At 67.6% G+C, this 448,843-nt stretch carries 386 protein-coding genes, 4 tRNA genes, 3 rRNA genes, 2 pseudogenes and 2 riboswitches (1 of these 397 cut by a window edge); of the genes and pseudogenes, 211 read left to right on the plus strand and 184 right to left on the minus strand.

All coding sequences use genetic code 11. The features are described from left to right. Positions 1-236 precede the first annotated feature (236 nt). From ACW9UL_RS00840 to ACW9UL_RS00885, 10 genes are all read left to right on the plus strand, one after another. Positions 237-1,773, plus strand: a 16S ribosomal RNA gene (locus ACW9UL_RS00840). A gap of 85 nt (positions 1,774-1,858) precedes the next feature. Continuing rightward, a tRNA-Ile gene (locus ACW9UL_RS00845) sits at positions 1,859-1,935 on the plus strand. A 22-nt stretch (positions 1,936-1,957) separates the two neighbouring features. After that, a tRNA-Ala gene (locus tag ACW9UL_RS00850) sits at positions 1,958-2,033 on the plus strand. A 258-nt stretch (positions 2,034-2,291) separates the two neighbouring features. Further along, positions 2,292-5,183, plus strand: a 23S ribosomal RNA gene (locus ACW9UL_RS00855). Positions 5,184-5,342: 159 nt separating this feature from the next. Further along, positions 5,343-5,458, plus strand: a 5S ribosomal RNA gene (rrf, locus tag ACW9UL_RS00860). The 16S, 23S and 5S rRNA genes sit together here with 2 tRNA genes alongside, the layout of an rRNA operon. 194 nt (positions 5,459-5,652) lie before the next feature. Beyond that, positions 5,653-6,204: a chorismate--pyruvate lyase family protein gene (locus tag ACW9UL_RS00865; RefSeq protein WP_457788541.1), complete on the plus strand. Its 552-nt coding sequence runs from the start codon at positions 5,653-5,655 to the stop codon at positions 6,202-6,204. 122 nt (positions 6,205-6,326) lie between these two features. After that, positions 6,327-7,217, plus strand: coding sequence for a 4-hydroxybenzoate octaprenyltransferase (gene ubiA, locus ACW9UL_RS00870; protein ID WP_021443305.1), 891 nt, complete (start codon positions 6,327-6,329; stop codon positions 7,215-7,217). 84 nt (positions 7,218-7,301) lie between these two features. Further along, on the plus strand, positions 7,302-7,991 hold the full coding sequence (gene phoB / locus ACW9UL_RS00875; RefSeq protein ID WP_003464641.1) for a phosphate regulon transcriptional regulator PhoB: 690 nt from the start codon (positions 7,302-7,304) through the stop codon (positions 7,989-7,991). A 42-nt stretch (positions 7,992-8,033) separates the two neighbouring features. Further along, positions 8,034-9,353, plus strand: a complete 1,320-nt coding sequence (phoR, locus tag ACW9UL_RS00880; protein WP_457788542.1) for a phosphate regulon sensor histidine kinase PhoR — start codon at positions 8,034-8,036, stop codon at positions 9,351-9,353. Positions 9,354-9,425: 72 nt separating this feature from the next. Then, positions 9,426-10,766, plus strand: a complete 1,341-nt coding sequence (locus tag ACW9UL_RS00885; protein WP_122110065.1) for a hemolysin family protein — start codon at positions 9,426-9,428, stop codon at positions 10,764-10,766. On the opposite strand, the gene ACW9UL_RS00890 is transcribed toward ACW9UL_RS00885, so the two are convergent. Then, on the minus strand, positions 10,753-11,913 hold the full coding sequence (locus tag ACW9UL_RS00890) for a BCCT family transporter (protein WP_457788543.1): 1,161 nt from the start codon (positions 11,911-11,913) through the stop codon (positions 10,753-10,755). The two genes, ACW9UL_RS00885 and ACW9UL_RS00890, sit on opposite strands and share 14 nt — an antisense overlap. A 224-nt stretch (positions 11,914-12,137) precedes the next feature. Between ACW9UL_RS00890 and rd the strand changes: the two genes are divergently transcribed. The 5 genes from rd to ACW9UL_RS00915 all read left to right on the plus strand — a co-directional run bounded on the left by rd (position 12,138) and on the right by ACW9UL_RS00915 (position 15,376). Continuing rightward, on the plus strand, positions 12,138-12,305 hold the full coding sequence (gene rd, locus ACW9UL_RS00895) for a rubredoxin (protein ID WP_021443301.1): 168 nt from the start codon (positions 12,138-12,140) through the stop codon (positions 12,303-12,305). A gap of 79 nt (positions 12,306-12,384) precedes the next feature. Further along, positions 12,385-13,533 (plus strand): FAD-dependent oxidoreductase, encoded by a 1,149-nt coding sequence (locus tag ACW9UL_RS00900; RefSeq protein ID WP_397498666.1) that lies wholly within the window; start codon positions 12,385-12,387, stop codon positions 13,531-13,533. A 188-nt stretch (positions 13,534-13,721) separates the two neighbouring features. After that, positions 13,722-13,994 carry an HU family DNA-binding protein gene (locus ACW9UL_RS00905; protein WP_003242571.1) on the plus strand — a complete coding sequence of 91 codons (273 nt, stop codon included), beginning with the start codon at positions 13,722-13,724 and terminating at the stop codon, positions 13,992-13,994. Positions 13,995-14,154: 160 nt separating this feature from the next. Beyond that, positions 14,155-14,550 (plus strand): hypothetical protein, encoded by a 396-nt coding sequence (locus ACW9UL_RS00910; protein ID WP_021445239.1) that lies wholly within the window; start codon positions 14,155-14,157, stop codon positions 14,548-14,550. Positions 14,551-14,632: 82 nt separating this feature from the next. Beyond that, a complete protein-coding gene (locus ACW9UL_RS00915) occupies positions 14,633-15,376 on the plus strand; it encodes a hypothetical protein (RefSeq protein WP_457788544.1) in 744 nt (247 codons plus the stop codon). Between the two features lie 83 nt (positions 15,377-15,459). Here ACW9UL_RS00915 and ACW9UL_RS00920 read toward each other — a convergent pair whose 3' ends face one another. From ACW9UL_RS00920 to ACW9UL_RS00930, 3 genes are all read right to left on the minus strand, one after another. Further along, a complete protein-coding gene (locus tag ACW9UL_RS00920; RefSeq protein ID WP_122110059.1) occupies positions 15,460-16,866 on the minus strand; it encodes an aminoacyl-tRNA deacylase and HDOD domain-containing protein in 1,407 nt (468 codons plus the stop codon). Positions 16,867-16,957: 91 nt separating this feature from the next. Continuing rightward, positions 16,958-19,033 (minus strand): ATP-dependent DNA helicase RecG, encoded by a 2,076-nt coding sequence (recG, locus tag ACW9UL_RS00925; RefSeq protein ID WP_457788545.1) that lies wholly within the window; start codon positions 19,031-19,033, stop codon positions 16,958-16,960. A gap of 9 nt (positions 19,034-19,042) precedes the next feature. After that, entirely contained in the window at positions 19,043-19,972 is a 930-nt protein-coding gene (locus tag ACW9UL_RS00930) for a hydrogen peroxide-inducible genes activator (RefSeq protein WP_021444296.1), read from the minus strand. 242 nt (positions 19,973-20,214) lie between these two features. Between ACW9UL_RS00930 and ACW9UL_RS00935 the strand changes: the two genes are divergently transcribed. The 3 genes from ACW9UL_RS00935 to ACW9UL_RS00945 all read left to right on the plus strand — a co-directional run bounded on the left by ACW9UL_RS00935 (position 20,215) and on the right by ACW9UL_RS00945 (position 22,563). Continuing rightward, positions 20,215-21,072 (plus strand): NAD-dependent epimerase/dehydratase family protein, encoded by an 858-nt coding sequence (locus ACW9UL_RS00935; RefSeq protein WP_457788546.1) that lies wholly within the window; start codon positions 20,215-20,217, stop codon positions 21,070-21,072. Beyond that, positions 21,073-21,873 (plus strand): AraC family transcriptional regulator, encoded by an 801-nt coding sequence (locus ACW9UL_RS00940; RefSeq protein WP_457788547.1) that lies wholly within the window; start codon positions 21,073-21,075, stop codon positions 21,871-21,873. A gap of 69 nt (positions 21,874-21,942) precedes the next feature. After that, positions 21,943-22,563: a LysE family translocator gene (locus ACW9UL_RS00945; protein WP_457788548.1), complete on the plus strand. Its 621-nt coding sequence runs from the start codon at positions 21,943-21,945 to the stop codon at positions 22,561-22,563. Between the two features lie 109 nt (positions 22,564-22,672). Here the strand turns inward: ACW9UL_RS00945 and ACW9UL_RS00950 are convergent, their stop codons facing one another. From ACW9UL_RS00950 to ACW9UL_RS00975, 6 genes are all read right to left on the minus strand, one after another. Beyond that, positions 22,673-23,404 (minus strand): hypothetical protein, encoded by a 732-nt coding sequence (locus ACW9UL_RS00950; RefSeq protein WP_457788549.1) that lies wholly within the window; start codon positions 23,402-23,404, stop codon positions 22,673-22,675. Positions 23,405-23,461: 57 nt separating this feature from the next. Continuing rightward, positions 23,462-23,842: a deaminase RidA gene (gene ridA, locus ACW9UL_RS00955; RefSeq protein ID WP_457788550.1), complete on the minus strand. Its 381-nt coding sequence runs from the start codon at positions 23,840-23,842 to the stop codon at positions 23,462-23,464. A gap of 142 nt (positions 23,843-23,984) precedes the next feature. Beyond that, on the minus strand, positions 23,985-26,096 hold the full coding sequence (spoT, locus tag ACW9UL_RS00960; RefSeq protein WP_021446453.1) for a bifunctional GTP diphosphokinase/guanosine-3',5'-bis pyrophosphate 3'-pyrophosphohydrolase: 2,112 nt from the start codon (positions 26,094-26,096) through the stop codon (positions 23,985-23,987). 63 nt (positions 26,097-26,159) lie between these two features. Next, positions 26,160-26,423 carry a DNA-directed RNA polymerase subunit omega gene (gene rpoZ / locus ACW9UL_RS00965; RefSeq protein WP_003242550.1) on the minus strand — a complete coding sequence of 88 codons (264 nt, stop codon included), beginning with the start codon at positions 26,421-26,423 and terminating at the stop codon, positions 26,160-26,162. Positions 26,424-26,553: 130 nt separating this feature from the next. Then, positions 26,554-27,174: a guanylate kinase gene (gene gmk / locus ACW9UL_RS00970; protein WP_457788551.1), complete on the minus strand. Its 621-nt coding sequence runs from the start codon at positions 27,172-27,174 to the stop codon at positions 26,554-26,556. A gap of 41 nt (positions 27,175-27,215) precedes the next feature. Next, positions 27,216-28,148 carry a YicC/YloC family endoribonuclease gene (locus tag ACW9UL_RS00975; RefSeq protein WP_457788552.1) on the minus strand — a complete coding sequence of 311 codons (933 nt, stop codon included), beginning with the start codon at positions 28,146-28,148 and terminating at the stop codon, positions 27,216-27,218. 140 nt (positions 28,149-28,288) lie between these two features. Here ACW9UL_RS00975 and rph point away from each other — a divergent pair, with 140 nt between their 5' ends. Together rph and ACW9UL_RS00985 are read left to right on the plus strand one after the other, a co-directional pair. After that, positions 28,289-29,008 carry a ribonuclease PH gene (gene rph / locus ACW9UL_RS00980; RefSeq protein WP_397498675.1) on the plus strand — a complete coding sequence of 240 codons (720 nt, stop codon included), beginning with the start codon at positions 28,289-28,291 and terminating at the stop codon, positions 29,006-29,008. Positions 29,009-29,035: 27 nt separating this feature from the next. Continuing rightward, complete coding sequence (locus ACW9UL_RS00985; protein ID WP_021446449.1) at positions 29,036-29,407, plus strand: DUF4870 domain-containing protein; 372 nt, start codon at positions 29,036-29,038, stop codon at positions 29,405-29,407. Between the two features lie 55 nt (positions 29,408-29,462). On the opposite strand, the gene crc is transcribed toward ACW9UL_RS00985, so the two are convergent. Beyond that, a complete protein-coding gene (gene crc / locus ACW9UL_RS00990) occupies positions 29,463-30,242 on the minus strand; it encodes a catabolite repression control protein Crc (protein ID WP_031304344.1) in 780 nt (259 codons plus the stop codon). An 81-nt stretch (positions 30,243-30,323) separates the two neighbouring features. On the opposite strand from crc, the gene pyrE reads away from it, so the two are divergent. Both pyrE and ACW9UL_RS01000 read left to right on the plus strand, forming a co-directional pair. Beyond that, complete coding sequence (pyrE, locus tag ACW9UL_RS00995) at positions 30,324-30,965, plus strand: orotate phosphoribosyltransferase (RefSeq protein WP_457788553.1); 642 nt, start codon at positions 30,324-30,326, stop codon at positions 30,963-30,965. A gap of 24 nt (positions 30,966-30,989) precedes the next feature. After that, positions 30,990-31,580, plus strand: a complete 591-nt coding sequence (locus ACW9UL_RS01000; protein WP_457788554.1) for a DUF4124 domain-containing protein — start codon at positions 30,990-30,992, stop codon at positions 31,578-31,580. Between the two features lie 4 nt (positions 31,581-31,584). On the opposite strand, the gene ACW9UL_RS01005 is transcribed toward ACW9UL_RS01000, so the two are convergent. The 5 genes from ACW9UL_RS01005 to coaBC form a co-directional block, all read right to left on the minus strand. After that, positions 31,585-32,031, minus strand: a complete 447-nt coding sequence (locus ACW9UL_RS01005) for an acyl-CoA thioesterase (RefSeq protein ID WP_457788555.1) — start codon at positions 32,029-32,031, stop codon at positions 31,585-31,587. A gap of 222 nt (positions 32,032-32,253) precedes the next feature. Then, positions 32,254-33,159, minus strand: coding sequence for an acetylglutamate kinase (argB, locus tag ACW9UL_RS01010; protein ID WP_021446444.1), 906 nt, complete (start codon positions 33,157-33,159; stop codon positions 32,254-32,256). Positions 33,160-33,182: 23 nt separating this feature from the next. After that, a complete protein-coding gene (algC, locus tag ACW9UL_RS01015) occupies positions 33,183-34,577 on the minus strand; it encodes a phosphomannomutase/phosphoglucomutase (RefSeq protein ID WP_457790889.1) in 1,395 nt (464 codons plus the stop codon). Between the two features lie 1,227 nt (positions 34,578-35,804). Next, on the minus strand, positions 35,805-36,260 hold the full coding sequence (dut, locus tag ACW9UL_RS01020; RefSeq protein ID WP_122110045.1) for a dUTP diphosphatase: 456 nt from the start codon (positions 36,258-36,260) through the stop codon (positions 35,805-35,807). 2 nt (positions 36,261-36,262) lie between these two features. After that, positions 36,263-37,471, minus strand: coding sequence for a bifunctional phosphopantothenoylcysteine decarboxylase/phosphopantothenate--cysteine ligase CoaBC (gene coaBC, locus ACW9UL_RS01025; RefSeq protein ID WP_122110044.1), 1,209 nt, complete (start codon positions 37,469-37,471; stop codon positions 36,263-36,265). A 139-nt stretch (positions 37,472-37,610) separates the two neighbouring features. Here coaBC and radC point away from each other — a divergent pair, with 139 nt between their 5' ends. Continuing rightward, positions 37,611-38,285, plus strand: coding sequence for a RadC family protein (radC, locus tag ACW9UL_RS01030; RefSeq protein WP_457788556.1), 675 nt, complete (start codon positions 37,611-37,613; stop codon positions 38,283-38,285). Between the two features lie 62 nt (positions 38,286-38,347). On the opposite strand, the gene ACW9UL_RS01035 is transcribed toward radC, so the two are convergent. Next, the gene (locus tag ACW9UL_RS01035) at positions 38,348-39,925 is read right to left on the minus strand and encodes an ABC transporter substrate-binding protein (RefSeq protein WP_457788557.1); all 1,578 of its coding nucleotides are present in this window, start codon (positions 39,923-39,925) and stop codon (positions 38,348-38,350) included. Between the two features lie 353 nt (positions 39,926-40,278). Here ACW9UL_RS01035 and rpmB point away from each other — a divergent pair, with 353 nt between their 5' ends. Both rpmB and rpmG read left to right on the plus strand, forming a co-directional pair. Then, positions 40,279-40,515, plus strand: a complete 237-nt coding sequence (rpmB, locus tag ACW9UL_RS01040; RefSeq protein ID WP_021444015.1) for a 50S ribosomal protein L28 — start codon at positions 40,279-40,281, stop codon at positions 40,513-40,515. A 10-nt stretch (positions 40,516-40,525) separates the two neighbouring features. Next, entirely contained in the window at positions 40,526-40,681 is a 156-nt protein-coding gene (gene rpmG, locus ACW9UL_RS01045) for a 50S ribosomal protein L33 (protein WP_003464575.1), read from the plus strand. Between the two features lie 170 nt (positions 40,682-40,851). On the opposite strand, the gene ACW9UL_RS01050 is transcribed toward rpmG, so the two are convergent. Continuing rightward, a complete protein-coding gene (locus ACW9UL_RS01050; RefSeq protein WP_457788558.1) occupies positions 40,852-43,731 on the minus strand; it encodes an EAL domain-containing protein in 2,880 nt (959 codons plus the stop codon). Between the two features lie 236 nt (positions 43,732-43,967). Here ACW9UL_RS01050 and arsS point away from each other — a divergent pair, with 236 nt between their 5' ends. Genes arsS through ACW9UL_RS01065 form a run of 3 tightly spaced genes read left to right on the plus strand, consistent with a single transcriptional unit; the run spans position 43,968 to position 47,832 of the window. Next, entirely contained in the window at positions 43,968-44,933 is a 966-nt protein-coding gene (arsS, locus tag ACW9UL_RS01055; RefSeq protein WP_457788559.1) for an arsenosugar biosynthesis radical SAM (seleno)protein ArsS, read from the plus strand. Between the two features lie 47 nt (positions 44,934-44,980). Then, entirely contained in the window at positions 44,981-47,122 is a 2,142-nt protein-coding gene (locus ACW9UL_RS01060; protein ID WP_457788560.1) for a dihydrolipoyl dehydrogenase family protein, read from the plus strand. Next, a complete protein-coding gene (locus tag ACW9UL_RS01065; RefSeq protein WP_397498693.1) occupies positions 47,122-47,832 on the plus strand; it encodes a DUF3047 domain-containing protein in 711 nt (236 codons plus the stop codon). Before ACW9UL_RS01060 ends, ACW9UL_RS01065 begins: the two co-directional genes overlap by 1 nt. 32 nt (positions 47,833-47,864) lie before the next feature. On the opposite strand, the gene ACW9UL_RS01070 is transcribed toward ACW9UL_RS01065, so the two are convergent. Next, positions 47,865-48,926, minus strand: coding sequence for a fatty acid desaturase (locus ACW9UL_RS01070; protein ID WP_457788561.1), 1,062 nt, complete (start codon positions 48,924-48,926; stop codon positions 47,865-47,867). A 104-nt stretch (positions 48,927-49,030) separates the two neighbouring features. Between ACW9UL_RS01070 and ACW9UL_RS01075 the strand changes: the two genes are divergently transcribed. The 3 genes from ACW9UL_RS01075 (at position 49,031) to ACW9UL_RS01085 (ending at position 52,902) form a co-directional block, all read left to right on the plus strand. Then, positions 49,031-50,044 (plus strand): AraC family transcriptional regulator, encoded by a 1,014-nt coding sequence (locus tag ACW9UL_RS01075; RefSeq protein ID WP_397498695.1) that lies wholly within the window; start codon positions 49,031-49,033, stop codon positions 50,042-50,044. Continuing rightward, entirely contained in the window at positions 50,041-51,117 is a 1,077-nt protein-coding gene (locus ACW9UL_RS01080) for an FAD-dependent oxidoreductase (protein WP_457788562.1), read from the plus strand. Before ACW9UL_RS01075 ends, ACW9UL_RS01080 begins: the two co-directional genes overlap by 4 nt. 282 nt (positions 51,118-51,399) lie before the next feature. Beyond that, entirely contained in the window at positions 51,400-52,902 is a 1,503-nt protein-coding gene (locus ACW9UL_RS01085) for a methyl-accepting chemotaxis protein (protein ID WP_457790891.1), read from the plus strand. Between the two features lie 193 nt (positions 52,903-53,095). Here ACW9UL_RS01085 and ACW9UL_RS01090 read toward each other — a convergent pair whose 3' ends face one another. Beyond that, entirely contained in the window at positions 53,096-53,695 is a 600-nt protein-coding gene (locus ACW9UL_RS01090) for a short chain dehydrogenase (protein ID WP_457788563.1), read from the minus strand. A 113-nt stretch (positions 53,696-53,808) separates the two neighbouring features. On the opposite strand from ACW9UL_RS01090, the gene ACW9UL_RS01095 reads away from it, so the two are divergent. Beyond that, positions 53,809-54,723 (plus strand): LysR family transcriptional regulator, encoded by a 915-nt coding sequence (locus ACW9UL_RS01095; protein ID WP_457788564.1) that lies wholly within the window; start codon positions 53,809-53,811, stop codon positions 54,721-54,723. On the opposite strand, the gene ACW9UL_RS01100 is transcribed toward ACW9UL_RS01095, so the two are convergent. Then, positions 54,713-55,636, minus strand: a complete 924-nt coding sequence (locus tag ACW9UL_RS01100; protein WP_457788565.1) for a LysR family transcriptional regulator — start codon at positions 55,634-55,636, stop codon at positions 54,713-54,715. The genes ACW9UL_RS01095 and ACW9UL_RS01100 overlap by 11 nt on opposite strands. 110 nt (positions 55,637-55,746) lie before the next feature. On the opposite strand from ACW9UL_RS01100, the gene ACW9UL_RS01105 reads away from it, so the two are divergent. The 7 genes from ACW9UL_RS01105 (at position 55,747) to ACW9UL_RS01135 (ending at position 62,049) form a co-directional block, all read left to right on the plus strand. Then, positions 55,747-56,589 carry a type 1 glutamine amidotransferase domain-containing protein gene (locus ACW9UL_RS01105; RefSeq protein WP_457788566.1) on the plus strand — a complete coding sequence of 281 codons (843 nt, stop codon included), beginning with the start codon at positions 55,747-55,749 and terminating at the stop codon, positions 56,587-56,589. A 3-nt stretch (positions 56,590-56,592) separates the two neighbouring features. After that, complete coding sequence (locus ACW9UL_RS01110) at positions 56,593-57,012, plus strand: VOC family protein (RefSeq protein WP_457788567.1); 420 nt, start codon at positions 56,593-56,595, stop codon at positions 57,010-57,012. Positions 57,013-57,019: 7 nt separating this feature from the next. After that, positions 57,020-57,676, plus strand: a complete 657-nt coding sequence (locus ACW9UL_RS01115) for a cupin domain-containing protein (RefSeq protein WP_457788568.1) — start codon at positions 57,020-57,022, stop codon at positions 57,674-57,676. Between the two features lie 135 nt (positions 57,677-57,811). Then, positions 57,812-58,831, plus strand: a complete 1,020-nt coding sequence (locus ACW9UL_RS01120; RefSeq protein WP_457788569.1) for a hypothetical protein — start codon at positions 57,812-57,814, stop codon at positions 58,829-58,831. A 75-nt stretch (positions 58,832-58,906) separates the two neighbouring features. Then, positions 58,907-59,089 carry a hypothetical protein gene (locus ACW9UL_RS01125; RefSeq protein ID WP_457788570.1) on the plus strand — a complete coding sequence of 61 codons (183 nt, stop codon included), beginning with the start codon at positions 58,907-58,909 and terminating at the stop codon, positions 59,087-59,089. Positions 59,090-59,210: 121 nt separating this feature from the next. Continuing rightward, entirely contained in the window at positions 59,211-60,593 is a 1,383-nt protein-coding gene (locus tag ACW9UL_RS01130; RefSeq protein ID WP_457788571.1) for a glutamine synthetase family protein, read from the plus strand. Positions 60,594-60,735: 142 nt separating this feature from the next. Continuing rightward, positions 60,736-62,049 (plus strand): NAD(P)/FAD-dependent oxidoreductase, encoded by a 1,314-nt coding sequence (locus ACW9UL_RS01135; RefSeq protein WP_457788572.1) that lies wholly within the window; start codon positions 60,736-60,738, stop codon positions 62,047-62,049. Between the two features lie 295 nt (positions 62,050-62,344). Here the strand turns inward: ACW9UL_RS01135 and ACW9UL_RS01140 are convergent, their stop codons facing one another. Further along, positions 62,345-62,548: a putative quinol monooxygenase gene (locus ACW9UL_RS01140; protein ID WP_082457776.1), complete on the minus strand. Its 204-nt coding sequence runs from the start codon at positions 62,546-62,548 to the stop codon at positions 62,345-62,347. A gap of 334 nt (positions 62,549-62,882) precedes the next feature. Between ACW9UL_RS01140 and ACW9UL_RS01145 the strand changes: the two genes are divergently transcribed. The 7 genes from ACW9UL_RS01145 to ACW9UL_RS01175 all read left to right on the plus strand — a co-directional run bounded on the left by ACW9UL_RS01145 (position 62,883) and on the right by ACW9UL_RS01175 (position 73,113). Continuing rightward, positions 62,883-65,534, plus strand: coding sequence for an excinuclease ABC subunit UvrA (locus tag ACW9UL_RS01145; RefSeq protein ID WP_457788573.1), 2,652 nt, complete (start codon positions 62,883-62,885; stop codon positions 65,532-65,534). 478 nt (positions 65,535-66,012) lie between these two features. Further along, entirely contained in the window at positions 66,013-67,098 is a 1,086-nt protein-coding gene (locus ACW9UL_RS01150) for a TRAP transporter substrate-binding protein (RefSeq protein WP_457788574.1), read from the plus strand. A gap of 72 nt (positions 67,099-67,170) precedes the next feature. After that, positions 67,171-67,767: a TRAP transporter small permease subunit gene (locus tag ACW9UL_RS01155; protein ID WP_031302637.1), complete on the plus strand. Its 597-nt coding sequence runs from the start codon at positions 67,171-67,173 to the stop codon at positions 67,765-67,767. Between the two features lie 16 nt (positions 67,768-67,783). After that, positions 67,784-69,154, plus strand: coding sequence for a TRAP transporter large permease (locus ACW9UL_RS01160; protein ID WP_457788575.1), 1,371 nt, complete (start codon positions 67,784-67,786; stop codon positions 69,152-69,154). Positions 69,155-69,238: 84 nt separating this feature from the next. Beyond that, positions 69,239-70,711, plus strand: coding sequence for a sigma-54 interaction domain-containing protein (locus ACW9UL_RS01165; RefSeq protein ID WP_457788576.1), 1,473 nt, complete (start codon positions 69,239-69,241; stop codon positions 70,709-70,711). Between the two features lie 232 nt (positions 70,712-70,943). Further along, complete coding sequence (locus ACW9UL_RS01170; RefSeq protein WP_457788577.1) at positions 70,944-72,209, plus strand: OprD family porin; 1,266 nt, start codon at positions 70,944-70,946, stop codon at positions 72,207-72,209. Positions 72,210-72,345: 136 nt separating this feature from the next. Next, positions 72,346-73,113, plus strand: a complete 768-nt coding sequence (locus ACW9UL_RS01175; protein WP_397498712.1) for a 3-hydroxybutyrate dehydrogenase — start codon at positions 72,346-72,348, stop codon at positions 73,111-73,113. Positions 73,114-73,173: 60 nt separating this feature from the next. Here the strand turns inward: ACW9UL_RS01175 and ACW9UL_RS01180 are convergent, their stop codons facing one another. Both ACW9UL_RS01180 and ACW9UL_RS01185 read right to left on the minus strand, forming a co-directional pair. Continuing rightward, entirely contained in the window at positions 73,174-75,123 is a 1,950-nt protein-coding gene (locus tag ACW9UL_RS01180) for a metallophosphoesterase family protein (RefSeq protein ID WP_457788578.1), read from the minus strand. A 57-nt stretch (positions 75,124-75,180) separates the two neighbouring features. After that, positions 75,181-75,864, minus strand: a complete 684-nt coding sequence (locus ACW9UL_RS01185) for a Crp/Fnr family transcriptional regulator (RefSeq protein WP_457788579.1) — start codon at positions 75,862-75,864, stop codon at positions 75,181-75,183. A gap of 95 nt (positions 75,865-75,959) precedes the next feature. Here ACW9UL_RS01185 and ACW9UL_RS01190 point away from each other — a divergent pair, with 95 nt between their 5' ends. Then, positions 75,960-76,484 (plus strand): Mpo1 family 2-hydroxy fatty acid dioxygenase, encoded by a 525-nt coding sequence (locus ACW9UL_RS01190; RefSeq protein WP_397498714.1) that lies wholly within the window; start codon positions 75,960-75,962, stop codon positions 76,482-76,484. A 57-nt stretch (positions 76,485-76,541) separates the two neighbouring features. Here the strand turns inward: ACW9UL_RS01190 and ACW9UL_RS01195 are convergent, their stop codons facing one another. Next, complete coding sequence (locus tag ACW9UL_RS01195) at positions 76,542-77,288, minus strand: hypothetical protein (protein WP_031303142.1); 747 nt, start codon at positions 77,286-77,288, stop codon at positions 76,542-76,544. 164 nt (positions 77,289-77,452) lie between these two features. Further along, entirely contained in the window at positions 77,453-78,238 is a 786-nt protein-coding gene (locus tag ACW9UL_RS01200; RefSeq protein WP_122109267.1) for an MmyB family transcriptional regulator, read from the minus strand. 124 nt (positions 78,239-78,362) lie between these two features. Between ACW9UL_RS01200 and ACW9UL_RS01205 the strand changes: the two genes are divergently transcribed. Beyond that, a complete protein-coding gene (locus tag ACW9UL_RS01205) occupies positions 78,363-78,764 on the plus strand; it encodes a hypothetical protein (RefSeq protein ID WP_021444125.1) in 402 nt (133 codons plus the stop codon). 49 nt (positions 78,765-78,813) lie between these two features. Here ACW9UL_RS01205 and ACW9UL_RS01210 read toward each other — a convergent pair whose 3' ends face one another. From ACW9UL_RS01210 to oscA, 5 genes are all read right to left on the minus strand, one after another. Further along, complete coding sequence (locus ACW9UL_RS01210; protein WP_457788580.1) at positions 78,814-79,800, minus strand: sulfate/molybdate ABC transporter ATP-binding protein; 987 nt, start codon at positions 79,798-79,800, stop codon at positions 78,814-78,816. Positions 79,801-79,803: 3 nt separating this feature from the next. After that, positions 79,804-80,676, minus strand: coding sequence for a sulfate ABC transporter permease subunit CysW (cysW, locus tag ACW9UL_RS01215; RefSeq protein WP_457788581.1), 873 nt, complete (start codon positions 80,674-80,676; stop codon positions 79,804-79,806). 10 nt (positions 80,677-80,686) lie between these two features. Further along, positions 80,687-81,505, minus strand: a complete 819-nt coding sequence (cysT, locus tag ACW9UL_RS01220) for a sulfate ABC transporter permease subunit CysT (protein ID WP_122109270.1) — start codon at positions 81,503-81,505, stop codon at positions 80,687-80,689. An 82-nt stretch (positions 81,506-81,587) separates the two neighbouring features. Beyond that, complete coding sequence (locus tag ACW9UL_RS01225) at positions 81,588-82,586, minus strand: sulfate ABC transporter substrate-binding protein (RefSeq protein ID WP_122109271.1); 999 nt, start codon at positions 82,584-82,586, stop codon at positions 81,588-81,590. Between the two features lie 153 nt (positions 82,587-82,739). Continuing rightward, positions 82,740-82,922, minus strand: a complete 183-nt coding sequence (oscA, locus tag ACW9UL_RS01230; RefSeq protein WP_021444048.1) for a sulfur starvation response protein OscA — start codon at positions 82,920-82,922, stop codon at positions 82,740-82,742. A 233-nt stretch (positions 82,923-83,155) separates the two neighbouring features. Here oscA and ACW9UL_RS01235 point away from each other — a divergent pair, with 233 nt between their 5' ends. Together ACW9UL_RS01235 and ACW9UL_RS01240 are read left to right on the plus strand one after the other, a co-directional pair. Further along, complete coding sequence (locus ACW9UL_RS01235) at positions 83,156-83,737, plus strand: RBBP9/YdeN family alpha/beta hydrolase (protein WP_457788582.1); 582 nt, start codon at positions 83,156-83,158, stop codon at positions 83,735-83,737. 322 nt (positions 83,738-84,059) lie between these two features. Continuing rightward, complete coding sequence (locus ACW9UL_RS01240) at positions 84,060-84,857, plus strand: sigma 54-interacting transcriptional regulator (protein ID WP_457788583.1); 798 nt, start codon at positions 84,060-84,062, stop codon at positions 84,855-84,857. A gap of 253 nt (positions 84,858-85,110) precedes the next feature. Here ACW9UL_RS01240 and modC read toward each other — a convergent pair whose 3' ends face one another. From modC to ACW9UL_RS01260, 4 genes are all read right to left on the minus strand, one after another. Then, the gene (gene modC / locus ACW9UL_RS01245) at positions 85,111-86,235 is read right to left on the minus strand and encodes a molybdenum ABC transporter ATP-binding protein (RefSeq protein WP_457788584.1); all 1,125 of its coding nucleotides are present in this window, start codon (positions 86,233-86,235) and stop codon (positions 85,111-85,113) included. After that, positions 86,235-86,915 (minus strand): molybdate ABC transporter permease subunit, encoded by a 681-nt coding sequence (gene modB, locus ACW9UL_RS01250; protein ID WP_122109275.1) that lies wholly within the window; start codon positions 86,913-86,915, stop codon positions 86,235-86,237. Before modB ends, modC begins: the two co-directional genes overlap by 1 nt. A 12-nt stretch (positions 86,916-86,927) precedes the next feature. Further along, entirely contained in the window at positions 86,928-87,677 is a 750-nt protein-coding gene (gene modA / locus ACW9UL_RS01255; RefSeq protein ID WP_457788585.1) for a molybdate ABC transporter substrate-binding protein, read from the minus strand. Between the two features lie 136 nt (positions 87,678-87,813). Then, positions 87,814-88,440: a class I SAM-dependent methyltransferase gene (locus tag ACW9UL_RS01260; protein WP_457788586.1), complete on the minus strand. Its 627-nt coding sequence runs from the start codon at positions 88,438-88,440 to the stop codon at positions 87,814-87,816. Between the two features lie 272 nt (positions 88,441-88,712). Between ACW9UL_RS01260 and ACW9UL_RS01265 the strand changes: the two genes are divergently transcribed. Then, positions 88,713-89,951: an MFS transporter gene (locus ACW9UL_RS01265; protein ID WP_457788587.1), complete on the plus strand. Its 1,239-nt coding sequence runs from the start codon at positions 88,713-88,715 to the stop codon at positions 89,949-89,951. A 10-nt stretch (positions 89,952-89,961) separates the two neighbouring features. On the opposite strand, the gene ACW9UL_RS01270 is transcribed toward ACW9UL_RS01265, so the two are convergent. From ACW9UL_RS01270 to ACW9UL_RS01285, 4 genes are all read right to left on the minus strand, one after another. After that, positions 89,962-91,146 carry a YeeE/YedE thiosulfate transporter family protein gene (locus tag ACW9UL_RS01270; protein ID WP_457788588.1) on the minus strand — a complete coding sequence of 395 codons (1,185 nt, stop codon included), beginning with the start codon at positions 91,144-91,146 and terminating at the stop codon, positions 89,962-89,964. A gap of 362 nt (positions 91,147-91,508) precedes the next feature. Then, the gene (locus ACW9UL_RS01275; protein ID WP_397498726.1) at positions 91,509-92,435 is read right to left on the minus strand and encodes a sulfurtransferase; all 927 of its coding nucleotides are present in this window, start codon (positions 92,433-92,435) and stop codon (positions 91,509-91,511) included. 103 nt (positions 92,436-92,538) lie between these two features. Next, the gene (locus ACW9UL_RS01280) at positions 92,539-93,768 is read right to left on the minus strand and encodes an acyl-CoA dehydrogenase family protein (RefSeq protein WP_457788589.1); all 1,230 of its coding nucleotides are present in this window, start codon (positions 93,766-93,768) and stop codon (positions 92,539-92,541) included. After that, complete coding sequence (locus ACW9UL_RS01285; RefSeq protein WP_457788590.1) at positions 93,765-94,724, minus strand: aliphatic sulfonate ABC transporter substrate-binding protein; 960 nt, start codon at positions 94,722-94,724, stop codon at positions 93,765-93,767. Before ACW9UL_RS01285 ends, ACW9UL_RS01280 begins: the two co-directional genes overlap by 4 nt. Before the next feature lie 532 nt (positions 94,725-95,256). On the opposite strand from ACW9UL_RS01285, the gene ACW9UL_RS01290 reads away from it, so the two are divergent. Continuing rightward, complete coding sequence (locus ACW9UL_RS01290; RefSeq protein ID WP_457788591.1) at positions 95,257-96,576, plus strand: OprD family porin; 1,320 nt, start codon at positions 95,257-95,259, stop codon at positions 96,574-96,576. A gap of 449 nt (positions 96,577-97,025) precedes the next feature. On the opposite strand, the gene ACW9UL_RS01295 is transcribed toward ACW9UL_RS01290, so the two are convergent. The 6 genes from ACW9UL_RS01295 to ACW9UL_RS01320 all read right to left on the minus strand — a co-directional run bounded on the left by ACW9UL_RS01295 (position 97,026) and on the right by ACW9UL_RS01320 (position 100,895). Then, positions 97,026-97,550 carry a hypothetical protein gene (locus ACW9UL_RS01295; protein WP_457788592.1) on the minus strand — a complete coding sequence of 175 codons (525 nt, stop codon included), beginning with the start codon at positions 97,548-97,550 and terminating at the stop codon, positions 97,026-97,028. 92 nt (positions 97,551-97,642) lie between these two features. Continuing rightward, the gene (locus tag ACW9UL_RS01300) at positions 97,643-98,341 is read right to left on the minus strand and encodes a hypothetical protein (protein ID WP_457788593.1); all 699 of its coding nucleotides are present in this window, start codon (positions 98,339-98,341) and stop codon (positions 97,643-97,645) included. A gap of 571 nt (positions 98,342-98,912) precedes the next feature. Next, positions 98,913-99,275 carry a hypothetical protein gene (locus ACW9UL_RS01305; protein ID WP_457788594.1) on the minus strand — a complete coding sequence of 121 codons (363 nt, stop codon included), beginning with the start codon at positions 99,273-99,275 and terminating at the stop codon, positions 98,913-98,915. Between the two features lie 111 nt (positions 99,276-99,386). After that, complete coding sequence (locus ACW9UL_RS01310) at positions 99,387-99,911, minus strand: GIY-YIG nuclease family protein (protein ID WP_457788595.1); 525 nt, start codon at positions 99,909-99,911, stop codon at positions 99,387-99,389. Positions 99,912-99,986: 75 nt separating this feature from the next. After that, on the minus strand, positions 99,987-100,415 hold the full coding sequence (locus ACW9UL_RS01315; RefSeq protein WP_457788596.1) for a DUF4304 domain-containing protein: 429 nt from the start codon (positions 100,413-100,415) through the stop codon (positions 99,987-99,989). A gap of 90 nt (positions 100,416-100,505) precedes the next feature. After that, complete coding sequence (locus ACW9UL_RS01320) at positions 100,506-100,895, minus strand: hypothetical protein (protein ID WP_457788597.1); 390 nt, start codon at positions 100,893-100,895, stop codon at positions 100,506-100,508. 694 nt (positions 100,896-101,589) lie between these two features. Here ACW9UL_RS01320 and chrA point away from each other — a divergent pair. Next, positions 101,590-102,927: a chromate efflux transporter gene (chrA, locus tag ACW9UL_RS01325; RefSeq protein WP_122109286.1), complete on the plus strand. Its 1,338-nt coding sequence runs from the start codon at positions 101,590-101,592 to the stop codon at positions 102,925-102,927. Here chrA and ACW9UL_RS01330 read toward each other — a convergent pair. After that, complete coding sequence (locus ACW9UL_RS01330; protein ID WP_457788598.1) at positions 102,922-103,377, minus strand: GNAT family N-acetyltransferase; 456 nt, start codon at positions 103,375-103,377, stop codon at positions 102,922-102,924. The two genes, chrA and ACW9UL_RS01330, sit on opposite strands and share 6 nt — an antisense overlap. Positions 103,378-103,504: 127 nt before the next feature. Between ACW9UL_RS01330 and ACW9UL_RS01335 the strand changes: the two genes are divergently transcribed. From ACW9UL_RS01335 to ACW9UL_RS01365, 7 genes are all read left to right on the plus strand, one after another. Then, positions 103,505-104,143, plus strand: coding sequence for a peroxiredoxin (locus ACW9UL_RS01335; protein ID WP_457788599.1), 639 nt, complete (start codon positions 103,505-103,507; stop codon positions 104,141-104,143). Positions 104,144-104,152: 9 nt separating this feature from the next. Next, on the plus strand, positions 104,153-104,746 hold the full coding sequence (gene ssuE / locus ACW9UL_RS01340; RefSeq protein ID WP_457788600.1) for an NADPH-dependent FMN reductase: 594 nt from the start codon (positions 104,153-104,155) through the stop codon (positions 104,744-104,746). 76 nt (positions 104,747-104,822) lie between these two features. After that, a complete protein-coding gene (locus ACW9UL_RS01345) occupies positions 104,823-105,788 on the plus strand; it encodes a sulfonate ABC transporter substrate-binding protein (protein ID WP_457788601.1) in 966 nt (321 codons plus the stop codon). Between the two features lie 61 nt (positions 105,789-105,849). Further along, positions 105,850-106,998 carry an FMNH2-dependent alkanesulfonate monooxygenase gene (gene ssuD / locus ACW9UL_RS01350; protein WP_457788602.1) on the plus strand — a complete coding sequence of 383 codons (1,149 nt, stop codon included), beginning with the start codon at positions 105,850-105,852 and terminating at the stop codon, positions 106,996-106,998. Positions 106,999-107,073: 75 nt separating this feature from the next. Then, positions 107,074-107,868, plus strand: a complete 795-nt coding sequence (gene ssuC, locus ACW9UL_RS01355) for an aliphatic sulfonate ABC transporter permease SsuC (RefSeq protein WP_457788603.1) — start codon at positions 107,074-107,076, stop codon at positions 107,866-107,868. Next, positions 107,865-108,665, plus strand: a complete 801-nt coding sequence (gene ssuB / locus ACW9UL_RS01360; RefSeq protein ID WP_457788604.1) for an aliphatic sulfonates ABC transporter ATP-binding protein — start codon at positions 107,865-107,867, stop codon at positions 108,663-108,665. The genes ssuC and ssuB overlap by 4 nt, the downstream gene beginning before the upstream one ends. Before the next feature lie 87 nt (positions 108,666-108,752). Continuing rightward, positions 108,753-108,968, plus strand: coding sequence for a TOBE domain-containing protein (locus ACW9UL_RS01365; RefSeq protein WP_003242436.1), 216 nt, complete (start codon positions 108,753-108,755; stop codon positions 108,966-108,968). Positions 108,969-108,988: 20 nt separating this feature from the next. Here the strand turns inward: ACW9UL_RS01365 and ACW9UL_RS01370 are convergent, their stop codons facing one another. The 7 genes from ACW9UL_RS01370 to dibA are packed head-to-tail and all read right to left on the minus strand — an operon-like array spanning position 108,989 to position 122,648. Next, entirely contained in the window at positions 108,989-110,650 is a 1,662-nt protein-coding gene (locus ACW9UL_RS01370; protein WP_457788605.1) for a diguanylate cyclase, read from the minus strand. Beyond that, complete coding sequence (locus ACW9UL_RS01375; RefSeq protein ID WP_021445650.1) at positions 110,643-111,029, minus strand: response regulator; 387 nt, start codon at positions 111,027-111,029, stop codon at positions 110,643-110,645. Before ACW9UL_RS01375 ends, ACW9UL_RS01370 begins: the two co-directional genes overlap by 8 nt. Continuing rightward, on the minus strand, positions 111,022-113,925 hold the full coding sequence (locus tag ACW9UL_RS01380; RefSeq protein ID WP_457788606.1) for a CHASE domain-containing protein: 2,904 nt from the start codon (positions 113,923-113,925) through the stop codon (positions 111,022-111,024). Before ACW9UL_RS01380 ends, ACW9UL_RS01375 begins: the two co-directional genes overlap by 8 nt. Then, the gene (locus tag ACW9UL_RS01385) at positions 113,918-115,843 is read right to left on the minus strand and encodes an ATP-binding protein (protein WP_457788607.1); all 1,926 of its coding nucleotides are present in this window, start codon (positions 115,841-115,843) and stop codon (positions 113,918-113,920) included. Before ACW9UL_RS01385 ends, ACW9UL_RS01380 begins: the two co-directional genes overlap by 8 nt. Continuing rightward, positions 115,840-119,220 carry a PAS domain S-box protein gene (locus tag ACW9UL_RS01390; RefSeq protein WP_457788608.1) on the minus strand — a complete coding sequence of 1,127 codons (3,381 nt, stop codon included), beginning with the start codon at positions 119,218-119,220 and terminating at the stop codon, positions 115,840-115,842. The genes ACW9UL_RS01385 and ACW9UL_RS01390 overlap by 4 nt, the downstream gene beginning before the upstream one ends. 9 nt (positions 119,221-119,229) lie before the next feature. After that, positions 119,230-120,351, minus strand: a complete 1,122-nt coding sequence (locus tag ACW9UL_RS01395) for a response regulator (RefSeq protein ID WP_457788609.1) — start codon at positions 120,349-120,351, stop codon at positions 119,230-119,232. Between the two features lie 2 nt (positions 120,352-120,353). Next, positions 120,354-122,648 carry a phosphodiesterase DibA gene (gene dibA, locus ACW9UL_RS01400; RefSeq protein WP_457790893.1) on the minus strand — a complete coding sequence of 765 codons (2,295 nt, stop codon included), beginning with the start codon at positions 122,646-122,648 and terminating at the stop codon, positions 120,354-120,356. A 169-nt stretch (positions 122,649-122,817) separates the two neighbouring features. Here dibA and desA point away from each other — a divergent pair, with 169 nt between their 5' ends. From desA to ACW9UL_RS01415, 3 genes are all read left to right on the plus strand, one after another. Further along, positions 122,818-124,008, plus strand: coding sequence for a delta-9 fatty acid desaturase DesA (gene desA, locus ACW9UL_RS01405; RefSeq protein WP_021443335.1), 1,191 nt, complete (start codon positions 122,818-122,820; stop codon positions 124,006-124,008). A gap of 111 nt (positions 124,009-124,119) precedes the next feature. Next, positions 124,120-125,091 carry a GGDEF domain-containing protein gene (locus tag ACW9UL_RS01410; protein ID WP_021443336.1) on the plus strand — a complete coding sequence of 324 codons (972 nt, stop codon included), beginning with the start codon at positions 124,120-124,122 and terminating at the stop codon, positions 125,089-125,091. Positions 125,092-125,520: 429 nt separating this feature from the next. Next, positions 125,521-126,792, plus strand: a complete 1,272-nt coding sequence (locus tag ACW9UL_RS01415; RefSeq protein WP_122109300.1) for an OprD family porin — start codon at positions 125,521-125,523, stop codon at positions 126,790-126,792. Between the two features lie 107 nt (positions 126,793-126,899). Here ACW9UL_RS01415 and ACW9UL_RS01420 read toward each other — a convergent pair whose 3' ends face one another. The 4 genes from ACW9UL_RS01420 to ACW9UL_RS01435 all read right to left on the minus strand — a co-directional run bounded on the left by ACW9UL_RS01420 (position 126,900) and on the right by ACW9UL_RS01435 (position 130,597). Beyond that, positions 126,900-127,235 carry a DUF2388 domain-containing protein gene (locus tag ACW9UL_RS01420; protein ID WP_457788610.1) on the minus strand — a complete coding sequence of 112 codons (336 nt, stop codon included), beginning with the start codon at positions 127,233-127,235 and terminating at the stop codon, positions 126,900-126,902. Between the two features lie 263 nt (positions 127,236-127,498). Continuing rightward, positions 127,499-127,948, minus strand: coding sequence for an NfeD family protein (locus tag ACW9UL_RS01425; protein WP_457788611.1), 450 nt, complete (start codon positions 127,946-127,948; stop codon positions 127,499-127,501). A 4-nt stretch (positions 127,949-127,952) separates the two neighbouring features. After that, positions 127,953-128,888, minus strand: coding sequence for an SPFH domain-containing protein (locus tag ACW9UL_RS01430; protein ID WP_021444759.1), 936 nt, complete (start codon positions 128,886-128,888; stop codon positions 127,953-127,955). A 104-nt stretch (positions 128,889-128,992) separates the two neighbouring features. Continuing rightward, a complete protein-coding gene (locus tag ACW9UL_RS01435; protein WP_457790895.1) occupies positions 128,993-130,597 on the minus strand; it encodes a L,D-transpeptidase family protein in 1,605 nt (534 codons plus the stop codon). 129 nt (positions 130,598-130,726) lie between these two features. Here ACW9UL_RS01435 and ACW9UL_RS01440 point away from each other — a divergent pair, with 129 nt between their 5' ends. Next, positions 130,727-131,431 (plus strand): murein L,D-transpeptidase catalytic domain family protein, encoded by a 705-nt coding sequence (locus ACW9UL_RS01440; protein WP_457788612.1) that lies wholly within the window; start codon positions 130,727-130,729, stop codon positions 131,429-131,431. Positions 131,432-131,661: 230 nt separating this feature from the next. Here the strand turns inward: ACW9UL_RS01440 and tfpB are convergent, their stop codons facing one another. Both tfpB and ACW9UL_RS01450 read right to left on the minus strand, forming a co-directional pair. Next, positions 131,662-133,446 (minus strand): type IV pilus assembly ATPase TfpB, encoded by a 1,785-nt coding sequence (gene tfpB / locus ACW9UL_RS01445; RefSeq protein ID WP_457788613.1) that lies wholly within the window; start codon positions 133,444-133,446, stop codon positions 131,662-131,664. An 88-nt stretch (positions 133,447-133,534) separates the two neighbouring features. Beyond that, positions 133,535-133,870: an ACT-like domain-containing protein gene (locus ACW9UL_RS01450; protein ID WP_457788614.1), complete on the minus strand. Its 336-nt coding sequence runs from the start codon at positions 133,868-133,870 to the stop codon at positions 133,535-133,537. Positions 133,871-133,997: 127 nt separating this feature from the next. Here ACW9UL_RS01450 and ACW9UL_RS01455 point away from each other — a divergent pair, with 127 nt between their 5' ends. Then, positions 133,998-134,465, plus strand: a complete 468-nt coding sequence (locus ACW9UL_RS01455; RefSeq protein WP_021444163.1) for an Lrp/AsnC family transcriptional regulator — start codon at positions 133,998-134,000, stop codon at positions 134,463-134,465. 60 nt (positions 134,466-134,525) lie between these two features. Here ACW9UL_RS01455 and ACW9UL_RS01460 read toward each other — a convergent pair whose 3' ends face one another. Beyond that, positions 134,526-135,890 (minus strand): CYTH domain-containing protein, encoded by a 1,365-nt coding sequence (locus ACW9UL_RS01460; protein ID WP_457788615.1) that lies wholly within the window; start codon positions 135,888-135,890, stop codon positions 134,526-134,528. A 111-nt stretch (positions 135,891-136,001) separates the two neighbouring features. Here ACW9UL_RS01460 and ACW9UL_RS01465 point away from each other — a divergent pair, with 111 nt between their 5' ends. From ACW9UL_RS01465 to argA, 4 genes are all read left to right on the plus strand, one after another. After that, on the plus strand, positions 136,002-136,679 hold the full coding sequence (locus tag ACW9UL_RS01465; RefSeq protein WP_031303132.1) for a TIGR00153 family protein: 678 nt from the start codon (positions 136,002-136,004) through the stop codon (positions 136,677-136,679). A gap of 39 nt (positions 136,680-136,718) precedes the next feature. Continuing rightward, positions 136,719-137,990, plus strand: coding sequence for an inorganic phosphate transporter (locus tag ACW9UL_RS01470; protein ID WP_457788616.1), 1,272 nt, complete (start codon positions 136,719-136,721; stop codon positions 137,988-137,990). 58 nt (positions 137,991-138,048) lie between these two features. Next, entirely contained in the window at positions 138,049-139,215 is a 1,167-nt protein-coding gene (gene argE, locus ACW9UL_RS01475; protein ID WP_397486824.1) for an acetylornithine deacetylase, read from the plus strand. A 67-nt stretch (positions 139,216-139,282) separates the two neighbouring features. Next, on the plus strand, positions 139,283-140,581 hold the full coding sequence (argA, locus tag ACW9UL_RS01480) for an amino-acid N-acetyltransferase (RefSeq protein WP_021444801.1): 1,299 nt from the start codon (positions 139,283-139,285) through the stop codon (positions 140,579-140,581). Positions 140,582-140,666: 85 nt separating this feature from the next. Here argA and rmf read toward each other — a convergent pair whose 3' ends face one another. From rmf to ACW9UL_RS01500, 4 genes are all read right to left on the minus strand, one after another. Next, positions 140,667-140,858 (minus strand): ribosome modulation factor, encoded by a 192-nt coding sequence (rmf, locus tag ACW9UL_RS01485; RefSeq protein ID WP_021444802.1) that lies wholly within the window; start codon positions 140,856-140,858, stop codon positions 140,667-140,669. Positions 140,859-141,098: 240 nt separating this feature from the next. Next, on the minus strand, positions 141,099-142,679 hold the full coding sequence (gene gshA, locus ACW9UL_RS01490; protein ID WP_457788617.1) for a glutamate--cysteine ligase: 1,581 nt from the start codon (positions 142,677-142,679) through the stop codon (positions 141,099-141,101). A 102-nt stretch (positions 142,680-142,781) separates the two neighbouring features. Then, positions 142,782-143,168, minus strand: a complete 387-nt coding sequence (locus ACW9UL_RS01495; protein ID WP_397495720.1) for a PaaI family thioesterase — start codon at positions 143,166-143,168, stop codon at positions 142,782-142,784. Beyond that, on the minus strand, positions 143,165-145,492 hold the full coding sequence (locus ACW9UL_RS01500; protein ID WP_457788618.1) for a Tex family protein: 2,328 nt from the start codon (positions 145,490-145,492) through the stop codon (positions 143,165-143,167). The genes ACW9UL_RS01495 and ACW9UL_RS01500 overlap by 4 nt, the downstream gene beginning before the upstream one ends. Before the next feature lie 306 nt (positions 145,493-145,798). On the opposite strand from ACW9UL_RS01500, the gene ompR reads away from it, so the two are divergent. From ompR to ACW9UL_RS01515, 3 genes are all read left to right on the plus strand, one after another. Continuing rightward, entirely contained in the window at positions 145,799-146,533 is a 735-nt protein-coding gene (gene ompR / locus ACW9UL_RS01505) for an osmolarity response regulator transcription factor OmpR (protein ID WP_021443583.1), read from the plus strand. Between the two features lie 112 nt (positions 146,534-146,645). Then, positions 146,646-147,962, plus strand: coding sequence for an ATP-binding protein (locus ACW9UL_RS01510; protein WP_122109310.1), 1,317 nt, complete (start codon positions 146,646-146,648; stop codon positions 147,960-147,962). Positions 147,963-148,070: 108 nt separating this feature from the next. Then, on the plus strand, positions 148,071-151,826 hold the full coding sequence (locus ACW9UL_RS01515; RefSeq protein ID WP_457788619.1) for a bifunctional diguanylate cyclase/phosphodiesterase: 3,756 nt from the start codon (positions 148,071-148,073) through the stop codon (positions 151,824-151,826). Positions 151,827-151,901: 75 nt separating this feature from the next. Here the strand turns inward: ACW9UL_RS01515 and rimK are convergent, their stop codons facing one another. Both rimK and rimB read right to left on the minus strand, forming a co-directional pair. Continuing rightward, complete coding sequence (gene rimK / locus ACW9UL_RS01520; protein WP_021443741.1) at positions 151,902-152,807, minus strand: 30S ribosomal protein S6--L-glutamate ligase; 906 nt, start codon at positions 152,805-152,807, stop codon at positions 151,902-151,904. Then, entirely contained in the window at positions 152,804-153,274 is a 471-nt protein-coding gene (gene rimB / locus ACW9UL_RS01525; protein WP_021443740.1) for a retropepsin-like aspartic endopeptidase RimB, read from the minus strand. The genes rimK and rimB overlap by 4 nt, the downstream gene beginning before the upstream one ends. Before the next feature lie 113 nt (positions 153,275-153,387). Here rimB and hslR point away from each other — a divergent pair, with 113 nt between their 5' ends. Beyond that, a complete protein-coding gene (gene hslR, locus ACW9UL_RS01530; protein ID WP_397495724.1) occupies positions 153,388-153,816 on the plus strand; it encodes an Hsp15 family ribosome-associated heat shock protein in 429 nt (142 codons plus the stop codon). A gap of 97 nt (positions 153,817-153,913) precedes the next feature. On the opposite strand, the gene ACW9UL_RS01535 is transcribed toward hslR, so the two are convergent. Beyond that, positions 153,914-154,708, minus strand: a complete 795-nt coding sequence (locus ACW9UL_RS01535) for a phosphatase PAP2 family protein (RefSeq protein ID WP_457788620.1) — start codon at positions 154,706-154,708, stop codon at positions 153,914-153,916. Between the two features lie 220 nt (positions 154,709-154,928). Between ACW9UL_RS01535 and hslO the strand changes: the two genes are divergently transcribed. The 4 genes from hslO to ACW9UL_RS01555 all read left to right on the plus strand — a co-directional run bounded on the left by hslO (position 154,929) and on the right by ACW9UL_RS01555 (position 160,272). Continuing rightward, positions 154,929-155,816 carry an Hsp33 family molecular chaperone HslO gene (gene hslO / locus ACW9UL_RS01540; RefSeq protein ID WP_457788621.1) on the plus strand — a complete coding sequence of 296 codons (888 nt, stop codon included), beginning with the start codon at positions 154,929-154,931 and terminating at the stop codon, positions 155,814-155,816. A gap of 157 nt (positions 155,817-155,973) precedes the next feature. Further along, on the plus strand, positions 155,974-157,515 hold the full coding sequence (locus ACW9UL_RS01545; protein WP_457788622.1) for a phosphoenolpyruvate carboxykinase: 1,542 nt from the start codon (positions 155,974-155,976) through the stop codon (positions 157,513-157,515). A gap of 211 nt (positions 157,516-157,726) precedes the next feature. Further along, positions 157,727-159,646 (plus strand): RecQ family ATP-dependent DNA helicase, encoded by a 1,920-nt coding sequence (locus ACW9UL_RS01550; RefSeq protein WP_457788623.1) that lies wholly within the window; start codon positions 157,727-157,729, stop codon positions 159,644-159,646. A 110-nt stretch (positions 159,647-159,756) separates the two neighbouring features. After that, a complete protein-coding gene (locus ACW9UL_RS01555) occupies positions 159,757-160,272 on the plus strand; it encodes an REP-associated tyrosine transposase (RefSeq protein WP_457788624.1) in 516 nt (171 codons plus the stop codon). A gap of 100 nt (positions 160,273-160,372) precedes the next feature. Here the strand turns inward: ACW9UL_RS01555 and ACW9UL_RS01560 are convergent, their stop codons facing one another. From ACW9UL_RS01560 to ACW9UL_RS01575, 4 genes are read right to left on the minus strand one after another with little or no spacing between them, the layout of a single operon-like run. Beyond that, a complete protein-coding gene (locus ACW9UL_RS01560) occupies positions 160,373-160,969 on the minus strand; it encodes an ABC-type transport auxiliary lipoprotein family protein (protein ID WP_457788625.1) in 597 nt (198 codons plus the stop codon). After that, positions 160,966-161,883 (minus strand): MlaD family protein, encoded by a 918-nt coding sequence (locus ACW9UL_RS01565; protein WP_457788626.1) that lies wholly within the window; start codon positions 161,881-161,883, stop codon positions 160,966-160,968. The genes ACW9UL_RS01560 and ACW9UL_RS01565 overlap by 4 nt, the downstream gene beginning before the upstream one ends. Then, on the minus strand, positions 161,884-162,669 hold the full coding sequence (locus ACW9UL_RS01570) for an ABC transporter ATP-binding protein (protein WP_457788627.1): 786 nt from the start codon (positions 162,667-162,669) through the stop codon (positions 161,884-161,886). After that, complete coding sequence (locus ACW9UL_RS01575; protein WP_457788628.1) at positions 162,666-163,805, minus strand: MlaE family ABC transporter permease; 1,140 nt, start codon at positions 163,803-163,805, stop codon at positions 162,666-162,668. The genes ACW9UL_RS01570 and ACW9UL_RS01575 overlap by 4 nt, the downstream gene beginning before the upstream one ends. Before the next feature lie 149 nt (positions 163,806-163,954). On the opposite strand from ACW9UL_RS01575, the gene ACW9UL_RS01580 reads away from it, so the two are divergent. The 5 genes from ACW9UL_RS01580 (at position 163,955) to ACW9UL_RS01600 (ending at position 168,652) form a co-directional block, all read left to right on the plus strand. Beyond that, positions 163,955-164,296, plus strand: coding sequence for a cupin domain-containing protein (locus tag ACW9UL_RS01580; RefSeq protein WP_021444215.1), 342 nt, complete (start codon positions 163,955-163,957; stop codon positions 164,294-164,296). 79 nt (positions 164,297-164,375) lie between these two features. Next, complete coding sequence (locus tag ACW9UL_RS01585) at positions 164,376-165,863, plus strand: flavin-containing monooxygenase (protein WP_457788629.1); 1,488 nt, start codon at positions 164,376-164,378, stop codon at positions 165,861-165,863. Between the two features lie 161 nt (positions 165,864-166,024). After that, positions 166,025-166,192 (plus strand): hypothetical protein, encoded by a 168-nt coding sequence (locus ACW9UL_RS01590; RefSeq protein WP_397495732.1) that lies wholly within the window; start codon positions 166,025-166,027, stop codon positions 166,190-166,192. Positions 166,193-166,437: 245 nt separating this feature from the next. Beyond that, positions 166,438-167,358 carry an aldo/keto reductase gene (locus ACW9UL_RS01595; protein WP_457788630.1) on the plus strand — a complete coding sequence of 307 codons (921 nt, stop codon included), beginning with the start codon at positions 166,438-166,440 and terminating at the stop codon, positions 167,356-167,358. Position 167,359: 1 nt separating this feature from the next. Next, positions 167,360-168,652 carry an NTP/NDP exchange transporter gene (locus ACW9UL_RS01600; protein WP_457788631.1) on the plus strand — a complete coding sequence of 431 codons (1,293 nt, stop codon included), beginning with the start codon at positions 167,360-167,362 and terminating at the stop codon, positions 168,650-168,652. A gap of 23 nt (positions 168,653-168,675) precedes the next feature. Here the strand turns inward: ACW9UL_RS01600 and ACW9UL_RS01605 are convergent, their stop codons facing one another. Continuing rightward, a complete protein-coding gene (locus ACW9UL_RS01605) occupies positions 168,676-169,572 on the minus strand; it encodes a LysR family transcriptional regulator (RefSeq protein ID WP_457788632.1) in 897 nt (298 codons plus the stop codon). 98 nt (positions 169,573-169,670) lie between these two features. Here ACW9UL_RS01605 and ACW9UL_RS01610 point away from each other — a divergent pair, with 98 nt between their 5' ends. The 6 genes from ACW9UL_RS01610 to ACW9UL_RS01635 all read left to right on the plus strand — a co-directional run bounded on the left by ACW9UL_RS01610 (position 169,671) and on the right by ACW9UL_RS01635 (position 176,306). Continuing rightward, a complete protein-coding gene (locus ACW9UL_RS01610; protein WP_457788633.1) occupies positions 169,671-170,912 on the plus strand; it encodes a 3-hydroxyacyl-CoA dehydrogenase in 1,242 nt (413 codons plus the stop codon). Next, positions 170,909-172,699: an acyl-CoA dehydrogenase C-terminal domain-containing protein gene (locus ACW9UL_RS01615; RefSeq protein ID WP_457788634.1), complete on the plus strand. Its 1,791-nt coding sequence runs from the start codon at positions 170,909-170,911 to the stop codon at positions 172,697-172,699. Before ACW9UL_RS01610 ends, ACW9UL_RS01615 begins: the two co-directional genes overlap by 4 nt. A gap of 58 nt (positions 172,700-172,757) precedes the next feature. Beyond that, complete coding sequence (locus tag ACW9UL_RS01620) at positions 172,758-173,921, plus strand: iron-containing alcohol dehydrogenase (protein ID WP_457788635.1); 1,164 nt, start codon at positions 172,758-172,760, stop codon at positions 173,919-173,921. A gap of 55 nt (positions 173,922-173,976) precedes the next feature. Then, complete coding sequence (locus tag ACW9UL_RS01625) at positions 173,977-174,411, plus strand: acyl-CoA thioesterase (protein ID WP_397495739.1); 435 nt, start codon at positions 173,977-173,979, stop codon at positions 174,409-174,411. Between the two features lie 63 nt (positions 174,412-174,474). After that, complete coding sequence (locus ACW9UL_RS01630) at positions 174,475-175,539, plus strand: DUF2157 domain-containing protein (RefSeq protein ID WP_457788636.1); 1,065 nt, start codon at positions 174,475-174,477, stop codon at positions 175,537-175,539. Beyond that, positions 175,536-176,306 (plus strand): DUF4824 family protein, encoded by a 771-nt coding sequence (locus ACW9UL_RS01635; protein WP_457788637.1) that lies wholly within the window; start codon positions 175,536-175,538, stop codon positions 176,304-176,306. The genes ACW9UL_RS01630 and ACW9UL_RS01635 overlap by 4 nt, the downstream gene beginning before the upstream one ends. Here ACW9UL_RS01635 and ACW9UL_RS01640 read toward each other — a convergent pair. After that, the gene (locus tag ACW9UL_RS01640) at positions 176,300-176,767 is read right to left on the minus strand and encodes a YMGG-like glycine zipper-containing protein (RefSeq protein WP_457788638.1); all 468 of its coding nucleotides are present in this window, start codon (positions 176,765-176,767) and stop codon (positions 176,300-176,302) included. The two genes, ACW9UL_RS01635 and ACW9UL_RS01640, sit on opposite strands and share 7 nt — an antisense overlap. A gap of 145 nt (positions 176,768-176,912) precedes the next feature. After that, positions 176,913-178,001: a substrate-binding domain-containing protein gene (locus tag ACW9UL_RS01645; protein WP_457788639.1), complete on the minus strand. Its 1,089-nt coding sequence runs from the start codon at positions 177,999-178,001 to the stop codon at positions 176,913-176,915. 202 nt (positions 178,002-178,203) lie between these two features. On the opposite strand from ACW9UL_RS01645, the gene ACW9UL_RS01650 reads away from it, so the two are divergent. From ACW9UL_RS01650 to lysM, 6 genes are all read left to right on the plus strand, one after another. After that, entirely contained in the window at positions 178,204-178,698 is a 495-nt protein-coding gene (locus ACW9UL_RS01650) for a formate dehydrogenase subunit gamma (protein WP_021443503.1), read from the plus strand. After that, positions 178,695-180,266, plus strand: a complete 1,572-nt coding sequence (locus tag ACW9UL_RS01655; RefSeq protein ID WP_457788640.1) for a formate dehydrogenase beta subunit — start codon at positions 178,695-178,697, stop codon at positions 180,264-180,266. Before ACW9UL_RS01650 ends, ACW9UL_RS01655 begins: the two co-directional genes overlap by 4 nt. A 15-nt stretch (positions 180,267-180,281) precedes the next feature. Further along, positions 180,282-183,125, plus strand: coding sequence for a formate dehydrogenase subunit alpha (gene fdhF / locus ACW9UL_RS01660; protein ID WP_457788641.1), 2,844 nt, complete (start codon positions 180,282-180,284; stop codon positions 183,123-183,125). A 94-nt stretch (positions 183,126-183,219) separates the two neighbouring features. Then, positions 183,220-183,465: a formate dehydrogenase subunit delta gene (locus ACW9UL_RS01665; RefSeq protein WP_397495746.1), complete on the plus strand. Its 246-nt coding sequence runs from the start codon at positions 183,220-183,222 to the stop codon at positions 183,463-183,465. A 172-nt stretch (positions 183,466-183,637) separates the two neighbouring features. Continuing rightward, positions 183,638-184,465, plus strand: coding sequence for a formate dehydrogenase accessory sulfurtransferase FdhD (gene fdhD / locus ACW9UL_RS01670; protein WP_457788642.1), 828 nt, complete (start codon positions 183,638-183,640; stop codon positions 184,463-184,465). Between the two features lie 93 nt (positions 184,466-184,558). After that, positions 184,559-184,996, plus strand: a complete 438-nt coding sequence (gene lysM, locus ACW9UL_RS01675) for a peptidoglycan-binding protein LysM (protein ID WP_021443837.1) — start codon at positions 184,559-184,561, stop codon at positions 184,994-184,996. Positions 184,997-185,031: 35 nt separating this feature from the next. On the opposite strand, the gene yrfG is transcribed toward lysM, so the two are convergent. Then, positions 185,032-185,712, minus strand: a complete 681-nt coding sequence (yrfG, locus tag ACW9UL_RS01680) for a GMP/IMP nucleotidase (protein ID WP_457788643.1) — start codon at positions 185,710-185,712, stop codon at positions 185,032-185,034. A gap of 125 nt (positions 185,713-185,837) precedes the next feature. Between yrfG and nudE the strand changes: the two genes are divergently transcribed. Beyond that, positions 185,838-186,404, plus strand: coding sequence for an ADP compounds hydrolase NudE (gene nudE / locus ACW9UL_RS01685; RefSeq protein WP_457788644.1), 567 nt, complete (start codon positions 185,838-185,840; stop codon positions 186,402-186,404). Beyond that, the gene (cysQ, locus tag ACW9UL_RS01690) at positions 186,401-187,222 is read left to right on the plus strand and encodes a 3'(2'),5'-bisphosphate nucleotidase CysQ (protein ID WP_457788645.1); all 822 of its coding nucleotides are present in this window, start codon (positions 186,401-186,403) and stop codon (positions 187,220-187,222) included. Before nudE ends, cysQ begins: the two co-directional genes overlap by 4 nt. Positions 187,223-187,286: 64 nt before the next feature. On the opposite strand, the gene ACW9UL_RS01695 is transcribed toward cysQ, so the two are convergent. The 8 genes from ACW9UL_RS01695 to gshB form a co-directional block, all read right to left on the minus strand. Further along, complete coding sequence (locus ACW9UL_RS01695) at positions 187,287-189,194, minus strand: beta-ketoacyl synthase (protein WP_457788646.1); 1,908 nt, start codon at positions 189,192-189,194, stop codon at positions 187,287-187,289. A gap of 309 nt (positions 189,195-189,503) precedes the next feature. After that, positions 189,504-190,775, minus strand: a complete 1,272-nt coding sequence (locus ACW9UL_RS01700) for a dihydroorotase (RefSeq protein WP_457788647.1) — start codon at positions 190,773-190,775, stop codon at positions 189,504-189,506. Further along, on the minus strand, positions 190,775-191,782 hold the full coding sequence (locus ACW9UL_RS01705) for an aspartate carbamoyltransferase catalytic subunit (protein WP_021444027.1): 1,008 nt from the start codon (positions 191,780-191,782) through the stop codon (positions 190,775-190,777). Before ACW9UL_RS01705 ends, ACW9UL_RS01700 begins: the two co-directional genes overlap by 1 nt. A 10-nt stretch (positions 191,783-191,792) precedes the next feature. After that, positions 191,793-192,296, minus strand: a complete 504-nt coding sequence (gene pyrR / locus ACW9UL_RS01710; RefSeq protein ID WP_021444026.1) for a bifunctional pyr operon transcriptional regulator/uracil phosphoribosyltransferase PyrR — start codon at positions 192,294-192,296, stop codon at positions 191,793-191,795. Between the two features lie 30 nt (positions 192,297-192,326). After that, positions 192,327-192,764, minus strand: a complete 438-nt coding sequence (gene ruvX / locus ACW9UL_RS01715; RefSeq protein ID WP_457788648.1) for a Holliday junction resolvase RuvX — start codon at positions 192,762-192,764, stop codon at positions 192,327-192,329. Then, positions 192,764-193,333, minus strand: coding sequence for a YqgE/AlgH family protein (locus ACW9UL_RS01720; RefSeq protein ID WP_397495753.1), 570 nt, complete (start codon positions 193,331-193,333; stop codon positions 192,764-192,766). Before ACW9UL_RS01720 ends, ruvX begins: the two co-directional genes overlap by 1 nt. A 175-nt stretch (positions 193,334-193,508) precedes the next feature. Next, positions 193,509-194,405, minus strand: coding sequence for a TonB family protein (locus tag ACW9UL_RS01725; protein ID WP_457788649.1), 897 nt, complete (start codon positions 194,403-194,405; stop codon positions 193,509-193,511). Between the two features lie 87 nt (positions 194,406-194,492). Then, positions 194,493-195,449 carry a glutathione synthase gene (gene gshB / locus ACW9UL_RS01730; RefSeq protein ID WP_457788650.1) on the minus strand — a complete coding sequence of 319 codons (957 nt, stop codon included), beginning with the start codon at positions 195,447-195,449 and terminating at the stop codon, positions 194,493-194,495. 241 nt (positions 195,450-195,690) lie between these two features. On the opposite strand from gshB, the gene pilG reads away from it, so the two are divergent. The 8 genes from pilG (at position 195,691) to ACW9UL_RS01770 (ending at position 208,926) form a co-directional block, all read left to right on the plus strand. After that, a complete protein-coding gene (pilG, locus tag ACW9UL_RS01735) occupies positions 195,691-196,098 on the plus strand; it encodes a twitching motility response regulator PilG (RefSeq protein WP_031302687.1) in 408 nt (135 codons plus the stop codon). Between the two features lie 47 nt (positions 196,099-196,145). Continuing rightward, positions 196,146-196,511 (plus strand): twitching motility response regulator PilH, encoded by a 366-nt coding sequence (gene pilH, locus ACW9UL_RS01740; RefSeq protein ID WP_013713612.1) that lies wholly within the window; start codon positions 196,146-196,148, stop codon positions 196,509-196,511. 45 nt (positions 196,512-196,556) lie between these two features. Beyond that, the gene (locus ACW9UL_RS01745; RefSeq protein ID WP_021442252.1) at positions 196,557-197,093 is read left to right on the plus strand and encodes a chemotaxis protein CheW; all 537 of its coding nucleotides are present in this window, start codon (positions 196,557-196,559) and stop codon (positions 197,091-197,093) included. An 84-nt stretch (positions 197,094-197,177) separates the two neighbouring features. Then, positions 197,178-199,214 (plus strand): methyl-accepting chemotaxis protein, encoded by a 2,037-nt coding sequence (locus ACW9UL_RS01750; RefSeq protein ID WP_031302686.1) that lies wholly within the window; start codon positions 197,178-197,180, stop codon positions 199,212-199,214. 60 nt (positions 199,215-199,274) lie between these two features. After that, complete coding sequence (locus ACW9UL_RS01755) at positions 199,275-200,135, plus strand: protein-glutamate O-methyltransferase (protein WP_031302685.1); 861 nt, start codon at positions 199,275-199,277, stop codon at positions 200,133-200,135. Between the two features lie 25 nt (positions 200,136-200,160). Continuing rightward, positions 200,161-207,429: an Hpt domain-containing protein gene (locus ACW9UL_RS01760; RefSeq protein WP_457788651.1), complete on the plus strand. Its 7,269-nt coding sequence runs from the start codon at positions 200,161-200,163 to the stop codon at positions 207,427-207,429. Beyond that, on the plus strand, positions 207,426-208,445 hold the full coding sequence (locus tag ACW9UL_RS01765) for a chemotaxis protein CheB (RefSeq protein WP_031302923.1): 1,020 nt from the start codon (positions 207,426-207,428) through the stop codon (positions 208,443-208,445). The genes ACW9UL_RS01760 and ACW9UL_RS01765 overlap by 4 nt, the downstream gene beginning before the upstream one ends. 10 nt (positions 208,446-208,455) lie before the next feature. Next, the gene (locus tag ACW9UL_RS01770; RefSeq protein WP_457788652.1) at positions 208,456-208,926 is read left to right on the plus strand and encodes a chemotaxis protein CheW; all 471 of its coding nucleotides are present in this window, start codon (positions 208,456-208,458) and stop codon (positions 208,924-208,926) included. A 176-nt stretch (positions 208,927-209,102) separates the two neighbouring features. Here the strand turns inward: ACW9UL_RS01770 and ACW9UL_RS01775 are convergent, their stop codons facing one another. Further along, a complete protein-coding gene (locus ACW9UL_RS01775) occupies positions 209,103-209,822 on the minus strand; it encodes a 16S rRNA (uracil(1498)-N(3))-methyltransferase (RefSeq protein WP_457788653.1) in 720 nt (239 codons plus the stop codon). A gap of 104 nt (positions 209,823-209,926) precedes the next feature. After that, entirely contained in the window at positions 209,927-211,330 is a 1,404-nt protein-coding gene (locus ACW9UL_RS01780) for an adenosylmethionine--8-amino-7-oxononanoate transaminase (RefSeq protein WP_457788654.1), read from the minus strand. A 239-nt stretch (positions 211,331-211,569) separates the two neighbouring features. Between ACW9UL_RS01780 and ACW9UL_RS01785 the strand changes: the two genes are divergently transcribed. Both ACW9UL_RS01785 and ACW9UL_RS01790 read left to right on the plus strand, forming a co-directional pair. Beyond that, positions 211,570-212,115 (plus strand): cytochrome b, encoded by a 546-nt coding sequence (locus ACW9UL_RS01785; protein ID WP_457788655.1) that lies wholly within the window; start codon positions 211,570-211,572, stop codon positions 212,113-212,115. 67 nt (positions 212,116-212,182) lie between these two features. Then, on the plus strand, positions 212,183-212,758 hold the full coding sequence (locus ACW9UL_RS01790; RefSeq protein WP_021443239.1) for a YceI family protein: 576 nt from the start codon (positions 212,183-212,185) through the stop codon (positions 212,756-212,758). 127 nt (positions 212,759-212,885) lie between these two features. Here ACW9UL_RS01790 and rhlE2 read toward each other — a convergent pair whose 3' ends face one another. From rhlE2 to ahcY, 5 genes are all read right to left on the minus strand, one after another. Further along, on the minus strand, positions 212,886-214,760 hold the full coding sequence (rhlE2, locus tag ACW9UL_RS01795) for an RNA helicase RhlE2 (RefSeq protein WP_457788656.1): 1,875 nt from the start codon (positions 214,758-214,760) through the stop codon (positions 212,886-212,888). Positions 214,761-214,948: 188 nt separating this feature from the next. Then, entirely contained in the window at positions 214,949-215,707 is a 759-nt protein-coding gene (locus tag ACW9UL_RS01800; RefSeq protein WP_457788657.1) for a substrate-binding periplasmic protein, read from the minus strand. A 51-nt stretch (positions 215,708-215,758) separates the two neighbouring features. Then, a complete protein-coding gene (gene ppnN, locus ACW9UL_RS01805; protein ID WP_457788658.1) occupies positions 215,759-217,132 on the minus strand; it encodes a nucleotide 5'-monophosphate nucleosidase PpnN in 1,374 nt (457 codons plus the stop codon). Positions 217,133-217,252: 120 nt separating this feature from the next. Continuing rightward, positions 217,253-218,098, minus strand: coding sequence for a methylenetetrahydrofolate reductase [NAD(P)H] (gene metF / locus ACW9UL_RS01810; RefSeq protein ID WP_457788659.1), 846 nt, complete (start codon positions 218,096-218,098; stop codon positions 217,253-217,255). Positions 218,099-218,205: 107 nt separating this feature from the next. Next, positions 218,206-219,615, minus strand: coding sequence for an adenosylhomocysteinase (gene ahcY, locus ACW9UL_RS01815; RefSeq protein WP_457788660.1), 1,410 nt, complete (start codon positions 219,613-219,615; stop codon positions 218,206-218,208). Positions 219,616-219,637: 22 nt separating this feature from the next. Then, a riboswitch (S-adenosyl-L-homocysteine riboswitch) is annotated at positions 219,638-219,731 on the minus strand. Positions 219,732-219,953: 222 nt separating this feature from the next. Here ahcY and ACW9UL_RS01820 point away from each other — a divergent pair. From ACW9UL_RS01820 to ACW9UL_RS01830, 3 genes are all read left to right on the plus strand, one after another. Then, a complete protein-coding gene (locus ACW9UL_RS01820; protein WP_021444299.1) occupies positions 219,954-220,340 on the plus strand; it encodes an MAPEG family protein in 387 nt (128 codons plus the stop codon). Between the two features lie 150 nt (positions 220,341-220,490). Beyond that, positions 220,491-222,080 carry a methyl-accepting chemotaxis protein gene (locus ACW9UL_RS01825; RefSeq protein WP_457788661.1) on the plus strand — a complete coding sequence of 530 codons (1,590 nt, stop codon included), beginning with the start codon at positions 220,491-220,493 and terminating at the stop codon, positions 222,078-222,080. Between the two features lie 134 nt (positions 222,081-222,214). Beyond that, positions 222,215-222,661: a c-type cytochrome gene (locus ACW9UL_RS01830; protein ID WP_397486763.1), complete on the plus strand. Its 447-nt coding sequence runs from the start codon at positions 222,215-222,217 to the stop codon at positions 222,659-222,661. On the opposite strand, the gene ACW9UL_RS01835 is transcribed toward ACW9UL_RS01830, so the two are convergent. The 5 genes from ACW9UL_RS01835 to ACW9UL_RS01855 form a co-directional block, all read right to left on the minus strand. Continuing rightward, complete coding sequence (locus tag ACW9UL_RS01835; protein ID WP_457788662.1) at positions 222,662-223,042, minus strand: DUF1090 domain-containing protein; 381 nt, start codon at positions 223,040-223,042, stop codon at positions 222,662-222,664. A 110-nt stretch (positions 223,043-223,152) separates the two neighbouring features. After that, positions 223,153-224,844, minus strand: a complete 1,692-nt coding sequence (gene ligB, locus ACW9UL_RS01840) for an NAD-dependent DNA ligase LigB (RefSeq protein ID WP_457788663.1) — start codon at positions 224,842-224,844, stop codon at positions 223,153-223,155. A 184-nt stretch (positions 224,845-225,028) separates the two neighbouring features. Further along, the gene (metK, locus tag ACW9UL_RS01845; RefSeq protein WP_457788664.1) at positions 225,029-226,219 is read right to left on the minus strand and encodes a methionine adenosyltransferase; all 1,191 of its coding nucleotides are present in this window, start codon (positions 226,217-226,219) and stop codon (positions 225,029-225,031) included. Then, entirely contained in the window at positions 226,220-227,221 is a 1,002-nt protein-coding gene (locus ACW9UL_RS01850) for an ArsR/SmtB family transcription factor (RefSeq protein WP_457788665.1), read from the minus strand. A 73-nt stretch (positions 227,222-227,294) separates the two neighbouring features. Further along, positions 227,295-228,176, minus strand: a complete 882-nt coding sequence (locus ACW9UL_RS01855; protein WP_397495772.1) for a LysR family transcriptional regulator — start codon at positions 228,174-228,176, stop codon at positions 227,295-227,297. 115 nt (positions 228,177-228,291) lie between these two features. Here ACW9UL_RS01855 and ACW9UL_RS01860 point away from each other — a divergent pair, with 115 nt between their 5' ends. The 7 genes from ACW9UL_RS01860 (at position 228,292) to fba (ending at position 235,696) form a co-directional block, all read left to right on the plus strand. Continuing rightward, the gene (locus ACW9UL_RS01860) at positions 228,292-229,446 is read left to right on the plus strand and encodes a TDT family transporter (protein WP_457788666.1); all 1,155 of its coding nucleotides are present in this window, start codon (positions 228,292-228,294) and stop codon (positions 229,444-229,446) included. 112 nt (positions 229,447-229,558) lie between these two features. Continuing rightward, positions 229,559-231,559, plus strand: a complete 2,001-nt coding sequence (gene tkt / locus ACW9UL_RS01865) for a transketolase (RefSeq protein ID WP_457788667.1) — start codon at positions 229,559-229,561, stop codon at positions 231,557-231,559. Between the two features lie 91 nt (positions 231,560-231,650). Then, the gene (gene epd, locus ACW9UL_RS01870) at positions 231,651-232,718 is read left to right on the plus strand and encodes an erythrose-4-phosphate dehydrogenase (protein ID WP_397495775.1); all 1,068 of its coding nucleotides are present in this window, start codon (positions 231,651-231,653) and stop codon (positions 232,716-232,718) included. Between the two features lie 4 nt (positions 232,719-232,722). After that, complete coding sequence (locus ACW9UL_RS01875; RefSeq protein WP_021446163.1) at positions 232,723-233,883, plus strand: phosphoglycerate kinase; 1,161 nt, start codon at positions 232,723-232,725, stop codon at positions 233,881-233,883. A 68-nt stretch (positions 233,884-233,951) separates the two neighbouring features. Further along, entirely contained in the window at positions 233,952-234,137 is a 186-nt protein-coding gene (locus ACW9UL_RS01880; protein ID WP_021446164.1) for a hypothetical protein, read from the plus strand. 13 nt (positions 234,138-234,150) lie between these two features. Continuing rightward, positions 234,151-234,471: an MliC family protein gene (locus ACW9UL_RS01885; RefSeq protein ID WP_021446165.1), complete on the plus strand. Its 321-nt coding sequence runs from the start codon at positions 234,151-234,153 to the stop codon at positions 234,469-234,471. A 160-nt stretch (positions 234,472-234,631) separates the two neighbouring features. Further along, on the plus strand, positions 234,632-235,696 hold the full coding sequence (gene fba, locus ACW9UL_RS01890; protein ID WP_021446166.1) for a class II fructose-bisphosphate aldolase: 1,065 nt from the start codon (positions 234,632-234,634) through the stop codon (positions 235,694-235,696). A gap of 94 nt (positions 235,697-235,790) precedes the next feature. On the opposite strand, the gene ACW9UL_RS01895 is transcribed toward fba, so the two are convergent. Further along, positions 235,791-236,474, minus strand: a complete 684-nt coding sequence (locus ACW9UL_RS01895; protein WP_457788668.1) for a polysaccharide lyase family 7 protein — start codon at positions 236,472-236,474, stop codon at positions 235,791-235,793. A gap of 375 nt (positions 236,475-236,849) precedes the next feature. Between ACW9UL_RS01895 and ACW9UL_RS01900 the strand changes: the two genes are divergently transcribed. Genes ACW9UL_RS01900 through ACW9UL_RS01910 form a run of 3 tightly spaced genes read left to right on the plus strand, consistent with a single transcriptional unit; the run spans position 236,850 to position 238,978 of the window. Continuing rightward, positions 236,850-237,326 carry a hypothetical protein gene (locus tag ACW9UL_RS01900; RefSeq protein ID WP_457788669.1) on the plus strand — a complete coding sequence of 159 codons (477 nt, stop codon included), beginning with the start codon at positions 236,850-236,852 and terminating at the stop codon, positions 237,324-237,326. 13 nt (positions 237,327-237,339) lie between these two features. Beyond that, entirely contained in the window at positions 237,340-238,440 is a 1,101-nt protein-coding gene (locus tag ACW9UL_RS01905) for a PQQ-dependent sugar dehydrogenase (RefSeq protein WP_457788670.1), read from the plus strand. 22 nt (positions 238,441-238,462) lie between these two features. Further along, a complete protein-coding gene (locus ACW9UL_RS01910) occupies positions 238,463-238,978 on the plus strand; it encodes a YgjP-like metallopeptidase domain-containing protein (RefSeq protein ID WP_177342949.1) in 516 nt (171 codons plus the stop codon). Between the two features lie 368 nt (positions 238,979-239,346). Here the strand turns inward: ACW9UL_RS01910 and ACW9UL_RS01915 are convergent, their stop codons facing one another. Genes ACW9UL_RS01915 through yccS form a run of 4 tightly spaced genes read right to left on the minus strand, consistent with a single transcriptional unit; the run spans position 239,347 to position 242,651 of the window. Beyond that, positions 239,347-239,580 (minus strand): DUF2789 domain-containing protein, encoded by a 234-nt coding sequence (locus ACW9UL_RS01915; protein ID WP_021446171.1) that lies wholly within the window; start codon positions 239,578-239,580, stop codon positions 239,347-239,349. Between the two features lie 59 nt (positions 239,581-239,639). Continuing rightward, positions 239,640-240,122 (minus strand): GreA/GreB family elongation factor, encoded by a 483-nt coding sequence (locus ACW9UL_RS01920; protein ID WP_457788671.1) that lies wholly within the window; start codon positions 240,120-240,122, stop codon positions 239,640-239,642. Between the two features lie 8 nt (positions 240,123-240,130). After that, positions 240,131-240,442: a GIY-YIG nuclease family protein gene (locus tag ACW9UL_RS01925; protein ID WP_122109367.1), complete on the minus strand. Its 312-nt coding sequence runs from the start codon at positions 240,440-240,442 to the stop codon at positions 240,131-240,133. Between the two features lie 37 nt (positions 240,443-240,479). After that, entirely contained in the window at positions 240,480-242,651 is a 2,172-nt protein-coding gene (yccS, locus tag ACW9UL_RS01930) for a YccS family putative transporter (protein ID WP_457788672.1), read from the minus strand. Positions 242,652-242,748: 97 nt separating this feature from the next. On the opposite strand from yccS, the gene ACW9UL_RS01935 reads away from it, so the two are divergent. The 4 genes from ACW9UL_RS01935 to ACW9UL_RS01950 all read left to right on the plus strand — a co-directional run bounded on the left by ACW9UL_RS01935 (position 242,749) and on the right by ACW9UL_RS01950 (position 246,951). Beyond that, positions 242,749-244,191, plus strand: coding sequence for an NfeD family protein (locus ACW9UL_RS01935; RefSeq protein WP_457788673.1), 1,443 nt, complete (start codon positions 242,749-242,751; stop codon positions 244,189-244,191). Continuing rightward, on the plus strand, positions 244,191-244,943 hold the full coding sequence (locus ACW9UL_RS01940) for a slipin family protein (protein ID WP_457788674.1): 753 nt from the start codon (positions 244,191-244,193) through the stop codon (positions 244,941-244,943). Before ACW9UL_RS01935 ends, ACW9UL_RS01940 begins: the two co-directional genes overlap by 1 nt. A gap of 109 nt (positions 244,944-245,052) precedes the next feature. Further along, positions 245,053-246,177 (plus strand): alanine dehydrogenase, encoded by a 1,125-nt coding sequence (gene ald / locus ACW9UL_RS01945; protein ID WP_457788675.1) that lies wholly within the window; start codon positions 245,053-245,055, stop codon positions 246,175-246,177. A gap of 135 nt (positions 246,178-246,312) precedes the next feature. Next, entirely contained in the window at positions 246,313-246,951 is a 639-nt protein-coding gene (locus ACW9UL_RS01950; protein WP_457788676.1) for a dioxygenase family protein, read from the plus strand. Between the two features lie 19 nt (positions 246,952-246,970). On the opposite strand, the gene ACW9UL_RS01955 is transcribed toward ACW9UL_RS01950, so the two are convergent. Then, positions 246,971-248,785 (minus strand): SLC13 family permease, encoded by a 1,815-nt coding sequence (locus ACW9UL_RS01955; protein ID WP_457788677.1) that lies wholly within the window; start codon positions 248,783-248,785, stop codon positions 246,971-246,973. Positions 248,786-248,920: 135 nt separating this feature from the next. Further along, the gene (locus tag ACW9UL_RS01960; protein WP_457788678.1) at positions 248,921-250,105 is read right to left on the minus strand and encodes a BaiN/RdsA family NAD(P)/FAD-dependent oxidoreductase; all 1,185 of its coding nucleotides are present in this window, start codon (positions 250,103-250,105) and stop codon (positions 248,921-248,923) included. A gap of 207 nt (positions 250,106-250,312) precedes the next feature. Between ACW9UL_RS01960 and ACW9UL_RS01965 the strand changes: the two genes are divergently transcribed. After that, the gene (locus ACW9UL_RS01965) at positions 250,313-251,044 is read left to right on the plus strand and encodes a substrate-binding periplasmic protein (RefSeq protein ID WP_457788679.1); all 732 of its coding nucleotides are present in this window, start codon (positions 250,313-250,315) and stop codon (positions 251,042-251,044) included. Between the two features lie 167 nt (positions 251,045-251,211). On the opposite strand, the gene ACW9UL_RS01970 is transcribed toward ACW9UL_RS01965, so the two are convergent. From ACW9UL_RS01970 to mdtD, 3 genes are read right to left on the minus strand one after another with little or no spacing between them, the layout of a single operon-like run. Then, positions 251,212-252,447 (minus strand): diguanylate cyclase domain-containing protein, encoded by a 1,236-nt coding sequence (locus ACW9UL_RS01970; protein ID WP_457788680.1) that lies wholly within the window; start codon positions 252,445-252,447, stop codon positions 251,212-251,214. Between the two features lie 25 nt (positions 252,448-252,472). Continuing rightward, on the minus strand, positions 252,473-253,849 hold the full coding sequence (dbpA, locus tag ACW9UL_RS01975; RefSeq protein WP_457788681.1) for an ATP-dependent RNA helicase DbpA: 1,377 nt from the start codon (positions 253,847-253,849) through the stop codon (positions 252,473-252,475). Positions 253,850-253,898: 49 nt separating this feature from the next. Then, positions 253,899-255,320, minus strand: coding sequence for a multidrug transporter subunit MdtD (mdtD, locus tag ACW9UL_RS01980; protein ID WP_122109384.1), 1,422 nt, complete (start codon positions 255,318-255,320; stop codon positions 253,899-253,901). A 112-nt stretch (positions 255,321-255,432) separates the two neighbouring features. Here mdtD and torT point away from each other — a divergent pair, with 112 nt between their 5' ends. Then, a complete protein-coding gene (torT, locus tag ACW9UL_RS01985; protein ID WP_457788682.1) occupies positions 255,433-256,452 on the plus strand; it encodes a TMAO reductase system periplasmic protein TorT in 1,020 nt (339 codons plus the stop codon). 17 nt (positions 256,453-256,469) lie between these two features. On the opposite strand, the gene betA is transcribed toward torT, so the two are convergent. From betA to ACW9UL_RS02035, 10 genes are all read right to left on the minus strand, one after another. Then, positions 256,470-258,167 carry a choline dehydrogenase gene (betA, locus tag ACW9UL_RS01990; RefSeq protein WP_457788683.1) on the minus strand — a complete coding sequence of 566 codons (1,698 nt, stop codon included), beginning with the start codon at positions 258,165-258,167 and terminating at the stop codon, positions 256,470-256,472. Between the two features lie 199 nt (positions 258,168-258,366). Continuing rightward, positions 258,367-259,839, minus strand: coding sequence for a betaine-aldehyde dehydrogenase (gene betB / locus ACW9UL_RS01995; RefSeq protein ID WP_021444416.1), 1,473 nt, complete (start codon positions 259,837-259,839; stop codon positions 258,367-258,369). A 406-nt stretch (positions 259,840-260,245) separates the two neighbouring features. Further along, the gene (gene betI, locus ACW9UL_RS02000; RefSeq protein ID WP_457788684.1) at positions 260,246-260,836 is read right to left on the minus strand and encodes a transcriptional regulator BetI; all 591 of its coding nucleotides are present in this window, start codon (positions 260,834-260,836) and stop codon (positions 260,246-260,248) included. Between the two features lie 105 nt (positions 260,837-260,941). Continuing rightward, positions 260,942-261,094 (minus strand): hypothetical protein, encoded by a 153-nt coding sequence (locus ACW9UL_RS02005; protein ID WP_457788685.1) that lies wholly within the window; start codon positions 261,092-261,094, stop codon positions 260,942-260,944. A 5-nt stretch (positions 261,095-261,099) separates the two neighbouring features. Then, positions 261,100-261,291, minus strand: coding sequence for a hypothetical protein (locus ACW9UL_RS02010; protein WP_457788686.1), 192 nt, complete (start codon positions 261,289-261,291; stop codon positions 261,100-261,102). 147 nt (positions 261,292-261,438) lie between these two features. Then, a complete protein-coding gene (locus tag ACW9UL_RS02015; protein ID WP_021443418.1) occupies positions 261,439-262,290 on the minus strand; it encodes a glycine betaine ABC transporter substrate-binding protein in 852 nt (283 codons plus the stop codon). A gap of 207 nt (positions 262,291-262,497) precedes the next feature. Continuing rightward, positions 262,498-263,442 carry a choline ABC transporter substrate-binding protein gene (locus ACW9UL_RS02020; protein WP_457788687.1) on the minus strand — a complete coding sequence of 315 codons (945 nt, stop codon included), beginning with the start codon at positions 263,440-263,442 and terminating at the stop codon, positions 262,498-262,500. A gap of 33 nt (positions 263,443-263,475) precedes the next feature. Then, positions 263,476-264,354 (minus strand): ABC transporter permease, encoded by an 879-nt coding sequence (locus ACW9UL_RS02025; RefSeq protein WP_457788688.1) that lies wholly within the window; start codon positions 264,352-264,354, stop codon positions 263,476-263,478. After that, a complete protein-coding gene (locus ACW9UL_RS02030) occupies positions 264,347-265,552 on the minus strand; it encodes a quaternary amine ABC transporter ATP-binding protein (RefSeq protein ID WP_457788689.1) in 1,206 nt (401 codons plus the stop codon). Before ACW9UL_RS02030 ends, ACW9UL_RS02025 begins: the two co-directional genes overlap by 8 nt. Before the next feature lie 922 nt (positions 265,553-266,474). Beyond that, positions 266,475-267,419 carry an ABC transporter substrate-binding protein gene (locus ACW9UL_RS02035; protein ID WP_457788690.1) on the minus strand — a complete coding sequence of 315 codons (945 nt, stop codon included), beginning with the start codon at positions 267,417-267,419 and terminating at the stop codon, positions 266,475-266,477. A 269-nt stretch (positions 267,420-267,688) separates the two neighbouring features. On the opposite strand from ACW9UL_RS02035, the gene ACW9UL_RS02040 reads away from it, so the two are divergent. Both ACW9UL_RS02040 and gbdR read left to right on the plus strand, forming a co-directional pair. Next, entirely contained in the window at positions 267,689-269,065 is a 1,377-nt protein-coding gene (locus tag ACW9UL_RS02040; RefSeq protein WP_457788691.1) for an L-serine ammonia-lyase, read from the plus strand. A 411-nt stretch (positions 269,066-269,476) separates the two neighbouring features. Then, positions 269,477-270,574, plus strand: a complete 1,098-nt coding sequence (gene gbdR / locus ACW9UL_RS02045; protein ID WP_457788692.1) for a choline metabolism transcriptional regulator GbdR — start codon at positions 269,477-269,479, stop codon at positions 270,572-270,574. Positions 270,575-270,777: 203 nt separating this feature from the next. Here gbdR and ACW9UL_RS02050 read toward each other — a convergent pair whose 3' ends face one another. The 8 genes from ACW9UL_RS02050 to ACW9UL_RS02085 all read right to left on the minus strand — a co-directional run bounded on the left by ACW9UL_RS02050 (position 270,778) and on the right by ACW9UL_RS02085 (position 280,330). Further along, positions 270,778-271,035: a hypothetical protein gene (locus tag ACW9UL_RS02050; protein ID WP_021444237.1), complete on the minus strand. Its 258-nt coding sequence runs from the start codon at positions 271,033-271,035 to the stop codon at positions 270,778-270,780. Positions 271,036-271,060: 25 nt separating this feature from the next. Continuing rightward, complete coding sequence (etfB, locus tag ACW9UL_RS02055; RefSeq protein ID WP_457788693.1) at positions 271,061-271,834, minus strand: electron transfer flavoprotein subunit beta; 774 nt, start codon at positions 271,832-271,834, stop codon at positions 271,061-271,063. A 62-nt stretch (positions 271,835-271,896) separates the two neighbouring features. Then, positions 271,897-273,129, minus strand: coding sequence for an electron transfer flavoprotein subunit alpha (gene etfA / locus ACW9UL_RS02060; RefSeq protein ID WP_457788694.1), 1,233 nt, complete (start codon positions 273,127-273,129; stop codon positions 271,897-271,899). A gap of 37 nt (positions 273,130-273,166) precedes the next feature. After that, positions 273,167-275,128 (minus strand): dimethylglycine demethylation protein DgcB, encoded by a 1,962-nt coding sequence (gene dgcB / locus ACW9UL_RS02065; protein ID WP_457788695.1) that lies wholly within the window; start codon positions 275,126-275,128, stop codon positions 273,167-273,169. 189 nt (positions 275,129-275,317) lie between these two features. Then, the gene (gene dgcA / locus ACW9UL_RS02070; RefSeq protein WP_457788696.1) at positions 275,318-277,378 is read right to left on the minus strand and encodes a dimethylglycine demethylation protein DgcA; all 2,061 of its coding nucleotides are present in this window, start codon (positions 277,376-277,378) and stop codon (positions 275,318-275,320) included. 78 nt (positions 277,379-277,456) lie between these two features. After that, on the minus strand, positions 277,457-277,987 hold the full coding sequence (locus ACW9UL_RS02075) for a DUF5943 domain-containing protein (RefSeq protein WP_122109252.1): 531 nt from the start codon (positions 277,985-277,987) through the stop codon (positions 277,457-277,459). A gap of 189 nt (positions 277,988-278,176) precedes the next feature. Beyond that, positions 278,177-279,154, minus strand: a complete 978-nt coding sequence (locus tag ACW9UL_RS02080) for a dipeptidase (protein ID WP_021442441.1) — start codon at positions 279,152-279,154, stop codon at positions 278,177-278,179. A 228-nt stretch (positions 279,155-279,382) separates the two neighbouring features. After that, the gene (locus ACW9UL_RS02085; protein ID WP_457788697.1) at positions 279,383-280,330 is read right to left on the minus strand and encodes a GlxA family transcriptional regulator; all 948 of its coding nucleotides are present in this window, start codon (positions 280,328-280,330) and stop codon (positions 279,383-279,385) included. A 224-nt stretch (positions 280,331-280,554) separates the two neighbouring features. On the opposite strand from ACW9UL_RS02085, the gene choX reads away from it, so the two are divergent. The 5 genes from choX (at position 280,555) to ACW9UL_RS02110 (ending at position 285,436) form a co-directional block, all read left to right on the plus strand. Beyond that, on the plus strand, positions 280,555-281,493 hold the full coding sequence (gene choX / locus ACW9UL_RS02090; protein ID WP_457788698.1) for a choline ABC transporter substrate-binding protein: 939 nt from the start codon (positions 280,555-280,557) through the stop codon (positions 281,491-281,493). A 94-nt stretch (positions 281,494-281,587) separates the two neighbouring features. Further along, positions 281,588-282,475 carry a 3-dehydrocarnitine:acetyl-CoA trimethylamine transferase CdhC gene (cdhC, locus tag ACW9UL_RS02095; RefSeq protein ID WP_457788699.1) on the plus strand — a complete coding sequence of 296 codons (888 nt, stop codon included), beginning with the start codon at positions 281,588-281,590 and terminating at the stop codon, positions 282,473-282,475. A gap of 147 nt (positions 282,476-282,622) precedes the next feature. Then, the gene (locus tag ACW9UL_RS02100; protein WP_457788700.1) at positions 282,623-283,588 is read left to right on the plus strand and encodes an L-carnitine dehydrogenase; all 966 of its coding nucleotides are present in this window, start codon (positions 282,623-282,625) and stop codon (positions 283,586-283,588) included. 85 nt (positions 283,589-283,673) lie between these two features. Beyond that, on the plus strand, positions 283,674-284,159 hold the full coding sequence (locus ACW9UL_RS02105) for a thioesterase family protein (protein WP_021444460.1): 486 nt from the start codon (positions 283,674-283,676) through the stop codon (positions 284,157-284,159). Positions 284,160-284,248: 89 nt separating this feature from the next. Next, positions 284,249-285,436, plus strand: coding sequence for a gamma-butyrobetaine dioxygenase (locus ACW9UL_RS02110; protein ID WP_457788701.1), 1,188 nt, complete (start codon positions 284,249-284,251; stop codon positions 285,434-285,436). 45 nt (positions 285,437-285,481) lie between these two features. Here ACW9UL_RS02110 and ACW9UL_RS02115 read toward each other — a convergent pair whose 3' ends face one another. Continuing rightward, positions 285,482-285,877: a YkgJ family cysteine cluster protein gene (locus ACW9UL_RS02115; RefSeq protein ID WP_122109246.1), complete on the minus strand. Its 396-nt coding sequence runs from the start codon at positions 285,875-285,877 to the stop codon at positions 285,482-285,484. Positions 285,878-286,100: 223 nt separating this feature from the next. Here ACW9UL_RS02115 and ACW9UL_RS02120 point away from each other — a divergent pair, with 223 nt between their 5' ends. The 8 genes from ACW9UL_RS02120 (at position 286,101) to ACW9UL_RS02155 (ending at position 297,504) form a co-directional block, all read left to right on the plus strand. Next, positions 286,101-289,739, plus strand: a complete 3,639-nt coding sequence (locus tag ACW9UL_RS02120; protein WP_457788702.1) for a DUF2339 domain-containing protein — start codon at positions 286,101-286,103, stop codon at positions 289,737-289,739. Continuing rightward, positions 289,739-291,079 (plus strand): DUF3999 domain-containing protein, encoded by a 1,341-nt coding sequence (locus ACW9UL_RS02125; protein ID WP_457788703.1) that lies wholly within the window; start codon positions 289,739-289,741, stop codon positions 291,077-291,079. The genes ACW9UL_RS02120 and ACW9UL_RS02125 overlap by 1 nt, the downstream gene beginning before the upstream one ends. A gap of 200 nt (positions 291,080-291,279) precedes the next feature. Further along, on the plus strand, positions 291,280-292,929 hold the full coding sequence (locus ACW9UL_RS02130) for a histidine kinase N-terminal 7TM domain-containing diguanylate cyclase (RefSeq protein WP_457788704.1): 1,650 nt from the start codon (positions 291,280-291,282) through the stop codon (positions 292,927-292,929). 87 nt (positions 292,930-293,016) lie between these two features. Next, complete coding sequence (estP, locus tag ACW9UL_RS02135) at positions 293,017-294,855, plus strand: esterase EstP (protein ID WP_457788705.1); 1,839 nt, start codon at positions 293,017-293,019, stop codon at positions 294,853-294,855. A 158-nt stretch (positions 294,856-295,013) separates the two neighbouring features. Then, the gene (locus tag ACW9UL_RS02140) at positions 295,014-296,021 is read left to right on the plus strand and encodes a class 1 fructose-bisphosphatase (RefSeq protein WP_122109241.1); all 1,008 of its coding nucleotides are present in this window, start codon (positions 295,014-295,016) and stop codon (positions 296,019-296,021) included. 4 nt (positions 296,022-296,025) lie between these two features. Beyond that, positions 296,026-296,628, plus strand: a complete 603-nt coding sequence (locus tag ACW9UL_RS02145; RefSeq protein ID WP_457788706.1) for a DUF924 family protein — start codon at positions 296,026-296,028, stop codon at positions 296,626-296,628. Between the two features lie 70 nt (positions 296,629-296,698). Continuing rightward, positions 296,699-296,950 carry an outer membrane protein assembly factor BamE domain-containing protein gene (gene bamE, locus ACW9UL_RS02150; RefSeq protein ID WP_021441796.1) on the plus strand — a complete coding sequence of 84 codons (252 nt, stop codon included), beginning with the start codon at positions 296,699-296,701 and terminating at the stop codon, positions 296,948-296,950. A gap of 11 nt (positions 296,951-296,961) precedes the next feature. Beyond that, positions 296,962-297,504 carry a lipocalin family protein gene (locus tag ACW9UL_RS02155; protein WP_021441797.1) on the plus strand — a complete coding sequence of 181 codons (543 nt, stop codon included), beginning with the start codon at positions 296,962-296,964 and terminating at the stop codon, positions 297,502-297,504. Between the two features lie 12 nt (positions 297,505-297,516). On the opposite strand, the gene ACW9UL_RS02160 is transcribed toward ACW9UL_RS02155, so the two are convergent. Next, on the minus strand, positions 297,517-297,954 hold the full coding sequence (locus ACW9UL_RS02160; RefSeq protein ID WP_021441798.1) for a hypothetical protein: 438 nt from the start codon (positions 297,952-297,954) through the stop codon (positions 297,517-297,519). A gap of 81 nt (positions 297,955-298,035) precedes the next feature. On the opposite strand from ACW9UL_RS02160, the gene pip reads away from it, so the two are divergent. Both pip and dtd read left to right on the plus strand, forming a co-directional pair. Further along, positions 298,036-299,007: a prolyl aminopeptidase gene (pip, locus tag ACW9UL_RS02165; protein WP_122109238.1), complete on the plus strand. Its 972-nt coding sequence runs from the start codon at positions 298,036-298,038 to the stop codon at positions 299,005-299,007. Beyond that, entirely contained in the window at positions 299,004-299,441 is a 438-nt protein-coding gene (gene dtd / locus ACW9UL_RS02170) for a D-aminoacyl-tRNA deacylase (protein ID WP_457788707.1), read from the plus strand. Before pip ends, dtd begins: the two co-directional genes overlap by 4 nt. Here dtd and ACW9UL_RS02175 read toward each other — a convergent pair. Continuing rightward, positions 299,404-299,901 carry a DoxX family protein gene (locus ACW9UL_RS02175; RefSeq protein ID WP_397495822.1) on the minus strand — a complete coding sequence of 166 codons (498 nt, stop codon included), beginning with the start codon at positions 299,899-299,901 and terminating at the stop codon, positions 299,404-299,406. The genes dtd and ACW9UL_RS02175 overlap by 38 nt on opposite strands. A gap of 86 nt (positions 299,902-299,987) precedes the next feature. On the opposite strand from ACW9UL_RS02175, the gene ACW9UL_RS02180 reads away from it, so the two are divergent. Next, positions 299,988-300,563: a TetR/AcrR family transcriptional regulator gene (locus ACW9UL_RS02180; RefSeq protein ID WP_397495823.1), complete on the plus strand. Its 576-nt coding sequence runs from the start codon at positions 299,988-299,990 to the stop codon at positions 300,561-300,563. Positions 300,564-300,594: 31 nt separating this feature from the next. Here ACW9UL_RS02180 and ACW9UL_RS02185 read toward each other — a convergent pair whose 3' ends face one another. The 9 genes from ACW9UL_RS02185 to ubiE form a co-directional block, all read right to left on the minus strand. Next, entirely contained in the window at positions 300,595-301,305 is a 711-nt protein-coding gene (locus tag ACW9UL_RS02185) for a 16S rRNA (uracil(1498)-N(3))-methyltransferase (protein ID WP_397495824.1), read from the minus strand. Further along, positions 301,302-302,099 carry a twin-arginine translocase subunit TatC gene (tatC, locus tag ACW9UL_RS02190; protein ID WP_122109235.1) on the minus strand — a complete coding sequence of 266 codons (798 nt, stop codon included), beginning with the start codon at positions 302,097-302,099 and terminating at the stop codon, positions 301,302-301,304. Before tatC ends, ACW9UL_RS02185 begins: the two co-directional genes overlap by 4 nt. After that, entirely contained in the window at positions 302,096-302,425 is a 330-nt protein-coding gene (tatB, locus tag ACW9UL_RS02195; protein ID WP_457788708.1) for a Sec-independent protein translocase protein TatB, read from the minus strand. The genes tatC and tatB overlap by 4 nt, the downstream gene beginning before the upstream one ends. 3 nt (positions 302,426-302,428) lie before the next feature. Beyond that, the gene (tatA, locus tag ACW9UL_RS02200; protein ID WP_011920744.1) at positions 302,429-302,662 is read right to left on the minus strand and encodes a twin-arginine translocase TatA/TatE family subunit; all 234 of its coding nucleotides are present in this window, start codon (positions 302,660-302,662) and stop codon (positions 302,429-302,431) included. A gap of 27 nt (positions 302,663-302,689) precedes the next feature. Beyond that, positions 302,690-303,022, minus strand: a complete 333-nt coding sequence (locus ACW9UL_RS02205) for a phosphoribosyl-ATP diphosphatase (protein ID WP_021441806.1) — start codon at positions 303,020-303,022, stop codon at positions 302,690-302,692. Next, positions 303,015-303,416 (minus strand): phosphoribosyl-AMP cyclohydrolase, encoded by a 402-nt coding sequence (hisI, locus tag ACW9UL_RS02210; protein WP_457788709.1) that lies wholly within the window; start codon positions 303,414-303,416, stop codon positions 303,015-303,017. The genes ACW9UL_RS02205 and hisI overlap by 8 nt, the downstream gene beginning before the upstream one ends. Positions 303,417-303,489: 73 nt before the next feature. Continuing rightward, positions 303,490-305,073, minus strand: coding sequence for a ubiquinone biosynthesis regulatory protein kinase UbiB (gene ubiB / locus ACW9UL_RS02215; RefSeq protein WP_457788710.1), 1,584 nt, complete (start codon positions 305,071-305,073; stop codon positions 303,490-303,492). Further along, complete coding sequence (locus ACW9UL_RS02220; RefSeq protein ID WP_021444114.1) at positions 305,070-305,687, minus strand: ubiquinone biosynthesis accessory factor UbiJ; 618 nt, start codon at positions 305,685-305,687, stop codon at positions 305,070-305,072. Before ACW9UL_RS02220 ends, ubiB begins: the two co-directional genes overlap by 4 nt. After that, on the minus strand, positions 305,687-306,457 hold the full coding sequence (gene ubiE / locus ACW9UL_RS02225) for a bifunctional demethylmenaquinone methyltransferase/2-methoxy-6-polyprenyl-1,4-benzoquinol methylase UbiE (protein ID WP_021444113.1): 771 nt from the start codon (positions 306,455-306,457) through the stop codon (positions 305,687-305,689). The genes ACW9UL_RS02220 and ubiE overlap by 1 nt, the downstream gene beginning before the upstream one ends. Positions 306,458-306,615: 158 nt before the next feature. Here ubiE and ACW9UL_RS02230 point away from each other — a divergent pair, with 158 nt between their 5' ends. From ACW9UL_RS02230 to ACW9UL_RS02240, 3 genes are all read left to right on the plus strand, one after another. Then, entirely contained in the window at positions 306,616-306,891 is a 276-nt protein-coding gene (locus tag ACW9UL_RS02230) for a polyhydroxyalkanoic acid system family protein (RefSeq protein WP_021444112.1), read from the plus strand. Between the two features lie 238 nt (positions 306,892-307,129). Further along, positions 307,130-307,576, plus strand: a complete 447-nt coding sequence (locus tag ACW9UL_RS02235) for a phasin family protein (protein WP_021444111.1) — start codon at positions 307,130-307,132, stop codon at positions 307,574-307,576. 10 nt (positions 307,577-307,586) lie between these two features. After that, positions 307,587-308,348, plus strand: a complete 762-nt coding sequence (locus tag ACW9UL_RS02240; RefSeq protein ID WP_457788711.1) for a phasin family protein — start codon at positions 307,587-307,589, stop codon at positions 308,346-308,348. Positions 308,349-308,405: 57 nt separating this feature from the next. Here the strand turns inward: ACW9UL_RS02240 and ACW9UL_RS02245 are convergent, their stop codons facing one another. The 10 genes from ACW9UL_RS02245 to ACW9UL_RS02290 all read right to left on the minus strand — a co-directional run bounded on the left by ACW9UL_RS02245 (position 308,406) and on the right by ACW9UL_RS02290 (position 321,173). Then, positions 308,406-309,020 carry a TetR/AcrR family transcriptional regulator gene (locus tag ACW9UL_RS02245; protein WP_021442879.1) on the minus strand — a complete coding sequence of 205 codons (615 nt, stop codon included), beginning with the start codon at positions 309,018-309,020 and terminating at the stop codon, positions 308,406-308,408. 67 nt (positions 309,021-309,087) lie between these two features. Next, positions 309,088-310,770 (minus strand): class II poly(R)-hydroxyalkanoic acid synthase, encoded by a 1,683-nt coding sequence (gene phaC, locus ACW9UL_RS02250; RefSeq protein ID WP_457788712.1) that lies wholly within the window; start codon positions 310,768-310,770, stop codon positions 309,088-309,090. A 174-nt stretch (positions 310,771-310,944) separates the two neighbouring features. Further along, a complete protein-coding gene (phaZ, locus tag ACW9UL_RS02255) occupies positions 310,945-311,802 on the minus strand; it encodes a poly(3-hydroxyalkanoate) depolymerase (protein ID WP_122109230.1) in 858 nt (285 codons plus the stop codon). A gap of 141 nt (positions 311,803-311,943) precedes the next feature. Further along, on the minus strand, positions 311,944-313,623 hold the full coding sequence (gene phaC / locus ACW9UL_RS02260; protein WP_457788713.1) for a class II poly(R)-hydroxyalkanoic acid synthase: 1,680 nt from the start codon (positions 313,621-313,623) through the stop codon (positions 311,944-311,946). Between the two features lie 296 nt (positions 313,624-313,919). Further along, positions 313,920-314,291 carry a gamma-butyrobetaine hydroxylase family protein gene (locus ACW9UL_RS02265; RefSeq protein WP_021442883.1) on the minus strand — a complete coding sequence of 124 codons (372 nt, stop codon included), beginning with the start codon at positions 314,289-314,291 and terminating at the stop codon, positions 313,920-313,922. Positions 314,292-314,369: 78 nt separating this feature from the next. Then, positions 314,370-315,710 carry an ATP-dependent protease ATPase subunit HslU gene (gene hslU, locus ACW9UL_RS02270; protein ID WP_457788714.1) on the minus strand — a complete coding sequence of 447 codons (1,341 nt, stop codon included), beginning with the start codon at positions 315,708-315,710 and terminating at the stop codon, positions 314,370-314,372. Between the two features lie 41 nt (positions 315,711-315,751). Next, a complete protein-coding gene (gene hslV / locus ACW9UL_RS02275) occupies positions 315,752-316,282 on the minus strand; it encodes an ATP-dependent protease subunit HslV (protein WP_021442885.1) in 531 nt (176 codons plus the stop codon). Between the two features lie 96 nt (positions 316,283-316,378). Beyond that, entirely contained in the window at positions 316,379-317,053 is a 675-nt protein-coding gene (locus tag ACW9UL_RS02280; protein ID WP_122109228.1) for an SPOR domain-containing protein, read from the minus strand. Beyond that, positions 317,054-318,793 (minus strand): arginine--tRNA ligase, encoded by a 1,740-nt coding sequence (gene argS / locus ACW9UL_RS02285; RefSeq protein ID WP_122109227.1) that lies wholly within the window; start codon positions 318,791-318,793, stop codon positions 317,054-317,056. Between the two features lie 160 nt (positions 318,794-318,953). Continuing rightward, complete coding sequence (locus ACW9UL_RS02290; protein WP_457788715.1) at positions 318,954-321,173, minus strand: primosomal protein N'; 2,220 nt, start codon at positions 321,171-321,173, stop codon at positions 318,954-318,956. 157 nt (positions 321,174-321,330) lie between these two features. Between ACW9UL_RS02290 and rpmE the strand changes: the two genes are divergently transcribed. The 4 genes from rpmE (at position 321,331) to ACW9UL_RS02310 (ending at position 325,179) form a co-directional block, all read left to right on the plus strand. Continuing rightward, a complete protein-coding gene (rpmE, locus tag ACW9UL_RS02295; RefSeq protein WP_021445703.1) occupies positions 321,331-321,546 on the plus strand; it encodes a 50S ribosomal protein L31 in 216 nt (71 codons plus the stop codon). Between the two features lie 26 nt (positions 321,547-321,572). Continuing rightward, positions 321,573-322,373, plus strand: a complete 801-nt coding sequence (locus ACW9UL_RS02300; RefSeq protein WP_457788716.1) for a thermonuclease family protein — start codon at positions 321,573-321,575, stop codon at positions 322,371-322,373. Beyond that, entirely contained in the window at positions 322,370-323,806 is a 1,437-nt protein-coding gene (locus ACW9UL_RS02305; RefSeq protein WP_457788717.1) for a M48 family metalloprotease, read from the plus strand. Before ACW9UL_RS02300 ends, ACW9UL_RS02305 begins: the two co-directional genes overlap by 4 nt. A 104-nt stretch (positions 323,807-323,910) precedes the next feature. Next, positions 323,911-325,179 (plus strand): malic enzyme-like NAD(P)-binding protein, encoded by a 1,269-nt coding sequence (locus tag ACW9UL_RS02310; RefSeq protein WP_031302588.1) that lies wholly within the window; start codon positions 323,911-323,913, stop codon positions 325,177-325,179. Between the two features lie 126 nt (positions 325,180-325,305). Here ACW9UL_RS02310 and ACW9UL_RS02315 read toward each other — a convergent pair whose 3' ends face one another. Then, entirely contained in the window at positions 325,306-327,714 is a 2,409-nt protein-coding gene (locus ACW9UL_RS02315) for a penicillin-binding protein 1A (RefSeq protein ID WP_457790897.1), read from the minus strand. Positions 327,715-327,898: 184 nt separating this feature from the next. Between ACW9UL_RS02315 and ACW9UL_RS02320 the strand changes: the two genes are divergently transcribed. From ACW9UL_RS02320 to ACW9UL_RS02375, 12 genes are all read left to right on the plus strand, one after another. Further along, positions 327,899-328,963: a pilus assembly protein PilM gene (locus ACW9UL_RS02320; RefSeq protein WP_397486681.1), complete on the plus strand. Its 1,065-nt coding sequence runs from the start codon at positions 327,899-327,901 to the stop codon at positions 328,961-328,963. Next, on the plus strand, positions 328,963-329,538 hold the full coding sequence (locus ACW9UL_RS02325) for a PilN domain-containing protein (protein WP_457788718.1): 576 nt from the start codon (positions 328,963-328,965) through the stop codon (positions 329,536-329,538). The genes ACW9UL_RS02320 and ACW9UL_RS02325 overlap by 1 nt, the downstream gene beginning before the upstream one ends. Further along, on the plus strand, positions 329,535-330,158 hold the full coding sequence (pilO, locus tag ACW9UL_RS02330) for a type 4a pilus biogenesis protein PilO (RefSeq protein ID WP_457788719.1): 624 nt from the start codon (positions 329,535-329,537) through the stop codon (positions 330,156-330,158). The genes ACW9UL_RS02325 and pilO overlap by 4 nt, the downstream gene beginning before the upstream one ends. Continuing rightward, the gene (pilP, locus tag ACW9UL_RS02335) at positions 330,155-330,682 is read left to right on the plus strand and encodes a type 4a pilus biogenesis lipoprotein PilP (protein WP_397486678.1); all 528 of its coding nucleotides are present in this window, start codon (positions 330,155-330,157) and stop codon (positions 330,680-330,682) included. Before pilO ends, pilP begins: the two co-directional genes overlap by 4 nt. A 54-nt stretch (positions 330,683-330,736) precedes the next feature. Beyond that, a complete protein-coding gene (locus ACW9UL_RS02340; protein ID WP_457788720.1) occupies positions 330,737-332,827 on the plus strand; it encodes a type IV pilus secretin PilQ in 2,091 nt (696 codons plus the stop codon). Between the two features lie 5 nt (positions 332,828-332,832). Next, entirely contained in the window at positions 332,833-333,351 is a 519-nt protein-coding gene (gene aroK, locus ACW9UL_RS02345) for a shikimate kinase AroK (protein ID WP_122109219.1), read from the plus strand. Positions 333,352-333,402: 51 nt separating this feature from the next. Continuing rightward, positions 333,403-334,506 carry a 3-dehydroquinate synthase gene (gene aroB / locus ACW9UL_RS02350; RefSeq protein WP_457788721.1) on the plus strand — a complete coding sequence of 368 codons (1,104 nt, stop codon included), beginning with the start codon at positions 333,403-333,405 and terminating at the stop codon, positions 334,504-334,506. A 10-nt stretch (positions 334,507-334,516) separates the two neighbouring features. Then, positions 334,517-336,073 (plus strand): SPOR domain-containing protein, encoded by a 1,557-nt coding sequence (locus ACW9UL_RS02355; protein ID WP_457788722.1) that lies wholly within the window; start codon positions 334,517-334,519, stop codon positions 336,071-336,073. Between the two features lie 237 nt (positions 336,074-336,310). After that, positions 336,311-340,759, plus strand: coding sequence for a glutamate synthase large subunit (gene gltB / locus ACW9UL_RS02360; RefSeq protein WP_457788723.1), 4,449 nt, complete (start codon positions 336,311-336,313; stop codon positions 340,757-340,759). 34 nt (positions 340,760-340,793) lie between these two features. Next, a complete protein-coding gene (locus ACW9UL_RS02365; RefSeq protein ID WP_457788724.1) occupies positions 340,794-342,212 on the plus strand; it encodes a glutamate synthase small subunit GltD family protein in 1,419 nt (472 codons plus the stop codon). A 119-nt stretch (positions 342,213-342,331) separates the two neighbouring features. Then, positions 342,332-343,399, plus strand: coding sequence for a uroporphyrinogen decarboxylase (gene hemE, locus ACW9UL_RS02370; RefSeq protein WP_457788725.1), 1,068 nt, complete (start codon positions 342,332-342,334; stop codon positions 343,397-343,399). Between the two features lie 113 nt (positions 343,400-343,512). Beyond that, entirely contained in the window at positions 343,513-344,283 is a 771-nt protein-coding gene (locus ACW9UL_RS02375) for a ParA family protein (RefSeq protein ID WP_021442235.1), read from the plus strand. A 46-nt stretch (positions 344,284-344,329) separates the two neighbouring features. On the opposite strand, the gene ACW9UL_RS02380 is transcribed toward ACW9UL_RS02375, so the two are convergent. From ACW9UL_RS02380 to ACW9UL_RS02425, 10 genes are all read right to left on the minus strand, one after another. Next, positions 344,330-345,127 (minus strand): universal stress protein, encoded by a 798-nt coding sequence (locus ACW9UL_RS02380; RefSeq protein WP_021442234.1) that lies wholly within the window; start codon positions 345,125-345,127, stop codon positions 344,330-344,332. Between the two features lie 87 nt (positions 345,128-345,214). Beyond that, complete coding sequence (locus ACW9UL_RS02385) at positions 345,215-345,658, minus strand: YiiD C-terminal domain-containing protein (RefSeq protein WP_457788726.1); 444 nt, start codon at positions 345,656-345,658, stop codon at positions 345,215-345,217. Between the two features lie 181 nt (positions 345,659-345,839). Next, positions 345,840-346,274: a thioredoxin TrxC gene (gene trxC, locus ACW9UL_RS02390; RefSeq protein ID WP_457788727.1), complete on the minus strand. Its 435-nt coding sequence runs from the start codon at positions 346,272-346,274 to the stop codon at positions 345,840-345,842. 58 nt (positions 346,275-346,332) lie between these two features. Continuing rightward, complete coding sequence (locus tag ACW9UL_RS02395) at positions 346,333-348,123, minus strand: SLC13 family permease (RefSeq protein ID WP_021442193.1); 1,791 nt, start codon at positions 348,121-348,123, stop codon at positions 346,333-346,335. Between the two features lie 345 nt (positions 348,124-348,468). Next, positions 348,469-349,932 (minus strand): protein adenylyltransferase SelO, encoded by a 1,464-nt coding sequence (gene selO, locus ACW9UL_RS02400; RefSeq protein ID WP_457788728.1) that lies wholly within the window; start codon positions 349,930-349,932, stop codon positions 348,469-348,471. An 18-nt stretch (positions 349,933-349,950) separates the two neighbouring features. Further along, on the minus strand, positions 349,951-353,298 hold the full coding sequence (gene mscK / locus ACW9UL_RS02405) for a mechanosensitive channel MscK (RefSeq protein ID WP_457788729.1): 3,348 nt from the start codon (positions 353,296-353,298) through the stop codon (positions 349,951-349,953). A 148-nt stretch (positions 353,299-353,446) separates the two neighbouring features. Beyond that, a complete protein-coding gene (locus ACW9UL_RS02410) occupies positions 353,447-355,192 on the minus strand; it encodes a potassium/proton antiporter (protein WP_457788730.1) in 1,746 nt (581 codons plus the stop codon). Between the two features lie 181 nt (positions 355,193-355,373). Then, on the minus strand, positions 355,374-357,176 hold the full coding sequence (locus ACW9UL_RS02415) for an acyl-CoA dehydrogenase (protein ID WP_457788731.1): 1,803 nt from the start codon (positions 357,174-357,176) through the stop codon (positions 355,374-355,376). Positions 357,177-357,415: 239 nt separating this feature from the next. Further along, on the minus strand, positions 357,416-358,465 hold the full coding sequence (locus ACW9UL_RS02420; RefSeq protein WP_457788732.1) for an NAD(P)H-dependent flavin oxidoreductase: 1,050 nt from the start codon (positions 358,463-358,465) through the stop codon (positions 357,416-357,418). Further along, positions 358,437-359,645 carry a YbfB/YjiJ family MFS transporter gene (locus ACW9UL_RS02425; RefSeq protein WP_457788733.1) on the minus strand — a complete coding sequence of 403 codons (1,209 nt, stop codon included), beginning with the start codon at positions 359,643-359,645 and terminating at the stop codon, positions 358,437-358,439. The genes ACW9UL_RS02420 and ACW9UL_RS02425 overlap by 29 nt, the downstream gene beginning before the upstream one ends. Positions 359,646-359,738: 93 nt before the next feature. Here ACW9UL_RS02425 and ACW9UL_RS02430 point away from each other — a divergent pair, with 93 nt between their 5' ends. Together ACW9UL_RS02430 and ACW9UL_RS02435 are read left to right on the plus strand one after the other, a co-directional pair. Further along, a complete protein-coding gene (locus tag ACW9UL_RS02430) occupies positions 359,739-360,626 on the plus strand; it encodes a LysR substrate-binding domain-containing protein (RefSeq protein ID WP_457788734.1) in 888 nt (295 codons plus the stop codon). A gap of 26 nt (positions 360,627-360,652) precedes the next feature. Next, entirely contained in the window at positions 360,653-361,501 is an 849-nt protein-coding gene (locus ACW9UL_RS02435) for a 23S rRNA (adenine(2030)-N(6))-methyltransferase RlmJ (RefSeq protein WP_122109209.1), read from the plus strand. Between the two features lie 57 nt (positions 361,502-361,558). Here the strand turns inward: ACW9UL_RS02435 and ACW9UL_RS02440 are convergent, their stop codons facing one another. Genes ACW9UL_RS02440 through ACW9UL_RS02450 form a run of 3 tightly spaced genes read right to left on the minus strand, consistent with a single transcriptional unit; the run spans position 361,559 to position 365,194 of the window. Then, on the minus strand, positions 361,559-361,756 hold the full coding sequence (locus ACW9UL_RS02440; RefSeq protein ID WP_397495853.1) for a putative motility protein: 198 nt from the start codon (positions 361,754-361,756) through the stop codon (positions 361,559-361,561). 16 nt (positions 361,757-361,772) lie between these two features. After that, a complete protein-coding gene (msrA, locus tag ACW9UL_RS02445; protein ID WP_457788735.1) occupies positions 361,773-362,432 on the minus strand; it encodes a peptide-methionine (S)-S-oxide reductase MsrA in 660 nt (219 codons plus the stop codon). A gap of 50 nt (positions 362,433-362,482) precedes the next feature. Next, positions 362,483-365,194 carry a putative bifunctional diguanylate cyclase/phosphodiesterase gene (locus ACW9UL_RS02450; protein WP_457788736.1) on the minus strand — a complete coding sequence of 904 codons (2,712 nt, stop codon included), beginning with the start codon at positions 365,192-365,194 and terminating at the stop codon, positions 362,483-362,485. A 139-nt stretch (positions 365,195-365,333) separates the two neighbouring features. Here ACW9UL_RS02450 and ACW9UL_RS02455 point away from each other — a divergent pair, with 139 nt between their 5' ends. Beyond that, positions 365,334-365,870, plus strand: a complete 537-nt coding sequence (locus ACW9UL_RS02455; protein WP_457788737.1) for a hypothetical protein — start codon at positions 365,334-365,336, stop codon at positions 365,868-365,870. A gap of 284 nt (positions 365,871-366,154) precedes the next feature. Here the strand turns inward: ACW9UL_RS02455 and aceF are convergent, their stop codons facing one another. Then, positions 366,155-367,822 (minus strand): dihydrolipoyllysine-residue acetyltransferase, encoded by a 1,668-nt coding sequence (gene aceF / locus ACW9UL_RS02460; protein WP_397495856.1) that lies wholly within the window; start codon positions 367,820-367,822, stop codon positions 366,155-366,157. An 11-nt stretch (positions 367,823-367,833) separates the two neighbouring features. Further along, the gene (gene aceE / locus ACW9UL_RS02465; protein ID WP_457788738.1) at positions 367,834-370,479 is read right to left on the minus strand and encodes a pyruvate dehydrogenase (acetyl-transferring), homodimeric type; all 2,646 of its coding nucleotides are present in this window, start codon (positions 370,477-370,479) and stop codon (positions 367,834-367,836) included. 270 nt (positions 370,480-370,749) lie between these two features. On the opposite strand from aceE, the gene glnE reads away from it, so the two are divergent. From glnE to ACW9UL_RS02540, 15 genes are all read left to right on the plus strand, one after another. Beyond that, on the plus strand, positions 370,750-373,692 hold the full coding sequence (glnE, locus tag ACW9UL_RS02470) for a bifunctional [glutamate--ammonia ligase]-adenylyl-L-tyrosine phosphorylase/[glutamate--ammonia-ligase] adenylyltransferase (RefSeq protein WP_457788739.1): 2,943 nt from the start codon (positions 370,750-370,752) through the stop codon (positions 373,690-373,692). Positions 373,693-373,752: 60 nt separating this feature from the next. Beyond that, positions 373,753-374,676 (plus strand): branched-chain amino acid transaminase, encoded by a 924-nt coding sequence (locus ACW9UL_RS02475; protein WP_457788740.1) that lies wholly within the window; start codon positions 373,753-373,755, stop codon positions 374,674-374,676. 110 nt (positions 374,677-374,786) lie between these two features. Then, a complete protein-coding gene (waaF, locus tag ACW9UL_RS02480; protein ID WP_457788741.1) occupies positions 374,787-375,821 on the plus strand; it encodes a lipopolysaccharide heptosyltransferase II in 1,035 nt (344 codons plus the stop codon). After that, entirely contained in the window at positions 375,821-376,822 is a 1,002-nt protein-coding gene (waaC, locus tag ACW9UL_RS02485; protein ID WP_457788742.1) for a lipopolysaccharide heptosyltransferase I, read from the plus strand. The genes waaF and waaC overlap by 1 nt, the downstream gene beginning before the upstream one ends. Before the next feature lie 34 nt (positions 376,823-376,856). Next, the gene (locus ACW9UL_RS02490) at positions 376,857-377,981 is read left to right on the plus strand and encodes a glycosyltransferase family 4 protein (RefSeq protein ID WP_457788743.1); all 1,125 of its coding nucleotides are present in this window, start codon (positions 376,857-376,859) and stop codon (positions 377,979-377,981) included. Further along, the gene (gene rfaP / locus ACW9UL_RS02495; protein WP_457788744.1) at positions 377,978-378,793 is read left to right on the plus strand and encodes a lipopolysaccharide core heptose(I) kinase RfaP; all 816 of its coding nucleotides are present in this window, start codon (positions 377,978-377,980) and stop codon (positions 378,791-378,793) included. The genes ACW9UL_RS02490 and rfaP overlap by 4 nt, the downstream gene beginning before the upstream one ends. Further along, complete coding sequence (locus tag ACW9UL_RS02500; protein ID WP_457788745.1) at positions 378,790-379,527, plus strand: lipopolysaccharide kinase InaA family protein; 738 nt, start codon at positions 378,790-378,792, stop codon at positions 379,525-379,527. The genes rfaP and ACW9UL_RS02500 overlap by 4 nt, the downstream gene beginning before the upstream one ends. Next, positions 379,524-380,267: a lipopolysaccharide kinase InaA family protein gene (locus tag ACW9UL_RS02505; protein WP_457788746.1), complete on the plus strand. Its 744-nt coding sequence runs from the start codon at positions 379,524-379,526 to the stop codon at positions 380,265-380,267. The genes ACW9UL_RS02500 and ACW9UL_RS02505 overlap by 4 nt, the downstream gene beginning before the upstream one ends. Then, positions 380,267-381,724 (plus strand): lipopolysaccharide kinase InaA family protein, encoded by a 1,458-nt coding sequence (locus ACW9UL_RS02510; protein WP_457788747.1) that lies wholly within the window; start codon positions 380,267-380,269, stop codon positions 381,722-381,724. Before ACW9UL_RS02505 ends, ACW9UL_RS02510 begins: the two co-directional genes overlap by 1 nt. A gap of 12 nt (positions 381,725-381,736) precedes the next feature. Continuing rightward, positions 381,737-383,494 carry a carbamoyltransferase family protein gene (locus ACW9UL_RS02515; RefSeq protein ID WP_457788748.1) on the plus strand — a complete coding sequence of 586 codons (1,758 nt, stop codon included), beginning with the start codon at positions 381,737-381,739 and terminating at the stop codon, positions 383,492-383,494. Then, positions 383,484-384,392 carry a glycosyltransferase family 2 protein gene (locus ACW9UL_RS02520; protein WP_457788749.1) on the plus strand — a complete coding sequence of 303 codons (909 nt, stop codon included), beginning with the start codon at positions 383,484-383,486 and terminating at the stop codon, positions 384,390-384,392. The genes ACW9UL_RS02515 and ACW9UL_RS02520 overlap by 11 nt, the downstream gene beginning before the upstream one ends. After that, positions 384,389-385,345, plus strand: a complete 957-nt coding sequence (locus ACW9UL_RS02525) for a glycosyltransferase family protein (protein ID WP_457788750.1) — start codon at positions 384,389-384,391, stop codon at positions 385,343-385,345. Before ACW9UL_RS02520 ends, ACW9UL_RS02525 begins: the two co-directional genes overlap by 4 nt. 9 nt (positions 385,346-385,354) lie before the next feature. Beyond that, complete coding sequence (locus ACW9UL_RS02530) at positions 385,355-386,233, plus strand: glycosyltransferase family 2 protein (protein ID WP_021441872.1); 879 nt, start codon at positions 385,355-385,357, stop codon at positions 386,231-386,233. Continuing rightward, complete coding sequence (locus ACW9UL_RS02535; protein ID WP_457788751.1) at positions 386,220-387,227, plus strand: glycosyltransferase family 2 protein; 1,008 nt, start codon at positions 386,220-386,222, stop codon at positions 387,225-387,227. Before ACW9UL_RS02530 ends, ACW9UL_RS02535 begins: the two co-directional genes overlap by 14 nt. Positions 387,228-387,239: 12 nt before the next feature. Then, on the plus strand, positions 387,240-388,415 hold the full coding sequence (locus tag ACW9UL_RS02540) for an O-antigen ligase family protein (protein WP_457788752.1): 1,176 nt from the start codon (positions 387,240-387,242) through the stop codon (positions 388,413-388,415). 5 nt (positions 388,416-388,420) lie between these two features. Here the strand turns inward: ACW9UL_RS02540 and ACW9UL_RS02545 are convergent, their stop codons facing one another. Continuing rightward, complete coding sequence (locus tag ACW9UL_RS02545; protein WP_457788753.1) at positions 388,421-389,041, minus strand: lipopolysaccharide kinase InaA family protein; 621 nt, start codon at positions 389,039-389,041, stop codon at positions 388,421-388,423. 32 nt (positions 389,042-389,073) lie between these two features. Between ACW9UL_RS02545 and msbA the strand changes: the two genes are divergently transcribed. The 6 genes from msbA to ACW9UL_RS02575 all read left to right on the plus strand — a co-directional run bounded on the left by msbA (position 389,074) and on the right by ACW9UL_RS02575 (position 397,389). Further along, the gene (gene msbA, locus ACW9UL_RS02550; RefSeq protein ID WP_457788754.1) at positions 389,074-390,900 is read left to right on the plus strand and encodes a lipid A export permease/ATP-binding protein MsbA; all 1,827 of its coding nucleotides are present in this window, start codon (positions 389,074-389,076) and stop codon (positions 390,898-390,900) included. Then, on the plus strand, positions 390,900-391,796 hold the full coding sequence (locus ACW9UL_RS02555; protein WP_457788755.1) for a GNAT family N-acetyltransferase: 897 nt from the start codon (positions 390,900-390,902) through the stop codon (positions 391,794-391,796). The genes msbA and ACW9UL_RS02555 overlap by 1 nt, the downstream gene beginning before the upstream one ends. Positions 391,797-391,800: 4 nt before the next feature. Next, positions 391,801-393,237, plus strand: a complete 1,437-nt coding sequence (locus ACW9UL_RS02560; protein WP_457788756.1) for a PIG-L deacetylase family protein — start codon at positions 391,801-391,803, stop codon at positions 393,235-393,237. A 46-nt stretch (positions 393,238-393,283) separates the two neighbouring features. Next, positions 393,284-394,705: a bifunctional D-glycero-beta-D-manno-heptose-7-phosphate kinase/D-glycero-beta-D-manno-heptose 1-phosphate adenylyltransferase HldE gene (gene hldE, locus ACW9UL_RS02565; protein ID WP_122109189.1), complete on the plus strand. Its 1,422-nt coding sequence runs from the start codon at positions 393,284-393,286 to the stop codon at positions 394,703-394,705. A gap of 187 nt (positions 394,706-394,892) precedes the next feature. Beyond that, entirely contained in the window at positions 394,893-396,164 is a 1,272-nt protein-coding gene (locus ACW9UL_RS02570; RefSeq protein ID WP_457788757.1) for an acyl-CoA dehydrogenase family protein, read from the plus strand. A gap of 13 nt (positions 396,165-396,177) precedes the next feature. Then, positions 396,178-397,389 (plus strand): acyl-CoA dehydrogenase family protein, encoded by a 1,212-nt coding sequence (locus tag ACW9UL_RS02575; protein ID WP_021443814.1) that lies wholly within the window; start codon positions 396,178-396,180, stop codon positions 397,387-397,389. Between the two features lie 160 nt (positions 397,390-397,549). On the opposite strand, the gene ACW9UL_RS02580 is transcribed toward ACW9UL_RS02575, so the two are convergent. The 10 genes from ACW9UL_RS02580 to thiC form a co-directional block, all read right to left on the minus strand. Next, positions 397,550-398,266 carry a PqiC family protein gene (locus tag ACW9UL_RS02580; RefSeq protein WP_122109187.1) on the minus strand — a complete coding sequence of 239 codons (717 nt, stop codon included), beginning with the start codon at positions 398,264-398,266 and terminating at the stop codon, positions 397,550-397,552. A 143-nt stretch (positions 398,267-398,409) separates the two neighbouring features. Continuing rightward, the gene (gene parC, locus ACW9UL_RS02585; protein WP_021443812.1) at positions 398,410-400,659 is read right to left on the minus strand and encodes a DNA topoisomerase IV subunit A; all 2,250 of its coding nucleotides are present in this window, start codon (positions 400,657-400,659) and stop codon (positions 398,410-398,412) included. Between the two features lie 7 nt (positions 400,660-400,666). After that, on the minus strand, positions 400,667-401,152 hold the full coding sequence (locus tag ACW9UL_RS02590; protein WP_371921475.1) for a retropepsin-like aspartic protease family protein: 486 nt from the start codon (positions 401,150-401,152) through the stop codon (positions 400,667-400,669). Positions 401,153-401,187: 35 nt separating this feature from the next. Next, entirely contained in the window at positions 401,188-402,171 is a 984-nt protein-coding gene (locus tag ACW9UL_RS02595) for an esterase-like activity of phytase family protein (RefSeq protein WP_457788758.1), read from the minus strand. Further along, complete coding sequence (gene parE / locus ACW9UL_RS02600) at positions 402,171-404,069, minus strand: DNA topoisomerase IV subunit B (RefSeq protein ID WP_021441930.1); 1,899 nt, start codon at positions 404,067-404,069, stop codon at positions 402,171-402,173. The genes ACW9UL_RS02595 and parE overlap by 1 nt, the downstream gene beginning before the upstream one ends. A 15-nt stretch (positions 404,070-404,084) precedes the next feature. Then, positions 404,085-404,696, minus strand: coding sequence for a YqiA/YcfP family alpha/beta fold hydrolase (locus ACW9UL_RS02605; protein WP_021441929.1), 612 nt, complete (start codon positions 404,694-404,696; stop codon positions 404,085-404,087). A 61-nt stretch (positions 404,697-404,757) separates the two neighbouring features. Then, the gene (gene cpdA / locus ACW9UL_RS02610) at positions 404,758-405,573 is read right to left on the minus strand and encodes a 3',5'-cyclic-AMP phosphodiesterase (RefSeq protein ID WP_457788760.1); all 816 of its coding nucleotides are present in this window, start codon (positions 405,571-405,573) and stop codon (positions 404,758-404,760) included. 202 nt (positions 405,574-405,775) lie between these two features. Then, positions 405,776-406,228 (minus strand): DUF1249 domain-containing protein, encoded by a 453-nt coding sequence (locus ACW9UL_RS02615; protein ID WP_021441927.1) that lies wholly within the window; start codon positions 406,226-406,228, stop codon positions 405,776-405,778. Beyond that, positions 406,219-406,818: an NUDIX domain-containing protein gene (locus ACW9UL_RS02620; protein ID WP_457788761.1), complete on the minus strand. Its 600-nt coding sequence runs from the start codon at positions 406,816-406,818 to the stop codon at positions 406,219-406,221. The genes ACW9UL_RS02615 and ACW9UL_RS02620 overlap by 10 nt, the downstream gene beginning before the upstream one ends. Before the next feature lie 96 nt (positions 406,819-406,914). Beyond that, complete coding sequence (gene thiC / locus ACW9UL_RS02625) at positions 406,915-408,798, minus strand: phosphomethylpyrimidine synthase ThiC (RefSeq protein WP_457788762.1); 1,884 nt, start codon at positions 408,796-408,798, stop codon at positions 406,915-406,917. A gap of 96 nt (positions 408,799-408,894) precedes the next feature. Then, positions 408,895-409,001, minus strand: a riboswitch (TPP riboswitch). 220 nt (positions 409,002-409,221) lie between these two features. On the opposite strand from thiC, the gene ACW9UL_RS02630 reads away from it, so the two are divergent. Further along, positions 409,222-410,664: a TolC family outer membrane protein gene (locus ACW9UL_RS02630; protein ID WP_122109180.1), complete on the plus strand. Its 1,443-nt coding sequence runs from the start codon at positions 409,222-409,224 to the stop codon at positions 410,662-410,664. Between the two features lie 65 nt (positions 410,665-410,729). On the opposite strand, the gene waaA is transcribed toward ACW9UL_RS02630, so the two are convergent. After that, entirely contained in the window at positions 410,730-412,010 is a 1,281-nt protein-coding gene (gene waaA / locus ACW9UL_RS02635; RefSeq protein WP_457788763.1) for a lipid IV(A) 3-deoxy-D-manno-octulosonic acid transferase, read from the minus strand. A 185-nt stretch (positions 412,011-412,195) separates the two neighbouring features. Beyond that, positions 412,196-413,083, minus strand: a complete 888-nt coding sequence (locus ACW9UL_RS02640; protein ID WP_021441922.1) for a LysR family transcriptional regulator — start codon at positions 413,081-413,083, stop codon at positions 412,196-412,198. Between the two features lie 90 nt (positions 413,084-413,173). Here ACW9UL_RS02640 and ACW9UL_RS02645 point away from each other — a divergent pair, with 90 nt between their 5' ends. The 4 genes and pseudogenes from ACW9UL_RS02645 to ACW9UL_RS02660 all read left to right on the plus strand — a co-directional run. Further along, positions 413,174-413,506, plus strand: coding sequence for a DMT family transporter (locus ACW9UL_RS02645; RefSeq protein ID WP_021441921.1), 333 nt, complete (start codon positions 413,174-413,176; stop codon positions 413,504-413,506). Between the two features lie 68 nt (positions 413,507-413,574). Continuing rightward, positions 413,575-414,750 carry an NAD(P)/FAD-dependent oxidoreductase gene (locus ACW9UL_RS02650; protein WP_457788764.1) on the plus strand — a complete coding sequence of 392 codons (1,176 nt, stop codon included), beginning with the start codon at positions 413,575-413,577 and terminating at the stop codon, positions 414,748-414,750. Next, positions 414,747-415,559, plus strand: a complete 813-nt coding sequence (locus tag ACW9UL_RS02655; protein ID WP_457788765.1) for an aldo/keto reductase — start codon at positions 414,747-414,749, stop codon at positions 415,557-415,559. The genes ACW9UL_RS02650 and ACW9UL_RS02655 overlap by 4 nt, the downstream gene beginning before the upstream one ends. A gap of 137 nt (positions 415,560-415,696) precedes the next feature. Further along, positions 415,697-416,652: pseudogene (locus tag ACW9UL_RS02660) on the plus strand (metal ABC transporter ATPase); the annotation flags it as partial. Here the strand turns inward: ACW9UL_RS02660 and ACW9UL_RS02665 are convergent. After that, on the minus strand, positions 416,647-418,188 hold the full coding sequence (locus ACW9UL_RS02665; protein ID WP_457788766.1) for an AhpA/YtjB family protein: 1,542 nt from the start codon (positions 418,186-418,188) through the stop codon (positions 416,647-416,649). The pseudogene ACW9UL_RS02660 and the gene ACW9UL_RS02665 sit on opposite strands and share 6 nt — an antisense overlap. A 175-nt stretch (positions 418,189-418,363) precedes the next feature. On the opposite strand from ACW9UL_RS02665, the gene serB reads away from it, so the two are divergent. After that, positions 418,364-419,578, plus strand: coding sequence for a phosphoserine phosphatase SerB (serB, locus tag ACW9UL_RS02670; RefSeq protein WP_397486616.1), 1,215 nt, complete (start codon positions 418,364-418,366; stop codon positions 419,576-419,578). Positions 419,579-419,634: 56 nt separating this feature from the next. Here serB and ACW9UL_RS02675 read toward each other — a convergent pair whose 3' ends face one another. The 5 genes from ACW9UL_RS02675 to ACW9UL_RS02695 all read right to left on the minus strand — a co-directional run bounded on the left by ACW9UL_RS02675 (position 419,635) and on the right by ACW9UL_RS02695 (position 427,054). Continuing rightward, entirely contained in the window at positions 419,635-421,704 is a 2,070-nt protein-coding gene (locus tag ACW9UL_RS02675) for an EAL domain-containing response regulator (RefSeq protein WP_457788767.1), read from the minus strand. A 64-nt stretch (positions 421,705-421,768) separates the two neighbouring features. Further along, on the minus strand, positions 421,769-423,574 hold the full coding sequence (locus ACW9UL_RS02680) for a cyclic-di-GMP receptor FimW-related protein (protein WP_457788768.1): 1,806 nt from the start codon (positions 423,572-423,574) through the stop codon (positions 421,769-421,771). A gap of 168 nt (positions 423,575-423,742) precedes the next feature. Continuing rightward, positions 423,743-424,603, minus strand: a complete 861-nt coding sequence (gene asd, locus ACW9UL_RS02685; RefSeq protein ID WP_457788769.1) for an archaetidylserine decarboxylase — start codon at positions 424,601-424,603, stop codon at positions 423,743-423,745. A gap of 67 nt (positions 424,604-424,670) precedes the next feature. After that, positions 424,671-425,486, minus strand: a complete 816-nt coding sequence (locus ACW9UL_RS02690; protein WP_457788770.1) for a rhodanese-like domain-containing protein — start codon at positions 425,484-425,486, stop codon at positions 424,671-424,673. 44 nt (positions 425,487-425,530) lie between these two features. Further along, positions 425,531-427,054 (minus strand): HDOD domain-containing protein, encoded by a 1,524-nt coding sequence (locus ACW9UL_RS02695; RefSeq protein WP_457788772.1) that lies wholly within the window; start codon positions 427,052-427,054, stop codon positions 425,531-425,533. 117 nt (positions 427,055-427,171) lie between these two features. Between ACW9UL_RS02695 and motA the strand changes: the two genes are divergently transcribed. Together motA and motB are read left to right on the plus strand one after the other, a co-directional pair. Next, complete coding sequence (gene motA, locus ACW9UL_RS02700; RefSeq protein WP_122109169.1) at positions 427,172-428,023, plus strand: flagellar motor stator protein MotA; 852 nt, start codon at positions 427,172-427,174, stop codon at positions 428,021-428,023. A gap of 3 nt (positions 428,024-428,026) precedes the next feature. Then, complete coding sequence (gene motB, locus ACW9UL_RS02705) at positions 428,027-429,022, plus strand: flagellar motor protein MotB (protein WP_457788773.1); 996 nt, start codon at positions 428,027-428,029, stop codon at positions 429,020-429,022. Between the two features lie 38 nt (positions 429,023-429,060). On the opposite strand, the gene rsgA is transcribed toward motB, so the two are convergent. Continuing rightward, entirely contained in the window at positions 429,061-430,092 is a 1,032-nt protein-coding gene (gene rsgA, locus ACW9UL_RS02710; protein WP_021445441.1) for a small ribosomal subunit biogenesis GTPase RsgA, read from the minus strand. A 90-nt stretch (positions 430,093-430,182) separates the two neighbouring features. On the opposite strand from rsgA, the gene ACW9UL_RS02715 reads away from it, so the two are divergent. Then, on the plus strand, positions 430,183-430,974 hold the full coding sequence (locus ACW9UL_RS02715) for a class I SAM-dependent methyltransferase (protein WP_457788774.1): 792 nt from the start codon (positions 430,183-430,185) through the stop codon (positions 430,972-430,974). 31 nt (positions 430,975-431,005) lie between these two features. Beyond that, the gene (orn, locus tag ACW9UL_RS02720; protein WP_021444983.1) at positions 431,006-431,548 is read left to right on the plus strand and encodes an oligoribonuclease; all 543 of its coding nucleotides are present in this window, start codon (positions 431,006-431,008) and stop codon (positions 431,546-431,548) included. Positions 431,549-431,641: 93 nt separating this feature from the next. Here the strand turns inward: orn and queG are convergent, their stop codons facing one another. Continuing rightward, on the minus strand, positions 431,642-432,715 hold the full coding sequence (queG, locus tag ACW9UL_RS02725; protein ID WP_457788775.1) for a tRNA epoxyqueuosine(34) reductase QueG: 1,074 nt from the start codon (positions 432,713-432,715) through the stop codon (positions 431,642-431,644). 60 nt (positions 432,716-432,775) lie between these two features. Here queG and ACW9UL_RS02730 point away from each other — a divergent pair, with 60 nt between their 5' ends. The 14 genes and pseudogenes from ACW9UL_RS02730 (at position 432,776) to ACW9UL_RS02795 (ending at position 447,812) form a co-directional block, all read left to right on the plus strand. Continuing rightward, complete coding sequence (locus ACW9UL_RS02730) at positions 432,776-434,275, plus strand: NAD(P)H-hydrate dehydratase (protein WP_457788776.1); 1,500 nt, start codon at positions 432,776-432,778, stop codon at positions 434,273-434,275. Then, on the plus strand, positions 434,263-434,730 hold the full coding sequence (tsaE, locus tag ACW9UL_RS02735) for a tRNA (adenosine(37)-N6)-threonylcarbamoyltransferase complex ATPase subunit type 1 TsaE (RefSeq protein WP_397495897.1): 468 nt from the start codon (positions 434,263-434,265) through the stop codon (positions 434,728-434,730). Before ACW9UL_RS02730 ends, tsaE begins: the two co-directional genes overlap by 13 nt. Positions 434,731-434,738: 8 nt before the next feature. Next, complete coding sequence (locus tag ACW9UL_RS02740) at positions 434,739-436,169, plus strand: N-acetylmuramoyl-L-alanine amidase (protein WP_397495898.1); 1,431 nt, start codon at positions 434,739-434,741, stop codon at positions 436,167-436,169. After that, a complete protein-coding gene (gene mutL / locus ACW9UL_RS02745) occupies positions 436,169-438,049 on the plus strand; it encodes a DNA mismatch repair endonuclease MutL (protein ID WP_397495899.1) in 1,881 nt (626 codons plus the stop codon). Before ACW9UL_RS02740 ends, mutL begins: the two co-directional genes overlap by 1 nt. 33 nt (positions 438,050-438,082) lie before the next feature. Continuing rightward, positions 438,083-439,024: a tRNA (adenosine(37)-N6)-dimethylallyltransferase MiaA gene (gene miaA / locus ACW9UL_RS02750; protein ID WP_457790899.1), complete on the plus strand. Its 942-nt coding sequence runs from the start codon at positions 438,083-438,085 to the stop codon at positions 439,022-439,024. A gap of 100 nt (positions 439,025-439,124) precedes the next feature. Next, positions 439,125-439,385, plus strand: a complete 261-nt coding sequence (hfq, locus tag ACW9UL_RS02755) for an RNA chaperone Hfq (RefSeq protein ID WP_021442389.1) — start codon at positions 439,125-439,127, stop codon at positions 439,383-439,385. Positions 439,386-439,398: 13 nt separating this feature from the next. Beyond that, positions 439,399-440,700: a ribosome rescue GTPase HflX gene (gene hflX, locus ACW9UL_RS02760; protein WP_397495900.1), complete on the plus strand. Its 1,302-nt coding sequence runs from the start codon at positions 439,399-439,401 to the stop codon at positions 440,698-440,700. Positions 440,701-440,797: 97 nt separating this feature from the next. Next, the gene (gene hflK / locus ACW9UL_RS02765; protein ID WP_397495901.1) at positions 440,798-441,955 is read left to right on the plus strand and encodes an FtsH protease activity modulator HflK; all 1,158 of its coding nucleotides are present in this window, start codon (positions 440,798-440,800) and stop codon (positions 441,953-441,955) included. Further along, positions 441,955-442,824 (plus strand): protease modulator HflC, encoded by an 870-nt coding sequence (gene hflC, locus ACW9UL_RS02770; RefSeq protein WP_021442386.1) that lies wholly within the window; start codon positions 441,955-441,957, stop codon positions 442,822-442,824. The genes hflK and hflC overlap by 1 nt, the downstream gene beginning before the upstream one ends. 119 nt (positions 442,825-442,943) lie before the next feature. Continuing rightward, on the plus strand, positions 442,944-443,129 hold the full coding sequence (locus ACW9UL_RS02775; RefSeq protein WP_021442385.1) for a DUF2065 domain-containing protein: 186 nt from the start codon (positions 442,944-442,946) through the stop codon (positions 443,127-443,129). Positions 443,130-443,166: 37 nt separating this feature from the next. Continuing rightward, a complete protein-coding gene (locus tag ACW9UL_RS02780) occupies positions 443,167-444,354 on the plus strand; it encodes an ATP phosphoribosyltransferase regulatory subunit (RefSeq protein ID WP_021442384.1) in 1,188 nt (395 codons plus the stop codon). Positions 444,355-444,410: 56 nt separating this feature from the next. Continuing rightward, positions 444,411-445,706 carry an adenylosuccinate synthase gene (locus tag ACW9UL_RS02785; RefSeq protein WP_021442383.1) on the plus strand — a complete coding sequence of 432 codons (1,296 nt, stop codon included), beginning with the start codon at positions 444,411-444,413 and terminating at the stop codon, positions 445,704-445,706. A 987-nt stretch (positions 445,707-446,693) separates the two neighbouring features. Further along, positions 446,694-446,954: pseudogene (locus ACW9UL_RS02790) on the plus strand (HAMP domain-containing protein); the annotation flags it as partial. Further along, complete coding sequence (locus tag ACW9UL_RS02795; protein ID WP_397496613.1) at positions 446,928-447,812, plus strand: methyl-accepting chemotaxis protein; 885 nt, start codon at positions 446,928-446,930, stop codon at positions 447,810-447,812. The pseudogene ACW9UL_RS02790 and the gene ACW9UL_RS02795, both read left to right, overlap by 27 nt. A gap of 100 nt (positions 447,813-447,912) precedes the next feature. On the opposite strand, the gene ACW9UL_RS02800 is transcribed toward ACW9UL_RS02795, so the two are convergent. Both ACW9UL_RS02800 and ACW9UL_RS02805 read right to left on the minus strand, forming a co-directional pair. Continuing rightward, positions 447,913-447,999 (minus strand) — tRNA-Leu (locus ACW9UL_RS02800). A gap of 84 nt (positions 448,000-448,083) precedes the next feature. Beyond that, positions 448,084-448,170 (minus strand) — tRNA-Leu (locus ACW9UL_RS02805). A 207-nt stretch (positions 448,171-448,377) separates the two neighbouring features. Here ACW9UL_RS02805 and rnr point away from each other — a divergent pair. Next, positions 448,378-448,843, plus strand: the 5' portion of a protein-coding gene (gene rnr / locus ACW9UL_RS02810) for a ribonuclease R (protein ID WP_457788777.1). It continues 2,039 nt past the right edge of the window; the window shows 466 of its 2,505 coding nt (coding positions 1-466); its start codon is at positions 448,378-448,380; its stop codon lies off the right edge, out of view.

Here is a 448,843-nt window from a genome sequence, read left to right on the forward strand (position 1 = left end):
AAATTCGAAAAACAGCTTGACGGAAAGATGGGGTGCTGTAGAATGCGCGCCTCGGTTGAGACGAAAGACTTGACCAACTGTTCTTTAACAACTGAATCAAGCAATTCGTGTGGGTGCTTGTGAGGTAAGACTGGTAGTCGACTGATTATCAGCATCACAAGTAACACTCGTGAATTCGAGAGTTTTTTGCGATTGCTGAGCCAAGTTTAGGGTTTTCTCAAAACCCAAGCAGTATTGAACTGAAGAGTTTGATCATGGCTCAGATTGAACGCTGGCGGCAGGCCTAACACATGCAAGTCGAGCGGATGAGGGGAGCTTGCTCCCTGATTTAGCGGCGGACGGGTGAGTAATGCCTAGGAATCTGCCTAGTGGTGGGGGATAACGTTCCGAAAGGAACGCTAATACCGCATACGTCCTACGGGAGAAAGCGGGGGATCTTCGGACCTCGCGCCATTAGATGAGCCTAGGTCGGATTAGCTAGTTGGTGAGGTAACGGCTCACCAAGGCGACGATCCGTAACTGGTCTGAGAGGATGATCAGTCACACTGGAACTGAGACACGGTCCAGACTCCTACGGGAGGCAGCAGTGGGGAATATTGGACAATGGGCGAAAGCCTGATCCAGCCATGCCGCGTGTGTGAAGAAGGTCTTCGGATTGTAAAGCACTTTAAGTTGGGAGGAAGGGTATTCACCTAATACGTGAGTATCTTGACGTTACCGACAGAATAAGCACCGGCTAACTTCGTGCCAGCAGCCGCGGTAATACGAAGGGTGCAAGCGTTAATCGGAATTACTGGGCGTAAAGCGCGCGTAGGTGGTTCGTTAAGTTGGATGTGAAAGCCCCGGGCTCAACCTGGGAACTGCATCCAAAACTGGCGAGCTAGAGTACGGTAGAGGGTGGTGGAATTTCCTGTGTAGCGGTGAAATGCGTAGATATAGGAAGGAACACCAGTGGCGAAGGCGACCACCTGGACTGATACTGACACTGAGGTGCGAAAGCGTGGGGAGCAAACAGGATTAGATACCCTGGTAGTCCACGCCGTAAACGATGTCAACTAGCCGTTGGGTTCCTTGAGAACTTAGTGGCGCAGCTAACGCATTAAGTTGACCGCCTGGGGAGTACGGCCGCAAGGTTAAAACTCAAATGAATTGACGGGGGCCCGCACAAGCGGTGGAGCATGTGGTTTAATTCGAAGCAACGCGAAGAACCTTACCTGGCCTTGACATGCTGAGAACTTTCCAGAGATGGATTGGTGCCTTCGGGAACTCAGACACAGGTGCTGCATGGCTGTCGTCAGCTCGTGTCGTGAGATGTTGGGTTAAGTCCCGTAACGAGCGCAACCCTTGTCCTTAGTTACCAGCACGTTATGGTGGGCACTCTAAGGAGACTGCCGGTGACAAACCGGAGGAAGGTGGGGATGACGTCAAGTCATCATGGCCCTTACGGCCAGGGCTACACACGTGCTACAATGGTCGGTACAAAGGGTTGCCAAGCCGCGAGGTGGAGCTAATCCCATAAAACCGATCGTAGTCCGGATCGCAGTCTGCAACTCGACTGCGTGAAGTCGGAATCGCTAGTAATCGTGAATCAGAATGTCACGGTGAATACGTTCCCGGGCCTTGTACACACCGCCCGTCACACCATGGGAGTGGGTTGCTCCAGAAGTAGCTAGTCTAACCTTCGGGGGGACGGTTACCACGGAGTGATTCATGACTGGGGTGAAGTCGTAACAAGGTAGCCGTAGGGGAACCTGCGGCTGGATCACCTCCTTAATCGAAGACACCGGCTTTCTCATAAGCTCCCACACGAATTGCTTGATTCATAGTCGAAGACGATGCTGTAACGCGACCCTGTTATAGGTCTGTAGCTCAGTTGGTTAGAGCGCACCCCTGATAAGGGTGAGGTCGGCAGTTCAAATCTGCCCAGACCTACCAATTGCTTGGTGCAGATGATTACGGGGCCATAGCTCAGCTGGGAGAGCGCCTGCTTTGCACGCAGGAGGTCAGCGGTTCGATCCCGCTTGGCTCCACCACTCTCGCGCGTTGCGGTAGCAGAGAAAGAGTTCAGAAATGAGCGCTTCAGGGTTGACCTGGTGAGTGCTGATTTCTGGTCTTTTGACCGGTACGAAAATCGTTCTTTAAAAATTTGGGTATGTGATAGAAGTGACTGATTAATTGCTTTCACTGGCAATTGATCTGGTCAAGGTAAAATTTGTAGTTCTCAAGACGCAAATTTTCGGCGAATGTCGTCTTCACGATTGAGATCGTAACCAGATTGCTTGGGGTTATATGGTCAAGTGAAGAAGCGCATACGGTGGATGCCTTGGCAGTCAGAGGCGATGAAAGACGTGGTAGCCTGCGAAAAGCTTCGGGGAGTCGGCAAACAGACTTTGATCCGGAGATCTCTGAATGGGGGAACCCACCCAGCATAAGCTGGGTATCACACACTGAATACATAGGTGTGTGAGGCGAACCAGGGGAACTGAAACATCTAAGTACCCTGAGGAAAAGAAATCAACCGAGATTCCCTAAGTAGTGGCGAGCGAACGGGGACTAGCCCTTAAGTTGATTTGAGAGTAGCGGAACGCTCTGGAAAGTGCGGCCATAGTGGGTGATAGCCCTGTACGCGAAACTCTCTTGTCAATGAAATCGAGTAGGACGGGGCACGAGAAACCTTGTCTGAATATGGGGGGACCATCCTCCAAGGCTAAATACTACTGACTGACCGATAGTGAACCAGTACCGTGAGGGAAAGGCGAAAAGAACCCCGGAGAGGGGAGTGAAATAGAACCTGAAACCGTATGCGTACAAGCAGTGGGAGCCCACTTTGTTGGGTGACTGCGTACCTTTTGTATAATGGGTCAGCGACTTATATTCAGTGGCGAGCTTAACCGAATAGGGGAGGCGTAGCGAAAGCGAGTCTTAATAGGGCGCTTTAGTCGCTGGGTATAGACCCGAAACCGGGCGATCTATCCATGGGCAGGTTGAAGGTTAGGTAACACTGACTGGAGGACCGAACCGACTACCGTTGAAAAGTTAGCGGATGACCTGTGGATCGGAGTGAAAGGCTAATCAAGCTCGGAGATAGCTGGTTCTCCTCGAAAGCTATTTAGGTAGCGCCTCGTGTATCACTGCTGGGGGTAGAGCACTGTTTCGGCTAGGGGGTCATCCCGACTTACCAAACCGATGCAAACTCCGAATACCGGCAAGTGTCAGCACGGGAGACACACGGCGGGTGCTAACGTCCGTCGTGAAAAGGGAAACAACCCAGACCGTCAGCTAAGGTCCCAAAGTTATGGTTAAGTGGGAAACGATGTGGGAAGGCTTAGACAGCTAGGAGGTTGGCTTAGAAGCAGCCACCCTTTAAAGAAAGCGTAATAGCTCACTAGTCGAGTCGGCCTGCGCGGAAGATGTAACGGGGCTCAAACCATACACCGAAGCTACGGGTTCATCTTAGGATGAGCGGTAGAGGAGCGTTCTGTAAGCCTGTGAAGGTGAGTTGAGAAGCTTGCTGGAGGTATCAGAAGTGCGAATGCTGACATGAGTAACGACAATGCGAGTGAAAAACTCGCACGCCGAAAGACCAAGGTTTCCTGCGCAACGTTAATCGACGCAGGGTTAGTCGGCCCCTAAGGCGAGGCAGAAATGCGTAGTCGATGGGAAACGGGTTAATATTCCCGTACTTCTAGTTACTGCGATGGAGGGACGGAGAAGGCTAGGCCAGCACGGCGTTGGTTGTCCGTGTTTAAGGTGGTAGGCTGGTTTCTTAGGTAAATCCGGGAGATCAAGGCCGAGAGCTGATGACGAGCGTTCTTTTAGAATGCGAAGTGGTTGATGCCATGCTTCCAGGAAAAGCTTCTAAGCTTCAGGTAACTAGGAACCGTACCCCAAACCGACACAGGTGGTTAGGTAGAGAATACCAAGGCGCTTGAGAGAACTCGGGTGAAGGAACTAGGCAAAATGGCACCGTAACTTCGGGAGAAGGTGCGCCGGTGAGGGTGAAGCATTTACTGCGTAAGCCCATGCCGGTCGAAGATACCAGGCCGCTGCGACTGTTTATTAAAAACACAGCACTCTGCAAACACGAAAGTGGACGTATAGGGTGTGACGCCTGCCCGGTGCCGGAAGGTTAATTGATGGGGTTAGCGCAAGCGAAGCTCTTGATCGAAGCCCCGGTAAACGGCGGCCGTAACTATAACGGTCCTAAGGTAGCGAAATTCCTTGTCGGGTAAGTTCCGACCTGCACGAATGGCGTAACGATGGCGGCGCTGTCTCCACCCGAGACTCAGTGAAATTGAAATCGCTGTGAAGATGCAGTGTATCCGCGGCTAGACGGAAAGACCCCGTGAACCTTTACTATAGCTTTGCACTGGACTTTGAGCTTGCTTGTGTAGGATAGGTGGGAGGCTTTGAAGTGGGGACGCCAGTTCTCATGGAGCCATCCTTGAAATACCACCCTGGCAACCTTGAGGTTCTAACTCTGGTCCGTTATCCGGATCGAGGACAGTGTATGGTGGGTAGTTTGACTGGGGCGGTCTCCTCCCAAAGAGTAACGGAGGAGTACGAAGGTGCGCTCAGACCGGTCGGAAATCGGTCGTAGAGTATAAAGGCAAAAGCGCGCTTGACTGCGAGACAGACACGTCGAGCAGGTACGAAAGTAGGTCTTAGTGATCCGGTGGTTCTGTATGGAAGGGCCATCGCTCAACGGATAAAAGGTACTCCGGGGATAACAGGCTGATACCGCCCAAGAGTTCATATCGACGGCGGTGTTTGGCACCTCGATGTCGGCTCATCACATCCTGGGGCTGAAGCCGGTCCCAAGGGTATGGCTGTTCGCCATTTAAAGTGGTACGCGAGCTGGGTTTAGAACGTCGTGAGACAGTTCGGTCCCTATCTGCCGTGGACGTTTGAGATTTGAGAGGGGCTGACCTTAGTACGAGAGGACCGGGTTGGACGAACCTCTGGTGTTCCGGTTGTCACGCCAGTGGCATTGCCGGGTAGCTATGTTCGGAAAAGATAACCGCTGAAAGCATCTAAGCGGGAAACTTGCCTCAAGATGAGATCTCACTGGAGCCTTGAGCTCCCTGAAGGGCCGTCGAAGACTACGACGTTGATAGGTGGGGTGTGTAAGCGCTGTGAGGCGTTGAGCTAACCCATACTAATTGCCCGTGAGGCTTGACCATATAACACCCAAACAATCTGCTCTGAGAGCAGAGGGTGTCGATGGTGAAGTCGACAACAGCCGAAGATTTGCACGAGAGCTACAGGCCCAAAGGCCAAGCCAAACGACTGTCACATACCCAATTCGCTGTAACGGCTAACCCCGCGACAGCAACAAATTGCTTGACGACCATAGAGCGTTGGAACCACCTGATCCCATCCCGAACTCAGCAGTGAAACGACGCATCGCCGATGGTAGTGTGGGGCTTCCCCATGTGAGAGTAGGTCATCGTCAAGCTCCTATACGAAACCCCAGATCGCCAACGCGGTCTGGGGTTTCTTCTTTGCGCCGGGAAAGCTTTGCGAGCAAAGCTCGCTCTACAGCTCCTACAGGCAGAGCCGCCTGGACGAGGCATTATGCGTTTTGATCCACGAATGACTAACTGCCGCGTGCTAGACTCGCGCGCTTTCGTTCTGTGGTGATTGTCCTTCGTGCCCCACGCTGCCCTTGCCCATCCGCCGCGCTGGCTGACCTGCGCCCAGCTGCATCCGCAGCCGACCGCCGGGGTGCGCGACTGGCTGTTCAACCAGGACTCGTTGACCCGCCGCCTCACCGCGCTGTCGCATGACGGTTTCTCCGTTACCCCGTTGGACGAGGGCTGGCAGCGCCTGCGCAGTGACGAGTGCGCCGCGCTCGGCGTCGCCGAGGGCAGCCAGGGCTGGGTGCGCGAGGTGTACCTGCGCGGCCACGGCCAGCCCTGGGTATTCGCCCGCAGCGTCGCCGCGCGTAGCGTGCTGGAAGGCTCCGGGCTGAACCTAGCCGAGTTGGGCAGCCGTTCGCTCGGCGAGCTGCTGTTCAGCGACCGCGCCTTCGACCGCGGCGAGCTGCAGGCCTGTCGCTATCCCGCTGCCTGGCTGCCGCAAGAGGCGCGCGCCGAGCGTCTGTGGGCGCGGCGCTCCTGTTTTAGTCGCGGGCCCTTGGGGGTACTGGTGGCCGAGGTGTTTTTACCGCAATTCTGGGCCGCAGCGGCTATCGAGCCTTAGGCCGGGGCAGGCGCAGCGGTACCCATCACCTGCATAGCCATGATGGGTTACGCCGTTACGCGCCTAACCCATCCTACACATCGCTCCCTTATACTCCGCGCAACCTGCCCGGAGACGCTTCGATGTACACCCGCCTGTTGCAATCGACCACCCGCCTGCACCCACGCGCCTGGGACTTCATCCAGCTGATGCGCCTGGACAAGCCGATCGGCATCTACCTGCTGCTGTGGCCGACGCTGTGGGCGCTGTGGGTGGCGGCCGAAGGCGTGCCCAGCGCGAAGAACCTGTTCGTCTTCGTCGTCGGCGTGATCCTGATGCGCGCCGCCGGCTGCGTGATCAACGACTACGCCGACCGTAACTTCGACGGCCACGTCAGCCGCACCCGGGCGCGGCCGCTGGCCAGCGGCAAGATCCAGCCGCGCGAGGCGCTGATCCTGTTCGCCGTGCTGGTGGCGCTGAGCTTCGGCCTGGTGCTGCTGACCAACGCCGCGACCATCTGGCTGTCGTTCGGCGGCCTGGCCCTGGCGGCCTGCTATCCCTTTATGAAGCGCTACACCTTCTACCCCCAGGTGGTGCTCGGCGCGGCCTTCTCCTGGGGCATGCCGATGGCCTTCACCGCCGAGACCGGCAGCCTGCCGCCCGAGGCCTGGCTGCTGTACATCGCCAACCTGCTGTGGACCGTTGCGTACGACACCTACTACGCCATGGCCGACCGCGAGGACGACCTGAAGATCGGGGTCAAGTCCACCGCCATCCTGTTCGGCGACGCCGACCGTCTGATCATCGCCACCCTGCAGGGCCTGGCGCTGCTCTGCCTGCTGCTGGCCGGCGCGCGTTTCGAGCTGGGGCTCTGCTTCCACGCCGGCCTGCTGGTCGCCGCCGTCTGCTTCGCCTGGGAATACCACGCCACGCGCAACCGCAAGCCCATGGCCTGCTTCAACGCCTTCCTGCACAACCACTGGGCGGGGTTGGCGATCTTCGTCGGCATAGTGCTGGACTACGCCTGGCGCTGAAGCAGGCCGCGCACCTGTCATATCGCTGCAATAATTCCGTTATCTAATGCGGCGCAGACAGATGAACGAACCGAGGCGGTACCCATGGTTGGCAAGAACATCCTGATCGTCGACGACGAAGCACCGATCCGCGAGATGATCGCGGTGGCCCTGGAGATGGCCGGCTACGAGTGCCTGGAGGCGGAGAACACCCAGCAGGCCCATGCCGTCATCGTCGACCGCAAACCCGACCTGATCCTGCTCGACTGGATGCTGCCCGGCACCAGCGGCATCGAGCTGGCCCGCCGCCTCAAGCGCGACGAGCTGACCTGCGACATTCCGATCATCATGCTTACCGCCAAGGGCGAAGAGGACAACAAGATCCAGGGCCTGGAAGTCGGCGCCGACGACTACATCACCAAGCCCTTCTCCCCGCGCGAGCTGGTCGCCCGTCTCAAGGCCGTGCTGCGCCGCGCCGGGCCCAGCGACAGCGAGGCGCCGATCGAGGTTGGCGGCCTGCTGCTCGACCCCATCAGCCACCGCGTCACCATCGACGGCAAACCCGCCGAGATGGGCCCCACCGAATACCGCCTGCTGCAGTTCTTCATGACCCACCAGGAGCGGGCCTATACCCGCGGCCAACTGCTCGATCAGGTCTGGGGCGGCAACGTCTACGTCGAGGAACGCACCGTCGACGTGCATATCCGCCGCCTGCGCAAGGCCCTCGGTGATGCCTACGAAAACCTGGTGCAGACGGTGCGCGGCACCGGGTATCGTTTCTCCACCAAAGGCTGATCGCTGGCGCGGAGCTTCTGCGCACGCGCTCTGCTGACAAGGATGCGCTCCATCGTGAACCAAGACTGGCGTGGCGCTGTGGTGCGTCGCCTGCTGCTGCTGATCGGCGCCTGCTTGCTGCTGGGCCTGGTCACCGGCGAATATGCCTGGGCCCTGGCCGCCGGCCTGGCCGTCCACCTGGGCTGGACCCTCAGCCAGCTGCTGCGCCTGCACAAGTGGCTGCGCGAGCACAAACCCGACGAGCCGCCGCCGGACGGCTACGGCCTGTGGGGCGAGGTGTTCGACAGCATCTATCACCTGCAGCGGCGCAACGAGAAGGCGCGCGGCCGTCTGCAGGCGGTGATCGACCGCGTGCAGGAGTCCACCGCGGCGCTCAAGGACGCGGTGGTGATGCTCGACAGCCAGGGCAACCTGGAGTGGTGGAACCGCGCCGCCGAGACCCTGCTGGGCCTGAAGACGCCGCAGGACAGCGGCCAGCCCATCGCCAACCTGGTGCGCGACCCGCGTTTCAAGGACTACTTCGAGCGCGGCAACTACGCCGAGGCGCTGGAAATTCCCTCGCTGGTCAACGACCGCCGTCGTTTGCAATTCCATATCACCCAGTACGGCAACCGCGAGCACCTGCTGCTGGTGCGCGACGTCACCCGCCTGCATCAGCTGGAGCAGATGCGCAAGGACTTCGTCGCCAACGTCTCCCACGAGCTGCGCACGCCGCTGACGGTGATCGCCGGTTACCTGGAGACCCTGCTGGACAACGTCGAGGCGGTCAATCCGCGCTGGCTGCGGGCGCTGCAGCAGATGCAGCAGCAGGGCGCGCGCATGCAGACGCTGCTCAACGACCTGCTCTTGTTGGCCAAGCTGGAGGCCACCGACTACCCCTCGGACAACCAGCCGGTGGCGGTCGACCTGCTGCTGCTGTCGATCAAGAACGACGCCCAGGCGCTGTCCGGCGAGCAGCACCATCGCATCAGCCTGGAAGCCGACCCGCACCTCAGGCTCAAGGGCAGCGAGGCGGAGTTGCGCAGCGCCTTCTCCAACCTGGTGTTCAATGCGGTGAAGTACACCCCGGCCGGCGGCGAGATCCGCATCCGCTGGCAGGGCGATGAGCAGGGCGCGCATCTCAGCGTGCAGGACACCGGCATGGGCATCGAGGCCAAGCACCTGCCGCGGCTGACCGAGCGTTTCTACCGGGTCGACTCCAGTCGTGCCAGCAACACCGGCGGCACCGGCCTCGGCCTGGCCATCGTCAAGCACGTGCTGCTGCGCCATCGCGGCAATCTGGCGATCGTCAGCGTGCCGGGCAAGGGCAGTACCTTCACCTGTCATTTCGCCCCGGCGCAGGTGGTGCAGCGCGTCCGCTGAGGCCGCCTCGGCTCTTGCAAAGCGCCGCGCCAGCCCCCACCCTCTAGCGGTCATTGGCCAACCCGAATCCCCATGGACCCTTCCACGAGCCTCTCCGTTTCCACCTACTTCGCCGACTTCGGCCTCGTCCTGTTCGCCCTGTTTCTGGTCCTGCTCAACGGCTTCTTCGTCGCCGCCGAGTTCGCCATCGTCCGCCTGCGCGCCACCAAGGTCGACGCCCTGGCCGAGGCGCACGGCTGGCGCGGGCATATCCTGCGCACCGTGCACAACCAGATGGACGCCTACCTGTCGGCCTGTCAGCTGGGCATCACCCTGGCCTCGCTGGGCCTGGGCTGGGTCGGCGAGCCGGCCTTCGCTCACCTGCTCGAGCCGCTGCTCGGCGCCCTGGGCGTGGAGTCGCCCAAGCTGGTGCACGGCATCGCCTTCTTCACCGCGTTCTCGATCATTTCCTACCTGCACATAGTGGTCGGCGAGCTGGCGCCCAAGTCCTGGGCGATCCGCAAGCCCGAGCTGCTCTCGCTGTGGACGGCGGCGCCGCTGTACGCCTTCTACTGGCTGATGTACCCGGCGATCTTCGTCCTCAACGCCAGCGCCAACGCCATCCTGCGCGTCGCCGGCCAGGGCGAGCCGGGGCCGCACCACGAGCACCACTACAGCCGCGACGAGCTCAAGCTGATCCTCCACTCCAGCCGCGCCAGCGCGCCCAGCGACCAGGACATGCGCGTGCTGGCCTCGGCGGTGGAGCTCGGCGAGCTGGAAGTGGTGGACTGGGCCAACTCGCGCGAGGACCTGGTGTACCTGGAGCTCAACGCCAGCCTCGACCAGGTGTTCGCCACCTTCCGCCGGCACAAGTACAGCCGCTACCCGATCTTCGACGAGAGCAAGGGCGAGTTCGTCGGCGTGCTGCATATCAAGGACCTGCTGCTGCACCTGTCGCTGCTGGAGATGCTGCCCTCGGCGCTCAAGCTGGGCGAACTGATGCACCCGCTGGAGCGGGTCAACCGGCACATGCCGCTGTCGCAGCTGCTCGAACAGTTCCGCCAGGGTGGCGCGCACTTCGCCCTGGTCGAGGAGGCCGACGGCAAGGTGATCGGCTACCTGACCATGGAGGACGTGCTCGAGGCCCTGGTCGGCGATATCCAGGACGAGCACCGCAAGGCCGAGCGCGGCATCCTCGCCTACCAGCCGGGCAAGCTGCTGGTGCGCGGCGACACGCCGCTGGCCAAGGTCGAGCGCCTGCTCGGCGTCGACCTCGACCATATCGAGGCCGAGACCCTGGCCGGGCTGATCTACGACTACCTCAAGCGCATGCCCGAGGAGGAAGAGGTGCTGGAAACCGACGGCCTGCGCATCATCGTCAAGAAGATGAAGGGGCCCAAGGTGGTGCTGGCCAAGGTGCTCAAGCTCGACTGACGCCTGGCCGTGGCGCGCCGATGCCGCGCAACGCCGGGCGGCAGCGGCGCAGCAGCAGGACCAGGGTCACGGCGTACAGGCCGATCACCGTCAGGCCCACCCAGTGGATCTCGAACGGGGTGAACTTGAAGGCCAGCACCAGGGTGCCGAGCAAGGTGAAGTGGCAGACCAGGAAGCGCCCGCGGCCCAGGCGCTGCACGCTGAGGCCGAGGTTGTCGCTGTACAGGCGCACCAGCGAATCCACCGAGTTGATCACGAAGATCACCCCCACGGCGAGCATCGCCAGCTTCCACAGCGGGGCGATGGCGATGTTCTCGGCGAAATGGTGGTGCAGCACGGCGAACCAGATCGCCAGCGGAATCGACGGGATGATCAGCAGCGCCAGCAGCAGCTGGTAGGTCTTCAGGCCGCCGACGAAGCGCGAGACGAACTGGCCGATCATGATGCTCCAGGCGAACCACCAGAACAGGTAGAAGGCGTGGTAGTCGCTCAGCGGCAGGACGAAGCGCGGCAGCTCGGCGAAGTAGCCGCTGCCGATGGCCGCCGCCGCCGCGGCGAAATGCTCGGGGCCGACCCCGCCGACCAGCGCCATGGCCAGGATCAGGGCGAAGAACAGCCAGGTGGAGGCGACGCTGAGGATCTTCAGGTAGCGGATATCGGTGCTGGAGTAGATCGCCGCCAGGAGGATCGCCACCACCGTCAGGTACTGCCAGGCTTCGCCGACCTCGGGGGCGTACCAGGCGATATTGACCAGGAACAGGTAGGCGGTGAAGGCGCAGGTGGCGACTATCACCAGGTTGTTCACCAGCTTCACCGGACGCAGCTCGAACAGTTTGACCTTGGGTTCGATCACGCAGAAGTAGAAGGTGGTGATGAAGTACAGCAGCCAGACCAGGAAGCCCCAGAAGCCGAAGGCCACCGCCAGCGGGTTGGAGAACTGGTAGGGCGCCTCGCTGGCGTACACCGGGAATTCGGTGAGCGGGAAGATGATCAGGCCCATGTCCAGGCCCGAGGTGAAGAGGATGGCGAGGAAGGTGAACAGCCCCACCGGCTCGCTGCCGGTGCAGCGTAGCCGGCCCCAGCGCAGCAGCACCCAGAGGGTCAGAGCGAGGAGGGCGAGGATCGCCGCGGAGAGAATCGCGTTCATCGGTGCGTGGCCTCGTGCTTTCTTGTTGGAATCGCCCGGTTTTCCCCGGGAGGCCCTGGATACTGCTTCAACCCCGGCCCGCGGACATATCCGAGGGCGTCACGTTGCGTACCGATTACGGCCATGCGGCGCCCCAACCTCCGTCTGGAGGGGGCGCCGCGCGCTTGGCTGGCGAACCCTATCTGGAGTAGGGTCGGTGTGAGCGGGCGCGGAAGGAGAGGGCGATGCGCAAGTGGCAATGCGTGGTCTGCGGGTTCATCTATGACGAGGCCGAGGGCCTACCCGAGGAGGGCATAGATCCCGGCACGGCCTGGGAGGATATCCCCGCCGACTGGGTATGCCCGGACTGCGGCGTGGGCAAGGCGGATTTCGAGATGATCGAAGTGTCCTGAGCGGCGCGGTTTCTTTCACTGGATCAATGGCGACGGCCCGCGGGCCGTCGCGTCGTATGCGAAGCGAGGAGTTGTGAACATGAGTGCACCTGTGGTGATCGTCGGCACCGGCCTGGCCGGCTACAACCTGGCCAAGGAGTGGCGCAAGCTGGACGGCGATACGCCGCTGCTGCTGATCACCGCCGACGACGGGCGCTCCTACTCCAAGCCGATGCTGTCCACCGGCTTCGGCAAGAACAAGGACGCCGACGGCCTGGCCATGGCCGAGGTGGGCGCCATGGCCGAGCAGCTCAAGGCCGAGATCCGCACCCACACCCGCATCACCGGCATCGACCCGGAGCATCAGCGCCTGTGGATCGGCGAGGAAGCCGTGGCCTATCGCGACCTGGTGCTGGCCTGGGGCGCCGAGCCGATCCGCGTGCCGGTGGAAGGCGACGCACAGGACGCCATCTACCCGATCAACGACCTGGAGGACTACGCACGCTTTCGCGCGGCGGCGGCCGGCAAGCGCCGCGTGCTGCTGCTCGGCGCCGGCCTGATCGGCTGCGAGTTCGCCAACGACCTCAGCGCCGGCGGCTATCAGGTCGAGCTGGTGGCGCCCTGCGAGCAGGTCATGCCCGGCCTGCTGCACCCGGCCGCCGCGGCGGCGGTGCAGGCCGGCCTGGAAAGCCTCGGCGCGCGTTTCCACCTCGGCCCGGTGCTGGCCAGCCTCAACCACAAGGGTGAGGCGCTGCAGGCGCTGCTGTCCGATGGCAGCCTGATCGACTGCGACCTGGTGGTGTCCGCCGTCGGCCTGCGCCCGCGCATCGAGCTGGCCGCCGCCGCCGGCCTGGCGGTGGGCCGCGGGGTGGTGGTCGACCGCCGGCTGCAGACCTCCCACGCCCATATCTATGCCCTCGGCGACTGCGCCGAGGTGGACGGCCTCAACCTGCTCTACGTGATGCCGCTGATGGCCTGCGCCCGCGCCCTGGCCAAGACCCTGGCCGGCGAGCCGACGGCGGTCAGCTATGGCCCCATGCCGGTGACGGTGAAGACCCCGGTGTGCCCGCTGGTGGTGTCGCCGCCGCCGCGCGGCAGCCAGGGCGAGTGGACGGTGGAAGGCAGCGGCGGCGATATCAAGGCGCTGTGCCGCGACGCCGCGGGCAGCCTGCTGGGCTACGCCCTGACCGGCAGCGCCGTGCAGGAAAAACTGGCGCTGAACCGGGAGCTGCCGGCGCTGTTGGCATGATTGCCGGCCGTTCTGTCGGATACGCCACGAAAATGCCCGGCCAAAGTGTCGGACGAGACTGGCGCAGTGCGATGCGGCATGCCATTCTCCCTGGGGTCTGCCGCAGCGCAGAGCTGTTGCGGCGCCTTGGGCGCTGTTCTGGAAGGACAGCACGGACACAACAACAAAAAACCGTCAAAGAGGCATCTATGCGTAAACCGGAACTCGCCGCCGCCATCGCCGAAAAGGCTGATCTGACCAAGGATCAGGCCAATCGTGTACTCAACGCCGTACTGGAAGAAATCACCGGTGCACTGAACCGCAAGGACAGTGTGACCCTGGTGGGCTTCGGTACCTTCGTCCAGCGCCACCGTGGCGCCCGCACCGGGAAGAACCCGCAAACCGGTCAGCCGGTCAAGATCAAGGCCAGCAACACCGTCGCCTTCAAACCGGGCAAGTCCCTGAAAGACGCGGTCAACTGAGCCTGTCGCCCGGAGCCGCTCGGCTCCGGGCCTCTCCCGTCTGGGTGCGTACGACGCAGCCGGCGCCTTCAGCGTCCCCACCGTGCTTTTGGCAGGCTGTAGTCCTGCAAGAAAACCACTACAATGCGCGGCCATCATCTTCGATCATTGGGGCCTGTGCATGAAATTCCGTTTTCTCCTGTGGATGCTGGGCCGCCTCATGGCCAAGGCCAGTCGCGACAACCCGGCGTTTCGTCAGCAGCTCGAAGGCCGCGATATGGTGTTCCAGCTGCATACCCTGGACGGCAAGGTGGCGCGCCACTTCATCGTCGCGGGCCAGCGCATCAGCAGCAAGCGCGGTATCGCCGCGGAGCCCGCTTTCGCTCTGGGTTTCAAGGATGCCGCCTATGGTTTCGCCACCATGACCGCGAAGAACAAGCAGCTGGCCTTCATGCAGGGCATCCAGAACAAGGACATCCAGATCCAGGGCAACCCGGCGCTGGTGATGTGGTTCCAGGGGCTGACCAAGTACCTGACACCGAAGAAGAAGGTCGATTCGGCGAAAAAGGCCGCCTGATCCCCAGTTGCGCGCGCCGTCGCTGGTCGGCGCGCCGCGCTTTGGTTAGGCTGCCCGGCAAGTCCCAGTGGAAAGCCTGGCCATGCGTCTGATCGTCCTGCCCCTGCTGCTGTTGGCGGCCGCCTCGCTGCGGGCCGAGCCGGCCTCTCCCCACGCGCTGTTGCCGCTGTTCGAACTGGCCGGTATCCATCTGCTCTGCGAGCAGAGCGCGCCCTTGCTGCAGCGCGGCCAGGAGCCGGCCGAGCAGCAGCGCCTGGGGCAGCTGTTCGCCGGCCCGGCGCTGTGCCTGGAGCTGGCCAAGCGGGTCAGCGCCCAGCTCGATGCCGCGCAGCTGGCGCAGGCCCGCGAGCGCCTCGACAGCCCGCTGGCGCGGCGTTTCACCGCCGCCGAACGGGCGGTCGGCGAGCAGCCGCAGGGCCTGATCGAGTATCGCCAGCGCCTGGCCGCGCAGCCGCCGCGCGGTGTGCGCCTGGAACTTGTCAAGCGTCTGGATGCGGCGGCGCATACCACGGTGCTGGCCAGCCTGCTGCGTTACGAGGTGGGCAAGACCCAGGCGTTGCTGGCGCTGCGCGCGCGCGGCGAGAACCTCGACGAGGCCGAGCTGCAGGCGCAGACCCAAGCCCAGGCCGCGGCCATTCGCCAGTCCAGCGCGCAGGCGGTGGAATCCTTCATGCTCTATGCCTACCGGCAGATGCCCAGCGAGCAGTTGGCCGAGTATGCCGCGCTGTACGAACACGCCAGCGTCAACCGCCTGCTCGCCGCCAGCGTGGCGGCGGTGCCGCAACTGTTCGGCGAACGCCGCGAGCAATTGCGCCAGGCGCGCTAGACGGAGCAAGCCTCGGCAGCGTCGGGCTGCGCGCTGCGCGCGCCCGTGCATGACCCCGCGAGCAGCGCGCGGGTGGCATCGGCTCAGTGCGGATGCTGGAACTGCGCCGCCAGTTCGCGCAGCGCCACTTCGGCGGCCAGCACCTTGCTCACCGCGTCGTCGGCCTTTTCCCGGCTCAGGCCCAGGGCCTCGAACAGTTCATCGGGAATCTCCTCCTGCGGTCCGGCGCCGATGCCGCGGTTGCGCAGCAGGCGCACGGCCAGGCACACCAGGTTGGCGAAGGCGGCGTGATCGCCGGCGTAGCTGGGGTCGTGCTGGAAGCGCAGGGCGCAGGCCAGTTCCTCGGGCATGTCCCAGTGGCGCATCAGCCAGGCGCCGATCTGTTCGCGGGTGATGCCCAGCAGGTGCTGCTCGATATGGCTGGCCGGCAGGTGCGGGTTGACCTCCAGGTGCCGGCAGATCAGCGAGAAATGCGGCGGGAACACGTGCGCCAGGACCAGGTAGCCGAAATTGTGCAGCAGCCCGGCGAGGTAGGTCAGGCCGGCTTCCGGGCGCTGCGCACGGGGCATGGCGCGGGTCAGGCCCTCGATCACCGCGGCGCTGTAGATCGCCTGCTGCCAGTAGGGCGTGGCGTGCTGCGGCTGGTCCTTGGGCAGGCTGAGGGTCTTGCCCAGGGCCAGGCCGAGCGCCAGGTTGATCACCAGGTCGAAGCCCAGCACGCGGACGATGGCGTCCTCCACCGAGCGGATCTTGCCCGGCGCGGCGTAATAGGGCGAGGCGGCCCAGCTGACCACCTGGGCGGCCAGCGCCGGGTCGGTCTCGACCACGCCGGTGATGTCGTCCACCGTGGCGTCGGGGTCGACGCGCAGCTTGATGATCTTCTGCGCGGTCTCCGGCAGCGGCGGAATCTCGATGGTTTCCTCCAGGCGCTGCTGGATGCGCCGCGCGGTGAAGGCCTGCACCGCCTGGGTGATCTCGGCGCGGTCGTCGTCGGGGCGGTCGAGGTTCGGCCTGATCGCGCTCAGCGGCTCGCCGAAGCGCGCCGCGCTGGCCTTGCTCAGCAGCGTCTTGTAGGCCTCGGTGGGAATCTCCAGCAGCACGCCGGGCTGGCCGGACTCCACCAGCAGGCTGGGCACCTGCAGCAGGCGCTCGTCGTACAGGCAGGGCGAGCTGGTCAGCGGCGGCAGGCCGGGCAATAGCGCCAGGTTGTGCTTGCCGAGCATGCGCTCCAGCCGCTCCGGCTTGACCGCGGTGAGCTGGCGCCCGGTGAGTTCGGCCAAGCGGCCGAGGTCGAGCAGCTGGCTGCGCGGGTAGAGCACCAGCAGGGCGCCCACGGCATCCTCCAGCAGCACCGCCTGCAGGCGGGCGGCGGCCGGCAGGCCGGGGCGCTCGGCGCAGACCCGGTAGGGCACGGCGAGCTTGTCCAGCAGCTGCAGTATCACCGCGGGCGGCTGCGGATGGGCGTTGGGGGCGAGGGCGGCTTCAGTCATTTCGGGTATCCGGCGGTGGCGCATGTGCCCGGAGTATAACCAGCGGGCATCGGTGCGAAGGTTCGGGGCGACGGTCGCCCTGTGATTCAGTTCACACTTGACCGTATTGTTGGCCGTGACGCAACCAGCGCTCCAGCAACGGCGCGACATGCTGCGGCCAGCGCTCCAGCAGGGCGGCGGCAGCGTCGCGCACGGCCGGCAGCAGGTCGGCGTCGCGCATCAGGTCGGCCACCTTGAACTGCAGCAGACCGGTCTGGCGGGTGCCGAGCATCTCGCCCGGTCCGCGCAGCTCCAGGTCCTTCTCGGCGATGACGAAACCGTCGGTTGTCTCGCGCATGATGCCTAAGCGTTCGCGGCCCAGTTGCGACAGCGGCGCGTGGTAGAGCAGCACGCAGTGGCTGGCGGCGCTGCCGCGACCGACCCGCCCGCGCAGCTGGTGCAGTTGCGCCAAGCCCAATCTTTCCGGGTTCTCGATGATCATCAGGCTGGCGTTGGGCACGTCGACGCCCACCTCGATCACCGTGGTGGCCACCAGCAGCTGCAGCCGGCCCAGCTTGAATTCGTCCATCACCGCGGCCTTCTCGGCCGGTTTCATGCGCCCGTGGATCAACCCCACGCGCAGCTCGCCCAGCGCACTGGAGAGCTCCTCGAAGCTGGTCTCGGCGGCCTGGCAGGTGAGCTCCTCGGATTCCTCGATCAGGGTGCACACCCAGTAGGCCTGGCGCCCCTGCTGGCAGGCACTGCGCACGCGCTCGACCACCTCGTCGCGGCGGCTGTCGGCGATCACCAGGGTGTTGACCGGGGTGCGCCCCGGCGGCAGCTCGTCGAGGATCGAGGTGTCCAGGTCGGCGTAGGCGCTCATCGCCAGCGTTCTGGGTATCGGCGTGGCGGTCATGATCAGCTGGTGCGGGCAGAGCCGGCCGTCGATGCCCTTCCGGCGCAGGGCCAGGCGCTGCTGTACGCCGAAGCGGTGCTGCTCGTCGATGATCACCAGCGCCAGGCGCTTGAACCGTACTTCGTCCTGGAACAGCGCATGGGTGCCGACCACCATCGGGCAGCCCGCGGCTATCTGTTCCAGGGCGGCCGCGCGGGCCTTGCCCTTGAGCTTGCCGGCCAGCCAGGCGACGTCCAGGCCGAGCGGCGCCAGCCACTTGCTGAAGTTGAGAAAGTGCTGCTCGGCGAGGATCTCGGTCGGCGCCATCAACGCCACCTGGTAGCCGGCTTCCAGCGCCTGCAGCGCGGCCAGCGCGGCGACCACCGTCTTGCCGGCGCCGACATCGCCCTGCACCAGGCGCAGCATGGGTTCGCTTTGCGCCAGGTCGTAGGCGATCTCGGCGCCGACCCGCTGCTGCGCGCCGGTGGGGGCGAAACCGAGGTTGGCGAGGTACTGCTGCGGCAGTCTTTTCGCCGGCGGCAGCGCCGGCGCCTGCTGCGCGCGCACCTGCTCGCGCAGGCGTTGCAGCGACAGCTGGTGGGTCAGCAGCTCCTCGAAGGCCAGCCGGTGCTGGGCCCAGTGGCGGCCCTCGGCGAGCTCCTCGACATCGGCGTCCGGCGGTGGTCGGTGCAGGTAGCGGATGGCATCGCTCAGCGGCGCCAGGCGGTAGTCGCGGGCCAGCTCGTCGGGCAGCCAGTCCGGCAGGCTGTGCGGGCCGAGGCGGGCCAGGGCCAGTTGGCTCAGGCTGCGCAGGCGCTGCTGGGTGAGGCCCTCGGTGCTCGGGTAGATGGGCGTCAGGCTCTGTTCCACCGGAGCCGGTTCATCGCCGCTCTGCGCGCGGTATTCCGGGTGGTAGATCTCCAGGCCGGTGGCGCCGGGGCGTACTTCACCGTAGCAGCGCAGCGCGGTGCCGCGTTTGAGGCCATCGCGCTGCGCCTGGCTGAAGTGGAAGAAACGCAGGCTCAGCGTGCCGCTGCCGTCCTGCAGGCGCACCAGCAGGCTGCGGCGCCGGCCCATGACCACGTCGGCGCCGGCCACCACGCCTTCGACCACCGCATCCTGCCCTGGGCGCAGGGCGCCGATGGGGGTGATGCGGGTGCGATCCTGATAGCGCAGCGGCAGGTGGAACAGTACGTCCTGCAGGTTTTCCAGGCCGACCTTGGCCAGCTTCTCGGCCAGGGCCGCACCCACGCCCTTGAGCGCGGTGACGGAAACCGTCGCCAACTCGGTCATGCTGCGACCTCAGGCGCTCTTGGCCTGCGGGTTGCGGGCGACCGAGCAGAGGCGGATGGAGTCGGCCAGCACTTCGATGGCGTTGGGCCGCGGGAAGCTGGCGCGCCAGGCGATGGCCACGGTGCGGAAGGGTACCGGCGCGCTGAGCGGACGCACCTCGATCACGCCGGGCGCGTAGTGGTGGCTGTCCACCGCGGAGAACGGCAGGATCGACACGCCGAGGCCGGAGGCGACCATATGGCGGATGGTCTCCAGCGAGCTGGATTCCACCGTGGTGTGCTTGCCGTGGTCGTCGCCGCCCTTGCGCAGGGTCGGGCAGGCCTCCAGCACCTGGTCGCGGAAGCAGTGGCCCTCGCCGAGCAGCAGCAGGCTCTTGTCGTTGAGCAGCTTGGTGTCGATGGTGTCCATCGCCGCCCAGGGGTGGCCGGCTGGCAGCAGGGCGTAGAACGGCTCGTCGTACAGCGGCTTGGTCAGCACATCGGCTTCCTGGAACGGCAGGGCGATGATGATGGCGTCCAGCTCGCCGGTGCGCAGCTTGTCGCGCAGGATATGGGTGAAGTTTTCCTCGATATACAGCGGCATGTCCGGGGCGACCCGGTGCAGCTGCGGAATCAGGTGGGGGAACAGGTAGGGGCCGACGGTGTAGATGGCGCCGATCTTCAGCGGTGCGGCCAGCTGGTTCTTGCCGGCCTGGGCCAGTTCGCGGATACCCTGGGCCTGCTCCAGCACCTTCTGCGCCTGGGTGACGATGCCCTCGCCGACCGGCGTCAGGCGTACCGCGCTCTTGCTGCGCTCGAAGATCAGCACGCCGAGCTCGTCCTCCAGCTTCTTCACCCCGACCGACAGGGTCGGCTGGCTGACGTGGCAGCGCTCGGCGGCGCGGCCGAAGTGCTGTTCCTGGGCGAGGGTGACGATATAGCGCAGTTCGGTGAGGGTCATAGTGTTTATCCATTAAGTTGCCGACAAGCATAGCCTTTGCATACGAATGAACCAACCGGGCCAACAGGCCGTTTAAAAACTATCTGCGTTGTCATCGCTGCGTTAAAAACAGGCTCAAAATGCTCATTTACAGCTCGTAAACTCCGCTTTTTCGTCTGTTTTTGCCTTGCGCTGACTGCCTCGCCGACGTTTTTAAACGGCCTGTTACACTGCGCCTTCGCACAAATCTCGGGGAGAAAAGCATGTCCGCATGCAACAGCCTGCTGATCGCCGGGTGCGGCGACGTCGGCACCCGTCTCGGCCTGCGCCTGGCCGAAGCCGGTTGGCGGGTGCACGGCCTGCGCCGTAAGGTGGCGCAGTTGCCCGCCGCCATCGCGCCGGTGGCCGGCGATCTGCACGCAGACGCCTGCCCGGCGGCCTGGCCGCCGGGCGAGCTGGATTACCTGGTGTACTGCGCGGCGGCCAGCCAGCACGACGAGGCCGGCTATCGCGCCGCCTATGTCGACGGCCTGCGCCACGTGCTGGCCTGGCTGGCGCAGCACGGCCAACGCCCGCGGCGCATCCTGTTCGCCTCCAGCAGCGGGGTGTACGGGCAGCAGCAGGGCGAGTGGGTCGACGAGGAATCGCCGGCCGAGGCGCAGAGCTATTCGGCGCGGATCATGCGCGAGGCCGAGCAACTGGCACTGGGCGGCGGTCTGCCGGCCAGCGTGGTGCGCCTGACCGGCCTCTACGGCCCCGGCCGCGAGTGGCTGCTGAGCCAGGTGCGCGGCGGTTATCGGGTCAGCGAGACGCCGCCGCTGTACGGCAATCGCATTCATGTCGATGACGCAGCGGGGCTGTTCGCCACGCTGCTGCAGGCGGACGCCGCGGGTGCGCCCTTGGTCGACTGCTACCTGGGCGTCGACGACGAGCCGGCGCCGCTGCACGAGGTGGTGGCCTGGCTGCGCGGGCAACTGAGCGTCAGCCACTGGAGCGACGAGCAGCGCGTGCGCCGCGCCGGCAGCAAGCGCTGCAGCAACGCCCGCGCCCGCGCACTGGGCTGGGCGCCGCAGTACCCGAGCTACCGCGAGGGCTATGCGGCGATTCTGGCGGGGCGCTAGATGGACGCCAATCGCCTGCTGGCCAAGCCCTGGCTGCCGGGTGTGGAGCTGTTCCATGCCGACTTCTCCGGGCAGGCGTTCGGCCGCCACAGTCACGATGCCTTTGCCGTCGGTGCCATCCTGGCGGGCGTCGGCGGCTACCAGTGTCGTGGTCAGCGCCACGCCTTGCCGGCCGGCACCCTGTCGCTGATGAATCCCGAGGAGCCGCACACCGGCCATGCCGAATCGCCGCGGCTGGTCTACCGCATGCTCTATATCGAGGAGGCGCGGCTGCCGGCGCTGCTTGGGCGCAAGCGCCTGCCCGATGGCTTTCGCAGCCTCAATCCGACCGACGACGGTCAGGTCGCCGCGGGTCTGGCGCGTCTGGCGCAGGAGTTCGAGCGCGGCGGCGCGCTGACGCTGGAGAGCGAGCTGCTGGCCGTGCTGGAGCTGGTGTTCGTCCGCCATGGCGGCCTGCGCGCGGCGCGCCCGGCGCCGCGCGACGGCGGGGTGACGGCCTTCGTGCGCGACTACCTGGAGGCGCACTATGCCGAGGCGGTCAGCCTGGAGCAGTTGGCCGGGCTGGTGCAGCGCCATCCGCGCCACCTGATCGAAGCCTTTCGCCGCGCCTATGGCGTGCCGCCGCACACCTACCTGCTGCAGCGCCGCGTGCGCGAAGCCAAGCGCCTGCTGCTGGGCGAGCAGGCGCCGCTGGCGGTGGCGCTGAGCCTGGGCTTCTACGATCAGGCGCATTTTGCCGGCACCTTCAAGCGTTTTACCGGCGTCACCCCCGGCCAGTTCCGGCGCGGTGCGGTGACCTGAGTTTTCTCCAAGACTCCGGCGCAGAGCCCTCGGGAAACTGATCGCCCTGTTTGCCGGAGGTCGCTTTCGATGTCTGCCTTGTTCGTGCTGGTGGCCAGCACCCATTTCGCCGCCCTGCTGTCGCCGGGGCCGGACTTCTTGCTGCTGATTCGTACCGCCCTCGGCGACGGCCGGCGTCAGGCCGATGGCTGCGCCGCCGGTATCGCCCTGGCCAATCTGCTGAGCATGCTGCTGGTGTCGCTGGCCCTGGGTCTGTTGCCGGGGCAGGGCGGTGGCTTCTGGCGCGTGCTGCAGGCGCTGGGCGGCGCCTACTTCGCCTGGCTCGGCCTGCAGGCCTTGCTGTCGCGGCGTGAGCTGAACCTGCCATCGGGACAGCAGGCGGCGGCCGGCAGCTGGTGGCGCGGGCTGCGCCAAGGGCTGCTGGCCAGCAGCCTCAATCCCAAGCTGCCGCTGTTCTATGCCGGGTTGTTCGGCGTGCTGCGCGAGGCGGCCATGCCGGTCTGGGGGCTGGTCCTGGCCATGGCCTGGATGACCCTGGTGGTCTGGCTGTGGGATCTGGCGCTGGTGCGCCTGCTCGGCCGGCGACGCTGGCGCGGCTGGCTGCAGCGCCGGGTGCGCTGGCTGGATCGTGGCTGCGGGGCGCTGCTGCTGGCGCTGGGGAGCTGGCTGCTGCTGGGCGCTTTGCGCTGAAGGGGGACGGCTGGTGCGGATGCAATCCGGGAATCGCCTGCCGCCACAGTCCCGGATCGCATCCGGGCGCTACGTGGCAGCCAGCTTGCCGGGGTCGGCGCGACGCCGCTCAGCGCCGCCTGAGCAGCCAGCGCTGCGGGCCGGGCTGGTACTCGGGCATCTCGTCGAACTGGGCGCGGTTGTGCGCCTCGAAGATGCGCAGCTGGTCGCCCTCGTGGACGAACAGCCAGGGGCTGCCCTGGTCGCCTGCCTGCAGCCACAGGCTGTCGTGCTCGCCGCTCATCGCCGCGCAGTCGCCGGCCAGGCACAGGGCGAAGCGTTCGGCGCCGGGCAGGCCCTGGACCTGGCCGTCGGCGGCGAAACGCACCAGGCCGCCCTGGCCCAGGCCCTCGGCGATCAGCCAGTCGCCGCCGAGGTAGTCGCGGTACAGCGCCTGCTCGAAGCTGCTGCCCAGCGGCGCGCCGTTGCTCTGGCCGGCACTGCGGGCGAAGCGCTGCTCCGGCCAGTAGCCGCTGGCCACCTGGGTCAGCTGGCCGCCGTGCAGGCTCAGCTGCTCCTGGTAGTCGCCGTAGAAGGTCACCTGCCAGCGCCCGTCGCCGGCCGCCTGCAGGCGCCCTTCGGCCAGTTCGAAACCGTTGCTGTAGCTGGCCTGCTGGCGCTCGGGGTCGATCTGCCATTCCAGGTTCGGCCCGTAGGCCAGCAGCGCCTCGCGCAGGCGGCCGCTTTCGCGCGCGGCGTCGATGGCCACCTGGTTGATCCAGGTGCCGCTCGGGTCGTTGCTCGGGGTGCCGGCGCAGCCGACCAGCAGGGCGCTGCACAGCAGCAGGGAAAGCAGGCGCATGGCGGTCTCCATGCCGGGCGGGAAGAGAGGGCGGGGCAGCGGGCCCCGCCGCAGGACTTACTCGAGAACCAGAATAGCGTCCATTTCCACCTGCGCGCCGCGCGGCAGGGCGGCCACGCCGATGGCGGCACGGGCCGGGTAGGGCTGCTCGAAGTAGCGGCCCATGACTTCGTTGACCTTGGCGAAGTGGGAGAGGTCGGTGAGGAAGATGTTCAGCTTGACGATGTCCTTGAACGAGCCGCCGGCGGCTTCGGCCACCGCCTTGAGGTTCTCGAACACCTGCACGGTCTGCGCTTCGAAGCCTTCGACCAGCTCCATGCTGACCGGGTCCAGCGGGATCTGTCCGGAAATGTAGAGGGTGTTGCCGGCCTTGATCGCCTGGGAGTAGGTGCCGATGGCGGCCGGGGCCTTGTCGCTGGTGATGACGGTCTTGCTCATGAATCGCTCCTTGGAAAAGGCAGCTTCAAGCCATGGGCCTCGAGCTGCAAGTAAAGGCGGCTGTCAGGCTACAGGCTGCAAATGGCAGGCTCAAGAAACCCGCTGGTGCTTGTCGCTTGCAGCTTGAAATTTGTCGCTGGCGCTAGGCGCGCACCCGGGTGATACGCATCACGCCCTTGATCGCGCGCAGCTTCTTGATCACCCGGGCCAGGTGCACGCGGTCATGCACGCTGACCACCAGTTGCACCACGCTGATGCGGCCGTCGCGTTCGTCCATGCTGATCTTCTCGATGTTGCCGTCGGCGGCATTGACGCTGCTGGCCAACAGGGCGATCAGGCCGCGCTGGTGCTCCAGCTCGACGCGCAGTTCGACGTTGAACTCGCCGGTGACATCCTTGGCCCAGTTGAGCTGGATGCATTTCTCCGGGTTGTGGCGGATATCGACGATGTTGCGGCAGCTTTCCATGTGCACCACCATGCCCTTGCCGGCCGACAGGTGGCCGACGATGGGATCGCCTGGGATAGGTGTGCAGCATTTGGCGTAGCTCAGCACCAGGCCCTCGGTGCCGCGAATGGCCAGCGGCCCCTCGCTGCTCGGCAGGGTCTCGTCGCCACTTTCGGCCAGCAGGCGGCGGGCCACCACGTAGGCCATGCGGTTGCCCAGGCCGATGTCTTCGAGCAGGTCCTCGATGACGTCCTGGCGGTACTCGCCGAGCACGGCCTGCACACGCTCGGGGGCGATCTTCTCCAGGTGCGTGTCGAAGCTGGCCAGCACCTTGTTCAGCAGGCGCTCGCCGAGGCTGATGGATTCCGAGCGGCGCTGCTGCTTGAGGGCGTGGCGGATATGGGTGCGTGCCTTGCCGGTGACCACGAAGTTGAGCCAGGCCGGGTTGGGCCGCGCGCCCGGTGCGGTGACGATTTCCACCGTCGAGCCGCTCTCCAGCGCCTGCGACAGCGGCGCCAGGCGGCGGTTGATGCGGCAGGCGATGCAGGTGTTGCCGACGTCGGTGTGCACCGCGTAGGCGAAGTCGACCGCGGTGGAGCCCTTCGGCAGCTCCATGATGCGGCCCTTGGGCGTGAACACGTAGACCTCGTCGGGGAACAGGTCGATCTTCACGCTCTCGATAAATTCCAGCGAGTTGCCGGCGCGCTGCTGCAGCTCCAGCACGCCCTTGACCCACTGCCGTGCCCGGGCGTGGTTGCCCTTGGGCGTTTCGTCCTCGTTGGACTTGTACAGCCAGTGCGCGGCGATGCCGTTGTTGGCCATCTCCTCCATCTCGCGGGTGCGAATCTGGATCTCGATGGGCACGCCGTGCATGCCGAACAGCGTGGTGTGCAGCGACTGGTAGCCGTTGGCCTTGGGAATCGCGATGTAGTCCTTGAAGCGGCCGGGCAGGGGCTTGTACAGGTTGTGCACGGCGCCGAGCACGCGGTAGCAGGTGTCGACCTTGTCGACGATGATGCGGAAGGCGTAGACGTCCATGATCTCGTTGAACGCCCGGCGCTTGCCGCGCATCTTCTGGTAGATGCTGTAGAGGTGCTTCTCGCGGCCGAGCACCTCGCCCTCCATGCCTTCGCGCTGCAGGCAGGCCTTGATCGACTCCTCGATCTTGTTGACGATTTCCTTGCGGTTGCCCCGAGCGCGGCGCACGGCGGCGCGGATGCGCTCGGAGCGCATCGGGTGCATGGCCTTGAAGCCCAGATCCTCGAACTCCACGCGCATGGCGTGCATGCCCAGGCGGTTGGCGATGGGCGCGTAGATTTCCAGGGTTTCCTTGGCGATGCGCCGGCTCTTCTCGTGCGGCATGGCATCGAGGGTGCGCATGTTGTGCAGGCGGTCGGCGAGCTTGACCAGGATCACGCGGATGTCGCGGGCCATGGCCATGGCCATCTTCTGGAAGTTCTCGGCCTGCGCCTCGGCCTTGGTCTCGAAGTTCATCTGGGTCAGCTTGCTGACCCCGTCGACCAGTTCGGCCACGGTCTCGCCGAACTGCGCGTTGAGCGCTTCCTTGGCGATGCCGGTGTCTTCGATGACGTCGTGCAGCATGGCGGCCATCAGGCTCTGATGGTCCATGTGCATGTCGGCGAGAATGCTGGCCACGGCCAGCGGGTGGGTCACGTAGGCTTCGCCGCTGCGGCGGCGCTGGCCATCGTGCGCCTGTTCGGCGTAGAAGTAGGCGCGGCGGACCAGGTTGACCTGGTCGTGGCCGAGGTAGGCCGAAAGTCGGTCGGCGAGAGCGTCTATGCCAGCCATGGGAGGTTCCCCCGTTGGCAGCCGTGGCTCTGCGCCGTGCGACTTCGACCCGGCTTCATCGGTTTACAGAGGCTCGTTGGCCTCTTCCTCGAAGGCGGCGAACAGCGGTTCTTCTTCGACGATGTCTTCCTGGGCGACCACTTCGTAGTCCACCAGGCCCGCGGCGATTTCGCGCAGGGCGACGACGGTGGGCTTGTCGTTTTCCCAGGCCACTTTCGGCTCTTTGCCGCCGGTGGCCAGCTGGCGCGAACGCTTGGTCGCGAGCATGACCAGTTCGAAGCGGTTATCAACGTTGTCCAGGCAATCTTCGACGGTAACGCGAGCCATGGTGTTCCTCGTAACTTGTGCGGATAGGCTTGGCCCGAGCGGGCGAGCGGACTGAATAGTCTAAAAAATCACCAGCGACAATGGAAGCGCTGATTTTCTGCGGCGCCACCGTCAGGCGGCGCGCGCCGGGTCAGGCCAGCAACTCGCTGAGCAGACCGGCGTGGCGCTGCTGCTGGGTTTCCTGGCGCAACTGGTTGCTGCGGAAAATCGCCTTGAGGTCGCTCAGGGCGTGGGCGAAATCGTCGTTGATCACCAGGTAGTCGTACTCGACGTAGTGGCTCATCTCGCTGACCGCCTCGCGCATGCGCCGCTCGATGATCTCGCCGCTGTCCTGGCCGCGGTTGGTCAGGCGGTGGCGCAGCGCTTCCTGGGTCGGCGGCAGGATGAAGATGGATTTCGACTGTGGCATCAGCCGGCGCACCTGCTGCGCGCCCTGCCAGTCGATTTCCAGGATCAGGTCGAAGCCCGCGGCCAGGGTCTGCTCGACCCAGCGCTGCGAGGTGCCGTAGAGGTTGTCGAAGACCTGGGCATGCTCGAGGAACTCGCTGCGCTCGAGCATGGCGTTGAACTGGGCGTGGTCGACGAAGTGGTAGTTGACTCCGTCCTGCTCGCCCGGACGCATGGCGCGAGTGGTGTGCGACACCGACACGCGAATCTGCGCCTCGCTGTCGATCAGCGCCTTGACCAGGCTGGTCTTGCCGGCGCCGGAGGGCGCGGAAACGATATAGAGGGTACCGGTGGTGACGGTCATGGATGCTTCCCGGAAAACGTTATGCGAAGCCTAGCAGCGGCTTACTCGATGTTCTGTACCTGTTCGCGCATTTGCTCGATCAGGACTTTCAAATTAACCGCGGCCTGGGTGCTGCGCGTATCGAACGCCTTGGATCCGAGGGTGTTGGCCTCGCGGTTGAGTTCCTGCATGAGGAAATCCAGGCGCCGGGGGGGGGGGGGGGGGGGGNCGAACTCGACCCGCAGCGCCTGGAGCAGGAGCTGGTGCTGCTGGCGCAGAAGAGCGGCGCCGCCGGCCTTGAGCACCCGGCGCACCTCGCTGACGTGGGTGCTCAGGCGATCCAGTTCCTCGGCGACGTCGCTCTTCTGCGCCAGCAGCACCAGCTCCTGCTCCAGGCGCTGCGGGTCGAGTTCGGCCTGCAGTTCGGCGAAACGGGTCTCGATCTTGGCGCGCTGAGCGGCGAGCATCTGCGGCACCAGTTCGCGCAGTGCGGCGACCTCGGCGAGGATGGCGTCCAGGCGCTCACCCAGTAGCTTGGCCAGCTCGGCGCCTTCGCGGGCGCGGCCGGCCTTGAGCTCGCCCAGCGCCTGGTCGAACAGCGCCAGGGCGGCGGCATTCAGCGTCTGCGGGTCGGCGGCGTCGGCCACCAGCACGCCGGGCCAGCCCAGCACTTCCAGCGGGTTGAGCGGCGCCGGTTGCTGGATCAGCGCGGCGACCTGCTCGGCGGCGGCGATCAGTTGGCGGGCGCGCTCGCCGTCGACCTGCAGCGGCTTGCCGGCATTGTCCTCGGCGAAGCGCAGGGTGCATTCCACCTTGCCGCGCGACAGGCCCTGGCGCAGGGCTTCGCGCACCGCGCCTTCGAAGTCGCGGAAGGCGTCCGGCAGGCGCAGGTGCGGTTCCAGGTAACGGTGGTTGACCGAGCGCAGCTCCCAGCTCAGGGTGCCGTGCGCGGTTGCCTGCTCGCAGCGGGCGAAGGCCGTCATGCTGTGAACCATGGGGTACCTCTCGGAAAGTCGGCTCGAAAGGCGGGCGATTGTAGCGCAGTGCGTCGGCGCTACCCAATTCGGCATGTCGCCTGTGCCGCCGGGCCCCTATAATGCGGGCAGATTTCACTCAAAAAGTAGGTATTGTCCCGATGAAACGTCCCAGTGGCCGCGCCGCCGATCAGTTGCGCTCGATTCGCATCACCCGCAACTACACCAAGCACGCCGAGGGTTCGGTACTGGTGGAGTTCGGCGACACCAAGGTGATCTGCACGGTCAGCGTCGAGTCCGGCGTGCCGCGTTTCCTCAAGGGCCAGGGCCAGGGCTGGCTGACCGCCGAGTACGGCATGCTGCCGCGCGCCACCGGCGAGCGTAACCAGCGCGAAGCCAGCCGCGGCAAGCAGGGCGGGCGCACCCTGGAGATCCAGCGGCTGATCGGCCGTTCGCTGCGCGCCGCGCTGGACATGAGCAAGCTGGGCGAGAACACCCTGTACGTCGACTGCGACGTGATCCAGGCCGACGGCGGCACCCGCACCGCCTCGATCACCGGCGCCATGGTCGCCCTGATCGACGCGCTGAAGGTGCTGAAGAAGCGCGGCGCACTCAAGGGCGAGCCGCTCAAGCAGATGATCGCCGCGGTGTCGGTGGGCATCTACCAGGGCGAGCCGGTGCTCGATCTGGACTACCTGGAAGACTCCGCCGCCGAGACCGACCTCAACGTGGTGATGACCAATGCCGGCGGCTTCATCGAGGTGCAGGGCACCGCCGAAGGCGCGCCGTTCCAGCCGCACGAGTTCAACGCCATGCTGGCCCTGGCGCAGAAGGGCATGAACGAGCTGTTCGAACTGCAGCAGGCGGCCCTGGCCGACTGACCTTTTCCCCGAGCAAGGAGCACCACCATGAGCGACGACGCGCAAACCCCGATTCCGACGCCCAGCCAGGAAGCCCGTCAATGGGCGATGTTCTGCCACTTCGCCGCCTTTCTCGGCCTGGTGTTCCCCTTCGGCAACCTGCTCGGCCCGCTGATCGTCTGGCAGATCAAGAAGGACCTCGATCCCTTCGTCGATGCCCAGGGCAAGGAGGCGCTGAACTTTCAGATCAGCGTGGCGCTGGCGGCGGTGGTCTGCTTCATTCTGATGGTGGTGGTGATCGGTTTCCCGCTGCTGGTGCTGCTGGGCATCGCCGCGCTGGTGCTGACCATCATCGCCGGGATCAAGGCCAACGAAGGCCAGGCTTACCGCTATCCCTTCGCCTGGCGCCTGCTGAAGTAGCCACGGGCGCGCAATAAAAAAGCCGGCGCGATGCCGGCTTTTTTCTACCTGTCGATCAGACGCTGAGAATCCAGTCGTAGTCGACGATCAGCGGCGCATGCTGGGAGAAGCGCGGCTGGCGCGGCAGGCGCGCGGTGCGCACGCTGCGGCGCATGCCCGGGGTGAGCAGCTGGTAGTCGAAGCGGTAGCCCAGGTTGAGCATCTCCGCCTGCTCGCTGTCCGGCCACCAGCTGAACTGGTCGCCTTCGCGGCTGACTTCGCGCAGGGCGTCGACATAGCCCATGCTGCCGATCACCTCGTCCAGCCAGGCACGCTCGGGCGCGAGGAAGCCCGGCGACTGCTGACAGTCGCGCCAGTTCTTCACGTCCAGCTTCTGGTGCGCCACGTGCAACGAGCCGCAGTAGATGTACTCGCGACGCTTGCGCCGTTGCTTGTCCAGATAATGGGTGAAGTCGTCCATGAACTTGAACTTCTGGTTCAAGCTCTCGTCGCCGTCCCGCCCCGATGGCAGCAGCAGGGTAGCGATACTTACCTTGTCGAAATCGGCCTGCAGGTAGCGCCCATAACGGTCGGCCATTTCAAAGCCGAGGCCGCTGATCACCGCCTTGGGTTGCAACCGCGAATAGAGTGCCACGCCACCTTGGCTAGGCACTTCACCATCGCATGCATAGAGGAAATAACCATCCAGCTGGAAGGCTTGGTCGTCCATTTCAAAGGCGGAGGCACGGGTATCCTGCAGGCAGATCACGTCGGCATTCTGGGCTTGCAGCCAGCTGAGCAATCCTCGCTCGGCCGCAGCCTGAATACCATTCACGTTCACACTGATGATCCGCATAAATGGCCCCCAAAAACACGTGCGTGTATGATACCCGAGCTCATCTCAATTAGCTAAATCCGTGCCGCCCGGGGCTTTTTCATGCAAGCGTACCAGCGCGATTTCATCCGTTTTGCCATCGAACGCGGGGTGCTGCGTTTCGGTCACTTCACCCTCAAGTCCGGGCGCACCAGCCCCTATTTCTTCAACGCCGGGCTGTTCGACAGCGGCCTGGCGCTGGCCCAGCTGGGGCGTTTCTACGCCGCGGCCATCGTCGACAGCGGCATCGACTTCGACGTGCTGTTCGGTCCGGCCTACAAGGGCATCCCGCTGGCGGCGACCACCGCGGTGGCGCTGGCCGAGCACCACGGCCGCGATCTGCCCTGGTGCTTCAACCGCAAGGAAGCCAAGGACCACGGCGAGGGCGGCACCCTGGTCGGGGCGCCGCTCAAGGGCCGGGTGCTGATCGTCGACGACGTGATCACCGCCGGCACCGCGATCCGCGAGGTGATGCAGATCATCCAGGGCCAGGGCGCCCAGGCCGCCGGCACGCTGATCGCGCTGAACCGCCAGGAGCGCGGCCAGGGCGAGCTGTCCGCCATTCAGGAAGTCGAGCGCGACTTCGGCATGCCGGTAGTGAGCATCGTGTCACTCGAGCAGGTATTGGAATATCTGGCGGGGGATGCTGAACTGAAGCAGTATCTGCCGGCTGTGCAAGCCTATCGCGCCGAGTACGGAATCTAGTCCAGCACAAGGTATCTGCCTCTTATGCCCAAGCCGCTCCTGACCCGCTGTACGCTGCTGCTCAGCCTGCTACTGCCGTTGTCGGGGGTGGCCGCCGAGCTGTACCGCTACGTCGACGACAAGGGCGTGACGGTGCTCAGCCGCCAGGGTGTGCCGCCGGAGTTCATCGGCAAGGGCTATGAGGTGCTCAACGATCAGGGTCGGGTGCTGCGGGTGATCCCGCCGGCGCCGACCGCCGAGGAGTTCGCCCGCATGCAGGCGGACAAGGCGCGCGCCAGCAGCGATGCGCAGTTGCTGCGGCTGTACACCAACCTGGACGACGTCGACCGGGCCCGCGAGCGCAAGCTCGCCGAGCTGGATGGGGTGACCAGCGTGGCGCGCGGCAACCTGCAGTCGGTGCGTACCCAGCAGGCCAACCTGCAGAGCCAGGCCGCCGACCACGAACGTGCCGGACGGGCGGTGCCGGAGCATCTGCTGGTGCAGATCGGCAACCTCAAGGACGAACAGCAGCGCCTGCTGCGCGATATCGCCCGCTACCAGGAGGCGCGCAAGAAGGCCGAGGCCGATTTTGCCGCCGACCGTGCGCGGCTGGCCGAGCTGTTCGGCGAACAGTAACGGCTCAGCGCTCCGGCGCCGTCCTCTCGAAGCCCAGAATCTTCTCCCGCAGCCAGCCCGGCAGCGGCGCGCTGCTGCGCGTGGCGCCATCGGCATGCACGTAGACGATCTCGCCGCTGGTGATCAGCTCGCCGTCGCGCCAGATGCCGAGGGCGAAGGTCAGGCTGGAGCGGCCGAGGCGGGCGGCGCGGATGCCGATCTGCAGCTGCTCGTCGAAGCGCGCCGGGGCGTGGTATTCGAGCAGGGTGCGGATGGCGAAGAAATCGCCGCCGTCTTGCGCCAGATCGGCCGGGTAGGCCACGCCGAGGGCGCGGAAATACTCGGTGATGGCGACGTCGGCGTAGGTCAGGTAGTGGCCGTTGAAGACGATGCTCTGCGGATCGACCTCGGCCCAACGCACGCGCAGGGGGTGGAGGAAGCTGAACTGGCTGGGTTCGTGCCGGCTGCTCATGGGCGCTCCGTTACGAGGGTTGCCTGGCGAGCGTCGCTCTTGCGCAGACTTGCGGCAAGTTCGAGTCGCCACACGGATGGCCGGTGATAAACCGGCTCGATGGTCGGCGTTAGCCTGTAGGGGCGCGCGCACCGGCTTTGTGAGTACGCCGGTTGGGCGGTACGGCCCGGGCACCCTCTCCCGGAGGGAGAGGGGCATCGGCAGGCCGCTAGCGGCCGCTTTTCAATGGCGCTTGCGGTTGGTGATCAGGGTGCCGACGCCGCTGTCGGTGAAGATCTCCAGCAGCACCGCGTTGGGCACCCGGCCGTCGACGATGTGCGCGCTGTGCACGCCGCCCTGCACCGCTTCCAGGGCGCAGCGGATCTTCGGCAGCATGCCGCCGTAGATGGTGCCGTCGGCGATCAGCGCGTCGACCTGCTCGGTGGTCAGGCCGGTGAGCACTTCGCCCTGCTTGTCCATCAGGCCGGCGATATTGGTCAGCAGCATCAGCTTCTCGGCCTTCAGCGCTTCGGCCACCTTGCCGGCCACCAGGTCGGCGTTGATGTTGTAGGACTCGCCGTCCGGGCCGACGCCAATCGGTGCGATCACCGGGATGAAGTCGCCCTTGACCAGCATGTTGAGCAGGTCGGTGTTGACCCCGGTGACCTCGCCGACGTGGCCGATATCGATGATTTCCGGCTGGGTCATTTCCGGCGTCTGCCGGCTGACCTTGAGCTTCTTGGCGCGGATCAGCCCGGCATCCTTGCCGGTCAGGCCGATGGCGCTGCCGCCGTGCTGGTTGATCAGGTTGACGATGCTCTTGTTGACCTGGCCGCCGAGCACCATCTCCACCACGTCCATGGTGGCGGTGTCGGTGACGCGCATGCCGTCGATGAAATGACTCTCGATGGACAGGCGCTTGAGTAGGTCGCCAATCTGCGGGCCGCCGCCGTGCACCACCACCGGGTTGATGCCGACGGCCTTCATCAGCACGATGTCGCGGGCGAAGCCCTGCTTGAGCTCCTCGCTTTCCATGGCGTTGCCGCCGTACTTGATCACCAGGGTCTTGCCGACGAAGCGGCGGATATAGGGCAGGGCTTCGGACAGTACCTTGGCAACCTGGGCGGCGGCGTCACGCTCGAGGGTCATGGGGGGCTCCTGGAACAAATCGATCAAAAGGGCAGTTGCAGGTCGGGGGCGACCTTGTGCAGTTGGCCGCGGAACACATCCTGGATGCGCTCCAGCTCTTCCTGGGTATCGGCCTCGAAGCGCAGCACCAGCACCGGAGTGGTGTTGGAGGCGCGGATCAGGCCCCAGCCCTTGGGATAGTCGACGCGCACGCCGTCGATGCTGGTGAGGTTGGCTTCGCCCCACTGGCCTTCGCGCTGCAGGCGCTCGATCAGCGGGAACTTGCTCTGCTCGGTGACCTGGATGTTGATCTCCGGGGTGGAAATGTCGCTGGGGAAGGCGCTGAACACGTGTTCGGCGTCGCGCTTGTCGAGGCTGAGGATTTCCAGCAGGCGCGCGGCGCTGTAGATGCCGTCGTCGAAGCCGTACCAGCGCTCCTTGAAGAAGATGTGCCCACTCATCTCGCCGGCCAGCAGCGCGCCGGTTTCCTTCATCTTCTTCTTGATCAGCGAGTGGCCGGTCTTCCACATCACCGGGCGACCGCCGTAGCCGCTGATCAGCGGGGTCAGGCGGCGGGTGCATTTGACGTCGAAGATGATGTCGGCACCGGGGTTGCGCGACACCACGTCCTTGGCGAACAGCATCAGCAGGCGGTCCGGGTAGACGATGGTGCCGGTGTTGGTCACCACGCCGACGCGGTCGCCGTCGCCGTCGAAGGCCAGGCCGAGGTCGGCGTTTTCCGCCTTGACCCGGGCGATCAGGTCGACCAGGTTCTCCGGCTTGCCCGGGTCCGGGTGGTGGTTGGGGAAGGTGCCGTCGACTTCGCAGAACAGCGGGATCACGCTGCAGCCGAGGGCCTCGATCAGTTGCGGGGCGATCACCCCGGCGGCGCCGTTGCCGCAGTCGACCACCACGCGCAGCGGCTTGGCCAGGGCGATGTCGTCGCGGATGGTCTTGAAGTAGCGCTCCAGCACGTCGACCTGCTGCACGCTGCCGACGCCGCTGGCCAGGTCGTTGTTGTCGATGCGCGCCTTGAGCGCCTGGATCTGCTCGTTGGCCAGGGTGTCGCCGGCGATGACGATCTTGAAGCCGTTGTAGTCCGGCGGGTTGTGGCTGCCGGTGAGCATCACCGCGGAGCGGCCTTCGAGCACGTTGGCGGCGAAGTACACCACCGGGGTCGGCACCATGCCGACGTCGGTGACCTGGCAGCCGCAGTCGAGCAGGCCCTGCACCAGTTGCTGCAGCAGCTCGGGGCCGGACAGGCGGCCGTCGCGGCCGACGATGACGTTGGGCTCGCCCTGCGCCAGGCTCTGCGAACCGACGGCGCGGCCGATCCAGTAGGCGTATTCGGCGGTCAGGCTGTCGCCCACCACACCACGGATATCGTAGGCGCGGAAGATGTCGGCGGGGAGGGTCGGGGCGCTTTGGCTAATGGTCATTGCGGATGTCTGCTCCAGTCCCAGGAGATCCTGGTCTTCGTCGAGAATGTCGATATCGAGGATATCGGTGTCCTGGAACAGCGGGTTGACCAGCTCCGCCGGCTTGCTCGCGGGCTGGGCGGCGGGGGCCGCGGCTGTTCCGTTGCCTGTGGCACTGCCTGCACTGTCGTTGCTGCGGCGCGGCAGGCGCGCCAGGCTCTGGGCCAGGCTGTCCAGGGCCGGCAGGCTCAGGCTGAAGGCTTTGACGGCTTTGCCCGCGGAGAGTTCTTTGAGCATCTGTCCGAGCTGCTGCACGTCGCCGAGCAGACGGCGCTGTTGCGCGCCCTGCAGCAGCATCAGGCCGATCAGCGCGCCGCCCAGGGCGAGCAGGGCGGCGAGGCCGAGCAGGGCCGGCGGCAGGCCGCTGGCCAGGGCCGGGCCGGGGGTGAAGCTGAGCGTCCAGTTGGGGTTGCCGGTGGCGAAGCTCTGCGCCGCGCCGCCCTCGCTCTGGCCGCGCTGCAGCAACACCTGGGGCGGGGTGTTGCCGAATTTCTGCACCAGTTGCAGCTGGCCGAGTTCGGCCGGCAGCGGCGGCAGGCTGGCGAGCAGGCGCTGGAGGTCGACGGCCAGCAGCAGGGTGCCCTGCGCCGGCTGGTTGTCGTTCGGGCGCAGCGCCACGGCGCTGTAGGCCAGCCAGCGGTCGCCGACCCGATAGGCCTCCACCGCCGGCTGCTGGCCGCTTTCGGCGCGGCGCAGCATGTCCAGCCCGGCGAAGTTCATCGGTGCGGCGCGGCTGCCGTCCTGCACCGCTTCGGCGCGGCGGTTGAGGTGGGCGTCGACCACACCGTCCCAGTAGCCCAGGCGTCGCTCGGCGTCGCGTTTCTGTTGGCTGTCGCCGCTCTGTAACGCCTGCAGCAGCTCGGGGTTGCGCGCGGCGGCGAGGCTGTCGGCCTGCAGCTGCTTGAGCGCCTGCTGCACGGCGGCGGCCTGGCTGCTGCCGATGGCCTGGGCCAGCTCGGCCTGGCGGGCCTGGCTGTCGCTGCTCTGGGCAAACCACAACAGGGCGCCGCCGGCGCCGATGCCGAGGGCGGCTGCGAGCAGGCCGGGCAGCAAGGGGCCGAGCGCTTTGCCGGCCGGCTGTTTCGCCGCCGGGGCGCTGTTCAGGGGGCTGTCGGCTTCCTTGGCGGTGCGCTTGAAGAGTTTCACGCGGGGGGGCTCCTCGGCGGGACGTCCTGTGGGGAATTAGGCTCAGTGGCTGCCGGAGTGGCCGAAGCCGCCGGCGCCGCGCTGGCTCTCGTCGAACTCCTCGACCAGCTCGAAGTGCGCCTGCACCACCGGTACCAGCACCAGCTGGGCGATGCGCTCGCCGACGGCGATGCGGAAGGCGCTCTGGCCGCGATTCCAGCACGACACCATCAGCTCGCCCTGGTAGTCCGAGTCGATCAGGCCGACCAGGTTGCCGAGGACGATGCCGTGTTTGTGGCCCAGGCCCGAGCGCGGCAGGATCAGCGCGGCCAGGTTCGGATCGCCGATATAGATCGACAGGCCGGTGGGGATCAGCAGGGTCTGGCCAGGCTCGAGAACGACGTCCTCCTTGAGCATGGCGCGCAGGTCGAGGCCGGCCGAACCGGGTGTGGCGTACTGCGGCAGGGGAAAGTCCTGGCCGAGGCGGGGGTCGAGGATCTTGGCTTGCAAAGCGTGCATGGTCAGTTCTTGTTCAGGCGGTCGGCGATAAGGGTGATCAACTGGCGGGCGATCTTGCCCTTGCTGGTCTGGGCGAAACTGCTCTGTTGCAGCTCGCGGTCGATCACGGTGATGGCGTTTTCCTCGCTGTTGAAGCCGATGCTGGGGTTGGCCACATCGTTGGCGACTATCAGGTCGAGGTTCTTGTCGCGCAGCTTGCGCGAGGCGTATTCGAGCAGGTTCTCGGTCTCGGCGGCGAAGCCGACGCTGAACGGGCGATCGGCGCGGCCGGCGATGGTGGCGAGGATATCCGGGTTGCGCACCATTTGCAGGAGCAGCCCATCACCGCTGGTGGGGTCTTTCTTCAATTTGTGCTGAGCGACCACTTCCGGGCGGTAGTCGGCCACCGCGGCGGCGGCGATCAGCACGTCGCAGGGCATCGCCGCTTCGCAGGCAGCGAGCATGTCGCGGGCGCTGACCACGTCGATGCGGCTGACCCGGTCCGGCGTCGGCAGGTGCACCGGGCCGCTGACCAGGGTCACCCGCGCGCCGGCTTCGGCGGCGGCCTCGGCCAGGGCGAAGCCCATCTTGCCGGAGCTGTGGTTGGTGATGTAGCGCACCGGGTCGATGTTTTCCTGGGTCGGCCCGGCGGTGATCAGGATATGCAGGCCGTCCAGCGCCTGGCGCTGGAAGCAGTCGGCGGCCAGTTGCGCCAGCTGCTCGGCTTCCAGCATGCGGCCGAGGCCGACGTCGCCGCACGCCTGGGCGCCTGCGGCCGGGCCGAACAGGCGCATGCCGCGCTGCTGCAGCAGTTCCAGGTTGGCCTGGGTGGCGGCGTCGCGCCACATCGCCTGGTTCATCGCCGGGGCCAGGGCAATCGGCGCATCGGTGGCCAGCACCAGGGTGGTCAGCAGGTCGTTGGCGATGCCCTGGGCCAGGCGCGCGATCAGGTCGGCGGTGGCCGGGGCGATGAGGATCAGGTCGGCCCAGCGCGCCAGCTCGATATGGCCCATGGCGGCTTCGGCGGCCGGGTCGAGCAGGTCGAGGTGCACCGGATGGCCGGAGAGGGCCTGCAGGGTCAGCGGGGTGATGAACTCGCGCCCGCCCTGGGTCATCACCACGCGCACCTCGGCGCCCTGATCCTTGAGTCGGCGCACCAGTTCGGCGCTCTTGTAGGCGGCGATGCCGCCACCGACGCCGACGATGATGCGTTTGCGATACAGCCGCTGCATAGGCCTGCCTTTTATATACAGGTGGATGTGCGCCGCGGTGCCAACGCCTCCCCAGGCCGGCCCCGCGTAAAAAGATGGGCTACGATAGCACAGCGCCCGCAGCGGAGCAGCGGGCGCCTGGCTCGGACAAGGAGGTGAGATGAGCATTCGCGATTGGCCCGCGGCGGAGCGCCCGCGGGAAAAACTCCTGGCCCAGGGCGCCGCCTCGCTGACCGATGCGGAGCTGCTGGCGATCTTCCTGCGCACCGGGGTGGCGGGCAGGAGCGCGGTGGACCTGGCGCGCCAGCTGCTCGCCGAGTTTGGCAGTCTGCGGGCCCTGCTGCAGGCCGATCTGGCCGATTTCAGCCAGCACCTGGGCCTGGGTCCGGCCAAGTACGCGCAGTTGCAGGCGGTGCTGGAAATGGCCCGCCGCCACCTGGCCGAACGGCTGCGCCGCGACTCCGCGCTGGAAAGCCCGCAGGCGGTGCGCGACTACCTCAAGGCACTGCTGCGCCACGAGCCGCATGAGGTGTTCGGTTGCCTGTTCCTCGACGCCAAGCACCGCGTGCTGGCCTTCGAGGCGTTGTTTCACGGCAGCATCGACAGCGCCAGCGTCTACCCGCGGCAGGTGGTCAAGCGCGCCCTGGCGCACAACGCCGCCGCACTGATCCTGACCCACAACCATCCATCCGGCGTCGCCGAGCCGAGTCAGGCCGACCGCGTGCTGACCCAGCGCCTCAAGGACGCGCTGGCGCTGGTGGACGTGCGGGTGCTCGACCATTTCATCGTCGGCGACGGCGAGCCCTTGTCGATGGCCGAGCTGGGCTGGATATAGCGGGGCGGTGGAGGCAACCGTGCAGGGCGCACCGGTACGCCCTGCCCACGAGTGTGCCCGGCTCAAGGTGCCAGGCTTACCGCGGCGAAATTCTGCCGGCCGAAGGGGCTGACTTTATAGCCCTCGACCTTGGCGCTGAGCAGGGCGAAGGCGGTGGGGTGGGCCAGCGGCAGCCACAGCGCCTGCTCCTGGATGATCTGCTGCGCCTGCCGATACAGGCGGCTGCGTTCGGCCTGGTCGCTGCTGGCCTTGCCGGCGGCGATCAGCTGGTCCAGCGCGTCGTCGCAGTAGCGGGCGAAGTTCAGCCCGGACTGCACCGAGGCGCAGGCGAATTGCGGGGTGAGGAAGTTGTCCGGGTCGCCGTTGTCGCCGGCCCAGCCCATGAACAGTAGGTCGTGCTCGCCGGCCTTGGCGCGGCGAATCAGCTCGCCCCATTCGATCACGCGGATTTCGGCAGCGATGCCGACCTTGGCCAGGTCGGCCTGCAGCAGCTGGGCGCCGAGGCTGGGATTGGGGTTGAGCAGGCTGCCGCTCGGCCGGGTCCAGATGGTGGTCTTGAAACCCTCGCCCAGGCCGGCCTCGGCCAGCAGGGCGCGGGCCCGTTCCGGGTCATGGGGGTAACCGGGCAACTCGCCGGCATAGCTCCAGGTATTAGGCGGGTAGGGCCCGCTGGCCGGCTCGGCGCTGCCCTCGAACACCGCCTTGACGTAGCTGGCCTTGTCGAACGCCAGGTTGATCGCCTGGCGCACCTGCGGCTTGTCCAGCGGCGGGTGCTGGCTGTTGATGCCGACGAAGGCGGTCATAAAGGCCGCGGTCTGCGCGCTTTTGAGCTTGGCGTCGGCGGCAATCGCCTGCACGTCCTGCGGCTTGGGCGACAGGGCGATCTGGCATTCGCCGCGGCGCAGCTTCTGCAGGCGCACGTTGCTGTCCGGGGTGATGGCGAACAACAGGCGGTCGACGGCCGGCTTGCCGGCGAAGTACTCGGGGTTGGCGCGGTAGCGCACCACGGCATCCTTCTGGAAGCGCTCGAAGACGAAGGGACCGCTGCCCACCGGCGCGCTGTTGAGTTTTTCCGGGGTGCCGGCTGCGAGCAGCTGGGCGGCGTATTCGGCCGGGTAGATCGAGGCGAAGCCCATGCTCAGGGTGGCGAGGAAGGTGGCGTCGCGGCGGTTCAGGCGGATGCGCACGCTATGCGCATCCGGCGCCTCGATGCCGGCGATCAGGCTGGGCCACTGCATCGACTGGGCGTGCGGGTAGCCGCTGGCGGCGCTCTGGTGCCAGGGATGGGCGGGGTCGAGCATGCGCTGGAAGCTAAATAGCACGTCGTCGGCATTCAGCGGCCGGCTCGGGGTGAACTCGGCGGTCTGGTGGAAGCGCACGTCGTCGCGCAACTGGAAGTCGTAGACCAGGCCGTCGTCCGAGATCGACCAGCTGCGCGCCAGGCTCGGCAGCAGCTGGCCCTGTTCGGCGTCGAACTCCACCAGGCGGTTCATCAGCACGTCGGCCGAGGCGTTGGTGGTGGTCAGCGAGTTGTACTGCACCACGTCGAAACCTTCCGGGCTGGCCTCGGTGCACACGCTGAGGGTGGCGGCCTGGGCCATTAGCGGGGCGCAGAGCAGGGCGGCGAGAGCCAGGCGCATGGCGAACTCCTTCTTCACGGGACGCCGGGTTGGCCGGCAAAGACCTAACCCTAGTCGATTTGCCGGGAGCTGAATACCGCTTCGGGCGACGAATGGTCGAGCCTGGGTGAACCCCGGCAGGCTCCGGGGCGGCTGGGTGGCGGGGTGCGGGTGACTGTTTTTATCCTGCGCTTTCCCTTGTTGCGCCAGGGGCTTTCTGGTATAAAGCAGCGCTCTTTTCTAGGGGCCCGGTTCTTGCGCTTTGCAGTGCGCCCGGTAAGACCCTCGAGAAACGCGGCGCCGAGCGCCAATGACATTGAGTTTAAGCGGCCAACCCATGCCGGGTTGGGCATGTGGTTTTAGAGGGCTGAGGCATGTCGAGAGTCTGTCAAGTTACCGGTAAGGGTCCGGTAACCGGGAACAACATTTCCCACGCAAACAACAAAACCCGTCGTCGTTTCCTGCCGAACCTGCAGCACCATCGCTTCTGGGTCGAGTCCGAGAATCGCTTCGTGCGTCTGCGCGTATCTGCCAAGGGCATGCGTGTCATCGACAAGCGTGGCATCGACGTAGTGCTGGCCGAGCTGCGCGCTCGCGGCGAAAAGGTTTAAGGAGAGAGTCATGCGTGAATTGATCCGTTTGGTGTCCAGCGCCGGTACCGGCCACTTCTACACCACCGACAAGAACAAGCGCACCACCCCCGACAAGATCGAAATCAAGAAATTCGATCCGGTCGTGCGTAAGCACGTGATGTACAAGGAAGCCAAGATCAAGTAATTGATCGGCGACCTGTCGAAGAAGCCCGCCGCATGGCGGGCTTTTTTGTGCCTGCGATTTTTCCGCCGCCTAGCGTGCGTTCGCCCCAGGCGCTGTTTGCGCCTCTTTCCGTGTGCCTTGCCGATACCGCTTAGACGGCTTCGTCGGCAGCGCCCGCCGCGCGAGCTCTATCAGGCGTCCTGAGTGCCGCGCAGGCGGGCATCGTCGGCCAGCTGGCGCAGCGGTCGCGGGCGGTCGACGAAGTAGCCCTGGGCGTAGTCGATGCCGAGCCGGCGCAGGCAGTCGAGGCTGGCCTGGGTCTCGACGAACTCGGCGACGGTGAGCAGGCCAAGCTGGGCGGCGATCTGCCGCATCGAGCCGACCATGGCCTGGTTGATCGGGTCGGATTCGATGCCGCGGATAAAGCTGCCGTCGATCTTGAGGATGTCCAGCGGCAGGTGGCGCAGGTAGGCGTAGGAGGCGAAGCCGCTGCCGAAGTCGTCCAGAGCCACCTTCAGGCCCTGGCCGCGCAGCTGCTCGATCCACTGTGCGGAGACGCCCAGCTCGCCGAGGGCGACCATTTCGGTGACCTCGATGCACAGCTTGCCGGGCGGCAGGCGGTGGCGCGTCAGTTCGTCCTGCAGCAGGCGGTGGAAGTCGCGATCGAGCAGCGAGCTGGCGCTGAGGTTGACGTTGACCTGGGCCAGCTGCGCCAGATGCCGCGGGTTGGCGGCGAGCCAGGCGCACAGGTGCTGGATCACCCAGCGGTCAATGGCGCCGAGGAAACCGTAGCGCGCCGCGGCGTCGAGGAACTGCGCGGGGCTGATCCAGTCGCCGCTGTGCGGGTCGCGGTAGCGCAGCAGCACCTCGTAGTGCAGGCCAGCGGCGGCGTTCTGCAGCGCCTGCACCGGCTGGAAGAACAGCTCGAAGTGACCGCGCTCGGTGGCCTCGCGCAGGCGGGTGATCCATTGCAGCTGGCGCTGGTGTTCGAGCAGCGCGCCGTCGGCCGGGTTGAACTGCTGCACGCGGTTGCGCCCCTGGTGCTTGGCCAACTGGCTGGCGCTGTTGGCCCAGTTCAGCGCGGTTTCCCAGTCGCGCACGCCGGAGCCGAGGGCGAGCAGGCCGATGCTGGCGTGCAGGCGGAAGGGGCGGCCCTGCCAGGTGAAGACGAACTGCTCGACCGCCCGGCGCAGCGCCTCGGCCTGGCTCAGCGCGGCGGCGTCGTCGACCTCGCGCAGCAGCACGGCGAACTCGTCGCCGCCGATGCGCGCCAGTTCGGCGTGGCGCGGCAGCTGGTGGCCGAGCTGGGCGGCCAGCTGGCGCAGCAACTGGTCGCCGGCGGAGTGACCGCAGAGGTCGTTGACCTGCTTGAAGCGATCCAGGCCCAGGTGCAGCAGGTGGCTGAAGCGGCGCCGGGCGGTGCCGCTCAGGGTCTCGGCGAGCAGCCGTTCCAGCTCGCGGCGGTTGTGCAGGCCGGTCAGGGTGTCGTGCGCGGCCAGGTGCTGCAGGCGTTCCTCGAGGGCGCGGCGCTCGCTGAGGTCGACCACTATGCCCTCGATGCCGTCCTGGTTCGGCCGCCGGTGCAGCGACAGGTAGACCCAGCGTTCGCGCTGCTGCAGGTCGTGCAGCGGGCATTCGCAGCTGACGGCGCCGGCCTGGGCGTCGAGTTGCTCCAGCAGCTCGCGCCAGCGCTGCTCGCCGAGCAGGCGTTGCAGGGGCAGGCCCTGCAGGCTGGCGCCATCCGCCGCGCCGCCGAGCAGGCGCGCCAGGCTCGGGTTGGCCTCCAGCAGGCTGCCGTCGCGGCGGCAACGGAAGATGCCCTCGCCGCTGTGGCGGAACAGCGCCTGGTACTGCTCGAGGTTGTCGATGGCCTGCGCCTGGCTGCTCAGCAGCACGCGGCGCACGCGCTCCAGCTGCTTGTCGAGCAGGGCGCCGAACAGCAGCATGCTCAGTGCCGGCAGGTAGGCGTAGAGGTAGTAGAAACCGGCCGGCAGCGGGATCAGCCCGGCGCGGCTCAGCGGCACCAGCAGCATCAGCAGCAGCGCCATGCTCCAGCACAGCAGGTAGCCGGGCGCGTAGGGGCGACGCAGGCGCACGCCGAGGCTCATCAGCAGCAGCTGGTAGAGGCCGCTGAGCAGGATCAGCAGGTTCAGCGTCTGGTAGGTGCGCGGGTGTTCGAGCAGCAGGCCGCCCAGGCTGACCAGCAGGGTGGCGGCGAACAGCGCGTCGCGCAGCCAGCGCAGGCGGCCCAGTTCCAGGCGCAAGGCGCTGGCGATGAACAGCGAGCTGAAGAGCAGCATGCCGGCGGTGGACAGGTTGACCAGCCAGGGCTGCAGGCCCGGCCAGTGCCCGCCGAGCAGACCGACCAGGCCGTGCAGGCTGGCGTTGTACAGCGCCACGCACAGCGCGGTGAGGCTGAAGTAGGCCAGCTGTGGCTCGCGCAGGGTGCTGTACTTGATCAGGTAGAACAGTGCCAGGGCGAGCAGCGCGCCCACCAGCAGGCCGCTCTGCAACCAGCGGTGGGCGATCAGTTGCTGGCCCTGGGTGGCGCCGACCAGCTGCAGCGGCAGGTTGATCGCCGAATCGCTCTGCACCCGCAGCAGCAGGCTGTGCGGCCCCTGGCCGAGGCGCGGCAGGCTGAGGAGAAACTGCGGGTAGGGCTCACCGCGTTCCGCGAAGGGGCGCCGGGCGCCGCTGTACAGCGGGCCGAGCGGCTGCGTGCCGGCGAACAGCCAGACCTCCAGGTCGTCGAGGAAGGTCTGCCCGACTATCAGCTGCAGGCGTTCGGCGGCCGGCGCCTGCAGCTGCACGGCGAGCCACCAGGCGCTGCGCGAATAGCCGATGCGTGCGCTGCCCTGCACCGGCTGGCCTTCGCTGGCGATACGCTGCAGCACCTCGGCGGCGCTCAGCTGGCCGCTCGGGTCTTCCAGCAGCAGGCTGCGTTCGACGGCCACCGGCCGCGCCAGGTCGGTGGCGCTCAGCTGCAGCAGCGGCAGCTCGCCAGCGGCCCGGGCCGCGAGGGTGCAGTTCAGGCACAGCAGAACCATCAGTGAGCGAAGCGGGTGAACCATCCAGGGCGCCTCAAGAGCAACTACGAGGGCGCCTGAATCCGGCGGATGCCGTCCAGTCACTGGAGCGGTCGGGCGCCGGAGGATTCTAGCCGAGTGCTGGCGCGATGATTGCGCGGCGGGTCTCATCGGTTCAGGCTGGGCGACGAATGACCGTCGGCACCGGGCAAATGCCGCCCATGCTGTAACGAGGCACGCCAGACCTGCTCTAATGGCTGGCCGTCGCCGAGGACTTGTTGATGCACGCCATGCTGCCCCTGCTCGACCAGTTGGCCTTTCCGCCCATCCGTCGCGGTGTGCTGGAAGCGCTGCAGGTCAACCTGACTTACCGCTGCAACCAGCGCTGCCTGCATTGTCACGTCAACGCCGGGCCGACCCGCACCGAGGCCATGAGCGACGAGTGCCTGGCGGTGCTGCATCGGGTGATCGATGCCCATCCGGTGCACACCCTGGATCTCACCGGCGGCGCCCCGGAGCTGCACCCGCGCTTTCGCGAGATAGTGCGGCACGCGCGGCGCGAGGGCCTGCGGGTGATCGACCGCTGCAACCTGACCATACTCGGCGAGCCGGGCCAGGAAGACCTGGCCGAGTTCCTCGCCGGCGCCGGCGTCGAGGTCACCGCCTCGCTGCCCTGCTACTCGCGCGCGAACGTCGACCGCCAGCGCGGCGACGGGGTGTTCGCCGCCAGCATCGCCGGCCTCAGGCGGCTCAACGCCCTCGGCTACGGCCAACCCGGCAGCGGCCTGCTGCTTAACCTGGTGTACAACCCGCAGGGCCCCAGCCTGCCGCCGCCGCAGGCGGCGCTGGAGGCCGACTACAAGCGCCGCCTGGCCGAGGACTTCGGCGTCCGCTTCGACCACCTGCTGTGCATCACCAACCAGCCCATCGCCCGCTTCGGCAGCACCCTGGTCAGCAAGGGCCAGTTCGCCGCCTATATGCAGCTGCTGCGCGACAGCTACCGGCCGGAGAATCTGGAGGGTCTGATGTGCCGCAGCCTGGTCAGCGTCGACTGGCAGGGCTACCTCTACGACTGCGACTTCAACCAGATGCTCGATCTGCCGCTGGCGTTGATCGGCCGTGAGCGCGCCCATCTGCGCGACCTGCTCGATGCCAGTCTGGACGGCAACCCCATCGTCAGCCGCGATCACTGCTTCGCTTGCACCGCCGGGCAGGGCTCCAGTTGCGGCGGTGCGCTGCATGACTAGGCCGTGCGCCGTGCGCACCCTACGAGACGCGCGGGAGGCGCTGACCGATGAATAGCCGCAAACTGGCCCTGATGGGCCTGATCCTGGCGCTGCTGGGCAGCTTCTTCGTCTTCGACCTCGGCCAGTACCTCAGCCTCGACGCGCTCAAGGCGCAGCAAGCCGCGCTGAATGCCCAAGTCGCCGCGCAGCCCTGGCAGGCCGCCGGGCTGTTCTTTCTCGCCTATGTGCTGGTAACGGCGCTGTCCCTGCCGGGCGCGGCGCTGATGACCCTGCTCGGCGGTGCGCTATTCGGTCTGCTCGAAGGCTTGGTGCTGGTGTCCTTCGCCTCGACCCTGGGCGCCAGCCTGGCCATGCTCAGCAGCCGTTTCCTGCTGCGCGACTGGGTGCAGCAGCGCTTCGGCCGGCGTCTGGCCGGGATCGATGCCGGGGTCGAGCGCGAGGGGGCCTTCTACCTGTTCGCCTTGCGCCTGGTGCCGGTGTTCCCGTTCTTTCTGATCAACCTGGCCATGGGCCTGACCCGCCTGCCGCTGCGCACCTACTGGTGGGTCAGCCAGCTGGGCATGCTGCCCGGCACCCTGGTCTACGTGAACGCCGGGCGCGAGCTGGGGCAGCTGGAGTCGCTGGCCGGCATCCTCTCGCCGGGGTTGCTCGGCGCCTTCGTCCTGCTCGGCGTTTTCCCCTTGCTGGCCCGGCGTGCGCTCGATGTGCTCCAGGCGCGCCGGGTCTATGCCGGCTGGCACAAGCCTAAGCGCTTCGAGCGCAACCTGCTGGTGATCGGCGCCGGCGCCGGCGGCCTGGTCAGCGCCTACATCGCCGCGGCGGTCAACGCCAAGGTCGGTCTGATCGAGAAGCACCGGATGGGCGGCGACTGCCTGCACAGCGGCTGCGTGCCGTCCAAGGCGCTGCTGCGTTCGGCCAAGCTGGCTCATGAGCTGGGCCGCGCCGAGGCGCTGGGCCTGCGCGGGGTGCAGGGCCAGGTGGATTTCGCCGCGGTGATGCAGCGCATCCAGAATGTGATCGCCGCCATCGAGCCGCACGATTCGGTCGAGCGCTACAGCGGCCTGGGCGTCGAGGTGATCCAGGGCCAGGCGAAACTGGTGTCGCCCTGGGCGGTGGAGGTGAACGGTGAGCGTATGACTGCACGCAGCATCGTCATCGCCGCCGGGGCGCGGCCGCGGGTGCCGGAGATTCCCGGCCTGGAGCAGGTGCGTAGCTATACCAGCGAGAGCATCTGGAGCCTGCGCCAGCAGCCGCGCTGGCTGCTGGTGCTGGGCGGCGGGCCGGTGGGCTGCGAGCTGGCCCAGGCCTTCCAGCGCCTGGGCAGCCAGGTGATCCTGCTGCAGCGCAATGCGCGCCTGCTGCCGCGCGAGGACGAGGACGCCAGCGCGCTGGTGCTGACCAGCCTGCGCGACGACGGTGTCGACGTGCGCCTGCGCCACGTGGTCGAGCGCTTCGAACTGGTCGAGGGCGAGCAGCGCGTGCTGGTGCGCGACTTAGGCAGCGGCGAGCAACGCAGCATCGCCTTCGACGCCGCGCTGCTGGCGCTCGGTCGCCAGCCCCATGTCGCCGGCTATGGCGCCGAGGAGCTGGGCCTGGCGCTGCGCCCCGACGGCAGCCTGGAAACCGACCAGTACCTGGCCACGCGCTTTCCCAATATCTACGCGGTGGGCGATGTCACCGGGCCCCACCAGTACACCCACGTTGCTGCGCACCAGGCCTGGTACGCCGCGGTCAACGCGCTGTTCGGCGGCCTCAAGCGCTTCAAGGTGGACTACCGCACCATCCCCCACTGCACCTTCACCGACCCCGAGGTGGCGCGGGTCGGCCTGAGCGAGCGCGAGGCGCAGGAGCAGGGCATCGCCTTCGAGCTGACCCGCTTTGGCCTCGACGACCTGGACCGGGCCATAGTCGACGACGTCGCCCGCGGCTATGTGAAGGTGCTGACCGAGCCGGGGCGCGACCGCATTCTCGGCGTGAGCATAGTCGGCGCCCAGGCCGGCGAGCTGCTCGCCGAGTACGTGCTGGCGATGAAGCACGGTCTCGGCCTGAACAAGATCCTCAGCACCACCCATAGCTACCCGACCCTGAGCGAGGCCAACAAATACGCGGCCGGGCAATGGAAGCGCGCCCATGCGCCGCAGGGGCTGCTGCGCTGGGTCGAGCGTTTTCACGCCTGGAGGCGCGGCTGATGCGGGCGCTGTGGCTCGCGCTGCTGTTGGTCGCGGCGCCGGCACTGGCGGAGAACCGGCTGACGCCGTGGACGGCCGGCCCGCCGGGCGGCCCGTGGTCGCCGCCCTGGCGCCTGGCCGATATCCCGAAGATCGCGCCGGCGCAGCGCAGCCTGGTCGAGCAGGACGGCCGATTGGTGCTGCGCATCCAGGCCGCTGCCGCCGCCGGCGGCCTGCTGCATCCGCTGGAGCTGCCCGGCGAGCGACCCTGGCAACTGAGCTGGCAGTGGCGCAGCGAGCAGCGGCTGGAGCAGGCGCGTTTCGCCACCCGCGAGGGCGACGACTACGTGGCGCGGGTCTATGTGCTGCTGGATTACCCGCTGGAGTCGCTCACCTTCCTCACCCGGCAGAAGCTGCGCCTGGCGCGCACCTTCTTCGACCCCGACTTGCCGGCGGCGACCCTGAGCTACGTCTGGGACAACCGCAAAGCGCCGGGCAGCCATGCCCGCAGCGCCTACAGCGAGACGGTGGAGATGCGCGTGCTGCGCGGCCCGGAGGCGCCGCTGGGGCAGTGGCTGGCGGAGTCGCGCGACCTGCGCAGCGACGCCATCGCCGCCTTCGGCAGCGCGCCGCGGCGCATCCTCGGCGTGGTCTTCGCCGCCGACAGCGACAACACCGGCGAGCGCGTCGACAGCTCTTTCGCCGCGCCCGCGCTAATCGAGACCCGCTAGGGTGCGCCGTGCGCACCGCGGCCAGGTGAACGTCAGGCGGTCTGGGGGCGCTCGCCGGCGGCTTGCGGGGCGCGGCGGGTCCAGCGGTTGGCGCGGGCGAAGGTGCCGAAGTCGTTGAAGCGCACGCCCATCTCGCGCATCACCTGGTGGGCGAAGGGCACGGTCAGCTGGCGGATGTAGAAGGGCTCCTTGACCACGAAATGGTGGATCGCGTGGCTGCTGCCGAAGTTGCAGCAGAACGCCTGCAGTGGCCACAGCCACCAGGGGTTGAGCACCTGGGTCTGCTGGATCACGTTGCCCGGCTCGACGTCGCCGTAGTAGTGCATGTTGGAGCTGACGAAGTGCAGGCAGAAGGTGCGCAGCACATTGGGCCCGACCAGCACCACCACGGCGACGTTCACCACCTGCATCAGGCCCAGGGTGGTGGCCGACCAGGCGATCGGCGCGCCCAGGGCGGCGGCGGCCCAGTCGAGCAGATGGAAGCCGAGGAACAGGTACCAGGTCGCCCAGTTGAGCAGGCCCAGCGGCGCGTAGACCTTGAGCGTGCGGGTGAGGATCAGCCGGCGGTGCTCGGGGTTCTTCGCGCGCAGCCAGCGAATGAAGGAGCTCATCATGTTGTCGCCGACCATCAGCAGGCGCGCCAGGCCCCAGGGCTCGCCGTTGGTGATGGCGCGCTCCTCCATGTCGGCCTCGCTGCCGGAGACCTTGTGGTGGTTCAGGTGCAGGTGGCGGCGCACCCAGGGGTTGATGGTGCTCGGCCGCGCCAGCCAGACCAGCGCCAGCATCAGGTTGTGCGGCACCGGGCGTTTGCGAAAGTACATCGAGTGGATCAGGTCGTGCTCCAGCTCGTGGGTCAGCGAGGCGAAGAAGGCGTTGAGCAGCAGGCAGGCCCACCAGGCCATGTGTCCGCCGATATACAGCGCGGCCGAGCCGAGCATGCCGGCCAGGGCGAAGGCGAGGATGGCGGCGCCGAGGGCGTCCTGGTGCTGCAGGATCGGGTAGCGCTGGCGCAGGGCGTTGCCGTGGGCCATCACCCGTTCGCGGATCAGCGCGGCGCGTTGCTGGTCATTAAGGCTTGCGGGGGAGGGGGACATGCCGACATCCTCTTGTGCTTGGACAGTGACGCTACTGTGCCGCCGCGCCCGCCAACGCGCCCGACCGAGCACGCCAACCTGCCTACCGGACACGCCAACCTGCAATGACCGCCGAACCCACCACCCTGGCCAGCTGGACCCGCGCCCTGCGCAAGCAGCTCGACGCCCTGGGCCTGGACAGCGCCGCGCTGTGCCACGCCGCCGGCCTCGACCCGGCGCTGCTCGACGACCCCAACGCGCGCTGCCCGTTGTCGGTGACCACGCGCCTGTGGCAACTGGCGGTGGCGGCCAGCGGCGACCCGGCGCTGGGCCTGAAGACCTCGCAGTACGTCAGCCCGACCACCTTCCACGCCCTGGGCTATGCGCTGATCGCCAGCAGCAGCCTGCGCGAGATGTTCGAGCGCATCGTGCGCTACCACCGGGTGGTCAGCGACGCCCTGGAACTGGAGCTGCGCCAACTGGACGACGCCTACGAGTTCCGTTTTCGCGTGCCGCCCGGCAGCCCGCCGCCGGCCCCGGAGGCGCTCGACGCCTTCGCCGCAATCTACGTGCGCAGCTGCCGCAATCGCCTGAGCCGTGATTTCGCCCCGCTGCTGGTGCAGCTGCAGCGCCCGGCGCCGGCCGATCCCGCGCCCTGGCAGGCGGTGTTCCGCGCGCCGCTGCAGTTCGATGCGGCCGAGAGCCTGCTGCGCTTTCCCCGCGCCGCCTTCGAGCAGCGCCTGGACGACGGCAACCCGGAGCTGGCCGAACACAACGAGGCGGTGCTCAAGCGCAGCCTGGAACAACTTCGTGCCGCCAGTTGCAGCGAGCGGGTGCGCAGCTGCCTGGAGACGCAGCTGCCGGACGGCGAGCCCTCGGCCGAGCGCATCGCCCAGGCCCTGCACCTGAGCCTGCGCAGCCTGCAACGCCACCTGGCCGAGGAGGGCACCAGCTACGAGGCGCTGCTCGGCGACACCCGCCACGCCCTGGCCCTGCGCCATATGCGCGATCCACGCTGCTCCATCGGCGAGGTCGCCTACCTGCTCGGTTTCAGCGACAGCAGCAGCTTCGGCCGCGCCTTCAAGCGCTGGACCGGGCAGACGCCGAGCCAGTACCGCGACGGCCTGAAGCAGCCATGAGCCAGTACGACCTGCTGCTGGCCGGCGCCGGCCATGCCCACCTCGGCGTGCTGCGCCGCTGGGCCCTGGTGGAGCGCCCGCCGGGACGCATCGCCCTGCTCAGCCCCGGCCCCGAGGCCTGGTATTCGGGCATGCTGCCGGGTCTGCTGGCCGGGCGCTACGCCGCCGCCGACTGTCGCCTGGAACTGCAGCCGCTGTGCCGCGCGGCCAAGGTGGAGCTGATCGAGGGCGAGATCGCCGCGCTGGATGCCGCCAGCCGCCAGGTCGAACTTGCAGATGGCCGGCGCCTTGCGGCCGAGTGGCTGGCGCTCAATGTCGGCGCCGCGGTGGCCGCGCCGCCGCAGCGGGGCGATGCCATGCAGCTGCTGGCGGTGAAACCCTTCGCCGGTTTTCTCGCCGGCTGGCAGCAGTGGCAGGCCGAGCCACGGCGCCTGGCCATCCTCGGCGGCGGCGCGGCGGGGGTCGAGTTGGCCCTGGCGCTGGCTGGGCAGGTACCGGCGCTGGCGCTGTTCTGCGCCGGCCCGCTGCTCGCCGGGCACGCCCCGGGCCTGCGCCTGCGCGCCCTCGGCCACCTGCGTCAGCGCGGCGTGCAGGTGCGCGAGCACTGCCCGATCGGGCGGATCGAGGACGACTGGCTGCTCAGCGGCGACGAGCCGGTGTGGCGCGGCCGGCGTCTGCTGCTGGCCAGCGGCGCACGGCCCTGGCCCTGGCTGGCGGCCAGCGGCCTGGCCTGCGACGAGCAGGGTTTCGTCGCCATTCGCCCGAGCCTGCAGAGCCAGTCCCATGCCCAGCTGTTCGCCGTCGGCGACTGCGCCAGCCTGGCTGGCGCGCGGCGCAGCGGCGTCTACGCGGTGCGCCAGGGCCCGGTGCTGGCGGCCAACCTGCAGGCGGCGCTGCAGGGCCGGCCGCTGCGCCAGTACCGCCCGCAGCGCCACAGCCTGGCGCTGCTGGCCACCGGCGACGGCGGCGCGCTGCTCGCCTGGCACGACTGGAGCGCCGGCGGGCAGTTCTACGGGCGCTGCAAGGATTGGCTGGATCAACGCTTTATCCAGCGTCATCGTCTGGTGGGTTAAGGTCGCAGCCAGCTGCGACCAAAGTGCGATGGTGCTGCTGCTTCCAAGGTGTTCGAATCGATTCCATCCTGCCCGAGTTGCGCGCGTCTTTGCCGCCGGGCCTGTCGATCGCGTAGCCTGCGTCAGGTTGCGCGGGAAGTTCGAGGAGAACCCGCCGTGACCCCGTCCGCCTACAGCGCCTCGCCGCGCCCAAGAACAAGAACTCTGAGGTCGGTCATGCAAGCTGCCTTTGTCCGTTCCCCGATTGCCTGCCTATTGCACGCCCTCGGCCTGGCCGGGTTGATGCTGGTCTACCAGCAGACGGCGCTTCCGCTCTATGTCAGCGTGCCGTCCTTGCTGCTGCTGGCGCTGTGGCCCTGGCTCGGCCCCTGGCAGCGTCGCGACGAGCCTGCGGCCGCGCAGCAGCCGGCCAGCGGCGACTTCGTCGAACTCAGCCGCGGCCTGTCGCGGCACACCTGCCACAACGCGCTGTCCGCCGCCCAGGTGGCGCATGCGGTCAAGCAGCTGGCCGAGCGCCTGCAGTCGCAACTGGCGGCGGTGGCGCAGGTCAGCCAGGCCGCCGAGGCCATCACTCACACCGAGCAGGACAGCGCCGCCCGCGCCGAGCAGACCCTGGCCGCCGCGCGCCAGGTACGCGATGCCAGCGCCAGCGGCCAGGCCGAGCTGAGCCAGGCCATCGCGCGCATGCAGCAGCTCAGCGCGCAGACCCTGGCCAGCCGCGAGCTGATCGACGGTCTCGGCAGCCGCACCGAGCAGATCGAGCAGGTCACCCAGGTGATCCAGTCCATCGCCAGCCAGACCAACCTGCTGGCGCTCAACGCCGCCATCGAGGCGGCCCGCGCCGGCGAGATGGGCCGCGGTTTCGCCGTGGTCGCCGACGAGGTGCGCAACCTCGCCGCGCGCACCGCCAGCGCCACCGAGGAAGTCAGCCAGATGGTCGCCGACATCCGCCAGCAGAGCGCCGCGGTGGTCGCCCATATCCAGCGCCAGAGCGGCGAGCTGGAGCAGGCCGCGCAGCAGATCGAGACGGCCGGCAGCCAACTGCACGGCATCGCCGAGCAGGCCGAGGAGGTCGAGCAGCAGGTGGCGCAGATCAGTGCCGGCACCGCCGACAACCACCAGCGCCTGGCCAGCCTGTCCGCCGCCGCGGTGCAGCTGCAGAGCGACGTGCAGGGCAGCGAGGCGCAGACCCGCCAGCTCGCCGGCGCCGCCGAACAGCTGGTGGGCCAGGCCGAGACGGTCAGCGAACAGCTCGCCGAGGTTGGCCTGGACGCCTACCACCAGCGCGCCTACGACCTCGCCCGCGAGGGTGCCGCGGCCATCGCCGCGCAGTTCGAGGCGGATATCCAGGCCGGGCGCATCGGCCTCGACGACCTGTTCGACCGCCACTACCAGCCGATTGCCGGCACCCAGCCGCAGAAGTACCGCACCCGCTTCGACCAGTACGCCGACCAGGTGCTGCCGGCGCTGCAGGAGCCCTTGCTCGCACGCCACGAAGGGCTGGTGTTCGCCATCGCCACCACCCCGGAAGGCTACGTGCCGACCCACAACGCCGCCTTCAACCACCCGCCCAGCGGCGACCCGGCCAGGGACGCCGCGCGCAGCCGCGGCAAGCGCCTGTTCAACGACCGTACCGGCAGCCGTTGCGGCAGCCACCGCCAGCGCCTGCTGCTGCAGACCTATATGCGCGACACCGGCGAGCTGATGCACGACCTGTCGGTGCCGATCCAGGTTCAGGGCCGCCACTGGGGCGGCCTGCGCCTGGGCTACAAGCCGGAGCCGTAGGGGAGCGCAGGGCCGCCCCGACCACGGCATTATCCAGGCAGCGGTGAGCGTCGGGCGTTGCGGGGGCTGGTGCACCGCCTTGCCGCTATCGAACCTGCGGTGCATGTGGTGCGTGCAGGCCCCCGGACGCCACGGCGAATCGGCCAGGCTGGCTCTGGCTCCCGTTGTCGGGCCGGTGCGACAAGCGCCCGGGTCACAGCACGCGGTACACCTGGCCGGTCTGCCGGCCCTCGGCGCTCTTGGCGTAGGCCAGCGCCACCGTGGCCGCCGGCACCGCCTTGAAGCCGCGGAAGTAGGGGCCGTAGGCTGGCAACGACTCCTCCAGGATGGTCGGGCTCACACCGTTGATGCGCAGGCCGCGCGGCAGTTCGATGGCGGCGGCGCGGACGAAGCCGTCCAGCGCGGCGTTCACCGTGCTGACCGCCGCGCCGTAGCGGATCGGGTCTTCGCTGAGCACGCCGGAGGTGAGGGTGAAGGAGGCGCCGTCGTTGGCGAACTCGCGGCCGATCAGCACCAGGTTGATCTGGCCCATCAGCTTGTCGTCCAGGCCCACGGCGAACTCCTTGGCGCTGAGTTCCTCCAGCGCGCCGAAGTGGGCGTTGCCGGCGGCGCTGATCAGCGCGTCGAACGGGCCGGTCTGCTCGAACAGGCGGCGGATCGAGGCCGGGTCGCTGATGTCCACCTGCAGCTCGCCGCTGTTGCGGCCGACGCGGACGATGTCGTGGCGCTCGCGCAGCTCGCGGTCGATGGCCTGGCCGATGGTGCCGCTGGCACCGACGAGGATGATTTTCATGCTGGGGCTCCTGAGTGAGGGGGTGTGGAACCAGCTTAGGCGGGATTGGGTTGCCAATAATCCGGTCAATGTGAAACCTTTGGTTCTCATATGGAAACAATGAGTGCCGCGCCATGAGCGAGCTGGAAGACCTGGTCGCCTTCGCCCTGCTGGTCGAGGCCGGCAGCTTCACCGCCGCCGCCGAGCGCCTGGGCTGCAGCAAGGGCCAGTTGTCCAAGCGCATCAGCGGCCTGGAGCGCAGCCTCGGCAGCCAGCTGCTGCACCGCACCACGCGGCGCCTGCACCTGACCGCCGCCGGCGCCGCCCTGTTGCCCGAGGCCCAGGCGCTGCAGGCCCAGGCCCAGCGCGCGCGACAGGCGGTGCGCAGCCTGCAGGACGAGGTGGCCGGCACGGTGCGCCTGACCGTGCCGGTGTCGCTCGGCGAGACCTTCTTCGATGCCCTGCTGCTGGATTTCGCCAGCCGTTACCCGCAGGTGCGCGTCGAGCTGGACCTGGCCAACGCCTACCGCGATCTGCTGGCCGATGGCTTCGACCTGGCCATCCGCTCCGGCGTGGAACAGGACGAGCGCCTGGTGGCGCGGCCGCTGTTCGCCCTGCAGGAAATCACCTGCGCCGCGCCGGCCTACCTGGCGCGCCACCCGGCGCCGCAGACGCCGGCCGAGCTGAGCCGGCACCAGTGCCTGCTCAACACCCATTACAGCGGCTTCGAGCAGTGGCTGTACCACCGCCAGCACCGCCTGGAGCGGGTGCCGGTGTCCGGGCAGCTGGCCAGCAACCACTACAGCCTGCTGAAGAAGGCGGCGCTCAGCGGCGCCGGCATCGCCCGCCTGCCGTCCTACATGGTCCAGGATGAGCTGGCCGATGGCCGCCTGCTGTGGCTGCTGCGCGACTACCAGACGCGCAGCACCCCGGTGTTTCTCGTGCACCCCTGGCAGGGCGGCCTGCCGCGCCGGACCCAGGCGCTGGTGGACTACCTACTCGGCTGGTTCGAACGCAGCCGCCTGGCGCTGGACGGCCTCAACGCCTGAGTTCGCCGGCCACCTGCTGGATCTGCTGGCGCAGCCAGCGGCGCAGGCGGTCGGCGTCGGTGCGCTCGTGCCAGATCTGCATCACCTCCACCTGCGGCAACTCCAGGCCGGCCGGCAGAGGGTGCAACACCAGCGAGGCGTCGCGCGCCACCGCCTCCTCGGCCACCGAGCGCAGGCAGGTCAGCAACAGTTCGCTGCCGCGCACCAGGCGGCTTGGCGCGATGAAGCTGGACAGCCCGGCCGCCACCCGGCGCGTTTGCCCCTGGGCCTGCAGGGCGCGGTCGACCAGGCCGTTGAGGTCGCCGGTGAGGGTGGTCAGCAGGTGTTCGCAGGCCAGGTAGGCCGGCAGGTCGAGCCCCCCGACCAGGCGCGGATGGTCGCGCGCGGCCAGCACCACGAAGTCCTCGGAGAGCAGGCGCTGCTGGCGGAAGGTGTCCGGCAGGTTGGCGTAGAAGCCGGCGATGGCCAGGTCGCAGGTGCCTTTCTCCAGCTCCTCGCGCGGCAGCAGGCCGCGGGTGTTGTGGGTGATCAGCAGCAGGTTGGGCGCCTGCTCGCGCAGGCGCGGCAGCAGGACGGGCAGCAGGGTCTGCTCGATGTAGTCGGTGGTGTAGAGGTGGATGCGCTCGGCGCGCTGCAGGAAGTCGCGGCCCTCGCACTGGTCGTAGAAGGCCTCCAGCTCGGCCACCAGGCCCTGCACCAGCGGCGCCAGCTCATGCGCCCGCGGCGTTGGCGTGAGGCCGCGCGGGGCGCGCACGAACAGCGCATCGCCCAGCTCGTGGCGCAGCTTGTTCAGCTTGTGGCTCAGCGCCGGCTGGCTCAGCGCCATGCGCGCGGCGGCCAGCGAGGCGTTGCGCTCCTGGTAGAGCACGTGGAAGACCAGCAGCAGGTTGAGGTCTTTGTTGGCGATATTCACTTTTTGGATACCAGAAATAAAAGCTTTCGAATTATCGAATCATAACCGCCCGCCTAAGATTCGCCTCATCCGAACGGACCCGCGTTCGCCTCATTCAATGGAGACCGCCCATGAAGACCTTCCACCCGCTGGCCCTGGCCGTGCTCGCCGGCCTCGCCGCCACCCCGGCCTTCGCCGCCGAGCCCAAGGGCCAGGTGCTGGTGCTGCTGTCCAGCGAGAACCAGCTCGCGCTCAAGGATGGCCAGCACTACGCCACCGGCTACTACCTCAACGAGTTCGGCGTGCCGGCCGACCGCCTGCTCAAGGCCGGCTACGAGCTGGTGCTGGTGACGCCCAGGGGCAATGCGCCGAGCGTGGATCAGAAGTCCGTCGACCCGCAGTACTTCGGTGGCGACGCGGCCGAGATGCAGCGCATCCAGCAGGTGGTGGCCGGGCTGCCGGGCATCGACGACAGCCTGTCGCTCGACGAGGTGCTGGCCGGTGACCTGGGGCAGTACGAGGGGCTGTTCATCCCCGGTGGCCATGCGCCGCTGATCGACCTGGCCAACAACCCGCAGGTCGGCGCGCTGCTGCGCCATTTCCACCAGGCCGGCAAACCCACCGCCGCCATCTGCCACGGCCCCATCGCGCTGCTGGCGGCGCAGGCCGACCCGCAGGGCTACGAGGCGGCGCTGGTCCGCGGCGACCAGCCGGCGGCCACGGACTGGACCTACCAGGGCTACCGCATGACCATCTTCTCCGACCCGGAGGAGGCGGTGTTCGAGGGCTCCCTGGAGGGTGCGCGCATCCGCTACTACCCGGCCCCGGCAATGGCCACCGCCGGTGGCGACATGCAGTACGCCAAGGCCTGGCAGCCGCACGTGGTGGTCGACCGCGAGCTGATCACCGGTCAGAATCCCTTCTCCGACAAGGCCCTGGCCGAGGCCCTGCTGACCCTTCTGGAGCGGAGCTGAACGATGAAATACCTGCATACCATGGTGCGCGTCCGGGATCTGGATGCCTCGCTGCGCTTCTACCGCGATGCCCTCGGCCTGGAAGTGCTCAAGCAGCGCGAATACCCCCAGGGCCGCTTCACCCTGGTCTACCTGGCCGCCCCGGGCGACCGGGATGCCCAGGTCGAGCTGACCTACAACTGGGACACCGAGGACTACGGCAGCGCACGCAACTTCGGCCACCTGGCCTATGCGGTGGACGATATCTACGCCGCGTGCCTGCGCCTGCAGGAGCACGGCGTGACCATCAACCGCCCGCCACGTGACGGCCACATGGCCTTCGTGCGCTCGCCGGACCAGATCTCCATCGAGTTGCTGCAGAAGGGCGAGCCGCTGGCGCCGGCCGAACCCTGGGCGTCCATGCCCAACGTCGGCAGCTGGTGAGCGCACCGTGCGCCTGAACGCCGACTTCGCCCTGCCCGTGGTGATCCGCCCGGGCGATGCGCCCTGGGTGCAGTCGCCGCTGGCCGGGGTGGAACGGCAGATGCTCGACCGCATCGGCGAGGAGCTGGCGCGGGCCACCTCCATCGTGCGCTACGCGCCGGGCTCGCACTTCAGCGCGCACGGGCATCCGGGCGGTGAGGAGTTCCTGGTGCTGGACGGGGTGTTTTCCGACGAACGTGGCGACTACCCGGCCGGCACCTACGTGCGCAATCCCATCGGCAGCCGCCACACGCCCTTCAGCCGCGAAGGCTGCACGATTTTCGTCAAGCTGATGCAGTTCGATGCGGCCGATCGCGCCGAAGTGGTGATCGACAGCCGCCGCGCCGAGTGGACGCCGGGGGCGCTGCCCGGCCAGCATGAGCTGGCCCTGCACGCGTTCGCCGGCGAGCAGGTGCGCCTGCAGCGCTGGGCGCCCGACACCGCGCAAGCGCCGCATGGCTATCCCGGCGGCGCCGAGTTTCTTGTGCTCGAAGGCAGCCTGCAGGACGAGCGCGGGGTGTATCCGGCGGGCAGCTGGCTGCGCTACCCGGCGCAGTTCAGCCATAGCCCGGGCAGTGCCGAGGGCTGTCTGGTCTGGTGCAAGACCGGGCACCTCGCGCCCTAGACGCCTGTACTGGCGGGTGCGGCGGGCGGTCTTCAACTGCTCGGCGAGCAGCGCGCACCTATACTGGGAGAGAGCGGACGCAGCGGCGCCATCTGCGGCCGTCCCTGGCCCCGGCATGGCGCGGGAGGCATCCCGATGCCCGGCTTGCGCCTGCTGCTCGCCGTGCCGCTGCTGGCGCTGGTGGCCTGCGCCTCGGCGCCCCCGGTGCAGGTGTCGGCATATACCTGGCGCCAGGTCGACCGCGATATCGCCGCCGCCTCGCGCAGCGCCGCCAGCCAGGCCCGCGAGCAGGCGCTGGCGGCCATGGATCGCTGGCTGGACCTGGTCTACCGCCAGACCGACACCGCCTATATCCCCTGGTTCTCCAGCTACTGGACCCAGCGCTGGCTGGGCTTCAAGGTCGCCTGGTACAAGCTCGACGGCGAAGGCGAGCGCGATGAGACCGTGAGCCGGCTCGCCCAGTACCTGCAGGAGCAGTACCAGGACCTGGTGCTGGAGCCGGTGGCCAGGGATATCGCGCCGCCGCAGATTCTCCAGCAGTCCACCCAGTTCTACCTGCGCCAGCTCGACCAGCAGCTGCCGGGCATCGCCCAGCGCCACGGCATCCCCGCGGCGCAGTTCGACCAGCATCTGCAGGCCATTGCGGCCATCGCCGTGCCGCCCGGCGCCTCGCTCTACCAGGTGCTCCGGGCCAAGCCGCTGGAGCGCCTGCCGGCCTACGCCGCGCTGATCGAGCGGATCGGTGCGCAGCCGGGCAACGCGCTGGCCTGGTCGGCGCATCCGGGCATCTCACAGGTGACCCGCAGCACCAGCGAACGCCTGGTCGACGACCTCACCACCAGCGGCGCCGCCAGCGTGATTTCCTCCATGGTCGGGCGCGCGGCCGGCCTGGTGGTGTCCATCGGCGCCTCGGTGTTCCGCGCCATGGTTCACGAGCGCGAGCGCCCGGCCACCGAGATGCAGCTGCGCCGCCACCTCAACGACGCCTTCGACGAGCAATGGCTGGCGCTGGTGCGCGACCCCGAGCGCGGCGTGATGGCCGGCATCGAGCACTTGTCCAGGCAGATCGAGGCCAGCCTCGGCGGACCCGGTGCGCTGCTGCCGCGCTACCGGCCGGTGCTGGCCGATGGGCAGCCGCTATGGCGCGAGCCCTGAACTCGCCGGCGCGCATTGTTTAGCCAGGGAATAACTGAATGTGTAAAAAATGCGATTTAACCGGGATTCGCCGCCATGCGAGTCTCCTTGGCCATGACTCCCGTCGCCCAGCCTCATCGCCACCCGCCCAGCGCCAGTCCGTTACGGACCCGCCTCGGCGCCGACCGGCTCAATCCCCTGCTGACCATCATCCTCGCCTTCTGGGCGCTGTGGCACTGCCGTCACGCGCGTCCACCGGACGCCGCGCCCGCCTGCTGACAGCAAGGGCTGCGCCATGCCCGCAGCCGTCCAACCCAGCCTTGTCTGCCGTAGCCAGGCGCTCGACCATCGAGCCGGCCGTGCGGACCCCGAGCGCCGAATTGGCGCAAGCGAGCGCAACATGACGAGTTTTGCCCCCGTGCAGGAAGCCGAGGATTTCCTCGCGCACAACCCCGATATCGAACTGATCGAGCTGTTCGTCCTCGACGCCAACGGCGTGCCGCGCGGCAAGCTGCTGCACCGCGAGGAGCTGCTGGCGCTGTACCGCAGCGGCCGGCCACTGCCGAGCACCATGCTCGGCCTGACCCTGCAGGGCGAGGACGTCGAGGACTCCGGCCTGGTCTGGGAGGTCGGCGACATCGACTGCCGCGCCTACCCGCTGCCCGGCAGCCTGGTGCGCCTGCCCTGGCGGCAGATCCCCACCGCAGCGGTACAGGTGTCGATGCACCCCACCGAAGGCCTGCCCGCCACCGTCGCCGATCCGCGCCAACTGCTGGTGCGGGTGATCGAGCAGCTCGAAGCCGACGGCTACCACCCGGTGATGGCCTGCGAGCTGGAGTTCTATTTGCTCGACCAGAAACCGGACGCCCAGGGCCGCCCGCAGCCGGCGCTGGACGCCGACGGCGGCCGCCCGCGGCAGACCCAGGTCTACGGCCTGCGCGAGCTGGAGCAGATCGAGCCGTTCCTCAAGGATTTGTACGCCGCCTGCAAGGCCCAGGGCATCCCGGTGCGCACGGCGATTTCCGAATACGCCCCCGGCCAGGTGGAGATCACCCTGGAGCACGGCCCGGCGCTGGCGGCGATGGACCAGGCGGTGCGCTACAAGCGTCTGGTCAAGGGCGTGGCCCATGCCCACGGCATGCAGGCCTGCTTCATGGCCAAACCGTTCGCCGAGATCGCCGGCACCGGCATGCATATGCACGTGAGCCTGGCCGATGCGGGCGGCGCCAACCTGTTCGCCAGCGAGCTTTCTGATATCAGACAGGGGGCCGGCACACCGCTGCTGCGCCAGGCGGTCGGCGGCATGCTCGCCAGCCTGCTCGATTCGCTGCTGCTGTTCTGCCCCAACGCCAACTCCTACCGGCGCTTCCAGGCCAACAGCTACGCGCCGCTGGCGCCGACCTGGGGGGTGGACAACCGCACCGTCAGCCTGCGCGTGCCGGGCGGCCCGGCGCCGACCCGGCATGTCGAGCACCGCATCTGCGGCGCCGACGCCAACCCCTATCTGGCCGCCGCGGCGATCCTCGCCGGCATCCACCGCGGCATTCGCGAGGGGCTGGATCCGGGCGAGCCGGTGCAGGGCAACGGCTATGCCCAGGCCAAAGAGCTGCTGCCCACCGACTGGCTGACCTCGATCCAGGCGCTGGAGCGCTCCGGCTGGGCGCGCGACGCCTTCGGCGCCGAGTTCCTCAAGGTCTTTCTCGCGGTCAAGCGCGCCGAGTATCGCCAGTTCATGGGCGAGGTCGGCGAGCAGGATTGGCGCTGGTACCTGAGCAACGCCTGATGGCCCCTATTTGAAAGGATCGCGGCTGAAGCCCCTGCCACAGAGTGTGGAGATTGTGGGTGCCCCATGTGGGCCGCGACCCCCGGATTTATCGGTGCACACGTCGCACCCTACGGCGGCTCGCCGCTTCGAGGATTTTGCTATGAACGCCATCACCCAACCCGTCAAACCCGCCGCCGAGCGCGCGCCGTCCTATTACTCGGCCTCGCTCAATTTCGAGACCGACTACCCGACGCTGCAGGGCAGCGTGAGCGTCGACGTGGCCATCATCGGCGGCGGCTTCACCGGCGTCGCCACCGCCGTGGAGCTGGCCGAACGCGGCCTCAAGGTGGCCGTGATCGAGACCCACAAGATCGGCTGGGGCGCCACCGGGCGCAACGGCGGCCAGGTCACCGGCAGCCTGTCCGGCGACGAGGCCATGCGCAAGCAGATGCGCAACAGCCTGGGCGAGGAGGTGGACGACTTCATCTGGCACCTGCGCTGGCGCGGCCACCAGATCATCAAGAGCCGGGTGGAAAAGTACGGTATCGACTGCGATCTCAAGCACGGCCATCTGCACGCGGCGATGAAGCCGGTGCACATGGACGAGCTCAGGGCTTCCTATGAGGAAGCTGTGCGCCGCGGCATGGGCGAGGAGGTGACCCTGCTCGACGCCGCCGGCGTGCGCGCCCAGCTCGGCAGCGAGCTGTACTGCGGGGCGATCAGGAACAACCGCAACATGCACCTGCATCCGCTCAACCTGTGCATCGGCGAGGCCAAGGCGGCCGAGAGCCTGGGCGCGCTGATCTTCGAGCATTCCGAGGTGCTGGAGATCGTCCACGGCGCGCGTCCGGCGGTGGTCACCCGCGGCGGGCGCATCGAGGCCAAGCAGGTGCTGCTGGCCGGCGACGTCTACCACAAGCTGGAGCGGCGCAAGCTCAAGGGCCTGATCTTCCCGGCCATGGGCGGCATCGTCACCACCGCGCCGCTGGGCGAGCTGGCGAAAGAGATCAACCCGCAGGACCTGGCGGTGTACGACTGCCGCTTCGTGCTCGACTACTACCGCCTGACTGCCGATGGCCGCCTGCTGTTCGGCGGCGGCTGCAACTACTCCGGGCGCGATTCGCGGGATATCGCCGGCGAGCTGCGCCCGTGCATCGAGCGCACCTTCCCGCAGCTCAAGGGCGTGCAGATCGACTTCCAGTGGAGCTGCGCCATGGGCATCGTGATGAACCGCATTCCGCAGCTGGGCAAGCTGTCGAGCAACGTCTGGTACTGCCAGGGCTACTCCGGCCACGGCATCGCCACCACCCACATCATGGGCGAGATCATGGCCAAGGCGATCACCGGCGACCTGCAGCAGTACGACACCTTCGCCGCCTGCAAGCACATCAAGGTGCCGCTGGGCGACCAGCTCGGCAACCCGATGCTGGCCGCCGGCATGTGGTACTACCAGATGCTGGAGAAGCTGCGCTGAGTGTATTTACCGCGCTGAAGATGCGGTGCGGCGTGCTGATGTCGGGCCGATAGGCGCCAGGGGCAGGGCGGCTATCGGCCAGTTGCGGATCCATCTGCCGGTGAATTTGCTTTAGGACGCTGCTCCTGGCTTGACGCGTCGCGTTCATACCAGGTCGTCCGGTCTAAGGTCGTCCATGCAAGGGGTAAGCTAACCCGGCTTCCTGATCGGCCGGCTTCGCCAAAGGTCTACCGCTTCGAGGTATCCGCAATGGGTGTAGTTGGCGCCGGGGCGGTGAACGGCATTTCCCGCCGTGCTAGGCAATCTGGATCATCTGGCTGACAATCGGTGGCTCAACCAGTAGTTCACCAGCCAGCGCGCTGAACTGCAGATAATGCGCCTGCAGTACATGGTCATTCAGTGCTGCTTGATCCCGCCAGATCTCGTAGATCATGAAATCCTTCGGCGCTTCGACAGACCGGTGCAGGGTGTACTGAAGGCAACCAGTACGGGCTTTCATCGAGCATTTTAAAGCGTGGGCTGCTGCTCACCCCATAGATTGCGGATTCCACGGCCATCCGCCAGCTATTCCATGAACATTCGGCCACTGATTCCGCGGTGATCCAGCCCCCGTTCCACGCTCATCCGACCACCCTTGAGGCAGGCAGCAACGCAGGATTAATTCACTACAGCGAATTCAAACATCCTGACGAACCGATACTGGAAGCGCGTGCTTGAGGAGAGCGGATCGCTGCTGCTGATTGCCGCTTCAATGCTTGCCGCAGTACGTTGGAGTGCCGGCGTTAACCGGAATTGCAGCCCATTGCCATCCACGAACCGTAGGACAAGAACACATGCCAAACCCCTCCTACGGTGAATCTTCGTGTACCGCTGCAGCCAGTGGCCTTGTCGAAGTGCGCGGGGCGCGCGAGAACAACCTCAAGGATGTAGACGTCGCCATCCCGCGCAATGCACTGGTGGTGTTTTCAGGCGTCTCTGGCTCCGGCAAATCCTCGCTCGCATTCGGCACCATCTATGCCGAGGCGCAGCGGCGCTACTTCGAGTCGGTTGCGCCCTATGCGCGGCGTCTGATCGATCAGGCTGGCGTACCGGACGTCGATGCAATCGATGGTCTGCCGCCGGCGGTTGCATTGCAGCAGCAGCGTGGTGCCAGCAATGCGCGCTCTTCCGTGGGTAGCGTGACCACGCTCTCCAGCCTCGTGCGGATGATGTATTCGCGTGCCGGTGCCTATCCAGCCAATCAGCCGATGCTGTATGCCGAGGATTTTTCACCCAACACGCCACAGGGCGCATGCCCGGCCTGCCATGGCTTGGGCCATGTGTACGAGGTGACGGAGGCCACCATGGTGCCGGACCCGTCGCTCAGCATCCGTGAGCGCGCGATCGCCGCTTGGCCGCCTGCCTGGCATGGGCAGAACCTGCGCGACATCCTGGTCACCCTGGGTTATGACGTTGACCGACCGTGGAAGGATCTGCCGAGGAAGGACCGCGAGTGGATTCTGTTCACCGACGAAACGCCGACGGTGCCGGTGTACGCTGGCTTCACGCCTGCTGAAACCCGTGCGGCGCTCAAGCGGAAAATGGAACCCAGTTACATGGGGACCTTTACAGGCGCCCGACGTTATGTGTTTCACACCTTCGCCAACACACAAAGTGCGCTGATGAGAAAGCGGGTGTCGCGCTACATGGAAGGACGGTCGTGCCCGTCTTGCCATGGCAAGCGACTCAAGTCCGAAGCGCTGTCGGTGACTTTTGCCGGGGTGGATATCGGTGAGTTCATGCAAATGCCCCTCGACCGGTTGGCGGCCTTGCTTGAGCCGATCTCTGCGGGCGATTTCCGCGCCCATACGGCAGGTGCAGAGACTGACGGGGACGCGACGAGGCGCGACCGGGCCGAACGTGCTGCAGCGGGCCGCGCGGTCCATGCGATATCGCCTGATGTGCGCCGCACCTCCGCGTTTTCGGAAGAGAAGCGCATCGCCGCCCAGCGACTGGCCGGCGGTGTGATGGCACGCCTGCGCCAATTGCGCGGACTGGGCCTGGGGTATCTAACGCTGGATCGTGCTACGCCCACGCTATCAGCCGGCGAACTGCAACGCTTGCGTCTAGCCACGCAACTGAGTTCCATGCTGTTCGGCGTGGTTTATGTGCTCGACGAACCCTCGGCGGGCCTGCATCCCGCGGACAGTCAGGCACTCTACGACTCCCTCGACAAGCTGCGGGATGCTGGCAATTCGGTGTTCGTGGTGGAACACGACCTGGACTTGATGCGCCGCGCGCAATGGCTGGTGGACGTGGGGCCGGATGCCGGCGAGCGGGGCGGTCGCGTGCTCTACAGTGGTGTGCCGGAAGGCCTGCGCGAGATTGCTGAGTCACGCACCGCGCGTTACCTGTTCGATGAGATCCCCGCTCCGGGGAGCCGTGGCCGCGAACCGGCCGGATGGCTGGAGCTACGGGGCATCCGTCGTCACAACCTGCATGGGGTGGATGCACGCATCCCGCTAGGCGTGCTGACGGCAGTTACCGGTATCTCCGGTTCGGGCAAATCGAGCCTTGTTGCCCAGGCCCTGCCGGAGTTGTTGCTCCTGCACCTGGGGCACGAACCCGAAGACGATGTGACAGGCAGCGCTAGCAGCGAAGGGCCGGCGGTGATCGAAGTTACCGGTGGTCATCTGGCGGGCGATGTGGATGTTGTGCAGCGCCTGGTTCAGGTGGACCAGAAGCCGATTGGTCGCACGCCACGCTCTAATCTGGCCACCTACACGGGCCTGTTCGACCACGTGCGCAAGTTGTTCGCCGCCACGCCCGATGCGCGCCGCCACCGCTATGACGCGGGGCGATTCTCTTTCAATGTGCCCAAGGGGCGCTGCGAAACCTGCGAGGGTGAAGGCTTCGTCAGCGTTGAGTTGCTGTTCATGCCCAGTGTCTACGCGCCTTGTCCGACATGCCATGGCGCCCGCTACAACGACGCCACGCTCACAGTGCAGTGGAACGGGCGAAACATCGCTGAAGTGCTGCAGATGACGGTGGAGGAGGCCCACGACTTCTTCGCAGGCGAAGATGCGGTGGCGCGACCACTCCAATTACTGCGCGAGATAGGGTTGGGCTACCTGCGCCTGGGGCAGCCTGCTACCGAGCTGTCGGGCGGCGAAGCGCAGCGCATCAAGCTCGCCACGGAGTTGCAGCGCAGCCAAAGGGGCCGCAGCCTTTACGTGCTTGATGAGCCGACCACTGGGCTGCATGCATCGGACGCTGACCGTTTACTGGTGCAGCTACAGCGCCTGGTCGATGCCGGCAATACCGTGGTGATGATCGAGCACGACATGCGCGCTGTGGCCCAAGCCGATTGGGTGCTCGACGTGGGGCCGGGGGCGGGTGATGCCGGCGGCCGCATCGTGGCGGACGGTACTCCTCAACAGGTGGCTCGGGCGCCAGGCAGCCGGACTGCTCCATTTCTTGCCGAAGCACTCATACGAGCTGAGTAGAGCCTATACGGCGTCAATTCTGCACGCCCCGGTCGAGCCCCTTCTGTGCACTCCGGCATTTGGGGGGCGTTACCGGCCGCCTCCCCAAACGCTTTAATGGCCGATAGAACACCTTCACACTGAAGCATCCAGGGGCGACTGCGCTCATGCAGTCGCTCCTTGCACCTCTCCAGGCCATCACACTCCCGGCGGGCCTTCGCTGCCCTCCCATGTCCCCCACTCCAGCCGCCAATGTCCGGATTTATGGACATGTCTGGCGGGATCTTCGCGCAACTGTCCAGATTTCAAGACTTGGCCGCTGTGTTGGGTGGGTGAGCGCATTCTAACTAGTTGTTTTATAAAGACATTGAAAGCTGGCACAGAGATCGCATTGGCGTATGGGCTAACGGCTGGCGCCGCTGCGGCGCGGAGTATTCCGCGTCGGTGCGAGCGACCGGGCCGTTGTTCGAAAACAATTACAACAAGAAGGAACTCCAGCATGTCCGTCACACATTCGTTTTCCCGCCTGACCCCGGGTATCTCCGCCGCCGCGCTGCTCGCCGGCAGTCTGCTGGCCGGCCCGGCGCTGGCCAGCGAGAAGATCCGCTGGCAGGTGCCCCTGGCCTTCCCCTCCCACCTGGTGGGCCTGACCACCCCGGTCAAGCACCTCTCCGAATCGCTCAAGGCCATCTCCGGCGGCGACATCCAGCTGCGCTACTACGAGCCGGGCGAGCTGGTGCCGCCGTTCGAGATCATGAATGCGGTGAGCAGCGGCAAGTACCCGGCCGGCTACACCTGGATCGGCTACGACCAGGGCAGCATCCCGGCGCTGCCGCTGTATTCCGGCGCGCCCTTCAACATGGAGCCGCCGGCCTACCTGGCCTGGTACTACCAGGGCGACGGCAAGCAGCTGCTGGAGGAGATCTATGCGCCGCACAAGATCCACCCCATGCTGTGCAGCATCATCGGCCCGGAAGGCGCCGGCTGGTTCGCCAAGCCGATCGAGCAGCTGCAGGACTTCGACGGCCTGCGCATCCGCTTCGCCGGCATCGGCGGCAAGGTGTTGGAGAAGCTCGGCGCCTCGGTGACCATGATCCCCGGCGGCGAGATCTACCAGGCGCTGGAGCGCAAGACCATCGACGCCACCGAGTTCTCCCAGCCGGCGATCGACAAGATGCTCGGCCTCGACCAGATCATCAAGAACTACATCATGCCGGGCTGGCACCAGACCCTGACCACCTCGCACCTGCTGGTCAACCAGGAGGTGTGGGACAAGCTGGAGCCGCAGAGCCGCGCGCTGATCGAGATGGGCTGCGAGTCGGCCACCCTCAAGGGCTTCGCCGAAAGCGAGTGGGCGCAGCCGACCGCCCTGGCCGCCTACCAGCAGGAAGGGGTCAAGCCGCAGGTGCTGCCCGAGCCGGTGCTGCGCGAACTGCAGCGCGTGAGCAACGAGGTGCTCGACGAGATGGCCGCCCAGGACCCGATGTTCAAGCGCGTGCTGAGCAGCCAGCGCGCGTTCATGGCGCAGCACGCCACCTGGCACGGCATGGGCTACCTGCCGCGGGACTACTACCAGCACGACTGATCGCGCCCAGTGACCCTGCACGGGCCCGGCCATGCCGCGGCCCGTCGCGTCTTCCTGTCCGAGGTTTTCCCGATGCAGCAACCTGCTTCCGCTGCGGCGCCTGGCGCCGAGCTACCCCATAACCGCCTGTCCAGGTTTCTGGACCGTCTCGTCGCCGCCATCGGCAAGGCCAGCGCCTGGCTGTGGCTGGCCGTGCTGCTGGTGGTGCTGTGCAACGTGTTCAGCCGCTTCATCCTGGCGCGCGGCTCGATCGCCCTGGAGGAGCTGTCCTGGCACCTGTTCGGCGCCGCCATGATGCTGTCGCTGGGCTACGCCGTGGTGCGCGACGACCATGTGCGCGTCGATGTGCTGCGCGAGAAATTCCCGCTGCGCGCCCAGGCCTGGATCGAGCTGCTGGGCATCGTCCTGCTGGCGCTGCCGGTGATCGGCCTGATGATCGACAGCCTGCTCGCCTACGCCCACACCGCCTTCGTCTACCTGGAGCATTCGCAGGCGCCGAGCGGGCTGCCCTATCGCTTTGTGTTCAAGAGCGTGCTGCCGCTGGGGCTGATCCTGGTGGCCATCGCCCTGATCGCCCGCGCCTCGCGCTGCAGCACCCTGCTGCTGCATTTCCCCCGGGCCGTCGACGCGCCCGCCGAGCCATCCAACGGCGCTCACCCGCACCCCTGATCACGAGGCTGAAATGATGGGTCTGGAACAAATTCTGGTTATCGCCATGTTCGCCGCCTTCATGGGCTTGCTGCTGCTCGGCTTTCCCGTGGCCTGGTCGCTGGCCGGCGTCGGCCTGATCTTCGCGGTCGTCGGCCATGTGCTGGTGAACCATTTCGACGCCGAACTCTGGTTCACCTGGAGCGGCACCATCGGCGTGCTGGACGCGCGCATCTACGGCATAGTCGCCAACGAGCTGATGGTGGCGCTGCCGCTGTTCATCTTCATGGGCATCATGCTCGACCGCTCCGGCATCGCCGAGCGCCTGATGCACAGCCTGGTGCGCGTGCTCGGCCCGCTGCGCGGCGGCTACGCCGTCACCGTGGTCATAGTCGGCGTGCTGCTGGCCGCCTCCACCGGCATAGTCGGCGCCTCGGTGGTGCTGCTCGGCCTGCTCTCGCTCGGGCCGATGCTGCAGGCCAACTACAACAAGAGCCTGGCGGTGGGCACCGCCTGCTCGGTGGGCACCCTGGGCATCCTGGTACCGCCGAGCATCATGCTGGTGCTGATGGCCGACCGCCTCGGCACACCGGCGGCCTCGGTCGGCAAGCTGTTCATGGGCGCGCTGATTCCCGGGCTGCTGCTCGGCGTGCTCTACGTGCTGTACATCCTGATCGCCGCCTGGCTGAACAAGGACTTCGCCCCGGCGCCCAAGGACCGCCAGCCACTGGACGTCCGCGCGCTGCTCGACGTGCTGCTGGCCGTGGTGCCGCCGTTGGGGCTGATCCTCGCGGTGCTCGGCTCGATCTTCTTCGGCATCGCCACCACCACCGAGGCCTCGGCGGTGGGCGCCGCCGGCGCGGTGCTGATGGCCTGGTTCAGCCGGCGCCTGGACCTGGGTGTGATCAAGGAGGCGCTGTACCAGACCAGCCGCACCACGGCGTTCATCTTCGGCATCTTTATCGGCGCCACGGTGTTCGCCGCGGTGCTGCGCGGCCTCGGCGGCGACGACGTGGTGCGCGCGGCGCTGACCAGCCTGCCGTTCGGCCAGACCGGCGTGCTGCTCACGGTGCTGCTGATCACCTTCCTGCTGGGCTTCTTCCTCGACTGGGTGGAGATCACCCTGATCGTCCTGCCGCTGGTGGCGCCGGTGCTGTTCGCCATGGGCGTGGACCCGCTGTGGTTCGCCATCCTCTTCGCCCTGTGCCTGCAGACCTCCTTCCTCACCCCGCCGGTGGGCTTCGCCCTGTTCTACATCAAGGGCGTGTGCCCGCCGGGCATCACCACCCGGCACATCTACCTCGGCGTGCTGCCCTTCATCCTCCTGCAACTGCTCGGCCTGGCCCTGGTGTTCCACTTCGAGGCGCTGGCCACCTGGTTGCCCAACGAGGTGTATGGCGGCCCGTGACCGTCATGGCTGCATGCGCAATGCCCTGCCCACCCGGTAGGGCTTGCGTCATTACCCGGACCAACCGATGGAGGCGCAACTGCCATGGCCATTTCCCGTGACGACCTCGACCAGCACGGCCTGATCATCGGCGTGTCGCCCGAGCGCTTTCGCGCCGTGGCCATGCCGCTGCTGTTCGACCACCTCGACGCCCAGTGCGAGGGCACCATCGCGGTCAACCGCCAGGCGCGCATCGTCTGGATCAACGACAAGTACGCGCAGAAGGTCGGCATCAGCGACCCGCGCAGCGCGCTGGGCAAGGAGGTCGAAGAGGTGCTGCCGGCCAGCCGCCTGCGCGAGGTGGTGGAAAGCGGTCAGCCGAGCATGCTCGACCTGATGGCCTTCGGCGACGAGCACTTCGTGGTCACCCGCATCCCCCTGCGCGACGCGGACGGCACCCTGGTCGGCGCCCTCGGCTTCGTGCTGTTCGACCGCGCCCGCCATCTCAAACCGCTGATGGCCAAGTACAACCAGCTGCAGAGCCAGCTGCTCGCCACCCAGCACGAGCTGGCCAAGGCGCGCCGTGCGCGCTACACCATCGCCGGTTTCATCGGCGCCAGCGCGGCGGCCAGCGAAGTGAAGCGCCAGGCGCGCCGTGCCGCGCAACTCGACGCCACGGTGCTGCTGCGCGGCGAGACCGGCACCGGCAAGGAGCTGCTGGCCCAGGGCATTCACAACCTATCGCCGCGGGCCAACGGCCCCTTCGTCGCGGTCAACGTCGCGGCGATCCCGGAAACCCTGGTCGAGGCCGAGCTGTTCGGCACCGCGCCGGGGGCCTTCACCGGCGCCGAGCGCAAGGCGAGGATCGGCAAGTTCGAGGTGGCCAACGGCGGCACGCTGTTTCTCGACGAGATCGGCGACCTGCCGCTGCCGTTGCAGGCCAAGCTGCTGCGGGTGCTGCAGGAGCAGGAGGTGGAGCCGCTCGGCTCCAACCAGGTCAAGCCGCTCAACGTGCGGGTGATCGCCGCCACCCATATCGACCTGGAAGCCAAGGTGGCCGCCGGGCAGTTTCGCGGCGACCTCTACTACCGCCTCAATGTGCTGGCCCTGCAGGTGCCGCCGCTGCGCGAACGGCGCGAGGACATCCCGGCGCTGGTGGAATACCTGCTCGACGATATCGCCAACCGCTCCGCCCAGGCGCCCATGGAGCTGAGCCACAAGGCGCTGGCCCTGCTCGCCCGCCAGCCCTGGAAGGGCAACGTGCGCGAACTGCGCAACCTGCTCGAGCGCGCCCAGCTGGATGTCGACGGCCCGCTGCTGGATGTGGCCCAGTTGCAGCCGCTGCTGGCCGCGCCCGGCAGCGCCGGAGCGCTGGAACCGCCGGCCAGCCCCGCCTCGCCCGGTGCCGACGAGCCGGTGCAGCCGCTGGCGCAGACCATCGCCCAGGCCGAGCGCCGCGCCCTGCAGAGCATGCTGCTCGCCTGCCAGGGCAACCGCCGCCGCGCCGCCCTGCAGCTGGGCATCTCCCGCGCCAGCCTGTACAGCAAGCTGCAGCAGCACGGCCTGAGTCAGCGCTGAGTGACATCGGTGCGTCCGGCGTCCAGTCGGCTGGACAGCGAGTGCCGCCGCCAGCCGACATGTCCAGTGCAGCAGACGCTTTGCAGTCCCGTGCTCACTCCTCTGCATTCTCGGCGAAAGGCTCTGGCCCGCGGCATTGCGCCAATGGGCCGCGGGCCGGCAGGGGCTGGCACGCTTCTCGCTCTGCCTCCTGCGCCGCGCAACGCGGCCCATAACAACAAGAGGAAATACCATGCGACTGCACCACAGCTCTCTCTGCCAGCTGCTCTGCGGCGGCGCCGTACTGATCGCCGCCGGCCCCGCCAGCGCGGCCTTCGTCGACGACAGCAAGGCCGCGCTCGATGCGCGCAACTTCTATATGAACCGCGACTTCCGCCAGAGCGGCGCGACCCAGGCCAAGGCCGAGGAGTGGGCCCAGGGCTTCATGCTGCGCTTCGAGTCTGGCTACACCGAGGGCCCCGTCGGTTTCGGCATCGACGCCATCGGCCTGCTCGGCCTCAAGCTCGATTCCAGCCCGGACCGGGTCGGCACCGGCATCCTCAAGAGCGACCGCGAGGCGCCCAAGCGCGCCCAGGACGAATACGGCGAGGCCGGCCTGACCGCCAAGCTGCGCGCCTCCAACAGCACCCTCAAGCTCGGCACCCTGCAACCTGTGCTGCCGGCGCTGATGCGCAACGACAGCCGCCTGCTGCCGCAGACCTTTCGCGGCGCCTGGCTGAGCAGCAACGAGATCGAGGGCCTGAGCCTGGACCTCGGCCGCCTCGACCGGGTCAACCAGCGCGATTCCTCGGATAACGAGGAAATGACCGTGTTCAACGGCGGCAAGCGCAATATCGTGCTGGGCAGCGCCAGGAGCAGCGACGAGTTCCTCTTCGCCGGTGGCCGCTACCAGTGGACCCCGGAATTGGCCACCAGCTACTACTACGGCGGCCTCGACGGCATCTACACACAGCACCTGGTCAGCCTGGTGCACCAGCTGCCGCTGGGCGAGGGGCAGAGCTTCAAGTCGGACATCCGCTTCGCCCGCTCCAGCGACGACGGCGGCAGCAATGTCGACAACGACGCCTTCGGCGCGCTGTTCACCTATCGCCTCGGCGCCCAGAGCTTCACGGCCGGCTACCAGCACCTGTCCGGCGACACCGGTTTCGCCTATATCGCCGGCGCCGACAACGCGCTGATCAACCTGGTGCAGATCAACGACTTCGGCAACCAGGACGAGCGCTCCTGGCAGCTGCGCTACGACTTCGACTTCGCCGCGCTCGGCGTGCCGGGGCTGACCTTCATGACCCGCTACCTGTCCGGCGACAACGTCGACCGCGGCGCGGGCTTAAGCGAAGGCAAGACCTGGGAACGCAACACCGACCTGGCCTACGTGGTGCAGAGCGGCCCGCTGAAGAACCTCGGCCTGCGCCTGCGCAACGCCACCACCCGCAGCAACATCGGTGCGGATCTGGACGAGAACCGCTTCATCGTCAGCTACAGCCTGCCGCTCTGGTAAGGCCGCGCCCACGCATTGCACTTACTCCTCGTGGAAGCCTTGCCGGGCCAGCGTGGCCCGGCCTTTTTTCCGGCAGGCGAATGAGCGGTGCGCCCCAGCCGCTGTACCTTCATCTCAAACGACAAGGAACCCCAAGATGCTCAGTGGAAAGACCGCCCTGATCACCGGCTCGACCAGCGGCATCGGCCTCGGCATCGCCGAGGTGCTGGCGCGCAACGGCGCCAACGTCATTCTCAACGGCTTCGGCGACTGGCAGGCCGCGGCCGAGCAGCTGGCCCGCCACGACGGGCGCATCGGCTACCACGCCGCCGACCTCGCCGACCCGGCGCAGATCGAGGCGCTGTTCGACTACGCCCGCCGCGAGTTCGGCCGGGTCGATATTCTGGTCAACAACGCCGGCATCCAGCACGTCGCGCCGCTGCAGGACTTCCCGGCCGAGCGCTGGGACGCGATCCTCGCGCTCAACCTCAGCGCGGTATTCCATTGCACGCGCCTGGCCCTGCCCGACATGCGCGCGCAGGACTGGGGGCGCATCGTCAACATCGCCTCGGTGCACGGCAGCGTCGGCTCCCTCGGCAAGGCGGCCTACGTCGCGGCCAAGCACGGCGTGCTCGGCCTGACCAAGGTGGTGGCGCTGGAAACCGCCCTGAGCGGGGTCACCTGCAATGCCATCTGCCCCGGCTGGGTGCTCACCCCGCTGGTGCAGCGGCAGATCGACGCGCGCATCGCCGCCGGCGAGTCACCCGAGCAGGCGCGCACGGCGCTGCTGGCGGAGAAGCAGCCGTCGCAGGCCTTCGTCACCCCGCAGCAGCTGGGCGAGCTGGCGCTGTTCCTCTGCAGCCCGGCGGCGCAGCAGGTGCGCGGCGCGGCCTGGAACATCGACGGCGGCTGGCTGGCGCAGTGAGGCCTCAGAGCCTGTTCAAAGTCTGCTGCGCGTCGGCACTGCTGCGTTAAAAACAGGCTCTTACGGGCTGGCGGGAATCTCGCGCGGCTGAGGCTCGTCGCGTTCGGCGACGAAGGCCACCGGCTTTGATCCGTCGGCATTGAGCTGGAGAATGCGCTCGGGCCGGCCCTGCTCGTCGAAGAACACCTGGCCGAGGCCGGCGCCGTTCCACAGGCGTTCGCCGGCGCGGCTGCGCTCGGGGATCAGCGGGCTGACGCGCATGCGCCGGCGCTTGGTCAGCCAGTTCAGCGGCGACCAGGGCGCGTAGAGCCAGCGGTTGAGGCGGTCGAACCAGTCCAGCAGGCGCGGCGGGAACTCGTTCTTGATGCCGCTGCTGGTGATCTGCCAGATGGTCGGGCTGGTGCGCTTGTGGCGGATGCTCACGCGGTAGACGAAGGAGTAGTGCACGTCGCCGGAGAGCACGACGAAATCCCCCGGCGTGCGCGAGTGGCGGAAGATGTTGAGCATCACGCTGGCCGCGCCGCGGTGGGCCATCCAGTTCTCCGCGTCGACCAGCAGCGGGTGGCCGGCATAGGTGAACAGCTTCTGGATGCCCTCGATCAGCTTGACCCCGAACATCGGCGCCGGCGAGACGATGATGCAGGCCGGGTGATCGAGCAGCGCCTGCTGGAATTCGCACAGCGCCTCCCAGTCCATCAGCCCGGACGGCCGCGACAGGCGGCCCTCGCTGCGCCAGCGGCGGGTGCGGGTGTCCAGCACCAGCAGCGCCGGGGTGGTCGGCAGCACGTAGTGCCAGTGCTGGAACTGCAGCAGGGCGTCGATCAGCGCGTCCTGCGCCCGGGCGTCGAGCTGGTCGTCCTGGCGCTGTTGCAGCAGCTCGCCGCAGGCGTGCAGCGGCTCCGCGAAGGCGTCCGGGTCGTTGCCCCAGCCCTGGCACAGCAGGTAGGCGAGCAGGGCGTTGCCGATGATGCGCTTGGAGAAGGGGTGGCCGTAGGCGGTCTGCTCCCAACGCGCGGAAAGGTTCCAGTCGTCGGTGACGTCGTGGTCGTCGAAGATCATCAGCGTCGGCAGGTGCGCCAGCACCCGCGCCACCTGGCCGAGCGACTGGCGGAAGGCCGCGATGCACGGCCGCTGCTCGGCGTAGCGGCGCTGCTGCTCGGCGTCCAGCGGCGGCTGCTCTTCCTCGATCAGGCTCCAGGGCACGGGCGACCAGACCAGCAGGTACATGGCGATCATCTCGGCGAAGGTCACCAGGTGGTTGTCGGCGTTGCTGCTGGTGAAGATCGGCTTCTCCACGCCGCCGAAGAACTTGTCGCGCAGGGTCTGGTTGCTCTTCAGCGCCGGCAGCAGCTCGGCGCGCCGGTAGTAGCCGACCGGGTCGGCGTACAGCGCCTGGCTGCCTGTGACCACCGCGCCCTCGAGGCGCTCGTCGAACAGGCCGAGGCGGGCGATCAGCTGGTGGATGGCGCACAGCATCGGCCCGGCGACATCGTCGACGTAGACCTGGTCGCCGCTCATCAGCAGCAGCGCCGGGCGCTGCGCCGCCTCGGGCTGCGCGGCCAACAGGCGGTCGGCGCAGAGCAGGCCGTCGGCCGCGCTGTGGTGCGGCTTGCGGCAGGAGCCGTGGAGCAGCTGGTCGATGCGCGCCTTGAGCACGAAGTCGGCGCGGCTGCGGCCGTCGTACAGCAGATGTGGCGCCCAGTCGGCCAGGCCGCGCGGCGCCGGGTCGCCGAGAATCTGCAGGTCGTAGGCGATGCGCACCTCCTGCGGCAGGGGCTGCGTCAGCGCCAGGTCGATCAGGTGCAGCACGGCGTGGCGGCCCAGCGGCAGCTGCCGGCAATGCTCGTCGAGGGCGTGCCGCTGCTCGGCCTCGCCCTCGGGTTGCAGGCACAGCTGCAGCCTCAGCGGCCGGCTGGCCACCAGCCACAGCACCAGGCGGCCGGGTTCCAGGCGGCGCAGCAGCGGGCCGGCGAGTATCTCGGGGAGGGTGGAGGCGGCGGCGGACGGCATCGGACGGCAGACTCGGTCAAGTGGACAGGTTATCGACAGTGGCACAGCGCCAGCGGTTCAGCCGGCGACCCGGCGCAGGCGTGCGAGGTCGAGCACTTCGATCTCGCCGTAGCTCAGGCGCACGATGCCCTGGGCCTCCAGCTCCTTGAGTATCTGGTTGGTGGTCTGCCGGGACACCGCCAGCATCAGCGCCAGCTGTTCCTGGGCCAGGTGCAGCACCCGCCGCGGCTCGCCCTCGCCGTAGTTCTCGGCGATCAGCAGCAGGCGCCGGGCCAGGCGCGGCGCGGCCGGCAGCAGGCTCATCTCCTCCAGGGCGATAAACGCCAGGCGCAGCTTCTGGCTCATCAACAGGGCGAAGTCGCGCCAGTAGCGCGGCTGCGCCTCGAGCAGGGCGAGCAGCTCGGCCTGGGGCAGCAGCAGCAGGCTGCTGGCGCTTTCGGCGAAGGCGTCGTGGGTGCGCGGCAGGCCGTCGAACAGGGAGATCTCGCCGAACCAGTAGGGCGGCTCGACCAGGGTCAGCAGCGCCTCCTTGCCGCTCTCGCTGACCGCGCCGATACGCATCGCCCCCTCGACCACCGCATACAGCCCGCTGGGCTTGTCGCCGCGGCGGAACAGGCGCTGGCCGGGTTGCAGCTGCAGCACCTGGGCCATGTCCAGCAGCGCGCCCTGCAGCTCGCCGGGCAGGCCGGCGAACCAGTGGCCCTGCTGCAGGCGGGCGAGGAAGGGGTGGGGGTCGTGCATCGAGGCTCCTTGGGCTTTGTCGCCTAGCTGACAGAGTGGCGGACGAGCGGGGCGCGATGATGCCAGGGCCTGTCGTGAAAAAGGACCGCAACCACATGAAAACCCTAGTCGATCACCTGGCCCAATATGCGGCCTACCACCGTGACCGGCGCAACATCGCCAGTCATTTCATCGGTATTCCCATGATAGTGCTGGCGGTGGCGGTGCTGCTGTCGCGCCCCGGCTTCGAGCTGCTCGGCCTGTGGCTGGCGCCGGCGACGCTGCTGGCACTGGCCTCGGCCCTGTTCTACCTGCGCCTGGACACCCGCTTCGGCCTGCTCATGAGCCTGCTGCTGGGGCTCTGCCTGTGGGCCGGCGCGGCCCTGGCGGCGGCCTCCACCGCGCTGTGGCTGAGCGCGGGCATCGGCCTGTTCGTGGTCGGCTGGGTCATCCAGTTCGTCGGTCATTACTACGAGGGGCGCAAGCCGGCCTTCGTCGACGATATCACGGGGCTGGTGATCGGCCCGCTGTTCGTCGCCGCCGAGGCGGCCTTCCTGCTCGGCCTGCGCAAGGAGGTGGAGCGGGCGGTGGTGGACATCGCCGGGCCGACCTGCATCCGCGAGAAGAAGTCGCTGGCCTGATCTCAGGCTGCGCCGTGCGTACCCCCCCAGGCGGTGCGCACGGCGCAGCCTACGGCTCTAGAACATCGCCATCCACTGCGCGGTCAGCGAGCGTGCGTGGCGATCCACGGTGATCGGCGCGAAGGGCCGGCCGGAGACGCTTTCCAGGGCATTGCTCTGGCTGTTCATGTCGGCCAGGGCGGCGCGCAGGTAACTCCAGCGGGTCTGCAGCTTGCTCAGCTGCGGGTTGGCCTTCTTGTCCAGGGCCCCCAGCTCGGCATCGATGGCCGGCAGCAGCAGGCGTTCGTCCTGGCCCAGGTAGGTATCGGGTTGCTCGCGGGCGATCTCGAAGGTGCCCAGGTAGGCACGGCTGAGGTACTGCACGCCGAGGTACTCGACCTTGGCCGCCAGCTCGCTCTGCCCCTCGCCGCCCGGCAGGGCGCGGGCGGCGCTGAGGAAATCGCGCAGGGCGCGGCTGAGGTCTTCCGGGAAACGCCAGGGCACGTTCTCCTCGCCGGGGCCATAGGAAACACCGGCGCGCAGTTGGGTAACAAGGGTCTGGTGGGCGTTGGAGAGTTCGGCGCTGCCCTGCGGCAGGCTCTGCATGGCCCCGGCCAGAGCGGCCAGGTCGGCTTCCAGGCGTTGCTGATGAACCTTCTGGAAGCCTTCGCCGCGTAACAGCATGAGGCTGCTGGTAGCACGGCTGGCATGCACCTGAATCTGTTCCTGGGGGCTGACCGCTTCGGCGAAGGCCAGTGGCGAGAGCCCGGCGAAGAGCCCGAGCGTCCAGAGAAAAACGTGGCGCAACAATGCTTTACAGCGCATCCGGGGTGCTCCTTGTTATTGTTGTGAGCGGGCGGCGTCAAAGGCGCAGCGTCAAGACTACTGCGTCGCAGGCCGCGAAGCATGACCCGAAAGTGTGATTTCGTCGGAAAAAGGCCGGCGGCGCGGCAGAGCGGCCGTTGCAGAAGCCCGTGCGCCGGTGGCCGCTACGGCCGCCCGGCCAGTTCGCGCAGATAGGCCGCGGTGAAGGCGTCGGCGGGGAAGAAGGTTTCCAGCGCCAGCTCGGCCAGGGTCACGTCGTTGGGCGTGCCGAACACCGTGATGGTGCTGATCAGGCTCAGCACGCCGCGCTCGCTGTGCAGCTGCAGGGGCACCAGTACGGCGTCGCTCGGCGGCGCGGCGACTTCCGCCGGCGCGGGGTAGCCGCGCAGCTCTTCGAGCAGGGCAAACAGGCTGTCGTCGCCGCTGATTTCGGCATCGCGCTGCAGGCGCATCAGCAGGTGCGCGCGCCACAGCGCCAGGTTGGCGATGCGCGGCGCCAGGCCCTCGGGGTGCAGCGACAGGCGCATCACGTTGAGCGGCGGGCCGAGCAGGAACGCCGGCATGCCGGCGAGGAAGGCGCCCACGGCGGCATTGGCCGCCAGCAGATTCCACTGCCGGTCGATGGCCAGCGCCGGGTAGGGTTCGTGGGCCTTGAGCAACTGCTCGATGGCCTGGCGCGCCGGCGCCAGCGCCGGGTCGGCCAGGTCGTGCTGGCTGTACAGCGGCGCGTAGCCGGCGGCGCCGAGCAGGCGGTTGCGTTCGCGCAGGGGAATCTCCAGCTGCTCGGCCAGGTGCAGCAGCATGTCGCGGCTGGGCTGGGCGCGGCCGGTTTCGACGAAGCTCAGGTGGCGGGTGGAAATCTCCGCCTCGCAGGCGAGGTCGAGCTGGCTGAGGCGGCGCCGCTGGCGCCATTGGCGCAGCAGGGCGCCGGCGGTCTGGGAATCGTTCATGGTCAGCACGATAGTCCAGCGGCGTCATGCCGGCCATTACCTGGCAGGTAATCGACGGCCGGCACGATTCGGCGAAATCTGTGCGCCAGGCACCGCTCCGGTGCCGCCTTCTGGAGGATTCGCCATGAACGCACTGCAACCTTCTCCGCTGCTGCGCAATGCCCTGCTGGTCGACGGCCTGCTCAGCGGCGTCACCGGCCTGCTGCTGGTCCTGGCCGCCGGCTGGCTGGGCGCCTTTCTCGAACTGCCGCGCATGCTCCTGCTGGTCGCCGGCAGCGCGCTGCTGCCGTTCGCTGCCATGCTGGTATGGCTGGCCAACCGCGCCGAACTGAGCCGCCCGGCGGTGTGGGCGGTGCTCGCGGTCAATGTCGTCTGGGTGATCGACAGCCTGCTGTTGCTGGTGATCGGCTGGGTCTCGCCGAACCTGTTCGGCTACGCCTTCGTCGTCGCCCAGGCGGTGGCGGTGGCGCTGCTCGCCGAGCTGCAGTGGTATGGGCTGAAGTATTCGCGGGCGGCGACGCTCTGAGAACCCGGCGGCCACCGCGAAGCCCAGGCTGCGCGGTAGCCGCCCGGCCTTAGGCCGTCGGCTGCCCGGCCTTGGGCTTGAAGTACAGCGTCTCGCCGCGGCTCAGGCCGGCCAGGCTGAGGTGGTCCTTGGCCACTTCCGCTTCGATCGGCTCCGCTTGGCCGGCGACCTTGAGGGTCACCCGGGTGATCGCGCCGAGCGGGCGGATGTCGCGTACTTCGCCGGCCTGGTGGCCTTCCTCGGCCTGGCGCGAGAGGTGGATCTCGTGCGGGCGGAACAGCACATGATGGTCGCCGTCGCCGACATAGAGGCGGTTGGCGTCGCCGAGGAAGTGGTAGACGAAGTCGCTGGCCGGGCGCTCGTAGACCTCGGCCGGCGAGCCGATCTGTTCGATCACGCCCTTGTTCATCACCACGATGCGGTCGGCCACTTCCATGGCCTCTTCCTGGTCGTGGGTGACGAACACGCTGGTCAGGTGCACGTCCTCGTGCAGGCGCGCCAGCCAGCGGCGCAGCTCCTTGCGCACCTTGGCGTCGAGGGCGCCGAACGGCTCGTCGAGCAGCAGCACGCGCGGCTCCACCGCCAGCGCGCGGGCCAGGGCGATGCGCTGGCGCTGGCCGCCGGAGAGTTGCTCGGGGTAGCGGTCGCCGAGCCAGTCGAGCTGCACCAGGTCGAGCAGTTCGTGCACCTTGCGCTTGATCACCTCTTCGCTCGGGCGCTGGCCCTTGGGCTTCATGCGCAGGCCGAAGGCGACGTTGTCGAACACCGTCATATGGCGGAACAGCGCGTAGTGCTGGAATACGAAGCCGACGTTGCGATCGCGCACGTCGTGGTTCGACACGTCCTCGCCATGGAACTGGATGCTGCCGCTGTCCGGGGTTTCCAGGCCGGCGATGATGCGCAGCAGGGTGGTCTTGCCGCAGCCGGAGGGGCCGAGCAGGGCGACCAGCTCGCCGCTCTGGATGTTCAGGTTGATGTCGCTCAGCGCCTTGAACGCATTGAAGTTCTTGCTGACGTTGCGGATTTCGATGCTCATGGCTTATTCCTCGCCGGCGCTGGCTTTCAGGCGGTTGATACGGGACTCGCTCCACTGCTTGAGCAGCAGAATCAGCAGCGCCAGCAGCAGCAGCAGGCTGGCCACGCTGAAGGCGGCGACGTGGTTGTATTCGTTGTAGAGAATCTCGACGTGCAGCGGCAGGGTGTTGGTGTAGCCGCGGATATGCCCGGACACCACCGACACCGCGCCGAACTCGCCCATGGCCCGCGCGGTGCACAGCACCACGCCGTAGATCAGGCCCCATTTGATGTTGGGCAGGGTCACGTGCCAGAACATCTGCCAGCCGTTGGCACCGAGCAGGCGCGCGGCCTCTTCCTCCTGCGTGCCCTGTTCCTGCATCAGCGGGATCAGCTCGCGGGCGACGAAGGGCACGGTGACGAAGATGGTGGCGAGGACGATGCCCGGCAGGGCGAAGATGATCTGGATGTCGTGCTCGCGCAGCCAGGGGCCGAAGAAGCCCTGGGCGCCGAACAGCAGCACGTAGATCAGCCCGGCGATCACCGGCGACACCGAGAACGGCAGGTCGATCAGGGTCACCAGGATGCTCTTGCCGCGGAACTCGTATTTGCTCACGCACCAGGCGGCAGCCACGCCGAACACCAGGTTGAGCGGCACGGCGATGCCGACGGCGAGCAGGGTCAGTTTCAGCGCGCTGATCGCATCGGGCTCGAGGATCGCGGCGACGAACACACCGAGGCCCTGCTTGAGCGCCTCGCTCGCCACCACCAACAGCGGCAGCAGCAGGAAGCAGGCGAACACCAGCCAGGCCGCCAGGATCAGCAGGCGCCGGCCCAGGGCGTTGCCGCGACGGGCGGCGTTGTTGACGGCACTGGCCGTCAGGGTCGTGGAAGTCATGCCCGGCTCCTCAGGAACGGCTGATGCGGCGCTGCAGCAGGTTGATCAGCAGCAGCAGGATGAACGACACCACCAGCATCAGCACGCCGATGGCGGTGGCGCCGGCGTAGTTGTACTGGTCCAGCTGCACCATGATCAGCAGCGGCAGGATCTCGGTCTTCATCGGCATATTGCCGGCTATAAAAATTACGGATCCGTACTCGCCGACGCCGCGGGCGAAGGCCAGGGCGAAGCCGGTCAGCCAGGCCGGCAGCAGTGCCGGCAGCAGCACGTGGCGAGCCACCTGCAACGGCTTGGCGCCCAGGCAGGCGGCGGCTTCCTCGACCTCGCGCGGGATGTCGGCCAGCACCGGCTGGATGGTGCGCACCACGAAGGGCAGGGTGACGAAGGTCAGCGCCAGGGTGATGCCCAGCGGGGTGTAGGCGATCTTAAAACCCAGGGACGTGGCGAACTGGCCGATCAAGCCGTTGGGCGCATAGAGCGCGGTCAGGGCGATACCGGCCACGGCGGTGGGCAGGGCGAACGGCAGGTCGATCATCGCCTCGATGATCTTGCGTCCGGGGAAGGTGTAACGCACCAGCACCCAGGCCAGCAGGGTGCCGATCACACCGTTGATCACGGCGGCGAGCAAGGCGGTGCCGAAGCTGAGCTTCAAGGCGGCCAGCACGCGTGGCGAGGAAATGATTGCCCAGAACTGTTCCCAGGTGAGCTGGGCGGCGTGGACGAACATGGCACCCAGGGGAATCAGCACCAACAGGCTGAGGTACACCAGGGTGTAACCCAGCGTCAGCCCGAAGCCGGGTATGACGGGGGAAGTACGGCGAGACATGGCCTGTCCTTAAATCGGTTGGCGTTGGAACGCTCTAGCAAACCAAGGGTGGGCAGGCTTCAGCCCCACCCACCCTTGCGCATCACTGGGCCTGGTAGATCTGGTCGAACACGCCGCCGTCGTTGAAGAACTTCGGCTGCGCGGTTTTCCAGCCGCCGAAGTCACCGTCGATGGTCACCAGCTTGAGCTGCGGGAACTGCTGGGCGAACTCGGCGGCAATCGCCTGGTTGCGCGGGCGGTAGAAGTGCTTGGCGGCGATGCGCTGGCCTTGCTCGCTGTACAGGTAGTTCAGGTAAGCCTCGGCGACCTGGCGCGTGCCCTTCTTGTCGACGTTCGCATCGACCACGCTCACCGGCGGTTCGGCGAGGATCGACAGCGACGGCGCGACGATCTCGAAGTTCTCCCCGCCTTCTTCCTTGAGCGCCAGGAAGGCCTCGTTCTCCCAGGCCAGCAGCACGTCGCCGATGCCGTTGTTGACGAAGGTGATGGTCGAGCCGCGCGCCCCGGTATCCAGCACCGGCACGTTCTTGTAGAGCTTCTCGGTGAAGGCCTTGGCCTCGGCTTCGCTGCCGTACTTCTGCTGGGCGTAGGCCCAGGCGGCGAGGAAGTTCCAGCGCGCGCCGCCGGAGGTCTTCGGGTTGGGGGTGATCACTTCCACGCCCGGCTTGACCAGGTCGTCCCAGTCCTTGATGCCTTCGGGGTTGCCCTTGCGCACCAGGAACACGATGGTCGAGGTGTAGGGGGTGCTGGCGTCCGGCAGGCGCTCCTGCCAGTTCTCCGGGATCAGCTTGCCGAGCTTGTACAGCTCGTCGATGTCGCCGGCCAGGGCCAGGGTCACCACGTCGGCGCGCAGGCCGTCGATCACCGCGCGGGCCTGCTTGCCCGAGCCGCCGTGGGATTGCTGGATGGTCACCGCCTCGTTGCCCTGGGCCTGCCAGTGCTGGTTGAAGGCGGCGTTGAATTCGCTGTAGAGCTCGCGGGTCGGGTCGTAGGACACGTTGAGCAGGGTCTGGGCGGCGGCGGCCGGGCCGGCGATCAGGGCACTGGCCAGTGCGGCCAGGGCAAAACGACGAATGGACATGGTGCAGCTCCTAACTGGATTTTTATCTTGGCTCTGGTTCGTGGCGGTCAGTCGCACATTCGCGGGCGACAGCAACGGTGGCGGTGCGTGTTCATGGCTGGGCTCTTTTCATGGTCACGCCCTCCGGTGGTCCAGTCGGGCTGCTTGCTTGGTTCAGGCGTTCTTGCTGCCGGGCGGTTGCAGGCGAAACTTTTCCTTGCGTTCGATCTGCACCACCTGGCCGTTGTGCACAGTGATTTCCACCGAGCCGAATTTCAGGCCCTGCAGGGCAGTCTGGATCTCGCGGAGGATCACGGCTTCGTCCTGGCCTTCGAGGTTTCTCAGCGTCGCGGTCATTTCCAGGTTCCTTGTGACGGATTCGCCACGACGACGGCGGGCGGCCGACGCTGGCGTGGAGCGGATAGTAGAGAGGCCGAAATATTCTTAAAAATATTGTTTAAGAACATTTATAGATCTTTTTGGAATATTTAGAGTTCCGCCTTAATGGAATAAGTAAATAAATTCTTATTCTTTTTAGAGTTGATCCATGCTGCCTAGACTGGCGCCATTCGACTTCAGGAGGCGCCGTCATGGGCAGCGAAGCAATCCGTTATCTGATCCTGCCGGGCTGGCAGGGCTCGCCCGAGGAACACTGGCAGAGCCATTGGCAGCGCAGCCTGCCGAACAGCGCGCGAGTAGAGCAGGCCGACTGGCTCAACCCCCGACGTGGCGATTGGGTGGCGGCGCTGAACCAGGCCGTGGCGGCCGATCCGCGCCCGACCATCCTCATCGCCCACAGCCTGGGCTGCGTGACGGTGGCGCACTGGGCGGCGCAGGCACCGCTCGAGCTGCTGCGCCGGGTGCGTGGCGCCTTGCTGGTGGCGCCGGCCGATGTCGAGCGGCCCGATTGCCCCGAACCGCTGCGAAACTTCGCGCCCATTCCGCGCGATCTGCTGCCATTTCCCAGCCTGCTGATCGGCTCCGACAACGACGCCGCGGCCAGCGCCGCGCGGGCTCTCGAGCTGGCCCGGCAGTGGGGCAGCGAAGCGGCGATCCTGCGCGGTGCCGGGCATATCAACGTCAAGTCCGGGCATCGCCACTGGGAGCAGGGCTTCGGCTATCTGTATCGCCTGCAGGGGCGGATCGAGCAGCAGGCGCGGTTGCGCGCCTGATTGATCAGCCCTAGACCCTCTTCGAGGCGGGATCGGGCCAGGCAGCCGCCCGCCTCATTTTTATTGGCTGTACCTACTCCCAACACTGAAGGAGTGTTCTGAAAAAGCCATTTATCGTCACTCCCGCGAAGGCGGGAGCCCAGGACTACGTAGGTCCTGGATTATTCCCCTGCGGGCCAGCGCAAGCGCTGTTCAGCGATAAAGCTGCTGTCCCGCCTGCGCGGGAATGACGGTTGTTTCAGAGTTTCCTTAACGCAGACATAACCGTTTTATTCGCCCGCCGGCCGCGCCCCGGCGCGGCGCCTTTCCGGAGCCCCAGTACATGCCGTTTTCGCCGAACATTGCGCCAGCCCTGACCTTCGCCGAGGTCGACAAGAGCCCGCTGAGCATCCGTGCCAAGGCGCTGGTGTTCGTCGACCCGCGCTCGCGCCAGCTGCGCGAGCGCGCCGAGGCCCTGGCGCCGGGCAATCAGGCGCTGCTGATCCGCGGCGAGACCGGCACCGGCAAGGAGCTGCTGGCCCGCTACATCCACCGCCACAGCGAGCGTGGCGGGCTGTTCGTGGCGGTGAGCAGCGGCGCCATCAGCCCGCAATGGGGCGAGGCCGAGCTGTTCGGTCACGTCGCCGGCGCCCATGTCGGTGGCGCCAGCAGCCGCGCCGGCTGGTTCGGCTCGGCCAACGGCGGCACGCTCTACCTGGACGAGATCGCCGACCTGCCGCGGCCGCTGCAGGGCAAGCTGCTCGCCGCGCTGGAAACCCGCGAGCTGTACCGCGTCGGCGCCGGTCAGGCGTTGCCGGTGGACGTCAGGCTGGTGGCGGCCAGCAGCATCGACCTGGCCCGCGCGGTGGCCGCCGGCACCTTCGACGAGCGCCTGTACGCCCACCTGGGCGACGGCCCGCTCGAGCTGCCGGCGCTGCGCCAGCGGGTCGGCGACATCCTGCCGCTGGCCGAGTACTTCCTCGGCAGCCATGCCCAGCGCCTGGGCCTGGCCATCCCGCCGATCAGCTCCGCAGCGCAGAGCGTGCTGGAGGCGCATCCCTGGCCGGGCAAAACCCGCGAGCTGGAGAACGTCATCCACTTCGCCCCGCTGCTGGCCGGCAGCGCCGAGATCGGGCCGTAGCACCTGCAGCTGCCGGGCATCTCCTAGGGTGTCGCGGGCCGCCCAGGCCGTGCGCACCGGGCTTTCCGGCGAACTGGCCGGTTTGGGGGCATAGGTTGGCGCTGAGCGCAGCGAAGCCCAACAGGGAGTGCGCAGCACTCCGCCCGGCGATCCGCGGCACCTGCCCGGCGATCCGCAGCACTCCGCCCGACGCTCCCTTCGCCTGGCGATCCAGCCCAGCCGTTGGGCTTAGTCGCAGGCTCCTCAGCCCAACCTACGGGGCGAGCAGCGACACCGATTTCACCTGCGCCCACAGCGCCTGGCCGGCCTGGATGCCGAGCTGGTCGAAGGAGTAGCGGGTGATCCGCGCCAGCAGGCGCTGCTCGCCCAGGCGCAGGGTCAGCAGCACCTGGGCGTCGAGGGCGCGCCAGTCGTCCACCGTCACCGGCAGCAGGTTGAGCAGGCTGCTGCCCTCGGCGCGTTGCAGGCCGAGGCTGACGTCGCGCGCCTTGATCTTCACCCGCACCCCATGGCCGACCGGCAGCGCCGCATGCGGCAGGCGCAGGCGCGCCTCGCTGCCGGGCAGATGCAGCTCCAGCAACTGGTAAGTGGCGTCGTGGCCCGCGACCCGGCCGTCGATCACCGCCTCGGCGTCGTCTTCCAGGGCGAAGGGCAGGTCGGCGCGCAGCAGGGTTTCCTTGAGCGGGCCGCTGGCGCGCACCTGGCCTTCGTCGAGCAGCACCAGGTGGTTGGCCAGGCGCGCCACCTCGTCCGGCGCGTGGCTGACGTAGAGCACCGGAATCTCCAGCTCCTGGTGCAGGCGCTCCAGATACGGCAGCACCTCCAGCTTGCGCTTGAGATCGAGCGAGGCCAGCGGCTCGTCCATCAGCAGCAGGCGCGGGCTGGTCAGCAGGGCGCGGGCGATGCCGACGCGCTGGCGTTCGCCGCCGGACAGGCTGGCCGGCAGGCGCTCGAGCAGGTGACCGATGCCGAGCAGCTCCAGCGCCTGCTCCAGCGCCACCTGGCGCTGCGCGGCGGGGATGCGCCGTTGGCCGTACTCCAGGTTGCGCCGTACGCTGAGGTGGGGGAACAGGTTGGCGTCCTGGAACACATAGCCGATGGCGCGCCGGTGCGCCGGCAGGAAATGGCCGCTGGCGCTGTCCTGCCACAGCTCGTCGGCCACCTGCAGATAGCCCTGCTGCGGGCGATCCAGGCCGGCGAAGCAGCGCAGGCAACTGGTCTTGCCCGAGCCGGAATGGCCGAACAGGGCGCTGACGCCGCGGCCCGGCAGGTCGAGGTCGACGTCCAGGCGAAAGCCCGGGTGCTGCACCACGAAGCGCGCGCGAATGCGCCCGTCGTCCGTCACGGCGGGGGCCGCGGGTCTGGCGAAAGCGAACATCACCACAGCCTCGCTTTGCCGGCACGCCCGGAGTAGAGCGCGAGCAGCACGATAAAGGAGAACAGCACCATGCCGCCGGCCAGCCAGTGGGCCTGGGCGTAGTTCATGGTTTCCACGTGGTTGTAGATCTGCACCGAGGCCACCTGGGTCTTGCCGGGGATATTGCCGCCGATCATCAGCACCACGCCGAACTCGCCGACGGTATGGGCGAAGCCGAGCACCGCGGCGGTCATCAGGCCGGGGCGGGCCAGCGGCAGCACCACGCTGAAGAAGGCGTCCCAGGGCCCCGCGCGCAGGGTCGCGGCGGCCTCCAGCGGGGCGCGGCCGATGGCCTCGAAGGCGTTCTGCAGCGGCTGCACGACGAAGGGCAGCGAGTAGAACACCGAGGCGATCACCAGGCCGGTGAAGCTGAAGGTGAAGGTGCCCAGGCCGAGGCTCTGGGTCAGCTGACCGATGAAACCGTTGGGCCCCATGCTCACCAGCAGGTAGAAGCCGATCACCGTCGGCGGCAGCACCAGCGGCAAGGCGACTATGGCGCCGATCGGCTGCTTCAGCCGCGAGCGGGTGCGCGCCAGCCACCAGGCGATGGGCGTGCCGATCAGCAGCAGCAGCAGGGTGGTCAGCGAGGCCAGCTGCAGGGTCAGCCAGATCGCGTCGAGGTCGTGCTTGGACAGCGGCATGCGGAGTTCCGATTACAGCTTATAGCCGAAGGATTCGATGATCGCGGCCGCTTCCGGGCCCTTGAGGTATTCCAGCAGCGCAGCGGCGGCCGGGTTGTTCGCGCCCTGCTTGAGGAGCACCGCGTCCTGCTTGATCGGGTCGTACAGCGCCTGCGGCACCATCCAGGCCGAGCCGCTGCTGAGCTGGCCGTTCCGGTACACCTGGGACAGGGCGACGAAGCCCAGCTCGGCGTTGCCGGTGGCGACGAAGTGCAGGGCTTTGGCGATGCTCTGGCCTTCCACCAGCTTGGGCCGCAGCGTCTCGTGCAGGCCCAGTTTTTCCAGCACCTGGATGGCGGCCAGGCCGTAGGGCGCGGTCTGCGGGTTGGCGATGGCCAGGTGGGTGAACGCGCCGGCGTGCAGGGCGGCGGGGCTGCCGTCGAGGGTGTCGACGTCGGCCGACCACAGCACCAGGCTGCCGATGGCGTAGGTGAAACGCGAGCCGGGCACGGCATCGCCCTCGCTCTCCAGCCTGGCCGGGGTGCTGTCGTCGGCGGCCAGCAGCACATCGAAGGGCGCGCCATGCTTGATCTGCGCGTAGAACTGCCCGGTGGCGCCGAAGGAGGCGACCAGCTTGTGCCCGGTGGCCTGCTCGAACCTGGGCGCGATGGCCTGCAGCGGCGCGGTGAAGTTGGCGGCCACGGCCACCTGCACCTCGGCGGCGAGGGCCGGGCCGGCGCCGGCGAGCAGCAGGACGAACAGCAGATGGCGAGAGCTGAACATGGCGCCTCCGTGGCGTTGTTTAGTTTGCTATATAGCGCGTGGCCTGCGACGCCGCCAAGGGCTGTCGGCCCTGGCGCTTTGGCTGAGGGGGAGGCGGCATCTTGGGCAATAGCTGACCGGCAAGTCAAGCCTGTGCTCAGCGCCGCCGCCAGACGCTGGCCAGCCAGGGCTGCTGCTCGCGCGGCAGGCCGGCGGGGCGGTAGTAGTGCTCCAGTTCGACGAAGCCGGCGGCCTCGAGCCGTGCGCGCCAGTGCGCCAGGTCGTGGTAGGCGCCGTAGCGCGGGCCGTTCCAGCCTTCCTGGTTGTCGCCGCGCGGGTTGGAGCTGAACAGCACGCCGCCGGGCTTCAGCGCGGCATGCAACTGGCCGAGCACCTGCGGCAACTGCTGGTCCGGCACGTGGAACAGGCTGGCGTTGGCGAAGATGCCGTCGAAGTACGCGCTGGGCAGGTCGAGGGCGAGAAAGTCCTGCAGCCAGACCTCGCAGCCGCTGTCCGCCCGCGCCATCTCGACGAAGCGCGGACAGCCGTCGAGGCCGACCGGCTGGTGGCCGAGGGCGGCGAAGGTGCGCAGGTCGCGCCCCGGGCCGCAGCCGAAGTCGAGAATCCGGTAGGGCGGCTCGGCCTGGATATGCGCGAGCAGCGCGGCGACGTTCTGGCTGACGTCGTGATCGCGGGTGCCCTCGCGAAAATCCTCGGCGCAGTCCTGGTAATGGGCCAGGGTCAGGGTGCTGATCCGGGCGAGTTCGGCGGGGCTCAGGGGCATGGTCATGGTCCGGCAAATACAGGCATTTAACCCGCTCCCGGCCGGCCGGGGTAGCCGCGCGTGCCTCGCCGCTACGACTGGGTCGAAAGCCCCTCCAACGGCTGGCGCTTGTGGGAGGGGCGTTAGCCGCGACCAGGGTGAAGCCACCCGGCGCTGCATGGCGCAACCCGCGCAACAGCCTGTTCGCCCGTTTGCCCCGCTGCTGCGCTTTGTCTTAGATTGCCCGGCTCACCTCGACCGGCACCCGCCGGTCATGCCCCGAGGCTCGCACCGTGTCCGCTGCCGTTTCCGTTTATCGCCTCCCCGGTTTCCTGCCCTTTCTCGCCGCGCGCCTGCTGGCGGTGTTCGCCATGCAGATCCAGGCCATAGTGGTCGCCTGGCAGGTCTACGACATCACCCGCGATCCGCTGTCGCTGGCCTACGTCGGCCTGGCGCAGTTCGTGCCGATGCTGCTGCTGTTGATGCCGGCGGGCGACCTGATCGACCGCTTCGACCGCAAGCTGATCCTCCTGCTCAGCTGGCTGGTGGAAGGCCTGTGCGCCGCCGCGCTGCTCTGGCTGTCGCTGAGCGAGGCGCCGGTGAGCGGGTATTACGCCGTGCTGGTGCTCTACGGCAGTGCCCGCGCCTTCACCGGGCCGGCGCTGTCCAGCCTGCTGCCGCAGATCGTGCCGCGCGAGCGCCTGGCCGCGGCCATCGCCGCCAACAGCATGATCATGCGCGGCGCGACCATCTCCGGCCCGGTGCTGGGCGGCGGCCTGTACGCCATCGGCGGCGGCGGGCTGACCTACTCGGTGTGCCTGCTCGGCTTCCTCGCCGGCGCCGCGCTGCTGCCGCTGGTGCCGGTGCGCTATGCGGAGAAGATGCAGGCGCTGGAATCCACGGCCTGGGCGCGTTTCACCGCCGGCATCGGCTTTATCCGTTCGCGGCCGATCATCCTCGGCACCATCTCCCTGGACCTGTTCGCCGTGCTGCTCGGCGGCGTGGTGGCGCTGCTGCCGATCTACGCCCAGGAGGTGCTGGAAGTCGGGCCCACCGGCCTCGGTCTGCTGCGCAGCGCCATGGCCATCGGCGAGGTCACGGTGGGCCTGTACCTGAGCATGAAGCCGTTCAACCGCCGGGTCGGCCTGACCATGTTCGCTGCGGTGGCGCTGTTCGGTGTGGCCAACCTGGTGTTCGCCCTGTCCAGCCTGTTCTGGCTGTCGTTCGCCGCGCTGGTGGTGGCCGGCGGTGCGGACATGGTGAGCATTTACATCCGCTCCTCGCTGGTGCAGTTCTCTACCCCGGACGCCATGCGCGGCCGGGTCAACGCGGTGAACATGCTGTTCATCGGCTCGTCCAACGAGCTCGGCGAATTCCGTGCCGGCACCAGCGCCGCCTGGTTCGGCGTGGTGCCGGCGGCGCTGATCGGCTGCGCCTGCACCCTGACGGTCACCGGCGGCTGGCTGCTCGGCTTCAAGAGCCTGCGCCAGGTCGACCGCTTCGAGGATGCCTCGCCGGGCAAGACGGCGTAGCGCGAGCGCCTTATCCCAACCGCAACAACGGCCGCAGCTTCAAACCGAGGACGATGCCGAGCAGGCAGAACAGGCCGAACAGCCAGCCCGACGCCGCGCCGGCCATGATCCCGGAGAGCAGCGTGCCCACGGTGCAGCCCAGCGCCAGCAGGCTGCCCCAGCCCAGCAGCACGCCGCCGAGCAGGCCGCGCAGCCAGTCGCGGGGCGCGCCGCCGCTGGGGCGGAAGTCCCCCGCGGCCAGGGCGCTGGCCCAGGCGGCGAGCACCAGGCCGCCGACGAACAGGCCGTTGTTCGACAGCAGCGTCTCCTTGACCGCCGTGGCGCAGCCGGCGAAACCGTCCAGCCCCTCCAGACGCGCCGGCAGCCAGCCCAGGCCGTCGGCACCGGTGCGCGCCAGGCTGCCCAGCTCGGCCGTCACCCCCAGCGGGCCGACGCGGAAATAGGCCAGCACCGCCAGGCTGCCGATCAGCACGCCGCCGACCCAGGTCGGCCAGCGCGCGCCAAATAGCAGCGCCCACAGCCCGCGCACCTCGCCCGCCGCGCCCGCCTGGCGATAGCGCAGCAGCCAGGCGGCCAGGGCGCCGAGCAGCGCCAGTTGCAGCAGCAGCGAGCCGCCGTAGCCGAGCTTGCCGGGCAGCCAGAGCACCGGCGCCTGCTGCAGCGCGGCCAGGTACAGCGGGTTCCAGCTGAGAAAACCCAGGGCGAAGCCGAGCAGCGCGCCGGCCAGCGCCGCCAGCGAGGTGAAATTGCCCTCGCCGAGGCGATACAGGTGGGCGCTGAGGCACGAGCCGGAAATCGCCATGCCGAGGCCGAACACCGTCGCCGCCAGCGCCAGCACCCAGCTCAGCGGGCCGATATGGGCGTCCGGCGGCAGGCGGTCGGAGAAGGGATCGGGCAGGAAGGCGCCGAACACCGCGTGATAGCCCAGGGTGCCCACGGCCAAGGCGGCGAGCAGGCCGAGCAGGCCGTCCGGTATACGCCGTTCGATGAAGTCGCGGCTGATGCAGAAGAAGCAGAAGCGCGAACGCTGCAGCAACAGGCCGAACAGCGCGCCGCCGAGCAGCGAGAAGCTGAAGGCGCGGCCCTGGTTGCTGCCGTCGGCCAGTTGCCAGGCGGCGGCGAGCAGGGCGACGGCGAGCAGGCCTGACAGGGCGATGGGTAGCGTTGCGCGAGGGGAGGAAAGGCTGGCGGTCATGGGTTGTCCTTGTCGACCCTAATGACGGGAGCGGCCCTGGCTTGAAGCGCCGGGCCGCTGTTTGCGAGGTCGTTGCCGCCCGAGCCTTAGGGATAATCTGAAAAAGCCGTTTATCGTCACTCCCGCGAAGGCGGGAGCCCAGGAAATCCGCAGGTTCTGGATTATTCCCCTTCGGCCCAGCGCAAGCGCTGTTCAGTGATAAAGCTGCTGTCCCGCCTGCGCGGGACAGCGCTTGCGCTGAACGCACTTCAGTGCGGCCCGAACAGGCGAGCGCAGCGAGTAATGACGGCTTTCTCAGCGCTTCCCTAGGGTGGATCGGTGCGGCGTGATCCACCCTAGGCTCAGCTCGGCCGGCAGCGCGCTTACTGGCCGCCCCAGACCGTGCCGGCCAGGTTGGTCACCGGTACGCCCACGGCGTTGCCGTACTCGGTCCAGGAACCGTCGTAATTGCGCACCTCGTAGCCGAGGATCTTCTTCAGGGCGAACCAGCTGTGGCTGGAGCGCTCGCCGATGCGGCAGTAGGTGATGATCGGCTTGCTGCCGTCGATGCCCACCGCGGCGTAGACCTTCTTCAACTCCTCGGCCGACTTGAAGGTGCCGTCGGCGGCCACCGCCTGGCCCCAGGGCACGTTCACCGCGCCGGGCACGTGGCCGGCGCGCACCGCCAGCTCCTGCACGCCCTGCGGGGCGAACACCTTGCCGCTGTACTCGTCCGGCGAGCGGATATCCACCAGCTGCACGTCGCTACGTTTCTCGGCGGCGGCCAGCACGTCGGGGAGGAAGGCGCGCAGCTCCTTGTTGGCGGCCTTCACCGTGACGTTGCCGGCGCTCGGCGTGCTGGCGCGGCTGTCCAGGGCGCGGCCCTCGGCCTCCCACTTGGCGCGGCCGCCGTCGAGCAGCTTGACGTTATCGACGCCGTACACGTCGAACACCCAGGCGCCCCAGGCGGCGAACCAGTTGTTGTTGTCGCCGTAGAGGATGGTGGTGCTGTCGTCGTTCACCCCGGCCTTGCGCAGCAGGGCCTGGAAGGCCTCCTGGCTGGCGATGTCGCGACGCACCGGGTCGACCAGGTCGCTGTGCCAGGCGAAATTGACCGCGCCGGGAATATGCCCGCGCTCGTAGACGCCGGGCACCACGCTGACCTCGACGATGCGCAGCTTGGGATCGTTCAGGTTCTGCTCCAGCCAGTCGGTGCTGACCAGGTATTCGCTGGCGGCCTGCGTCGGCAGCGCCTGCAGCAGGGCGGCGACGGCGAGCAGGCCGGCGCCGAGGAGGGACTTGATCTTCATGGTGCATGACCTCTTGAGGGGGCAGTTTTCAGGCTAGTTAGCCCTGTTCGATGCGAGATAACGCTTTTTCCTATGCATATTCCCTGTGGTTCGCACCTCCTGCTCAGCCGTACAGCGACGGCCGCGGGCCCTGGCCGCTGAGCAGCCAGTGGCCGAGGTCGCGCACCTTGTAGTCGACGGGGTCGTGCAGGCTGTGCACCCGCACGTTGCGCCAGAAGCGGTCGAAGCCGTAGCGCGAGCTGGTGGCGCGGGCGCCCATGGCCTCGAAGACCTGACTGGTGATCTCCAACGCGGCGCGCACCGCCAGCACCTTGGCCTCGCTGATGGCCAGCGCCACCTCGGCGCGCTCGGCGGCGGTCAGCGCCGGTTTTTCCCAGGCGCTCTGCAGGCGTTGGGCGGCCTGCTCGGCCAAGGGCAGGGCGCTGCGGTAGCGCAGCCATAGCTCGCCGTAACGCTGCTGGATAAAGGGATCGTCGCTGGCCTGCGCCACCCCCGAGGCCGGCCAGGCGCGGCTGTGTTCGCGGGTGTAGCGCAGCGCCGCGTCCAGCGCACCCTGGGCGTTGCCCAGGTAGAGCTGGGTGAGGATCAGCTGCGACAGGCAGGCGCGCAGGGTGGTGCGCGGGCTGGCGCCGACCGGGCCGAGCAGCTCGCTGGCGTCGACGAACACCTGCTCGAACTGCACCGTGCCGCTGTCGGTCTGGCGCTGGCCGAAGCCGTCCCAGTCGGCGTTGATCGCCAGGCCGTCGCGCTGGCTGGGCAGGACGATGAACACCCGATCCTCCGGGTTCTTGCCGCGTGGCGCGCTGACCACCAGGGCATCGGCGCCGAGCGCGCCGGAGCAGAACGACTTGCTGCCGTTGAGCTCGTAATGCTCCTCGCGCCGGCTGAGCGTCAGGCCAGTGTCGCGGCCGTTGGTGGCGTTGCCCCAGAACCAGCGCTGCTGCACCGTGCGGGTCAGCCAGTGGCGCTGCTGCTCGGGGCTGCCGAACAGCAGGATGGTCGCCACCTGCAGGTGCTGGAAGGCGAACAGGTGGGCCAGCGAACTGTCCACCGCCGCCAGGTAGCGCACGATGCGAAGGATCTCCGGCCACACCAGGCCCTGGCCACCGTACTGCTGCGGCACGGCCAGGCTCAGCAGGCCGCTGTCGCGCAGCAGCTCGCGCTCGGCTGGCGCGCTGCCGCCGGCGCGGTCCCGCTCCACCGCGCTGGCGGCCAGACGCCGGGCCAGGCGCTCGACCTTGGCCGTGCGACTGCCGAAATCCACGGGGAACAGGTGCGCGGCGAACAGTGGCTCGTCGCGCAGGCTGGGATGCAGGCGGGCCTGGGCGCTCATTTTGGGCTCCAGATGCTCACGTCGCGGGCATCCACCGACTTGGGCAGCAGGCTGGCATTGAAGAAGGCATCGGCGATCTTCTGCTGCTCGGCGAGGCTGCCCGGCTGCACCAGGCGCACTCGGTAGCTGCGCTTGGCGTTGGCCTGCTCGACGATGGCCGGGTCGAGGTTGCCCCACAGCGGGCCGAGGATTTCAGCCGCCTGGCGCGGGTTGGCGCGCAGCCAGTCGCCGCTCTTCACCAGTTCGGCGAACACGGTCTGCAGCACCTGCGGGTGGCGCTTGGCGAAGGTGGCGCTGGTCAGGTAATAGCGTTGGTAGTCGGCCAGGCCCTGGCCGTCGGCGAGGATGCGCGTCGGCAGCTGCTGCTGGGCGCCGCTGAGGAAGGGCTCCCAGGTGACCCAGGCGTCCACCTTGCGGTTCTCGAAGGCGGCGCGGCCGTCGGCCGGGGTCAGGTAGGCCGGCTCGATATCGCCGAATTTCAGCCCGGCCTGGGCCAGCGCGGCGATCAGCAGGTAATGCACGCCGGCGGCCTTGGTCACGGCGACCTTCTTGCCCTTGAGATCGGCCAGGGTTTTGATCGGCGAGTCCTCGCGCACGATGATCGCCTGCGCGCGGGGCGACGGCGCTTCCTGGGCGAAGTAGGCGAGGTCGGCGCCGGCCGCCTGGGCAAATACCGGCACGGTGTCGGCGACATCGGCGGACAGGTCGATATTGCCGACGTTGAGCGCCTCCAGCAGCGGCTGGCCGTTGGGGAATTCGTGCCAGCTGATGGCAATGTCCTGATCGGCCAGCGCCTTTTCCAGGGTGCCCTGGCTCTTCAGCAGGCTGATCAGCGTGGAGGATTTCTGGTAGCCGATGCGCAGTTGCTCGGCGGCATCGGCCAGTGGCGCGACAAGCAGGCCGATGGCCAGGGAGGCGGCGATCAGTGTGCTGCGCTTGGAATGGGTGTTGGACATGGCGGCTCTCGCTACGAACACGTGCCGGCCATGGGGGCGGCGGATCACGCGTACTTCAGTTTTAGGGAAAGAAGTCCGGTGATCCGGTGAGGAGAAGCTAGACGATCTAAAAAACCAGCAATAAATAATTTTTAGGAATTAGCTTAGGAGCAGCGCGCAGGCCGGCCCGGGACGCCGGCCGCTCGTAGTGCAGCCAGCAGTCCGCCTTTTGCTTGCTGCAGGTTTCTCCCCGATGCCGCGAAGCGTTCACGGCGTACTGCTAAGCGAACGGATCGCCACCCGGTACGCCCTACGACCCCGCATCTCGCGAACTTATATGCATTTTTGGAATTACAAAGTAAAAAATAATTCTTTTTAGGGATTAACAATCGTCTCGTAGATTAGCCACCAGCCGACAGCGGACCACCGCATCGGGCCCGAATCAGGGGCTCCAATGCCAATCCGCCGAGGCCTGCGCCAAGTACGCTGTCCTGCCGAGCCCCTGTGCAGTGCCAAACCCATAACAGCACACACAGCACCTGGAGCATCGAGCATGAACAAGTCCAATCTGGCGCTGGCCGTCGCCCTGGCCGCACTGGCCAGCGAAGCGACCGCCGCCGGTTTCATCGAAGACAGCAAGGCCAGCATCGGCCTGCGCAATTTCTATTACGACCTCAACACCAAGAACACCGCCAACAACAACGGCGAGGCCAGCGAGTGGGGCCAGGGCTTTATCTTCAACTACAGCTCCGGCTTCACCGAGGGCACCCTCGGCTTCGGCCTCGATGCCATCGGCCTGCTGGGGGTGAAGCTGGACTCCGGCGGCACCGCGAGTAAGGCCGGCCGCGATCGCACCCCCGGCCAGCTGTTTCCGCTCGATAGCGACGGCAGCGCCGTGGACGATTACAGCAAGGCCGGGGTGACCGCCAAGGTGCGCCTGTCCAAGACCGAGGCACGCCTCGGCACCCTGCTGCCGAAGCTGCCGGTGGTGACCTTCAACGACGGTCGCCTGCTGCCGCAGACCTTCGAAGGCGGGCAGATCACCTCCAACGAGATCGACGGCCTGACCCTGACCGCCGGCCAGCTGGAAAGCACCAAGACCCGCAGCTCCACCGACGACATCGCCCTGCGCATCGCCGGGGCCAGCGGCGACGCCGACAGCAACAAGTTCTACTTCGCCGGCGGCGACTACAAGCTGAGCAAGGACCTGACGCTGCAGTACTACTACGGCAACCTGGAAGACTTCTACCAACAGCACTTCCTCGGCCTGGTGCACAGCTGGGCGATCGGCCCGGGCGCGCTGAAGACCGACCTGCGCTACTTCGACAGCGGCTCCGACGGCAAGAACGGCAGCGCCGCCGGTCGCGCCGATGGCTACCGCAGCGCCGGCTTCTGGCGTGCCGGCGACAGCAGCACCGGCGAGGTCGACAACCAGACCTGGAGCGCCCTGTTCACCTACAGCCTGGGCAGCCACTTCGCCAGCCTGGGTTACCAGCAGGTCGAAGGCGACAGCGCCTTCCCCTTCCTCAACCAGGGCGGCGGCTCCTCGTCCTACCTGATCACCGACCGCCAGATCGGCAAGTTCCAGAACGCCGGCGAGCGCACCTGGCTGGCCGAGTACGGTTACGACTTCGCCCAGCTCGGCGTGCCGGGCCTCAAGGCCAGCGTCGCTTACCTCAAGGGCGACAACGTCGATTCCGCCACGGGCGACCTGAAGGAATGGGAGCGCGATTTCCGTCTCGACTACGCCCTGCAGGACGGCCCGCTCAAGGGGCTCGGCCTGTCCTGGCGCAACGCGACCCAGCGCGGCAACGTCACCACCGATGCCGACGAGAACCGCCTGATCCTGAGCTACACCCTGACCCTGCTGTGATCCATCAACCCCAGCTGCGACATCTCCTGACCGGCCCGCCAACGGGCCGGCAACGAACTCTTCAAGGTGGAGTACTTTTCGGGCCCGATGGCCCGATTTTTTTTGGGCGTCTTTCAGGCGCGTAGGTTGGGCTGAGCGCAGCGAAGCCCAACAGGGCCGGAATGGGCCGGAATGGGGGGAGGCGTTGGGCTTCGTCGCTACGCTTCTCAACCCAACCTACGCGCTGTCGAAACAAACGAGTCCTGCAGCGGGACAAGGCCGATAACCATCATGATCTGCGTGATCGATTGAACGCTTGGCCCCCGCTGCGCGAATTACCGAATGGCCAGGGCAATGCCCGACGCAAGGCCGGATATACGAATGCAACCGCGCTGACGACAGGTGCAAAAGCAAAGTTTTGCTCACCACTTGCGGGGTGAGTCCATATACGCCTTGTTAGCTGTATTTGCTTAATTTGCCTTTGATAATGTAACTTCTTTATCGAGCTTGTTTAAATCCCAATAGAAGAAATTTTCATATATTGAAAAGCCGTCTAGGTTTTCGTGAATTACAATATCATTTTCAGGTGTTTGAATTGCGGTTGAGTAACTTAAATAAGATCCGCTTTTATCACAATGCAGAATTTTTGTTTCTCCGGTACTATATTTGCTGGATGTGGGGATATTAGTTTCTGGCGTACATTCAGTAATGAAGTCGACTCTAACCACTAAAGAGTAGTCATCTTTTTTATGAGCATATATAACTTGATTTTCACGCTCTTTCACCTTTCTTAGGGCGTGACGTTTTAATGTGCCACTATATTTAATTTGAGTCCCGTTATATTTATCATCCCATTCCCATGGTTCATCTGCAAAAAATGAGAGCGCTTTTTCATCTCTTTGCTTTTCAAGAAAATAGCTAATGCCTAAGCCGAAGGTCATGATGGAAATGATTGCCAATACTATCGGTATGGCGATTTTAACTTTCTTATTCAATGGCCCCTCTCTATTTTTATACAGCTAACCTTTGGATAAGGGGCGGGCTTTAGCCCGTCCCAGCAAGCGAAGCGAACGGTTTGAACCATTTGTTAGGCGCGTAAGCACTGTGATTTATGCCATTCATAGTACGAACTGCTGCCTTCCCAGTTGCTCACAGCATTACCCGCTACAGATTCTATTGAGGCCTTAAGATGCGTGGCTCCCTTGCTTATTCTTTTGGGGTTTAGGGTGACTTTGCCGTTCTCAACATAAATATAGTGACCTTCATATAGTGCGTCGCATCCAAGGCTACACATCAAAGTTGCGATATTATCAAAGTCCAGTTTTTCTTCGTTGGAGCATTTTGAACGAGTTTTTATGTGGGCGGCTATGAGCAAGTCATGTGGTAATGAGTGGCCGCAAATTGTACAGGTGCCTGTTGATTTTTTGTTTAACAAATATGCTCGTAGGAAGGCTTGTTCTCTTCTTCTAGTGGTGATCGATTCTGGATCTAAATCAGTGGCAGATATAACCGCCGGAAGTAGAGTTTTCGGTGTTGGCGGATTGGTGCTCTCTTCTTCAAATTTGATGCTGGTGGACGTAATTATTGACGGGGCATTATTGCTATCCGTTGCCTTCAGTCTTGCGCCATAGCCAGACCGGACAAGTACTTCAAGTTCATCAAGAGTTTTGACCTTGATGTAATCTTTTTCAAATCTCGATGTGCTTGCAACGTAATATCCGTCTTGGTGAAGATGAGGGTATAGACGTTTTCCCTTGTCAGGGCCGCTTGAAATTGTTGAGTACATAGCGCTAATTATTTACGCCTAACGTTTGGTCAAGGGGCGGGCCTTAGCCCGTCCCAGTGAGCGAAGCGAACGATTTGAGCGCATAGTTATATGCGAACCACACTATTTCTTACTTTTGTTTTTGTGTAGTTTGTGGGCGGGTACTCACAGTGGTTTTGGAAGTACCACCACAGCAACTGCCCCTCGGCCTGTAAAAGGCTTTCCCCAAATATTGAGAAGTCACATACCGAGATGCTAATGGGGCCGTAGTTTTCGATGATGTGCGAAAACTTTAGGGAGTTTGCTTCTGATGTTGCATGGAGTTTTGCGTGAGGGTGATATCGTTTATTGAAGCTATATTTCGTTTGGCCGATATAAATTATATTGCTCTCGCCTTTCAGGCGGCTAACATTTTTCTCGCTGCGAAATAGGTAGACTATATTCTTCGCTTTTTTTGCATGTTCCGAGTCGTATACTCTTCGAAAACTCTCTTCAGATGCGCAGGTTATTTTTTCAGGGAAGGTGGTGAATAAGTTTTCAACTGCGGTATAAAAATTATTTTTGTCAATTGATGAGGCTGTTATTTGGCTTGTCATTGTGGGGTGGTGCTCTTCTTGATGTCTGCGAGAGTCTCTGCTTCACCGTCTTTAATCCATTCTATCGAGGCGGATGAATCTTTAATTCTTACAATTCCGTCACGAGAAAATTCTTGCTCATGGCTGCTGCGATAGATGATTAAGCAGTCTAAGAGACTCATCAAGAAATCTTTATAGCCTGAGTTGTCTATTTTCTCTTGGTCGGGTTTGTCAAAAAAGAATGTTGCAAAATCAAGCCGATTTTCTTTACCAAGTGCCCCAAAAAACACCTCGCCAGAAATTTCCATATCTAAAAGGCACTGCTTGGTCAGCTGATTTAGTCTCATGCTCTCGAATTCTGGATCAAAAATTTCTTTCAAGGTTGGCGACCTCTGCGAGGATTAGAGTTTGTGTATAACGATTAAGCTAAGGGGCCGGCTTTAGCCGGTCCCAGTGAGCGAAGCGAACGGTTTGAGCGCATTGTTAGATGCCTAATCATCAAGGCTACCTAGCCTTTTTAACTTGTTGAAGTAATAAGACAGCTCATTGTTCGAGCAAATTCTTACTGCGAGTTCTCTGTTTAGATCTAAAAACATCACGATGTCAGAAAGATGGCTATAGTCAAGCTTGAACCACTCACCTCTATGTCGGTACTGCTCAAAATTTTTATGTAGAAAGCTTTCGATGTACTTAATTTCCTTGCCTAAATAATCGTCCATGTCGGCTTCTACATAAAACACAACCCTTAGCTGGTGAGGGCAGCCCGTTTGGAGCGTAGATAGCCGTTTTTCTAGGTCGTTAGTTATTCCGATTTTATAACATTTTGTTCTTAGCTGGCGTATTAGGTACAGATACCTTGGTGACTCATCGTTGCCTACATATTTTTTATACTTCGCGATAGCTAGCTCTACCTCTGCGTCCGATGCATTTGAATAGTCAAATAGCTCCGCTATTTCAGCATGGTGCTGGTCAGTGAAGTTTATTGATTCGTAGTGAGGGTGGCTGCGATTATTCATAGGCATCTAACGTTTGGTTAAGGGGCCGGCTTTAGCCGGTCCCGAGTGAGCGAAGCGAACGACTTGAACCAATTGTTAGATTGCACATAGGCGGACATTCTCGCCTCGTGCATACTTAACGTTAACCTCGACTGCAAGCCGAGAAATCACCGCGCTTGCAGACGCAATAAATGAATTAACTTCCGATGCAAGGATAGTTGCCGACTCAACTGATATATCAAACTGCGATGGTGCATCAACGATGTTTCCGATTCGTTCCCATACATGGGTTCGAGGAAAATTCCGGTCGGGAGAGCGTGGGGGAATGTCTTTAAACTGGAGTCCTACATTGATGTAAAATCTCCATGATTCACCAGCTGCGTTCCAGGTACTGCCTTGAAATTGCACCCGCTCGATATATGCACCGGCATCACGTGAGAACGTGAATCGCTCTTTTGAATAGCCGGCAGGCTTCAAGTATGTGTTGTGCAGCGATGAGAAGAACTCCTTTACGTATGGAGCCACGCACGATCTCCCTTGTGCAATCTAACGTTTGGTTAAGGGGCCGGCTTTAGCCGGTCCCGAGTGAGCGAAGCGAACGGCTTGAACCACTAGTTAGGTTATTGCAGTGATTAGAAAGATAACCACGGAAAGCGTTGCAAGGCTTATGGCTACGTAACTGCCATAGATAAGACGTAGGCGCAGTTTCTTGTAAGGTTCGTTTTCTGACCAGTCTTGTTCGCTCTCCGGTTTTTCTAGTTGTTTAGCTATATAGAAAAACCTTCTTGCATCTACTCGGAGCTCGATCAGGCAGCATATAACCGTGATGACGTAAAGCAACAGGCCTGAAATTAGAAGAGTTTTTTGAAAGTAGGTAAATGTTAAAGCCTCTTTTCCTGCCAAAGTCAGAAAGAAAACACCAGTGGCAGCAGACGCATAGGTGAGGATGTAGTTTTTTAACTGGTTTCCAGCATCCTTGGCGAGCTTATGAAAATCTGCGGACATGCGGGTTTCCTTCAGAACCTAACTATTAATTAGGCGACACGGCTGTCGCGTTTGCCCACGACAGCTGTCGCATAACCTTCCTTGTCGTCCTGCAAGTCCTTGTCTGGCCTGAAGATGGTCGCGGCAAACGCGACAGCGCTCAGGGAGAAACGCGACAGGGATGACGGCAAGCCCAAGTTGCTGGATCGACTGTGCCAGCAGATTCACGCCCGAAACTAGTCCATCCATAGCGAGCCTGTCCATGCCGAGTGGGCGAAATGCCATTGCGCCTGCGTCACTATCGGTATCTGCCTGGAAGGGCAGGGATCGAGGCCTCCCTTACCACCCACAGAATCTGTTGGCAGAGCTGTGGATAAACTGCGCAAAAGCCGCTGCCGGCCAGCGTTCAGGCGGGCTGGCGGGGGCCGTGCAGTTTTTGTTCAAGGGCACCTCATAGGGGTTATCGCCAGGCGCTATATCCTTGTGGATCAATGCCTTGCCCCGATTTTTCAACGGTGGCGGGTGGCCATGAGGTCATCCGCGCGCTCATGCACAGAATCTGGGGAAAGTGCTGTGGATAAGATGCGGGAAAACCGCGCCGGGCCAGGCGGCATCGGGGCTGCGCGGCGCTGGTGATTTTCCGTGCAGGGTCATGCTTGTGGCATAGCGAGCGGCTATAGTGATCGGCCGATTTTTACCCCGTGGAGTGCATTCGATGTCCGATGCTGGTGAGCGACCCGCCCCCGTCAGTCTGCTGCAGGCCTTCTGGTTCTGGCTCAAGCTGGGGCTGATCAGCTTCGGCGGGCCGGCCGGGCAGATCGCGATCATGCACCAGGAGCTGGTGGAGAAACGCCGCTGGCTGTCCGAGCGGCGTTTTCTGCATGCGCTGAACTACTGCATGTTGCTGCCCGGGCCGGAGGCGCAGCAGTTGGCCACCTATATCGGCTGGCTGCTGCACCGCACCTGGGGCGGGGTGATCGCCGGGGTGCTGTTCGTGCTGCCGTCGCTGCTGATCCTGATCGTCCTGTCCTGGGTCTATATCGCCTTCGGCGACGTGCCGCTGGTGGCCGGGATCTTCTACGGCATCAAGCCGGCGGTGACCGCCATCGTGGTGCAGGCGGCCTGGCGCATCGGCGGCCGCGCGCTGAAGAATCGCTGGCTGTGGGCGATTGCCGCGGCGGCCTTCGTCGCCATCTTCGTGCTGCAGCTGCCGTTCCCGCTGATCGTGCTCGGCGCCGCGCTGCTCGGTTATCTCGGCGGGCGCCTGGCGCCGCAGCATTTTGCCGTCGGCGGCGGCCACGGGGCGGCGGACAAGTCCTATGGCGCGGCGCTGATCGACGACGACACGCCACCGCCGGCGCATACCCGCTTTCGTTGGCCGCGCCTGGCGCTGATCCTGCTGGTGGGCGCTGCGCTGTGGCTGCTACCCATGGGCCTGCTCACCGCGCTGTTCGGCTGGGACGGCAGCCTGACGCAGATGGGCTGGTTCTTCACCAAGGCCGCGCTGCTAACCTTCGGCGGCGCCTACGCGGTGCTGCCCTACGTCTACCAGGGCGCCATCGGCCATTACGGCTGGGTGACGCCGACGCAGATGATCGACGGCCTGGCCCTGGGCGAGACCACGCCGGGGCCGCTGATCATGGTGGTGGCCTTCGTCGCCTTCGTCGGCGCCTATGGGCAGCCGGTGTTCGGCGCCGACTCGGCCTTCGCCAGTGGCGCGCTGGCGGCCTGCCTGGTCACCTGGTTCACCTTCCTGCCGTCGTTTCTGTTCATCCTCGCCGGCGGGCCGCTGGTGGAGTCGACCCATGGCGAGCTGAAGTTCACCGCGCCGCTGACCGGCATCACCGCGGCGGTGGTCGGGGTGGTCCTCAACCTGGCGCTGTTCTTCGGTTACCACGTGCTCTGGCCGGAGGGCTTCGCCGGCCGCTTCGACTGGCCTTCGGCGCTGATCGCCCTGGGCGCGGCGCTGGCCCTGTTCATGTTCAAGCGCGGGGTGATCGAGACCATCGCCGGTTGCGCCCTGGTCGGCCTGGCGGTGCATCTGCTGCTATAGGGTCAATGCCAGGCGCAGCCGGTCCCTGTGCTGCAGGCCGTGCTCGAACAGCGGCTCGGGGTAGTGGGTGAGGAAGTAATCCGGCTCCACCGCCACCACGCGAAAGCCGGCGCGCTGGTAGAAGGTCAGCTGGTGGCCGAAACTGCCGGTGCCCAGCTCCAGGCGCCGCGCGCCCAGTAGTCGGGACTGGGTGATGGCGTCGTCCAGCAGCAGGCGGCCGATGCCCTGGCCCTGGTGCTCGGGCGCCACGGCGATGTTCATCAGCTCCCAGGTGTCGGGCGTCAGCGCTTTGAGCAGGTAGACGCCGACGGTTGTTCGGCCCAGGCGTGCCACCACGCAGTGGCAGTCGTGCAGATAGCCGGCGATGGTCTCTGTGCTGGGATCGGCTTCCAGCAAAAGGTGCATCGGCGCCTGGTCCCCGGGGACGCTGTGCAGGCTCGGGTTGGGCATAGGGCGGTTCCATCCGTTTCGTTTAAATAGCTTTAAGTTATAAATAAATTTTTATTTATTCTTTTTGTTTCTCTGCGTTCCTCAGCATAGTGAGCCCCACGCAAGCCACTGGCACAGGAGCGCCACCATGAGTATTCGTCTGGGCGACATCGCCCCCGACTTCGAACAGGATTCCAGCGCAGGCCGCATTCGTTTCCACGACTGGCTGGGCGACAGCTGGGGCATCCTCTTCTCCCACCCGGCCGACTTCACCCCGGTGTGCACCACCGAACTGGGCTTTACCGCCAAGCTCAAGGACGAATTCGCCCAGCGCGGCGTCAAGGCCATCGCCCTGTCGGTCGACCCGGTGGATTCGCACCTCAAATGGATCGACGACATCAACGAGACGCAGCACACCGCGGTCGACTTCCCGATCATCGCCGATGCCGACCGCAAGGTCTCGGGCCTCTACGACCTGATCCACCCGAACGCCAACGACACCCTGACCGTGCGTTCGCTGTTCGTCATCGACCCGCACAAGAAGGTGCGCCTGACCATCACCTATCCGGCCAGCACCGGGCGCAACTTCCACGAGATCCTGCGCGTGGTCGATTCGCTGCAGCTGACCGACAACTACAAGGTGGCCACCCCGGCCAACTGGCAGGACGGTGACGAGGTGGTGATAGTGCCGTCGCTCAAGGACGAGGCCGAGATCGCCGAGCGCTTCCCCAAGGGCTATCGCGCCGTGAAGCCGTACCTGCGCCTGACCCCGCAGCCGAATCGCTAAGGACTGACCATGCATGTCGTGTTGCTGTCCGGCAGCCCCGCGGCGCGTTCGCGCACCGAAGTGCTGCTGGACCATGTGCGCCGGCGTCTGGAGGCGCAGCAGGTGGAAGTGAGCCTGCTGCGGGTGCGCGATTTTCCCGCCGAGGATCTGCTGCATGCGCGCTTCGACAGCCCGGCGGTGCAGCAGCTGCAGGCCGTGGTGGCCAGCGCCGATGGTTTGGTGGTCGGCACGCCGGTGTACAAGGCGTCCTTCACCGGCGCGCTGAAGGTGCTGCTGGACCTGCTGCCCGAGCGGGCCCTGGCGCACAAGGTGGTGCTGCCGCTGGCCAGTGGCGGCAGCCCGGCGCATCTGCTGGCGGTGGATTACGCGCTCAAGCCGGTGCTGGCCGCGCTGAAGGCGCAGGAAATGCTCTCCGGCGTGTTCGCCGTGGACCAGCAGATCGCCTACCCGGAAGGCGGCGAGCCTGCGCAGCTCGACGAGGAGCTGCGCGAACGCCTCGACGAGTCGGTCGAACAGCTGCTCGCCGCACTGGCGCGGCGGCCGCAACCGATCGATCCGAAGCTGTTGAACGACCGGCTGGTAAACGCCCGCTGGAGTATTTGATCCACCCGTAATACCCCGCCTTACTCGCCCGCCAACGGGCAAGCAGGCCCACACTCAACTTGCAAAGGAGGTCGCCATGGGCGCCAACACTTTGCGTCGGAGTCTGGTCGCCCTGTTTGCCGCGGCCATTTCCTTCGGCGCCATCGCTCAAGCTCAAGCCGAGACGCTGCGGATCGGTTATCAGAAATACGGCACCCTGGTGCTGCTCAAATCCAGCGGTGCGTTGGAGAAGCGCCTGGCCGCACAGGGCGTCAAGGTACAGTGGACCGAGTTCCCGGCCGGCCCGCAGCTGCTCGAAGGGCTCAACGTGGGCTCCATCGACTTCGGCACCACGGGCGAGACGCCGCCGGTATTCGCCCAGGCCGCCGGTGCCGACCTGCTCTACGTGGCGTTCGAGCCGCCGGCGCCGCTCAGCGAGGCGATTCTGCTGCCCAAGGATTCACCGATCAAAACGGTGGCCGAACTCAAGGGCAAGAAGGTCGCCCTGAACAAGGGCTCCAACGTGCATTACCTGCTGGTGCGCGCGCTGGAGGAAGCCGGTCTGAGCATCACCGATATCACCCCCGTGTACCTGCCGCCGGCCGATGCCCGCGCCGCCTTCGAGCGTGGCAGCGTCGATGCCTGGGTGATCTGGGACCCCTTCCAGGCTGCCGCCGAACAGCAACTGCAGGCCCGTACCCTGCGCGACGGCCAGGGCCTGGTGAGCAACCACCAGTTCTACCTGGCCGCGCGCCCCTTCGCCGAAAAGCATCCCGAGGTGGTGGTCGCCCTGGTGGAAGAAATCCGCAAGACCGGCGAGTGGACCCGCGCCAACGTCGACCAGGCCACCGCCCAGGTTGCACCGCTGCTGGGCCTGTCCCCCGAGATCACCCGCACCGCGGTGCAGCGGCAGAGCTACGGCGCGCAGCTGATCACCGCCGAGGTGGTGAGTGCGCAGCAGAAGATCGCCGACACCTTTAGCGAGCTGAAGCTGATCCCCAAGCGCTTGAGCATTGCCGAGGTGATCTGGCGGCAGCCGGCCAAGGTCGCCCAGGCGCAATAGAACCCTCACCCCCAGCCCCTCTCCCGGCGGGAGAGGGGAGCGAACCCAAGGAGACCCCTCCATGAGCCTCAATATCTTCTGGTTCCTGCCTACCCATGGTGATGGCAAGTACCTGGGCACCGCCGAAGGCGCCCGTGCCGTCGACCACGGCTACCTGGCGCAGATCGCCCAGGCCGCCGACCGCCTCGGCTACGGCGGCGTGCTGATCCCGACCGGGCGTTCCTGCGAGGACTCCTGGCTGGTGGCGGCCTCGCTGATCCCGGTGACGCAGACCCTGAAGTTCCTGGTCGCCCTGCGCCCGGGGATCATTTCGCCGACCGTGGCCGCGCGCCAGGCGGCGACCCTGGATCGCCTGTCGAACGGCCGTGCGCTGTTCAACCTGGTGACCGGCGGCGACCCGGACGAGCTGGCCGGCGACGGTCTGCACCTGTCGCACGCCGAACGCTATGAGGCCTCCGTCGAGTTCACCCGCATCTGGCGCCGCGTGCTGGAGGGCGAAACCGTCGACTACGCCGGCCAGCACATCCAGGTGAAGGGCGCCAAGCTGCTCTACCCGCCGATCCAGCAGCCGCGTCCGCCGCTGTATTTCGGCGGTTCCTCCGACGCGGCGCAGGACCTGGCCGCCGAGCAGGTCGAGCTGTACCTGACCTGGGGCGAGCCGCCGGCCGCGGTGGCCGAGAAGATCGCCCAGGTGCGCGAGAAGGCGGCCAGGCAGGGCCGTGAAGTGCGCTTCGGCATTCGCCTGCACGTGATCGTGCGCGAGACCAATGAGGAAGCCTGGGCTGCGGCGGATCGCCTGATCAGCCATCTGGACCAGGACACCATCGACCGCGCCCAGGCCTCGCTGGCGCGTTTCGATTCGGTCGGCCAGCAGCGCATGGCCGCCCTGCACGGCGGCAAGACCGACAACCTGGAGGTGTCGCCGAACCTCTGGGCCGGTGTCGGCCTGGTGCGCGGCGGCGCCGGCACCGCCCTGGTGGGCGACGGCCCGACCGTGGCGGCGCGGGTCAGGGAGTACGCGGAGCTCGGCATCGACACCTTCATCTTTTCCGGCTACCCGCATCTGGAGGAGTCGTACCGCGTCGCCGAGCTGCTGTTCCCGCACCTGGACGTGGCCCAGCCGCAGCGTCCGGAGAGTCGCGGCTACGTCAGCCCGTTCGGCGAAATGATCTCCAGCGACATTTTGCCGAAGGCGGCTTCGGCGAGCTGAAAGCATCCCGCTCGCTCCCACGGCGGTCCGCAAATGCAATCCGGGAACAGAAACACAGGATTCTTCGAGGCAACCATGAGCAACACGACCCTTAACACATTGGCCCTGCGCGCCGCGCCCTGGGCCTTGCCCCTGGGGCTGCTGGCCGCCTGGCAGCTGGCGGTGGCCAGCGGCTGGCTGTCCAGCCGCATCCTGCCGGCGCCCAGCGCGGTGCTCGCCGCCGGCTGGGAGCTGCTGGCCTCCGGCGAAATCTGGCAGCACCTGGCGATCAGCGGCCAGCGCGCCGGCATCGGCTTCGCCATCGGAGGCGGCATCGGCCTGCTGCTGGGCTTTATCACCGGCCTGTCGAAATGGGGTGAGCGCTTTCTCGACAGCTCGGTGCAGATGATCCGCAACGTGCCGCACCTGGCGCTGATCCCGCTGGTGATCCTGTGGTTCGGCATCGACGAGGCGGCCAAGGTGTTCCTGGTCGCGCTCGGCACCCTGTTCCCCATCTACCTCAACACCTACCACGGCATCCGCAACGTCGACCCGGCGCTGGTGGAGATGGCGCGCAGCTATGGCCTGTCCGGTTTCGCCCTGTTCCGCCAGGTGATCCTGCCCGGTGCGCTGCCGTCGATCCTGGTCGGCGTGCGCTTCGCCCTGGGCTTTATGTGGCTCACGTTGATCGTCGCCGAGACCATCTCCGCCAGCAGCGGCATCGGCTACCTGGCGATGAACGCCCGCGAGTTCCTGCAGACCGACGTGGTGGTGCTGGCGATCCTGCTCTACGCGCTGCTCGGCAAGCTGGCCGACGTCGCGGCCAGGGGCCTGGAGCGCGTGTGGCTGCGTTGGCACCCGGCCTACCAGGCCAAGGCAGGTGGGCAATGACGGCACTGCACAGCATCCGTCAGGGCATTCCCCTGGCGATCGAGAAGATCGAGAAATCCTTCGGCGAGCGCCGGGTGCTCAAGGGCATCGACCTGCATATCCCGGCCGGCCAGTTCGTCGCCGTGGTCGGCCGCAGCGGCTGCGGCAAGAGCACCTTGCTGCGCCTGCTGGCCGGGCTGGATCAGCCCAGCGGCGGTCAGCTGCTGGCCGGCAGCGGTGCGCTCAACGCGGTGCGCGAGGACATCCGCCTGATGTTCCAGGATGCGCGCCTGCTGCCCTGGAAGCGGGTGATCGACAACGTCGGCCTGGGCCTGTCCGGCAACTGGCGTCAGCAGGCCGAGGAAGCCCTGGCCGCGGTCGGCCTGGCCGATCGCGCGGGTGAGTGGCCGGCGGCGCTGTCCGGTGGGCAGAAGCAGCGCGTGGCGCTGGCCCGGGCGCTGATCCATCGCCCGCGCCTGCTGCTGCTCGACGAGCCGCTGGGCGCGCTGGATGCGCTGACCCGCATCGAGATGCAGCAACTGATCGAGCGCCTGTGGCAGCAGCATGGCTTCACCGTGCTGCTGGTCACCCACGACGTCGCCGAGGCGGTGGCCGTGGCGGATCGGGTGATCCTGATCGAGGACGGCCAGATCGGCCTCGACCTCGACGTGCAACTGCTGCGTCCGCGCCCGCACGGCTCGCCGCTGCTGGCCGCGCTGGAAGCGCGCGTGCTCGACCGGGTGCTGGCGCAGCCGGAGCTGCCGACGCCGCCCGACCCCCTATCACCCCTGCCCACGCAATTGCGCTGGGCACTGTGAAGCCGTAGCCCGGACTCTGTCCGGGGCGGCCCCAAGACTCCCCGGAGTGCATCCGGGCTACATCAGTGGACCATCAGGAGCAACACCATGACCATCAAAGCCATCAACGTGCGTAACCAGTTCAAGGGCAGCATCAAGGAGATCGTCATCGGCGACGTGCTGTCGGAGATCGACGTGCAGACCGCCGCCGGCATCGTCACCTCGGTGATCACCACCCGTTCCGTGCGCGAGCTGGAACTGCAGGTGGGCAGCGAAGTGATCGCCTTCGTCAAATCCACCGAGGTGTCCATCGCCAAGCTCTGAGGGCCCGTGCCGGGCGCGGCTCATTCGGCCAGGCGCACCTGGTTGCGGCCGCCGTGCTTGGCCGCGTACAGCGCCTTGTCGGCGCGTTCGCGCAGTTGCTCGGCGTCGCTGTGCACGTCGGTGCCGGCGATGCCGACGCTGAGGGTGCAGGAGAACTCGCCGCCCTCGGCGATAAAGCGCAGCTCGGCGAAGCGCTGGCGGATCTCGTCGAGGATCAGCCTGGCCTGCTCCGGCGGGCAGTCCGGCAGCACCGCGAGGAACTCCTCGCCGCCGTAGCGCCCCAGGCTGTCGATGCGCCGCAGGCGCTGGCGCAGCAGGTTGGCCAGGGCGCGGATGACGTTGTCGCCGGCAGCGTGGCCGTGGCTGTCGTTGACCCGCTTGAAGTGGTCGATGTCGAGCATCGCCACGCTGGCGCGGTCGCCGCTGCGCAGCGCGCGCTCCAGTTCGATGGCCACCTGTTCCTTGATGTCGCCGTGCTTGAGCAGGCCGGTCAGGCTGTCGCGGGCCAGGGCGTTGGACAGCAGGCGGGCGCGCTGGGCGCGGGAGAACACCGTGGCGACCAGGGCATGATCGGAGATGGGTTTGCTGACGAAGTCGTCGCCGGCCTTGATCAGCGCGCTCATCTGCTTGGCGATGTCGGTTTCCGCCGACAAGTAGATGATCGGGATGCGCAGCCAGTCGTCGTTGCAGCGGATGATCTGCGCCAGCTCCGGGCCGGTGCAGTCGGGCATGTTGACGTCGAGCAGCACCACCTCGGGGTTGAAGTCGCGCAGGTGGGCGAAGATCTGCGCCGGCTCGCGCAGCACCTCCACCAGCATGCCGGCGCCGCGCAGCACCAGGCTGTAGCGGCTGGCCAGGTCCTGGTCGTCGTCGACGATCAGCACCCGGTAGGGCTCGCCGTGCTGCTGGGCGAAGCAGCGCTCCAGGCGGCTCTCCAGCTGCGGGATGTCCACCGGCTTGGCGAAGAAGCCCAGGGCGCCGGCGCGCACCGCCTGCAGCTGGGTGGCGAAGTCGTCCTGCTGGGTCAGCACCAGCAGCGGCAGCGGCGCGTCCAGGCGCTGTTGCAGGCGCGCGGCGTAGTCCAGGCCGCTGCAGCTTTCCCCGGGCAGGTTGACGTCGACGATCAGCGCGTCCGGCAGGTGCTGCTGCAGGGCGGCGTCGAGGCCGGCGATGGAGTTGAAGTGCTCGGCCTGGTAGCCGAAGTTGTTCAGCGTCAGGCGCATGCTTTCGCCCGCCGCGGCCTCTTCCTCGAGGATGTAGATGTGCCGGCTGCCGCTATCGCTGCGCGTCGCCTTGCGCGCCGGGCGCGGCGCTTCGCCGACGGCGGTCGCGGCCAGCGGCTGGTTGCCCAGTTGCTGCAGCGCCGCGACGAACTCGCCGAGGCCCTGCTGCTGGCGCTGCAGGCGTTCCAGCCAGCGCTCGGCCTGCTGCTCCAGCTCGCGCGCCTGCTGGCCGAGCTGGACGAAGCCGAAGGTGCCGGCGCTGCCGGCCAGGCGGTGCAGCTGCTCGCGCAGGGCTTGCAGCAGGCGCTGGCGTTCGTCGGCGGCGGCGTCGAGCAACTGCCCGGCCTGCTGCGCCAGCTGCGGCAGCTCCTGGCGCAGGCGCTCGGCGAACTGCTGGCCGAGCTGCTGCAGGTGCTGCTGCAGGGCCTGGGGAATGGCATTGCCTTCGTGCTTATCCATGGCGCTGGCTCCAGATCTGGCGCACCTGGGCGGCGAGCTGCATGGGGTCGAAGGGTTTCACTATCACGTCGCGCGCGCCCAGGCTGCGGTAATGCGCCACTTCGCCGGGCTGCACCTTGGCGGTCATGAAGGCCACCGGGATCTCGCCGATGTCGACCAGCGCGCGCAGCCGCTCCAGGGTCTGCGGGCCGTCCATGCCGGGCATCATCACGTCGAGCAGGATGAAGTCGGGGGCGAAGCCCTGTACCTGGTCGAGGGCCTCCTGACCGCTGGCGCAGCTGAGCACCTGGAAGCCACCGACGGCCTCCAGGGCGACCTTGGCCACGGCCTGGATCGACGGGTCGTCCTCGACGTGGAGGATGCGCTTGAGTTCAGTCATGGCCGGTCTCCTTGGCGGGTAGCAGGCGAGTGAGCAGCTGCAGCAAGTGTTGTCCATCGTTGCGCGATTTGGCCAGCGCGGTGCGTACCTTGGCCAGCTGGGCGCCGTCCAGCTCGCTGGCCGAGAGCACCACCACCGGCAGTTGCGGCTGGCTGCGGCGCAGTTCCTCGACCAGCTCCAGACCGTTGCCGTCGGGCAGGCCGAGGTCGAGCAGGACCAGGTCGAAGGGTGGGCCGGCGAGCAGGCGGCGGGCCTGGGCGAGGTTCTCGGCGGCGACGAACTCGGCCAGTTCGCGGCCCTGTTCGGCGACCACCTGGCGCAGGTCGTGGTCGTCCTCGACGTGCAACACCCGCGGTCTTTCCGGCAGGCCGCGCAGGGCGCGGGCCAGGCTGTCGAGCAGGCGCTGCGGGTCGATCGGCTTGCTCAGCCAGTCCAGCGCCGGCACGCCGCCGCCGAGTGCCAGGCGGCCCTGTTCGCAGGCGGCCGAGACTACCAGGATCGGCAGCTCGCGGTAGCGCGCATCGGCGCGCAGCTCGCGCACCAGCTGCAGGCCGTCGCCGTCCGGCAGCTTGAGGTCGAGGCTGATCGCCGCCGGACGCTCGGCGGCCAGGGCGCGGCGTGCCTCGGCCAGGCTGTGCGCCAGGCGCACGCGGTAGCCGGCATGCTCCAGCAGCTGACGCAGCAGCGCGGCGATGTCCGGTTCGTCCTCGACCACCAGCAGGCCGGGATGCGCGCCATCGGTGGCCGCTGCCGGCGGATCGGCGAGCAGGGCCAGCTCGAACCAGAAGCTGGCACCCTGGCCCTCGACGGAGTCGAAGCCGATCTGCCCGCCCATGCGCTCGATCAGCTCCTTGCTGATCGCCAGGCCGAGGCCGGTGCCGCCCTTCTTGCGGCTGTCGCTGGCGTCGGCCTGGGAGAACTTGGCGAAGACGCGCTCGCGGAAGGCCGCGGCGATGCCCGGGCCGCTGTCGCTGACCGCGACCCGTACCCGCGCGTCGCGGCGCTCGGCGTGCAGCAGCACCTCGGCGCCGGGCGGCGAGTACTTCACCGCGTTGGAGAGGAAGTTGGCCAGCACCTGCTGCAGGCGCATGGCGTCGACCCGCACCCGCAGCGGCGGGCACTCGGCCAGGCGCAACTGCACCTGGTGCTGGGCGGCATAGGCCTGGTTGCTGGCCAGGGCCTCCGCCAGCTGCTCGGCGAGCGCGCAGGGCTGCAGGTCGAACTGCATCTTGCCGGCCTCCAGCTTGTCCATGTCGAGCAGGTCGTTGATCAGGTGGCTGAGGCGCTGGCTGTTGGCCTGGGCGATGCCGAGCATCTGCTGCATGCCCGCCGGCACCGCGCCGAGGGCGCCGCCGTTGATCAGGCCGAGCGAGCCGGCGATGGCGGTCAGCGGCGTACGCAGCTCGTGGCTGACGGTGGAGACGAACTCGCTTTTCAGCCGCTCGATGCGCTTGGCCTCGCTCTGGTCCATGGTGGTGCCGGTGATGCGCAGCGGATAGCCGTCGGCGCCGCGCTGGATATAGCCGCGCAACAGCACCGGCAGCGGCGTGCCGTCGACGCACAGCAGGCGGCAGTCGATGGTGAAGTAGGTGGCACCCTGGCGCAGCGCCTGCATCAGGCTGGCACGCGCCGCCGCCAGGTCGTCCGGGTGCACCAGGCGCTCCCAGCCCAGCGGGTCGTCGGCGAAGCCGGGCGGGCCCTGTTCGGGGTGGCCGAGCATCTGCCAGCCGCGCGCCGAGGCGAAGAAGCTGCCGGCCTTGAGGTCGATGTCCCACCAGCCGTCGTTGCTGCCCTTGAGCGCCAGGGCCAGGCGTTCCTCGCTCAGGCGCAGCTGCTCGGTGATGCGGTCGGCCAGTTGCTGCACCTGCTCGCGGCGTTGGCCGAGGCTGCTGACCAGGAAGAACAGCAGCAGGCCGATGCAGCCGCCGAGCGCCAGCAGCGAGCTCTCGCCGCGGTGGGCGTCGGCGAGAAAGCCCGGGGCATGGTGAAAGTGCAGGCGCCAGCTTTGGCCGAACAGCTCCAGCTGGCGCTGGACGGCGGCCGGTGTGCTGGCCGGGGTATCGCCGCGGCTGCTGTAGAGCAGCTCGCCGGCCACGGCGGCGGGGCTGGCGTAGAGCTCGAAGTCCAGCTCGCGCTGGCGGCCGCCGAGGATGCCGTGCATCAGGTCGTGCACCCGGTAGGGGCTGTAGGCGAAGCCGCGCAGGGCGGTCAGGCGTTGCTCGGGGCTGTCCAGCGGCTGCCCCGGCCAGTACACCGGCACGTACAGCAGCAGGCCCGGCTGCACCCGGCCGTGGGTTTCCTGGACCAGGGTGACGCGCCCGGACAGACGGCTCTGGCCGCTGCGCGCGGCATCCAGCATGGCGGCCCGGCGCACCGGTTCGGCGAGCATGTCGAAGCCGAAGGCGGCCAGGTTGCGCCCGGCGAACGGCTCGATATAGCGGACGGCGCTGTACAGCGGGCGCTGGCCGAACGGGCGCACGCGGAAGTTGATAAAGCCCTCGGTGCGCAGCGCGGTTTCGAAGGAGGGCAACTGCTCGGCGCGCAGCACCTGGCTGAAGCCCAGGCCCTGGATGCCCGGGTAGCGCTCGTCCAGGCGCAGGCGCTCGGCGTAGAGACGCCAATCGTCTCGGCCGACCTCGTCGCTGGCGTCGAGCAGGGCGGCGGCGCCGAGCAGGATGCTTTCCTGATTCTGCATGCGCTGGACTATGGCCTCGCTCAGCTCGTCGGCGAGCAGCTCGAGTTGGCGCGCGGCGGCTTCGCCCTGGCTCTGGCGCAGGTTGTGCCAGGCCAGCAGCGTGGCGCCGAGGGCCAGCGCCAGCACGCCCCAGGCCAGCAGATTGGCGCGGCCGAACAGCTGGCCGAGCAGCTGCAGACGCAGCCCGTTGGCGTTACTCATGGTTGCCCCCGGCCAGTGGCAGGTCGAACCAGAAGGTGCTGCCCTGGCCCAGCGTCGAGTCGAAGCCGATCTGCCCGCCCATGCGTTCGACCAGCTCCTTGCTGATCGCCAGACCGAGGCCGGTGCCGCCCTGCTGGCGGGTATCGCCGGCATCGGCCTGGGCGAACTTGCTGAAGATGCGCGGCTGGAAGCTCTCGGCGATGCCCTGGCCATGGTCGCGCACGCTGATCCGCACCCAGCCCTCACGCGGCACGGCACTCAGCTCCACGCGCTGGCCGGCGGCGGAGAACTTGGCGGCGTTGGCCAGCAGGTTGGCCAGCACCTGCTCCAGGCGCTGGGCATCGGCCAGCACCTGGCAGTCGGCGCCGGGCAGCAGGCGCAGCTGCACCCGATGGCGCTCGGCATAGGGCTGGTTGCTTTGCAGCGCCTGCGCCAGCAGCGCGCGCAGGGCCAGCGGCTGCAACTCGAGGCGCATCTTGCCGGCGACCAGCTTGTCGATGTCGAGCAAATCGTCGATCAGCTTGCGCAGGCGCTGGCTGTTGCTCTGGGCGATCTCCAGCATCTGCTGCATGGCCTCCGGCACCGCGCCGAGGGCGCCGCCGTTGATCAGGCCGAGCGAGCCGGCGATGGCGGTCAGCGGGGTGCGCAGCTCGTGGCTGACGGTGGAGACGAACTCGTTCTGCAGCTGCTCGCCGCGCTTGCGTTCGCTGATGTCGCTGATGAAGCCGTGCCAGAGGACGTCGCCGCCGGGCAGGCGCTGCGGCGCGGCGCGCCCCTCGACCCACAGCGGGCCGTGCAGCGGGTGCAGCACGCGGTATTCCTGGTGCCAGGTGCTCAGGTCTTGCGCCGAGCGGGCGATGGCCGCGCGCACCTGCGCCACGTCGTCCGGGTGCAGGCGGGCGAGGGCCGGTGCGGCGTCCTCGGCGACCTCCTCGGGGGCGCAGCCGTAGATATCCAGGATGCCGGCGCTGGCATAGGGAAAGCAGCTGCTGCCGTCGGCGCGCAGCAGGTACTGGTAGACCATCCCCGGCAGCTGCGCGGCGATGCGCTGCAGGCGCAGGCGCGCCTCGTCGCGCTGGCTGAGGTCGTTGGCCACCAGCAGGTAGCCCTGCAGCGCCTGCTCCTCGGCGCGGATCGGCGACAGGTTCAGGCGTACCGGCAGGCTCTGCCCGCCGCGCGTGCGCAGGCGCCCCTCGGCGCTCTGCGGGCCGTTGGCGCAGGCGGCGCAGAGGCGCTCGAACTGGCCGGCCTCGACCAGCAGGCGCGGCATGTGCTGGCCGCTCAGGGCCGCGGCCGAATGCTCCAGCAGCTGCTGCGCCTCGGGGTTGCTGCGCAGCACCCGGCCCTGCGGGTCGAGCACCAGCACCGCGCTGCCGGCGTTGTCCAGCATGGCCTGGTGCATGGCGCTCTGCTCGGCCTGGCGGCGCGCCTGCAGACGCAGCTCGAACAGCTCGCCGGTGAGCCGCGCCAGGTGCTGCAGCTGCTGGCGCTGGTGCGCATCGAGGTGGCGCGGCTGGCGGTCGATCACGCACAGGGTGCCGAGGGCCAGGCCGTGGCGGTCGTGCAGCGGCATGCCGGCGTAGAAGCGGATATGCGGTGCGGCGGTGACCAGCGGGTTGTCGCGAAAGCGCGCATCGTCCAGGGCGTTGTCCACTTCCAGCGGCGCGTCGGCGGCCACGGCGTGGGCGCAGAAGGCCAGTTCGCGCGCGGTCTGCTCGGCGTCCAGGCCGACCCGGCTCTTGAACCACTGGCGCTCGGCGTCGATCAGCGAGATCAGCGCGATGGGGGTGGCGCAGATCTGCGCGGCCAGCGCGGTGATGTGGTCGAACAGCGTCTCGGCCGGGGTGTCGAGCAGCTCCAGGGCCTGCAGCGCGGCCAGCCGCTGCTGCTCGTTGTGGGGGATCGGCGCTTGGCTCATGTCTCGCTCCCGGTGATGGGCAGTTCGAACCAGAAGCAGGCGCCCCGGCCTTCGCGCGCGTCGAAGCCGATATGCCCGCCCATGCGTTCGACGATTTCCTTGCAGATTGCCAGGCCCAGGCCGGTGCCGCCCATTTGCCGGGTGTCGCCGGCGTCGGCCTGGGAGAACTTGCTGAAGATGCGCGGCTTGAAGGCGTCGGGGATCCCCGGGCCTTGGTCGGTGACGGCGACCCGCAGCACCTCGGCGTTGCGCTGCAGGCGCACCTCGACCTGGCTGCCGGGCGGCGAGAACTTGGCCGCGTTGGATAGCAGGTTGGCCATCACCTGGGCCAGGCGCTGGGCGTCGACGCGCACCGCCGCGTCGCCTTCGACCTGCAGCCGCAGGCGTACCCGGTGCTGGTCGGCATAGGGCTGGTTGTGCAGCAGCGCCTGCTCCAGCAGTGGTTGCAGCGGCTGCGCCTGCAGCTCGAAGTGCATCTTGCCGGCCACCAGCTTGTCCATGTCGAGCAGGTCGTTGATCAGCTCGCTGAGGCGCTGGCTGTTGCTCTGCGCGATGGTCAGCATCTGCTGCATGGCGTCCGGCACCGCGCCGAGGGCGCCGCCGTTGATCAGGCCGAGCGAGCCGGCGATGGCGGTCAGCGGGGTGCGCAATTCGTGGCTGACGGTGGAGACGAATTCGTTCTTCATCTGCTCGATGCGCTTGCGCTCGGCAATGTCGCGGATCACCGCGATGAAGCGGCGCTGGCCCTGGTGACTGATCTGCGACACCGCCAGCTCCATGGCGAAGCGCTCGCCGCTGCGCCGCAGACCCTCCAGCTCGCGACTCTGGCCGACCACCCAGGCCTCGTCGGTACGCAGGTAGCGCTGGATGTAACCGTCGTGGGCACTGCGGTAGGGCTCGGGCATCAGCAGGCTGACGTTGCGCCCGGCCACCTCGGCGTGGCGGTAGCCGAAGATGTGCTCGGCGGCGTGGTTGAAGGTCTCGATGCGGCCCGTCTCGTCGATGGTGACGATGGCGTCGATGACGTTGTCGAGCAGGGTGCGCAGGTAGTGCTCGCGCTCGCGCACCGCGCGTTCGGCGGCGACGCGGTCGCTGAAGTCCTGGATCTGCGCGACGAAGTGCACCGGCCGGCCCTCGCCGTCACGCACCAGCGACACGCTGAGCAGCACCCAGAGCACCTGGCCCTGCTTGTCCAGGTAGCGCTTCTCCATCTGGTAGGCGTTGATCCGTCCGGCCAGCAGGTCCTGGGCGTTCTCCAGGTCGGCGTCGAGGTCCTCGGGATGGGTGACGGACTGGTAGGAGGTGGCCAGCAGTTCCTCGCGCGGGTAGCCGAGCATCTGGCACAGCGCGTCGTTGACCTCCAGCCAGCGGCCGTCCGGGGCGACCAGGGCCATGCCCTGCGGCGCGGTGGTGAAGGCGTTGCGAAAGCGCTGCTGGCTCAGGCGCAGCTCGTCCTCGATGGCCTGGCGCTCGCTGATGTCCCGGATGAAGCCGTCGACCCACAGCAGCCGGCCCTGGCTGTCGTACTCGCCGCGGCCCTTCTCGCGCACCCAGACGTTGTGGCCGTCGGCGTGGCGCAGGCGGTAGGTCAGTTCGAAGATTTCCTGGCGCTCGATGGCCTCGCCGGCACGGTAGGTGATGGCCAGGTCGTCGGGGTGGACGATGCTGGAGAAGCTGCGCACGCGGTTGTCGATGAAGTCGCTGGGCGGGTAGCCGCTGAGGCTGAGGATCTCCTCGCTGACGTAGCGCATGCTCCAGTCGGCGTCGTTGGCGCAGCGGTAGACCACCCCGGGCAGGTTGGCGACCAGGCCGCGGAAGCGGCTCTCGCTCTTCTGCAGCGCGCGGGTGGCCTGCTGCAGTTCGCCGATGTCGCTGGCGATGCCGAGGAAGCCGGTGATCTGGCCGTTGCCGTCGAACATGGCGCTGACGGTCAGGTTGACCGGGCGCAGGCTGCCGTCCTGGCAGCGGTAGGTCCATTGGCGGGTTTCCGGCTCGCCGCCGCGGGGGTTGTGCACGAACACCTCGAAACCTTCGACGGGGCGGCCTGCCTGCGCGCTCAGTTCGGCGGCGCGCGCCTGCATCTCCTCGGCGAGGTGGAACACCGCCGGGGTCTGCTTGCCGATCATCTCTGCGGCGCTATAGCCGAGCAGGCGTTCGGCGCCGGAATTGAACAGGTTGATGCGGCCCTGCGGATCGGTGGCGATGATCGACACCCCGGTGGCCGAGTCGAGCAGCGCCTGCAGGTAGGCGCGCGCCTCGCGCACCGCCGCCTGCTGGTGCCGCATCAGGCGCTGGGTGCTGCGCTTGGTGGTGCGCAGCAGCACCAGCAGCAGGGCCTCGGCGCCGCACCAGGCGAGTAGCCACTTGACCACCAGCCAGCGCTTGTCGCTGCGGTGCAGGTCGAACTGCTCGCTGACGTCGCGCCACACCAGGGCCACGGCCTGCGGCGCGGCGGTCGGGTCGTGCCGCTGGCGGTAGCTGGTCAGGGCGATCTGGTTGAGCAGGTAGTGGCGTTCGCCGTCGGCCAGCAGGCGCACCGCATCGCCGGCGGCCGGCGACGGCAGCGCCTGCTGGCGTTGCCAGGTCCGCACCTGCGGCCGCGATGCGCCCATCAGCCGCCAGCGCTGCGGGTCGCGGGCCAGGCCGCGCAGCTCCTCGCCGCTGTCGGTGCCCAGCAGCAGGTCTTCGCGCAGCAGCAGGGCGACGCCGCTGCCGAGGTCGCGGTCGAGTTGGGCGAGGTCGTCGAGCACGCCCATGGCCACCTCGATGGCGCCGACCTGCAGCGGTGTGCCGGCGCCCTCGACCAGCAGCGGGGCGATGGCGCGCATGCCGATGCTGCCGCGGCTCAGGCCCAGGCCGGCCTGGCTGGTGGCGCTGCGCAGCGCTTCCAGCACCATCGGCCGCCAGCCGATCTGCAGGTCGCCGAAATGTTCGGGTTCGTGTACCCGCAGCAGCACCTTGATGTCCGGCGCTAGGTGCACGTAGAGGCGAAACGTCTGGTGCGCCTGCAGGTTGCGCCAGCGCGGCGCCAGACGGGTGTAGAGCTGGCTGCGGATACTGGCCAGGGCGTCCAGCTCGTTGGCCGGCAGGGCGTGGGCCTGGCGCACCAGCTCCACCACCCAGGCGTCGGCGGCGATGGTTTCGGCGAGCAGTTGGGCGCGTTCCTGCAGGCCGTGCTGGGTGCTGTGCAGAGCCATGCGCTGGACTTCCGCCTGCTTGTTCATCTGCAGTTGCCAGAGGGTCTCGCGCTCGTCCAGCGCCTGGCGCCCGAGAAAGGCGAAGAACAGCGCCAGGCACAGGCTGCCGCCGATCACTGCCCAGCGGCTGGCGTCCCAGTGGCTGGCAAGCCAGTGGCGGAGCAGGGCCAGGCGTCTCATCCGCTCGCCTCAGGCCAGCCCGGCGAGGCGGCGCAGGCGTTGCAGTTCCTGGTCGTCGGCGCCCTGCAGTTCGGCGCTGGCCAGGCGCATCAGGATCGGCTCGCGGCGGGTGTTGCCGGGCGCCAGGCCGTAGCAGGCGCCGATCAGCTCGCGCAGCGCTATGGGCAGGCGCCAGTGCGCCTTGAGCCGGTTGGCCAGTTCGCCGCTGTGCTGGCGCAGCGCCTGCTGCAGCTGTTCGTCGCTCAGCGCCAGGTCGCGCTGGCGCCACAGTTGCGCTTGCTGCAGCACGGCCAGCTCGCCCATGCGCTGCAGCAGGGCGGCGCTCTGCAGCGGCGCCGGGTCGAGGCGGCAGGCGCCGGCCAGTTCGCCGACGCGCTGGTGCAGGTGCAGCAGCGCCTGCGCCTGGGCCTGGCCGAGGGCCTGGAGCGCGGCGTCCTGCAGGCGCGCCGCCGGGCGCAGCGCCAGGCCCTGGATCAGGTTCAGCGCGGTGGCCGCACCCAGGCGCTGGACGGCTTCTGGCAGGCTGATACAGGGCTGCCCGGCGCTGTTGTAGACGGTGCTGTTGGCCGCGGCGATCAGCCGCGCCTGCACCGCCGGGTCCTGCTGCCAGTGCTCGCCGAGCTGCTGCAGGCTGCTCGGCGCGCCTGCGGCGCCATGCAGCTGCTGGTACAGCTCGTCGCGCAGCGGCAGGTCGAGGGCCTCGGCCGGCAGCTCGCCGAGGTGGCGAACGAAGTCGTCGTCGCTGTGTGACGCCGCCGGCGCGGCGTCGTCGGCGGGCAGCAGGCGCTGCAGGCAGTCGAGCACCTTGGGCACCTGGAACGGCTTGCTGATGAAGGCGCTGATGCCCAGCGGACGCACTTCCAGCACGCTGTCGCGGTCGGCGCGCGAGGTCACCATCAGCAGTGGCACCGCGCGGTCGCTGCGGCGCACCGCCTCGAGCAGACGGGTGCCGCTGCCGTCGGGCAGGTTCCAGTCGCAGATCACCAGTTGCGCCGCCTCCTGCTGCCAGGCGGCGAGGGCGTCGGCGACCCGCGTGCGGCAGTCGACCCGCGCCCCCGGGCGCAGGCTGAGGACGATCTGCTTGAGCAGATCGGCGATCCAGGGATCGTCTTCGAGGATCAGCACGCGCATGTTCAGTCTCCCGTGCTGGCCCGCTCAGCCTGGGTGGCTTCGGGCACGCCGATGGGCTGGCTGGGCACCGGCTGCGGACGGCCGAAATGGTAGCCCTGGCCGTAGTGGCAGCCGAGTTCGCGGAGGAAATCGGCCTGTGCGGCCTGTTCGATGCCTTCGGCCAGCACCTTGATCCCCAGGCTGTGGCCGAGGGCGATCACCGCGCGGGCGATGGCGGCGTCCTCGGCGTCGTCGGGCAGGCCGCGGACGAAGCTCTGGTCGAGCTTGAGCTTGTCCACCGGCAGGCGCTTGAGGCGCGCCAGCGAGCTGTAGCCGGTGCCGAAGTCGTCGATGGCCAGGCGCACGCCGAGCCCGCGTAGGCGGGTGAGCAGCAGCAGGGCGGCGTCGGGGTCTTCCATGATCGCGCTCTCGGTCACTTCCAGCTCCAGTTGCGCCGGCGCCAGGCCGGTGTCGGCCAGCACCTGGGCGACGTGCTGCTCCAGCTCGCCGCGGCCGAACAGGCGGCTGGAGACGTTCACCGCGACGAAGTGCAGCGCGCTGCCGGCGGCGTGCCAGCGCACCATCTGGCGGCAGGCCTGCTCCAGCACCCAGGCGTCGATGGCGCCGATCAGGCCGTTGTCCTCGGCGATCGGGATGAACTCGGCGGGCGACACCAGGCCGCGCTGCGGGTGCTGCCAGCGCACCAGCGCCTCCATGCCGACCGCGCTGCCGTCCTGCAAATCGTGCAGCGGCTGGTAGTAAACGCGCAGCTCCTGGTTGTCGAGGGCGTGGCGCAGGCTGCTGGCCAGCTCCACGCGCTGGCGGGCGTAGTCGGTCAGCTCCTGGACGTAGAAGGCGTAGCCCTCGCGGCCGCTGCTTTTGGCCTTGAACAGCGCCGAGTCGGCGTTGCGCAGCACCTGTTCGACGCTGGCGGCGTCGTCCGGGAACAGGCTGATGCCGATGCTGGCGCCGATGTACAGCTCGTGGCCGTGCAGGCGGAACGGCGCATCCAGGCAGCGCAGCAGGCGCTGCGCCAGCTCGGCGGCCTGGGGCGCCTCGGCGCAGTGCTCGCAGAGCAGGCCGAACTCGTCGCCACCCAGGCGCGCCAGGGTACTGGCGGCCGGCACCGCTGCCAGCAGGCGCTCGCCGACCTCCTTGAGCAGCAGGTCGCCGACGTTGTGGCCGAGGCTTTCGTTGATGTGCTTGAAGTGGTCCAGGTCGATCAGCAGCACCGCGCCGCGCAGCTGTTCGCCGGCGCTGCGCTCCAGGGCATGGGCGACCCGCTCGGTGAACAGCAGGCGGTTGGGCAGGTTGCTCAGCGGGTCGTGGTGGGCCAGGTAGTCCAGCTCGCGCTGCGAGCGCTTGAGCGCGGTGATGTCGGAAAACACCGCGACGTAGTGGCTGATGCGCCCCTGCTCGTCGTGAATGACGCGGATGCACTGCCACTGCGGGTAGATCTCGCCGCTCTTGCGCCGGTTCCACACCTCGCCGCTCCAGGCGCCGCGGCTGTGCAGGGCGTGCCACAGGCTGTGGTAGAAGGCCGCGTCGTGACGGCCGGACTTGAGCAGGCTGGGTTGCTGGCCGAGGATTTCCTCGGCGCTATAGCCGGTGATGCGGCTGAACGCCGGGTTGACGTGGACGATGCGCTGCTCGGGGTCGGTGACCAGCACGCCTTCCTGAGTGGCGTCGAACACCGCGGCGGCCTGGCGCAGGCTGTCCTCGTCGGCGCGGCGTTGGGTGATGTCGCTGGCCACGCCGATGAAGCGCTGCGGCTGACCTGCCTCGTCGCGCAGCAGGCGGCCGCGCGAGTGCAGCCAGCGGTAGCTGCCGTCGGCGTGGCGCATGCGGTAGATGTTCTCGTACTGCGCGCCGCTCATTTCCGCGTCGAGCGCCTGCAGCGCGCGTTCGCGATCCTCCGGGTGCAGGCGCGCGACCCAGGCCTCGCGGGTATCGCCGAGGGCCTGCGGGGTGAGGCCGAGCAGGGCGGCGTAGCCGTCGGAGAAGAACACCCGCTGGCTGGCGAAGTCCCAGTCCCACAGGCCGTCGCGGGTGGCATCCAGGGCCAGGCGCAGGCGTTCCTCGTTGTGCGCCAGCTGCAGCCGCGCGCGCCGATGGTGCCGGGCGTGGCGCTGCAGCACCAGGTACAGCAGGGCGCCGGTGAGAGCGACGAACAGCAGGCCCTTGAGCGACTGCAGGCGGTCCTGCTGGGCCGCGGACAGGCCGAGGGCGGCCAGCAGCTGGTCGCTGAGGAGAATCCACGAGGCGGCGAGCAGCAGATAGCCCAGGGTCAGGCGCAAGGCGGCGGTGTCGATACGCATGGGCAAGCGGCTACGCTCCCTGTAAATGCTGGGCAGTATAGATGTCCTGGAGGCTGAAACATTCTTATCTAAAAGACCAACTGGTTTTCTGCCTTGGGTCAGGGATAATGCGCCCAGGCTTGTCCTTGTAGGACAGGCCGCGTTCCCCTTTCAAGAGGCAACAGTGTCCATGTGGTACAACGGTTTACTCGACCTGTCGGTCTGGCAGCTGGTGGCTGCGACCCTGCTGATGACGCACGTGACCATCGTCAGCGTCACCGTCTATCTGCACCGCTACTCCGCGCACCGTGCACTGGAACTGCACCCGGCGCTCAAGCATTTCTTCCGCTTCTGGCTGTGGCTGACCACCGGCCAGAACACCCGCGAGTGGACCGCCATCCACCGCAAGCACCACGCCAAGTGCGAAACCGTCGACGACCCCCACAGCCCGGTGGTCAAGGGCCTGGGCACCGTGCTGCGCAAGGGCGCCGAACTCTACCAGGAGGAGGCGAAGAACCAGGAAACCCTGCGCATCTACGGCAAGAACTGCCCGGATGACTGGATCGAGCGCAATGTTTACAGTCGCTATCCGATTGGCGGCGTGACGCTGATGGCGATCATCGACCTGGCCCTGTTCGGCGTGCTCGGCATCACCGTCTGGGCGATCCAGATGATGTGGATTCCGGTGTGGGCCGCCGGCGTCATCAATGGCCTCGGCCATGCCGTCGGCTACCGCAACTTCGAGTGCCGCGACGCCGCCACCAACCTGGTGCCCTGGGGCATCCTGATCGGCGGCGAGGAGCTGCACAACAACCACCACACCTACCCCAACAGCGCCAAGCTGTCGGTGAAGAAGTGGGAATTCGACATGGGCTGGGCCTGGATCAAGCTGTTCAGCTTCCTCGGCCTGGCCCAGGTGCAGCGCGTCGCGCCCATCGCCCACCGGGTCGAGGGCAAGCGCAGCCTGGACATGGACACCGCCATGGCCATCCTCAACAACCGCTTCCAGATCATGGCGCAGTACCGCAAGCTGGTGATCGCGCCGCTGGTCAAGCAGGAAGTGGCCAAGGCCGACGAGTCGGTGCGCCACCTGTTCCGCCGCGCCAAGCGCCTGCTGTCGCGCGAGCCGAGCCTGCTGGAAGAGCAGCACCAGGCACGCATCAGCGAGCTGCTGGCGCAGAGCCAGGCGCTCAAGGTGATCTACGAGAAGCGCCTGGCGCTGCAGCAGATCTGGGTCAAGACCAGCAGCAACGGCCACGACATGCTCGAGGCGATGAAGCAGTGGGTGCACGAGGCCGAGGCCAGCGGCATCCAGTCGCTGCGCGAGTTCGCCGAGCAGCTCAAGACCTACTCGCTGCGCCCTGCCGCAACCGCTGCCTGATCGCCGCGCGTTTCCTGCAAAGGCCCGCCGAACGGCGGGCCTTTGTGTTTGTCCAACAGCTCGCACTATGCTCATTGCAATGCTGATGCGAGGGATTGGATGGCCGCTGTAATGGATGATCAAGGCAACGCCGTTTCCGAGTTGGAAGAACTGACCCTGGCCCTGCTGCACAGCCGGGCCGAGGTGGAGCGCCTGCGCGAGCGCGAGCAGCTGTTCAGCAGCCTGCTGGGCAGCGTCAACGCCGCGCTCTGGGCGTTCGACTGGGACGCACAACGGGTGATCTACGTCAGCCCGGCCTACGAGCGCATCTTCGGCCGCTCCGCCGCGCTGCTGCTGGCCGATTACGGCGAGTGGCGCAACAGCATCTACCCCGACGATGTGGAGTACGCCGCCGAAAGCCTGGCCAAGGTGCTGGAAACCGGCGCGGTGGAGTTTCGCGAGTACCGTATCATCCGCGCCGACGGCCAGCTGCGCTGGCTCAGCGACAAGTGCTTCGTCAGCCCGCGGCCCGGCTCGGCTCAGGGCAAGGTGATAGTCGGTATCGCCGAGGACATCACTGAGAAGAAACGCCTGGAGGGCGAGCTGCATCGCCTGGCCACCACCGATGTGCTGACCCAGAGCAGCAACCGCCGGCATTTCTTCGAGTGCGCCCGCCGCGAGTTCGAGCATGCGCGGCAGTACGGCAGCCCGCTGGCCTTCCTCCTGCTCGACCTCGACGACTTCAAGAAGATCAACGACCAGTACGGTCACCAGCTCGGCGACCAGGTGCTGCAGCGCCTGGCCCAGTGCGGTGCCAACGCGTTGCGCCGCGGCGACCTGTTCGGCCGCATCGGCGGCGAGGAGTTCGCCGCCCTGTTCCCCGGCTGCGAGCCGGATATCGCCCTGCAGGTGGCCGAGCGTCTGCAGCGCGAGGTGCAGCGCCTGAACTTCCAGCACGACGGCGCAAGCTTCGGCATCACCGTCAGCCAGGGGCTGACCAGCCTGCGCGCCGCCGACGCCAACCTGGAGGCGCTGTACGCCCGTGCCGACGCGGCCATGTACCTGGCCAAGCGCCAGGGCAAGAACCAGATCGTGCTGGGTTGAGGCGTTGGCGATTTTCCGCCTGAGCGGCGCGTCGCATAAGCGGAAAATTGCCGGTCGCGTAGCGTAATAGAGCGGTAACGCTCCTGCCAAAAAGCGTTAACCTCCCGTTCTAGAGGCGCCGCACGGCGCTCTGGAAGAGCTGGCACGCTATCTGCCTGAACTCACGTCAAGATGCCGGCCCGGATGCCGGCGCACAATAACAACGACGCGAGAGCCCTCCCATGAGTCGTCCTGCCCGTTCCCGTCCGTTCGCCCCGTTGCGTCCGCCGTTTTCCCGTTCTTCCTGAGTTTGCCACGCACCCGCGCCAGCGAGGGCCCTGCCGTGCCCGCGCGCGCCTGCGTTCGCCTGATTCGTCCCGAGCCTGCCTCTTCGTGCCGAAGTCGGTGTTCGGGCGATGCGTCACCTTAAACACACTGGAGAGAAACATAATGAGAAAGACCTCCCTGGCACTGGCCGTAGCCGCCAGCACCCTGGGCCTGAGCCAAGTGGCCTCTGCCGATTTGATCGGCGACACCAAGGTCAGCCTGGAAGCCCGCAATTTCTACTTCAACCGTGATTTCCGTCAGGGGCACAACGATACGCCAACCCCCACTCGTTCCAAGTCCGAAGAGTGGGCCCAGGGCTTTATCCTGCGCATGAACTCCGGCTTCACCGAGGGCACCGTGGGCTTCGGCGCCGACGCCATCGGCATGTTCGGCTTCAAGCTGGATTCCGGCGACGGCACCGCCGGCAGCGGTCTGCTGGTCCCGGATCGTTCCTCGGGTGGTTCGCAGGACAACTACTCGGATCTGGCCGTAGCGGCCAAGGCCAAGATTTCCAACAGCACCCTGCGTGTCGGCCAGATGCAGTTCAAGAACGCCGCCATCGCCTCCAGCGACGCCCGCCTGCTGCCGCAGGTGTTCGAAGCCGGTCACCTGGTATCCCAGGAAATCGACGGCCTGATGCTGGAAGCCGCGCACGTGCGCGAGGTGAACCATCGTGACTCCGGCGACTACGAAGATATCGCCATCACCAGCGGCGGCCGTCGCGGCATCGCCACTTCTGGCGGCGCCACCGCCGATTCGTTCGACTTTATCGGCGGCACCTACAAGCTGACCAACGACCTGACCGCCGGTTACTACTATTCCAACCTGGACGAGCTGTACAAGCAGCACTCCTTCAACGCCGTGCACGTGCTGCCGCTGGGCGACAAGCAGAGCCTGAAGACCGACGTCCGCTATGCCCGTTCCACCGACGACGGCAACCGCAGCAACGTCGACAACAATGCCTTCGGCGCCATGGTCACCTACGGCCTGGACGGCCACGCCTTCGGCCTGGGCTACCAGAAGATGAGCGGCGACACCGGCTTCGCCTACATCAACGGTACCGACCCGTTCCTGGTCAACTACGTGCAGATCAGCGACTTCGCCAACAAGGACGAGAAGTCCTGGCAGGCGCGCTACGACTTCAACTTCGCCTCCATCGGCATCCCGGGCCTGACCTTCATGACCCGCTACCTGACCGGCGACAACGTCGACCGCGGTGCTGGCGTATCCGAAGGCCGCGAGTGGGAGCGCAACACCGAGCTGATGTACGTGTTCCAGGAAGGCGCGCTGAAGAACCTCGGCGTACGCTGGCGCAATGCGAGTGTGCGTTCGAACTTCGCCAACGATATCGACGAGAACCGTCTGATCGTCAGCTACACCCTGCCGCTGATGTAATCAGCCGGCGGAGGTTCGACAGGCTCATCGGGCCTGTCGTCCCGAGCGCGATAAGAAAAATGCCCGCATCCTTCCGGATGCGGGCATTTTTTATGCGCGCGTCGGGCTTAGCGGGCGTCGCCGGCCTCGAGCGGACCGGCCGAGGCGGCGAGAATGGCGCTGGCCAGTTCCATATCGTCGGCGCCCTGCAGCTCGGGGTTTTCACTGCGCAGCCGCTGCAGCGCCGCCTCCAGGTGCGGGCCGCGTATCTCGCCGGCGCTGGCGACGAAGCTGCTGGCGTCTTCCTCGGCGGCGACGACCAGCTTCTTGTCCTTGAAGGTCAGGTAGGTGGAGGCGGTGGTCGCCCCGGAGGAAAGGATGTCGCGCAGCAGGCTGTCGGCTGCGGCGGTTTGGGCGATCAGGCAGGCGGCCAATGCCAGGGCTGCTCGGCTCGATACACGCATGGGGTGGTACTCCTGTGGGTTTACTCACCTGATAGGAGTCCCGGTGGCTGCCCCGGGTTCCACCTGAGCGATGGTTGGTCGCCATGGAGCCAGACGGGCGCGGGATCAAGCAGACACAAGTTTCCGCAGCACCCGAGCCCCACTAGAGTCCGGCCTTCCACCGTTCACGGATAGCGACGGCAGGCTTACGTAGGGTACGCGCGGCGCACCCTACGAACTGGAGTCGCCGAAGCGATAGTTCTGAGAGCACGCCAGACCCTGACTCATATATCGCGTTCGACCCGCAGAATCACGCCATCCTGGGCCACCACCTTGACCGAGCTGCCGGCCGGCAGGTCGGGGCCGCTGACCAGCCACAGGCTGTCGCCGGCCTTGATCTTGCCGCGGCCGCCGATTATCGCCTCGTGCAGGGCGAAACGCCGGCCGAGCAGTTCGCTGCCGCGCTGGTTCAGCCCCGGCTGGTCGCTGGGGCGCGTGGCGCTGCGCTGGCGGCGCCACCAGAGCACGGCGGTGAGGATCGCCAGCAGGCCGAACAGGAAGAATTGCCAGACCCAGGGGAGCTCCGGAAACAGGTAGGTGAGCACGCCGACGCAGGCGGCGGCCAGGCCGATCCACAGCAGGTAGCCGCCGGCGCCGAAGACTTCGAGGATCAGCAGGACGGTGGCCAGTGCCAGCCAGTCCCAGAACGACAGGTGTTGCAGGTAATAGATCATGACGTCAGCCCTGCTTCTCGCCTGGGCCGCCGGCACCGAAAGTGGCCTTGACGATTTCGCCGATGCCGCCGACCGCGCCGATCACCTGGCTGGCCTCCAGCGGCATCAGCACCACCTTGCTGTTGTCGGCCGCCGCCAGCTGGCCGAGCGCTTCGATGTACTTCTGCGCGACGAAGTAGTTGACTGCCTGCACGTTGCCGCTGGCGATGGCCTGGGACACCACGCGGGTCGCCTCGGCTTCGGCCTGAGCCGCCCGTTCGCGCGCCTCGGCCTCGAGGAAGGCGGCCTGGCGTTCGCCCTCGGCACGCAGGATCTCGGCCTGCTTGTGGCCTTCGGCGGTGAGGATGGCGGCCGAGCGCGAGCCCTCGGCCTCGAGGATCTGCGCGCGCTTGAGGCGTTCGGCCTTCATCTGGCTGGCCATGGCTTCGACCAGGTCGGCGGGCGGGCTGATGTCCTTGATCTCGATGCGGGTAATCTTGATGCCCCAGGGCGCGGTGGCTTCGTCGACCGTCTTGAGCAGCCGTTCGTTGATCGCGTCGCGCTGGCTGAGCATGGCGTCCAGCTCCATGGAGCCGAGCACGGTGCGGATATTGGTCATCACCAGGTTGCGGATGGCGTGCTCCAGGTTGTTCACCTCGTAGGCGGCCTGGGCGGCGTTGATCACCTGGAAGAAGCACACCGCGTCGATCTGCACGATGGCGTTGTCGGCGCTGATCACTTCCTGCGGCGGGATGTCCAGCACGCTTTCCATGACGTTGAGCCTGCGCCCGATGCGGTCCATCACCGGCACTATGATGTTGAGCCCGGGCTTGAGCGTGGTGGTGTAGCGGCCGAAGCGCTCCACCGTCCACTCCGAGCCCTGCGGCACCACCTTGAAGCCCATGTAGACGATGGCCAGAGCCAGGCCGACGAACAGCAGCAGGACGCCACCGATTTCCATAAAGCGATCTCCCTCTTGCGTGCGTGCAGTTGACCGTCGCGACGTGACGAACGGCCTTGTCGGCATCTAAGCATAGCCGCTGGCCAATTGCCGCCGACCCCTTCTCACTGCCTGGCGGCGATGGCGCGCTGCATATCGGGCTGAGATGCAGCGCTCAGGCCTTGCGCGCGGGCCAGGGCGGCGATCAGCTGGGCGTCGCGGGCATAGATGTCGGGGGCGTAGCGCAGGGTGCCGTCGCTGCGCGCCTCCACCGTCCAGTAGGCGATCAGCAGCGGCACAGGCTGCTGCAGGCGGTATTCCTGGGTCTTGCCGCTGGCGATGCGCTGCTGCACCGGCTCCAGCTCCTGCGGCCGGAGCAGCCAGGCCAGCAGGGTGCCCACCGCCTCGACGCGCACGCAGCCGGAGCTGAACACCCGCGGCGACTTGTCGAACAGGCGCTGGCTAGGGGTGTCGTGCAGGTACACCGCGAAGGGGTTGGCGAAGCGCAGCGCCACCCGGCCCAGCGGGTTGCGCGTGCCGGCGGCCTGGCGCAGGACGATGGCGCCGGGGTTGTCCCAGTCCACCAGCTCCGGGTCGAGCGGCTGGCCGTCGCGATCGAGCACGCTGAGCTCCTGCTGGGCGAGGTAGGCGAGATCGTCGCGGATCGCCGGCAGCTTGTCCTCGCGCAGGATGGTCGGCGGCACCGTCCAGGTGGGGTTGAGCGTCAGACGCTGGATGCGCGAGGCCAGCAGCGGCGTTTCGCGACCGGCGCGGCCGACCTGGGTGCGGGTGCGCCACAGCACCCGTTGCTGGCGCAGCACCAGCAGCTCGGCGGCGGCGACGTTGATCAGCACCTCGGTCGCGGCCAGGTCGTCGGCCAGCCAGCGCAGGCGCTCCAGGTTGATGCGCAGCTGGGCACGGCGCATCGGCGCGGCGACGTTCAGTTCGGCCAGGCTGGCCGGGCCGAGGATGCCGTCGGGATTCAGCCCGTGGTCGTCCTGGAAGGCCTGCAGGGCCAGCACCGTGGCCGGGTCGAAGGCTTCGCCGGCAACCGTCGTCACGCTTAGGTAGCCCTCGGCGCGCAGGCGTTCGCGCAGCGCCGGCACCCGTGCATCGCGGCGCTGCGCCTTGAGCAGCGGGCCGTCGGCCAGGGGCTGCCAGTCGGCCAGCGGCCGCTGGCGCAATTCGGCGTAGGCGGCGCGCAGGCGGCGGTAGGTGATGCCGGCCGGGCGCGCCGCGGCGAAGGCCTCGGCCGGTGCCTGCAGGTGCAGCAGGGCGAGCGACAGGGTGGCCAGGCGCAGGTCCGGCAGCGGGTTGGCGGGCGAATGCCACAGGCTTTCCTGGCGCGGCGGTGGCAGGCGCCCGCGCCGCAGATGGAGCAGCGCCTGCAGGTAGCTGTGGCTGTGCAGCAGCTCGCTGCACGGGCCGTCGTACGCGGGCAGGGCGTATTCGTCGGGCTCCAGGCCGTCGTCGGCGAGGGCGGCGAGCTGCGCCGCGAGCTGCTGGCGTCGGCTGGCGTCGGCCCAGGCCGGCTGGTTCTCGCGCTGGGCGTAGAAGTCGCGCAGTTGCTGGCGCGCGTTATCGTCTAGATTTGTCGGTAAGGGTGCGCAGTGCTGCGGCAGCTGCTCCAGCAACGGGCGCAGGTCGGCGCTGGCGGCAGCATCCGTGGTGGCGACCAGTGGCAGGGTGAGCAGCAGGCCGCTCAGGTAAGATGCACGTTTTTTGAACAACATACTGCTCCAGTCCTTGGCTCAGAAAAGGCGCCACCCGGGTCGGCGCCGCGCGTCCAGTATAGGCGGGCCGCCATGGGATTCAGCGACAGGACGTCCCGGAGTCTGTGCGCAGAGGTGATTACGCAGATGTTTGGACGTATCGGCCGGTGCTGGTTGGCGGGTTTGTGGCTGCTCGGTGCGCCGCTGTGGGCGAGCGCGGCGCAGGATGAGCTGTTCGCCGAGCTGGCGCGGCAGGCTCCCGGGCTCGAGCCGCAGGCGCTGCGCCATGCCCTGGCGGCCATGCAGTGCGCGGTCAACCATGGGGCCGGCGATGCCCGGCGCCTGGCGGTGATCGACTATTCGCGGCCGTCGACCGAGCGCCGCCTGTGGATCTTCGACCTGCAGCGCAAGCGCCTGCTGCTACGCGACTTCGTCGCCCATGGCCGGCGCTCCGGGGAGAACTTCGCCGAGGCCTTCTCCAACGACCTGGGCAGCCACCAGACCAGCCTCGGCCTGTTCCGCACCGCCGAGAGCTACCGCGGCAAGCACGGCTATTCGCTGCGCATGGATGGCCTGGAGCCCGGCCTCAACGACCTGGCGCGCGAACGTGCGATCGTCATCCACGGCGCCGACTACGTGAACCCGCGCTGGGTGCAGCGGCATGGCCGCATCGGCCGCAGCCTGGGTTGTCCGGCGGTGCGCCGCGAGGTGGCGCGGCTGGTGGTCGATCAGCTCAAGGGCGGCCAGTTCCTCTTCGCCTGGCACTCCGACCCGCGCTGGCTGGCGGGCTCGGCCTACCTGGCGTGCAAGCCGCAGCAGATGGCGGCATTGAGCCGCGCTGGCGAGGGGTAGGTTGGCGCTGAGCGCAGCGAAGCCCAACGGGGAGTGCGCAGCACTCCGCCCGGCGTCCGCCAGCACCGCTGCCTAGCCCGGTTTCGGCATTACGTCGAGCATCGCCCGTAGGGCTTCGTCACAGGCTCTCAGCCCAACCTACGCCGCGCATTAGCGCAGGCCATGCACCCGTTCAAGCCGCCGCAGATGGCGGTATCGAGCCGCCAGCCGAGCGTTGCGCCCCGGATGCGTCACTTCTGCTCGCTCTGCGGGGTCACCCGCAGCACTTCCTCGATGGTGGTCAGGCCGGCGGCGACCTTCTGCGCGCCGGACAGGCGCAGGCTGCGCATGCCTTCCTTGAACGCCGCGCGGCGCAGGGCGACGAGGTCGGTGTCGGCGGTGATCAGCGGCTTGATCGCATCGCTCAGCAGCATGATCTCGTACACCCCGGCGCGGCCGCGGTAGCCGGTGTCGCGGCATTCCAGGCAGCCCACGGCCTGCTGCGCGCCGGTCGGCAGCGGCGCGCTCCAGGGTTTGGTCAGGCTCTGCCAGCCGTCCTCGTCCAGTTGCAGCGGCGCCTTGCAGTGCGGGCACAGGGTGCGCACCAGGCGCTGGGCCATGACGCCGAGGATGGTGGCCTTGAGCAGGTAGTGCGGCACGCCCAGTTCGAGCAGGCGGGTGATGGCGCTCGGCGCGTCGTTGGTATGCAGGGTCGACAGCACCAGGTGGCCGGTGAGCGCCGCCTGGATCGCCATTTCCGCGGTCTCCAGGTCGCGGATCTCGCCGACCATGATGATGTCCGGGTCCTGGCGCATCAGCGCGCGCACGCCGCTGGCGAAGGTCAGGTCGATATTGTGCTGCACCTGCATCTGGTTGAAGGCGCCCTCGATCATCTCGATCGGGTCCTCGATGGTGCAGACGTTGACCTCGGCGGTGGCCAGCTGCTTGAGCGTGGTGTACAGCGTGGTGGTCTTGCCCGAGCCGGTCGGCCCGGTGACCAGGATGATGCCGTTGGGCTGGCGGGTCATGCTCTCCCAGCGGCGCAGGTCGTCGGCGGAGAAACCCAGCTGGTCCGGGCTCTTCAGCAGCACCTCGGGGTCGAAGATACGCATCACCATCTTCTCGCCGAAGGCGGTGGGCAGGGTCGACAGGCGCAGCTCCACCTCGCCGCCGTCCGGGGTCTTGGTCTTGACCCGGCCGTCCTGCGGCTTGCGTTTCTCCGCCACGTTCATCCGGCCCAGGGACTTGAGGCGGCTGACCACCGCCATGGTCACCTGCGGCGGGAACTGGTAGACGGTGTGCAGCACGCCGTCGATGCGAAAGCGCACGCTGCCCTGTTCGCGGCGCGGCTCGATATGGATATCGCTGGCACGCTGCTGGAAGGCGTACTGGAACAGCCAGTCGACGATATTGACGATATGCGCGTCGTTGGCGTCCGGCTCCTGGTCCTGGGCGCCGAGGCTGAGCAGTTGCTCGAAGTTGCCGACGCCGCTGATCTTCTGATCCACCGAGGTGGCGCCGCTGACCGAGCGGGCCAGGCGGTAGAACTCCACGGTAAAGCGCTGGATGTCCGCCGGGTTGGCCACCACCCGCTTGATCGGGCGCTTGAGCACGTGCACCAGGTTGGCTTCCCAGCTGTGCACCAGCGGCTGGCTGCTGGCGATGGTGACGCTCTCGGCATCCACCGCCACGGCGAGAATCTTGTGCCGTTGGGCGAAGGCATAGGACATCAGTGGGGTGATGGCCGGCACGTCGATCTTCAGCGGGTCGATGCGCAGGTAGGGCTGGCCGGCGAACTGCGCCAGCCAGACGGTGAGGCTCTCCAGGTCGAGCTTCTTGCCCGGGCGGCTGAGGTCGTCGACCTGCTGCGCGGCGAGAAACTCCAGCGGGTGCTGCTGGTGGTTCAGCGAACTGCGACGAATCGCCAGGCACTGCTCGGCCGCGTCCTGACCGACCCGGCCCTGGGCGACCAGCTCGCGCAGCAGGTCGCCGAGATCCAGTACGCGGTCTTGGGCGGTGGTGGCGAAGGCGGACATGCGGGCTCCTCGGTGGTTCAGCCTGAACAAGCGTAGCCGCTAGGATGCCCGAAAAGCGCGGACGGGGCTAAGGCCCCGGCGTGACCCATTACCCAGTGCGCAGCGCCACCTGCTCCGGGCTGTGATCCAGCTGCCGCCAGTCGACCTGCCAGACGCACACCAGGCCGCGCAGTTTCTCCGCCAGCACCCTGGCGCGATGCAGCGACAGGCCGTGCAGCTGCAGCCGCACCTGCAGGTCGCCGTCCTGGCGCAGCACCTGCAGCTGTTGCGGCAGCAGCTGCAACTGGGCGAACAGGCCGAGCAGGCGACACAGCACGTCGGCCTCGGCCTCGGTGCGCAGGCGGTATTCGACGGCCGACTCGGGGCGATCCTGCCAGGGATCGCGGCGGCTGTGCGGAGCGGGGAAGGGCGTGGCGTCGGGCATGGCGGCATCTCGCGGTGGATTTGCTCCAGTTTCGCCCTTCGCGCGGCAAAAGTTCTGCCTGGTTTTCTGTGAAAACCCGGGTTTTGTGGATAGTCTTGCCGTTGACTGCCGTTATCGAGGAATTTTTATGTCCGTCGCCTTGGATGTTTACGACCAGCGCATTCTCGCCCTGCTGCAGGAGGACGCTGGCCTCTCCACCGCCGAGATCGCCGAGCGCGTCGGCCTGTCGCAATCGCCCTGCTGGCGGCGCATCCAGCGGCTCAAGGAGGAGGGGGTGATCCGCCGCCAGGTGACCCTGCTCGAGCGCAAGAAGGTCGGCCTGCACACCCAGGTGTTCGCCCAGGTCAAGCTCAACGCCCACGGCCGCTCCAACCTCACCGAGTTCGCCGAGGCCATGCGCGAGTTTCCCGAGGTGCTGGAGTGTCACGTGCTGATGGGCGCTGTGGACTTCATGCTGCGTATCGTCACCCGCGACATCGAGGCCTACGAGCGCTTCTTCTTCGAGAAGCTGTCGCTGGTGCCGGGCATCCAGGAGGTCAACTCCATCGTCGCCCTGTCGGAGATCAAGTCCACCACCAGCTTGCCGTTGGCTTAGGCGGCGCTGCGCGGCCGCCTGATCCGGGCGCCCGGAGGCGGCCCGGATACAATCCGCGGCTTACTTCACCAGCGCCTTCCAGGGCTTCAGGCTTTGCAGTATCTGCGCCTGGCTGGCGCGCAGCTGGCGCTGCTCGTCGTCGAGCGGCTGCTGGGCCAGCAGCTGGAACTTGTTCAGCTCGCCGTACAGGCGGTCGACCTCGGCCACCTCGAGCACGCCGCGGGCCAGGCGCAGCCAGACCAGCAGGCGCTCCAGGCGCGGCAGCTGCTCGGCCAGGTCTTCCGGTTGCTGCTGGTAGCGGCGCAGTTGCAGCGCCGCGCCTTCCTCGGCGAGCAGGGTCGGCAGCCAGTTGCCCAGCGCCGCGCCGCCCTGGCGGTTGCCGCGGTTGTTGCGCGCGGCGGTCCAGCCGCGGTTCAACAGCCAGTGCGACAGCTGCAGCGACAGCAGGCCCCAGCGGCAGCCGTCCAGCTCGGCGGCGAACAGCGCCGGGGCGTTGCGCCGCATGCTGTCGTCCAGCTGGCCGGCGGCCAGGCGCGGGCGCCAGTCGGCCAGCAGGGCGTCGAGCTGCTCGCGCAGTTCCCGCGAGCTGGCGCGCGGCGCGGCCTGGCCGAGGCTGGCGAGCAGCGCGCGCAGGTCGACCAGTTGCTGCAGCCAGTCCTGCAGCAGGCTCCAGTGTCCGTTGAAGCGGTATTGCTCGGCCAGGCGCTGGCTGGCGCCGAGCAGGTGCCAGGCGAGGGCGGCGAAGGCATCGTCCAGGGGCATCTCGGCGCTCGGCTGCGGCGCCGGCAGGCTCAGGCTGTAGCTGCCGGCGTCGAACAGACGGTAGCCACGCTCGGCCTTGCTGATGTCGCAGGGCATCAGCGGCAGCTCGGCGGCCAGCTCGCAGGCCAGCTCCAGCAGCGCGGCGGGTTCGCCCTGGCGCAGTTCCAGCTCCAGCTCGCAGATTTCTTCCTCGCCCTCGCCGGCGATCACCTTGCCCAGGTCCAGAGCGGCCTCGATGACCACCTTGGCCTTGCCGCGGCCCCAGGCGATCTCGGCCTTCTCGCGCACGAAATCGGTGGAGAACAGCGGCTGCAGGGTCTTCTTGTCCAACTCGGCCAGGCTGGCCGGCCAGCAGCTGTCGTCGAGCTTCTTCAGGTCCAGGTTGGGCTTGGCCAGGTACCAGTCCCACTCGTTGCGTTCGGACAGGCCGGCGACGCTCTGGCCGCGGGTCTTCAGGGTCTGGATATATTGCTCGCCGTCGCGGCGCAGGCGCAGCGCGACACGGGCCCCGGCCAGCTCGCGGGCCGGGGTGTCGTAGTACTGGTTGAACAACTCGGCGCGCTGCCAGCCGCTCTTGTTGCGCTTCTTCAGCAGCGGGTGTTCGCGCAGGGCGGCCAGGGTGGCACGGCTGGCGCGCAGTTTGATTTCGGTTTCTTTGACCATGGTCGGAAGCGAGGTGCCTTGTATGAAAATATGACAGTCCGATGACGCGCGCTGGCGATAGACGAAGGCGATCCCTATACTTGCCGCCTTCTCAAAACGGGGGCTTACCCTATGCCTATCAATCCCTTTGTCAGCCTGTTCGGTCGTTCACCCATCGGCCCCATGCAACAGCATATCGCCAAGGCCAATGAGTGCGCGGCGAACCTGGTGCCCTTCTTCGAGGCCGTGATGGCCGAGGACTGGGATCGGGTGGAACAGGTGCAACAGGAGATGTCCCGGCTCGAGCACGAGGCCGACAAGCTGAAGAAAAGCGTGCGCCTGCACCTGCCCAAGAGTCTGTTCCTGCCGGTGCCGCGCTCGGACCTGCTGGAGCTGCTCAGTGTACAGGACAAAGTCGCCAACCGTGCCAAGGACATCGCCGGGCTGATGCTCGGCCGCCAGATGGCCATTCCGCAGGCGCTGCAGCCGTTGATGCGCACCTACGTGCAGCGCAGCGTGGATGCCAGCGCCCAGGCGCTGAAGGCGATGAACGAGCTGGACGAGCTGCTGGAAACCGGCTTCGCCGGCCGCGAAGCGGTGCTGGTGGAGACCCTGATCGAGGAGCTGGGCGTGATCGAGCAGGACACCGATCGCCTGCAGATCGAGGTGCGCCGCAACCTGTTCAAGCTGGAGAAGGACCTTCCCCCGGTCGATGTGATGTTCCTCTATCAGATCATCGACTGGATCGGCGATGTCGCCGACCGCGCCCAACGTGTGGGCAACCGACTGGAACAACTGCTGGCGCGCTAAGCGCCAGTGTCCTTTCTGGGATCTACGGAAAACTAACTTATGTCTCTGATTGCGGACTACGGGCTGATTCTGCTCGTTCTTGCCTGCCTTTTCGGTTTTTTCATGGCCTGGGGTGTTGGGGCCAACGATGTAGCCAATGCCATGGGTACATCCGTTGGCTCGCGTGCACTGACCATCAAACAGGCGATCATCATCGCCATGGTCTTCGAGTTCTGCGGCGCCTACCTGGCCGGCGGTGAAGTCACCGAAACCATCAAGAACGGCATTGTCGATGCTTCGCTGATCAGCCCCAACCTGATGGTGCTGGGCATGATGTCGGCGTTGCTGGCGGCCGGCAGCTGGCTGCTGGTGGCCTCGACCAAGGGCTGGCCGGTATCCACCACCCATACCATCGTCGGCGCGGTGATCGGCTTCGCCGCGGTCGGCGTGTCGGTGGATGCGGTGCACTGGGGCGGCGTCGGCCCCATCGTCGCCAGCTGGGTGGTCACCCCGCTGCTCGCCGGGATCATCTCCTTCGGCCTGTTCGTCAGCGTGCAGAAGCTGATCATCGACACCGACAACCCCTTCCTCAATGCCAAGCGCTACGTGCCGCTGTACATGTTCCTCACCGGTTTCATGATCTCGCTGATGACCATGACCAAGGGCCTCAAGCACGTCGGCCTGAACCTCTCCAGCAGTGAAGGCTTCATGCTTTCGCTGGGCATCGGCGCTGCCGTCATGCTGCTCGGCATCGCCCTGCTCAGCCGCATTCATGTCGACGCCGAAGCCGACAAGGCCTTCCACTTCGCCAGCGTGGAGAAGGTGTTCGCCGTGCTGATGATCTTCACCGCCTGCGCCATGGCCTTCGCCCACGGCTCCAACGACGTGGCCAACGCGGTCGGTCCGCTGGCGGCCATCGTCGGCGTGATCCAGAGTGGCGGCGACCTGGCCGCCGGCGAGAAGTCTCTGGTGCCGGGCTGGATTCTGCTGCTCGGCGCGGTGGGCATCGTGGTCGGCCTGGCCACCTACGGCTACAAGGTGATCGCCACCATCGGCAAGGAAATCACCGAGCTGACCCCCAGCCGCGGTTTCGCCGCCGAGCTGGCCGCCGCCACCACCGTGGTCAGCGCCTCCGGCCTGGGCCTGCCGGTGTCCACCACCCACACCCTGGTCGGCGCCATTCTCGGCGTCGGCCTGGCGCGCGGTATCGGTGCGCTGAACCTGGGCATGATCGGCAAGATCTTCCTGTCCTGGATCATCACCCTGCCGGTGGGCGCGGCGCTGTCGATCCTGTTCTTCTTTATCCTGCGCGGGCTGTTCGGCGGCGTCTGACGGTTCCCTCCCGGCCGGCGATGCCCCTATGATGGGGCATCGTCCCAGGAGAGCACCGATGCCGCTGCCGTCCTTCCAAGAGCAATTCGCCGCGCTGATCGCCGCGCCGTCGGTGAGCTGCACCCAGCCGCACTGGGATCAGAGCAACCGGCCGGTGATCGAGCTGCTCGCCGCCTGGCTCGGCGACCTCGGCTTCGCCTGCGAAACCCAGCAGATCGCCCCCGGCAAGTTCAACCTGCTGGCCAGCTACGGCAGCGGCCCCGGCGGCCTGGTGCTGGCCGGCCACAGCGACACTGTGCCGTTCGACGCCGCCCTTTGGCAGAGCGACCCGCTCAAACTGACCGAGGTCGACGGACGCTGGGTCGGCCTCGGCAGTTGCGACATGAAGGGCTTCTTCGCCCTGGCCATCGAGGCCGTGCGGCCCTTGCTCGATCAGCCCTTCCAGCAACCGCTGCTGATTCTCGCCACCTGCGACGAAGAAAGCTCGATGGCCGGCGCCCGCGCCCTGGCCGAGGCCGGGCGGCCGCTGGGGCGCGCCGCGGTGATCGGCGAGCCGACCGGCCTCAAGCCCATCCGCCTGCACAAGGGGGTGATGATGGAGCGCATCGATATCCTCGGCCAGAGCGGCCATTCCTCCGACCCCAGTCTCGGCCATAGCGCGCTGGAGGCGATGCAGGACGTCATGGGCGAGCTGCGCGGCCTGCGCGCGCAGTGGCAGCGCGAGTTCAACAACCCGCAGTTCGGCGTGCCGCAACCGACCCTGAACCTCGGCTGCATCCATGGCGGCGACAACCCAAACCGCATCTGCGGCCAGTGCGCGCTGGAGTTCGACCTGCGCCCGCTGCCGGGGATGGACCCGGAGCAGCTGCGCGCGGCGATTCGCGGCAAGCTGCAGCCCTTGGCGCTCAAGCACCAGGTGCGCATCGACTACGGCCCGCTGTTCCCGGCGGTGCCGCCGTTCGAGCAGGCCGCCGACGCCGAACTGGTGCGTCTGGCCGAACGCCTCACCGGGCACGCGGCGCAGGCGGTGGGGTTCGGCACCGAGGCGCCTTATCTGCAGCAGCTGGGCTGCGAGACCCTGGTGCTCGGCCCCGGCGACATCGACTGCGCCCACCAGCCCGGCGAGCACCTGGAACTGGCGCGGATCGAGCCGACCGTGCAGTTGCTGCGCCAACTGATCCAACACTATTGTCTGAGTCGGAGCGAAGACGTGCTGCGACGATGAGAGAAGCCTTCGAACCTGCCATGGCGGCTTGACCCGCCCCCTGTCTCGACGCTCACACGGATCTTTCATGCACGACTACGTCAACTGGTTACGCCACGCTTCGCCCTACATCAACGCCCACCGCGACTGCACCTTCGTGGTCATGCTGCCCGGCGAGGGCATCGCCCACCCGAACTTCGCCAATATCGTCCACGACCTGGTGCTGCTGCACAGCCTCGGCGTGCGCCTGGTGCTGGTGCACGGATCGCGCCCGCAGATCGAGGCGCGCCTGGCCGCCCGCGGGCTGACCCCGCACTATCACCGCGACCTGCGCATCACCGACGGGCCGACCCTGGAGTGCGTGATCGACGCCGTCGGCCAGCTGCGCATCGCCATCGAGGCGCGCCTGTCGATGGACATGGCCGCCTCGCCGATGCAGGGCTCGCGCCTGCGCCTGACCAGCGGCAACTTCGTCACCGCGCGGCCGATCGGCGTGCTCGACGGCGTGGATTACCACCACACCGGCGAGGTGCGCCGCATCGACCGCAAGGGCATCAACCGCCAGCTCGACGAGCGCAGCATCGTGCTGCTGTCGCCGCTCGGTTACTCGCCCACCGGGGAAATCTTCAACCTGGCCTGCGAAGACGTCGCCACCCGCGCCGCCATCGACCTGGGGGCGGACAAGCTGCTGCTGTTCGGCGCCGAGGACGGCCTGCTCGACGAGCACGGCCAGCTGGTGCGCGAATTGCGCCCGCAGCAGGTGCCGGCGCACCTGGCGCGCCTGGGCAGCAACTACCAGGGCGAGCTGCTCGATGCCGCGGCCGAGGCCTGCCGTGGCGGCGTCAAGCGCAGCCATATCGTCAGCTACGCCACCGACGGCGCCCTGCTCAGCGAGCTGTTCACCCGCACCGGCAACGGCACCCTGGTGGCCCAGGAGCAGTTCGAGTCGTTGCGCGAGGCGACCATCGAGGATGTCGGCGGGCTGATCGAGCTGATCAGCCCGCTGGAGGAGCAGGGCATCCTGGTGCGCCGTTCGCGCGAGGTGCTGGAGCGCGAGATCGAGCAGTTCAGCGTCGTCGAGCGCGAGGGGCTGATCATCGCCTGCGCCGCGCTCTATCCGCTGGCCGACTCCGACTGCGGCGAGCTGGCCTGTTTGGCGGTCAACCCGGATTATCGCCACGGCGGCCGCGGCGACGAGCTGCTGGCGCGGATCGAGGCGCGGGCGCGGGCGCTGGGGCTCAAGACCCTGTTCGTGCTCACCACGCGCACCGCCCACTGGTTCCGCGAGCGCGGCTTCGAGCCGAGCAGCGTCGAACGCATGCCGGCGGCGCGCGCCTCGCTGTACAACTACCAGCGCAATTCCAAGGTGTTCGAGAAGACCTTGTAGAGGGGCGAATGCGCTGGGAAGGGCTTTAGCCGCGACTTGGTTGACCGGTCGCGGCTAAAGCCCCTCCCACGATGCGTGCAGAACCTCAGGCGCTGTGCTGCTGCAGGCGCAGCTGCTCGAAGCCGTCGTCCCAGCCGGCCTCCCAGGCCGCGGCGGGGACTTCGTCGGGGTAGGGTTGGCGGTCTTTGGCCTGGCCGGTGAGGCCGGCCATATAGCCTTGCTGGTAGGCCTTGGTCAGGCTCTCCAGGCTCCATTGCGGCGTGGCGTCGTCGGCCATGGGCGCTGCTCGTCTGCATCCGTTACCCGCCATGCTAGCCGCCCAGGCACGCCGCGACGCGGCCGCCCATCCCGGCTTTTGCTCCGTTGGCGGCCTTTGTGATGCAGTCGACGAATCTCGCTCGGCGCCGGCCAGCGGCCGTTGCTCCCGCGGAGTGGGGCGTCAGGGGCGCAAGCGGTGGGCTGCGGCCCGCCCCACAGGGCGTGCGGCCGTCGATTTGCAGGGGGCTGGGTAGCCCCCTTACACCGCCAGGGCCAGGATGCTGGCCTGGTAGGCGGCGACGAAGGCATCGAAGTCGCCTTGCGGCTGGGCTTCCAGCTCGGCCTGTTCGGCCAGCGAGCGCTGCGCGGCCTGCTCGAACGCGGCCTGCTGCTCGGTGTCGAGCGGCCGGCTGCGCAGGTACTCGGCGTGGCGCCGGCTCTGCTGCAGGGCGAAGTCGGCGAAGCTGGTGCCCTGGCGCAACGCCGCCAGCACCTGCGCCGAGGGCGTCAGGTCGGCGTCCTCGACCTTGGCCTGTTGCGCCGCCAGGGCCTCGCCGTGCGCCGCGCCGCCCTGGCTGCGGTCGAGCAGCTCGGCCAGCGGGCGGATCTGCTCGATCAGCTCCAGGGCCCAGGTCTTGAGTTCCACCGGGCGGCCGTCGCGCTGCAGGTGCAGGCCGGGACGGCGGCCTTCCTTGACCACCTTGAGGAAGTTGTCGGTGCAGCTGCGGCACTCGCCGCCTTCCAGCAGCGGGCTGTCCGCCAGCGCGCAGAACAGCAGGAAGGCGTCGATAAAGCGCGATTCGCTGAGGTCAAGGCCCAGCGGCAGGAAGGGGTTGATGTCCAGGCAGCGCACTTCCACGTACTGCACGCCGCGGCTCATCAGCGCCTGGATCGGCCGTTCGCCGCTGCGGGTGACGCGCTTGGGGCGGATGCTCGAGTAGTACTCGTTCTCGATCTGCAGGATGTTGGTGTTCAGCTGCAGCCACTCGCCGTCGCGTTTGATGCCGGCCTCGACATAGGCCGGGTAGGGCGTGGCCACGGCCAGGCGCAGGCTGTCGGTGTAGCTGGCCAGGTCGTTGTAGCAGGGCGTCAGGCCGGACTGGGCGCTGCTCTGGTAGCCCAGATCGCTCATGCGCAGGCTGGTGGCATGGGGCAGGTACAGGGTGCTGGCGTCCAGTTCCTGCAACTGGTGCGGGCGGCCGCGCATGAAGCCCTTGTCCAGCGCCGGCGAGGCACCGAACAGGTACATCAAGAGCCAGCTGTAGCGGCGGAAGTTGCGGATCAGCGCGATATAGCGCGCCGACTGGTAGTCGCGCGCGCTCTGCGTGTCGCCTTCGGCCTGCTGTTGCAGCTGCCACAGGCCTTCGGGCAGGGAGAAGTTGTAGTGAATGCCGGCGATGCACTGCATGGTCTTGCCGTAGCGCAGCGCCAGGCCCTTGCGGTAGACGTACTTGAGCCGGCCGATATTGGAGCTGCCGTAGCGGGCGATAGGGATAGTTTCTTCATCCGGCAAGGCGCAGGGCATCGACGGGCTCCACAGCAGCTCGTCGCCCAGCTTGGCGTAGGCGAAGCGGTGGATGCGTTCCAGCTCGTCGAGGGTGGCCGCCGGGTCGGTGGCGGTGCCGGTGATGAATTCCAGCAGCGATTCGGAATAGTCGGTGGTGATCTGCGCATGGGTCAGCGCCGAGCCCAGCCCCTGCGGATGCGGGGTCAGGGCCAGCTGGCCGTCCTGGTCGATGCGCAGGCATTCGCGTTCGATGCCGTGCAGGCACTGGCCCAGCAGGGACAGGTGGGCCGGCTCGCCGAGCAGGGCCAGGCGGCGGGAGAGAAGGTCGCTCAAGATGCACTTCCTAACTGGGCAGTCGCCACAATATGGGGATCGCCCCGGCACTCTGCAAGGGGCGAACGGTTACCCAGGTTAGACCAGCCCGAGCGGCGCCGATTACACGCAGGCGAAGGTGCCTTGTGCCTTGGCGACCAGCTTGTCGCCCTGCAGTACTTCCGCTTCCACCACCTGAGTACGGCGCCCGGCGTGCAGCACCTTGGCGTGGCACAGCACGCTGCCTTCGGACACCGGGCGGATGTAGTTGATCTTGCACTCCAGGGTCACGCTGCTCGGCCCGCCATCGCCGAGGCTGTGGCTGGCCTGGCCCATGGCGGTGTCGATCAGCGAGAACAGTGCGCCGCCGTGCAGCTTGCCGTGCAGGTTGCGCAGCTCGTCGGTGAGGCTCAGGCGCACACGCGCCTCGCCGCCGCCGACCTGGAGAATCTCCAGGCCGAGCAGGCGGGAAAAGGCGCTGCTGGCGCCGACGTTATCGCTCGTGCTCATTTCTTCAACTGCTTGGCGTTGGCGAACAGGGCGGCCATGCCGCCGCTGGCGGGGGCCGGTTTGTCCTGGCTGGAATGACGCTCGCTGCGCGGCGCGTTGCCGCCACGGTTGCCAGCGCGCGATTGTCCGCCGCGTTGGCCGTCGACCTTCTCGCCGGGGGTATCGCCCATGCGCATGGACAGGGCGATGCGGTTGCGCGGGATATCCACCTCCATCACCTTGACCTTGACCACGTCGCCGGCCTTGACCGCCTCGTGCGGGTCCTTGATGAACTTCTCCGACAGCGCGCTGATATGCACCAGGCCGTCCTGGTGCACGCCGATGTCGACGAAGGCGCCGAAGTTGGTGACGTTGGTCACCACGCCTTCCAGCACCATGCCCAGCTCGAGGTCCTTGAGGGTTTCCACGCCTTCCTGGAACTCGGCGGTCTTGAACTCCGGACGCGGGTCGCGGCCGGGCTTGTCCAGTTCCTTGAGGATGTCGCCGACGGTGACCAGGCCGAAGCGCTCGTCGGTGAACTTGGCCGGGTCGAGGCGCTTGAGAAAGCCCGAGTCGCCGATCAGCGAGCGGATGTCGCGGCCGGTGTCCTGGGCGATGCGCTCGACCAGCGGGTAGGTTTCCGGGTGCACCGCGGAGGCGTCCAGCGGGTTGTCGCCGTTCATCACGCGGAGGAAGCCGGCGGCCTGCTCGAAGGTCTTCTCGCCCAGGCGCGGCACCTTCTTCAGCTCGGCGCGGGTCTTGAACGCGCCGTTCTGGTCGCGATGGGCGACGATATTCTGCGCCAGGGTCGCATTCAGCCCGGAGATGCGCGCCAGCAGCGCGGCGGAGGCGGTGTTCACATCGACGCCAACGGCGTTCACGCAGTCCTCGACCACCGCGTCCAGCGAGCGCGCCAGCTTGAGCTGCGACACGTCGTGCTGGTACTGGCCGACGCCGATGGATTTCGGGTCGATCTTCACCAGCTCGGCCAGCGGGTCCTGCAGGCGGCGGGCGATGGACACGGCGCCGCGCAGCGACACGTCGAGATCGGGGAACTCGCGCGCGGCCAGCTCCGAGGCCGAGTACACCGAGGCGCCGGCCTCGGAGACCATCACCTTGGTCAGCTTCAGGCCCGGCACCTTCTTGATCAGCTCGGCGGCCAGCTTGTCGGTCTCGCGGCTGGCGGTGCCGTTGCCGATGGAGATCAGGTCGACGCCGTGCTTGGCGCACAGCTTGGCGAGGACCGCCAGGGTGCCGTCCCAGTCGTTGCGCGGCGCGTGCGGGTAGACGGTGGCGGTTTCCAGCACCTTGCCGGTGGCATCGACCACCGCCACCTTGCAGCCGGTACGCAGGCCCGGATCCAGCGCGAGGGTGGCGCGCGGGCCGGCCGGCGCGGCCAGCAGCAGGTCGTGCAGGTTGCGGGCAAACACGGCGATGGCCTCGTCCTCGGCCTTCTCGCGCAGCTCGCCGAGCAGGTCGGTTTCCAGGTGGTTGTACAGCTTGACCTTCCAGGTCCAGCGCACCACCTCGGCCAGCCACTTGTCGGCGGCGCGGCCTTGCGCGCTGATGCCGAAGCGCTCGCCGATCATCAGCTCGCAGGGGTGCAGGGTGCCGGGCAGCTCCTCGCCGACCTTCAGGCTGGCGCTGAGGATGCCCTCGTTACGGCCGCGGAAGATCGCCAGGGCGCGGTGCGACGGCACGCCCTTGAGCGCTTCGTCGTGCTCGAAGTAGTCGCTGAACTTGGCCCCTTCGTGTTCCTTGCCCGGCACCAGGCGGGCGCTGAGGGTGGCGTGGTCCTTGAGGAAGCTGCGCAGCTTGTCGAGCAGGCTCGCATCCTCGGCGAAGCGCTCCATCAGGATGTACTTGGCGCCTTCGAGCACGGCCTTCACATCGGCGAAGCCCTTGTCGGCGTCGATAAAGCGTTCGGCTTCGCTTTCCGGGCTCAGCTCGGGGTTGCCGAACAGCGCATCGGCCAGCTCGCCGAGGCCGGCTTCCAGGGCGATCTGGCCCTTGGTGCGGCGCTTCTGCTTGTACGGCAGATACAGGTCTTCCAGGCGCGTCTTGGTGTCGGCCAGGGCGATCTCGCGCTTGAGTTCGGGAGTGAGCTTGCCCTGCTCCTCGATGCTGGCGAGGATCGCCACGCGGCGCTCGTCCAGTTCGCGCAGGTAGCGCAGGCGCTCTTCCAGGTGGCGCAGCTGGGTGTCGTCGAGGCTGCCGGTCACCTCTTTGCGGTAACGGGCGATAAAGGGCACGGTGGAACCTTCGTCGAGCAGGGCCACGGCGGCGGCGACCTGTTGCGGGCGCACGCCCAGTTCTTCGGCGATGCGGTTGTTGATGCTGTCCATAAAAAAGCTACCCACAGGGCGGCCATGCCGGCGGCACGGCGCGCGCGAATCAATTGAGTCGACTTGGCCGTGAGCGCCCTTGCCCGCGTCCATGCCATGGCGGCAGAGGGGCGGAGGAGGGGCGCTGCGCGACTGCCAGGTCGAGGCGGCGGCGCATTATAAACACCGCATCCGCCGGCGCTGGGAACCGTTCGGGGAAAAATCTGCTAACAATGGCTGGAGCGCCCGCCAGGGCGCCTGAGCCATAATGCCGCCATTCCAGCCTGGCCGCGCGGCGCGCGAGCGGGCTTCAGCCAAGGAGTTGCCATGAGCCACAGCGCCCCCGCCGCCGAAGGCGAGAAGATCCTGATCGTCGACGACGACGCCCGTCTGCGTCGCCTGCTCGAGCGTTTCTTCGACGAACAGGGTTATCGCGTGCGCGCCGTGGAGAACGTCGAGCAGATGGATCGCCTGCTGGCCCGCGAGCTGTTCAACCTGGTGGTGCTCGACCTGATGCTGCCCGGCGAGGACGGCCTGTCCGCCTGCCGCCGCCTGCGCGAGGCGAACAACCAGATCCCGATCATCATGCTCACCGCCAAGGGCGACGAGTCCAGCCGCATCCAGGGCCTGGAGCTGGGCGCCGACGACTACCTGGCCAAGCCGTTCAATCCGCGCGAGCTGCTGGCGCGGATCAAGGCCGTGCTGCGCCGCCAGGCGCCGGTGGTGCCGGGCGCGCCGGGCAGCGAGGACGAGAGCGTCAGCTTCGGCGAGTACGAGCTGTCGCTGGCCACCCGCGAGCTGAAGCGCGGCGAGCAGGTGCACATGCTCACCACCGGCGAGTTCGCCGTGCTCAAGGCGCTGGTGCAGCATGCGCGCGAGCCGCTGACCCGCGACAAGCTGATGAACCTGGCCCGCGGCCGCGAGTGGGACGCCCTGGAGCGCTCCATCGACGTGCAGATCAGCCGCCTGCGCCGGCTGATCGAGCCGGATCCGTCCAAGCCGCGCTATATCCAGACGGTGTGGGGCGTGGGCTATGTGTTCGTGCCGGACGGCAATAAGTGATTCCTGGGTTGGCGCTGCGCGGAGCGAAGCCCAACGCCCACTGCGTCCTCTCCGATAGCCCGGCGTCGGGCTTCAGCGCTGCGCGCCTCAACCCAACCTACATCGAAGCGTTATGAAAACCCCGCTCTGGTTCCCGCAAAGCTTCTTCGCCCGTACCCTCTGGCTGGTGTTGATCGTCGTGCTGTTCTCCAAGGCGCTGACCCTGGTCTATCTGATGATGAACGAGGACGTGCTGGTCGACCGCCAGTACAGCCACGGTGCGGCGCTGACCCTGCGCGCCTACTGGGCGGCCAACCCCGCGGAGCGCGAACACATCGCCCAGGCCGCCGGGCTCAAGCGCATCCCCCGCGACAAGGTGCCGGCCAGCGAGCAGCACTGGCCCTACAGCGAGATCTTCCAGCGCCAGATGCAGACCGAGCTGGGGCCGGACACCGAGGTGCGGGTGCGCGCCACCACGCCGCCGGCGCTCTGGGTGCGCGCGCCGAGCCTGGGCGACGAGTGGCTGCGGGTGCCGATGTACCCGCACCCGCTGCGCGGCCAGCGCATCTGGAGCGTGCTCGGCTGGTTCCTCGGCATCGGCCTGCTGTCCACCGCGGCGGCCTGGATCTTCGTCCGTCAGCTCAGCGCGCCGCTCAAGCGCCTGGTGTTCGCCGCCCGCCAGCTGGGTCAGGGGCGCAGCGTGCGCCTGCCGATCAGCGACACGCCGAGCGAGATGGCCGAGGTCTACCGCGCCTTCAACCAGATGGCCGAGGACGTCGAGCAGGCGGCGCGCGAGCGCGAGCTGATGCTGGCCGGGGTGTCCCACGACCTGCGCACGCCGCTGACTCGCCTGCGCCTGGCGCTGGAATTCATGCAGAGCGATTCCGAACTGACCGAGGACATGGTGCGCGACATCGAGGACATGGACGCCATCCTCGACCAGTTCCTCGCCTTTATCCGCGACGGCCGCGACGAGCCGGTGGAGCAGGCCGACTTCGCCGAACTGGTGCGCGAGACGCTGGCGCCCTACAACCAGAACGGCGAGCGCGTGCGCCTGTGCCTGGAGGCCATTCCGCCCTTCCCGCTGCGCCGGGTGTCGATCAAGCGCCTGCTCACCAACCTGGTGGAGAACGCCCTCAATCATGGCGGCGGCGACGCCGTGGAAGTGGTCGCCAGCCTGGCCGGCGACCACAACGCGCCCTACGTGGTGCTCAGCGTGCTGGACCGCGGCAACGGCATCGACCCGGCCGAGCTGGACAGCATCTTCAACCCCTTCATTCGCGGCGACCGCGCCCGCGGCGGGCGTGGCACCGGCCTGGGCCTGGCCATCGTCAAACGCATCGCCGCGCTGCACGGCGGCAGCGTGGAGCTGCGCAACCGCTCCGGCGGCGGCCTGGAGGCGCGCGTGCGCCTGCCGCTGGGGCTGCTGCTGCCGCGCGACGCGGTCTGAGCGACTCGGGCGACCAGCCGTCCGAGCCGGCCGAGGCATGCTGGCAATCTGCGGTCAGAGGCTCTGGCGCTGGGCTATGCTGTGCCAGCGTACCCACTCGAGGCCCGCATGCCCGCCGCCTTATCCGACCGCCTGCCCAAATGGACTTGGTGGCTGCCGCTGCCGCTTTTCCACCTGGGAACCTGGTTATCCCTGACCACCCGCCTGGATGACGGGGTGGCGCTGTGCTACCTGCCGCTGCTGCTCGGCCTGGTGCTGTGCCTGTGGTGGGGGCCGCGGGTGCTGCCGGCGCTGTACCTCAACGCCCTGCTCAGCACGCCCTTGTGGGGCCTGCCCTGGCAGTGGGCGCCGCTTTATGCCGTGCCGGAAACCGCCGCGGTGGCGCTGGGCTGGTGGCTGTTGCGGCGCCAGCCGTTCGACCCCGCGCTCGGCCGCCTGGCCGATCTGCTGCGCTTTCTCGCCTTCGGCGTGCTGCTGCCGACCACCCTGGTGGCCTTCGGTCTGCAGGGCAACCTGTGGCTCACCGGCCTGCAGGGCGGCGAGCAGTGGGCGCTGGCCGTGCTGGGGGTGTGGCTGAGCGACGGCATCGGCCTGCTGGCGCTGGCGCCGCTGCTGCTGGCCTACGCCAGCCCGCTGCTGCGCGTGCGTGGCTGGTTGCATAAGGACGTGCCGGACGCCGCACCGGCGCTGAGCCTCAGCCGCTCGCCGCTGGGCTGGCTGTTCGCCGGCGGTGCCCTGCTGCTCTTGGCGGCGCTGCTCGGCAGCCTGCCGACGCTGCTCGGCCTGCCACTGCTGGGCATCTGCATGCTGGTGCTGGCCCTGCGGCACGCCTTCGCCGGGGCGTTGTACGGCGTGGTCCTGGCCTTCGCCGCGACCCTGCTGCTGCCGCTGCTGCGCGATGGCCTCGGCCTCGGTGCTCCGGATCTGCAACGCAGCCAGCTGCAACTCACCGTGCTGTTGCTGATGAGCGCCGCGCTGCTGGTCGGCCGCGCCCTCGGCGACCTGCGCCAGGCACTGGCGCGTAGCGCGCAGATGCAGCAGCAACTGGCGCGCGCCAACCTGGCCATGGAGGCCAGCCCGTTGGGGGTAACCATCGCCGACGCGCGCCAGCCCGACCTGCCGCTGATCTACTGCAACCCGGCGTTCAGCCGCATCACCGGCTACACCGTCGAGGAGGTGCTGGGGCGCAACTGCCGCTTCCTCGCCGGCGACGACCGCCACCAGCGCGACCTGAAACAGCTGCGCGCGGCGCTGCGCGAGGGGCGCAGCGGCCATGCGGTGCTGCGCAACTACCGCAAGGACGGCAGCCCGTTCTGGAACGAGGTGGTGCTGGCGCCGATGCGCGACGAGCAGGGCATCAGCCACTTCGTCGGCCTGCAGCACGACGTCACCGAGCGCGAGGAGCTGGCCGCCAAGGTCGAGCAGCAGCGCCTGGCCATGCTGCGCCAGAGCCACCTGTTCAGCCAGACCGAGAGCATCGCCGACATCGGCGGCTGGGTGCTGGAGCTGGCCGACCTGAGCATGTTCTGGAGCGAGGGCTGCTACCGCATCGTCGGCCGCGACCTGGCGCTCGGCGCACCGCTGCTGGAGCAGGCGCTGGACTACTACGACGGCGCCAGCCAGGCGCTGATCCGCGCCAACCTGGCCGAGGCGCTGGCCGGGCGCAATCACTTCGACCTGGAGGCGCGCCTGGCGGCGCGCAACGGCTGGGTGCGTCTGCGCGGGGTGGCCGAGCGCGACGGCACGACGCTGGTGCGGGTCTACGGCGCGATCCAGGACATCAGCGAGCGCAAGCGCGCCGAGCAGCAGCTGCGCGAGCGCGACGAACGCCTGCGCCTGTTCTTCGAGGCGCCGCTGATCGGCATGGCCCTGACCACGCCGACCTTCGGCTGGGAGGAGGTCAACCACAAGCTGTGCGCCATCCTCGGCCGTTCGCGCGAGGAGCTGCTGCGCTGCACCTGGGACGAGCTGTCGCATCCAGACGACCTGGCCGCCGAGCAGCAGCAACTGGATGCGGTGCTGGGCGGCAGCAGCGACGGCTTCGAGCTGGACAAGCGCTTCCTGCGCGCCGACGGCCAGCAGGTGCACACCCGCCTCAGCCTGCGCGCGGTGCGCAACGGCCAGGGCCGTCCGGGCATGTTCCTGCTGCTGGTGGAGGACGTCAGCGCCCGTCGCGAGGCCGAGGCGCGCTATCGCACCCTGGTCGAGCACGCGCCCGAGGCGATCATGCTGTTCACCCCCAAGGGCGGCATGGTCGATTTCAACGAGAACGCCCTGCGCCTGTTCCGCTACCGCCGCGAGGAACTGCTGGGCAAGACGGTGCTGGAGATCAGCCCGCTGCGTCAGGCCGACGGCCAGCTCTCGGCGGAGATCGGCAAGGTGCATCTCAAGCGCGCCATCGCCGGCGAGGCACCGGTGTTCGAATGGCTGCATCGCGACAGCGCCGGCCGCCAGCTGCCCTGCGAGGTGCGCCTGGTGCGCATGCCCGGCGAGCAGCTGCTGATCCGCGGCAGCGTCACCGATATCTCCGAGCGCCAGCGCTACCAGCGCGAGATCGAGCGCCTGGCCTACAGCGACGAACTGACCGGGCTGCCCAATCGCCGCCTGCTGCTCGACCGCCTGCAGCACGCCATGGACCGCGAGGCGCGCGAGGGACGCCTGGGTGCGCTGCTGTTCATCGACCTGGATCACTTCAAGACGGTCAACGACAGCCTCGGCCACCTGATCGGCGATGCCCTGCTGCGCGAGGTGACCAGCCGCCTGGCGCGCGAGCTGCGCGCCGAGGACACCCTGGCGCGGCTCGGCGGCGACGAGTTCGTGGTGCTGCTGGAGGCGCTCGGCGACGACCCGCGGGTGGTCGCCGAACACGCCGCGGCGGTGGGCGACAAGCTGCTGCGCGGCCTGCTCGGCAGCTGCACCATCGACGGCCACGAGCTGTCGATCAGCGCCAGCATCGGCATCGCCCTGCACCCGCTGGAGCGGCAGAACGCCGCCGACGTGCTCAAGCAGGCCGACACCGCGATGTACCGGGCCAAGCACGCCGGGCGCAACGCCTTGCATTTCTTCGCCCCGGAAATGCAGGCGGCCATCGACCAGCGCCTGCAGCTGCAGAGCGAGCTGCGCCAGGCCATCGCCCGCGAGCAGCTACACCTGGTGTTCCAGCCGCAGCTGGCGTTGGCCACCGGCAAGGTGGCCGGCGCCGAGGTGCTGCTGCGCTGGCGTCACCCGGAGCGCGGCGAGATCGCCCCGGATCAGTTCATCCCCCTGGCCGAGGAAACCGGGCTGATCCAGGACGTCGGCCACTGGGTGCTGGAGCAGGCCTGCGCGGCGCTGACGCGCTGGCATCGGCAGTGGCCGCAGCTGGTGCTGGCGGTCAACCTCAGCCCGCGCGAGCTGCGCCAGGCCGATTGCGTGGCGCGTATCCAGGCCTGCCTGCAGCGCCATGGCGTGGCGCCGGCCTCGCTGGAGCTGGAGATCACCGAGGGGGTGCTGCTGGAGGACGTCGACCAGTGCATCGCCACCATGCAGCGGCTCAAGGCCCTCGGCGTGCGCTTCGCCATCGACGATTTCGGCACCGGCTACTCGTCGCTGACCTACCTCAAGCGCCTGCCGCTGGACCGATTGAAGATCGACCGCAGCTTCGTCGCCGACCTCGACGGCGAGGAGAGCGGACGCCTGCTGGTGCAGACCATCCTGGTGATCGCCCGCAACCTCGACCTGGAGTGCGTGGCCGAAGGCATCGAACGCGCCGCCCAGTTGGAGCTGCTGCGCGAGCACGGCTGCTCGCTGGGCCAGGGCTACCTGCTCAGCCGGCCGCTGGCGGAAGCGGAGTTTCTCGCCTGGCTGGAGGCGCACCACCGCTAGAGTGGCGCGGTACCGCCCAGGCCGTGTGGGGAGAAGGGGGAGGGGGCGTTTGCGGCCGACCCGGTGTAGCGCGGCTCAGCCACGCCCCTTGGTACGGGTCTGCCCGGGTTCGGCGTACTTTTCTAGGTGTTCGACGATGATCCCGGCGACGTCCTTGCCGGTGGTGGTCTCGATGCCTTCCAGGCCCGGCGAGGAGTTCACCTCCATCACCAGCGGGCCGTGATTGGAGCGCAGGATGTCCACCCCGGCTACGTTCAGCCCCATCACCCGGGCGGCGCGCACCGCGGTCATGCGCTCCTCGGGGGTGATCTTGATCAGGCTGGCGGTGCCGCCGCGGTGCAGGTTGGAGCGGAACTCGCCGGCCTTGGCCTGGCGCTTCATCGAGGCGATCACCTTGTCGCCGACCACGAAGCAGCGGATATCGGCGCCGCCGGCCTCCTGGATGTACTCCTGGACCATGATGTCCTGCTTGAGACCGAAGAAGGCTTCGAGCACCGACTCGGCCGCCTTGTGCGTCTCGGCCAGCACCACGCCCTTGCCCTGGGTGCCTTCCAGCACCTTGATCACCAGCGGCGCACCGCCGACCATCTGGATCAGGTCGGGGATGTCGTCGGGGGAGTGGGCGAAGCCGGTCACCGGCAGGCCGATGCCCTTGCGCGACAGCAGCTGCAGGGCGCGCAGCTTGTCGCGCGAGCGGCTGATGGCGACCGATTCGTTGAGCGGGTAGACGCCCATCATCTCGAACTGGCGCAGCACCGCGCAGCCATAGAAGGTCACCGAGGCGCCGATGCGCGGGATCACCGCGTCGAAGCCTTCCAGCGCCTGGCCGCGGTAGTGGATCTGCGGCTTGTGGCTGGCGATGTTCATATAGGCGCGCAGGGTGTCGATCACCTGCATCTCGTGGCCGCGCTGCTGCCCGGCCTCCACCAGACGGCGGGTGGAATACAGGCGCGGGTTGCGCGACAGCACGGCGATCTTCATTGGGCACCTGGAACGGAGGAGGGCAGGGTGGGTTTGTCTTGCACGTAGCTGAGCGCCGGGTTGACCACCAGTTGCCCGGCGATCAGCGCCTTGGAACCGAGCAGCACGCGGTAGCGCATGGTCTTGCGGCAGGCCAGGGTGAACTCCACCGGCCACAGGCGATCGCCCAGGGCCAGGTGGGTGCGGATCACGTAGCGGCTTTGCGCCAGGCCGTTGGAACTCTTGATGCGCTTGACCGAGACCATCTGCGCCTCGCAGCGGTGGCGGCGCTGCACCTGGGTGCCGAGGTAGGCGGTGAAGCGCACCCAGTCCTCGCCATCGCGCTGGAACGGCTGGATATCGCTGGCGTGCAGGCTCGAGGTGCTGGCGCCGGTGTCGATCTTGGCGCGCAGGCCGATGATGCCGAGCTCGGGCAGGTTGATCCACTCGCGCAGGCCGATCACGCTGAGCTGGTCGAAGGTCTTCAAGCGGGCGGTATCCCTCTGCGGCTGACAGGCCTATGATTTCGCGCATTCTAGTAGCGCCGTGTGACAACTGCATCAGGCAGTTTCTGCCGGCTGGCAAACCCAGCAGAGGTGAGATGAGCGACAAAGACGACGACAAGGTGCGCCTGGACAAATGGCTGTGGGCGGCACGCTTCTACAAGACCCGCGCGCTGGCCAAGGCGGCCATCGAGGGCGGCAAGGTGCACCACCGCGGCGAGCGCTGCAAGCCGGGCAAGGAGCCCAGGGTGGGCGACGAATACGTGCTGCGTACCGGCTTCGACGAACGCACCGTGGTGGTGCTGGCGCTGTCGGCGGTGCGCCGCGGCGCGCCGGAGGCGCAGCTGCTGTATCGCGAGACCGAGGCGAGCATCGCCCGCCGCGAGCAGGCCGCGGCGCTGCGCAAGGCCGGCGCCCTTGGCGTGCAGACCGACGGCCGGCCGAGCAAGAAACAGCGCCGGCAGATCCAGCACTTCAACGAACAGCAGGACGGCGGCCTGCGCCATCCCTGGGCGGACGAAGATTAGGCGCAAGCCTGCAGGAGCGAGCTTTGCTCGCGAACGACGGTAAAAGCTTCGCGAACAGAGCTCGCTGCCACCGTCTCCGTTGTCTTGCGGTTCCGGTTCAGCGCCCGCTGACGATGCTCAGCCGGCCCAGCAGCGGCAACCGGGCCAGTCGCACGGTGATGGGCAGGGTGACCCGCTCCAGCCGCTCGCTGGTGCGCCAGGCCAGCGGCGTGTAGCAGCTCCAGGCCAGCGCCAGCAGGGCCAGCAGCAGGCCGCCGACCAGGGCGTCCGACCCCCAGTGGGCGCCGGCCACCAGGCGCGGCAGCATGCCGATCACGGCAATCGCCCAGACCAGCAGCAGGCGCCAGTTGCGCGCGAAGAAGCTCATGAACAGGGCCCAGATCAGCAGCACCGAGGCATGGTCGCCGGGGAAGCTGCGGCTGGCGCTGTCTTTCATGTCCCAGCGCTCTTCCCAGGCGGGGAACAGCTCGGTCAGGCGCGCGCTGCCCTCGACCACCAGCGAGGCGCTGGGGCGCTGCCAGTCCATGGCCTTGACCAGCTCGGCGAAGCCCACGCGCAACAGCAGCAGGGTGACCAGCGCGACGAGAAAGGCGAACAGCGCGCGGCGCACCTGGACGCCGGCGAACACCAGATCGGCCTTGAGCATCACCGCCAGCAGCACCAGGCCCAGGCCCAGATCTACCGGGCGCATGCTGCCGATAGCCCAGACCTTGGCCCACAGCCCGGCCGCGTGCACCGGGTCGTTGAGCAGGCGGAACAGCCACAGGTCGAAGCCGTCCCAGAGTTGGCGGCTCGGCTGCCACAGCCAGCTGACGAGCAGCAGGGCGGCGGCGAGGTGGCAGATCAGCAGGGCGCGCGGGCGCCAGCGGCGGTTGAACACGGCGGTCGACATCGGAAGTCCCTTTGCAGATTTATGACGGCCCTACCTGGGCGCGCGCATCTTAGGACCTGGTTTTCCCGGCACAAGGCCGGCGGCCGATCGGTTCAGCCGGGGTTCAGCGAGCGGCAGCGATTCCGTGATCGTCCTCACGCGACACCCGGGCCTTGGTTGTCCGGGCATTTGTGCATAAAATCGCCAGCCTTTTTTGCAGACCCAGGCAGGCCAGCCCGCTATGACCGATTTCAGCCAACGCTTTCTCTTCGACGACACCGACGTGCGCGGCGAGATGGTTGCCCTGCGCGAGAGCTACGCCCATGTGCTGGCCAAGCACACCTACCCGCAGCCGGTGGCGCAACTGCTCGGCGAACTGATGGCCGCCGCCGCCCTGCTGGTCGGCACCCTCAAGTTCGACGGCCTGCTGGTGCTGCAGGCGCGCTCCGAGGGGCCCGTGTCGCTGCTGATGGTGGAATGCTCCAGCGCCCGCGAGCTTCGTGGCATCGCCCGTTACGACGACGAGCGGGTCACGGCCGACGCCGACCTGCACGCCCTGATGCCCGACGGCGTGCTGGCGATCACCATCGACCCGGCCAAGGGCCAGCGCTACCAGGGCATCGTCACCCTCGACGGCGTCGACCTGGCCGAGTGCCTGTCCAACTACTTCGCCAGTTCCGAGCAGCTGCCCACCCGCTTCTGGCTCAAGGCCGACGGCCAGCGCGCCCGTGGCCTACTGCTGCAGCAGCTGCCACCGCATCAGCAGACCGAGCCGGAGGCGCGTCAGGAAAGCTGGAACCACCTGCTGACCCTGGCCGATACCCTGTCCGCCGAGGAGCTGCTCGGCCTGGACAACCCGACCCTGCTGCATCGTCTCTACCATCAGGAGACCGTGCGCCTGTTCGACGAGCAGCCGCTGCAGTTCCGCTGCAGCTGCTCGCGTGAGCGCTCCACCAGCGCCTTGGCCAGCCTCGGCCAGGCCGATGCCGAACTGCTGCTGGCCGAGCAGGGCGGCAGCGTGGTGATCGATTGCCAGTTCTGCAACGAACGCTACGCCTTCGACGCCGCCGACATCGCCCAGCTGTTTGCCGGCGGCGGCAGCGAGGCGCCGTCGCAGACCCGGCATTGACTCGATTTTCTGGGCGATAGCCGCTCTCTATCGGATTGGAGGCTGCCAAGCAGTTCGCTTTTCTGGCATACTCCCGCGACTTTTTTACCGTGTAGTGCAGTTGCCCCTGTACTACACAACGTTCGGAAGACTCGGCCAGCGGCCGACGGGGACCCTCATGACGCAAGCCAACAACGCCGTGTACACCGACATCAGCGCCGCGCAACTGGTCGAAGAAGCCATTCGCCGTGGTGAAGGGGAACTGGCCGCCAACGGCGCGCTGGTCGTTCGTACCGGTCATCGCACTGGCCGCTCGCCGGCAGACCGCTTCATCGTTCAGGAGCCGAGCACCGAGGCGCAGATCGCCTGGGGCAACATCAACCGTCCGTTCCCGGCCGACAAGTTCGATGCCCTGTGGGATCGCGTCGCGTCGTTCAACAATGCTCAGGAACATTTCGTCTCCCACGTGCACGTCGGCTCCGCCGAAGCGCACTACCTGCCGGTGAAGATGACCACCGCTACCGCCTGGCAGAACCTGTTCGGCCGTCAGCTGTTCATCAACCCGAGTGCCTACAACCCGGCCGGCAAGGCCGAGTGGGAAATTCTCAACGTCGCCAACTTCGAGTGCGTGCCGGAGCGTGACGGCACCAACTCGGACGGCTGCGTGATCATCAACTTCGCCGCCCGCAAGGTGCTGATCGCCGGCATGCGTTACGCCGGCGAGATGAAGAAGGCCATGTTCTCCGTGCAGAACTTCCTGCTGCCGGAAAAGGACGTGTTGCCGATGCACTGCGCCGCCAACATCGGCGAAGAAGGCGATGTGACCCTGTTCTTCGGCCTGTCCGGCACCGGCAAGACCACCCTGTCCGCCGACGAGTCGCGTTACCTGATCGGTGACGACGAGCACGGCTGGGGCGAGGGCGTGGTGTTCAACATCGAGGGCGGCTGCTACGCCAAGTGCATCGACCTGTCCGAGAAGAACGAGCCGGTGATCTGGAAAGCCATCCAGTTCGGCACCGTGCTGGAGAACGTCGTGCTCGACGACAGCCGTACTCCGGATTACGCCGACGACAGCCTGACCCAGAACAGCCGCGCGGCTTACCCGCTGGAGTACGTCGAGAAGCGCAGCGAGAAGAACCTGGGCGGCGAGCCGAATGCCGTGATCTTCCTGACCTGCGACCTGACCGGCGTACTGCCGCCGGTGTCGATCCTCAACAACGAGCAGGCGGCCTACCACTTCCTGTCCGGCTACACCGCGCTGGTCGGTTCCACCGAAATGGGTTCGGGCGGCGGCATCAAGTCGACCTTCTCCACCTGCTTCGGCGCGCCGTTCTTCCCGCGCCCGGCCGGCGTCTACGCCGAGCTGCTGATCAAGCGCATCAATGCCTTCGGCTCCAAGGTCTACCTGGTCAACACCGGCTGGACCGGCGGTGGCTACGGCGTCGGCAAGCGCTTCAACATCCCCACTACCCGTGGTGTGATCGCCGCCATCCAGAGCGGTGCGCTGGTCGGTGCCGAGACCGAGCACCTGCCGATCATCAACCTGGATGTGCCCAAATCGGTACCGGGCGTCGAGACCAACCTGCTCAACCCGCGCAACACCTGGGCAGACCAGAACGCCTACGACGAAGCCGCCAAGGGCCTGGCCAAGCTGTTCATCGACAACTTCGCCAAGTTCGATGTCAGCGAGGCGATCAAGAACGCCGGCCCGCAGCTCTAAGCTGGCCTGTGGTCTCTGACAAAGCCGCCTTCGGGCGGCTTTGTCATTGATGGACGACGGTTGCTCGTAGGGTGGACATGCCGAAGGCTTGTCCACCATTTTGGATGATGCGCCGTAGTGGCGGACAAGCCTTCGGCATGTCCGCCCTACAGAACTTCGCCTTATCGACTAGGGTTACTTGTCTTATCAGCGGTCAACGGAGTGACAGCTTGTGTCCACCCTCAAACGCGTCTTCGGCTTCGATCGCCTGCGCCCCGGCCAGGAGCAGGTCATCAGCGCCGTGCTCGCCGGTCGTTCGGCGGCGGCGATCTTTCCCACCGGCTCGGGCAAGTCGCTGTGCTACCAGCTGTCGGCGCTGCATCTGCCACACCTGTGCCTGGTGATCTCGCCGCTGCTGGCGCTGATGCAGGATCAACTGGCCTTCCTGCATGCCCATGGCATTGCGGCGGCGAGCATCGACTCGGCGCAGAGCCGCGAGCAGAGCATGGAGGTGATGAACCGCGCGCGCAGCGGCGAGCTGAAGATCCTGATGATCTCGGTGGAGCGCCTGAAGAACGAGCGTTTTCGCAACTTCATAGCCCAGGTGCCGATCTCCCTGCTGGTGGTCGACGAGGCCCACTGCATTTCCGAATGGGGCCACAACTTCCGTCCGGACTACCTCAAGCTGCCCGATTACCAGCGCCAGTTCGGCATCGGCCAGGTGTTGCTGCTCACCGCCACGGCCACGCCGAGGGTGATCGCCGATATGCGCGAGAAATTCGCCATCGCCGAGGCGGACGTGGTCACCACCGGTTTCTATCGGCCCAACCTCAACCTGCTGGTCGAGCCGGTGGCCGGCGCCGCCAAGCTGCGCCGTCTGCAGGACTGGCTGGCGCCGCGCGGCGATCAGGCGAGCATCGTCTACGTCACCCAGCAGAAGACCGCCGAGCAGGTCGCCGAGCGCTTGCAGACGCAGGGCCTGGCCGTCAGCGCCTACCACGCCGGCATGGCCCATGATGTACGTGAGTCGATCCAGCGGCGTTTCATGGCCGGCGAGCTGCAGTGCATCGTCGCCACCATCGCCTTCGGCATGGGCATCGACAAGCGCGATATCCGCAACGTGGTGCACTTCGACCTGCCCAAGTCCATCGAGAACTACAGCCAGGAGATCGGCCGCGCCGGGCGCGACGGCCAGGCCTCGGACTGCCTGGTGCTGGCCAGCCGCGACGGCCTCAGCGTGCTGGAGAACTTCGTCTATGGCGATACCCCGGAACTGGCCGGCATTCGCGCCGTGCTTGACGACCTGCGCGCGGTCGGCACGGGCGGGCAGTGGGAGCTGATGCTGGGCCAGCTCTCCGAGCACAGCAATATTCGCGCGCTGCCGCTCAAGACCCTGCTGGTGCAGTTGGAGCTGCGCGGCATCATCGACCCGCGCTACGCCTACTTCGCCGAGTATCGCTTCAAGCTGCTGCTGGAGGACGAGGCGTTGCTGGCGCAGTTCGAGGGTGAGCGGCGCCGGTTCGTCGAGGCGATCCTGGCCTGCTCGAAGCGCGCGCGGACCTGGTCGACGCTGGACTTCGACGCGTTGTATCAGCAGTACGGCGCCGAGCGCGCGCGGGTGGTCAAGGCGCTGGATTACTTCCAGGAAAAGGGTTGGCTGGAGCTGGAAAGCAAGCAGATGACCGAGGTCTATGCCGTGCTCGATGGCGGCTTCGAGGTCGAAGCATTGGCGGCCGATCTGCACGCGCATTTCCGCGCCCATGAGGCCAGCGAGATCGCCCGTATCCAGGCCATGCTCGCGCTGTTCGAGAGCAACGAGTGCCTGAGCCGGCGCCTGGCGCTGTATTTCGGCGACGAGCAGGCGCCCGAGCGTTGCGGGCATTGCTCGGTGTGTCAGGGGCGGGTCGCCGTCCTGCCGCAGGTGCCCGAGCTGCCGCCGTTGAGCGGTCGCGACGCGCAGGCACTATGTGCGGCCTTCGTCGAGAAGTATCTGCAGCATGCCGGTCACGAACCTGGCCACGAGTGCCTGACGCGCTTTCTCTGCGGCGTGACCACGCCCTTGTTCACCAAGCTCAAGGCGCGCCAGCTGGCCGGCTTCGCCGCGCTGGAGGACTACCCCTACGCCGAGGTGCGTGATTGGCTGACGCTGTAGGGTGGACATGGCGCAGCCTTGTCCACCGTTGTTTTTCCGAGGCGAGCGATGGTGGACAAGTCTTCGGCATGTCCACCCTACGATCCATCACCTGCACAAGGAGTGTGCTTATGTCGAACTACCGGCGGGCCTGGGTGCCGGGCGGGAGTTACTTCTTCACCGTCAATCTGCAGGATCGCCAGAGCGACCTGCTGGCTGGCGAGATCGATTCGTTGCGGCGTGCCGTGGCAACCACCAAGGCGCGCCATCCCTTCGCCATCGATGCTTGGGTGGTGCTGCCCGAGCATATGCATTGCCTGTGGACGCTACCGCCTGGCGACAGTGACTTCGCCAAACGCTGGATGGTGATCAAACAACTGTTCTGCCGCGGTCTGCCGGTGACGCGCGAGCCGGGCATACGGCGCGAACGCGGCATCTGGCAGCGCCGTTATTGGGAGCACCTGATCCGCGATCAGGACGATTGGCAGCGGCATTTCGATTACATCCACATCAACCCGGTCAAGCACGGTTGGGTTGGCCGGGTGCGCGATTGGCCCTATTCCAGTTTCCACCGAGCGGTGCGCGAGGGCCTGTATCCGCTGGATTGGGCGGGGGATATCGAGGTGGAGGTTCCCGGAGGCGATTGATCCGTTCGGCGCATGATTGGTGGACAAGCCTTCGGCATGTCCACCCTACGATGGGGGGCGATGTAGGGTGGATATGGCGCAGCCTTGTCCACCGCCGCGCTTAGCGGTGGCGCTGCCCTTCGCTCAGCGTCCAGTGCACCAGCTCGCGGGACAGTTGATCCCCCGCCTGGCCGAAGGCGGCGACCACTGCCGGCACCGAGGCGTCGCTGGCCGGCCGGGTCGCGCTGAAGCGGCGGCTGGCGAGGATGCGTTGGTCGCGCGCATCGACCAGGCGCACGTCGAGCTGGATCAGCGCCTCGGGCCGCTCGCCCTGGTACTGGCTGTGGAAGGCACGCAGCTCGCTGACCAGTTCCAGGTCGGCCTGAAGGCGTTGGGCGTCGCTGCTCAGGGCGCGGATGCGGCCGTCGTCGTGGAAGGCGTCGAGCAGGCGATCGCGCAGCAGCTGCGGGGTGCGCTCGCTCCAGCGCACGCCCTGGTAGGTATTGACCCGGCCGGGCTCGGGCAGCACGACGATGCGCGTGCCGTCGAGCAACTGGTTGCTGCTGGGACTACCCACCCGCAGCGCCCAGTCGACAGCGCCCGGCTGCGCCGGCAGCGGACTGGCCGGCAACAGGTAGACGTCCAGCGGTTCGCTCTGCGGCAGGATCGAGCAGGCGCCGAGCAGGGCGGCGGCCAGCAGCAGGGACAGGCGCTTCATGGTTGGAACTCCTTGATGCTGTCGTTGCGCAGCAGGTAGCCGGTGGGGTCCCGTTCCAGGCGCTGGGAGAAGCTGCGCAGGGCGCCGAGGGTGTCGCGCAGCTCGCCGATCGCCGGGCCCAGTTCGCCGAGGCCCTGCAGGCCGCTGTCCAGCGCGCTGCGATTGCTTTCCAGCAACTGCTCGATGCTGCGGCTGCTGCGCTCCAGCGAGGCCATCAGGCTCTCGGCGTTGTCCAGAGCCTGGCTGCCATGGCCGTCGAGCAGGCGGTTGGCGGTGCGCATCAGTTCGGCCGCCTCGCGGGTGGCGGCACCGGCCTGCTGCAGGGCGGCGCCGAGTTCGTCGCGCTGGCCGGCGAGGCCGGCGCTGGCCTGTTCCAGGTTGTCCAGGGTGCGCGCCACGCGCTCGGCGTTCTCGCGCGAGAGCATGCGGTTGGCGCGGTTGAGCAGGCGGGTGATGTTGACCACCAGGTCCTCGCCGTTGGCCATCAGCCGGGACAGCGGCGAGCGGTCGGCGATGATGATGCCCGGTTGGCCGTCCTCGCCTCGCAGCGGCGGGCTCTCCGGGCTGCCGCCGTGCAGCTGGATCACCGCCAGGCCGGTGATGCCGGTGATCGACAGGCGCGCGCGGGTGTCCTGCTTGATCGGCGTGTGGCCGACGATGCGGATGCGCGCGCGCACGGTGCGCGGATCGTCCGGGTCGAGGCCGAGGCTGATCACGTCGCCGACCTTGATCCCGCTGTACTGCACCGCGCTGCCCTGCGACAGGCCGCTGACCGCCTCGTTGAAGATCACCTCGTAGTCGGTAAAGGCGCGCTCGGCGCCGGCCTTGTTCAGCCACAGGGCGAACAGCAGCGCGGCGCCCAGCGTGAGCACGGTGAACAGGCCGATCAGCACGTGATGGGCTCTGGGTTCCATTTATCCACCCCCTGCCGCCGTGGCGGCCTGTGCAGCCGCGCGTCCACGCGGGCCGTGAAAATATTGCTGAATCCAGGCGTCGTCGGTAGCGGCCACCACCTCCAGGCGGTCGGCCACCAGCACCTTCTTCTGCGCCAGTACGGCGACCCGGTCGCAGATGCTGTACAGCGTATCCAGGTCGTGGGTGACCAGAAATACGCTGAGTCCCAGGCTGTCGCAGAGGGTGCGGATCAACTGGTCGAAGGCCGCCGCGCCGATGGGGTCGAGGCCGGCGGTGGGCTCGTCGAGAAACAGGATATCCGGGTCCAGCGCCAGGGCGCGGGCCAGGGCGGCGCGCTTGACCATGCCGCCGGACAGCGAACTGGGGTACTTGTCGGCGGCGTCCTGCGGCAGGCCGGCGAGGGCGATCTTGACCCGCGCCAGGCGCTCGGCGCTCGCGCGCGACAGGCCGGCGTGCTCGATCAGCGGCAGGGCGATGTTCTCGCCGACGGTCAGCGAGGAGAACAGTGCGCCGCGCTGGTAGAGCACGCCGAAGCGCCGCTCCAGCTGCGAGCGGCGCTCGGCCGGCAGGCTCAGCAGCTGTTCGCCGAACACCCGCACGGTGCCGGCATTGGGTTGGCGCAGGCCGACGATGCTGCGCAGCAGCACGGACTTGCCGGTACCCGAGCCGCCGACCACGCCGAGGATTTCGCCGCGATAGAGGTCGAAGTCCAGGTGCTGGTGGACCACCTGGCTGCCGAAGCGGTTGCACAGGTCGCGCACCTCGATGATGGTTTCGCGGCTCACCAGCCCATCTCCATCAGGAACAGCGCCGCCAGGGCGTCGAGCAGGATCACCACGAAGATCGACTGGACCACCGCCGAGGTGGTGTGCTCGCCCACCGACTGCGCGCTACCGCTGACCTTGAAGCCTTCCAGGCAACCGATCAGGGCGATCAGGAAGGCGAAGATCGGTGCCTTGAGCAGGCCGACCAAAAAATGCCGCAGCAGGTCGCTGTCGTGCAGGATCGACAGGTACATGGTCGGCGAGATGTCCAGGCTCAGGGCGCAGACCAGGGCGCCGCCGAGCATGCCGCTGAGCATGGCGATAAAGGTCAGGATCGGCAGGGCGATAAGCATGGCGAACACTCGCGGCAGCACCAGCAGCTCCACCGGGCTCAGGCCCAGGGTGCGGATGGCGTCGATCTCCTCGTTGGCCTTCATCGAGCCGATCTGCGCGGTGAAGGCGCTGGCGGTGCGCCCGGCCATGAGGATGGCGGTGAGCAGCACGCCGAATTCGCGCAGGAAGGAGTAGGCCACCAGGTTGACCGTGTAGATGCTGGCGCCGAACTCGGCGAGGATGGTGGCGCCGAGAAAGGCCACCACGGCGCCGACCAGGAAGGTCAGCAGGGCGACTATGGGCACCGCGTTGAGGCCGCACTGCTCCAGGTGCGCGGCCAGCGAGGTCAGACGCCAGCGCCGCGGCTGCGGCAGTATTCCCAGCATCCCGCTCAGGGTCAGGCCCATAAAGCCGAGCAGCGCCCGGCCCTGGTGCCAGAGGCCCTCGACCACCTCGCCGATATGCCCGAGCACTTCGCGCAGCACCGAGGGCGCCGGCGGCGGTTGCGCCTGGCGGCTGCCGGCCATGGCATCGGCCACCGCCAGCAACAGGGCGCGGCGCTGCGCGCCGAGTTCGGCCTGCTGCGCCAGCTGGCGCAGGCGCGCACTGCCGAGCAGTTCCAGCAGCAGCGCGGCGCCGGCGGTGTCCAGCGCCGCCAGTTCGCCCAGGTCGACGGGGGTCTCGGCCGCCAGGCGCTCGCGCAGCGCCAGCACCTGGGGTTCGAGGTGGCTGTAGTGGGCCAGCGTCCAGTCGCCGCCGATGCGCAGGCCGCTGGCGGCATCCGTGCGGCTGGTCTGGAGCGGGGTCAGGTAGGGCCTGGTCATGGCCCACAGCTTAGCCCTGCCCGGGCTCGCCCGGCCAGTGGCGCGCGGCGAGCGCGCTTACAGGCAGTTGCAGGTCGAGTTCAGACAATCGCGCTGCGGGTTGCGGCTCTAGGCTGGGCGGGCTTTGTCATCTGTCTCAAGGAGCTCCCATGCAACCTATCACCGTATTGCGCGACACCCAGCCCGTTCCCGTGCTCGACGCCTGCAAGTGGCAGCGTCTGGACGGCGAGCCGCACACCGTCAACCTCAACGCCTACACCTCGGAAGACGGCAAGAAGATCATGGGCACCTGGATCTGCACCCCGGGCAAGTGGCGGGTGGCCTACGACAAGTGGGAGTACTGCCACTTCCAGGAGGGCTACTGCATCATCACCCCGGACGGTCAGGAGCCGATCCACCTGCGCGCCGGCGATATCTTCATCGTCGAGCCGGGCATGTGCGGCACCTGGGAGGTGGTGGAGACGGTGCGCAAGTATTTCGTCTTCGCCTGAGCCGGCAACACCAAAGATCGGCTGACAGCACGATGGGCTAAGGTAAAGCTCTGTCACCCTTAGTGCAGGGCGAGCCCCCATGTCCATCGAACACCTGGATGTCCTGATCGTCGGCGCCGGCCTGTCCGGGGTCGGCGCCGCCTGTCACCTCAAGCGCCTGTGCCCGGGCAAGCGCGTCGCCGTCCTCGAAGGGCGCGAGGCGCTGGGCGGCACCTGGGACCTGTTTCGCTACCCGGGCATCCGTTCCGACTCGGACATGTACACCCTGGGCTACACCTTCAAGCCCTGGAGCGACCCGCAGGCCATTGCCGACGGTCCGGCGATCCGCCGCTATATCGAGGACACCGCGCGCGAGCACGGCGTCGACCGGCTGATCCGCTACCGCCACCGCGTGCTCGAGGCCGACTGGTGCAGCGCCAGCGCCACCTGGCAACTGCTGGTGCAGCGCGGCGACGAGGCCGAGCCGCTGCGTCTGAGCTGCCAGTTCCTGATGATGTGCACTGGCTACTACCGTTACGAGGCCGGCTACACCCCGGATTTCGCCGGGCGCGAGGATTTCCGGGGCAGCTTCATCCACCCGCAGCTATGGCCGCAGGACTTCGATTACGCCGGCAAGCGCGTGCTGGTGATCGGCAGCGGCGCCACCGCGGTGACCCTGGTGCCGGCGCTGGCCGAGCGCGCCGCGCAGGTGACCATGCTGCAGCGCTCGCCCAGCTACGTGATCAACCTGCCGCAGCGCGATGGCCTGTCCAACGCCCTGCGCCGGGTGCTGCCGGAAACCTGGGTGTACCGTCTGGCGCGCGGGCGCAACGTGAGCCTGCAGCTGCTGTTCTACAAGCTGGCCAAGGCCTGCCCCAACCTGGTCCGCCGGCTGCTGCTGGGGCTGGTGCGGCGCCAGCTCGGCGCCGGTTTCGACATGCGCCATTTCAGCCCGTCGTACAAACCCTGGGACCAGCGCGTCTGCGCGGTGCCGGACGGCGACCTGTTCCGCGTGCTGCGCCAGGGCAGGGCGGCGGTGGTCACCGCCGAGATCGAGCGCTTCACCGCCGGCGGCGTGCGGCTGACGAGCGGCGAGGAACTGCCCGCCGACGTCATCGTCAGCGCCACCGGCCTGCAGCTGCAGCTGTTCGGCGGCATCGCGGTGCGCGTCGACGGCGCGCCCTTCGAGGCGCCGCGCAGCATGGGCTATCGCGGCATCATGCTGCGCGACCTGCCCAACCTGGCGGTGATACTGGGCTACACCAACGCCAGCTGGACGCTCAAGGCGGACCTGTCCAGCGAATACTTCTGCCGCCTGATCCGCCACCTGGATGCCATCGGCATGCGCCAGGCGACCCCGCGCGATAGCACGGGCGACGTACGCCCGGCCCCCTTTCTCGACCTCAAGTCCGGCTATATCGAGCGCGCCGCCCACCTGCTGCCGGCGCAGGGCGACCGCGCGCCGTGGAAGCTGCACCAGAACTACGCCCTCGACCTGGCGCTGCTGCGCTACGGCAAGCTGGAGGACGGCTACCTGCAGTTTTCCCAGCCGAGCGCCGCGCAGGACGAGGCGCTGGCGCCCTCCTGAACGGCGCCGGCCATGGCGATTTTCCTACAGCGACTGACGCCGTTTAGCGGCTTAACGATCTGGCACTGCGCCACTACACTTTTGCCGACTGTGTCACGGATGAACCTAGTGGCGTCATAGCACTTTGCCTTGCGCCAAACCCGCCTGAGAAGGACCCGGCCATGAAGGAACAGCGTCACCTGCCCGCCCTGCGCGCCCATATCGAGCAACTGCTGAACAAGGGCTGGGTCATCGCCAGCCGCAGCCCGCTGACCCTGCAGAACGGTCACCGCTGCTACCTGGTATCCCACGGCATGCTGATCAGCGAGTCCACCAGCCGGGCCGCCTGAGCCGTCCCGCGCATTGTTCCCAACCGCTGCGCCGCCTTCCCCCCCTTGGCGCGGCGGGGCTTTTGGTTACCGGATATTGCATCCGCTGCCCGTCCGTTCGCCTCTGCGCCTCCCTGAACAGGGGGCTTTAGCCCTTTCGCGTTTCCCTGCACCTGCCCTCCCGCGCCCGGCAACGCCTTGGTCTGCGCGGCGTCTGTGCCTATAACGAACGGATCGCGTTCGTCCCATCACAGAGGAGCCACGCCATGCCCAGTCGCCGCCGCTTTCTCCAGCACAGCGCCAGCCTCGCCGCGCTGACCGCGTTGATGCCCTGGCTGCCCGCCGGCGCATTCGCCGCCGGCAGCCTGTTGCAGCGCCAGATTCCCAGCAGCGGCGAGCTGCTGCCGGTGATCGGCCTGGGCACTTCGCGCACCCACGACGTGGCCCTGAGCGAGGCGGCGCTGGCGCCGCTGCGCGAGGTGCTGCGGACCCTGGTCAACGGCGGCGCCAGCCTGATCGACACCGCGCCCAGCTACGGCCGCGCCGAGGCGGTGTGCGGCGCGCTGGCGGCCGAGGACGGCCTGCGGCGCAAGCTGTTTCTCGCCACCAAGGTGTCCTCCACCGGGCGATCTGCCGGCGAGCGCCAGCTGGCGGCCAGCTTCGCCGCGCTCAAGACCGACACCCTCGACCTGGTGCAGGTGCACAACCTGCAGGACACCGCCACCCAGCTCGGCCTGCTGCGCGAGCTGAAGCAGCAGGGGCGGGTGCGCTATATCGGCATCACCCACTATCTCGACTCGGCCCACGAGCGCCTGCTCGAGGTGCTGCGTCGCGAACCGGTGGATTTCGTCCAGTTCAACTACTCCATCGGCGAGCGCAACGCCGAGCGCGAGCTGCTGCCCTACTGCGCCGACAAGGGCATCGCCACCCTGATCAACCGCCCCTTCCAGCGCGCCGCCCTGTTCGACCGGGTGCGCGGCCAGGCGCTGCCGGACTGGGCCGCGGTGGAGCTGGACGCCAGCTCCTGGGCGCAGCTGATGCTCAAGTACATCCTCGCCCACCCGGCGGTGACCGCGGTGATTCCGGCCACCTCCAACCCGCGCTACATGGCCGACAACCTGCTGGCCGGCCAGGGCCGCCTGCCCGACGCGGCGCAGCGTAAGCGCATCGCCGAGCTGTTCGCCTGAGATGACGGCGCTCGAGCGGCGCCTGGCGCGGGCGATCAATGCCGAGGCGCAGGAGCTGGCGGCGGTGCTGGCCGGCTTCGCCCTGTTCTTCTGCCTGTTCGCCGGCTACTTCATGTTGCGGCCGATTCGCGAAGCCATGGGCATCGCCGGCGGGGTAGAAAACCTGCAGTGGCTGTTCAGCGCCACCTTCGTCGCCATGCTGCTGGCGGTGCCGCTGCTGGCCTGGCTCAACTCCAGGGTGCCGCGCATCCACTTCATCGACTGGGTGTACGGCTTCTTCGGCCTCAACCTGCTGGCCTTCGTCCTGCTGTTTCGCCTCGATCACGACAGCGTCTGGCTGGCACGGGTGTTCTACGTGTGGATATCGGTCTACAACCTGTTCGTCATCTCGGTGGCCTGGAGCCTGATGGCCGACGTGTTCGACGGCGCCCAGGCGCGCCGGCTGTTCGCCTTTATCGCCGCCGGGGCCAGCGTCGGCGGGCTGTGCGGCCCTTTGCTGAGCGCGCTGCTGATCGGCGCGCTGGGCGAGGCCGGGCTGATGATGCTGGCCGCCCTGCTGCTCGGCGCGGCCATGGCGCTCAAGCGCTACCTGATGGCCTGGCGCGCACGCGCCGGCGCCGGGCGCCCCGGCGCGACGCCCAGCGAAAGCCCGCGGCGGCCGGTGCCGGGCAATCCCTTCAGCGGTCTGACCCGGGTGCTGGGCTCGCGCTATCTGCTGGGCATCGCCGCCTTCGTCCTGCTGCTGACCTCGGTCAGCACCTTCCTCTACTTCGAGCAGGCGCGTCTGGTGGCCGAATTGTTCCCGGATCGCGCCGCCCAGGTGCGGGTGTTCGGCGTGATCGACTTCCTCGTGCAGGCCGGCGCGCTGACCGCGCAGCTGTTCGTCACCGGGCGGGTGGCGCAGCGGCTCGGCGTGCGTGTGCTGCTGTCCGCCGTGCCGGCGCTGGTCTGCCTGGGTTTTCTCGGCCTGGCGCTGGCGCCGACCTTCGCCGTGCTGGCGGCGCTGATGATAGTGCGGCGCATCGGCGAATACGCCTTCGTCCGGCCGGGGCGCGAGATGCTCTTCGCCCCGCTGGACGCCGAGAGCAAGTACAAGGCGAAGAACTTTATCGACACCCTGGTCTATCGCGGCGGCGATGCCCTGAGCGGCTGGGCCAAGGCCGGGCTGGACCTGCTCGGCCACGGCGCCTGGCTGGTGGCCATGGTCGGTGCGCTGTGCGCCGCGCTATGGGGCGTGCTCGGCTGGTACCTGGGCGGGCGCGCGGATCGCCAGGCGCAAAGGTCGGGCGGGTGAAACGTCATTGAGGGGCTCCCGTCCTACGCCACTGCGACGATTTCCTCGATCAGCCACTGCAGCGCGGCGTCGCGCTGACGTTGCGCCAGGCTGACGATCTCCAGGTGGAAGGGGCCCAAGGCGAACGGCAGGTCGAACAGCTCAAGCGGCAGCAAGGTGGCGAAATGCCGGGCCAGGGCGGTGGGCAGCACCGCCGCCAGCTCGCTGCCGGCGACTATGTGCGCCGCCTGCAGGTAGTTCGGTGTGGTGTAGAAGATCTGCCGCGACAGGCCCTGTTCGCCCAGCCACTGATCGACCATGCCGCGGGTCTGCCCGCCGTGCACCCAGAGGTGACGCAGGCGCAGGAAGGTCTCCAGATCCAGGCTGCCCTGGCGCAGCCGCGGATGCTCGCGGCGCACCGCCAGCTTGAGCGTCTCGCTCATCCAGTGGCGACGGGCGAAACGCGCCGGCATCTCGTCGAAACGGCCCAGCACCAGGTCCAGCTCGCCCTTGTCCAACGCCTCCATCGGCAGGCTGGGGCTGAGGTGGCGGATGTCGATGCCGATGCCCGGCGCCTTCTGGCTGAGGCGGTCGAGCAGGCGCGGCATACACACCAGCTCGACGTAATCGGTGACGGCGATGCGAAAGCGCTGGCGGCTCTCGCTCGGCTCGAAGGCCTCGCCGGCGCTCAGGCTCTGCTCCAGCTGACGCAGCGCGCTGCGGATCGGCGCCTCCAGCGCCAGCGCCCGCGGTGTAGGCTGCATGCGCCGGCCGACGCGGACCAGCAGCGGATCGCCGAGCAGTTCGCGCAGACGCCCCAGGGCATTGCTCACCGCCGGCTGGCTCAGCGCCAGGCGTTCGGCGGCGCGCGAGACGTTCTGTTCGCGCAGCAGGGCGTCGAGCACGCGCAGCAGGTTGAGATCGAAGTTGGTGAAATTCATCTACTGAATACGTCGTATCACAAGACTAAATTTCAAAAATAGTAGCGGCTTGCTTATGGTGACCCAAGCTTTTTCCTGCGTACCCGAGAGGAACAACAATGACTCAAGTCGTCTCGCCGCTTCGCTGTGCCGCCGTGATTGGCGCCGGCACCATGGGCCGCGGCATCGTCATCAGCCTGGCCAACGCCGGCCTGCGCGTGCTGTGGCTGGACAACAACCCGCAGATGGTCGAGCAGGGCCTGGCGATGGCCGCGGACACCTGGGCGCACAACGTCGCCAAGGGCCGCATCGATGCGGCCGAGGCCGCAGCGCGGCGGGCGCGTGTCGAGGCGGTGGACGGCTACGCGGCGCTGGCCGATGCCGACCTGGTGATCGAGGCGGTGTACGAGAATCTCGAGCTCAAGCAACGCATCTTCCGCGAGCTGGACGCGGTGCTGAAGCCCGGCGCCATCCTCGCCAGCAACACCTCGGCGCTGGATATCGACGCCATCGCCGCCGTCACCGCGCGGCCGGAGGCGGTGCTGGGCCTGCACTTCTTCAGCCCGGCGCACATCATGAAGCTGCTGGAGATCGTGCGCGGCGGCAAGACCGCGCCCGCCGTGCTGCAGGCCGCGCAGGAGCTGGGCGCGCGCATGGGCAAGGTGGCGGTGGTGGCCGGCAACTGCCACGGCTTTATCGGCAACCGCATGCTGCATACCTACGTGCGCGAGGCGCGCATGCTGCTGCTCGAGGGCGCCTGGCCGCAGCAGGTGGATGCGGCGCTGCAGGGCTTCGGCTTCGCCATGGGGCCGTTCCGCACGTATGACGTGGTCGGCATCGACCTGGAATGGCGCGCCCGCGAGCTGGCCGGCCAGGGCCAGGAGGACCCGGCGGTGCAGGTGGACAACCGTCTGTGCGAGCTGGGTCGCTTCGGCCAGAAGAGCGGCCAGGGTTATTACCGCTACGCGCCGGGCAGCCGCCAGGCCGAGCACGATCCGCAAGTGGACGCGCTGGTACAGGCCGAGGCCGAACGCCTGGGCTTCACCCGCCGCGATATCGGCACCGAGGAAATTCTCGAGCGCTGCCTGCTGGCGCTGGTCAACGAGGGGGCGAAGATTCTCGAGGAGAACATCGCCGCCAACAGCCGCGACATCGATCTGGTGTATCTGAACGGCTACGGCTTTCCCGCCGAGCGTGGCGGGCCGATGAGCTGGGCCGACGGCGAGGGTGTCGCGGCGATTCATCGGCGTCTGCTGCAACTGACCGAGCGTTTCGGCGCGCACTGGCAACCGGCGGCGTTGATCGAGCGGCTGGCCAGCGACAACAAGCGATTCGCCGACGTACAGGAGGGCCAGGTATGAGCTATCAGGCGCCATTGCGCGATATGCGCTTCGTGCTGCACGAGTTGTTCGACGCTGCCGGCCACTGCGAGCGTCTGGGTAACGGCCTGGATCGCGAGCTGATCGACGGTGTGCTGGAGGAGGCTGCGGCCTTCGCCGCGGGCGAGGTCGCGCCGCTCAATCGCAACAGCGACGAGGAGGGCTGCCGCCTGGAGAATGGTCAGGTCAGCACGCCCAAGGGCTTTGCCGAGGCCTACCGGCAATACGTGGACAACGGCTGGGCGAGCATGACCGGCCCGCTGGAGTACGGCGGCCAGGGCTTCCCGCAGCTGGTGGCCTTTGCCTTCCACGAAATGCTGATGGGCGCCTCTTTGTCCTTCCGCGTCTACTCCGGGCTGACCGAGGGCGCCGTGCTGGCGCTGCACAAGCATGGCAGCGAAACGCTGAAGCAGCAGTACCTGGGCAAGCTGGTCAGCGGCCAGTGGAGCGGCACCATGTGCCTGACCGAGCCGCAGGCCGGCACCGACCTGGCGTTGCTGCGTACCCGCGCCGAGCCGCAGGCTGACGGCAGCTACCGCGTCAGCGGCAGCAAGATCTTTATCAGCGGCGGCGAGCAGGACATCTCCGAAAACATCATCCATCTGGTACTGGCGCGCCTGCCGGATGCGCCTGCTGGCGTGAAGGGCATTTCATTGCTGCTGGTGCCGAAATTTATCACTGCCGCCGACGGCACACCGGGTGAACGCAACACGCTGTCGTGTGGCGCTATCGAGCACAAGATGGGCATCAAGGGTGCCTCCACCTGCGTGATGAACTTCGACGGCGCCACCGGTTGGTTGGTGGGCGAAGCCAACCAGGGCCTGGCCTGCATGTTCACCATGATGAACGACGCGCGCTTTCAGGTCGGCCTGCAGGGCCTCGGCATTGGCGAGGCCGCCTTCCAGGGTGCGCTGCGCTACGCCCGTGAACGCCTGCAGTCCCGTGGCCTGGCGGGTGTGCAGGCGCCGGACAAGGCTGCCGATCCGATCATCGTTCACCCCGACGTGCGACGCATGCTGTTGACCCAAAAGACCCTGGTCGAGGGCAGCCGCATGCTCGCCGCCTACACCGCGCGCCAGCTCGACCTGGAGCATGGCGCCGAGTCGGGCGAGGCACGCAAGGCGGCCGGCAAGCGCGCGGCGCTGCTGATCCCTATCGTCAAGGCGTTCTTCACCGACATGGGCCAGGAAGTGGCCAGCCATGGCGTGCAGGTCTATGGCGGGCATGGCTTCATCCGCGAGTGGGGCATGGAACAACTGATGCGCGACAGCCGCATCACCCAGCTTTACGAAGGCACCAACGGCATTCAGGCGCTGGACTATATCCGCCGTAAATTGCTGGGCGACGGTGGTGCGGAATTGTCCGCACTGCAGGCCGAGTTCAGCCAGCTGTGCGATGCCGAGGCGGATCGACCAGCCCTGGCTCAGATGGCCAGTGTGGTGCAGGCCCGTCTGGGCGAATGGCGCGAGCTAAGCACAGAAGTGATTGCCGCCTGTCAGCGCGACCCGCAGGAGATCGGCGCCACTTCGGTGGATTTCCTCCAGTACTCGGCCTATGTGCTGCTCGCCGGTTTCTGGCTGCAGGCCGCGGCGCGGTCGCAGGATGCGCTGGAGGCAGGTAGCGGCGAGGCGGGTTTCTACCAGGCCAAGCTGCACAGCGCCGAGTTCTATCTGCGCCGTGTGCTGCCGCGCGCCAGTGCGCACCGCGAAGCCCTGCTGGGCGGCGCGCAGTGCCTGATGGCCATGGATGAGGACAGTTTTGCGTTCTAGCGCGGGTTATTGGTGCGCCGTGCGCACCGAAGGAAACCAGACAACAAGAGGAGCACCCATGCATCCCTTCAGCTTCGCCACCACCGCGCAGATTCTCTGCGAATCCGGCGCCAGCCTGCGTCTGGCCGAACTGTGCCGCGAGCGCGGCGCCCGGCGCGTGCTGATCGTCACCGATCCCGGCATCACCCGCCTGGGCCTGCTGGAGCCCCTGCTGCCGGGCTTCGCCCGCGCCGGCCTGGGCGTGCAGCTGTTCGACCAGGTGCTGGCCGATCCGCCCGAGGCCGTGGTGCTGGCCGCCGTGGCCCAGGCCCGCGAGCTGCAGGCGGAGCTGGTGGTCGGTTTCGGCGGCGGCAGCTCGATGGACGTGGCCAAGCTGGTGGCCTTGCTGGCGCATCCCGACTGCGCTCAGGCGCTGAGCGAGATCTATGGCCTGGGCAATGCCCGCGGCCGGCGCCTGCCGCTGATCCAGGTGCCGACCACCGCCGGTACCGGTTCCGAGGTGACGCCGATCGCCATCGTCACCACCGGCGAGACCACCAAGCTGGGCGTGGTTTCGCCGCTGCTGCTGCCGGATCTGGCCCTGCTCGACGCCGACCTGACTCTCGGCCTGCCGCCTGCTGTCACCGCCGCCACCGGCATCGACGCCATGGTGCATGCCATCGAGGCCTACACCAGCGCGCTGAAGAAAAATCCGCTTTCCGACCTGCTGGCACGCGAAGCCCTGCGTCTGCTGGCAGCCAACCTCGACGAGGTGGTGCACAACGGTGGCAACCGCGACGCGCGCCAGGCCATGTTGCTCGGCGCCTGCTTGGCCGGGCAGGCCTTCGCCAACGCGCCGGTGGCGGCGGTGCATGCGCTGGCCTATCCCTTGGGCGGGCATTTCCACATTCCCCACGGGCTGTCCAACGCCCTGGTACTGCCGCAGGTGCTGGCCTTCAACGCGCCAATGGCCGCGCCGCTGTACGCCGAGCTGGCGCCGTTGGTATTGGGCGAGCAGTTGCGGGCGGGCAGTGCGGCGGTGCAGACCGAGCAGCTGATCGAGGCCCTGGCCGGCTTCAGCCAGCGCAGCGGCCTGCCGACGCGGCTGCGCGATGCCGGGGTGAGCGAGGCCATGTTGCCGACGCTGGCGGCGGACGCCATGCTGCAGCAGCGCCTGCTGGTGAACAATCCGCGCGAAATGAACGAGCAGCAGGCGCTGGCCATCTATCAGGCGGCCTATTGAGACGAGCTTGCCGTAGGGTGCGCCGCGCGCACCGAAGCCACCCCAAGGATTATCGATGAGCCAACCCCAACACCTGCGTGGCGACTACCGCCACTTTCAGCCGATCACCACGCGCTGGCACGACAACGACCTCTACGGCCACGTCAACAACGTGACCTATTACAGCTACTTCGATAGCGCGGTGAATGCCTACCTGATCGCCGAGGGCGGCCTGGACATCCATGCCGGCGAGGTGGTCGGCTTCGTGGTCAGCTCCAGCTGCGACTACTTCGCCTCCATCGCCTTCCCCGACGCCATCGAGGTCGGCCTGCGCGTCGGCAAGCTGGGCAACAGCTCGGTGCAGTACGAGCTGGCGGTGTTCAAGGCCGGCGAGCAGCAGGCCTGCGCCGCCGGGCGCTTCGTCCATGTGTTCGTCGACCGTGCGAGCAATCGCCCAGTACCGATTCCGCCGGCCCTGCGCGCGGCGCTGGAACGCCTGCTGGTGGCCTAGTCCGGGTTCGCCAGGATCGAGCAGCCTGCTAGGCTGTGGGCAGTCATCTGCCAGGTAGTGTCCATGTCCGATCTCGAGCGCGAGCAGGCGCAGCAACGCGCCGCGCGCATCGCCGCCTTCGCCGAGGAGCTGGCCGAGCTGCGTCGCGAGCAAGTGCTGCAGCTGAGCGAGGTGCAGGAACAGGCGGTCGCCGCCCATCATCGGCAATTGCTGACGCATTACCGGCAGACCCTGGATATCGACGCCGATGTCCGCGCGCGCCAGCTGTCGCTGGGGATGCGCCTGGCCTCGCTGTTCGGCGCGCTGGCCCTGGCGGCCGGATTGTTCTTCCTGTTCTACCAGTTCTGGGGCCTGTTCGACGCCGCGGCCCAGGTCGCCATCCTGCTCGGCAGCAGCCTCGGCAGCCTGGCGCTGTGCTTCTGGCTGCAGCGCCGCGACGCCTCCGGTTACTACGCCAAACTGGCGGCCGTGCTGGCCTTCGTCTGCTTCGTGCTCAACCTGACGCTGCTCGGGCAGATCTTCAATATCACCCCCTCGCCCAATGCCCTGCTGCCCTGGGCTGCGCTGGCCCTGCTGTTGGCCTACTCGGTGCGCCAGCGCCTGCTGCTGGTGGCGGCGCTGCTGTGCCTGGGGCTGTTCGTCGCCGCGCGGCTGAGCGACTGGGCCGGCTGGCACTGGTGGGCGCTGGGCCAGCGGCCGGAGCACTTCATGCCGCTGGCGCTGCTGCTGTTGCTGCCGCAATGGCTCGACCAGCGCCGCTACCCGGGTTTTGCCGCCTGTTATCGGGCGCTGGGCCTGCTTTACCTGCTCGGCCCGGTGTTGCTGCTGTCCTACTGGGGCGAGGCCAGCTACCTCGACTGGCCGGTGCGTGGCGTCGAGGCCTTCTACCAGGTGCTGGGCTTCGTCCTGGCGGGCCTGGCGGTCTGGCTCGGCATCCGCCGCGGCTGGGGCGAGGTGGTCAACGGTGGCCTGGTCTTCGCCCTGTTCATGCTGTTCGCCAAGCTGTTCGACTGGTGGTGGCAGCTGCTGCCGCGCTACCTGTTCTTCCTCCTGCTTGGGCTGATCGCCCTGCTGTTGCTGGTGCTGCTGCAACGCTGGCGGCGCAGCGCCCAGGACGGTGCGGCATGAACCGCGCGCTGTGGCTGGGTCTGGGCTTGATCCTGCTGAGCAACGCGGTCGCCCTCGGCGGCGTCTGGTACAACCGCAGCGGCGAGCCCGAGGCGCGCCTGACGCTGAGCCCGCGCGAGCTGGGGCGGGTGTCCGATGCCCTGTTGCGCGGCGAGGAGAGCAGCGTGCTGCGTCTGCGGCTGAGCTGGCGCCATGCAGCCGGCAATGCGCGGCTGCCCTGGCTGGACGCGGCCAAGCTGGACGAACTGGGCTTCAGCGCCGAGGACCTCGAGCGGCCGCTAAGCCGTCAGTTGCCGCGCAGGGTCTGGCTGGTGCTGGAGTTGGACGGCCCGGCTTATCGCCGCCAGCTGGACGGCGCGCGCCAGGCCCTGCAGGCCGCCGAAAGCGCCCTGCAGGCGGCGCCGGACAACCAGGAGCTGCAGCGCCAGCGCGACGAACGCCGCCGCCAGCTGCAATACGAGGAGCAGCAGGCCAGTCGGCTGATGCTGGTGGATGCGGGCGTGGATGCCGAGGCGCTGCGTCGGCGCTGGCCGGATCGGCGACGCCAGGTGCTGCTGTCCGGGCGGATCGAGCCCTATCGGCACGGCGCGCAGGCGGATTACGGTGCCAGTATCCGCCTGGACGGCGCTCGCTTGAGCCTGCCCCGCGCCTACCGCGAGCTGTTTCGCGGCTGGCCGCGGGGCCATGACGAAACAGGGCCCAAGGTGCAGGTCGAAGTCGCCTTCGGCCGTCGCCATGAGCCCTGGGTGCTCAGCGTTCGTCAGTGATGACGATGCCAGTGCTTCTTGTGCTTCCGCTTGCCGTGGTAGTGGTGGTGATGCACGTCGCGGCGGTAACGACGGTCGTCGCGGTGGTAATGGCGATCATCGTAGCTGGCGTTGCCCATATGGTTGCCCAGCGCGCCGCCGGCGCCGCCGCCCACCGCCGCGCCGACCAGGCCGCCGGTGTTGCCGCCGACCTGCTGGCCGATCACGTTGCCGCTGGCCGCGCCCAGGGCGCCGCCGATGGCGGCTTCGGTGCGGCTGCGCCGATCCGCGCCGACCGCGCTGCCGGCCGCGCCGCCGATACCGGCGCCGATGGCCGCGCCGGTATTGCCGCCGACCTGTTTGCCGACCGCAGCGCCCAGCACTCCGCCCAGAGCGCCGCCAATACCGGCTTCGGTATTGCCGGCCAGGGCGGCGCCACTGGTCAGGCTAAGGGAGAGGAACAGCAGTTGCAGTGACTTCATGAACACCTCGATGACGGAGCCGCCTTGCGGCGAGAGTTGCTCCATTGACCTGCGGCGCCCATGTCGGGTTCCCGACCTCCCGTCGGCCACTGGTCTGGTTGTGGAACTGGTTCACGGTTTCGCCAAACGGGCGCAGGGGTGGCGCTCACAGCAGGCTCTCGCGGCCCCACTGCTCCAGCGCCTGGGTCAGCGGCAGCACCTCGCCGGGGCGGCTGAGCGCGTAGCCGGGCAGTTGGCCGATGCGCGCCTGGAACTCCGGGTTCTGCAGCACCCGCAGCAGGGCAGTCATGGCCGGCAGCTCGAGGCTGTCCTCGCGGCACAGCAGGCAATAGTGCTCGCGGGCCATGGGGATGAAATCCAGGCCGAAGCGGCGCGCCGCCGCCTCGACGCCGAAGCCGGCGTCGGCCATGCCGCTGGCGACGTAGGCGGCCACCGCCGCGTGGGTGAACTCCTCGTTGTGAAAACCGCTGATCGCCGCGCTGTCCAGGCCGTCGCGCTGCAGCAGGTCCTGCAGCAGCAGGCGGGTGCCCGAACCGGGCTCGCGGTTGACGAAGCGCAGCTCGCCGCGCGCCAGGTCCGCCAGGCCGCGCACGCCGTGCGGGTTGCCGGGGGCGAGCATCAGCCCCTGGGTGCGCACGACGAAGGTGATCACCCGCTGGTCGGGGCGCAGCCAGGGCTGGATGCGGGCCATGCTCAGTGCGCCGAGCGGGCCGGCCGGCACGTGCAGGCCGGCCACCTCGCAGTCGTGGCGATGCAGGGCGATGATCGCCTCGCTGCCGCTGCGAAACTGCACCTCCCACTGCCAGCTGGGGTCGCGCTCCAGCCACTCGCGCAGCGCCGCCACGGCGAAACCGTGGCTGGCATGGATGCGCAGGCCGGGGTTGCTGGCCTGCAGCACCCGGTTCAGCTCCAGCTCCAGCTCGCCGGCCAGGTTGTCCAGCTGCGGCGACAGCCGCGCGCGGATGCGCTGGTCGGCCCATAGCAGCTTCTCGCCCAGCGGCGCCAGACGCGCGCCCTTGCCGCGTTCCAGCTCGATCAGCGGGCTGCCGAAGAACGCCTGCCACTTGCCCAACAGGTTCCAGGCATGGCGGTAGGAATAGCCGACGCGGGCGGCGGCCTCGGTGAGCTTGCCGGTGTCGTGTACCGCCTGCAGCAGTTCCAGCCCCTGCGGGTCGAGGCTGCTGCCGTCGCGCTGGTGGAAACGCCAGCGCGGCTGGATATCGATACGGATCATATGTTCAAAGCTTCATATTTGTGTGGCCAATTTCCCATGTTAGTTTGCCGTGCATGGGCGCTTTGCGTCCGAGTATAAGAACTTTACTTCATATATGGCGAGCCCAATGGCTTCGCTTGGGATAAGCCGACCAGCAACCGTGACTGGCGCGGATTATCTCCCCCGACAGTACCGGCGACCTCCGCCGGCTGGAGCATCGAATATGGCTGTTCTTCCCCAGCGCTTCGCCCCCGAGCAGTGCCAGGCCGTCGCCCGCGAGGTGCTGGCCGCCCACCGCGGCCAGCCCGGCGCCCTGCTGCCGATCCTCCACGACATCCAGGACCGCCTCGGCGCCGTACCGCCCGAGTTGCTGCCGCTGATCGCCGAGGACCTCTGCCTGTCGCGCGCCGAGGTGCACGGGGTGGTCAGCTTCTACCACGATTTTCGTGCCACGCCGCCCGGTCGCCAGGTGCTCAAGCTTTGCCAGGCCGAGGCCTGCCAGTCGATGGGGGTCAAGGCGCTGACCGCCGAGCTCGAGGAGAAACTCGGCCTGCCGCTGGGCGAGACCCGTGCGGACGGCAGCCTCAGCTTCGAGCCGGTGTACTGCCTGGGCAACTGCGCCTGTGCGCCGAACGCCATGCTCAACGGCGAGCTGCACGGCCGTGTCGATGCCGATGAACTGCTGGCGCTGCTGGCCGAACAGGAGGCACGCGCATGAGCGAGTCGATCAAGGTCTTCGTCCCGCGCGACGCCACCGCGCTCAGCCTGGGCGCCGACAAGGTGGCCCAGGCCATAGTCGCCGAGGCCGCGGCGCGCGGTATCGAGGTGCAACTGGTGCGCAACGGCTCGCGCGGGCTGTTCTGGCTCGAACCGCTGGTCGAGGTCGCCACGCCGGCCGGCCGCGTCGCTTATGGTCCGGTCAAGGCGCGCGACGTCGCCGGGCTGTTCGATGCCGGTTTCCTCGAAGGCAAGGCGCATGCGCTGGGCCAGGGCCTGACCGAGGAAATCGACTACCTCAAGCGCCAGGAGCGCCTGACCTTCGCCCGCGTCGGCATCACCGACCCGCTGTCGCTGGAGGACTACATTGCTCACGATGGCTACTGTGGCCTCAAGCGCGCCCTCGGCATGGCGCCCGAGGCGATAGTCGCCGAGGTCACCGAGTCCGGCCTGCGCGGCCGTGGCGGCGCGGCCTTCCCCACCGGCATCAAGTGGCGCACCGTGCTCGGCTGCCAGGCCGAGCAGAAGTACATCGTCTGCAACGCCGACGAAGGCGACTCGGGCACCTTTTCCGACCGCATGGTGATGGAAGACGACCCCTACGTGCTGATCGAGGGCATGTGCATCGCCGGCCTGGCCGTTGGGGCGACCAAGGGCTACATCTACCTGCGCTCGGAATACCCGCACGCCGAGGCGGTGCTGCTCGAGGCCATCGCCCGCGCCACGGCCGCCGGCTACCTGGGCGACGACCTGCTCGGCAGTGGCAAGGCCTTCCACCTGGAGCTGCGCCGCGGCGCCGGCGCCTATATCTGCGGCGAGGAAACCGCGCTGCTGGAAAGCATCGAGGGCAAGCGCGGCACCGTGCGGCCGAAGCCGCCGCTGCCGGCCATCGAGGGCCTGTTCGGCCAGCCGACGGTGATCAACAACGTGATCTCGCTGGCCTCGGTGCCGATCATCCTCGACAAGGGCGGCGCCTATTACAGGGACTACGGCATGGGCCGCTCGCTCGGCACCTTGCCGATCCAGCTGACCGGCAACATCGCCCGCGGCGGCCTGATCGAGAAGGCCTTCGGCATCACCCTGCGCGAGCTGCTCTACGAGTACGGCGGCGGTTCGGCCAGCGGCCGGCCGATCCGCGCGGTGCAGGTCGGCGGCCCGCTCGGCGCCTACCTGCCCGAGTCGCAGTTCGACACGCCGCTGGACTACGAAGCCTTCGCCGCCCTCGGCGCGGTGCTCGGCCACGGCGGCATCGTGGTGTTCGACGACAGCGTCGACATGGCCGACATGGCCCGTTACGCCATGGAGTTCTGCGCGGTGGAGTCCTGCGGCAAGTGCACACCCTGCCGCATCGGCTCGACCCGCGGCGAGGAGCTGCTGGCGCAGATCATAGTCGCCCGCTCCGAAGGCCCGCAGCCGGGGCGCATCGAACTGCTCAAGAGCCTCTGCGACACCATGCTCGGCGCCTCGCTCTGTGCCCTCGGCGGCATGACCCCCTATCCGGTGATGAGCGCCCTCAACCACTTTCCCGAGGACTTCGGCATGGCGCAAGACGCCGCCGAAGCCCGCTGATCCGGAGGCGTCCCCATGGCCCTGTATCGTGAACTCGACTATGGCACCCCTGCTCGCAGCGGCGCCCCGGTAACCCTGGAAATCGACGGCAACGCCATCACCGTGCCGGCCGGCACCTCGCTGATGCGCGCGGCCCAGGAGGCCGGTATCGCCGTGCCCAAGCTGTGCGCCAGCGACAGCCTGGAGCCCTTCGGCTCGTGCCGCCTGTGCATGGTGGAAATCGAAGGCCGCCGCGGCTTCCCGGCGTCCTGCACCACCCCGGTGGAGGCGGGCATGGTGGTGCGCACGCAGAGCCCGAAACTGGCCGAACTGCGTCGCGGCACCATGGAGCTGTACATCTCCGACCACCCGCTGGACTGCCTGACCTGCTCGGCCAACGGCAACTGCGAGCTGCAGGACATGGCCGGCGTGGTCGGCCTGCGCGAGGTGCGCTACGACCCGGTGAAGACCCACCTGGCCGAGGCCAAGGACGAGTCCAACCCCTATTTCAGCTATGACCCGGCCAAGTGCATCGTCTGCAACCGCTGCGTGCGCGCCTGCGAGGAAGTGCAGGGCACCTTCGCCCTGACCATCGACGGCCGTGGCTTCGATTCGCGCGTGGCCGCCGGCCAGGACGAGGACTTCCTCGACTCCGAGTGCGTGTCCTGCGGCGCCTGCGTCAACGCCTGCCCGACCGCCACCCTGATGGAAAAATCGGTGATCGAGCTGGGCCAGGCCGAGCGCAGCGTGACCACCACCTGCGCCTACTGTGGCGTCGGCTGCTCGTTCAACGCCGAGGTCAAGGGCAACACCGTGGTGCGCATGGTGCCGAACAAGAACGGCCACGCCAACCACGGCCACGCCTGCGTCAAGGGCCGCTTCGCCTGGGGTTACGCGACCCACCCGGACCGCATCAAGACCCCGATGATCCGCGACAGCATCCATCAGCCCTGGCGCCCGGTGAGCTGGGACGAGGCCATCGGCCACGCCGCCCGGCGCTTCAAGGAGATCCAGGCGCAGTACGGCAGCCACGCGGTCGGCGGGTTGACCTCCTCGCGCTGCACCAACGAGGAAACCTACCTGGTGCAGAAACTGGTGCGCGCCGCCTTCGGCAACAACAACGTCGACACCTGCGCCCGCGTCTGCCATTCGCCGACCGGCTATGGCCTGAAGGTGACCCTCGGCGAGTCCGCCGGTACCCAGGACTTCGACTCGGTGCTGGCCGCCGACGTGGTACTGGTGATCGGCGCCAACCCCACCGACGGCCACCCGGTGTTCGGCTCGCAGCTCAAGCGCCGCCTGCGCGAGGGCGCCAAGCTGATAGTCGCCGACCCGCGCGGCATCGACCTGGTGCGCAGCCCGCACATCCGCGCCGAGCATCACCTGCAGCTGCGTCCGGGCAGCAACGTCGCCCTGCTCAATAGCCTGGGTCACGTGATCGCCACCGAGGGCCTGATCAACGAGGCCTTCGTCGCCGAGCGCTGCGAGGCCGAAGCCTTCGCGCAGTGGCGCGCCTTCGTCAGCGAACCGCGCAACAGCCCCGAGGCCATGGAGGCCCTGACCGGCGTGCCGGCCGCTTCGGTACGCGCCGCCGCCCGCCTCTACGCCACTGGCGGCAACGCGGCGATCTACTACGGCCTGGGCGTCACCGAGCACAGCCAGGGTTCGTCCACCGTGATGGCGATCGCCAACCTGGCCATGGCCACCGGCAATATCGGCCGGCCCGGGGTGGGCGTGAACCCGCTGCGCGGACAGAACAACGTGCAGGGCTCCTGCGACATGGGCTCCTTCCCCCACGAGCTGCCGGGCTACCGCCACGTTTCCGACCCGGTGGCACGGCCGCAGTTCGAGGCCGCCTGGGGCGTCAAGCTACTCGACGAGCCGGGCCTGCGCATCCCCAACATGTTCGCCGCGGCCCATGCCGGCACCTTCAAGGGCATTTACATCCAGGGCGAGGACCCGGCGCAGTCCGACCCCGACACCCAGCACGTCACCGATGCGCTCAAGGCCATGGAGTGCGTGGTGGTGCAGGACCTGTTCCTCAACGAAACCGCCAAGTACGCCCATGTGTTCCTGCCCGGCGCCTCCTTCCTGGAGAAGAACGGCACCTTCACCAACGCCGAGCGGCGCATCTCGCCGGTGCGCAAGGTGATGCCGGCGCTGGCCGGCAAGGAAGACTGGGAAGTGACAGTGGCGCTGTCCAACGCCCTCGGTTACCCGATGCACTACCGCCATCCGTCCGAGATCATGGACGAGATCGCCGCGCTGACGCCGACCTTCAGCGGCGTCAGCTACGCCAAGCTCGAGCGCCTGGGCAGCATCCAGTGGCCGTGCAACGACGAGGCGCCGCAAGGCACGCCGATCATGCACGAGGACGCCTTCGTGCGCGGCAAGGGGCGCTTTATGGTCACTGAGTACATCCCCACCGACGAGCGCACCTCGCGCAAGCGGCCGCTGGTGCTGACCACCGGGCGCATCCTCTCGCAGTACAACGTCGGCGCGCAGACCCGGCGCACCGCCAACACGGCCTGGCACCCCGAGGACGTGCTGGAACTGCACCCGGTGGACGCCGAGGACCGCGGCATCAAGGACGGCGACTGGGTCGGCATCGACAGCCGCGCCGGCGAGACGGTGCTGCGCGCCAGGGTCACCGAGCGCATGCAGCCGGGCGTGGTGTACACCACCTTCCACCACCCGGAATCCGGCGCCAACGTGATCACCACCGACAACTCCGACTGGGCCACCAACTGCCCGGAGTACAAGGTCACCGCGGTGCAGGTGCGCAAGGTCGAGGCGCCGTCAGACTGGCAGCAGGAGTTCGATACCTTCACCCGCGAGCAGGTCAACCTGCTGCCGCAGATCAAGGTGGTGCAGCTATGACCGGCGTGCGGGGCACCTGCCCGGCGGCCTGGCTATCGCTGCGCTCGACCTACGCGGCCCGACCCATCCTACCCAGGGGGACTTTTCGATGGGCATGAACGCCACGCAACTGATCAAGATGGCCAACCAGATCGGCGCCTTCTTCGCCTCCCAGCCCGATCCCGCCCAGGCGCGCACGGAGTACGCCCAGCACCTCAAGCGCCAGTGGGACCCGCAGATGCGCACGGCGCTCTACGCTCACCTGGACGCCAGCGGCGGTGAGGGCTTGAGCGAGTTCGTGCTGCAGGTGCTGCGCGATTTGCGCGGGCAGATCGAGCCGCAGGCCGCGCGAGCCCTGTAGGGTGTCGCGGGGCCGCCCAGGCTGTGCGCAGCACACAGCCGCAAGTGTCGGATAACCTAAAGTCTCGGTTCGGCGTAGGGTGGATGACGCTCTTTTCATCCACCATTGCGGCACCACGGTGGATCGGTAAAGCGTGATCCACCCTACGATCCTCGCGAGGAGCCAGCATCCCATGTCACGCCGTACCGCCGACCCGCTCGCCGATGATCGCACCGCCCACCCGGCGCGGGACGGCTACGCCTATGTCGAGCTGGACCAGGCGGCGCGCAGCGGTCATGCGGTGCTGGCCGAGGAATGCGCCCTGGCCATCGCCTACAACGGCATCAGCCATGCGGTGATGATGGTCTCGCCCAGCGCGTTGGAGGATTTCGTGGTCGGCTTCAGCCTGAGCGGCGCGCTGGTCGAGGGCGTCGAGGAAATCTACGACATCCAGATCGGCCGTCAGGGCGAGGCCTTTCACGCCGAGGTGCAGATCGCCAACCGCGCCTTCTGGGCGCTCAAGCAGCAGCGGCGCAATCTGGCCGGCACCAGCGGCTGCGGCCTGTGCGGGGTGGCGGCGCTGGAGCAGGCGCTGCCGCAACTGACCGAGCTGGCCGACAGCCCCCTGCCGCCGGCCGCGCACCTGCATGAGCTGCGCGCACGCATCGCCGCGGTGCAGCGCCTGGCGCGCCACAGCGGCGCGCTGCATGCCGCGCTGTTCGTCGACGAACAGGGCGAGATCGTCCTGTGCCGCGAGGATATCGGCCGCCACAACGCCCTGGACAAGCTGATCGGCGCGCTGCGCCGCGAGGGCCGCGACGGCCGCCGCGGTTTCGCCGTGGTCACCAGCCGCTGCAGCCTGGAGCTGATCCACAAGGCGGTGCGCGCCGGCTTCGCCAGCCTGGTCAGCCTCTCCGCGCCCACCGACCTGTGCGTGCGCTGGGCGCGCCAGCACCGCCTCAACCTGATCCACCTGCCGCACCATAGCGCGCCGAGGGTCTACAGCCCGGCGCCACTCTGAGACCAACGGCGCGCCCACCCGCCCTGCAGCATCTAGACTTGCGCTTCCGGGCGCTGCCTGCCCGGCCATCCACAAGGCACGAGAGGAATCGCCATGAGTATCTTCGCCTTTGTCAAAGAAGCCGGGGTCAAGCTGTGGGAGTCGCTGGTGGGTCAGGAGGCGCAGGCCGCCGAATCGCTCAAGGAGCACGTGGCCAAGGTCGGCCTGGGCAATCCGAATATCGAGGTCAGCGTCGAGGGCGACAAGGTAACCGCCCGCGGCGAGGTGGCCAGCCAGGAAGAGAAGGAGAAGATCCTCCTGGTCCTGGGCAACGTCGCCGGGGTCGGCGAGGTGGACGACCAGATCGGCGTCGTCACGCCGGCGCTGGCGGCGCGCTTCGTCACGGTGAAGAAGGGCGACACCCTGAGCGCCATCGCCAAGATCGAATACGGCAACGCCAATGCCTATATGAAGATCTTCGAGGCCAACAAACCGATGCTCGGCCACCCGGACAAGATCTATCCGGGGCAGGTATTGCGCATTCCCGAATAAACACGCCTCCCCTGCAGGGGGCGGTCAGCCGGCGCCTACGACAAGCCCATCCCGGCTAGCCCCTGCAACAGCGCCCGATAATCCTCCACCGCGGCGAACTCCTCGGTGTCCTTGGGACCGGCCTGGCTGTCCGGCTGGCGTACGGCGAGCAGCTGGGCGACGCCGAAGCGCCCGGCACTGCGCAGGATCGGCAGGCTGTCGTCGATGAACAGGCTGCGCGCCGGGTCGAACTCGACGTCCTGGCGCAGGGCGAACCAGAACTGCTGGTCCTCCTTGGGAAAGCCGTAGTCGTGGGAGCTGATCAGGCGTTCGAACCAGGGCGCCAGCTCCACGCGTTCGAGCTTCAGCGACAGCGAGTCGCGGTGCGCGTTGGTGATCAGCACCACGCGCTTGCCGGCCTCGCGCAGGGCGCGCAGGAACAGCTCGGCATCCGCACGCAGGGCGATCAGGTGAGCGACCTCGCGCTTGAGATCGCGGATCGAGAGGTTCAGCTCGCGGCTCCAGAAATCCGTGCAGTACCAGTTCAGCGTGCCGGCGTGCTGGCGAAACAGTGGCAGTAGCTCGGCCTCGGCCAGCGCCAGGCTGAGGCCGTGGTGCTCGGCGTAGCGCTGCGGCAGGTGCTTGAGCCAGAAGTGGTTGTCGAAGTGCAGGTCGAGCAGGGTGCCGTCCATATCCAGCAGGACGGTGTCGATCTGGTGCCAGGGCAGTGGAAGCATGGGGACGTCTTGCGCTCGAAGGTCGTGAATCTGCCGGCCTGCGTCGCGAACGTGCAATCTGCGCCGGGGATAATCGGAAAAGCCGCGGTATGATAACCCGCCAGGTCACGCCAAGGAGTCGTCCCATGCGTCAGAAGCCCACGGTACTCGCCCGTGAAATAGTCGCCAGCAGCCGTCTGTTCCGCGTCGAGGAGCTGCAGCTGCGCTTTTCCAATGGCGTCGAGCGGACCTACGAACGTCTGGTGGGCAAGGGCGTCGGCTACGGCGCGGTGATGGTGGTGGCGATGCTCGATGCCGAGCATGCGGTGCTGGTCGAGGAATACTGCGGCGGCACCGACGACTACCAGCTGTCGCTGCCCAAGGGGCTGATCGAACCGGGCGAGGACGTGCTGGTGGCGGCCAATCGCGAGCTCAAGGAAGAGGCGGGGTTCGGCGCGCATGAGCTGGAGTACATCACCGAGCTGAGCCTGTCGCCCGGCTACATGAGCCAGAAGATCCAGGTGGTACTGGCGCGCAATCTGTACGAAGAACGCCTGCCGGGCGACGAGCCGGAGCCGATGCGGGTCGACCGCATCAACCTGCGCGAGCTGTCCAGCCTGGCCCAGCACGCCCAGTTCAGCGAGGGCCGCGCCCTGGCCGCGCTGTACCTGGTACGCGACCTGCTGAGTCAGCGTGGGGAGTTCGTGCAGTGAGTCATCCCTATATTTCCCAGGTGATCGAACTGGTACGCGCCGCCGGCGCGGCGACCCTGCCGTACTGGCGCAGCGACGTGGCGGTGACGGAGAAGGCCGATGCCTCGCCGGTCACCGCCGCCGACCTGGCCGCCCACCATATCCTGCTCGATGGCCTGCGCGCGCTGGCACCGGCGGTGCCGGTGCTGTCCGAGGAGGCCGCCGACATTCCCCTGGCCGAGCGCGCCGCCTGGACGCGCTGGTGGCTGGTCGACCCGCTCGATGGCACCAAGGAATTTATCGCCGGCTCCGAGGAGTTCACCGTCAATGTCGCGCTGATCGAGCACGGCCGCGTGGTGTTCGGCGTGGTCGGCATTCCGGCCAATGGGCGCTGCTATTACGGTGGCGCTGGTCTGGGTGCCTGGCGCAGCGAAGTGCCGGGTGACGAGCAGCCGATCGGCGTGCGTCTGGCGCCGGCGCAGGGCTTTACCCTGGTGGCCAGCAAGCGCCATTCGAGCCCGGCCCAGGAGCGCCTGCTCGGCGGCCTGGCCGCGCGCTTCGGCGAGCCGGCGCTGGCCAATATCGGCAGCTCGCTGAAATTCTGCCTGCTGGCCGAGGGCAATGCCGACTGCTACCCGCGCCTGGCGCCCACCTCGCAGTGGGACACCGCGGCGGCGCAGGGCGTGCTGGAAGGGGCGGGCGGCGAAGTGCTGGATCTGGCCGGCGCGCCGCTGGCTTACCAGGCGCGCGAATCCTTTCTCAATCCGTCGTTCCTGGCCTTGCCGGCCGCCGCCGAATGGCGTGGCGAGCTGATCGAGCTGGCGCGCGGGTTGGCATAAAACCAGCGGGAGGGGCTTCAGCGGCGATTGTCGCGGCTGAAGCCCCTCCCACAGCGCATCACACTCAATCGAGCATATCGCGGTAGCGCTCGTCCTTCTTGAACACCAGCGGCTGGTCGAAGCCGGGCACCTTCACTTCTTCGGTGGTGATGGAGATCGCCTGGTCGTCGATCATGTCGTTGCCGAAGTTGTAGATGATGTCCAGCTGGCCCAGCAGCGCCTGGCTGTCGTAGGCCCTCGCCGCGGTGCGGGTGGCTTCGCGGCGGGCCAGGTAGGCGTCGAAGGCGGCCTGGCCGTGGCGCTTGCACAGCATGCGCTCGACCACGTGCGGGGCCAGCACCAGGGCGCTGGCGTTGTTGCCGCCAAAACCCTTGGAATTGATGAAGGCCACGTCCATTGCCTGCTCACCCAGCTTGCGATCGACGGTGGACAGGCTCAGGTGCTGCTGGTGCACGTCGCCGGCCACCGCGTCGATGGTCTTCAGGCCGGGCAGGATGCCGTACTTGAAGGCGCCGAGGGCGGCGATCACCTGGTCGCCGCTGGCGGTGGCCAGGGAATGGCCGACGAAGGCCTTGACCGCGGTGATCGGCCACTGCTCGATGCCGAAGGCGCTGGCGACGCGGTCGAGAATCTCCGACTCGGTGACGCGGTTGGCCGGGGTGCTGGAGCCGTGGGCGTGGACGAAGCTGCGGCTGCGTACGGCGTCCAGGCCGAGCAGCTGCACGGCGCTGGCCACGGCCTTGGCCACGGTCAGGTAGTTGCCCGGACCGGGGGCGGAGATGGATTTCTTGAAGCCGTCGGCGTTGATGAACACGTCCGGCACCGCGCCGTGGATGTCGGCGCCCAGCTCCAGGGCCAGCTCGTCGTCCATCAGCACCACGAACTGGCAGGCCTCGGCCAGGGTGAAGCCGCAGTTGTCGCCGAACGGGCGGCTGGCGCGGCGGAAGTCGACATCCTGCTTGCCCTCGATCTGACGCAGGCCTTCCTCGGTGGCCAGCGCGCCCATGGCGCCGTAGCCCTCGATGCACTCCTGGTTGATCGGCGCCTCGCTGCTGCCGACGATGACCACGCGCGCCTTGCCCGAGGCGATCTGCTCGATGCCCTTCTGCAGGTTGTAGAGGAAGGTGGCGCAGGCGCCGGTGATGCTGCCGGTGGTGCCGACGCTGCCGAGCACGTAGGCGTTGATGAAGTCGGCCGGCATGGTGTTGAGGCCCAGGGCCAGCTGCTTGGCGGTGACCCGGCCGCCTTTCAGGCGCGACTGCATCATGCCGCCGAAGCCGTTCTCGTCGAGCTGGCTCATGATGCAGCTGGCGAATACGGCGATCTCATCCGGCGCCACATGCTGGACGATGCGCTGCCAGTCGATGCCCACCGAGCGCAGCGCGTCGGTGACGCCGACCACGGTCATGGCCAGGCCGCGCGGGTGGAAGCGCGAGTTGTACAACTCGCTCGGTTCGAAGCCGGTGGGCAGCTGGCCGGCGGACTTCACCGCCAGCGGGCGGTAGCTGTCGACCTTGAACTCGCAGCTGTCGTGCAGGGTGACCTGCACCTCGCTGGCGTTGAGCTCCTGCACCGACCAGTTGGCCGGCAGCGGTTCGGGCAGCTGCTTGCGCAGGGTGAGGAAGCTGAGGCTGCCGCTGTGGCCGGGGGCCAGGCCGATGCTCTTCTGCCAGTGGGCGGCGTCCGGGTCGAGATGCTGCTTCTCGATGCGGCGCACCAGGGTGCCGGCGAGAATCTCCTCGGCGTAGCGGCTTTCGATGTCGGCCAGGCTTAGCGGCTGGCCGTCCTGATTGCGGTACTGGCCGTCGACCACGCGCACCAGTTTCATCATCTGCGCCAGCCCGGCCAGCGTCTCCTGGCGCGCGCGGGCGTCCAGGGTCTCGATCACGGTGCGGCGAAAGCCATGGTGGAAGGAGCTGCGCCCGGCTGCGTTGTACCCCCCAAAACCCACGATCACAGGTAAGCGCGACATAACTCAAAAGCTCCTGAACTGGGCCAGCGCGACGCCGAGCCGGCGCCTTGCGGCGCGGGCGCGGATCCCAAAGCGGTGGCGTATGCAAAGATTCGGCTGCCTATCCTGACGTGGATCATGACCGTCGAGTCACTCATCCGACCAATGTCGTGGCGAGCGAAAAGCATGCCGCGGGCAGGACAGCTCGTCGTGGGCGTCGTTAATCCCAGGGCGGATCCGGGGGGGCGCCGCGCGCAGCAAGGGTTTTCCAGGTGGATGCGCACTAACAACAAGCCCGCCGGATGGCGGGCTCGTGCACTGCTGGTCGCATCAGGCCTGGTAGCTGATATGACCGTCGACCAGGGTGTAGCGCACCGCGCCGGGCAGGCAATGGTCGATAAAGGGGCAGTTGCCGCCCTTGGAGTACCAGCGTTCGCCGGCCAGGGTGGAGGCCTGCGGATCGAACAGCACCAGGTCGGCTGCGGCGCCGACGGCCAGACGACCGGCCGGCAGGCGCAGCGCGTCGGCCGGGCCGCTGGACAGACGCGCCAGCAGCGTCGGCAGGTCCAGCAGGCCGTCCTGCACCAGGCTCAGGGCCAGCGGCAGCAGCAGCTGCACGCTGCTGATGCCCGGCTCGGTGGCGGCGAAGGGCGCCAGCTTGGCGTCGCGCTCGTGCGGTTGGTGGTGGCTGGCGATGGCCGCGATCACCCCGGCCTTCACCGCCTCGCGCAGGCCGTCGCGGTCGGCCCGCGAGCGTAGCGGCGGCTGCACATGGTAGAGGCTGGAGAAGTCGATCAGCGCCTCGTCGGTGAGGATCAGCTGGTACAGCGCCACGTCCGCCGTCACCGGCAAACCGCGCGCCTGGGCGGCGGCGATCAGCTCGGCGCCGCGGGCGCTGGTGATCTGGCTGAAGTGCGCGCGCACGCCACTCTGTTCCACCAGTAGCAGATCACGGGCCAGGGCCACGGTCTCGGCGGTTTCCGGAATGCCGGCCAGGCCGAGGAAGCTGGCGGTCGGGCCTTCATGGGCCAGGCCGCCTTCGGCCAGATCGGCGTCCTGCGAGTGGAAGATCACCTGCAGGTCGAAGGTGGCCGCGTATTCCAGCGCGCGGCGCAGGGTGCGGCTGCTGCGGAAGTTGTCCAGGCCGTTGCCGAAGGCGACGCAGCCGGCATCGCGCAGCGCGACGAGTTCTGCAAGCTGCTCGCCGGCGAGGTTCTTGCTCAGTGCGCCGATGGGGAAGACCTTGGTGTGCCCGGCCTCGCGCGCGCGGTCGAGGATCAGCTCGGCCACCGCCGGGGTGTCCAGCACTGGCTTGGTAATTGGCGGGCAGCACAGGCTGGTGACGCCGCCGGCCGCGGCGGCCAGGGTTTCGCTGGCGATGCTGCCCTTGCGGCTGTAGCCCGGCTCGCGCAGGGCCACCGACAGGTCGACCAGGCCGGGGGCGGCGATCAGGCCCTGGGCGGCGAGCGTCTGCTCGGCGATGAAGCCGGCCGGCGCCTGGCCGATGGCGACCAGCTTGCCGCCGTCGAGATAGAGGTCGGCGACCCGATCCAGGCCGCTGCTGGGATCTATCACGCGGGCGCCGAGGATTGCGGTACGCATCAGTTGGCCTCCTCGGCATTGAGTTGACGTTGGGCGTTCTGCCCGCTCATGGCCATCGACAGCACCGCCATGCGGATGGCGATGCCGTAGGTGACCTGGTTGAGGATCACCGACTGCGGGCCGTCGGCCACCGCCGACTCGATCTCCACGCCACGGTTGATCGGCCCCGGGTGCATGACCAGGGCATCGGGCTTGGCCAGCGCCAGGCGCTGCTCGCTGAGGCCGAACAGGCGGTAGAACTCGCCTTCGCTGGGCAGCAGGCCGCCCTGCATGCGCTCGCGCTGCAGGCGCAGCATGATCACCACGTCGACGTCCTTGAGGCCCTCGTTGGCGTCGCTGAACACGCGCACGCCGTAGCTTTGTTCGAGGCCGATGGGCAGCAGGGTCTTCGGCGCGATCACGCGGATATCCGGGCAGCCCAGGGTCTTCAGCGCCAGCATATTGGAGCGCGCTACCCGCGAGTGCAGGATGTCGCCGACTATGGCCACCGACAGATTCTCGAAGTCGCCCTTGTGCCGGCGGATGGTGAGCATGTCGAGCATGCCCTGGGTCGGGTGGGCGTGGCGGCCGTCGCCACCGTTGATGATCGCCAGGTTCGGGCAGACGTGCTCGGCGATGAAGTGCGCGGCGCCGGAGTCGGCATGACGCACGACGAAGATGTCGGCAGCCATGGCTTCGAGGTTGCGCAGGGTGTCGAACAGGGTCTCGCCCTTGCTGGTGGAGCTGGTCGACACGTTGAGGCTGATGACGTCGGCCGACAGCCGCTGGGCGGCCAGCTCGAAGGTGGTGCGGGTGCGCGTGGAGTTCTCGAAGAACACGTTGCACACGGTCTTGCCGCGCAGCAGCGGCACCTTCTTCACCGCGCGCGCACCGACCTCGAGGAAGGAGTCGGCGGTGTCGAGGATTTCGGTCAACAGCTCGCGGGGCAGGCCGTCGAGGGAGAGGAAATGGCGCAGCTGGCCTTGGTCGTTCAGCTGCAGCGGGCGCTTGGCGGCGAGTGGCGTCATCGCGGGAGTCTCAGTTGGCGAGCGTCTGGAGTTCGAGGGTCAGCGGCGTGGGGCCGGACAATTTTACCCGCTCGTTGGCCGCCAGCGACAGGCTGGCGCCGACCACGTCGGGGCGGATCGGCAGCTCGCGGGCGCCCAGGTCGAGCAGGCTGACCAGGGTCACGCTGGCCGGACGGCCGTAGTCGAACAGCTCGTTCAGCGCGGCGCGGATGGTGCGCCCGCTCATCAGCACGTCGTCGATCAGCACCAGGTGCTGGCCTTCGATCTCGAACGGCAGTTCGGAGGGTTGCACCTGCGGGTGCAGACCGTTCTGGGTGAAGTCGTCGCGGTAGAAGGACACGTCGAGCACGCCCAGCGCGTCGTCGCGCCCCAGGGCGGCAAGCAGGGCCTGGGCGACCCAGACGCCGCCGGTGCGGATGCCGATAAAGCGCGGCTCGGCGATCTGGCGCTGGTTCAGGTGCTGGGTCAGGGCGCTGGCCATGGCCGGCAGCAGCTCGTTGGGGTTCGGTAGCATGGCGAAACTCCATGTGGCGGGCCGAGTCGCTCAGCCCGGACAGTTTTCCTCGAGCCAGCCCTGCAGCAGCAGGGCGGCGGCAATGGCATCGACCGGGCGCTCGCGGTAGCCGCCACTCTGGCCCTCGCGCAGGCGCTGGCCCTTGGCCTCGAAGGTGGTCAGGCGTTCGTCGTGGGTGTAGGCGGGCAGGTTGTAGCGGCCATTGAGGCGGCGGGCGAATTTCTCGGCGCGGGCGCTCATCTCGCTGGGCGTGCCGTCCATGTTCAGCGGCAGGCCGACCACCACGGCGTCCGGCTGCCATTCCTTGATCAAGGCTTCGACCCGGCTCCAGTCCGGCACGCCGTTCTGCGCCTTGAGCACGCACAGCTCGCGGGCCTGGCCGGTGATCACCTGGCCGACGGCGACGCCGATCTGCTTGGTGCCGTAGTCGAAGCCCAGCAGCAGGCGCAGCGGCTTGCCCTCGGCCATCAGGCGTGCCCGGCTTGCGAGGTGAGCAGGCTGAGGTTGACCCCCAGGCGTGCGGCGGCGGCATTGAGACGCTGGTCGAAGGGCAGGTCGAAGAGAATGGCGCTGTCGGCCGGACAGGTCAGCCAGGCGTTGTCGGCCAGCTCCGCTTCCAGTTGCCCGGCCTCCCAGCCGGCGTAGCCGAGGGTGATCAGGTACTTGTCCGGGCCCGTGCCGTCGGCGATGGCGAATAGCACGTCCTGCGAGGTGGACAGGCCCAGTTCGCCCAGCTCCAGGGTGGCCTGGAACTGCGGGCCGGCCGGGTGCAGGACGAAGCCGCGGTCGGTCTGCACCGGGCCGCCGGCGAAGATCGGCAGGCTGTGGCACAGCGCCGCCGGCTCCTCCTCGGGACGCAGCTGTTCCAGCACGTCGGCCAGGTTGAGGCCGTTGGGCTTGTTGATCACCAGACCCATGGCGCCCTGTTCGTTGTGTTCGACCAGGTAGGTGACGGTGTGCGCGAAATGCGGATCGGCCATGTGCGGCATGGCGATCAGGAAGTGGTGCTTGAGTGAGGTGGGGGCTGAAATCTTCATGGCGCTAGTTTCGGCCTTAAGCGGGCAGGCTTCAAGCTGTAGGGCGGACCGGATCGCCGGCCGCTCGTAGTGAGGCTAGCTGTCCGCCATCGGCGTTGACTACAAGATCGCCCGGCCTACTGCTCCGCGAGTGCGCCCTACCTGCGACTGCGCTTACCGCGTGTACGCCAATCTGTCAGTTGCTCGACAGCCGGTCGCCGCGCTCGAAGCGCCAGGTGCGGATGATTTCCAGGCGGTCGATATCGGCCAAGTCGCCGGTGAAGGGGGCGTAGGGCGCGGCCAGGCGCACGATGCGCTGCGCCGCCTGGTCGAGCACGGCCTGGCCGGAGGATTCCAGCACCTGCACCTCGTACAGCGAGCCGTCGCGGTTGATCGAGACCAGCAGGCGCAGGCTGCCGTAGATGCGCTGGCGGCGGGCATCGTCGGGGTAGTTGAGGTTGCCGATGCGCTCGACCTTCTTGCGCCATTCGTCCTTGTACCAGGCGCCCTTGTCGCGCATGGTCGAGGCGGCGTTGAGGCGGTGGATCTTTGGCCGTTTGGCATAGGCCTGGACTTCCTGGGCCAGCTCGGCCTCCAGGCTGGCGATTTCCGCCGACAGCTGGGCGGCATCGAATACCGGCGCCGGGCGGGGCTGCGGCACCGGCTTGGCTTCCTCGCGTTTGACCGGGGTCTTCTGCTGCTGCGGGGCGCGGGTGGCGACCGCGGTCTTGGGCGCTTCCTGGCGGGTAGCCGGCTGCTGCGGGGTGGCCGGCGGGGTGACCTTGCGCACCTCGCTGTCCTGGAACGGCGCCTGTTCGGTGGTCTTCGGCGCGGCGGCGTGTTCCAGGGTGCCGCTGCCCTGCTGGTTGTCCTGGGCGAGGAAGTCGGCCTGCTTGGGCTTCTCCTCGCTCTTGAAGGTGGACAGGGTGATTTCCAGGGTCTTGCTGATCTGGCTCGGCGGCTCCAGGCTGAAGCCGACGCCGAGGATCAGCGCCACGTGCAGGGCCGCGGCGAGGAACAGGGTGAACCCCAGGCGATCCGCCGGACGGACGGCGGCGGTGGAAACGGCGGGTGGGGTGGCTGCTGCGTTCATCGCATATCGGGTCTGCTGGCGGATGTCGCGCAGTCTGCGGCGCGACGCTTCAGGCTGCAAGCCTGAAGCGCCAGGCTGCCACCTGCGTCAAGCTTTTGCCGCGCGCTTGGCCGCGATGCAGTCCATCAGGCGCTCGCCGATGCGGGTGTCGAAGGCGGCGTCAATCTCGCGGATGCAGGTGGGGCTGGTGACGTTGATCTCGGTGAGGTGCTCGCCGATCACGTCCAGGCCGACGAACAGCAGCCCCTTCTCGCGCAGGGTCGGGCCGACCGCGGCGGCGATCTCGTGGTCGCGCGCGGTCAGTGGGCGGGCCTCGCCGCGGCCGCCGGCGGCCAGGTTGCCGCGGGTCTCGCCGGCGGCCGGGATGCGCGCCAGGCAGTAGGGCACCGCTTCGCCATCGATCATCAGGATGCGCTTGTCGCCGTCCTTGATCGCCGACAGGTAGCCTTGCGCCATGATCTGCTGCTGGCCATGCCGGGTCAGCGCCTCGAGGATCACCGAGAGGTTGGGGTCGCCTTCGCGGTGGCGGAATATCTGCGAACCGCCCATGCCGTCCAGGGGTTTGAGAATGATGTCACGGTGCTCATCGGCAAACTGGCGCAGAATGTCAGGACGCCGACTGACCAGGGTCGGCGGCGTGTATTGGGAGAACTGGGTGGCGAACAGCTTTTCATTGCAGTCGCGCAGGCTCTGCGGCCGATTGACCACCAGTACGCCGTCGCGTTCCGCCTGCTCCAGCAGGTGGGTGGAATAGAGGAATTCGTTATCGAAGGGCGGGTCCTTGCGCATCAGGATCACGTCCAGCTCGGCGAGGGCGGCATCCTGTTCGGCGCCCAGGGCGAACCAGCGCTGGGCGTCGTTGAACACTTCCAGGGGGCGCAGGCGGGCACGGGCCCGGCCGCGGGCCTGGTAGAGATCCTGCTGTTCCATATAGAACAGCGACCAGCCGCGCGCCTGAGCGGCCAGCAGCATGGCCAGCGAGCTGTCCTTCTTGAAGGAAATGCTGGCAATCGGATCCATGACGATCCCGAGACGAAGGCTCATGGGGGTAACTCTCCGCGAGAAATGGGGCGGCGGCCGGGTTGGCCGCGCCGAGCACAGGCTGTCAGGGTGGCGTCGGCCGGGGCCCTGGTCAAGGGCAGGAGCCGCCCCGGCGGGCTTATAGCTTGCATGGGGAGAGTGTGCTAAAAAGGCCCGACGATTGGGTCAAGCCCATCGGTGACAGGGCCTCAGGCACACTGATAACGCGAATATAACGACTCACCGAGGCGATGGTAGGGCGAAAATGGAACAGCATTCCGAGGGTTTGAAAGTAATGGTGATCGACGATTCGAAAACGATTCGTCGCACCGCGGAAACTCTGCTGAAAAAGGTGGGTTGCGAGGTCATCACCGCGGTCGATGGCTTCGATGCCCTGGCCAAGATTGCCGACACCCATCCCAGCATCATCTTTGTCGACATCATGATGCCGCGTCTCGATGGGTATCAGACCTGTGCCCTGATCAAGAACAACAGTGCTTTCAAATCCACCCCGGTGATCATGCTGTCCTCCAAGGACGGCCTGTTCGACAAGGCCAAGGGGCGCATCGTCGGCTCCGATCAGTACCTGACCAAGCCCTTCAGCAAGGAAGAGCTGCTCGGGGCGATCAAGGCCCATGTGCCGGACTTCATCCCGGTGGAACAAGCCTCCTGACGCCGCGGCCTGCAGGGCCGTACGCCTCTTCTGTATTGGGAAACACCATGGCTCGAATTCTGATTGTTGATGACTCCCCGACCGAGATGTACAAGCTGACCGCCATGCTGGAAAAGCACGGCCATCAGGTGCTCAAGGCGGAAAACGGCGCCGACGGCGTCGCCCTGGCGCGCCAGGAGAAGCCCGATGCCGTGCTGATGGACATCGTCATGCCGGGTCTCAACGGCTTCCAGGCCACCCGTCAGCTGACCAAGGACGCCGAGACCAGCCATATTCCGGTGATCATCGTCACCACCAAGGACCAGGAGACCGACAAGGTCTGGGGCAAGCGCCAGGGCGCCAAGGACTACCTGACCAAGCCGGTCGACGAAGACACCTTGCTGAAAACCCTCAATGCGGTGCTGGCCGGCTGATGCCGTGTCGTCCGCGTATTAAATAAGAAGAAGGCCAAGGCTGGCATGTCGGACGTGCAGACCCCTTTCCAGATTCTCCTCGACATCGACCAGCGTTGCCGCGCCCTGGCGGCCGGCCTGCCGTCGCAACAGGCGGCCGTGCAGACCTGGAGCGGCATCGGCTTTCGCATGGGCGAACGGCTGTTCGTCGCGCCGATGGGGGAAGTCGGCGAGGTGTTGCACGAGCCGCGTCACACCCTGCTGCCGGGCGTGAAGAGCTGGGTCAAGGGCGTCGCCAACGTGCGCGGTCGCCTGCTGCCGGTGATGGACCTGTGCGGCTTCTTCGGCAACGAACTGTCGCCGCTGCGCAAGCTGCGGCGGGTGCTGGTGGTTGATCACCAGGAAATCTTCGCCGGCCTCACGGTCGACGAGGTGTTCGGCATGCAACATTTTCCCGTGGATGCCTTCTCCGAGCAGTTGCCGCCCCTCGAGGCGAGCATCGCGCCCTTTATCCACGGTGTCTTTCAACGGGAACAGCCCTGGTTGGTGTTCAGCCCTCACGCGCTGGCCACCGATCCGGGCTTTCTCGATGTCGCTTATTAGAAAAAAATCGGTTGGGTCGGTTCTGCCGACCCTTTGGCGTTACATGGGAACCGTAGTGCGGTCGGTCCAGGCGGGGGCCAGATAATGAAAAAACTCAATGCAGGCAATTTGTTGGTCGGGGCACGCAGCAGCACGCTGATCGCGGCGCTGTTCGTCGTGCTGATCGTCTCCATCGTGCTGTTGTTCGCGAACTTCGCCTACATCAACACCCAGTCCAACTACGATACCGAGTACATCAGTCACTCCGGTGAGCTGCGCGTACTGTCCCAGCGTATCGCCAAGAACGCCACGGAAGCGGCGGCGGGTACCGCCGAGGCCTTCGGCCTGCTGCGCGACGCGCGCAACGACTTCCAGCAGCGCTGGGGTTATCTGACCGACGGCGACGCCAGCACCGGCCTGCCGCCGGCACCGGAAGCGGTGCAGGCGCAGATGGCCGCGGTGCAGCAGGACTGGGACAGCCTGCGGCAGAATACCGACGCCATTCTCGCCAGCGAGCAGACCGTACTGTCGCTGCACCAGGTAGCCGCCACCCTGGCGGAAACCATTCCGCAGCTGCAGGTCGAGTACGAGGAAGTGGTCGACATCCTGCTGGAAAGCGGTGCGCCGGCGGCCCAGGTCTCGGTGGCCCAGCGCCAGTCGCTGCTGGCCGAACGTATCCTCGGCTCGGTGAACAAGGTGCTGGCCGGTGACGAAGACTCGGTGCAGGCCGCCGACATGTTCGGTCGCGACGCCAGCCTGTTCGGCCGGGTACTGGCCGCCATGCTCGAAGGCAACGCGGCGATGGAAATCAGCCAGGTGACCGACGAGGAAGCCCTCGAGCGTCTGGCCGAGATTTCCGAGCTGTTCGAATTCGTTTCCGGTTCGGTGGACGAGATTCTCGAGACCTCGCCGGAACTGTTCCAGGTGCGTGAGTCGGCGAACGCCATCTTCAGCGTGTCGCAGACTCTGCTGGACAAGGCGTCCGAGCTGGCCGGCGGCTTCGAAGACCTGGCCTCGGGCCGTGCCATCAACACCCTGTTCGGCTATGTGCTGGGCGCCCTGGCGCTGGGTTCGATCATCCTCATCGGCCTGGTGATGGTGCGCGAGACCAACCGCCGATTGGCCGAGACCGCGGAGAAGAACGAACGTAACCAGGCGGCGATTCTGCGTCTGCTCGACGAAATCGCCGACCTCGCCGACGGTGACCTGACCGTGGCCGCGACGGTAACCGAGGACTTCACCGGTGCCATCGCCGACTCCATCAACTACTCCATCGACCAGCTGCGCGACCTGGTGGCCACCATCAACCTGACCGCCGTTCAGGTCGCCGGTGCGGCCCAGGAAACCCAGGCCACGGCGATGCACCTGGCCGAGGCGTCCGAGCACCAGGCCCAGGAAATCGCCGGCGCCTCCGCGGCGATCAACGAAATGGCCGTGTCGATCGACCAGGTATCGGCGAACGCCTCGGAATCCTCCGCGGTAGCGGAACGTTCCGTAGCCATCGCCAACAAGGGCAACGAGGTCGTACACAACACCATCACCGGCATGGATAACATCCGTGAGCAGATCCAGGACACCTCGAAGCGGATCAAGCGCCTCGGTGAATCGTCCCAGGAGATCGGTGACATCGTCAGCCTGATCAACGACATTGCCGACCAGACCAACATCCTCGCCCTGAACGCCGCGATCCAGGCGTCCATGGCCGGTGATGCGGGCCGCGGCTTCGCCGTGGTAGCGGACGAGGTACAACGCCTCGCGGAACGTTCCTCGGCGGCGACCAAGCAGATCGAGGCGCTGGTCAAGACCATTCAGACCGACACCAACGAGGCCGTTATCTCCATGGAGCAGACGACCTCCGAAGTGGTGCGCGGTGCCCGCCTGGCGCAGGACGCCGGGGTGGCCCTGGAAGAGATCGAGAAGGTATCCAAGACCCTCGCGGCGCTGATCCAGAACATCTCCAACGCCGCTCGTCAGCAGGCCTCTTCGGCCGGCCATATTTCCAACACCATGAACGTGATCCAGGAAATCACCTCGCAGACGTCTTCGGGTACCACCGCCACCGCCAAGAGCATCGGTAACCTGGCCAAGATGGCCAGTGAGATGCGCAAGTCGGTGTCCGGCTTCACCCTCCCGGACGCCTGATAAAGGAGGGCGGCGGCTGCTTGCAGTCGCCGCACGACAGCCATGACTCAGGGCGAAGGTATGCAGTCAAGCGGCGTGTGGGCCTTGCGCCCGGTGGCCGATATGTCGCAAGCCGACTTCCACGACTGGCAGGCGCTGCTCGAAGCGCGCACCGGCGTGGTGATCAGCGAGCAGCGGCGCGCCTTCCTGCAAACCAACCTGAGTGCGCGCATGCGCGAACTGGGCGTCACGGACTACGCCAGCTATTACCGCCAGGTCACCGACGGCCCGCGTGGCGCGGTGGAGTGGTCGACCCTGCTGGATCGTCTGACCGTGCAGGAAACCCGCTTCTTCCGCCACCCGCCGTCCTTCGAGGTGCTGGCGCAATACCTGCAGGAGCGACTGGCCGCCGGCCTGACGCGGCCCTGGGAGCTGTGGAGCGTGGGTTGTTCCAGCGGCGAGGAGCCTTATTCGCTGGCGATCCTGGCGGCCGAAGCGCTGCAGGGCAGCGAGTCGCCCGAGCATTTTGCCGTGACCGGCACGGATATCAGCCAGGGCGCGCTGAGCAAGGCCCGCGAGGGCAGTTACTCGGCGCGGCGTCTGGAACAGGTGAACGGCGACCTGCGCGAGCGTTATTTCCTCGCCCAGGCCGACGGACGTTTCAAGGTGGTGCCGAGTCTGGCGGCGCGCGTGTGCTGCGCCAAGCTCAATGTGCTGGAACTGGCCAAGGCGCCGATGTCCGGCATGGACGTGATTTTCTGTCAGAACTTGCTGATCTATTTCCGCCGCTGGCGTCGCCGCGACATCCTCAACCGCCTGGCCGAGAGCCTGGCACCTGGGGGGCTGCTGGTGGTGGGCGTGGGCGAAGTAGCCGGTTGGCAGCATCCGGCGCTGGTGCCGGTGGCCGACGAGCGAGTCCTGGCGTTTACCCGCAAGGGATAAGGCCAAGTTTATGAGTGGAGTGGCTATGGGTGATCGGCATGACTATGTCGCCCTGGAGTGGGTCAAAGGCGAGATCGCGGAAACCCTGAAGCAGGCGCGGCAGGCCCTGGAGGCGTTCGTCGAGAACCCGCAGGACCCCACGCGCATGCGTTTCTGCCTGACCTATGTGCACCAGGTCCACGGCACCTTGCAGATGGTCGAGTTCTACGGCGCCGCGCTGCTCGCCGAGGAAATGGAGCAGCTGGCCAAGGCGCTGATGGAAGGTCGCGTGGCCAACCAGGGCGAAGCCCTGGAAGTGCTGATGCAGGCCATCCTGCAGCTGCCGGTGTACCTCGACCGCATCCAGACCGCTCGCCGCGACCTGCCGATGGTGGTGTTGCCGCTGCTCAACGACCTGCGCGCCGCGCGCGGCGAGAAGCTGCTGTCGGAAACCAGCCTGTTCGCCCCGGACATGTCGGTGCGTCAGCCGGCGCTGCCATCCGACAGCCTGGCGCGGCTGCGCACCGCCGAGCTGCCGGTGCTGCTGCGCAAGCTGCGGCAGATGCTGCAGATGGCCCTGGTCGGGGTGATCCGCGGCCAGGACCTGGCCACTAACCTCGGCTACATGGCGCGCGTGTTCGCCCGCCTGGAAACCCTGTGCAAGGACGCCCCGCTGGGCGGCCTGTGGCAGATCGCCTCCGGCATGGTCGAGGGCCTGGCCAACGGCAGCGTGGTCAACGGCACCTCGGTGCGCACCCTGCTGCGCCAGGTCGACAAGGAGCTCAAGCGCCTGGTCGAGCAGGGCGCCGACGGCATCAACCAGGCCGCGCCGGACGAGCTGACCAAGAACCTGCTGTTCTACGTGGCCAAGGCGCCGGCGCAGTCGCCGCGCATCCGCGCGCTGAAGGAACAGTACCGCCTCGACGAAGCCCTGCCCGACAACGAGGTGGTGGACGAGGAACGCGCCCGCCTGGCCGGCCCCGACCGCGACGCCATGCGCTCGGTGGTCGCCGCCCTGTGCGAGGAGCTGGTGCGGGTCAAGGACAGCCTCGACCTGTTCGTGCGCAGCGACCGCAGCCAGGCCGGCGAGCTGGACGGCCTGCTGGCGCCGCTCAAGCAGATCGCCGATACCCTGGCGGTGCTCGGCTTCGGCCAGCCGCGCAAGGTCATCCTCGATCAGATCGACGTGATCCACGGCCTCTCCCTCGGCCAGCGCGAGCCCAGCGACGCGGTGCTGATGGACGTCGCCGGCGCCCTGCTGTACGTCGAGGCGACCCTGGCCGGCATGGTCGGCCCGAGCGACGACGGGCAGAGCGAACAGAGCCACCTGCCCACCACCGACGTGGCGCAGATCCATCAGCTTGTCATTAAAGAGGCGCGCAACGGCCTGGAGCAGGCCAAGGACGCGATCATCGAGTTCATCGCCTCGCAGTGGAACCACGAGCACCTGGCGCGCGTGCCCGAGCTGCTCACCCAGGTCCGTGGCGGCCTGGCGATGATCCCGCTGCAGCGCGCCGCCGACCTGCTCAACGCCTGCAACCGCTATATCCAGGAACAGCTGCTGGCGCGCAAGGCCGTGCCCAACTGGCAGAGCCTGGACACCCTAGCCGACGCCATCACCAGCGTCGAGTACTACCTCGAGCGCCTGTCCGAGGACCACGGCAGCCAGGGCGACCTGATTCTCGACGTGGCCGAGGAGAGCCTGGAAGCGCTGGGCTATCCGCTCAAGGAAAAGCCGTCGATCCTCGATCGTGTCGAGCCGCAGGAGGAGTCGCTGGCGCCGCTGGCCGACCCGCTGCAGGACATCGAGCTGCTCGGCGCCGAGGACAGCCAGCTGGAGCAACCCCTGGCCGACAGCGAGCCGGTCGCCGCCGCGCAGGAGTCGTCCTTCGCGCCGGAGTTCGACCTGGCCGAGCAGGCCGACGCCGACCAGCAGCCCTTCGAGGCCGCGGCCGAGCCGCAACTGGAGGAGCTGCAGCCGCTCAACGATTTCGCCTTCGAACTGGACGACGGCCCGCAGGGCCTCGCCGCCGAGCCCGAGCACGAGCTGGAACTGGAAGAGCTGAGCCTGGAGCAGCTGTCCGCCCCGCAGCAGTGGGACGAGCTGGAACTGGCCGAACTGGAACTGCCCGAGGTCGAGCTGCCCAGCGCCCCCGCGCCGGCGCCGCTGATCGAGGTGGAGGACCTTGCCAAGCCGCTGTCGATGGCCGACGTGATGGCCGCGCCGGTGCAGGCGATCAACCCGCCGGCCGCCGAGGTGCCGCCGAGCCTGCTGCCGCCGCCGGCCGACGAGGAGCCGGTGGACGAAGAGCTGCTGGAAGTCTTTATCGAAGAAGTCGGCGAGGTGCTGGAAACCATCGCCGAATACCTGCCGCAGTGGCAGGCCGATACCGAGAACAAGGACGCCCTGATCGAAGTGCGGCGTGCCTTCCACACCCTCAAGGGCAGCGGGCGCATGGTCCGCGCGCTGATCATCGGCGAGCTGGGCTGGTCCATCGAGAACCTGCTCAACCGTGTGCTGGATCGCAGCATTGCGCCGAGCGAGCCGGTGCAGCAGGTGGTGCTCGACGTGGTGGCGCTGATGCCGGCGCTGGTCGAGGAGTTCGCCGCCAAGGCGCAGCGCCAGCGCGACGACGTCGACCGGCTGGCCGCCACCGCGCATGCCCTGGCCAAGGGCCACAGCCTCCCAAAATCTGACGCCCCGGCCGCCGAGCAGGTAGCCGAGCCCGCGGGCGCTGTCGAGGCTACCGCCGCCGTGGAGGAGAGCGAGCCGCTCGATGGCGAGCCCCTCGACCCGCAGTTGCTGGAAATCTTCCGCAACGAGGCAGAAACCCATCTGGACACCCTGGTCGGCTTTCTCGCCGACTGCGCGCAGGAGCTGCCGCAGCCGGTGACCGACGACCTGCAGCGCGCCCTGCACACCCTCAAGGGCAGCGCCTATATGGCCGGCATCCTGCCGGTGGCGGAGATCGCCGCGCCGCTGGAGAAGTTGGTCAAGGAGTTCAAGACCAACCTGATCCGCGTCGACATGGCCGAGGCCGAGCTGCTCAGCCGCGCCGAGAAGCTGTTCCGCGCCGCCCTGGAGCAGCTGGAAAGCCAGCCGCTGGCGCCGATTGCCGGTGCCGAGGACTTCCTCGCCCGGGTCCACAAGCTGCATCAGGAGCGCCTCGACGCTGCCGAAGGCGAACGCCTCGGGCAGAGTGGCGAAAGTCGCGACCCGCAGCTGATCGGCATCTTCCTGGCCGAAGGCATGGATATCCTGCTGGACGCCGAGGACCTGCTGCGCAAGTGGCGCGAGCATCCCTCCGAGCGCCAGGAGCTGTCCGCCCTGCTGGAAGAGCTGACCACTCTCGGCCGAGGCGCCGAGATGGCCGAGCTGCCGCAGATCGACGAGCTGTGCGAGGCCCTGCTGGACCTCTATGGCGCGGTCGAGGAGGGCAGCCTGGCGGTCAGCGAACGCTTCTTCGACGAGGCGGAAAAGGCCCACGAAGCGCTGATCGGCATGATGGATCAGGTTGCCGCGGCGCTGCAGGTCAGCGCCCAGCCCGAGCGTGTGCAGGCGCTGCGCGACCTGCTCGGCGAAGCCATCGACCCAGCCACCCTGGCCCTGCTCGCCCCCGGCGCCGAGGGTTTCGAAGTCATCGAGCTGGACCAGGCCACGGCCGAACTGCTGCAGGCTGAGGAACAGCCGGAGCCGCAGGCGTCGGGCGCGGAGTTCGCCGCGTTCGAGCTGCCCGAGGACAGCATTGCCGAGCCCGAGCCCGAGCCCGAAGCCGAAGCCGAAGCCGAAGCCAGCTTCAGCCCGGCCGATGCCGACCTCGACGAGGAGATGGTGGAAATCTTCCTCGAAGAGGCGGTGGATATCCTCGAAAGCGCCGGCCAGGCCCTGGAGCGCTGGCTCGGCGAACCGGACAACACCCTGCCGCTGTCGTCCCTGCAGCGCGACCTGCACACCCTCAAGGGCGGCGCGCGGATGGCCGCGATCCGCCCGATCGGCGACCTCGGCCACGAGCTGGAATCGCTCTACGAAGGCCTGGTCGACCGCCGCTACAACTACGGCGCGGCCCTGGGCGGCCTGCTGCAGCAGAGCCACGACCGCCTGGCGCTGATGCTCGATCAGCTGCAGGCGCGCCAGCCGCTGGCGGCCGGCGAAGACCTGATCCAGGCCATCCGCCAGTTCCGCCAGGGCGGCGCGCAGAGCCTGTCGGCCGCGGCGACCCTGGCCGATCCGGCCCTGGACGAGGAGGCGGCTCAGGCCGCCGAACCGCTCGAACTGGATCTGGATGCCGGCGAGCTGCCGCCGCTGGCTCTGGTCGAAGACGAAGACCTGCTGGTGCTCGATGATCCCACCGAAGCGCCGCTCGATCAGGCGTCGCCGGCAGTCGACGAGCCCACGCCGGAGCTGCCGGTACCGGCCGACCCCGAGCCGCAGGCGGCGGCGCCGACCAGCTGGCACGAGGAGCGCGACCCGGAGCTGGTGGAAATCTTCCTCGAGGAAGGCTTCGACATCATCGACAGCGCCGGCGCCGCCCTGCAGCGCTGGATGGCCGACGTCGACAACAGCCTGGAGCTGGAAGCCCTGCAGCGCGACTTGCACACCCTCAAGGGCGGTGCGCGCATGGCCGAAATCCGCGAGATCGGCGACCTGGCCCACGAACTGGAATTTCTCTACGAAGGCTTGGGCGGCGGTCGTCTGCGTGCCAGCCCCGAGCTGTTCGGCCTGCTGCAGGCCTGTCACGACCGCCTGGCCGAGATGCTCGAGGCGGTGCGCGGCCAGCGTGCGGTGCCGCCGGGCGACGCCCTGATCGAGACCATCAAGCGCTTTCGCGCCAACCCCGACGAGCAGCTGAGCATGCCGTCTGCGGTCCAGCTCAAGGCCTTCGTCGAGAGCGAGGACGGCGAGGAGGCCGACAGCGACATCCTCGACATCTTCCTCGAAGAGGGCGACGACCTGCTCGAGGCGATGGAGGCGGCCATCGGCCGCTGGGAAGAACAGCGCGACGACGGCGCCGCCATCGACGAGATGCTGCGCATCCTGCACACCCTCAAGGGCGGTGCGCGGCTGGCCGGGCAGAAGCGACTGGGCGACATGAGCCACGATCTCGAGCAGCACCTGAGCGAGGCGCTGCAGCAGGGCGCACCCTGGCCCGAGAGCCTGCTGCTCGACCTGCAGTCCGGTTTCGAGGGGCTGCAGAAGGAACTCGATCTGTTGCGCCAGCGCCTTAGCGCCAGCCTGGCCGAGCCGCCGCTGGTCGCCCAGCCCGAGCCGGCAGCGCCGAGCCTGGGCGCGCCGCAACCGGCCGGCCAACTGGTCGTCCCTAAGCTGGGCGCCCAACTGGTCGTCCCGATAGTCGCCGCCAGCGAGTTACCGAGCCAGGTGCAGGCGCCCAAGGTGCTGCCGTTCGTGCGCCGCGCCGCCGAGGCGGCGGCCGAGGCCGCGTCCCGTCGCGCCCCGCAGGAACTGGTCAAGGTGCCGGCCGACCTGCTCGAAGGCCTGGTCAACCTGGCCGGCGAGACCTCGATCTTCCGCGGTCGGGTCGAACAGCAGGTCAGCGACGTCAGTTTCACCCTGAGCGAGATGGAAGCCACCATCGACCGCGTGCGCGACCAGCTGCGCCGCCTCGATACCGAGACCCAGGCGCAAATCCTCAGCCGTTACCAGGCCGAGGCCGAGCGTGCCGGTTACGAGGACTTCGATCCGCTGGAGATGGACCGCCACTCGCAGCTGCAACAGCTGTCGCGGGCGCTGTTCGAGTCGGCCTCCGACCTGCTCGACCTGAAGGAAACCCTGGCGGCGAAGAACCGCGACGCGGAAACCCTGCTGCTGCAGCAGGCGCGGGTCAACACCGAGCTGCAGGAAGGCCTGATGCGCACCCGCATGGTGCCGTTCGACCGCCTGGTGCCGCGACTGCGCCGTATCGTCCGCCAGGTGGCCGGCGAGCTGGGCAAGCAGGTCGAGTTCGTCGTCGGCAACGCCGACGGGGAAATGGACCGCACCGTGCTCGAACGCATCGTCGCGCCGCTGGAGCACATGCTGCGCAACGCCGTCGACCATGGCATCGAGCCCACTGCCGTGCGCCGCGACGTCGGCAAGCTGGAAACCGGCACCATCCGCCTCAACCTCGGCCGCGAGGGCGGCGACATCGTCCTCACCCTCGACGACGACGGCGGCGGCATCCGCCTCGACGCGGTGCGGCGCAAGGCCATCGAACGCGGCATGATGGATGCCGACAGCGACCTGACCGACCACGAGATCCTCCAGTTCATCCTCGAGGCCGGTTTCTCCACCGCCGAGAAGGTCACCCAGATTTCCGGCCGCGGCGTCGGCATGGACGTGGTGCATTCGGAGGTCAAGCAGCTCGGCGGCTCGATGAGCATCGACTCGGTCGTCGGCCAGGGCACCCGTTTCACCATCCGCCTGCCGTTCACCGTGTCGGTCAACCGCGCGCTGATGGTGCTCTCCGGCGAGGACCTGTACGCCATCCCGCTGAACACCATCGAAGGCATCGTGCGGGTTTCGCCCTACGAGCTGGAGGCCTACTACGCGCCGGATGCGCCGCGCTTCGAGTACGCCGGGCAGGCCTACGAACTGAAGTACCTGGGCGACCTGCTGAACAACGGTCAGCAGCCCAAGCTGGTGGGCCAGAGCCTGCCGCTGCCGGTGATCCTGGTGCGCTCCAGCGAGCACGCCGTGGCGGTGCAGGTGGACAGCCTGGCCGGCTCGCGCGAAATCGTGGTGAAGAGCCTCGGCCCGCAGTTCGCCGGCGTACACGGCATCTCCGGCGCGACCATCCTCGGCGACGGCCGGGTGGTGGTGATTCTCGATCTGCTGGCGACCATCCGCGTGCTGCATGCGCACCTGCAGAGCCAGCTGACCCCGCGTCTGGCCTCGCGCCAGGTGGCGATCAGCGAGGAAGTGGAAGTCGACCGGCCGCCGTTGGTGATGGTGGTGGACGATTCGGTCACCGTGCGCAAGGTCACCAGCCGCCTGCTCGAGCGCAACGGCATGAACGTGATGACCGCCAAGGACGGTGTGGACGCCATCGCCCAGCTGCAGGAGCACAAGCCCGACATCATGCTGCTGGACATCGAGATGCCGCGCATGGACGGCTTCGAGGTGGCCACCCTGGTGCGCCACGACGAGCGCCTGAAGGACCTGCCGATCATCATGATCACCTCGCGTACCGGCGAGAAGCACCGCGAGCGGGCCATGGCCATCGGCGTCAACCAGTACCTCGGCAAGCCCTATCAGGAGTCCTTGCTGCTCGACACCATCGCTCAGTTGGTGGATAGCCACCGGATCAAACGGACATGACAGACAAATCCGCGGCACGTATTGCAGTGATCGCCGACACCTCCTTGCAGCGCCACGTGCTGCAGCAGGCGCTGGCCGGTGGCGGCTACCAGGTGGTGCTCAACAGCGACCCGGCACGCCTCGACGAGGCGGCGCTGGCCGCCTGCGACACCGACCTGTGGCTGGTGGACCTGGCCCAGTCGGAAGACTCGCCGCTGGTCGACAGTCTGCTGGAGCGCGCCAGCGCACCGGTGCTGTTCGGCGAGGGGCACGCCCCCGAACGCCATTCGGAGAACTACCCGCGTTGGGAGCGCAGCCTGTTCGGCAAGCTCAAGCGCCTGGTCGGTGATCCGACCCAGGCGGTGGGCCCGAGCCTGCAGGCGCTGCTCGACGAAACGCAGCGTCCAGCGCGCCTGGAATTGCCGCAGGCCTTGGCCGACACGCCGTTCAAGGCTGGCGAGCCGGCGCGCCAGGTCTGGCTGCTGGCGGCCTCGCTGGGCGGCCCGGCGGCGGTCAAGGCGTTCCTCGATGCGTTGCCCGGCGGCCTGCCGATCGGCTTCGTCTATGCCCAGCATATCGATGCCAGCTTCGAAACCGCGTTGCCGCAGGCGGTCGGCCGGCACAGCCAGTGGCACGTCAACCCGGCGCGCCAGGGCGACCCGGTACGTTGCGGCGAGGTGGTGGTGGCGCCGATCCAGCACGAGCTGGGTTTCGCCGAGGACGGCGCGATGCAGATCGCCGAACGCGGCTGGCCCGAGCCCTACAGCCCGTCCATCGACCAGATGATGCTCAACCTGGCGCAGCAGTTCGGCGCCCAGTGCGGGGTGATCGCCTTCAGCGGCATGGGCAGCGACGGCAGCGCCGCGGCGGCCTACGTCAAGCGCCAGGGCGGCCTGATCTGGACCCAGCGCGGCGACAGCTGCGCCAGCCCGAGCATGCCCGACAGTCTGCGCGAGGGCGGCTATAGCAGCTTCAGCGCCGACCCGCGCGAGCTGGCCGTGGCGCTGGTCAACCACCTCGCCGAACACTGCAGTTGAGGACGTTTCAATGAGCCAAGCCGTCGCCGCCCAGAACAGCGCCGCCAACCTGACCGGTCTGCTGGTGCCCCTGGCCGACCGCACCCTGCTGCTGCCCAACGTGGCGGTGGCCGAGTTGATTCCCTACCGCGCGCCGCAGGTCAGCGAAGGCATGCCGGCCTGGTTCCTCGGCCAGATCGCCTGGCGCGACCTGCGCCTGCCGCTGCTGTCCTTCGAGGCCGCCAGCGGCGGCCAGGCGCAGATTGCCGGCGGCGCGCGGGTGGCGGTGCTCAACGCCCTGGGCGGCCGGCCCAAGGTCAAGTTCATCGCCCTGCTGGTGCAGGGCATCCCGCGCTCGCTGAAGGTCGCCAGCGACCTGGCGGCCGCCGATGTCGTGCTGGCGCCGCTTGAACTGGGCGCGGCGCGGGTCGGCGAGGACGTGGTGCGCATCCCCGATCTGATCGGCCTGGAGCAACTGCTGGAAGACGCCGGGCTGCTGTAGGTTGGGTTGAGGAGCGTGCGACGAAGCCCAACGGTGGATTGTGGTACGCCAGGGATTGCCGAGCGCAGCCTTTCGGGTTTCCTGTTGGGCTTCGCTGCGCTCAGCGCCAACCTACCTAGCTGCGGCCACGCCTGTAGCAGTGCAGGCGTGCCAGGATGCCCCGCACTGCATCCACCCTACAGATCCCCCCACAGCTGCTGCGCCACGGCCAGCGCTACCACGGGTGCGGTCTCGGTGCGCAGCACCCGTGGTCCGAGGCGTGCGGCGTGGAAGTTGGCCGCCTTGGCCTGGGCCACCTCCGCCTCGCCGAGGCCGCCTTCCGGACCGATCAGAAACGCCAGCGAGCGCGGCGGCGCATGGCCGGCCCAGGGCTCGGCCACCGGGTGCAGCACCAGCTTGAGTTCGGCTTCGACCGCGCCGAGCCAGGCGCCCAGCTCCTGCGGCGCATGAATCACCGGCAGCACCGAGCGGCCGCACTGCTCGCAGGCGCTGATCGCCACCTGGCGCCAGTGGGCCAGGCGCTTGTCGGCGCGTTCGTCCTTCAGGCGCACCTCGCAGCGCTCCGAGACGATCGGGGTGATCTCCGTCGCGCCCAGTTCGGTGGCCTTCTGGATCGCCCAGTCCATGCGTTCGCCGCGCGACAGACCCTGGCCCAGGTGGATGCGCAGCGGCGATTCGGCTAGGCCGTCGAACGCCTCGCGCAGCTCCACGCGCACCGCCTTCTTGCCCACCTCGATCAGTTCGCCCTGGTACTCGCGGCCGCTGCCGTCGAATAGCTGCACCGCGTCGCCCGCGGTATGCCGCAGCACGCGGGCGATATAGTGGGCCTGGGCCTCGGGCAGCTCGTGCTGGCCGAGGGACAGGGGGGCATCGATAAAGAAACGGGATAGGCGCATAGGGGCAGCTGCAGGCGACAAGTGGAAAGCTGCAAGCTTAAAGCACCGGTCCTTGCCCTCGCAGCTTTTACTTGTGGCTCGTCGCGTGCAGCTTGCCGCCGCTATCAGCCCGGATCGCGATGCCCGGGATAGCGGTTGTCCACCGCCACGCTGACGGTTTCGCGGGTGGCGATATCGATGCCCTCGCTGGCCACCTCGGCGAGAAAGTCGATCTGTTCCGGGCTGATCACGTAGGGCGGCAGGAAGTACACCACGCTGCCCAGCGGGCGCAGCAGGGCGCCGCGACTCAGGGCGTGCTGGTACACCGCCAGGCCGCGGCGCTGCTGCCAGGGGTAGGCGGTCTTGCTCGCCTTGTCGGCGACCATCTCGATGGCCAGGGCCATGCCGGTCTGGCGCACCTCGGCGACATGCGGATGATCCTTGAGATGCTCGGTGGCGCTGGCCATGCGCGCGGCCAGGGCCTTGTTCTTCTCGATGACATCGTCATCGCGGAAGATGTCCAGGGTCGCCAGGGCCGCGGCACAGGCCAGCGGGTTGCCGGTGTAGGTGTGCGAGTGGAGGAAGGCGCGCAGGGTGGCGTAGTCATCGTAGAAGGCGGCGTAGACCTCGTTGCTGGTGAGCACCGCGGCCATCGGCAGGTAGCCGCCGGTCAGCGCCTTGGACAGCACCAGGAAGTCCGGGGTGATGCCGGCCTGTTCGCAGGCGAACATCGTGCCGGTGCGGCCGAAGCCGACGGCGATCTCGTCGTGGATCAGGTGCACGCCGTAACGGTCGCAGGCCTCGCGCAGCAGCTTGAGGTAGACCGGGTGGTACATGCGCATGCCGCCGGCGCCCTGGATCAGCGGCTCGACTATCACCGCGGCGACCTCGTGGGCATGCTCGGCCAGGATCTGTTCCATGGCCGCGAACATGGTCCGCGAATGTTCTTCCCAGCCCATGCCCTCCGGGCGCAGGTAACAGTCCGGGCTCGGCACCTTGAGGGTGTCGAGCAGCAGCGCCTTGTAGGTGTCGGTGAACAGCGCCACGTCGCCCACCGACATCGCCGCCACCGTCTCGCCGTGGTAGCTGTTGGTCAGGGTGACGAAGCGTTTCTTGCCGGGCTGGCCGTTGTTGATCCAGTAGTGGTGGCTCATCTTCAGCGCCACTTCGATGCCCGAGGAGCCGTTGTCGGCGTAGAACACCTTGGCCAGGCCGGGCGGGGTGATCTGCACCAGGCGCTCGGACAGCTCGACCGCAGGCGCGTGGGTGAAACCGGCGAGCATCACGTGTTCGAGGCTGTCCAGCTGCTCGCGGATGCGCGCGTTGATCCGCGGGTTGCGGTGGCCGAACACGTTGACCCACCAGGAGCTGACCGCGTCCAGGTAGCGTTTGCCGTCGAAGTCCTCCAGCCAGACCCCGGAGCCGGAACGGATCGGAATCAGCGGCAGGCGCTCGTGGTCCTTCATCTGGGTGCAGGGGTGCCACAGCACGTTAAGGTCGCGCTGCATCCACTGGTCGTTCAAGCTCATGGCGCATCTCCCAATCTTCAGCGGCACAGCCTACCAGAAGGCGCAGCCGTCGATCCGCCCCCAGCTGCCGCTTGGCGCCTGCCGACAACTTCAGGGTGGCGGTGTTGGACTAAGCTGGCTGGTCGGAAATCCACCGTGCAAATATCGTATTTCTCGATATTTCATAGCGAAATTTTTCGCTTTAAATCGATAGTTTTGTCGCTAGTCTTGCTCAACCTCTCGTCTACGGAAGCCTTCCCATGCAGTGGCGCAACACCCCCTCCCGTTACGGCCTGGTCAGCGTGCTGCTGCACTGGCTGGTGGCCCTGGCCGTCTTCGGCCTGTTCGGCCTGGGCCTGTGGATGATGGAGCTGGGTTACTACGACCCCTGGCGCCAGCGCGCCCCCGAGCTGCACAAGAGCATCGGCATCACGCTGTTCGCGCTGATGCTGCTGCGCATGCTGTGGCGTTGGCTGAGCCCGCCGCCGGCGGCCCTGGCCAGCCACGACCGGGCCACCCGCCTGGCCTCCAAGCTGGGTCACCGCCTGCTCTACCTCGGCTTGTTCGTGCTGATGCTTTCCGGCTACCTGATTTCCACCGCCGACGGTCGCGCCATCGAGGTGTTCGGCCTGTTCGCGGTGCCGGCGACGCTTACCGGCCTGCCGCAGCAGGAGGATGTCGCCGGCCTGGTGCACGAGTACCTGGCCTGGGGCCTGGTGCTGCTCGCCGGGGTGCATGCCCTGGCCGCGCTGAAACACCATTTCATCGACCGCGACAGCACCTTGCTGCGCATGTTCGGCCGTTGATTCGTCGTTCCTTCCGGCGTGGGCCTCGAGCCGCGCCCTTCGCTCAACCTCAGCAGGAGATTCACCCATGTTGAAGAAAACCCTCGTCGCCCTGGCCCTGGGCAGCGCCCTGATCGGTGGCCAGGCCCTGGCCGCCGACTACGCCATCGACAAGAAAGGCCAGCACGCCTTCGTCAACTTCAAGATCAGCCACCTGGGCTACAGCTGGCTGTACGGCACCTTCAAGGATTTCGACGGCAAGTTCAGCTTCGACGCCGCCAATCCCGAGGCGAGCACCGTCAGCGTCACCCTCAACACCGCCAGCGTCGACACCAACCATGCCGAGCGCGACAAGCATATCCGCAGCGACGACTTCCTCAGTGTCGGCAAGCACCCGACCGCGACCTTCGAGTCCACCTCGGTGAAGTCCACCGGCGAAGGCACCGCCGACATCAGCGGCAACCTGACCCTCAACGGCGTGACCAAGCCGGTGGTGATCGCCGCCAAGTTCATCGGCGAAGGCTCCGACCCCTGGGGCGGCTACCGTGCCGGTTTCGAGGGCAGCACCACGCTGAAGCTGAAGGACTTCGATATCGCCATGGACCTCGGCCCGGCGTCCGAGACCGTCGAGCTGATCCTCTCCATCGAAGGTATCCGCCAGTAACCGCAGGGGGTAGCCCGGATGTGATCCGGGGTCAGCCATTCCCTGCCCCCGGCTTGCATCCGGGGTACGTTCTGGCAGAAACAAAAACGCCGCCCCATGGGGCGGCGTTTTTGTTGGCGGCCTTGGCCTACTCTTCGCGGTTGCGCGTCAGCAGGGCCGGCTTCTCGCCACGCGGGCGGCTGCTGTTGGCCAGCTCGTCGAGTTGCTCCGGGGTCGGGAAGCGATCCAGGCGCGAGCCCTTGTGCACGATCACCGGTTGCTTCTCGCGCGGGTTGCGCACCAGGGCTTCCGAACGCGGCAGCTCGTCGCGATCGAGCGAGGTGATGCGGCCGTCGTGCGCCGGGCGACCACGGCCCGCACCATTGCGGCCCTGCGCCGCCTGACCGCCGCCCTGACGACGGCCCTTGCCGGCGCCATTGGCGTTGTTGCGCGGACCCTTGTTGGCCGGACGCTGGCCCTGGGGCGCGCCGTTGCCGGGAGCGCCGCCGCCGGAGCGACGGCCGCGGCCCTGGGGTTTGTTCTGGATCGGGCTGACGTAGTCGACGCGGTTGCCGAAGTTGTCGATCTCGTCGTCGCGGAACTCGTCCGGCGCGCGGTCCGGAGGCAACGGCGGAATGGCCGGGGCGGCGGCCGCCTGGCTGCTGCCGCGCGGCGCCTGGCCGCGACGGTTCTGGCCCTGTTGCTGAGGCTTGCTCTTGTGCTCCTTGCCGCTGTCCTTGCCCTTGTCCTTGCGGCCGACGCCATGGCGCTCGCCCTTGGGCTTGTCGCCGCCCTGGGCGTTCTGCGCCTTGGGCTGCTTCTGCCCGCGCGGCTGGCGCGGTTCGCGGGTTTCCGGGCGCTCGGCCTCGACGGTGCTGGCATCGAAGCCCATCAGGTCGCCGTCGGGGATCTTCTGCTTGGTCATCCGCTCGATGCTCTTGAGCAGCTTCTCCTCGTCCGGCGCCACCAGCGAGATCGCCTCGCCGCTACGCCCGGCGCGGCCGGTGCGGCCGATGCGGTGCACGTAATCTTCCTCGACGTTGGGCAGCTCGAAGTTGACCACGTGCGGCAGTTGGTCGATATCCAGGCCGCGGGCGGCGATATCGGTGGCCACCAGGATGCGTACCTGGTTGGCCTTGAAGTCGGCCAGGGCCTTGGTGCGCGCGTTCTGGCTCTTGTTGCCGTGGATCGCGGCGGCCGGCAGGCCGTGCTTGTCGAGGTATTCGGCCAGGCGGTTGGCGCCGTGCTTGGTGCGGGTGAACACCAGCACCTGTTCCCAGGCGCCCTGGGTGATCAGGTGGGCGAGCAGGGCGCGCTTGTGGCTGGAGGGCAGATGGAACACGCGCTGTTCGATACGCTCGACCGTGGTGTTCGGCGGCGTCACCTCGATGCGCTCGGGGTTGTGCAGCAGCTTGCCGGCCAGGTCGGTGATGTCCTTGGAGAAGGTCGCCGAGAACAGCAGGTTCTGGCGCTGCGCCGGCAGCTTGGCCAGCACCTTCTTCACGTCGTGGATGAAACCCATGTCGAGCATGCGGTCGGCTTCGTCGAGCACGAGGATTTCGACATGAGACAGGTCGATGGCTTTCTGATTGGCCAGGTCGAGCAGGCGACCGGGGCAGGCCACCAGCACGTCGACACCCTTGGCCAGGGCCTGGACCTGCGGGTTCATGCCAACGCCGCCGAAGATGCAGGCGCTGACGAATTTCAAATCGCGGGCATAGACCTTGAAGCTGTCATGCACCTGGGCGGCCAGTTCGCGAGTGGGGGTCAGCACCAGCACGCGCGGCTGTTTCGGGCCGTGACGTTGTTCGCGATCCGGATGACCGCCCGGAAACAGGCGTTCGAGGATCGGCAGGGCGAAACCGCCCGTCTTACCTGTACCCGTCTGGGCCGCCACCATGAGATCGCGACCTTGCAACACGGCGGGAATGGCCCGCTGTTGCACCGGAGTGGGCTGGGTGTAGCCGGCGGACTCGACCGCACGGACTAGAGCCTCGGAGAGACCGAGGGAGGCAAAGGACATGGGCAATCCTGTACTAAGTGAGGGCGTGGCCCTGGGGGTGTAGAGCCTGGCTTGAATCACGCGTGGGAAGCATGATCCCGTCCGGTACTGCTGGCCTCTAGGGGGCTAGCATCCGGGCGCAAGCCTGGCGGGAAGGCCCGAGTATAACAGAGCGAGCGGTTTGCGTAGTCACCAGCCTGTCGGTTGGTTCACGGCCTGGACGGTGCGGGGGCGGCGTAGCGTGCCTGCAGGCGGGCGTAGGCTGGCTCGCGCTTGAAGCGGCGCAGTTCGCCGGCGAACTCGGCGGCCAGACGCTGCAGCGCCGGGTCGCGGCGCAGGGCCAGGTACAGGCGGTCGTGGCCGATGGGCTTGCGGTGGTAGTCGACCTGCTCCTGCAGGCCCAGCTGGGCGGTCAGGTAGAGGCCGGCGCGGCGATCGTTGACCACCAGATCGACGCGCTGGCGCACCAGCTTGCCGAGGTTGGCCTCGTGGGTCGGCGCCTCTTCGCGGCTGAACAGCGGCGAGCTGCGAAAGGCCTCGTCGTTGTACCAGTAGCCTGGCGAGATGCCGATCACCAGGTCCTGCAGATCCTCCAGGCGCCGGTAGGGGTAGGGGCGTTTGCGGGCGAAGAACAGCACCAGCTCGACCTCGCTCAGCGTCTCGTCGACGAACAGCATCTGCGCCTCGCGCTCGGGCAGATGGAAGATGTCGAGGATGCCGTCGGCCTGGCCCTGCTCCAGCGCCAGCAGGCAGCGCTTCCAGGGCATGAACTGCAGCTCCAGCTCGACGCCCAGGCGGCGCAGCACCTCGCGGCTGATCTCGTAGTCGAGGCCGGCGGGCTGGTCGCCCTCCTGGTAGACGTAGGGCGCCCAGGCCTCGGTGACCAGGCGCAGCGTCTCGCCGCGAGCCTCGAAGGCGAGGCCGCAGAGCAGGAGGATGGCGAAAATCTGGCGCTGGAATACTGGCATTGCGCCAGATTAACGATTTTGCCGGCGCCGCGAAAGCGCCGGCGGCGCGGGTCAGTCGACCACCCGGTAGCAGGGCTCATAGGCGCTGCCGCCCGGCAGCTTCATCCGGTGCTGCTCGACGAAGGCCTGCAGCAGGCGATCCAGCGGGCGCATGATGTTCGTCTCGCCACGGATCTCGTAGGGGCCGTGCTGCTCGATCAGGCGGATGCCGTTCTCCTTGACGTTGCCGGCGACTATGCCGGAGAAGGCGCGGCGCAGGTTGGCCGCCAGTTCGTGCAGCGGCTGCTGGCGGGTCAGCTTGAGTCCGGCCATGTTGGCGTGGGTCGGTTCGAACGGGCGCTGGAAGCTTTCGTCGATCTTCAGCAGCCAGTTGAAGTGGAAGGCGTCGTTGCGCTCGCGGCGGAACTGGCGCACCGCCTTGATCCCGGCGGCCATCTCGCGGGCCACCTCGGCGGGGTCGTTGAAGATCATCCGATAGCGCTGCTGGGCGGCTTCGCCGAGGGTCTCGCCGATGAACTCGTGCAGCTGCTGCAGATAGGTGGCGGCGGTCTTCGGCCCGGTGATGATCACCGGGAAGGGCAGGTCGCGGTTGTCCGGGTGGGTGAGGATGCCGAGCAGATAGAGAAGCTCTTCGGCGGTGCCGGCGCCGCCGGGGAAGATGATGATGCCGTGGCCGACGCGGACGAAGGCCTCCAGGCGCTTCTCGATGTCCGGCAGGATCACCAGTTCGTTGACGATGGGGTTGGGTGCCTCGGCGGCGATGATCCCCGGCTCGGTCAGGCCCAGATAGCGCCCGCCCAGGTTGCGCTGCTTGGCGTGGCTGATGGTGGCGCCCTTCATCGGCCCCTTCATCACCCCCGGGCCGCAGCCGGTGCAGATGTCCAGGCCGCGCAGGCCCAGCTCGTGGCCGACCTTCTTGGTGTACTTGTACTCGTCGGTGCTGATCGAGTGGCCGCCCCAGCACACCACCATCTTCGGCTCGACGCCGCTGCGCAGGGTGCGTGCGTTGCGCAGCAGGTGGAAGACGTAGTCGGTGATGCCTTCGGAGCTGTCCAGGTCGATGCGCTTGTTCTCCAGCTCGCTCTGCGTGTAGACGATGTCGCGCAGGGCGCTGAACAGCATCTCGCGGGTGCTGGCGATCATCTCGCCGTCGACGAAGGCGTCCGCCGGGGCGTTGACCAGTTCCAGGCGGATGCCGCGATCCTGCTGGTGGATATGCACCTCGAAGTCCGGGTAGGCCTCGAGGATGGTCTTGGCGTTGTCGCTGTGCGAGCCGGTGTTGAGGATCGCCAGCGCGCACTGGCGGAACAGGCGGTAGACACTGCCGGAGCCGGTCTCGCGCAGCTGCTGCACTTCGCGCTGCGACAGGGTTTCCAGGCTGCCCTTGGGGCTGACGGAGGCGTTGATTCTCGGGCGTTTCTGCATGGCGGGGCGGTCCTTCGGAAAGCGGGGTGTGGCGCGCAAAGAGCGTCGTGGAGGCGCCGGCGAACGGCGTATCGCCGGCAAGCCGGCGCCCAGCAACGGCGCCGGCTCGGGCGGCGGGCCTCAGCGTGGCAGCTTGAGGTTGTTCCAGATCGCCAGGCTGGGGTCGGCCTGGTTCAGGGTGTAGAAGTGCAGCCCCGGTGCGCCGCCTTGCAGCAGGCGTTCGCACATCTCGCTGATCACCTGTTCGCCGAAGGCCTGGATGCTCTCGATGTCGTCGCCGTAGGCTTCCAGCTGCTTGCGCACCCAGCGTGGGATCTCCGCGCCGCAGGCGTCGGAGAAGCGCGCCAGCTTGCTGTAGTTGGTGATCGGCATGATGCCCGGCACCACCGGGATATCCACGCCCAGTTTCTGCACGCGCTCGACGAAGTAGAAGTAGCTGTCGGCGTTGAAGAAGTACTGGGTGATCGCGCTGTCGGCGCCGGCCTTGGCCTTGCGCACGAAGTTGGCGATATCGTCCTCGAAATTGCGCGCCTGCGGGTGCATCTCCGGGTAGGCGGCGATCTCGATATGGAAGTGCTCGCCGGTTTCCTCGCGGATGAAGCCGACCAGCTCGTTGGCGTAGCGCAGCTCGCCGCTGGCCATGCCCATGCCCGACGGCAGATCGCCGCGCAGGGCGACGATGCGCTTGATCCCGGCGGTCTTGTACAGGGTCAGCAGCTCGCGCAGCTCGGCCTTGCTGTCGCCGACGCAGGACAGGTGCGGCGCGGTGGGCACCTTCACCTCGCCGTCGAGCTGCAGCACGGTGTTCAGCGTGCGGTCGCGGGTGGAGCCGCCGGCGCCGTAGGTGCAGGAGAAGAAGTCGGGGTTGTAGCTGGCCAGCTGGCGCGCCACGTTCATCAGTTTTTCGTGCCCGGCTTCGGTCTTGGTGGGGAAGAACTCGAAGCTGTAGCGGCGTTCTTGGCTCATACGGAGTTTCCACGTGTGTAGGGCGGACAGGCGCAGCTTGTCCACCGTCATGCTCGAGCAGGTGGGCAGGCCGCTCGCCGGCCTGCCCACCCTACGCCTGGTGCTGCTTAGTAGCGGTAGGCGTCCGGCTTGAACGGGCCTTCCACGGTGACGCCGATGTACTCGGCCTGCTGCGGGGTCAGGCGGGTGACCACGCCGCCGAAGCCCTTGACCATCTCCAGCGCCACTTCTTCGTCGAGCTTCTTCGGCAGCACTTCCACGGTCAGGCGCTCGGCTTTCTTCTCCGGGGAGAGGTCGGCGAACTTCTGCTCGAACAGGAAGATCTGCGCCAGCACTTGGTTGGCGAAGGAGCCGTCCATGATCCGGCTCGGGTGGCCGGTGGCATTGCCCAGGTTCACCAGGCGGCCTTCGGCCAGCAGGATCAGGTAGTCGTCGTTGGCCGGATCGAAAGTGCCGGCGCCGGTGCGGTGGATCTTGTGCACCTGCGGTTTGACCTCTTCCCACGCCCAATTCTTGCGCATGAAGGCCGTATCAATTTCATTATCGAAGTGGCCGATGTTGCACACCACGGCGCGCTTCTTCAGCGCCTTGAGCATGCCCGCGTCGCACACGTTGACGTTGCCGGTGGTGGTGACGATCAGGTCGATCTTGCCCAGCAGCGCGGCGTCGACGCTGGCCTCGGTGCCGTCGTTGAGGCCGTTCTTGTACGGCGAGACCAGCTCGAAGCCGTCCATGCAGGCCTGCATGGCGCAGATCGGATCGATCTCGGAGACCTTGACGATCATGCCTTCCTGACGCAGCGACTGCGCCGAGCCCTTGCCCACGTCGCCGTAGCCGATCACCAGCGCCTGCTTGCCGGACAGCAGGTGGTCGGTGCCGCGCTTGATGGCGTCGTTGAGACTGTGGCGGCAGCCGTACTTGTTGTCGTTCTTGCTCTTGGTCACCGCGTCGTTGACGTTGATCGCCGGGACTTTCAGGGTGCCGGCCTTGAGCATGTCGAGCAGGCGGTGCACGCCGGTGGTGGTTTCCTCGGTGACGCCGTGGATGCGCTCGAGCATCTGCGGGTATTTCTTGTGCAGGATTTCGGTCAGGTCGCCGCCGTCGTCCAGCACCATGTTGGCGTCCCACGGCTTACCGTCCTTGAGGATGGTCTGCTCGATGCACCACTCGTACTCCTGCTCGGTCTCGCCCTTCCAGGCGAACACCGGGATGCCGGCGGCGGCGATGGCGGCAGCGGCCTGGTCCTGGGTGGAGAAGATGTTGCAGCTCGACCAGCGCACCTCGGCACCGAGGGCGATCAGGGTCTCGATCAGCACGCCGGTCTGGATGGTCATGTGGATGCAGCCGATGATCTTCGCGCCCTTGAGCGGCTGGCTGGCGGCGTACTTGCGGCGCAGGCCCATCAGCGCCGGCATCTCGGATTCGGCGATGATCAGCTCTTTGCGGCCCCAGTCGGCCAGGGAAATGTCGGCGACCTTGTAGTCGGTAAAACCGGCAGGCGTCAGTACAGCGCTCATGATGAGTTCTCCATTCGTTGTCTGCGAATGGGCGCCGTTGATGCGTATGGTTAACGCCCCATCCGAGCCTGACAAAGTCCGCACCTGGCGGATTTGCTGCAGCGCCCCTCGGACGGGTGGCGGGAGCGGCCGGAGCGGTGCCGGCTGCGTGAAGCTGGCGGATTATAGCCGCGTGCGGCGTGCAGCCCAAGGCTTTCCGTCGGTCTTTGCGCGGCGCCGCTGGCCGTTGCCGCCGACGCATTGGCCGGATCGCCGTCGACTTGTCCCGGCCGGGTCATGGACGCCCGGCCCGCGGGCGGCCCAAGCTGCGCACTCCCTCAGCGAACTGCGGAGCCTCCATGACCCTCGCCTACTGGTGCGTGCTGATCGCCATCGTCCTGCCCTACCTGGCCACCGCCAGCGCCAAGTTCCTCGGCGCCGGCTACGGGCCGCGCGCCAACAGCGACCCGCGCGCCTTCCTCGCCGCTCTGCAGGGCTGGCGCAGGCGTGCCCACAACGCCCAGCTCAACGGCTTCGAGGTGACCCCGGCGTTCGCCGCGGCGGTGATCATCGCCCACCAGGCCGGCGGTGCCGCGCAGGGGCTGCTGGATCAACTGGCGATCGCCTTCGTGCTCAGCCGGGTGCTGTACTTGCTTTGCTACCTGGCCGACTGGGGACCGATCCGTACGCTGGTGTGGTTCGCCGGCATGGGCCTGATCGTCGCCCTGTTTGTGGTCTCGGCCTGAGCCGAAACGGCGCGTGACCGCTCGGTCGGCGCGCCGCTTTGGTGCATTTTGCCGCGATAAACAGGGCGTCAGGCTGCTGGCGGCTGGCCACTTTCTTGCTTGCTCCCGATTATTTGGCGGGGGTTCCCGCCGTCTGCCAGGGAGCCTCTCATGTCCGCCACCGCCTTGTTCGACCGCCTGCTCTGCGCCATCGGCCTGCGCACGCTGAATCAGCAGTTCCTGTTTTCCTACGCGCTGATGTTCCTCCTGGCGGTGATCGCCTCGGTGGCCCTGTACCTGAGCATGTCGGTGTCGCCGGAGACCATCAACGTCGCCGGTGCGCAGCGCATGCTCAGCCAGAAGATGACCAAGGAGGCGCTGCTGCTGCGCGAAGGCGTGCTGCCGGCGACCGCCCTGGAAGCGACCATGGCGCAGTTCGACGGCGCTCACCGCGACCTGCTGGCCGGCAACCCGGCGCGCAATATCAGCGCCATCGCCGAGCCCAACGTGCAGGCGCAGATGAACAAGGTCGGCGCTCTCTGGCAGGGCTTTCGCGGCCAGCTGCAGCGCCTGGTCGGCGGCGACACGGCGGTCGACCTCGCGGCCCTGGAGCAGCAGTCGGTGCAGCTGCTGCGCGAGATGAACCAGGCCGTCGGGCTGATGGCGGCGCACGCCGAGGGCAGCCAGCGGCGGCAGATGTGGCTGGCCTTCGGCTGCGTGCTGGGCATCCTCGCCCTGGTGGTGCTCGGCCGCCAGTTCGGCCTGCGCCCGTTGATGCACAACCTCAATGCGGTGGAGGGCGCGCTGACCCGGGTCGGCTCCGGCGACTTCACCCGCGGCCTGGACGGGCGCCAGGGTGACAACGAGATCGGCCGCATCTTCGCCGGCTACAACCGCATGCAGGAGCAGGTGCGCGGCCTGCTGGCAGAGGTCAAGCGCAGCGGCGAGCGCACCGGCGAACACGTCGGCAGCGTGGTCGGCGCGGCGCAGGCGGCCGGCGACGGCGTGCGCCGCCAGTACGAGGACCTCGACCAGGTGGCCACGGCGATGAACGAGATGAGCGCCACTGTGGCCGAGGTGGCCCGGCATGCCGCGCACGCCGCCGAATCGGCGCGCAGCGCCGACGACTGCGCGCAGAGCGGCCAGCAGGTGGTGCAGCGCAGCGCCGCGCAGATCGCCGAGCTGAGCGCCCAGCTGCAACGCAGCGGCGCCCAGGTGCAGCGCCTGGAGGCGGAAACCACCGGGGTGGGCAAGGTGCTCGAGGTGATCAGGTCGATCGCCGAACAGACCAACCTGCTGGCGCTCAACGCCGCCATCGAGGCGGCGCGCGCCGGCGAGGCCGGGCGCGGTTTCGCCGTGGTCGCCGACGAGGTGCGCACCCTGGCCAGTCGCACCCAGCAGTCCACCGGCGAGATCCAGGCGATGATCCAGCGCCTGCAGAGCGGCGCCCGCGATGCGGTGACGGCGATGCAGCAGAGCGCGCAGCTGGCCGAGGACAACCTCAGCCATATCCGCCAGGCCAGCGAGGTGCTCGACGCCATAGTCGGCGCGGTGGACGGCATCAACGCGCTGAACGCGCAGATCGCCACCGCCGCCGAGCAACAGAGCCAGGTGGCGCAGGAGATCGACCAGCGCGTGACCCATATCTCCAGCCTGGCCGAACGCAGCCAGGGGGAGACCGCAAGCGTGGTGCAGGTCAGCGCGCAGATTCACGGCGAGGTGCGCCAGCTCAACCAGCAGCTGGATCGTTTCCGTACCTGAATAGCTGGTGCGCACGGCGCAGCCTGCCGACGTCGGACGGCGGGCGGCGCGACAACTGCGGTAAAACACCGCGCTTGGCCTGATCGGGCCGAGTGGCGATACTGGCCGCCCGTTTTTTTCCGGAAGGCGTCGCGATGAAGTTCAAAGCCCTGCTGCTGGCCTGCGCCTGCCTGACCCTGGTCGCCTGCGGCGGCGTCGATCCCGATTCGCCGCTGGGCCAGCGCCAGGCGCTGTTCAAGCAGATGCTCAAGGTCAGCGAGGACCTTGGCGGCATGCTGCGTGGGCGCATTGCCTACGACGAGGCCGGCTTTATCGCCGGCGCCGCCGAGCTGGAGCGCCTGTCGCGCCAGCCCTGGCAGCACTTTCCGCAGGTCCGTGACGACGAGCGCAGCAAGGCCACCGACGAGGTCTGGCAGCGGCAGGCGCAGTTCCAGCAGCTGGCGCGCGAGCTGGAGCAGGCCACCGCCGCCCTGGTGCAGGCCACCGCTGCGCCGCCGCTGCGCCGCGCCGCGCTGGAGCCGGCGGTGCAGCAGGTCGAGGACAGTTGCGAGGCCTGTCACCAGGCGTTTCGCGCCTACTGATCAGCGCGCGAGTTCGGCCTCGGCCTGTTCCAGTTCGGCGCGCGCCTCGGCCAGCTTGGCCTGGCGCTTGGCGATCTTGTCCGGATCGCCCCTGCTCAGCGCATCGCGCAGGTCCATCTCGCGCTGCTCGATCTCCTGCCGCGCCTCGTCGATCTCGGCCTGGCGCTCGGCCTGCAGGGCGTCGTCGTGGCAATGCGTCTCGACCTGCGCCAGGGCCTGTTGCAGGCCGGCCACCTGGTCAGGGTTGTGGTGCTGACGGGCGATCTCGATCTTCTCCTGCAGGGTTTGGCGCTTGGCTGCGCAGCCGCTGACGCCGCTGTCGGCGAAGCTGAAGGCGGTGCTGGCGACCAGCAGGGCGAGCAGGCTGAGCTGACGAATCATGGGCTTGTCCTTATGGCTGGGGTTTGGAGGAAGACCGCGTCGCGGCGCCGGGGTTCGCTGCGGCCGAGCCAGGAAGGCGCTGACCATGATCTGGGTCAAGGTTGCGCGCGTTACTGCGCGGCGGCCTGCAGGCGCGGTTGAAAGGCGGCAATGCCGGCCTGCTGCAACTGCGCGCCGAGGCGCCGCACCTCCGGGTGCTGGAAGAACGCCAGCAGCCGCTCGGCGCCCTGCACGCCGACGCCGCGCTGGCGTTGCCAGTCGGCGCGGCCACGGGCGAGCAGGCTGGGCCAGTCCGGCGTCGGCTCGGCGGCGAAACCGGGTGGGGCGCCGAGGGCGCGCAGCCATTGCTCGAGCGGGCGCTGGTGGGCCAGGGCGAAGGCCTGCTGCAACTGCGCCGCGCGGCGCGCACCGATGCCGGGCAGGGCCTGCAGCTGGGCGGCGTCCAGTTCCAGCCAGTCGAGCAGGCCTTCCAGCTGGGCGTTCGCCACCAGGCTGTGCCAGGTGCCCGGGCCGACGCCGGGCAGGGCCAGGCCCCCTTTGCCGCCGAGCCAGCCCAGGCGCGCCTGGAACTGCTGGCGGCAGTTCGCGCTGAGGCGCCAGCAGCTCAGCGCGTGGTAGTCGGCCGGATTGGGGGCCTGCACCGGGGCGCGCTGCGGGCTGCGCCAGATCACCCCGTCCAGGCGCGGGATGGTCAGCCCGGCCAGGCGGATGGCCACCTGATCGCCGGGCCGCACGTCCAGCGTGCGCCAGCCCTGCAGCGAACCCAGGGCGACGCGGCTGATGCGCCGCTCGTCGAGGTCGACCGGCTGCAGGCGCAGGATCGGGGTGATGCGCCCGCTGCGGCCGATGCTGAAGTCCACCGCCTGCACCACCGCCAGCGCCTGGCTCGGCGGGTATTTCCAGGCCACCGCCCAGTGCGGCGCCTCGGCCTGCCAGCGCCGGCCGGGCGGCCGCGCGCCCTGGCGCAGCACCACGCCGTCGCTGGCGAAGGGCAGGGCCTGGCGATACCAGTGCTGGCGCCAATGGCGGGCTTGCTCCGGCGTGTGCAGCGGCTGGGTGTAATCCGCGCTGTCGACGAACCCCAGCGCCTGCAGGCCCTCCAGGCGTGCGCGCATATCCGCCGGGCCGTCCGGCCAGTCCCAGACGAACAGGCCGACAGCGGCCGCCTCGCGCTCGTCCAGGGTCTGCCGCGCCATCAGTCCGGCCACCTTGCCGCGTGCCCCGCCGCCGCCAGCGAGCGCCTGCACATGGCCGTCCAGGCGCCAGTACAGCTCGCCCTGCAGCACCGCATCGAGCGGCTCGCGCAGGCGCCTGGGAATGGCCGGCAACTGCCGCGCCCGCGCCGTCCAGTCCTGGCCCTGGCGGCCGTCGCCGCGGCTGATGGCCTGCTGCAGCGTGCCGCCGCGGTAGACCAGGGTGACCGCCACACCGTCGACCTTGGGTTGAATCCACAGCTCCTCGCGGCTGGCCATCCATTCGCCTATCGCCGCATCGCCGAGCTTGCGCAGACCGGTCTGTGGTATCGGATGGTCGAGCCGGGTGGCGGCGCCGGCCAGCGGCTCGGCCAGTGCCGGGGCGGCGTCGGGGAAGCAGGCGCGCCAGTGCTGCAGACGCTCGCGCGCCTGGTCGTAGAGCTCGTCGGCGACCAATGAGCGGCCCTGGTTGTGGTAGGCGTCGTCCCAGCGGGCGATCTGCTCGGCGAGGGCATCGAGTTCGGCGCTGGCGCGCCCGGCGGGCCAGTGCGGGCAGGGCTCGGCCTGGGCGGCCAGGGGCAAGAGGAGCAGGGCGATCCAGGCCTTCATGGCAAGCGTCCGTGCTTGGAGGGAAGGCTTGAGCCTAGTCGAGCGCATGCCGGTGCGCGAATGACGCCGCTGCTGCGGCGCGTAGCCCGGGTGCAGCCAGCGTTTTCCCGGGTGGCATCCGGGCTACGAGCGGCCAACAAAAAGCCCCGCACGATGGCGGGGCTTCGGCTGTTGCGCTGGGGGCTTACAGACCGGCGGCGGCGCGCAGGTCGGCGGCCTTGTCGGTGCGTTCCCAGGTGAAGGTGGTGAAGCTGTCGTCGCCCACCGTCTTCTGCTGCGGGGTGCGGCCGAAGTGGCCGTAGGCGGCGGTGTCCTGGTACATCGGGTGGAGCAGGTCGAGCATGCGGGTGATGGCGTAGGGCCGCAGGTCGAACACTTCGCGCACCAGCTGGATGATCTTGTCTTCGGCGATCTTGTGGGTGCCGAAGGTGTTGACCGAAATCGAGGTCGGCTGGGCCACGCCGATGGCGTAGGACACCTGGATCTCGCAGCGCTCGGCCAGACCGGCGGCGACGATGTTCTTGGCCACGTAGCGGCCGGCGTAGGCGGCGCTGCGGTCGACCTTGGACGGGTCCTTGCCGGAGAAGGCGCCGCCGCCGTGACGGGCCATGCCGCCGTAGCTGTCGACGATGATCTTGCGCCCTGTAAGGCCGCAGTCGCCCACCGGGCCGCCGATGACGAACTTGCCGGTGGGGTTGATGTGGTACTGGGTGTCTTTATGCAGCAGTTCGGCCGGCAGGCTGTGCTTGACGATCAGCTCCATCACCGCTTCCTGCAGGTCGTTCTGGCTGATTTCCGGGTTGTGCTGGGTGGACAGCACCACGGCGTCGATGCCGACCACCTTGCCGTTCTCGTAGCGGCAGGTGACCTGGGATTTCGCGTCCGGGCGCAGCCAGGGCAGCAGGCCGGACTTGCGCGCCTCGGCCTGGCGCTCGACCAGGGCGTGGGACAGGCGGATCGGCGCCGGCATCAGCACGTCGGTCTCGTTGCTGGCGTAGCCGAACATCAGGCCCTGATCGCCCGCGCCCTGGTCTTCCGGCTTGGCGCGGTCGACACCCTGGTTGATGTCCGGGGACTGCTTGCCGATGATGTTGAGCACGCCGCAGGTGGCGCCGTCGAAGCCGACGTCGCTGCTGGTGTAGCCGATGTCGCAGATCACGTCGCGGACGATCTGCTCCAGGTCGACCCAGGCGCTGGTGGTGACTTCGCCGGCGACGATGGCCACGCCGGTCTTGACCAGGGTTTCCACGGCCACGCGGGCGTGCTTGTCCTGGGCGATGATGGCGTCGAGCACGGCATCGGAAATCTGGTCGGCGATCTTGTCCGGATGCCCCTCGGACACGGACTCGGAGGTAAACAGGGAATATTCGCTCATCTATCGGTTCCTTTCTTGCCGGAGGCTGAGGGCGCTGCGCGCATCGGGTTTGGCGAAGTGCCGTAACTGAATTTGAAAGCCGTTCTTCAGGCCAATGTAGAGGCTCTCGCCGGCAACCAGGCCGGCGGCGCTGGCCCAGCGGGCCAGGTCGTCCTGTTCGAAGCCGAGCCAGAGATCGCCGCAGGCCTCCCTGGCCCAGCTCTGGTCGTGGCTGCACAGCTCGCTGAGCAGCAGGCTGCCGCCGGGCGCGACCAGCCGCGCCAGCTGACGGAAGGCCTCGGCCGGTGTGGCGAAGTGGTGCAGCACCATGTTCAGCACCACGCAATCGGCGGCCGCTTGCTCGTCCTGCAGGGCGTCGGCCAGGCGCAGCTCGACGTTGTCCAGGCCTTCGCCAACGCAGCGCTGACGCGCCAGTTCGAGCATCGCCGGACTGTTGTCCAGGGCTGTGACGCGTGCGAAGCGGCGCGCCAGCTCGGGCAGGAAGGCGCCGTCGCCGGGGCCGATTTCCAGCGCGCTGGCGGTCGGCGCGAAGTGCAGCGCATCGAGCAGCGCCAGCAGGCTGTCGCGGTACTGTGGCAGGCTCGCGATCAGGTCCTGCTGGGCCTGGAAGCTCGCCGCCATGCGCGCGAAGAAGTCGCGGCTGACGGTGGCGCGCTGCTGGTGCACGGTGGCGATGCGTGCCTGCACTTCGCCTGGCAGCGGCAGCTCGTCGATGTCTTCCAGCAGCGCCGCATGCAGGCGGCCGCCGGGCAGGGCGCGGCGGTAGAAGATCGCGTTGCCTTCGCGGCGGGTGGCCACCAGGCCGGCCTGGGCCAGCACCTTGAGGTGGTGGCTCATGCCCGACTGGCCGATGGCGAAGATCTGCGCCAGCTCCAGCACGCCGAACGAGTCGTTGCTCAGCGCGCGCAGCACGTTCAGGCGCAGCGCATCGCCGCCGGCCTTGCACAGGGCGGCGAGCTCGTCGCAGGGGTCGAAGTCCAGCTGGGAGGCACGCAGGGTCATGGTGGCGCAGTCTAGTCGGTCATTTTTCATCCAGCAACAGCAATATCAAAAAGTTTTGATATTGCTCTAAGGCTCATTCCGGCGCTTCGCTCAGCGCCAGGAAGGCCGCCGGCGCCGGGCTCAGGCTGGCGCCGGGGCGCCACAGCACATGCAGCTCGCGCTCGATCTGCAGGTCGGCTACCGCCAGGCGGCGCAGCTCGCCGCTGGCCAGTTCGCGCTCGACCACCCGTTGCGACAGCCAGGCGATGCCCTGGCCGTCGGCAAGCAGGCGCTTGAGCGCCTCGGTGCTGCCGATGGCCATGCCCGCCTGCGGTTCCAGGCCGTGGGCCCGGTAGGCCTGCTCGACGCTGGCGCGCGCGCCCGAGCCGGGTTCGCGCATGTACAGCGGGTAGGCCTGCAGGTCCGCCGCCTGCAGCCGCTCGACCCCGGCCAGCGGATGCCGCGGCGCCACCACCGGCAACAGCGCGTCACGCGCCAGCAGGCGGTGATCGTAATCGGCCCGGGCGAAGGGGCCTTCGACGAAGCCCAGGCTGATCCGGCCCTCGTCGAGCTGGCGGGTCACCGCCTCGGTGTTACTCACCTCCAGGCCGACGAAGATCTGCGGGTGCAACGCGCGGAAGCGGTTGATCAAGGGCGGTAGCAGGTAGGCGCCGAGGGTGGCGCTGGCGCCCAGGTGCAGCTCGCCCTGTTCCAGCTGGGCGAAGTCGCGCAGGTCGCGCTCGGCCGCCTGTTCCAGGGCGAAGATGCGCCGCGCGTAGTCGTGCAAGCGCCGGCCGCCTTCGGTCAGGCGCACGCCGCGGGCCTGGCGGTCGAACAGGCGCAGCTCGAGGCTGGCCTCCAGGTCGCGGATCTCGCGGGTCACCGCCGGCTGGCTGATATGCAGGCGAGCGGCGCCGGCGCTGATGCTGCCGGCCTCGGCCACGGCGAGAAAGACCTTGAGGTGATGCAGGTTCACGCGAGCTACCTATAAATGGAAGGCATGCAAAAGATGCTGAATATGTATTTTTAATATGGCAGCTGCGGCCCTAGGCTGACCACCCCTTCAGCCATGCCACGGGATCACCCGATTCATGCCGCGCCCCTTCAGTCGTCTGCCCGAACCGCTCGCCTTTATCCGCCACTTCACCCCCAACTGGTTCGCCATGACCATGGGCACCGGCGTGCTGGCGCTGGTGCTGGCCCATCTGCCCTGGCAGCTGCCGGGTCTGTATGCGCTGGCCGAAGGGTTGTGGCTGTTCGGCGTGGCGCTGTTCGCGCTGTTTAGCCTGCTGTTTGTGCTACGCCTGGCGCTGTTTCGCGAGACGCTCTGGCCGATGCTGCTGCACCCGGTGCAGTCGATGTTCCTCGGCGCCATTCCCATGGGCCTGGCCGTATTGCTCAAGGGCCTGCTGCTGTTCGGCGTGCCGCGCTGGGGCGAGGCCGTCTATGCACTGGCGCATGCCCTGTGGTGGCTGGACGCCGCGCTGGCGCTGCTCGGCGCGCTGCTGGTGCCCTACCTGATGTTCACCCGGCAGAACCATGCGCTGGAGAAGCTCACTGCCGTCTGGCTGCTGCCGATCATCGCGCCGGAGGTGGCCGCCAGCACCGCCGGCTCGCTGGCGCCGCACCTGGCGGCAGAACAGGCGCAGCAACTGCTGGTGGTCGGCTTCGTGCTCTGGGGCGTGTCGCTGTCGCTGGCCTTCTCCTTGATCACCCTGGTGCTGCTGCGCCTGGCCCTGCACAAGCTGCCGGACACCGATTTCGCCGCCACCAGCTGGCTGCCGCTGGGACCGCTGGCCACCGGCTGCCTCGGCCTGCTGAGCATGGGTCAGGCGGCGCCGGCGGCATTCGTCGGCACGCCGCTGGCCGGCGCCGCCGAGCTGGCGCGCGACCTCGGCCTGCTCGGCGGCCTGGCGCTGTGGGGCGCCGGGCTCTGGTGGCTGGTGATCGCCAGCCTGTTCACCCGTCACTACATCCGCGACAACATGCCGTTCAACCTCGGCTGGTGGGGTTTCACCTTCCCGCTGGGGGTGTTCACCCTGGCCACCTTCGAGCTGCAGGCGCTGACCGGCTTGGCCTGCTTCGCCCTGATCGGCCTGGTGCTGACGGTGCAGTTGAGCGCGGTCTGGTCGCTGGTGTTGAGCCGCACCCTGGCCGGCGTCTGGCGCGGCGAACTGTTCCAGGCGCCCTGTCTGAGTGGTCCGGGCAGCCCGGCGGTGAGCGTGTTGAGCGAGCAGGCGGGCTGATTCGGCGCGATCTGCGACCATCTGTCATTGCCCCGCGGGGGCCGGCTGGGCGAAAATGGCCGCCTTTTTCGCCCCTTCATCAAGAAGCAGCCCCCCGTAGGAGATTTGAGCGATGCCCAGCCGTCGTGAGCGAGCCAATGCCATCCGTGCCCTGAGCATGGATGCCGTGCAGAAAGCCAACAGCGGCCACCCCGGTGCCCCCATGGGCATGGCGGACATCGCCGAAGTGCTGTGGCGCGACTACCTCAAGCACAACCCGAGCAACCCGAATTTCGCCGACCGCGACCGCTTCGTGCTGTCCAACGGCCATGGTTCGATGCTGATCTACTCGCTGCTGCACCTGACCGGCTACGACCTCAGCATCGAGGACCTCAAGCAATTCCGCCAGCTGCACAGCCGCACCCCGGGTCACCCGGAATACGGCTACACCCCGGGCGTGGAAACCACCACCGGCCCGCTCGGCCAGGGCATCGCCAACGCCGTCGGCTTCGCCATCGCCGAGAAGGTGCTGGGCGCGCAGTTCAACCGCGACGGCCACCAGATCGTCGATCACTTCACCTACGCCTTCCTCGGCGACGGCTGCATGATGGAAGGCATCAGCCATGAAGTCTGCTCGCTGGCCGGCACCCTGGGCCTGGGCAAGCTGATCGCCTTCTACGACGACAACGGCATCTCCATCGACGGCGAGGTCGAGGGCTGGTTCACCGACGACACGCCCAAGCGCTTCGAGGCCTACGGCTGGCAGGTGATCCGCAACGTCGACGGCCACGACGCCGAAGAGATCAAGATGGCCATCGACACCGCGCGCAAGAGCGCGGACCAGCCGACCCTGATCTGCTGCAAGACCACCATCGGCTTCGGCTCGCCGAACAAGCAGGGCAAGGAGGAGTGCCACGGCGCGCCGCTGGGCAATGACGAGATCGCCCTGACCCGCGCGGCCCTGGGCTGGAACCATGGCCCCTTCGAAATCCCGGCCGAGATCTATGCCGAGTGGGACGCCAAGGAAGCCGGCGCCGCCGCCGAGGCCGCCTGGAACGAGAAGTTCGCGGCCTACGCCGCCGCCCATCCTGAGCTGGCTGCCGAGTTCAAGCGCCGCATCGCTGGCGAGCTGCCGGCCGACTTTGCCGCCAAAGCCGCCGCCTATATCAAGGATGTGGCCGAGAAGGGCGAGACCATCGCCAGCCGCAAGGCCAGCCAGAACGCGCTGAACGCCTTCGGCCCGCTGCTGCCGGAATTCCTCGGCGGCTCGGCCGACCTGGCCGGCTCCAACCTGACCCTGTGGAAGGGCTGCAAGGGCGTCACCGCCGAGGACGCTTCGGGCAACTACCTGTTCTACGGCGTGCGCGAGTTCGGCATGAGCGCGATCATGAACGGCATCGCCCTGCACGGCGGCTTCGTGCCCTACGGCGCGACCTTCCTGATCTTCATGGAATACGCGCGCAACGCCGTGCGCATGTCGGCGCTGATGAAGCAGCGCGTGCTCTACGTGTTCACCCACGACTCCATCGGCCTCGGCGAGGACGGCCCGACCCACCAGCCGATCGAGCAGCTGGCCAGCCTGCGCGGCACGCCCAACCTCGACACCTGGCGCCCGTGTGATGCGGTGGAGTCCGCCGTGGCCTGGAAACACGCCATCGAGCGTAATGACGGCCCGTCCGCGCTGATCTTCAGCCGCCAGAACCTGCCGCACCAGGCCCGCGATGCCCAGCAGCTGGGCGATATCGCCCGTGGTGGCTACGTGCTGAAAGACTGCAGCGGCGAGCCGGAACTGATCCTGATCGCCACTGGCTCCGAGGTTGGCCTGGCCATGCAGGCCGCGGCCAAGCTGCAGGAGCAGGGCCGCCAGGTGCGCGTGGTGTCGATGCCTTCGACCAGCGTGTTCGACCAGCAGGACGCCGCCTACAAGCAGGCCGTGCTGCCGCTGCAGGTCGGCGCGCGCATCGCCATCGAGGCCTCCCATGCCGACTACTGGTACAAGTACGTCGGCCTGGAAGGTCGCATCATCGGCATGACCAGCTTCGGCGAGTCGGCGCCGGCGCCGGCGCTGTTCGAGCACTTCGGCTTCACCGTCGAGAACATCCTCGCCACCGCCGACGAACTGCTGGACGCGTAGGATGGCTTGAGCGAAGCGATACCCATCGATCTGCCGTGATGGGTATCGCAGGCTCAACCCCTCCTGCGGTCGCCATCCATTCGAGATCGCCATGTCCCATCGCCCCTACCGCGTCGCCCTCAATGGCTATGGCCGCATCGGCCGCTGCGTGCTGCGCGCCCTGCACGAGCGCGGCGCCGGGGCGGGCCTGGAGATAGTCGCGCTGAACGACCTGGCCGATCAGGCCAGCATCGAATACCTGACCCGCTTCGACTCCACCCACGGGCGGTTTCCCGGCGAGGTCAGGGTCGACGGCGACTGCCTGCATATCAACGGCGACTGCGTGAAGGTGCTGCGCCAGAGCGAGCCCGAGGCCGTCGACTGGGCGGCGCTGGATATCGACCTGCTGCTGGAGTGCTCCGGCGCCTACCACAGCCGCGCCGACGGCCAGCGCTTCCTCGACGCCGGCGCGCCGCGGGTGCTGTTCTCCCAGCCCATGGCCGGCGAGGCCGATATCGACGCCACCGTGGTCTACGGGGTCAACCAGGCCTGCCTGACGGGCGCCGAGCGACTGGTATCCAACGCCTCCTGCACCACCAACTGCGGCGTGCCGCTGCTCAAGTTGTTGAACGAGGCGGTGGGGCTGGAGTACGTCTCCATCACCACTATCCACTCGGCGATGAACGACCAGCCGGTGATCGACGCCTACCACCACGAAGACCTGCGCCGCACGCGCTCGGCCTTCCAGTCGGTGATCCCGGTGTCCACCGGCCTGGCGCGCGGCATCGAGCGTTTGCTGCCGGAGCTGAGCGGGCGTATCCAGGCCAAGGCCATCCGCGTGCCGACGGTCAACGTCTCCTGCCTCGACATCACCCTGCAGACCGCGCGTGATACCAGTGCTTCCGAGATCAACCGGGTGCTGCGTCAGGCGGCGGAAAGTGGCCCGCTCAAGGGGCTGCTGGCCTACACCGAGCTGCCGCACGCCAGCTGCGATTTCAACCACGACCCGCACTCGGCCATAGTCGACGGCAGCCAGACCCGCGTGTCCGGCCCGCGCCTGGTCAACCTGCTGGCCTGGTTCGACAACGAATGGGGCTTCGCCAACCGCATGCTCGATGTCGCCGAACATTTTCTCGCTGTATCCACTTCCTCCGTACAACCAGCCCCCGTGAAGGACTGATGCCATGACCGTTCTGAAGATGACCGACCTCGACCTCGCCGGTAAGCGCGTGCTGATCCGCGAAGACCTCAACGTCCCGGTGAAGGACGGCGTGGTCAAGAGCGATGCGCGCATCCTCGCCGCCCTGCCGACCATCAAGCTGGCGCTGGAAAAGGGCGCGGCGGTGCTGGTCTGCTCGCACCTGGGCCGGCCGGAAGAGGGCGTGTACAGCGAGCAAGACAGCCTGGCGCCGGTCGCCGCCTACCTGAGCCAGGCGCTCGGCCGCGAAGTGCCGCTGGTCAAGGACTACCTCGGCGGTGTCGAGGTCAAGGCCGGTGAGCTGGTGCTGCTGGAGAACGTGCGCTTCAACAAGGGCGAGAAGAAGAACAGCGACGAGCTGGCGCAGCAGTACGCGGCGCTGTGCGACGTGTTCGTGATGGACGCCTTCGGCACCGCCCACCGCGCCCAGGGCTCGACCCACGGCGTGGCCAAGTTCGCCAAGGTCGCTGCGGCTGGCCCCTTGCTGGCTGCCGAGCTGGACGCCCTGGGCAAGGCCCTGGACAAGCCGGCGCGGCCGATGCTGGCCATCGTCGCCGGCTCCAAGGTGTCGACCAAGCTCGACGTGCTCAACTCCCTGGCCGACATCTGCGACTCGCTGATCGTCGGCGGCGGCATCGCCAACACCTTCCTCGCCGCGGCCGGCCTGCCGGTGGGCAAGTCGCTGTACGAGGCCGACCTGGTCGACACCGCCCGCGCCATCGCCGCCAAGGTCAGCGTGCCGCTGCCGGTGGACGTGGTGGTGGCCAAGGAATTCGCCGAATCGGCCTCCGCCACCGTCAAGGCGGTCAAGGACGTGGCGGAGGACGACATGATCCTCGACATCGGCCCGCAGACCGCGGCGATGTTCGCCGAGATGCTCAAGGCCTCGCAGACCATCCTGTGGAACGGCCCGGTCGGCGTGTTCGAGTTCGACCAGTTCGGCAACGGTACCAAGGCCCTGGCCCTGGCCATCGCCGAGAGCCCGGCGTTCTCCATCGCCGGCGGCGGCGACACCCTGGCGGCCATCGACAAGTACGGCGTGGCCGAGCAGATCTCCTACATCTCCACCGGCGGCGGTGCCTTCCTCGAATTCGTCGAGGGCAAGGTGCTGCCGGCCGTGGAAGTGCTGGAGCAGCGCGCGGAGTAAACCGAATTAAACCCTGGCGTGATCGGGCGGTCTGTTACAACTGGAACAAGCGCACAAGGAGTCACGCCATGGTCAAGCTAGCCGCGTTGGGCATCATCGGGATTTTCCTGGCCGGCTGTGCCGGTGGACGGGAGCAGGCCTGCGAGGTGTTCAGCCCGGCGCCGATCGACCTGCCGACCACCCAGGACGATCGGCGCATCGAAGGGCAAAGCAGTGGCGACCCTACCGGCACGGTGCCGGAGCAGCGCTGCTGACAGGGAGCGATAAATGGATACGAGGATTCTTGCCGCGCTGGCGGCCGTGGCACTGGCGGGGTGCAGCAGCCAGCCGCAGGCGCCGGATCAGTGGACCCGCTGGGTCTGCGACAGCCAGGCCGAGCTGCAGTGGCGCTTCGCCGATGGCGGCTACGATCAGATCGACCTGCGCCTGGGCGGCGACGATATCGTCTACCGCCTGACTCAGGAACCGGCGGCCTCGGGCGCCTTGTACAGCGACGGGCGGCTGTCCTTCCACACCAAGGGCGAGGAAGGCCTGGTCTACTGGACCGCGACCGACGACCTGATCGGCCGCGGCTGCAAGGCGCCCTGAGGTATAGCCCGGATACAATCCGGGGCATGGAAATGACTAGCCCCGGCAGAGCCGGGGGCGGAGCCGGGGACGACCCCCTGTCCCGCGAAACTTGAACAACGCCGGCCCCTGCGGCAGGCTTGCACGATTAACGACCTCCAAACCGGGAGACAGGAACACCATGGCACTTATCAGCATGCGCCAGATGCTCGACCACGCCGCCGAATTCGGCTACGGCGTGCCGGCCTTCAACGTCAACAACCTCGAGCAGATGCGCGCCATCATGGAAGCCGCCGACAAGACCGATTCGCCGGTCATCGTCCAGGCCTCCGCTGGTGCCCGCAAGTACGCCGGTGCGCCCTTCCTGCGTCACCTGATCCTCGCCGCCATCGAAGAATTCCCGCATATCCCGGTGTGCATGCACCAGGACCACGGCACCAGCCCGGACGTGTGCCAGCGCTCGATCCAGCTGGGTTTTTCCTCGGTGATGATGGACGGCTCGCTGAAGGAAGACGGCAAGACCCCGGCCGACTACGACTACAACGTGCGCGTGACCCAGCAGACCGTGGCCTTCGCCCACGCCTGCGGCGTGTCCGTGGAAGGCGAGCTGGGCTGCCTGGGCAGCCTGGAAACCGGCATGGCCGGTGAGGAAGACGGCGTCGGCGCCGAAGGCGTGCTCGATCACAGCCAGCTGCTGACCGACCCGGAAGAGGCCGCCGACTTCGTCAAGCGCACCCAGGTCGACGCCCTGGCCATCGCCATCGGCACCAGCCACGGCGCCTACAAGTTCACCAAGCCGCCGACCGGCGACGTGCTGTCGATCGAGCGCATCAAGGAAATCCACAAGCGCATCCCCAACACCCACCTGGTGATGCACGGCTCCTCCTCGGTACCGCAGGAGTGGCTGAAGGTGATCAACGAGTTCGGCGGCGACATCAAGGAAACCTACGGCGTGCCGGTCGAGGAAATCGTCGAAGGCATCAAGCACGGCGTGCGCAAGGTCAACATCGACACCGACCTGCGCCTGGCTTCCACCGGTGCCATTCGCCGCATGATGGCCGAGCACCCGAGCGAGTTCGACCCGCGCAAGTTCTTCGCCAAGACCATCGTCGCCATGCGCGACATCTGCATCGCCCGCTACGAAGCCTTCGGCACTGCCGGCAACGCCTCCAAGATCAAGCCGATCTCCCTGGAAGGCATGTACCAGCGTTACGCCAGTGGCGAGCTGGCCGCCAAGGTCAACTGACGCCGTCGCGACCGCCTGCGCGGCTCGCCCAAGCAAACGCCGCGGCTCCTCACGGAGTCGCGGCGTTTTTTATCGCCTGCTGCTCCGGCGGGCCTTATTGCACGGCGCCGAGCAGCGGGCGGTGCTCGATGCCAAGCTTGTCGAAGCGCGCCGCGCCGGCTTCGGTTTCGTAGCCGGTGTTGTCCTGGGTGTAGACCCCGGCCTTGAAGTACAGCGGCTTGGGCGCCCAGCTCGAGTCGAGGCGGGTACTCCATTTGACCCCGTTGACGTTGATGCCCAGCGTGCCCTTGGGCGTCAGGTGCACGACATAGGTGAAGCGCTGGTTCAGGGCGATGCCGCTGGCCAGGGTCACGGTCTGGATCGCCGACTCGGGCGCCAGGCGCACCTTGGCGACGATATTGCCGCTGGCGGCGTAGGCCTTGTACTGGTACTCCAGCTTGAGCAGCGGCATCGAGCTCTTGTAGGCGTGGATCTGGCCGATGACGATCTTGCCGGTGGACGGCACCTGGCTGACGCGCAGCCCGGCGTGCAGGAAATTGTCGGCCTCCGGATAGGTCCAGTTGCGCAGGCGGCCGTCGGCATGGGTTTCGCGCAGCTCGCTGCGCGGGTACTTTGCGCTCTCGGTCGTGGTGCCGTTGACCGGGGCCCAGAAGAAGATGGCGCCGTCCCGGGATTGGAAATAGTGATCCTGATAGCCGCCGGCCAGCACCGGGGTTTCGATGGTGGTGGCGGGAACGCCGACTGGAACGCTGAGATTCCACATGGCGAGTTCGATCATGCTCGATGCTCCTGAAAAAACAGAAACTTCAGTCGAGGGCACATCTCATCCAGGAGTCAGTAACGGCTTACTTGGCGTTCCAGCGGGTGACACACGCGAACTAGAAGGAGGGCAGGGCTGCCCGTGCCGCAGGGCGGAATGCTCTGGCGGCACGCTTTGTAACGGCAGTCGCGGCAAATAGCTGAGAGCCGCTCGTCGTATTATTGGCGTCAATATATGGTCGACATGAGCCGGCCTCGGCTCCAGACCTCCGCGCGCGGCGAGATGCCTCGGCGCCTGGGCGGCGCAGGTAAAACCCTGTAAAACACCGGCGCCGTGGCGGCCGGCGGGCTGCGCCATAATTCCTGCACTGTAGTTCCGGGAACCCCCCTGCCCATGTCCAGCACGCCGCGCCTGTTGTTCGCCTTCGTTGTCGCCGTGGCACTGGCCTCGCTGCTCGCTTCGATCTTCCAGACCCAGTCCAACCTCGCCGCCCTGCAGGCGCTCGGTGCGCCGATGCCATTGGACGTGCGCCTGGGCACCACCTGCCTCGACCTGCTCGGCTTCGCCCCGACCTTCGCCCTGCTCGCCGCCCTGGGCTTTGCCTTCGCCCTGCCGCTGGCGCAGTGGAGCGCGCGGCGCCTGCCGCGGCTGCGCTGGGCGATCTTCGTCGGCGCCGGCGCCGCGGCGATCTGGCTGGCGCTGGCCCTGGCCAATGCCCTGGCGCCGATGCCGACGCTGATCGCCGCCGACCGCGATCCGCTCGGCACCCTCGGCCTGATGGCCTGCGGCAGCGCCGGTGCACTGCTGTTCGGCCTGCTCGGTCGGCGCGTGCGCTACCGCAAGCCACCGACCCCATCCGATTCCCCGTGACAAGGCCCAGCCCATGTTGAGACCCCTTCGCGCGCTGCTGCTCGGCGCCCTGCTCGTCGGTGCCCCGGCGCTGGCCCAGGACTACCGCATCGAGACCTTCGCTGAAGGCCTGGAGCATCCCTGGTCGCTGGCCTTCCTGCCGGACGGGCGCCTGCTGGTGACCGAGCGGGTCGGCCGCCTGCGCATCGTCGAGGCCGACGGCAGCCTCGATCCGCAGCCGGTGGCGGGGTTGCCGGAAATCTTCGTCGCCGCCCAGGCCGGATTGATGGAGGTGGCGCTCGACCCGGACTACGCCGCCAACCGCTGGTTGTACCTGACTTATGCCCATGGCTCGCTGGAGGCCAACAACACCCGCCTGGCCCGGGCGCGCCTGGTGGACGACGAACTGCACGACTTCGAGGTGCTGTTCACCGCCCGGCCGCTCAAGGCCGGCGCAGCGCACTATGGCGGGCGCATCGCCTTTCTCGCCGACAAGACCCTGGTGCTGACCCTGGGCGACGGTTTCGACTGGCGCGAACAGGCGCAGAACCCGGCCAATCATCTGGGCAAGATCGTGCGCCTGAACCGCGACGGCAGCGTGCCGGCGGACAATCCGCTGCTGGGGCAGGCCGGCGCCGCGGCGGAGATCTACAGCCTCGGTCACCGCAACGTGCAGGGCATCTTCTTCGATGCCGAGAGCGGCCGCCTGTACAGCCACGAACACGGCCCGCGCGGCGGCGACGAGCTCAACCTGATCGAGCCCGGGCGCAACTACGGCTGGCCGCTGGCGACCTTCGGCATCGACTACACCGGCGCGCGCATCAGCCCCTACACCGAGCTGCCGGGGCTGACCCCGCCGCTGCTGCACTGGACGCCCTCGGTGGCGCCGTCGAGCCTGACCCAGTACCGCGGCGCGCTGTTCCCGGAATGGCAGGGCGACCTGTTCGCCGCCACCCTGGTCGAGCGCAGCGTGCGCCGCATCCGCCTGCACGAAGGCATGCTGGCCGGCGAGGAGAGCCTGTTCGAGGAGCTCGGCGAGCGCATCCGCGACGTGCGCGTCGGCCCCGACGGCGCGCTCTACCTGCTCACCGACAATGCCGACGGCCGGCTGCTGCGGGTGCTGCCGAGCGAGTGAGGCGGGTTACACTGATGCCCCTTTGCCGCGCAGGACCTCGCCGTTGAAATACCTCCAGGGCTACCCCGCCGCCGTCCAGCAGCAGGTGCGCCAGCTGATCGCCGACGACCGTCTGGGCGACTACCTGGCCCAGCGCTACCCCGGCCGCCACCAGGTGCAGAGCGACAAGGCGCTGTACGGCTACGTGATGGAGCTCAAGCAGGAGCACCTGAAGAACGCCCCGGCCATCGACAAGGTGCTCTATGACAACCGCCTCGATCTGACCCACCGCGCCCTGGGCCTGCACACGGCGATCTCGCGGGTGCAGGGCGGCCGGCTCAAGGCGAAGAAGGAGATCCGTGTCGCCGCGCTGTTTCGCGACGCCGCGCCGCTGTTTTTGCAGATGATCGTGGTGCACGAGCTGGCGCACCTGAAGGAGGCCGAGCACAACAAGGCCTTCTACAAGCTGTGCGACTACATGCTGCCGGGCTACGCGCAGATCGAGTTCGACCTGCGCCTGTACCTGACCTGGCGCGAGATGAGCGGTTCGGGGGCGTAGGTTGGCGCCGAGCGCAGCGAAGCCCAACGGGGCGTGCGCAGCACGCCGCCCGGCGCGCGCCGCGGCCGACGACCCGCCGCCGCCGTTGGGCTTCGTCGCGGGCTCCTCAGCCCAACCTACGGATCTACCTGACCTGGCCTGAGATGAGCGGTCCGGGGGGTAGGTTGGTGCTGAGCGCAGCGAAGCCCAACGGGGAGTGCGCAGCACTCCGCCCGACGATCTGCAGCACCCTGCCCGGCGAGCGCCGCGGCCGGCGATCCGCCGCAGCCGTTGGGCTTCGTCGCAGGCTCCTCAGCCCAACCTACGCGGCGACGCGTCTTCGGCATAGCCCGGATGCCATCCGGGGCAACGGGGTCTGGCAATCCGCTTCAGCCACGCAGCAGCACATTGAGCTGGTCGACCACCTCGGCCCAGTCGGCGTCCTCGAGGATTTCCTCGCGCAGGAAGGCCGCCTGCGCCGGGCTCCAGAATGCGGCGTCGGCCAGCTTGCGCTCGGCCGGCAGCGGCGCGTGGGTCCGGATAAAGGTCTCGATGCTGGCCGCATCGTTGGCCAGGCCGAGTTGCTTGAACAGCGCGGGCAGGTCGTGGATCGGGTTTTCCATGGCAGTTTCCTCTGGCGGGTGTCGGCTCGTCTAGCAACCCTAGCCCAGATAGCCCCCGCTCACTCGACCGCCAGTACCTCGAACGACTGCACGCCGCCGGCCGCCGCCAGGCGCACCTCTTCGCCCGGGCCCTTGCCGAGCAGGGCGCGACCCAGCGGCGCGGCGCTGCCCAGCACCTGGATCTCCAGGCCCTGCTGCTGCAGCTTCATGCTCGCCCCCTGCGGGCCGAGAAACAGCCAGCGTTCGCGCTCCTGCGCGTCGACCAGCAGCACCAGCGCGCCGAGGGCGATGCCCTGCGCCGCGTCGAACGGCCGCGGGCGCAGCTGGCGCCAGGTGATCAGGGTCTGGCGCAGCTCTTCCACCCGGCGCGCCTGGCCGCTGGCCAGGTAGGCGGCCTCCAGGCCGAGGGTGTCGTACTTGTTCTCGGCCACGTTCTCTTCGTGGGTGGCCGCCTCGTGGGCGGTCTGCGCGGCGTGCTGCGCCTGTTGCAGGTCGGCCTGCAGCTGCGCCAGCACCTGCTGTACTAGGAGGTTTTTGTCCATGGTGGGATTCAAGGTGCAAAGGTGGGCGAGTCGTCGTTGCCACTGGCAAGCTTTGGCCATCGGTTATATCCGATGGCAGGATTATTCGATTGCAGCGCCTTGATCCATTCCACTTCCTTCATGTTCACCTCCTGGTCTGTCGCAGTATCAGATTCCCAGAGGATCTGCTTGCGCACGGTGAAATCGCGCATCTCTTCTTTGCTGAAATCAGACTCGATCAGTTTGCTGTTGGCGCTACCGAAGTAATTGAGTGTTCCCGTCAGATCCTTCCCGACGTAGATCTTGCCGTTCGGATAGGTGATTTTGTAAACGACCTTCATCGGCTGATTTCCCGACCTCGTTGAGCGAGAGCTAATGTCAGGCTGTGCCCTGCAACAGATGGGCGCCCAGGGTGCGCAGCGGCGCCAGCTGGCGGCAGATCAACGCCAGCTGGGTCTGCACCAGGCGCTGGCGTTCGTCGGTGTCCTCGGCGATCTGCTCCAGTTCCTGCGCCAGCGCCTGTTCGGCGTCGCTGTGGATCGCCAGCGGGCGTTCGCCGCGCAGGCCGGCGGCGATCTCGTCGAGGCTTTGCGCGATGGCCTCGGCCTGCTCCAGCAGGCGCGCCTGGGCCGCCTGCGGCAGCTGTTCACCGCGGTGCGCGCCGAGTGCGGAGAGGTAGCTGAGCAGGGTGTGCGAGAGCACCAGGAAGCGAAAGCCCAGGTCCGCGTCTTTGCGGAAGTGCCCCGGCTCCATCAGCATGTTGCCGAGGGTGGTGGACAGCGCCGCGTCGGCGTTGTGCGCGTTGCGCCGGGCCAGGCGGTAGCCGAGGTCGTCGCGCTTGCCGTGGGCGTACTGGGCGATGATCTGGCGCAGGTAGGCGCTGTTGCAGCTCAGGGTGCCGGCGAGCATGCGCCCCAGGCGCCGGCCCTGCCAGTCCGGCAGGATCAGGAACACCGCCAGGCCGGCGATCAGGCCGCCGAGCAGGGTGTCGATCAGGCGCGGCAGGAACAGGCCGTAGCCGTCGCCGATCTGGTTGAAGCAGAACAGCACCAGCAATGTGATCGCCGCGGTGGCCAGGGTGTAGCGCGTGCTGCGGGTGGCGAAGAAGGCCACCCCGGCGACCACGGCGAACAGCGCCTGGATACGCGGGTCGGGAAACAGGTCGATCAGCGCCCAGCCGAGCCCCAGGCCGAGCAGGGTGCCGGCGATGCGCTGCACCAGCTTGAGGCGGGTGGCGCCGTAGTTCGGCTGGCAGACGAACAGGGTGGTGAGCAGGATCCAGTAGCCCTGGGTCGGGTGGATCAGGTGCAGCAGGCCATAGCCGGCGGCCAGGGCGACGGACAGGCGCAGGGCGTGACGAAACAGCAGCGAGGTGGGCGTCAGCTGCTGGCCGATGCGTTCGGCCACCTCCCTCAAGGAGTGCGGTTCGCGGTCGAGCAGGCTGCTGTCCTGTTCCTCGGCCAGGGCGTCGGGGTTGCTGGCGTTGCTCAGCAGCTGGTCGAGGCTGGCCAGGTTGCCGGCCAGGGCGCCGAGCGAGCGCAGCAGGCGGCGCCAGGCCGGGTTGCTCTGCAGGTGCAGGTGATCGAGCGAGGCGTGCAGGTCCTCCAGGGCCTGGCTGCACAGCTCGCGGTACTCGAACGGCTGGCGCAGCTCGATGGCGCTGCCCAGGCGCTGGCAGGCCTCGCCGTGCAGGCGCAGCAGGCGCTGGCAGCGAAACAGCACGTCGCTGTGGAAGAAGGCCTCGGCCAGCTCGTTGTAGGGGTAGTGCGAGGAACTGGCGCGCTCGTGAATGTCCTGGGCGAGGAAATACAGCTTGAGGTAGCGGCTGACCTTGGGCCCCGGGCGGCCGTCGCCGACCCGGTGGAGGATGATCTCCTTGGCCGCGTTGAGCGCCGACACCACCCGGCCGTTCTGCTTGGCCAGCTCCAGGCGCCGCGCCTCGACGTCGAGCTGGCGCAGCGGCTCGAACAGCGCGGCCTTGAGCTTGAGGTAGCGGCCCAGCTCGCGGAACAGTCGGGCTAGGCTGTGCTGCAGCGGCTGCTGGGCGAACAGCGCGTGCCAGATCACCGACAGCAGGCCGTACCAGGCGGCGCCGGCCACCAGCAGCAGCGGCTCCAGCCACAGGCCGGCGACGCCGCCGCGCTGTTCGACGCCGATCATGCTGTACACGGCGAGGATCAGGGTGCCCGAGCCGAGGGTGGCGAAGCGCTCGCCGAGGGCGCCGAGCATGGTCAGGCAGAAGGCCGACAGCGCCAGGGCGACGACGAACAGCCAGGGGTAGGGGAACAGCCACTCGACCGCGTAGGCCGCCGCGCTGAAGCACACCAGCGTCACCAGCACGCTGCCCAGGCGACCCTGCCAGCTGTCGTCGGTCTCGGTCAGGGCGCTGGCGATGATGCCGAGAAACAGCGGGATCAGGGCGTGCATCCAGCCCTGCCACCAGCACAGCGCCAGGGCCCCGGCCAGGGCGATGAATACCCGCAGGCTGGCGCTGAACTTGTCCAGCGCCCACAGGCGGCGCAGCGATTGGCGAAGGCGGGGACGGGGCATGGGCGGCCTGGTCGGGAAAGATGCGAGCAGCCTACCGGAACTGGCCGGTCGCTGGGTATCCATCCGCGACCTGTCGGGGGCGCCGAGGCCATGGACTATGCTCAGTGAGGGAGCGCCGCCAGCTGACCGGCATCCGCGCGACTCCCGGGAGGCGAAGGTGTTTGCTGCGTGGCTGCGTCTGTGCCTGGGCGCCCTGATTCTCGGCGGCTCGCTGGGGGCGAGTGCGGCGCCGGGTGCGGTGGTGCAACTGCAGGTGGACGGGGTAATCGGCCCGGCCAGCGCCGACTACCTGGTGCGCGGCCTGGCCAAGGCGGTGGATGAGGGCGCGCAACTGGTGCTGATCCAGATCGACACCCCCGGTGGCCTGGACACCTCCATGCGCGCGATCATCAAGGCGATCCTCGCCAGCCCGATTCCGGTGGCCAGCTACGTCGCCCCCGGCGGCGCGCGGGCAGCCAGCGCCGGTACCTATATCCTCTACGCCAGCCACGTCGCCGCCATGGCGCCGGGCACCAACCTCGGCGCAGCCACCCCGGTGGCCATCGGCATGCCCGGCACGCCGAGCAAACCGCCGGGCGAGAGCAAAGACGAGGGCAAGGACGGCGAGGCGGACAAGAGCCCCGGCGATGCCATGACCGCCAAGCAGGTCAACGACGCCGCCGCCTATATCCGCGGCCTGGCGACGATGCGCGGACGCAACGCCGAATGGGCCGAGCGCGCGGTGCGCGAGGCGGTCAGCCTGGCCGCCGAGGAGGCGCTGGCGCAGAAGGTGATCGACTACCTGGCCACGGACCTGGCCGACCTGTTGCGCCAGCTCGACGGCAAGACCCTGCAGGCCGGCGGCGTCGACCAGACCCTGGCCACCGCCGGCGCGCCCCTGATCAGCCATGCGCCGGACTGGCGCACCCGCCTGCTGGCGGTGATCACCAACCCCAGCGTGGCGCTGATTTTGATGATGATCGGCGTCTACGGCCTGTTCTTCGAGTTCTCCAACCCCGGCAGCGGCGTCGGCGGCGTGCTCGGCGGCATCAGCTTGATCCTCGCGCTCTACGCCCTGCAGCTGCTGCCGGTGAACTACGCCGGGGTGGCGCTGATCCTGCTCGGCATCGCCTTCATCGCCGCCGAGGCCTTCCTGCCCAGCTTCGGCGTGCTCGGCATCGGCGGCGTGGTGGCCTTCGTCTTCGGCGCGCTGATCCTGATCGATACCGACGTGCCGGGCTTCGGCATCCCGCTGGCGCTGATCGTCACCCTGGCGCTGGTCAGCGCCGGGCTGATCCTGGCCATCCTCGGCATGGCGCTGAAGGCCAGGCGGCGCCAGCAGGTGGCCGGCGACAGCGGCCTGGTCGGCAGCCTGGTGGCGGTCGCCGCGGTGCAGGCCGAGGATCCTTGCAGCGGCTGGGTGGCGCTGCAGGGCGAGCGCTGGCAGGTGCAGGGCAGCGAACCGCTGCGGCCCGGACAGCGGGTGCGGGTGACGGCGCGCCAGGGCGTGCAACTGCAGGTCAGCGCGGTGGATGAACCGCCGCCCCAAGGAGGTCACTGATGGGTTTCGAACTGAGTTTTCTCTCGCTGACGATCATCGTCCTGGCCCTGCTCGCCTCGGCCTTTCGCATCCTGCGTGAGTACGAGCGCGGCGTGGTGTTCCAGCTCGGCCGCTTCTGGCGGGTCAAGGGGCCGGGCCTGATCCTGGTCATCCCCGGCTTGCAGCAGATGGTGCGGGTGGACCTGCGCACCATAGTGCTGGACGTGCCGACCCAGGACGTGATCTCCCGCGACAACGTCTCGGTCAAGGTCAACGCGGTGGTCTACTTTCGCGTACTCGACGCACAGAAGGCGATCATCCAGGTCGAGGACTACCACGTCGCCACCAGCCAGCTGGCACAGACCACCCTGCGCGCGGTGCTCGGCAAGCACGAGCTGGACGAGATGCTCGCCGAGCGTGAGCGGCTCAACGTCGACATCCAGCAGGTGCTCGATGCGCAGACCGACGCCTGGGGCATCAAGGTGGCCAACGTCGAGATCAAGCACGTCGACCTCGACGAGTCCATGGTGCGCGCCATCGCCAAGCAGGCCGAGGCCGAGCGCGAACGGCGGGCCAAGGTGATCCACGCCGAGGGCGAGCTGCAGGCCTCGGAAAAGCTCATGCAGGCCGCCGAGATGCTCGGCCGCCAGCCCGGCGCCATGCAGCTGCGCTACATGCAGACGCTGAGCAATATCGCCGGCGACAAGAGCTCGACCATCGTCTTCCCGCTGCCGGTGGAGCTGCTGCAGGGCATCGCCGAGGTGAAGAAATAGCCGCCCGGCGCAGGACTATTCCCTGAAAAACCTGGTGAAAACAGATGGCCGACTGCCAGGTCTTTTCTAGACTTCGAGAAGGCAACGGGTCCTTCCAGCGGAGGTCGCTATGCGCATCGGTGTGCCCAAGGAAATCAAGAACCACGAGTACCGCGTCGGCCTCACCCCGCAATCGGTGGCCGAGCTCGCCGCGCTGGGCCACGAGGTCTGGGTCGAGACCCAGGCCGGTGCCGCCATCGGCTTCTCCGATGACGACTACCGCCAGGCCGGCGCGCAGATCGCCCAGGGCGCCGGCGAGGTGTTCCAGGAGGCGCGGCTGATCGTCAAGGTCAAGGAGCCGCTGGCGGTGGAGCGGGCCAAGCTGCGCCCGCACCACACCCTGTTCACCTACCTGCACCTGGCCCCGGACCGGCCGCAGACCGACGAGCTGATGGCCGGCGGCGCCACCTGCATCGCCTACGAGACGGTGACCGACGGCCAGGGGCGCCTGCCGCTGCTGGCGCCGATGTCCGAGGTGGCCGGGCGCATGTCGATCCAGGCCGGCGCCAGTTGCCTGGAGAAGGCCCGCGGCGGCCGCGGCGTGCTGCTCGGCGGGGTGCCCGGAGTGGCCCCGGGCAAGGTGGTGATACTCGGCGGCGGCGTGGTCGGCAGTCATGCGCTGGCCATGGCGGTGGGCCTGGGCGCCGACGTCACGGTGCTGGACAAGAGCGTCGACGCCCTGCGCCGGCTCGATGCGCTGTACGGCAACCGCATTACCACGCTCTACTCGACCCGCGCCGCGCTACGCGAGCAGGTGCTGGCCGCCGACCTGGTGATCGGCGGCGTGCTGATCCCCGGGGCCGCCGCGCCCAAGCTGATCAGCGCCGAGATGGTGCGGCACATGCGCCCCGGCGCGGTGCTGGTGGACGTGGCCATCGACCAGGGCGGCTGCGCCGAGACCTCGCGCGCCACCACCCACGCCGAGCCCACCTATGTGGTCGACGAGGTGGTGCACTACTGCGTGGCCAACATGCCCGGCGCGGTGGCGCGCACCTCGACCCTGGCGCTGAACAACGCCACCCTGCCGTTCGTCGTCGCCCTCGCCGAGAAGGGCACGCGGCGCGCCCTGGAGGAAGACCCGCACCTGCTCAAGGGGCTCAACGTGGCCAAGGGTGTGATCACCTGCGGCAGCGTCGCCGAGGCCCACGGCCTGCCGTTCCAGTCGGCGGCCGGGGTGCTGGAGCATCTGCCGTAGGGTGTCGCGGAGCCGCCTAGGCCGTGCGCACCAGGCCGCCCCGGCATAGACCTGCCGTCGCATTGGATGGGCGGCGTCGCGGGCGGCGGATATGACAGTGGCGTCGAACACGAACCCTGCGCAGAGGAAAAAACCATGTCCAGCCGTCGCCATCTGCTGTTCGCCGCCGCCGGCGGCGCCCTGCTGGCCAGCCCGGCGCTGGTGCTGGCCGAGCGTCTGCTGACACCGGCGCAGACCCTCGGGCCCTTCTACCCCGACCAGCTGCCGCTGGATCGCGACAACGACCTGGTGCAGGTCGAGGGCCAGGCCGGGCCAGCGCGCGGCACCCGCGTGCAGCTGCACGGGCTGATCCTCGATGGCCGCGGCCAGCCGCTGGCGGGCGCGCTGGTGGAAATCTGGCAGGTCGATGCCAACGGCATCTACCTGCACAGTCGCGGCGGCGACCGCCAGCGCCGCGACCCCGGCTTCCAGGGCTACGGCCGCTTCACCACCGGCGCCGACGGCCGCTATCGCTTTCGCACCATTCGCCCGGTGGCCTATCCCGGGCGCACCCCGCATATCCACCTGGCGGTGACCCTGCCGGGGCTGCCGCGCTTCGCCACCCAGTGCTATATCCGCGGCGAGCCGCGGAACGCGCGCGACGGCCTGCTCAACGCGATCCGCGACCCGCAGCTGCGCGAGCTGCTGATCGTGCCCTTCGTGCCGGTGACCGGGCGGGTCGACGAGCAGGTGGCGCGCTTCGACGTGGTGCTGGGCGTTACCCCGGCTTCATGATCGCCCTTTGCACAAGCGCCTACAGCGGCCAGACCCACAACAGCAGCGGCACGCTGACCAGCACCACGAGAATCTCCAGGGGCAGGCCGAGGCGCCAGTAGTCGCCGAAACGGAAGCCGCCGGGGCTGAGGATCAGGGTGTTGTTCTGGTGGCCGATGGGGGTGAGGAAGGAGCAGGAGGCGCCGATCGCCACCGCCATCAGCAGCGAATCCGGGCTGACGCCGAGCTGGCTGGCGGCGCTGAGGGCGATGGGGCACATCACCGCGGCGGTGGCCGCGTTGTTCATGAAATCCGACAGGGTCATGGTCACCACCAGCAGTAGGGTCAGGGTGACGATGGCGTTGCCCTGCGCCAGGTGCTCCATCAGCAGGCGCGCCAGCAGGTCGGCGGCGCCAGTTTCCGACATGGCCCCGGCCACCGGGATCAGCGCGCCGAGCAGCACGATCACCGGCCAGTCGACGGCCTCGTATACCGCGCGCAGCGGGATCAGGCGCAGCAGCATGTAGGCCAGCACCCCGGCGGCGAAGGCCACCGCCGCCGAGAGCAGGCCGAAGGCGGCCGCGGCGATGGCCAGCAGCATCACCCCCAGGGCCAGGTTGGCCTGGCGCGGGTCGGGAATGTTGATGGCGCGCGCGGCCAGCGGCACGCAGCCGTAGTCGTTGGCGAATTCGCCGATGTCCTCGGCGCCGCCCTGCATCAGCAGCACGTCGCCGCTCTGGATCAGGGTCGAGCGCAGGCGCTTGATCGAGCGGTGGCTCTGCCGCGAGATGGCCAGCAGGTTGATGCCGTAGCGGCTGCGCAGGCGGGTGCTGCTGGCGGAACGGCCGATCAGTTGCGAATCGGGCTTGACCAGCAGTTCCTGCAGCGCGCGCTCCTCGCCGTTGCCCTCCTTCTTCTCCGGCTCGGCGCCATCCTCCTGGCGCTGCTGCTCGGCCTCCTTGGCCTCGCGCTCGGCTTCCAGCAGCAGGTCCAGCTGGCCCAGCACCTCGCCCAGTTCCTCGGGCTCGGCCTCGATCACCAGCACGTCGTCGGCCTGCAGCACGCGGCGCGGGTTGGGCGCGCTCAGGCGCAGCTTGTTGCGCACCATGGCCACCACCTGGGCGTCGGCCTCGTCGAGCAGTTGCTCGATCTCGCGCAGGGTCTTGCCCTGGGCCTTGCCGCCGTCCTTGACGCGCGCCTCGGTGAGGTAGCGGCCGGTGTCGAAACTGGCGGCGTTGCCCACTTCGCGCCTGGGCACCAGGCGCCAGCCGAGCAGGGTGATGAACAGCACGCCGGCCAGCGCCACCGCCACGCCCACCGGGCTGAAGTCGAACATGGCGAAGGGGCCGGCGCCGTGCTGCGCGCGGAAGCTGGAGACGATCAGGTTGGGCGGCGTGCCGATCAGCGTGGTCATGCCGCCGAGAATGGTGCCGAAGGCCAGCGGCATCAGCACCCGGCCGGGCGGCAGCTCCAGGCGCGCGGCGATCTGCAGGGCGATGGGCATCAGCAGGGCGAGGGCGCCGACGTTGTTCATGAAGGCCGAGAGCAGGGCGCCGAGCCCGGTCAGTGCGGCGATCGACGCCAGCACCCCGGCGTTGCCGGGCAGCAGGCGCTGGGCCAGGCGGTTGACCGCGCCGCTGCTCTGCAGGCCGTAGCTGAGCACCAGCACGCAGGCCACGGTGATCACCGCCGGGTGGCCGAAACCGACGAAGGCCTCGCGCTCCGGCACCAGACCGGCGATCACGCAGGCCAGCAGGGCGCCGAGGGCGACCACGTCATGCCGCCAGCGGCCCCAGATGAACAGCCCCATGCTGGCGACGAGAATGGCGAAGATCAGGCCTTGGTCGAGGGTCATGGGGCGGACTGTCCTTGTGCGAGGGGCGCAGGTGCTTGTTGTAGCAGAGTCCGTGCCGCCGCGGCGGTTCCCCGCTCGTTGGGGCATTGGTGCGCAGGGCGCACCCTAGGGCGGCAAGCCGCGTTGGCGGAAGCCTCAGACGTACTGCGCGGCGGCGTAGCCCGAGGCCCAGGCCCACTGGAAGTTGAAGCCGCCGAGGTGGCCGGTGACGTCGAGCACCTCGCCGATGAAGTACAGCCCCGGCACCTTGAGCGATTCCAGGGTCTTGGACGACACCTCGCGGGTGTCGACGCCACCCAGGGTGACCTCGGCGGTGCGGTAGCCCTCGGTGCCGGCCGGCACCAGCTGCCAGTCGGACAGACGCTCGGCAATCGCCTTCAGCTCGCCCGGGCTGTACTGCTTCAGCGGCTTGTTGGCGAACCAGCTGTCGACCAGCAGGGTCGCCATCTTCTTGGTGAACAGCTCGGCCAGCAGGGTCTTCAGCTCGCTGGCGCCGCGTTCGCGCTGCTGGGTCGCCAGCCACTCGGGCAGGTCGATATGCGGCAGCAGGTCGATGTGCAGGGTGTCGCCCGGCTGCCAGTAGGAGGAAATCTGCAGGATCGCCGGGCCGGACAGGCCGCGGTGGGTGAACAGGATGTTCTCCTTGAAGCTCTGCCCGTTGCAGCTCACCAGGCAGTCCTCCACCGAAGTGCCGGACAGCTCCGAGCACAGCGTCTTGAGCTGCGGGTCGGTAATGGTGAAGGGCACCAGGCCGGCGCGGGTCGGCAGCACCTGATGGCCGAACTGGCGGGCCACCTGGTAGCCGAAACCCGTGGCGCCGAGGGTGGGGATGGACAGCCCGCCGCTGGCGATCACCAGCGACTGGCAGGCGATCGCGCCGAGGTCGCTGTGCAGCAGGAAGCCGCCGTCGGTCTTGGCGATGCTCTGCACCGCGGTGTTCAGGCGGATCTCGGCGCCGGCCTCGGCGCACTCGGCCAGCAGCAGATCGAGGATGGCATTGGCCTTGTGGTCGCAGAACAGCTGGCCGAGCTTCTTCTCGTGATAGGGCACGCCGTGCTTGGCCACCAGGCCGATGAAGTCCCACTGGCTGTAGCGCGCCAGGGCGGACTTGCAGAAGTGCGGATTTTCCGAGAGGAAGTTGCCCGGCTCGCAGTACAGGTTGGTGAAATTGCAGCGCCCGCCGCCGGACATGAGGATCTTCTTGCCGGCCTTGTTGGCATGGTCCAGCACCAGCACGCGGCGGCCGCGCGCGGCGGCGTTGGCGGCGCACATCAGGCCGGCGGCGCCGGCACCGACTATCACTACCTCAGTGTGCAACACGAGAGTTCCCCAGCGATTCGAGCGCACAGACGGAGGCTGCGCGAAAACCCGCGCATCTTACCCGAAGCCGCTCTGGCCCGCCGATCCTGGCGCGGCAGGGCGGATGGACGGCCGCCCTGGCCAGCACCTGTATCAAAAATGAGACAGTGACGAGGGCTTTCGCGCCTGCTATCACTAGCATTGATCATTCCCCACGGATCGCCGCCGATGCCCGCAGTGCGCGCCTGGCTGTTGCTCTTGCTGCTGTCGCCGGCTCTGGCGGCGGGCGAATCGTTGCGCCTGGTGGCGGACCCCTGGCCGCCGTTCAACGACCGCCGCCTGCCCGGCAACGGCCTGGCCAGCGAGCTGGTGGAGCAGGCGCTGCAGCGCGCCGGCTACCGCACCAGCTACGTCGAGGTGCCCTGGCAGCGGGCGGTGCTGGGGCTCAAGCGCGGCGACTACGATGTGTTGATCAACGCCTGGTACAGCGCCGAGCGGGCCGAGTTCGGCCATTTCTCGCAGCCCTATCTGGTCAACCGCATTCGCCTGCTGCAACGCAAGGGCGCCGCCATCCGCTTCGACAGGCTGGCCGATCTGTATCCGCACAGCATCGCCGTGGTGCGCGGCTATGCCTATTCCGCCGAGTTCGACGGCGACGACAGGCTGCGCAAGGTGGAGGTCGGCGGTTTTGCCATCGCCGCGCGCATGCTGCACGCCGGGCGCGTGCAACTGACCCTGGAGGACGAGCTGGTGGCGCGCTATCACCTCGGTCGCGAGCTGCGCGCCATGCGCGACGAGCTGGAGTTTCTGCCGCTGCCGTTGAGCGAGAACGGCCTGCATATCCTGGTGCGCCGCAGCCACCCCGAACACCGCGAGATCGCCACGCGCTTCGACCGGACGATCCAGGCCATGCGCGACGACGGCAGCTACGCCGCCACCTTTCGCCGTCATGGCCTCTGAGGCCTGCCAGGCGCCGCGGCGCTGATCGCTGCCAAACAGATCCGCTGCGTCAGTGCCGGATGCCTCGGGCGGGACTGGCACGCTGAACGGCGCATGCCGCGGGGGCCGCGCTCGACGATGGTTTGGATCGTCCGCCAGCGGGCTCCTACGCGGTGCACATAGCGCGGCTAGGCCAGCACCGTGCGCGCACGGCCCTGTTGCTTGGCCCGGTACAGGCGCATGTCGGCCTCGTGCAGCAGGCTTTCCAGGTCGTCCGGCGTGCCGCGGTAGAGGCCGGCGCTGAACGACAGCGGCGGCGCGCCGGCGGCGTAGTGCAGACCGGCGCACTGCCGGCGCAGGCGGTCGAGGGCCTGCGCCAGGTCGTCGGCCTGCTGCGCGCTGACCAGGGCGAACTCCTCGCCGCCGAGGCGACCGAGCAGGGCGTCGGGGAAGGCGCCGGCCAGGGCGCGGGCGAACACCACCAGGGCGCTGTCGCCGCTGGCATGGCCGAAACCGTCGTTGATCTGCTTGAAGTGGTCGAGGTCGAGCATCGCCACGCTCAGTTCGTGGCCGTCGCGGCGCGCCTGCTGCAATAGCTGCAGGCCCTGCTCATAGAAGGCGCGGCGGTTGTTCAGCCCGGTCAGGGCGTCGAACTGCGCCGCCTGCTTCAGCGCGCGCAGCAGGTCGCGGCGCTCCAGGGTGGACATCACCCGGCAGTTGAGTTCCTCGGGGCAGAACGGCTTGCGCAGGAAGTCGTCGGCGCCGTGCTTGATGAACAGCGCGCTGAGCGAGCCCTTGGCGTCGGCGGACAGGCCGATGATGATCAGCTCATGGCGTTTCATCTTCTGCCGCAGCAGCTTGACCAGCTCGAAGCCGCTGATGCCGGGCATGGCGTGGTCCAGCACCAGCAGGTCGATGTCCGGCTGCTCGGCGAGCAGGCGCAGGGTCTCCTCGCCGTCGCGGGCCTCGAGGATCTGGTAGCGGTGCGGGGTCAGCACGTGGCGGATGTAGTGGCGGGTGGCCTCGGAGTCCTCGGCGATGAGGATCTTGATCTTCGCGTTGTGCTCCAGGCGGTGCAGCAGGCGGAAGGCGTACTCGTAGGAGTGCTGGCTCTCCTTGAGCACGTAGTCGACCACGCCCTTCATCAGCAGCTCGTCGCGGCGCTGCTCGTTGTAGCTGCCGCTGAGCACGATGCACGGCAGGCGGTAGCGCATCACCAGATCGACGCTCTCGCCGTTGGGCGCATCCGGCAGGTGCAGGTCGACGATGGCGGCGAAGAACAGCCCGGCGGAGGTCTCCAGCATCACCTCGGCCTCGGCCAGCGAGGCGCAGAACACCGGCTGCAGCGTCGGCTCCTGGCGGAACAGGTGCTCGAGAATCTTCAGCACCAGCGGACTGTCTTCGATGACCAGGATATTGCGCATCCCTATTCCTCTCCTGGCGGGCCTGCTAGAGCAGGCGTACGCGTAGCGTGCGGCCCTTGATCTTGCCTTCGGTGAGGCGTTTGAGGGCCTGTCTGGCCGCGTCGCGCTCGACCGCGACGAAGGCCTGGTAGTCGAACAGGGCGATCTTGCCGACCTGGCTGCCGGGCAGCCCGGCATCGCCGGTCAGCGCGCCGAGGATGTCGCCGGGGCGCAGTTTGTCCTTGCGCCCGGCGCCGATGCACAGCGTGTGCATCGGCGGCAGCAGCGGCTCGCCGCCGGCCTTGGCCGCGGGCAGCGGGTACCAGGCCAGCGCCTTGCCCTGCAGCGCCTCGATGGCCTGGGCGCGGCCGGCTTCGGCCGGGGCCACCAGGCTCAGCGCCAGGCCCTTCTCGCCGGCGCGGCCGCTGCGGCCGATGCGGTGGATATGCACCTCGGCATCGCGGCTCAGCTCGACGTTGATCACCAGCTCCAGGCCGGCGATGTCCAGGCCGCGGGCGGCCACATCGGTGGCCACCAGCACGCTCAGGCTGCGATTGGCGAACAGTGCCAGGATCTGGTCGCGCTCGCGTTGCTCCAGATCACCGTGCAGGGCGGCGGCGGAGATCTTTTCCGCCTCCAGCTGCGCGGCCAGCTCGTCGCATTGCTGGCGGGTGGCGCAGAAGGCCACCGCCGGCTGCTTGCGAAAATGCCGCAACAGGGTGCTGACCGCTTCCAGGCGCTGGCCCGGGGCGATCTCGTAGAAGCGCTGCTCGATCTGCCCGTCGTCGTGCTGGGCCTCGACTTCGACCCGCTCGGGGCTGCGCAGAAAGCGCGCGGCGAGCTGCTCGATGCCGGCCGGGTAGGTGGCGGAGAACAGCAGGGTCTGCCGCCGCGCCGGGGTCTGCTCGATGATCTCGGCGATGCTGTCGATAAAGCCCATGTCGAGCATGCGGTCGGCCTCGTCGAGCACCAGGGTATTGAGGCCGTCGACCTTCAGCGTGCCCTTGCGCAGGTGCTCCTGCACCCGGCCCGGGGTGCCGACTATGACGTGGGCGCCGTGCTCCAGCGAGCCGATCTGCGGGCCGAAGGGCACGCCGCCACAGAGGGTCAGCACCTTGACGTTGTCGGCGGCGCGGGCCAGGCGGCGGATTTCCTTGGCCACCTGGTCGGCCAGCTCGCGCGTGGGGCACAGCACCAGCGCCTGGCAGCCGAAGTAGCGCGGGTTGAGTGGGTGCAGCAGGCCGAGGGCGAAGGCCGCGGTCTTGCCGCTGCCGGTCTTGGCCTGGGCGATCAGGTCGCGGCCCTTGAGGATCAGCGGCAGGCTGGCGGCCTGGATCGGCGTCATCTCGGCATAGCCGATGGCGGCGAGGTTGGCCTGCATGGCGGCGGACAGGGGCAGGCTGGCGAAGGCGGTGGCGGTCACGGCAAGGGCTCGGGGCTGGCGAAACAGGCCGGCAGTGTAGCAGGCCGGCCTAGTCTTCCGCTGACACCTCGAGGCGCCGCGCGCGGCGGCCGTCGGCCGGGTCGAGCTGGAGGAAGATCGCCGCGGCCAGCATCGACAGCAGGCCGACGCACAGGTAGGTGGCCTGGAACGCCTGCAGCAGCTGGCCCTCGCCGCCGAATTCGCGGCTGAAGCCGCCCAGCAGCGCCGCCGAAGCCGCCACCCCCAGGCCCATGGCCAGCTGCACCACCACCGACAGCAGGCTGTTGCCGCTGCTGGCGTCGCGGTTGTCCAGGTCGATCAGGGTGACGGTGTTCATCGCGGTGAACTGCAGCGAGTTGACCGCGCCGATCAGGCCCAGCTGGACGATCAGCTGCAGCAGCGGGGTGTCCGCATCGACCAGGGCCAGGCTGGCGATCAGCACGCCGAGCAGCAGGGTGTTGCCGGTGAGGATGCGGCGGTAGCCGAGGCGCTCGATCAGCGGCTTGGCCAGGGGTTTGACCGCCATCGCCGCCAGGGCCAGGGGGATCAGGCTCATGCCGGCCTGCGCCGGCGAGTAGCCCATCGCCAGTTGCAGCAGCAGCGGGGTGAGAAAGGGCAGGGCGCCGCTGCCGAGGCGGGCGAACAGGTTGCCGATGATGCCCACGGCGAAGCCGCGGGTACGAAACAGGCTGGGGGCGAACAGCGGCTGCTCGATGCGCCCGGCGCGCAGCCAGTAGGCGGCCAGGCAGGCCAGGCCGCCGAGCAGCAGGAGCATCACCCGCATGGTCGGCAGGTGCAGCTCGCCCAGGCCTTCCAGGGCCACGGTGATCAGCAGCATGGCGGCGCCGAACAGCACAAAGCCCGGGGTGTCGAAGCGGCTGCGGCTCGGCCCGCGCAGGTCCGGCATATGCCGCAGCGCCGCCCAGCAGCCGAGCAGGCCGACCGGCAGGTTGATCAGGAAGATCCAGTGCCAGCTGGCCACCTCCACCAGCCAGCCGCCCAGGCTCGGGCCGAGCAGCGGGCCGAGCAGGCCGGGCAGGGTGACGAAGCTCATGATCCGCACCAGCTCCGAGCGCGGGTAGGCGCGCAGCACCACCAGGCGCCCGACCGGCATCATCAGCGCGCCGCCGAGGCCCTGCACGATGCGTGCGCCGACCAGCATGGGCAGGGAGGTGGACAGGGCGCACAGCAGCGAACCGAGGCTGAACAGGGCGATGGCGCCGAAGAAGATGCGCCGCGTGCCGAAGCGGTCGGCGATCCAGCCCGAGGCGGGGATCAGCAGGGCCACGGTGAGCATGTAGGCGATCACCACCGACTGCATGCGCAGCGGGTCTTCGGCCAGGTCGGCGGCCATGGCCGGCAGCGCGGTGTTGAGGATGGTGCCGTCCAGCGTCTGCATGAAGAAGGCGATGGCGACTATCCAGGGCAACAGGCGGGCGGTGCGTGGGTCGAGCGGGGCGGGGTCGGTCATGGGCTCCTCGCAGGTGGCAGCCGGCACTGTAGAGCCTGGCGGCGCATCCGGCCAGGGCGCTGCTAGGCTTGTCGCTAAACAAGGCTCCCCGGCTCGGGGTAAGGACGGCGGCATGCGCTGGGTTCTGTTATGGCTCGCTCTGGTCGTTCCCGCCCTGCTGGCGGCGCCCTGGTTTCCCTATCCGGTACAGGTCGACGGCCAGGCGCGCGAGTACCGGGCGCTGGCGAAAGCCGAGCGGCCGTGGCGCATCTGCGCCCTGTTGCCGCACGGCAAGGATCGCTACTGGTGGGGTGTGGCCTGGGGCCTGGACCAGGAGGCGCGGCGTCTCGGCGTGCAGCTGGGCATCTACGAGGCCGGTGGCTACGAGCACGGGCCGGTGCAGCTGGAGCAGTTCGAGCATTGCGTGGCGCTGGGCGCCGAGGCCTTCCTGCTGGCCAGCATCAATACCCTCGACCTGTGCCCGGCGGTGGCCGAGCAGCGCGCCGCCGGGCGGCCGGTGATCGACCTGGTCAATCGCCTCGACTGCACCGACCTCAGCGCGCGCTCGCGGGTGGATTTCGCCGACATGGCCGCGGCCACCCTGGCCTACGCGGTGCAGCACGGCGGCGGCCGGCCGCTGCGCATCGGCTGGTTACCGGGCCCGGCCGACGCCGGCTGGGTGCAGGATGCCGAGCGCGGCCTGCAGGCCGCCCTGGTCGGCAGCGCGGCGACCCTGGTGCACGGCGGTTACGGCCCGGTGGACCGCAGCAGCCAGGCGCAGCTGGTACGGGCGCTGCTCAAGGCCAACCCCGACCTCGATTACCTGATCGGCAACGCCGAGGCGGCGGCGTTCGCCGCGCAGCTGGTGCACAACCTCGGCGTGCGCGCCGAGGTGCTGGCCTTCTATGCCACCGAGCGGGTGCTGGAGCAGATCGGCGAGGGGCAGATGCTGGCGGCGCCGACCGATTCGCCGGTGATCCAGGCGCGCATCGCCCTCGACCTGGCGGTGCGCGGCCTGCAGGGCGAGGCGCTGCCGGCGCGGGTCGGCCCGCGCATCGAGATGCTCGACCGCGCGAGCCTGGCGCGTTTCGACATCGGCCGGCTGATGCCGCCCGAGGGCCACTGGATGATTCGCCAGGAGCTGCCGCAGTAGCAGCCGCTGGCGCGCCGTCAGGCCGCCGACACCGGCCGCTGCGGCTGGCCGCGTACCGGCGTGTCGCCGGCGACGAAGTACCTGGCGGTGCTGCGCGGCAGCGGCGCGCGGCCGCGAATCCGGTCGGCGATCTTCTCGGCGAGCATGATGGTGGTGGCGTTGAGGTTGCCGGTGATGATCTCCGGCATGATCGACGCGTCCACCACCCGCAGGCCCTGCACGCCGTGCACCCGGCCCTGGCCGTCGACCACCGCCATGGCGTCCTCGCCCATCTTGCACGAGCACGAGGGATGGAAGGCGGTCTCGGCATGTTCGCGGACAAAGGCGTCCAGTTCGGCGTCGCTCTGGCAGTCCGGGCCGGGGCTGATCTCGCGCCCGCGGAAGGCATCCAGCGCCGGCTGGGCCATTATCTCGCGGGTGATGCGGATGGCGTCGCGGAACTCCTGCCAGTCCTGTTCATGGCTCATGTAGTTGAACAGGATGCTCGGGTGCTGGCGCGGGTCCCTGGATTTGAGCTGCACGCGGCCGCGGCTGGGCGAGCGCATGGAGCCGACGTGGGCCTGGAAGCCGTGTTCCTTCACCGCGTTGCTGCCGTTGTAGTTGATCGCCACCGGCAGGAAGTGGAACTGGATGTTGGGCCAGGCGAATTCCGGACGGGTGCGAATGAAACCGCCGGCCTCGAACTGGTTGCTGGCGCCCAGGCCCTTGCCGCGCAGCAGCCAGTGGGTGCCGATGGCCGGCTGGTTCCACCACTTCAGCGCCGGGTAGATCGACACCGGCTCCTTGCAGGCGTACTGCAGGTACATCTCCAGGTGGTCCTGCAGGTTCTGGCCGACGCCGGGCAGCTCGTGCACCAGGGGGATGTCCAGTTCGCGCAGCAGGGCGGCGGGGCCGACCCCGGAGCGCTGCAGGATCTGCGGCGAGGCGATGGCGCCGGAGCACAGCAGCACTTCGCGGCGGGCGCGGACGATCACCGGCGTGTCGCCGTCGCCGTGCAGGTAGGCGACGCCGCTGGCGCGCTTGCCGTCGAACAGGATGCGATCGGTCAGGGCGTGGGTGACGATGCGCAGGTTGGGCCGGCCGCGGGCCTGGTCGAGGTAGCCGCGGGCGGTGCTGGAGCGGCGGCCCTGCGCGGTGACGGTGCGGTCCATGGGGCCGAAGCCTTCCTGCTGGTAGCCGTTGAGGTCGTCGGTGCGCGGGTAGCCGGCCTGCACGCCGGCCTCGACCATGGCGTGGAACAGCGGGTTGTTGCCGGCCTTCGGCGTGGTCACCGACACCGGGCCGTCGCCGCCGTGGTAGTCGTTGGCGCCGATGTCGCGGGTTTCCGCCTTGCGGAAATAGGGCAGGCAGTCCAGGTAGGTCCAGTCTTGCAGGCCGGGCAGCTTGGCCCAGTTGTCGAAGTCCAGGGCGTTGCCGCGGATGTAGCACATGCCGTTGATCAGCGAGGAGCCGCCCAGGCCCTTGCCGCGCCCGCATTCCATGCGCCGGTTGTTCATGAAGGGCTCCGGCTCGGTCTCGTAGGCCCAGTTGTAGCGCCGGCCCTGCAGCGGGAAGGCCAGGGCGGCGGGCATCTGGGTGCGGAAGTCGAGGCGGTAGTCGGGGCCGCCGGCTTCCAGCAGCAGCACGCTGACGTCTGCGTCCTCGCTCAGGCGGGTGGCCAGCACGTTACCGGCCGAGCCGGCGCCGATGATGATGTAGTCGAATTCTTGCGACATGGGCGTCACCTGTATGACGGGTCTGCGTAGCCCCGAGGGTGGGTTAGGCGCAAGACCGGGCTTGGTCTGCATCCGATTTCGGTGCGCCGTAACCCACCGGGTTGATCGGATTGGCGAACTGGTGGGTTACGCGGCGTTTGCTGCCTCTGGGCTTCAGGCTTCGAGGTGCGCGCCGCTACCCCACCCTAGGGGCGGCTATTCAAAACACCGAGGCGTAGCCGCCCAGTTCCACCTGCACCGACTTGATCCGGGTGTAGTGGCCGAGGGTGGTCAGGCCGTTCTCGCGGCCGACGCCGGACTGCTTGTAGCCGCCCACCGGCATCTCCGCCGGCGACTCGCCCCAGGTGTTGATCCAGCAGATGCCGGCTTCCAGCTGGTGGATGACCCGGTGCGCGCGATTGAGGTCGCGGGTCACCACGCCGGCGGCCAGGCCGTAGTCGGTGTCGTTGGCGCGGCGGATCGCTTCCTCTTCGCTGTCGTAGATGAGGATGCTCATCACCGGGCCGAAGATTTCCTCGCGCACTATGGTCATGGCATCCGTGCAGTCGGTGAACACGGTCGGCGCCACGTAGGCGCCCTTGGCGTAGTCGCCGTCGGTGACGCGCGCGCCGCCGATCAGCAGGCGCGCGCCCTCGGCGCGGCCCTTCTCGATGTAGCCGAGCACGCTGTCCATATGCGCCGCGCTGACCAGCGGGCCGAAGTTGGTGGCCTCATCCAGCGGGCTGCCCAGGCGGATGCGCTTGACCCGCTCCAGCACCTTGGCCTCGAAGCGCGCCTGCAGCATGCGCGGCACGAACACCCGGGTGCCGTTGGTGCAGACCTGGCCGGAGCTGTAGAAGTTGGCCATCACCGCGATGTCGGCGGCGCGGTCCAGATCGGCGTCCTCGAACACGATCAGCGGCGACTTGCCGCCCAGCTCCATGGTCACTTCCTTGAGGGTGGAGCTGGAGGCGCTGGCCATCACCTTCTTGCCGGTGCTGGTGCCGCCGGTGAAGGAAATCTTCTCGATGCCGGGGTGCTCGGTCAGCCACTGGCCGAGCTCGCGGCCGCTGCCGGTGAGCACGTTGAACACGCCGTCGGGCAGGCCGGCCTCGGTGTAGATCTCGGCCAGCTTCAGCGCGGTCAGCGAGGTGACTTCGCTGGGCTTGAAGATCATCGCGTTGCCGGCGGCCAGGGCCGGCGCGGATTTCCACAGGGCGATCTGGATCGGGTAGTTCCAGGCGCCGATGCCGGCGACCACGCCCAGCGGCTCGCGGCGGGTGTAGACGAAGGAGGATTCGCGCAGCGGGATCTGCTCGCCCTCGATGGCCGGGATCAGCCCGGCGTAGTACTCCAGCACGTCGGCGCCGGTGACGATGTCGACGTTGCGGGTTTCGGAAAGCGGCTTGCCGGTGTCCAGGGTCTCCAGCTCGGCCAGCTCGTCGTTGCGCGCGCGGAGGATGTCCACCGCCTTGCGCAGGATGCGCGAGCGCTGCATGGCGGTCATCGCCGCCCAGACCTTCTGCCCCTGCTTGGCGCTGGCCACCGCACGCTCGACATCGGCCTGGCTGGCGCGCTGCAGGGTGGCGAGCACCTCGCCGGTGGCCGGGTTGATGCTGTCGAAGGTCTGGCCACTGCTGGCGGCGACGTAACGGCCACCGATATAGAGCTGCTGCTGGTCGAAGCGGGGCATGGGCTGTCCTCTGGGCGCGAATGGATTGGCTAGAAAACAGCCTATTTTATTTAGATTGAACGATCAATCAATAAAAACGACAGCGCGCAGCTAATCGCGACATGCGTACCGTGCGATCTCGGGGGATTCAAAAGGCTATGTCTGCGTTAAGTGTTGGGAGTTGGTGCAAAGGTCCGTAGGGTGGGCTTTAGCCCACCAACGGTAGTCAGCGTGGGCTAAAGCGGATCGCCGCCCGGCCCACCCTAGAAGGCCCCGAGCCTTCCCTGGAGCGCCTAGCAGCTAACAGAGACATGGCCCTTCAATCAACCATGCAGCCGCCTGCCTTAGCGGCATTGCAGCGGCGCTGATTCGAGTCGGCGACCGGTTTTGCAGGCGGTGCGCGCGGCTTGGGCGGCCCCGCGACCGCTTAGGAGGCCTTGCCCAGTTGCAGATCGAGGTAGTCGTAGGCGATACGGCGCGCCTGCTCGGTGTCGAAGGCTTTGCCGGACAGCGCGCCGCGCAGCCACAGGCCGTCGATCAGGGCGGCGAGCCCGCGCGCGGCGGCGCGCGCCTCGTCGGCCGGCAGCACGCGGCGGAACTGGCCGCACAGGTTGGAATACAGGCGGTGGTCGTTGACCCGCTGCAGGCGGCGCAGCGCCGGCTGGTGCATGCTGCTGGCCCAGAACGCCAGCCAGGTCTTCATCGCCGGGCCGCTGACCTGGCTGTCGTCGAAGTTGCCGTCGATCATTGCCTTCAGGTGAGCGCGCGGACCGTCCTCGCGCAGCGCCCGGCGGCGTTCGCCCACCGCCTCGCTGAGCGCCTGCATCAGGTGGCGCATGGTTGCTTCGAGCAGGCCGTTCTTGTCGTTGAAGTAGTGACTGATGATGCCGTTGGACACCCCGGCCAGGCGGGCGATATAGGCGATGCTGGCATCGGCCATGCCGACCTGGTCGACGGCCTCCAGGGTGGCGGCGATCAGTTGCGAACGACGGATGGGCTGCATGCCGACCTTGGGCATCGGTCTCTCCAGCGGGGGAAGTAGGGCCGGAGTCTAGGCGGATTTTGATCGTTCGATCAATCAATGCAGGGCCCGGGCACGGCGCCGCTGTCCCTGCTGGGCAGGTTATTGGAACAGGATATTTGCCAGGAAGAGGGCCGTGCTCAGCGCGGTGCCGAGCAAGAGGTGGCGGGTGAACAGGGCCGTCACGCTGCGGCCATCCTGGCCGTGACTCAGCGCGGCCAGCACGCGCTCGTTGCAATGAATGGACACCAGCACGGCCGCTACGCAGACGCCGATGATGAGGAGCGTGCCGCCAGGTTGCCCCACAGGTTCCAGGTCGCCGGTGCGAGCCAGGCGGGAAGGTAAGGTAACAGCAGCAGCTTGTAGCCCTCGGGGCTGCCGGCAATGACCTGTACCCGGCGTTCGAAGGTGTTGCGCGGCGGCCGTGGTGGTAATGGGCGCTGGTGCTGCATCGTGAAGACCGGGTGCAGTCCTGGGGCGCGCGGTGATAACGCCGACGCCTGGCCGGTGTCGTGGCGCGCGCGACGCACCCTGAGGCCGCATCGCCAGCAACGACGAAGCGGGCCTGAGCCCGCTTCGTGTTCACGCCAGTCTGAGCCTTACTGCAACCAGCCCGCGACGCGCTCGGGGTTGGCGGCGATCCAGTCCTTGGCGGCCTGCTCCGGCTTGGCGCCGTCGCGGATGGCCAGCATCACCGCGCCGACTTCCTCGCCGCTCCAGGAGAACTTCTTGAGGAAGGCGGTGGCGTCGGCGGCCTTGGCCTCCAGGCCCGGGTTGACCACGGTGTCGACGTGCTCGTCGTCGCCGTAGACCTTCTTCGGGTCTTCGAGGAAGCGCAGTTTCCACTTGGCGAACATCCAGTGCGGAATCCAGCCGGTCACCACTATGGGCTTGCCCGCCTTCTCGGCACGGGTCAGGGCGGTGGCCATGGCCGGGCCGGAGCTGGGCATCAGCTTGATGCTGGTCAGTTCGTACTGCTTGATGGCGTCTTCGGTGCGGCGCATCACGCCGGCGCCGGCGTCGATGCCGGTGATCTTGCCGTCGAAGTCCTTGGCGTACTTCTCCAGGTCGGCGATGGTCTTGGCCTCGACGTAGTCGGGCACGATCAGGCCGATCTTGGCGCCCTGGTAGTTGGCGCCGAGCACCACCACCTTGTCCTTGAGCTTGGCGTAGTACTCGCCGTGGGTGGCCGGCAGCCAGGCCGAGAGGGTGGCGTCGAGGTCGCCGCGAGCCACGCCCTGCCACATGATGGCGGGTTCGACCGGCTTGAGTTCCACCGGGTAGCCGAGCTTGCTCTGCAGAATCTCGCCGGCGACATGGGTGGCGGCGACGCTGTCGTCCCAGCCGTTGACGTAGCCGATCTTCAGGGTGGGTTTGTCGGCGGCGAGGGCGCTGCCCAGGCCGAGCGCCAGGGCGGCGGCGCCGAGGCAGAGTTGCTTGAGTACGCGCATATCTTGGTGCTCCGTCAGTTGAGTGGCAGTTGCAAAGGTGTTGACTGGCTCGTTCTGATTGCGGGCCTGGCGCGCCGGCCGTCGCTGCTGGCCGCCGGTTCGCGGGCAAAGCCCTCCCCATCACGGTCTGGCCGCGACCGCGCGTGCATCGATGAGGAGGTTTCCAGGCCCGGAGGATGCGCGTCCGGGCCCGAATACGGGGTGGCGTCAGAGGCCGACGTGTTTCTTCACCGCGGCCGCGCCGTCCTGGCCGTCGAAGGTGGTCACGCCGCTCAGCCACTGGTCGAGGATCGCCGGGTTGGCCTTGATCCATTCCTTGGCCACGGTCTGCGGGTTTTCCTTCTCCAGCACCTTCTCCATCAGCTGGCTCTCGATCTCGACGCTGAACTGCAGGTTGTTCAGCAGCTTGCCGACGTTGGCGCAGCGTGCCTCGTAGTCCGGCGGCACCACGGTGTAGACCTTGGCCGCGCCGTAGTCTGGGCCGAACACCTCGTCGCCGCCGGCCAGGTAGGTGATGTCGAACTGGGTGTTCATCGGGTGCGGCGCCCAGCCGAGGAAGACCACCGGCTCCTGCTTCTTGATCGCCCGCGACACCTGCACCAGCATGCCGGCCTCGCTGGACTCGACCATGCGGAAGCCGCCGAGACCGAACTGGTCGCCCTTGATCATGCCGTCGATCAGCAGGTTGCCGTCGTTACCCGGCTCGATGCCGTAGATCTTGCCGCCGAGCTGGTCCTTGAACTTGGCGATGTCCTGGAAGCTCTTGAGCCCCGCCTCGGCGGCGTAGGTCGGTACCGCCAGGGTGTACTTGGCACCTTCGAGGTTGGGTTTCTCCAGCACCTTGACCCCGTTGTCCTTGGTGAAGGGCTCGATCACCGCGTCCATCGACGGCGCCCAGTAGCCGAGGAACACGTCGACCTGGCCGTTCTTCACCCCGGTGAAGGCGATCGGCACCGAGGCCATGATCTTGCGCGGCTGGTAGCCCAGACCCTCGACCAGGGTCATGGCCACGCCGGTGGTGGCGGCGATGTCGGCCCAGCCGATTTCGGCGAAACGCACCTGCTTGCAGCTTTCCGGCTCGGCGGCCCAGGCGCCCTGCGTCAGGACGCAGGACAGCAGGCCGATGGCGGCGGTGGTCTTGATCGTTTTCATCTGCGGTTCCCTATGGAATGAAACGGATAAGGTTTACTGACGCTGCAGCTTGCCGCTGAACCAGGCGAACACGCCGCGGCGGGCGGTCTGCTTGGTGCCGAAGCTCTCGGTGATGCGGTCGAGGATGATCGCCAGCAGCACCACGGCCATGCCGCTCTCGAAGCCTAGACCGATGTCGAGGCGCTGGATGCTCGCCAGCACGTCGTTGCCCAGGCCGCCGGCGCCGACCATGGAGGCGATGATCACCATCGACAGCGCCATCATGATGGTCTGGTTGACCCCGGCCATGATCGACGGCATGGCGTTGGGCAGCTGCACCTTGAACAGCAGCTGGCGGCCGTTGCAGCCGAACGACTGACCGGCCTCGATGATTTCCTTGTTGACCTGGCGAATGCCCAGGCTGGTCAGGCGTACCGCCGGCGGCATGGCGAAGATCACCGTGGCGATGATCCCCGGCACGCGGCCGAGGCCGAACAGCATGGCCGCCGGGATCAGGTAGACGAACGCCGGCATGGTCTGCATGAAGTCGAGGACCGGCCGGATCACCAGCGCCACCCGCTCGCTCTTGGCCGCCCAGATACCCAGCGGGATGCCCAGCAGCAAGCTGATCAGGGTGGCGGAGAAGGTCAGGCCGAGGGTGACCACGGTCTGCTCCCAGAAGCCGGTCATGACGATGAGGATGAACGACACCGCGGTGAAGGCGGCGAAGCGCGCGCCGATGCGCCACAGGCCGAGGCCGACGAAGATGGCGATGAGCAGCCAGGCCGGCGGCAGCATCAGCAACTGCTCGATGCCTTCGGAGAAGCCGCTGACCACGCTGCCGACGCTGTCGAAGCCGCCGCTGTAGTTGTCCAGCAGGTGCTGCACCACGTCGTTGACCCAGCTGCCCAGGTCTAGTTTCTTCTCACTCATGGGATTCCCCCTGCAGGCGGGTCAACAGCCGGCCCTTGCTGATGGCGCCGCAGTAATGGCCCTCGGCGTCGACCACCGGGATCGGCCCCTCGTTGTCCACCAGGCGGTCGATGACCTTCTCCAGCGGCATGTCCTCCGGTACCGGCACCACCCGCTTGAGGCCGTCGAGCTCCAGCGGCTTCGGCGCGTCGCCGTCGACCATCAGGGCGATCTTCTCCAGGCTGATCGAGCCGCAGAAATTGCGCTGCTCGTCGACGATAAAGGCGTAGTGCTTGTCCAGCGCCTGCAGCTCCTTGCACATCGCGGTGGCGTCCGGCGCCTTGCCGTTGTAGACGTAGGTCGGCACGCTGTCGGCCTTGAGCTGGCCGGCGGTGAGGTAGCGGCTGGTGTCGACGGTGTCGAAGAAGTTGCGCACGTAGTCGTTGGCCGGCTTGTCGATCAGCTCCTGCGGGGTGCCGACCTGGATCAGCTTGCCGCCCTCCATGATGCCGATGCGGCTGCCGATGCGCATGGCCTCCTCGATGTCGTGGGAGACGAAGATGATGGTGCGCCGGTGGGTCTTCTGCAGCTCCAGCAGCACGTCCTGCATCTCGCGGCGCTTGAGCGGGTCGAGGGCGGAGAAAGCCTCGTCCATGATGATCATCGAGGGGTTCACCGCCAGCGCGCGGGCCAGGCCGACGCGCTGCTGCATGCCGCCGGACAGCTCGTGCGGGTACTTGTGGGCGAAGGTGTCGAGGCCGACCTGCTTGAGCACGTCCATGGCGCGCTGTTCGCGTTCCTTGCGCCCGACGCCGGCCACCTCGAGGCCGAACGCGGCGTTGTCCAGCACGCTGCGCGAGGGCATCAGGGCGAAGGACTGGAAGACCATGCTCATGTCGCGCCGACGCAGGTCGATCAGCTGCGACTGCGGCAGCTTGGCGACGTTCTGCCCGTCGATGTAGACGTCACCGGCGCTGGGTTCGACCAGGCGGTTGATCAGGCGGATCAGGGTGGACTTGCCGGAGCCGGACAGGCCCATGAGGACGAAGATCTCGCCCTCCTCGACGCTGAACGAGACATCGCTGACGCCGATCACCGCGCCTTTCTCGGCGAGGATCTTCTCCTTGCTCCAACCTTCCTTGAGCAGCTCGATGGCTTCTTGTGGGTTGGGGCCGAATACCTTGTACAGGTGCTCGACCACGATCTTTCCAGACTGCATGGGACGTTTCCCCTTCAATCGGCAACCGAATCAGACTGGCACAACCTGGCGCGCGCCGCTGGGGCGCCCATCAGACGGACAGACTTCCGATGCCTGTATGGGTGAGTACTGAGTTGCGAGGGATTGGCGAGCGAGTTGCGCCGGGGTGCGACCGGGGCGCTCGGGCACGGCGCAGCGCACGCAGGATGGACGCGAAGCGCCCTGTGCGTTGCCCGATCGTGCAGGTGAGTGTCCCTTGCCTTGCCGTGTTGCAAACCGCTTTCCAAAACCTCTGGCAGTGTTTCGAAGCCCGATCCTTCGAGGGTTCATGCGCCGTCCTGGCGCATGCGTGCATCCGAAATTTCTTGTTGGTCCGACACCCGGTCGAGAGGGGCATCGGCGCTTGTCTGTTCTTCGGTCCAGAGCTGTGGGCCCTGGTCTGCCGCCCTGCTGGGTAGTGGCGGCAGCGACGTTATCGGCTGACTCAACGATATAGCCTTGGAGCCCCGGCAATTATCGATTTGCGACCCTGACGTGCTGGGCGACGACATGCCGTCGCAGGCCGGTTGTTATCGGCGGTTCGCCGTCGGTTCGCCGCAACTGGCTGCCACTGCCTGGCAGTCGGCTTTGCGCAACAGACCTAAAAAACCTTAACAGACTTATTCGCCCCTTGGCCAAGGCTGGAAGCCGCGCGGCGCCTGATTCGCAGCCCTTAGGCAGGGCTGCGGGCGCCGTATCGCGGGGGCTGTGGCGATGTTGAAAAAAATTTACAAAAAGGCCGAGAAAGGCCCGATTCGCGGGGTAACGCGCCTCGATTGGCCGGCCTGCGCCCTGACGACATGCGTGACCGGCCGGCGCCTGCCGAGCCACGATGGCAATTACCTTCTTATCGCAGCATTTATCTGATTTTTGCCGCCTTTAATGACTTTTAGCGCCATCAATCTCACTGCCCCGATGCCGGCGGGCGGCCGAACGGGCTGGTGATGGGTGCACCCCGCCACAGGGTCACGCCCTCGAGCCAGGCGTCGATGGCCTGCGGGTTGTCCTCGATCCAGGCCTTGGCCACTCGACGCCTATTGGTATTGCCTTCCAGCACCGCACTCATCAGCTGGTTTTCCGCGGCGATGGTGAAGGTCATGTTGCGCAGCAGGCGGGTCAGGTTCGGGCATTCGTCGCTGAAGCCGCCGCGCGCCACGGTGTTGACCTGGGCAGCGCCGTAGTCGGGGCCGAAATAGTCGTCGCCGCCGGCCAGGTAGTTCATCCGCAGGCGCTCGTTCATCGGATGCGGCTCCCAGCCGAGGAACACCGCCCATTTGCCCAGGCGCTGGGCGCGCTCGACGTGATTGAGCATGCCGCTCTCGCTGGACTCGACCAGGGTGAAGCCGCGCAGACCGAAACGGTCGTCGCGAATCATCGCCTTGAGCATCTCATTGCCCTCGTTGCCGGGCTCGATGCCGAAGATCTGTCCGCCGAGCTGCTCCTTGAACCTGTGGATATCGGCGAAGCCCCGCAACCCGGCCTCGTAGCCGGGGGCCAGCACCGCCAGGGTGTAGCGCACCGGCGCCAGGTTGGTCTGCAACGTCTCGATGCGGCCACTGTCCAGGTGCTCCTGAACCAGCTCGGCTTGCGCCGGCATCCAGTTGCCGAGGAACACGTCCATCCGACCTTCGGCGAGGGCGCGGTAGGTCTCCGGTAGCGACAGGCGCTTGATCCGGGTGCGGTAGCCGAGCTCGCCGAGCACCAGGCGGGCCACCGCGGTGGTCATGGTGATGTCGGTCCAGCCGACGTCGGGCAGGCGCACCAGCTCGCAGCGCGCGGCCTCGGCGGCGTGCAGGCTGCCGCAGCCGAGGAGAGTGAGTGCCAGCAGGCGCTGTGCGAGTCGGTTCATCGATCGTCCTTGCCTCGGTGGTGGAGAGCTGAGCCCGGTGGGCGTGCGCGCACAGTAGAGCGCAGGCCGCGCTGGCCTGGGGTGCGCAATGCGACCTCGACATGTCGAATTCAGACCTGCCCCGTGCGCGGCGGGCCCTCGCTTCGTACTGCCTCCCTTGCAGTCGTCGGCGACGGCGCTTTTGGACAAGCCCGAGTCGGTGTCAGGCGTGATCGGGACGTCGAATTACCGATCATGGGCGCCGACTCACATCCAACGAGGTTGCCGCCGTGGCCATCAGCGTATTCGACCTGTTCAAGATCGGCATCGGGCCGTCCAGCTCGCACACCGTGGGGCCGATGCGCGCCGCCGCGCTGTTCGTCGAGGCGCTGCGCGAGCGTCAGTTGCTGGGCCGGGTGCGGCGCATCGAGGTGCGCCTGTACGGCTCGCTGTCGGCCACCGGCGTCGGCCACGGCAGCGACCGTGCGGCGATCATGGGCCTGATGGGCGAGTGGCCGGACCGCATCGACCCGGCGCAGATCGCCCCGCGCATCGCCACCCTGCTCGAGCGTGGCGAGCTGCTGCTCGACGGCCGCCTGCCGATTTCCTTCGACTGGGTGCGCGACATGCGCCTGCTGGAGGAGAACCTGCCCTACCACCCCAACGCCATGACCCTGGTGGCCGAGGGCGAGGCCGGCGAGCTGCATGCCGATACCTACTACTCGGTGGGCGGCGGCTTCGTCGTCGATGCCGCCCAGGCCGCCACCGGCGCGCTGGATCAGGACCACACCGCGCTGCCCTACGATTTCTCCAGCGGCGCCGAGCTGCTGCAGCTGTGCCGTCGGCACGGCCTGCGCGTGTCGCAGCTGATGCTGGAAAACGAGAAGGCCTGGCGCAGCGAGGCCGAGATCCGCGCCGGCCTGCTGCAGCTGTGGCAGGCCATGCAGGACTGCGTGGCCAACGGCCTGCGCGAGGAGGGCATTCTCCCCGGCGGGCTGAATGTGCGCCGGCGCGCCGCCAAGCTGCACCGCAGCCTGCAGGAGCTGGGCAAGCCCAATGTGATCGGCAGCACCATGAGCGCCATGGAGTGGGTCAACCTCTACGCCCTGGCGGTCAACGAGGAAAATGCCGCCGGCGGGCGCATGGTCACCGCGCCGACCAACGGCGCAGCGGGAATCATCCCGGCGGTGCTGCACTACTACATGCGCTTCAACCCGGATGCCAGCGACGCCGACGTGGTCGACTTCCTCCTGGCCGCCGCGGCGGTGGGCATCCTGTGCAAGAAGAACGCCTCGATCTCCGGCGCCGAGGTCGGCTGCCAGGGCGAGGTGGGCTCGGCCTGCGCCATGGCCGCGGCGGGCCTGGCCGAAGTGCTCGGCGCCACGCCCGAGCAGCTGGAGAACGCCGCCGAGATCGGCCTGGAGCACAACCTCGGGCTGACCTGCGATCCGGTCGGCGGCCTGGTGCAGGTGCCGTGTATCGAGCGCAACGCGATCGCCGCGGTGAAGGCGATCAACGCGGCGCAGATGGCCCTGCGCGGCGACGGCGAGCACCACATCTCGCTGGACCGGGTGATCCGCACCATGCGCGACACCGGCGCCGACATGCACGACAAGTACAAGGAAACCTCGCGCGGCGGCCTGGCGGTCAGTGCCATCGAGTGCTGAGCCGAACTGGTGCGCCAACCAGGGGCAAGCGCGTCACGCTGCCGACTTTTGGTGCGAACGGTCATTGCGGTATCGGTTAAAAAGCGACCTACTAGTCCTTGCTGTTACCGCCTGGCCGTTACGCTGTTCCGGGCCTGCCGTAGCGTTCGCCGCGGCGAGTGCTACCGAAATGCTCAAGCCCCCATGCCAAGGGGCCTACGACCCTGTTCAGGAGGTTCGTTCAGAGCCTGGGAAGGCCCGCCGGATGCACCCTGCATCGACGGCGATATTTTTATTGAACGCTCAATCAATTTAGGCATGTTCTTTGCCTGGGCATGGATAGCCGACTGGTTCTTTCGACCAGCGTTATAAAAACAACAGAAGCCCGCACAGTTGGGCTTCTCACCGTGCTTAGCGTGAGGGTTTCATCATATGTCGCAGTTCGCCCCGGGATCCCAGCCCCAGAACCGTGTCGCCCAGTCCATCGGCTTCCTGCTGCTGGACAACTTCACCCTGATCTCCCTCGCCTCGGCGGTGGAGCCCCTGCGCATGGCCAACCAGTTGTCCGGCAAGGAGCTGTACCGCTGGCACACCCTGACCCATGACGGTCAGCCGGTCAGCGCCAGCGACGGCCTGAAGATCACCCCGGACGCGGCACTGGACAACGCGCCGGCGCTGGACGCGGTGATCGTCTGCGGCGGCGTCGACATCCAGCACAGTGTCAAGCGCGAGCATATCTGCTGGCTGCAGAAACAGGCGCGCCTGGGTCGCCAGCTCGGCGCGGTGTGCACCGGCAGCTGGGCGTTGGCCAAAGCCGGCCTGCTCGACGGCTACGACTGCAGCGTGCACTGGGAATGCCTGGCCTCGATGCAGGAAGCCTTCCCCCGCGCCGCCATCACCACCCGCCTGTTCTCCATCGACCGCAACCGCAATACCAGCTCAGGCGGCACCGCGCCGATGGACATGATGCTGCACCTGATCGGCCAGCAGCATGGCCGCGAACTGGCGGCCGGCATCTCCGAGATGTTCATCTACGAGCGCATCCGCAACGAGCAGGATCACCAGCGCGTGCCGCTCAAGCACATGCTCGGCAGCAACCAGCCCAAGCTGCAGGAAATCGTCGCGCTGATGGAGGCCAACCTGGAGGAGCCCATCGACCTCGACGAGCTGGCCTGCTTCGTCGACATCTCGCGGCGTCAGCTCGAGCGCCTGTTCCAGAAGTACCTGCACTGCTCGCCGTCGCGCTACTACCTCAAGCTGCGCCTGATCCGTGCGCGCCAGCTGCTCAAGCAGACCAGCATGTCGATCATCGAGGTGGCCTCGGTGTGCGGCTTCGTCTCCACCCCGCACTTCTCCAAGTGCTACCGCGAATACTTCGGCATTCCGCCGCGCGACGAGCGCGCCGGCCAGCAGGGTGCCAACCTGGTGATGCTGCTGCCGATCCCCGAGCAGCAGGGCAATTCCAGCGCCGGGCTGGCGCTCAATCGCGCTCAGGGCGAGTCGACCTTCGCCAGCGTGCGCCTGCTGTAAGACGGTGCGGCAAGGTCAACGGGGCGCCAGTGGCGCCCCGTTTTATTTGGCGTCGCGGCTAAAGCCGTCTGAGCCGGGTGTAGGGTGGGCTTTAGCCCACCACCCTGTGGCCCTCAGGCTTGACTGTCACCCTTGTGGATTTTGGTTGACCCCATCCATATATGCCTTGGTGGGCTGAAGCCCACCCTACGGCGCGGGATCGATCAAGCCGAAGCCGGCTTCGGCACCAGCGCCGGCAGCAGATGGCGGCTGATCGCCTCGCGCACGTTGGGCAGCAGGGTGGCGCTGCCGCCGAGCAGTTCCTCCACCAGGCGGCGCAGGGCCACGGCGCGTTCCGGGCTGAGGCCGCTGACGGCCAGCTCGCAGGCCTGCTCGGCGCTGGCGCCGGCGGGAATGCTCAGGCCCAGGGCCACCAGGCGTTCGCGGAAGTCTTCCTGGTCGATCAGGTCGGCATGCATCATGGTCGTGGCTCCTGGGCTTGGGGCGTCAACGTAGGACGCCTTCCTCGATAAGTAGTTTGAAGATAGCCTCGGCGCCGTCCTGCGGCGAGACATCCTTGAGCACCTGGCCGCCACCGCCGCTGGCCTTGGCGGTGGCCGCCTTCATCCGCTCGGCGCCGCTCTTGGCCTTGATCACCTTGAGCCGCTTCGGGCGCGGCTTGGCCGGCAGCAGGCTGGCCTCGGCCAGCAGCGGGTCGTCCACCACCGCGACTTCATGGGCTTCGATCAGGCCGCGCCGGGCCGGGCCGAAGGCGCTCTGCCGGGCCACCGGGGCGGCGTTGTCGACGCTAGCGACGCAGGGCAGGCGCACCCTGAGCCGGCGCCGTTGGCCGCGTGGCAAAGCCTGCAGCACCTGGGCCACGCCGTTCTCGACCTTTTCCACCTCGGCCAGGCCGACCAGCATCGGCCAGCCCAGGCGCTCGGCCAGGAGGAACGGCAGCATGCCCGAGCCCTCGCCGGTTTCCGCCTGGCTGCCGGTGAGCACCAGCTGCACGCGGCTGCCCTGCAGGTAATCCACCAGCAGCGGCAGGGCGTCGGCGCCGTCGGGCTGCTCGAGCACGTCGAGCTGCTCCAGGCCCATGCCCAGGTAGCCGCGCAGCGCCTCGGCCTGCGGGTCGCCGGCATGCAGCAGCTGCAGCTGCTGCCCGGCCAGGCGCAGGCCCAGTTCCACCGCGCGGGAATCCTGTTCGGCGCGGCGCGGGCGACCGGAGGTCGGGTGGGCGCCGAGCGAGACCAGGGCGACGATATTCAGATCAGTCATGTTGTCCCCGTAGCCCGGATGCAATCCGGGAAAGATGGTGGTGACCCCGGATGTCATCCGGGCTACGCCGCATCACGTTTGCCTTCCTGGCGCCAGGCGGCGACCCGCTCGAGCAGCGCCTTGAGAATCGCCGCCGAATCGCCGATCACCGACAGGTCGGCGCGCTTGATCATGTCGCAGCCGGGGTCCAGGTTCACCGCCACCACCTTGTCGCAGGCGCCGATGCCCTGCAGGTGCTGGATGGCCCCGGAGATGCCCACGGCCATATAGACCCGCGCGGTGACCCAGGTGCCGGTGGCGCCGACCTGGCGGTTGCGCGGCATAAAGCCGTCGTCCACCGCCACCCGCGAGGCGCCTTCGGTGGCGCCGAGGGCGACGGCGGCCTGGTGGAACAGCTCCCAGTCCTTCACCCCGTTGCCGCCGGAGAGGATGAACTCGGCCTCGGCCATGGGGATCTGCGCCGGGTCCACGGCCACCGGGCCGAGGTCCTGCAGGCGCGTCAGGCTGTGTGCGACCGGCGCGGCCAGTTCCACCGGGCGCGCCTCGTGACGGGTCTCGCTGACCGGTTCGGCGCACTCGGCGGCGGCCAGGATCAGCCGCGGCAGGGCGCGTTGGATGTCCTGCTGGCCGGCGCCGGCGCGGCCGATGCACTGCTCGTTCGCCACCTGCCAGACGCGGGTGGCCGGGCGCTCGCCGAGCTTGGCGGCCAGGCGCCGGCCCAGTTCGCCGCCGCCGGTGCGGCTGTCCGGCAGCAGCCAGTGGCGCGGGGCGAACTGGCCGTCCACTGCGCTCAGCGCCAGCACCCGGGCTTCCGGGGCGTAACCGTCGAAGGTCTCGCCTGCGATGCGCAGCAACCGGTCGACGCCGGCGCTGTCGAAGGCGCTTTCCTTGTCCTCGCCGAACAGCACGGCGAGCACCGCACCGCTATCGCCGGCCAGTTGCCGGGCCAGGCCGAGCAGGTCCTTGTCGTGGCTTGACAGGCGGCCGCCGACCATGTCCGGCACCACGGCGATGATATGGCTCGGCTGCTCCACCAGGTGCAGCGGCAGCTGCACCACGGCGCTGGCCGCGCCGCGCTTCTGCCCGCCGCCCTGCTGGGCGCCGGAGCGGTCGATGCGCTTGATCCCGGCCGGGCCGATAAAGCCGGCGGCGATGGCATGGGGGTTCTTGCGCATCAGGCCGCTGGGGCCCATCCAGCTGGTCTGGTTCTGGCTCTGCATGGCCGCATGCAGCGGGTGCAGGCGGTTGCGCGCGATCCATTCGGCGCGCGGGTCGCGGCGGATGATGTCGCTCATGCCTGGGCCTCCTGGATGCACTGGGATTGTCGTTTCATCACTGCACCTCCGCCAGTTCACGCCTGGCTGCCGGCTTTTTTGCCGCCACCTCGACGGGCTCGATCAGCACCTCGGCGACCAGTTCGGCGATGTCCTTGATTTCCGGGCGCGGGGCGACCACGCCTTCGAGCATCGCGGTGCACTGCGGGCAGCCCACGGCCACCAGTTCGGCGCCGGTCTCCTTGATGTCGACCATGCGCATGTCGGGGATGCGCTGCTTGCCGGGGATGTCGGTGATCGGCGCGCCGCCGCCACCGCCGCAGCAGCGCGAGCGGAAGCCGGAGCGTTCCATCTCCTTCACCTCGATACCGATGGCCTTGAGCACGGCGCGCGGCGCCTCGTACTCGCCGTTGTAGCGGCCCAGGTAGCAGGGGTCGTGATAGGTCACGCTGCTGGCCTTGCTCTGGCCGAGGTTGAGCGAACCCTTGCGCACCAGCTCGTCGATAAAGGTGCTGTGGTGCAGCACCTGGTAATGGCCGCCGAGCGCGCCGTATTCGTTCTTCAGCACATGGAAGCTGTGCGGGTCGCAGCTGACGATGCGCTTGAAGCGGTACTTGGCCAGGGTGGCGATATTGCGTTTGGCCAAGCTCTGGAAGGTCGCCTCGTCGCCGAGGCGGCGGGCCACGTCGCCACTGTCGCGTTCCTCCAGGCCGAGCACGGCGAAGTCGACGTCGGCAGCCTTGAGCACCTTGACGAAGGCGCGCAGGGTGCGCTGGTTGCGCATATCGAAGGCGCCGTCGCCGACCCAGAACAGCACGTCGGTCTCTTGCTTGTCGGCGAGCAGCGGCAGGTTGAGGTCGGCCGCCCAGTTCAGCCGGCCGCCGGGGGCGAAACCGCCGGGGTTGTCGGTGGCGATCAGGTTGTCCAGCACTTCGGCGCCCTTGTTCGGCGTGGCGCCCTTCTCGAGCGTGAGATGGCGGCGCATATCGACGATGGCATCGACGTGCTCGATCATCATCGGGCATTCCTCGACGCAGGCGCGGCAGGTGGTGCAGGACCACAGGGTCTCGGCCTCCACCAGCGCCTTGCCGTTGAGGTCGACGATGGGTTGGTGCGGGCCGCCGCTGTGCTCGCCGAGCGGAATGCCGGGGTAGGGGCTGCCGGCGAACTGGGCGTCGTTGCCACCGGCCAGGCCGATGACCATGTCCTGGATCAGTTTCTTCGGGTTCAGCGGCTGGCCGGCGGCGAAGGCCGGGCAGGCCGCCTCGCACTTGCCGCACTGCACGCAGGCGTCGAAGCCGAGCAGCTGGTTCCAGGTGAAATCGGTGGGTTTTTCCACCCCCAGCGGCGCCTTCGGGTCGTCCAGATCCAGCGCCTTGAGGCCGGTGGAGCGGCCGCCGCCGAAGCGTTCGGCGCGGCGGTGCCAGGCCAGGTGCAGGGCGCCGGCGAAGGCGTGCTTCATCGGCCCGCCCCAGGTCATGCCGAAGAACAGCTCGGACACGCCCCAGGCCACGCCGACGGCCAGCACGGCGGCCAGAATCCAGCCGCCGAAGTTCTCGGGCAGAATCCCGGCGACCGGCAGGGTGGCGATAAAGAAGCTCGCGGCGAACATCAGCAGGCTCTTCGGCAGGCGCATCCAGGGGCCCTTCGACAGCCGGCTCGGCGGGTTGCGCCGGCGCTTGGCGACGAACAGGGCGCCGACGAACATCAGCACCGTGGCCGCCAGCAGGGCGAAACCGAGGATGCGGTTATGCAGGCCGAAACCGTGCACGAGGATCGCCAGCACGGCGGCCAGGACGAAGCCACCGGCGGTGGCGACGTGGGTCTTGGACATGTACTTGTCGCGCTCGACCACATGGTGCAGGTCCACCAGGTAGCGGCGCGGCATCTTCAGCAGGCCACCGATCCAGTCGACCTTGGCCGGTCGGCCGCGGCGCCACATGAAGAAGCGCTTGCCGGCACCGAGCACGGCCAGGCCGAGGGCGGCGAACAGCAGGATGGGCAGTAGGGTGTTCAACATCTCGTGGTCTCCTTCGCGGGACCGGAAAACAATGCGACCTGTAGGTTGGCGCTGAGCTGGCGAAGCCCAACGGGGAGCGCGTAGCGCTCCCCGTGTTCGGTCAATGCCGCAGGCCGGTTCTGCGAACCGGATCTTGGGCTTAGTTCCTCAGCGCCAACCTACGTCCGTCCAACCACCGAAAGCGTTGGCTTAAAAGTCCTTGCACAGCCGCAGCGCGTCGTAGATCGCCGCGTGGGTGTTGCGCTGGGCCACGCAGTCGCCGATGCGGAACAGCAGGTAGCCGTCGCCCGTCTCGGACAGGCAGGGCTGCGGCTTGATCGCGAACAGCGCCTCGACGTCGATCTGGCCCTTGTTGCGCGAGCCTTCCTTCAGCGCGTAGTACAGCGACTCGTCCGGACGCACGCCGTTCTCCACCACCACCTGGTCGACCACGCGCTCTTCCTTGGCGCCGGTGTATTCGTTCTCCAGCACCGCCACCAGCTTGTCGCCCTCGCGGTAGACCTTTTCCAGCATCATGTCGCCGGTCATGATCACTTCCTTGGGGTAGATGCTGCGGTAGTAGGTGGGGAAGCTGGTGCCGCCCATGGCCACGCCCGGCTTGATGTCGTCGGTGACGATCTCGACCTGCGAGCCCTTGTCGGCCATGAAGTCGGCCACCGACATGCCGGTGAATTCGCAGATGGTGTCGTAGACCAGCACGTTCTTGCCCGGGGCGACCTTGCCGTCGAGCACGTCCCAGCTGCTCACCACCAGGCCTTCGGCCGCGCCCCAGTGCTCGTTCTGCTCCAGGTACGGATGGCCGCCGTTGGCCAGCACGATGATGTCGGCGCGCATGTCCTGAATGGTCGCCACGTCGGCGGCGGTGCCCAGGCGCAGGTCGACGTTCAGGCGCGCCAGCTCCAGCTGGTACCAGCGGGTGATGCCGGCGATCTGGTCGCGCTGCGGCGCCTTGGAGGCCGTGGTGATCTGCCCGCCGAGGGCATCCTTCTTCTCGAACAGGGTGACGTCGTGGCCGCGCTCGGCGGCGACGCGCGCCGCTTCCATCCCGGCCGGGCCGCCACCGACCACCACCACCTTGCGCTTCGGTCCGGTGGATTTCTCGATGATGTGCGGCACGCCCATGTATTCACGGGAAGTCGCGGCGTTCTGGATGCACAGCACGTCCAGACCCTGGTACTGGCGGTCGATGCAGTAGTTGGCGCCGACGCACTGCTTGATCTGGTCGACCTGGCCCATCTTGATCTTGGCGATCAGGTGCGGGTCGGCGATGTGCGCGCGGGTCATGCCGACCATGTCCACGTAGCCGCCTTCGAGGATACGGGTGGCCTGGTTCGGGTCCTTGATGTTCTGCGCGTGCAGCACCGGCACCTTGACCACTTCCTTGATCCCGGCCGCCAGGTGCAGGAAGGGCTCCGGCGGATAGCTCATATTGGGGATGACGTTGGCCAGGGTGTTGTGCGTATCACAGCCAGACCCCACCACGCCGATAAAGTCGATCATGCCGGTGGCGTCGTAGTAGGCGGCGATCTGCTTCATGTCCTCGTGGGACAGGCCGTCCGGGTGGAATTCGTCGCCGCAGATGCGCATGCCCACGCAGAAGTCCGGGCCCACCTCGGCGCGCACCGCCTTGAGCACCTCCAGGCCGAACTTCATGCGGCCCTCGAAGGTGCCGCCCCATTCGTCGGTGCGCTTGTTGACCCGCGGGCTCCAGAACTGGTCGATCATGTGCTGGTGCACGGCGGACAGCTCGACGCCGTCCAGGCCGCCTTCCTTGGCCCGGCGTGCGGCCTGGGCGTAGTTGCCGATCACCCGCCAGATCTCTTCCGGCTCGATGGTCTTGCAGGTGGCGCGGTGCACCGGCTCGCGGATGCCCGACGGCGACATCAGGGTCGGCCAGTTGAAGCCGTCCCAGCGCGAGCGGCGACCCATGTGGGTAATCTGGATCATGATCTTGGCGCCGTGCTTGTGCATGGCGTCGGCCAGATTCTGGAAGTGCGGGATGATGCGGTCGGTGGACAGGTTGACCGAGCTCCACCACTCCTGCGGGCTGTCGATGGCCACCACCGAGGAACCGCCGCAGATGGCCAGGCCGATGCCGCCCTTGGCCTTCTCTTCGTAGTACTTGACGTAGCGCTCGGTGGTCATGCCGCCGTCGGTGGCGTAGACCTCGGCGTGCGCGGTGGACAGCACGCGGTTGCGGATGGTCAGCTTGCCGATCTGGATCGGCTGGAACATTGCTTCGAAGGCCATTACGGCATCCTCACGGTAAGCGCTCTAGCGGTGTGGGAGGTGCTCTAGCGGCTCTCCCACGCATTTCTTATGGGTGACTCAGAGTGGCCGGGTGACGAACAGGCCGTCGTCGTGGCCTTCCTCGGCACCGCTGTATTCCTGCACGGTGACGGTGCGGATCGGGCTGCCCTTGGCGGCGAGGATCTGGTCGATGGCGCCGGAGAACCAGCCGGTGAACATGTAGTCGACCTTGCGGTTCACCTTGCCGTACACGTAGACGAAGGCCGAGTGCTTGAGCTTGACCTCGGCGTAGCCGGTTTCCAGGTCGAGCTTCTGCGTTTCGAACAGGCCCCAGCCGCGCTGCGACAGGCGCTTCATGTAGTGCTCGAACACCGCGGCGCCCTCGATGCCGTGGCACTCGGCTTCCTTCTCGCACCAATGCCAGGCGGACTTGTAGCCGGCCTTGTAGAGGATCTCGGCGTACTTCTCGGCGCCGAGCACTTCCTCGATGCCCATGTGGTTGTTGACGAAGAAATGCCGCGGCACGTAGAGCATCGGCAGGGCGTCGGTGGTCCAGACGCCGGTTTCGTCGTCGACGGCGATGGGCATTTCGGGGGCGTGGGTGGCCATGTGTTCTAGCTCCAGAATTCGATTTGCAGTTGGCGCCGGCCTGTCTCGTAGGTTGGTGCTGAGCTTGCGAAGCCCAACACCCGGTTCGCAGAACCGCCAGCGGCGTTGTCGGTGAACTCGTGGCGCGCTGCGCGCGCCTCGTTGGGCCTCGTTCCTCGGCGCCAACCTACGTGGCGCCGAGTAGCGGGATCATTCGCCCCAGACGTCTTTCAGCACGCGCACCCAGTTCTCGCCCATGACCTTGCGCACCACGCGCTCGGGCATGCCGCGCTTGAGCAGGGTCTCGGTGAGGTTGGGGAATTCGCCGACGGTGCGGATGCCCAGCGGGTTGACGATCTTGCCGAAGTTGGTCAGGCGGCGGGCGTAGCCCTTGTCGTGGGTCAGGTACTCGAAGAAGTCCTGGCCGTGGCCCTGGGTGAAGTCGGTGCCGATGCCGATGGCGTCTTCGCCGACCAGGTTCATCACGTACTCGATGGCCTCGGCGTAGTCGTCGATGGTCGAGTCGATGCCCTTGGCCAGGAAGGGGGCGAACATGGTCACGCCGACGAAGCCGCCGTGGTCGGCGATGAACTTCAGCTCCTCGTCGGACTTGTTGCGCGGGTGCTCTTTCAGGCCGGACGGCAGGCAGTGCGAGTAGCACACCGGCTTCTTCGACTCGAGGATGACTTCCTCGGAAGTCTTGGAGCCGACGTGGGACAGGTCGCACATGATGCCGACGCGGTTCATCTCGGCGACGATCTCGCGACCGAAGCCGGACAGGCCGCCGTCGCGCTCGTAGCAGCCGGTGCCGATCAGGTTCTGGGTGTTGTAGCACATCTGCACGATGCCCACGCCGAGCTGCTTGAACACCTCGACGTAGCCGATCTGGTCCTCGAACGCATGGGCGTTCTGGAAGCCGTAGAGGATGCCGGTCTTGCCCTGCTCCTTGGCCTTGCGGATATCGGCGGTGGTGCGCACCGGCATGACCAGGTCGCTGTTATCGCGAATCAGGTTGTTGCTGGCGACTATGTTGTTGACCGTGGCCTGGAACCCTTCCCACACGGACACGGTGCAGTTGGCGGCGGTCAGGCCGCCCTTGCGCATGTCCTCGAACAGTTCGCGGTTCCACTTGGCGATGATCAGACCGTCGATGACGATGCTGTCGGCGTGCAATTCGGCTGGGCTCATCAGGCTTGTCCCCTGGGCGTATGACCGATCCGGAGCGTCGGTGCTTTGGACAGAGCTTATCCCTGGGGGGCGGGGCGACCCGGTGCAAAAACGACTGGGGGTTTGCCGAAAGCGTCAAGCCGAGGTCGCGAACGGATAAGCCGTCGCTCCGCCCGTTACCGCTTGGCCGGATGCAATCCGGGGAATCCGCGGCGCCTGGCCCCGGATTGCATCCGGTCTACGTCGGGTCTAGCCGACCGGCCGCTCATGGCGATCCTGGCTGGGGCTGGCGGCGAAGTACTGGCGGTAGCAGCGTGAGAAATACGACGCCGAGTCGAAGCCGCAGGCCAGGCCCACCTCCAGCACGCTGAGATCGCTCTGGCGCAGCAGCTGGCGCGCCTTGTCCAGGCGCAAACCGAGGTAGAAGGCCGAAGGCGTGGTGTGCAGGTGGTGGCGGAACAGCCGCTCCAGCTGGCGCACGCTGACCCCGACCTGCTCGGCCAGCTCCTCGCAGGGCAGCGGCTGCTCGCAGTGGCGCTCCATCTCGCCGATCACCCGCACCAGTTTCTTGTTGTGCAGGTCGTAGCGGCTGGCGATCTGCATGCGCTGGTGATCCTGGCGGGTGCGGATGCGCCCGAGCACGAACTGCTCGGAGACCTGCACCGCCAGCGGTTCGCCGTGATCGCGGCCGATCAGCCCGAGCATCAGGTCGAGGCTGCTGGTGCCGCCGGCGCTGGTGATGCGCCGGCCATCGATCTCGAACAGCTCCTGGGTCACCTGCAGCTGCGGGTAGCGCTCGCAGAAGGCGTCGATCGCCTCCCAGTGCAGGGTCAGGCGCTGCTGCTCGAACAGCCCGGCCTCGGCCAGCACGAAACTGCCGGTGTCGATGGCGCCGAGCACCTTGACCTCGCGTTCGCGGCGTTGCAGCCAATGGGCCAGGCGTTTGTCGTAATACGCCAGGGGCTCGAAACCGGCGACCACGAACAGCGCCTGGACCTCTTCCGGCAACTCCAGGCCGGCCTCGACGTTGAGCGACATGCCGTTGCTCGCCGCCACCGCCTCGCCGTCCAGGCTGAGCAGGCGCCAGCGGTACAGCTCGCCGCGAAAGCGGTTGGCCACGCGCAGCGGCTCGATGGCGGACATCAGGCCTATCATCGAGAAACCGGGTAACAGCAGGAAGGCGAGGGTCTGGGTCATGGGCAATCCGCCAGTAGGGTGCCCTCCATTAAGAAGCCAGGCGTTGGCGCCGCGCAAGATAAGGTCGTCATAGGTCAAGCAATGGTCGGCTAAGTGGGAATTTTCCCGCGAAGCGGCGCGTAAGGTGGCTCCATCGGGACAAATCGATCCCGGAACACGGTGGGGGCCGACCGGCCTCTAGAAGAACGAAAGCAAACCGCTGTGACACGATGAGGAGCACCCAGATGAAAGGTCTTACCGCGCTGGCCGCATGCTGCACCCTGAGCTTGTTCAGTTCCTCCCTGCTGGCCGCCGAAGATGCCAGTTGTCAGAAGGCACGTATCGGTCTGGTCGGCTGGACCGACGTGGTCGCCACCACGGCCGTGGCCGCAACCCTGCTCGAAGGCCTGGGCTATCAAACCACCCAGACCCAGGCCTCGCAGCAGATCATCTTTTCCGGCATCGGCAAGAAGCAGGTCGACTTCTTCCTCGGCTACTGGAAGCCGCTGATGGACGACAACATCAAGCCGTTCCAGGACAAGGGCGAAGTCAAGGTGCTCGCCGAGCCGGGCCTGAGCGACGGCATCTCCAGCCTGGCGGTGCCCACCTACCTGGCCGAGGCGGGCCTGAGAACCTATGCCGACATCGCCAAGTTCCGCGACCAGCTGGACGGCAAGATCTATGGCATCGACCCGGGCACCGGGGCCAACACCACCATCCAGAAGATGATCGACACCAACCAGTTCGGCCTCGGCGGCTTCAAGCTGGTGGAATCCAGCGAGGCGGCCATGCTCGCGGCCGTCAGTCGCGCGGTCAAGGCCAAGAAGCCGGTGGTGTTCTTCGGCTGGAAGCCGCACCCGATGAACATCAAGATGGACCTGACCTACCTCACCGGCAGCGAGGACGTGTTCGGCGCCGATGAAGGCCTGGCCACGGTATGGACCGTGGTCGCCCCGGATTATGCCCAGCGCTGCCCCAACGTCGACCGCCTGCTCCATAACCTGACCTTCAGCGCCGCCCAGGAAAGCCAGCTGATGGAGCCGATCATGGCCCGCGAGGATGCCAAGGCCGTGGCCCGGCGCTGGCTCAAGGACAATCCGCAGGACCTCGACCGCCTGCTGGCCGGAGTGACCACCTTCGACGGTCAGGACGGCGTCGCGGCGGTACGCGCCGCCCTCGACTGAGACGCGCGCCGCCCCCCTTCAACGATCACCCGTTGTGCCGTGCGCCTCTGGCGGCGTACGGCACCCTTTCGCCTCGAATAAGGATGGAGATTCCATGAATTACGAAGTCATCGTCACCTGCGCGGTGACCGGCGCCGGCGACACCGTCGGCAAGCACCCGGCGATCCCGGTCACGCCGAAGGAAATCGCCGCCGCCGCCATCGAGGCGGCCAAGGCCGGCGCCACGGTCGCCCACTGCCATGTGCGCGACCCGCAGACCGGCAAGCCGAGCCGCGACGTGGCGCTGTACCGCGAGGTGGTCGAACGCATCCGCGAGAGCGACACCGACGTGATCATCAACCTCACCGCCGGCATGGGCGGCGACCTCGAAATCGGCCGCGGCGAGCAGCCGCTGGAATTCGGCGCCGGCACCGACCTGGTCGGCCCGCTGGAGCGCCTGGCGCATGTCGAGGAACTGCTGCCGGAAATCTGCACCCTGGACTGCGGCACCCTGAATTTCGGCGACGGCGACTTCATCTACGTCTCCACCCCGGCGCAGCTGCGTGCCGGCGCCAAGCGCATCACCGAGCTGGGTGTGAAGGCCGAGCTGGAAATCTTCGACACCGGGCACCTGTGGTTCGCCAAGCAGCTGCTCAAGGAGGGTCTGCTGGAAGACCCGCTGATCCAGCTGTGCCTGGGCATCCCCTGGGGCGCGCCGGCCGACACCACGACCATGAAGGCCATGGCCGACAACCTGCCGCAGGGCATCACTTGGGCCGGCTTCGGCATCGGCCGCATGCAGATGCCCATGGTCGCCCAGGCCATGCTGCTCGGCGGCAACGTGCGGGTCGGCCTGGAGGACAACATCTGGCTGGATCGCGGCGTGCACGCCAGCAACGGCCAGCTGGTCGAGCGCGCCATCGAGATCATCGAACGCCTCGGCGGCCGCGCCCTGACCCCGGCCGAAGGTCGCGAGAAGATGAAGCTCAAGGCTCGCGGCTAAAGCGGAACGCCACCCGGCCCGTCCCACGGGTCGCACGCTTGTGGGAGGGGCTTTAGCCGCGACAGGCCGTAGCCCGGATGAAATCCGGGGATTGGCAGGTGAAATTTTCCCGGATTGCATCCGGGCTACATCAGCAAGGAACCCGAGATGACCTTCGTTACCCATATCAAGACCTTCGCCGCCCTCGGCACCGGCGTGATCGGCGCCGGCTGGATCGCCCGCGCCCTGGCCCACGGCCTCGACGTGATCGCCTGGGACCCGGCGCCCGGCGCCGAGGCCGCGCTGCGCACGCGCCTGGCCAATGCCTGGCCGGCGCTGCAGCAGCAGGGCCTGGCCCCCGGCGCCTCGCTGGAGCGCCTGCGCTTCGTGAATACCATCGAAGACTGCGTGCGCGATGCCGACTTTATCCAGGAAAGCGCGCCCGAGCGCCTCGAACTCAAGTGCGAGCTGCACGCGAAGATCAGCGCCGCCGCGCGCCCGGATGTATTGATCGGCTCCAGCACCTCGGGCCTGCTGCCCAGCGAATTCTATGCAGACGCCAAGCATCCCGAGCGCTGCCTGGTCGGCCACCCGTTCAACCCGGTCTATCTGCTGCCGCTGGTGGAGGTGGTGGGCGGCGCGAAGACCGCTCCGGAGGCGGTACAGGCCGCCATCGAGGTCTACCAATCGCTGGGCATGCGCCCGCTGCATGTGCGCAAGGAGGTGCCGGGCTTTATCGCCGACCGCCTGCTCGAGGCGCTGTGGCGCGAGGCGCTGCACCTGGTCAACGACGGCGTGGCGACTACCGGCGAGATCGACGATGCGATCCGCTTCGGCGCCGGCCTGCGCTGGTCGTTCATGGGCAGCTTCCTGACCTACACCCTGGCCGGCGGCCCGGCCGGCATGCGTCACTTCATGGCCCAGTTCGGCCCGGCGCTGAAGCTGCCCTGGACGTACCTTGAGGCGCCGGAGCTGACCGAGGGGCTGATCGACGCGGTGGTCGAGGGCACTGCCGAGCAGCAGGGCGAACGCAGCCTGGATGCCCTGGAGCGCTACCGCGATGATTGCCTGCTGGCGGTGCTGGAGGCGATCCGCCAGACCAAGGCCAGGCATGGTTTCGAGTTCGCCGAGTAACCGTGTCTTCCCGGTGCGCACGGCGCACCCTACGCGCGCTTAAGCCTGTGCGGGCGCGCCTTGTTTTGTTGGAGCGAGTCCATCCATGTCTGCCCAAGCGCTGAGTACCTACCGTAGCGCCATTCCCCCCGAGTGGGTGGATTACAACGGCCATCTGCGCGATGCCTTCTATCTGCTGATCTTCAGCTACGCCACCGACGCGCTTATGGACCACCTGGGCCTGGACGAGGCGGGGCGTGCCCGCAGCGGCCACACCCTGTACACCCTGGAGTGCCACCTCAACTACCTGGCCGAGATCAAGCTCGGTGCCGAGGTAGAGGTGCGCACCCAGTTGCTGGCGCATGACGGCAAGCGCCTGCACATCCACCACGGCCTCTACTACCCGGAGGGCGAGGAACTGCTCGCCGCCAGCGAGCAGATGCTGATGAACATCGACACTGCCGGCGGCCGCTCGGCCGCGTTCGACGAGCAGGTGCGGCAACGGCTGCTGGCGTTGGCGCAGGCCCATCGGAGCCTGCCCAGACCGCTGCATGTCGGCCGGGTCATAGCCTTGCCCCCGGCCAGGGCCTAGTGCCCGGCCGGCAGGCCAGGATGGCCTGGTGTGCGTCCCCCCATCCCTGACAACAATTTCGCGGGCCAGCATCCCGCAAGGAGACCGCCATGAATGCCGTAGACCCCTCGCTCCAGGCCGCACCCATCGCCGATTGGCGCACCTACCCGATCAGTGCCGATCTGGTCGGCCTCGACGCCACCCGCGACAGCCTGCAGGTCACCTGGAGCGATGGCCGGGTCAGTCCCTTCCACTACCAGTGGCTGCGCGACAACTGCCCCTGCAGCCAGTGCGTCTACGGCGTGACTCGGGAACAGCTGCTGGAGATCGTCGACGTGGCGGAGGAGCTGGCTCCGCAGCGGACCCGCATCGACGAGCAGGGCCATCTGCTGATCGACTGGCTGGGCGGTCACCACAGCCGCTTCCACCCCGGCTGGCTGCGGGCTCACGCCTATGACTCGGCATCGCGCGAAGAGCGCCAGGCGCAGCGTCCGCAACCGCAGCTGTGGGGCGCCGAACTGGCCGAGCAGTTGCCGCGCTTCGACTACCAGGCGGTGCTCGAGGATGACGCCACCCTGTTGCGCTGGTTGCTGGCGGTGCGCGATCTGGGCCTGACCCAGCTGCTGGCGGTGCCGGCCAGCGAGGGCGTTCTGCTCCGGCTCGCCAAGCGCATTTCCTTCATTCGCGAGAGCAACTTCGGCGTGCTGTTCGACGTGCAGTCCAAGGCCGATGCCGACAGCAACGCCTACACCGCCTTCAACCTGCCGCTGCACACCGACCTGCCGACCCGCGAGCTGCAGCCGGGCCTGCAGTTCCTGCATTGCCTGGTCAACGACGCGACGGGCGGCGAGAGCGTGTTCGTCGACGGGTTCGCCATCGCCGAGGCGCTGCACCAGGAGGCGCCCGAGCTGTTCGACATCCTGTGCACGACGCCGGTGGAGTTCCGCAACAAGAGCCGCACCAGCGATTACCGCTGCCTGGCACCGATCATCGCGCTGGATGCCGAGGGGCGGATCGGCGAGGTGCGCATGGCCAACTTCCTGCGCGGCCCGTTCGACGCGCCGGTCGAGCGCATGCCGGCGCTGTATCGTGCCTACCGGCGCTTCATCGCCCTGACCCGCGAGCCACGCTTTCGCCTGCAGCGCCGGCTCGAGGCCGGGCAGCTGTGGTGCTTCGACAATCGGCGGGTGATGCACGCGCGCAGCGAATTCGACCCGGCCAGCGGCGCGCGGCATTTTCAGGGCTGCTATGTCGACCGTGACGAGCTGCTGTCGCGGATCCGCGTGCTGCAGCGCTGATATACCCGAGATGCGCGGCGCTGCAGCGCGCCGCGCATGCCCGGCCTACTTCGGTCTGTAAGCGCAATACCCCGGCCGCGGGCCGACCTTGGGATGATGGCGGCAGGTGTCCGGGCGCTTGTCGTAGACGGTGCACAGGCGCGTCTTGCGATCGAGGAACAGGCAGTCGTTGTTGGACATGCGGGTCAGGGTAAAGATGCCCGACTTCTGGTTGAAGCGCTCGACCACGCCGTCCTTCTGCAGGCGCTTGGCGATGTTCTTCGGCGGCTCGCTGCGCTCGAACTCGTCCACCAGCTCCAGGCGGATCAGGTCGTTCAGGCGTACTTCCACGGGCAGGGTGCAGCAGCTGGACATGCAGCTGTGGCACATGTCGCTGCTGTATTTGGCCCAGGTTTCCAGGCGGTCGAGTTCGGCGGCGGCGATCAGGCGGGGCTTCATCATGGTCGGGTCATGGGCGGTCTGCGCCGCGCGGGTTGGGGGCGGCGATGATAGCGGGCGCGCCGCGTTTGTGAAGCACCGGCTGGCAGTTGGCTACTTTGCGTTGTGCCTGTGACCGCTGTGGCAGTCGTCTCCCTGGGTGTTGGCGAACGTGCCTCCTATACTGGGCGCACCTCGGCCTGCCAGGGATGCGAGGCGACTTCCTTATCGGAGCGGGACACACTGCATGCAATGGATCTTCATGCTGGTCGGCTTGGTACTCGGCGCTGGGGTCAGCGAATCCGTCACCGGCGCCATTCTCGGCGGCCTGCTCGGCCTGAGTCTGGGCCAGGCGCTGCGCCTGCACGGCCTGGAGCAGCGCAATGGGCAACTGGCCGCCCAGCTCAAGGACTTCGCCGAACGCTTCGAGCGCGGCACCAGCGCCATCCACGAGCGCCTGCTCAGGGTGGAGCAGGGCGAGCGGGGCGAACCGCAGATGCCGCCACCGGCCGAGCAGGCCTCACCCGTCGCGGCCGAGCTCAAGCCCGAACCGCCGCTCGAGCCGCTTGTGGCCGAGGCCACAACCGAGCAGGCGCCAGAGGCGGAGCTGGACTGGACGCTGGAGCCGGAAATCGAGGCGCCGCCGCCACAACCCGTCGAAGCGCCAGCGCCCGTAGCCGCGCAGGAGCCGCCTCCGGCGCCCCAGGCCGGCCCCTGGAAACCCCGCGAGCCGCGTGAGCCCAACCTGCTCGAACGCGGCTTCGCCGCCGCCAAGGCCTGGCTGCTGGGCGGCAACACCGTATTGCGGGTCGGTGTGGTGCTGCTGTTCCTCGGCCTGGCCTTCCTGCTGCGCTACGCCACCGAAGGCATCGAGGTGCCGGTCGAGCTGCGCTATATGGGCGTGGCGGCCAGCGCGCTGGCCCTGCTCGGCCTGGGCTGGTGGCTGCGCCTGCGCAATCCCGGCTACGCCCTGGTGCTGCAGGGCACCGGCATCGCCGTGCTGTACCTGACGGTATTCGCCGCCATGCGCCTGCATCCATTGCTCGACCCCGGCATGGCGCTGGGGCTGCTGGTGGCGGTAACGCTGTGCTCGGCCATCCTTGCCGTGCGGCAGAACGCCCTCGGCCTGGCCGCCGCGGCGGCGCTCGGCGGTTTCGCCGCGCCTATCCTGACTTCCACCGGCAGCGGCAACCATGTCGCGCTGTTCTCCTATTTCGCCCTGCTCAATGCCGGCATCTTCCTCATCGCCTGGTTCAAGGCCTGGCGCCTGCTCAACCTGATCGGCTTCGTCGGCACCTTCGGCATCGGTTTCGCCTGGGGCCTGCGCTCCTACACGCCGGAGCTGTTGTGGAGCACCCAGCCGTTCCTGGTCCTGTTCTTTTTGATGTACCTGGCCATCGGCCTGCTGTTCGCCCGGCGCAAGCTGCGCGAGGCGAGCGACGCCCCCGAGGAGCGCGACGCGCTGCTGCACTGGTCGGCGCGACGCGGCGACTATGTCGACGCCACCGCGCTGTTCGGCCCGCCGCTGATCGGCTTCGGCCTGCAGTTGGCGCTGGTGCGCCATATCGAGTTCGCCGCCGCGTTCAGCGCCCTCGGCCTCGGTCTGTTCTACCTGCTGCTGGCGCACCTGCTCAAGGCGCGTGCCGGGCATCGCGCGCTGCTACTGGTGGAGACCTGCCTGGCACTCGGTGTGGTGTTCGCCAGCCTGGCCATTCCCCTGGGCCTGGACGCGCGCTGGACCTCCGCGGCCTGGGCGGTGGAGGGCGCCGGCATCTTCTGGCTGGGGCTGCGCCAGGGGCGGCCGCTGGCCCGCGCCTTCGCCCTGCTGCTGCAACTCGGCGCGGCGCTGGCCTTCCTCCATGGCCTGGATGCCGGTTACGGCCGCCTGCTGGACGGCTCGCCGCTGGGCGCTTTGATGCTGGCTGCGGCGTTGCTGTTCAGCTACTGGCAGCTGCGCCGGGCACCGCAGGCCGCCAGCCCTTGGGAAAACCGCCTGCTGCCCTGGCTGGGCGTTGTCGGGCTGGCCTCCGTCTACCTGATCGCGCCGCTGCTGCTGGCCGCGCCGGGTACGGCCATCGCCTGGGCGCTGGCGGGGCTGGCCACCCTGCTGGTGGGGCTGCGTATCGGTGCGCGCAGCTTCGTGTTCAGCGCCTTCGCCATTCAACTGCTGGGCGGTCTGCTGTTTGTCGGCCAGATGGCGCTGGATGCGGCCTTCGGTCGCGGCGGTTTCGCCGCCGGCTGGCTGGGTCTGCTGGCCGCCTCGCTGCTCGGCTTCGGCCTGATCGCCGGCATGCTGCTGGCGGCGCGCGATCCGCAGATACGCGCCAGCCGCCGGCTGCTGACCGGGCTGTCGCTGGTGCTGCTGGCGGGGCTGGCATTCGTCAACCTGGCGGTGCTGTTCGTCCTGCCCTGGGTCGCCGCCGCGGCGGTGTGGGGCGGTACGGGCCTGCTGATCCTCTGGCTGGCGCTGTACCTGCAGCAGCGCGTGGCCTTCTACTTCAGCCTGGCGTTGCAGCTGTTCGCCGGCCTGGCCTTTCTCGCCGCCGGGCCGCTGCTGCTGGCGGGGCTGAGCGGCGCGGGGCTGACGCCGCTGGCGCATACCGGCTTCTGGACGCCGGCGGTGCTCGGCCTGGCCGCGCAGGTCGGCGCCTGGCGCCTGCAGGCCCTGGCGCGGCGCGAGGGTGCCGGCGGCATGAACGGCGTCAGCCTGCTGCGCCTGGGCCAGCTGCTGCTGGTCTGGGGCGCGGCCTGGTGGGCCCTGGCGCTGGCCAGCGAGGTGCTGCGCTTCGCCGCCCCGGCGTTGCAGACGGCCCTGTTGCTCGGTTCCGCAACCCTCAGCGTGGCCCTCTGGGGGCTGGTCGCCGCGCGCAGCCAGTGGCGCGAGCTGGCGCTGCTGTGCAGCCTGCTGGCGCCGCTGGGCGGGTTGATCCTGCTGCACGCCTGGCACGGCTGGTATCACCCGGCGGCGAACTTCGCCTGGCTGGCCTGGTTGGCTCTGTTCGCCGTGCATTTCCTCGTCCTGCGCCGGCTCGGCGCCCTGTTGCCAAGCCGGGCGGCGAGCGCGGCGCACGTGCTCGGCTGCTGGCTGCTGCTCGGGGTGCTGGCGCTGGAGCTGCGCTACCTGCTGCTGAGCCTGTCCGAGCACTACAACGCCTGGCGCTGGCTGGGCTGGGCGCTGCTGCCCACCGCCTACCTGTGGGCGATGGCGCTGCCGCGCGCCTGGCCCTGGCCGCTGTCGGCGCATGCCCGCGAGTACCGCCTGCTGGCCGCCGCGCCGCTGGCGCTGCTGATGCTGGGCTGGTTCTGGCTGGCCAACGCGCTCAGCGCCGGCGACGCCGAGCCGCTGGCCTACCTACCGCTGCTCAATCCGCTGGAGCTGGGCCTGTTGCTGGGCCTGGGCGCCCTGTTCGCCTGGGGCCGCTTCGCCCTGCCGCGTCTCGGCCTGGAGCCTGCGCGGGCGCTGCAGCTGACCCAGGGCGTGGCGGGGCTGTCGCTGTTCGCCCTGTTGACGGTGATGGTGATGCGTAGCGCCCATCACTGGGGCGGTGTGTCCTGGCAGACGTCAGCGTTGTTCGACTCGATGCTGGTGCAGGCCGGGCTGTCCATCGTCTGGACCCTGATCGCCCTGGCGCTGATGCTCTTCGGCCATCTGCGGGTACGCCGCGAACTGTGGCTGGTCGGCGCGGCGCTGATCGCCGTGGTGGTGGCCAAGCTGCTGTTCGTCGAGCTGGGTAACCGCGGCGGCCTGGAGCGCATCGTGTCCTTTATCGGGGTCGGCGTGCTGCTGCTGGTGGTGGGCTATTTCGCCCCCTTGCCGCCGCGCCAGGCCGAACCACCTTCCAGCAACGAGCAACCACCCTCGGCCCACAAGGAGCCCGCCGCCTGATGCGCATCCGTCCGTTTCTACTGCTGGCCCTGCTGCTGGGCGGCGCCGTACAGGCCGCCGAGCGCCCGCAGGACTTCCGCCAGACGCTGCCGCTGCAGCTGTCCGGCGAGGGCCCCTGGTATCGCCTCGAGCTGCCCATCGCCGCGCACCTGGCCGCGCGCCACGGCGACCTGCGCGATCTGCGGGTGTTCGACGCCGGCGGCCAGGCGCAGGCCTATGCGCTGATTCCCGGGCGCAGCGAGACCCTGGAGCACGAGCAGGAACACGGCGTGCGCTGGTTCCCCCTGCACGGCCGGGCCGATGCCGCGCAGGCGCCGGCGCTGCGGGTCGAGCGCAGCACCACGGGCACCCTGATCGAGCTGCGCGGCGAGTCCGCTGCCGAACCGGACCAGCAACTGCGCGGCTGGCTGCTCGACGCCAGCGCCATCGACGCCCCATTGGTGCGCCTGACCCTTGACTGGAGCGGCGGCGAGGAGGGCTTTCAGCGCTTCGCCATCGAGGCCAGCGACGACCTGCAGCACTGGCGCGACTGGGGCGAGGGGCAGCTGGCGCGGCTGAGTTTCGCCGCCGAGCGCATCGACCAGCGCCAGGTCGAGCTGCCGGGCCAGCGCGCTCGCTACCTGCGCCTGCTCTGGCGCAGCCCGCAGCAGGCGCCGCAGCTGGAGGCGGTGACCCTGCGCAGCCGCCGGCAGGACCATCAGCCGGCGCCGCTGGTGTGGTCCGAGCCGCTGCCGGCGCAGCGCGCTGGCGACGGTCAGTACCAGTGGCAGCTGCCGCTGGCCCTGCCGCTGGAGCGTCTGCGCCTGCCGCTGGAGCAGGCCAATACCCTGGCGCCGCTGCGCTTCGAGGCGCGCGCGAGCGAGCAGGGGCCCTGGCGCCCGCTGGTCAGCGGCCTGCTCTACCGCCTGCCGGAGAACGGCCGCGAGGTGCGTCACGAGGAGCTGGCGCTGCCGGGCTGGCCGGTGCAGCAGTTACGCCTGCACCTGGATGCCCGCGGCGGCGGCCTGGGCGAAGCGGCGCCACGTTTGCAGCTGGCGCTGCGCGCGACCCAGCTGGTGTTCCTCGCCCGCGGCGAGCCGCCGTACCGGCTGGCGCTGGGCCACGCCGGCGCGCAGTCGGCGGCGCTGCCGCTGGCCAGCCTGATCCCCGGCTACAAGCCCGAGCGTCTGGCCGGATTGGGACGTGCCGAGCTGGGCGAGCTGGCCAGCCAGGTGCAGCCGGCGAGCGGCGAGCCGCCACGCGACTGGCAGCGCTTCGGACTTTGGGCTGTACTGCTGCTGGGAGTTGGGTTGCTGGCAGCGATGGCCGCCAGCCTGCTGCGTCGTCCGCCAAACGCCTGAGAGTGCGTGCGGAGCGAACAAACCCCTGTTGCAGCAGGGGTTTTGCAGTATCTTAGGCGCCCTGCGCCGAACCAGGAGTTGAGGTCAGGAAGGCCCTTGCGTATTTCGATTCGCGTCATCGCCCCGTTGTCGTATGCCGTCGCCCCAACGCGCGGCGAGGCGTTCGTTTCCCCGCTGCAGCCGCTGTGGAGAAGGTGCTGATGCAGGCCTGCCTGGCCTCTGCCTGGAGCCTGTCGCCGCCGGTGCTGATGACCCTGCTGGTGTGCTTCGGGGTGATCCTGCTGGCGCACTGGGTGACCCGCCAGCGCGACTTTCCCGGACGCGACAGCTTTATCCTGCTGCACCTGGCCAGCCTCTGGTGGATGGCCGCCGCGGCGCTGGAGATGAGCTTTTTCGCCGCCGAATGCAAGATGTTCTGGGCCAGCATGGCCTGGCCGGGCATCGTCTCCACGCCGACCTTCTGGGCGGTGTTCCTCTGGCAATACGTCAACAGCATGCGCACGCCGCTGGCGCGCCGCAGCATCCTGGGGCTGAGCCTGGTGCCGCTGCTGGTCTGGGCCCTGGCCCTGAGCAATCCCTGGCACGGCCTGTTCTACGGCGCCGGCAGCGCGCCGATCGACGCCAGCCCGGGGGCGCCGGTGCGCTATCAGCACGGGCCGCTGTTCTACGCCACGGCGGTCTACGTCTACCTGTTCATGGCCTTCTGCATGGGCGTGGTGACCCGCGCCGCGGCGCTCAGCCAGGGTCTGCACCGCCGTCACTACCTGGCGTTCGTGCTGGTCACCGCGGTGCCCTGGGTGGCCAACGTCGGCTACGTGGTGTTCGGCTGGACCCTGTTCGGCTTCGATCCCACGCCCTTCAGCTTCGCCTTCACCCTGGGGGCTTTCTCTTGGCTGATCGTCGGCGTGCGCTTGTTCGACCTGCTGCCGGTGGCCCGTCACCTGCTGCTCGAGGCGCTGCTCGACCCGGTGCTGGTGGTCGACCCGCGTGGGCGGGTGATCGAGGCCAATCCGGCGGCGCTCAAGCTGGCCGGCCTGCAGCAGGGCTGGCAGGGGCGCGAGCTGGGCGACTGGCCGGTGTTCGGCGCCGACCTGCAGCAGCTGCTCGATGAACAGGCCGGCGCCGACCCGAGCTTGCCGCTGACCCTGACCAGCGCGGCGCGCTACTACGAGGTGCGCGTGCGCGCCATCGAGCGCGCCACCCGCCACGGCCCGGTGCTGCTCGGCCATATGCTCTACGTGCGCGACGTCACCCAGCGCCAGCTCAGCGAGCTCAAGCTGGCCGAGGCCCTGGCCCTCAGCGAGGAGCGCCTGCGCACCATCAGCAGCCTGCACGAGCAGTTGCGCGAGCAGGCCCTGTGCGATCCGCTCACCGGGCTGTACAACCGTCGCTACCTGGACGAGTTCTTCGCCCGCGAACTGTCCCGCGCCCAGCGCGAGCAGGTGCCGCTGGCCGTGGCGCTGATCGACCTCGACCACTTCAAGCGGCTCAACGACGAATGCGGCCACCTGGTCGGCGACGACGTGCTCAAGTCGGTGGCCCAGCACCTGCTGGACAACCTGCGCAGCACCGACGCGGTGTTCCGCATCGGCGGCGAGGAGTTCCTGCTGATTCTGCCGGGGCTGGATGCGGCGGCCGCGACCAGCCGGATGGAGTCGCTGCGCGCGCAACTGGCGCAGATCGGTCAACCGACGCGCATCGGCGCGCTGCCGGTAACCCTGTCCGCCGGCATCGCCCTGTGGCCGGACCATGGCGAAGGGCTCGATGGCCTGCTGCAGGCCGCCGACGTGGCGCTCTACACGGCCAAGCGCAACGGCCGCAACCGGGTGCAGCTGGCCGCCACCGGCTGAGTGCAATCGCCGCCGGATAGGTGTTTTTCGCCGCAACAGTCGCTACATTTGCTGGGCAGTTCATACCAACAACAATAAGGACTCGCCATGAAACGCCTTCTAACCCCGCTGGCGGCCGCCTGCCTGCTGGCCAGTGCCACCCCGCTTTGTGCCGCGCCCTACAGCGGCCTTTATGTATTCGGCGACAGCCTCAGCGATGCCGGCTGGTTCGCCGACCCCGATGGCCCCGCGGGCGCCACCACCCGTTTCACCAACCGCGTCGGGCCGACCTACCAGGATGGCAGCGGCGAAATCTTTGGTCCGGTGGCGCCCATGTTGCTGGGCGATGCGCTCGGCCTCGGCGGCCTGGGCCCGGCCAACTCGACCGAGGGCGGCAACAACTGGGCGGTCGGCGGTTACCGCACCGACGAGATTCTCGGCACCATCAGCGGCCCCGGCGGTTATCTGGCCTCCACCGGCGGGCGTGCCGACCCCAACGCGCTGTACTACCTGACCGGCGGCGGCAACGACTTCCTCCAGTTCCGCGTGGTCGACACCGCCAGCGCCCAGGCTGCCGCGGGGCGTCTGGTCGACAGCGTGGAAACGCTGCAGCAGGCCGGGGCGCGCTACATCATGGTCTGGTTGCTGCCGGACATCGGCCTGACGCCGAACTTCTTCGGCGGCGGCCTGCAGGATCTGGTGACCTCGCTCGGCGCCGACTTCAACGACGAGCTGGTGCTGCAGCTGGCCACGGTCGATGCCAACGTGATTCCGCTGAACATCCCGCTCAATCTCGCCGAGATCCTCAGCGATCCGGGGCGTTACGGCCTGGTCGCCGATCGCGACACGGTGATCGGCACCTGCTTCGACGGTTGCAGCAATCCCAACCCGATCTATGGCCTCAACGGCAGCAATCCCGATCCGACCAAGCTGCTGTTCAACGACAGCGTGCACCCGACCATCGCCGGCCAGCGGCTGATCGCCGACTACGCCTATTCGCTGCTCGCCGCGCCCTGGGAGCTGACCCTGCTGCCGGAGATGGCCCTGGGCACCCTGCGCGGCCATCAGGATCAGCTGCGCGCCCAGTGGTTGGCCGACTGGGAGGCCTGGCAAGGCGTCGGCCAGTGGCGCACCTTCGTCAACGGCGGCGGCCAGCGCCTGGATTACGACCTACACGGCGGCGATGCCGATGGCAACGGCTACAGCCTCAACTTCGGCGCCAGCTACCGCCTCGACGAGGCCTGGCGCCTGGGCCTGGCGGCCGGGCTCTACCAGCAGAGCCTGGAGGCCGGCGCGGCGGATTCCGACTACGACCTGCGCAGCTACATCGGCACCGCGTTCGCCCAGTACCAGCACAACCGCTGGTGGGGCGATCTGGCCGCCAGCGCCGGTCACCTGGATTACCACGACCTCAAGCGCCAGTTCGCCATCGGGCCGTCCACCAACTCGGAGAAGGGCGATACCGACGGCCAACTCTGGGCCTTCAGCGGTCGTTTCGGCTACGACATCGCCCAGCCGGGCAGCCAGTGGCACCTGAGCCCCTTCGTCAGCGCCGACTACGTGCATATCGACGTGGACGGCTATGCCGAGGACGGCCAGCGCTCCACGGCACTGAGTTATGACGACCAGGAGCGCAAGTCCCGGCGCCTCGGCTTCGGCTTCCAGGGGCTGTACGACCTGACGCCGCAGACCCGCCTGTTCGGCGAGTTGGCCATGGAGCGCGAATACGAGGACGACGCCAGCGAGGTGCGCATGAGCCTCAACAGTCTGCCGGGGATCGACTTCGAGCTGCCCGGTTATCAGCCGGACGATCGCAGCCTGCGCGGTCACCTGGGCGTCAGCCACAGCCTGGGCAATGGCCTGTCGTTGCGCGGCAGCTACAGCTACCGGCATGCCGACGACGAAGTCCAGCACGGCCTGAACCTGGCGCTGTCGCTGGATCTCTAGTCGCTCCCGCCGCTGCCCGCGCGCGCCGGCGGCGCGCGCGGGCATATGGCCAGCTGCACGTTCCGTCAGTTTCTCGGCTTTCGCCGCGGCCGCGGGGAGGCGGCCGCGCCGCGAACGGGTTAAACTGCGCGCGATTTTTTCCCTTTCCGGAGCCGTCCATGTCCCGCGTCACCCTGAGCCGCTACCTGATCGAGCAGACTCGCAGCCACAACACCCCGGCCGATCTGCGTTTCCTCATCGAAGTCGTGGCGCGTGCCTGCAAGGCGATCAGCCATCAGGTGTCCAAGGGCGCCCTCGGCGGCGTGTTGGGTAGCCTCGACAGCGAGAACGTGCAGGGCGAGGTGCAGAAGAAGCTCGACGTGCTGTCCAACGAGATCCTCCTGGAAGCCAACGAGTGGGGCGGCCACCTGGCCGGCATGGCCTCCGAGGAAATGGACAACGCCTACCAGATTCCCGGCAAGTACCCCAAGGGCGCCTACCTGCTGGTGTTCGACCCGCTGGATGGCTCCAGCAACATCGACGTCAACGTCTCGGTCGGCACCATCTTCTCGGTGCTGCGCTGCCCGGATCGCAACGGCGACACCGGCGACCTCGGCGAGGATGCCTTCCTCCAGCCGGGCACCCAGCAGGTGGCCGCCGGCTACGCCATCTACGGCCCGCAGACCATGCTGATGCTGACCCTGGGCGACGGCGTCAAGGGCTTCACCCTGGACCGCGAGCTGGGCTCCTTCGTGCTCACCCACGACAACATCCGGGTGCCGGAGGCGACCAAGGAGTTCGCCATCAACATGTCCAACCAGCGCCACTGGGAAGCCCCGGTGCAGCGTTACGTGTCCGAGCTGCTGGCCGGCGAGACCGGGCCGCTGGGCAAGAACTACAACATGCGCTGGATCGCCTCGATGGTGGCCGACGTGCACCGCATCCTCACCCGCGGCGGCGTGTTCATGTACCCGCGCGACGCCCGCGAGCCGGAAAAGCCCGGCAAGCTGCGCCTGATGTACGAGGCCAACCCGATGTCGATGATCATCGAGCAGGCCGGCGGCGCTGCCACCAACGGCACCCAGCGCATCCTCGACATCCAGCCGGAATCCCTGCACCAGCGCGTGGCGGTGTTCCTCGGCTCGAAGGAAGAAGTGCTGCGCGTCACCGCCTACCACCGCGGCTGATCCCGTGCAGCCCTGGCAGCCGTTGCTCGACTGGTGGTTCGGCGCGGCCCCCGGCAGCGCCGGCGAGGTGGCGGCGGCGCGCCAGGGGCTGTGGTTCGGCAAGCGTGACAGCCAGGACGAAGAGGCCCGCGAGCGCTTCGCCGCGCTGGTCGAACAGGCCCTGGCCGGCGAGCTGCAGGGCTGGCAGGCCACGGCGCCGGGCTGGCTGGCCAGGCTGATCCTGCTCGACCAGCTGCCGCGGATGATCTTTCGCGACACCCCGCGCGCCTTCGCCGGCGACCCGCTGGCCCGGGCGCTGCTGCAGCAAGGGCTTGAACAGGGCCTGGATCGCCAGTTGACGCTTATCGAGCGGGTCTTTGCCTATATCGTCTTCGAACATGCCGAGGACCTGGCCCTGCAGGATCGCGCCGTCGAGTTGTTTCGCGGCTTGCACGAGCAGGCGGCTGCGGACGAGCGCAGCCTGTTCGCCGGTTTTCTCGACTTCGCCGAGCGCCATCGGCGGGTAATCGCGCGCTTCGGCCGCTTCCCCCATCGCAACCTCATCCTCGGCCGCGTTTCGAGCGACGAAGAGCAGGCCTTCCTGCGGGAACCCGGCTCACGTTTCTGAACTCCAATTGGGCACGTTGCGGCCTGCTATGCCAAGCTTGTCGCGTCCATGTCCTCCAGGAGTTTCATCCATGTCGATGCGTGTCGTCGCGCTGCTCGCCTGCTGCCTGCTGGCCGCCTGCAGCAAGGTCAACCAGGAAAACTACGCCAAGCTCAAGGCCGGCATGAGCAAGGACGAGGTGGAAAGCCTGCTCGGCGCGCCGGGCGAGTGCGCCGGTGCCCTGGGCATGTCCAGCTGCACCTGGGGCGACGACAAGAGCTTCATCAGCGTGCAGTACGCCGGCGACAAGGTGCTGATGTTCTCCGGCAAGGGCCTCAAGTAAAGGGAGTCAGCATGCGTTCGATCATGCTTGCCAGCGCGCTGCTCGCGCTCGTCGGTTGTGCCAACTCGGGCACCGGCCACATTCCTCCGGAGCCGCCGCAAACCATGCAGGTCGACCTGCAGCGCTACCAGGGCACCTGGTACGAGCTGGCGCGGCTGCCGATGTTCTTCCAGCGCAATTGCGTGCAGTCCGAGGCGCATTACCGCCTGCGTGACGACGGCCGTATCGAGGTGACCAACCGCTGCCGTGATGACGACGGCGAGTGGCAGGAGGTTCGGGGCGTTGCCGAAGCGCAAGTCGAGGGCCGTACCGACAAGCTCTGGGTGCGCTTCGACAACTGGGCCAGCAAGCTGCTGCCGATCAAGGGCGACTACTGGGTGCTGTACCGCGATGACGACTACCGCGTCGCGCTGGTCGGCCATCCCGAGCGCGACTACCTCTGGCTGCTGTCGCGCACCCCGCAAGTGGACGCCGCCACCCGCGACAAGCTGCTCGCCGTGGCGCGCGAGCAGGGTTACGACACCGCCGAGCTGATCTGGCGCCAGGCCGACTAGGGGCCTGCCGGGCTACTCCCAGTCCAGCCGCGCCAGCCTCCATTGGTCATCTTCCAGCCACCATTCCAGCTGCACCGCATAGTGCCGCGCGCTGTCGGGGATCAAGCCCTCGGCGCCGCTCAGGCCGACCTGGGCCTGGGTATGACCCTTGCTGGCGATCGCGGCATCGATCCAGCTGTTCTTGCCCAGGGCGATCACCTGGATGTTCTTGTGGCGCAGGAACAGCAGGGTCATGGTGCGCTTGGCCCACTCGCGGTCCAGTTCCTGGCGGGCGAGGAAGTCGGGGTGCAGCTGCGCCATCACCGCGCCGGTGTCCTTGGCTTCGATATTGTCCTGCAACTGCTGCACGGCCGCTTCCAGCGCCGCCTGCGGGTCGTCCTTGCCGCCACAACCGCCCAGCAGCAGGGCGAAAAACAGCGCCAGGGGCCAGGTCGGAACGCGTATCGGCATGCTGAAACTCCTTTTTCATGGTTATGATGCCCGGCAGAGCGGAACACGGCAGTTGTAGCCCATCGAGCCAGGAGCCCCACCATGCAGACTTTGTATCCGGAGATCAAACCCTACGCCCGCCACGAGCTGGCGGTCGAGCCGCCTCATGTCCTCTACGTGGACGAGAGCGGGTCGGCGGACGGGTTGCCGGTGCTGTTCATCCATGGCGGGCCCGGCGCCGGTTGCGATGCTGCCAGCCGCCGCTACTTCGATCCCAACCACTACCGCATCGTCACCTTCGACCAGCGCGGCTGCGGCCGCTCGACGCCGCACGCGAGCCTGGAGGGCAACAGCACCCAGGCGCTGATCGGCGATATCGAACGTATCCGCGAGCACCTGGGGATAGACAAGTTCGTGCTGTTCGGCGGCTCCTGGGGCTCGACCCTGGCGCTGGCCTACGCCCAGGCGCATCCGCAGCGGGTGCACGGGCTGATCCTGCGCGGCATCTTCCTGTGCCGGCCGCAGGAGTTCCACTGGTTCTATCAGGAGGGCGCCAGCCGCCTGTTCCCCGACTACTGGGAGGACTACCTCGCGCCGATCCCGGCGGAGGAGCGCGGCGACCTGATGCAGGCCTTCTACAAGCGCCTCACCGGCGCCGACCAGATCGCCCAGATGCACGCGGCCAAGGCCTGGTCGACCTGGGAGGGGCGCACCGCTACCCTGCGCCCCAACCCGCAGGTGGTCGAGCGCTTCAGCGAGGCCCACCGCGCGCTGTCGATCGCCCGCATCGAGTGCCATTACTTCGTCAACCAGGCCTTCCTCGAGCCCGATCAGCTGCTGCGCGACATGCCGAAGATCGCCCACCTGCCGGGCATCATCGTGCACGGTCGCTACGACGCCATCTGCCCGCTGGACAACGCCTGGGCGCTGCACCAGGCCTGGCCCAACAGCGAGCTGCAGATCATCCGCGACGCCGGCCACTCGGCGGCCGAGCCGGGCATCACCGACGCCCTGGTGCGCGCCGCCGAGCAGATGGCCCGGCGCCTGCTCGACCTGGCCCCGGACGAAGCATGAAGGCGCTGATCCAGCGCGTCAGCGCCGCGCGGGTGGAAGTGGCGGGCGAGGTGGTCGGCGCCATCGACCGGGGCCTGCTGGCGCTGGTCGGCGTCGAGCCGCAGGACGATGCCGCCAGCGTCGCCAAGCTGTTGCACAAGCTGCTCAACTACCGGGTGTTCGGCGACGAGGCCGGCAAGATGAACCTGTCGCTGACGGACGTGCAGGGCGGCCTGCTGCTGGTATCGCAGTTCACCCTGGCCGCCGACACCAAGAGCGGCCTGCGCCCGAGTTTCTCCAGCGCCGCAGCGCCGGCCCAGGGCCAGGCCCTGTTCGAGCTGCTGCTCGAACAGGCGCGGGCGCAGCATGCGCAGGTCGCCAGCGGCCGCTTCGGCGCCGCGATGCAGGTGCATCTGGTCAACGATGGGCCGGTGACCTTTCTCCTCGAGAGCTGAACGGCTGCGGCCAGTGCAGCCACTCGGCGGCATACAGCGTCCAGAGGATGATCAGCGGCTGGAACGGCAGGCGCAGCCAGTAGTACCACTGCACGCTGGGCAGGCCGTCGACCTGCAGGCCATGCAGGGCGTTGTGCAGGTTGGCCGGAAACACGCAGACGAAGTACAGCGCCAGCAGTCCCCCCGCCAGCCTGCGCGTGCGCGGCCAGAGCAGGCCGAGTGCGCCAGCGATCTCGCAGGTGCCGGTCAGCAGTACCAGCTCCAGGTGCCAGGGCAGGTAGGGCGGCATCATCGCCAGGTAGCGTGCCGGAGTCAGCCAGTGATCCACGCCGATCAGCAGCAGGGCCAATGCCAGGGCCAGGCGCATTCGCGTCGGCCAGCTTGTCGGTCCGGGGAGACCCAGGCGCACGGGTACTGCGGCGAGCAGGCTGAAAACCAGCAACAGGGCAACGAATAGCATGAGGGTTCCTCCGAGCGGAGCTGGTGCCCGTTGCCCGCTGTGGGCATGATGTGGGCGTTGCCAACATATTAGAGGGGATGTTGCTGGTGTCAACATGTGAAGAAGAGGGCGTTCGCGCCTATCACCATGGCGATTTGCGCTGCGCTCTGCTGGCGGCGGCCGGCGAGCTGCTGGACGAGGGTGGCGCGGCTGCGATCAGCTTGCGCGAGGTGGCGCGCCGGGCCGGGGTTTCGCATAACGCGCCCTATCGGCATTTTGCCGATCGCGATGCCTTGCTGGCAGCGCTGGCCGCCGAGGGGTTCGCCGAACTGAGTCGGCGCATGGCGCTGCTGCCGGCATCGCGCCTGCAGGCATTGGGGCAGTGCTACGTGGCCTTCGCCCTGGAGCAGCCGGGGCGTTTCGCCCTGATGTTCGGCGGCGTGGCAGACAAACGGCGCTACCCGCAGTTGCAGCAGGCGGCGCAAGCCCTCTACCGCCAGCTCGGGGCCAGCGTGCAGGCCGTGGCGCCAGGCCAGGACCTGGCGACCGCCAGCCTGGCGGCCTGGAGCCTGGTGCATGGGCTGGCGCAACTGCTGCTGGACGACCAGCTACCCGGACAGGACGCAGAGGCCGCCGCCCAGGCGGTGACCGGGTTGTTCGTCGCCGGATTGGGGGGCGCCTAGCCTGTCGCGATCATTCGGGATGGGCGCGGGTTCAGAACAGCCGCGCCAGCAGCGCCGGTACCGCCGTTTCCACCCGCAGGATGCGCTCGCCGAGTTGCACCGGTTGCAGGCCCGCGGCCTGGCCCAGCAGCGCCACCTCGTAGGGGATCCAGCCGCCTTCCGGGCCTATGGCCAGGGTCACCGGGCCTGAAACCGCGCGCGGGCAGGGCGGATGGTCGCCGGGATGGCCGACCAGGCCGAGCGTGCCGGCGGCAAGCAGAGGCAGACGATCCTCGACGAAGGGCTTGAAGCGCTTTTCGATCAGCACCTCGGGCAGCCGGGTGTCGCGCGCCTGCTCCAGGCCGAGGATCAGTTGCTCGCGGATGGCTTCGGGTTCGAGGAAGGGGGTCTGCCAGAAGCTCTTTTCCACCCGGTAGCTGTTGACCAGCACCAGGCGCGGCACGCCCATGGCGGCAATGGTCTGTAGCACGCGCTTGAGCATCTTCGGCCTGGGCAGGGCCAGTACCAGAGTCAGCGGCAGCTTGGCCGGCGGCGCCTGGGTGAGGGCAACCTGCAGTTCGGCGTGCTCATCGTCCAGGGCCAGCAGCCGGCCCTCGCCCATCTGCCCGCCGAGGCGGCCGACGCGCAGGCGGTCGCCAGCGGCGGCGCGGTGTACTTCGTGCAGGTGCTTGAGACGGCGGCCGGTCAGGCGGGCACGGTCGGCGCCGATGAAGTCGGCGTCCTCCAGCAGCAGCAGGTTCACGGCAGCGGCGCGGGCGGCTGGTCTTCGGGCTTGGCCTCGTCCTCGGCGTCGGCCTGGGCTTCGCTGCGCTGCTTGACCAGGCTGCCGGCCAGCACGCCGGCCTCGAACAGCAGCCACATCGGCACCGCCAGCAGAGTCTGCGAGAACACGTCCGGCGGGGTCAGCACCATGCCGACCACGAAGCAGCCGACTATCACATAGGGGCGGCTCTTGCGCAGGGTGGCGACGTCGACGATGCCGACCCAGATCACCAGGAAGGTGGCGATGGGAATCTCGAAGGCCACGCCGAAGGCGAAGAACAGGGTGAGCACGAAGTCCAGGTACTGGCCGATGTCGGTCATCATCGCCACCCCTTCCGGGGTCACGCTGGCGAAGAAGCCGAACATGATCGGGAACACCACGAAGTAGGCGAAGGCCATGCCGGCGTAGAACAGCAGGATGCTGGAAATCAGCAGCGGCACGGCGATGCGCTTCTCGTGGCTGTACAGCCCCGGCGCGATGAAGCCCCAGGCCTGATGCAGGATCACCGGCATGCCGAGAAACAGCGCGCACATCAGGGTCAGCTTGAACGGCGTGAGGAAGGGCGAGGCGACGCCGGTGGCGATCATCGTCGCGCCTTCCGGCAGGTAGGCGCGCAGCGGCGCGGCGACCAGGGCGTAGATGTCCTGGGCGAAGTAGAACAGCCCGGCGAAGATCAGCAGGATGATCACCACGCAGCGCAACAGGCGCGCGCGCAGCTCGGTCAGGTGCGAGACCAGGGGCATTTCCTGGTCGGCGTCCGGGTGTCGGCTCATGGCTGGCGTGGGGTGTCCTGGCTGGTGGGCGCCGGCTCTGGCTTGGCGGGCTCGCTGGCAGGCTTGGCGGCAGGGTCGAGGATCTCCTGCTTCATCGCCTTCATTTCTCGCTCCAGTTCGAGGATCTGCTCGTTATGCAGCTGGCGGCGGATTTCGTCGGCACCGATCTCGCGTTCCACCTCCGCCTTGATCGCGCTGAAGCTGCGCTTGATCCGGCCGATCCACAGGCCGGCCGTGCGCACCGCGCCGGGCAGGCGCTCGGGGCCGAGCACCACCAGGGCGACCAGGGCCACCAGTAGCAGTTCGCTGAAACCGACGTCGAACATGGCTCAGTCTTTCTTCGCCGGCTCTTCGACCTTGCGCGCCTGGGCGTCGATGGTCTGCCCCTTGGGCTCTTCCACCGCCGGTTTCTCGGCTTCGCCGTTGTCCATCGACTTGCGGAAGCCCTTGATCGCGTCGCCCAGGTCCGAGCCCAGGCTCTTCAGGCGCTTGGTGCCGAACAGCATGACCACGATGAGCAGGATGATCAGGAGTTGCCAGATGCTGATGCCACCGAATCCCATGATGCGTTCTCCGTTGTGAGAGGTTGTTCAGTTTTGCGGTCGCGCGGCTTTTTCCGCGTGGCCGGAGAGGCCGAAGCGCCGCTCCAGTTCGTCCAGCACGGCCTGCGGGTGCTGGCCGAGGGCGGCGAGCACCACCAGGCTGTGGAACCACAGGTCGGCGGTTTCGTAGATCAGGTCGCTGCAGTCGCCGCTGGCGGCGGCGTCCTTGGCGGCGAGGATGGTTTCCACCGACTCCTCGCCGAGCTTCTCGAGAATCTTGTTCAGGCCCTTGTGATACAGGCTGGCGACGTAGGAGCTGTCGGGGGCGGCGCCCTTGCGCGCCTCCAGCACCTCGGCCAGGCGGCTCAGGGTGTCACTCATGGCGGTGTCCTGCGTGATAGATGGCGTGCGGGTCTTTGCGCACGGCGTCGACGATTTTCCAGCCGCCGTTTTCATAGACGCGGTAGAAGCAGCTCTCGCGCCCGGTGTGGCAGGCGATGCCGCCGAGCTGTTCGACCATCAGCACGATTACGTCGGCGTCGCAGTCCAGGCGCAGCTCGTGCAGCTTCTGCACGTGGCCGGATTCCTCGCCCTTGCGCCACAGCTTGCCGCGCGAGCGTGACCAGTAGATGGCGCGCTGCTCACTCACGGTCAGGGCGAGGGATTCGCGGTTCATCCAGGCCATCATCAGGATGCGGCCGCTCTGGTGATCCTGGGCGATGGCCGGGACCAGGCCGTCTTCGTTCCAGTGGATTTCGTCGAGCCAATCGTTCATCGGGATTCCGTGTCTGCTGCGCCGGGCCGCGGCCCGTCAATACGCCAAGTGTGCCAGTGCGGCGGCCGACTGGCTATCGGCGCAGCACCAGATAGAGCCCGCCGCCGAGCATCAACCAGGCCGGCCAGGCCGCCAGCAGCGGCGCCAGGCCCTGCACCGCGCCGGCGCCGATCAGCGCCGCGCCGAGCAGGCGCAGCGGCCACTGCCCGTTGGTCGGTTGTGGTGCCTGCGGCGCCGGCTGTTGCAGGCGCTCCAGGGCGTCGCGGGCGATCTGCGACAGGTGCGGCACCTGCTCGGCCTGCTGCTGCAGGTTGCGCAGCAGGTGCAGCGGGCTGACCCGCTCGCGCATCCAGCGTTCGAGGAAGGGCTGCGCGGTGCTCCACAGGTCCAGGTCCGGGTACAGCTGGCGACCCAGGCCCTCGATGTTCAGCAGGGTCTTTTGCAGCAGCACCAGCTGCGGCTGCACTTCCATGTTGAAGCGCCGCGCGGTCTGGAACAGGCGCAGCAGCAGCTGCCCGAAGGAAATTTCCTTCAGCGGCCTCTCGAAGATCGGCTCGCACACGGTGCGGATCGCCGCCTCGAATTCGTTGACCTTGGTATCGGCCGGCACCCAGCCGGAATCGATGTGCAGCTGCGCCACCTTGCGGTAGTCGCGCTTGAAGAAGGCGATCAGGTTGCGCGCCAGGTAGTCCTGGTCCTCGTCGGTGAGGCTGCCGATGATGCCGCAGTCGATGGCGATGTACTGCGGGCTCCAGGGCGTGCGGGTGCTGACGAAGATGTTGCCGGGGTGCATGTCGGCGTGGAAGAAGCTGTCGCGAAACACCTGGGTGAAGAAGATTTCCACGCCGCGCTCGGCCAAGAGCTTCATGTCGGTGCGCTGGTCGGCCAGGGTCGCCAGGTCGGTCACCGGGATGCCGTAGATGCGCTCCATCACCAGCACCTGCGGGCGGCACAGGTCCCAGTACACCTGTGGCACGTAGAGCAGCGGCGAGCCGTCGAAGTTGCGCTTGAGCTGGCTGGCATTGGCCGCTTCGCGCAGCAGGTCGAGCTCGTCGTAGATGGTCTTCTCGTAGTCGCCGACCACCTCTACCGGGCGCAGGCGGCGGGCGTCGGCCGAGGCCTGCTCGGCGATGCGGGCGAGCAGGAACAGCCAGGCCAGGTCCTGGCGGATCACCGGCTTGAGCCCGGGGCGGATCACCTTGACCACCACCTCTTCACCGCTTTTCAGCTGCGCGGCGTGCACCTGGGCCACCGAGGCGGAGGCCAGCGGCTGGCTGTCGAAGCGGGCGAACAGCTCGCCCACCGGCGCGCCGAGCTGGCCTTCGATCAGGGCGATGGCCTGGGCTTCGGGGAAGGGCGGCACCTGATCCTGCAGGCGCGCCAGCTCGTCGGCGATGTCCGGCGGCAGCAGGTCGCGGCGGGTGGAGAGCAGCTGGCCGAACTTGATAAAGATCGGCCCCAAATCTTCCAGAGCCAGGCGCAGACGCGCGCCGCGCGACAGTTGCAGCGGCTTGCGCGGCAGCCAGCGCCAGGGCAGCAGCCAGCCCAGGGCGCGCAGCCACACCGGCAGCGGCAGTGCCAGCAGCAGCTCGTCCAGCTGGTAGCGGACGATCACGCGCTGGATGCGCAGCAGGCGGCGAACGGCGAGTAGTTTCATGCGTCGGGCTTAGGTCGTGAGGCGAGGCGCTCGATGCGCGCCTCGAGGCGGTCGAGGGCGAGCTTGAGCTGGTCCAGTTCGGCGAAGCGCACCTCGGCCTCGCGCTGGCCGACCAGGCTGCGCGATTCTTCGGCGAGGTAGTCGGCCAGGTCCTGCTTGAGGCTGGCGGCGCCATTCGCCGCGAGGTTCACCCGGCTGCGCAGATGGCCGGCGAGCAGGGGGCTGGCGACTGGGCCGAGCCAGCGCGACAGTTCGTATTCCCAGTCCAGCTCCAGGTCCTGGAGGATGCCGGCCAGCTCCAGCAGCACCGCGCTGTCGCCGTCCAGCGACACTTCCGGGCGGTGCAGCACGGCGGTCTTGTCGCGGCTCAGGGCCAGGCGCGCCAGGCTGGCGGCGGGGGCGGTGAGGCTGCAGTCGGCGGGCGCCTGCCACTGCCCGGCCAGCTGCAGGCCGTCGCCGCTGGGCAGGATGAACAGCTCCAGCGCCGGGCTCTGGCAGTGCACGGCGATCACCTTGCCGGCCAGCTTGTGCAGGCGCGGCAGGGCGGTGCCGTCCAGGCGCAGGACGCGATTGAGGCCCGCCTCGACGCCGGCCAGCAGCCCGCTCAGCAGCATCAGGGCTTGATGCCGCGGTGCAGGGCGACGATGCCGCCGGTCATGTTGTGGTAGGTGACGCGCTCGAAGCCGGCCTCGACCATCATCGCCTTGAGGGTCTCCTGATCCGGGTGCATGCGGATCGACTCGGCGAGGTAGCGGTAGCTGTCGGCGTCGTTGCTGATCAGCTTGCCGGCCAGCGGCATGAAACTGAACGAGTAGGTGTCGTAGGCCTTGGCCAGCAGCGGGTTGCCGGGCTTGGAGAACTCCAGCACCAGCAGGCGCCCGCCGGGCTTGAGCACGCGCAGCATGGAGCGCAGGGCGTCTTCCTTGTGCGTCACGTTGCGCAGGCCGAAGGCGATGCTGACCACGTCGAAGTGGTTGTCGGGAAACGGCAGCTTCTCGGCATCGGCCTGGACGAACACCACGTTGCCGGCCACGCCCTTGTCCAGCAGGCGGTCGCGGCCGACCTTGAGCATGGAGTCGTTGATGTCGGCCAGCACCACCTGGCCGCTCGGGCCGACCAGGCTGGAAAACTTGCGGGTCAGATCGCCGGTGCCGCCGGCGATATCCAGCACGCGGTTGCCCGCGCGCACGCCGGACAGCTCGATGGTGAAGCGCTTCCACAGGCGATGCAGGCCGCCGGACAGCACGTCGTTCATCAGGTCGTACTTGGCCGCCACCGAGTGGAACACCTCGGCCACTTTTTCCGCCTTCTGGCTTTCCGGCACGTCCTGGAAACCGAAGTGGGTGGTGGGTTCCTGCTCCTGGGCCTTGCGTGGATCGCTCATATCGCTCTACCGGCTAAAGATCGCCGCTCATTCTAAAGGCGCCCGGCGCCTTTGTCTTGCCCGGGTGCCCGGCCGCGCGGCGGGCTGGTAGAGTGATGTGACCCCATGCCGCAGGCCACGGCCGCCGCGGCGCCCGGCAGTCAGTCGAAGGAGTTGCCATGTCCCGTATTCGCGTCGAACGTCCCCACCAGCTCGGCCGCGCCGCCGCGCGCGAGAAGGCCGAGCAACTGGCCGAGCGCCTGGCCCGCGAGTACGACGTGCGCTACCGCTGGAACGGCGACACCCTGGAGTTCAAGCGCAGCGGCGCCGACGGCAGCATCGAGGTGGGCGAGGATCGGGTGTGCGTCGAGCTCAAGCTGGGCCTGCTGCTGTCGGCCATGGGCGGCAGCATCAAGCGCGAGATCGAGCAGGTGCTGGACAAGTCGTTGGCGTAGGTTGGCGCTGAGCGCAGCGAAGCCCGGCAGGGAGCACGCAGTGCTCCGCCCGACGATCTCGGCGCCTGGCGCGCCGCCGCCCGGCTGCAATCCGGGGGCTCCACCATGGTGGAGCGGTGACGCGCGATCCACCCTGCCGCGCGCCTAGTATGCGATTTCTAATTTTTCTCCCTAGGGTGTACCCAAGCCTGCATTCCGTGGGCGTTTCCGCTAACTGTCAAAGCGCGTGAGGTGCACCATGTCGAAAGTTGCCGTGAAGAAGAAGGTCGAAGCCGTGGCCGAGGACAAAGCCGGTCTGCTCGATGACGTCAAGGGCTATGCCCGCAAGATCTACCTGGCGGGCCTGGGTGCCTACGCCAAGGCCGGTGCCGAGGGTGTCGAGTACTTCAAGGAACTGGTCAAGAGCGGCGAGAGCCTCGAGAGCAAGGGCAAGCAGCTGGTCGACGAACAGGTCGAAGCCGCCAACAGCCAGATCGAATCGGTAAAGAAAACCGTCAACTCCAACGTCACCAGCGTCAAGGGCAAGGTCGAAGTGCAGCTCGACAAGATCGAGAAGGCCTTCGACACCCGTGTCGCCGCCGCCCTGAACCGTATCGGCATTCCCTCCAAGCAGGATGTTGAGGCACTCTCTGCTAAGCTGGATGAGCTGAGCGCGTTGCTCGAGCACGTCGCGCGTACCAAATAAGGAGATCAGGATGGCTGTTAAGAAGAAAACCGAGAAACAGACCAGCTCCTGGATCGGCGAGGTCGAGAAATACTCGCGCCAGATCTGGTTGGCAGGCTTGGGCGCTTACTCCAAGGTCAGCAAGGACGGCACCAAGCTGTTCGATACCCTGGTCAAGGACGGCGAGAAGGCCGAGAAACTGGCCAAGAGCGAAGTCGACAAGCAGGTCGATGCGGTGAAAGCCGGCGTCGGCTCCAAGGTCGGTTCCGCCAAGTCCAAGGTCGATGAGGTCAAGGACAAGGCGATCGGCAAGTGGAGCGAGCTGGAAGAGGCTTTCGACAAGCGTCTGAACAATGCCATCTCGCGGCTGGGCGTGCCCAGCCGTAACGAGGTCAAGGCATTGAACGACAAGGTCGACAGCCTGACCAAGCAGCTGGAGAAGATCGCTGGCGTGTCGGCCAAGTCGGTGGCCAAGCCGGCGGCGAAAGCGGCTGCCAAGCCAGCACCGAAAGCCGCGGCGAAACCGGCCGCCAAGCCGGTGGCCAAGGCTGCCGCCAAGCCGGCTGCAAAACCTGCGGCCAAACCGGCAGCCAAGGCCGCGGCGAAACCTGCTGCCAAGCCGGCGGCGAAACCGGCAGCGGCGAAGAAGCCGGCGGCGAAGAAGCCTGCCGCGCCCAAGGTCGCTGCAGCGAAACCGGCCGCTGCGGCCCCCGTCGCGGCTCCCGCGGCGGCGCCTGCAGCTCCGGCACCGGCCCCGGCTGCCGTTGCGGCGACGCCTGCCAACCCGTCCTGAGTTTCTCGGGATCACAAGCGCCCGGCCTAGTGCCGGGCGTTTGCGTTTCTGCGCGGCTCAGGCGTCCAGGTAGCGCTGCGCCAGTTGCTCGGCGGCGAAGCGCGAAGGCGCAGCCAGGTGCGGCGCCACCAGCATCATCACCTGATAGACCACCAGGCGACTCTCGCCGTCGCTGCCGAGGATGCGCTGGTAGTCGAGGGAGAACAGCAGGGTGAGGGTGATCTGCTCCACCAACTGGCCGAGGGCGCGGGTGTCGCTGACCAGTTGTCCCTCGGCCATCAGTCGCGCCAGCAGGGCGGCCAGAGTGCGCTTGAGCGAGTTCAGCCAGTGGCGGATGCCGCGCGCCAGCTTGGGCAGGCGCCCGGCCAGGTTGGACAAGTCCTGGAACAGGAAGCGGTACTGCGCCAGGCGCTCGACGATCAGGTGCAGGAACAGCCAGTAATCCTCGACGTCCAGCTGCGCCTCGGCGGGCGGATCGAGCAGCGGCGCCATCTCGGCCTGGAAACGCTCGAACAGCTCCAGCACCAGCGGCTCCTTGCCGTGGAAGTGGTAGTAGAGATTGCCCGGACTGATCTCCAGCTCGTTGGCGATCTCCAGGGTGGAGACATTGGGCTCGCCCTGCTGGTTGAACAGCTGCAGGGCGGTGTGCAGGATGCGCTCGCGGGTTTTCATCCGGTCTTCTTGTCGGTGGCGCGGAGGCGTTGACGATAACGCGGCCGGCGCGGCGCCGGCCAGCCCTTCAACGGATATGCACGTAGGTGCCGGGCGCGGCCTCCATCGGCGGATGCTTCTGGTCGCCCAGCGCCAGCAGGGTCTCGCGCTGCTCGCCGGAGCGTGCCTGAATCCATTCCAGCCACTGCGGCCACCAGCTGCCCTGTACGTGCTGGGCATCGTGGTACCAGGCGCGCGGGTCCGAGGTCAGCTTGCCGTTCTCGTAGTAGTTGGCCTTGGGGTTGCCCGGCGGATTGAGGATGCTCTGGATATGCCCGCTGTTGGACAGGATGAAGCGGCGGTTGCCACCGAGCAGCAGGGCCGAGCGGTACACCGCGTCCCAGGGGGTGATGTGGTCGTTGATGCCGGCCACGCTGAAGCTGTCCACCGTGACCTTGGCCAGGTCCACCGGGGTGCCGCAGACCTCCAGGCCGCCGGCGCGGCTGAGCGGGTTGTGCTTGAAGAAATCGATCAGGTCGCCGTGCAGCGCCGCCGGCAGGCGGGTGTTGTCGTTGTTCCAGTAGAGGATATCGAAGGCCGGCGGCTGCTTGCCGAGCAGGTAGTTGTTGACCCAGTAGTTCCAGATCAGGTCGTTGGGGCGCATCCAGGCGAACACCTTGGCCATGTCGCGGCCGTCCAGCACGCCCTGCTGGTAGGAGCGGCGCTTGGCCGATTCCAGGGTCTGCTCGTCGGCGAACAGCATGGCCGGGCTGTCGATCTGGCTGTCCAGCAGGCTGACCATGTAGGTGGCGCTGGCCACCTTGCGCAGCTGCCGCTTGGCCTGCAGGTGGCCCTGCAGGGCGGCGATGGTCAGGCCGCCGGCGCAGGCGCCGAGCAGGTTGACCTCCTTGCTGCCGGTGATCGCGCGGCAGGCGTCGACGGCTTCCTCGACCGCCTGCACGTAGCTCGACAGGCCCCATTCGCGGTGCCGCGCGTCCGGGTTGCGCCAGCTGATCATGAAGGTCTGCAGGCCGTTCTTCAGCGCGTACTGGACGAAGCTCTTGTCGGTGGACAGATCGAAGATGTAGTACTTGTTGATCTGCGGCGGCACGATCAGCAGCGGCTTGACGTACTGTTTCTCGCTCATCGGCCGGTACTGGATCAGCTCCAGCAGCTCGTTGCGAAACACCACCGAGCCGGGGGTGCAGGCCAGGTTGCGGCCGACTTCGAAGGCGTGCTTGCTGACCTGGCTGGGCAGGCCGTTGTTGTGCAGCAGGTCGTCGAGCAGATGGCGCATGCCCTTGAACAGGCTGCTGCCGCCGCTGTTGAACAGCTCCTTGAGCGCCAGCGGGTTGAGCAGGCTGTTGGACGGCGCCAGGGCGTCGCTGAGGATCGCCGCGAGAAAGCGTGCGCGGGCGCGGTCGTCGGCCGACAGCTCGCTGTCGTCGATCCAGGCGCCCAGCTGCTTCTGCCAGGCCAGGTAGGCCTGCAGACTGCGCCGGTAGAAGGGGTTGAGCTGCCAGGTGGGGTCGGCGAAGCGCGCGTCCTGCGGGTTGGTCTTGTGCAGCGTATCGCCGAGCAGCACGCGGCCGAGCTGGCCGCCGAAGGCGAGCAGGTGGCGGCTGCTGCGCACTGGATGCTTGAGCCCCTGCACGGCGAGCAGGCGCACGGTGGAGAGCAGGTCGCGACCGCGCACGCCGACCACGGCGCTCTGGGCGTTCATGAAAGTGGCAGGCGTTGGCAGGGCGCCGCTATTGGGCTTGTCTCGCATGGGGTAACACTCCGTCGTCAATCCTTGTAGAGACTTTCAAGGTACGAGGCTGCGCAGCAAGCCTTGTACCAAGCGCGCCGGAAGGGCATTCCAGACAGCCGCGCGCATCAGGCGGAGGCGCCTCGGCGGCCTCCTTGTCGAGCAATCTGACAGCCTTGCACTACAGTTGTGCGCTCAATGCTGGCGTGCCGGGGTTGGCTGCGGGTGCATCACCGCGCGCTGCCGTTCCTCCTCGAGAAACTTCATGATGATCGGTGCCACCGCCTCGGCACGGGTCACCAGGAACAGGTGGCCGTCGTCGATCACGTGCAGTTCGGCGTTGGGGATGCGCCAGGCCAGCAGGCGCATATTGATCAGCGGGATCAGCGGGTCGTCGTCGCCGGCCATCACCAGGGTCGGCTGGCGGATCTTGTGCAGCCAGTGGATGCTGGTCCAGCCGAGGCCGGCGAACAGCTGCCAGTAGTAGCCCATCTTGCCGCCGGAGCGCACCTTGCTGGCGTGCGCCATGGCCAGCTTGGGGTCGCGGCGGAAGGCGCCGCCGTAGATGTCCGGGGCGATGCGCACGCCGTAGGACGGCTGCACGTAGCGCCGCGGGCTGGCCATGCGCCAGAGCACCTTGGGCTTGCCCGGCACCATCACCGCGCCGGCCGAGGTGGCGGCGAGGATCAGCTTCTTGCAGCGCTCCGGGTAGTCGTGGGCGAATTGCTGCGCCAGGGCGCCGCCCCAGGACACGCCGATGGCGTTGACCTGGCCATAGTCGAGGTAGTCGAGCATGCGCGCCGCCAGCCTGGCCAGGCCGGGGAAGCGGTAGGGCGTGGCCGGGGTGGACGAGCCGCCGACGCCGGGCACGTCGAAGGCGATCACCTCCAGGTCCGGGTCGAGGGCCTGGACGAAGGGCATCACCAGCTCCAGGTTGGCGCCGATGCCGTTGAAGATCAGCAGCGGCACCAGTTGGCCGTTACCGGGGCGCACCGCGGTGCGGATGGTCTGACCATCGAGGTCGATGGTGCGAAATACGAAAGGTGACGGCATGCGCGCGAGCCCTATCAGTTGAAACGCTGGGGGCGACCGTCCCGGCCACTCCCAGATTCACCAGGGCGAGCCTGGTTCGCCGGCGTCGCGGCGAGCGGCACCTCCCAGTGCCGCAGGCAGTGTGGCGCAAACTGCGCCGAATCAGCGTTCGTGCACATAGGTGCCCGGGGCGGCTTCGCCGGCCGGATGTTTCTTGTTGCCCAGCGCGGTGGGCGCGTTCTTGGTCTTACCCGAGCGCTCGGCCAGCCAGCTCTGCCAGTGCAGCCACCAGGAGTCGGCGTGCTTGGTCGAGCCTTCCTGCCAGGCCTTGGGGTCGGCCGGCATCTCGCTGTTGGTCATGTAGCGCGCCTTGGGGTTGCCCGGCGGGTTGAGGATGCTCTGGATATGGCCGCTGTTGGACAGCACGAACTCGCACTTGCCGCCGAACAGGTGGGCCGACTTGTAGCAGGAATCCCAGGGGGTGATGTGGTCGGTGGTGCCGGCGACGCAGAAGAAGTCGCAGGTGACCTGCTTGAGGTCGATCGGCGTGCCGCAGACCTCCAGCGCACCCGCACGGGTCAGCGGGTTGGTCTGGAACATGTCGATGAATTCACCGTGCAGGGCGGCGGGCAGGCGCGTGGTGTCGTTGTTCCAGTAGAGGATGTCGAACACCGGCGGCTCGTTGCCGAGCAGGTAGTTGTTGACCCAGTAGTTCCAGATCAGGTCGTTGGGGCGCATCCAGGCGAACACCTTGGCCATGTCGCTGCCTTCCAGCACGCCGGCCTGGTAGGAGCGGCGCTTGGCGGCTTCCAGGGTCTTCTCGTCGGCGAACAGCGCCACCTGGGTGTCGAGCTGGGTGTCGAGCACGCTGACCAGCAGGGTCAGGGCATGCACCTTTTGCTCGCCGAGGGCGGCGTAGTGGCCGAGCAGGGAGGCGGTGGTCAGGCCGCCGGAGCAGGCGCCGAGCATGTTGACGTCCTTGCTGCCGGTGATGGCGCAGATGACCTCGATGGCTTCCTTGAGCGCCTGGATATAAGTGGACAGGCCCCACTCGCGCTGCGCCTTGGTCGGGTTGCGCCAGCTGACCACGAAGGTCTGCACCTGGCTGCGCAACAGGAAGCGCGCCAGGCTCTTGTCCGGCGACAGGTCGAACACGTAGAACTTGTTGATCTGCGGCGGCACCACCAGCAGCGGGCGCTCGTGCACGCTCTCGGTGATCGGCTTGTACTGGATCAGCTCCAGCACGTCGTTGCGAAACACCACGGCACCCTCGGTGGTGGCCAGGTTCTTGCCGACCTCGAAGGCTGCCATGTTCACCTGGCTGGGCATGCCGCCGTTGTTGACCATGTCCTTGGCCAGGTGCGACATGCCGTCGAGCAGGCTCTTGCCGCCGGTCTCGAAGAAGCGTTTGAGCGCAGCCGGGTTGGCCATGCTGTTGGACGGTGCCATGGCCTCGGTCATCAGGTTGATCACGAAGTGGCCGCGGCTGGCGTCCTGCTCGGACAGCGAGCTGTGCTCGATCCAGTCGTGCAGTTCCTTGCGCCAGGCCAGGTAGGTCTGCAGGTAGCGGCGGTACAGCGGGTTCTGGCTCCAGGCCGGGTCGGCGAAGCGGCGGTCGCCGTCCTCGGGCTTGAGGTCGGACTGGCCGAGCATGACGTTCTTCAGCTCCAGGCCGAAGTGGGCGACGTGCTTGGCGCTGTGGAAGGGTTGCTTGAGCGCCTGGGCCAGCACCATGCGGGCAGAGGTCAGGAGGTCCTTGCCGCGAATGCCGACCACCGGGTTGAGTCCCAGGGTGTTTTCCGAGGCCTGGCGTTTCAGGTCTTCGTTGTTCTTATCACTCATCTACGACGCTCCATTGTCCTGAGACGAATACCGGCGTGTTGGCGCGCGCGGCGACACAGGGCCTGGTACTGCTCGGGTTACCGGGGGCGGATCGAGTCCGCATCTTTCGTTGCACCTGGCGCAGCCAAATGCAGGGAACCTGCCAGTTCCTTGGTTACCCGAGTTTGTGAAGTTAAGCAAGCTGGTCGATGGCGCGGGAGTATGCCGCGATAGATTAGAAAACGCGCCCTAACTCCGCCGAACCTGAGCCGCGGGCGCAGGGCCGCACGCTCTGCGGCGAGGCTTTGCCCGAAGGCTCAGAGCATCAGACGGACGACCGATTCGTCGGGGTCGCGGGATTTGCCGGCGGCGCTGAGCTGCGCCAGGTAGTCGGCCCACAGCTGCTCCTGGCGGGTAGCCAGTTCGAACAGGTAGTCCCAGGTGAACAGGCCGCTGTCGTGGCCGTCGTCGAAGCACAGTTTCAGTGCATAGTTGCCGGCCGGCTCGATGCGTTCGAGCCCGACATTGAGCTTGCCGGTCTGCAGGATGGGTTTGCCATGGCCCTGCACCTCGGCCGAGGGCGAGTGCACGCGGAGGAACTCGGCACTGAGCGAATAGCTCTGCTCGCCGTAGCGCAGCTCCAGGGTCCTGGAGGCCTTGTGCAGTTTGATCGCGCTGGGGATGGGCATGCTGGATTTCCGTTGTCGGTAGCCCGGATGCCATCCGGGGGCTTTCAGGGGCCCCGGATTTCACCCGGGCTACGGGGCTTACAGAATATAGCGCGACAGGTCTTCGTCCTGCGCCAGCTCGCCGAGGTGGCCGTTGACGTAGGCCGCGTCGATGCGGATTGGCGTAGCGCTGTGCTGCGCGGCCAGGTCGCCGGCGCTGAAGGAGACTTCCTCGAGCAGACGTTCGAGCAGCGTGTGCAGGCGCCGTGCGCCGATGTTCTCGGTCTTCTCGTTGACCTGCCAGGCGATCTCCGCCAGGCGCTGGATGCCGTCTTCGGCGAACTCGATGTCCAGGCCCTCGGTCTTCAGCAGCGCGGCGTACTGTTCGGTCAGCGAGGCGTGCGGCTCGCAGAGGATGCGCTGGAAGTCCTGCGGGCTGAGCGCCTTGAGCTCGACGCGGATCGGCAGACGACCCTGCAGCTCGGGCACCAGATCGCTGGGCTTGGCCAGGTGGAAGGCGCCCGAGGCGATGAACAGGATGTGGTCGGTCTTGACCATGCCCAGCTTGGTGTTGACCGTGCAGCCCTCGATCAGCGGCAGCAGGTCGCGCTGCACGCCCTCGCGGGAGACGTCGGCGCCGCCGGTGTTGCCGCGCTTGGCCACCTTGTCGATTTCGTCGATGAAGACGATGCCATGCTGCTCCACCGCCTCCAGGGCGCGGGCCTTGAGTTCCTCCTCGTTGACCAGGCGCGCGGCTTCCTCGTCGCGCACCAGCTTCAGCGCATCGGCGACCTTGAGCTTGCGGCTCTTCTTCTTGCCCTTGCCGAGGCCGGCGAACAGGTTCTGCAGCTGGTTGGTCATTTCCTCCATGCCCGGCGGGGTCATGATCTCCACGCCCATGGGCGACTCGGCCACCTCGATGTCGATTTCCTTGTCGTCCAGCTGGCCTTCGCGCAGGCGCTTGCGGAACAGCTGGCGGGTGTTGGAATCCTCGCTGCGCACCGGTTCGTCGCCGAAACCCTGGCGCGCCGGCGGCAGCAGGGCGTCGAGGATGCGTTCCTCGGCGGCGTCCTCGGCGCGGTGGCGGACCTTGGCGATCTCCTGCTCGCGCAGCATCTTCACCGCGGCGTCGGCCAGGTCGCGGATGATCGACTCGACGTCGCGGCCGACGTAGCCGACCTCGGTGAACTTGGTCGCTTCCACCTTGAGGAAGGGCGCATTGGCCAGCTTGGCCAGGCGCCGGGCGATCTCGGTCTTGCCGACGCCGGTGGGGCCGATCATCAGGATGTTCTTCGGCGTCACTTCCTGGCGCAGCTCGGCCGGCAGCTGCATGCGCCGCCAGCGGTTGCGCAGGGCGATGGCCACGGCGCGCTTGGCGTCGTCCTGGCCGATGATGTGGCGGTTGAGTTCGTGGACGATCTCGCGGGGCGTCATGGACATGGAATCGGGCTCGCTATCGAATCGGGATGAACAACCGGACGCTATTCGGCGGCGTCCAGTTCCTCGAGGGTCTGGTGGTGGTTGGTGAACACGCAGATGTCGCCGGCGATGCCCAGCGCGGTCTCGGCCACCTCGCGGGCGCTCAGCTCGGTCTTCATCAGCAGGGCGCGTGCCGCGGCCTGGGCGAAGGCGCCGCCGGAACCCATGGCGATCAGGCCTTCCTCGGGTTCGACCACGTCGCCGTTGCCGGTGATGATCAAGGAGGCGTCCTTGTTGGCCACCGCCAGCATGGCCTCCAGGCGGCTCAGGCTGCGGTCGGTACGCCAGTCCTTGGCCAGTTCGACGGCGGCGCGCACCAGATGGCCCTGGTGTTTTTCCAGCTGGCCCTCGAAGCGCTCGAACAGGGTGAAGGCGTCGGCGGTGGCGCCGGCGAAACCGGCCAGCACCTGGCCGTGGTAGAGGCGGCGGACCTTCTTGGCATTGCCCTTCATCACGGTGTTGCCGAGGGATACCTGGCCGTCGCCGGCCATCACGACCTTGCCGTGGCGGCGCACTGAAACGATGGTGGTCAAGGGGAGAGTCTCCACGCAGCGGGGCGAATTGCCCGGATGCAGACTCAGATGGGGGGGCCGCCGCGGCTTTTCAACCGGCGGCGGACAAAAGGCGGATCAACGGACCTGGCGCTGCTGTAACAGCAGATTGCCGAAGCCGCTGGCGGCCAGGGTCTTCTGCGCGCCGGCCAGCTGTTCGCGGTTGGCGAAGGGGCCGACCAGCACGCGGTGCCAGGTTTCCTCGCGCACCTTGCCGGTTTCCACCCGCACGTTCTGGCCGAGCAGGATGATCTGCGCGCGCAGGCTGTCGGCATCGTCGCGGCGGCGGAACGAGCCGGCCTGGAGGAAGAACTGGGTGGTCAGCGGTGCGGCGGCGATCACCGGCGGCGGGGGCGGCGGCACCTGGCCGTTGAGCGCGGCCTCGGCGCGGGCGGCGTCGATCTTCGCCGCTTCCTCCGGGGTCACCGGTTTCTGCGCCGGGGCCGGCGGCGGGGTCTCTTCCAGCGCCTGCGGCAGGATCACCTCGGACTCCGGCAGCAGGGTGTAGAAGTCGTACTTGGGCTTGCTCGGTTCGCTCGGCGCCGGCTTGGGGGCCGGTTTGGCGGTGCGCGGCGGCTCGCCCTTGTCGCGCTGGATCTCGTCGCGACCCGGCTCGAGGCTGAACAGGAACATGAAGAAACCGCCGACCAGCAGGCCGCAGGCGAGCCAGATCCAGCCCGGCACCGGCTTCTTCGCCGGCGCCTGGTAGCGGCTGGCGCCGCGCTTGGGGGCGGGTTTCTTGCGCGCGGCCATTTACATGCGCTCCAGGGTTTCCAGGCCGAGCAGCTCCAGGCCCTGCTTGAGCGTGCGGCCGGTCAGGGCGGTCAGGCGCAGGCGGCTGTGCTGGGTGGCTTGGTCCTCGGCAGTGAGGATCGGGCAGTTCTCGTAGAAGCTGGAGAACAGCCCGGCCAGGTCGTACAGGTAGCTGCACAGCATGTGCGGCGTGCCCTTGTCGGCGACGCTGGCGAGCAGCTCGCCGAACTGCGCCAGCTTGGCACCGAGCGCCTGTTCCTGCTCGGCGACCAGGGTGATCTGCCCGCCGATCTCCTCGATGCCCTTGCCCAGCTTGCGGAACACGCCGGCCACGCGGGTATAGGCATACAGCAGGTAGGGCGCGGTGTTGCCCTCGAAGCTCAGCATCAGCTCGAAGTTGAAGCTGTAGTCGCTGGTGCGGTGCTTGGACAGGTCGGCGTACTTCACCGAGGCGATGCCGACCACGCGGGCGATGCGGCGCAGCTCGTCTTCGGCCAGCTCCGGGTTCTTGCTCTTGACCAGCTCATAGGCGCGCTGCTCGGCCTCGTCGAGCAGCTCCACCAGCTTCACCGTACCGCCGTCGCGGGTCTTGAACGGACGGCCGTCCGGACCGTTCATGGTGCCGAAGCCCATGTGCTCCAGCTCCATGCTGGGCGGCACGAAACCGGCCAGGCGCGCGCAGGCGAAGACCATCTGGAAGTGCAGGGCCTGGCGCTGGTCGACGAAGTACAGCACGCGGTCGGCCTTGAGCACGCCGGCGCGGTAGCGGGTGGCGGCCAGGTCGGTGGTGGCGTACAGGTAGCCGCCGCCGGCCTTCTGCACGATCAGCGGCAGCGGGTTGCCCTCGGCGTTCTTGAACTCGTCCATGAACACGCACTGGGCGCCGTTGTCCTCGGTCAGCAGGCCCTTGGCCGCCAGATCGGCGACCACCTGCGGCAGGTCGTCGTTGTAGGCGCTCTCGCCCTTGACGTCGGCCATGGAGAGCTTGACGCCGAGGCGGTCGTAGATGGCCTGGCAGTGGCTCAGGGAGATGTCGTTGAAGCGGTGCCACAGGCGCAGGCATTCGGCGTCGCCGGCCTGCAGCTGCACCACCAGCTGGCGGGCGCGGTCGGCGAACTCGGGGGATTCGTCGAAACGCTTCTTCGCCGCGCGGTAGAAGCCTTCCAGGTCGGCCAGCTCGCTTTCGGCGGCGGCCGGGTTTTCCTGCATGTAGGCCAGCAGCATGCCGAACTGGGTGCCCCAGTCGCCGACGTGGTTCTGGCGGATCACGGTGTCGCCGAGAAACTCCAGCACCCGCGCCACGCCGTCGCCGATGATGGTCGAGCGCAGGTGGCCGACGTGCATTTCCTTGGCCAGGTTGGGCGCCGACAGGTCGACCACCACGCGCTGCGCCGGGCCGTTCTTGCGCACGCCGAGACGCTCATCGGCCAGTGCCGCCTCCAGGCGCTGGGCCAGGGCGTCGCTGTTCTGGAAGAAGTTGAGAAAACCCGGGCCGGCGATTTCCACCTTGGCGACGCCGGCGTCGGCCGGCAGGGCTGCGATCAGCTTCTCGGCCAGCTCGCGCGGCTTCATCCCGGCCGGCTTGGCCAGCATCATGGCGATATTGCTGGCGAAGTCGCCGTGGCTCTTGTCCTTGGTGTTCTCCACCTGGATGGCCGGGCTCAGGCCTTCGGGCAGCACGCCGTCGGCAGTGAGGCGGTCGAGGGCTTGCTGGATCAGGTGGCGAATGCTGTCTTTCATGGTCGGCTCGGGTCGCCCGGGGGCATTGGTCGAAAACTGCGGATTATAAAAGCAGCCGCGAGCGGCAGGCCATCACTTGTAGGCACCAAGGGTTGTCTGGTCGCGAATCGAGAAACTGGAGCGCACGGCGCCCCCACGGCTGGGCGAATCGCTGGTGCGTTCAAAACAGATCGATCGGGTCGACGTCCAGCGACCAGCGCACCGCGCGGCCGCTGGGCATCTGCTCCAGCGCCTGCAGCCAGGGCGTGAGCAGGCGGTGCAAGGGGGCGCGGGCGTTGCCCTGCAGCAGCAGCTGGGCGCGGTAGCGGCCGGCGCGGCGTTCCATCGGTGCCGGCACCGGGCCGAGCAGTTCGATGCCGGAAAGGCCCAGTTCGTTCAGCAGCAGCTCGGCTTCGCTGCAGGCTTCGTCGAGAAAACCCTCGGCCTGCCCCGGTTTGTGCGCCTCGGCGCGCAGCAGCGCCAGGTGGCAGAAGGGCGGCAGGCCGGCGCCGCGGCGCTCGGCCAGGGCCTGTTCGGCGAAGGCGAAGTAGCCCTGCTCGGTCAGCTGCACCAGTAGCGGGTGGTCGGCCAGGTGGCTCTGGATGATCACCTTGCCCGGCTCCTCGGCACGTCCGGCGCGGCCGGCGACCTGGACGATCATCTGCGCCATGCGCTCGCTGGCGCGGAAATCGGCGGAGAACAGGCCGCCGTCGGCATCGAGGATCGACACCAGGGTCACCCGCGGGAAATGGTGACCCTTGGCGAGCATCTGGGTGCCGATCAGGATGCACGGCTCGCCCTTGTTGATGGTGGCCAGCAGCTTGGCCATGGCGTCCTTGCGCGCGGTGCTGTCGCGGTCGATGCGCAGCACCGGGTAGTCGGGAAACAGCAGCGCCAGGCGTTCCTCGGCGCGCTCGGTGCCGGCGCCCACCGGGCGCAGGTCGACGTGCTGGCACTTGGGGCAGTTACTCGGTCGGCGCTCGACGTGGCCGCAGTGGTGGCAGCGCAGCTCGCCGTGGCGCTGGTGCACGGTCATCCGCGCGTCGCAGCGCGGGCATTCCGACAGCCAGCCGCAGTCGTGGCAGAGCAGGGTCGGGGCGAAGCCGCGGCGGTTGAGGAACACCAGCACCTGCTGGCCGGCGGCCAGGGTCTGGCCGATGGCCTGCTGCATCGGTCCGCTGATGCCGGAATCCAGCGGCCGGCTCTTCACGTCCAGGCGCAAAAAGCGCGGGGCGATGGCGCCGCCGGCGCGCTGGGTCAGCCTGAGCAGGGCGTAGCGGCCGCTGTGGGCGTTGTGCAGGCTCTCCAGCGACGGGGTGGCCGAGCCCAGCACTATGGGGACGTTTTCCTGGCGCGCGCGCACCAGGGCCAGGTCGCGGGCGTGGTAGCGCAGGCCTTCCTGCTGTTTATAGGAGGCGTCGTGCTCCTCGTCGACGATGATCAGCCCCGGGTTGTGCAGCGGGGTGAACAGCGCCGAGCGGGTACCGATGACGATGTCGGCCTCGCCGTCGCGCGCCGCCAGCCAGGCGTCGAGACGCTCGCGGTCGCTCACCGCCGAGTGCAGCAGGGCGATGCGCGCGTTGAAGCGGCGGGCGAAGCGGTCCAGGGTCTGCGGCCCCAGGTTGATCTCGGGAATCAGCACCAGCGCCTGCTTGCCGGCCTCCAGGCATTGGCGGATCAGCTGCAGGTAGACCTCGGTCTTGCCGCTGCCGGTGATGCCGGCCAGCAGGAAGGCATTGAACTGGCCCCAGCCGGAGGCCACGGCATTTACCGCCGCGCGCTGCTCGGCATTCAGCGGCAGCTCCGGCTGCGCCAGCCAGTGCGCCGGCTTGGCGTGCGGCTGGGTGCGGCGCACCTCGACCCGCACCAGGCCTTTTTCATGCAGCAGCTGAAGGCTGTCGCGGTTGAGCTGCAGCTGGTTGAGCAGGCCGTGGGCGACGCCGTGCGGATGCTGCGCCAGCGCCTTGAGCGCCTCGCGCTGGCGCGGCGCGCGGGCCAGGCGCGGATCCTCGACGCTGGCGCCGCTGTTGGCCAGCCAGTAGCGCTCCTGGCGCGTCTCCGCCGGCTCGCCCTGACGCAGCAGCACCGGCAGCGCCCAGCTCAGGGTGTCGCCGAGGCTGTGCTGGTAGTACTGCGCGGTCCACAGGCACAGCTTGAACAACGCCGCCGGCAGTGGCGGGCGGGCATCGAGCAGTTGCAGGGCGGGCTTGAGCTTGTCCGCCGGCACTTCGCTCTGGCTGTCGACCTCCACCAGAATGCCGATCATCTCGCGCCGGCCGAACGGCACGCGCAGGCGCACGCCGGGCTGCAGCGCGCTGCGCGGCACACCGGCGGGGGCGCGGTAGTCGAACAGGCGGCGCAGCGGCGAGGGCAGGGCGAGGCGCAGGATCAGGTCGGGCACACGAGCCTCCATGGACAGGCCGGCGATCTTAGCACGCGACGGTCGGCACCCCGCGCGGCTTGCATCGACTGGCGGCTCTGGTATGATCCGCGGCCTATTTCTGTGCGGTGCCTGACGTTGGGTCGGGTGGCGGCACAAACACCCCGAGGAAACCCCCATGAAAGCCGATATCCACCCGAATTACGTCGAGATCGACGCCACCTGCTCCTGCGGCAACGTGATCAAGACCCGCTCCACCCTGGGCAAGAACCTGAGCCTCGACGTTTGCTCCGAGTGCCACCCGTTCTACACCGGTAAGCAGAAAGTGCTGGACACCGGCGGCCGTATCGATCGCTTCAAGCAGCGCTTCGGCGTGTTCGGCGCTACCAAGTAAGCGACCGCGCGATTGCGGAACGGCCCATGGTCTTGTCCGTGAAGCTGAAAAAGGCGTCCCTGGTGGGCGCCTTTTTCGTTTCTGTCGCCTGGGCAGGGCTCGCGCAGGCCTTCTGCCCGCTGCAGGCGGATCTGCCGCAGCTGGCGGTCAAGCAGGTGGTGGACGGCGATACCCTGCGCCTGGTCGATGGTCGCAGCGTGCGCCTGATCGGCCTCAACGCGCCGGAGCTGGGGCGCCAGGGGCGTAGCGACGAACCCTTCGCGGTGCAGGCTCAGCGCCGTCTGCAGGCGCTGGTGGCGGCCAACGACGGCCGTGTCGGCCTGCGTCCGGGGCGCGAGGGCAAGGATCGCTACGGCCGTACCCTGGCCCATCTCTATGACCGCCAAGGGCGCAATCTGGAGGCGCAGCTGCTGGCCGAGGGGCTCGGTTTCATGGTCGCGGTGACGCCCAACGTCGCCTTGGCGAGCTGTCAGCAGGCGGCCGAGCGTCAGGCGCGCCAGCAGCGCCTGGGGCTGTGGCGCAAGGAGCAGGTGCAGGCAGCCGGCCAGTTGCGCAGCGGCGGCTTCGCCCTGCTCGGCGGGCGCGTGAGCCAGGTGCAACGCAATCGCGGCGGCCTGTGGCTGGAGCTGGACGGCGGGCGGGTATTGCGGGTGGCGCCGGCGCTGCTTGAGCAGTTCGATGTGCGCGCGTTGCAGCGCCTCGAGGGCGCGCGGGTGGAGGCGCGCGGCTGGGTGATCGACCGCCAGTCCCGCGGCGGCTTGAAATCCGCCCAGGCGCGGTGGATGCTGCCACTGACCCACCCGGCGATGCTGGAGGTGTTGCCATGATGCGAACCGTGCTTGTCTGTCTGGCCTGTGCCTGGCTGGCCGGTTGCGCGGTCAACCCGGCCACCGGGCGCAACGACTTCGTGATGATGAGCGAGCGCCAGGAACTGGATCTCGGCGCGCGCTACAACCAGGAAATCCTCAAGCAGTACCCGCGTTACGACGACGCCAGGCTGCAGGCCTATATCCAGCGGGTCGGCGAGCGGGTGGCGCGCAACAGTCATCGTAGCCAGCTCAACTATGTCTTCACCCTGGTCGACAGCCCCGACATCAACGCCTTTGCCCTGCCCGGCGGCTATATCTACATCCATCGCGGCTTGCTCGCCTACCTCAATTCCGAGGCCGAGCTGGCTGCGGTGCTCGGTCACGAGGTCGGTCACGTCACCGCGCGGCACAGCGTGCGCCAGCAGAGCCAGTCCACCGCCTGGGGTCTGCTCGGCCAGGCCGCGGCCATCGGCACCGGCATCGGCGCGGTGGGCGACCTGACCGGGGTGATGGGCAACGCCTTCGTGCGTGGCTACGGCCGTGACATGGAGCTGGAGGCCGACGGCCTCGGCGCTCAGTACCTGGCGCGCAGCGGTTACGACCCGCAGGCGATGATCGAGGTGGTCAAGGTGCTGAAGAACCAGGAGGACTTCGCCCGTGCCCAGGCGGCCAAGCGCGGCGAAGCGGTGGCGGCCGGCGGTTATCACGGCCTGTTCGACACCCACCCGGACAACGAGCGACGCCTGCAGCAGGTGGTCGGCCCGGCCCGCGCCCTGGTCGGCGAGTCTCAGGAAGTGGGGCGCGATACCTTCCTGCAGATGCTCGACGGCCTGGTGTTCGGCGACTCGGCCGCCAGCGGAATTCGTCGCGGGCGGCACTTCTATCACGGCGAACTGGATTTCACCCTGAGCTATCCGGCCGGCTGGCAGCTGGTCAATCGCTCGGACGTGCTGATCGGTCACAGCGCCGATCAGCAGGCCTTCGTCGCCATGACCCTGGAGGCGGCGGACGCGCGCCTGACGCCGGCCGAATTTCTTCGCCAGCGGGTCGGCAATCAGCGCCTGGCCGCCGGCGAAGAGCTGCGCCTGGGCGCGCTGCAGGGCTACACCGCGGTGCTGCCGGGGCAGCCGGCGCGGCGCGTGGCGGCGATCTACCGCGGCGCGCGGGCCTATCTGTTCATCGGCGTGGTGAAGGGGCGCGCCTCCCTGGAAAGCCAGGACCAGCACTTCCTCGAGGTGATCCGCAGCTACCGCCCGCTCAAGGCCGAGGAGCGCAAGCTGGCCGAGCCGGTGCGCCTGCGCCTGGCCCGCGCCAAGGCCGGGCAGAGCCTGGCGGCGCTGGCCAAGGACAGCCCGCTGCCGGGTGACGGCGAAGCCCAGCTGCGCCTGCTCAACGGGCTCTATCCCGGCGGTGAGCCGCGTCCCGGCGACTGGCTGAAAACCCTGCGCTAGCCGGTCGATTCAATAGCGACCGAACGGTCTTGTGCAGCTGTATACAACTTGCGTATCCTCGGCCGCCTGCCCGTTCAACAGCCAACAAAAGCGGAAATGCCACTATGTCAGATCTCAAAACTGCCGCTCTCGAATATCACGCTCAACCCCGCCCGGGTAAGCTGAGCGTCGAGTTGACCAAAGCCACCGCCACCGCCCGCGACCTGTCGCTGGCCTACAGCCCGGGTGTCGCCGAGCCGGTCCGCGAAATCGCCCGCGACGCCGAGCTGGCCTACCGCTACACCGGTAAAGGCAACCTGGTGGCAGTGATTTCCGACGGCACCGCGATCCTCGGTCTGGGTAACCTCGGCCCGCTGGCCTCCAAGCCGGTGATGGAAGGCAAAGGCGTGCTGTTCAAGCGTTTCGCCGGCATCGACGTGTTCGACATCGAAGTCGACTCCGAGAGCCCGCAGGCCTTCATCGACACCGTGAAACGCATCTCCATCACCTTCGGTGGCATCAACTTGGAAGATATCAAGGCCCCCGAGTGCTTCGAGATCGAGCGCGCGCTGATCGAACAGTGCGACATTCCGGTGTTCCACGACGACCAGCACGGCACCGCCATCGTCACCGCCGCCGGCATGCTCAACGCCCTGGAAATCGCCGGCAAGACCCTGGAGCAGGCGAAGATCGTCTGCCTCGGCGCCGGCGCCGCCGCCATCTCCTGCATGAAGCTGCTGGTGAGCATGGGCGCCAAGGTCGAGAACATCTATATGCTCGACCGCAAGGGCGTGATCCACGCCGGTCGCGACGACCTCAACCAGTACAAGGCGGTGTTCGCCACCGAGACCGACAAGCGCACCCTGGCCGATGCCCTCGATGGCGCCGACGTGTTCGTCGGCCTGTCCGGCGCCAACCTGCTGAGTCCGGAAGACCTCAAGCGCATGGCGGCCAACCCGATCGTCTTCGCCTGCTCCAACCCGGATCCGGAAATCAAGCCGGAGCTGGCGCACGAGACCCGCAACGACGTGATCATGGCCACCGGTCGTTCCGACTACCCGAACCAGGTCAACAACGTGCTGGGCTTCCCCTTCATCTTCCGCGGTGCCCTGGACGTACGCGCCACCCGCATCAACGAGGAAATGAAGATCGCTGCCGCCCTGGCCCTGCGCGACCTGGCCAAGCTGCCGGTGCCGCAGGACGTGTGCGACGCCTATGGCGGTATCAAGCTGGAGTTCGGCCGCGAGTACATCATTCCCAAGCCGATGGACCGCCGCCTGATTACCGTGGTCTGCGATGCCGTGGCCAAGGCCGCCATCGAGTCCGGCGTGGCCACGCTGCCCTATCCGAAGCACTATCCGCTGAACTCGGTGGACGAAGTGTTCAACGGCTAAGGCCAGGCAATAAAAAACCCGCTTCGGCGGGTTTTTTATTGCCTGCAGAAAGGCCTCGCCTTGGCCGAAGGCGTGATCCGGGAGTGCCCGTCGGATCAGGCTTCGTCGGTCTAGCCTGGGGCTGTTCTAGAACAGATCGATCGGTGCCATTTCGTCGGCCGGCAGCGGGCTGCCGGGAACGCCCATGCCGGGCTCGAACTCACTCATCGGCGGCGGCGAATCCTCGCTCTTGAACAGCTCGAAGTAGGCATCCGGCGTACCGGGCGCCGCGGCGCGGCCGCTGAGCGGGTCGACGCGCAGGGTGAGCAGCCCCTTGGGCTCCTTGGGCCGGTGGCTGGGGCGATCCTTGAGCACGGCGCCCATGTAGCTCATCCAGATCGGCAGCGCCACGGTGCCGCCGTATTCGTGGCGGCCGAGGCTTTCCGGCTGGTCGAAACCGGCCCAGACGGTGGTCACGTAGTCGGCGTTGTAGCCGGAGAACCAGCTGTCCTTGGATTCGTTGGTGGTGCCGGTCTTGCCCGCCAGGTCGTCGCGTCCCAGGGCCAGGGCGCGGCGGCCGGTGCCGCGCTTGATCACGTCCTGCAGCATGCTGGTCATGATGTAGGCGGTGCGTTCATCGATGATCTGCTCGGCGACCTTGGGTTCCTCCAGCGGCAGCTCGGCCGTGGCGTTCACCGCCAGCGTGGCGCTGTCCGCGGTCGGCGCGCTGCTCGGCACTCGCGCCGGATTGGCGTGGAACAGCGGTTTGCCGTTGCGGTCGTCGATGCGCTCGATCAGGTAGGGCTCGACCTTGTAGCCGCCGTTGGCGAAGGTGGCCCAGCCCTCGGCGATTTCCAGCGGGGTCAGGCTGGCGGTGCCGAGCGCCAGCGACAGGTTGCGCGGCAGGTCCTGCGGCTCGAAGCCGAAGCGCTCGATGTAGCGCAGGCTGCGATCGATGCCCATGTCCTGCAGCAGACGGATGGAAACCAGGTTGCGTGACTTGTACAGCGCCTCGCGCAGGCGGATCGGGCCGAGGAAGGTGTTGTTGTCGTTCTTCGGCCGCCATTTCTGCGACAGGTAGTCGTCGGAGAGGATGATCGGCGCGTCGTTGACCAGGGTGGCGGCGGTGTAGCCGCTGTCCAGCGCCGCGCTGTAGATGAAGGGCTTGAAGCTGGAGCCGGGCTGACGCTTGGCCTGCACGGCGCGGTTGTAGTTGCTCTGGTCGAAGGAGAAGCCGCCGACCAGGGCCTGGATGGCGCCGCTGTAGGGGTCGAGCGACACCAACGCGCTCTGCGCCGCCGGAATCTGCAGGAAGCGCAGGCTGCCGTCAGCCTGGCGCTGCACGCGCACGATGTCACCGACCTGGGCGACGTCCGCCGGCTGCTGCGGGCGCGGGCCGAGGCTGTTGGTGCTGAGGAAGGGGCGCGCCCATTTCATGCTGTCCCAGGACACCGCCTGCTCCTCGCCGCCGCGGGTCAGCACCAGAATGCCACTCTTCTCCACCTGGGTCACCACGGCCGGCTCCAGGCCGCCGATGCTGCGGAACTTGCCCAGCTCGGCGAGCCAGGCCCCGCGGGTCATGCCCGGCAGGCGGCTTTCCGGGCCGCGATAGCCGTGGCGCTGGTCGTAGTCGATCAGGCCTTCGCGCAGCGCGCTGTTGGCCACTTCCTGCAGCTGGCTGGGCACCGTGGTGGTGACGTTGAAACCCTCGGTGTAGGCCTCGCTGCCGTAGCGGCCAACCATCTCCGCGCGGGCCATCTCGGCGATGTAGGGGGCGCTGAGTTCGGGGGCGGGGACGTGGTAACGGGCATCGACCTCTTCGGCCAGGGCGGTCTCGTAAGTGGCCTGGTCGATACGACCGAGGCGGTAGAGGCGACCGAGAATCCAGTCGCGACGCTCCTTGGCGCGGGTCGGATTGACCAGTGGGTTGTAGCGCGACGGTGCCTTGGGCAGGCCGGCGATCATGGCCATCTGCGCCAGGTTCAGCTCGCGCATCGACTTGCCGTAGTAGACGTGCGCCGCCGCCTCGATGCCGTAGGCGCGATTGCCCAGGTAGATCTTGTTGACGTAGAGCTCGAGGATCTCGTCCTTGCTCAGCTCGCGCTCGATCTGCAGGGCCAGGAGGATCTCGGTGATCTTGCGCGAGAAGCTGCGCTCGCTGGTGAGGAAGAAGTTCTTCGCCACCTGCATGGTGATGGTGCTGCCGCCAGTCTGGATCTGCCCGCTTTTCAATAATTGCGTGGCAGCGCGCATCAGGCTGGTCACGTCGACGCCATAATGATTGGCGAAATTATCGTCCTCGGCGGCCAGTAGGGCGCTGATGAATTCCTTGGGAATTTCGTCGAAACGAATCGGCGACCGGCGCATCTCGCCAAACTCGGCGATCAGCTTGGCATCGCTGCTGTAGACGCGCAGGGGGATCTGCAGCTGCACCTGGCGCAGCGACTCGACGGAGGGAAGGGTCGGGCTAAGATAAAGAAATGCGCCGCTGAAACTGAGCAACAGCCCACAAAAAACGGCAACGCAAGACCACCAGAAGAACTTCAGCAGGCGTATCAAAATGTTCGGAATTCCAAGTAAAAGAATGAGTTAAGCAGGAGCTGAGGCTAAAAGGGAAAAGCTGATCACATTATAAGCGTTTTTTTTCCCGGGTAGCCATTTGCGCTTCTGTCAAGACTGATATTTAATGTGGAAAAACATAAATAGTCCGTAAGTCGCGGATGCCAATAGGAAAACGGTCGTGCTAGGGCTCTTCAATAAGAAAGCGAATACGCTGCTGGGGATCGATATCAGCTCGACCTCGGTCAAGCTCCTCGAATTGAGTCGCTCGGGAAGCCGCTACAAGGTAGAGGCTTACGCAGTCGAGCCGCTCCCGCCAAACGCTGTGGTGGAGAAGAACATCGCCGAGCTGGAGGGGGTTGGTCAGGCCTTGTCGCGGGTGCTGGCCAAGGCCAAGACCGGGGTCAAGACGGCCGCCGTGGCGGTTGCCGGTTCGGCGGTCATCACCAAGACCATCGAGATGGAGGCCGGGCTTTCCGAAGACGATCTGGAAAACCAGCTGAAGATCGAGGCCGACCAGTACATTCCCTATCCGCTCGAAGAAGTCGCCATCGATTTCGAAGTGCAGGGCCCTGCCGCGCGCAACCCGGAACGGGTCGAGGTGCTGCTGGCGGCCTGTCGCAAGGAAAACGTCGAAGTGCGCGAAGCCGCCCTGGCGCTTGCCGGTCTGACCGCCAAGGTGGTGGATGTCGAGGCCTACGCGCTCGAGCGCGCCTACGGCCTGCTCGAAGCCCAGCTGGGCGGCGGCCATGACGAGCTGACCGTGGCCGTGGTCGATATCGGCGCCACCATGACCACCCTCAGTGTGCTGCACAACGGGCGCACCATCTATACCCGCGAGCAACTGTTCGGCGGCAAGCAGCTGACCGAGGAAGTGCAGCGCCGCTATGGTCTGTCGGTCGAAGAGGCCGGTCTGGCCAAGAAGCAGGGCGGTTTGCCCGACGACTACGAAAGCGAGGTGCTGCAGCCCTTCAAGGAGGCTGTGGTCCAACAGGTGTCGCGCTCCCTGCAGTTCTTCTTCGCCGCCGGCCAGTTCAACGACGTCGACTACATCCTCCTGGCAGGCGGTACCGCCTCCATCCCCGACCTCGACCGTCTGATCCAGCAGAAGATCGGCACGCAAACTCTCGTGGCCAATCCCTTCGCCGACATGGCGCTGAGTAGCAAGGTCAATGCTGGCGCACTGGCCAGTGACGCGCCGGCACTGATGATTGCCTGTGGTCTGGCGATGAGGAGTTTCGACTGATGGCACGGATCAACTTACTTCCCTGGCGCGAACAGCTGCGCGAAGAGCGCAAGCAGCGTTTTCTGGTGACCCTGGTGGGCGTGCTCGTCGTGGCCGCCGGCGTGGTTTTCCTTGGCGATCAACTGCTCAACGCCGCCATCGAACAGCAGAATGCGCGCAACAACTTCATCAAGAAGGAAATCGCCGTTCTGGATGCGCGGATCAAGGAAATCAGCGAGCTGAAGACCCGCCGTCAGCAGCTGCTGGAGCGGATGAAGATCATTCAGGACCTGCAGGGCAACCGCCCGATCATCGGTCGTGTATTCGATCAACTCGTGAGAACCCTGCCTGATGGCGTGTATTTCACCAGCGTCAAGATGACTGGCAAGAACATCGCCATTCTCGGCGCAGCGGAATCAAATAACCGTGTCTCCAACCTGATGCGTAACCTGGATGGCTCCGAGTGGCTGGAGTCGCCCAACCTGACACAGGTGAAAGCCACTACGGCGGGGGCATTGGATCAAGCGAACGTCTTTCAGTTGAGCGTGCAGCAGACGCAACCTGCGGCAGAAGTAGTCGAGGGTGAAAAGAAATGAGCCTGGCTGAATCTATTGAAAGTCTGCGTAAGTTCGATCTGAATGATCTGGATGTCAATAACATCGGGGCATGGCCGGCGGCTGTAAAAGGCGTTGTCTTCGTGCTGTTTTTTATTCTGGTGTTGGGGGCTGGTTACTATTTCCATATCAGCGATCTGCAGGCCACCTTGGACAGGACAAAGGCTGAAGAGGAAGGGCTGAAGCAGCAATTTTCGACCAAGGCATTTCAGGCGGCAAACTTGGAGGCCTATAAAGAGCAAATGGCAGAGATGGAGGTGTCGTTCGGTGCACTACTGAGACAGTTGCCGAGCGATACCGAAGTTCCCGGGTTGCTGGAGGATATCACTCGGACTGGCTTGGGGAGCGGCTTGGAGTTTGAGGAAATCAAGCTTTTACCTGAGGTTGTTCAGCAGTTTTACATTGAGCTGCCGATACAGATCGCCGTCGAGGGGAGTTATCACGACCTCGCAACTTTTGTCAGTGGCGTTGCCAGTCTTCCACGCATCGTGACGCTGCACGATTTCGAGATTAAGCCGGCGGCGCAGGACAGTTCATCTGTTCTACGTATGGCGGTACTGGCGAAGACCTATCGTTACAACGATAAGGGGCTGGAGAAATGAAGGCTTCAAAGCTCGCTTTGCTTCCTCTGTTTTTGACTCTGCTGCAGGGCTGTAGCTCTGATGGAGATTTTTCTGATCTGCAGGCATTCATGACCGAGGTGAGGGCCAGGCCGAAGGGTGCTATTGAGCCGTTACCCAAGTTCCAGCCTTATGAGGCTTTTGCGTACAGCGCTTCTTCGCTGCGCAGCCCGTTTCAACCTCCAGTCAAGGTAGAGGCCGTGAGCCGACCCAAGGGCTCTCAGGAAATCAAGCCCGATGAGAGTCGTGTGCGGGAGTTTCTCGAGGGCTTCAATATAGAGATCTTTGAGATGGTTGGTACTCTGTCCAACAGCGGTGGAGTATTTGCACTGGTAAGTGGTGCGGGGGGAGTACACCGGGTCAAAGTCGGCGACTACTTGGGTCGAAATCACGGTCGAATAGTGGCTGTGGACGATGCGAAGATCGAGGTTGTTGAAATAGTTCCTGACGGTGATGGCGGTTGGTTGGAACGGCCGCGAAGCCTTGCGCTCAAAGAGCGCTCATAGAAAGGCGGGGTTCATATGAAAAATAATTACCAGTCTGCACAACGGAAGCATGCAATGAATATCTCGTTTTCGCGATTTGGTTGTACTCTGGCGATGCTGCTTTTATCTCCAGCAGTGCTCGCGGCCAATCTGCAGCAATTGGATGTGGCATCTTTGCCGGGTGACCGTGTAGAGCTAAAATTATCTTTCGACGAGCCGGTAGTCGCGCCGCGGGGCTATACGATTGAGCAGCCGGCCCGTATCGCGCTCGATTTGCCTGGCGTGGCCAATAAGTTGGGTAGCAAGAATCGTGATCTCGGCATGGGTAACGCACGTAGCGTGACCGTGGTGGAGGCCAAGGATCGGACTCGGTTGATCATCAACCTCACCGCTTTGGCCCCTTACAGTACTCGTGTCGAAGGTAACGACCTCTTCGTAGTTGTTGGCGATGCCGCGAAAGCAGGAGTTGCACCTCGACAAGTAGCCGAAGTTGCCCCCGGCGTTTCCAAGGTGGTTCCGGTCGCTGGTCGAGCCATTCGTGATCTCGACTTTCAGCGTGGCGAGCAGGGTGAGGGGAATGTCGTTATTGAATTGTCGGATTCTTCCGTGAATCCTGATATTCAGGAGCAGGGCGGTAAGATTCGCTTGAATTTTGCCAAGACGCAATTGCCTGAGTCGCTACGTGTCCGTTTGGATGTCAAGGATTTCGCAACGCCTGTCCAGTTCGTAAACGCCAGTAGTTCTGCTGATCAAACCAGCATTCTGATTGAGCCGGTCGGTCTGTACGATTACTTGGTATATCAGGCAGATAATAAACTGACCGTAAGCATCAAGCCTCTGACTCCGGAAGATGCCGAACAGCGCAAGGCGGATCGTTTCGCTTACACGGGCGAAAAGCTTTCGCTGAATTTTCAGGATATCGATGTGCGCTCAGTGCTGCAGTTGATTGCGGATTTCACCGATCTCAATCTCGTGGCGAGCGACACGGTGCGCGGTAACATTACTTTGCGTCTGCAGAATGTACCGTGGGATCAGGCCCTTGACCTGGTGCTGAAGACCAAGGGGCTCGATCAGCGCAAAGTCGGTAACGTGCTTTTGGTTGCGCCAGCCGACGAAATTGCCGCTCGTGAGCGTCAGGAGCTGGAATCCCGCCGGCAGATCGCTGAATTGGCTCCCTTGCGTCGCGAGCTGATTCAGGTCAACTACGCCAAGGCGGCCGATATGGCTCAGCTATTCCAGTCGGTCACTAGCGCCGAAGGTACGAGCGATGATCGCGGTTCTATTACTGTGGATGATCGTACCAACAGCATCATTGCCTATCAGACTCAGGAGCGACTCGACGAACTGAGGCGCATCGTCGCCCAGCTGGATATTCCGGTGCGCCAGGTAATGATCGAGGCGCGCATCGTCGAGGCCAATGTCGACTACGAGAAGCAACTCGGCGTTAACTGGCGCGGCGCCCGTGTAGGCGACAACAATTTTGTAGTGGGTGGGCGCGGTGGTGCGCGCCCGGCTGCGCCGGGCTATGGTCAAAATCCGGGAGTGCAAAACCCGCTGCCGTCTCTTGGGAACTTCGTGGATCTGGATGCCGCCGGGGCCAGTTCGGGGTTCGGTATCGGCTTTATCACCGACAACACCATTCTTGACCTCGAGCTTTCTGCCATGGAAGCGAGTGGCAATGGCGAGGTGGTGTCGCAGCCCAAGGTTGTCACTTCCGACAAGGAAACGGCCAAGATATTGAAAGGTTCCGAAGTTCCTTATCAGGAGGCCAGTTCCAGTGGCGCGACCAGTACCTCCTTCAAAGAGGCTGCGCTGTCGCTTGAGGTGACTCCGCAGATCACGCCCGATAATCGCATCATCATCGAGGTCAAGGTTACCAAGGACGCTCCCGACTTTTCGCAGGCCGCACAGACCGGCGGCGTGCCGTCGATTGCCAAGAATGAGGTGAATGCCAAGGTGCTGGTATCCGACGGCGAGACCATCGTTATCGGTGGAGTGTTCTCTAATACTCAATCAAGGTCCGTCGATAAGGTTCCGTTCCTAGGCGATCTGCCATATCTGGGACGCTTGTTCCGGCGAGACCTGGTTCAGGATCAGAAAGAAGAACTGTTGATCTTCCTCACTCCGCGTATCATGAACAACCAAGCCATTGCCGTGAACCGATGACCTAAGTGCGGAATGTAATCCTCGTTGGCCCGATGGGAGCTGGAAAGAGCACCATCGGGCGTTTGCTTGCTAAAGAACTGCGTTTGCCCTTCAAGGACTCCGACAAGGAGATCGAGCAGCGCACCGGTGCCGATATTCCCTGGATCTTCGATGTCGAGGGGGAGCAGGGTTTTCGCGAGCGGGAGCAGGCGGTGATCGCCGAGCTGTCGCTGCAGGATGGCCTGGTGCTCGCCACCGGCGGCGGCGCGGTAATGCGTCCGGAGAATCGCCAGGCGCTGCATGCGGGGGGGCGGGTGGTGTACCTGCATACCTCGGTGGAGCAGCAGATCGACCGCACTTCGCGCGATCGCAATCGTCCCCTGTTGCGTACGGCCAACCCGGCCCAGGTGCTGCGGGATTTGATGGCGGTGCGCGATCCGTTGTACCGGGAGGTCGCCGATATCGTCATCGAAACGGACGAGCGCCCACCGCGCATGGTGGTGCAGGAAATCCTGGCGCGCCTGGAAGCCTTGTCGCCCCGTTAAAGCGCGGGACGAACTGCGCTATCCTAGAGCCCTTTTGATTCTGGGGGCCTCATGCAGACTCTTCACGTTGAACTCGGCGAGCGCAGCTATCCCATCTATATCGGCAGTGGTCTGCTGTCCCAGTCCGAGCTGCTGGCACGGCATATAGGCGGGCGGCAGGTGGCGGTGGTGACCAACGAAACCGTCGCGCCGCTTTATCTGCAGGGCCTGCTGCAGTCCTTGGCGGGGTTCAATGTGGCCTCGGTGGTGTTGCCGGACGGCGAGGCGTTCAAGAACTGGGAGACCCTGCAGCTGATCTTCGACGGCCTGCTGACGGCGCGCCACGACCGGCGTACCACTGTGGTGGCTCTGGGTGGCGGGGTGATCGGCGACATGGCCGGTTTTGCCGCGGCCTGTTACCAGCGCGGTGTGGATTTCATTCAGGTGCCGACCACCCTGCTGTCGCAGGTCGATTCCTCGGTCGGCGGCAAGACCGGGATCAACCACCCGCTGGGCAAGAACATGGTCGGCGCCTTCTACCAGCCGAAGGCGGTGCTGATCGACACGGCGAGCCTGAACACCTTGCCCGCACGTGAGCTCTCCGCCGGACTGGCGGAGGTGATCAAGTACGGACTGATCTGCGACGAGCACTTCCTCGGCTGGCTCGAGGCCAATATGTCGGCGCTGCGCAGCCTGGATCAGGCGGCGCTGACCTATGCCATCGAGCGCTCCTGTGCGGCCAAGGCGCGGGTGGTCGGTGCCGACGAGCGCGAGTCCGGCGTGCGGGCGACGCTGAACCTCGGCCATACCTTCGGCCATGCCATCGAGACCGAGCAGGGTTATGGCGTGTGGCTGCACGGCGAGGCGGTGTCCGCGGGCACCGTGATGGCGCTGGAGATGTCCCATCGCCTCGGCTGGCTGTCGGCGGCCGAGCGCGATCGCGGCGTCCGTCTGCTGCAGTCGGCGGGTTTGCCGGTTGTACCGCCGCGGGACATGACCCCGGTGCAGTTTCTCGAACATATGGCGGTGGACAAGAAGGTGCTCGATGGCCAGTTGCGCCTGGTGCTGCTCAAGCGCCTGGGCGAGGCCGTGGTCACCGCCGACTACCCGCGTGAAATTCTCGACGCCACGCTGCGCAGCGACTACGCCGCGTTGGCTCAGTCGTTCAACTCTTGAAGAGTGATCCATGACCAGTCTGCATGCTGACGAAGCTTTCCTGGCGCATTACCAGTTCAGTCACGACCCCTTCGCGCCGCGGGTGCCCGGCTTCAAGTTTTTTCCGGCGCAGCGCAAGCCGGTGCTGGGCCAGTTGCACCATCTGGCGCGCTATAGCCAGCTGTTGCTGGCGGTTGTCGGCCCGCAAGGCAGCGGCAAGACCTTGCTGCGCCAGGCGCTGGTCGCCAGTACCAACAAACAGGCGGTGCAGAGCATCGTGCTGGCCCAGGGCGTGGGTGGCAGCGACGCTCTGCTGCGCCAGGTCGCCCAGGGGTTGTCCGTGGCCCAGGCCGACCTGCGCTCGATCCTGGCGCAGGTCGCGCAGTTGGCGCTGACCGGCCAGGAGGTCTATCTGCTGATCGACGATGCCGATCAGCTCGACGATGCCGCGCTGAAGACCGTGCTGGCGCTGGCGGCGGGTAATGGCGAGGGGCGCCCGCATGTGTTCCTGTTCGCCGAGCCTGAGCTGCTGGGGCGGCTGGAGGCCCTGGCCGGCGGCGAGGAGTGCTACCACGCTATCGAGCTGCAGCCCTACAACGAGGAGGAGACGCGCGATTATCTGGCGCAGCGCCTTGAGGGTGCCGGGCAGGGTATCGAGGTGCTGAACGAGGAGCAGATCGAGGAGGTTCATCTGCGTTCCCAGGGCTGGCCGGGGGCGATCAACCAGGAGGCGCGCGAGCTGCTGGTGGAGCAGATGCTGGCGCAGCGCGCCGCCGGGCGGGGGGCGGGTGCCGGCTTCGCCTTGCCGAAGAAGCATCTGCTGGCGCTGGCCGTGGTGCTGGTCGGCGTCGCTGCGGCCTGGTTGATGCAAGGGCGCGAGGCGCCGGCACCGGCAACGGCGGAGATCACGGCGCCGCTGTCGCTGCAGCCTGCCGCTCCGGCGCCGGTAGTCGAGGCGCCTGCCGAGGCACCGGTGGTCGAGAGCAAGGCGCCGGCCATCGAATTCGCCGGCGCCAGTCAGCCGCTGCCTCTGCCGTTGGTGGGGGAATCGCAGGCAGTGATTCGTCAGCCTCTGGCGGAAGCGGCGGGCGAGGAGCTGGATAGCTTCGAGCCGCCGGCCGCGCCCGTCGTGCCGGCGCGCTCGACAGTCGCGGCGCCGGCCGCTCCAATCGCTGCTGCACCTGCACCTGCACCTGCACCTGCACCTGCAGTGCCCAAGCCGGCGGAAGTGGCGGTTGCCAAGCCCGCCGCGCCGGTCCCTGCGCCTGCTCCCGCTCCGGCCAAGCCCGCCCAGGGCGCTTCGACGACGGGCGACTGGTATGCCCAGCAGCCGGCTTCGCGTTACGCCCTGCAGATTCTCGGCTCGCGCTCGGAGGCCAATATCCAGGCGCTGGTACGCGAAGGTGGCGGCGACTACCGCTACTTCAAGAAAGTGCACCAGGGCCAGCCGCTGTTCGTACTGACCTATGGTAGTTTCGCCAGCCGCGATGCCGCCCAGGCGGCGGTCAAGACGCTGCCGGCCAAGCTGCAGGCGGGCAAGCCCTGGCCGCGCACCTTGGGCAGCATTCAGCAGGAAATGCGCCGCTAGCCCGCTGTTTCGGAGTGACCGTTGGGTCGTTAGCACGACCTGGCGGTCTTATCCTTCGTTTTCGCGACATAAGTTTTCATTGCCTCGTCACGAAGATTTGTGACGGCCTAGGCGGATATGTACAATGACCTCCCTTTTGCCTGCGCAAAGCTGGTGCATGCCCGTGCGTGCAAGGTAAGTGGTTGAATTAGAAAGCAATTTGCCTGAAGTCTAGGCAGCCTGGTGAGAGTTTCCCCTATGAAAGCAGGTTTGTACCGTCCTGATGAGTTCAAGGATAACTGCGGCTTCGGCTTGATCGCCCATATGCAAGGTGAGGCGAGCCATCACCTGCTGCAGACCGCCATTGAGGCCCTTACCTGCATGACCCACCGCGGCGGCATCAACGCCGACGGCAAGACCGGTGACGGCTGTGGTCTGCTGATCCAGAAACCGGATCTGTTCCTGCGCGCCGTGGCCCAGGAGTCTTTCGGCGTCGCACTGCCGACGCAGTATGCCGTGGGCATGGTGTTCTTCAACCAGGACCCGGCCAAGGCCGAGGCCGCCCGCGAGAACATGAACCGTGAGATCCTCGCGGCCGGCCTGCAGCTGATCGGCTGGCGCAAGGTGCCGATCGATACCAGCGTGCTCGGCCAGCTGGCACTGGAGCGTCTGCCGATCATCGAGCAGGTGTTCGTCGGCGGCGAAGGGCTGTCCGATCAGCAGTTCGCCATCAAGCTGTTCAGCGCCCGTCGCCGTTCCTCGGTGGCCAACGCCGCCGACGCCGATCACTACATCTGCAGCTTCTCGCACAAGACCATCATCTACAAAGGCCTGATGATGCCGGCGGACCTGCAGCAGTTCTACCCGGATCTGGGCGACGAGCGCCTGCAGACCGCGATCTGCGTGTTCCACCAGCGCTTCTCCACCAACACCCTGCCGAAATGGCCGCTGGCGCAGCCGTTCCGCTTCCTCGCCCACAACGGCGAGATCAACACCATCACCGGCAACCGCAACTGGGCTCAGGCCCGTCGCCTGAAGTTCGCCAACGAGCTGATCCCCGATCTGGAAGAGCTCGGCCCGCTGGTCAACCGCGTCGGCTCCGACTCCTCGAGCATGGACAACATGCTCGAGCTGATGGTCACCGGCGGCATCGACCTGTTCCGCGGCGTGCGCATGATCATTCCGCCGGCCTGGCAGAACGTCGAGACCATGGATGCCGACCTGCGCGCGTTCTACGAATACAACTCCATGCACATGGAGCCCTGGGACGGTCCGGCCGGCGTGGTGCTGACCGACGGTCGCCATGCCGTGTGCCTGCTCGACCGCAACGGTCTGCGTCCGGCGCGCTGGGTCACCACCAGCAACGGCTACATCACCCTGGCGTCGGAAATCGGCGTTTGGGACTACAAGCCGGAAGACGTCATCGCCAAGGGCCGCGTCGGCCCGGGGCAGATCCTCGCCGTCGACACCGAGACCGGCCAGGTGCTGTCCACCGACGACATCGACAACCGCCTGAAATCGCGCCACCCCTACAAGCAGTGGCTGCGCAAGCACGCCCAGCGCATCCAGGCCACCCTGGAAGACCGCGACCACGGCTCGCCCTTCTACGACCCGGACCAGCTCAAGCAGTACATGAAGATGTTCCAGGTCACCTTCGAGGAGCGTGACCAGGTGCTGCGCCCGCTCGGCGAGCAGGGCCAGGAGGCGGTCGGCTCGATGGGCGACGACACCCCGATGGCGGTGCTCAGCCAGCGCGTGCGTTCGCCCTACGACTATTTCCGCCAGCAGTTCGCCCAGGTCACCAACCCGCCGATCGACCCGCTGCGCGAAGCCATCGTCATGTCCCTGGAGATCTGCCTCGGCGCCGAGCGCAACATCTTCCAGGAGTCGCCCGAGCATGCCGCCCGCGTCATCCTCAGCAGCCCGGTGATCTCCCCGGCCAAGTGGCGCGCGCTGATGAACCTGGATCGCCCGGGCTTCGAGCGCCAGCTGATCGACATGAACTACGACGAGTCGATCGGTCTGGAGGCCGCCGTACGCAACATGGCCGACCAGGCCGAGGAGGCGGTGCGCAGTGGCAAGGTACTACTGGTGCTGTCCGACCGCCACATCGCCCCGGGCAAGCTGCCGGCGCATGCCGCGCTGGTCACCGGCGCCGTGCATCACCGCCTGACCGAGAAGGGCCTGCGCTGCGACTGCAACATCCTGGTCGAGACCGCCACCGCGCGCGATCCGCATCACTACGCCGTGCTGCTGGGCTTCGGCGCCTCGGCGGTGTATCCGTTCCTGGCCTATGAAGTGCTGGGCGACCTGATCCGCACCGGCGAAGTGCTGGGCGATCTGTACGAGGTGTTCAAGCATTACCGCAAGGGCATCTCCAAGGGCCTGCTGAAGATCCTGTCGAAGATGGGCATCTCCACCGTCGCCTCCTACCGCGGCGCCCAGCTGTTCGAGGCCGTCGGCCTGGCCGACGAGGTCACCGAGCTGTGCTTCCGCGGCGTCGCCAGCCGCATCCAGGGCGCGCGCTTCGTCGACATCGAGAGCGAGCAGAAGCTGCTGTCGGCCGAGGCCTGGAACAACCGCAAGGCCATCCAGCAGGGCGGTCTGCTCAAGTTCGTCTACGGCGGCGAGTACCACGCCTACAACCCGGACGTGGTCAGCACCCTGCAGGCCGCCGTGCAGCAGGGCAGCTACGCCAAGTACAAGGAATACTCGGCGCTGGTGGACAACCGCCCGGTGTCGATGATCCGCGACCTGCTCAAGGTCAAGACCGCCGAGCAGCCGCTGGCGCTGGATCAGGTCGAGCCGCTGGAGGCCATCCTCAAGCGCTTCGACTCCGCCGGCATCTCCCTCGGCGCGCTGTCGCCGGAGGCCCACGAGGCCATCGCCGAGGCGATGAACCGCCTCGGTGCACGCTCCAACTCCGGCGAGGGCGGCGAAGACCCGGCCCGCTACGGCACCGTGCGCAGCTCGAAGATCAAGCAGGTGGCCACCGGCCGCTTCGGCGTCACCCCCGAGTACCTGGTCAACGCCGAAGTGCTGCAGATCAAGGTGGCCCAGGGCGCCAAGCCCGGCGAGGGCGGCCAGCTGCCGGGCGGCAAGGTCAACGGCCTGATCGCCCGTCTGCGCTACGCGGTGCCGGGCGTGACCCTGATTTCGCCGCCGCCGCACCACGACATCTACTCGATCGAGGACCTGGCGCAGCTGATCTATGACCTCAAGCAGGTCAACCCGGCCGCGCTGGTGTCGGTCAAGCTGGTGGCCGAGGCCGGCGTCGGCACCATCGCCGCCGGCGTGGCCAAGGCCTATGCCGACCTGATCACCATTTCCGGCTACGACGGCGGCACCGGCGCCTCGCCGCTGACCTCCATCCGCTACGCCGGCGCGCCCTGGGAACTGGGCCTGGCCGAAACCCACCAGACCCTGCGCGGCAACGACCTGCGCGGCAAGGTGCGGGTGCAGACCGACGGCGGCCTGAAGACCGGCCTCGACGTGATCAAGGCGGCCATCCTCGGCGCCGAGAGCTTCGGCTTCGGCACCGCGCCGATGATCGCCCTGGGCTGCAAGTACCTGCGCATCTGCCACCTGAACAACTGCGCCACCGGCGTGGCCACGCAGAACGACAAGCTGCGCAAGGACCACTTCATCGGTACCGTCGAGATGGTGATGAACTTCTTCACCTACGTCGCCGAGGAAACCCGCGAGTGGCTGGCCAAGCTCGGCGTGTCGAGCCTGGAGCAGTTGATCGGGCGCACCGATCTGCTCGAGATGCTGCCGGGCGAGACCGCCAAGCAGGGCAACCTGGACCTGTCGCCGCTGCTCGCCAGCGCGCATATCCCGGCCGACAAGCCGCAGTTCTGCCAGGTGGAGAAGAACCCGCCGTTCGACAAGGGCGAGCTGGCCGAGAAGATGGTCGAGCTGGCCAGGTCGGCGATAGACGGCCGCAGCGGCGGCGAGTTCGAGCTGGACATCTGCAACTGCGACCGCTCCATCGGCGCACGCGTGTCCGGCGAGATCGCCAAGCTGCACGGCAACCAGGGCATGAACGACGCGCCGATCACCTTCCGCTTCAAGGGTACTGCGGGGCAGAGCTTCGGCGTATGGAACGCCGGTGGCCTCAACCTGCACCTGGAAGGCGACGCCAACGACTACGTCGGCAAGGGCATGACCGCCGGCAAGCTGGTGATAGTACCGCCCAAGGGCAGCCCGTTCGCCACCCAGGACTCGGCCATCATCGGCAACACCTGCCTGTACGGCGCCACCGGCGGCAAGCTGTTCGCCGCCGGCACCGCCGGCGAGCGTTTCGCCGTGCGCAACTCCGGCGCCCATGCGGTGGTGGAAGGTGTGGGCGACCACTGCTGCGAGTACATGACCGGCGGCTTCGTCTGCGTGCTGGGCAAGACCGGCTACAACTTCGGTTCCGGCATGACCGGCGGCTTCGCCTACGTGCTCGACCTGGACAACGGCTTCTACGACCGCGTCAACCACGAGCTGGTGGAAATCCAGCGCATCAACAGCGAAGCCATGGAGGCCTACCGTAGCCACCTGCAGCGCGTCCTCGCCGAATACGTCGAGGAAACCGCCAGCGAATGGGGTCGCAACCTGCTGGAAAACCTGGACGACTATCTGCGCAAGTTCTGGCTGGTCAAGCCGAAAGCCGCGAGCCTGAAGTCGCTGCTGTCCAGCACCCGTGCCAACCCGCAATAAGAATGCGCCTGAAGTGGTTTGATGAGGTAATGCAATGACTGAACGTCTGAATAACGACTTCCAGTTCATCGAAGTCGGGCGCAAAGACCCGAAGAAGAAACTGCTGCGTCAGCGCAAGAAGGAATTCGTCGAGATCTACGACAACTTCAAGCCGGCGCAGGCCGCCGACCAGGCGCACCGCTGCCTGGGCTGCGGCAACCCGTACTGCGAATGGAAGTGCCCGGTGCACAACTTCATTCCCAACTGGCTCAAGCTGGTGTCCGAGGGCAACATCCTCGCCGCCGCCGAGCTCTCGCACCAGACCAACACCCTGCCGGAAGTTTGCGGCCGCGTGTGCCCGCAGGATCGCCTGTGCGAGGGCGCCTGTACCCTCAACGACGGCTTCGGCGCGGTGACCATCGGTTCGGTGGAGAAGTACATCACCGACACGGCGTTTGCCATGGGCTGGCGCCCGGACATGTCCAAGGTCAAGCCGACCGGCAAGCGCGTCGCGGTGATCGGCGCGGGACCTGCCGGCCTGGGCTGCGCCGACGTGCTGGTGCGTAATGGCGTGACCCCGGTGGTGTTCGACAAGAACCCGGAGATCGGTGGCCTGCTGACCTTCGGCATCCCCGAATTCAAGCTGGAGAAGACCGTGCTCAGCCGCCGCCGCGAAGTGTTCAGCGGCATGGGCATCGAGTTCCGCCTGAATACCGAGATCGGCAAGGACGTGACCATGCAGCAGCTGCTGGATGAGTACGATGCCGTGTTCATGGGCATGGGCACCTACACCTACATGAAGGGCGGCTTCCCCGGCGAAGACCTGCCGGGCGTGCACGACGCGCTGGACTTCCTGATCGCCAACGTCAACCGCAACCTGGGCTTCGAGAAGTCGCCGGAAGACTTCGTCGACATGAAGGGCAAGCGCGTGGTGGTACTGGGCGGTGGCGACACCGCGATGGACTGCAACCGCACCTCCATCCGTCAGGGCGCCAAGGCAGTGACCTGCGCCTATCGCCGCGACGAAGAGAACATGCCGGGCTCGCGCAAGGAAGTGAAGAACGCCAAGGAAGAGGGCGTGAAGTTCCTGTTCAACCGCCAGCCTATTGCGATTGTGGGCGAGGACAAGGTCGAAGGCGTCAAGGTGGTCGAGACCCGTCTCGGCGAGCCGGATGCCCGCGGTCGCCGCAGCCCCGAGCCGATCCCGGGCTCCGAGGAGATCATCCCGGCCGAGGCTGTGCTGATCGCTTTCGGTTTCCGTCCGAGCCCAGCGCCCTGGTTCGAGCAGTTCGACATCCGCACCGACAGCCAGGGCCGCGTGGTGGCGCCGGAGCAGAACCAGTTCAAGCACCAGACCAGCAACCCGAAGATCTTCGCCGGCGGCGACATGGTGCGCGGTTCCGACCTGGTGGTGACGGCGATCTTCGAAGGCCGCAATGCTGCCGAAGGTATCCTCGACTATCTGGGCGTCTGATCGATTTCGCCGCGGGCTGCCCGCGACAAATTGACCCGATGGACAAAAGGCACGGCGCTCGCCGTGCCTTTTGTTTTGCGCTCTGCGAAAATGCCCGCACTTTTTTCTAGGACTCTGCCATGACCGCCCTGAAGAACGATCGCTTCCTTCGCGCCCTGCTCAAGCAACCCGTGGACGTCACCCCGGTGTGGATGATGCGTCAGGCCGGTCGTTACCTGCCGGAATACCGCGCCACCCGCGCCAAGGCGGGCAACTTCGTCAACCTGATGAAGAACCCGGAGCTGGCCTGCGAAGTCACCATCCAGCCGCTGGACCGCTACCCGCAGCTGGACGCGGCGATCCTCTTCTCCGACATCCTCACCATCCCCGACGCCATGGGCCAGGGCCTGTACTTCGAGACCGGCGAGGGTCCGCGGTTCAAGAAGGTGATCGGCAGTCTGGCCGATATCGAGGCGCTGCCGGTACCGGATGCCGAACAGGACCTGGGCTACGTGATGGACGCGGTGCGCACCATCCGTCGCGAACTGAACGGCCGCGTGCCGTTGATCGGCTTCTCCGGCAGCCCCTGGACCCTGGCGACCTATATGGTCGAGGGCGGCTCCAGCAAGGATTTTCGCAAGTCCAAGGCCATGCTCTACGACAACCCGCAGGCCATGCACGCGCTGCTCGACAAGCTGGCCCAGGCGGTCACCGCCTACCTCAACGGGCAGATCAAGGCCGGCGCCCAGGCGGTGCAGATCTTCGATTCCTGGGGCGGTTCGCTGTCGGCGGCGGCCTACCAGGAATTCTCCCTGGCCTATATGCGGAAGATAGTCGACGGCCTGATCCGCGAACACGACGGCCGCCGGGTGCCGGTGATCCTGTTCACCAAGGGCGGCGGCCTGTGGCTGGAATCCATGGCCGATAGCGGCGCCGAGGCCCTGGGCCTGGACTGGACCTGCGATATCGGCAGCGCCCGCGCCCGCGTCGGCGCCAAGGTGGCGCTGCAGGGCAATATGGATCCGAGCGTGCTGTACGCCAACCCGGCGGCGATCCGTGCCGAGGTGGCGCGCATCCTCGCCGCCTATGGGCAGGGCAGCGGCCATGTGTTCAACCTCGGCCACGGCATCACCCCGGAGGTCGACCCGGCCCATGCCGGCGCCTTCTTCGAGGCGGTGCACGAGCTGTCGGCGCAGTACCACCAGTGAGCAGAACAGGGGCCGCGCAAGCGGCCTCTTTGCTATCGGCCGGGCAAGCTCCTCGCGCTTGTCACGGGCTTTGCATAGAATCCAAGGCCATCTGAGGCTCAGGGAGGTGTGAGATGCGGCGTGTGGTGTTCAACCAGAAAGGCGGCGTGGGCAAGTCCAGCATCGCCTGCAACCTGGCGGCGGTCAGCGCGTCTCAGGGCTATCGCACCCTGCTGATCGACCTCGACAGCCAGGCCAATTCGACCCATTACCTCACCGGCCTGACCGGCGAGGACATTCCCATGGGCATCGCCGACTTCTTCAAGCAGACCCTGGCCAGCGGTCCCTTCGCCAAGAAGGGCAAGGTGGACATCTACGAGACGCCGTTCGACAACCTGCACGTGGTCACCGCCACCGCCGAGCTGGCCGAGCTGCAGCCCAAGCTGGAGCAGAAGCACAAGATCAACAAGCTGCGCAAACTGCTCGACGAGCTGGCCGAGGACTACGACCAGATCTACCTGGACACCCCGCCGGCGCTGAATTTCTACACGGTTTCCGCGCTGATCGCGGCCGATCGCGTGCTGATCCCCTTCGATTGCGACAGCTTCTCGCGCAATGCCCTGTACGGCCTGCTGGCTGAGATCGAGGAGCTCAAGGACGACCACAACGACGGCCTGGAGGTGGAGGGCATAGTGGTCAACCAGTTCCAGCCGCGCGCGACCCTGCCGCAGCAGCTGCTCGACGAGCTGATCGCCGAGGGCCTGCCGGTGCTGCCGGTGAACCTGATGAGCTCGGTGAAGATGCGCGAATCGCACCAGGTGTGCACACCGCTGATCCATCTGGATGCGCGGCACAAGCTGACCCAGCAGTTCGTCGAACTACACGACCTGCTCAACGCCGGTTGAGAATGAAAAAGGCGCCTGGAGGCGCCTTTTTCGTTTGTCGCTGGCCTTAACGCACCACAAATACGTCGCACGGCGCCTTGTGCAAAAAATGCTGCGCCAGGCTGCCGAGCAGGGCCTGGGACAGCGCGCTGCGGCCGTGGCTGCCGAGCACCAGCAGCTCGCTGCGGCGGGTTTTGATCTGCTCCTGCAGGCAGCGCAGGATGCCGCCCTGGATCACCTCATGAGTCAGCGTCGGGCCGCCGGGCGGCAGGTTCTGCGCCTCGTCCTGCAGCAGTTGGTCGATCAGCCCCTGCTGGGTCTGCAGTTGCAGCTGCACCTCCTTGGGCGTGCCCTTGTCCGGCTCGAACACATGCAGGGCGTGCAGCTCGGCGTCGCCCGGCAGCAGGCGATAGGCCTGGCCGAGGGCGCTGCAGGCGCACAGGGAGAAGTCGATGGCGGCCAGGGCGTGCCGGTAGGGGGCGAAGTCGTTGCGCGCCACCAGCAGCAGCGGCACCGTACAACGACGGGCGATGCGATCCAGGCTGGTGCCGGAGAAGAAGTCGTGGCGCTGGTGGTGGCCGCCGAGCACCAGCAGGTCGCAGCCACTGTCCTGCACCTCCTGCAGCACCACCTCCGAGGGCTTGCCGCTGAGCATGCGCAGCTCGCTGCCGGGTGGGGCGTACTGGGTCAGGCTGCGGTCCAGCGCCTGGCGCGCCTTCTCATGCTGCTCGCTGCTCTGGCTGGGGTCGAGCACGTGCAGCAGGGTCAGGCGGGCACCGTGCTGGCGGGCGAGTTGGGTGGCGCGGCACAGGGCCATGTCGGCGGTGTCGCGCAGGTCGTGGGCGATAAGAATGTGATGGAACATGGCGACGGCTCTCCTGCCGATACCAGTCGGCAATTTTATTGTGCCTGTTCAATTAGCCGTTCTTTTGACTTATGGCAAGGTCGAGGCTCAGCGTAACCGCAATTGGTAATGCCCGCGACTCTCGGCGACCACCTCGCCGGCGCCGTCGGTCAGCTGCAGGTCGAGCTGGTACTCGGCCTTGCCCAGGCGTCCGGCCTCGTCCTCCAGGCGGGCGATCTCGGCTGCGCTCAGGCGCGCCTCGACCCGGATGTCACCGCTGGCCGGGCGCCGGAATCTCAGGTTCATCTCCTTGACCAGTGGGTAGAAGCGCTCGGCGTCGAAGCTGGTGAGAAACAGCGCGCCGCCGGGAATCTCCGCCAGGGTGAACAGCGCACCGGCGTACATGCTGCCGATATGGTTCTGGTTGCCGGCCAGCGGCATTCGCAGGCGCACGAAGCCGGGTTCGAGCACCTCGGCCTTGAGGCCGCTGCGCTGGACGAAGGCGATCTGCTGTTCGGTGAGCTGGCGGGCGAGTTCCACGGACAGGGGCATGGTGCGACTCCTTGGCGAGGGTCTGCCCAGACTAAGGCTTGGTGCGGCCCGTGCAATTGACCGCAGCGCCCCGGCGGACTGACCGAACCGCTCAGGCCCTGTCAGTGATCGCTCAGGGATGGCATCAGGGCTACGCGCTAACCTGCGGCTCGGTCGCCTGGGTGAAACCCGGGGGAGTCGCTCAGATGCCCTGCTGGCGCAGCCAGCTCAGCAGCTGCGGCAGCGGCAGGGCGCCGCTCTGCCGCGCCACCTCCACGCCGTCCTTGAACAGCAGCAGGCTGGGAATCGAGCGGATGCCCAGTTGCCCGGCCAGCTGCGGGTTGCCCTCGCTGTCCAGCTTGCCCAGGCGGCAGCGGCCCTGCAGCTGGCTGGCGGCCAGGGCGAAGGTCGGCGCGAAGGCCTGGCAGGGCCCGCACCAGGCGGCCCAGACGTCCACCAACAGCGGCAGCTCGCCCTTGAGCTGGCCGGCGAAGTTGCTTTGCGTCAGTTCGATGGGCGCGGCCGGCAGCAGCTCGGCTTTGCAGCGCCCGCAGCGCGGGGCGTCGCCCAGGCGCGCGGCGGGGATGCGGTTGAGGCCGTTGCAGTGCGGGCAGGGAATCAGCAGGGGATCGGACATGACAGCGAGCTCCGTGGGACATGTCCGCTAGATGGAGCCGCCGCCGCTCGATATCAAGTCACACCGGCGTCAGCGGCCAGAACAGCGGGATAACGAAGCTGGCCACCACCCAGAGAATCAGGTTGAGCGGGATGCCGATGCGCATGAAGTCGGTGAAGCGGTAGCCGCCGGCGTTGTAGACGAAGGTGTTGGTCTGGTAGCCGATGGGCGTGGCGAAGCTGGCGCTGGCGGCGAACATCACCGCCACCACGAAGGCACGCGGGTCGACGCCCAGGTGCTGGGCCATGCCGATGGCGATGGGGGTCACCAGCACCGCCACGGCGTTGTTTGACAGCAGCTCGGTGAGGATCGAGGTGAACAGGTAGATGAAGCTCAGCATCAGCAGCGGCCCGGCCCAGGGCAGCCAGCCCATGACGTTCTGCACCAGCAGGCTGACCAGGCCGACCTTGTCCATGGCGATGCTGATGGCCAGCATGCCGAAGATCAGGCTGAGGATCTTCCAGTCCACCGCCTTGTAGGCGTCTTCCACGTCCAGGCAGCGGGTCGCCAGCACGCTCACCGCGCCGATGATCGCCAGGCCCTCGATGGGCATCAGGCCGAAGGCGGCCAGCAGCATCACCGCCAGGGTGGCGCCGATGGCGATCGGCGCCTTGTCGCGGCGGAAGGCGCGTTCCTGCACCGCGTTGAGGCTGATCAGCTCGCCGTTGTCGGCGAAGCGCTTGATCTGCGCCGGGGTGCCCTCGACCAGCATCACGTCGCCGAACTGCAGCTCGAACTCGTCGAGGTTGCCCTGCACGTTCTCGTCCTGGCGGTGCACGGCGAGCACGGCGATACCGTAGCGCGCGGTAAGGTCGAGATCGCGCATCGGCCGGTGACTGTAGCGCGAGTTACGCCCGACTATGGCCTCGGCGAGGATCACGTCGTGGCTGCTGATGGTCTCGAAGGCGTCGCCGCGGTTGAACGACAGGTGGCCGCTCTCGCGCAGCTCGACCACGTCCTTGACCTGACCGTGCAGCACCAGGCGGTCACCGCTGGCCAGCAGGGTGCCCCCGCCCGGCTCGGTGAGTTCCTGCTCCTCGCGGAACAGCTTGAGCACCTGCAGGCCGCTGCCGCCGTTGAGGTTGGCCTCGTGCAGGGTCTTGCCGATCATCGGCGAGTCGTGCGGCACCAGCAGCTCGGTCATGAAGGTGCGGTCCAGGTCCGGGCGCAGCTGCTTGGACAGGGTTTCGCGATCGGGCAGCAGGCGGTGGCCGACGGTCAGCAGGTAGAGCATGCCGACCGCGGCCAGGATCAGCCCGGCGCCGGTGATCTCGAAGATGCCGAAGGGCTCCAGGCCGGCCTTGCGCGCCACGCCGTCGACCAGGATGTTGGTCGAGGTGCCGATCATGGTCAGGGTGCCGCCGAGGATGGTGGCGTAGGACAGCGGAATCAGCAGCTTCGACGGCAGGGTGCCGGCGCGCCGCGCCAGGGCGATGGCCACCGGGGTGAGGATGGCCACCACCGGGGTGTTGTTGAGGCAGGCGGAGATCACCAGGGCGGTGACGGTCAGGCCGGTGAGCACGCGGATCGGGCTGGTGCCCACCAGCTCGCCCAGCCAGTTGCCCAGGGCGTCGATGCAGCCGGTGCGCTCCAGCGCGGCGGACAGCACGAACATGCAGGCGATGGTCACCGGCGCCGAGTTCGACAGCACGCTGAGCACCTCGCCCGGGGTCAGCAGCTGGCTGACCAGCAGCGCCGCCACGGCGATGGCGGCGACTATGTCCGGGCTCCATTTCTCGCGCACGAAGGCATACAGCACCCAGATCAGCAGGGCGCCGACGAACAGCAGGGGCAGGGAGTCCCAGGGCATGAAAATCCTTAGCGTCGAATCTCGTGTGAGGTATCGGGCCCGCGCTGGGCGGCCGCACAAGGTCGCCACGATAGTGGGCTTCGCTTAGATAGTCTAAGAATGTTTGAGAAGGTTTATATGCCTTTTCGATTTATTGGATAAGGGCACGGAGGAGCACGTCGCCGCCCCGGTATGAGCCGGGCCGAGCCGCAGCAGCGCGCCGCGCTCCGCTCCGCGATACCGCCGTTGGGCTTCGCCGCACGCTCGTAGGTTGGGTTGAGGAGCCTGCGACGAAGCCCAACATAAGCGTGACGAAGCCTACGCATAGCCGGGGGCGCTCCCTGTCGAGTGCCGGCTCAAGCCAACCTAGGACGAGCAGCTGATCTGCAGATGCTTGCCCCAGTCCGGCGGGCGCTGGGCGTAGCGCTCCATCCCCGGCTGCTCGTCGAAGGGCCGCGCCAGCACCGCGTGCAGCTCGCGCACCGGGCCATAGTCGCCGGCCTCGGCCGCCTCGATGGCCTGCTGCGCCAGGTAGTTGCGCAGGATGTAGCGCGGATTGACCGCGTGCATGCGCGCCTGGCGTTCGGCCTGCTCGCTCCCCTCGCGGGCGCAGCGGGCCAGGTAGTCGCGGCCCCAGGCGTCGAAGCCGGCCAGGTCGACGAAGTCCTCGCGCACCACCTGCAACGCATCGAAGGGCGCCTGTTCGCCGAGCCGGCGGAAGAACAGCGTGTAGTCGCTCGCCTTGCCCTGCTGCATCAGCTGCAGCAGGCGCTGCACCAGTTCCTCGTCGCCGTCCTCGGCGCCCTGCAGGCCCAGGCGGCGACGCATCAGGTCGAGGTAGTGGGCCTGGTACAGCGGCAGGAACAGCTCCAGGGTTGCGCGCAGCTTGTCCACTTCGACCATGGGCGTCAGTGCCTGGGCCAGCGCCGCCAGGTTCCAGTGGGCGATGGGCACCTGGTTGCTGAAGCTGTAGCGACCGGTGTCGTCGGAATGGTTGCAGATGTGCCCGGCGTCGAAGTCGTCGAGGAAGGCGTAGGGCCCGTAGTCGAAGGTGATGCCGAGGATCGACATGTTGTCGGTGTTCATCACCCCGTGGCAGAAACCGTAGGCCTGCCAGCGGGCGATCATGCCGGCGGTGCGCTCCAGCACCTCGCGGAACATCGCCAGCCAGGGTTCGTCCTGCGTCAGGCAGGCGGGGAAATGATAGGCCAGCACATGCTCGCCGAGGATCTTCAGTTGCTCGTGCTGGCGGGTGTAATAGAAGTACTCGAAGTGGCCGAAGCGCACGTGGCTGGGCGCCAGGCGCAGCAGCATGGCGGCGCGCTCCTGACGCTCGCGCCACACCGGGGTTTCCGAGGCGGTGACGCACAGCGCCCGCGAGCTGGGGATGCCGAGGGCGTGCAGGTGTTCGCTGGCGAGGAACTCGCGGATCGACGAGCGCAGTACCGCGCGGCCGTCGCCCATGCGCGAGTAGGGGGTCTGCCCGGCGCCCTTGAGGTGCAGGTCCCAGTGTTCGCCGGCGGCGTTGACCACCTCGCCCAGCAGCAGGCCGCGGCCGTCGCCCAGGCGTGGGGTGTAGCCGCCGAACTGGTGCCCGGCGTAGACCATGGCGCGCGGCTCGGCCTCGCTCCATAGCTTGTGTCCGGCGAACAGTTCGGCGAACTCCGCGCGCTGCGCCTCCTCCGGCGCCAGGTCGAGCAGGGCCATGGCCGCGGCGCTGGCCACCACCAGGCGCGGCTGCTCGATGGGCTCGGGCAGCACCTCGGTGGAGAAGGCGTCGCCGAGACGGGCGAAGCGGTTGTCGAAGCTCAGCTGGTCGAGGCGTTTCACCGCGTACTCCGCCATGGCTCAGGTCGCCGCCGGCGGGGGCGGCGTCTGCACGTTGGCCGCACCGGCTGCGGCGGCCTTGATCAGGTCCTTCTGTTCGAGTTGGTGTTCGCCGCGCTCGAGATTCTTCACATACACCTCGACCTGGCGGAAGGCGATGTTGATGCCGTGCTTGGGGAATTCGCGGTCGATGAAGCGGTTGATCTCGTCGGTGGCCGGGTTGCGGTCGCCGAGGTCGCGCACGTGGATGCGCAGCTCGTGATCCAGGGTGCTTTCGCCGAAGTTGAGGAAGTACACCAGCGGCGCCGGCTCCTTGAGCACCCGCGCGTTCTCCTGGGCGGCCTGCAGCAGCAGCTTGCGCACCAGGTCGAGGTCCGAACCGTAGCCGACGCCGACCTTGATGGTGACGCGGGTGACCGTGTCGCTCAACGACCAGTTGATCAACTGGCCGGTGATGAAGGTCTTGTTCGGCACGATGATTTCCTTGTGGTCGAAATCGGTGATGGTGGTGGCGCGGATGCGGATCTTGCTCACCGTGCCGGACAGGTTGCCGATGGTCACCACGTCGCCGATGCGCACCGGGCGCTCGAACAGGATGATCAGACCGGAGATGAAGTTGGCGAAGATCTCCTGCAGGCCGAAGCCCAGGCCCACCGACAGCGCTGCCACCAGCCACTGCAGCTTGTCCCAGCTGACGCCGAGGGTGGACAGGGTGGTGACGATGCCGATACCGACCAGCACGTAGGACAGCAGGGTGGTGGTGGCGTAGGCGCTGCCCTGCGCCAGCTTCAGGCGCGACAGCACCAACACCTCGAGCAGGCCGGGCAGGTTGCGCGCCAGGGCCACGGTGATGGCGACTATGACCAGGGCGCCGAGCACGTCCATCAGGCTGATCGGCACCAGGGTGGCGGCATCGCCGCTGCCGCTGCTGTATTCGTAGAGGGTCACGGTGTCGAGGTAGGTGAACACGCCGATCAGTTCGGCCCAGACCCAGTACAGGCAGACCAGGAAAGCGCCGAGCAGGGCCAGGCGGATCAACCGCAGCGACTGCTGGTTGACCTGCTCGATGTCCAGGGTCGGCTCCTCGACCACCGTCTCGCCCTCGCTGCCGTCCTTGCTCTGCGCCTGGCGCTTGCTCAGGGCGCGCTGGTAGGCCAGGCGCCGGGCGGCGACGCTGAGGCCGCGGATGAAGGTGGCCTCCAGCACCAACCAGAGGATCAGCAGGTAGAGGGTGTCGATCAGGCGGTCGGTGAGCTTCAGTGCGGTGTAGTAGTAGCCGAACGCCACGGCGACGATCAGTGCCAGCGGCAGCAGGCTGAACAACAGGCCGACGCTCGAGCGCAGGGCCGAGGTGTTCTCCCGCAACGGCATCTTCAGCAGCAGGCGGAACAGCAGCCAGGCCATCAGCGCGTAGCAGGTCAGCACCACGCCGATGCCGATCACGTCGTCGGCCAGGCTGGCCGGTTGGTGCTCGGCGATGCTGGTCACGGCGACCAGCGCCATCACCACCAGGCCCAGGCTGCGGATATGGTGGCGGGAAAAGGCGACGTTGGCCGGCGGCCAGTGGAAGTGCAGCACGGCCACGCCGTTCGGCGAGAGGATGCGGTAGAGGGTGTAGAACACCAGCCAGGCCTGGGCCATCTCGTACAGCGCGGCGCCGAGATAGAGGTTCTGCCCGCGCGCGTCCATCAGCAGGGCGTAGCCGCACAGGGCGAGGAACAGCGCGCCGGGCAGTGCCAGGGCCAGGTTCAGGGCCAACGCCAGCGGCGTGTGCAGCTGGCTGTCGCGCTGGTAGTGGCCGATGTCGTCGTGCAGGCCGCCGAGCTTGGCGAACAGGTACTGGCGGCGCCAGAGGATCAGTGCGCAGAGCAGCAGCAGCGGCAGGAACACCAGCGGTCGCTCCAGCAGGGCGGCGCCCAGCTCCTTCAGCGCCACGCCCCAGGGCAGGCTTTCCAGTTGCTGCTGCAGGTGCCGCGGCGCGCTTTTCAGCCATTCGAGGTCGAGCGGCTTGTTGCTGGGAATCCAGAACATCTGCTCATCGATGGTGGCGCGCAGGCTGCTGGCGGTGCTGTGCAGCTCCTTCTGGCTGAGCTGCAGGGTGATCGACTCGTTGAGCAGGGCGTTGAGCTCGCGGTTGAGCCGGTCGAGCAGCTCGCGCCGCGTGCTCAGTTGCTCGCGCAGGGTGGCGCGCAGTTCGGCGGTGACCTCTTCGGCGGGCTGGCCGGCGAGCAACTGGTCGATATAGGCCTCGGGGTTGCTGATTTCCTCGCGCTGCTTGCCCAGCTCGAACTGGTACAGGCGGATATCGGCGATCTCGTCGGCCAGGCGGCTGTCTTCCAGCTCCAGGCTGGGCAGCGCCTGCTTCTGCTGGTAGAGGATCTTCGACAGCAGCAGGCTGCCCTGCAGCACGCCGATCTGCTCGTCGAGGGCCTGGTCGGCCTGCGCCAGGTTATCCAGCTGCTGGCGGGTCTGCAGGTTCTGCTCGGTGAGCTGGTTGAGGCGCTCGGTGGCGCGCAGCAGGTAGTCGGAGAGCTTGAGGTTGCGCGTGCTCTCGCGCGCCAGCAGCTTGTCCGACCCGGCGCGCTCGGCCTCGCGCGACTGCTCGGCGACGGTCTGCTCGGATTCGGCGCGGCGCCTTTCGTTGATCAGGCTCTGCAGCTCCAGACGTTCCTGCTCGGCGCGCTTGATGCGCTCCTCGAGCAGCTCGCGCTGGGCGTTGCCCAGATCCTGCAGCAGGCTGTTGCCGGCCAGCTCCTGGCGGCGCAGCTGGGTCTGCGCGGTGAGCAGGGCCAGTTCTGCGGTGAGCTGGTCGCGGCGTTCGGCGCTCAGCGGTTTGCCGCTGTCGCGGTCGCTCTTCAGGCTGTCGTTGATCTGCTGGCTGCGCGCCTGGTTCTGGCTGATCTCGGCCTGGGCGCGCTCGGGGCGGGTCTGCGCGGTGATCACCAGGCTGTTGGCCTCGATGATCGCCTTGTTCCACTCGCTGAGCTGGCTGGAGCGCTCGCCGAGCAGCTGCTCCAGCTGCGCCAGGTCGGTGCGTGCGTGGCGCTCGGCCAGCGGCGCCGGCTTGCTGGCCTTGAGCTGGGCGAGTTCGCGCTGGGCCTCGGCGATCAGCCGCGGGGCGTTTTCCAGCTGGGTGCGCAGGTCGGCCAGGCGCTGCTCGCTGGCCTCGCGCTCCTTGAGCAGGCGCAGGGTCTGCTCCAGGGTCTGCTTGAGCGCCAGTTGCTCGGCTTCCGGCAGCTTGCGCTCGGCCAGGCTGTCGAGGCTCTGCTGCACACTCTCGGCCTTGGGCGGCTCCTGGGCGAGAACCGGGGGAATGCTCAGGCACAGGGCGAGCAGGGCGGCGACGAACGGGAGGCGCAACAGGGGCATGGTCGTGGGATCTGCTGAATGGACGATGACAGTGTAGGACGGCCGCCGCAGGCGCCGCCGCGCCGGCCCTCGCGGCAAGGGCCGGCGCAGTTGCGATGCTAGCAGAGTCCGGCGCGGTCGCGGCTGCGGCGCTGGCGCGACGAGCGTGTTACAGGAACAGCCCGGGGCCCGGGCGGCTGCCTTCGGGAAATTTGACGCCGACCTTGCGCACCTTGTTCCCTTCCATCGCCGCCACCGTCCAGGTCAGGCCCTGCCATTCCACCTGGTCGCCGACGATCGGTTCGCCGCCCACCTTGTGCGCGATAAAGCGGCCCAGGTGCAATTGGCCTTCGGCGCCTTCCAGCTTGAGGCCGTAGAGCGCGGCCACCGCGCCCAGTTCGGCGTCGCCTTCGAGCACGAAGTCGCCGAAGAAGCGCAGGTCCTGGCCGCGCTTGGGCGCCTGGCTGAACAGCTTGCCGAGCGCCGGCAGGTCGGCCTCGTGGCCGATCACGCAAAGCAGGTCGCCGGCCTCCAGGCGCGTACTGCCGGACGGGTGGAGCAGCTCGCGGCCGCGGAACAGCGCGGCGATGCGCGTGCCGTCAGGCATGTTCAGCTCGCGCAGGGTGGCGCCGATGCACCATTTTTCCGCGCCGAGGCGGTAGACGAACAGCTCCCATTGGCTGGTGGGGTGCACCTCCAGGCCGGCGCGCGACACCGGTGCCGGCTCCGGCGGTACGGTGACGCGCATCAGCTTGGCGGCCAGCGGCAGGCTGGTGCCCTGCAGCAGCAGCGAGACCAGGACGATGAAGAAGGCCACGTTGAAGAACAGCTGGGCGTTGGGCAATCCGGCCATCAGCGGGAACACCGCGAGGATGATCGGCACCGCGCCGCGCAGGCCAACCCAGGCGATGAACACCTTCTCACGGTCGTGGAAGGCCGGGAACGGCAGCAGGCCGAGGAACACCGACAGCGGCCGGGCGAACAGGATCATCCACAGCGCCAGGCCCAGCGCCGGCAGGGCGATGGGCAGCAGCTCGTGGGGGGTGACCAGCATGCCGAGGACCAGGAACATGGCGATCTGCGCCAGCCAGGTGAGGCCGTCGAGCATGTGCAGGATGCCGTGGCGCGAGCGGATCGGCCGGTTGCCCAGCAGCAGGCCGCACAGGTAGATGGCGAGGATGCCGCTGCCGCCCACCGCGGTGGTGATGGCGAAGATGATCAGGCCGCCGCTGACCACCAGCAGCGGGTACAGGCCGCTGGCCAGCTCCATGCGGTTGATCAGCTTGAGCAGCAGCCAGCCGCCGCCGAGGCCGAGCAGGGTGCCGAGGCCGAATTGCTGCAGCAGCTGGAGCGGCAGGTTCCAGCTGAAACCGGTCTGGCCGCTGGCGAGCATGGCGATCAGGGTGACGGTGAGAAACACCGCCATCGGGTCGTTGCTGCCGGATTCGATCTCCAGGGTCGAGCTGACCCGTTCGTTGAGGCCGCGGCCGCCGAGCAGGGAGAACACCGCCGCGGCGTCGGTGGAGCCGACGATGGCGCCGATCAGCAGGCCCTCCAGCAGGCTCAGGTCGAACAGCCAGGCGGCGGCCAGGCCGGTCAGCCCGGCGGTGATTATCACCCCTAGGGTGGCCAGCGACAGCGACGGCCACAGCGCCACGCGGAAGCTGGACACGCGGGTGCGCATGCCGCCGTCGAGGAGGATCACGGCCAGCGCCAGGTTGCCCACCAGGTAGGCCAGCGGATAGTTGTCGAAGACGATGCCGCCGGGGCCGTCGACGCCGGCGAGCATGCCGACGGCGAGGAAGATCACCAGGATGGGGATGCCGAAACGGGTGCCGAAGGCACTGACCAGGATGCTGGCCGCCACCAGCAGGGCGCCGATCAAGAACAGATTGTTGATGGCGCTGGCGTCCAACGGCGTACTCCTGGCCTAGTGGTGAATGCGCCGTCATGCATGGCGCGTGCCAGGGATTCTAACCGTTGCCTTCGCCCCGCTGTCAAAAAAAACGCCGCGGCTAGGGTGGGTTAGCGACGCAGGAGAGCAAAGCGGTTTGCCGCGGCGGTCGAGCGCCGCGTAACCCACCAGGCGCTAAGCCTTAGAACCAGGCGTCGCGCATGCCCAGACAGGTATCGTCGCGCGCCTCGAGGATGGCCAGCTCGTGGTGGCAGCCCGGCACTTCCCAGGTCAGGAAGTAGCGCGCGGCCTGCAGCTTGCCCCGATAGAAGTCGGCGTCGCCGGCAGCGCCCTTGGCCAGGCCCTGCTCGGCGCGGATCGCCTGCTCCAGCCAGCGCCAGCCGATCACCGCGTGGCCGAACACCTTGAGGTACAGCGCCGAGTTGGCCAGGCCCTGGTTGACCTGGCCGGCCATCAGGTCGCCGAGCAGGGCCAGGGTCACCGTCTGCAGGCGCGCCAGCAGTTGCTCCAGCGGCTGGCGCAGGGCGGTGAGCGAGTCGTACTCGGCGGCGCGCTGGCAGGTGCCGTGGATCAGTTGGAGCAGCTGCTTGAGCGCGGCGCCGCCGTTCATCGCCACCTTGCGCCCGAGCAGGTCGAGCGACTGGATGCCGTGGGTGCCCTCGTGGATGGGGTTGAGACGGTTGTCGCGGTAGTACTGTTCCACCGGGTATTCGCGGGTGTAGCCGTGGCCGCCGAGGATCTGGATCGCCAGTTCGTTGGCCTTGAGGCAGAACTCCGAGGGCCAGGACTTGACGATGGGGGTGAGCAGGTCGAGCAGCTCCAGGGCGGTCTTGCGCTGCTCGGCGGTCGCCAGGGTGTGGGTGTCGTCGAACAGGCGCGCGGCATACAGGCCGAGGTCGAAGGCGCCTTCGACGTAGGCCTTCTGCGCCAGCAGCATGCGCCGCACGTCGGTGTGCTCGACGATGGCCACCTGCGGGCTGCTCGGGTCCTTGCCGTCCGGCTGGCGGCCCTGCGGGCGGTTGCGGGCGTAGTCCAGCGAATAGAGGTAACCGGCGTAGCCGAGCATGATCGCGCCCATGCCGACGCCGATGCGCGCCTCGTTCATCATCTGGAACATGTAGGAAAGGCCCTGGTGCGGCTGGCCGACTAGGTAGCCGACGCACTCGCCGTTGTCGCCGAAGTTCAGCGCGGTGGAGGTGGTGCCGCGCCAGCCCATCTTGTGGAACAGGCCGGCCAGGGTGACGTCGTTGCGCGCGCCCAGGCTGCCGTCGTCGTTGACCAGGAACTTGGGCACGATAAACAGGCTGATGCCCTTCACCCCGGGCGGTGCGTCCGGCAGCTTGGCCAGCACCATGTGCACGATGTTCTCGGAGATCGGCTGGTCGCCGCCGGAGATGAAGATCTTGTTGCCCTTGATGCGGTAGCTGCCGTCGGCGTGCGGCTCGGCCTTGCTGCGGATATCCGACAGCGACGAGCCGGCATGCGGCTCGGTCAGCGCCATGGTGCCGAAGCAGCGGCCGTCGATGATCGGCTGCAGAAAGCGGGCCTTCTGCTCGTCGCTGCCGAAGGCCTCGATCAGGTTGGCCACGCCCATGGTCAGCATCGAATAGGACGCGGTGGCCGCGTTGGCCGCCTGGAAGTGGGCGAAGCAGGCCTGCGACAGCAGGTTGGGCAGTTGCATGCCGCCATGCTCGAAGTCGCGGGTGGCGTTGAGGAAGCCCGCCTCGTGGAAGGCACGCAGGGCCGGTTCGACCTCGGGGATCAGCACCGCTGCGCCGTCGACGTATTGCGGCTCGTGCTCGTCGCTCTTGCGGTTGTGCGGGGCGAACAGCTCCTCGGCGATGCTGCGTGCGGTGGCGATCGCGGCGTCGAAGGTCTCGCGGTTGTGCTCGGCGAAGCGTTCGCGCTGGGTCAGGGCTTCGGCGTCGAGCACCTCGTAGAGTTCGAACGCCAGGTTACGGGAGCTGAGTAGGGTCTCGGACATGGAACGGGCCTCCAGATGATCGATCGAGTCTAGGCAGCCAGTTGCCTGGCTGCCCAGCATCATCATCGGCCGTGATAATCGCTCGTTGGCGCACGCGGGTAGGGCGGGTGCAATCCGCTATTGCCGAAGTGGCGGGTCGAACCCGACCTGCGGAGCCAGTTAACCGTCGTTCCCGCCCAGGCGGGAACCCAGGAAATTGGCGGCGCCTGGACTCCCGCCTGCGCGGGAGTGACGGTTCTTCAGATCGAACGAGCGAAGCCCTGCGCCAGCTCGCGGGTCAGCTCGGCGGCCGGCATCGGCCGGCAACTGGCGACGTTCTGCCCGGCCCACAGCGGCGAGAAGTCGCCGCTGCCCTGGGCTTCGGCTGCCGCGCGCAAGGGCGCGATGGCCGCGGTGGCCAGGGGGAAGGCCGGCGCCCGTTCGCTCAGCGGCCCCAGCTCGCGCATCAGGCGGTTGACGATGCCGCGCGCCGGGCGCCCGCTGAACAGGTTGGTCAGCGCCGTATGGCGCGCCGCCGGGCTCTGCAGCGCGGCGCGGTGCACGGCGCTGGTGCTCGCCTCCGGGCACAGCAGGTAGGCGCTGCCGACCTGCACCCCGGCCGCTCCCAGGGCCATGGCCGCGGCTACGCCGCGGGCGTCGCCGATGCCGGCGGCGGCGATCACCGGCACCGACAGCGCATCGACCAGCTGCGGCAACAGGGCGAAGAGGCCGAGTTGGCGGCTCAGGTCGAAGTCGAGAAAGTGGCCGCGATGGCCGCCGGCCTCCAGGCCCTGGGCGATCACCGCATCGACGCCGCGTTGCTGCAGCCACAGTGCCTCGTCCAGGGTGGTGGCGCTGGACAGGATCTTCGCGCCGCTGCGCCGTACCCGCTGCAGCAAGGCTTCCTCCGGCAGACCGAAATGAAAGCTGACCACCGCGGGGCGGAACTCCTCCACCAGCGCCGCCGCCTCTTCGTTGAACGGCAGGCGCCCCGGGCCGCCGGCGATAGCCGACGGGTCCAGACCCAGCTCGTCATAGTAGGGCGCCAGCGCCTCGCGCCAGGTCGCCTCGCGGGCCGCATCCGGCGCGGGCGGCACATGGCTGAAGAAGTTCAGGTTGAACGGGCCCTTGGTCAGGGCGCGCAGCGCCTGCAGCTCCTGGCGCAGTGCGGCGGGCGTGAGCATGGCGCAGGGAAGCGAGCCGAGGCCGCCGGCCTGGCACACGGCGGCGGTCAGGCGATGGTTCTGCGAGCCGGCCATCGGCGCCTGGATCAGGGGCAGGTCAGTGTCGAGCAGGGCGGTGAGAGACATGGGATGGCTCCATTTCAGCGAGGGATCGTGGTTCGGACACCTGCCAGGCCCACAACAGGGCCCAGAGCAATGCCGCCGTGCCGATAAGGAAGCTGCTGGTGAGGCTATGGCCGGCGGCAGTCCAGTGCTGCACCAGCCAGGGGCCGAGCAACTGGCTGCCGCTGTACAGACTGATCAGCAGGGCGGCCAGGCGCAAGCCCTGGTCCGGGTTGAGGGCGCGGGCCAAGCGCTGGGTCAGCAATACGGTGCCGAGGAAGGTGCCGCCCACCAGCAGGGCGCAGGCCAGCACGCCGACGGGGCCGGGCAGCAGGATCGGCATGGCCACGCCGAGCAGTTGCAGCAGGTAGTTGGCCAGCAGGGCGCGGCGGTCGCCCAGCCAGGCACCGGCCTGGTTCCACAGGCTCGCCGAGATCAGGCAGGCGAGCGCCGTCCACCACCAGTTGCCGACCAGTAGCGGATGACCGGCGGGCAGCTGTTCGCGAGCCAGGGCCGGCAGAAAGGTCAGCGGCAGGATGTAACCCAGGCCTGCCCCCAGATAGGCCATCAGCAACGCCAGATTGTGGCTGCCGAACAGTGCGCCACGGGCGGTCGCGGGGGGCTTGTCGGGCAGGTCCCGTGCCAGGCGCCTTAGCATCGGAGCACAAAGTAGCGCCAGAGGCAGGGCGCACAGCGCGATCGGCAGCCAGCGCAGCGGCCCTTGCCAGGGCGTGATGGCCACCAGCAGGCCGCACAGCAACATGCCACCGCCCAAACCCAGATAGACCAGACCGCTGAGCGCCGTGGCCTGGCGCAGGGCCAGCCATTCCAGCACCAGTGCCGGGGCGAGGACGAACACCACGCCGTTGCTGATGCCATTGGTCAGGCGCAGGGCAGCCAGCAGGGCGATGTCCTGCGTGAAGACCTGGGCCAGGGTCAGGCCGGCATTGATCAGTAGGGCCGCCGGCAGGCCGAGGCGCAAGCCGCGCGGGTTGGCCATGGGCAGCGCGAGCAGGGCGCCGAGCAGGTAGCCGAGGTAGTTCCAGGTCGCCAGTTGGGCGCCTTGGCTCAGGTCGAACAGGCCATCGTCGAGCAGCAGGGGCAGCAGCGGGGTATAGGCGAAGCGGCCGAGCGCGTGCACGACCACCAGCGCCAGGGCGGCGGCGAGCAACGCAGTGAGGTGGGCGCGGTCACATCTGGGCATAGGGCCTCCGGTCGTGCTGCGCACCTTAGTCGTTGTCGTTGATCGATCGTTAGTGAAAAATACTGCTTTCATTTTTCACTTTTGGTGATGTTCATGGGCGCCTGGCAGCGACTCAATCCGCAGTTGTTCCGCTATTTCCTCGCCGTGGCGCGCGAGGGCTCGCTGAGCGCTGCTGGCCTGCGCCTGAGCTGCGTGCCGTCGAACGTCTCGGCGCGCCTGCGCCAGCTGGAGCAGCAACTCGACACCCGGTTGTTCCTGCGTCAGGGCCAGCGCCTGCGTCTGACCCCGGCCGGCGAGCGCCTGCTGCCCCACGCCGAGCATCTGGAACAGCTCTGTCAGACGGCCTGGCGCAGCGTGCAGGAGGATATCTGGAGTGGCGACCTGCGCCTGGGCTCGATGGAAACCACCGCGGCCGTGCGTCTGCCGGAGCTGCTCGCGGCTTTCCACCAGCGGGCGCCGCGGGTCAACCTGCAGCTCAGCACCGGGCCGAGCCGACGCCTGGTCGAGGGCGTGCTGGCCGGGGAGCTGGACGCCGGATTGATCGGTGGGCCGTTCGAGCATCCGCAGCTCGAGTGCCTGCCGATCTGGCAGGAGGAACTGATGCTGGTACTGCCGCCGACGCAGGATGCCGACAGTCTGGAGACGCGGCCGCAGACCCTGCTGGGCTTCCCCGAGGGCTGTCACTATCGCGAGCGCCTGGAGCGCTGGGTGGTCGGCCGCGGGTTGCAGGTGGCGGCGCGGCAGAGCTACGGCTCGATCGACGCGATCTTCGCCGGCATCGCCGCCGGCATGGGCATCGGCCTGCTGCCGCGCAGCCTGCTCGAGCGCCACCCACGTGTGCACCTGGTGCAGTACCAGGCCATCGCCGCGGAGTTCGGGGCGACCACCACGCTGCTGGCGCGCCGCCGCGATGCCGGCGAGCACCCGCCGCTGGCGCTGCTGCTGGAGCTGATGCGCGCGCAAAGCCCGCTCAGCGGGTAAACTTGGCGACCGCTTCGGAGACATCCATGAACTACCGCCACGCCTTCCACGCCGGCAACCACGCCGACGTGCTCAAGCACCTGGTGCTGACCCGCCTGATCGCCCTGCTGTCGCGCAAGGAGGCGCCCTTTGCCTACCTCGACAGCCACGCCGGCATCGGCCTGTACGACCTGCGCGGCGATCAGGCCAGCCGCACCGGCGAATGGCTGGAGGGCGTCGGCCGCCTGTGGCAGGCCACGCAGCTGCCGGATGCGGTGGAGGCCTACCTGGAAGTGGTGCGGGCGATGAACCCGGACGGCGAGCTGCGCTACTACCCCGGCTCGCCGGAGCTGGCGCGCCTGCTCAGCCGTGAGCAGGATCGCCTGCAGCTGAACGAGAAACACCCGGAAGACGGCCGCCTGCTCAAGGACAACATGCGCGGCGACCGCCGCGTAGCGGTGCACCTGGGCGAGGGCTGGCATGTGCCGCGGGCGCTGCTGCCGACCCGCGAGAAGCGCGTGCTGCTGCTGATCGACCCGCCGTTCGAGCAGGCCGACGAGCTGCAGCGCTGCGTCGAGGCCTTGAACGAGGCGCACGGGCGCATGCGCCAGGCCATCGTCGTGATCTGGTATCCGATCAAGGACGAGCGTCAGCTGGCGCGTTTCTACCGGGATCTGCAAAAGAGCGCCGCGCCCAAGCTGCTGCGCGCCGAGCTGTACGTGCACGCGCCGGACGATGCCAGCCGGCTGACCGGCTCGGGCCTGGTGATCAGCAACCCGCCCTGGGGCCTGGAGGACGAGCTCAGGCAGCTGCTGCCCTGGCTGGCCGATGCGCTCGGCCAGAGCCTGGGCGGCTGGCGCCTGGACTGGCTGATCGAGGAAAAGCCGGCCGCTTGAGCGAGCCTGGGGACGCTGCGCATGGCGCACCCGGCGGGGCCGCTTCGGCGCAGCGTCTCAGGCCATCACGTCGATGCTGTTGCCCAGATGCGGCGGGTTGCTCGGCGCACTGACCGGGGCGGCCGCCTGCACCAGGCTGGCGACGCCGGACGCCTGCAGCTCCAGGGTCTTGCGCAGCAGCAGGAGCGACATCTGCGCCGAGAATTGCGCCGACGCCTGGCTGGAAACCTGGCTGGCGATGCTGCTCAGTTCCATGGTGATCGCCCCTCCTTCAGGCCTTGGGTTCAGGCGGTAGGCATACGCCCGTTCCGCCCAGGCCGCAATAACCGTTCGGGTTCTTCGCCAGGTACTGCTGGTGATAGGCCTCGGCGTAGTAGAACGGCGGCGCCTCGCGGATCTCGGTGGTGATGGCGCCGAGCCCGGCCTTGTCCAGCTCGGCCTGGAAGCGCGCTTGGCTGGCGCGGGCGGCAGCCAGTTGCGCCGCGTCCTGGCAATAGATGGCCGAGCGATACTGGCTGCCGCGGTCGTTGCCCTGGCGCATGCCCTGGGTCGGGTCGTGTGCCTCCCAGAACACCTTGAGCAGGGCCTCGAAGCTGGTCTGCCGCGGGTCGAACACCACCAGCACCACCTCGGTATGCCCGGTCAGGCCGGAGCAGGTCTCCTCGTAGGTCGGGTTCGGCGTATGGCCGCCGGCATAACCCACTGCGGTGCTGTACACCCCGGGCTGTTGCCAGAAGCGCCGCTCGGCGCCCCAGAAACAGCCGAGGCCGAACACCGCCTGCTCGAGACCGGCGGGGAAGGGCGGCTTGAGCGGGTGGCCGTTGACCTGGTGGGCGGCCGGCACCGGCAGGGCTTCGCTGCGGCCGGGCAGGGCCTGCTCGGCGCTGGGCAGCTCGAGCTTGTGGGCGAGGATCTGGGAGCGCAGAACCATGATGATCTCCTGAAAATGGGCAAGCAGTGGACTGCGCACGACGCGCCCCATTACGCCCGTTGGTCGGCCGGGACGCTCGGCCAGCAGGGATAGCGACGCAGGCTGTCGATCAGCTCGCGGCCGGGAATCGGCTGGTCGAACAGGTAGCCCTGGCCGACGTCGCACTGCTGGCGGCGCAGGAAGCCGAGCTGGGCGCCGGTCTCGATACCTTCGGCGACCACCTTGAGCTTGAGGTTGTGGGCCATGGCGATCACCGCCGAGGTGATCTCCATGTCGTCCTGATTGTCGGGAATGTCCTTGATAAAGCTGCGATCGATCTTGATCACGTCGATGGGGAACTTCTTCAGATAGCTGAGCGAGGAATAGCCGGTGCCGAAGTCGTCCATCGCCAGGGTCAGGCCCAGACTTTTCAGGCGGCTGAGCTGGTGGCGGGTGTCCTCGGTAGCTTCCAGCAGCAGGCTCTCGGTCAGTTCCAGTTCCAGCAGCCGGGGTTCGAGCTGTTCCTCGTGGAGGATGGCGGCGATGGAGCCGACCAGATCCGGGTCGGAGAACTGCTTGGGCGACAGGTTGATCGCCACCTGCAGCTCGCCCAGGCCGATGGCGCTGAGCTGCCTGCTCATGCGGCAGGCCTGACGCACCACCCATTTGCCGATGGGGATGATCAGCCCGGTTTCCTCGGCCACGCTGATGAACTGGTCGGGGCGGATCATGCCCTTCTCCGGGTGGTGCCAGCGCAGCAGCGCCTCCATGCCCAGCAGCCGGCCGCTCTTGAGGCACAGCTTGGGCTGGTAGAACACCTCCAGTTCGCTCTGGGTCAGGGCGCGGCGCAGGTTGTTCTCGACGAACAGCTTGTAGTTGGCCTCGGCGTTGAGCGCCTCGGTGAACAGCTGCACCTGGTGCTTGCCGTTGGCCTTGGCCTTGTGCAGGGCCAGGCCGGCGTGCTTCATCAGGGTCTGCGGGTCGTCGCCGTGCTGCGGCGCCAGCGCCAGACCGACCGAGCCGGTGATGCTGATCAGCTGGTTGTCGACGAACAGCGGCTTGTCCAGGGTCTGCAGTACCTGCTGGGCGATGCGCTGGGCGGCCTCCTGGTCGCCGCCGTCGAGGAGGATGGCGAACTCGTTGCTGGCGAAGCGCGCCAGGCTGCCCTTGGCGCCGAGGCTGTTGCGCAGGCGCCGGGCGAGGGCCGAGAGCAGCTTGTCGCCGGTCTGGTGGCCGAGGCTGTCGTTGATCCGCTTGAAGTTGTCGATGTCCACCAGCAGCAGCCCCAGCGGCGGTCGCGGGCTGCGCGCGAAGCGTTCCTCGAGGCTGCGGATGAAGGCCAGGCGGTTGCCCAGGTTGGTCAGGTTGTCGGTGTAGGCCAGGCGTTCGATGCGCTGCTGGGCCAGCTTGGCCTCGGTGATGTCTTCGTAGATGCCGATGTAGTGGGTCAGCTCGCCGTCGTCGCCGTACACCTTGGAGATCGACAGCTGGCCCCAGTAGGGCTCCTGGTTCTTGCGCCGGCTGCGGAACTCGCCCTGCCAGCTGTTGTGTTCGGCCAGGCTGGAGCGGGCATCGAACAGCAGGTCGCTGAGGTTGGCCAGCGCCGGCAGCTCGGACAGGCGACGGCCGCAGACCTCGTCGCCGCTGTACAGGGTGATGGCGGTGAAGCTGGGGTTGACGTATTCCACCCGGCCGTCGCGGTCGACCAGCAGGAAGGCGCTGGCACTCTGTTCCACCGCGCGCTGGAACAGGTGCAGGGCATGGGTGGCGCTGCGCTTCTGCTGGCCGATCAGTACCTGGGCGTACTGGTCGGCCAGTTCGCCGGCGAAGGCGATCTCGTCGGCCTGCCAGGTGCGCGGGCCGCCGCTATGTTCCAGGCACAGCACGCCGACCACCTCGCCGTCGACGCGCACTCCGGCGTCGAGCATGGCGCCGATGCCCAGCGGTTCGAGGTAGCTGGCGTTCAGTTCGGCGGTACGCGGGTCGTGCCGGGCGTCCTCGGCGTCGATGGCGCGGCCGCTGTGCAGCGCTTCCAGGTAGCGCGGGAAGGCGCGCGCGTCGATATCGGCCAGGCGTTCGTGGCGAGCCAGGTCGCGGCGGTACAGGGTCACCGACTCCAGGCTGTGGCTGCCGAGCTTCCACAGGCCGGCGCGGGCTACGCCGTAGACCTCGCAGGCGGCCTGGGTGATCAGCTCGGCGGCCTCCAGCAACGGGTCGCTGGAGACGTAGCGCTGGCGCGCCAGGCGCACGATCAGGCGCTGCTGGGTGCGCGAGCGCTGCAGGTGCTGCAGGTGGTCGTCCTGGGCGCGCTGGAACTGCTGCAGCGAGCTGCGCAGCTGCTGGTTCTGCGCCTGCAGCTCCTGCTCGGGCGGGCTGCACTGGCTCAGGCTCTGGTCCGCCACCAGCAGGTAGCCGCGCAGCAGCTGGCGGTTGCGCTGCTTGAAGGGTTCGCCCACTTCCAGCAGGTTGAGCGCGCCCTGAGGGGTGTGCAGGGTATAGCGCACCAGGTAGTGCGGGCCCTGCAGCAGCTGCTGCTGGATGGCGTCGTGCAGGCGGTAGCGCGCTTCGGGTTCCATCAGGCTGGCGTAGGGCGCATCGACCAGGGCGCACAGGTCGCTGGCACTGATGCCGAGCTGGCGTTCGCAGGCGGGATCGAGAAACAGCAGGGCCCAGCTCGGCTCGTTCAAGCGCTCGAAACGCAACATGCCGAGCCGCGAGGGCACTGGCAACTGCGTCACAACCTCGGCTGCCGAGCGGGTGCCGGCATCGGGATGGCTTTTCATTGGGCGGCGGGCTTCCAGTATGCTGACCAGGCGAGGCATCCGTTCTCGGTACGGGGCCGCCGCTGCCCGAGGCAGTGGCGGTACGGACGGAGGCTCGGGCTCAGGCCTACTTCACTATAGCGTTCGGCAAGGGTGCATCATGCAATCGATACTGACAAGAAAACTGATGGCCCTGGCCCTGCTGGGCGCGCTGTTCGCTGCCGCGCCGGCGACTGCCGCCGACGCCGAAGCGGTCGCCGGGTTGCAGGGCGACGAGCAGGCCGCCTACCTGGACGGGCTCAAGCGCCTGTACCTGACCGCCGACGAGCGCCAGGCGCTGCTCGCCCACAGCAACGCGCTGCTCGACACCTATGCGCTGCGCGCCGCCTACCAGGTCGGCCAGGCGCAGCGTCAGGATCTGCTCTACCGCATCGGCATCGGCGCGCCCGGCGAGCTGATCCTGCGCGAGGAAAGTCGCGGCGCCCAGGGCACCGATATCGCCGTGCGCAACCAGCGCGTGTCGGTGTTCGGCGTCGATCCCTTCATTCGCTACGAATGCCCGGCCGGCGGCATCCGCTGCGTGCTGATCAACCCCGGCGACGGCAGCCCGCTGCTGAGCATCCTGCGCGATCACCAGGGCGCGGCCGAGCTGGCCAAGGCGCTGAGCTTTCTGATTCGCAACGTGCAGAAGGGCTGACTCGGCGGCCCGCTCGCCGGTAGGTTGGCGCTGAGCGCAGCGAAGCCCAACAACCCGCGTGCGGCTCGTTGGGCTTCGGCGCTGCGCGCCTCAACCCAACCTACGGTCTGAGCTTTCTGCTTCGTAACGTGCAGAGGGGTTGAACGGCGGCGTTGCCGGGCGCGCGCAACGGGAAGCCGCCTGTGTTGCGGCTCTTGTGGCTGGAACATAGTCAAAAAAAACCCCGCCTGAACGGGCGGGGTTGAGGATACGAGCGTGGCGTGCTCGAAAGGTGGTGCGCGACCTTACAGCAGCAGGGTGCGGATATCCGCCAGCAGCTGCGACAGGCGCTGGGTGAAGCGAGCGGCGGCGGCGCCGTTGATCACCCGGTGGTCGTAGGACAGTGACAGCGGCAGCATCAGGCGCGGCTGGAAGGCCTTGCCGTCCCATACCGGCTGCATGCTCGCCTTGCTCACGCCGAGAATCGCCACCTCAGGCGCGTTGACGATCGGCGTGAAGCCGGTGCCGCCAATATGACCGAGGCTGGAGATGGTGAAGCAGGCGCCCTGCATGTCGTCGGCCGACAGCTTCTTGTTGCGCGCCTTCTCCGCCAGGGCAGCGGCTTCGCCAGCAAGCTGCAGCAGGCTCTTCTGGTCGACGTTCTTGATCACCGGCACCAGCAGACCGTCCGGGGTATCCACGGCGAAGCCGATATGCACGTACTTCTTGCGGATGATCGCCTTGCCGCTGGGGGCCAGCGAACTGTTGAAGTCCGGCAGCTCCTTGAGCAGGTGGGCGCAGGCCTTGAGCAGCAGCGGCAGCACAGTGAGCTTGACCCCGGCCTTCTCGGCCACGGCCTTCTGCGCCACGCGGAAGGCTTCCAGCTCGGTGATGTCGGCCGACTCGAACTGGGTCACGTGCGGCACGTTGAGCCAGCTGCGGTGCAGGTTGGCGGCGCCGACCTGCATCAGGCGGGTCATCGCCACTTCCTCGATTTCGCCGAACTTGCTGAAGTCCACCGCCGGGATCGGCGGGATGCCGGCACCGCCGGTGGCGACACCCGCCTCGGGCGCGGCCTTGGCCTTGCTCATCATGGCCTTGACGTAGGCCTGCACGTCTTCCTTGAGGATGCGGCCTTTCGGTCCGGTGCCGGTGATGTCGGCCAGGTCGACGCCGAAGTCGCGCGCGGTCATGCGTACGGCAGGCCCGGCGTGCACCTTGGCGGCGTCGCGCTTGGGTGCATTGGCAACTTCGGCGGCGGCGGCCGACAGCGCGGCGATGGCGCGCACTTCGGCGGCCACTTCCGGTGCGGCGCCTTCCGGCACGCGGTGCACCTCCTGGCTGGCCGGCGCGGCGGCGGGCGCCGCGGCCGGTGCGGCAGGCGCACTACCGGCCACCTTGAGCTTGATGATCAGGTCGCCGGTGCCGACTTCGGAATCCAGCTTGACCAGCACTTCCTCTACCACGCCGGCGGCCGGCGAGGGGATTTCCATGCTGGCCTTGTCGGACTCGAGGGTGATCAGCGACTGGTCGGCTTCGATGCTGTCGCCGGCCTTGACCAGGACCTCGATGACCTTGACCTTGCCGTCGGTGCCGATGTCCGGCACGTGCACGTCCTGCACGCTGCTGGTGGCAGCGGCGGCCGGCGCCGGAGCAGCGGCCGGAGCGGGTGCGGCGGCAGCCTTGGGGGCCTCGGCCGGGGCGGCTTCGACCTTGGCCGCAGGCGCCGCCTCGGCGCCGCCTTCGACTTCCAGCACCAGCAGCTCGTCGCCCTCTTTCAGGCGGTCGCCGAGCTTGACCTTCAGTTCCTTGACCACGCCGGCCTTGGGCGCCGGGATTTCCATGCTGGCCTTGTCCGACTCCAGGGTCAGCAGGCTCTGGTCGGCTTCGATACGGTCGCCGACCTTGACGAACAACTCGATAACTTCACCCTCACCGCTGCCGATGTCGGGTACGCGAATCAATTCACTCATCGCTACGCTCCTCAGCAGTCCAGGGGGTTGGCTTTATCGGGATCGATGCCGAACTTGGCGATGGCGTCGGCCAGCACCTTGGCTTCGATCTCGCCACGGTCCACCAGGGCTTCCAGGGCGGCCAGGACGACCCAGTAGCGGTCCACCTCGAAGAAGTGACGCAGCTTCTTGCGGCTGTCGCTGCGGCCGAAGCCGTCGGTGCCCAGTACCTTGTACTCCTTGCTCGGCACCCACTGGCGCACCTGCTCGGCGAACAGCTTCATGTAGTCGGTGCTGGCCACCACCGGGCCCTTGCGCCCGGACAGGCACTGCTCGATGTAGGCCTGCTTGGGCTTCTGCCCCGGGTGCAGACGGTTGATGCGCTCCACGGCCAGGCCGTCGCGGCGCAGTTCGTTGAAGCTGGTGACGCTCCATACGTCGGCGCCGATGTTGAACTCCTCGCGCAGGATCTTCGCCGCCTCGCGCACTTCGCGCAGGATGGTGCCGCTACCCAGCAGCTGCACGTGGTGGGCGGCCTCCTTCTTGTCTTCCTCGAGCAGGTACATGCCCTTGATGATGCCGGTCTCGACGCCTTCCGGCATGGCCGGCTGCTGGTAGGACTCGTTCATCACGGTGATGTAGTAGAAGACGTTCTGCTGCTCCTCGATCATCTGCCGGGTGCCCTCGCGGATGATCACCGCCAGCTCGTAGCCGTAGGTCGGGTCGTAGGTGCGGCAGTTGGGGATGGTCGCGGCCATCAGGTGGCTGTGGCCATCCTCGTGCTGCAGGCCCTCGCCGTTGAGCGTGGTACGTCCGGCGGTGCCGCCGATGAGGAAGCCGCGGGTGCGGCTGTCGCCGGCCGCCCAGGCCAGGTCGCCGATACGCTGGAAGCCGAACATCGAGTAGAAGATGTAGAACGGCAGCATCGGCTGGTTGTGGTTGGAGTAGGAGGTACCGGCGGCGATGAACGAGCTCATGGCGCCGGCTTCGTTGATGCCTTCCTCGAGGATCTGGCCCTTCTTGTCCTCGCGGTAGAACATCACCTGATCCTTGTCCACCGGCTCGTACAGCTGGCCGACCGAGGAGTAGATGCCGAGCTGGCGGAACATGCCTTCCATGCCGAAGGTGCGTGCCTCGTCCGGGATGATCGGCACGATGCGCTGACCCAGTTCCTTGTCCTTGACCAGTTGCGCGAGGATGCGCACGAAGGCCATGGTGGTGGAGATTTCGCGGTCGCCCGAGCCGTCGAGGATGGCCTTGAGGGTATCCAGCGGCGGGGTCGGGATGCTGAAACTGTTGGGCCGGCGCTGCGGCACGAAACCGCCGAGGGCGGCGCGGCGCTCGTGCAGGTACTTGTACTCAGGGCTGCCCGGCTCCGGCTTGACGAACGGCAGCTTCTCCAGCTCCTCGTCCTTGACCGGGATGTCGAAGCGGTCGCGGAACTGGCGCAGGCTGTCGACGTCGACCTTCTTGGTGTTGTGCGCGGTGTTCTTCGCTTCACCGGCGCCGGTGCCGTAGCCCTTGATGGTCTTGGCCAGGATCACGGTGGGCTGGCCCTGATGGTTGACCGCCTGGTGGTAGGCCGCATAGACCTTGTACGGGTCGTGGCCGCCGCGGTTGAGCTTCCAGATCTCGTCGTCGGACAGGTCCTTGACCATCTCCTTGAGTTCCGGGGTGTTGAAGAAGTTGTCGCGCACGTAGGCGCCGTCTTTGGCCTTGTAGTTCTGGTATTCGCCGTCGACCACCTCGTCCATGCGACGCTGCAGGGCGCCGTCCTTGTCCTTGGCGAACAGCGGGTCCCAGAAGCGGCCCCAGACTACCTTGTTGACGTTCCAGCCGCCGCCGCGGAACACGCCTTCGAGTTCCTGGATGATCTTGCCGTTGCCGCGTACCGGGCCGTCGAGGCGCTGCAGGTTGCAGTTGATGACGAAGATCAGATTGTCCAGCTTCTCGCGGCCGGCCAGGGCGATGGCGCCGAGGGATTCCGGCTCGTCGCACTCGCCGTCGCCCATGAAGCACCAGACCTTCTGCTTGCCGGCGGGGATGAAGCCGCGCGCCTCCAGGTACTTCATGAAGCGCGCCTGGTAGATCGCCTGGATCGGGCCCAGGCCCATGGACACGGTGGGGAACTGCCAGAACTCCGGCATCAGCCAGGGGTGCGGGTAGGAGGACAGGCCCTTGCCGTCCACCTCGCGGCGGAAGTTCTGCATCTGCTCTTCGCTGATGCGCCCTTCCATGAAGGCGCGGGCGTAGACGCCGGGGCTGGCGTGGCCCTGATAGAACACCAGGTCGCCGCCGTGTTCGTCGGTCGGGGCCTGGAAGAAGTAGTTGAAGCCGATGTCGTACAGGGTCGCCGAGGAGGCGAAGCTGGAAATATGGCCGCCCAGATCCGGATCGTCCAGGTTGGTGCGCATCACCATGGCCAGCGCGTTCCAGCGCACCAGCGAGCGGATGCGCCGCTCCATGAACAGGTCGCCGGGCATGCGCGCTTCGTGGGTGACCGGGATGGTGTTGCGGTACGGCGTGGTGATCGCGTAGGGCAGTTGCGCACCGCTGCGGGTGGCCAACTCGCCCAGACGGGTCATCAGGTAATGGGCACGGTCTTCACCCTCACGGTCGAGGACGGATTCAAGGGCGTCCAGCCATTCCTGGGTTTCGATCGGATCGAGGTCTTGCATGGCTTGCTCCAGGGCGGAAAGGCTTCCAGAATCGGAGGCCAGTTGGGTCTCGCCGGCTTTTTGGGCGGGCGAGTTGAATTCTTGGATTTACCGGGGGTAGGACCGGCCGCTTGTAGTTTTACTACATTTCGACGGCGGATTCAGCCCTCTGGATACAATTCTTTAGTAGTAAAACTACAATCCGCGCCGCTGCCGGCCGTGCGCGCCCCGCAGGAGCGGGGTTCCGGGTGAACCCGCCATGCGTCCGGCAGTCCGCGAAAAGGATAGACCATGAGCCTGCCGTTGCCGGTCGAGTTGCCCCCCTCCCTGATCCCCCTGGCCGAGCGCGCCGAGCAGTCGCTGCAGGCGGTGCTGGCCGAGCATGAGGGCTTGCCCGCGCAGTGGGGCACCTGGCCGGCGCCGCGGCGCGAGGCCTGGCGACGGGTGGCGGCGCTCAGCGATTTCGTCGCCGAGCAGGCGCAGCGCGACCCGGCGATGTTCCTCGCCCTGGGCGAGTCCGGCGAACTGGAGCGCAGCCTGGCGCCGGGCGAGTTGCGCGGGCAGCTGGCCGAGCAGTTGGCCGGGTGTGGCGACGAGGAGGCGCTGGCGCGTTGCCTGCGGCGTTTTCGCAACCGCCAGCAGCTGCGCATCATCTGGCGCGATATCGCTCGCCTGGTGCCGCTGAGCGAGACCTGTCGCGACCTCTCCGACCTGGCCGATGCCTGCATCGACCTGGCCTATCACTGGCTCTATCCGCGCCACTGCGCGCAGTTCGGCACGCCCATTGGCCGGCGCAGCGGCCAGCCGCAGCACATGGTGATCCTCGGCATGGGCAAGCTCGGCGCCCATGAGCTGAACCTGTCCTCGGACATCGACCTGATCTTCGGCTACCCGGAAGGCGGTGAGACCGAGGGGGTCAAGCGGCCGTTGGACAACCAGGAGTTCTTTATCCGCCTCGGGCAAAAACTCATAAAGGCGCTGGACGCCATCACCGTCGACGGCTTCGTGTTCCGCACCGATATGCGCCTGCGCCCTTATGGTTCGAGTGGCGCGCTGGTGTTCAGCTTCAACGCGCTGGAGCAGTACTACCAGGACCAGGGCCGCGACTGGGAGCGCTACGCCATGATCAAGGCGCGCGTGGTCGGCGGCGACCAGGCCGCCGGCGCCGAGCTGCTGGAGATGCTGCGGCCTTTCGTCTACCGCCGTTACCTGGATTTTTCCGCCATCGAGGCGCTACGCGCGATGAAGCTGCTGATCCAGCAGGAGGTGCGACGCAAGGGCATGAGCGAGAACATCAAGCTGGGCGCCGGCGGCATCCGCGAGATCGAGTTCATCGCCCAGGCCTTCCAGCTGATCCACGGCGGGCGCGACCTCAGCTTGCAGCAGCGGCCGCTGCTCAAGGTGCTGGCGACCCTGGAGGGTCAGGGTTACCTGCCACCGGCGGTGGTGGCGGAGATGCGCGAGGGTTACGAGTTCCTGCGCTACACCGAGCATGCCCTGCAGGGCATCGGCGACCGGCAGACGCAGATGCTGCCGGCCGACGCGCGCGACCAGGCGCGGGTGGCGACCATCATGGGCTTCGCCGACTGGGGCGCATTCCACGAGCGCCTGATGCACTGGCGCGGGCGCATCGAGTGGCATTTCCAGCAGGTGATCGCCGATCCCGACGAGGACGAGGCGCAGGGCGGCGAGGCCTGCGTCGGCGCCGAATGGCTGCCTTTGTGGGAGGAGGCGCTGGACGAGGAGGGCGCCATGCGCCAGCTGCAGGAAGCGGGGTTCGCCGAGCCTGCGACCGCGCTCAAGCGTCTCGGCGACCTGCGCAACGGCCCGCAGGTGCGCGCCATGCAGCGTCTCGGTCGCGAGCGCCTGGACGCCTTCGTGCCGCGCCTGCTGGCGCAGAGCGTGGAGCACGAGGCGCCGGATCTGGTGCTGGAGCGGGTGCTGCCGCTGGTGGAGAAGGTGGCGCGGCGCTCGGCCTATCTGGTGCTGCTGAGCGAGAACCCCGGCGCCCTGCAGCGACTGATCACCCTGTGCGCGGCCAGCCCGTGGATCGCCGAGCAGATCGCGCGTTTTCCGCTGCTGCTCGACGAGCTGCTCAACGAAGGGCGGCTATATTGCCCGCCGCTGGCGCCGGAGCTGGCGGCCGAGCTGCGCGAGCGCTTGATCCGCATTCCCGAGGACGACCTGGAGCAGCAGATGGAGGCGCTGCGTCACTTCAAGCTGGCCCACAGCCTGCGCGTGGCCGCCTCGGAAATCGCCGGCACGCTGCCCTTGATGAAGGTCTCGGACTACCTGACCTGGCTGGCCGAGGCCATCCTCGATCAGGTGCTGGCGCTGGCCTGGCAGCACACCGTGCAGCGCCACGGTCGGCCGCGGCGCGGCGACGGCAGTTTCTGTGACCCGGACTTCATCATCGTCGGCTACGGCAAGGTCGGCGGCCTGGAGTTCGGCCATGGTTCCGATCTCGACTTGGTGTTTATCCATGACGGCGACCCGCAGGCCGAGACTGACGGCGCCAAGCCCATCGACGGCGCGCAGTTCTTCACCCGCCTGGGCCAGCGCATCATCCACCTGCTGACCGCCCAGACCACCTCCGGTGCGCTGTACGAGGTGGACATGCGCCTGCGCCCGTCCGGCGCGGCGGGGCTGCTGGTCAGCTCGCTCGGCGCTTTCCAGCGCTATCAGGAGAACGAGGCCTGGACCTGGGAACACCAGGCGCTGGTGCGCGCGCGGGTGCTGGTGGGCTGCCCGCGCCTGGCCGGCGAATTCGCCCGGGTGCGCGGCGAGGTGCTCGGCCGCCGGCGCGATATCGCCGCGCTGCGCACCGAGGTCAGCGAGATGCGGGCGAAGATGCGCGACAACCTCGGCACCCGCGCCACCGCCGCCGGCACCGCGGAGAATGCCTTCGAGGCCGCGGCCTCCTTCGATCTGAAGCAGGATGCCGGTGGTATCGTCGATATCGAATTTATGGTGCAATACGCGGCCCTGGCCTGGTCGTGGCAACACCCGCAACTGCTCGAATTCACCGATAACATCCGCATTCTGGAAGGTCTGGAGCGGGTCGGCCTGATGTCTGTCGAGGATGCCGCGCTGCTACGCGAGGTCTACAAGGTTTACCGCTCGGCCGCCCACCGCCAGGCGCTGCAGAAGCAGCCCGGGGTGGTGCCGGGCAATCAGTTCCAGGACGAGCGCCGCGCGGTGATGCGTCTGTGGCGCCAACTGGAACTGAGCTGAATACAGGGGGCAGAACCCCGCGAATGATCGAACCGCGAAGCGAATTGAGGAGCAGGCAAGATGTCGATGTCCGACCGTGATGGCGTGATCTGGTACGACGGCGAGCTGGTGCCGTGGCGCGAAGCCAACACCCATGTGCTGACCCACACCCTGCACTACGGCATGGGTGTGTTCGAGGGCGTGCGCGCCTACGACACCCCGGACGGCACCGCGATCTTCCGCCTGCAGGCGCACACCGACCGCCTGTTCGACTCGGCGCACATCTTCAACATGCAGATCCCCTTCACCAAGGAAGAGATCAACGAGGCGCAGCGCGCCGCGGTGCGCGAGAACGGCCTGGACAGCGCCTACCTGCGCCCCATGGTGTTCTTCGGCAGCGAAGGCATGGGCCTGCGCGCCGCCGGCCTCAAGGTGCATGTCATAGTCGCCGCCTGGAACTGGGGCGCCTATATGGGCGAGGAGGCGCTGCAGAACGGGATCAAGGTGCGCACCAGCTCCTTCACCCGTCACCACGTCAACATCTCCATGACCCGCGCCAAGGCCAACGGCAACTACATCAACTCGATGCTGGCGTTGCAGGAAGCCATCTCCGGCGGCGCCGACGAGGCCATGCTGCTGGATCCGGAAGGCTACGTGGCCGAGGGTTCGGGCGAGAACATCTTCCTGGTCAAGGACGGCGTGGTGTACACCCCGGAAGTCACCTCCTGCCTCAACGGCATCACCCGCAGCACCATCCTGACCCTGGCCGGCGAGCTGGGCATCAAGGTGGTGGAGAAGCGCATCACCCGCGACGAGGTGTACATCGCCGACGAGGCCTTCTTCACCGGCACCGCCGCCGAGGTCACGCCGATCCGCGAAGTCGACGGCCGGCAGATCGGCATCGGCCGCCGCGGCCCGGTTACCGAGAAGCTGCAGAAAGCCTACTTCGATCTGGTCACCGGCAAGACCAGTGCTCACGCCGAGTGGCGCACTCTGGTGAAGTGACCCGTAGGTTGGGCTGAGCGCGCAGCGAAGCCCAACATGGCGCCGACCCAGGCCATGCCCGTTGGGCTTCGTCGCTTCGCTCCTCAACCCAACCTACCGATATTGCCCGTATGAAAATTCTGATTGTCGGCCCCAGCTGGGTCGGTGACATGGTAATGGCGCAGACCCTGTTCCAGTGTCTGAAACGACGCCATCCCGACTGCGAGATCGACGTGCTGGCGCCCGACTGGAGCCGGCCGATTCTCGAGCGCATGCCCGAGGTGCGCGCCGCGCTGAGCCTGCCGCTCGGCCATGGCGTGCTTGAGCTGGCCACCCGCCGGCGCATCGGCAAGTCGCTGGCCGGCCAGTACGACCAGGCGATACTGCTGCCCAACTCGCTGAAATCCGCGCTGGTGCCCTGGTTCGCCGGCATCCCCAAGCGCACCGGCTGGAAGGGCGAGTTGCGCTACGGCCTGCTCAACGATATCCGCACGCTGGACAAGAACCGTTATGCGCTGATGATCGAGCGCTTTATGGCGCTGGCGTATGAGGATGGCACGGAGCTGCCCAAGCCCTATCCGCAGCCGCGCCTGCAAATCGATGAAGGCAGTCGCCAGGCGGCGCTGGCCAAGTTCGGCCTGCAGCTGGATCGCCCGGTGCTGGCGCTATGTCCCGGCGCCGAGTTCGGCGAGGCCAAGCGCTGGCCGGCCGAGCACTACGCCAAGGTCGCCGAGATCAAGATCCGCGCCGGCTGGCAGGTGTGGCTGTTCGGCTCGAAGAACGACCACGCCGGCGGCGAGGACATCCGCATGCGCCTGATTCCCGGGCTGCGCGAGGAGGCGGTCAACCTCTCCGGACAGACCAGCCTGGCCGAGGCCATCGACCTGATGTCGGCGGCCGGCGCGGTGGTGTCCAACGATTCCGGGCTGATGCACGTGGCGGCGGCGCTGAATCGTCCGCTGGTGGCGGTCTACGGCTCCACCTCGCCGGGCTTCACCCCGCCCCTGGCCGACCAGGTCGAGATCGTCCGCCTGGGCCTGGAGTGCAGCCCCTGCTTCGACCGCACCTGCCGCTTCGGCCACTACAACTGCCTGCGCGAACTCAAGCCGCGCCCGGTGATCGAGGCCCTCGATCGGCTGGTGGGCGACCCGGTCGAGGTCGAGTAGTGCGGGTACTGATCGTCAAGACCTCGTCGCTGGGCGACGTGGTGCATACCCTGCCGGCGCTGACCGATGCGGCGCGGGCGATTCCCGGCATCCGTTTCGACTGGGTGGTGGAGGAGGGCTTCGCCGAAATCCCCGCCTGGCATCCGGCCGTGGCCCAGGTGATCCCGGTGGCCATCCGCCGCTGGCGCCAGCATCCGCTGCGGACCTGGCGCAGCGGCGAGTGGAAACGCTTCAAACAGCGCCTGGGCGAGACCCGTTACGATCTGGTGATCGACGCCCAGGGCCTGCTGAAAAGCGCCTGGCTGACCCGTTACGTCAAGGCGCCGGTGGCCGGGCTGGATCGCGATTCGGCGCGCGAGCCGCTGGCCAGCCGCTTCTACGACCGCCGTTACGCGGTGACCAAGGATCAGCATGCGCTGGAGCGGGTGCGCCAGCTGTTCGCCCAGGCGCTGGATTACCCGCTGCCGAGCGGCAGCGGCGATTACGGACTGAACCGCGCGGCGATGATGGACGGCGCAACGCAGCCCTATCTGCTGTTCCTGCACGGCACCACCTGGGCCAGCAAGCACTGGCCGGAGGCCGACTGGCGCGCCCTGGCCGAGCGCATGGACGCCCTCGGCTGGGCGGTGCGCCTGCCCTGGGGCAACGAGATGGAGAAGGCGCGCGCCGAACGCATCGTCGCCGGCCTGACCCATGCCGCCGTGCTGCCGAAGCTGAACCTGGCCGGGGTGGCCAAGGTGATCGCCGGCGCCAGCGCCTGCGTGGCGGTGGACACCGGCCTCGGCCACCTGGCCGCGGCACTGGATGTGCCGAGCATCTCGCTGTACGGCCCGACGCTGCCGGGCAAGGTCGGTGCCTACGGCCGCAGCCAGATTCATCTGTGCGCCAGCGGCCCCGGCGCCGGCAGCGGCGATCGTCATGCGCCCTGTTTCGACGGCCTGGACGCCGAGCGTGTGGGCACCGAACTGGAGGCGCTGTTGCTGGCGCCGGAGACCCTCTGATGCCGTCATGCAATAGTTCCGGGGAACACCACTGATGCAACTGGCCTTCGTCCTCTACAAGTACTTCCCCTTCGGTGGGCTGCAGCGCGACTTCATGCGCATCGCCCTGGAGTGCCAGTCGCGCGGCCACGCCATCCGCGTCTACACGCCGATCTGGGAAGGCGACAACCCGGGCGGTTTCGACGTGCGTGTGGCGCCGGTCAAGGCGCTGTTCAACCACCGCCGCAACGAGAAGTTCAGCGCCTGGCTGCAGGCCGATCTGAAGCGCGACCCGGTCGACCGGGTGATCGGCTTCAACAAGATGCCGGGCCTCGACGTCTACTACGCCGCCGACGGCTGCTTCGAGGACAAGGCGCAGACCCTGCGCAACCCGCTCTATCGGCGCTGGGGGCGCTACAAGCACTTCGCCGACTATGAGCGCGCGGTGTTCGCGCCGGAGTCGAGGACCGAGATCCTGATGATCTCCGAGGTGCAGCAGCCGCTGTTCGTCAAGCACTACAAGACCCCGCTGCAGCGCTTCCACCTGCTGCCGCCGGGCATCGCTCAGGATCGCCGGGCGCCGGCCAACGCCGCCGAGATGCGCGCCGACTTTCGCCGCGAGTTCGGGCTGGCCGACGACGAGCTGCTGCTGGTGCAGATCGGCTCCGGCTTCAAGACCAAGGGCCTGGATCGCAGCCTCAAGGCGCTGGCCTCGCTGCCGCGCGAGCTGCGCAAGCGCACGCGTCTGATCGCCATCGGCCAGGACGATCCCAAGCCCTTCCTGCTGCAGGTCAAGGCGCTGGGGCTGTCCGACCAGGTGCAGATCCTCAAGGGACGCAGCGATATCCCACGCTTTCTGCTCGGGGCCGACCTGCTGATTCACCCGGCTTACAACGAGAACACCGGCACCGTGCTGCTGGAGGCGCTGGTCTCCGGTCTGCCGGTACTGGTCAGCGATGTCTGCGGCTACGCCCACTACATCGCCGATGCCGACTGTGGCCGGGTGCTGCCCAGCCCGTTCCGCCAGGAGCAACTCAACCAGACCCTGGCCGACATGCTCGCCGATCCCGGCCGTCGCGCCCTCTGGGGGCGCAACGGCCTGGCCTACGCCGACAGTGCCGACCTGTACTCCATGCCGCAGAGGGCCGCCGACGTGATCCTGGCGGAGCGCCGCGCGTGAAGCTGATCCTCGCCGAACCGTTCAAGAGCCTGTGGGCCGGACAGGATCCCTTCGCCGCCGTCGAGGCGCTGCAAGGGCAGGTCTACCGCGAACTGGAAGGGCGCCGCACGCTGCGTACCGAGGTCGCCGGGCGCGGCTATTTCGTCAAGATCCACCGTGGCATCGGCTGGGGCGAGATCGCCAAGAACCTGCTGACTGCCAAGGCCCCGGTGCTCGGCGCCGGCCAGGAATGGCGGGCGATCCAGCGTCTGACCGAGGCCGGTGTAGCGACCATGACCGCGGTGGCCTACGGCGAGCGCGGAGCCAACCCGGCCAGCCAGCATTCCTTTATCGTCACCGAGGAGTTGGCGCCGACCGTCGACCTGGAGCAGTTCAGCCTGCACTGGCGCGAGCAGCCACCGACGCCGCGGCTGAAATGGGCGCTGATCCGCGAGGTGGCGCAGATGACCGGTACCATGCACCGCGCGGGGGTCAATCACCGCGACTGCTATATCTGCCATTTCCTGCTGCATACCGACCGACCGCCGACGGCCGACGACCTGCGCCTGTCGCTGATCGACCTGCACCGTGCCCAGGTGCGCGCCGCCACGCCGCGGCGCTGGCGCGACAAGGACCTGGCCGGGCTGTATTTCTCTGCTCTGGACATCGGCCTGAGCCGTCGTGACAAGCTGCGCTTCCTGCGCAGCTACTTCCAGCAGCCGTTGCGCCAGGTGCTGCGCGACGAGGCAACTCTGCTCGCCTGGCTGGAGGGCAAGGCGGGGCGTTTGCTGGCGCGCTATGAGCGCAAGTACGCGTCGGGGGCCGGGCAATGAGCGAATGGCGTCTGGCGCACGACCTGCCCGCCACCCTGGCCGTTGAGTTCGCCAGCCTGCAGGCGGTGTTCGCCCTCGAGGGCGAGCGTCTGACCAAGGATCCGCTGTCCGAGGTGATCCGCCTGGAGCGCGACGGCGTGCGCTACTACGTCAAGCGCTACTGGGGCGCCGGCAAGGGCCTGCGCCGCTTCGTCGGCCGGCCGCGGGTCAAGGCCGAGTGGCAGAACCTCAAGCACTTCGCCAAGTGGGGCATCCCCACCGCGCCCATCGTCGCCCATGGCCTGGAACGCAGGGCCGGCGCCTTCGTCCGCGGCGCGTTGATCACCCGCGAACTGCCAGGCACCCTGGATCTGGCGGCGCTGGCCCATGCCCAGGATGCGCGCTTGCGCGATCCGGCCTGGATCGACGGCATCAGCCGGCAGCTGGCCCGCGCCACCCGCCTGATGCACGATCACCACTTCACCCACAACGATCTGAAGTGGCGCAACCTGCTGGTCAACCAGGCCGGCGAGCTGTTCTTCATCGACTGTCCCACTGGCAGCTTCTGGTGGGGGCCGCTGCTGCGCTATCGCATCGTCAAGGACCTGGCCTGCCTGGACAAGGTGGCCAAGTATCAGCTGTCGCGCACCCAGCGGTTGCGTTTCTACCTGCAGTATCGTGGCCGCACGCGGCTGACGCCCGTCGACAAGCGGCGTCTGCGGCAGATACTGGCGTTTTTCGAGGGCAGGGAATGAAGGACTTTATCGCCGCGCAGGAACGCGCCTTGTTGGAGCGGCACGGCCTGGCCAGTTTCGAGGCGCTGTGGGCGCTCAGGCTGGAGGCGGTGGACGAGCCCAACACCGAGCGCGGCGGCTGGAGCAGCGTCTATCGTCTGGAGCTGGACGACTCCGCGTTCTACCTCAAGCGGCAGAGCAATCACCTGAGCCGCAGCCTGCGTCATCCGCTGGGCGAGCCCACCTTCGCCCGCGAGTTCCGCAATATCCGTCGCTATGGTGCGTTGGGCATCCCCGCACTGCAGGCGGTGTTCTTCGCCCAGCGCCGTGCGCCCGGCGAGCAGCGCGCGGTGCTGCTGACCCGCGCCCTGGACGGCTGGCAGGATCTTGAGCAGTGGCTAGCGCGCTGGCCCGAGCTGGACACTGCGCGCCGCGCCGGCATCCTCCAGGCCTGCGGCGAGCTGGCCCGCTGCCTGCATCAGGCCGGTCAGCTGCACGGCTGCTTCTACCCCAAGCATATCTTCCTGCGTGAAGGCTCGGCGGGCTTCGCCGCGCAGCTGATCGATCTGGAGAAGACCCGCCCGCTGCTGCTCGGCCGGCGCGACCGGATCAAGGATCTCGAACCGCTGCTGCGCCGCGCCAACGTCTGGGGCGAGGCGGAGATGCGCAAGCTGCTGGCCGCCTACCTGGGCGGCGAGGCCGACCTCGAACGCTGGTTCGCCCGCCTGGGCGCCCGTCGCCTGCACAAGGAGTCGCGTTGATGCAACTGCAGCAACTGGTCGGCAGCGGCCGTGCGCCGACCCTGCCGTTGAGCCTGACGCTGGCGGGCGACAAGCTGCGCGTCGAGCGCTGGCTGCGCGTGCTGCCGGGGCAGCGTTACGTCGGCCTGGCGCAGTGGCGCGGTCGTGCGGTGCTGGCCAAATTGCTGGTTGGCGGCAAGGCCGAGCGGCATTTCCGCCGCGAGCTGGACGGCGCCCGCCTGCTGGCCGAACAGGGCCTGCTCACCCCTGGGCTGCTGGCCGATGGCTTTGCCCAGGGCCAGGGCGGCTGGCTGCTGTTCGACTATCTGGACGGCGCAGAGAGCCTATGGGACGCCTGGCGTGCGGTGGCGCGCGAGCCGCTGCTGTCCGACACCCAACAGGTGGTGCTGGGCGAGGCGCTGCATGCCATTGGCCAGCTGCATGCCAAGGGCCTGTGGCAGTCCGACCTGCACCTGGACAACCTGCTGCGGCATGCCGGTCGGCTGTTCGTCATCGATGGCGGCGGCGTGCAGGTCGAGACTGCTGGCCAGCCGCTGTCGTGCCAGCGCGTGCTGGAAAACCTCGGAGTGTTCTTCGCCCAGCTGCCGGCGGAACTGGAACCCTTCACCGAGGAGCTGCTGATCCATTACCTGCTGGCCAACGGCGAGCACGCACTGCCGCTGGAGGCGCTGCTCAAGGAAGTGGAGAAGATGCGTCGCTGGCGCCTGCGCGACTACCTGAACAAGGTCGGCCGCGATTGCAGCCTGTTCGCCGCGAGCGTCGGCGCCTTCGGTCTGCGCGTGGTGCGCCGCGAGTGCACCGCCGATCTGCAGCCCCTGCTTGACTCCCCGGATGCCGCGCTGGCGGACGGCCAGGCGCTCAAGCGCGGCGGCAGCGCCACCGTCGCGCGGATCGAGTTGGGCGGCCGCGCCCTGGTGGTCAAACGCTACAACCTGAAAGGGCTGGGGCACTGGCTGCGGCGCTTCTGGCGGCCCAGTCGCGCCTGGCACAGCTGGCGAGAAGGCCATCGCCTGGAGTTGCTCGGCATTGCCACGCCGCGCCCAATGGCGGTGCTGGAGCGGCGCTGGTGCTGGCTGCGCGGGCGCGCCTACCTGATTACCGAATATTGCGGCGGCCAGGATATAATCGCGCGTTTTCAGGCGCATCTGCAGGGATCGCCCCCGGAAACCGAGCTGTTGGCGCTCGATCGCCTGTTCGCCGCCTTGCTGCGCGAACGCATCAGCCATGGCGATTTCAAGGGGCACAACCTGCTTTGGATTGACGGGCGGGATGATGCGCCGGGGTACTGGTCGCTGATCGACCTGGACGCCATGCAGCAGCATCGCAGTGCGCGCGGCTTCGCCCGGGCCTATGCCCGCGACCGCGCCCGTTTTCTGCGCAACTGGCCGGCGGACTCCGCCCTGCACCGGTTGCTCGACCAACGTTTACCGCAGGTGCCCGGCACCTGCCCGAAATAGAGGCTCAAACCTGTGGCACTGACCATTCTCGGCCTGTCCGGCGCTCTCAGTCACGATCCGTCCGCCGCGCTGTACATCGACGGCAAGCTGATCGCGGCGGTGGAAGAGGAGCGCTTCGTGCGCGACAAGCACGCGAAGAACCGCATGCCCTACGAATCGGCCAAGTTCTGCCTGGAGCAGGCCGGCATCAAGCCTGCCGACGTCGATGTGGTGGCCATTCCCTTCGCCCCCATCAGCCTGTTCGGCAAAGCCCGCTGGCACTATGCCAAGCGCTACTGGTACGCCCCGGATCGCGCCCTCGACGCGCTGTTGATGGGCAACCGCCGCTACAAGCGCTACCGCAAGAAGATCGTCTGGTGCCTGGAGCAGCTGGGCTTCGATCCGAAGAAGGTCAAGATCGAGCCGGTCGAGCACCACCTGGCCCACGCCGCCAGCGCCTACCACTGCTCGGGCTTCAAGGAAAAGACCGCGATCCTCGGCATCGACGGCAAGGGCGAGTACGCCACCACCTTCTTCGGCTGGGGCGAGAACGGCAAGATCCACAAGATCAAGGAGTTCTACGACCCGGATTCGCTCGGCGGCCTGTACGGCGCGATCACTGAATTCCTCGGCTTCGAGATGCTCGACGGCGAGTTCAAGGTCATGGGCATGGCGCCCTACGGCGATGCCAGCAAGTACGATTTCTCGCGTCTGGCCAGGTTCGAGAACGGCGAGCTGGTGATCAACACCGACTACGCCAACGTCATCGGCCTGCGTCGCTACAAGGAAAACGGCAAGGGCTACTACTTCTCGCCCAAGCTGATCGAGTGGCTGGGGCCGAAACGCCAGGGCGACATCGCCGATGACCCGTACATCCACTACGCCGCCAGCATGCAGGCGCTGTTCGAGAAGCTGGCGCTGGAGATGATGGAGTACTACCTCGGCGACATCCTCAAGGAGACCGGCAAGATCGCCTTCGCCGGCGGCTGTGCGCTGAACGTCAAGCTCAATCAGAAGATCATCGCCCGCGACGACGTCAAGGAGCTGTTCGTCCAGCCGGCCTCCGGCGACGCCGGCACCGCGGTCGGCGCCGCCGCCTACGTTTCGCATAAGCGCGGCGTGCCGGTGGAGAAGATGGAGCACGTCTACCTCGGCCCGGCCTACTCCAACGAGGACGTGATCGCCGCCTGCGCCCGTCATCCCAGCAAGCCGGTGTTCAAGCAGATCGACAACGTGCCCGAGCGTATCGCCAGGATCATGGTCGACGGCAATCCGGTGGCCTGGTTCCAGGGCCGCATGGAGTTCGGCCCGCGTGCCCTCGGTGGCCGCTCGATCATCGGTTGCCCGAGCGTGCCGGGCGTGGCCGACCGCATCAACGAACAGATCAAGTTCCGCGAGCGCTGGCGCCCCTTCTGCCCGTCGATGCTCGACACCGTGGCGCCGCAGATGCTCAAGGTCGACCATCCGAGCCCGTTCATGACCTTCACCTTCGAGGTCAACGACGGCTGGAAGGAGCGCGTCGGCGAAGTGGTACACGAAGACGGCACCTCGCGCGCCCAGGTGCTCAAGCGCGAGTACAACCCGCGCTGGTACGACCTGATGCTGCAGCTGGAGAAACTCACCGGCAACGGGGTGTCGCTGAACACCTCGCTCAACCGCCGCGGCGAGCCGATGATCTGCTCGCCCACCGACGCGCTGAACATGTTCTATGGCTCCGACCTGCAGTACCTGATTATGGAAGACATCTTGGTGGTCAAGGATGGCAAGGACTGGTACGACAATGTCGGCTGAGCCACTGCTTAGCGTCGTCATCCCCAGTTACAACTACGCCGGCATGCTGTCGCGCGCCGTCGACTCGGTGCTGTCCCAGGCCACCCCCGAGGTCGAACTCTGGGTGGTGGACGATGGCTCCAGCGACGACACGCCGGCGCTGTTCGCCAGCCTGAGTCGGCGTCATGGCGCCGCCTTCCAGGGCGTGCGCCAGGACAACGCCGGCCCCTCCGCGGCCCGCAACAAGGGCGTGCAACTGGCGCGTGGGCGCCATGTGCTGCTGCTCGACGCCGACGACGAGCTGGCGCCCGGGGTGCTGCCCGACCTCTGCGAACGCCTGCGCGCCCAGCCCGACGTAGACCTGTGGCTGGCCGGACATGTGGCGGTGCAGCCTGATGGCCGCGAGCGCGAGCATCCCGCCAGTGCCGTACCCGCCGACGTCTTGCCGCGCTTGCGGGCCTACCTGCTGGACAAGCGCATCGCTCTCAGTCACGGTGCCTGCCTGTTCCGTCGCGAGTTGCTGCTGCAGCGGCCGTATCCCGAGCACCTGCGGCACAGCGAGGACATCCCGGTGTTCGCCTACTGCCTGAGCCAGCCCCGGGTGGCGGTCCTCGACCTGCTGCTGGCGCGCATCCACAAGCATGCCGACAGCCTGCGGCACAACGCCGAGGCGGCACGCCGCGTCGGCTTGGCCCTGGTGGACGAGGTGTTCCGCCAACTGCCGGCCGACCTGCAGGCGCTCAAGCCCGCCTACCGCGCCCAACGTTGCCTGTCGCTGTTCCGCACCTGCCTGTTGGCTGGCGACCGCGAGCAGGCGCGCGGCTACTATCGCGAGGCGCTGCGCACGGATTGGCGGGCGGCGTTGAAGTGGTCCTACACCCGCAAGGCCATCCGTCTGTGGTTGAGCCGAACCCCATGAAGGTGCTGGCGCTCAGCAGTGCGGGACGCGAGCCGGATCTGTCCTGCGTCCATGAGCGGCTCGGGCAACTGGTCGACCTCGACTTGCGCATCCTCGGCAAGGACGAGCAGCGCGACCTGCGTCGCTATCTGCGCGGCCTCGATCTCGGGCGTTATGACCGCGTGCTGCTGGATCTGCACTTCAAGAACATCCGCCGCCAGACCGCCTTCTTGCGGCAGATCCCCGGGCTGTTGATCTACGAGGAAGACGCCTGCCAGAACTACCTGGCCGCCTCCCGTTGGCGCGGGCGCTTCAGCCGCTGCTACCGCGGCCTGCCCAACGCTCGAATCGTGGTGACCGGCGCCAGCCTCGCCGAACGCCTGCGCGGCGAGGGGTTCAACGTGCATTTTCTCGCCAAGGGCTACGATCCGCGCACCATCTACTGCGAGGGGCGCGCGCGGGATATCGAGCTGGGTTTCGTCGGGCGTACCGCCAGCGCCGCATACGGCGAGCGCAAGGAACTGCTGGAGCGGCTGGCGGCGCAAGAGCCGCTGCAGCTGCTGCGCACCGCGCCGGGTCAGCCCTATCGCGAGATGCTCAACCGCATCCGCTACTTCGTCAGCGCCGATGTCGGGCTCGGCGAGTACATGGCCAAGAACTTCGAGGCGATGGCCTGCGGCTGCGTGCTCCTGGCCTGGCGCCAGGGTAGCGAGGAGGCGGCCATCGGCCTGCAGGATGGCGTCCACCTGCTGTTGTATTCCGACCTCGACGAGTTGCGCGGGCACCTCGCCGAACTGCGCGGCGATCCGGTGCGGGCGGAGGCGATCGCCGAGCAGGGACGCCGCTTCGTCGAGGCGCATATGAGCCATGTGCACCTGGCCGAGCACCTGTTCGACGTGTTGCAGCAAGCCTGGCCCGAGGCGGGCAAAGTCTCCGCCTGGCAGGCCTTGCGCGCGCGCTTCAATTTCTTTTGAGTAGCTACCATGACGTCCACGAGTGATTCCTCGCAGCCGCTGGTCAGCGTGATCATCGCCTCATACAACCATGCCCCCTATATCCAGGCGAGCATCGAGAGCGTGCTGCAGCAGAGCTACCCGAACATCGAGCTGCTGGTGGTGGACGACGGCTCCCGCGACGACAGCGTGGCGCGCATCGAGGCGCTGCAGAAGGTGCATGGCTTCGACTTTCGCGTGCAGGCCAACAAGGGCCTCTCGCGCACCCTGAACGAGACCATCGAGCGGGCCAGGGGCAGCCTGATCGCCCCCTTCGGCTCCGACGACATCATGTTGCCGCAGCGTATCGCCACCCAGGTGGCCTACATGGCCGACAAGCCCGAAGTGGGGATTTGCGCCGGCGCTATCCAGACCATCGACGCCGACGGCAGGCCCGGCGCCAAGCCGCGCGCGCTGCCGTTGCGGCGGCTGGACTTCGAGGATGTGTTCATGGACCGCAAGCCGGGCGCGCCGGCGCCCACCTTGCTGTTCCGTCGTGAGGCGCTGGAGCGGGTCGGCGGCTTCGAGCCCGAGGTGCGTCTCGAGGACCTGATGATCGAGCTGAAGATCACCCATGCCGGCTACTTCATCGATATTCTCGGCGAGCCCCTGGCGCTCTACCGGGTGCATGACAGCAACACCTACAAGAACTACCGCTTCATGGTCGACAACGTGCTGAAGACCTATGCCCGTTTCAGCGACCACCCGGCCTACCCGGAGGTCTGCGCACGTTTTCGCAACTCGATGCTGCTCAAGTGCGCGCGCAGCGACCGCGCCCTGGCCTGGGCCCTGTTGCGCGAGATTCCGCCGCGCTTCTGGCGCTGGAAAACGCTGCGTGGCCTGGCGCGGATGCTCCATGGTCGCGGCTGACGTGGAGGGGGGAGGGGCGCCGAAGGTTTCGGTGGTTATTCCGAGCTACAACTACGCGCGCTTTCTGGGGCAGACGATTGCCAGTCTGCAGGCGCAATCCTGGGCGGACTGGGAGGCCATAATCGTCGACGACGGCTCGACGGACGACACGGAAAAAGTCGCGGCGCGGTTGCTGGGCGAGGATTCGAGGATCGTCTATGTCCACCAGCCGAACGGCGGCACCTCTGCGGCCAAAAATACCGGAATCCGCCATGCCCGCGGCGAGTACCTGCTGTTCCTCGACGCCGATGACCTGCTCACGGCGAACAAGCTGGTAGCCCATGTCGAGCATTTCCAGAACAGCCCGCATGTCGATATTTCTTACTCGCGCTTTCGCTATTTCCTGGATGGCGATGAGAACCGCCTGTTCACCAAGCTCGATCTCTCCTCTAAGCAGGAGTGGGCGGTGGCGATCGATGGCCGATACGATGTCGCGCTCCCGGTGTTCCTCAGGGGCAACAACATGGCCATTCATGCGGCGATGGTGCGCAGGTCTCTGGTCGATCGGGTCGGCGACTTCGACACCGAGATGCGTGCGCTCGAGGATTGGGATTACTGGTTGCGCTGCATCCTGCGCGGCGCCCACCTGGCATTTCTGGACGATCCGCAGGTGCTGGCGCTGACCCGGGTCCATAAAGGCAGCGCCACCCAGACGCTGGATTTTTCCGACTACAAGTGCAGGGTCTACGAAAAGGTTCGCCAGGAGGCGCTGGGGCTGCGCGGAGAAGGCGACGAGCGCTTGCAGGTGCTGCTCGACAAGGAGCTGCAGCGTCTGTCGCGGCGGGAGCGCAAACGCCTGCTCAAGGCTCAGCGCAAGGCGCTGCAGGCGCGCATCCGCGGCGCGGGGTTGCTGGATTTTCGTGAGTTGTCGCTTATCGCCGAGCAGTTCGGCCGAATTAATTGCCTCGCGGCGTATCTGCGGGTGTTGCTCAAGTACTTGTCTGTAAGGCGGTGATGTTTGTTTTCCATGAGTAGAGAGCGTCTGGGCAACTGGCTTGCCTGGCTGACCATCCTCGGTCTGGCTTGCTTCCTGTGCGGGCCGTGGGTGTTGCCCAGCAATTCCTATTACCACCGGCTGATCATCCTGTTGCTCTGGGTGCCGGCGTTCGTTCATTTTCTGGTCCTGAGAAAGCAGTTCCCGCCAGTTCCCGGCACGTTCGTCTGGCTGTACCTGGCGCTGTCCGTCTGGTACTGGCTCGTCGTAGCGCTGACGCTCGAAGGGCAGGATGACCTTCGCGAACTCAAGTTGCCCTTCTATATAGCTTTCAGCCTGCTGGGCGTCGCGGTCTGCGCCCTGCATCTGAAGGCGCGCTTTGCCGACTTCCTACTGCTGTGCGGTCTGCTCGGAGGGTTGGGGGCTGGCTGGTCCTGGATCGACTTCTACTGGATCGACGGCCACCACTATGGCGAGCGGGTGGTGTCGATGGGGCTGTGGCGGGTGGTGATTCCGGCCGCGCAAGCCTGCGGCGCGCTGGTGATCCTGACCGCCATGCTGGGGCTGACGGGCAGGCGCAAGCCGTGGGAGCTGGGCGCGGTGCTGCTGGCCTTGGCCTGCTATGGCTTGTTCCTGTATTTCAACCAGAGCCGCTGGGTCTGGCTGTGTCTGGCGATGGCCTTCGTCGGCGCCAGTGTCCTCTCGCGCCATCGCGCCGTGTATGCGATGGCCCTGGTCTCCATCGTGCTGCTCGTCATAGTGCTATGGCTCAAACCCTCGTTCCTGTTGAACCGGGGCTTGTCGTACCGACCCGAGCTCTGGTGGGAGGGTTTCAACCTACTGCTCTCGAACTGGGAGCATGGCTTGGGCTTCAAGGAGTACTGGGTCCAGGCCGCTACGCTGAAGTTCAGCTCCCGCCACCCGCATAACATGTTCCTCGACGTCGGTATCCGTTTCGGGCTGCTGGGCTTGCTGCTGTGGGCGGGGCTCTGGCTCTGGGCCGGATGGCGAGCGTTCAGGGCGCGTCAAACGGCCCTCGGCAGTGCGCTCGTCACCCTATGGTTGTACTCGGGACTGGTGGTGCTGACGGACGGTACGGCGCCTTGGGTGAAGCCTGCGCCCATCTGGTTCGTGACCTGGCTGCCCATCGCGCTGGCGCTGGCAATCGACCTGCGGGCCAGGTCGGTCGAGCAGTCACCGGCGCCGTAGCGCCATCAACCTTTGGTGTCGGCTGCGAGCTGTTGCCCGTAGGCTTGCAGCAGGCGCTGCCAGGGGAAGTCTTCGATGTGGTTACGCCGCAGGTAGCCTCTGAGGTGTTCCAGGTTGCGTCGCGCCAGTCGGCTGCTCAGCGGCCCGCGCTTGAAGCGCATGTCCAGAAAGTCGATCAGGCCGAAGCCGCCATCGGGCAACTGCAGGATGTTGCCCAGATGCAGCGAGCGGAAGTAGATGCCGCGCCGGTGCAGGTCGTGGATGAATTCGGCCAGGGCCGGCAGCAGCGCATCGAACTCCTGGCGTTGCTGGCGGTACAGCTGGTCCAGCGAGCGCCCGGGCAGGGGCGAATAGAGGCAGGCGCTGACGGCCTGGTCGCGGTCGAGCCACAGGCATTCGCTGATCTCGGGGGTCGCGATCTGGCACTCGCTCAGGCGCTCGGCGTTGCTGGCGAAGCGCTGCGCCGCGGGACGTAGGCGGGCAAACCACAGGCGACGGCGCGGCCGGAAGATCTTCAGCAGGCGTCCATCCGGCTGGCGCAGCACCTTGGGCCCGCGGCCGTCCTGCTCCAGCACCGCGCCCTGTTCGAGCCACTGCTGTAATTCGTTCGCTGGTACAATCCGCATCAATTTTCTCTGATTATCTAAAGGGATCGAGAGTGGCCAATTCTAACCGGCAATCGGATCTTCTGGTTTATCTGCGGTTGCTGCGCTATGTCAGGCCCTACTTGGGGTTCTTCCTGCTCAGTATTCTGGGCTTTCTGATCTTCGCCTCGACCCAGCCCATGCTGGGTTACATCCTCAAATACTTCGTCGACGGCCTGTCGAATCCCGAGGCCAGCTTCTTCGCCAGCGTCCCCTACCTGTCGGAGATTCCCTTCCTCGCCCACTTGAAGCTGCTGCAGACGGTGCCGCTGCTGATCGTGCTGATCGCGCTGTGGCAGGGCATCGGCTCCTACCTGGGCAACTATTTCCTGGCCAAGGTCTCCCTGGGGCTGGTGCATGACCTGCGCGTGGAGTTGTTCGACAAGTTGCTGGTGCTGCCCAACCGCTACTTCGACAACCACAACTCCGGGCATCTGATCTCGCGCATCACCTTCAACGTGACCATGGTCACCGGCGCGGCCACCGACGCGATCAAGGTGGTGATCCGCGAAGGCATGACGGTGGTGTTCCTGTTCACCACCCTGCTGCTGATGAACTGGAAGCTGACCCTGGTGATGCTGGCGATCCTGCCGGTGATCGGCCTGATGGTCAGCAGCGCCAGCAAGAAATTTCGCAAGCAGAGCAAGAAGATCCAGGTGGCCATGGGCGACGTCACTCACGTCGCCTCCGAGACCATCCAGGGTTATCGCGTGGTGCGCAGCTTCGGTGGCGAGCCCTACGAGTCGCAGCGCTTTCGCTTCGCCTCCAGCGACAACACCCGCAAGCAGTTGCGCATGACCAAGACCGGCGCCATCTACACGCCAATGCTGCAACTGGTGATCTACAGCGCCATGGCGGTGCTGATGTTCCTGGTGCTGTTCATGCGCGGCGATGCCTCGGCCGGCGATCTGGTGGCCTACATCACCCTGGCCGGCCTGCTGCCCAAGCCGATCCGTCAGCTCTCGGAGGTCAGCTCGACCATCCAGAAGGGCCTGGCCGGCGCCGAGAGCATCTTCCAGCAGCTCGACGAGGCGCCCGAGGTGGATCGTGGCAGCGTCGAGCGCGAGCGGGTCGGTGGCCGTCTCGAGGTGCGCAACCTGAGCTTCAGCTATCCCGGCAGCGAAAAAGCCGTGCTCGTCGACGTCAGTTTCACGGCCGAGCCGGGACAGATGATCGCCCTGGTCGGGCGCTCCGGCAGCGGCAAGTCGACCCTGGCCAACCTGATTCCGCGCTTCTACCACCATGAGCAGGGGCAGATCCTCCTCGACGGGGTCGATGTCGAGGACTACAGCCTGCGCAACCTGCGCCGGCATATCGCCCTGGTGACCCAGCACGTCACCCTGTTCAACGACACGGTGCGCAACAACATCGCCTATGGCGACCTGGCCGGGGCGCCGCTGGAGGCGGTCAAGCAGGCCGCCGCCGATGCCTACGCCGCCGAGTTCATCGAGAAGATGCCGCAGGGCTACGACACCCTGGTCGGCGAGAACGGCGTGCTGCTTTCCGGCGGCCAGCGCCAGCGCCTGGCCATCGCCCGCGCCTTGCTCAAGGACGCGCCGCTGCTAGTGCTCGACGAGGCCACCTCGGCACTCGACACCGAGTCCGAGCGGCATATCCAGGCCGCGCTGGATAAGGTGATGCAGGGCCGCACCACCCTGGTGATCGCCCACCGCCTGTCCACCATCGAGAAGGCCGACCTGATCCTGGTGATGGACCAGGGGCAGATCGTCGAGCGCGGCAGCCACGCGGAGCTGCTGGCGCGCAATGGCTACTATGCGCGCCTGCACGCCCGTCAGTTCGAGGAGGGGGGCGAGGTCGTCGCCGCCGAACAGGACGCCTGATGCTCAACCATTTGCGCAGCTGGCGCGAGCGCGGTTGGACGCCCATCGATGCGGCCGGCTATGCCGAGGCCTGGGCCCGTTTCGGCGGCAGCGTCATCACCCAGCCGCAGGTCGTCGCCCGCCTGGCCGGGCTGGCGGGCGTGCCGGTGCGCTACCTCGGGCATTGCGTCGACGGCGAGCTCAGGGCGGCGATCCCCACCTGGGGACGGCACCTGGCGTTGTCGCGGCCAGTGTTGAAGCGCCGGGGGCTGCGCAATCTCTTCGACCTGGGCAATGCCGAGGTGATCCTGCCGGTCGCGCCGAACGCGGGGGTGCCGTTGCGGCATGAGGTCGCCTACCTTTCCGAGTTGAACCGGCATGGCTTCAGTGGCCTGCGGCCGCAGCAGGAGCAGCTGGCCATGGCGCGGGCGCCGGAGGAGTGGTCGAAGAAGTTTCGTTACAACCAGCGGCGCGAATTGCGCCTGTTCGAGGAGGCGGGCGGCGTGGTGCGGGCGGTGGCGGAGTTCACCCCCGCCGAGCTGGCGGCCATCTACGGCGAGCTGTTCGAGCGCCGCTGGGGCTTCGAGGTGCCGGGCAAGCCGAGGCTGGCCGAGGTCTTCGGTCTGATGCGGGAATTCCTCCAGGGATCGCTGTTGATGCTGGACGGTTTTCCGGTGGCCGTTCAGGTGCTGTACAGGGCCGAATCGGCAGACTGGATCAGCTACGAGTACATCAATGGCGGTGTCGACCCTCGGGCTCAGCACCTCAGTCCCGGCAGCGTCCTCAGCTTCATCAACACCCGGGCTGCCTGGGCGGACGCGCGGGCGCGGGGCAAGGTATTGCGTTACTCGTTCGGGCGGGCCGATCGGGACTACAAGGATCGTTGGTGCAACAGGGTTGCCACCTTTAGGGTGTGAGTGAATGGATACACGCAAACAACAACTGCTGCGCCGTCACCGGCGCGGCAAGCGGCTGTTCATGGTCGCGGCGCTGCTGGTGCTGGTGGCGCTGGACTGGTTTGCCGGCTGGAACAGCCTGCCGGTGTTTCTGGTGCTGGCCTGGATCGCCCACGAGGCCTGGTTCGCCGACCACCTTTTCTATTCGCCGCGCGAGGACTATCGCTACGCCTTCCCCGACTCGGCGCCGCAGTTGGCCGGCCGTCTGGAAAAGGGGCGGCTGCAGCTGGACCTCGCCCAGCTGCCGGCCGAGGCCGACACCCTGATCCTCGCGGTGCAGGTGCGCAGCACCTGGCTGGGGCGCTGGCTGGATCCCCATGTGCTGATTCGCGATGGCCAGCCCTGCGATCGTCAGGACTTCGAGCGCGGTGTGCGAGGCTGTCGCTACCTCAACCTGTCCGGTCTGCTGCCGGCTCTCCGGGAGGGGCGCGTGCAGTTGCGCGGACGCTTCTGCCGACTGGGCGCGGAGGTCAGCCTGTATGCCTTCCGCAATCCGGACTATGCCGCGCGTCGCCTGATGATCATCGCCCCCCATGCCGACGATGCCGAGCTCGCCGCCTTCGGCCTCTACAGCCGCAGTGCGGAGGTCAGCATCGTCACCCTCACCCAGGGCGAGGTCGAGGCCCAGCATTATCGCCGCATGGGGCTCGATAAGGCGGCTGCGGCTCGCCTCAAGGGCCGTCTGCGCAGCTGGAGCAGCCTCAGCGTGCCGCTCTGGGGCGGCGTGCCGGCGAGCCGCTGCGTGCAGTTGGGGTATTACTGCCTGCAACTGACGGCCATGCGCGCCGAGCCGCACCGGGCCTTTCCGTCGCTGGAGTCCGGCGAGTCGGACATCCGCAGCGTGCGCCGGTTCAACCCCCTGGCGCTGCCGGGCGACGTCGACGGCACGCCCAGCTGGCACAACCTGGTGGGTGACCTCGCGGCGTTGCTCAAGCGCTTTCGCCCCGAGGTGGTGGTGCTGCCCCACCCGGAACTGGATCCCCATCCCGACCATATCCAGGCCAGCCAGGCGCTGGACGAGGCCGTCGCGCTCGCCGGCTGGTGCCCCGAGGTGCGCCTGCTCTACGCCAATCACCTCTATGACAACGATCGCTGGCCCATGGGCCCGGTCGGCGCCGGCGTGGCGCTGCCGCCGCGTCAGCAACCCCTGCCGGCGGACGGCCTGTGGAGCCCGCTGCTGGATGCGGGGGCACGGCTGGACAAGACCCAGGCCCTGGCCATGCAGCACGACCTGCAGACCCCCCTGCCGCTGAAGAAGCGCCTGCGCCGGCTCATCCAGTGGCTGCTGGTCGGGCGGCGCTGGCCGGAGGTGGGGCAGGACGATTTCTTCCGCAAGGCGGTGCGTCGTCACGAGCTGTTCTGGGTGCGTCGCGCCGGCGTGCGGGAGTCGCGGGCCGACTGAGCGGCTATGTTATGATCCGCGGCGTTTTCGACGCTCCGGAGCCACCATGAAGCTGACCCTGCCCCGTTACGATCAAGCCCCCGTCCTGGTGGTGGGCGACGTCATGCTCGACCGCTACTGGCATGGCGGCACCTCGCGCATCTCGCCGGAGGCGCCGGTGCCGGTGGTGCGCGTGGAGCAGATCGAGGATCGCCCGGGCGGCGCGGCCAACGTCGCGCTGAACATCGCCGCGCTCGGCGCGCCGGCGCTGCTGGTCGGCGTCACCGGCGAGGACGAGGCGGCCGACAGCCTGGCCGACAGCCTGGCCGCCGCCGGCGTCGAGGCACACTTCCAGCGCCGCGACGAGCAGCCGACCATCGTCAAGCTGCGGGTCATGAGCCGCCACCAGCAGCTGCTGCGCATGGACTTCGAAGAACCCTTCGCCACCGACACCCAGGCCCTGGCGCGCCAGGTCGAGGCACTGCTCGCCGGGGTCAAGGTGCTGGTGCTGTCCGATTACGGCAAGGGCGCGCTGCAGAACCACCAGGTGCTGATCCAGGCCGCGCGCGCCAGGGGCATCCCGGTGTTGGCCGACCCCAAGGGCAAGGACTTCTCCATCTACCGCGGCGCCAGCCTGATCACCCCCAATCTGCACGAGTTCGAGACCATAGTCGGCGGCTGCAAGGACGAGGCCGAGCTGGTCAGCAAGGGCGCCAAACTGATGCGTGAGCTGGAACTCGGCGCGCTGCTGGTGACCCGCGGCGAGCACGGCATGACCCTGCTGCGCCCGGACCACGCGCCGCTGCACCTGCCGGCGCGGGCGCGCGAGGTGTTCGACGTCACCGGCGCCGGCGACACGGTGATTTCCACCCTGGCCGCCTCCATCGCCGCCGGCGAGGAGCTGCCGCAGGCCGTGGCCCTGGCCAACCTGGCCGCCGGCATCGTGGTCGGCAAGCTCGGCACCGCGGCCATCAGCGCCCCCGAGCTGCGCCGCGCGGTGCAGCGCGAGGAGGGCTCCGAGCGCGGCGTACTGAGCCTCGACCAGTTGCTGGTGGCGATCGAGGACGCCCGCGCCCACGGCGAGAAGATCGTCTTCACCAACGGCTGCTTCGACATCCTGCATGCCGGCCACGTGACCTACCTGGAGCAGGCGCGCGCCCAGGGCGACCGCCTGATCGTGGCGATCAACGACGACGCCTCGGTCAGCCGCCTCAAGGGCCCGGGCCGGCCGATCAACGCGGTGGACCGGCGCATGGCGGTGCTCGCCGGCCTCGGCGCGGTGGATTGGGTGGTGAGCTTCGCCGAGGACACCCCCGAGCGCCTGCTCAAGCAGGTGCAGCCGGACGTGCTGGTCAAGGGCGGTGACTACGGCATCGACCAGGTGGTCGGCGCCGATATCGTCCAGGCATATGGCGGCGAGGTGCGCGTGCTCGGCCTGGTGGAGAACAGCTCGACCACCGCCATAGTCGAGAAGATCCGCAACAAATAGGCTGACAGGCCTAAGGCCTGTCCACCAATCCACCGCTGGCGGTGGGCAAGGCGGGCGCCATGCTCACCCTACGTTCCTCTGTGTGACGGCTTGACCCGATTGCCGACGGCTCGTGGCTTGAGGGTCATAGGCGCTCGCCAGCCGGCGGCGCATCATCGATGGCATCCCCCATGTGGAGCGAGATGCCATGACCGTCGATATGCAGGGCCAGGCCCTGAGCGTACTGAGCAAGCTGGCCCAGGCCGACTGGCCGGATCGCCTCAAGCTGCGCAAACCCTTCGAAAGACTCGTCTACAGCGGCAGCCGCGCCAGCTTCCGTCTGGCCGCCGGCAAGACGCGCACGCCGCGTCCGGCGGCGGCCGACGAGCTGTTCGACCTGTCGCTTTCCGACGAGCAGCAGATGCTGGTGGAGATGCTCCAGGGCTTCGCCCTGGACGTGCTGCGCCCGCTGGCGCACGAGGCCGACGCCCAGGCGCGGGTGCCGGCGGCGCTGCGCAGTCAGGTCCATGAGCTGGGCCTGGCCCACTATGGCGTCGGCGAGGCGCAGGGCGGCCTGGCCGGGGCGCGCACCGTGCTGAGCAACGCGCTCATCGGCGAAAGCCTGGCCAGGGGCGACTTCTCCCTGGCCGCCGCGCTGTTGCTGCCGCTGTCGGCGGCCAACTGCATCCGCCGCTGGGGCTCGCCGGCCCAACAGGCGGCCTGGCTGCCGGCCTTCGTCAGCGAGGCGGGGGCGCAACCCTTCGCCCTCGCAGTGGGCGAGCCGGGCGTGCTGAGCGACCCGCGGGGGCCCGCCACGCGCGCGCGCAAACGCGGCAAAGCCTATCTGCTCGACGGCGAGAAGGTCCTGGTGCTGGGCGGGCTGGAGGCCAGCCGGCTGATCGTCAGCGCCCAGGCCGGCGACGGCCCGGCGCTGTTTATCGTCGATGCCGCGAGCAAGGGCATCGGCCGCCGTGCCGAGCCGGCCATGGGCCTCAAGGCCTGTGGCCTGGCGCGTATTCAACTCAAAGGCGTCAAGGTGCCGGGCGAGTGCCGGCTGGCTGGCGCTGGCTTCGATTTTCAGGCCTTTCTCGATCATTCCGCGCTGGCCTTCTGCGCCCTTGCCGTCGGTACGGCGCAGGCGGCGCTGGACTATGTGACCAGTTACTGCAACGAGCGCCAGGCCTTCGGCGAACCGATCAGCCATCGCCAGGGCGTGGCCTTTATGGTCGCCGACATCGCCATCGAACTGGACGCCATGCGCCTGCTGCTGTGGCGCGCCTGCGCCCGCGCCGAGGCCGGCCTGCCGTTCCGGCGCGAGGCCTACCTGGCGCGGCTGCTGTGTGCGGAGAAGGCGATGAAGATCGGCAGCGACGCGGTGCAACTGCTCGGCGGCCATGGTTTCACCCAGGAGCACCCGGTCGAGCGCTGGTACCGCGACCTGCGCAGCGTGGCCGTGCTGGCCGGCGGCCTTCATCTCTGAACAGGTGACAACGATGAATCTGGAAACCCCGAAGAAATTCCGCGGCCTGCAGCAGCAGGCGCAGCAGGTGGCCAAGCACTATTTCCGGCCGATCTCACGCAAGTACGACCAGGCCGAGCACGCCTATCCCAAGGAGCTGGACCTGCTCGCCGCGCTGCTCGACGGCATGAACGAGGGCTCGCCCGACGCCGTCGGCGCCGGTTCGGCGAGCAAGCGCGGCGCCGCCCGCGAACAGCAGGAGGGCGTCAAGAACGGCGGCAACCTGGCCGCGCTGCTCGGCGTGATGGAGCTGTGCTGGGGCGACGTCGGCCTGCTCCTGGCCATGCCGCGCCAGGGCCTGGGCAACGCGGCCATCGCCGCGGTGGCCAACGACGAGCAGCTGGCGCGCTTCGGTAGGACCTGGGCGGCCATGGCCATCACCGAACCGGGCTGCGGCTCGGACTCGGCGGCGATCCGCACCACGGCGGTGAAGGACGGCGAGCACTACGTGCTCAACGGCGAGAAGATCTTCGTCACCTCCGGCGAGCGCGCCGACGCCGTGGTGGTCTGGGCCAGCCTCGACCGCAGCCTGGGGCGCGCGGCGATCAAGTCCTTCGTGGTCGAGAAGGGCACGCCGGGCATGAGCGTGACGCGCCTGGAGAAGAAGCTCGGGATCAAGGCCTCGGACACCGCCTCGATCAGCTTCAGCGACTGCCGGGTGCCGGCGGCCAACCTCTTGGGCAACGCCGAGATCGACGTGCAGAAGGGCTTCGCCGGGGTCATGGAAACCTTCGACAACACCCGCCCGCTGGTCGCCGGCATGGCGGTCGGGGTGGCTCGGGCGGCGCTGGAACGCACCCGCGAGCTGCTGGTCAAGGCCGGCTGCCGCTTCGACTATGCCAAGCCCTTGCTGGCCGTGAGCCATGCCGAGGCCACCCTGTATCGGCTGGAGGCCGAGTGGGAAGCGGCGCGCCTGCTCACGCTCAAGGCCGCCTGGATGGCCGACAACAAGCTGCCCAACTCCAAGGAGGCCTCCATCGCCAAGGCCAAGGCCGGGCGGGTGGCCAGCGAGGTGACGCTCAAATGCGTCGAGCTGGCCGGCGCCCTGGGTTACGGCGAGGACGAACTGCTGGAGAAATGGGCGCGCGACTCGAAGATTCTCGACATCTTCGAAGGCACCCAGCAGATCCAGCTGCTGATCGTCGCCCGGCGCCTGCTGGGCAAGAGTTCCAGCGAACTCAAATAGGGCATCGCTGGGCAACGCCGTAGGTTGGCGCCGAGCGCGGCAACGCCCAACGGTCCGCGACATGGCCCGTCGGGTTTCGTCGCTACGCGCCTCAACCCAACCTGCTGGCTGGCAGTGCGGCGGCAGGGCACAAAAAAGCCCGCATCTGCGGGCTTTTTGCTTAGAAACGGAAGACTTCGGTATCGATCTTGATGGGTTCGGCCACCGGAATCTTCGGCCCGGGTTCCTGCGGTTTGGCCTTGGCCACCGGGGCCTTCTTGCGCGGTGGCTCGGCGGGGGCCTCCTCGGCCACGGCAATCGGCTGGATGGCCACCGCCAGCTCGGCGGCCAGGCGTTGCAGCAGCAGGCTCTGCGCCTTGACCTGCTCGGCCACGGCGCCGTTGTGGCCCTCCTCCAGGCGCACCAGGCGGCTGTCGCGCAGCTGGCCGCGGCGATCCAGCAGGCGCCACTGCGCTTCCAGCACCGCCGGCACCAGCGGGCCGGAGTCGAGGCGGGTGATGGTCAGCATCACCTGGGCGTCGGCGCTGAAGCCGGGGGCGGCCGGTGCCAGGGCCAGGCGCTGGCTGTCCAGGCGCCAGGCCAGTTGGCGCAGCAACTGCTGGTCGATGTCGTTGGCCAGGCCGCTGGCCCAGCGGGCATCGCGGGCGGCCACCAGGCTGCCGTCGGCCTGACGCTGCAGCAGGTGTTCCTGGCGCAGGTAGTCGGCGATGCTGACCGGGCCGACCAGCACCGCCATGCCGCTGTCCTTGGCCGGGGCGACGGCACTGCCGCTGTCGAGTTGGTAGAGTGGCACCGGCTTCTGCTGCAGCAGGCTGCAACCGCTCAGGCTGAGCAGGGTGGTCAGAAGCAGGGCCAGGGGGCGTACTACAGTCATCATTCGTTCCCGGCAGCCGCTGCGGGCGGCTGCGCATCAATCCCATGTCATGCCGGCGGGTCGTCATCCTGACAACCCGGGTCGCGTATCATCCGTCAAACCGCGCCGCGACTCCAGCCTTGCCCGCCTGTCGGTAGGGGCGGCGCTTATTCCACCAGCAACTGGTCGACGCGCTGGAAGCCGCGCGGCAGCTTGTTGCCGCGGCGGCCGCGCTCGCCCTTGTAGTGCTCCAGATCGTCGGCCTTGAGGGTCAGGGTACGCTTGCCGGCCTGCAGCACCAGCGAGCTGCCGGCGGGCAGCACGGCCAGATCGGTGAGGTATTCCTCGCGGCTGGCCACCCGTTCACCGGGGATGCCGATGATCTTGTTGCCCTTGCCTTTGCCCAGTTGCGGCAGGTCGGCGACCTTGAACAGCAGCAGGCGGCCTTCGGTGGTCACCGCCGCCAGCCAGTCGTTCTCGACGCTGGCCACCGGCTTGGGCGCCACCACCCGGGCGCCGTTGGGCAGGCTGAGCAGGGCCTTGCCGGCCTTGTTCTTGGCCTGCAGGTCCTCGCCCTTGACCACGAAGCCGTAGCCGGCGTCCGAGGCGATCACGTACAGGGCGCTGTCCTCCGGCAGCAGCACGCAGTCGAAGGTCGCCCCCGGCGGCGGGGTCAGACGACCGGTCAGCGGCTCGCCCTGACCGCGCGCCGACGGCAGGCTGTGGGCGGCGAGCGAATAGCTGCGTCCGGTGGAATCGATAAACACCGCGTACTGGTTGGATCGGCCCGGCGCGGCGGCCTTGAAGCCGTCGCCAGCCTTGTAGGACAGCCCGGTGGCGTCGATGTCATGGCCCTTGGCGCAGCGCACCCAGCCCTTTTCCGAGAGCACCACTGTGACCGGTTCGGTCGGCATCAGCTCGGTTTCCGACAGGGCGCGGGCCTCGGCGCGGGCGACGATCGGCGAGCGACGGTCGTCGCCGTACTTCTCGGCGTCCTCGAGAATTTCCTTGCGCACCAGCTTCTTCAGCTTGGCTTCGCTGCCGAGCAGGGCCAGCAGCTTCTCGCGTTCCTTGGCCAGCTCGTCCTGCTCGCCGCGGATCTTCATCTCTTCCAGGCGGGCCAGCTGGCGCAGGCGTGTGTCGAGGATGTAGTCGGCCTGCACCTCGGTCAGGCCGAAGGCCTCCATCAGTACCGGTTTCGGCTGGTCTTCGGTGCGGATGATGCGGATCACTTCGTCGAGGTTGAGGAAGGCGATCAGCAGGCCTTCCAACAGGTGCAGGCGCTTTTCCACCTTGTCCAGGCGGAACTGCAGGCGGCGGCGTACGGTGCCGACGCGGTACACCAGCCACTCGCTCAGCAGGGTACGCAGGTCCTTGACCTGCGGCTTGCCGTCGAGGCCGATGACGTTGGTGTTGACCCGGTAGCTCGATTCCAGCTCGGTGGTGGCGAACAGATGGGTCATCAGCTCGTCGGCGTCGACGCGGTTGGAGCGCGGGATGATGACGATCCGGGTCGGGTGTTCGTGGTCGGATTCGTCGCGCAGGTCGGCGACCATCGGCAGCTTCTTGGCCTGCATCTGCGCGGCGATCTGCTCCAGCACCTTGGCCCCGGAGACCTGATGCGGCAGGGCGGTGACCACGATATCGCCGTCCTCGACGCGGTACACGGCGCGCATGCGCACCGAGCCGCGCCCCGTTTCGTAGATCTTCAGCAGATCGGCCTTGGGCGTGATGACCTCGGCCTCGGTGGGAAAATCCGGGCCCTGGATATGCTCGCAGAGCTGCTCGACCGTGGCGCCCGGCTCGTCCAGCAGACGTACGCAGGCGGCGGCGACTTCGCGCAGGTTGTGCGGCGGCACGTCGGTGGCCATGCCGACCGCAATACCCGTCGTGCCGTTAAGCAGCAGGTTGGGCAGGCGTGCCGGCAGGGTCGCCGGCTCGTTCATCGTGCCGTCGAAGTTCGGCACCCAGTCGACGGTGCCCTGGCCCAGCTCGCTCAGCAGCACCTCGGAATAGCGCGACAGGCGCGCCTCGGTGTAGCGCATGGCGGCGAAGGACTTGGGATCGTCCGGCGCGCCCCAGTTGCCCTGGCCGTCGACCAGGGTGTAGCGGTAGCTGAACGGCTGCGCCATCAGCACCATGGCCTCGTAGCAGGCGCTGTCGCCGTGCGGGTGGAACTTGCCGAGCACGTCGCCGACGGTGCGCGCCGACTTCTTGTGCTTGGAGTCCGCGTCCAGGCCCAGCTCGCTCATGGCGTAGACGATGCGCCGCTGCACGGGCTTGAGGCCGTCGCCGATATGCGGCAGGGCGCGGTCCATGATCACGTACATGGAGTAGTTGAGATAGGCCTGCTCGGTGAAGTCGGCCAGCGACCGACGTTCCACGCCTTCCAGGCTCAAATCGAGGGATTCGCTCATGCGGGCCTCATTGCAAGGTTGATTGGCGCAGCACCAGGGTGCCACCCTTTTGACTGAATTCGAGTTGTTGCAGCGCGCTCATGCCCAGCAGCACCTCGTCGCCGTCCATGCCCGGGGCGATCAGCGCGGCGACGTCGCGCAGTTCGATATCGCCCAGGCGCAGGCTGGCCAGGCGCGTGCGATGTCCGGTGGCGCGGCCGTTGGCGGTGCTGATGACGATCGGCGCGCCGCGCGCCAGGCCGAGGCGCTCGGCCACGGCGCTGGGCACCGCCACCTGGGTGGCGCCGGTGTCGAGCAGGAAGGTCACGTCCTGGCCGTCGATCTGCCCGTTGACCAGGTAATGGCCCTGGCGGCTGCTGGCCAGGCGCACCTCGACGAACCCCTCGCCCTGCACCGATTGCGGCACCTGGTTGGGGTTGCGCTGCTTGTCTTCCCAGTTGCCGAAGAAATGCGTGGCCAGCAGCAGGCCGGCGCCCCAGGCGAGCACCCACATCACCCGTCCGGCGCGGCGGCCAGGCGTCTGCTCGTTCACGGACGACGGCTCCAGCCGCCCTTGGGCGCATTGAAGCGCCAGACCAGGGGGCGTTGCTCGCCGTCGGCGCGGGTCTGGCTACCGTTGTCGACGCCGATCCAGGCGCCGTCCTGGTCGATCCACAGCGCTTCGGCCATGCCGTATTTCGGCGGGTAGCGACGCGCTTCGGCGAGCGCTTCGCCGGCGAACGACCAGCATAGCTCCGCCTCGCCGTTGCTCAGGGTGCGGCGGCAGATGCGATGAGCCTGGCGTTCGAGGGTGAACAGCTTCTCGCCGAAGTAGGCCAGGCCGGCGAAGTCGCGCGGTGCGGCGCGGCCGCCGAGCGCTGCGGGCGAGGGCTCTTCGCCGCTCTCGCTGATCAGCACGCAGCCGCCGGTGCAGCGCCAGGTGCTGTTCTGCCGGTGCAGCACGGTGAGGCCGCGGCGGCGCTGTTCGGCGGCCAGCCACAGGCGCTCGCCGCTGGGGTCGACGGCGATGCCCTCGAAGCCCTGGTTGAAGTGCAGCAGCATGCCGCTGGCACGCGCCTGGCGCACCAGGCCGCTGGGCAGGTTGAGCCACTGCGCGCTGCCGCTGGGCGCCACCTGCAGCACCGCGGCGCGCGTCTCGCTGACCAGGTAGCGGTTGCCCTGGGCATCGCAGGACAGCCCCTCGAAATCCAGCTTGCCGCCGCGTACCAGGCTGGCGGCCCAGTTGCGCATGCGCAGGCCCCAGGGCAGGGCGCTGTCGGGCGGCTCGGGGGCGACGAAGGGTTCGCCCTCGGCGCGCAGCAGGCCGTCTTCACGGTGCAGCTGGTAGAGGGTCGCGTCGTCGCGGTCGGACACCGCCCACAGCGCCTCGCCGCACTGGGCCAGGCCGGACAGGTTGCCGCCGGTCATCTCGCTCACCGGGTATTCGGCCTGCAGCTGCAGTTCCTCCAGCGCCGCGGGCTCGGCGTGGGCGCCGCCGGCCAGCAGGCCGAGTGCCAGCAACAGCCTGCGCATCAGGCCAGTACCTCGGCCAGGTTGCCCTTGGTTTCCAGCCAGCTCTTGCGGTCGCCGGCGCGTTTCTTCGCCAGCAGCATGTCCATCACCTCGCGGGTGCCCTCGAAATCGTCCAGGGTCAGCTGCACCAGGCGGCGGGTGTTGGGGTCCATGGTGGTTTCGCGCAGCTGCGGCGGGTTCATCTCGCCGAGGCCCTTGAAACGGGTCACCTGCGGCTTGCCGCGGCGCTTCTCGGCCACCAGGCGGTCGAGGATGCCGTCGCGCTCGGCGTCGTCGAGGGCATAGAAGATCTCCTTGCCCAGGTCGATGCGGTACAGCGGCGGCATGGCCACGTAGACGTGGCCGGCGTCGACCAGGGCGCGGAAGTGGCGGACGAACAGGGCGCAGAGCAGGGTGGCGATGTGCAGGCCGTCGGAGTCGGCGTCGGCGAGGATGCAGATCTTGCCGTAGCGCAGCCCGGAGAGGTCGCTGGAGCCGGGGTCGATGCCGATGGCCACGGCGATGTCGTGCACTTCCTGCGAGGCCAGCACCTCGCTGCCGTCGACTTCCCAGGTGTTCAGGATCTTGCCGCGAAGCGGCATGATCGCCTGGAATTCCTTGTCGCGCGCCTGCTTGGCGCTGCCGCCGGCGGAATCGCCCTCGACCAGGAACAGCTCGCAGCGCAGCGGGTTCTGCCCGGCGCAGTCGGCCAGCTTGCCGGGTAGCGCCGGGCCCTGGGTGATCTTCTTGCGCTCGACCTTCTTGCCCGCCTTGAGGCGACGGCCGGCGTTGCTGATGGCCAGCTCGGCCAGGGCCAGGCCGGTTTCCGGGTGGGCGTTGAGCCACAGGCTGAAGGCGTCTTTGACCACGCCGGAGACGAAGGCGGCGGCCTCGCGCGAGGACAGGCGCTCCTTGGTCTGCCCGGAGAACTGGGCGTCCTGCATCTTCATCGAGAGGACGAAGGCGATGCGTTCCCAGACGTCTTCCGGCGCCAGTTTCACCCCGCGCGGCAGCAGGTTGCGGAACTCGCAGAACTCGCGCATGGCGTCCAGCAGGCCCTGGCGCAGGCCGTTGACGTGGGTGCCGCCCTGGGCGGTGGGGATCAGGTTGACGTAGCTTTCCTGCACCGCGTCGCCACCCTCGGGCAGCCACAGCAGGGCCCAGTCCACCGCCTCCTTGTTGCCGGCCAGGCTGCCGACGAAGGGTTCGGCGGGCAGGCGCTCGAACTCGCTGACGGCGTCGACCAGGTAGGAGCGCAGGCCGTCTTCATACAGCCACTCTACCTTCTCGCCCGAGGCCTTGTCTTCGAAGCTGACGTTTAGCCCCGGGCACAGCACGGCCTTGGCCTTGAGCACGTGCTTGAGGCGGCTGACCGAGAACTTGAAGGAGTCGAAATACTTGGCGTCGGGCCAGAAGTGCACGCTGGTGCCGGTGTTGCGCTTGCCCACCGTACCGACCACTTCCAGCTCGCTGGCCTTGAAGCCGTCGGCGAAGCTCATCTGGTACTCGTTGCCGTCGCGCTTGACGGTCACCACCACGCGGGTCGACAGGGCGTTGACCACGCTGATACCGACGCCGTGCAGGCCGCCGGAGAACTGGTAGTTCTTGTTGGAAAACTTGCCGCCGGCATGCAGCTTGGTGAGGATCAGCTCGACGCCCGGCACGCCTTCTTCCGGGTGGATGTCCACCGGCATGCCGCGGCCGTCGTCGAGCACTTCCAGCGAGTTGTCCTCATGGAGGATCACCTGGATCGACTTGGCATGCCCGGCCAGCGCCTCGTCGACGCTGTTGTCGATGACTTCCTGGGCCAGGTGGTTGGGCCGCGTGGTGTCGGTGTACATGCCCGGGCGCTTGCGCACCGGGTCGAGGCCGGACAGGACTTCGATGGCGTCGGCGTTATAGGCGTTCTGCTGGGCCATGGGCTCTCTTGTTCGTCAAATGAGTGCGGAAAAGTCGGTATCGCGCCAGAGTGTGGCGTCGATCCCGGCGAAAGCGAAGAGCATCGGCAGGTCGGCGGCGAAGCCCTGGAAACCGTGGTCGCCGCCGGCCTGGATGCGCAGGGCGCAGGCCCGGTAGTAGCGTTCGGCGTCGCGGTAGTCGAGGGTCTCGTCGCCGGTCTGCAGCCATACCCGGTAGCGCACCGGGTCGCTGGGGGGCGCCACCTCCAGCTCGGCCAGGGCCTCGATGTGATCTTCGGTCAGTTCCCAGGTCTCGTCGCTGTAGTAATTCTGCTGCGGGCCGAGGTAACCGTCGAACCGCAGGTGCGGGCGTACCGCGGGATTGATCAGCAGCGCCTTGAGGCCATGGCGCTCGGCCAGATAGGTGGCGTAGTAGCCGCCCAGCGAGCTGCCCACCAGCACGGGTTGGCCGAGTTCCGCCACCAGGGCTTCGAGCTGCGCCATGGCCTGGCGCGGATGATGGTGCAGCGCCGGCACCCGCAACCGGGCGTCGAGGCCCAGGCTGCGCATGGCGCGGCTCAGCTGGCTGGCCTTGTGCGAGGCCGGCGAGCTGTTGAGGCCGTGGATATAGAGGATGGATGCGGTCATGGGGCGGGAGGCTACTAGTCCGAGGCCGCAAGCTGCAAGCCTCAAGCTGATTGGGGGTGTTTCAGTAGCCCTTGACGCTGTAATCCACCTCGAAATGAATACCGGTGACGCGCGATACGCCGGTGTCCAGGCGGCCGTCGGCATGCAGGCGCAGCCAGCGGTAGCCGGGCGCCTCGCTGCCGACCTGGAATTCCTCGCTGCCGGGGGCGAACTGCACACAGGTGGAGGGCGAGGCGAGCAGGCGCAGGCCGCCGCGCTGCTGGTCGAATTCCTGGTGGATATGACCCCAGAGCAGGGCCTTGGCCTGCCGGTGGCGGGCCAGCACGGCGAACAGGGCGTCCGGGTTGCGCAGGCCGATGGGTTCCATCCATTTGCAGCCGATGGACACCGGGTGGTGGTGCAGGCAGATCAGGTGGTGACGCTGCGGCGCCTCGCTCAGCGCCCGCTCCAGCAGCTCAAGCTGGCTGCCCGCGAGAAAGCCGGGCACCGCGCCGGGGATCGAGGAATCGAGCATGACGATGCGCCAGGCACCGAGGTCGATCACCGGCTCCAGCAGCGCGCTGCCGTTGCAGGCGGCCTGCATCGGCGGCACTTCGTCGTGGTTGCCGGCCAGCCAGCGCGCCGGCGCGCCGATGGCGGCGGTGAGCTGGCGGAAACGCTGGTAGGAGGCCTGGCTGCCGTCCTGCGACAGGTCGCCGGTGGCCAGGATCAGGTCGATCTGCGCCTGCTCCTGCTGCACCCGTTCGATCACCCGCTGCAGGCTGTCGCAGGTGTCCATGCCCAGCAGCTTGCCATCCGCTTCGGCGAACAGGTGGCTGTCGGACAGCTGCACCAGCAGGACCGAGGAATCAGCGTAAGGGGTGGGCAGGCTCGGCAAGACCGTCTCCTAGGGCACAATCGGGTGAATTATGGTGGTTGCCGCGCTAAAGGGAAAACCCGCGAAGCGGACGCAGATCACAGAAAAAACGCCAGGAGCGTTTTTTGACGTCGCCTGCGACGGCCCGCAGGGTGGCCGCCAGGGATGGCAGGCCACAAAAGCCGTGCCGCGCTATCGGCCGGGCGGTGCGAAGCTTGACGGTTCAGATGACCGGCTGGGGTTCGTGGCCACAGGCCAGGCAATGGCTGAGCCATTCGCCGAGAAACAGGTTGAGCTGGCTCTTCTCGTCCGGCTGGTGCATGGCGGCATTGGGATAAGGGTAGCGGCTGTGCAGGCGGCGGGCATTCTCGGCACCGACCACTTCGGCCATGCGCGCGTCGTGATAGACCCGCACCTCCAGCTGCGGCACCGGCAGCCAGGGCAGGCTGTGCTCCTGGCGGGCGCGCAGGGTGGTGGTGTAGGGGCAGGCTTCGACCACTTCCAGGCTGAGCACGCCGAGCAGGCGGTCGCCCTGGCTCAGGGCCACGCGACGCGCCTGGGGCTCGCTGCGCATGTCCGGCAGCAGGCGCATCAGGCGAGCGTAGTTGGCCTCGCAGGCGGCCTGCAGTTCGACCAGGTCGACCCGGTAGCGCTCGCGCACCAGGTTCACGACCACATCCCCCGCACTTCGTCGCGATTGAGCGCCAGCCATTGCAGGGCGATGATGCTGGCGGCGTTGTCGATGCGGCCGTCCTTCACCGCCTGCAGGGCATCGGCCAGCGGCCAGACGTGCACGCGGATGTCCTCGCCTTCCTCGGCCAGGCCATGCACGCCGCCGGCGCCCTCGCTGCTGCAGCGCCCGACGAACAGGTGCACGCGCTCGTCGGAGCCGCCGGGCGAGGGGTAGTACTGGGTGATCGGCCACAGCGCAGTCAGCTGCAGGTTGGCTTCCTCGACCGCCTCGCGGCGGGCGACGTCTTCGGGTTCTTCGTCCTTGTCGATCAGGCCGGCCACCAGCTCCAGCAGCCAGGGGTTGGCGCTCTTGTCCATGGCGCCGACGCGGAACTGCTCGATCAGCACCACCTCGTCGCGTTGCGCGTCGTAGGGCAACACGCACACGGCGTCGTGGCGCACGAACAGCTCGCGACTGAGCTGCGGGCCCATGCCGCCGGCGAACTGGCGATGGCGCAGGCGCACCCGGTCGAGCTGGTAGAAGCCGCGGAAGCAGGCCTCGCGCTCGATGATGTCGATGTCGTCTTTGCCCATAGGCATCCCCCAACTGGCAGTAACGGGCCAGTTGGCCCGTTACCGATCACACTAGCGAGCTTAGCGCTGCCAGATCAAGCTTCCATGACCAGAGGGCTACACCTTCTGGTACAGCTGGCTGCCCTGGGCCTTGAACTCCTCGGCCTTGGCCTGCATGCCCTGTTCGGCGTCCAGGTCGAGGGTGTCGATACGCTGTTCCTTAGCATAGTCGCGCACTTCCTGAGTGATCTTCATCGAGCAGAACTTCGGCCCGCACATGGAGCAGAAATGCGCCACCTTGGCCGAGTCCTTGGGCAGCGTCTCGTCGTGGAAGGCGCGTGCGGTGTCCGGATCGAGGCCGAGGTTGAACTGGTCTTCCCAGCGGAACTCGAAGCGCGCCTTGGACAGGGCGTTGTCGCGGATCTGCGCGCCCGGGTGGCCCTTGGCCAGGTCGGCGGCGTGCGCGGCGATCTTGTAGGTGATGATGCCGGTCTTGACGTCATCCTTGTTCGGCAGGCCCAGGTGCTCCTTGGGCGTGACGTAGCAGAGCATGGCGCAGCCGAACCAGCCGATCATCGCCGCGCCGATGCCGCTGGTGATGTGGTCGTAGCCGGGGGCGATGTCGGTGGTCAGCGGGCCGAGGGTGTAGAAGGGCGCCTCGTCGCAGCATTCCAGCTGCTTGTCCATGTTCTCCTTGATCAGCTGCATCGGCACGTGGCCGGGGCCTTCGATCATGCACTGGACGTCGTGCTTCCAGGCGATCTTGGTCAGCTCGCCGAGGGTCTCCAGCTCGCCGAACTGCGCGGCGTCGTTGGCGTCGGCGATCGAGCCCGGACGCAGGCCGTCGCCCAGCGAGAAGCTGACGTCGTAGGCCTTCATGATTTCGCAGATGTCGTCGAAATGGGTGTAGAGGAAGTTTTCCTTGTGGTGCGCCAGGCACCACTTGGCCATGATCGAGCCGCCGCGGGAAACGATACCGGTCACGCGTTTCGCCGTGAGCGGCACATAGCGCAGCAACACGCCGGCGTGGATGGTGAAGTAGTCCACGCCCTGTTCGGCCTGTTCGATCAGGGTGTCGCGGAACAGCTCCCAGGTCAGGTCCTCGGCGACGCCGCCGACCTTCTCCAGCGCCTGGTAGATGGGCACGGTGCCTATCGGCACAGGGCTGTTGCGGATGATCCACTCGCGGGTCTCGTGGATGTGCTTGCCGGTGGACAGGTCCATCACGGTGTCCGAACCCCAGCGGATGCCCCAGGTCAGCTTGGCCACTTCTTCCTCGATGGAGGAGCCCAGGGCGCTGTTGCCGATATTGCCGTTGATCTTCACCAGGAAGTTGCGGCCGATGATCATCGGCTCCAGCTCCACGTGGTTGATGTTGGCGGGGATGATGGCGCGGCCGCGGGCCACTTCGCTGCGCACGAACTCGGGGGTGATTTCCTTCGGAATCGAGGCGCCGAAGCTATGGCCGGCGTGCTGCTCGTTGAGCAGCCCCGCCTCGCGGGCCTCGGCCAGCTTCATGTTTTCGCGGATGGCGACGAACTCCATCTCCGGGGTGATGATGCCCTGCTTGGCGTAGTGCATCTGGCTGACGTTCTTGCCGGCCTTGGCCCGGCGCGGGTTGCGCACGTGGGCGAAGCGCATGGCGGCCAGCTCGGCGTCGCCCAGGCGGCGCTGGCCGAACTCGGAGGACAGTCCCGGCAGCTTTTCGGTGTCGCCGCGATCCTCGATCCAGGCGCTGCGCACGTCGGCCAGGCCCTTGCGCACGTCGATGGTCACGTTCGGATCGGTATAGGGGCCGGAGGTGTCGTAGACGGTGACCGGCGCGTTGATCTCGCCACCGAAGTCGGTGGGCGTCACGTCCAGGCTGATCTCGCGCATCGGCACGCGGATGTCCGGGCGCGAACCCTCTACATAGACCTTCTGCGAACGGGGAAAGGGTTGTACGGACTGCTGATCGACCTGAGCCGATTCACTCAGATTCTTTTGTTGTTGTGCACTCATCAAGGCTCTCTCCGGGGATGGTTGTCGGAGCAGAACCTGAGAGAGGAGGGGCGAAGGCGCACCATGGGGCGGTGCCGAGAGGACTCGCCGGTACGCTGGCGAGGACATCTTGTTCCCTACGCAGGCCTTAACCTGATCAGGTTCAACGGGATCCGGCAGCTGCCAATCTCAGCCCCGCATATGGGGCACCCCGACAAGAACCCGGGCAGTCTAATCAAGCTTGAGCGATAAAACCAACCCGAGGGTCAGAAAATGTCGACCCGTGCGTCGGAAAACGACCGCTAGTGTCGCCTGCCGGGCATTGTTCCCGGCGAGCAACATAGCTTGCCGCCAGCTAGACTGATGCCGTCCAAGGTGCGCTTGACCCTCGCCCGCGGCGCCCCGTAGCCTTGCCCATCACCGCCCATTCAAGGATCGACCTTCATGTTGCGCAGACTTTCCCTGGCCGTCGCCATTGCCGCTGTCGCCGCAGGCCTGGCCCAGGCCGAAGAGGCCCCGCTGTCGAGCAAGACCGACCTGGTGACCGTGTACCAGGAAGCGGCGAAGAACAATGCCGATATCGCCGCCGCGCGCGCCGATTACCAGGCGCGCCGGGAAGTGGTGCCGCAGGCCCGCGCCGGGCTGCTGCCCAACCTGTCGGCGGGCGCCACCTACGGCGACACCCGCACCGAGATCGACTCGCCGAGCAACAGCGCCTCGCGCAGTGGCACCACCTACCAGGCCAACCTCAGCCAGCCGCTGTTCCGCGCCGACCGCTGGTTCCAGCTGCAGGCCGCCGAGGCCACCAGCGAGCAGGCCGCGCTGGAGCTGTCGGCCACCGAGCAGAACCTGATCCTGCAGAGCGCCGAGACCTACTTCGCCGTGCTCCGCGCGCAGGACACCCTGGCCTCGACCAAGGCCGAGGAAGCGGCGTTCAAGCGCCAGCTGGACCAGGCCAACGAGCGCTTCGACGTCGGCCTGTCGGACAAGACCGACGTGCTCGAGGCGCAGGCCGGCTTCGACACCGCCCGCGCCAACCGCATCCTCGCCGAGCGCGCGGTGGAAGACGCCTTCGAGGCCCTGGTGACCCTGACCAACCGCGACTACGCGGCAGTCGAAGGCATCGTGCATACCCTGCCGGTGCTGGCGCCGACGCCGAACGACGCCAAGTCCTGGGTCGACACCGCCGCCGCGCAGAACCTCAACCTGCAGGCCAGCTACTATGCGGTGGACGCCGCCGAGGAAACCCTGCGCCAGCGCAAGTCCGGCCATGCACCGACCCTGGACGCGGTGGCCAGCTACCAGAAGGGCGATAACGACAGCCTGGGCTTCAGCAATAGCGGCACCTTCGGCAGCCCGACCTACAGCGGCGACGTCTCCCAGCGCTCCATCGGCCTGCAACTGAACATCCCGCTGTACAGCGGCGGCCTGACCAGCTCGCAGGTGCGCGAGGCCTACCAGCGCCTGGGCCAGACCGAGCAGCTGCGCGAGAGCCTGCGCCGCCAGGTGGTGCAGAACACCCGCAACCTGTTCCGTGCGGTGAATACCGACGTGGAAACCGTGCAGGCGCGCAAGCAGTCGATCATCTCCAACCAGAGCGCGCTGGAGGCCACCGAGATCGGCTACCAGGTCGGCACCCGCAACATCGTCGACGTGCTCGACGCTCAGCGTCAGCTGTACAGCTCGGTGCGCAACTACAACGACGCGCGCTACGACTACATCCTCAACAACCTGCGCCTGAAGCAGGCCGCCGGCACCCTCAGCCCGGCCGACCTGGAAGCGCTGGGCAGCTTCCTCAAGCCGGACTACAACCCGGACCAGGATTTCCTGCCGCCGGATCTGGCCTCGGCCGCCGAGGCGCGCCTGCAGGGCGATCCGGATTTCTGAACCACCCGCGTCAAGCAAAAGCCCGACTTCGTGTCGGGCTTTTTCTTGACGCGGGTCGGCAGGGGCTAGGGGCGACGCCCTTCCAGCAGCCTTTGCAGCCCCGCCAGCAAGCGTTGCAGCGCGCCCTGGTTGGCCTTGAGCACGTTCAGGCCGGCCTGGCGCATGCGCTCGCTGCGAGCCGGCTCGCGCCAGAGCGCCGCGACCTCGCCGGCCAGGTCGTCAGCGCCTTGCACCTCGCCCAGTGCGCCGGCTTCGCGCAGCTGCGCGGCGATCTCGAGGAAGTTGAACAGGTGCGGGCCGCTCAGCACCGGTTTGCCCAGGGCCGCCGGCTCCAGCAGGTTGTGCCCGCCGTTGGCCACCAGGCTGCCGCCGACGAACGCCACGTCGGCCAGGGCGTAGAGAAACAGCAGCTCGCCCATGCTGTCGCCGAGCAGCACCTGGTCGCCGGCCTGCACGGCCTCGCCGGTGGAGCGGCGGCGCGTCGTCAGGCCCTGGTGCAGGCACAGCTGATGGACCGAGTTGAAGCGCTCGGGGTGGCGCGGCACCAGAATCAGCAGGGCATCCGGCCTGGAGACCAGGAGCTGCCGATGGGCGGCAAGGACGATCTCGTCCTCGCCGGCATGGGTGCTGGCGGCGATCCACAGCGGGCGCTGCTCGGCCTGCCAGGCGCGGCGCAGTTCGGCGGCGCGTTGCACCAGGCCGGCATCGATCTGCAGGTCGAACTTGATCGAGCCGGTCACCTCGACGCAGTCGCGGCGCGCGCCGAGGGCGAGAAAGCGCTCGGCCTCGGCCTGGGTCTGCACGGCGATCAGCGACAGCTCGGCGAGCATCGGCGCGGTGAGTCGCCTGAAGCGCCCGTAGCCGCGTGCCGAGCGTTCCGACAGCCGCGCGTTGGCCAGCGCCACCGGGATGCCGCGCCTGGCGCACTGGTGGATATGGTTGGGCCACAGCTCGGTTTCCATTACCACGGCCAGGCGCGGCTGCACTCGACGCAGAAAACGCGCGGCGGCCCAGGGCAGGTCGTAGGGCAGGTAGCAATGCTGCACGCCATCGCCGAACAGCGCCTGGATACGTTCGGAGCCGGTCGGGGTCATGCAGGTGACGGTGATCGGCAGGTCGGGATAACCCGCCTGCAGCGCGCGGATCAGCGGTGCGGCGGCGATGCTCTCGCCCACCGACACCGCGTGCACCCAGACGCCGCCCGGTTTCAGCGCTGGCAGGGCGAAGGCAAAACGCTCCTTGATCCGTCGCGCGTAAGCCGGCGCCTTGCGCGCGCGCAGGGCCAGGCGCAGGGCGATCAGGGGCAGGGCCAGGTGCAGCAGCAGGGTATAGAGGTGTCTGTTCATGGGCGCGCAGCTTAGCGGTCGAGGCCCGCTCCTGGAAGTGGACTTAGAGCCCGTTCAAAGTCTCGCGAGCTAGAGCAATGCAAGGCAAAAGCAGGCGAGGAAGCGGAGTGTGCTTTTGTACATGAGCATTCCGAGCCTGTTTTTAACGCAGCAGTGCCGACGCGCAGCAGAGTTTGGAGGGGCTCTCAGGCCTGCGGGCGCAGTAGCTCGCGCGCCAGGCAGTCGGCCAGCCAGTTGGCCGCCGGGCCGAGCGCGCCGTCGCGGCGGCATACCAGCTCCACCACCAGCGGCAGCGGCGCCCAGTCGCTGCGCAGTTCCTGCAGGTGGCCCTGATAGGTCGGGTACTGCGCCACGTGGCGCGGCAGCCAGGCCCAGCCCAGGCCGCGAATCACCAGCTCGGCCATCACGTAGAAGCTGTCGGCGCGCCAAACCAGTGGACTGATCTGCTCGCCGCCGGGGTAGTGGCTGTCCTGCGGCGTCATCAGCAACTGGCGGTGTTCGGCCAGATCGCGGCGCTCCACGCTGGCGCGTCCGGCCAGCGGATGCTGCGGGCTGCATACCGTGACCATCTCGATGGTGCCCAGGCGCTGGCTTTCCAGCTCCCTGGGCATCTGTTCGTGATGAAACAGCAGGCCCAGGTCGGCCTGGCGCTGCAGCAGTTTGCGCGCCACATCGCCCTGGGCACCGCTGGACAGCTGCACCTCGAGCCGGGGAAAGGCCTCGGCCAGCGCCCCCAGGCTGGCCAGTACCGGTTGGTAGGGCATGGCTTCGTCCTGCGCCAGACGCAGGCGCGCCTCCTCGCCGCGCGCCAGACCGAAGGCGCGGCCGTCCAGGCGCTCGCACTGCTGCAGCACGCTGCGGGCTTCCTCCAGCAGGGCCGCACCGGCTTCGGTCAGCTGTGGCTGGCGCCCGCTGCTGCGCTCGAACAGCTGCACGCCGAGGTCGGCTTCGAGCAGGGCGATGGCGGTGCTCACTGCCGACTGGGCGCGCCCCACCTCCCGCGCCACGGCGGAGAAGGAGCGGCATTCGGCCGTGCGGACGAACAGGTGCAGCTGATCGAGGTTCCAGTTCATGGGGTCAACCTATCTGTAATTCAGATTGGTAATGACTTTATCCCATCGCTGACGAGCTTAGAATCGCGCCATCGCTCAGGAGTCGCCGCCATGCCCGGATACCTCTACCTCGCCATCGCCATCGCCGCCGAAGTGGTGGCCACCACCTCGATGAAGGCCATCGACGGCTTCAACAAGCCGCTGCCGCTGCTGCTGGTGGTGGGCGGCTACGCCATCGCCTTCTGGATGCTGACCCTGGTGGTGCGCACCATTCCGGTGGGTATCGCCTACGCCATCTGGGCCGGCCTGGGTATCGTCCTGGTCAGCGTCGCCGCGCTGTTCCTCTACCAGCAGAAGCTCGATCTGCCGGCGGTGCTGGGCATGGGCCTGATCGTCAGCGGGGTGCTGGTGATTCAGCTGTTCTCGCAGTCCACCGGCCACTGACGGCGGCCTCGGGCAGGCCGGCCCGGGCGGGTTATACTTGCGCCCCTGTTTTCCGGCGAGGCCCGTTCATGTCCCAGTCCCTCAGCACCGATGTCCTGATCGTCGGCGGCGGCATCGCCGGCCTCTGGCTCAACGCGCGCCTGCGTCGCCAGGGTTTCGCCACCCTGCTGCTGGAGAGTGGCAGTCTCGGCGGCGGGCAGAGCGTGAAGTCCCAGGGCATCATCCACGGCGGTGCCAAGTACGCCCTGCATGGCGCCCTGAGCGGCGCTTCCGAGGCCATCGCCGACATGCCGCGGCGCTGGCGCGAGGCCCTGGCCGGCGGCGGCGAGCTGGATCTCTCCGGCGTGCGCGTGCTGTCCGAGGCCCACTACCTGTGGTCGCCGGGCACCCTGGCCGGCAACCTCACCAGCTTCTTCGCCAGCAAGGCGGTGCGCGGCCGGGTCGACCAGGTCAAGGGCGAGCAGTTGCCGCCGGCGCTGCAGCACCCGAAATTCAAGGGCAAGGTCTACCGCCTGGCCGAACTGGTGCTCGACGTGCCCAGCCTGATCGCCCGTCTGGCCGAGCTGGCCGGCGACGGCCTGCTGGCGGCCCGGCGGATCGAGCCGCTGCGCGAGGACGGCGAGCTGCGCGGCCTGCGGGTCGACGGTCGCGAGATTCGCGCCCAGCGCGTGGTGCTCAGCGCCGGCGCCGGCAATGCCGAGCTGCTCGCCGCGCTGGGTATCGAACAGCCCAGACAGCAACTGCGCCCGCTGCACATGGTGCTGGCCAAGGGCCCGGCGCTGCAGCCGCTGTACGCCCACTGCCTGGGCGGCGGGCCGAAGCCGCGGGTCACCGTCACCAGCCATCCGGCGGCCGACGGCCAGTGGGTCTGGTACCTCGGCGGCGACCTGGCCGAGGCCGACGGCGTGGCCCGTGACGAGGCCGCGCAGATCCGCGCCGCGCAGCAGGAAATGGCCGAGCTGCTGCCCTGGGTCGACCAGGCGCAGACCCGTTGGGCGACCCTGCGCGTCGATCGTGCCGAGCCGGCGCAGAGCGGCCTGGTGCGCCCGGACAACGCCTTCCTCGCCGAACAGCCGCACCTGCTGGTGGGCTGGCCGACCAAGCTGGCGCTGGCCCCGGACTTCGCCGACCGCGTGCTGGCCGCGCTGGATCGCGACGGCGTGCAGCCCGGCCGCCATGCGCCCTTGCCGGCGCTGCCGCGCCCGGACGTGGCGCAGCCGGTATGGGAGGCGCTGTTGCCATGAAGAGCACCCTGCACGATCTGCATCGCCCGCTGGGGTCCACCGGCCTGCTGGTTTCGCCGCTGGGCCTGGGCACGGTCAAGCTCGGCCGCGACCAGGGGGTGAAGTACCCCAGCGGCTTTCGCATCCCCGACGATGTCCAGGCCGCCGCGCTGATCCGCCAGGCCCGCGAGCTGGGCATCAACCTGATCGACACTGCGCCGGCCTACGGCCTCAGCGAGCAGCGCCTCGGTCCGCTGCTGCGCGGCCAGCGCGACGCCTGGGTGATCGTCAGCAAGACCGGCGAGGAGTTCGACGACGGCCAGTCGCGCTTCGACTTCTCCCCGGCGCACACCCGCCTGTCGGTGGAGCGCAGCCTCAAGCGCCTGGAGACCGACCGCATCGACCTGCTGCTGGTGCACTCCGACGGCAACGACCTGGCGGTGCTGCGCGATAGTGGCGTGTACGAGACCCTGGCGGCGCTCAAGCGCGAGGGCAAGATCCTCGCCTACGGCCTGTCCGGCAAGACCGTCGAGGGCGGTCTGCTGGCGCTGCAGCAGGGCGACTGTGCGATGGTCACTTACAACCTCAACGAGCAGGGCGAAAAGCCGGTCCTGGACTACGCTGCCAGTCACGCCAAGGGCATTCTGATCAAGAAGGCCCTGGCCAGCGGGCATGCCTGCCTGGGCGCCGGCGTCGATCCGCTGCGCGCCAGCTTCGAACTGATCTTCGATCACCCCGGCGTCAGCAGCGCCATCGTCGGTACCATCAACCCCGCGCACCTGGCGGCCAACGTGGCTACGGCGGCGGCGGTGATTCAGGACATCTGCTGAAACCTGCGCTTACCGGTGGCGGGTTGTCGCTCGGAGCCGCCTTGAGCCATTGTTGCGCTTCACCCTGACCACCCTGCGTCCGCCGGGCAGGCTGTCTGCCGCGCCGGCTGCACGCCCAGCAGGAACGAGGAGTCGAGATGCCGCGTACGCTGATCCGCAAGGACCCGAGCACCTTCAAGACCCTGCCGCTGTTCGTCGAGGCCGGGCCCGAGGGCCTGAGTTACCAGAGCCTGGGCCAGCCGCTGAACTTCCGTCAGATGCTCGAGCGGCGCCGGCCGCTGCAGGTGGCGGACAGCTGGCGCTTCGCCGCGGAGCTGGCCAACCTCGGTGTCTCGGTGCGCCTGACCCTGCGCCTGCACGGCCGCGACTATTGGCTGCTGGTGCGCCAGCGTCGTCCGGATCGCGGCGACACCGTGCTCAAGCTGATCTCCGGCTATGTGCCGGCCCACGAACTGAACCTGCCGCTGCTCACCGCCATCCAGGAAGTGGCCGAGGAATGCCTGCTGGAGACGGCCGACGGCTGGCTGGCCGGGCGCTTCGGCGATACCTGGCTGCCGACGCCCTACCAGGGCGCCCTGCGCTACCGCGAGGCCAGCCACTTCCGCCTCAGCCCGCTGTCCGGCGCGGCGCGCCCGGTGCAGTGCGGCAACCTGACCCTGCTGGAGCGCCCGCGTGCCTACGTGCACCTGCCCACCGCCTCGCTGCAGCTGGTCTACGACCTGAGCCTGGAGCTGCCGCGCGACGTGCGCCAATTGAGCCTGTTCCATGTCGACGAATGCCTGGAGGATGGACGTCTGGTCGCGCGCCTGGAACGGCGCCGGCCGGACCTCTACCTGCTGGCCCTGCAGCAGGGCCTGCCCAGCGGCGAGCTGTTCACCCTGAGCAAGGGCGAACTGCGGCCGGCCAGCACCCGCGGCCTGTGGCTGTCGGAGAGTTTCGCCGAGCAGGACGGCTGGCTGGTGCGCGACGAGCGGATTCGCTGGAAGGATTGGCTGCAGCGCTGTGGCGCGCCAACGCCGCCGCGGCGCGCGCTGCTCGGCGTGTCCTAGGCGGGCGCCGTGCACCAGGCCTGAGCCGTGACCGGGCGTCAGTGCGCCCGGCTTTCGTGCATGCGCGTCAGCTGGCGTTCCAGCAGCGCCGGGTAGGGGTCGAGCAGGCGCTCGACACAGCTGGCGCCCTCCGGGCTGGCGATCGGGCGGATGCGTGCGCGCTGACGCGCCAGGCCATCCTGCGCCACCCGCTGTTCCACCAGCAGCAGATTGCGGCTGTGCTGCGACAGCGCCAGGGCGTCCAGGGCGCTGTCGCTAAGCAGCAGCTCGGCCTGGCCGAGGCCGTCCAGGTCGCTGCCCAGGGTCAGGCCCAGCTGCAGTTGCAGGGTGATGCCGCTGTCGGCCACCTCGATCTGCAGGGCGTGGCCGAGGGCGCGCATCAGCTCGCCGCAGCAGATGGCGTGGGTCAGGTAGTCCTCGCCGCATTCCTGTTCGTGGAACAGCATCAGGCTGCTGCCGTCCTTGAGCGTGTGCAGCTGGCCCTGATAGAGCGCGGCGGCCTGCTCCAGGCAGCCGCGATAGCGTTCCAGCAGGTCCAGCAGGCGCGTGCGCGGCAGGCGCCGCAGCTGCTCCTGGGCGCCGAGCTGGATGGCCAGCACCGCGCTGGCCTGGGTTTGGCTCGGCGCCGGTGCCGCCGCCGCAGCAGCGGGTGCCTCGGGCTCGTCGCTCAGTTCGGCGAAGGGATCGTCCGGCGCTATCGACTCGGGCCAGGGCTTGAGCGGCTGGTCGCGGTCATCGCCAGGTTCGTGCTCGGCGAAGACGCGCTCGTCGACGACCGGCACCTCGTCGTCCAGCTCGGCGAAGGCGCTGTCGTCCTGTTCGTCCGGGTAGGCGTCGCTGTCGGCGAAAGCGGGTTCGTCGTCGAATTCCGGCTCGGGTTCCGGTTTTTCCGGCACCAGACGGGACTGCAGCTGGCGCGCCAGGTCGCCGATCTCGTCGTTGCGCCCGGCGCCGGGGGCGGGGTCGTCCGGGTCGCGCAGCCACAGGCGCAGCTGCAGCAGCGGGGTGGAGATATGCCGGCCCAGGCGCATGCTCAGCGACAGGGTCAGGGCCAGCAGGATCAGGCTGAGAATGCCCATGCTCTGCAGGCTGATGGTCATCGGCTGCTGGAACTGGCGCATGTCCAGGCTGATGCGCAACTGCCCGGCGATCACCTCCTGGAAGGTGATGGGCGTGGAGTACAGCCCTTCGCTCTCGCCCAGCACGCTGCGCGTCGGCCGTGCGCCGGCCTCGGCGAGGATGCGGTTGTCCACGCTGTAGATGGCGGCGTGGGCCACCAGCGGGTTCTTCGCCAGGTTGTTCAGCAGCACGTTGAGGCTGAGGATGTCGTTGGACACCAGCAGTTCGGTGGCCGAGCTGGCGGTCTGGGTGATCAGGCTCTGGCCGAGGGCGTCGGCCTGCTGCTGCATGGCCTGCTTGAACTGCATGCCCATGACCCAGGCGTAGATCAGCATGGCCAGCGCCACCAGCAGCAGGCTGTGGCTGGCAATGCGCAGGACCAGGGGCACGCGCCGCTGGCGCAGGGCGTGGAAGATCAGCAGGAAGAAATTATCGGGTTTGACGGGCGCGGGCCGGTTCACAGAGCACGGCTCTTGTCGACTGAAGTTGCCGCGCAGTATAGCGGTCGCCCTGTGGCGGGCAAAGCGGCGAGCGTGCCCGTCCGGCGCGGAACTGGGTAGAATGTGCGCCTTTTCCTCGGCCTGGCGGTCGTTCGCCGCCTCATGCCTCTCAATCGTCTGCCCCGGAGGGTGCGCCTTGCGCGAAATCGTCCTGATCAACATCACCGGTGAAGACCGCCCCGGTCTTACCGCCGCCATCACCGGCGTGCTGGCCCAGGGCGGGGTGAATATCCTCGACATCGGCCAGGCGGTGATCCACGACACCCTGTCGTTCGGCATCCTCATCGAGATACCCGACAACGCCCGCGCCCAGTCGGTGCTCAAGGAAGTGTTGTTCACCGGCTACGAGCTGGATCAGCAGGTGCGCTTCACCCCGGTCTCGGAGGAGGATTACCGGCAGTGGGTGGGCGGCCAGGGCAAGGCCCGGCATATCGTCACCCTGCTGACGCGCAAGGTCACTGCCGAGCAGCTGCAGCGGGTCAGCGCCATCACCGCCAAGTACGGCCTGAATATCGACCATATCGACCGCCTGTCCGGGCGCATGCCGCTGGACATGCCGGCCGAGCAGGGCAAGGGCTGCATCGAGTTCTCGGTGCGCGGCGAGCCGGCCGACCCGGCGGCGCTGCGTGCCGAGTTCCTCAGCGTGGCGCAGGAACTCAACGTCGACATCGCCTTCCAGCGCGACTCGGTGTTCCGCCGCAATCGCCGCCTGGCGGTCTTTGACATGGATTCGACGCTGATCGAGGCCGAGGTGATCGACGAGCTGGCCAAGGCCGCCGGCGTCGGCGAGCAGGTGGCCGAGATCACCGAGCGGGCCATGCGCGGCGAGCTGGATTTCGCCGCCAGCTTCAGGGAGCGCCTGGGCCTGCTCAAGGGGCTGTCCGAGGACGTGCTGGAGGAAATCGGCGCCTCGCTGCGCCTGACCGAGGGCGCCGAGACGCTGTTCGCCGAACTCAAGCGCCTGGGCTATAAGACTGCCATCCTCTCCGGCGGTTTCACCTACTTCGCCAAGCAGCTGCAGGCCAAGCTGGGCATCGACTACGTGTTCGCCAACGAGCTGCAGATCGAAGACGGCAAGGTCACTGGCGTGGCGGTGGAGCCCATAGTCGACGCCCAGCGCAAGGCCGACCTGCTGCGTCAGCTGGCCGAGCGCGAAGGCCTGCAGCTGGAGCAGACCATCGCTGTCGGCGACGGCGCCAACGACCTGCCGATGCTCGGCCTGGCCGGTCTCGGCGTGGCCTTTCGCGCCAAGCCGTTGGTCAAGCAGTCGGCCAAGCAGGCGATCTCCACCCTGGGCCTGGACGGCATCCTCTACCTGCTCGGCTTTCGCGACCGCGAAGGCCAGGAGTAATAGCGTCGCCCAGAAAAAAGCCGCCCTTCGAGGCGGCTTTTTCGTTGCGGCGCGGGTTACTCGTCGCCGGCGGAGAAGTCGTAGTCCATCGACTGGCTCGGCCCCTGCAGGTAGTAGCCCTGGATGAAGTTGACCCCGGCCTGCCAGAGGGTCGCCAGCACGCTGGCGCTCTCGACGAAGGGCACTATGGTCAGCTTGGCCTGGGCGTGCAGGCTGCTGAGCAGGGTCTTCAGCGCTTCCTGGTTGTCGGCGTTGCCCAGCTCCTGGGAGAAGGAGCCGTCGATCTTGACGAAGTCCACCTGCAGGTGCTTGAGCGTGTTGAAGGGGTTGAGCGCGCAGCCGAACTGGCTCAGCGCCACCTTGCAGTGCAACTCGGCCAGACCCTGGGTCAGCGCCTTGGCCTGTTTCAGGTAGGCGATGGCATCCGGTTCGCTGAACTGGAACACCAGCGCGTCGGACGGCAGGCGCGCCGCCTTGAGCGCCACGCTGAGCCAGGGCAGCAGGGTCTGGTCCTGCAGGCTGGCGCTGGACAGGTGGACGAACAGGCGGGTGTTGTGGCCCTTGGCGCGGTGGTCGGCGAGCAGCTTGATCGAGTTGAGGACCACCCAGCGATCGATCTTCTCGCCCAGGCCGGCATCCTTGGCGGCGGCGAGAAACTCGGTCGGCGGCACTTCCTCGCCCTGCGGGCTGAGCAGACGCAGCAGCACCTCGTAGTGCTCGTGGGCGTCGCCGCGCAGGCTGATGATCGGCTGGAACAGCAGGCGGAAGCTGTTGTTCTCCAGCGCCTGCTGCACCATCGCCAGCAGGTTGCCGCGGTTGGCCGCGGCGGCCAGTTCGTCGGCCGGGTTGAACAGCTTCAGCGCATTGCCCTCGGCCAGCTCGTCGGCGCAGCGGTGGGCGCGGTCGATGACTGCCTGGGCCTTGGCGGTCTTCTCGCTGAGGCCGGCGACGCCGATCGACAGGCTGGTCTGCACCGTGCGGCCGTTGACGTCGAACATGTGCCCTTCGACCTTCTTCAGCAGCGCGGCGAGGCTGTCCTCGCACTGTTCGGGCGTCTGCCCCGGCAGCAGGGCGGCGAACACGTCGTCGCCGAAGCGCGCCAGCTGGGTGTCGGCGGCGAAGTGCGCGCGCAGCAGGCCGGTCAGGTCGGTGAGCAGCAGGTCGATGCCGGCCAGGCCGATCTCCCCCTGCAGGCCGGCGTAGCGGTCGACGCGGATATAGGCCAGGGCGGACGGCTGCCCGGCGTTGACTGCGCGCTCGGCGGCGGCGTCCATCAGCTCGAGGAAATGGTTGCGGTTGAACAGGCCGGTGACCAGGTCCTGGCTGCTGATCTCGCGCAGTTTCTCCTCCAGCTCGGCGTTGGAGGTCTCGGCGCGGATCACCACCTGGATGCACGGCTCGCCGTCGTAGGTGGCGGGGGAAAAGCTCATCTGCGCGGCGAAGCTGCTGCCGTCGGCGCGCACGCCCTGACAGGCCAGCTCGGCATTGCCCTCGGCGCTCTGGTAGTTCTTCAGGAAGTCCTTGAACGCGCCCTGATCGGCACTGGCGATCAGGTCGATCATCGGCATGCCTTCCAGTTCTTCGCCGTCCTCGTACTTGAACAGCTCCAGGTAGGCGCGGTTGGCGTAGATGTGCATGCCGTCGTGGACGTAGGTGATGGCGTCCACCGAGCTTTCCAGCAGCAACTGACAGCGTTTCTCCGCCTCGCGCAGGGCCACTTCGGCGGCGCGGCGGGCGCGGCGTTCCTCGAGGTTGGCCAGCTCGCGCTTGGCCACCAGCACCAGGCGCTCGTCCTCGCCCTGCGGCAGGGCGTCCTGCGCGCCGAACAGCAGCGCCTCGGTGATGGCTTCGGAATCGTTGCCCTCGACCAGCTGCAGCACCGGGATGTCCTTGGCCTGGCGGCGAATGGCGCCTATCGCCTCGCCGGGGTCGAGTTGTTCGCTGCTCGGCGCGCAGATCAGCAGATCCCAGGTCTGTTGCAGGGTCTCGGCGAGGTCGTCGCTGGAGCTGAGGCGGTGCACGCGGGTGGCGTGTCCGGCATTGCGGAACAGACTGACCAGGCGCTCGGCCTCGTTCTGCGAATCCTCGAGAATCAGCAGGCGGATGGTTTTCTTTTCGATGGCCATAGGATGGGGTCAATACCGCGCCGAACGGGCGCGAAAAGGCGACAAATGGTGAGTGGGCCGCAGCCTACAGCGACTTCCAGAGTGAGTCAAAATCTTCCTCCCCGGCCGGCTTCTGGCTTTGCGAGGCTGTGACCGGCTTCCCGGCGGTGCCTTCTTCGGCACCGACGCGGTGATACTCGAACTGGTTGAAGCTGCCGGTGCTGACCTGTTTGCGGGTCAGCACCGCGCGGTGCTCCTCGCCGTGGTCGTTGATCAGCACCTTGCTGCCTTCCTGGAACGGCAGGCGCGGCGTGATCAGGCTGGCCGGGCGCGAGATGGCGCTGATCTCCGGCAGCAGCAGGGCGCGCAGGTACTGGCTGTTCTGCTCGGCCTTGCGCACCAGCTGCAGGCCGCAGGAGCGGGCATGCGGAGCGATCAGCTCGATGCCCATCTGCGTGCCGCCGCCGCGCACCTGGCGGATCCAGCGCACGATGGCCACGCTCCAGCCCTGGCTGGGGCTGTCCTGCACGCCGAGCAGTTCGCCGGCCTGCAGCTGGGCGGGCACCTCCTTGGGCCAGGACAGGCAGTAGCCGCCGGGGCTGTGGTTGACGATGGCCAACGGGTAGGTGGGATAGCTTTCGCCGCTGCTTTGCGGCTCGACGGGCTGCTCGCTCGCGCTGACCTTGCTGTACTGGATCTCCTCGAAGTGGAACTCGCCGCCGCCGCTGCGCTGCGCGTCGAAGGCGTTGGCCCAGACGTCCGGCGCGCCGGTCGAGGGCTTGAACACCGCGGCGCCGGTCTCGCTGGGGCGCTTGAGCACGTCGCCGAAGGACTGTTCGCCGGCGAGGAAGAAGTGCAGGGCGCTCATGCCGATGCATAGGGTCAGGTTGCCGTGGCCGCTGGTGCGCTGGAAGGTGCGCTCGGCGATGTCGCCCCAGGCGGCGCAAACGTGTTGCAGCAGGTCCAGGCTCATGCCTTCGGGCACCGGCAGGCGCGATCTGGGCCGGTCCTCCTCGGGCAGCAGCAGGTATTCCTTGATCGCGTCCACCAGCGGCTGCGGGTCGATGCCCAGCAGGTTGTGCAGTTCGTTGTCGGGGTACAGCGACTTGTAGCGCGGCGGGCCGTCCACCTGCGGGGCGAGGACGAACAGGCTGCTCGGCAGGTCGCCGGCCTGCAGGCTGACCAGGGTGCTCCAGGGCTCCAGCGCTTCGGCCAGGCGGGCGATGCCGTTCTGGCGCATCTGGTTGGTGCGCGCGCAGCCGAGCAGCAGGGCGGTCAGGTAGCACTGCTCGGTGCTCAGGCCGGGCGAGTGGCGCGCCAGCGGATCGCGGGTCGCCTGGCGCTGCAGGCGCTGCTTGCTGGCGATCTGATACAGCTGGTGCAGTTCCAGCCACAGGCCTTCGGGCACCGGGCAGTACAGCTGACTCGCGCGGATCAGCGGGCTGCACAGGCTGTGGCTGGCGCGCTGCAGGGCAACGGCGAGCAACTGGTCGCGCTCCTTGCCGCTGCGCGCCATGACCCGCGAGATGATCAGCTTGTAGCCGACGGCCAGGTGGTTCTGCAGCGCCTGGCACAGGTTGGCGACCTTGCGCGGGCGCTCGTCGAGGACGATGGCCTGGTTGAGGAAGTGGCGTTCCAGGTGCTGGCAGACGAAGTGCACTTCCGGGCGCAGCAGCTCCAGCAGTTGCAGGCGGTTTTCCGAGGGAGTGAGGAATTGGTTGAGTTCCACCAGGCTCTGGTACAGCTGGCGCGCGGTTTCACCGATGTTGGCCTTGGGCAGGCCGGCGAGCCAGCGCTTGAGGTCACGAGGACTGCCGTCGCAGAAGCTCAGGCTGGGCTTGCTCGGGGTGGGGACACGCAACAGCAGTAGGTGGGGACTCTGTTTATCCATCAAACTCGGATACTCCGGCCACGCAAAAGCTAGCGGCTCTCGTAATAGTCTTTCGAACTCTAGCAGCATCTCGCCGCGGTCGCAGCCCATCCCGGGGACGGGCGGCCGTGCCAGAGTACGCAACTATGACCAGGCGGTCTGCGACCGGGTTCAGTGCCGCGGCGTCGCTCAGGCCTCGGCGTGGCCCAGCAACTGGCCCATGCGCACGGCACTGCCGGCGCCCAGTTCGGTGGCCCACTGCACCTGCTGCGGGCCGAACAGCACGATGGCGGTGGAGCCCAGCTTGAAGCGACCGAGTTCGGCGCCCTTGGCCAGTTCGATCGGTGCGCGCGCGGCGGCGTCGTAACGGGTGCTTTTCAGCTCGCGCTTGGGCGGGGTGACCAGGCCGGCCCAGACCGTCTCGACGCTGGCGACTATCATCGCGCCGACCAGCACCACGGCCATCGGCCCGCGCTCGGTGTCGAACAGGCAGACCACCCGCTCGTTGCGGGCGAACAGCTCGGGCACGTTCTCCGCGGTGGTCTGGTTGACCGAGAACAGTCGCCCCGGCACATAGACCATCTCGCGCAGGGTCCCCGCCAGCGGCATATGCACGCGGTGGTAGTCCTTGGGCGACAGGTACACGGTGGCGAACTGGCCGCCCATGAAGGGCGCGGCGCGCTCGGCGTCGCCGCCGAGCAGTTCGACGGCGCTGAAGCTGTGGCCCTTGGCCTGGAACAGGCGGCCGTGCTCGATGGCGCCGAGCTGGCTGATGGCGCCGTCGGCCGGGCAGAGGATCGCGCCGGGGGTCTCGTCCAGCGGGCGAGCGCCGTCCTTCAGGGCGCGGGTGAAGAAGGCGTTGAAGTGCTCGTAGGTGCGCAGGTCCTCGACCCGGGCCTCGCTCATGTTCACCTGGTAGCGCTTGGCGAACCAGGTGATCAGCGGGTTCTTCAGCCAGCCGATGCGGCATTCGGCGACGCAGCCGATCAGCCGCGACAGCAGGTGGTGGGGCAGCAGGTACTGGCTGAGGATAAACAGGCGTTGTTTCATCGTGTGTCCTTGAGGGTTCGGAGCCGGTGCTGAGGCAGCCGGCGCGTGCAGCTGATTGGGGCCGGGTTCAGCGCTCGATCGGGGTATCGGGCAGGTTGCCCCACTCGGCCCAGGAGCCGGCGTAGGCCTTGACCCGCGGATAGCCCAGCGCCTTGGCCACCACGTAGGTGAAGCCGGAGCGGCGGTGGGTCTGGCAGTGGGTGATCACTTCCTTGTCGGGGGTGATGCCCAGATCCTGCAGCACTTCGGCGATGTCGTCGCGGATGCGCAGGCCGCGCTGCGGATCCATGCCGGCGGTCCACTCGAAGTTGACCGCACCGGGGATATGGCCGCCGCGCGCCGAGCTGAGTTTCTCGCCACGGTATTCGTCCGCGCCGCGGGCGTCCCAGATCGCCAGGTCGGCGGCGCCCAGGCGCGCCTGCACATAGTCACGGCTGGCCGTCGGCTCGTCGTGCAGGGTCAGCGCCACCGGCGTGTGCTGCGCCGGCGGGCTGTCCTGGCTCAGTGCGCGGCCCTCGCCGATCCAGGCCTGCAGGCCGCCATTGAGGAAGTGGTAGCGGCTGTGGCCGATCACGTCGAGCAGCCAGATGAAGCGCCCGGCCCAGGGGCCGCCCTCGTCGTCGTAGACCACGTAGGTGGCGTCCGGACGATGGCCCAGTTCGGCGAACAGCGCTTCGAGCTGCGCCTGTGGCGGGATCAGGCCGGGGGCGGGCGGGCGGCCCAGCTGGGTGCGCTTGCTGTCGACCCAGCGCGCGCCGGGGATATGCCCGGCGGCATAGCGCGCCGCGCCGCTGAGGTCGACCAGGATCAGCTCGGCGGCGTCCAGGCGGCTGGCCAGCTCGGCGGGCTCGATCACCAGGGGCAGGTTGGCGAAGGCGGACATGGAGGCCTCCTCGAATGAAAAGAGGCCGATTGTAGCGGAAAGGGCTAGCGCCCGCGCCTGGCGAAGCTGGCCAGGGCGCGCTCGATGCATTGCACGGTTTTACCGAAGGCCTGCAGGCCGAGCTCGTTGAACGGCTGGCCGCCCTGGTCGGCGACCAGCAGCATGACCACCCGGCCATTGCTGGCCAGCGAGCGCAGCAGCAGGTGTTCGCCGGGGAACAGCGCCTTCAGGCTGCCCGGCAGCAGGGCGGAGAACTGGGCGATATTGGCCGGGCTCAGGCGCAGCTGACCGGGTTCGGCGAGCAGCCGGCGCAGCACCTGGCTGTGCGCCGGGTCCAGGCTCAGGGCGCTGGCGCCCGGCTCCAGCCCCGCCTGCTGCTGGGCCTGCAGGCGGCTGTGCTGACGATCGGCGAGTAGCAGCAGTACCCGGTTCAGGCCGCAGGCTTGCACGGCGTCGCGGGCGCAGGCGGTCAGCTGCAGGACGTTGGCGAAGGCGCTGGGCTCAGCCAGCAGGCGGGCGCAGTGCTGGCGCCAGGCGTCGAGGGCGTCGCTTCTGGGCGCCGGCGCCGGGCTGCGTGACGGGTTGAGGCGACGGGCGTCCCAGGGCCAGAGCAGGGCCTGGGCCGGGTGCCAGGGCTGGGCGTCGTGGTTCAGGCGGGCGCTGCTCACCGCGTGTCGGTGCACTTCCTGCTGCACCTCGGCCAGCGGCAGCTGCAGGTAGAGCCCGGTCAGGCGCTGCCAGCGCAGGCTGTGCGGGGCGTTCCAGGCCTGGTGCGCCGACAGCGCCAGGCCGTTGGCCAGCAGCACGCAGTTGCTCGGCTGGGTCAGCCAGCGGCGCAAGGGGATGTCGGCATCAAGCAACTGCTGCTGGTGCAGCGGGTGCTGGTTGTCGCGGGCGATATGCAGCGCCTTGACCAGCAGGCGGCGGTCGCGCTCCAGCAGGCGGTAGCCCTGCACTATCCACTCCGGCAGGCGCCAGCGTTCGGCCAGTTGCAGGCACAGCTGCAGCAGCGGTACGCCGAGCAGCTCCTGCTCCACCTTGGTCGGCCGCTTGCCCTTGACCAGGACGCGCTGCTCCCAGGCCTCGAACAGCTGCGGATGGGCACATAGCAGCGGCCAGAGCGGGGCGAGAAACAGCAGGCTGCAGCCATGCAGTTCGTTCCACAGGCGCGCCAGACGTGCGCCGAACAGGCCGCGCGCCTGTTGGCTGGCATGCTGGCTGATCAGCAGGAGTTGGCGCAGGGCCAGCGGGATTTCCCCTGCCGGCAGGGCGGGGGCCTGGTTGAGCAGGGTTTCGCAGCGCTTCAGGCCGAGGCGGGCCAGCGCCGTCTCCAGGCTGTCGGCCGGGTCGCTGAGGGTGCCGCCGGCCTGGTTGGCCTCGCGCAGCACCTGCAGGGCAAAGGTCGGGCTGAGTTCGATCGCCTCGGCGATCTCGCCCCAGGTGCGACGCCCGTCGCCGAGGGTGCGCCGCAGGCGTGCATGCTGCTCCTGCTCGATCGGCAGGGGCAGCTTGGCCAGCTGGTGCAGCCAGGCGTCGAGGGTGCGTGGCAGGGGCTTTGGCGTCGACATGTGAGTTGAGCCGAACTGGCTTTTGACCTTAACTGGCTATAGTCTGGCGTATAAGTTCCGATAATTAGAAGGGTTGTTTTTAATAACCCTCTCTCTTGGCTCTGCAAGCACTCTTCTATGGCAAAAATCATCGGCATCATCGTGGTTCTGGGCTGCGTCTTCGGCGGCTTCGTCCTGTCCGGCGGGCAGTTCATGGCGCTCGTTCATCCCTACGAAGTGCTGATCATCGGTGGTGCGGCGCTGGGCGGCTTCCTCCAGGCCAACCCGGGCAGCATGTTCATGACGGTATTCAAGAAGTCGGTGAGCATGTTCGGCACCCGCTTCACCCACACCTATTACCTGGAAGTGCTCAAGCTGCTCTACGAGATCCTCAACAAGAGCCGCCGCGAAGGCATGATGGCCATCGAGGCGGACATCGAGGACCCCAACGCCAGCCCGATCTTCAGCAAGTACCCAGGTGTGCTCAAGGACGCGCGGATGACCGCCTTCATCTGCGACTACCTGCGCATCATGTCCTCCGGCAACATGGCCCCGCACGAGCTGGAGGGCCTGTTCGACATGGAACTGGCCAGCCTCAAGGAGGATGTGGAGCACCCCGCCCATGCGGTGGCCAAGGTCGCCGACGGCCTGCCGGCCATGGGTATCGTCGCCGCGGTGCTGGGCATCGTCATCACCATGTCGATCCTCGCCGAGGCGGACAACGCGCAGATTGGCGAGAAGGTCGCTACCGCGCTGGTCGGCACCTTCCTCGGCATCCTCGCCTCCTATGGCTTTTTCGGCCCGCTGTCGGTGGCGCTGGAGCACGACGCCAAGGAGGAGGTCAACCTTTACGAGGCGATCAAGGCGACCCTGGTGGCCTCGGCCTCGGGCATGCCGCCGAGCCTGGCGGTGGAGTTCGGCCGCAAGGTGCTGTTCCCGGCGCACCGGCCGAGCTTCACCGAGCTCGAACAGGCCATGCGCGGCAACTAAGCCATGGAAAACAACCAGCCGATCATCGTCAAACGCGGCAAGAAGCGCGCCGGCGGGCACCACGGCGGCGCCTGGAAGATCGCCTTCGCCGACTTCGCCACGGCCATGATGGCGTTCTTCCTGGTGATGTGGTTGATGTCCTCGGCCACCCCGGAGCAGAAGAAGGCCATTTCCGGTTACTTCCAGGACCCCATCGGCTTCACCGAGAGCGCCAGCCCGCACGCCATCGATCTCGGCGGCACGCCGACGCCGGCGCCGGATCGCACCCTCAATCCGGAAATCCAGGATCAGCCCGACAGCCAGGACGTGGAGATCGACGCCGACCAGGTCGAGACCCTGGCCGACAAGCTGGAGCGCGAGCGCCTGGAGCTGCTGCTGCAGGAACTGCAGAACAAGGTAGACGAGAACCCCGAGCTGCAGCGCTTCAAGGACCAGATCCTGTTCGAGATCACCCAGGACGGCCTGCGCATCCAGATCATGGACGCCGAGAACCGGCCGATGTTCGCCCTCGGCAGCGCCGAGCTGCAGCCCTATTTCGAGGACATCCTGCTGGCCATGGCCGACACCATTCGCGCGGTGCCGAACAAGATCAGCGTCAGCGGCCACACCGACGCCAAACCCTTCGTCGGTCGCGGCGATTTCGGCAACTGGGAGCTGTCGGCCAATCGCGCCAACGCTGCGCGGCGCACCCTGATCGCCGGCGGCTATGCCGACGAGCAGGTGGCGCGGGTGGTCGGTTACGCCTCTTCGGCCCTGTTCGACCGCGACGACCCCTTCAATCCGGTCAACCGGCGCATCGACATCATCGTGCTGACCAAGAAGGCGCAGCGCGCCATCGAGGGTGAGCAGGGCAGCGACGAAGCGCCGCCGGCACCTGCCGAGGCCGCACCGGCGGCGCCCGGCGCGACCGACGAGCCGCTGCCGGGCGAGCAGGTGCGCGAGCGCTTGAACATCTTCGAGGACGGCGCGCTGCAGTTCGATCGGCCGGTCGACCAGTAGGCCTCGGCCTCCCGCTTACTGGCGCAGGTCGGCGCCGCTCAATACTCGTCTTCGGGCAGGCTGGCGAGGATATGCCGGTAGCTGGCCATGCGCTGCGGCTGGATGCGCCCTTCCTCCAGGGCCAGGAGCAGCGCGCAACCCGGCTCGCGGTCGTGCTTGCAGTCGCGGAAGCGGCAGCGCCCGAGCAAGTCGTGGAATTCGATAAAGCCGGCTTCCACGTCATCCCTGCTGACGTGGCCGAGACCGAATTCGCGGATGCCGGGCGAGTCGATCAGCTGGCCGCCGCCGGGAAAGTGGAACAGCCGCGCGGTGGTGGTGGTGTGGGTGCCCTTGCCGGTCAGCTCCGACAGCGCGCCGACGCGGGTATCGACCCCGGGCAGCAGGCTGTTGACCAGCGACGACTTGCCCACCCCTGACTGGCCGACGAACACGCTGACGTGGCCGTCCAGGCGCTTCTTCAGCTGCTCCATGCCGTCGCCCTGATGAGCCGAGACCTCCAGCAGCGGGTAGCCGAGCTGGCGGTAGACGCCGAGCAGCGCGTTAAGCGCCACCTCGTTCTTGGTGTCGATCAGGTCGGCCTTGTTCAGCAGCAGCAGCGGGCGGATGCCGGCATGCTCGGCGGCCACCAGGTAGCGGTCGATCAGGTTGGCGTGCGGCTCGGGCAGCGGGGCGAAGACGATGACGATCTGGTCGACGTTGGCCGCCACCGGCTTGAGCGCGCCGCGCATGTCCGGCCGGCACAGCTCGCTGCGCCGCGGCAGCTGGGCGACTATCACGCCGTCGCCCTGGTTGCCGGCGCGCCACACCACCTGGTCGCCGGTGACCAGCGCTGGCAGGTTGGCGCGCAGGTGGCAGCGGAAGGTCTGGCCAGCCAGCTCGCCCTGCAGCGCCTCGATCTCCACCTGTACGCCGAAGTGGGCGATCACCAGGCCGGTCTGCTCCGGGCCCAGGTCGCCGCCTTCCAGGGCCTCGACGGCGCGCGATTCGCGCTTGGCGGCGCGGGCCGCGCGTTCGCCCTGGATCTTTTCGATGCGCCAGCTCTGGCGGCGGTTGAGTTGGCGTTTGGCCATGGGGATTCCGAGTGGGTAGAGTTGCCGGGAAACAAGCCGCGCGAGTTTAGCATGGGCACCGCGGCCTCGATTTGACCTTCAGGGGGCGGGATGGACGAACGCGAAGGGGCGCTGCAGCGGCCGTGGCGCCGGGTAATGCTGGCCCAGGGGCTGGCCGTCGTCCTGCTGCTGGCGGCGGTCTACGGGCTGGCGCTGCTGTCGTCGCTGCGCCTGCCGCTGTGGCTGGCGGCGCTGGCGCAGGGGGCGCTGGCGGCGGCCATCGGCTGGCGCCTGGGGTTGTCGCGCTGGTGGCTGGGGATCAACCTGGCCTTCCTGCCGGCGCTGTGGCTGCTGCAGCAGGCGGCGCTGCCGGGCTGGCTCTACCTGCTGGGCTTTGCCCTGCTGCTGCTGGTCAACTGGAACAGCCTGCACGAGCGCGTGCCGCTGAGGTACAGCGGCACGCGCGCGCGCCAGCAACTGGGCGATTGGCTGGCGGCGCGCGAGGCGCCGCCGCGTTTCGTCGACCTCGGTTGCGGCACCGCCGGCACCCTGCTGCACCTGGCGCGGCGCTTCCCGCGCGGACGCTTCGTCGGCGTCGAGAGCGCGCCGCTGCTGTTTCTCCTGGCCTGGCTGCGCTGCCTGGGGCAGGGCAACTGCAGCATCCGCTACGGGAGCCTGTGGCGTACCGAGTTGGCACCGTTCGACGTCGTCTACTGCTTCCTCTCGCCGGTGCCGATGGCGCGCCTGTGGGCCAAGGCGCGGGAGGAGATGGCGCCCGGCAGCTGGTTGATCAGCAACAGCTTCGCCATCCCCGGGGTGGCCCCAAATGCCGTGCGCGAACTGAACCAGGGGCGGCAGACGCAGTTGCTGCTGTGGCAGATCGGCGGCGCCGTAATCCGCTAGACTTGCCGCCTGAGCCAAGGAGCCGCACACCATGCAGAACCCCAACAACCTGATCTGGATCGACCTGGAGATGACCGGCCTGGAGCCGGAGCGGGACGTGATCATCGAGATGGCCACCATCGTCACCGACAGCGAACTGAACGTGCTGGCCGAGGGCCCGGTGATCGCCATCCACCAGAGCGACGCGGCGCTGGCCGCGATGGACGAGTGGAACACCCGCACCCACGGCCAGAGCGGCCTGACCCAGCGCGTGCGCGAGAGCCGCATCGACACCGCGGCGGCCGAGGCGCAGACCCTCGCCTTCCTCGAGCAGTGGGTGCCCAAGGGTAAATCGCCGATCTGCGGCAATAGCATCGGTCAGGATCGGCGCTTCCTCTACAAGTACATGCCCAATCTGGAAGCCTACTTCCACTACCGCTATCTGGACGTCTCGACCCTGAAGATTCTCGCCGGCATGTGGGCGCCGCAGGTCAGGGACAGCTTCCAGAAGACCGCCACCCACCAGGCGCTGGACGATATCCGCGAGTCCATCGCCGAGCTGCGTCATTACCGCGAGCATTTCCTCAAGGTCTGAGCCGGGCGCAGGGGGTTGTCGCCGGCAGGCTGGCGCTGAGCCTAGCGCAGTCCAGCTGCGGGGATGGCGCGTTGGGCTACGGCGCTGCGCGCCTCAACCCAACCCACGGTCCTGGTGCCGCGCCAGCGCCCACTCGACATGCTCGCGTACCAGTTCCGACGGATGCTCGCGCCTCGCCTGCAATGCCTCCAGCACCGGGATGGTCGAGGGCGCATTGCCCAGGCCGACCGCCAGGTTGCGCAGCCAGCGCTCGTAGCCGGCGCGGCGCAGCGGCGAGCCTTCGGTGCGGGCCAGAAACTCCTCTTCGCTCCACAGGAACAGCTCGGCCAGGCCGGCGTTGTCCAGGCCGTGGCGCGGCTGGAAGTCGCCCTGCGCGGTGGGGTGGGCGAAGCGGTTCCACGGACAGACGATCTGGCAGTCGTCGCAGCCGAACACCCGGTTGCCGATGGGCTCACGCAGTTCGACCGGAATCGACCCCTTCAGCTCGATGGTGAGATAGGAGATGCAGCGCCGCGCATCCAGCACATAGGGGCCGACGAAGGCGGCGGTCGGGCAGATGTCCAGGCAGGCGCTGCAGCGTCCGCAGTGCTCGCTGCCGTGCGGCGCATCGACCGGCAGCGGCAGGTCGACGAACAGTTCGCCGAGGAAGAAATAGCTACCGGCCTTGCGGTTGAGCACCAGGGTGTTCTTGCCGATCCAGCCGAGGCCGGCCTGTTCGGCGATGGCCTTTTCCAGCACCGGCGCGCTGTCGACGAAGGCGCGGTAGCCGAACGGCCCTATCGCCGCCTGGATGCGTTCGGCCAGTTGCTGCAGGCGCTTGCGGATCAGCTTGTGGTAGTCGCGGCCCAGGGCGTAGCGCGACACGTAGGCGCGCTCCGGCTCGGTCAGGCGCTGGGCCATCTGCGTATCGCCGGGCAGGTAGTCCATGCGCAGTGACACGACCCGCAGGGTGCCCGGCACCAGTTGCTCCGGGTGCGAGCGTTTGCTGCCGTGCGCGGCCATGTAGTCCATCTCGCCCTGGTAGCCGGCGGCCAGCCAGCGTTCGAGGTGCGCTTCGTGCTCGCCCAGTTCGACACCGGCGATGCCCACCTGCTGGAAGCCCAGCTCGCGGCTCCAGTCCTTGATCGACTGGGCGAGGGCGGGGAGATCGAGGGAGGAAACGGACATTGCAGGGCAACCGCAGGGGAGGTGGGTATAATTCTGCCAGACATCCGCCACGAGCGAGCCATGCGTCCGACACCTACCCCCTTGCCCTTGACTCTGCACAGTGCCGAACAGGTGCGCGCGCTGGACACCCGGCTGATCGCCGCCGGCACCCCCGGCTTCGAGCTGATGCAGCGCGCCGCCCATGCCGCCTGGCGTGCGTTGCGCCGGCGCTGGCCGGAGGCCGGTGAGATCACTGTGCTGGCCGGGCGCGGCAACAACGCCGGCGACGGTTACCTGATCGCCGCGCTGGCCCGGCGCGCCGGCTGGCGCGTGCGCGTGCTGGCGCTGGGCGAGCCGGCGGCGCTGGGCGGCGATGCCGCGCAGGCCCATGCCGAGGCGCAGGCCGCCGGCGTGGAGATCCGCCCCTGGAGCGAATGCGCGCCGCTGGCCGGCGTGCTGGTCGACGCCTTGCTCGGCACCGGGCTGTCCGGCGCGGTGCGCGAACCTTACGCCCAGGCCATCCGCCTGATGGGTGCCAGCGGCCTGCCGGTGCTGGCGGTGGACATTCCCTCCGGGCTGCACGCCGACAGCGGCGCGCCATTGGGCGTGGCGGTGCGCGCCGAGCTGACGGTGACCTTTATCGGCCTCAAGCTGGGCCTGCTGACCGGCGCCGGCCCGGAGCTGTGCGGCGAGCTGCAGTTCGACGACCTGCAGGGCGATGCCGAGCTGCTGGCACAGGCGCCGAGCGTGGCGCAGCGCCTGGATGTGGCCAACCTGCCACGCCTGGCGCCGCGCGCGCCGACGGCGCACAAGGGCCAGTTCGGTCACCTGCTGGTGGTCGGCGGCGACCTGGGCATGGGCGGCGCCGCGCTGCTCGGCGCCGACGCTGCGCTGCGCGCCGGCGCCGGGCTGGTGTCGCTGGCCACCCGCGAGGAACATGTGGCCGCCGCGCTCGTGCGCCGCCCGGAGGTGATGTGTGCCGGCGTGCTGTCGGCCAACCAGCTGCTGCCGCTGCTCGAGCGCGCCGATGTCTGCGTGGTCGGCCCGGGGCTGGGCCAGGGTGCCTGGGGGCATGGCCTGCTGTCGGCTGTCGCCGCCGTCGAGCGGCCGCAGGTGTGGGACGCCGATGCGCTCAACCTGCTGGCCGCCGGTCGGGTCGCCGCGCCGCGTCTGGGTGTGCTCACCCCGCATCCGGGCGAGGCGGCGCGCCTGCTGGGGATGAGCACGGCCGAGGTGCAGGCGGATCGGCCGGCGGCGGCGCGGGCGCTGGCGCAGCGTTTGGGGCTGGTGGTGGTGCTCAAGGGCGCCGGCAGCCTGATCGCGGCGCCGGACGGGCGCCTGGCGCTGTGCGACCGCGGTCACCCGGCGATGGCCGGCGCCGGTCTCGGCGACGTCCTGGCCGGTCTGCTCGGCGCGCTGCTGGCGCAGGGCCTGGCGCCGTTCGAGGCGGCCTGCCTGGCGGTCTGGCTGCATGCACGGGCGGGCGAACGGCTCGCCGAACAGGGGCGCGGGCTGGCCGCCGGCGATCTGCCCCCTGCCATTCGTCAGTTACTGGAGGAGTTGTGTCCTTGTCTGAATTGAGACTCGAGGCCGCCGACGAGGCGGCGATGCTGGCCCTCGGCGCGCGGCTCGCCGAGGTCAGCGGCGGTGCCGGCATCATCTACCTGCACGGCGATCTGGGCGCCGGCAAGACCACCCTGTCGCGCGGCATGCTGCGCGGCCTGGGCCATACCGGGGCGGTCAAGAGCCCGACCTTCACCCTGGTCGAACCCTACGAGATCGGCGCCGTGCGCGCCTTCCATTTCGATCTGTATCGCCTGGTCGACCCGGAGGAGCTGGAGTTTCTCGGCATCCGCGATTACTTCGAAGGCGATGCGCTGTGCCTGATCGAATGGCCCGAGCGCGGCGCCGGCGTTTTGCCAAAGCCCGACCTGGACATTACCATTAGCCCGCAAGCGAGCGGCCGTTCGCTGCTGTTGCAGGCACATGGGGCGCGCGGGCAAGCCTGGTGTGCACTGTTGGCAGGCCAAGCATAAATAGATTGATGGGGTTGGGTATGCGCATAGGCGCGCTGGTTACCGCTGTGGGGGTGTTGTGGGCGGCCCTGGCTGCCGAGGTGCTGGCCGCCTCCGATGTGCGCAGCGTGCGATTGTGGCGCGCGCCGGACAATACCCGGCTGGTCTTCGATTTGTCCGGCCCGGTGCAGCACAGCGTGTTCACCCTGGCCGCGCCCGATCGCATCGTCATCGACGTCAGCGGCGCCAAGCTGGCGACCAACCTCGGCCAGCTGTCGCTGGCCAATACACCGATCACCGGCGTGCGCTCGGCCCAGCGCAGCGCCGAAGAGCTGCGCGTGGTCATCGACCTGTCGGCGCCGGTGACGCCGAAGAGCTTCGCCCTGGCGCCCAACCAGCAGTACGGCCATCGCCTGGTGGTCGACCTGTTCGACCAGAACGGCAGTGCGCCGGCGCCGACTCAGGCGCCCAGCGTGGCCGCCACGACGCCGCCGCTGCCGGTTACCCCGACCCAGCCGCCACCCAAGCTGACGCCGGTGCCCAATGGCAAGCGCGACATCGTCATCGCTATCGACGCCGGCCACGGCGGTGAGGACCCGGGCGCGCTGGCGCCGGTCAAGGGCCAGTACGAGAAGCACGTGACCCTGGCCATCGCCAAGGAACTGCAACGGCAGATCAATGCCGAGAAGGGGTTCCGCGGCGAGTTGGTGCGCACCGGCGACTACTTCATTCCGCTGCGCAAGCGCACCGAGATCGCCCGCAAGAAGGGCGCCGACCTGTTCGTCTCCATCCACGCCGACGCCGCGCCGCGCGCCGCCGCCTTCGGCGCCTCGGTGTACGCGCTGTCCGAGCGCGGCGCCACCTCGGAGACCGCGCGCTGGCTGGCCGATGCGGAAAACCAGTCCGACCTGATCGGCGGTGCCGGCAACGTCAGCCTGGACGACAAGGACAAGATGCTCGCCGGCGTGCTGCTCGATCTGTCGATGACCGCCTCGCTGAGTTCCAGCCTCAACGTCGGGCAGAAGGTGCTGTCGAACATGGGCAGCATCACCTCGCTGCACAAGCGCCGGGTCGAGCAGGCCGGCTTCATGGTGCTCAAATCCCCGGACATTCCGTCGATCCTGGTCGAGACCGGCTTCATCTCCAATCCCAACGAGGCGCGCAAGCTGCATACCGCCAGCCACCAGCAGGCGCTGGCGCGCTCGATCCAGACCGGCATCCGCCAGTTCTTCCGCGAGAATCCGCCGCCGGGCACCTACATCGCCTGGCTGCGCGACGAGGGCAAGATCGCCCCGGCCCCGCGCGAACACGTGGTGGCGCGCGGCGAGAGCCTGGCGCTGATCGCCCAGCGCTACCAGATCAGCCTGGCGCTGCTGCGCAGCACCAACAACCTCAATGGCGACGTGATCAAGGTCGGCCAGACCCTGCAGATTCCCGCCACGGCACTGGCGGCCCAGTAGTGAGCGTTATGTCCCGTATACACCTGCTCAGCCCGCGCCTGGCCAACCAGATCGCCGCCGGCGAAGTGGTCGAGCGTCCCGCCTCGGTGGCCAAGGAACTGCTGGAAAACAGCCTGGACTCCGGTGCGCGGCGCATCGACGTGGAAGTCGAGCAGGGCGGCGTCAAGCTGCTCAAGGTGCGCGACGACGGCGGCGGCATCGCTGCCGACGACCTGCCGCTGGCCCTGGCGCGCCACGCCACCAGCAAGATTCGCGAACTGGAAGACCTCGAAGCCGTGCTCAGCATGGGCTTTCGCGGCGAGGCGCTGGCCTCGATCAGCTCGGTGTCGCGCCTGACCCTGACCTCGCGCACGGCGGACGCCGAGCAGGCCTGGCAGGTGGAGACCGAGGGCCGCGACATGCAGCCGCGGGTGCAGCCGGCGGCGCACCCGGTGGGCACCTCGGTGGAGGTGCGCGACCTGTTCTTCAACACCCCGGCGCGGCGCAAGTTCCTGCGCGCCGAGAAGACCGAGTTCGACCACCTGCAGGAAGTGATCAAGCGCCTGGCGCTGGCCCGTTTCGACGTGGGCTTCCACCTGCGTCACAACGGCAAGAGCGTGCTCAGCCTGCATGAGGCGGGCGACGAGATCAGCCGCGCGCGGCGCGTCGCCGCGGTGTGCGGGCCGGCCTTCCTCGAACAGGCGTTGCCGATCGAGATCGAGCGCGGCGGCCTGCGCCTGTGGGGCTGGGTCGGCTTGCCGACCTTCTCCCGTAGCCAGGCCGACTTGCAGTACTTCTACGTCAACGGCCGCATGGTGCGCGACAAGCTGGTCGCCCATGCGGTGCGCCAGGCCTATCGCGACGTGCTGTTCAACGGCCGTCATCCGACCTTCGTGCTGTTCCTGGAAATCGACCCGAGCACGGTGGACGTCAACGTGCACCCGACCAAGCACGAGGTACGTTTCCGCGACAGCCGCATGGTGCATGACTTTCTCTACGGCACCCTGCACCGCGCCCTGGCCGACGTGCGCCCGGAAGATCAGGTCGCCGCGCCGGCTGCCGTGATGCCCATGGTGCGGCCCAGCGGCCTGGCCGCCGGCGAGTTCGGCCCGCAGGGCGAAATGGGCCTGGCCGCCAGCGTGCTGGAAACCCCGCTTGCCAGTCCGCAGCCGGCCTGGCGCGGCGCCGGCGCGGGTTATCAGCAGTCGGCCGGCAGCCCCGGGGTTCCGGCCGCCGAGGCCCAGGCCGCCTACCGCGACTACTTCGCGCCGCTGCCCGGCGCTCAGGCGCCGGCGCTGCCGCAGGAGCAGGGCGACGTGCCGCCGCTGGGCTATGCGCTGGCCCAGCTCAAGGGCGTCTATATCCTCGCCGAGAACGCTCAGGGCATGGTGCTGGTGGACATGCACGCGGCGCACGAGCGCATCACCTACGAACGGCTCAAACAGGCCATGGCCAGCGAGGGGCTGCGCGGCCAGCCGCTGCTGGTGCCGGAGTCCATCGCCCTCAGCCAGCGCGAGGCCGACTGCGCCGAGGAGCACGCCGAGTGGTTCCAGCGCCTCGGTTTCGAGCTGCAGCGCCTGGGCGAGGAGAGCCTGGCGATTCGCCAGATTCCGGCGCTGCTCAAGCAGGCCGAGGCCACCCAGCTCGTGCGCGACGTGCTCGCCGACCTGCTGGAGTACGGCACCAGCGACCGCATCCAGGCCCATCTCAACGAGCTGCTGGCGACCATGGCCTGCCACGGCGCGGTGCGCGCCAACCGCCGCCTGACCCTGCCGGAGATGAACGCCCTGCTGCGCGACATGGAGCAGACCGAGCGCAGCGGCCAGTGCAACCACGGCCGGCCGACCTGGACCCAGCTGGGCATGGACGACCTCGACAAGCTGTTCCTGCGGGGGCGCTGAGTGGCCAAGCCGTTACCGCCGGCCATCTTCCTGATGGGGCCGACTGCCGCCGGCAAGACCGACCTGGCCCTGGAGCTGGCCCGCGTGCTGCCGTGCGACCTGATCAGCGTCGACTCGGCGCTGGTCTACCGCGGCATGGACATCGGCACCGCCAAGCCGGACAAGGCCGTTCTGGCGGAATTTCCCCACGCCCTGATCGACATTCGCGACCCGGCCGAGAGCTATTCGGCGGCAGAGTTTCGCGCCGATGCCCTGGCGGCCATGGCCGAGAGCGCTGCGCGCGGACGCATTCCGCTGCTGGTGGGCGGCACCATGCTGTATTACAAGGCGTTGCTGGAGGGGCTGGCCGACATGCCCAGCGCCGATCCCGCCGTGCGCGCCGAGCTGGAGGCGCGCGCCGCGGTCGAAGGATGGGAGGCACTGCACCGCGAGCTGGCCGCGGTCGATCCTGAATCGGCGGCGCGCATCCATCCCAACGATCCGCAGCGCCTGACCCGGGCGCTGGAGGTCTACCGCGTCAGCGGTCTGAGCATGAGCGAGCACCGCCTGCGCCAGGCGGCGGGAAATCCCGACGCAGGGGCGCCGGGCGCCGGGCAATTGCCCTATACTGTTGCGCAGCTTGCTATCGCTCCAGCGCAGCGTCAGGTCTTGCATGCGCGCATTGCCAGGCGATTTCAGGCGATGCTGGAACAGGGGTTCGTCGAAGAGGTCGAAGCCCTGCGCCGCCGAAGTGACTTGCACGCGGGATTGCCGTCTATACGAGCGGTAGGCTATCGCCAGGTGTGGGAATACCTCGATGGCGGGTTGTCGCGGGCGGAGATGGTCGAGCGCGGCGTGATCGCCACGCGGCAGTTGGCCAAGCGGCAGTTCACCTGGCTGCGCGGCTGGGACGATCTGCACTGGCTGGACAGCCTGGCCTGCGACAATCTGTCTCGCGCCTTGAAATACCTGCAAAGCGTCTCCATATTGAACTGAGACCTTGCCGCTGGCCGTCTATCCTTGGGGGTGGGGCGGCCTGAAGCCATTGTTTACCTACTAAAATTATTGAAATTGATCCTCGAAAGGAGTGCGGCACATGTCAAAAGGGCATTCGCTACAAGACCCTTACCTGAATACCCTGCGTAAGGAACGCGTCCCTGTTTCCATCTATCTGGTCAACGGCATCAAATTGCAGGGCCAGATCGAATCGTTCGACCAGTTCGTCATCCTGCTGAAGAACACCGTCAGCCAGATGGTCTACAAACATGCCATTTCCACCGTCGTGCCCAGCCGTCCGGTGCGCCTGCCCAGTGCCGGCGACTCCGAACAGGCCGAAGCCGAGCCGGGTAACGCCTGACTAGGGGGCTGCATTGTTCTTCGAGCGTCATGAGGGCGGTGAGCGGGCCATCCTGGTTCATCTGGACGGCCAAGACTCCGAGGCGAGCGAAGACCCCCAGGAGTTCCAGGAGCTGGCCATGTCGGCAGGCGCCGACATGGTCGCCTTTTTCAGCGTGCCGAGCAGCCGCCTGACCGCCAAGTACCTGATCGGCAGCGGCAAGGTCGAGGAGCTGCGCGACCAGGTCAAGGCTGAAGAGGCCGATCTGGTCATCTTCAACCACACCCTGACCCCCAGCCAGGAGCGCAACCTCGAGCGCGCCTTCGAATGCCGCGTGCTCGATCGCACCGGCCTGATCCTCGATATCTTCGCCCAGCGCGCGCGTACCCACGAAGGCAAGCTGCAGGTCGAGCTGGCGCAGCTCGACCACATGAGCACGCGCCTGGTACGCGGCTGGACCCACCTGGAACGGCAGAAGGGCGGTATCGGTCTGCGTGGGCCGGGGGAAACCCAGCTGGAAACCGACCGCCGCCTGCTGCGGGTGCGCATCCGCCAGATCAAGCAGAAGCTGGAGAAGGTGCGCAGCCAGCGCGAGCAGGCGCGGCGCGGGCGTCGGCGCGCGGATATCCCCTCGGTATCGCTGGTCGGCTACACCAACGCCGGCAAGTCCACCCTGTTCAACGCGCTGACTGCCTCCGCGGTCTATGCCGCCGATCAGCTGTTCGCCACCCTCGACCCGACCCTGCGCCGGCTCGAGCTGGACGACCTCGGGCCGATCGTGCTGGCCGATACCGTGGGCTTCATTCGCCATCTGCCGCACAAGCTGGTCGAGGCCTTCCGCGCTACGCTCGAAGAATCGAGCAACTCCGACCTGCTGCTGCACGTGATCGACGCCCACGAGCCCGAGCGCATGGCGCAGATCGAGCAGGTGCAGGCGGTGCTCAAGGAGATCGGCGCGGACGAGTTGCCGATGCTCGAGGTGTACAACAAGCTGGATTTGTTGGAAGGTGTCGAGCCGCAGATTCAGCGCGATGCCGACGGCAAGCCGCTGCGGGTGTGGTTGTCGGCGCGCGAGGGGCGTGGTCTGGAGTTGTTGCGCCAGGCCGTGGCCGAGTTGCTCGGCGAGGATCTGTTCGTCGGTACCCTGCAGTTGCCGCAGCGCCTGGGGCGTCTGCGCGCGCAGTTCTTCGCCCTCGGGGCGGTGCAGAACGAGGGGCACGACGAGCAGGGGCAGAGTCTGTTGTCGGTGCGTCTGCCGCGGGTCGAGCTAAATCGCCTGGTCAGTCGCGAAGGGCTGGAGCCGCAGGCCTTCATCGAGCAACACACTTTGCAATAAAGCCTGGGGCAGTGGCTTTGCCGCCGCCATCGGGCATTGGGTAGCATTGGCGGGCGCGCCGTGGGCGCGCCTTCGCTTTATCAGTACGGAGAACGCTATGGCTTGGAATGAGCCGGGTGGCAACTCGAACAATCAAGACCCTTGGGGCGGCCGCAAAGGCGGTGGCCGGCAGGGCCCGCCGGATCTCGACGAAGCGTTCCGCAAGCTGCAAGAAAGCCTCAACGGGCTGTTCGGCGGCGGCAAGAAACGGGGTGACGACGATTCTGGCCGCAGCGGTGGCGGCTTCGGCCTGCTGTTCGTCGGTCTCGGCCTGCTGGCCGTGATCTGGCTGTACAGCGCCATCTACGTGGTCGATGAGCAGGAGCAGGCGGTGGTGTTGCGCTTCGGCAAGTACCACGAAACCGTCGGCCCCGGCCTGAACCTCTATTTCCCGCCGATCGACCGCAAGTTCCAGGAGAACGTCACCCGCGAGCGTGCCTACAGCAAGCAGGGGGCGATGCTCACCGAGGACGAGAACATCATCGAAGTGCCGCTGACCGTGCAGTACCGCATCAGCAACCTGCAGGACTTCGTGCTCAACGTCGACCAGCCGGAAGTCAGCCTGCAGCACGCCACCGACAGCGCCGTGCGCCACGTGGTGGGCTCCACCGAGATGGACCAGGTGCTGACCGAGGGTCGTGAGCTGATGGCCAGCGAGGTGCGCGAGCGCCTGCAGCGCTTCCTCGACAACTACCGCACCGGCATCACCATCACCCAGGTGAACATCCAGAGCGCAGCGGCACCGCGCGAAGTGCAGGAAGCCTTCGACGACGTGATCCGTGCCCGCGAAGACGAGCAGCGCGAGAAGAACCAGGCCGAATCCTACGCCAACGGGGTGATCCCGGAAGCGCGCGGTCAGGCCCAGCGCATGCTGGAAGAAGCCAACGGTTACCGCGACGAAGTGATCGCTCGCGCCCAGGGTGAGGCGGACCGCTTCAGCAAGCTGGTCGCCGAGTACCGCAAGGCGCCCGAGGTCACCCGCGAGCGTCTGTACCTGGACACCATGCAGGAGCTGATGAGCAACACCAGCAAGGTGCTGGTGACCGGCGACAAGGGACAGAACAACCTGCTCTATCTGCCGCTGGACAAGATGATCGACAGCCGCAGCGGCGCTGCGCCAAGCAGCATCAGTGGCGCCGGCAGCGTCGGCGGTTCGACCGGCGCGTCGAACATTCAGGTCTCGCCGCGCAATGATCGTTCTAGGGAGAGTCGTTGATGAGCAACAAGTCCCTGATCGGCCTGATTGCGGCCGTGGTTCTGGCCCTGGTGGCGTGGAACAGCTTCTATATCGTGGCGCAGACCGAACGTGCGGTGCTGTTGCAGTTCGGCCGCGTGGTGCAGCCGGACGTGCAGCCCGGCCTGCATGTGAAGATCCCCTATGTGAACCAGGTGCGCATCTTCGACGGTCGTCTGCTGACCCTGGATTCGACGTCCTCGCGCTTCCTGACCCTGGAGAAGAAGGCGCTGATGGTCGATGCCTACGCCAAGTGGCGGGTGAAGGACGCCGAGCGCTTCTATCAGTCCACCTCGGGTATCAAGCAGGTGGCCGACGAGCGTCTGGCGCGTCGCCTGGAAGCTTCGCTGCGTGACCAGTTCGGTAAGCGCACCCTGCACGAATCGGTATCCGGCGAGCGCGATGCGCTGATGGCCGACGTCACCGCGACCCTCAACCGCGCCGCCGAGCGCGAGCTGGGCATCGAGGTGGTGGATGTGCGGGTCAAGGCCATCGACCTGCCGCGCGAGGTCAACCGCAGCGTGTTCGAGCGGATGAGCACCGAGCGTGAGCGCGAGGCGCGCGAACACCGCGCCAAGGGTCGCGAGCTGGCCGAGGGCATCCGTGCCGATGCCGACCGTCAGCGCCGTGTGCTGCTGGCCGAAGCCTACCGCGAGGCCGAAGAGCTGCGCGGTGACGGCGACGCCGAGGCCGCCTCCATCTACGCCCGCGCCTATGGCCAGGATCAGGAGTTCTACTCCTTCTACCGCAGCCTGCGCGCCTACCGCGAGAGCTTCGCCGACAAGCGCGACGTGCTGGTGCTCGACCCGGGCAGCGACTTCTTCCGCTATCTGGAGAAGGCCAAGCCCTAAAAGAGCGGCTTCGAGCTGCAGGTGGACGACTTGCAGCTCGAAGCTTGTGGCTTGAAGCTTTTAGCGTGGTATCATGCGGCAGCCGGGAAAATCCCGGCTTTTTTGCGTCTGTGGGAATCATGTGGCAGGAACTCGGCATTGCTCTGTGTCTGATGCTGGTGCTGGAAGGCATCCTGCCCTTCCTCTATCCGCGCCAGTGGCGCGGAGCGGTACTGCAGGCAGCCCGGCTGCCCGACCGCCGACTGCGCCTTATGGGGCTGGCCAGCATGCTGCTGGGTACGGCCCTTCTATATCTGCTTCACTGAAGGCTTGTGCCGCCCGGATCGAGAGGGGAATGGCGAAATGGCAACGGTAGACCGCTGGCTGCTGCCAGATGGCATCGAAGAAGTACTGCCGCCGGAAGCGGCGCGCATCGAAGCAGCCCGCCGTCAGGTGCTGGATCTGTTTCAACGCTGGGGTTACGAGTTCGTCGTCACTCCCCATATCGAGTACCTGGAATCCCTGCTGACCGGCGCCGGTCAGGACCTCGACCTGCGCACCTTCAAGGTCACCGACCCGCTGTCCGGTCGGCAGATGGGCTTTCGTGCCGACATCACCCCGCAGGTGGCGCGCATCGATGCGCACACCCTGCGCCGTGAAGGGCCGAACCGGCTGTGCTACGCCGGCAGCGTGGTCCATGCCCAGCCGCGTGCGCTGACCACCTCGCGCAGCCCGATCCAGCTCGGCGCCGAACTCTATGGCGACGCCAGCCCGGCCAGCGATATCGAGGTGATCAGCCTGCTGGTCGAGATGCTCGAGTTGGCGGCGGTGCCCGATGTGCACATGGACCTCGGTCACGTCGGCATCTACCGCGGCCTGGCGCGTGCTGCCGAATTGTCCGCCGAGGTCGAGCAGCAGCTGTTCGACGCCCTGCAGCGCAAGGCCATGGACGAGATCGCCGAGCTGACCGCCGGGCTGCCGGCGGGCCTGGGTAGCATGCTGCGTGCCCTGGCCGAGCTGTGCGGCGGGCGCGAGGTGCTGGACCTGGCCCAGGCTGCGCTGGTCGAGGCGCCGGAGGCGGTGCACGCGGCGCTGGACGAGCTGATGGCCATCGCCGACGCCCTGGAACTGCGTTATCCGGAGTTGCCGCTGTACTTCGACCTCGGCGAGCTGCGCGGCTACAACTACCACACCGGTGTCGTGTTCGCCGCCTTCGTTCCGGGGGTCGGCCAGTCCATCGCCCAGGGCGGGCGCTACGACGACATCGGCGCCGATTTCGGCCGGGCGCGTCCGGCCACCGGCTTTTCCACCGACCTCAAGACCCTGGTCAGTCTCGGCGATATGCGCCTGGACGAGCCGGCCGCCGGCGTCTGGGCGCCGGACAGTCACGATCTCTACCTGTGGCAGGCCGTGCGTCGCCTGCGCAGCGAAGGCCAGCGCGTGGTCCAGGCGCTGCCCGGGCAGAGCGAGGCGGATGCGCGCGAGGCGGGCTGCGATCGCCTGCTGGCGCTGCGTGACGGACGTTGGCAGGTGGCGCCCCTGGCGTCCTGAATTCATTTTCGCCGGCCCGCGGCCGGCATCGAAGCTTGCGCGAAGAGGACAAGTTTATGGGTAAGAATGTCGTCGTCCTGGGCACCCAGTGGGGTGATGAGGGCAAGGGCAAGATCGTCGATCTGCTCACCGAGCAGGCCGCCGCAGTGGTGCGTTATCAGGGCGGTCACAACGCCGGTCACACCCTGGTGATCGACGGCGAGAAGACCGTGCTGCACCTGATTCCGTCCGGCATCCTGCGCGACGGCGTCGAGTGCCTGATCGGCAACGGCGTGGTGGTGGCGCCCGATGCGCTGCTGCGCGAGATCACCAAGCTGGAAGAGAAGGGCGTACCGGTGCGTCAGCGCCTGCGCATCAGCCCAGCCTGCCCGCTGATCCTGTCCTACCACGTGGCGCTGGATCAGGCGCGCGAGAAGGCCCGCGGCGATGCCAAGATCGGCACCACCGGCCGTGGCATCGGCCCGGCCTACGAAGACAAGGTCGCGCGTCGCGGCCTGCGCGTCGGTGACCTGTTCCACCGCGAGCGTTTCGCCGCCAAGCTGGGCGAGCTGCTGGATTACCACAACTTCCAGCTGGTCAATTTCTACAAAGAGCCGGCCATCGACTTCCAGAAGACCCTGGACGAGTGCATGGAATACGCCGAGCTGCTCAAGCCGATGATGGCCGACGTCACCGCCGTGCTGCATGACCTGCGCCGCGAAGGCAAGGACATCATGTTCGAAGGCGCCCAGGGCTCGCTGCTGGACATCGACCACGGCACCTATCCCTACGTGACCAGTTCCAACACCACCGCTGGCGGCATCGCCACCGGCTCCGGTTTCGGCCCGCTGTACCTGGATTACATCCTCGGCATCACCAAGGCCTACACCACCCGTGTCGGCTCCGGCCCGTTCCCGACCGAGCTGTTCGACGACGTCGGCGCCTTCCTCGCCAAGCGTGGCCACGAGTTCGGCGCCACCACCGGCCGTGCCCGTCGTTGCGGCTGGTTCGACGCGGTGATCCTGCGTCGCGCCATCGAGATCAACAGCATCTCCGGGCTGTGCCTGACCAAGCTGGACGTGCTCGACGGTCTGGAAACCATCCGTATCTGCACCGGCTACAAGGATGCGGGCGGCCAGGTGCTGGTCGATGCGCCGACCGACGCTGACAGCTACCTCGGCCTGCAGCCGGTCTACGAGGAAATGCCGGGCTGGAGCGAGTCCACCCTGGGCGCCAAGACCCTGGAAGACCTGCCGGCCGCTGCTCGTGCCTATATCAAACGTGTGGAAGAGCTGGTCGGTGCGCCGATCGACATCATCTCCACCGGCCCGGATCGCAACGAGACCATCGTCCTGCGTCATCCGTTCGCCTGATCGGGGCGCTGTCGAGTTGAAAGAGCCGCCTTCGGGCGGCTTTTTTGTGCCCTGCCAGCCGGGCGGGTGGAAGGCTCTTTGCGTCTGACGCGCGGGCATGCGCCTTGCTTGCGCTCAATAAATCGCGGAAGTCGCCGTTATAGCGGTAATGGTCGTTGAGGAGTCCCGCCAGTGTTCGCCATTGTTTCGATGTTGCGCAGCCGCCTGCTGCGCCCGGTGTTCGTCGCCCTCGGCCTGGCCATGTTGGTGCAGGTGGGGCTGGCGGTGTGGCTGATGCGTGCCTCGGTCGACGGCATGGTCGAGGATCTGGCGCAGCGCCTGGGCGGCGAGAGCCGACGCCTGGGCGAGGAGCTGAATGCGGCCGAGCGCGAGATGACCCAGGGTCTCGCCGCGCTGGCGGGCAATACCCGCAGCCGTCTCGGCGAAGGCCTCTCGGCGCAGCTCAAGAGCGAGCAGGCGCAACTTCGCCGGGTGCTCGAAGACAGCCTCAAGCAGTCCGGCACGGCGCTGGCGCAGTTGCTGGCCGGCGTGGCGCCGAAGGCCATCTGGGACGACGACGTGCCGGCCTTGACCGCGTTGACCCGTATCGCCCAGCAGGACCCGGCGGTGCTCTTCGCGGTGTTCTACGACGCCGACGGCAAGCGCCTGACGCGTAATTTCAACCGCAGTAACACGCTGGTGCGCGAATTGGTCGCCGCCGGTCAGGGCGACACGCCGCTGGACAAGCTGGTCGACGCCGCCTCGCGCGATCCGCGGGTGTACCTGCTCGAGGTGGATATCAACCCCATGGGCGCGCGCATCGGCAAGGTGCAGATGGGCATGTCGCTGGCCTTGGTCGAGGCCGAGCTGGCGGCCCTGGATGGGCGCTTCCAGGCTCTGGTCGGTGGTGCTGGCGAGCTGGTCGACAGCAGCCTGGCGGGCGCCGCCGAGGACAGCACGCGGGCGTTGCAGGCGCGCCTGCAGGCTGCCGAAGGCTACACCGCGGAGATGGCGCGCAACGGCGGCGAGTCGGTGCGCCTGGCCGCCGATGATCTGCGCTGGAATATCGCCCTAGGGCTGCTGGCGGTCGGTGCGCTGACCTTGCTGGCGGTGGCGCTGGTGCTCGGCTGGCGCGTGCTCAGCCGTCTGCGTCTGCTCAGTGCGGCGCTGAACGACCTGGCGGCGGGCGAGGGCGACCTGACTCGGCGGGTGAGCATCGACAGTCGCGATGAGGTGGGTGAGATGGCCGCTGCGGTCAATCGCTTCATCGCCAAGCTGCAGCCCATCGTGCGCGAATCCGGCGAGGTGGCGCTGCGCACCGGCGAGCAGATTCGCAGCCTGACCCAGCGTGGCGTGGCCGCCGAAGCTGCCGCCGGGCGCCAGCGCGACGAGGTCGCCGGCAGCCTGCAGGCGCTGGAGCAGATGGCCGACGAGGCGCAGGCCGAGAGCCAGGCCATGCAGGAGGCGTTGCAGCGGGTGGCCAGTATTCGCCAGGCGGCGCACGACAATGCGGCCATCGCCCAGCGTCTGTCGGTCCTGATCGAAGGCCTGGTGGCGCGGGTGGCCGATGGCTCGGCGGTGATCGAGCGGCTGGCCAAGCAGAGCGAGCAGATCGAGGTGGTGCTGACGGTGATCCAGTCCATCGCCGAGCAGACCAACCTGCTCGCACTGAATGCCGCCATCGAGGCGGCACGTGCCGGCGAGAGCGGGCGCGGCTTCGCCGTGGTGGCCGACGAGGTGCGCGCGCTGGCGAGCAAGACCCAGCAGTCCACCGGCGATATCCAGGCGCATATCGCCGCCCTGCAGCGCGGTGCGCAGGAGGCGGTGGCGAGCATCGCCCAGGCCGGCGAGCAGGGGCATCAGGGGCTGCAGGTGCTGCGCGACAGCGCGCGCCTGCAGCAGTCGGTGCAGGACTCGGTGGACGAGGTGCATGGCGCGATCAATGCGGCGACTCAGGCGGCGGCGCATCAGGCCGCAGGGGCGGGCGCGGTGCGCGGGCGGGTCGAGACCATCCATGCCGAGGCGCAGCGGGCGGCCGAAGCGGTGGCGGCCATCGCCGGCAACGCGCGGGCGCTGGACGAGCTGGCGGCGCAGCTCAAGACCAGCCTGGGGCAGTTCAGGGTATAGGGTGCGCCGTGCGCACCTCGCTCCCCTGGGCTGCGCACGGCGCAACCTACTTTTTGACGGGCAATAAAAAACCGAGCCATTGGCTCGGTTTTTTGAAATTTGGTGCCCAGGAGAAGACTCGAACTTCCACGGTGTTGCCACCACTGATACCTGAAACCAGCGCGTCTACCAATTCCGCCACCTGGGCACTGCAGCAATGTTCGTCGTTGCCGACACGGAGCGTTGCATCCGTTTATCTGCAAAGTGGGTTATCAAGCCACTTCACGAAATTTGGTGCCCAGGAGAAGACTCGAACTTCCACGGTGTTGCCACCACTGATACCTGAAACCAGCGCGTCTACCAATTCCGCCACCTGGGCACTGAAACCGATGATTCCTCATCTGCTTCGTGTTACAACGTCTGCTCGACGCTGTGGGCGCGAACTATACGGGCGAGCATTTACCTTGTAAACCCCTGACCCCGAAAAAATTATTGTCGCTGGAAAAGCTGACCCCGAAGGCTTTTTCGCGCTTCAATAGGCATATGGCCCACACATATATACATACGCACAGGTAGCCCCTACTCAATGGCCGATTGGCAATCCCTCGACCCCGAGGCCGCCCGCGAGGCGGAAAAATACGAAAACCCCATCCCCAGTCGTGAACTGATTCTTTCGCATCTGGCCGAGCGCGGTTCGCCGGCCAGTCGCGAGCAGTTGGTCGAGGAATTCGGTTTGCATACCGAAGACCAGCTCGAGGCCCTGCGCCGCCGTCTGCGCGCCATGGAGCGCGACGGCCAGCTGATCTATACCCGCCGCGGCACCTATGCGCCGGTGGACAAGCTCGACCTGATACGCGGTCGTATCAGCGGTCACCGCGACGGCTTCGGTTTCCTGGTGCCGGACGACGGCAGCGACGACCTGTTCCTCAGCCCGGCGCAGATGCGCCTGGTGTTCGACGGCGACCGCGCCCTGGTGCGGGTGGCCGGCTTCGACCGCCGTGGCCGCCGCGAGGGCGGCATAGTCGAGGTGATCAGTCGCGCCCACGAGAGCA

The organism is Pseudomonas sp. PL-6 (assembly GCF_054110165.1).

What these genes read in the sequence shown, in the direction of transcription:
- ubiA (WP_021443305.1), top strand. Translation starts at nt 6,327, where the DNA reads ATGTACACCCGCCTGTTGCAATCGACCACCCGCCTGCACCCACGCGCC.
- phoB (WP_003464641.1), top strand. Translation starts at nt 7,302, where the DNA reads ATGGTTGGCAAGAACATCCTGATCGTCGACGACGAAGCACCGATCCGC.
- phoR (WP_457788542.1), top strand. Translation starts at nt 8,034, where the DNA reads ATGCGCTCCATCGTGAACCAAGACTGGCGTGGCGCTGTGGTGCGTCGC.
- ACW9UL_RS00885 (WP_122110065.1), top strand. Translation starts at nt 9,426, where the DNA reads ATGGACCCTTCCACGAGCCTCTCCGTTTCCACCTACTTCGCCGACTTC.
- ACW9UL_RS00890 (WP_457788543.1), bottom strand. Translation starts at nt 11,913, where the DNA reads ATGAACGCGATTCTCTCCGCGGCGATCCTCGCCCTCCTCGCTCTGACC.
- rd (WP_021443301.1), top strand. Translation starts at nt 12,138, where the DNA reads ATGCGCAAGTGGCAATGCGTGGTCTGCGGGTTCATCTATGACGAGGCC.
- ACW9UL_RS00900 (WP_397498666.1), top strand. Translation starts at nt 12,385, where the DNA reads ATGAGTGCACCTGTGGTGATCGTCGGCACCGGCCTGGCCGGCTACAAC.
- ACW9UL_RS00905 (WP_003242571.1), top strand. Translation starts at nt 13,722, where the DNA reads ATGCGTAAACCGGAACTCGCCGCCGCCATCGCCGAAAAGGCTGATCTG.
- ACW9UL_RS00910 (WP_021445239.1), top strand. Translation starts at nt 14,155, where the DNA reads ATGAAATTCCGTTTTCTCCTGTGGATGCTGGGCCGCCTCATGGCCAAG.
- ACW9UL_RS00915 (WP_457788544.1), top strand. Translation starts at nt 14,633, where the DNA reads ATGCGTCTGATCGTCCTGCCCCTGCTGCTGTTGGCGGCCGCCTCGCTG.
- ACW9UL_RS00920 (WP_122110059.1), bottom strand. Translation starts at nt 16,866, where the DNA reads ATGACTGAAGCCGCCCTCGCCCCCAACGCCCATCCGCAGCCGCCCGCG.
- recG (WP_457788545.1), bottom strand. Translation starts at nt 19,033, where the DNA reads ATGACCGAGTTGGCGACGGTTTCCGTCACCGCGCTCAAGGGCGTGGGT.
- ACW9UL_RS00930 (WP_021444296.1), bottom strand. Translation starts at nt 19,972, where the DNA reads ATGACCCTCACCGAACTGCGCTATATCGTCACCCTCGCCCAGGAACAG.
- ACW9UL_RS00935 (WP_457788546.1), top strand. Translation starts at nt 20,215, where the DNA reads ATGTCCGCATGCAACAGCCTGCTGATCGCCGGGTGCGGCGACGTCGGC.
- ACW9UL_RS00940 (WP_457788547.1), top strand. Translation starts at nt 21,073, where the DNA reads ATGGACGCCAATCGCCTGCTGGCCAAGCCCTGGCTGCCGGGTGTGGAG.
- ACW9UL_RS00945 (WP_457788548.1), top strand. Translation starts at nt 21,943, where the DNA reads ATGTCTGCCTTGTTCGTGCTGGTGGCCAGCACCCATTTCGCCGCCCTG.
- ACW9UL_RS00950 (WP_457788549.1), bottom strand. Translation starts at nt 23,404, where the DNA reads ATGCGCCTGCTTTCCCTGCTGCTGTGCAGCGCCCTGCTGGTCGGCTGC.
- ridA (WP_457788550.1), bottom strand. Translation starts at nt 23,842, where the DNA reads ATGAGCAAGACCGTCATCACCAGCGACAAGGCCCCGGCCGCCATCGGC.
- spoT (WP_021446453.1), bottom strand. Translation starts at nt 26,096, where the DNA reads ATGGCTGGCATAGACGCTCTCGCCGACCGACTTTCGGCCTACCTCGGC.
- rpoZ (WP_003242550.1), bottom strand. Translation starts at nt 26,423, where the DNA reads ATGGCTCGCGTTACCGTCGAAGATTGCCTGGACAACGTTGATAACCGC.
- gmk (WP_457788551.1), bottom strand. Translation starts at nt 27,174, where the DNA reads ATGACCGTCACCACCGGTACCCTCTATATCGTTTCCGCGCCCTCCGGC.
- rph (WP_397498675.1), top strand. Translation starts at nt 28,289, where the DNA reads ATGAAACGTCCCAGTGGCCGCGCCGCCGATCAGTTGCGCTCGATTCGC.
- ACW9UL_RS00985 (WP_021446449.1), top strand. Translation starts at nt 29,036, where the DNA reads ATGAGCGACGACGCGCAAACCCCGATTCCGACGCCCAGCCAGGAAGCC.
- crc (WP_031304344.1), bottom strand. Translation starts at nt 30,242, where the DNA reads ATGCGGATCATCAGTGTGAACGTGAATGGTATTCAGGCTGCGGCCGAG.
- pyrE (WP_457788553.1), top strand. Translation starts at nt 30,324, where the DNA reads ATGCAAGCGTACCAGCGCGATTTCATCCGTTTTGCCATCGAACGCGGG.
- ACW9UL_RS01000 (WP_457788554.1), top strand. Translation starts at nt 30,990, where the DNA reads ATGCCCAAGCCGCTCCTGACCCGCTGTACGCTGCTGCTCAGCCTGCTA.
- ACW9UL_RS01005 (WP_457788555.1), bottom strand. Translation starts at nt 32,031, where the DNA reads ATGAGCAGCCGGCACGAACCCAGCCAGTTCAGCTTCCTCCACCCCCTG.
- argB (WP_021446444.1), bottom strand. Translation starts at nt 33,159, where the DNA reads ATGACCCTCGAGCGTGACGCCGCCGCCCAGGTTGCCAAGGTACTGTCC.
- algC (WP_457790889.1), bottom strand. Translation starts at nt 34,577, where the DNA reads ATGACCATTAGCCAAAGCGCCCCGACCCTCCCCGCCGACATCTTCCGC.
- dut (WP_122110045.1), bottom strand. Translation starts at nt 36,260, where the DNA reads ATGCACGCTTTGCAAGCCAAGATCCTCGACCCCCGCCTCGGCCAGGAC.
- coaBC (WP_122110044.1), bottom strand. Translation starts at nt 37,471, where the DNA reads ATGCAGCGGCTGTATCGCAAACGCATCATCGTCGGCGTCGGTGGCGGC.
- radC (WP_457788556.1), top strand. Translation starts at nt 37,611, where the DNA reads ATGAGCATTCGCGATTGGCCCGCGGCGGAGCGCCCGCGGGAAAAACTC.
- ACW9UL_RS01035 (WP_457788557.1), bottom strand. Translation starts at nt 39,925, where the DNA reads ATGCGCCTGGCTCTCGCCGCCCTGCTCTGCGCCCCGCTAATGGCCCAG.
- rpmB (WP_021444015.1), top strand. Translation starts at nt 40,279, where the DNA reads ATGTCGAGAGTCTGTCAAGTTACCGGTAAGGGTCCGGTAACCGGGAAC.
- rpmG (WP_003464575.1), top strand. Translation starts at nt 40,526, where the DNA reads ATGCGTGAATTGATCCGTTTGGTGTCCAGCGCCGGTACCGGCCACTTC.
- ACW9UL_RS01050 (WP_457788558.1), bottom strand. Translation starts at nt 43,731, where the DNA reads ATGGTTCACCCGCTTCGCTCACTGATGGTTCTGCTGTGCCTGAACTGC.
- arsS (WP_457788559.1), top strand. Translation starts at nt 43,968, where the DNA reads ATGCACGCCATGCTGCCCCTGCTCGACCAGTTGGCCTTTCCGCCCATC.
- ACW9UL_RS01060 (WP_457788560.1), top strand. Translation starts at nt 44,981, where the DNA reads ATGAATAGCCGCAAACTGGCCCTGATGGGCCTGATCCTGGCGCTGCTG.
- ACW9UL_RS01065 (WP_397498693.1), top strand. Translation starts at nt 47,122, where the DNA reads ATGCGGGCGCTGTGGCTCGCGCTGCTGTTGGTCGCGGCGCCGGCACTG.
- ACW9UL_RS01070 (WP_457788561.1), bottom strand. Translation starts at nt 48,926, where the DNA reads ATGTCCCCCTCCCCCGCAAGCCTTAATGACCAGCAACGCGCCGCGCTG.
- ACW9UL_RS01075 (WP_397498695.1), top strand. Translation starts at nt 49,031, where the DNA reads ATGACCGCCGAACCCACCACCCTGGCCAGCTGGACCCGCGCCCTGCGC.
- ACW9UL_RS01080 (WP_457788562.1), top strand. Translation starts at nt 50,041, where the DNA reads ATGAGCCAGTACGACCTGCTGCTGGCCGGCGCCGGCCATGCCCACCTC.
- ACW9UL_RS01085 (WP_457790891.1), top strand. Translation starts at nt 51,400, where the DNA reads ATGCTGGTCTACCAGCAGACGGCGCTTCCGCTCTATGTCAGCGTGCCG.
- ACW9UL_RS01090 (WP_457788563.1), bottom strand. Translation starts at nt 53,695, where the DNA reads ATGAAAATCATCCTCGTCGGTGCCAGCGGCACCATCGGCCAGGCCATC.
- ACW9UL_RS01095 (WP_457788564.1), top strand. Translation starts at nt 53,809, where the DNA reads ATGAGCGAGCTGGAAGACCTGGTCGCCTTCGCCCTGCTGGTCGAGGCC.
- ACW9UL_RS01105 (WP_457788566.1), top strand. Translation starts at nt 55,747, where the DNA reads ATGAAGACCTTCCACCCGCTGGCCCTGGCCGTGCTCGCCGGCCTCGCC.
- ACW9UL_RS01110 (WP_457788567.1), top strand. Translation starts at nt 56,593, where the DNA reads ATGAAATACCTGCATACCATGGTGCGCGTCCGGGATCTGGATGCCTCG.
- ACW9UL_RS01120 (WP_457788569.1), top strand. Translation starts at nt 57,812, where the DNA reads ATGCCCGGCTTGCGCCTGCTGCTCGCCGTGCCGCTGCTGGCGCTGGTG.
- ACW9UL_RS01125 (WP_457788570.1), top strand. Translation starts at nt 58,907, where the DNA reads ATGCGAGTCTCCTTGGCCATGACTCCCGTCGCCCAGCCTCATCGCCAC.
- ACW9UL_RS01130 (WP_457788571.1), top strand. Translation starts at nt 59,211, where the DNA reads ATGACGAGTTTTGCCCCCGTGCAGGAAGCCGAGGATTTCCTCGCGCAC.
- ACW9UL_RS01135 (WP_457788572.1), top strand. Translation starts at nt 60,736, where the DNA reads ATGAACGCCATCACCCAACCCGTCAAACCCGCCGCCGAGCGCGCGCCG.
- ACW9UL_RS01140 (WP_082457776.1), bottom strand. Translation starts at nt 62,548, where the DNA reads ATGAAAGCCCGTACTGGTTGCCTTCAGTACACCCTGCACCGGTCTGTC.
- ACW9UL_RS01145 (WP_457788573.1), top strand. Translation starts at nt 62,883, where the DNA reads ATGCCAAACCCCTCCTACGGTGAATCTTCGTGTACCGCTGCAGCCAGT.
- ACW9UL_RS01150 (WP_457788574.1), top strand. Translation starts at nt 66,013, where the DNA reads ATGTCCGTCACACATTCGTTTTCCCGCCTGACCCCGGGTATCTCCGCC.
- ACW9UL_RS01155 (WP_031302637.1), top strand. Translation starts at nt 67,171, where the DNA reads ATGCAGCAACCTGCTTCCGCTGCGGCGCCTGGCGCCGAGCTACCCCAT.
- ACW9UL_RS01160 (WP_457788575.1), top strand. Translation starts at nt 67,784, where the DNA reads ATGGGTCTGGAACAAATTCTGGTTATCGCCATGTTCGCCGCCTTCATG.
- ACW9UL_RS01165 (WP_457788576.1), top strand. Translation starts at nt 69,239, where the DNA reads ATGGCCATTTCCCGTGACGACCTCGACCAGCACGGCCTGATCATCGGC.
- ACW9UL_RS01170 (WP_457788577.1), top strand. Translation starts at nt 70,944, where the DNA reads ATGCGACTGCACCACAGCTCTCTCTGCCAGCTGCTCTGCGGCGGCGCC.
- ACW9UL_RS01175 (WP_397498712.1), top strand. Translation starts at nt 72,346, where the DNA reads ATGCTCAGTGGAAAGACCGCCCTGATCACCGGCTCGACCAGCGGCATC.
- ACW9UL_RS01180 (WP_457788578.1), bottom strand. Translation starts at nt 75,123, where the DNA reads ATGCCGTCCGCCGCCGCCTCCACCCTCCCCGAGATACTCGCCGGCCCG.
- ACW9UL_RS01185 (WP_457788579.1), bottom strand. Translation starts at nt 75,864, where the DNA reads ATGCACGACCCCCACCCCTTCCTCGCCCGCCTGCAGCAGGGCCACTGG.
- ACW9UL_RS01190 (WP_397498714.1), top strand. Translation starts at nt 75,960, where the DNA reads ATGAAAACCCTAGTCGATCACCTGGCCCAATATGCGGCCTACCACCGT.
- ACW9UL_RS01195 (WP_031303142.1), bottom strand. Translation starts at nt 77,288, where the DNA reads ATGCGCTGTAAAGCATTGTTGCGCCACGTTTTTCTCTGGACGCTCGGG.
- ACW9UL_RS01200 (WP_122109267.1), bottom strand. Translation starts at nt 78,238, where the DNA reads ATGAACGATTCCCAGACCGCCGGCGCCCTGCTGCGCCAATGGCGCCAG.
- ACW9UL_RS01205 (WP_021444125.1), top strand. Translation starts at nt 78,363, where the DNA reads ATGAACGCACTGCAACCTTCTCCGCTGCTGCGCAATGCCCTGCTGGTC.
- ACW9UL_RS01210 (WP_457788580.1), bottom strand. Translation starts at nt 79,800, where the DNA reads ATGAGCATCGAAATCCGCAACGTCAGCAAGAACTTCAATGCGTTCAAG.
- cysW (WP_457788581.1), bottom strand. Translation starts at nt 80,676, where the DNA reads ATGACTTCCACGACCCTGACGGCCAGTGCCGTCAACAACGCCGCCCGT.
- cysT (WP_122109270.1), bottom strand. Translation starts at nt 81,505, where the DNA reads ATGTCTCGCCGTACTTCCCCCGTCATACCCGGCTTCGGGCTGACGCTG.
- ACW9UL_RS01225 (WP_122109271.1), bottom strand. Translation starts at nt 82,586, where the DNA reads ATGTCCATTCGTCGTTTTGCCCTGGCCGCACTGGCCAGTGCCCTGATC.
- oscA (WP_021444048.1), bottom strand. Translation starts at nt 82,922, where the DNA reads ATGACCGCGACGCTGAGAAACCTCGAAGGCCAGGACGAAGCCGTGATC.
- ACW9UL_RS01235 (WP_457788582.1), top strand. Translation starts at nt 83,156, where the DNA reads ATGGGCAGCGAAGCAATCCGTTATCTGATCCTGCCGGGCTGGCAGGGC.
- ACW9UL_RS01240 (WP_457788583.1), top strand. Translation starts at nt 84,060, where the DNA reads ATGCCGTTTTCGCCGAACATTGCGCCAGCCCTGACCTTCGCCGAGGTC.
- modC (WP_457788584.1), bottom strand. Translation starts at nt 86,235, where the DNA reads ATGTTCGCTTTCGCCAGACCCGCGGCCCCCGCCGTGACGGACGACGGG.
- modB (WP_122109275.1), bottom strand. Translation starts at nt 86,915, where the DNA reads ATGCCGCTGTCCAAGCACGACCTCGACGCGATCTGGCTGACCCTGCAG.
- modA (WP_457788585.1), bottom strand. Translation starts at nt 87,677, where the DNA reads ATGTTCAGCTCTCGCCATCTGCTGTTCGTCCTGCTGCTCGCCGGCGCC.
- ACW9UL_RS01260 (WP_457788586.1), bottom strand. Translation starts at nt 88,440, where the DNA reads ATGCCCCTGAGCCCCGCCGAACTCGCCCGGATCAGCACCCTGACCCTG.
- ACW9UL_RS01270 (WP_457788588.1), bottom strand. Translation starts at nt 91,146, where the DNA reads ATGACCGCCAGCCTTTCCTCCCCTCGCGCAACGCTACCCATCGCCCTG.
- ACW9UL_RS01275 (WP_397498726.1), bottom strand. Translation starts at nt 92,435, where the DNA reads ATGAAGATCAAGTCCCTCCTCGGCGCCGGCCTGCTCGCCGTCGCCGCC.
- ACW9UL_RS01280 (WP_457788589.1), bottom strand. Translation starts at nt 93,768, where the DNA reads ATGAGCGCCCAGGCCCGCCTGCATCCCAGCCTGCGCGACGAGCCACTG.
- ACW9UL_RS01285 (WP_457788590.1), bottom strand. Translation starts at nt 94,724, where the DNA reads ATGTCCAACACCCATTCCAAGCGCAGCACACTGATCGCCGCCTCCCTG.
- ACW9UL_RS01290 (WP_457788591.1), top strand. Translation starts at nt 95,257, where the DNA reads ATGAACAAGTCCAATCTGGCGCTGGCCGTCGCCCTGGCCGCACTGGCC.
- ACW9UL_RS01300 (WP_457788593.1), bottom strand. Translation starts at nt 98,341, where the DNA reads ATGTACTCAACAATTTCAAGCGGCCCTGACAAGGGAAAACGTCTATAC.
- ACW9UL_RS01310 (WP_457788595.1), bottom strand. Translation starts at nt 99,911, where the DNA reads ATGAATAATCGCAGCCACCCTCACTACGAATCAATAAACTTCACTGAC.
- ACW9UL_RS01320 (WP_457788597.1), bottom strand. Translation starts at nt 100,895, where the DNA reads ATGTCCGCAGATTTTCATAAGCTCGCCAAGGATGCTGGAAACCAGTTA.
- chrA (WP_122109286.1), top strand. Translation starts at nt 101,590, where the DNA reads ATGTCCGATGCTGGTGAGCGACCCGCCCCCGTCAGTCTGCTGCAGGCC.
- ACW9UL_RS01330 (WP_457788598.1), bottom strand. Translation starts at nt 103,377, where the DNA reads ATGCCCAACCCGAGCCTGCACAGCGTCCCCGGGGACCAGGCGCCGATG.
- ACW9UL_RS01335 (WP_457788599.1), top strand. Translation starts at nt 103,505, where the DNA reads ATGAGTATTCGTCTGGGCGACATCGCCCCCGACTTCGAACAGGATTCC.
- ssuE (WP_457788600.1), top strand. Translation starts at nt 104,153, where the DNA reads ATGCATGTCGTGTTGCTGTCCGGCAGCCCCGCGGCGCGTTCGCGCACC.
- ACW9UL_RS01345 (WP_457788601.1), top strand. Translation starts at nt 104,823, where the DNA reads ATGGGCGCCAACACTTTGCGTCGGAGTCTGGTCGCCCTGTTTGCCGCG.
- ssuD (WP_457788602.1), top strand. Translation starts at nt 105,850, where the DNA reads ATGAGCCTCAATATCTTCTGGTTCCTGCCTACCCATGGTGATGGCAAG.
- ssuC (WP_457788603.1), top strand. Translation starts at nt 107,074, where the DNA reads ATGAGCAACACGACCCTTAACACATTGGCCCTGCGCGCCGCGCCCTGG.
- ssuB (WP_457788604.1), top strand. Translation starts at nt 107,865, where the DNA reads ATGACGGCACTGCACAGCATCCGTCAGGGCATTCCCCTGGCGATCGAG.
- ACW9UL_RS01365 (WP_003242436.1), top strand. Translation starts at nt 108,753, where the DNA reads ATGACCATCAAAGCCATCAACGTGCGTAACCAGTTCAAGGGCAGCATC.
- ACW9UL_RS01370 (WP_457788605.1), bottom strand. Translation starts at nt 110,650, where the DNA reads ATGGATAAGCACGAAGGCAATGCCATTCCCCAGGCCCTGCAGCAGCAC.
- ACW9UL_RS01375 (WP_021445650.1), bottom strand. Translation starts at nt 111,029, where the DNA reads ATGACTGAACTCAAGCGCATCCTCCACGTCGAGGACGACCCGTCGATC.
- ACW9UL_RS01380 (WP_457788606.1), bottom strand. Translation starts at nt 113,925, where the DNA reads ATGAGTAACGCCAACGGGCTGCGTCTGCAGCTGCTCGGCCAGCTGTTC.
- ACW9UL_RS01385 (WP_457788607.1), bottom strand. Translation starts at nt 115,843, where the DNA reads ATGAGCCAAGCGCCGATCCCCCACAACGAGCAGCAGCGGCTGGCCGCG.
- ACW9UL_RS01390 (WP_457788608.1), bottom strand. Translation starts at nt 119,220, where the DNA reads ATGAGACGCCTGGCCCTGCTCCGCCACTGGCTTGCCAGCCACTGGGAC.
- ACW9UL_RS01395 (WP_457788609.1), bottom strand. Translation starts at nt 120,351, where the DNA reads ATGCGCGTGCTGATCCTCGAAGACGATCCCTGGATCGCCGATCTGCTC.
- dibA (WP_457790893.1), bottom strand. Translation starts at nt 122,648, where the DNA reads ATGCGTATCGACACCGCCGCCTTGCGCCTGACCCTGGGCTATCTGCTG.
- desA (WP_021443335.1), top strand. Translation starts at nt 122,818, where the DNA reads ATGTGGTACAACGGTTTACTCGACCTGTCGGTCTGGCAGCTGGTGGCT.
- ACW9UL_RS01410 (WP_021443336.1), top strand. Translation starts at nt 124,120, where the DNA reads ATGGATGATCAAGGCAACGCCGTTTCCGAGTTGGAAGAACTGACCCTG.
- ACW9UL_RS01415 (WP_122109300.1), top strand. Translation starts at nt 125,521, where the DNA reads ATGAGAAAGACCTCCCTGGCACTGGCCGTAGCCGCCAGCACCCTGGGC.
- ACW9UL_RS01420 (WP_457788610.1), bottom strand. Translation starts at nt 127,235, where the DNA reads ATGCGTGTATCGAGCCGAGCAGCCCTGGCATTGGCCGCCTGCCTGATC.
- ACW9UL_RS01425 (WP_457788611.1), bottom strand. Translation starts at nt 127,948, where the DNA reads ATGATCTATTACCTGCAACACCTGTCGTTCTGGGACTGGCTGGCACTG.
- ACW9UL_RS01430 (WP_021444759.1), bottom strand. Translation starts at nt 128,888, where the DNA reads ATGGAAATCGGTGGCGTCCTGCTGCTGTTCGTCGGCCTGGCTCTGGCC.
- ACW9UL_RS01440 (WP_457788612.1), top strand. Translation starts at nt 130,727, where the DNA reads ATGTTTGGACGTATCGGCCGGTGCTGGTTGGCGGGTTTGTGGCTGCTC.
- tfpB (WP_457788613.1), bottom strand. Translation starts at nt 133,446, where the DNA reads ATGTCCGCCTTCGCCACCACCGCCCAAGACCGCGTACTGGATCTCGGC.
- ACW9UL_RS01450 (WP_457788614.1), bottom strand. Translation starts at nt 133,870, where the DNA reads ATGCCCGACGCCACGCCCTTCCCCGCTCCGCACAGCCGCCGCGATCCC.
- ACW9UL_RS01455 (WP_021444163.1), top strand. Translation starts at nt 133,998, where the DNA reads ATGTCCGTCGCCTTGGATGTTTACGACCAGCGCATTCTCGCCCTGCTG.
- ACW9UL_RS01460 (WP_457788615.1), bottom strand. Translation starts at nt 135,890, where the DNA reads ATGGTCAAAGAAACCGAAATCAAACTGCGCGCCAGCCGTGCCACCCTG.
- ACW9UL_RS01465 (WP_031303132.1), top strand. Translation starts at nt 136,002, where the DNA reads ATGCCTATCAATCCCTTTGTCAGCCTGTTCGGTCGTTCACCCATCGGC.
- ACW9UL_RS01470 (WP_457788616.1), top strand. Translation starts at nt 136,719, where the DNA reads ATGTCTCTGATTGCGGACTACGGGCTGATTCTGCTCGTTCTTGCCTGC.
- argE (WP_397486824.1), top strand. Translation starts at nt 138,049, where the DNA reads ATGCCGCTGCCGTCCTTCCAAGAGCAATTCGCCGCGCTGATCGCCGCG.
- argA (WP_021444801.1), top strand. Translation starts at nt 139,283, where the DNA reads ATGCACGACTACGTCAACTGGTTACGCCACGCTTCGCCCTACATCAAC.
- rmf (WP_021444802.1), bottom strand. Translation starts at nt 140,858, where the DNA reads ATGGCCGACGACGCCACGCCGCAATGGAGCCTGGAGAGCCTGACCAAG.
- ACW9UL_RS01495 (WP_397495720.1), bottom strand. Translation starts at nt 143,168, where the DNA reads ATGAGCACGAGCGATAACGTCGGCGCCAGCAGCGCCTTTTCCCGCCTG.
- ACW9UL_RS01500 (WP_457788618.1), bottom strand. Translation starts at nt 145,492, where the DNA reads ATGGACAGCATCAACAACCGCATCGCCGAAGAACTGGGCGTGCGCCCG.
- ompR (WP_021443583.1), top strand. Translation starts at nt 145,799, where the DNA reads ATGAGCCACAGCGCCCCCGCCGCCGAAGGCGAGAAGATCCTGATCGTC.
- ACW9UL_RS01510 (WP_122109310.1), top strand. Translation starts at nt 146,646, where the DNA reads ATGAAAACCCCGCTCTGGTTCCCGCAAAGCTTCTTCGCCCGTACCCTC.
- ACW9UL_RS01515 (WP_457788619.1), top strand. Translation starts at nt 148,071, where the DNA reads ATGCCCGCCGCCTTATCCGACCGCCTGCCCAAATGGACTTGGTGGCTG.
- rimK (WP_021443741.1), bottom strand. Translation starts at nt 152,807, where the DNA reads ATGAAGATCGCCGTGCTGTCGCGCAACCCGCGCCTGTATTCCACCCGC.
- hslR (WP_397495724.1), top strand. Translation starts at nt 153,388, where the DNA reads ATGAGCGACAAAGACGACGACAAGGTGCGCCTGGACAAATGGCTGTGG.
- ACW9UL_RS01535 (WP_457788620.1), bottom strand. Translation starts at nt 154,708, where the DNA reads ATGTCGACCGCCGTGTTCAACCGCCGCTGGCGCCCGCGCGCCCTGCTG.
- hslO (WP_457788621.1), top strand. Translation starts at nt 154,929, where the DNA reads ATGACCGATTTCAGCCAACGCTTTCTCTTCGACGACACCGACGTGCGC.
- ACW9UL_RS01545 (WP_457788622.1), top strand. Translation starts at nt 155,974, where the DNA reads ATGACGCAAGCCAACAACGCCGTGTACACCGACATCAGCGCCGCGCAA.
- ACW9UL_RS01555 (WP_457788624.1), top strand. Translation starts at nt 159,757, where the DNA reads ATGTCGAACTACCGGCGGGCCTGGGTGCCGGGCGGGAGTTACTTCTTC.
- ACW9UL_RS01560 (WP_457788625.1), bottom strand. Translation starts at nt 160,969, where the DNA reads ATGAAGCGCCTGTCCCTGCTGCTGGCCGCCGCCCTGCTCGGCGCCTGC.
- ACW9UL_RS01565 (WP_457788626.1), bottom strand. Translation starts at nt 161,883, where the DNA reads ATGGAACCCAGAGCCCATCACGTGCTGATCGGCCTGTTCACCGTGCTC.
- ACW9UL_RS01575 (WP_457788628.1), bottom strand. Translation starts at nt 163,805, where the DNA reads ATGACCAGGCCCTACCTGACCCCGCTCCAGACCAGCCGCACGGATGCC.
- ACW9UL_RS01580 (WP_021444215.1), top strand. Translation starts at nt 163,955, where the DNA reads ATGCAACCTATCACCGTATTGCGCGACACCCAGCCCGTTCCCGTGCTC.
- ACW9UL_RS01585 (WP_457788629.1), top strand. Translation starts at nt 164,376, where the DNA reads ATGTCCATCGAACACCTGGATGTCCTGATCGTCGGCGCCGGCCTGTCC.
- ACW9UL_RS01590 (WP_397495732.1), top strand. Translation starts at nt 166,025, where the DNA reads ATGAAGGAACAGCGTCACCTGCCCGCCCTGCGCGCCCATATCGAGCAA.
- ACW9UL_RS01595 (WP_457788630.1), top strand. Translation starts at nt 166,438, where the DNA reads ATGCCCAGTCGCCGCCGCTTTCTCCAGCACAGCGCCAGCCTCGCCGCG.
- ACW9UL_RS01600 (WP_457788631.1), top strand. Translation starts at nt 167,360, where the DNA reads ATGACGGCGCTCGAGCGGCGCCTGGCGCGGGCGATCAATGCCGAGGCG.
- ACW9UL_RS01605 (WP_457788632.1), bottom strand. Translation starts at nt 169,572, where the DNA reads ATGAATTTCACCAACTTCGATCTCAACCTGCTGCGCGTGCTCGACGCC.
- ACW9UL_RS01610 (WP_457788633.1), top strand. Translation starts at nt 169,671, where the DNA reads ATGACTCAAGTCGTCTCGCCGCTTCGCTGTGCCGCCGTGATTGGCGCC.
- ACW9UL_RS01615 (WP_457788634.1), top strand. Translation starts at nt 170,909, where the DNA reads ATGAGCTATCAGGCGCCATTGCGCGATATGCGCTTCGTGCTGCACGAG.
- ACW9UL_RS01620 (WP_457788635.1), top strand. Translation starts at nt 172,758, where the DNA reads ATGCATCCCTTCAGCTTCGCCACCACCGCGCAGATTCTCTGCGAATCC.
- ACW9UL_RS01625 (WP_397495739.1), top strand. Translation starts at nt 173,977, where the DNA reads ATGAGCCAACCCCAACACCTGCGTGGCGACTACCGCCACTTTCAGCCG.
- ACW9UL_RS01630 (WP_457788636.1), top strand. Translation starts at nt 174,475, where the DNA reads ATGTCCGATCTCGAGCGCGAGCAGGCGCAGCAACGCGCCGCGCGCATC.
- ACW9UL_RS01635 (WP_457788637.1), top strand. Translation starts at nt 175,536, where the DNA reads ATGAACCGCGCGCTGTGGCTGGGTCTGGGCTTGATCCTGCTGAGCAAC.
- ACW9UL_RS01640 (WP_457788638.1), bottom strand. Translation starts at nt 176,767, where the DNA reads ATGAAGTCACTGCAACTGCTGTTCCTCTCCCTTAGCCTGACCAGTGGC.
- ACW9UL_RS01645 (WP_457788639.1), bottom strand. Translation starts at nt 178,001, where the DNA reads ATGATCCGTATCGATATCCAGCCGCGCTGGCGTTTCCACCAGCGCGAC.
- ACW9UL_RS01650 (WP_021443503.1), top strand. Translation starts at nt 178,204, where the DNA reads ATGGCTGTTCTTCCCCAGCGCTTCGCCCCCGAGCAGTGCCAGGCCGTC.
- ACW9UL_RS01655 (WP_457788640.1), top strand. Translation starts at nt 178,695, where the DNA reads ATGAGCGAGTCGATCAAGGTCTTCGTCCCGCGCGACGCCACCGCGCTC.
- fdhF (WP_457788641.1), top strand. Translation starts at nt 180,282, where the DNA reads ATGGCCCTGTATCGTGAACTCGACTATGGCACCCCTGCTCGCAGCGGC.
- ACW9UL_RS01665 (WP_397495746.1), top strand. Translation starts at nt 183,220, where the DNA reads ATGAACGCCACGCAACTGATCAAGATGGCCAACCAGATCGGCGCCTTC.
- fdhD (WP_457788642.1), top strand. Translation starts at nt 183,638, where the DNA reads ATGTCACGCCGTACCGCCGACCCGCTCGCCGATGATCGCACCGCCCAC.
- lysM (WP_021443837.1), top strand. Translation starts at nt 184,559, where the DNA reads ATGAGTATCTTCGCCTTTGTCAAAGAAGCCGGGGTCAAGCTGTGGGAG.
- yrfG (WP_457788643.1), bottom strand. Translation starts at nt 185,712, where the DNA reads ATGCTTCCACTGCCCTGGCACCAGATCGACACCGTCCTGCTGGATATG.
- nudE (WP_457788644.1), top strand. Translation starts at nt 185,838, where the DNA reads ATGCGTCAGAAGCCCACGGTACTCGCCCGTGAAATAGTCGCCAGCAGC.
- ACW9UL_RS01695 (WP_457788646.1), bottom strand. Translation starts at nt 189,194, where the DNA reads ATGTCGCGCTTACCTGTGATCGTGGGTTTTGGGGGGTACAACGCAGCC.
- ACW9UL_RS01700 (WP_457788647.1), bottom strand. Translation starts at nt 190,775, where the DNA reads ATGCGTACCGCAATCCTCGGCGCCCGCGTGATAGATCCCAGCAGCGGC.
- ACW9UL_RS01705 (WP_021444027.1), bottom strand. Translation starts at nt 191,782, where the DNA reads ATGACGCCACTCGCCGCCAAGCGCCCGCTGCAGCTGAACGACCAAGGC.
- pyrR (WP_021444026.1), bottom strand. Translation starts at nt 192,296, where the DNA reads ATGCTACCGAACCCCAACGAGCTGCTGCCGGCCATGGCCAGCGCCCTG.
- ruvX (WP_457788648.1), bottom strand. Translation starts at nt 192,764, where the DNA reads ATGGCCGAGGGCAAGCCGCTGCGCCTGCTGCTGGGCTTCGACTACGGC.
- ACW9UL_RS01720 (WP_397495753.1), bottom strand. Translation starts at nt 193,333, where the DNA reads ATGAAGATTTCAGCCCCCACCTCACTCAAGCACCACTTCCTGATCGCC.
- ACW9UL_RS01725 (WP_457788649.1), bottom strand. Translation starts at nt 194,405, where the DNA reads ATGAACGCAGCAGCCACCCCACCCGCCGTTTCCACCGCCGCCGTCCGT.
- gshB (WP_457788650.1), bottom strand. Translation starts at nt 195,449, where the DNA reads ATGAGCCTTCGTCTCGGGATCGTCATGGATCCGATTGCCAGCATTTCC.
- pilG (WP_031302687.1), top strand. Translation starts at nt 195,691, where the DNA reads ATGGAACAGCATTCCGAGGGTTTGAAAGTAATGGTGATCGACGATTCG.
- pilH (WP_013713612.1), top strand. Translation starts at nt 196,146, where the DNA reads ATGGCTCGAATTCTGATTGTTGATGACTCCCCGACCGAGATGTACAAG.
- ACW9UL_RS01745 (WP_021442252.1), top strand. Translation starts at nt 196,557, where the DNA reads ATGTCGGACGTGCAGACCCCTTTCCAGATTCTCCTCGACATCGACCAG.
- ACW9UL_RS01750 (WP_031302686.1), top strand. Translation starts at nt 197,178, where the DNA reads ATGAAAAAACTCAATGCAGGCAATTTGTTGGTCGGGGCACGCAGCAGC.
- ACW9UL_RS01755 (WP_031302685.1), top strand. Translation starts at nt 199,275, where the DNA reads ATGCAGTCAAGCGGCGTGTGGGCCTTGCGCCCGGTGGCCGATATGTCG.
- ACW9UL_RS01760 (WP_457788651.1), top strand. Translation starts at nt 200,161, where the DNA reads ATGGGTGATCGGCATGACTATGTCGCCCTGGAGTGGGTCAAAGGCGAG.
- ACW9UL_RS01765 (WP_031302923.1), top strand. Translation starts at nt 207,426, where the DNA reads ATGACAGACAAATCCGCGGCACGTATTGCAGTGATCGCCGACACCTCC.
- ACW9UL_RS01770 (WP_457788652.1), top strand. Translation starts at nt 208,456, where the DNA reads ATGAGCCAAGCCGTCGCCGCCCAGAACAGCGCCGCCAACCTGACCGGT.
- ACW9UL_RS01775 (WP_457788653.1), bottom strand. Translation starts at nt 209,822, where the DNA reads ATGCGCCTATCCCGTTTCTTTATCGATGCCCCCCTGTCCCTCGGCCAG.
- ACW9UL_RS01780 (WP_457788654.1), bottom strand. Translation starts at nt 211,330, where the DNA reads ATGAGCTTGAACGACCAGTGGATGCAGCGCGACCTTAACGTGCTGTGG.
- ACW9UL_RS01785 (WP_457788655.1), top strand. Translation starts at nt 211,570, where the DNA reads ATGCAGTGGCGCAACACCCCCTCCCGTTACGGCCTGGTCAGCGTGCTG.
- ACW9UL_RS01790 (WP_021443239.1), top strand. Translation starts at nt 212,183, where the DNA reads ATGTTGAAGAAAACCCTCGTCGCCCTGGCCCTGGGCAGCGCCCTGATC.
- rhlE2 (WP_457788656.1), bottom strand. Translation starts at nt 214,760, where the DNA reads ATGTCCTTTGCCTCCCTCGGTCTCTCCGAGGCTCTAGTCCGTGCGGTC.
- ACW9UL_RS01800 (WP_457788657.1), bottom strand. Translation starts at nt 215,707, where the DNA reads ATGCCAGTATTCCAGCGCCAGATTTTCGCCATCCTCCTGCTCTGCGGC.
- ppnN (WP_457788658.1), bottom strand. Translation starts at nt 217,132, where the DNA reads ATGCAGAAACGCCCGAGAATCAACGCCTCCGTCAGCCCCAAGGGCAGC.
- metF (WP_457788659.1), bottom strand. Translation starts at nt 218,098, where the DNA reads ATGAGCCAAGAACGCCGCTACAGCTTCGAGTTCTTCCCCACCAAGACC.
- ahcY (WP_457788660.1), bottom strand. Translation starts at nt 219,615, where the DNA reads ATGAGCGCTGTACTGACGCCTGCCGGTTTTACCGACTACAAGGTCGCC.
- ACW9UL_RS01820 (WP_021444299.1), top strand. Translation starts at nt 219,954, where the DNA reads ATGACCCTCGCCTACTGGTGCGTGCTGATCGCCATCGTCCTGCCCTAC.
- ACW9UL_RS01825 (WP_457788661.1), top strand. Translation starts at nt 220,491, where the DNA reads ATGTCCGCCACCGCCTTGTTCGACCGCCTGCTCTGCGCCATCGGCCTG.
- ACW9UL_RS01830 (WP_397486763.1), top strand. Translation starts at nt 222,215, where the DNA reads ATGAAGTTCAAAGCCCTGCTGCTGGCCTGCGCCTGCCTGACCCTGGTC.
- ACW9UL_RS01835 (WP_457788662.1), bottom strand. Translation starts at nt 223,042, where the DNA reads ATGATTCGTCAGCTCAGCCTGCTCGCCCTGCTGGTCGCCAGCACCGCC.
- ligB (WP_457788663.1), bottom strand. Translation starts at nt 224,844, where the DNA reads ATGAAGGCCTGGATCGCCCTGCTCCTCTTGCCCCTGGCCGCCCAGGCC.
- metK (WP_457788664.1), bottom strand. Translation starts at nt 226,219, where the DNA reads ATGAGCGAATATTCCCTGTTTACCTCCGAGTCCGTGTCCGAGGGGCAT.
- ACW9UL_RS01850 (WP_457788665.1), bottom strand. Translation starts at nt 227,221, where the DNA reads ATGACCCTGCGTGCCTCCCAGCTGGACTTCGACCCCTGCGACGAGCTC.
- ACW9UL_RS01860 (WP_457788666.1), top strand. Translation starts at nt 228,292, where the DNA reads ATGCCGCGCCCCTTCAGTCGTCTGCCCGAACCGCTCGCCTTTATCCGC.
- tkt (WP_457788667.1), top strand. Translation starts at nt 229,559, where the DNA reads ATGCCCAGCCGTCGTGAGCGAGCCAATGCCATCCGTGCCCTGAGCATG.
- epd (WP_397495775.1), top strand. Translation starts at nt 231,651, where the DNA reads ATGTCCCATCGCCCCTACCGCGTCGCCCTCAATGGCTATGGCCGCATC.
- ACW9UL_RS01875 (WP_021446163.1), top strand. Translation starts at nt 232,723, where the DNA reads ATGACCGTTCTGAAGATGACCGACCTCGACCTCGCCGGTAAGCGCGTG.
- ACW9UL_RS01880 (WP_021446164.1), top strand. Translation starts at nt 233,952, where the DNA reads ATGGTCAAGCTAGCCGCGTTGGGCATCATCGGGATTTTCCTGGCCGGC.
- ACW9UL_RS01885 (WP_021446165.1), top strand. Translation starts at nt 234,151, where the DNA reads ATGGATACGAGGATTCTTGCCGCGCTGGCGGCCGTGGCACTGGCGGGG.
- fba (WP_021446166.1), top strand. Translation starts at nt 234,632, where the DNA reads ATGGCACTTATCAGCATGCGCCAGATGCTCGACCACGCCGCCGAATTC.
- ACW9UL_RS01895 (WP_457788668.1), bottom strand. Translation starts at nt 236,474, where the DNA reads ATGATCGAACTCGCCATGTGGAATCTCAGCGTTCCAGTCGGCGTTCCC.
- ACW9UL_RS01900 (WP_457788669.1), top strand. Translation starts at nt 236,850, where the DNA reads ATGTCCAGCACGCCGCGCCTGTTGTTCGCCTTCGTTGTCGCCGTGGCA.
- ACW9UL_RS01905 (WP_457788670.1), top strand. Translation starts at nt 237,340, where the DNA reads ATGTTGAGACCCCTTCGCGCGCTGCTGCTCGGCGCCCTGCTCGTCGGT.
- ACW9UL_RS01915 (WP_021446171.1), bottom strand. Translation starts at nt 239,580, where the DNA reads ATGGAAAACCCGATCCACGACCTGCCCGCGCTGTTCAAGCAACTCGGC.
- ACW9UL_RS01920 (WP_457788671.1), bottom strand. Translation starts at nt 240,122, where the DNA reads ATGGACAAAAACCTCCTAGTACAGCAGGTGCTGGCGCAGCTGCAGGCC.
- ACW9UL_RS01925 (WP_122109367.1), bottom strand. Translation starts at nt 240,442, where the DNA reads ATGAAGGTCGTTTACAAAATCACCTATCCGAACGGCAAGATCTACGTC.
- yccS (WP_457788672.1), bottom strand. Translation starts at nt 242,651, where the DNA reads ATGCCCCGTCCCCGCCTTCGCCAATCGCTGCGCCGCCTGTGGGCGCTG.
- ACW9UL_RS01935 (WP_457788673.1), top strand. Translation starts at nt 242,749, where the DNA reads ATGCTCAGTGAGGGAGCGCCGCCAGCTGACCGGCATCCGCGCGACTCC.
- ACW9UL_RS01940 (WP_457788674.1), top strand. Translation starts at nt 244,191, where the DNA reads ATGGGTTTCGAACTGAGTTTTCTCTCGCTGACGATCATCGTCCTGGCC.
- ald (WP_457788675.1), top strand. Translation starts at nt 245,053, where the DNA reads ATGCGCATCGGTGTGCCCAAGGAAATCAAGAACCACGAGTACCGCGTC.
- ACW9UL_RS01950 (WP_457788676.1), top strand. Translation starts at nt 246,313, where the DNA reads ATGTCCAGCCGTCGCCATCTGCTGTTCGCCGCCGCCGGCGGCGCCCTG.
- ACW9UL_RS01955 (WP_457788677.1), bottom strand. Translation starts at nt 248,785, where the DNA reads ATGACCCTCGACCAAGGCCTGATCTTCGCCATTCTCGTCGCCAGCATG.
- ACW9UL_RS01965 (WP_457788679.1), top strand. Translation starts at nt 250,313, where the DNA reads ATGCCCGCAGTGCGCGCCTGGCTGTTGCTCTTGCTGCTGTCGCCGGCT.
- ACW9UL_RS01970 (WP_457788680.1), bottom strand. Translation starts at nt 252,447, where the DNA reads ATGCGCAATATCCTGGTCATCGAAGACAGTCCGCTGGTGCTGAAGATT.
- mdtD (WP_122109384.1), bottom strand. Translation starts at nt 255,320, where the DNA reads ATGACCGACCCCGCCCCGCTCGACCCACGCACCGCCCGCCTGTTGCCC.
- torT (WP_457788682.1), top strand. Translation starts at nt 255,433, where the DNA reads ATGCGCTGGGTTCTGTTATGGCTCGCTCTGGTCGTTCCCGCCCTGCTG.
- betA (WP_457788683.1), bottom strand. Translation starts at nt 258,167, where the DNA reads ATGTCGCAAGAATTCGACTACATCATCATCGGCGCCGGCTCGGCCGGT.
- betB (WP_021444416.1), bottom strand. Translation starts at nt 259,839, where the DNA reads ATGCCCCGCTTCGACCAGCAGCAGCTCTATATCGGTGGCCGTTACGTC.
- betI (WP_457788684.1), bottom strand. Translation starts at nt 260,836, where the DNA reads ATGCCCAAGGTCGGCATGCAGCCCATCCGTCGTTCGCAACTGATCGCC.
- ACW9UL_RS02010 (WP_457788686.1), bottom strand. Translation starts at nt 261,291, where the DNA reads ATGCAGCACCAGCGCCCATTACCACCACGGCCGCCGCGCAACACCTTC.
- ACW9UL_RS02015 (WP_021443418.1), bottom strand. Translation starts at nt 262,290, where the DNA reads ATGCGCGTACTCAAGCAACTCTGCCTCGGCGCCGCCGCCCTGGCGCTC.
- ACW9UL_RS02020 (WP_457788687.1), bottom strand. Translation starts at nt 263,442, where the DNA reads ATGAAAACGATCAAGACCACCGCCGCCATCGGCCTGCTGTCCTGCGTC.
- ACW9UL_RS02025 (WP_457788688.1), bottom strand. Translation starts at nt 264,354, where the DNA reads ATGAGTGAGAAGAAACTAGACCTGGGCAGCTGGGTCAACGACGTGGTG.
- ACW9UL_RS02030 (WP_457788689.1), bottom strand. Translation starts at nt 265,552, where the DNA reads ATGCAGTCTGGAAAGATCGTGGTCGAGCACCTGTACAAGGTATTCGGC.
- ACW9UL_RS02035 (WP_457788690.1), bottom strand. Translation starts at nt 267,419, where the DNA reads ATGAACCGACTCGCACAGCGCCTGCTGGCACTCACTCTCCTCGGCTGC.
- gbdR (WP_457788692.1), top strand. Translation starts at nt 269,477, where the DNA reads ATGTCGCAGTTCGCCCCGGGATCCCAGCCCCAGAACCGTGTCGCCCAG.
- ACW9UL_RS02050 (WP_021444237.1), bottom strand. Translation starts at nt 271,035, where the DNA reads ATGATGCATGCCGACCTGATCGACCAGGAAGACTTCCGCGAACGCCTG.
- etfB (WP_457788693.1), bottom strand. Translation starts at nt 271,834, where the DNA reads ATGACTGATCTGAATATCGTCGCCCTGGTCTCGCTCGGCGCCCACCCG.
- etfA (WP_457788694.1), bottom strand. Translation starts at nt 273,129, where the DNA reads ATGAGCGACATCATCCGCCGCGACCCGCGCGCCGAATGGATCGCGCGC.
- dgcB (WP_457788695.1), bottom strand. Translation starts at nt 275,128, where the DNA reads ATGTTGAACACCCTACTGCCCATCCTGCTGTTCGCCGCCCTCGGCCTG.
- dgcA (WP_457788696.1), bottom strand. Translation starts at nt 277,378, where the DNA reads ATGGCCTTCGAAGCAATGTTCCAGCCGATCCAGATCGGCAAGCTGACC.
- ACW9UL_RS02075 (WP_122109252.1), bottom strand. Translation starts at nt 277,987, where the DNA reads ATGGCCACCCACGCCCCCGAAATGCCCATCGCCGTCGACGACGAAACC.
- ACW9UL_RS02080 (WP_021442441.1), bottom strand. Translation starts at nt 279,154, where the DNA reads ATGAGCCCAGCCGAATTGCACGCCGACAGCATCGTCATCGACGGTCTG.
- ACW9UL_RS02085 (WP_457788697.1), bottom strand. Translation starts at nt 280,330, where the DNA reads ATGACCCAGACCCTCGCCTTCCTGCTGTTACCCGGTTTCTCGATGATA.
- choX (WP_457788698.1), top strand. Translation starts at nt 280,555, where the DNA reads ATGAAAGGTCTTACCGCGCTGGCCGCATGCTGCACCCTGAGCTTGTTC.
- cdhC (WP_457788699.1), top strand. Translation starts at nt 281,588, where the DNA reads ATGAATTACGAAGTCATCGTCACCTGCGCGGTGACCGGCGCCGGCGAC.
- ACW9UL_RS02100 (WP_457788700.1), top strand. Translation starts at nt 282,623, where the DNA reads ATGACCTTCGTTACCCATATCAAGACCTTCGCCGCCCTCGGCACCGGC.
- ACW9UL_RS02105 (WP_021444460.1), top strand. Translation starts at nt 283,674, where the DNA reads ATGTCTGCCCAAGCGCTGAGTACCTACCGTAGCGCCATTCCCCCCGAG.
- ACW9UL_RS02110 (WP_457788701.1), top strand. Translation starts at nt 284,249, where the DNA reads ATGAATGCCGTAGACCCCTCGCTCCAGGCCGCACCCATCGCCGATTGG.
- ACW9UL_RS02115 (WP_122109246.1), bottom strand. Translation starts at nt 285,877, where the DNA reads ATGATGAAGCCCCGCCTGATCGCCGCCGCCGAACTCGACCGCCTGGAA.
- ACW9UL_RS02120 (WP_457788702.1), top strand. Translation starts at nt 286,101, where the DNA reads ATGCAATGGATCTTCATGCTGGTCGGCTTGGTACTCGGCGCTGGGGTC.
- ACW9UL_RS02125 (WP_457788703.1), top strand. Translation starts at nt 289,739, where the DNA reads ATGCGCATCCGTCCGTTTCTACTGCTGGCCCTGCTGCTGGGCGGCGCC.
- ACW9UL_RS02130 (WP_457788704.1), top strand. Translation starts at nt 291,280, where the DNA reads ATGCAGGCCTGCCTGGCCTCTGCCTGGAGCCTGTCGCCGCCGGTGCTG.
- estP (WP_457788705.1), top strand. Translation starts at nt 293,017, where the DNA reads ATGAAACGCCTTCTAACCCCGCTGGCGGCCGCCTGCCTGCTGGCCAGT.
- ACW9UL_RS02140 (WP_122109241.1), top strand. Translation starts at nt 295,014, where the DNA reads ATGTCCCGCGTCACCCTGAGCCGCTACCTGATCGAGCAGACTCGCAGC.
- bamE (WP_021441796.1), top strand. Translation starts at nt 296,699, where the DNA reads ATGTCGATGCGTGTCGTCGCGCTGCTCGCCTGCTGCCTGCTGGCCGCC.
- ACW9UL_RS02155 (WP_021441797.1), top strand. Translation starts at nt 296,962, where the DNA reads ATGCGTTCGATCATGCTTGCCAGCGCGCTGCTCGCGCTCGTCGGTTGT.
- ACW9UL_RS02160 (WP_021441798.1), bottom strand. Translation starts at nt 297,954, where the DNA reads ATGCCGATACGCGTTCCGACCTGGCCCCTGGCGCTGTTTTTCGCCCTG.
- pip (WP_122109238.1), top strand. Translation starts at nt 298,036, where the DNA reads ATGCAGACTTTGTATCCGGAGATCAAACCCTACGCCCGCCACGAGCTG.
- dtd (WP_457788707.1), top strand. Translation starts at nt 299,004, where the DNA reads ATGAAGGCGCTGATCCAGCGCGTCAGCGCCGCGCGGGTGGAAGTGGCG.
- ACW9UL_RS02175 (WP_397495822.1), bottom strand. Translation starts at nt 299,901, where the DNA reads ATGCTATTCGTTGCCCTGTTGCTGGTTTTCAGCCTGCTCGCCGCAGTA.
- tatC (WP_122109235.1), bottom strand. Translation starts at nt 302,099, where the DNA reads ATGAGCCGACACCCGGACGCCGACCAGGAAATGCCCCTGGTCTCGCAC.
- tatB (WP_457788708.1), bottom strand. Translation starts at nt 302,425, where the DNA reads ATGTTCGACGTCGGTTTCAGCGAACTGCTACTGGTGGCCCTGGTCGCC.
- tatA (WP_011920744.1), bottom strand. Translation starts at nt 302,662, where the DNA reads ATGGGATTCGGTGGCATCAGCATCTGGCAACTCCTGATCATCCTGCTC.
- ACW9UL_RS02205 (WP_021441806.1), bottom strand. Translation starts at nt 303,022, where the DNA reads ATGAGTGACACCCTGAGCCGCCTGGCCGAGGTGCTGGAGGCGCGCAAG.
- hisI (WP_457788709.1), bottom strand. Translation starts at nt 303,416, where the DNA reads ATGAACGATTGGCTCGACGAAATCCACTGGAACGAAGACGGCCTGGTC.
- ubiB (WP_457788710.1), bottom strand. Translation starts at nt 305,073, where the DNA reads ATGAAACTACTCGCCGTTCGCCGCCTGCTGCGCATCCAGCGCGTGATC.
- ACW9UL_RS02220 (WP_021444114.1), bottom strand. Translation starts at nt 305,687, where the DNA reads ATGCTGCTGAGCGGGCTGCTGGCCGGCGTCGAGGCGGGCCTCAATCGC.
- ubiE (WP_021444113.1), bottom strand. Translation starts at nt 306,457, where the DNA reads ATGAGCGATCCACGCAAGGCCCAGGAGCAGGAACCCACCACCCACTTC.
- ACW9UL_RS02230 (WP_021444112.1), top strand. Translation starts at nt 306,616, where the DNA reads ATGTCCCGTATTCGCGTCGAACGTCCCCACCAGCTCGGCCGCGCCGCC.
- ACW9UL_RS02235 (WP_021444111.1), top strand. Translation starts at nt 307,130, where the DNA reads ATGTCGAAAGTTGCCGTGAAGAAGAAGGTCGAAGCCGTGGCCGAGGAC.
- ACW9UL_RS02240 (WP_457788711.1), top strand. Translation starts at nt 307,587, where the DNA reads ATGGCTGTTAAGAAGAAAACCGAGAAACAGACCAGCTCCTGGATCGGC.
- ACW9UL_RS02245 (WP_021442879.1), bottom strand. Translation starts at nt 309,020, where the DNA reads ATGAAAACCCGCGAGCGCATCCTGCACACCGCCCTGCAGCTGTTCAAC.
- phaC (WP_457788712.1), bottom strand. Translation starts at nt 310,770, where the DNA reads ATGCGAGACAAGCCCAATAGCGGCGCCCTGCCAACGCCTGCCACTTTC.
- phaZ (WP_122109230.1), bottom strand. Translation starts at nt 311,802, where the DNA reads ATGCCGTCACCTTTCGTATTTCGCACCATCGACCTCGATGGTCAGACC.
- phaC (WP_457788713.1), bottom strand. Translation starts at nt 313,623, where the DNA reads ATGAGTGATAAGAACAACGAAGACCTGAAACGCCAGGCCTCGGAAAAC.
- ACW9UL_RS02265 (WP_021442883.1), bottom strand. Translation starts at nt 314,291, where the DNA reads ATGCCCATCCCCAGCGCGATCAAACTGCACAAGGCCTCCAGGACCCTG.
- hslU (WP_457788714.1), bottom strand. Translation starts at nt 315,710, where the DNA reads ATGTCCATGACGCCCCGCGAGATCGTCCACGAACTCAACCGCCACATC.
- ACW9UL_RS02280 (WP_122109228.1), bottom strand. Translation starts at nt 317,053, where the DNA reads ATGGCCGCGCGCAAGAAACCCGCCCCCAAGCGCGGCGCCAGCCGCTAC.
- argS (WP_122109227.1), bottom strand. Translation starts at nt 318,793, where the DNA reads ATGAAAGACAGCATTCGCCACCTGATCCAGCAAGCCCTCGACCGCCTC.
- rpmE (WP_021445703.1), top strand. Translation starts at nt 321,331, where the DNA reads ATGAAAGCCGATATCCACCCGAATTACGTCGAGATCGACGCCACCTGC.
- ACW9UL_RS02300 (WP_457788716.1), top strand. Translation starts at nt 321,573, where the DNA reads ATGGTCTTGTCCGTGAAGCTGAAAAAGGCGTCCCTGGTGGGCGCCTTT.
- ACW9UL_RS02305 (WP_457788717.1), top strand. Translation starts at nt 322,370, where the DNA reads ATGATGCGAACCGTGCTTGTCTGTCTGGCCTGTGCCTGGCTGGCCGGT.
- ACW9UL_RS02310 (WP_031302588.1), top strand. Translation starts at nt 323,911, where the DNA reads ATGTCAGATCTCAAAACTGCCGCTCTCGAATATCACGCTCAACCCCGC.
- ACW9UL_RS02325 (WP_457788718.1), top strand. Translation starts at nt 328,963, where the DNA reads ATGGCACGGATCAACTTACTTCCCTGGCGCGAACAGCTGCGCGAAGAG.
- pilO (WP_457788719.1), top strand. Translation starts at nt 329,535, where the DNA reads ATGAGCCTGGCTGAATCTATTGAAAGTCTGCGTAAGTTCGATCTGAAT.
- pilP (WP_397486678.1), top strand. Translation starts at nt 330,155, where the DNA reads ATGAAGGCTTCAAAGCTCGCTTTGCTTCCTCTGTTTTTGACTCTGCTG.
- ACW9UL_RS02340 (WP_457788720.1), top strand. Translation starts at nt 330,737, where the DNA reads ATGAATATCTCGTTTTCGCGATTTGGTTGTACTCTGGCGATGCTGCTT.
- aroB (WP_457788721.1), top strand. Translation starts at nt 333,403, where the DNA reads ATGCAGACTCTTCACGTTGAACTCGGCGAGCGCAGCTATCCCATCTAT.
- ACW9UL_RS02355 (WP_457788722.1), top strand. Translation starts at nt 334,517, where the DNA reads ATGACCAGTCTGCATGCTGACGAAGCTTTCCTGGCGCATTACCAGTTC.
- gltB (WP_457788723.1), top strand. Translation starts at nt 336,311, where the DNA reads ATGAAAGCAGGTTTGTACCGTCCTGATGAGTTCAAGGATAACTGCGGC.
- ACW9UL_RS02365 (WP_457788724.1), top strand. Translation starts at nt 340,794, where the DNA reads ATGACTGAACGTCTGAATAACGACTTCCAGTTCATCGAAGTCGGGCGC.
- hemE (WP_457788725.1), top strand. Translation starts at nt 342,332, where the DNA reads ATGACCGCCCTGAAGAACGATCGCTTCCTTCGCGCCCTGCTCAAGCAA.
- ACW9UL_RS02375 (WP_021442235.1), top strand. Translation starts at nt 343,513, where the DNA reads ATGCGGCGTGTGGTGTTCAACCAGAAAGGCGGCGTGGGCAAGTCCAGC.
- ACW9UL_RS02380 (WP_021442234.1), bottom strand. Translation starts at nt 345,127, where the DNA reads ATGTTCCATCACATTCTTATCGCCCACGACCTGCGCGACACCGCCGAC.
- ACW9UL_RS02385 (WP_457788726.1), bottom strand. Translation starts at nt 345,658, where the DNA reads ATGCCCCTGTCCGTGGAACTCGCCCGCCAGCTCACCGAACAGCAGATC.
- trxC (WP_457788727.1), bottom strand. Translation starts at nt 346,274, where the DNA reads ATGTCCGATCCCCTGCTGATTCCCTGCCCGCACTGCAACGGCCTCAAC.
- ACW9UL_RS02395 (WP_021442193.1), bottom strand. Translation starts at nt 348,123, where the DNA reads ATGCCCTGGGACTCCCTGCCCCTGCTGTTCGTCGGCGCCCTGCTGATC.
- mscK (WP_457788729.1), bottom strand. Translation starts at nt 353,298, where the DNA reads ATGCCCCTGTTGCGCCTCCCGTTCGTCGCCGCCCTGCTCGCCCTGTGC.
- ACW9UL_RS02415 (WP_457788731.1), bottom strand. Translation starts at nt 357,176, where the DNA reads ATGTCCGAGACCCTACTCAGCTCCCGTAACCTGGCGTTCGAACTCTAC.
- ACW9UL_RS02420 (WP_457788732.1), bottom strand. Translation starts at nt 358,465, where the DNA reads ATGTCTCTCACCGCCCTGCTCGACACTGACCTGCCCCTGATCCAGGCG.
- ACW9UL_RS02425 (WP_457788733.1), bottom strand. Translation starts at nt 359,645, where the DNA reads ATGCCCAGATGTGACCGCGCCCACCTCACTGCGTTGCTCGCCGCCGCC.
- ACW9UL_RS02430 (WP_457788734.1), top strand. Translation starts at nt 359,739, where the DNA reads ATGGGCGCCTGGCAGCGACTCAATCCGCAGTTGTTCCGCTATTTCCTC.
- ACW9UL_RS02435 (WP_122109209.1), top strand. Translation starts at nt 360,653, where the DNA reads ATGAACTACCGCCACGCCTTCCACGCCGGCAACCACGCCGACGTGCTC.
- ACW9UL_RS02440 (WP_397495853.1), bottom strand. Translation starts at nt 361,756, where the DNA reads ATGGAACTGAGCAGCATCGCCAGCCAGGTTTCCAGCCAGGCGTCGGCG.
- msrA (WP_457788735.1), bottom strand. Translation starts at nt 362,432, where the DNA reads ATGGTTCTGCGCTCCCAGATCCTCGCCCACAAGCTCGAGCTGCCCAGC.
- ACW9UL_RS02450 (WP_457788736.1), bottom strand. Translation starts at nt 365,194, where the DNA reads ATGAAAAGCCATCCCGATGCCGGCACCCGCTCGGCAGCCGAGGTTGTG.
- ACW9UL_RS02455 (WP_457788737.1), top strand. Translation starts at nt 365,334, where the DNA reads ATGCAATCGATACTGACAAGAAAACTGATGGCCCTGGCCCTGCTGGGC.
- aceF (WP_397495856.1), bottom strand. Translation starts at nt 367,822, where the DNA reads ATGAGTGAATTGATTCGCGTACCCGACATCGGCAGCGGTGAGGGTGAA.
- aceE (WP_457788738.1), bottom strand. Translation starts at nt 370,479, where the DNA reads ATGCAAGACCTCGATCCGATCGAAACCCAGGAATGGCTGGACGCCCTT.
- glnE (WP_457788739.1), top strand. Translation starts at nt 370,750, where the DNA reads ATGAGCCTGCCGTTGCCGGTCGAGTTGCCCCCCTCCCTGATCCCCCTG.
- ACW9UL_RS02475 (WP_457788740.1), top strand. Translation starts at nt 373,753, where the DNA reads ATGTCGATGTCCGACCGTGATGGCGTGATCTGGTACGACGGCGAGCTG.
- waaF (WP_457788741.1), top strand. Translation starts at nt 374,787, where the DNA reads ATGAAAATTCTGATTGTCGGCCCCAGCTGGGTCGGTGACATGGTAATG.
- ACW9UL_RS02490 (WP_457788743.1), top strand. Translation starts at nt 376,857, where the DNA reads ATGCAACTGGCCTTCGTCCTCTACAAGTACTTCCCCTTCGGTGGGCTG.
- ACW9UL_RS02500 (WP_457788745.1), top strand. Translation starts at nt 378,790, where the DNA reads ATGAGCGAATGGCGTCTGGCGCACGACCTGCCCGCCACCCTGGCCGTT.
- ACW9UL_RS02505 (WP_457788746.1), top strand. Translation starts at nt 379,524, where the DNA reads ATGAAGGACTTTATCGCCGCGCAGGAACGCGCCTTGTTGGAGCGGCAC.
- ACW9UL_RS02510 (WP_457788747.1), top strand. Translation starts at nt 380,267, where the DNA reads ATGCAACTGCAGCAACTGGTCGGCAGCGGCCGTGCGCCGACCCTGCCG.
- ACW9UL_RS02520 (WP_457788749.1), top strand. Translation starts at nt 383,484, where the DNA reads ATGTCGGCTGAGCCACTGCTTAGCGTCGTCATCCCCAGTTACAACTAC.
- ACW9UL_RS02525 (WP_457788750.1), top strand. Translation starts at nt 384,389, where the DNA reads ATGAAGGTGCTGGCGCTCAGCAGTGCGGGACGCGAGCCGGATCTGTCC.
- ACW9UL_RS02530 (WP_021441872.1), top strand. Translation starts at nt 385,355, where the DNA reads ATGACGTCCACGAGTGATTCCTCGCAGCCGCTGGTCAGCGTGATCATC.
- ACW9UL_RS02535 (WP_457788751.1), top strand. Translation starts at nt 386,220, where the DNA reads ATGGTCGCGGCTGACGTGGAGGGGGGAGGGGCGCCGAAGGTTTCGGTG.
- ACW9UL_RS02540 (WP_457788752.1), top strand. Translation starts at nt 387,240, where the DNA reads ATGAGTAGAGAGCGTCTGGGCAACTGGCTTGCCTGGCTGACCATCCTC.
- ACW9UL_RS02545 (WP_457788753.1), bottom strand. Translation starts at nt 389,041, where the DNA reads ATGCGGATTGTACCAGCGAACGAATTACAGCAGTGGCTCGAACAGGGC.
- ACW9UL_RS02555 (WP_457788755.1), top strand. Translation starts at nt 390,900, where the DNA reads ATGCTCAACCATTTGCGCAGCTGGCGCGAGCGCGGTTGGACGCCCATC.
- ACW9UL_RS02560 (WP_457788756.1), top strand. Translation starts at nt 391,801, where the DNA reads ATGGATACACGCAAACAACAACTGCTGCGCCGTCACCGGCGCGGCAAG.
- hldE (WP_122109189.1), top strand. Translation starts at nt 393,284, where the DNA reads ATGAAGCTGACCCTGCCCCGTTACGATCAAGCCCCCGTCCTGGTGGTG.
- ACW9UL_RS02570 (WP_457788757.1), top strand. Translation starts at nt 394,893, where the DNA reads ATGACCGTCGATATGCAGGGCCAGGCCCTGAGCGTACTGAGCAAGCTG.
- ACW9UL_RS02575 (WP_021443814.1), top strand. Translation starts at nt 396,178, where the DNA reads ATGAATCTGGAAACCCCGAAGAAATTCCGCGGCCTGCAGCAGCAGGCG.
- ACW9UL_RS02580 (WP_122109187.1), bottom strand. Translation starts at nt 398,266, where the DNA reads ATGATGACTGTAGTACGCCCCCTGGCCCTGCTTCTGACCACCCTGCTC.
- parC (WP_021443812.1), bottom strand. Translation starts at nt 400,659, where the DNA reads ATGAGCGAATCCCTCGATTTGAGCCTGGAAGGCGTGGAACGTCGGTCG.
- ACW9UL_RS02590 (WP_371921475.1), bottom strand. Translation starts at nt 401,152, where the DNA reads ATGTGGGTGCTCGCCTGGGGCGCCGGCCTGCTGCTGGCCACGCATTTC.
- ACW9UL_RS02595 (WP_457788758.1), bottom strand. Translation starts at nt 402,171, where the DNA reads ATGCGCAGGCTGTTGCTGGCACTCGGCCTGCTGGCCGGCGGCGCCCAC.
- parE (WP_021441930.1), bottom strand. Translation starts at nt 404,069, where the DNA reads ATGGCCCAGCAGAACGCCTATAACGCCGACGCCATCGAAGTCCTGTCC.
- ACW9UL_RS02605 (WP_021441929.1), bottom strand. Translation starts at nt 404,696, where the DNA reads ATGACCGCATCCATCCTCTATATCCACGGCCTCAACAGCTCGCCGGCC.
- ACW9UL_RS02620 (WP_457788761.1), bottom strand. Translation starts at nt 406,818, where the DNA reads ATGGGCAAAGACGACATCGACATCATCGAGCGCGAGGCCTGCTTCCGC.
- thiC (WP_457788762.1), bottom strand. Translation starts at nt 408,798, where the DNA reads ATGAGTGCACAACAACAAAAGAATCTGAGTGAATCGGCTCAGGTCGAT.
- ACW9UL_RS02630 (WP_122109180.1), top strand. Translation starts at nt 409,222, where the DNA reads ATGTTGCGCAGACTTTCCCTGGCCGTCGCCATTGCCGCTGTCGCCGCA.
- waaA (WP_457788763.1), bottom strand. Translation starts at nt 412,010, where the DNA reads ATGAACAGACACCTCTATACCCTGCTGCTGCACCTGGCCCTGCCCCTG.
- ACW9UL_RS02640 (WP_021441922.1), bottom strand. Translation starts at nt 413,083, where the DNA reads ATGAACTGGAACCTCGATCAGCTGCACCTGTTCGTCCGCACGGCCGAA.
- ACW9UL_RS02645 (WP_021441921.1), top strand. Translation starts at nt 413,174, where the DNA reads ATGCCCGGATACCTCTACCTCGCCATCGCCATCGCCGCCGAAGTGGTG.
- ACW9UL_RS02650 (WP_457788764.1), top strand. Translation starts at nt 413,575, where the DNA reads ATGTCCCAGTCCCTCAGCACCGATGTCCTGATCGTCGGCGGCGGCATC.
- ACW9UL_RS02655 (WP_457788765.1), top strand. Translation starts at nt 414,747, where the DNA reads ATGAAGAGCACCCTGCACGATCTGCATCGCCCGCTGGGGTCCACCGGC.
- ACW9UL_RS02675 (WP_457788767.1), bottom strand. Translation starts at nt 421,704, where the DNA reads ATGGCCATCGAAAAGAAAACCATCCGCCTGCTGATTCTCGAGGATTCG.
- ACW9UL_RS02680 (WP_457788768.1), bottom strand. Translation starts at nt 423,574, where the DNA reads ATGGATAAACAGAGTCCCCACCTACTGCTGTTGCGTGTCCCCACCCCG.
- asd (WP_457788769.1), bottom strand. Translation starts at nt 424,603, where the DNA reads ATGAAACAACGCCTGTTTATCCTCAGCCAGTACCTGCTGCCCCACCAC.
- ACW9UL_RS02690 (WP_457788770.1), bottom strand. Translation starts at nt 425,486, where the DNA reads ATGTCCGCCTTCGCCAACCTGCCCCTGGTGATCGAGCCCGCCGAGCTG.
- ACW9UL_RS02695 (WP_457788772.1), bottom strand. Translation starts at nt 427,054, where the DNA reads ATGTCGACGCCAAAGCCCCTGCCACGCACCCTCGACGCCTGGCTGCAC.
- motA (WP_122109169.1), top strand. Translation starts at nt 427,172, where the DNA reads ATGGCAAAAATCATCGGCATCATCGTGGTTCTGGGCTGCGTCTTCGGC.
- motB (WP_457788773.1), top strand. Translation starts at nt 428,027, where the DNA reads ATGGAAAACAACCAGCCGATCATCGTCAAACGCGGCAAGAAGCGCGCC.
- rsgA (WP_021445441.1), bottom strand. Translation starts at nt 430,092, where the DNA reads ATGGCCAAACGCCAACTCAACCGCCGCCAGAGCTGGCGCATCGAAAAG.
- ACW9UL_RS02715 (WP_457788774.1), top strand. Translation starts at nt 430,183, where the DNA reads ATGGACGAACGCGAAGGGGCGCTGCAGCGGCCGTGGCGCCGGGTAATG.
- orn (WP_021444983.1), top strand. Translation starts at nt 431,006, where the DNA reads ATGCAGAACCCCAACAACCTGATCTGGATCGACCTGGAGATGACCGGC.
- queG (WP_457788775.1), bottom strand. Translation starts at nt 432,715, where the DNA reads ATGTCCGTTTCCTCCCTCGATCTCCCCGCCCTCGCCCAGTCGATCAAG.
- ACW9UL_RS02730 (WP_457788776.1), top strand. Translation starts at nt 432,776, where the DNA reads ATGCGTCCGACACCTACCCCCTTGCCCTTGACTCTGCACAGTGCCGAA.
- ACW9UL_RS02740 (WP_397495898.1), top strand. Translation starts at nt 434,739, where the DNA reads ATGGGGTTGGGTATGCGCATAGGCGCGCTGGTTACCGCTGTGGGGGTG.
- miaA (WP_457790899.1), top strand. Translation starts at nt 438,083, where the DNA reads ATGGGGCCGACTGCCGCCGGCAAGACCGACCTGGCCCTGGAGCTGGCC.
- hfq (WP_021442389.1), top strand. Translation starts at nt 439,125, where the DNA reads ATGTCAAAAGGGCATTCGCTACAAGACCCTTACCTGAATACCCTGCGT.
- hflK (WP_397495901.1), top strand. Translation starts at nt 440,798, where the DNA reads ATGGCTTGGAATGAGCCGGGTGGCAACTCGAACAATCAAGACCCTTGG.
- hflC (WP_021442386.1), top strand. Translation starts at nt 441,955, where the DNA reads ATGAGCAACAAGTCCCTGATCGGCCTGATTGCGGCCGTGGTTCTGGCC.
- ACW9UL_RS02775 (WP_021442385.1), top strand. Translation starts at nt 442,944, where the DNA reads ATGTGGCAGGAACTCGGCATTGCTCTGTGTCTGATGCTGGTGCTGGAA.
- ACW9UL_RS02780 (WP_021442384.1), top strand. Translation starts at nt 443,167, where the DNA reads ATGGCAACGGTAGACCGCTGGCTGCTGCCAGATGGCATCGAAGAAGTA.
- ACW9UL_RS02785 (WP_021442383.1), top strand. Translation starts at nt 444,411, where the DNA reads ATGGGTAAGAATGTCGTCGTCCTGGGCACCCAGTGGGGTGATGAGGGC.
- ACW9UL_RS02795 (WP_397496613.1), top strand. Translation starts at nt 446,928, where the DNA reads ATGGCCGCTGCGGTCAATCGCTTCATCGCCAAGCTGCAGCCCATCGTG.